Below are 342,305 nucleotides of genomic sequence, written 5' to 3'. Positions count from 1 at the left end.
CCGGCGTCGGCATCACCGCCGCGCACGTCGCCTTCGTCTACGACGCGGCGCTTCCCGCGTGCCTCCTCGCCGCCGTCGGATGGGTGCTCGTCCGCCGGCCGGTCGCGTTCGCGCCGCTCTCGGTCGCCGCCTCCCACCCCGCCGTCGACGACCACCGTCTCCCCGGCCTCGCCGGCGGCGCGGTCGTCGGCGTCGTCGGCTTCGTCGCCGCCGACGCGCTCGTCGCGCCGTGGCTCGCACCGCTCGCCGCCGTCGGCCTCGGTATCGGGACCGCGCTGTTCGTCGCGGCCCGTCCGGTCGTGGCGCTCAGAGCGCGCGTCCGCGCGGTCGAAGACGGCCTCCCCGACGCGCTGTATCTCGTCGGCCGCGCCGTCGGCGAAGGCGAGGCCGTCGAATCCGCGCTCGCCCGCGCGGCGACCTCGGTCCCCGGTGCGACCGGCGACCTGCTGGACGAGGCCGTCGGCGTCCAGCGTCGCCTCCGCGTGGGCGTCGCCGAGTCGTTCCGCGGCGAGTACGGCGTCCTCGAATCGACCCCGAGCCCCCGCGTCGCGGGCGTGGCGACGCTCCTCGGCCTCGCCGCCAGCGAGGGCCGACCCGCCGGCCGCGCCATCGTCTCGATGGCCGACCAGCTCTCGGCGCTGTCCCGGCTCGACGCCGAGGCCCGCCGCGAACTCGCCTCGGTCACGGAGACGCTGTCGAACACGGCCGCCGTCTTCGGGCCGCTCGTCGCCGGCGCGACCGTCGCGCTGGCCGACGGGATGGCCCCCGCGAAGACGCTCGACCAGACGGCCGTCGCCGCGCCGCTTTCGACCGGCGACCTCGGGCTGGCCGTCGGCGCGTACGTCCTCCTCTCGGCGGTCATCCTGACGACGCTCTCGGTCGGCGTCGAACACGGTCTCGACCGCCACCTCGTGGCCTCCCGCGTCGGCCGCGCGCTCGTGTCGGCGACGACGACGTTCGCCGTCGCGTTCGCCGCCGCGGGGGCGCTCGTCTAAGTCGCGGCTCTCGCGACGCTCGTCGCCGGCTCCGCTCCCGTCGCCGTTCCGTGCTGAGGTTTATATACTCGGACGGGACCACCCCGGTCTATGCTCGACGCACCGCTCGATACGCTCTACACGTGGGCCGCGCTCTCGGTGGCCGCGACCGTCCTCGTCGGGACAGTCGCCGGGCTTCCGACCACGCCCGCGCCCGACGCCTCGGGAGTCGCCGACGCCGTCGACACCGTGGCCGTCGCCGAGTACGACGCGACAGCCGAACACGACCTCGACGCCGACGCCGTCCGCCTCGGCTCGCACCGAATCGGGCTCCGAAACGACGGCGGCGCGGCGCACGCCACGTTCGGGTTCGGGCCGGTCACGCCGGCGACGCCCGACTCCCGACTCGGCTCGGTCGCCGCCGGCACACCGCCGAGCGCCGTCTTCGACTCGCCCGCCGCGTTCGCCGCCGCGGCCGAGACCGCACGCGACCGGGACGCCTCGTGGCGGCCCGCCAGCGAACTGCTCGTCGTCCGCCACGTCAACTGGGAGGGAACGGATGTCACCGTCGTCTCGGCGTAGAGCACAGACCTCGCCCGTCGCCGCACTCACCGCTCTGGTCGTCGTCTGCGCGGCGATTTCGTGCTACGCAACGGTGCTCGACGACTCGTTGCCGACCGCCGACCGCGACCTCGCGCCCGCGACGCTGTCGAACGTCGAGTCCGCCCTCGCGGACGACTCGGGCGTCGTCGTCCTCTCGCGGCTCTCGGACGCCCGTGACGCCTGTCCTGACGGATTTTCCTGTCGCGTCGTCGTCGCAATCGACGACGACCGCCGCGCCGTCGGTCCCGACGCTCCGGCCGACGCCGACGCCGACTCGACTCGGATTACCGCCCGCGTCGAACCCGGACGCGTCGGCTTCGGCACGCTCCGCGTCGAGGTGTGGCGATGACCGACCTCGTCTTCGACGTGACGGTGTGTCTGCTTCTCGTGAGCGCGAGTATCGGCCTCGTCGTCACCGCGGACGCCGGCGCGGACACCGGTCTCAACGGCGATGCCGCGGTCGACGCCGACGGGGTCGCCTCGTCGCTGGCGACGAGCACCGCGACGGTCAACTACTCGCTCGCCCCCGGCGTCGACGCGGCCGACCCGTCGTTGCTCGATGCCGACGGCGTCGACCCACGCGAACTCGAACGGACCGCCCACGGCAGTCTCGCCGGGCTTCTCGCTCGGGCGACGCTCGGCGCGGTCACCGTCGACGGCGCTCGCGTGACTCGCGCCCGCGACGACTTCCGCAAGCGGGCCGCCGCCCGCGTCGCCTCCGAACTCCCGACGCGTGGCGTCTCCGTCGCCGTCTCGTGGACGCCGTTCCCCGGCTCGTCCGTTCGTGCGAGCGACGCGCTCGGTCCCGAGCCGCCGTCCTCGGCGACGGTTCACTCCGCGACGCTCGACGTGCCGAGCGGGTTCCCCGCGGCGCGCGAGGACGCGGTCGCCGCCAGCGACGACGGCTTCGACGCCGTCGCTCGACTCGTCGCAGACCGGACCGTCGCCGGGCTGTTCCCGCCGGCGCTCGCCCGGCTCGCGCTCCGCGGCGACGAGCCGGTCTCGACGCTGATGGCCCACCGGTACGAGCGGGCCGGCGCGCTGGCGGGGGCCTCCGTCGCGCCCGAGGTCGCCCGCGAGGAGACCCGCGCCGCAAACGCCGACCTCGCGGCGGCGCTGAACCCGCGGTTCGCCAAGACGATGCGCGCCCGATACGACACGCCGCGCGCCGCCGCCGAGGCGGTCTCCGTGGGGCGCGTCACCATCGTCGTCAGGACGTGGTCACTGTGAGACTCGCCGACGACGACCGCGGCCGGGTTCCCTTCGCCCTGCTCGGCGTGTTACTGCTCGTCGGGAGCGCGACGTTCTCCGGCGCGCTCGCCGGCCACGACCCCGTGGCCGACCGCCGCGTCGACGACGCGATGGACCGCGCGAGCGCACAGGCCGACGCCGCCGTCCGCGCGGCCGTCGGCGACGCGGCGCGCGAGGCCGCGGCGAATCCCGTCACCTCGCCCGCGAACACGACCGTCGGACGACTACTCTCCGACGAGCGACCCTTCCGCGATTATCTCCGGCTCCGCATCGCGCTGGCCGCGACAGAGCGGCTCCGCGCCGTCTCGGTCGCCCGCGGCGACGTGAACGCGACTGCGACCCTGCCGCGACCGACGAACGAGTCGAGCCTGCGAGCCGCGATGGACCGCGTCTCTATTTCGAGCCGCGAGAACGGGACCGTCCTCGTCGCGACCGTCGAGAACGTCTCGGTCGAAGTCGCCCGCGAGGGTCGAACCGTCGCCGCCGAGGACGCGACCGTGACCGTCGGCGTCCGGACGCCCGTCCTCGCGCTCCACGACCGGACCGAAGCCTTCGAGCGCCGCCTCGACGCGAACGCGCTGGACGGCGGGACGCTCGACGCGACGGTGACGACCGGTCTGTGGGCCTCGGCGTGGACCCGCGGCTGGAGCCAGTACGCCGGCGCGCCCGTGGACAACGTCGTCTCGAACGACCACGCCGCGCTGGCGACGAACGCCGGCGTCCTCCTCGCCGAACAGCAGGCGTTCGGGGCGACGGACGCCGACGGCCGCGGTGCGACCGGCCGCGCCGCCGTCCAAGTCGGTGCCCAGAGCCTGCTTTCGCAGACCGGCGTTCCGGCCGCGCCCGAACTGGCGAACGCGCTTCCCGCACCGAACCCGGCCGCGGAGTCGGCCCCGCGCGAGATACCGACGAACCGGACGATTAACGCCTCCGTCGGCTCCGCCGCCGACCACGCGCTGGTTGGCCTCCTCGACGGTCGCGGCGACGCGCCGGCCTACGACGACGTGGTCGCAGAGGCCCACCGCGCCGCGGTCGAAATCGACGCCGAGACGGACGTTCTCTCCCGGACCGAAGACCCGCCGGAGCACTCCGGACGCGGGTGGACGCTCGTCAGCATCTCGACCGACACGTCGTCGTCGGCCGAGACGGTGCCGACGCGAGTCCCGGCGGTCGAAGCCGACACCGTCGTCGTCGACGCCGGCTCCCGCATCGTGACGACGGTCGAGACGACCACTCGGACGTTCCGCCGGGGCAACGAGACGCTCCAGACCGAAGCGCGGACGGAGACGCGGACGCGCGTCGACCTCGCGGCCGTCGTCGACCCGGCCGCCGTCTCCGCCCCCGTGCGCCCCATCGACCCCGCGAGTACCCCCGGCGGCGCGCTCGACGGCGAGAACTTCGCCGGGGCCGCCGACGCGGCCGCCGACATGGTCGTGACGCGCGGCGGCTTCGACGACATCGCCTGCGACGTTGCGACCGGCGACCCGCCCGAGCCGCGGCAGGCGACCGCGCCGTCGGCGGACGGCCTCGACCGCTGGGTCCGCGCGGACCTCGTCGACCTCGCCGACCGCGTCAGAGACCGACGCGTGACGGCGTCCGCACGGCGAGTCGCCGCGGGCGAGGCGAACCTCGCCGCGGAACTCGCGGCCGACCTCCGCGCCGACCGCCGCGACCTCGTGGGCGCACCGACCGCCTACGACGGTGTCGCGGACCGGACGCGCGTCGCGGTTCGCGCGACCTACCTCGACCGCGTGCTGGCGACGCTCGACCGCCGGGCGAACCAGACCGCGGCGGCGAGCGACGCGGCCGACAACGCGAGCCGGGACGCGGACCTCGGGTCGCTCTCGGATGCGGTCCGCGCCGAGGAGGTCGCCCGCGCGGCGCTCGGCGACTCGCGAGCCGACGGCGCGAGCGGAACTGGCAACGAAAGCGGTGTCCGCTTCGTCCCCGACGCGGACCCGATGTACCTCTCGCTCGGCGGCCTCGACGGCGCTTCGGTCCCGACGGTCGCCCGCGGCGGCACCTATCACCCGCTCGCCGCCCGCAACACCAACCTGTTTACGCTCCCCTACGGTGACGCCGCCGACACCGTTCTCGAACCGGTGTTCGGCTCGAACCGCCGCGTCCCGCTTCGCGTCGCGGCCCGCGCGCTCCTCGCGGCCGACTCGGTCCTCGCGAACACGAACGGGACGAACGAGACGCTCGCCGACAGACGCGACCGGCTCGAAACCGCGGTCGACCGGTCGGTCGTTCCCGCGGAGACGGCCGCCCGCCACACGCTTCGCGACCACACCAATCACTCCGTGACGGAGCGCCAACGGATTCTGGAGCGCTCGCTCGGCGCGTGGGACGACCCCGCTCACCGGGCGCTGGCGATTACGAACGGCTCCGCGGCGCGCGCAATCGCCGTCGAGGCGGCCGCCCCGGGAACCGTCGAGGCCGACCTCCTCGAACGCCGCCTCGACGTGGCGTTCAGAACCGTCCGCCGAGACCGCTCGACGACGGTCCCACAGCGGCTCACGAACCGGACGGTCGAGACGACGCGAACCGCCCGTCAGCAGGCCGTCGCCGACGTGGCGACCGACGCGGCGATGAACGCCACCGAGGACGCGGTCGCCGACCGCCTGAACGACACGCTCGACTCGCGGTTCGGGAAGTCGTTCAAGCGCGTCCCCGCCGGGATGCCGGTCGCGCCCGTCCCCGGCTCCTGGTACGCGACGGTCAACGTCTGGGACGTGGCGGTCGCCGGCGAGTTCGCGCAGTTCCGCGTCCACGCCCGCGGCGACACGGAGTCGCTGACGTACGCCCGCGACGGCTCGACGGTCGCCCTCGACTGGGACGACGACGGCGTCGCCGAGACGGTCGGCCGCGGCGACCGCGTCTCGTTCGACGTGGATACGACAATCGTCGTCGCAGTCCCGCCGTCGGGCGTCGGCGTCGGCGACATCGACGGCGACGCGGACGAGCGCTCCGAGGGGTGGCAGGGAGGACCGGGCTGTACCGTCGCGGCCGACTGCCCGCCCGACGAGTAGCCGCCAATACGACCCGAGTGGCAACCGTTTTGCCGCCGGAACGCCGAACCCGCGGTGTATGTTGCACGACGCCGCCGCGGAGCCGGGAACCCTCTCGGCCGACGAGTTGCGGGCCGCCTACGAGGACGAGATTCGCCGCGCAGTCGACGCCGCAGGGCCGGAGACGGCCGCCGAGGCCGCCGGTGTCTCGGAAGCCGCGCTCTCGAACGGCGTGTTGGACCTCACGCTCGAACAGGCCGCCGCGGTCCTCGAACTCACCGACGACAACCCCGACGCCGACGCCATCGTCTGGGAGTTCCGCGACCACCTCCTCATGGGCATGACGAGCGGCATCCTCGACGTTGACACGCTCGCGTCCGAGGTCGACCTCGACCTCTCCGGACAGGAGATTCAGCAGGCCATCGAGGGCCGCACCGCCGCCACGCTGAACGAACTGGCCGCCATCCACCACGCCATCGCCGTCCGAAACGAGCGATGAGAGTCGCCGTCCTCGGCTGTGGCTACGTCGGCCTCGAACTCGCCCGCACGCTCGTCGCCGACGGCCACGACGTGTGGGGCGTCCGCCGCTCAGACGACGGCCTCGCCGCCGTCGAAGCGACCGGCGCGGAAGCGGTCCGCGCCGACGTGACCGACGCCGACTCCCTCGGTGCGGTCCCCGACGTAGACCACGTCGTCTTCGCCGCGAGTTCCGGCGGCCGCGGGGCCGACGCCGCCCGCACCGTCTTCGTCGACGGACTCCGAACGGCAATCGACCAGTTCGCCGCCCGCGACTCGCCGCCCGAGCGCCTCGTCTACACGTCGAGCACGGGCGTCTACGGCGACCACGGCGGCGACTTCGTCGACGAATCGACGCCGCTCGACCCGACGACGGACAAGACGCGCGTCCTCGCGGAGGCCGAGCGCATCGCCCGCGAGCACGCCACCGAGCGGGGAATCGAGGGAACTGTCACCCGGTTCGCCGGACTCTACGGTCCCGACCGCTACCGGCTCGACCGCTACCTGACCGGCCCGGTCACGGCGGGCTACCTCAACATGGTCCACCGGGACGACGCCGCGGGCGTCGTCGCGTACCTCCTCGAAACCGACCGCGCCCGCGACGACACCGTCCTCGTCGTCGACGACGAACCCGTCTCGAAACACGAGTTCGCCGACTGGCTGGCCGACGAGTGCGGCGTTCCGCGACCCGAAAAGCGCACGAAGGAAGAACGCCTCGACGCGGGCGACCTCTCGGCGGCCGCCCGTCGCCGCGTCCTGACGAGCAAGCGCTGTTCGAACGACCGCCTCCGCGAACTCGGCTATTCGTTCGCGTATCCGACGTATCGGGAGGGTTACCGGGCGGCAATCGACGCCTACCGAGCGGACGGCGACTGACCGTATTCACGGCTCGACAGGTTCGAACCGCCGAAATTCTGTCACTCAGGATAACTCGATTAGGGGGAATATTCATACGGTAGGCCCCGGTCGTGTTGTGTATGTTGGGTCCGGTGGGGCAGTTCGACACGGGTGCTATCTTCGAGTCTCTCGACTCGTTCGTGCGCACTCACCCCGAGGTCGCGGCGGCGCTCGTCGTCGCGCTCGGTGCCCTCGCGCTCGTCGTCTACGCCGCGATTCGGTTCAAGCGGCCGATGGGCACGCGCTTCGCCGAGGCGCTGGAGGGCGTCGACGAAATCGCCGTCCTCATGCATCCGAACCCGGACCCCGACGCCATGGCCGCGGCAATCGGCGTGGCCTGTCTCGCAGAACAGGTCGGCACCACACCGACCATCCAGTTCGCCGGCCAGATTCGACACCAAGAAAATCGCGCGTTCCGAACCGTTCTCGACCTCGACTTAGACCCAATCGACCACGTGAGCGACCTCGCCGCCGAGGCGGTCGTCCTCGTCGACCACAACGAACCCCGCGGCTTCGCTGGCGCGGAGGGCGTCCTCCCCTACGCCGTCGTCGACCACCACCCCGGCGACGGCACCGGCGAGGCCTTCACCGACGTGCGGACCGACTACGGCGCGTGTTCGAGCATCGTCGCCGAGTACTTCCGCGACGTGGGCGCGAAACCCGTCCCGCCGGACATGCACGCGAGCGAGGTGAACGCCTCCTACACCGTCCCCTCGCAGGTCGCCACGGGACTCGTCTACGGGATTCTCACGGACACCAAACACCTCACTGCGGGCTGTTCGGCCGCGGATTTCGACGCCGCGGGCTTCCTCTTTCCCGGCGTCAACGAGGACCACCTCGACCGCATCGCCAACCCCGAGGTCTCCCGCGAGGTACTGGAGGCGAAAGCCCGCGCCATCGCCGGCCGCGACGTGCGCGGCCCCTTCGCCGTCGCCGACATCGGCACCATCTCGAACGTCGACGCCATCCCGCAGGCGGCCGACGAACTCATCCAACTCGAGGGCGTCACCGCGGCGGTCGTCTGCGGCGAACGCGAGAGCAACGTCTACCTCTCGGGACGCTCCCGCGACGACCGGGTCCACATGGGTCGGACGCTGGAGTCCGCGCTCGACCACTACCGCGGGGCGAGCGCCGGCGGCCACGCCCGGATGGGCGGCGGGCAGATAATCCGCCCCGACGCCGTCACCGACGGCGGCGACGGCGAGTCCGTCCCCCGCGACGAACTCGTCGAACACATCTTCGAGGCGCTGTCGGGCGATATCTGACTTCGGACCGGACCGCCGTCGCCGGACGCGGACCGGTGGCCCTTAACAGCCGGCCGCCGTAGGCCCGCCCATGGCTACAGGACGGGCGACGTGGGCCTACCGCGACCGGTTCGGCGACAGCTTCGGCCGCACCTTCTACCGCCGGTTCGGTCCCGGCGTCGTCTCCAGCATCGGCATCGGAACCTACCTCGGCGAGCCGACCGACGCGGTCGACGAGCGCTACCGCGAGTCGCTCGGCTCCGCGCTCGAACACGGCGTCAACCTCGTCGACACGGCGTCGAACTACCGCCACGGGCGCTCCGAGCGGGTCGTCGGCGACGCGGTCCGCGGGGCCGACGTCGACCGCGACGCCGTCGTCGTCGCCTCGAAGGCCGGCTTCGTCCCCTTCGACCGCGAGCGCCCCGACGACCCCGGCGCGTACGTCCGCGAGACGGTCCTCGACGCGGGCCTCGCCGACTCCGACGAACTCGCACACGGCAGTCACACCATCGCGCCCGCCTTCGTCGACGAGATGCTCGACCGGTCGCTCGACCTGACGGGACTTGACCACATCGACTGCTACTACCTCCACAACCCCGAGACGCAGTTGGCCGTCGCCGACCGCGAGACGGTGTACGACCGCGTCGAGGCCGCCTTCGAGGTGCTCGAACGCCGCGTCGCGGCCGACGATATCGGCCGGTACGGCGTCGCAACGTGGGAGGCCCTCCGGGTCGCGCCGGACCACGACGCCTACCTGTCGCTCCCCGAACTCGTCCGTCGGGCCGAGCGCGCGGCCGAGACCGTCGGCAACGACGGCCACTCGCTCGAAGCGATTCAGTTCCCGTTCAACGTCGTGATGGCCGACGCGTTCACCGTCGAGGCCCACGACACCGACGCGGGCGAGGCGATGAGCGCCCTCTGGTACGCCCACGAACACGGCCTGCACGCCTTCACGAGCGCCAGCCTCGCGCAGGGCGACCTCGCCGCCGAGATTCCGGCGTCGGTGAACTCGGTGCTCGCGGGAGACACGGCGGCCCAGCGGGCGCTCAACTTCTCGCGGAGCGCGCCCGGCGTGACCGCGGCGCTCGTCGGCGCGTCGTCGGTAGAACACGTCGCGGAGAACGTCGCGGCCGGCACGTTCGACCCCCTCGGGGCGCGGGCGTTCGATTCGGTCTTCGAGTGAGCGGTCGCCGGCTCCAGCGGGCGGCCGCCGTCGGTCGATTCGCGGTTATCTGAGCTCTTTCCACTCGCGCCCGCAGTCGCCGCAGATGCGGACCGAGAACACCTCGTCCGGGTCGTTTTTCTTCTTCAGCGACTCGCCGCACTCGGCGCAGGTCAGCCGCCCGTAGGTGTCTTTCTCTAACTCCCCGTCTCGAAGCCCCTTCCGCGTTGTCTTCATACGCTCCCGTTTGTGCAACGAACATAAAAACCCGACGACAGTCCCGTTTTCGTCCCGCACGACGCCCGGCGGTCTCGTTCAGCCGAAACTGTTGTCACCCCGGGGCGCGCGGTGTTGTCCGTGTCACGTGGTCGCCTCTTCGGAACGCTCTGCGGGATGGTGCTACTCGTCAACCTCGCGCGGGTCGTCTTCGCACCGCTTCTCGGGGAGTTCATCGTCTTTTTCGGGGTCGACCGGGCCACCGTCGGCATCGTCGCCACCCTCGTCTGGCTCGGGAGCGCCGTCCTCCGCGTCCCGACCGGCTGGCTCCTCACCCGCGTTCCGAGACACCGCGTGGTGCTCGGGACCGGCGTCGTCCTCGTCGTCGCCTCGGGCGTCACCGCCAGCGCGACCACCGTCGAGACGCTGATGGTCGGCGCGGTCTCGATGGGCCTCGCCTCGGGCGCGTACTTCGTCGCCGCCAACCCGCTCGTGAGCGAGCTGTTCCCCGACCGCGTCGGCCGCGCGATGGGCATCCACGGCACCGCAAGCCAGCTCGCGGCCGTCGGCGTCGCCCCCTTCGTCACGCTCGTCCTCGCGGTCGGCCCCGACCTCGTCGACCGCCTCCCGTTCGTCTCCGCGGCGTGGCAACTCGTCTTCGTCTGCGTCGGGGTCGCGGCCGCCGTCGTGACGCTCGCGCTGTTCGTCACGGCCCGCTCGACGGACCTCCCGGACGCGGGCGCGGCCGACCGCGACCTCCTCGGCGCGGCCCGCACGGAGTGGCGCGTCATCCTCACCGGCATCGTCATCCTCGGCTTCACCGGCTTCGTCTGGCAGGGCCTGTTCAACTTCTACGAGCTGTACATGGTGTCGAAGGGCCTGCCGGCGACGACGGCGCGCAACATGCTGACGGTCATCTTCGGCGCGGGCGTGCCGGCGTTTTTCCTCTCGGGGCGGCTCGCGGACAAGCTCCCGCGCATCCCGTACATCCTCGGCGTGCTCGTCTCCTTCGTCGTCTCGGTGTTCGTCCTCACGATGACGACCAGCCTCGTCGGTCTCGTCGTCGTCACCGCGGTCGTCGGCTACGTCATCCACAGCCTCTTTCCGGCGCTCGACGCCTACCTGCTCGACACGCTCCCCGACGAGAGCCGCGGGAGCGCCTACTCGGTGTACTCGTTCGGCATGATGATATTCCAGGCCAGCGGGTCGGGCGCGGTCGGCACCCTGACCGACTCCGGCTACGCGTTCGACGAGGTGTTCTTCTGGTTCTCGGTCGGGCTGGCGGTCGTCGTCGCGGGCCTCATCGCGTTCCAGCGCGCCGGGCGCATCCCGAGCTGAACCCGAGCCGAGCGGGTCGGCGGCGGTCGAGCGAAGTCGGCAGACGACTCGGCTCTCGCCGCACTTTTGCTCGCCCGGTCCCACGACCGACACGATGGAGTACGTACAAGAGCGGGTCACGACGCTCCACGACCTCGCCGGCACGGTCCCCGACGCCCCGACCGACCGCGCCGCCGTGGTCGTGCCGATGACGGAGCGGGAGTACGCCGGTCTCGCCGCCGACCGGGTGCTCTCGACGCTGGAGTCGCTCTCGCCGGCGCGGGTCGTCGTCCCCCTTCGCGCGCCAGCCGACCGGGTCGCCCCGTTCGCCGACTGGCTCGACGAGTACGACCTGCCGCTCGACGTGCTGTGGTGCGACGGCCCCCGCGTCGCCGACCTGCTGGACTCCCACGGTCTCGGCGGCGAGCGCGGCAAGGGACGCGACGTGTGGCTCGCGCTCGGTTGTGCCGCCAGCGAGGAGTACGTCGTCGTCCACGACGCGGACACGAAGACCTACGACGAGCGCTACGTCCCGCGGCTCCTGTTCCCGCTGGCGCACGGCCACGACTTCTCGAAGGGCTACTACGCCCGCGTCGAGGAGGGGCGGCTCTACGGCCGGCTGTTCAGGCTGTTCTACGCCCCGCTCGTCCGCGCGCTCGAAGCCGAGACCGACGCCCCCATCGTCCGGTATCTCGACTCCTTTCGGTACGCCCTCGCGGGGGAGTTCGCGGCCACGTCCGACCTCGCGGTGCGGATGCGGTCGCCCCGGAAGTGGGGTCTCGAAGTCGGCACCCTCGGCGACGCCTTCGCCCACGCCGGCTTCGACCGGAGCGCGCAGGTCGACCTCGGCGAGTACGAACACGACCACCGCTCCGTGAGCGGGCCGACCGGCCTCTCGGACATGAGCGAGTCGGTCGGACGGACGCTCCTCCGGGCGGTCGTCGAACACGGCGGAGACATCGAGTTCGACACGCTCGCAGACCGCTACCGCGACGCCGGACATCGGCTGGTCGAACAGTACGCGGTCGACGCGGCGTTCAACGGCTTCGACTACGACCGCGGGGACGAGCGCGAACAGGTCGCCACCTACGCCGATGCCATCTCGAAGCCCGGCGAGGACACGCGGCTTCCGGCGTGGACGGACACGACGCTGTCGCCCGACGAGGTGCTCGCCGCCGCGAGCGACGACCTCGACGACGTGCGGGAGGGCGCGGGCCGATGAGCGAGACCACCTACGACGACCTCGCGGGCGTCGTCGACCTCTTCGGCGCGCTCACCCGCGAGGAACTGGAGACGGCACTGGACGAACTCGCGTTCAAACAGGGCCGCGAGACCGACGGGGACGCCCTCTCCGGTGCGGTTTCCGACGCGGTCGACGCCTACTATCTCGTCCCCTACGAGGACGACGAGACGGACGCGGAGCTTCTGACGGTCGGTCCGATGGCGTTTCCGACGCTCCCCGACCGGGCGGAGGACCTGCCGCACATCCTCGACTACCCGACCCGCGAGGTGCCGCGGGACGAGTTGGCGACGCAGGTCGAATCGCGTCTCCGGGCGGCGGCCGCGAGCGCGGTGCAGACGGGCGACGCCGACGAAATCGAGCGTCTGCTGGACGTGACGTACGACCTCGAAGCGTGGGCCGACACCGACGTGGGGTCGATTCGCGAGCGCCTCGACGCCGCGCTGGACGCGGAGGGGCAGGCCTAAGTCGCGGCATCTCTTTACGAATCGTGACGATGGACCTCGCGGGCGTCAGCCGACACGAACCGGTGACCGTCGACGCGGGCCGGCGGGCGGCCGTCATCGCTCCCGTCGTGTTCCGCGACGAGCGGCCGCACATCCTGTTTACCAAGCGCGCCGACCACCTCGGCGAGCATCCGGGCCAGATGAGTTTCCCCGGCGGCGGCCGCGAACCGAGCGACGCCGACCTGCGGGCGACCGCGCTCCGCGAGTCCAACGAGGAAATCGGGCTCCGACCCGAGGAGGCTGATTTCCACGGTCGACTCGACGACATCCTCACCGTGACCGACTACTCCGTCTCGCCGTTCGTCGCCACGGTGCCCGACCGCGCGTACGAGCCCGACCGGCGCGAGGTGGCCGAAATCGCGGTGCTCGCGGTCGACGACCTGACCGACCGCGCGAACTACGAGTCGGAGCGCCGCGACCACCCGCAGTACGGCGAGATTCGGCTCCACTTCTTCCACGTCGACGGCTACACCGTCTGGGGCGCGACCGGGCGGATGCTCGTGCAACTGCTCGAACTCACGACCGACTGGCGCGTCCCCGAGGAGGTCGACCGCGTGGTCGACCCCGACGCCGACTACCCGGTGTAGCGCGGGACGTTCTGTCGACGGGCGGGCCAGCGCAGTCGCTCGCGGTGTCTGCGTCAGTTCCGAAAAACAAACCGGCGTCAGCGTGTCGTCGTCCCCACGACAACTCCCTTTCTGCCCCCGAGCACCCCCTCAGCCGAGGAGGTACTTGAGCGCGGGGCGCTGTTGGACGAACTCCATCTTCTCGATGATGGCGTCGAGGCCGAGGATGCGGCCCGCCGCGAGCGTCCCGACGATGGCGAACATCATCAGCCCGAACAGGTCGCCGTTGACCACGCCGTGGGCCCAGTCGGCGTTCCCGAGGTAGAAGAACACCATCAGGACGCCGCCGAAGAAGGCGGCGAGCCGGACGAGTGCGCCCACGATGAGCCCGAGACCGATGAGGAACTCGCCCCACGGAACCATGATGTTCGTGAGGTCGAGGAGCCACGGGGTCGCGGCGGCCCACGCGAAGAAGCCCTGTAGGGGCGAGGCGGCGGGGGCGTTCGCGAGGTAGCCCGCGGCGCTGAACGGTTCACCCACCAGCTTCCCCCAACCTGCGTGGAGGAACCAGTAGCCGGTGATGAGGCGGGTCAACACGAGCACGTAGCCCGTGATACCCCGCGAGTAGTCGAAGTCCATTCTGTTCCCCAGCATCTCGATTTGTGCGTTAGCGGGCATCTCGGTTCACCTTACATCTAAACCGTCGGCCGCGAACCCCATATAACGGCGACGCGATTTCCGAATCCATAGAACTGGGAATGACCGAAAACGGGCGTTTGAGACTGTCACGATTCGTTTTCGAATACTAATCGGAGTTCAGAATTGTGTCCTGAATACAATCGTGTTGGTACGCCGGTGGACACGGCGGTCTCCCGCAGTGAGACCGGCTGACACGCGCTTCGGAGCCGCTCGCCGTCGCGCCGGCACGGGCTATATAAACACCGTCGCGGCGAGCCAGCATCGCCGTCACCGACAGGGTTTTGGCCCCCTCCGCGCTACTCGTTCTCACATGGTCGCACAGACGATGGATCGCGTTCCGCGACGGTACTGAAATTTCTGTGGTGATAGTATGTTGACCGCCGAGCGCGCGGTCTCGAAAGCCGGTCTGGACGCAGTCGCACTCAAGCCCGCCGAGTGCGACGTGCGCGAGGCGCTTTCGGTCCCGCTCGACGTCGTTGCCATCGATTACGAGGGTCGCGAGCGACTCCCCGACGAGGACGTGTTGCGCGAGCTCGCGGCCGAAAAGGAGGTCCGACTGACCACGCCGGTCCGCGCCGACGGCTTCGACCCCCTCGGCGACGACTCGCTGTACGAGTGGCTTCCCGACGGGATTCGACAGGTGCTCGTGGCCGGCCACGGCGCGTACCTGACCGACGACGAAGCGGGTCGCGCGGTCGCTCCCCGTCTCCGCGCCGCGAGAGAGCGTGCCCCCGACGCGTGGGTCGGCACCGAGGGCATCGAGCGAATCGCCCTCGCCGCCGGCGGCACCCAGTACGAACTCCTCTCGCGGTCGACCCGCGGGGACGTGCGGGCGCTCCGGGCGGCCGGCTTCGACGGCGAGGTCGCGGTCTACGCCCCGACCGTCCTCACCGACGACGACGACGAGATTCTCGACGCCGTCGGCGCGTACGTCTCCCGTCGTCGCCCCGTCGCTCGCGCGCTCCCCGACGACGCCGCGACCGACGCCTCGGCCGAGGGCCGCGCCCGCGAGGTGCTCCTGAAAGCCTCGCGCGACTACGCGCTCATCGGCTCCGTGGCCGACGTGCGCCGGCGCGTCGACGACCTCCGCGACGCCGGTATCGACCTCGTGGTCGGCTACCCCGCCCGCGGCGTCGACGAGTTCGCCGAGTAAGTCGTCGTTCTCTTCTTCTTCCTGCATCGTCCGCGTCGGCCGCGCCGCCCGCGCCGCATGTCCTCATCTCCCGCGTCCTCGCCACCGACACCGGAGGCCTTTTAGGCGGTCGCCGGAGAGGACAGGTGACGGCACGGTCGGGTGGCTCCTTTCGGACCCACGTGGTTTCCACGCGGGCCACGGCCGGCCGACCTACCCCGTCTCTCAACACATCCAGAGCGACCGCGCCGCGCAGTTCTCGGCCACTCTCACGACCGGCGAGCAACTGCCATTCAAGTCGGTCGCCGACGCAGACGGGGTATGAACGAATCAGCGCGCGTCGCGGTCGTCGGCGCGGGCGCGGTCGGCCTGACGACCGCCTTCGACCTCGCCGAGCGCGGGGCGCGGGTCACGCTGTTCGAGCGCGACGCGCCCGGCGGCGGGTCGACGGGCCGCGCCGCCGGCATCTGTTACGACGCCTACGCCGAGGACATCGACGTGGCCGTCGCCGAGAGCGCGATGGCTCGGTTCCGGAGCCTCTCGGGCGAAGGCGAGTTCGCCTTCCACGAGACGCCGTACGTCTTTCTCGCGCGCGAGGGCGACGACGCGGCGGCCGCGGCGCTCGAAGAATCGGTCGAGCGAATGCGCGTCCACGACCGCGCGGTGTCGCTCGTCGACGCCGGAGAACTGGCCGACCGGTTCCCGATTCGGACCGACGACGTACTCCTCGCCGGCGTCGCCGAGAACGCCGGTTGGGCCGACCCCGCGGCCTACGTGGACCTGTTCGTCGAGAAGTGCGAGGCGGCCGGCGTCGAGTTCCGCGTCGGCGACGCGGTGACACTCCGAACTGACCCGCCGGGCGTCGCCATCGACGACGTGGTGACCGCCCGCTTCGACGCCGTCGTCGTCGCGGCCGGCGTCCACTCGCGCCGCCTGCTCGCCGACGCGGGGCACCCAATCGCGCTCAAACCCTACCGGGCGCAGGCGCTCGTCGCCGACTGCGACTACCGCGGGCCGACCGTCTACGACGCGACCGACGAGTCGTACCTGCGGCCGCACCCCGCGGGCGTCCTCGCGGGCGACGGCGTCGAACCGGTCGAACCCGACCCCGACGACTGGGACCCGACCGCGGACGACTGGTTCGTCGCCGACGCCCTCGACGCGGTTCGACACCGGACGGCGGGCGGCGACGCGGGCGCGTTGGACTCTGCGGGTTCGACCGACCCCGGCCCCGGCCCCGAACTCGACCGCGCGTGGGCCGGTCTCTGCGGGGCGACCCCGGACCGGAACCCCCTCGTCGGCCCGGTTGCCGAGGGCGTCTACGTCGCCGCCGGCTGGCACGGCCACGGGTTCATGTGGGCCCCGGCAATCGGCGAGCGACTCGCGGAGGCGGTGCTCGGCGACGGGCAGGAGGCGATTCCGGCCGCGTTCGACCCCCGCCGCTTCGACGGCGACGAGGAGTTCGCGGTGGTCGAGGGGATGACGCTCGACGGCGACTAGCGCGAAAAGGGGATGCGTTGTGGTCGTCGCGTCCGAAACTTAGCTCAGGCGTCTTGGTCGTCCACGTCGCCGAAGTCGACCTCGTCGTCGGCATCGGCCTCGCCTTCGTCTTCCGCCTCGGTCACGGCGATGTCGCTCGCGCGCTCGTCCTTGGGAATCCGAATCTGGAGCGTGCCGTTCTTGCCGACTGTGGCGGTTCCCTCGGCGGCCTCGACCGAGGCGTCGGAGGGGATGGTCGCCTTCCCCGAGAGCGTGAGACCGCGGCCGGGGAACCGCATCTCGTAGCCCTCGTGGAAGTCGCGGAAGCGGTCGATGCGAATCTCGACTTCGCCGTCGAGGAAGCGGACCTGCACGTCCTCGGCGCGCGCGCCGGGCGCGTCGAAGACGACGAGGTAGGCGTCCTCGGATTCGAGCAGGTCGTGGGCCAGCGGCTTGCGCTCCTGCATCTGGCTGACGCCGCGGCCGACCCGTTCGAGGACGGCGTTCGCCGCCGACTCGCCGAACTTCCGCAGGTCGCTCATAGCTGAATCTCCTCCAGGTCGCGGGACTCGCCGCAGTACGGACAGGAGAAGTCCGCCACCGTCACGTCGTCGGGCATGTCGTAGGTGTAGTGCATCTCGAACATGTCGAGTTCGCAGTCCTCGTTGGCGCACTTGACTTCGAGGGTCGCGGGCATGGCCGTCAGTTACGCTCCCACGCTCATAAACGCGCGGGAGGCGGAAGCGACGCCCGCGCCCGCCCCCGGGTTGACCGCCCCATTCGCGACCGCCGACCGGTTGCGTTTTCCGCGTCGAACCCGAACCGCGACCGATGACCGACCCCGCCGACCTCACCGTGACTATCGTCGACGGATACGTCGACGAGCCGGCGCACTTCGGCGTGCCGCCGTACATCTCGACGTATCCGAGGTTCACCGCGGGTGCGGTGGTCGACGCGGGCGTCCCCGAGTCCAACGTCGTCTACCACACCATCGACGAACTCCGCGAGGACAGACAGAAGTGGCGCGACGTGGCCGACGCCGACCTCATGATTTACATCGGCGGCATGACCGTCCCCGGCAAGTACGTCGGCGGGACGCCCGCCGAACCCGACGAGGTGCGCGAACTCGCGTGGGTCGCCGAGGGAACCGCCCTGATGGGCGGGCCGATTCGCTTCGGCGTCGGCGACGAGAACGCCGGCGGACAGGACATGGAGCGCAAGAACCTCGACTACGACTTCGTCGCCAAAGGCGACATCGAGGCGGCCGCCTACGACCTCGTCGACTCCGGGCTCGAAGGCTTCGGCAACCGCATGCGCGACAACGAGGAACTCGACCGCTGGGCCGCCATGGGCGCGTTCGTGGTCGAACAGCACCCGAACCACCCCGACCATCTCATCTGCGAGATGGAGACCTCGCGGGGCTGTGCCTACCGCTGTTCGTTCTGTACCGAACCGCTGTACGGCAACCCCGCGTTCCGCACCGCCGACTCCGTCGTCAAAGAGGTCGAGAACCTCTACGACCGCGGCGCGCGACACTTCCGACTCGGCCGGCAGGCCGACATCCTCGCGTTCGGCGGCGACGGCGAGGCCCCGAACCCCGACGCGCTCCGCCGGCTCTACGGCGGCATCCGCGAGGTCGCGCCGGACCTCGGCACGCTCCACCTCGACAACGTCAACCCCATCACCATCGTCGGCTGGCCCGAGAAGTCCCGCGAGGCGCTCCGCATCATCGCCGAGCACAACACGGCCGGCGACACCGCGGCGTTCGGCCTCGAATCCGCCGACCCGCTGGTCCAAGAGGAGAACAACCTCAACGTCTCCGCCGACGAGTGCTTCGAGGCGGTCAAAATCGTCAACGAGGTCGCCGGCTGGCGGCCCGGCGACGACCCGGCGGACGCGCCGACCCACGGCTCGGACGCCGCGAACCGCCTGCCGAAGCTCCTCCCCGGAATCAATCTCCTCCACGGGCTGAAAGGCGAGCGCGAGGAGACGTTCGAGCACAACAAGCGGTTCCTTCAGCGCGTCTACGACGAGGGGCTGATGGTCCGCCGCATCAACATCCGGCAGGTGATGGCGTTCGACGGCACCGACATGTCCGACACGGGTGCCGACATCGCCCGCGACCACAAACAGCTGTTCAAGACGTACAAAAAGGAGGTCCGCGAGGAAATCGACCGCCCGATGCTCCGCCGGGTCGCCCCCGCGGGCACGGTCCTCCCGAACGTCCACCTCGAATACCATCAGGACGGCCGGACGTTCGGCCGCCAGCTCGGAACCTACCCGCTTTTGGTCGGGATTCCGGGCGAGCGCGAACTCGGAAAGACCATCGACGTGGCCGTCGTCGACCACGGCTACCGCTCCGTCACCGGCGTTCCCTACCCGCTTGACTTCAACGAGGCGTCGATGGACGAACTCACCGCCATCCCCGGCATCGGTCGCTCGACCGCGGGCGACATCGTGGTGAATCGCCCCTACGCCGACGCGGCCGACGTGGGCGTCGACGCCGACGTGACCAAATACGTTCAGTAGCGCGCTTAGCCCTCGAAACTCCGTTCTTCACCTGCAATCGCGCTCTCCCTCCGCGCTCGAACTATCCGGCGTGTTCACTCGCAAGCGTGGTGCGTCGTTCACTTGCAGTCGTGGTCTGTCGGTGTGGGGAGTCTCCCGTCGAGCGAGCGGGGTCGAACCGCGAAAAGAGCGCCGTCAGAAGTCGTCTTCGACGACTTCGCCGACGGCGAAGTTAGACTTGACTTCGGTGATTTCGACTTTCACGCGCTCGCCGACTTCCGTGCCGGGGACGATAATGACGTAGCCGCGTTCGACGCGGGCGATGCCGTCGCCCTGCTTGCCGATGTCCTCGATTTCGACGTAGCGGAGTTCGCCGGCCTCGACGGGCGGTTGCGGTTCGTTCGTGGGCGTCGGTCCGGCGTTCGGTTCGGACTCGGCGGGGTCGTTCGACTCGCGGGAGATGAGCGCGACGCGGTACGTCTCGCCGGGTTCGACGGTCCCGGTCTCGACCTCGCGGCGCGGAATTTCGACGACGTAACGGTCGTCCTCGGTGCGAACGTCAGCATTGAACAGACACAGGAGTTTATCTGAGATTTCCACCGTAAGACCTCCAATATGTGGTCAGGCCGGAGTGTTAAAGATGTACCGCAGTCAGCGGATTCGACTACTGAACCCGCGTCCCGTCGGGCCGTTTCGCGCCCTCCGAGTCGTGGACGACGACCTCGCCCGGACCGGTCTCGACCGGCTCGTAGTTCTCGGTGACGCCCCGCGCCTCGCGGAGCTCTCGAATCGCCCGCTCTTTCAGCGCCCGCGCCAGTTCCTCCGCGTCCTCCCGGGAGATGTCCCGGCCGAGCCCCTCGCACTCGTGGGCGCGGACGACGCCCTCCTCGTCGACGGCCTCGCCCATCGGCTGGCTCGTGCCGCCGAGGGCGACGCTGAACGGGTAGGTCTCGCAGATGAGCGGGCGGTCCTCGTGGACCTGACAGGCACCCCGTCCGTCGTCGTCTTCCTCGTAGAATCGGCAGTCGCCGCAGGCGGTCGTCTGGAGCGCCCACTCGAACGTCTCGCCCTCGGGGCCGTCGTCGCCTTCGGCGAGGCCGTAGGGCATCGGGCGGGCCACGTCTCGCCACTCCATCGGTTCCGGTCCGGCGTCCTGTAGGGCGCGCACCTCGTCGGGGAAGACGGTCGCGGTGTGCGGTTCGGGGCCGTCGTCGCCCTCGTAGCCCTTACAGCAGGCCCCACAGCGCGTGCACTCGAAGCCGATGGACTCGATGGCGTCGGCGAGTTCCGACACGTCGAGGTCGCGGGCGCGGTCCAGTTCGGCGTCGAGGTCCATACCCGCGATGCGGGCGCGAGCCCAAAGAGGGGCGCGGTTTTCGGGGGAGCGCGGACCTCAAATCGGCGGGGTCTCTACCGCGGTTCGACCCGCTCCGCGTCCGGGTCCCAGCGGACCCGCCGCTCGGCGGCCAGTTTCTCGATGTGTGCGACGACCGTCGCGCGGGCGAGGTCGCGCACTGCCGAGACGTCCTTGTCGTAGGCGGCGTCGGTCACGGCGTCCGGCGTCGCGTTCCCGGCGCGCACCGCGTCGAGGACGGCCCGCTCTCGGTCGTTTCGGTGCGCGACGAGTCGCGCGAGCGTCGCCCGCGGGTCCGTGATTTCGGGGCCGTGGCCCGGAAGCAGTCGCTCGGGGCCGCGCGCGTGGAGTCGCCTGAGCGCGACGAGGTAGGCGCGAACGTCGCCCTCGGGCGCGCCCACGACGACGCTCCCCTCGGCGACCGCGAGGTCGCCGCAGAGGAGGGCGTCGCCGGCGACGAAGCTCACGTGGTCGCGGGCGTGTCCCGGCGTGTCGAGGACATCGACGCCCGCGCCGACGGGGACAGTCGTCCCCTCGGCGAACGTCCGGTCGGGTTCGACCCCGGTCGCGTCCGAGAAGGCGCGCTCGCGGCCGCGGCGACACCAGACCGTCGCGCCCGTCTCGCGGGCGTAGGCGGCCACCGCTCCGACGTGGTCCGCGTGGGTGTGGGTGACCGCGAGGTGGTCGATATCCTCGCGCGCGACGAGGTCGTCGAGGTCGTCGGTGCGGGCCGCGGGGTCGACGAGCAGGCCGTCCCCGCCGTCGGCGACGAGGTAGGCGTTTGTCGCGCCGGTCGGCGCGCGGGTGGCGACGGGGACGGAGACGCGCGTGACGTGCATGTCGGCGGCTACGCTCGCCATCGGGTTAGGTGGTTCGAGAGAAGTGGTGGCTTGGTCTGCGGGAGTGCGCCCCCGCGGGCGGTGGTCTGTCGCGCTATCGGTGGACCGCGGGCTTACGTGTTGAGGAAGTAGACCTGCTTTCGCGCGTCCTTGAAGGAGTAGCGCGAGCCGACGAGGTCGGACTCTTCGAGACGGTTGAGCGCGTAGCGGACGGTGCGGTCCGGCAGCAGCGACTCCTCGGCGAGCTGGCCCTGCGAGAGGGGTGCGTCGCTTTCGAGGACTTTTGCGACGAGCTTCGCGCTCGGGGGAAGCTCGCGGAGGCGCTCTCGGAACTCGGCTTCCGAGAGCAGGTCTTCAGTATCTGGCTCTGCAGAGGTGGTGCTCATACCCGTCACAGGCGGTTGCTCCGTGTTAAGGGTTAGCTACAAGTGTGTGAAAAGAATCCAGACACATAATACACATATTAATATCGTGCGTTTGTTGGAAAATCGGCCGCGAGTAGCCGTCTCACTCCACGTTTCGCATCGTATCGACCGAAGGAGTGCCGAGTCGATAGCTACCGAGCGGCGCGTGACACTCCGGACAGTGGACGACGAGCCACCCCTCGCTGACGTGCCGTGTTAACGCGTCGGCCTCGCAGGTCTCCCCACAGCTTTTGCATGTTGGCATACCACACGATACGCGCTCAGCGGACGAAAGCCTCACTCCAACCGCTCGCCGGACCCCGCTACCGCACCGCGTATCCAGTACCGTTTTACCGTCCCCCCCGCGACTATGCGTAGCGTGAAAGGAAAGGAGTGGTACCAGGCCGACGAGGTCGCCCAGGAGTACGACTCGAAGCGGTTCTCCAAGGGCGGTCGGCTCATCGACCGGCGAGAGAAGGAGGCGGTCCTCGCGGCGCTCGGTCCCGTCGAGGACAAGAACATCCTCGAAATCGCCTGCGGGACCGGCCGGTTCACCGTGATGCTCGCCCAAGAGGGGGCGAACGTCGTCGGACTGGACATCTCGCGGGCGATGATGGTACAGGGCCGGGAGAAGGCTCGCAGGGCGGGGGTCGCCGACCGCATCGAGTTCCTCCGCGGCGACGCGGCGCGACTGCCGTTCCCGGACGACCACTTCGACGCGGTGTTCGCGATGCGGTTTTTCCACCTCGCGGACACCCCGGCGAAGTTCTTAGCCGAGATGGCCCGCGTCTCGAAAGGGCAGGTGTTTTTCGACACCTTCAACGACGGGAGCCTCCGGGTGGCCTACAACTGGTTGCTCCCGATGGGCTCGCGGCTCTACTCGGAGGGCGACGTGCGGCGACTGCTCGGCGACGCCGGCCTCGACCTCGCGGGTGCGAACCACGACTTCGTCATCCCGTTCGGCTTCTACCGGAAGGTCCCCAACGGCATCGCACAGCCCTTCCGGTCGCTGGACCTCGCCGTCGGCGACTCGCCGGTCGGCGACGACCTCGCGTCCGTGTCGTACTGGAACGCGCGGGTCGAGTCCGCCGACGAGTCGTCCCGCGCGGCGACGCGGGCGAGCGACGCCGAGTGAGGCGTTCTCACGGCAGATTTTAACACGGTTCTCGATTCACATTTAAGTACGTCCACCGCAACTGTCGGGTATGGACCTCTCGGTTGTGCTCCCGACGCTCAACGGTCGGGACCGGCTCGCCACCAGCCTCGACGCGCTGGCCGAGCACGCCCCCGACGCGGAAGTCGTCGTCGTCAACGGTCCCTCCGCCGACGGCACGACCGGGATGGTGAGAGAGCGCGACGACGTGGACGTGCTGGTCGAAATCTCCGACCGCAACCTCAACGTCGCCCGAAACGCCGGCCTCGAAGTCGCCGACGGCGACGTGGTCGCACTCCTTCGATACGACCTCTCCGTCGAGTCGTCGTGGCTGTCGGCGCTCGAAGCCGGCATCGCCGACGCCGACGTGGTCACCGGGCCGATGCACCAGACGCTCCGCAACGGCATGACGACCGAGTCCCTCGAACGGAACGCCATCGGCGGCCGCACGGTGACGTACTTCAACGGCGGCAACGTCGCGTTCCGCCGCGGGGCCATCGACGCCCTCGACGGCTTCGACGAGTACCTCCAGACGGGCGGCGCCCGCGACGCGGCCCACCGCCTCGCCGGCTTCGGCCGCTCCGTCGCGTGGGCACCCGAGATGTGCGTCCGCCGCGAGTTCGAGGCCGACGGCGGCGTCTCCGAGCGCGACTGGGGCTGGAAGTACCGCTCTCTGACCTATCGACTCGTGAAAAACTACGGCGTCAGACCCGGGACCGCCACGCGGACGGCGAAACACGCGGTTTCGGACGGCGTCGGCGCCGCCCTCGGCGTCGTGAAAGGCGACGTGACGCCGTCGGGGTGGGCGGGAACCGGCCGCGACGTGCTCGGCGGTATCGCCACGGGCGTCTCCGACGGGTTGGTCGCCCGCGCCCGCGACCGAACCCGCACGCGGAACCCCCACGGCCGGTCGAAGCGCGCCGACCGCGCCGTCGCCCGCTACGACTGGCGCTGACTCGCGTTACTGTTCTCCGGGGCCGAGCGCCTCGATGACCCGTGCCGCGTTCTTCGAGAACGCCTTCGACAGCGCGTCTTCCGACACGTCGAGCGTCAGAATCTCCATGACGCCCACGTTCGGGTGGGTCTCGGGCGCGCCGCTCCCGAACAGCACGCGGTCCGGGTGTTCGAGCAGTGCGCGTTCGAGCACGCTCCGATAGCGGACGAAACTCGTGTCGAGATAGAGGTCGTCGTGGTCGTCGAGGAGGTCGATGGCCTCGGCCATCAGCTCGCGGTCGAGCGGGAAGCCGCCGAAGCTCGACAGGATGACCGGGAACCGCCCGAGCAGGGACTCGGCGACGGCGCTCGGCTCGAAGGCCCGCCCGCCCTCGACGAAGACGGGAAGCCCCACGTCTTCCAGCATCGCCAGCGTCTCGTCGTCGGGGAGGCCGTCGACCGCCGGCGCGAGCGAAAAGCCGTGGAAGCGGTCGTCGTAGGCGTACTGCTCGATGTCGTCGGGGTCGGCGTGGTGGGCCGCCCGCGACGACGTGAAGTTCCGGAGCCGCGCCGAGGGCCGGCCGCTCGGGTCGCGCGGGCCGTTGATGCGGGCGAACGCCAGAAACGGGCGGTCGACGCTCATCCGCGCGACCGCGTTGTTCGGCCGGAGATAGCTCCCCTCGACCCGCCGTGCGCCCGGCGAGACGACGGCGCGGACGACGCCCGCCTGATGCAGTTCGCGCTCCAGGCGCTCGGGGCTTATCTCCCGCCCGCGCGCCGCGACCGACTGCTCATCGGGGTCGAGGCGGGCGTTCACGTCCACGACCCTGAACCCGTGTTCCAACTCCAGCATTGTGGAGTCACTCTCCGGTGGCCGCCAAATAGGTTGCAGAATCCGCCGCGGTCGTTTCACCGAGCTCACAGTACCGCGTCGCTCGTTCACCGACGCGTGACGTTCATTCCTTCACGACGGTGCGGAGAGAGCTTGAAACGCGGTTTTTTGGCCTCATCTACGTATCTTCACGCGTGTGCCTCATCGTCGAGGTCGTCGCGCCGTTGTCCGCGCTCCCGTTCGGTCCCGCGGTCGAGGAACACGACGTCGAACTCGAACTGGAACGCTCGGTCCCGACCGCCTCGCCGGCGGCGTCGTTCGTCTGGGCTCGCGGCCCCGACGCGGCGTCGTTCGGGGAGGCAGTGGGGTCGCTTCCGAGCGTCGACGACCTCACGCTCGTCGAGTCAGTCTCGGACCGAGCGCTCTACGGCGTCACGTGGAACGTCTCCGAGACGCCTATCTTAGCGGCGTTGGCGGCGCGAGACGCGGTTCTCTTGGAATGTCTCTCCACCGCCGACTCGTGGTGGCTCAAGCTCCGGGTCTCGTCGCACCGCGTGCTCACCGACCTCAGACGCGAGTGGGCGGCCCACGGCATCGACGCCGAGTTCGACCGCATCACCACGGTCGCCGCCGAGGAGGCGCCGGCGGGCGAGGGACTGACCGACACGCAACTCGAAGCCCTGCTTCTCGCGCTCGAACGCGGCTACTTCGAGGAGCATCGGGGCACGTCGCTGGCCGAACTCGGCGCGGAACTCGGCATCTCGCGGCAGGCGGTCGCCGCCCGCCTCAAACGCGCCTACCGGACGCTCGCAGAGCGGATTCGAGACGAGCGACACCCAGAATAACGGGTTACATAGTCAACCCACACCAATAGGTACCCGACTACCCATTCGGACTGTATGGACGACCCGCTCGAAGGTGGAGCCGGGTCCGTGGTAACCATCTCCGTCGAACGGTACGACGAGGTGGCGGTCGCCATCGCTTCGGCGGTCGCGACGGCCGCGGAACTCAATCCACTCGAACTCCCGCCGCTCTCCGATATCGGCGTCGACCCCGAAGCGCTCGACGTTCTCTTTCACCCTTCTCACGACCCGTCTCGACGGTTCTCGTTCCAGTACGCGGGCCATCTCGTCTCGCTGTTCGGCGACGGAACGCTCACTGTCGACACTCTCGACGAGTAGCGACGTGCCCGGCTCGGCGGAGCCTCGCTCGGCCGCCGAATCGGTCCGCGGTCGTCTCCTCCGGGATTCGGAAAACCGTCGCCCTGTCGTGCGATTTCGTAGCGCACCCTCGCCGAAACGTATTTATAGAACTGCAATCGTTGATAGCGGTTGAGGTTTCAACATGGCTTCACGAATGCAGCAACCGTTATACATTCTGGCAGAGGGGACGAACCGAACGCACGGCCGCTCCGCGCAGGACTCCAACATCCGCGCCGGAAAGGCCGTCGCCGAAGCCGTACGGACCACGCTCGGCCCGCGCGGCATGGACAAGATGCTCGTCGACTCCTCGGGCGAGGTCGTCATCACGAACGACGGCGCGACCATCCTCGAGAAGATGGACATCGAGCACCCCGCCGCGCAGATGATCGTCGAAGTCTCCCAGACCCAAGAGGAGGAAGTCGGCGACGGCACGACCACCGCGGCCGTCCTCACCGGCGAACTCCTCGCGCACGCCGAGGACCTCCTCGACGCCGACCTCCACCCGACCGTCATCGTCGAGGGCTACACCGAGGCCGCCCGCATCGCGCAGGACGCCATCGACGACATGGTCCTCGACGCGGCCCTCGACGACGACCTGCTCCGGAAGGTCGCCGAATCCTCCATGACCGGCAAAGGGACCGGCGACGTGACCGCCGACGTGCTCGCCAAACACGTCGTCAAGGCGGTCCAGATGGTCCACGAGGACGACAGCGGTGCCTTCAACCGCGACGACGTTCGCGTGCTCACCCGCACGGGCGCGTCCTCCTCGGCGACCGAACTCGTCGAGGGCGTCGTCCTCGACAAGGAGCCCGTCAACGAGAACATGCCCCGGTCCGTCTCCGACGCGACCGTCGCGGTCCTCGACATGAAACTCGACGTTCGCAAGAGCGAGGTCGACACCGAGTACAACATCACGTCCGTCGACCAGCTCACCGCGGCCATCGACGCCGAGGACAGCGAACTCCGCGGCTACGCGAAGGCCCTCGCCGACGCCGGCGTCGACGTGGTGTTCTGCACCAAGTCCATCGACGACCGCGTCGCGGGCTTCCTCGCCGACGCGGGCATCCTCGCGTTCAAGAGCGTGAAGAAGTCCGACGCCCGCGCCCTCGCCCGCGCGACCGGCGCGAAGCGCCTCGGCTCCCTCGCCGACCTCGACGAGTCCGACCTCGGCCGCGTCGACTCCGTGAGCATCCGCACCTTCGGCGACGACGACCTCGCGTTCGTCGAGGGCGGCGCGGCGGCCAAGGCCGTCACGCTGTTCCTCCGCGGCGGCACCGAACACGTCGTCAACGAGCTCGAACGCGCCATCGAAGACGCCGTCGACGTGGTCGTCGCCGCCATCGACAAGGGCGGCGTCGTCCCCGGCGCGGGCGCGACCGAAATCGCCATCGCCGACCGCATCCGCTCGGAGGCCGCCGGCATCGAGGGCCGCAAGCAACTGGCGGTCGAGGCCTACGCCGACGCCGTCGAGGCGCTCCCGCGCACCCTCGCCGAGAACACCGGCATGGACCCCATCGACGCGCTCGTCGACCTCCGCGCCCGCTACGAGAACGAGGGCATCGCCGGCATCATCTCCTCGGGCCGCTCCGGCGAAATCGGCGACCCCGTCGAACTCGGCGTCATCGACCCCGTCGCGGTCAAGCGCGAAGCCATCGAATCCGCGACCGAGGCCGCGACGATGATCGTCCGCATCGACGACGTCATCGCCGCCAAGTAACCGAACCGCCCGCAGAACGCCTCCCCCACTCAACCCACCTCCGGCGGCGCGTTCCGCCGCCGGGCCACTTCGTGTCGCTTTTCTCGGTCGTGTCGCCCGCAGGCGACCGGCCGCAGACGACCGCCCCGGAGCCGCGCCGCCGAACGACTACCTATCAGCCGGCCGCTACGTTCTTCCGTCGCGAGCGTCGAACTGCACTCAATGTCCGACGAAGTCGGGCTTCCGGAAGCCGTGTCGATGGCGATTGGTGGAATGGTCGGCGGGGGTATCTTCGCCGTGCTCGGCGTCGTCGCCGGCGCGGCCGGGACCCTCGCGTGGGCGGCGTTCGTCGTCGCCGGCGTGCTCGCGGTCTGTGCCGGCTACTCACTGCTTCGACTGAACAGTCTGTGCGAGTCGCCGCGGTCGCCCGTCGGCTACGTCGAGCGGTTCACCGACGACAACACCACGCTCGCGGGCGTCGTGGGCTGGACGTTCGTCTTCGGCTACGTCGGGACGATGGCGATGTACGCCTACGCCTTCGGCGGCTACTTCGTCGAACTCACCGGCGTCTCGACGGTCGCGTCGGTCTCGATACAGCCGTTCGTCTCCGCGCTCACCGTCGCCGCGTTCGTGAGCCTCAACGTCTTCGGGGCGCACGCCTCCGGTCGGGCCGAAGACGTTCTGGTCGGCCTCAAGGTCGCCATCCTGCTCGTGTTCGGCGTCGGCGGCGTCGCCTACGGCGCGACCCACGGCGGCCTCGGCTTCGGCCTGTCGAACCTCGGCATCGGCCCGCTCGTCGCCGCCGCCGTCTCCTTCGTCGCCTTCGAGGGCTGGGAGCTCCTGCTTTTCGACCAAGAGAACATCGCCGACCCCCGCGAGACCGTCAGGAAGGCGATTTACATCTCCATCGCGGGCGCGACGGGGCTGTACATCCTGGTGGCGCTCGTCACGACCAACCTCGCCGGCATCGACGCCATCCAACAGCACGCCGAGACCGCCCTCGCGGTCGCCGCCCGGCCGTTCCTCGGACAGGCCGGGTTCGTCCTCATCTCGGTCGCGGCGCTGTTCTCGACGGGGAGCGCCATCAACGCCACGCTGTTCAGCTCCGCGCGGCTCTCGAAGCGCCTCGTCGCCGACGACCTGCTCCCGAGTCGCCTCCGCGACGAGTCCGCCGACGAGCCGATTCGCCCGCTCGTGACGCTCGGCGTGCTCGCGGCCGGGTTCGCCTTCCTCGGGAGCCTCGACGCCATCAGCTCGTTCGCGTCGCTCGCGTTCATCAGCATCTTCGGCGGCCTCTCGTTTCTCGCCTTCCGGGAGCGCGAGGACCTCGCGACGGCCGTGATTCCCGCCGTCGGGACCGTCGGCGGAGTCGGCTCGGCGACCGCGCTCCTGTGGCACCTGTTCGACGCCGAGCGCGGGACGTTCTGGACGGTCCTCGCGCTCGCGGTGGTCGTCGTCGGCGTCGAGCTGCTCTACTTCGAGCGCGAGGCCATCGCGGACGAGGTCCGCTCGGCCGAGCGGCGCGTGGAAAACGAGCTGTAGGTTCTGTTCTCGGCGTTCTCTCACCCTCGGCCTCAGACTCGCGGGAGCCGCCAGTCGTAGCGGAGCGCGAGCACCCGCACCGAGAAGACGACCGCGGCGCACAGCCCCGAGGGGACGCCGGTCGGCGCGCCGACCGCGCGGGCGGCGAGGAAGGCGAGGCCGCCGACGACCGCGGGCGTCGCGTAGAAGTCGTCGCGGAGGACGACCGGCACGCGCCCGATGAGGATGTCGGCGATTGAGCCGCCGCCGACGGCCGTGATGGTCGCGAGGATGACGACGCCGAACGGGGTGACCCCGGCGTCGACGCCGACGAGCGCGCCGGTCGCCGCGAACGCCGACAGCCCGACCGCGTCGGTGGTCAGAAACGCCGGGTGGTCGCGCACGCGCCCCTCTATCGAGTGAATGAGGACGATTGCGAGGGCGACGCCGACGAGCGCGACGCTCATGTCCCACGTCCCCGCGAGCGAGGCCGGTAGCCGGTCGACCAGCACGTCGCGGGTCGTCCCGCCGCCGAGGGCGGTCACGACGCCGAGTACGGAGACGCCGAACACGTCGAGGCCGGCTTCGGCGGCCTTGAGCGCCCCCGCGACCGCGAACGCGAGGAGGCCGACGACGTTCATCACCGCGAAGGGGTCGATTTCGGGGACGGCGACGGCGGCGGGAACGGGTGCGAGAACGGAGGCGGGCGCGGGGACAGACGCGAGAGCGGCGACGCTCATCAGTCGACCCGGAGTTCGACGCGGTCGCCGGGCGCGAGGCCGAACGCCTCGTCGCCGCGGCCGTGGTTCACGTCGCACTCGACGTTGCCGTGACTGCCGACCGTGACCAGTTTCTCGCCGCGCGGGACGGCCTCGAAGGTGCGGCCGACCGGGACCGACTCGCCGTTTACGGTCGCGTGGTCTCCCGCCGCGTCGCGGACGACCGCGCCCGGAACGTTGGTGATGCAGTTGCCGAAGTCGTCGACGACGAGCACCTCGCCGGTCGCCTCGCGGCCGTCGGCCGAGACGGTCGCCTCGGGGAGGCGGCACTCGGCGAGCGACTCGACGGGAATCAGCTCGAAGCGGTCGACCGACGCCAGCGCCGATGCGCCGGCAACGTGGGCGTCGGCGGCCGCGGGCGCGAACACGTCCCGCCCGTGGAAGGTCGTAGACTCGGGGTTCGGAACGTCGATTTCGTAGGCTTCGACGGGGGTGTCGGCGGCGAGTTCGGCGGCCACGCGTCTCGCCGGCGGACGGAGGACGCCGTTGTCGGGGCCGACGAAGACGTGGTCGCCGACCCGAAGGACGACCGCCCGGCGGTCGGTGCCGACGCCGGGGTCGACCACGACGAGGTGGACCGCCGGCGGGAAGTACGGAAGCGTCTCGCGGAGCCAGAAGGCGGCCGCGCGAACGTCCTGTCGCGGGAGGTCGTGGGCCACGTCAACGAGCCGCGCGTCGGTCCGCGAGAGGACGACGCCCTTCATCGCGGCGGGGTACGCGAGCCCGAAGTCAGACGCGAGCGTTATCATCTCAACAGGGGTTGGGGTCCTCGTCGTCGGCGACGCGCTCCGAGCCGTCGGTGGCCGTGACGCGCTGGAGGCGCTCGATGCCGTCGATTTCGCGGACCACGTCGGCCACCTCGTCGGGGACGAGCGACTCCCAGTCGCGGTCTTCTACCATGCGCTGGCGGACCTCCGTGCCCTCCAGCACCTCGCGGTTGAACATGGGCGATTGGTGGACCTCGACGCCCGCCTCCTTGAACAGCTGGATGACGAGCGGGTTGTTGGAGTACGCCACCTCGAACGCGGGGGACATCGACTGGACGTGGCTGACCCACACCGAGTTGCGGTCGAGGTCCTCGATGGGGACCGCGTAGGTCGTGATGTCGAAGTCGGAGACGGCCTTGTTGACCATCATGATTCGCTCGCCCGCGGTGAAGGGGTTCCGCGGCGAGTGCGAGTCGCCCGCGGACCCGATGCCGAGGACGAGTTCGTCGACTTCGGTGGCAATCTCTTCGACCATTCGGTGGTGGCCGTTGTGGTACGGCTGGAAGCGACCGATGTAGAACCCCCGCATGGGTCGGGCGTTAGTCCGGATTACTTATAAATACGCCGAGTCACGAGAATTCCGGTATTCCGGTGGTAGGGCGGTCGAAACGCGAGGTTACGGCAAGGTACGCCGGATGCGACCGGGGAGAAAGTATATCAGTCGCAGGGCCTACGTTAGAAGTAGCGACGACAGTTCTATGAGTAACGATACGAACACCGACGACAGCCTCCACGAGCGGGAGGATTCACCCGACGACGCGCCCTCGGAAGAGGGCATCGACGACGGGGGGACGCTCCAGCACGACGAGGCCGAAGAGGTCGACAAGAAGACGATCGACGACCTCGGGAGCGATGTCGAAATCGACGCCGACGTGGCCGAGAACGTGGACGAAGACGACCTCCTCGGTGGTCTCAAGATAGAGACGACCGACGAGATTCCCGTCCCGGACCGCCTCGTCGACCAGGTCATCGGGCAGGAGCACGCCCGCGACGTCATCATGAAGGCGGCCAAACAGCGCCGCCACGTCATGATGATCGGCTCCCCGGGGACGGGGAAGTCGATGCTCGCCAAGGCGATGTCCGAGCTTCTCCCCCGCGAGGAGCTACAGGACGTGCTCGTCTACCACAACCCCGACGACGGCAATCGCCCCAAGGTCCGCACGGTCCCCGCGGGCAAAGGTGACCAGATCGTCGAGGCGCACAAAGAAGAGGCACGCAAGCGCAACCAGATGCGCTCGTTCCTCATGTGGATTATTATCGCGGTCGTGCTGGGCTACTCGCTCATCATCGCCCAGCAGGTCCTGCTCGGCATCCTCGCCGCGGGTATCATCTACCTCGCGTTCCGCTACGGCTCCCGCGGCAGTGACGCGATGATTCCGAACCTCATCGTGAACAACGCCGACCAGAAGTCCGCGCCGTTCCAGGACGCGACGGGCGCTCACGCGGGCGCGCTCCTCGGCGACGTCCGCCACGACCCGTTCCAGTCCGGCGGCATGGAGACGCCCAGCCACGACCGCGTCGAACCCGGCGCGATTCACAAGTCGAACAAGGGCGTCCTGTTCGTCGACGAGATAAACACCCTCGACGTGCGCAGTCAACAGCACCTGATGACGGCCATCCAGGAGGGCGAGTTCTCCATCACGGGCCAGTCCGAGCGCTCCTCGGGCGCGATGGTCCAGACCGAGCCCGTCCCGACGGACTTCATCATGATCGCCGCGGGTAACCTCGACGCGATGGAGAACATGCACCCCGCGCTCCGCTCCCGTATCAAGGGCTACGGGTACGAGGTGTACATGGACGACACCATCCAGGACACCCCCGAGATGCGCCGCAAGTACGCGCGCTTCGTGGCCCAGGAGGTCACCAACGACGGGCGGCTCCCGCACTTCACCGAAGAGGCGGTCGAGGAGCTCATCCTCGAAGCCCGCCGCCGCGCCGGTCGCAAGGGTCACCTCACCCTCGAATTCCGTAACCTCGGCGGCCTCGTCCGCGTCGCCGGCGACATCGCCCGCGGCGAGAACGCCGAGCTGACCACCCGCGACCACGTGTTGCAGGCCAAGCGCCGCGCGCGCTCCATCGAACAGCAGATCGCGGACCAGTACATCGAGCGCCGCAAGGACTACGAGCTGTCGGTCAACGACGGCTTCGTCACCGGCCGCGTCAACGGTCTCGCCGTCATGGGCGAGGACTCCGGTATCATGCTCCCCGTGATGGCCGAAGTCACGCCCTCGCAGGGTCCCGGTCAGGTCATCGCGACCGGCCAGCTCAAGGAGATGGCCGAAGAGTCCGTCCAGAACGTCTCGGCCATCATCAAGAAGTTCTCCAACCAGGACCTCTCTGAGATGGACGTGCACGTGCAGTTCGTCCAGACCGGCCAGCAGGGCGTCGACGGCGACTCCGCGTCCATCACGGTCGCCACCGCCGTCATCTCCGCGCTGGAGGACATCCCCATCGACCAGTCGGTCGCCATGACCGGCTCGCTGTCGGTGCGCGGCGACGTGCTCCCGGTCGGCGGCGTCACCCACAAGATCGAGGCCGCCGCGAAGGCCGGCTGTTCGACGGTCATCATCCCCGCCGCCAACGAGCAGGACGTGATGATCGAAGACGAGTACAAGGAGATGGTCGACATCATCCCCGTCTCGCACATCAGCGAAGTCCTCGACGTCGCCCTCGAAGGCGAACCCGAGAAGGACTCGCTCGTGGACCGCCTCAAGAGCATCACCGGCTCCGCCCTCAACAAGGGTCAGGGCGTCAAAGGGCCCTCCAGCCCCAGCCCGCAGTAACGCCGGATGACCGACTGGGCGGCGTTCGCGGGCTTCACCGGCCTCGTCCTCGCCGTCTTACTCTCTTTCGCGCACTTTTCTCGCGGCGTCCCACACGCTGAGGGGACCGGCTCAGACGCGTCCGCGGCTCCCCACGACTCTGAGTCCGACCCCGCCCAAAACGCCCGAGTCGCTACCCCGGACGACCCCGTTTCGCCCCCCGTCGAACGAGACGGACCGCACGAACCAGCCGACTCCGACACCGTCTCGCTGGCCTCCTTCTCGGTCGATTCGACCGACACGTCGCCGCGACCCGAGCCGCCGACGCTCGTCGGGAACGACGGTGCGGACGACGCCGACTCCGATGTGACGGCCGGTTCCGAGTCCGAACCCGAGTCCGACCGGGCGACTCCGCCCGGCGTGACCGCGGCCCCCGTCTCGGCCGTCTCGGAGCGCCCCGCGTCCGCCGACGACCTCCCGCCGCATCTCCTGCTCGCCAACGTCGCGCTCTCGCAGGCGTTCCTCGGCGGCTTTCTCGGCCTCGGCGCGTGGTACGCCGGCGTACCGGCGGCGGCGCTCGGCCTCTCCGTCACCGACCTCCCGGCGAAGCTCGCTCTCGGCGTCGGACTCGGACTCGCGCTCTACGGGGCCAACCGAGTCGGCTCGACGGTCAGCGAGCGGTTCGGCATCGCGCCCGACGAGGCGGTCCGCGAGTCGCTGACGCCGCGGACGACCGCGGGCTGGGTGTTCCTGTTCGCGGTCGCGCTTCCCCTCATCGCCGGCTTCGAAGAGCTGTTGTTCCGGGGCGCGCTCGTGGGAGCGGTCGCCGCCGGCTTCGACGTGTCGCCGTGGCTCATGGCGGCCGTGTCGTCGGCCGCCTTCGGCGCGGGCCACGGCGCGCAGGGTCGACTCGGCATCGTCGTCACCGGCCTCCTCGGGTTCGTCCTCGCGGCGGCGTTCGTCCTCACCGGGAGCCTGCTGGTCGTGGTCGTCGCCCACTACCTCGTGAACGCGCTGGAGTTCGCGGGCCACGAGCTGTTCGGCTGGTAGCGGCGGCTCGCCGCGTCGGTGTCGGCGTCGGCGTCGGCGACGACCGCCGAATCGCTCGCCGCCGCGACCGCGGCGCGGGGATGCGTTCAAGTGTCCGCATCACGCGTAGCCGGTATGGACATCGACACGCGGCAGTTGACGCAGGCGGGGCTCATCGGCTATCTGGCGCTCGTCGTCGCGGCGTTCGCCACGGGGAACCCGACGCTTCGACTCGCCGCCGACGCCGCCTTCGGGCTGACGGCGGTTCTCCTCGGCGTCGTCACGCTCCGGATTCCGGTCGACAGCCGACTCAAGTACGTCGCCGGCGGCGGCTTCGTCCTCGCGGGGCTCTCGCAGTTCGCCGAGCTCGCGACCGGCGTCCAGTCGGTCGGACTCGCCAGCACGTTGTTCCTCCTCGGCGGCCTGCTCGGCTACCTCGCGCTCCGCCGCGAGACCGACGCGATGCCGTTCTGAGGGGAGGGCCGCAGAATTAGATTTAGATTCCTTCGGACTTCCGGAGCGCCTCGACCACGTCGTCGGGGGCGGCGCTCGGGCCGTCTTTCACCCGGTGGTCGGGGACGACGACCGGGACCGGGTTCGCCGCGAGCGCCTCGCGGACGACGCGCTCCGAGTCGTCGTCCTCGGGGTCGAGGCCGGCCATGCGGACGAGGAGCGCCACGTCGACCGTGTCGCCCCGCGGGACGTTCCGAAGCGACTCCAGCACGCTCCGCTGGTCGGTCGGGACGGTCAGGCCGATGGGGACCGACGAGAGGTCCGTCTCGCCCCGGTCGATGGCGGCCAACACGGCGTCGAGGTGTTCGTGGTCGGACTCGGCGTCCGCCGGGAGCGAGTCCGGAAACGAGACGTCGATGACCTTCCCGCTGACCACGCCGACCTGCACGGGGCGGCCGAGCGTCGACGATTCGCGCGCGTAGATTCCCGAGACGGGCATACGTTCGGCTCCCGTCGCCGGACGCTTGACCCTTCCGGCGACGGCGTGGGGGTCGGCCGACCGCGTTCGGTTCGAGTTCGCTGGTCGCGCGCGCTCGCCCGCGAACGCGAACACGCGAGAGACGGTGAGTGTCCCCGCCGACGCAAGTCTTATGTACAGATACGTGCGTTAGTGTACATCAATGAACGCTAGTGGAGACGAATTAGCTCCCGACGTGCGCGCCATCCTGGAGGCCGCGCGGGAGCGACCCGGCGGGGAGACGCGCGTGTCGGTCGACGCGCGGTCGTTCCCCGAGGCCGTGGCCGAGACGGAGGCCGCGGGCCGGGTTCCCGTCATCGCCGAGGTGAAGCCCACGAGTCCGACGACCGAGGGCGTCCGCGAGGACGACCCGGTCGAACTGGCCCGCGAGATGGTCGCCGGCGGCGCGACGGCGCTGTCGGTCCTCACCGAACCCGAGCACTTCGGCGGCTCCGCCGAGTCGCTTCGGCGCATCCGCGAGGCCGTCGACGTGCCCGTGCTCCGCAAGGACTTCGTCATGCACGAGGCCCAACTGGACGTGGTCGAGTCCGACCTCGTGCTCCTCATCGCGCGGTTCGTCGGCGAGGACCTCCCGGCCCTCGTCGAGGCGGCCCGCGACCGCGGCTTCCAGCCGCTCGTGGAGGTCCACACGCGCGAGGAACTCACGGCGGCGCTCGCGGCCGGCGCCGACATCGTCGGCATCAACAACCGCGACCTCGGGAAACTCGAAGTCGACCTCGGCACGTTCGAGGAACTCGCGCCCGAAGCGCCCGAGGACGTGCTTCTCGTGGCCGAAAGCGGCGTGAAGACGGTCGACGACGCGACGCGGATGCGCGAGGCCGGTGCCGACGCCCTCCTCGTCGGGACCGCCATCATGGACGGCGACGTACGACGGAACACGGAGACACTCACACAATGAGCGCAGACGGCAAATTCGGCGACTACGGCGGACAGTACGTTCCCGAGGCCCTCATGCCGGCCATCGAGGAACTGACCGACGCGTACGAGCGGTACGTCCTCGACAACGAAGACGGCTTCATGGACGACTTCCGCGCGCGACTGCGGGACTTCGGCGGGCGGCCGACGCCCCTCCAGCGCGCGGACCGGCTCTCCGAGCGCTACGACCGCGAGGTCTACCTCAAGCGCGAGGACCTGCTTCACGGCGGCGCGCACAAGCTCAACAACGCCCTCGGACAGGTCTTACTGGCGAAGTACATGGGCAAAGAGCGCATCATCGCCGAGACCGGCGCGGGCCAACACGGCACCGCCACGGCGATGGCCTGCGCGCACCTCGATATGCCCTGCGAGATTTACATGGGCGAACGCGACATCAACCGCCAGCGCCCCAACGTCTTCCGGATGAAGCTCAACGGCTCGGAGGTGAACCCCGTCACCGTCGGCCGCGGCACGCTCAAGGAGGCCATCTCCGAGACGATGCGCGACTGGGCGACCAACGTCGAAGACACCCACTACGTCATCGGCTCCGTCGTCGGCCCGCACCCGTTCCCGAGCATGGTCCGGGACTTCCAGTCGGTCATCTCCGAGGAGGCCCGCACGCAGGCCACCGAAAAGCTCGGTCGGCTCCCCGACGCCGTCGTCGCCTGCGCCGGCGGCGGTTCGAACACGATGGGCGCGTTCGCCGAGTTCGTCGACGACGAGGAGACCGCGCTCTACGCCGTCGAGGCCGGCGGCTCGACGCTCGAAGTCGACGAGGAAGCCGGCGTCGCACCCAACTCGGCGTCGCTCACGACCGGCACGGAGGGCATCCTCCACGGCGCTCGCACCCGACTCCTACAGGACCGCGACGGCCAGATTATGGAGTCGCACTCGGTGTCGTCGGGCCTCGACTACGCCGGCGTCGGCCCCGAACTCGCGTACCTCGTCGACACCGGCCGCGTCACTGCCGTCAACGTCGACGACGACGAGGCGCTGACCGCGTTCCACCGGCTCTCGCAGATGGAGGGCATCATCCCCGCGCTGGAGTCGGCCCACGCGTTCGGCTACCTCGAATCGGTCGTCGGTCCCGACGCGCCCGACTCCGCGGACGCGGACGGCCTCGGCGAGTACGTCGTGGTCAACGTCTCCGGCCGCGGCGACAAGGACCTCGAATCGGCCATCGAGGAGACCTACGAGCGCGACATCGACATCGCGCCGAACATGGACGAGTTCACGGGGGGGCTGTGATGTCGCTCGAAGACGCCTTCGCCGACGGCCCGGCGTTCGTCCCCTACCTCGCCGCCGGCGACCCGGACTACGAGTCCTCGCTGAAATACGTCGAGGCGCTCGAACGCGGCGGCGCGGACGTCATCGAACTCGGGCTTCCGTTCTCGGAGCCCATCGCCGAGGGACCGACCATCCAGAACGCGGTGGTTCGGTCGCTCGAAGGCGGCATGACGCCGACGCGCTTCTTCGAGTTCGTCGAGGACCTCGACGTGTCGGTGCCGCTGGTCTGCATGACCTACTACAACCTCATCTACCGCTACGGCGACGAGAGCGAGGCGCAACGCGCCTCGAATACGAGCGGTGAAACCGCGAGTAACGGCCCGCGGCCGTTCGTCGAGAAGGCCGCCGAGGTCGGCATCGAGGGCCTCGTCGTCCCCGACCTGCCGGCCGAGGAGGCCGACCCGCTCCGCGAGGCCTGCGACGAGTTCGGGCTCGACCTCGTCTTTATCGTCGCGCCGACGACCCGCGGCGACCGCCTCGACCGCATCATGGAACAGGTCTCGGGCTACGTCTACGTGCAGGCGCGCCTCGGCACGACGGGCGCGCAGTCGAGCGTCTCCGACCAGACCGGCTCGTCGCTCGAACGACTCGCCGACTACGACGTGCCCAAGGCGGTCGGCTTCGGCATCAGTAGCGGCGACCACGCCGAGCGCATCGTCGCCAGCGGTGCCGACGGCATCATCGTCGGGAGCGCGCTCGTGGACATCGTCGCCGAGGGCCACGAGAACGGCGACGACGCCGAAACGGTCGCCGACCGCCTCGAAACGCTCGCCCGCGAACTCAAAGACGGTGCGGTAGCGGGCGCGTCGCAACGCCCACCGCATCCGGAACGCACATAACCACTCTGCCACCCTTTCTCATACATGAACACCGACATCGGACTCTCCGCACGACTCGAACGCATCTCCACAGACGGGCGATACCTCATCGTCCCGATGGACCACGGCATCACCCTCGGCCCGGTCACGGGCCTCGTCGACATCGAGTCCACCATCGACGGCATCACGCGCGGCGGCGCCGACGCCGTCCTCACGCACAAGGGCACCGCGCCGCGCGTCCACCCGAACAAGAACGGCAAAGGCTACATCGTCCACGTAAACGGCTCGACGGTCATCGGCCCGGACGAAAACGACAAGCGACTCACCGGCACCGTCGAAGACGCCCTCCGCGTCGGTGCCGACGCCGTCTCCTTCCACATCAACGTCGGCTCGGACTACGAACCCGACCAGATGACGCAACTCGCGGACCTCTGTTCCCGCGCCGCCGACTTCGGCGTGCCCGTCCTCGCGATGTCCTACGCCCGCGGCCCCGGCATCGACGAACAGGACCCCGAGGCGCTCGCCCACGCCGTCCGCCTCGCCGAGGAGGTCGGTGCCGACGTGGTGAAGACGGCCTACAGCGGCGACGCGGAGTCCTTCGGCCGCGTCGTCGAGGCCACGCGCCTGCCGGTCGTCATCGCCGGCGGCAGTCGCGGCACCGACCGCGAGACGGTCGAGATGGTCCGCGGCACGATGGACGCCGGCGCGGCCGGCGTCTCCATGGGCCGCTCCATCTTCCAGCACGAGAACCCCGAGGCCATCACCCGCGCCGTGAGCGCCGTTATCCACGACGACGCCGACGCCGATACGGCCCTCGAACGCGCCGGGCTCGGCATCGAGGCGTAACGCGACTCACGCGACTCCGTTTTTCCGACGCCTTCCTGCTTCCTTCGACAGTCTCAGCCTACAGATAGATATCCGCCGAGCGCGAACCCCGAGTATGCGCGTCACGATGTGGGAGTTCGCGGTCGACGTGGACGAACGGCTCGTCGGGTGTTCTGCCGACTCGCTCCGAAACCAACTCGCCGAGTACGAAGACGGCGAGCGCCGCGAGTTCGATATCGAGGTTCGGTTTCCCGACTCCTTTACCGGCGACGTGATGCGCGTCATGGCGTCGATTCCGTACGGCGAGACGCGTACCTACGGCGAGGTCGCGGCCGAACTCGACAGCCACGCGGTCGCCGTCGGACAGGCCTGCGGACGGAATCCGGTCCCGCTCGTCGTCCCGTGCCACCGCGTCGTCGGCGCGGACTCCCTCGGCGGCTTCTCCGCGGCCGGCGGCGTCGACCTGAAGCGCGCGCTCCTCGACCACGAGCGCGGCGCGGTCCAGACGGGGCTGGACGCGTTTTGACTGATTTCGTATCGCCATAATTGGTTTATTGACTGTCGAACCGACCGAGAACTGTCGTGGTCGGTGTGTGAGTCGCTCCGAGTACCCCGCGAAACCAGCTTTTCCCAGCGTTCTGACGCGCCGTTCGCGGAACCGCGTTCGTGACTCGACGTTAGTTGCCTGTCCGGGCTACCGTATTCGCCGACAGAGTGAGAGACAGAAAACGACGTTCGATTCCGACCGCGATGTGTCTTCCAGCCTCGAACCCGGAGTTCCGAAACGGTGTTCCACGCGGTCGATTCCAGCGACGGGTGTCGATGCTGGACGAATCGCCTCCGTCGTCACCCTCGAACGTCGGGGTTGGGATTCGGATGTGGTCGCTGTGTTCTATGTTCGTGGAACTGACGAACTCGATGACTGACACACCGGTGATGATGCACTCACGATTCACGCGTGAGGCCCGCTGTCCTTCGAGGTCGCAGGCACCCAACCCGAGTCGAACGACCAAACCGCCGACTCGATGGGAGTTGAGTGGTAACTGAGCGAGGCGAGTCGCCTCTCTCGTTCGACTCGCGTTGGCGGTTGGAATCGCCGTCCGACCGTCGATTTACCCCCAATTTCTCCCTGATAAATCTCATGGCGCGATATAGAATTCAGTCAGGGCGGCCAAGCGACCCGTCGCCGTCCGTGCGCTATCCGTTCGCCGTCCGTTGATTCATTCGCCACGTTCAAGCCCGCCCACCGAGTGAAGTCGATAATGACACGAAGCGTCTGGCTCAAAGCCGACGACGCGGTCGGCGACTGGGAGACGCGGAAGCGACGCATCACGGCCGGACTGGAAGCCGGCGTCGACTGGGTCCTCGTCGACGAGGCCGACGTCGAGAAGGTGCGCGAACTCGGCGACGTCAACATCGCCGCGTTCCGGACCGACGCGGACGTCCACGTGATGGAAGCAGAGGAAGACGACGGAGAGCCCGCGGCGCTCGCCGACGCCTACATCGTCGGCAAGGACGGCGAGGGCGACGCGACCGTCGAACTCCCCTCGGACTTCTCCGGCTCTGCCGACCTGACGACGCTCCGCCGCGGCGACGACCTCGCAAACGGCTCGTACGTCCGAATCCTGAGCAAGGACTACGAGGCGTTCGCCGAGGAGGCCGCCCGCGACGGCGACTACACCATCGTCATCGGCGAGGACTGGACCATCATCCCGCTCGAGAACCTCATCGCCCGCATCGGCGAGGAGACCGACCTCATCGCGGGCGTCACGACCGCCGAGGAAGCCAAGACCGCCTTCGAGACGCTCGAACTCGGCTCCGACGGCGTCCTCCTCGACAGCGACGACCCCGACGAGATTCGAAAGACCGTCGAGGTCCGCGACGAGGCCGAACGCGAGTCGCTCGACCTCGTCTGGGCCGAGGTCACGGAGGTCGAACGCACGGGCATGGCCGACCGGGTCTGCGTCGACACGGGAACCATCATGGACCACGACGAGGGGATGCTCGTCGGCTCGATGGCCCGCGGCCTGTTCTTCGTCCACGCTGAGACGGCGAAGTCCCCGTACGTCGCGTCCCGGCCGTTTAGAGTCAACGCCGGCGCGGTCCACGCCTACGCGCGGACCCCCGACGGCGGCACGGTCTATCTCTCCGAACTCGAAAGCGGCGACGAGGTACAGCTCATCGACACGAACGGCAACACCCGCGAGGCCATCGTCGGGCGCGTGAAAATCGAAAAGCGGCCGATGTTCCGCATCTCCGCGGACTACGAGGGCGACCGCGTCACGACGCTCCTCCAGAACGCCGAGACAATCAAGGTCCACACCCGCGAGGGCCGGACCGCGGTCACCGACCTCGAACCCGGCGACGAGATGCTCATCTACTACGAGGACACGGCTCGCCACTTCGGCGAGGCCGTCGAAGAGAGCATCATCGAGAAGTAACGGACGGAGGGACGTTTTTTCGAAGCCGAGCGCCGCCCGTCGAGCGTCAGCCTTCGACCGTGTACCATTCGAGTTCCGTCGCACACCACGGACAGAAGTCGAGGTTTCGGTCGAGTTCGCCGCCGCAGACCGGGCAGGTCGGCTCGCCGTTCGCGTTGCGACCGCGCGGGCGACGTCCGACGCGGTAGGCGTCGAGCGCGCTCAGAAACAGCAGTCCGAAGACGGGGAAAAGCACCTCTCTCGGAACTGAGTCCACCGTCACGGTCGCCGGGTCGGCGAACGTCGAGAGCAACACCAGCGCCGCGCCGAAGACGAAGGTGAACCACGCAATCGCGCGTCGCCACTCGCGGAGGTAGACGTGGCCGGCCCCGGCGATTCCGAGCGAGGCACCAACCACGCCGACGAGGGCGGCGACGACGGCGCGACGACGAGCATCGGGCATTGTTCGTTGGCGTCGTCGTCCGCGCTCTTAAACGTCTGGATTGTCGGACAGTCGGGTAACTAGTACCGACGCACGCCGTCATGTGTCTGAAACCCCCGAATCCGAGTGTTTCGAACTCAGTCGGTCGTCCGTCCGTCCTCTGAGACAGGCGGTCGCTCCGACGACTCGGCCGCCTCTGGCCCGTCGAACGGCTCGTGTTCGACGACGAACTCGCGGTCCGCCCCGTCGGCCGACGCCTCGACCGACGACGCGCGGTACAGCCGGATGCGACGCTCCTGTTTCGTCACGACCGGGAAGCCGTAGTGTTCGGCGTCGTGACCGGGTCGTTCGTCGCGGTCGGCGACGAACTCCCGATGGGCGTCGAGTCGGCGTTCGACCTCCGCGCGCGAGCGTTTCGGGAGGTCGTCGAGTCGGCGTTCGAACCCCGAGACGAGGTCGGCGTCGAGGTCGTAGCCGACGGAGTCCCGGCCCGCGAGCATGGCCGCGAGCGTCGTGGTCCCGGTGCCGACGAAGGGGTCGAAGACGGTGTCGCCGTAGACGGAGTACATCCGAATCAGGCGGAGCGGCAGTTCGACGGGGAACGCCGCCGAGCGCTCTCTGGTCCCCGAGTCGAGGCGCTGGTCGGTCCCGCCGAACTCCCAGAGGTCGGAGAACCAGCGGTTGCGCTCCTCCCAGAAGAAGGCGCTCTCGTAGCGCCGCTCGTCGCCCGGCGGGAACGACCGCGGGTCGCCCTTCCGGACCACAAGCACGTACTCGTGTTCGAGCGTGACGTAGGCGTTCGGCGGGAGCGTCCCCGACCCCATGAACTTCGTCAGGCTGTTTGTCGGCTTGCGCCAGATGGCGTCTGGGAGCGGCGTCAGCCCGCGTTCGGCGAGCGCGGTGAGCACGCGGGCGTGGTTTGCGTACTGGCGAAACGACCCGTCGAGGCTCCGCGTCGCGTCGCCGACGTTCACGCAGGCCATCCCGCCGGGCGCGAGCACGCGGGCCACCTCGTCCCAGACGGCGTCGAGCTGTTCGTGCATCGCCTCGAAGGCGGCGTCGCCGTCGCCCGCGTCGAGCGCCGCCGCGACGGCGTCGTCACGCGCCGAAAAGAGGTCGTCCCACATCTCTATCATGGGGTAGGGCGGCGACGTGACGACGAGGTCCACGCTCTCGTCGGCGAGTCCGGTGTCGGCGGCGTCGCCCACCGCGAGGGCGTGCGTCGTGCGCATCGTACGGACGTGTTCGCCCCGAAACAAAACCCTTCGCCTCGGCGCGGGGGCGGTCGCCCCGCGGCGGTCGACTTCTCCCCGCGACTCGATGGTTGCGCGTCGCGTCGAGCGCCGCCGCTGGCGGGCGAATAACCGAAAATCGAGTCGTTTCGTCCGGGTCGAACCGTCGTCCGGCGCGGGCGTCCGAATCGGTTCTCAGACGAGGCCGAGGTTCTCCTCGGCTTCGAGGAGTTCGTGGTAGCGGTTGCGGATGGTGACCTCGGAGATGTCTGCCACGTCGCTGACGGCGGCCTGCGTCGTCTTCTCGTTGGTGAGGAGCGCGGCGGCGTAGACGGCGGCGGCGGCGAGGCCGACCGGCGACTTACCCGAGTGGACGCCCTTCTCCTTGGCGTTCTTCAGGAGCTGGCGCGCGCGCATCTTCGACTCGTCGGAGAGGCCGAGCTCGCTGGCGAACCGCGGGACGTACTGCTCGGGGTCGGCGGGCTTGACCTCGAGCGAGAGCTCGCGCGCGATGTAGCGGTAGGTGCGGGCGACCTCGCTCTTCTCGACGCGCGAGACCTCCGCGATTTCGTCGAGCGAGCGCGGGACGCCGGCCATGCGGGCGGCGGCGTAGGTACACGACGTGGCGACGCCCTCGATGGAGCGACCCGGAAGCAGGTCGTCGTCGAGCGCGCGGCGGTAGATGACCGACGCCGTCTCGCGGACGTTCTCGGGGAGGCCGAGCGCGGACGCCATGCGGTCGATTTCGCCGAGCGCCTGCTTGAGGTTGCGCTCTTTCGAGTCGCGGGTGCGGAACCGCTCGTTCCACTTGCGGAGCCGCTGCATCTTCTGGCGCTGGCGCGCGCCGAGGGAGTTGCCGTACGCGTCGCGGTCGCGCCAGTCGATGTTCGTCGACAGGCCCTTGTCGTGCATCGTGTTGGTCGTCGGCGCGCCGACGCGGGACTTCTCGTCTTTCTCGCGGGCGTCGAACGCGCGCCACTCGGGGCCGCGGTCGACGGAGTCGGCGGTCACGACGAGGCCGCAGTCGTTACAGACTGTCTCGCCGTGTTCGTCGTCGGTGACGACGTGACCGCCGCACTCGGGGCACTGAAGCGTGTCGCCCTTCGTGTCTTCCTGTTCGGTCTCGGCCTCCTGTCGGCCGTTCTGCGTGTTTCGTTCCTGCTCCTGTGCGCCGGGGTTTCGGGTCCAGATTCGTTCACTCATGGATACGACGGCGGGTGCTCCGGGAATGGGTGGTTAGAGGCGGCTAGAACCCGGATGCTGTCCGTAACACCAGCAACCGCAGACGACCGCATAAATGGTTTGGTATCGCTTTCGGCGAGCGGCGGCGTTTCCCCGTGTGAGGCCGTCGCACGGCCGATTGAGGTTCGTGATGGATTCGGCGGCTCATCGGCGGTTCACCGGTTGCTCACCGGCGGCCGGCGACGCGATACATACTTCTGTGAAGCGACGTTGCTACGACTACGCATGGCCGCGAACCCTCGCGTCGTCTCGCTCGCGCCGAGCGCGACGGCCGTCCTCGACGCCGCCGGTCTCGACGCCCACGTCGTCGGGGCGACCGTTCACTCGCCGACCGACAAGCCGGTCGTCGGCGGCTGGCTGAACCCCGACTTCGACCGGGTCGACGAACTCGACGCCGACGCCGTCTGCACCTGCGACGACCTCCAGTCGGACGTCGCGGCGGCGGCCCGCGACCGCGGCTACGACGTGGTCCACGTCGCGCCCGCGACGCTTGCTGAGGTGTTCGACTCGTTTCCCGTCGTCTGCGACGCCGCGGGCGACGCCGGCGCGGGCGCGACGCTCGCGGAGGACTGCCGCGACCACCTCGCCCGCGTCGCCGACGCGGTCGCCGGCCGCGACCGCCCGACCGTCTACTGCGAGGAGTGGGCCGACCCGCCGATGGCCGCGGGCAACTGGGTCCCCGACCTCGTCCGCGCCGCCGGGGGCTCGGCCCCGCTCGTCGCGCCCGGCGAGCGGTCCGCCGAAGTCGACCCCGAGACCGTCGCGGCCGCCGACCCCGACCACGTGATTCTCCACCCCTGCGGGAAAGGCGAGCGCGGCGACCCCGAGGCGTTCGAGGCCCGCGGGTGGAACCTCGACGCTTCGGTCCACGCCGTCGACGACTCGCTTCTCAACCAGCCGAGTCCGGCCGTCGTTTCCGGCGTCGACCGCCTCGCGCGGCTGTTGCACCCCGACGCCGACCTCCCCGAGCCGTGGGAACCTGCGACCGCGACCCCGACCGAATCCGACGAAGGGAAATAACCGGGCGACGCGCTTCCGACATGGACATCGCGGTCGGAAGCGGCAACCCGGTGAAGCGGCGCGCGGTCGAACGAACCTGTCCCGACGCCTCCGTGGCGGCGGTCGTCGTCGACTCCGGCGTCTCCGAACAGCCGACGGGGAACGACGAGACCATCGCGGGCGCGGTCACCCGCGCGGAGCGGGCGCTCGACGCCGGCGACTACGACTTCGGCGTCGGCATCGAAGGCGGCGTTGCGACCTTCTCGGCCGGTGACGGCACGGACGAGACCGACCTGTACCTCGTGATGTGGGCGGCCGCGACCGACGGCGAGCGCGTCGGCCGCGCGGCGGGGCCGAGCCTCCCGCTTCCCGCCCGCATCGCGGACCGCATCGACGCGGGCGAGGAGCTCGGCCCGGTGATGGACGACGTGCTCGGCACCGACGACATCGCGAAAAACGAGGGCGCGGCGGGCGTGTTCACCGGCGGCAGACTCACGCGCACTGACGCGCTCGAAGCCGCCGTGACGGGCGCGTTCGCGCCGTTCCGGTGCGACCTGTACTGACTTCCTTCACTCCGATTCGGCGAGTTCGCGGTCGCGGTCGCGCACGTCCGCGCTCTCTTCGACCGCGGTCGTCAGCGAGACGTTGAGCGACAGCATCGAGGCGACGCCGCCCACGACGGTGACGGCGTTTTTGACGGCGTGGTCGAGGACCGCCGCGGCGAGCGCGGCGGCGGGCGTGACCGGCGCGAGCGCGGCCATGAACACCGTGAAGGCGATTTCGTACAGGCCGACGCCGCCGGGCGACAGCGGAAGCACCTTCGCGAGGTTGCCGACGCTCACGGCGAAAAACGAGACGCCGACGAGGACGACCGGGTCGATGTCGACGCCGAGCGCGAGCAGGACGACGACCGCGGTCACCACGTCGACGGTCCAGATGGCGAGGCTCGTCAGGCCGACGCGACCGAAGGCGGCGCGGTTGCCGGCGACCGCCTGCAGGTCGGAGACGAACTGCTCGATGACGCCCGCGACGAGTTCGACGTAGGAGTCCGACGAGAACCGGCCGACGAACGCCCGGACGACGTTCCGGTCCGCGCGGGCCGACAGCGCGATGCCGAGGACGCCGAGGATGGCGACGACGCCGACGCCGGTGGCGACGTAGGCGACGGTGCGCACGTCGTTGGCGGACACGTCGACCGAGCCGCCGCTCACGCCGGTCGCGAGCACCGTGGCGATGTCGTCGAGGCCGCCGGTCGCCGCGAGGCCGACGAGGACGACGCCCGCGAGCCCCGCGATGGTGAGCAGGTCGAAGACGCGCTCGACCGCCAGCGACGCGAAGCCCGAGGGGTACGGGATGTTCCGGCGCGCCTTCACGACGTAGGCGCGCACGGCGTCGCCCGCGCGGGCGGGGAACACGAGGTTCCCGGTCTGACTGATGAATATCGCCCCCGTGAGGAAGCTCGCCTTCTCGCGATAGCCGAGTTCGCCGAGGATGTCGCGGTAGCGAATCCCCCGGAGCGGCCACGAGACGACGTAGATTACCGCGGCGGCGGCGACGAGCGCGGGGTCGGCCTCGCCGAGCACCGAAATGACCTCCGAGGGGTCGATGTACAGCGTCATCAGCGCGAGCGCGAAGACGGTCAAAAGCAGGCCGGCGGCGATGGTCACCCGGCGGGTGATGCGCGGCCGGACCGTGAGTTGCCACCACGTCCGGAGAATCTGGCTCCCCATCCCGAGGATGTCGCGGACGAGGTCGACTTTCGTGTCGCCTTTCGGCTCCCAATCGACGGGGAACTCGGCGACGCGGAAGCCCGCGCGCTGGGCGCGGACGAGCATCTCCGTGTCCCAGAACCAGTGGTCGTCTTCCACGTCGTCGCGGAGCGCCTCGAACGTCTCGCGGCTGAACGCCTTGAAGCCGCACTGGTGGTCCCGGAGGTCGGAGCGGAGGAACAGGCGGACGAGGCCGTTGTAGACGCGGCTCGGAACGCCGCGTTTCGGCGGGCGGTCGGCGACGCGGTCGGGCATCCAGCGCGACCCGGTGGCGGCGTCGTACTCGCCGGAGCGGACGCGCTCGACCAGCTCTTCGAGGTGGCGCATGTCCGTGGCGAGGTCCGTGTCGAAGTAGACGAGCGTGTCGCCGTCGGCGGCCTCGAAGGCGCGTTCGAGCGCGCCGCCGCGGCCGAGCCGGTCGTCGCTGTGGTAGTGGCGAATCCGGTCGTCCTCGGCGGCCAGCCGGTCGGCTATCTCCGGCGTCTCGTCGTCACAGCCGTCTTCGGCCACGATGACTTCGAAGGCGTCGGCGGGGAGGAACGATTCGAGCGTCTCGACGGTGACGCGGACCGTGTTCTCGATGGTCCGCGCCTCGTTGTAGGCGGGGAGGACGACGCTCACTTCGACGCCGGCCGCGGTCGCGGCGGCCGGGCGTCGTTCTGTCGGGCGACCCATTGTCGTCGTATGGCCGCTATCCGCGTATGAATTTTCTGTCTTGGAGTCGTTACGCTCCGCTTAGACGGACAGTTCGGAACGCTCGGGCGTTCGACGGCGTGCCGGTCGCCTCCGACTGTCTCCCCGTTGATGTGTCCGCGTCGCGTGGCTGTTAGGCGACTGTACCTGCGACGGCGCAGTGGGGCCGTTCCGACGGCTCGTTTTCGGCGAAAACCGCAAGACAGCGACGTGTTAAGCTCCCGTACCAAACCCCTGATAGTCGTCTCGTCTCTCTGTGTAGGTATGAGCACGACCGCCTCCGCCGCCGCGGTCGAGGGCGAGGCCCTCGACACCAGACCCAGCCTCTCGGAGAAACAGCGCCGCATCCTCGATTACCTCCGCTCGAACGCCGGCGCGAAGACGTACTTCAAGTCCCGCCTCATCGCCGACGACCTCGACCTCTCGGCGAAGGAGGTCGGCGCGAACATGCGCCCCATCCTCGACGGCGACTTCGACGTGACCGTCGAGAAGTGGGGCTACTCCTCCGGCACGACGTGGAAGGTGACCGTCTGAGCCCCCGCTGACGCTTCACTCAGGCCCCGCCGCACGCCGCCTCCGGCGTGCACTCCGGCGCGTTCCCCCTCGCGCCACCCCTCCCGGAACGCCGTCGTCTCCCACCCCACGTCGTTCCATCCCGCTTTTTCGGGTTTTCTCGCGTCCCAGCGCCGCCGCTGAGTGTTCCGAACCGACGGAGAAGCGCCGGCACCGACTCCCCGACTCTCGCCCCGGTCAGGGGGTCAGGGGTCGAACCGGATGAGTTCGGCCGCGTCGTCGGCGAACGCCGCGGCGTCGGAGCTGAAGGAGTCGGCGTGGCGAATCAGGAGCGTGATGACCGTCTCGGGGTTGCGGACCGCGTAGCCGTCCTCCCGGGAGAGGAGGCCCACGGCGTCGAGTTCCTTCGCGTAGGTGCTCACCGTCGCCCGCGAGACGCCCAGCCGGTCGGCGAGTTCGCTCCCCGTCGCGTCGGGGTCCCGAAGCAGGTGGACGAGCATCCCGCGCGGCGTGTCGCGGCGCAGATAGCCGAGGGCGACCTGCTCGAACTCCGAGAACCGTCCCGCGGGGAAAAACCGCTTGTAGTCGCCGTCGCGGCGGACTTCGAGGGTGTCGTCGTCGACGAGGTTCCGGAGGTGGTACTGCGTCTCACCGGTACCCAACTGGAGGTCGTCGCGGACCTTCGAGAAGTGCGCGCCGGGCGTCGACGCGACGTAGCCGACGATGGCGTCTCGCGCGTCGCTCGACCCCGACGAGTCGTCGTCGCCGTCGTCGCCGCCCCCGAGGCCCACGAGCGGCGTGGCGGCCCCGAGCGCGGCGAACCGACGGAGGGTCGCGCGCTTGTCTTCGTCTACCCGGCGATTCGACATCTACTCCCACATACGAGACGGCGCGGAGAAAAGAGCTTCGGCATTCACACCCGTCCGAATCCGGGACGGTCGGTCGATGCGACTATTCGAGGTCCTTCTCGAAGGACATCTCGTTTTCGTCGTCGTCGTCGCCGTCGGCGGCCGGTTGGCCGTTGCCCGCGGAGTTCGCGTCCGCCGACTCGTCGGCCGCGGCGTCCGCGCCCTCGCCCTCGCTTTCCGCGACGACCTCGTCGGACGACTTGATGGGGGTCTCGCTCTCGTCGGCCTCGGCGATGACCTCGTCGGGCGACTTGATGTCGTTGACCTCCGCGCCGGCCTTGATGGCCTCCGCCTCCTGTTCGAGCTGTTCGACGTCCATCTCGGCGGCCTGGTCTATCTGCCCGAGAATCTCCTCGATGTCGTCGAGGCCGATGAGCTCGCGGGTCTCCTCGTCGAACTGCTTGCTGGAGAGGCCTTCCGTGTCCTGTACGTCGGAGCCGGTGAGCTGTTTGCCGTAGCGACCCACGAGCGAGGTGAGTTCCTGCGGGAGGACGAACGTCGTCGACTCGCCCTGTCCGATGCGTTCGAGCGTCTCCATCCCCTTGTCGATGATGGCGCGTTCGCCCATCGACTCGGCGGACTTCGCGCGGAGCACCGTCGAGATGGCATCACCCTGCGCTTCGAGAATCTGCGACTGCTTTTCACCCTGCGCGCGGATGATGTTCGACTGCTTTTCACCCTCGGCCTGTTCGACGGCGGAGCGGCGCTCACCCTGCGCTTCGAGAATCATGGCGCGGCGGCGGCGCTCGGCGGAGGTCTGCTGTTCCATCGCCTGCTGGACGTCGGCGCTGGGGTTGACCTCGCGGACCTCGACGGACTCCACGCGGACGCCCCACTCGTCGGTCGGCTCGTCGAGTTCCTTGCGGATGCGCGCGTTGATTTCCTGGCGCTTGTTGAGCGTGTCGTCGAGTTCCATGTCGCCGAGGACGGCCCGGAGGGTCGTCTGGGCGAGGTTGGAGACGGCGCGCTTGTAGTCGTCGACTTCGAGGAACGCCTTCTTGGCGTCCATCACCTTGATGTAGACGACGGCGTCGGCCGTGACCGGCGAGTTGTCGCGCGTAATCGCTTCCTGCCGGGGCACGTCGAGCGTCTGGGTCCGCATGTCGAACGCGTAGGTCCGAGAGACGAACGGCGGGATGAAGTTGATACCCGGTTCGAGGAGCCGTCGGAACTCCCCGAACACCGTGAGCGCCTTCTTCTCGTAGGCGTCCACGATTTCGACCATCTGGTACACCGTCACGATGGCGAGGACGAGCACGAGGAGGCCGGCGACGACGCCTCCGATACCCAGCCCCGCCTGGAGGGCAAGTAGGTCCATAAGCCCGCCTTGGGTTGGCAGAATGATAAGTATTCGTGTGGCCCGGCCGTCACGTCGGACGGTTTCGGGGGCTGTGGCGCTCAGTCGCACCCAATCGGGACCGCCGACGGCGGTCAGACGCCTTCCGTGCCCTCCCGTTCGAGTTCTTCGTCCCGTTCCGCGGACTCCTCGCGTCGTCGTCGCGCCCGCTCGCGGGCGAGTTCGCGGTCGATTTCGTCCTCGCCGGGGCCGACGCCCTCGACGGTCACGACGTTGCCGCCGCCGGGGTCGACGACGACGACCTCGCTTCCGACTTCTAACTCGCCGTGGACCGACCGGGCGGCGTAGTACGGGTTGAACCCGCCCTCGTCGAGTTTGACCTCGCCGCTGGTCGGCGTGACGCGCTCCGTGACGCGCCCCATCTTGCCCGTCAGCGCGTCCGAGTCGCTCGTCTTTCCTTCTCCTTTCCCGCCGTAGATGTCGAGCTCTCGGTAGCCGTAGAGCGCGAGCGCGCCGAAGACCAACACGAGCAGGCCGAGGGCTATCGGGCCGGCGAGCGGCGCGATGAAGAGGCCGACCAGCCCCGCCGCGAGGAGGGCGACGCCGAGGACGACGAAGTGCGCGCCGGGGGCGATTGCCTCCGCGAGCGACAGGCCGAGCCCCGCGAGCACGAGCAAAAGCGGGAGCGTCTCGGGACTGACGAGACCGGTCTGTAACGGGAGCGGCGGGTATGCCATACCGGGTCTAGGGCCGTCGCCCGATTAAGGATTGAGGGTCGAACGCGGCGCGGGTTCGGCTGGGGCGGACGTTCCCCGCTCAGTCCTCGTCGTTCGGGTCGGTCGAGACCGACCGGTCGTGGACGAACGCCACGGTGTCCTCGCTCGTCGGCCGGACGAAGACGGTCCCGGTGGTCGCGTTCGTCGGCACGGAGAAGACGGTCCAGACGTGCGCTCGCTCGTCGGGGGCGAACAGCCCGCCGTTGCGGAAGCCGGTCGCGTTCGACAGCGGTTGGTAGCCGTAGCTGACGCCGTCGGTCTCGAACGCGAGCGCCGACTCCGGGAGCGTCCCCGGCGCGTCGCCCCCGGCCGTGGCGTTGAGCCCGATGACGACGAACCGCTCTCCCTCCGGCGCGGCGTACGTTCGATTGCCCACCTGAAGCGTGTCTGTCGTCCGGGCGTTCCACCGGGCGACCACGTCGGCCGAGTCGGCGCTCGCACTGGAGAGCGCGGAGACGGCGACGCCGCCTTCGTCTCCGCCGCCGCCGCCGCCGGTCGGCCCGCCGAGTCCGTCGACCATCGGGCCGAGCACGGCGACGAAGCCGAGCGCGAGCACGAGCAACAGCACGGCGACCACGACGACCCGAACGCTCGGCGGCGACCCCGATTTCAGGTCGCCGACCGACGACGGGAGTCCGTCGCGGAGGGTGTTCCCGACGGACTTCCAGCCGCCGCTTCTGCCGTCTCCGTCACCGCTACTTCCGCTTTCGCCTCCGCCTCCGCCGCTGTCGCCGCCCCCACCGTCGCCGCCGCGGTCACCGAGGAGTCTGGCGAGCCGTTCGCGCGCGGCGGCTATCGGGAGCGACGCGAGCGCTTCTTCCACCGGTTCGGGCAGGTCGAACGGCAGGCCGAACTCGACTTCCGCCGTCTCGAACACCTCGCCGTCGGTGTACTGCTTGACGGTCTGTTCGAGGCCCTCGTCGGCGACGGTCTCGCCGAGTTCGTCGCGGTCGAACAGCGTCACGTCGTGGCTCGTGGTGAACCCGCGGACCGCGTCGGCGAACTCGCCTTGGGTGGCGACGACGACGGTGTCGACGCCGCGCTTTTTCGCGTGCGCGACGAAGCCCTTGACGTGCTCGGTTTCGACGGTCATCTCGACGGCCGGGAGCACGAGCATGAGTCCCTTCGTGCCGTCGCCGCGCTGGCCCTGTACGAGGTATCTCCCCTCGCCGCGGGGCTGGACGTTCGTCTGCCAGTTCCGCTGGGTCCAGAGGTCCGCGAGGAACCGGACGAACTTCGCCGGGTCGAGTTCGACGAGTCTCGTCACTGTTCGCGTCCCTCCGGGTCGGGCGGGGCGGGTCGTCGGTCGTGTCCGCGTCGTCGGTCGTGTGTCATCTTGTCGTCTCGGTGTTCGTCCCGGCGGCGGCCGGTTTCGGCGGCCGCGCGACGACCGGGAGGGAAGCCGTCGCGGCGGCCGAGCCCGTCCCGGCGCGGCCCCGTCGGCGTCGGAGCCCGGGGCGCCGCGGGGAGAATCGACGCGGCGACCGACGCGGAGGGTGCGCCGTGTCGCTCGCTTCGCCCGTCCCGGTCGGGTGGTTGGCGGTGGTTTCCCTCGGGGTCACATAAATCAACAGTCCCGATTATCAAAACGGAAAGTCGGAGACGGAGCGGCGGCCGACCTCAGCGGTTGCGACGAGTCGCGGTCGGCGTCCGGCGGGTCGCTCAGAACGCGCCCGGGAACACGGTGACGACGATGAGGCCGACCGCGAGAAGGACGCCGATGAGGACGAACGCGACGTTCTCGGCCCGCGGCGACTCGGGCTCGATGGGGAGTTGTTCGATCTCGGGTTCGTCGTCGATGATGCCGTCGGGACCGACGTCGTCGACGCCGAAGCGCCACTCGCCGTCGCCGTCAGCGTCGCGGTCGTCGTCGGCCTCGGGAGAGGGTGCGCGGGACATCGATTCGTGGGTAGGCGTCGAGGCGGGAAAGGGCTACCGCACTCCTACCGGCTGTCGCGGTCGTGGTTGATGACGTCGCCCTCGTAGACGATGCCGCGCTCGGCGTGGAGCGTGACGGTCGCGCCCTGCGCGATGGTCTTCGGAAGCGGCGCGCCCGACACCATCGGGATGTCGAGCTCGCGCGCGACGAGCGCCGGGTAGCCGGTCATGCCCGCGCGGGCGTCGACGATGCCGGCGAGCTTGTCGGCGTCGCCGTCGAACTCGCCGTCGAACTCGGCCGACAGCGCGAGAATCGCGCCCTCGGGGACGTCCGTGAGGTCGCCGTCCTCGGTGCGGTAGAGGGGGCCGGCGACGCGGCCGCTGACGATTTTCCGGCCCGTGGCGACGGGCTCGGCGGCGACGTGGACCTTGAGCATGTTCGTCGTGTTCGTCCCTTCGAGCTCCGTCATCATGCCGGAGAGGACGACGATGGTGTCGCCGGACTCGGCGACGCCGGCGTCGAGCGCGGCGGTGACGGCGTCGTCCATGACGCCCTCGACGCTCGGGCTGTAGTCGGCGTACTGCGCCGAGACGCCCCACGAGACGGCGAGCTGGCGGCGCGTCCGGTCGTTCGGCGTGACGGCGACGACGGGGACGCCGGGGCGGAACTTCGCGGTCTTCCGGGCGGTGTAGCCGGACTCGGAGACGGCGACGACGGCCGCGGCGTTCACGTCGCGGGCGAGGTAGCGCGCCGAGCGGGCCAGCGCCTCCGTGCGGGAGCCCTCGTCGGCGGTCGGGACGCGCTGTTCTTGGCTCTCGTCGTACTCGGGGCTGGCCTCGACTTCCTTGACGATGCGGGACATCGTATCGACGACGCGGATGGGGTGGTCGCCGACGGCGGTCTCGCCCGAGAGCATCACGGCGTCGGTGCCGTCGAGGACGGCGTTGGCCACGTCGGACGCCTCCGCGCGGGTCGGGCGGCGCGAGCGGACCATCGAGTCGAGCATCTCGGTCGCGGTGATGACCGGCACGCCCGCGGCCTGCGCTTTGCGGATGGTGCGCTTCTGGATGATGGGCACCTCTTCGAGCGGGCACTCGACGCCGAGGTCGCCGCGGGCGACCATCACGCCGTGGGCCGCCTGGATGATTTCGTCGAGGTTCTCGACCGCGCCGGCGCGCTCGATTTTGGCGATGATGGGAATCTCCGCGCCGAGGTTCTCGAGGGTGTCGCTGATGGTGTAGACGTCCTCGGCGTCGCGGATGAACGAGGCGGCGACGTAGTCGACTTCCTTCTCCGCGGCGAGCTTCAGGTTCTCGTAGTCGGAGTCGGTGATGAGGTCGATGTCGAGGTCGACGCCGGGGACGTTCACGCCCTTGCGCGAACTGAGCTTCCCGCCGGAGACGATGGTCGCGTGGACCGCGTCGTCTTCGACGGACTCGACGGTGGCCTCGATGCGACCGTCGTCGAGGAGGATGGTGTCGCCGGACTCCGCGGCGGTGATGGAGTACGACAGTCCGACTGCCTCGGGGGTGGCGTCGTCGCCCTCGTAGAAGCGGACCTCGCTTCCGGTTTCGAGGTAGATGTCCTCGTCGATTTCGGCGGTTCGTACTTCGGGACCCTGCAGGTCGAGCATGGCCGCGAGCGGTTCGTCGGTCGCGTCGTCGACGGCGCGGATGCTGTCGATGACGTCGGACCGGTGTTCGACGTTGCCGTGGCTCGCGTTCATCCGGGCGACGCTCATACCGGCGTCGGCGAGCCCGCGAATCGTCTCTCGGTCGAACGACGCGGGACCGAGGGTGCAGACGATTTTTGCGTTTCTCATGGCACCGCCTACGAGTGACTGATAAAAAAGCCCGATGATGAACTCGGTGCCGAGTAACGGGTTCGCATACGTACCCTCTATAGTTCGCCCGTCGAACTGACCGCTCGGTCGACCTCACGCAACTATAATGGTCGTTTGGTAAATTTTCCCGTCGTATCTGACGTAGCCGGGGTCGCGGAACTCGTTTCTGTCCGTTCCCGTCCGGAGCGTCACGGTCTCGCCCCCGAGCGCCTGCCGGAACGCCGACTGTTGGTCAGGCGCGAGGTTCTGATACGAGACGGCTCCCTCGCCCTGCGGGAGGTCGTCGACTCGGGTGACGCTCAGCCTCGCTGTCCCGCTTCCGCCGCCGAGACAGCCCGTCGAGAGGACGAGCGCCGCGGCGAGCAACACGCTGACTCGCATGGCCGGCGCTCCAGCGTCGCCGTTCAAAGCCGCTCCGGTCTCGGCGCGGGATTCGAGCGCCGAACGCCGACTCAGTCGGAGACGGTCGTCCGGTAGATACCGCCGTCGTACCGGACGTAGCCGGGGTCGACGAACTCGTTTCGCGCCGCCTCGTTCGGTATCGCCACCGGCTCGTCGGTCGAGACCGCCTCCGCGAACGTCTCGCGCTGGTCGGGGTCGAGGTTGCCGAAGGCGACCGCACCCTGTCCCTGCGGGAGTTCGTCCACGCGTTCGACGGTCAGGGTGCCCGCGCCGCCGCCGGTGACCGCGGCGACGACGCCCGCGAACACCGCGAGCGCGACGACGATTCCGACCGCTTCCCGTCTTCCGATTCGCATGGGCGACGCTCGGGGGGCGGCGCAGTTAGGCGCTGTGGTCCGTCTCTGACACGGGGACGGCGTCGAGAAAAACGGCGCGTCGAAAAAATCGGGTTGTGGGTGGTCGCGTGTCGGGTCGGAGGCGGTCGCGTATCGGTCGGAGGCGGCCGTTTACTGAACTTTCGTGCCGGGGACGGCGTCGCCGTGGGTCGTCAGGATGTCGGCCTCGTCGCCCGCGGCCAACAGCATCCCGTTGGACTCGACGCCGAACAGTTCGGCCTTTTCGAGGTTGGCGACGATGATGACCTTCGTCCCGGAAAGCGCGTCGAGGTCGTGGAGCTGTTTGATGCCGGCGACGATTTGGCGCTCTTCGACGCCGATGTCGACGGTGAGCCTGGCGAGTTTGTCCGCGCCGTCGATGCCCTCGGCGGCGACGATTTCGCCCACGCGGATGTCGAGGTCCTGGAACTCCTCGAAGCTGATGCGGTCGTCGGCGATGGGTTCGAAGTCGATGTCGGCGTCGGAGTCAGCGTCCATATCGTTCTCGGCGTCCTCGTCGGACTCGTCGCTTTCGGATTCCGTCTCGGCCACGCGCGCTTCGAGCTTCTCGTTGAGTTCCTCGACGCGCTCGTCTTCGATTTTCTCGAACAGCGCCTCGGGCTCGCCGAAGGACGCCGGCGGGGCCTCGAAGGCGTCGTCGACGGCGGTGTCGGTCACGGAGCCGTCCTCGCCGAGCTGTTCCCAGAGCGCCTGCATCTTGCCCGGCGCGACGGGGAAGAACAGCACGGCGATGGCCTTCGCAATCTGGACGCAGTCGCGGATGACCTGCGCCGCGGCCTCGGGGTCCTCGTCGGTGAGCTTCCACGGCTCGTTGCGCTGGATGTACTCGTTGCCGAACTGGGCGAGGCGAACGGCGGCGTTGCCGGCCTGCCGGACGGAGTAGTCGTTGATGCCGGCTTCGAACTCGTCGATGGCCTCCTCGATGCGGGCTTCGACTTCTTCCGACACGTCGGCGTCGGGCGTCCCCTCGAAGTTGCGGTACGCGAAGAGCATCGACCGGTAGAGGAAGTTGCCGACCGTGCCGACGAGTTCGCTGTTCACGCGGTCTTTGAACTTCGACCACGAGAAGTCCACGTCCTGCTGGAAGCCGCCGTTGGTGGCGAGGTAGTACCGAAGCAGGTCGGGGTGGAAGCCCTCGTCGAGGTACTCGTCGGCCCAGACGGCGCGGTTGCGCGAGGTGGAAAAGCCCTTGCCGTTGAGCGTGATGAAGCCGGAGGCCATGACCGCGCGCGGCTCGACGTAGCCCGCGCCGCGGAGCATCGCCGGCCAGAACACGGTGTGGTGCTGGATGATGTCGCGGCCGATGATGTGGACGATGTCACCGCCGGACTCCGTCCGGCGAGCCTCCGAACCCGCGTCGGATTCGGAGACGCCCGCGTCCTTCCACGCGGCCTCCCAGTCGAACGTGTCGGCACCGACGCGCTCGGTGTACTGCTTCGTCGAGGAGATGTACTCGATTGGCGCGTCGACCCAGACGTACAGCACGAGGTCGTCGCCCTCGTCGCCGGGGTAGTCGATGCCCCAGTCCATGTCGCGGGTGATACACCAGTCCTGCAGTTCGCCCTCTATCCACTCGCGGGGCTGGTTCTGGGCGTTCGAGGTGCCTTCGAGGCGGTCGATGAACTCCTGGAGGTACTCTTGGAGGTCGGAGACCGCGAAGAACTTGTGCTCGCGCTCGCGGTACTCCGCGGGGTTGCCGGTGAGCGTCGAGGTCGGCTCTTCGATTTCGCCGGGTTCGAGGTGACGCCCACAGCCCTCGTCGCACTCGTCGCCGCGGGCGTGCGCGCCGCAGTACGGACACGCGCCCTCGACGAAGCGGTCGGGGAGCCACTGGTCCGCCTCGGGGTCGTAGGCGACCGGAATCTCCTTCTCGTAGACGTAGCCCTCGGCTTCGAGCGTCCGGACGATTTCCTGCGTCAGTTCGGTGTTCGTCTCGTCGTGGGTGTGGCCGTAGTTGTCGAACTCGATGTTGAAGCGGGGGAACGTCGCCTCGTACTTCTCGTGGTGGCGGAGCGCGAACTCCTCGGGCGTGACGCCCTCCTTCTCGGCGTTGACGGCGACCGGCGTGCCGTGCATGTCCGACCCGCTGACGAAGGCCGTCTGCTGGCCGAGTGTTCGCAGCGAGCGACTGTAGATGTCGCCGCCGACGTACGTTCTGAGGTGGCCGATGTGGAGGTCGCCGTTCGCGTACGGCAGTCCACACGTCACCACCGCTGGGTTCTCCGTGGGGAAGTCCTCGTGACTCATCTGTGTCGTGTATCTCGGAAGCGGGCCTAAAGCCCGCCGCTTCGGACGCGTCTGTCTGGCGGTGCGATATCGCCCCGAGGTTCGCCGGGTCCGACCGCCGTCTCACGTTACCGAGGCGACGGCCGAAGGCGGGTCCACCCGCGGCTAAAAGAACGCGCGCATACGCATGTTGTCGGGGAGTCCCGTCGCGGTCACACCGGTACTGAAGCCGAGCGCGCGTATAAATTGTCGGGCGCTCGGGCGACGCGAACGGCCCTCGGGGTGCTCAGGGCGCTCGCGCCGCCCCTCGACCCGCTCAGAGGAACGCCAGCGCGGCCTCGATGCCGATGACCGTCACGACGAGTCGGCCGCAGGAGCCAACGAACGTTGCGGCGGCGAACCTGAGGTAGTCGTCTTCGAGGACCGAAAACGCGTAAATCGACAGCGTGTCCGGGAAGCCCGGCACGCAGAGCGCGGCCGCGAGGCCGGCGAAGCCCCAGTTCTGCGCGATTTCGACGGCCTTGCGTTCGGTCCAGCCCATCACGTCGACCGGGAGCCGTTCGAGCGCCCGCTCGACGTAGCCCGACTCCGTCGTCTGGCGGCCGATGTGGAACGCGAAGACGCTCCCGGCGGCCTTGCCCGCGCCGCTGACGAGGATGATGACCGCGAGTTTCGCGCCGTAGGGTAGCCCGAGGTCGAGCGGGGCGGCGAGGACGATTTCGCTCACGCCGGGGAGGGCGAAGGCGATGAGAAACGAGTAGGCGAAGATGATGACTAACCCGACCCAGCCGGTGGCCGTCTCGACGAGCGACGAGAGCCACGAGAAGTCGGGGTACAGACTGACGGTCAGGTCTGCGAGCGATGCGAACGCGGTGAGAGACACACGAGAGGGTCGAAGCCAGTCGATTGTAAGCTTTCAGGTTCGGACCGGCTCAGTTGCGCGCCGGTCCCGACCGGAGGTCGTCGAGGTCCGAGAGGAACGCCCGGAGCGACTCGCGGGAGACGTGCGGCATACAGACGATGCGGAGTTCGCCGCTCGCGGTCCGCGAGATGCGCCAGCCGAGGTCGCGGAGCGACTCGAACTGCCCGTCGTCGACGCTCGCGGCGACCAGTGGAAGTTCGGGTTCGACGGCGTCGTAGCCGCGGGCGCGGAGTTCGTCGTAGAGCCAGTCGGCGTTCGCCTGCTGGCGCTCGTAGACGTCGCGGTAGCCGTCGGGCCAGAGTTCGCGCATCGCGGCGGCCGCGGAGGCGACGCCCGCGCCGCTCCGGGTGCCGGTGAGGCTCGCCTGCGACGCGGATTCGAGGTACGGCGTGTCGACCGCCAGCGAGTCGACGACCGACTTATCGCGGAACAGCAGGCCGCCGGCGGGGACGACCGCCTGCCCGTACTTGTGGGGGTCGATGGTCATCGAGTCGACCGGCGCGTGGGCGAACGACCACTCGTGGTCGGTAAAGGGGAGGACGAAGCCGCCCCACGCGGCGTCGACGTGCATCAGCGCGCCGGCGTCGTGGGCGACCGCGGTCAACTCGGGAATCGGGTCGACGCGGCCGAACTCGGTCGTGCCGGCGACGCCGGCGACGAGGACGGTGTGGTCGTCGACGGCCTCGCGGACGGCCGCGACGTTCGCGCGGTAGTCGTCGTCGACGGGGACGACGCGGAGCTCCACGTCGAGCACGTCGGCGGCCTTCTGGAAGCTGAAGTGGATGCTCTCGGGGGCGACGACGTTCGGGTCGTCGTCGCGGGCGTGGTTTCGCGCGGCCCGGATGGCCTGGATGTTGGCCTCGGTCCCGCCGCTCGTCACGTAGCCGTTGGGGGCCGAGAGGCCGGTAATCTCGCCGAGGTACGAGAGTGCGTCTTCTTCGAGTGCGGCGACGGCCTGATAGGTCGCCGGGTCGCCGGGGTTGGTCGCGAAGAACCGCTCTGCGGCCTTCCGAGCGGCCGGGTGCGGTCGGGTGCACATCGAAGAGAGGACGCGGTCGAACTCCTGCGGTGCCGCGCGCTGCATGCATCCCACTATAACCACACCCAGTATATCGGTTCCGCTCCATTGCGCCGCGTCGCCCAGCCGACAGCTTCCGCTACGCGGACGAGAAAAGACGGAACGCGGGTGGTCGCCCTTCGACGTTCGCCGGGCCTCAGCGGACCGAGTCGAGGAGGAGCCGCTGTTCGACGCGCTTGACCTCGTGTTGCACGTCGCGGACGGCGTCGATGTTGGCCGAGATGGAGCTGACGCCCTTGTCGACGAGGAACTGGACCATCTTGGGCTTCGAGCCGGCCTGCCCGCAGATGCTCGTCTTCACGCCGACCTCGCGGCACGTCTCGATGGTGTCGCCGATGAGTTTGAGCACCGCCGGGTGCAGTTCGTCGTAGATGTCGGCGACGTGCTCGTTGTTGCGGTCCACCGCGAGGGTGTACTGCGTCAGGTCGTTCGTGCCGAAGGAGGCGAAGTCGATGCCGGCGTCGGCGAGCTCCTCGATGCAGAGTGCCGCCGCGGGCGTCTCTATCATGACGCCCCACTCGCGCTTTTCGGGGTCGATGCCGGCCTCGCGCATGTGCTCTTTCGCCCGGAGCACGTCCTCCGCGTCGTTGACGAGCGGGAACATGACTTCGAGGTTGTCGTAGCCCATGTCGAACAGGCGGCGGAACGCCTGCAGTTCGAGGCGGAACACGCTCGGGTTGTCGAGGCCGCGACGGATGCCGCGGTAGCCGAGCATCGGGTTGTGCTCGCGCGGCTCGTTCTCGCCGCCCTCCAGCTGTCGGAACTCGTCTGTCGGCGCGTCGAGGGTGCGGACGCGCACCGGCCGCGGGTAGAACTCCTCTGCGACCTCGCGGACGCCCGAGACGATTTCGTCCACGTAGGCGCGCTCGCCGTTCTGCTCGATGAACCGCTCTGGGGTCTTGCCGAGCGTCAGGACCATGTGCTCGATGCGGAGCAGGCCGACGCCGTCTGCGCCCGTGGCGGCGGCGCGCTCGCCCGCCTCGGGGATGGAGACGTTGACCTTGACCTCGGTCGCGGTCATCGGCTTGACGGGCGTCTTGGGGCGGGCCTCCTCGACGGGCTGGCGCTGTTTCTCCTCGGGTTCCTCGCCCTCGCGGATGGTGCCCTTGTCGCCGTCGATGGTGATGATTTCGCCGTCTTCGAGCGTCTTCGTCCCGTCGCCGGTGCCGACGACCGCGGGCACGCCGAGTTCGCGGGAGACGATGGCCGCGTGGGAGGTCATCCCGCCCTCGTCGGTGACGATGCCGGCGGCGCGCTTCATCGCGGGCACCATGTCCGGCATGGTCATCTCGGTGACGATGATGTCGCCCTCGGCCACCTGGTCGAGGTGGTCGAGCTTGGTGACGATGCGGGCGCGGCCGGAGGCGATGCCGGGGCTCGCGCCGAGGCCGCGGATGAGCACGTCGTCGCCGGTCGCGGTCGCCCGCGAGCTCCCGCCGCTGTCGCTTTCGCCTTCCTCGCCGTCGCCCTCGGCGATGGTCGTAATCGGGCGCGACTGGAGCATGTACACTTCGCCCTCGTAGACGGCCCACTCCACGTCCTGCGGCGTCTCGTAGTGGTCTTCGACCAGTTCGCCGAGTTCGAGGAGGCGGGACACCTCGTCGTCGGTGAGGACGCGCTCGTGGCGGCGGTCGTTCGGCACGTCGCGCATGACGGTCTCGCCGCTTTCCTCGTCGCGGACGCACATCGTCTTCTTGTCCGCGATGGTCGCGGTTTCGACATCGCCGCTCTCGCGGCTGACGACGTAGTTGTCGGGCGAGACGGTGCCGGAGACGACGGCCTCGCCGAGACCCCACGCCGCCTCGATGATGATTTCCTTCTTCCCGGTCGAGGGGTGCCGGGTGAACATCACGCCGGACTTCTCGGCGTCGACCATCTGCTGGACGACCACCGCGATATCGACCTTGTCGTGGGGGAACCCCTTCCGGTTGCGGTAGTAGATGGCGCGCTCGGAGAACAGCGAGGCCCAACACTCCTTGACGCGGTCGAGGAGGTCCTCCTCGGTGACGTTGAGGAACGTCTCCTGTTGGCCCGCGAAGGAGGCGTCAGGCAGGTCCTCGGCCGTCGCGGACGACCGGACGGCGACGAAGGCGTCGCCCTCGCCGACGCTCCGGTAGGCGTCGAGGATTTCCTCCCGCACGTCGTCCGGCATCGGCGTCTCCATGATGAGGTCGTGGGCCGCCTCGTGGGCCTCCTTCAGCGCCGCGGAGTCCTCGTGGTCGACCTCGACCGCGGCGAACAGCTCGTCGTCGATGCCCGCGTCCTCGATGAACGCGCGATACGTGCTCGCCGTGACGACGAATCCCGGCGGCACGGGGAGCCCCGCACCCGTGAGTTCACCCAGCGACGCGCCTTTCCCGCCGACCAGGTCGAGGTCGTCGGCCCGTACGTCGTCCAGCCAGACTACAGCCATGTGATGTTCGTATGGTCCCGTACCCCGATAAAGAAGTTTGCGAACGAAACAAGTATGAATGAAAACTCACTCGAAGCCGAGTATGAAATTGCGACCTCGGCGGGGAGACGGCCGCTCTCAGGACTCCCTGCGCTCCCGGCCGTGTTCCTCGCACAGGATTTCGCCGGCGTCGGGGTCGAGGTAGAACGGCGACCCGGCTTCGACCGGCCTCCCGCAGACGGCACAGCCGTCGCCGTGGCGGAGGAAGTACTTCCCCTCCGAGCGGCCCGTCTCCAGCCGTCCGGCGGCGACGGCCGGCCGCGTCAGTCCCTCGCCGATTTGGGTGCGCTCCGCGCTGTCAGCCTCCTCGAATCGAATCGGTCGCATACCGGCACTTGGTCCGCCGGCGGCAAACCGTTACGGACAGCGAGGGGTTCATAATCGCTCGTCCCGTGACTTCTAGCGTGCTTCCGGAGTGGGTCTTTCTGCTCCCGCCGTGGCTCCTCGTCGGCCTCGTGGCGGGCGCGGTCGCCTCCGTCGTCGTCGCCGGCGTCTTCGTCGTCGGCGGCCGTGTGTTCCCGGAGCGGCGGGTCTCCCGCGGCCCCCGCGTCGACGGGACGGGTCGCCGCCGCGTCGAAATCCGCGACTACCTCACCTCCATCGGGGAGCGGTTCGTCGAGGACCGCCCGGTCCGCGGCGAGACGGTGGCGTTTTTCCTCCCCGACCGCGGCGTCGCCATCACCTTCGACGCGCAGGCGTTCTTCCGCCTCGAACGCGCCGGCGTCTACGCAGTCCTCTGCGAACACGAGATGCCCGGCGGCCAACTCGGCCGTCGCCTCCCGTTCGACGTGCCTGACGTCGAGCCCGAACTGGCCGACCTCGACGACCCCGTGTCGGCCGCGTTCGACCGGCTCGACCTCCCCGCGAACGCGTCCACGGAGGCCGTTCAGGACGCCTATCGAGCGCGAGTGAAGGACGTGCATCCCGACCACGGCGGCGACCGAGAGCGGTTCCACGAGCTACGGGAGGCGTACACGATGGCGCGGGAACACGCCGAGGGCTGAGAATTCGACTGCGAGAAAAACCGACCCCGACGCGGAGCTACGGCTCCGTCACTTCGAACAGCACGCCCGCGTCGCGGAGCGCGTCGGTCACGCGCCCGGCGGCGTCCGTGCTCGCGACGACAGCGGCGTCGAGGCCGCGGGCCGCGGCGTCGGCGGCGACCTCGCCCGGCGCGAACCACGTCCGCACGTCGACGTCCGCGTTGCGGCAGGCGACGACGGCCTCGACGCCCGCGGCGACGACGATGTCGGCCTCGTCGCACGCCGCCGCGAGCGCGTCCGAATCGACCGCGTCGGCCTCGGCGACCCGCGCGGGCGGCACCTGCAGGACGCGGACCGAGCCGGGTTCCATCTCGATGACGCCCTCGAAGCCGGTGACGCTGGCCGCGTCGCCCGCCTCGGCGTCGGTGGTGGCGACGCCGATGGCCGGGCCGTCGTCGCCGGGCGTGGCGTGGAGTAGCCCCTCGCGGAGCGACAGCGTCACCGTGTCGCCGGCCGCGACGTCGTCGGTGACGATTGCGGCGTCCTCGTTGACGCTCTCCAGCACGTCGTCGGTGACGTGTTCGGCGAAGCGCTGGAGGGCGCGGGCCTCCTGAAACAGCCAGTCGACGCCCTCTTTCGTCACGCGGTAGCGCGACCGGCCCTGCTTTTCGACGAGCCCGTCTTCGACGAGGTCGCGGATGTACTCGGAGACCGCCTGACTCGTCACCCCGACCGCCTCGGCGATTTCGCCCTGACTCACCGCCGGCTGTCGGTCGGCTATCTCGGCGAGGATGCGAAAGCGGGTCGCGGTGCGCTTGTCCTCCAGTGCGCCGCTCATGTGCCGAACGTGGGACGCACCGATTAAAAAGGCCCCTGCTCCACCGCGCGGTTCGACCGCCCGCTCGGGAGGTTTCGGTGCGACGCCCGCCGCCGGTGGTGATTTGTCTTCGAGGGCCGTCCACTCGGTCGTGACACGCGTCTCCGTCCGCGAGCGCGCTATCTCTCTTCCCGACGCCGACGCGCTCGTCCTCTCGGACCTGCACGTCGGCCGAGCGGACGCGTCGGCGGTCGAGTTCCCGCTCGGCGAGGGGGCCGACCTCGCGGAGCGCCTGCGAGCCTACTGCGCCGAGTTCGACCCCCGCGAAGTCGTCTTCGCCGGCGACGTGCTCCACCGGTTCGACCGCGTCTCCGAGCGCCACGTCGCGGCCCTCGAAACCCTCGCTGAGACCTGCGCCGACGCCGGTGCCGACCCGGTGTTCGTCGCCGGCAACCACGACACGATGCTCGACGAGGTCTGGCCGGGCGAGGTTCACGACGAGTACCGCCTCGCCGACGGGACGCTCGTCTGTCACGGCCACCGCGAACCCGACGGCGACGCCGAGCGCTACGTCGTCGGCCACGACCACCCGACGCTCGCTATCGAGGGCCGGCGACGGCCCTGCGTCCTCTACGGCCCCGACGCCTACCGCGGCGGCGACGTGCTGATGTTGCCGGCGTTCACCCGCCTCGCCGCGGGCGTCGAAATCAACGGGATGCGGATGGCCGACTTCGACTCGCCGCTCGTCACCGACGCGAGCGTCTTCCGGCCGCTGGTGCGCGATGCGGAGGCGGACGAGACCCTCACGTTCCCGCCGCTGGGGAAGCTTCGACGGTTGCTCTGAGGAGTCGAGGCGGGCGGCGAGTGGAAAATCGCCGGCGAGGCGCGTTCGGGACTACGAGAGGTCGTCGCGGACGGCGTCAGCCGCCTCTTTCCCGCTTCGCATCGCGCCCTGAATCGACGACCACGCGGTGTAGTCGCCGGCGAGGTACGCGCGACCCGGGGCGTCGCGCGCGTCGGGCAGGGACTCGTGGACGCCCGGCGGCTGGGCGAACTGCGCGAAGGAGATGTAGTCGGTGTGGAGCAGTTCGAGGTCGTCGAAGTAGCGTTCCGGGTACCACGCTTCGAGCGTCCGACGGGTCTTCTCGAACAGCTCCTCCTCGGAGTCGTCCTGCGCGGCCGCGCCGAGGAACGTCGCGTTCAGGAGCTCCGCGCCCGGCGGGGCGTACTCCGGCGCGACGGTCGACAGCGGGACGACCGTGTTGGGGTCGGGACTCGGCGCGTTGAGCATGATGCGCTTGCCCGCGTCGAGGCCGCTCCCGCTCGGGAGCGTGTAGTACTGGGTGACACAGCCGTGGGCCTCGGTCGGAATCGACCCGACGCCGGTCAGCCGGCGGGCCTCCTTGGGGTCGGTGGCGACGACGACCGCGTCGGCTTCGAGCGACTCGCGGCCCGTGGTGACGACCGCGCCGTCGCCGTCGGACTGGACCGACTCCACGCGCTCGCCGAGGCGGACGGTCGCGCCCTCGTCGCGGGCGGCGTCGGCGAGTTGCTCGGGAACCGCCCCCATCCCCGCCGCGGGGACCGCGGTGCTCCCCGTCGAGAGCATCTTGAAGGTGTACTCGAACACCCGCTTCGACGACGAGAGCGAGCGGTCGAGCGTGATGCCGCCGTAGAACGGCGCGACGAAGTGCTCGATGTAGTCCTCGGAGAAGCCCCAGTCGCGGAGGTACGACCGGATGCTCCGGTCCGCCGAGGCGAAGATTTCTTCCTCGTCACGGTTGCTCACGTCCTGTCTGAGCGCCAGCGTCCGGAGCTTGTCGCTCGTCGTCACCTCGGGGTTGCGGACGGACTCGAACAGGCTCCCGATGTCGCGGAGGGGGTCCGAGAGCACCGCGCGTCGGCTCGGCCGGCAGATGGTCGCGCCGGGAGTGAACCGCCGGAGGTCGAGGGCGTCGAGGTCGAGTTCCCGCCGGACCGCGGGGTAGTCGGTGAAGAGGACCTGAAACCCGCGGTCGAGCGTGAAGCCGTCTTTCGTCCGGGTGCGGACTCGCCCGCCGACGCCGTCGCGCCGCTCCACGACGGTCACGTCGGCCCCGGCGGCGGCGAGGTGTCGCGCGGCGACGAGGCCCGCGAGGCCCGCGCCGACGACCGCGATGTGGCTATCGTCCATACCCCGTCTCTCGGACGGGCGACACAAAGCCGCTACGGGTGGCGGCCATCGACCGACGGGAAGGGCTTAGTCCCTCCCCCCGTAAGCCCCGGCCATGCAGACGTCCGACAGCTTCTCCGGGCTGGTGTGCACGGAGACCGGCGACGAGTACGACGCGGCCGCGACCGGCGCGAGCGACGCCGGCGCGCCGCTTGACCCCGCCTACGACCTCGACGCGGTCGAGTGGGACGCCGAGACGCTCGCCGAGCGCCCCTTCGACACGATGTGGCGCTACCGCGAACTGCTCCCCTTCGCGGAGCCGGTGACGGCCAACGAGGGCGCGACGCCGCTCGTCGCGGCCGACGCGCTCGGCGAGGAGGCAGAGGTCGGGTCGCTTCTCATCAAAGACGAGGGTCGCAACCCGACCGGGACGTTCCTCGACCGCGGCTTCTCGCTCGCCGTCACCGCCGCGCGCGAGGCCGACGCCGAGGTCGTCGCGCACGCCTCGCCCGGCAACGGCGCGCAGTCGGCGGCCTCCTACGCGGGCCTCGTGGACGCTCGCTCCTACGGCTTCGTCCCCTCGCGGACGCCGTTCCCGAACAAGGCCATGGTGAACGTCCACGGCGGCCAGATGAAGGTCGTCGGCGGGCGCTATCCCGCGGCGCTCTCCGCGCTCCACGAACAGCTCAAAAGCGACTGGTACACCCTACAGGAGTTCGACAACCCCTACCGCCACGACGGCGCGAAGACCATCGCCTACGAGGTCGCGGAGCGCCTCGACTGGTCGGTCCCCGACTGGGTCGTCGTCCCCGTCTCGACCGGCGAACTCGCCTACGGCGTCTACAAGGGCTTTACCGACCTCGTCGACCTCGGACTGGTCGAGTCGGTCCCTAAACTCGTCGCCGCGCAGTCGGTCGGTTGCTCCCCCGTCGCCACCGCGTGGGAGGCCGACAGCGACGCCCACGAGGCGTGGAACCACCCGGACACCATCGTCGGCGAACTGGAGATTCCCGACCCCGCGGGCGGGTCGCTCGCGCTCCGCGCCGTCCGCGAGTCCGGCGGCGCGGCCGTCGCCGTCAGCGACGACGACGCGCTCGAATCCGCCGTCACGGCCGCCCAGACCGCCGGCGTCGAAGTCGGTTCCGCGGGCGGCGTCGCGCTCGCCGGCGCGTGGGAACTCGCCGACGAGTTCGACGAGGACGACACGGTCGTCGTCGTCAACACCGAGTCCGGGACGAAGAACGCCGACATCCTCCGCAGTCACCTGATGGGTCAGGGCGTCTGAGAGGCCGCACGACCGGCTGGTTCCCCGCTCGAACCCTCCCGTTACCTCCATCAGACTTTTACTTTAGACGCATCTAATCCGTGGTATGTTGAGCGACGTGATGGAGGACTATCTGAAGGCTATCTACACGCTCCAGATGGAGCAGGGACCGCCGGTCTCGACCTCCGATATCGCGGAGTACCTCGGGAAGACGCCGCCGACCGTGACGAGCATGGTCGGCAAGCTCGAAGACCGCGGGCTGGTCGACCGCGAGAAGTACAAGGGCGTCGAACTGACCACGGAGGGCGAGACCGTCGCGCTCGAAGTGCTCCGACACCACCGCCTCCTCGAAGCGTACCTCACGGAACACCTCGACTACTCGTGGAGCGAGGTCCACGACGAGGCCGACGCGCTCGAACACCACATCAGCGAGGAGTTCGAAAAGCGGGTCGCCGCCGCCCTCGGCGAGCCGGAGGTCGACCCCCACGGCGACCCCATCCCGAGCGCCGACCTCACGCCGCCGGACTCCTCGGGGCTGTCGGTGCTGTCGGACTGCGAGGTCGGCGACCTGCTCGTCGTCGCCCGCGTCAGCGACCGCGACCCCGCGGAGTTGGAGTATCTCTCCGAAGCCGGCGTCACGCCCGGCACGACCATCGAAGTGACCGACATCGCCCCGTTCGGGATGGTGACGGTCCGCGTCGGCGACGGCGGGCGCGAGCAGAGCCTCCCCGAGTCGGTGGCTCGAACGATTCGCGTCCGACCGCCCGACGAGCCGAGTAGCGAGGAGGTGTCGCCGGCGTGACCGGCTGGTGGGAGATTCTCGTCGTCGCCCTCGTCTCCCAACTTGCGGTCCTGCCGGGCGAGAAGGTCCAGTTCATCATCGCGGGCCTCTCGACCCGGTTCGACCCGAAGGTCGTCGTCGCGGCCGCGGGCTCGGCGTTCGCCATCTGGACGGCGCTCGAAATCCTGCTCGGGCAGGCGCTCAAGAGCGCGCTCCCGCCGGTCGCGCTCGACGCCATCACCGCCGTCCTGTTCGCCACCTTCGCGGTGTTGCTCTACCGCTCCGCGCCCGACGCGTCCGCGGGGGGCGAGACCGCGACCACCGACGGCGGGGTGTCCGGCTTCGACGACGCGCCGACGGTGTTCGGCCGCGAGCTATCGACGCAGGGCTTCGGCGGCTTCCTGCCCATCTTCGCCATGATGGCCGCGGGCGAGTTCGGCGACAAGACCCAGCTCGTCACCATCGGGCTGGCCGTGCAGTACGGCGCGACCTCGGCTATCTGGGCGGGCGAGATGCTCGCCATCATCCCGGTGAGCATCGCCAACGCGTACTTCTTCCACCGGTTTTCCCACCGGTTCGACACGCGCAAGGCGTACCTCGGCGCGGCCGCCCTGTTCGGCTTCTTCGCCGCCGACACCCTGCTCGCCATCGCCACCGGCTTCTCCGTCTGGGAGACGCTCGTCGGCACCGCCAGCGACGCCGTCCTCGCGCTGGTCTGAGGTCGCATCCGGTCGCGCCGTGACCGGTTCGAACCCCCAACGCCGTCGCTTCCGCGCCACTTTTCACGGAATCGCGCCCAAGAGAGAGCCATGTCTACGCTCCTCCCGTCTCTGGGTGCCGGGCTGGTGTTCGGCCTGGCGCTCGCCGCGCCGCCCGGCCCGATGAACGCCGTCATCGCCGAGGAGAGCGTCGTCCGCGGGTGGACCGCGGGCGCTCGCGCCGGCCTCGGCGCGATGAGCGCCGACGCGCTCTTCTTCGTCCTCGCGGCGCTCGGCCTCGTCGCGTTCGTCGAGCAGTTCCCGACCGTGCGGGCCGTCATGGTCGGTGCCGGCGGCGTCCTCATGCTCTACTTCGCCTACGGCGCGGCACGGGAGATTGGAACCACGTTCCGCGAGGCCGCCGACACCGACGACGACAGCGCGGGCTTCACGAAGGCGTTCGTGCTCGCGCTGACGAACCCCTACCAGATTCTGTTCTGGCTCACCATCGGCGTCGGCCTGCTGGAGACCGGCACCGTCGACGTGCTCGCCCACACGCCGTATCTCGGGGCGTCGCTGGCGAACCTCCTCATCGTGGAGACGGGAAGTCCGGCGCTCATCCTCGGCTTCTTCGGCGGCATCGCGGTCTGGGTGACCGGCTTCCCCGCGGCGCTCGTCGCGGCCGAACAGCGCGTCGACTCCTTCGCGCCCGCCGTCGCCGCCGTCAGCGCCGTCGTCCTCGGCGGCTTCGGCGTCGTCTTCATCTGGGACGCGGTGCAGTCGCTCGTGCTCTGACGCCCGGACGCGCGACTGCTCGAAACCTCGGTCGCTCTCTCGGCTCGGAGTCCCGCGATTCCCGTCGGGCGTTCGGCGCACCCCCGTCTCCGAGACGAGAAACACTATGAACCGTGGTGGCCGATTTCCGCGTATGTTCGATAAATCGACGTGGATTAAGCTCCCGAGGAACGTGCTTCAGGGCCACGGCGTGCTCGACGACCTCTCGGCCGCGGTCGACGAGCTGTACCTCTCTGGCGACCCGTTTCTCGTCACGAGCCCGTCGCCCGACCGCATCGCCGGCGACCGGGTCCGCGACCAGTTCGACGGCATCGCCTCCGTCTCCCTGGACCGCGCGAGCTTCGAGTCGGTCGAGCGCGTCGTCGACGCGGCGCGCGAGGCCGACGCGGGCTACCTCATCGCCCTCGGCGGCGGCAAGCCCATCGACGTGGCGAAGATGGCCTCCGACCGCCTCGACTGCGGGTTCATCTCGGTCCCGACGGCCGCGAGCCACGACGGCATCGTCTCGGGCCGGTCGTCCATTCCCGAGGGCGACACCCGACACTCGGTCGCCGCCGACCCGCCGCTCGCGGTCGTCGCCGACACCGAACTGCTCGCGGAGGCCCCGTGGGAACTCACGACCGCCGGCTGTGCCGACATCATCTCGAACTACACCGCGGTCAAAGACTGGGAGTTGGCCCACCGCCTGAAGAACGTCGAGTACTCCGAGTACGCGGGCGCGCTCTCGCAGATGACCGCCGAGATGCTCGTCGGGAGCGCCGACTCCATCAAGCCGGGGCTCGAAGAGTCCGCGTGGATAGTGACGAAGGCGCTCGTCTCCTCGGGCGTCGCCATGTCCATCGCCGGCTCCTCGCGGCCCGCGTCGGGCGCGGAACATCTCTTTTCGCACCAGCTCGACCGCATCGCGCCCGGCCGCGCCCTCCACGGCCACCAGGTCGGCGTCGGCTCCATCATGACCGAGTACTTCCACAGCGGCGCGCGCGGCGAGTGGACCGACATCCGCGACGCCCTCTCGACGATGGGCGCGCCGACGACCGCCGACGAACTCGGCATCGACGACGAGACGATTATCGAGGCGCTCACGACCGCCCACGAGATTCGCGACCGCTACACGATTCTCGGCAACGGCGTCAGCGAGGAGGCGGCCATCGAGGCGGCGACCATCACGGGCGTCATCTGACTCGGTCGGTCGCTCCGCGAGCGGGGGGTCCGCCCCTCGAAGCCCGTCCGGAACCCGAAGACGGAATACGCCGTCTTCCCAACCCCCGGCCATGGCAACTGCGAGCGCAGACAACCCCCTGAAGGAACACCCCGCGGCCGCGACCGCCGTCCTCTCGGTCGTCGGGTACGCCCTCGTCATCGGGACGTTCCTCGGCGTCGTCCCCGGCCGGGTCTTTCCCGACCTGTCGCTCCCACAGGTGAACCTCCTCTCGGACGCCATCGCCGTCGTGAACACGGTGAACGTCCTCGTCATCGCGGCGGGCTGGCGCTGGATTCGCCGCGACGAGGTCCGGAAGCACGCGGCCGCGATGGTCACGTCGTTCGGCCTCATCCTCGTCTTCCTCGTGATGTACCTCGCGAAAATCGGCGGCGGCGGCACCAAGGAGTTCGTCGGCCCCGCGTTCGCGTACTACCCGTACCTGGCGATGCTGGCGATTCACATCATCCTCTCTATCGTCTCGGTGCCGGTCGTCCTCTACGCGCTCATCCTCGGGATAACCCACTCCGAGCGCGAACTGCGGACCGAGACGCCCCACCGGAAGGTCGGCCGCATCGCGGCGGGCGCGTGGCTCGTCTCCCTCGCCCTCGGCGTCGTGACGTACCTGCTTCTCAACCACGTCTACAGCTGGGAGTACACGGTCACCGCCGTCGAGTCCGCGGGCGCGCTCCTCGCGCCCGTCGTCGGGCTCTGAGGCGCGTCGCCCCGGCGAACCCTTCCCGGGCGGCGCGTCGGCGTCCCCGCGTCGCGCCCTCGAAAACTGTGGATTTTTATTGCGCGGCGTAGTGGCGGCGAATATGCGAGTCGCGCTCGTCTCGATGTACACGACGCACCACGAGGAGACGGGAGCGACCAGACGGCTCCGGCGGACGGCCGAACTCCTCGCCGAACGCGACCACGAGGTGACGGTGCTCTGTGCGAAGTGGTGGGACGGCGAGGTCGTCGAGTTCAAACAGGACGGGGTGACCTACCACCGCGTGACTGACTCGCCCGCCGTCGGCGGCTTCGCCTCCCGCGTCCCCTTCGCCCTCCGCGAGGTCTCCCCCGACGTGATTCAGGTCGCGAGCTACCCGCCGTCGCACGTCACGGCGGTCAAGACCGCGGCGCGGTTCCTCCGAACGCCGGTCGTCGCCGACTGGTGGACCCGCGACGAACGCGGCGGTTCGCGGGCCTACCGGCGGGCGGCGAAGGCCCCGAACGCCGTCTTGGTCCCCTCGGAGATGGTCCGCACGCAGGTCCGCGAACTCGGCGCGGCGGTCGATTCGACCCATCTCGTCCCGGAACCCATCAGCATGGACCTCGTCCGGAGCGCCGACGCCGAAGAACGCGCGGACGTGGTGTACGCCCGCGACCTCGACGAGCACGCCAACGTCGAGAGCTTCCTCCTCGCGCTCGCGGAGCTCCGCGACAAGGACTGGTCCGCCGTCGTCATCGGCGACGGCCCCGAGCGCTCGACGGCCGAACAGACCGCCCGCGACCTCCGCATCGACGACCGCGTGGAGTTCCTCGGCGAACTCTCCGCGAACGAGGCGGTGCCCATCATGAAGGGCGCGCACGTCTTCGCGCAGACCGCGACGGTCGAGCCCTTCGCGACGAATCTGCTGTGGGCGCTCGCCTGCGGTTGCGTGTCAATCGTCGAGTATCAGGCGCGGTCGTCGGCCCACGAACTCGTCGAGGGGCGCGAGCGCGGGTCGCTCGTCACGAGCCCCCAAGAGCTGGCGGACGAAATCGTCGCCGCCCGGCGGTTCGACCACGAGACGGTCGACGACGACTTCGCCGCCTACGACTTCCGGCGGGTCATCGAGCAGTACGAATCGGTCTACGAGACCGAGCGCGACGACTACGGCTTCTTCTGAGTCGGCCGCCGCGCCGGCGGCTGTCGCGGCGGCGACCGAATCCGGGCAAATACGGCGAGTGCGGCCGCTCGTGACTGGTGAAAATCGAGAGGCGCGACGACCGCGTCAGTCCTGGACGTCGTAGTCACCGCCGTACTTCATGAAGAAGTACGCGAGGCCGAGCGACGCGCCCTCGCTCGCGACGACGTTGTGGCCGCCGCCCTCGCCGGTCCACTCCCACGTCACGGTCGTTCCGGTGTCTATCCAGACGCCGGCGGGGGAGAACGCGAGGTTCCCGCCGTTACCTTCCGCGCCCACTTCGATGGTGACCTCGCTCTCGCCGCGGAGGTCTTCGTAGCCTCCGTCGATACCGTCGATGTGGCCGCCGAAATCTGGTTCTTCCGTCTGCGCCGCGGCCGTTCCGGAAGTGGCGGCGACCGCCGCGCCGCCAGCGGCCGCCCCGAGGAACGCCCGCCGAGACATATCCACGTTGCCGTCGGTCATGTCCGGCGCTTGGTGTGGGCCTGTAGTGAATACTTTGGTTCTCGTCCGCCGGTCGGGGGTGTCGCGCCTCGATATAGGGGGGTATCCCCTCGATGTCGGCCGCGCCGACGGGATAGCATCCGGGGGTCGTCTCCCGTGGGGTCGCCTACAGCGTGTAGTCGAACTCGCCCGTCTCGCTCTCCAAGAACGCCGTCAGGAGGTCGATGTAGGCGACCACGTCGTCCTCGTGGACGCTCTCGGTGACGGTGTGGAGGTAACGCGTCGGCATCGAAATCGCGCCGACGGGCTTCGCGCCGTAGCTGTTCTGGAAGCCGCCGGTGTCGGTGCCGCCCGCGGGGAGCAGTTCCATCTGGTAGGCGATGTCGTTGTCCTCGGCCACGGCGCGGAGGCGGCGGTGGACCTTCGGGTTGGCGATGGCGCTGGAGTCCTTGAGCTTGATGCCCGCGCCCTCGCCGAGTTTCGTGACGTGGTCCGCGGGGTCGAAGCCGGGCACGTCATTGGCGACGGTGGTGTCGAGGCCGAGCGCGAGGTCGGGGTCGAGGTCGACGCCGAGCGCCTGCGCGCCGCGGAGGCCGACTTCCTCTTGGACCGTCGCGGCGAAGTGAATCGTCACCTCGGGGTTCTCGACGCGCCGGGCGGCCGCCAGCATGGCGAACAGGCAGACGCGGTCGTCGATGGCCTTTCCCGTCACGTGGTTCCCCATGCGGACGGTCGTCTGTTCCATCGTCACGAGGTCGCCGACGGAGACGGTCTCCTCGACGGTCTCGGCGGGCAGGCCGAGGTCGACGTACACGTCCTCAACCTTCGGCTCCTTCTTCTTCTGTTCTTCAGTCAACGTGTGCGGGGGGACCGAGCCGATGACGCCGGTGAGGTCCTCGTCTTCGGCGTGGACGGTCACGCGCTGGGCCTTCAGGACGCGGGGGTCCCAGCCGCCGAGGGCGTCGAGTTGCAGGAAGCCCTCGTCGTTGACGTGGCGGACCATGAAGCCGATTTCGTCCATGTGGGCGGCGACGGCGACCTCGTAGTCTCCCTCGCCCTCGATGGTGCCGACGACGTTGCCCATCGCGTCGACCCGGACGGTGTCGGTCGTCGCTTCGAGGTCCTTGCGGACGAGCGCGCGGATGCGGTCCTCGTAGCCGGGGACGCCGCTGGTCTCGGTGAGCTGTTTCAGGCGGTCGAAGTCGAAGTCCATGCGAGTGCATGAATTGCCGGTGTAGATAAGTGCATCAGTCCCGGGCGACCGTGCCGACACTCGACGGCCCGCCGCGCCGTCTCGTGAGAACTCTAAATATAGTCATTGTTTTTCCGGAACCCTTTTCCACTTCTCTCCGTAGGTACACCGTATGTCCGACACCGAATCTCAGCTCCGCGAGCAGTTCATGGACGCGTTCGAAAACGCGGACTTCCCCGTGAAAAACCAGATGTCGCTCGTCCCCGCGCTCCCGAACGGTCCGGGCACGAAGTTCAAGACGGACGAGGTGACGGTCACGGCGATGGAGCTGGCCGCGAAGCTCGGCAAGCATCAGGACTTCCCGTACGAGGACGCCGAGAGCCTCGTCGACGACATCATCGCCGGCCTCAAGGCCGAAGGCGTCATCTGAGTTCGGTCGCCGCGTGACCGAGACCAAACGCGCGCTCTGGGACCGCTTCGTCGACCGCTTCGTCGACGCCGCGGACCCGATTTCACTTTTCGAGACGACCGCCGACGGGACCGTCGACACCGTCGCGTACGGTCGCTCCGGCCGGCGGACGCTCCGCCGCGGCGAGCGCATGGAGCGCCGGCTCCGCGAGGCCGGCGGTCGCGTCGTCGCCGACTACGACCGCCGCGAGGGTCGCTACGAGGGGCTCGTCTACATGATGTACACCCTCGACGGCGACGAGGTCGTCCCCCGCTACCTCGGCAAGTGCGGGAAGTTCGGCGCGTCCGGCACCGACCTCAACAGCAACCTGAAGAACGTCGACACCAACGACGGCAAGCTCGCGCGCTGGGGCTACGGGAACTACTACCACTTCGGCGACCTCTCGTCGGCCGCCTTCCGCGACGACGGGCCGGGGAAGTACGACCGCTGGGTGGAGGCGCTGTTCGCTTCGACCGACCCGCCGCGGCTCCGCGAGCCGGTGTACTTCTGGGTCGAGCCGTGGGCGGTCGGCACCGAGGGACCGTACCCCGACACGCGGCCGTACCTCGAAGAACTGGAGTACCAGCTCATCGGCATCGCCTTCGAACTGTACCCCGAGCGCCTGCTCAACACCGAGGGCGTGCCGACGAACCCGGCGGCCTACGCGGAGATGCGCGGGTGGACCGACCGCGAGGACACTCGGCTTTCGGACTTCTGACACCCAAACCGATTTCTCGTCGCCGGGACAATTCGAGGTATGCGAACGTACGACATCGAGCGCTACCTGAACATCAGGAGCGCCTACGGCGCGTCCTTTTCGGCGGACGGCGAGCGCCTGTCGTTCCTCATGGACACGACGGGCGTCCCGCAGGTCTGGACGGTCGATTCGCCCGGCGCGTGGCCCGAACAGCGGACGTTCTACGAGGAGCGCGTCACCTTCGCCTCGTGGTCCCCCGAGCGTCCCGAGGTCGCCTTCGGCATGGACAAAGGCGGCAACGAGCGCGCGCAGTTGTTCCGACTCGAACCCGACACCGGCGTCATCGAGAACCTGACCGAACACCCCGACGCCAAGCACCGCTGGGGCGGCTGGAGCCACGACGGCGAGCGGTTCGCGTTCACCTCGAACCGCCGCGACAACGCCGTCTTCGACGTGTACGTGCAGGCCCGAAACGGGACCGGCACCGACGCCGAACTCGTCCACGAGGGCGACGGCTGGCTCACCGTCGGCGGCTTCTCGCCCGACGACTCGAAGCTCATCGTCCAAGAGGCGTACTCGAACTTCGACCAGGACGTGTCGGTGCTCGACCTCGCCACCGGCGAGCTGACCCACCTCACGCCGCATCAGGGGACGGTCCGCTTCCAGAGCCCCGAGTGGGGACCCGACGGCGAGAACGTCTACATGGTGACCGACCGCGGGAGCGACACGCTCGAACTCGTCCGCTACGAACTCGACTCCGGGGCGTTCACCACCGTCGAGACCGGCGGCGACCACGAACTTGAGGGCATCAGCATCGACCACGACTCGCGCCGACTCGTCTACTCGCGGAACGTCGAGGGCTACACAGAACTCACCTTCGGCGAACTCACCGCGCCCGACCGTATCGACGCGCTCCCCCAGCCCGACCTGCCGAACGGCGTCGCCGGCGGCGTCTCCTTTTCGCCGGACGGCGAGCGCGCCGCGGTCACCGTCACCGCCAGCGCCGACACCGCGAACGTCTACGTGGTCGAGTTGGCCACGGGCGACGCCGAGCGGTGGACGCTCGCGGCGACGGCGGGCATCCCCCGCGACACGTTCGTCCCGCCCGAACTCGTCCGGTATCCGACGTTCGACGGCCGCGACATCCCGGCGTTCTTCACGCTCCCCGAGGAGTCGCCCGAGGGCGAGACGCCCGTCATCGTGGACATCCACGGCGGCCCCGAGTCCCAGCGCCGGCCGTCGTTCTCGGCGGTCAAGCAGTACTTCCTCTCTCGGGGCTACGCCTACTTCGAGCCGAACGTCCGCGGCTCCGCGGGCTACGGGAAGGCCTACGGCCACCTCGACGACGTCGAAAAGCGGATGGACTCCGTCGCCGATATCGAGGCCGCCGTCGAGTGGCTCCACGACCATCCGGCGGTCGACCCCGACAAAATCGTCGCCATGGGCGGTTCGTACGGTGGGTTCATGGTGCTCGCGGCGATGACCGAGTACCCCGATCTGTGGGCCGCCGGCGTCGACATCGTCGGTATCGCGAACTTCGTGACGTTCCTCGAAAACACGGGCGACTGGCGGCGCGAACTCCGCGAGGCGGAGTACGGGTCGCTCGAAGATGACCGCGAGTTCCTCGAATCCATCTCGCCCATCAACAACGTCGAGAAGATTCGCGCGCCGCTTTTCGTCCTCCACGGCGAGAACGACCCGCGGGTGCCGGTCAGCGAGGCCCACCAGCTCGTCGAGGAGGCGAGGGAACACGCCCACGTCCGCGAACTCATCTTCGACGACGAGGGCCACGGCTTTACCAAACTGGAGAACCGCATCGAGGCGTACTCCCAGATAGCCGACTTCCTCGACGAGTACGTCCGGAGCGCGCCCGCCGCCGACGACTGAGCCGGACCTACCTTATTTTCCGTTAGAGTCAAAGCGCGGGACATCGAATCCCCGTCTATGAGCGCGGACTCCGAACAGCGAACGATCCGGTGTCTCATCGCCAAGGTGGGACTGGACGGCCACGACCGCGGTGCACACGTCATCTCTCGCGCCTTCCGCGACGCGGGATTCGAAGTCATCTACTCCGGACTGCATCGCGCCCCGGACGAGATTATCCAGGCGACGGTCCAAGAGGACGTGGACGTGCTGGGCATCTCCATCCTCTCCGGCGCGCACAACACGCTCGTCCCGAAGGTGATGGCGGGTCTCGAAGAGTACGGCGCGCTCGACGACACCCTCGTCATCGTCGGCGGCATCATCCCCGAAGAGGACCGACCCGCTCTCTTCGAAGAGGGCGTCGACGCCATCTTCGGTCCCGGAACGCCGATGCAGGAGACCATCGACTTCGTGAAGGAACACGCGCCCGAGCGACCGTGACGATGAGTCGGGCGGTCGAATCCGACCTCGTCGAGCGGCTCCTCGACGGCGAGCACCGGGCGCTCGCACGCGCCATCACGAAAATCGAGTCGCAGTCGCCGGGCTACCGGGACATCGTCTCGGAACTCCACGCGCACACGGGCGACGCGTCCGTCGTCGGCATCACGGGCAGTCCGGGAGCTGGCAAGTCCACGCTCGTCGACAAGCTGGCGAAGCACTACCGCGACCAGGGCGAGACGGTCGGCGTCATCGCCGTGGACCCCTCCTCGCCGTACACCGGCGGGGCCGTCCTCGGCGACCGCATCCGCATGGCCTCGAACGTCGGCGACATGGACGTGTTCTTCCGGTCGATGAGCGCTCGCGGGCAACTCGGCGGCCTCTCGACCGCCACCGCGGACGCCGTGAAGGCGCTCGACGCCTTCGGGAAGGACCGCATCATCATCGAGACGGTCGGCGCGGGGCAAAACGAGGTGGACGTGGTGAAGACCGCGGACACGGTCGTCGTCCTCGTCCAGCCCGGAAGCGGCGACGACGTGCAGATGCTCAAGGCGGGCATCCTCGAAATCGGCGACGTGTTCGTCGTCAACAAGGCCGACATGGAGGGCGCGTCGCGCACCGTCGCGGAGCTACAGGAGATGATTCACCTCCGCGACGACCCGCGGGCGAACCTCGACACGGGCCACCACGGGGCCGCGGCGTTCGACGACGCTGGGCACGGACACGACGGCCACGGCGGGCACGCAGACACGGGCGATACCGCCGATACCGAGACCGACGACTCTGCTGACGACCCGCCCGTCTGGACGCCGCAGGTCCTCGAAACCGTCGCCACGACCGGCGAGGGAATCGACGAGTTGGTCGAGACGCTGGACGACCACCGCGACTACCTCGACGCCTCCGGCGAGTTGGCCGAGAAGGCTCGCAAGCGCGCCGGCGAGGAGATACGACAGCTCCTCCGAAGCGACGTGAACCGGCTCCTCGAAGCCGAACTCGACCGACGCGGTGGCGTCGAGGAGTTCGCCGAGGCGGTCGTCGAAAAGGAGACGGACCCCTACGCGGTCGCCGAGGACGTGCTCGAACCGCTTCGGGAGTGTCTGGACGACCGAGACGACTGACGCCGACGCGCCGTCTTCCCCGCCGACCACCCCGCCACGGGCGGGCGAATTAAGGCCACCGCGCGCAATCTACGTGACATGAAACTCCGACGAGCCATCGGACTGGCCGCCGCCGGCGTCGGTCTCACCGCCGCGACCAACGCCGCCCTCTCGAAACGCGTGGGCCCTCTCGAACCGCCGCTCTCCGGAGCCCACGGGACGTACCGCTGGCGCGGCATGGACGTGTCGTACGTCGAGGCCGGAAACGAGGACGACCCGACGCTCGTGTTCCTCCACGGTATCAACGCCGCGGGGTCGTCCGGCGAGTTCCGCGAGGTGTTTTCGACCCTCGCCGAGGACTACCACGTCGTCGCGCCCGACCTCCCCGGGTTCGGCCTGTCGGACCGCCCGGCGTTGTACTACTCGCCCGCGCTCTACGAGGACTTCGTCGGCGACTTCCTCGCGGAGTACGACGACCCCGCGGTCCTCGCCTCGTCGCTCACCGCGGCCTACGCCGTCACCGCCGCGGAGCGAGACGACGTGTCCGTCTCGCGGTTCGTCCTCGTCTGTCCCACGCCGCGCGGCGGCCCCGACCCGAAGGAGTGGCTCCGCGAACTCGTCCGCGCGCCGGTCGTCGGCGAGGCGCTGTTCAACGTCGTCGCCTCCCGGCCGTCGATTCGCTACTTCAACGCCGACCACGGCTACTACGACCCCGAGAAGGCGGGCGAGGAGTGGCAGGAGTACGAGTGGCGCACGGCTCACCAGGAGGGCGCGCGCTTCGCGCCGGCGTCGTTCATCTCGGGCTACCTCAACACCGACATCGACCTCGCGGAGGCGCTGTCGGCCCTCGACGTGCCGACGACGCTCGTCTGGGGCCGCGAGAGCGACATCACGCCGCTGAAGCGGGGTCGGGACCTCGCGGACGCGGCGGACTGCAGGCTCGTCGTCTTCGACGACGCGATGTTGCTCCCGCACGTCGAGTTCCCGAACGCCTTCGTTGACACCGTCCGCGACGCCCTCGACTGACGCCGACGCGACCGCGACCTCAATTCAATCCTTAGACCGATGCTCGACTCCCTATCGCTGTTCTCTCTGTTCCTGTACGGTGCCATCGCGCTCCTCGCGGCCGGCTTCTGGGCGTGGCTCCTCGGCTCGTACGTCTTCGGCTGGCGCTCGCCGCTGGAGGTCGTCGAGGCGCGCGACGACTAAAGATTCGGCCGCGGCGCTACTCGCTCGCGGGGAGGAACACGAGTAACGACTCGCCGGTGGTGGCGTTCTCGTCCACGCCGACCGAGACGGTCGTGCCGAGGTCGACCTCGTCGGCGGGGAGGTCGCGGACGACGCCCGTGAGTTTGACGGGGCCGAACGACGCGATGGCCGTCACGTAGGGCGCTTCGTCGGCGAAGTCCGGCGCGGGGACGTGCACCTCGGTGAAGGTGAGTATCTCGCCCGTCGCCGGGAGCGGCTCCTCGGTCAACTCGGCCGCGCCGCAGTGCGGACAGGACCGCCGCGGCGGGAGCGAGCCGTGGCCGTCGGGACACGCGAGGTAGTAGCCCTCGCCGTCCGCGATTGCGGCCAGCCACTCGTCGTAGCCGGTGTCGGTCATCGGTCCACCTCCAGCACGTGGACGACCGCGCTGGCGACGGTCCCGCCCGCGTTGTGGGTGACGCCGACCCGAGCGTCGGGGACGGCGTCGCTGTTGCCGTGGTCGCCGCGGAGGAGCTTCGTCATCTCGACGACTTGGGCGGTGCCCGTCGCGCCGACCGGGTGGCCCTTCGCCTTGAGGCCGCCCGAGAGGTTCACCGGGAGGTCGCCGTCGCGGGTCGTCTCGCCGCGGGCGGCCGCGCCGACACCTTCGCCGTGGTCGTAGAGGCCGAGCGATTCGAGCGCGAGCACCTCGGCGATGGTGAAGCAGTCGTGGACCTCGGCCACGTCCACGTCGTCGGGGCCGATACCGGCGTCTGCGTAGGCGGCGTCGGCGGCTTCGTCGCGGCGGGCGTCCGCGCGAGGTGGGGCCGGTCTTGGAGCGCGGCCTTGTCGCCGCCCTGTCCCGACCCGGTGACGGAGACGGGCGCGTCGAGGCCGTGGCGCTCGGCGTAGTCGTCGCTGACGAGGACGACCGCGCTCGCGCCGTCGGTGATGGGACAGGCGTCGTAGAGGGAAAGCGGGTCGGCGACGACGGGGCTTTCGAGCGCGTCGTCAACCGTGATTTCGCGGTGGAACTGCGCGTAGTCGTTCTGCATCGCGTTGGCGTGGTTCTTCACCGCGATGTGCGCGAGGTCCTCGCTGTCGCCGCCGAAGGCGTCGAAGTACGCGCGGGCCATGAGCGCGTACGCGCCGGGGAACGTGACGCCCGCGCGGACCTCGAACAGTTCGTCCGCGGCGATGGCGAGCGACTGGGTCACCTCGGCGGTGCCGAGGTTGTTCATGCGCTCCATGCCGCCGGCGAGGACCACGTCGGCCGCGCCGCTCCGAATCGTCGCGACGGCCTGCCGGAAAGCGACGCCCGCGGAGGCGCAGGCCTGCTCGTAGCGGGTCGCGGGGCAGTCGAGGCCGGCGGCCTCGGCCATGACCGGCCCCTGATGGCCCTGTTTCTCGGCGAGTTCGCCCATGAAGTTGCCGTAGAAGAGTTCCTCGTAGTCGTCGCGGGAGACGCCGGCGTCCTCGCGGGCGGCGAGGGCGGCCTCCGCGAACAGGTCGCGGCCGGTTCGCTCGGGGTGACTGCCGAACTTCGTCAGTCCGACCCCGGCGATTCGCACGTCGGTCATGGATGAACGTACGTGATAGATGGTCCTTGAACCTGCCGCTCGCCCGCGGGCCGCGTCGCGGTTCGCCCCTCGCTTCCCCGCGCTCGCGGCCGCGACGCGACGAGCCGCGGTTCCAATCGGTGTCGGTCGGTTTTCGCCCTCGACCGACGCCCGGTTTCGCCCCATCGCAACGGTTACCACGGCCCCGCGAGACGGGTCACCATGAGTGACTGGATAGGCGACACGTTCACGAGCGAGGTCGGCTGGAACCACTTGGAGCGACTCGTCGACATCGGCAACCGGATGACCGGCTCGCCCGGCGAGCGCGAGGCGATGGAGGCGACCCGAGACGCCCTCGACCGCGTCGGCGCGCGGAACGTCCGCATCGACCCCTTCGAGATTCAGGGCTGGGAGCGCGGCGACAGCGCCGTCTACGCCGCCGACACCACCCAAGAGTGCATCGCGCTCCCGCGAAGTCCCGCCGGCACCGCGAGCGGCGAACTGGTCGACCTCGGCTACGGCCTGCCCGAGGACTTCGACCGCGACCTCTCGGGGAAGGTCGTCGTCGTCTCCACGACGGTCCCCGACCACTACGACCGCTTCATCCACCGCCGCGAGAAGTACTACTACGCCGTCGAGGCCGGCGCGGCCGCGTTCGTCTTCGCCAACCACGTCCCCGGCCAACTCCCGCCCACGGGGAGCGTCGGCACCGCGGACGCGCCCATCGGCGACATCCCCGCGGTCGGCGTGAGCAAGGAAGTCGGCGCGCGCCTCCGCCGCCGGTTCGACGGCGACGAGGTGACCGTCGACGTGACCTGCGAGGCGCCCGCGGCCGAAAGCGGGAACGTCCACGCCGAACTCGGCCCCGACACCGACGAGGAGGTGCTCGTCACGAGCCACCTCGACGCCCACGACATCGCCGAGGGCGCGATGGACAACGGCGCGGGCACCGCGATGGTGGTCGAGGTCGCCCGCGCGCTCGCCGCCCGCGAGGACGAACTCGACACGCGCGTCCGCTTCGTCTGCTTCGGCGCGGAGGAGGTCGGTCTCGTCGGCTCCGCGTACGAGGCCGACCGCCTCGGCGACGCCCGAAGCGACGTGAAAGCCATCGTCAACAACGACGGCGTCGTCGCCGGGCGGACGCTCAAGCTCACGACCCACGGCTTCGACGAACTCGAAGCCGCCGCCGACGCCGTCGCCGAGCGGTTCGACCACGACGTTTCGACGCTCCCCGAACAGCTCCCGCACAGCGACCACTGGCCGTTCGTCGCCCACGGCGTCCCGGCGTACATGGTCAGCAGTGAACAGGAGGGCCGCGGCCGCGGCTGGGGTCACACCCACGCCGACACCATCGAGAAACTGGAGTCGCGGACGCTCCGCGAGCAGGCGATTCTCCTCACTGAACTGACCGTCGAACTCGCCGACGCCGACCGCGAGATACCCCACGCCGACCCCGCGGACATCGCGGCGGCGCTCGAGGCCGAAGACCAAGCGGAAGGCATGAAGGTCACCGGCGACTGGCCGTTCTGAGGCGTCGGCGACGCTGACAGTCCGCGGAATCCCGTTTCCCACCGCCGGACCGAACCACGAGGGCTTTTATTCGCCGCGGCGTAGCACGGGACGATGCTACGGGGGCTCGCCGCGGGTGGACGACGATGAGATTCGGTATCGTCGGTGACGACTCGGTCGCCGCCGCCGTCAGAGCGGCCGGTGCGGCGGTCGAGCCGGAGCCGGCCGACGCGGACGCCGTCGTCGCGGTCGGCGAGTCGGCGCTCTCGGCGGTCGCGCTCGGCTCCGAGTGGTCGTGTCCGGCCGTTCCCGTCGACTGCGCCGCGCCGTGGTCGCCAAAGCGCGACGAACTGGAGTCGCGACTGTCCGCGTTCGTCGCCGGCGGCGGCCGCGTCGTCGACCACCCGACGCTCTCGGTCGGCGAGGACTCGCCGGCGCGCGCGCTCTTCGACGCGATGCTCGTCACGAGCGAGCCGGCGCACATCTCCGAGTACGGCGTCGCCCACGCGGAGACGGCGGTCCCCTTCTCGGCGGACCCGACCGACGAGTCGCGCGCGGCGACGCGCTGGACGCCAGTCGACGAGTTCCGCGCCGACGGCGTCGTCGTCGCCACCCCGCTCGGGAGTTCCGGCTACGCGCGCGCCGCGGGCGGAGCGGTCGTCGGTCCGGCCGCCGGACTCGCCGTCGTCCCCGTCTCGCCCTACGCGACGCAGACGAACTCGTGGGTCCTCCAGCCCCCGATTAAACTGTCTGTCGAACGCGACGACGCCCGCGTCTCGCTCGTCGCCGACGACGAGGTCGTCCGGGAGATACGTCCGTTCGAGTCAGTGGTCGTCGACCGCGACGGGAGCGTCCCGCTTCTCGTCGAGTGAGCGCCGCGACCGCCGGCGTCACCGCCGAGCGGCGAGACTCGACGCGCCGAAAATACGTGTTCCTCGTGAGCGATGCGAGCGCGGCGACGCGGAGAAGAGTGCGTCGCGTGCTTAGACGATGAGGTTCCAGTAGTCCGAGACGAGGAAAAAGAGGCTCTGGAACGCGGCGTACAGGAGCACGAGCGTCGCGGCGACGAGCGACCCGTTCGGGCGTTCGAGCGGTTTGTCCGTCCGGGCCTCGACTTGCCGCGCTTCGAACTCGAAGAAGTCGGTGACGAACATCCCGACGACCAGCACGCTCAGCACCATGCCGCCGTGCGGCTCGACGAGCAGATAGAGGAACGAGGCCAGCACGAGCCCGCCCGACGTGAACGAGTGCGGGAGGTATCGGGAGATGGCTTCCGCACCACCCTCCTCTGCCTGCCGGACGTGCGACCGATGCGCGAGAAAGCGCGTCGCGAAGTTCGCAAGCACGAGCACGAGCGCCACGTGCGGGACGATGGGTTCGACCGCCGCCAACTGGTCGAGCGGGACGAGGAACTGTAGTGGGTGCATACAGGACCGTCGGAGCGAGAGTCATTAGAGTTTTTCCAATCCGACGCGGCGGGCCGCCCCGAGCGCGGCCGCTATGGTGAGGGGGTTTTTCCGCGACTCGAATCGAGATGAGAGGAGAACTGACCGCGCCGCCCGGTCGGCTTACTGCGCGTTGCGGCGCTCTTCGAGCGCGGACATGATCTGGTGGCCCGCGGGGATGAGCACCCAGAAGGTGAGCGCGCCGAGGAGCGCGAACCAGAGGAACACGTCCATCAGGGTGACGCCGATGATGTTGAACAGCCCCTCGGTCGCGCCGGACGACAGCGGCTCGATGAGCTGTTTACTGCTCTCGAAACTGCTCGTCCGGTACCACGACGCGAGCACCAGCCACGCGAGTCCGGACCCGGTCAGGATACCCAGTCCCTTGATGAATTCGTCAGCCATTGTTCGAGTCTTCGCCGGAGTCCTCTTGAGACTTTCCCATTCCTTGGGCGCGAAATCGAGTTCCGAGCGTGTAGACGACCGCGCCGAAGGCGATGATGCTCAGTCCGACCACCGCCAGCGCCGTGCTGAGGAGTCCGTCTGCGACGCCGATGCCGAGCGCGCCGAGCGCGCCGGCGACGACCGCGCGGAGGGCGCTCACTTGGAGCGTCGCGGCGTCGAGGAAGACGAAGCCGAGGACCACGCTCACGACGGCGATGAGCGTCGAAAAGACGGTAATCGTCTTGTAGAGCCGCATGGGGACGACGATGTCGCGCCGGCCGCGACGTCCGCGTCGCGCCCCGTCGCTCTCGCCGGTTCGACCGGTTGCGTCGCTGTCTGTCATCAGTGGCGCTAAGAAGGGACGGGTGGTAGTGGTTCCGCTCTATCTCGGCGGGCGAAGCCGGTAGTAGCGGCGGTTGAGGTTGTACATGTACCCCTCGCGCATCGTCTTCAGCACCGCGTAGGTGATGGTCCCGAAGACGAACGGGAGCAGGAACGTCAGGTCGAACAGCAGGTCGACGTTCATGGGCATGAGGTTCTTGATGGCCAGAAGCGAGATGGTCAACGCGAACACCACGCCGAAGACGCCGACCGCGGACCAGAACGGCTGTTCGACGGGACGTCGGGCCGAGCCCTTGTTCAGGAAGGGCACGATGGCGATGAAGCCGACGACGACGCCGTTCGCCAGCACGCCGTACGTCCGGTCTGCCATCAGCATCTGATCGCCCAGAATGGCGATCTCCGGGTTGAGGGGGCCGAGTTTGAGCAGGCCGAACGACCAGTAGAGATACCAGTCGGGCAGGATGACCGCCGGCGTGGTCGACGGGTTCGCGGGGTTGCCGATGTGCGGCGGCATCGTCGCCGAGAGGAACAGAATCATCCCGACGAAGAACGACGCGATAGAGAGGTTGCGGACGGTCTCGTGGGGCCACGTGGGGAACGCGAGCACGTCGCGTTCGACGTAGTCGGACTCCGTGCGGAGGTCCTGGTCTTCGCGGCGTGCGCGCTCGAAGTACTCGTAAGTAAGCCGAGAGAGGCCGGTCTTGCGAGCCTTGCGCTCGCTCCACGTCGGCGTCTCGTCGTCCGGGGCCACGATGCCCGCGCCGTCGGATCGAATCTCCTCGTTTTCGGGTTCGTTGTCGCTCATAGTTGTCACCTCAGTGCGGCTCCGCGATGCCCTGCACCCACACGATACCGATGTGGATCGCGATGAGCGTCGTCACGACGAACGGGAGCAGGAACACGTGAATGATGTACATGCGCTGTAGCGTCGACTGGCCCAGCGAGAAGCCGCCGAACAGGAGCTGTGCGACCCACTCGCCGGCGAGCGGGACCGACAGCGCCATCTCGACGCCGATCTGGCCGGCCCAGAACGCGAGCTGGTCCCACGGCAGGAGGTATCCGGTGTACCCGAACACCATCGTCAGGCTGATGAGGACGATGCCGAGGAGCCAGTTCAGCTCGCGGGGTTCCTTGTACGACCCCGTGAAGTAGACACGGAGCATGTGCAGGAACACGGCCGCGACCATGACCTGCGCCGCCCAGCGGTGGACGGAGCGGAGCATGAAGCCGAACTGCAGGTCGCGCATGATGAACTCGATACTGTTGTAGGCCGTGGTCGGGTCGCCGGTCGTCGCGGGCGAGTAGTAGAACCCGAGAAGGGCCCCGCTAATCGCCGCGACGACGTACGCGAGCGTCGAGAACAACCCGAGCGTGTACAGGGGGTACCAGTACCAGAACTTGTTGTCGAGGTTGTACTGCTCGGTGTGGCTCTTCGGCATCTGGAGGTTGACTCGGTAGTAGAGCGTCTCCAGAAGTTCCAGATAATCGACGATGCGGAGTCGCTTATCCAGCCAGATGAGCGTGGTGAGGAAGGTGGCCTCGACCGGGGTGAGGTCCTTCTTTTTCATCCAGGCCTTGTGGTCGTAGTCGTCTTTGCGTTCGAGACTCATGGTTTATCGCTTGTAGTAGGGGTACACCGCGCGCTTGACCTGTTCCCACGCGTCGTCGCTGCTGAACGTGACTCCGTCGACGTCCTCCTCGCGGACGTAGAGGTCTTCCCACTTGCGACGCCGCTTTTTGACGATCATCACGTCGGGGAGGAACTCCTTGCGGTACAGCGCGAGGATGAACGCGAGGTCAACGAAGATGACGGCGAGGACGCCGCCGAGGAACATGTTCCCCGTGTCGGTCAGTCCCCAGCCGGAGACGAAGCCGTAGGTGAAGAGGAACACGAACACGACCTCGATAATCGTCAGGAGGACGATTGCGATGGCCGCGGCGGTGCTCTCGCGCGCCGGTTCGTATCGATGGATGTCGCCGTACGTACTGCCGGTCGAGGACATTACTCGCCACCTCCGGTGTTACCCGTATTCGGGGACTCGCCGTACTTCAATATGAAGAACGTGTAGATGATGGTGACGATGATGCCGAGAATCGTCGCCGAGCCGACCCAGTGTGCCTGAATCGGGACGCCGAGTTCGTGCAGTTCCTTCTCGCCGCCGCCGCCGGTGCTCACAGTCGCCACGTCGCCGCCGACGGCGACCGCGCCGAGCATGCCGAGCGCCTCGTGGGGCACGCAGTGGTACTTCGTGATACCACCGCTCTCGAAGGTGTACTCGTAGGTGCTTCCGGCCTCGGAGACGGCCGCGCCGGAGTCGAGCGACGCGCCCTCGCTCGAGACGACGTTGTGGCCGCCGCCCTCGCCGGTCCACTCCCACGTCACGGTCGTACCGGTGTCGATCCAGATGCCAGCCGGTGCGAACGCAAGGTTCCCGCCGTTGCCGGACGCGCCGACTTCGATGGTGACCTCGCTTTGGCCGCGGAGGTCTTCGTAGCCTCCGTCGACGCCGTCGAGGTGGCCACCGAAGTCGGGTTGAACCTGCGCTCCACCGCCGCCTTCCTGCGCAGCAGCGGTCCCGGCGGCAGCGGTCGCGGCGGCTGTCGCACCGCCAGCCGTTCGGAGAAACTCCCGCCTTTTCATACGGTCGTTCGTCAGGATGGGATGCGCTTAAACCCACCGACTATGCCGTCACGGAGGGTGTTTCCGAGGCGGGTTCGCGTCGGGCTCAGCCCTCAGAACTGGGGGCGTCTCGCTCGGGGGGCTCGATCAACGGCGCGGCGGTTTCGTCCCCGTCGAACGCGGGCACGAACTCGGGGCGCGACCCGCCTTCGAGGCCCATGACGCGGAGTCTGTCCCGGTACTCTTCGGCGCGGAAGCGGTCCGAGAGCCGGGCGTTGGCCACGACGACAAAGAGGAAAAAGCCGATGACGAGAAAGCCCAGCCCGGCGAGCGGCGCGATAATCGAGTCGAGGTCGGGGAGAACGAGCCACGCCCCGATGAGCGCGACCCCGCCGAGCAACTGCCCGAACGCGACGATTTGGAGCATCCGATTGCCGAAGTCGCCGGTCCCCTGTGCGACCTCCTCGGGCTCGGGGAGCCTGACGGTCTCGGGCGCGTCGTTCACCTCGAAGTCCTCCATCGAACAGAGCGCGACGGTCGGTTTCACGTCGCGGACGACGGTTCCCTCGCCCTCGACGCTCCCGTCCGGATAGACGACGGCGTAGCCCTCGTCGGAGTACGCGAGAATCCGGGGTTCGCCGTCTTCGGTCACGCGCTCGAGGACGGCGAACACCTCGCGAATCGCGACGCGGTAGCGGAGCTCCTGTTCGACCCGGTCGAGTAGCTCCTCGCCGACGATCCACGAGTCGGGGTCGAACGCGGCGTCCCACTCCTCGGGGGTCATCTTCGCCATGTCGGCCGGGCCGAAGTTCTCGAAGTCGTACTTGGCTTCGACCTCCTCGCGGAGGGCCGCGAGCTCCGCGTCGGACATCGCGGCGTCGGCGTCCGCGTCCGGCGACGAGCCGTCGTCGGCCGGGGCGGAAGACGAGTCTGACATCGGCCCGGAGTAGGGTCCACGCCGGTAAACGTGTTCCGACCCCGAACCGCGCGCTCGTCGCGTGCGGCCCGTCGTGCGACGCCCCGAAACGTGGGTCCAGCTGGTCCGGCGCTCGAAAGTCGTGGTTCAAGCCTCGAATCCGGGGCGTCGCGGCCGACGTTCGACCCCCGCTCCGTGGTCTAGCGCTCGAACGGGACGCCGCGCATCGGACCCTTTAGGCCGCCCGGGTCCGAACGCCGTGCGATGGCAGACGAGACGACGCTCGCCACGCTCGCCGCGATCACCGTCACGGCCAGCTTTCCGTTTTACATCTACGGCGCGTGGATAATGATCGACGCCGAGACGGTGTCGTGGGACGTGCTCGTCTACCACCTCAAAATCATCTTCCCCGGCCTCGTGTTGAACACGGTCCCGGTCGTCACGTGGATGCTCCCGCGGCTCTTTCAGCAACTCAACGGCCTCAGCGCCCTCCACGCGATTCTCGGCCTGCAGGCGTACGCGATGCTCGTCTTCGCGCTCACGGGTATCGTCCGCATCTTCCAGGCCAAGTGGCGGGCGAACCTCTACCGCGACCCGGACCAGACCGTGTCGCTCGACGACCTCCACGAGAACATGGGCGCGTGGCGCGGCCGCCTCCGCGTCGGCGTCTTCGGCTACGTCGTCTTCTGGATTCTCGCGTGGTTGCTCGGTATCTACCGCTACCTGAGCGGCTACGTGTTGGGCTGAGCGCTCACCACGCCTCGCCGCTGGCGAGGTCGACGTCGTGGTCGCGCTTCGAGGAGGGACAGACGTCTTCGAGCACGCACGCGTCGCAGTCGGGGTTGCGCGCGTCGCAGACGGCCCGCCCGTGGCTGATGAACAGGTGGGTGAACTGTTGCCAGTCGCGCTCGGGGACGACCGGCATCAGGTCCTCCTCGATTCGCTCGGGGTACTCCTCTTCGGTCAGCCCGAGCCGGCGCGAGAGCCGCTGGACGTGGGTGTCGACGACGATGCCCTCCACGATGTCGTGGCCGTGCTGGAGGACGACGTTCGCGGTCTTCCGGCCGACGCCGGCGAGGTCGGTCAGCGCGGACATGGTGTCCGGGACCTCGCCGGCGTGCTTTTCGATGATGTCCGCGCACGCGGAGCGGATGTACTTCGCCTTGTTGTTGTAGTAGGTGATGGAGCTGATGTCGTCGGCCAGCTCCTCTTGGTCGGCGGCGGCGTAGTCCGCGGCGTCGTCGTACTTCTCGAACAGCTCCGCGGTGACCTTGTTGACGCGCTCGTCGGTACACTGCGCGGAGAGCATGACGGCGATGAGCAGTTCGAGGCGGTTCGAGTAGGAAAGCGAGATGGTGGTGTCGGGGTACTCCTCGTACAGTCGGTCGAGGACCTCCTCGGCCTGCGCCTCGCGGCTTTCGAGTGGCGTGCCCATATCTGTGGGTGCGACCCGGTCGGTTTCAGTCGTTCGGGTTGGGGCGACGACTTCGGGTTCTCGACCCTCCGGATTCTCGCGGGTTAAGAGCCAGCGGTCGGTGTTATCGGCGTATCAGGCGTCTAGGCGAGCGGAGTGAGAACGATGACAGCAACCACCGACGCCCGACCGGACGGCAGTCCGTCGACCGAGACTCGGTCCGACCGAATCGAGGAGACGCCGAGCGCCCACAGTGGCCACAGTGCCCATAGCGTCCACCGCGAGCGGTACGTCGCCGGCGGGTTGCTGTTCGCGTTCGGCCTGCTCGCGCTCATGGGAATCATCACCGCCGAGGCGTTCTATCCCGGCTACAACGCGGGCGTACAGGAGATAAGCGACCTCGGCGCGACGAGGCCGCCCAACAGCGTCATCCTCCAGCCGTCGGCGACGATTTTCAACGCGACGATGGTGCTTTCGGGGCTGTTGGTCCTCGGTGCGAGCTACTTCGTCCACCGGGCGTTCGGTGACCGCGTCGTCACCGCCGCGGTCGTCGCCCTCGGGGCGGGCGTCCTCGGCGTGGGCGTCTTCGACGGGAGCGAAGCCCCGATGCACGGGCTGTTCGCCCTCTTGACGTTCTTCGCCGGCGGCCTCTCGGCGGTCGTCGCCGCGCGGGTCATCGAGACGCCGTTCCGCTACGTCTCGGTCGTCGTGGGCGGCTTCGTCCTCGCGCTCTTGGCGAGCATCTTCGCGTTCGGCCTCCTCGGCGTCCCGCACCCGCTCGCGTTCCTCGGTGCGGGCGGCATCGAGCGATACGTCGCGTACCCGGTGCTCCTGTGGTTCATCGGGTTCGGCGGCTACCTGATGGGGCCCGCGGCGGCGGAACCCGCCGAGACGACCGACTCCGCCCGGTGACGCGCCCGACCCGGTCGCGGAAATCCCGACGATTTATGATTCACGACAGCGACCGACCGAGTATGTCCGCGTTCGAACTCCCCGGCCGACGCGAATCGTGGCTGACCGCGGCCGCGACGCTCGGCGGGTATGGCCTCATCCTCGCCGCGATGTTCCTCGCGCTCTTTGTCCTGCCGTACGTCGCGTTCGCCGCGTAGCCACTCTGCGGTCGGCGTCGCGCGAAAAGTGAATTCGAACGGAGTCGAAACCCGAACTGGGCGGAACGAAACGCGGTTCGCGACGTCGATTACGCGAACGCGCGGGAGACTTCCGTCTCGTCCGAGGCTTCCTGCTGTATCTTCTCCCAGGCGTCGAGGAAGTCCTGCATGTATATCTCCGTGCGGTCGTCGCGGATGGCGAACATCCCGGCCTCCGTACAGACGGCCTTGATGTCGGCACCGGAGGCGTTGTCGGCCATCTCGGCGAGTTCGACGAAGTCCACGTCGTCGGAGACGTTCATCTTCCGGGTGTGAATCTGGAAGATTATCTCGCGGCCGTCCTCGTTCGGCTTGGGCACCTCGATGAGGCGGTCGAACCGACCGGGGCGGAGAATCGCGGGGTCGAGCATGTCGAAGCGGTTGGTCGCCGCGATGATGCGGATGTTGCCGCGCTCGTCGAAGCCGTCCATCTCGGCGAGGAGTTGCATCATCGTACGCTGGACCTCGGCGTCGCCGGAGGTCTTCGAGTCCGTCCGCTTCGAGGCGATGGCGTCGATCTCGTCGATGAAGATGACGGCGGGCTCGTTCTCGCGGGCGACCTCGAACAGGTCGCGGACGAGCTTCGCACCCTCGCCGATGAACTTGTGTACGAGTTCGGAGCCGGCCATCTTGATGAACGAGGCGTTCGTCTGGTTGGCGACGGCCTTCGCGAGCATCGTCTTCCCGGTGCCCGGCGGGCCGTAGAGGAGCACGCCCGACGGCGGGTCGATGCCGACCTTCTCGAACATCTCGGGGCGGTCGAGCGGCATCTCGACCGTCTCGCGGACCTCCTGCATCTGCTCTTCGAGTCCGCCGATGTCCTCGTAGGTCACGTCGGGGCTGTGTTCGACCTGCATCACGCGTGCCCGGACGTCAGTCTCCTTGTCGAGCCGCTTGACGATGGAGAGAGAGTTGTTCACGGCGACGCGCGCGTCGGGTTCGAGCTCCTCGCGCATCTCGTCTGTCACTTCGGTGAGGGCCTCTTGGTTGTTACCGTGCTGCTTGATGATGACCCCCTCGTCGGTGATTTCCTGAACCGTCGCAACGAAGAGCGGCGACTGCTTGAGCTTCTTGTTCTCGTGGGTAAGGCGCTCGAGCTTCTGTTGATACTTGTTGTTCTCGGCGTTCGTGTCGAGGAGCTTGTCGCGCATCTCCTCGTTTTGCGTTTCGAGAACTTCGAGCCGCTCTTGAAGGGCGGTGATCTTCTCCTGCTGCGACGCCGAGTCCTTATCGTAGGGGAGATCGACGTCGTCCACAGTATCGGTCATCATCCGGCATAGGGTGCAGGTTCATAAGAGGCTTCGGGTGTGTGAGGGATTCGCCGCCTAGGACGCGTCTGCCGCCCGGATGACGAGTCTGACGTGCGTCACATAAATTCGCTACAGTAATATTTTTGGATAGCAAATATTATCTAATAGCATCGCTTGGTGTCTCGTACGATGAGTACTACGGAAGCAGTCGAACGCGAGTCCGAACCCGACGCAGACGACCGCTGGGCGTCGGTTCGAGACATGCCCCCGAGCGCCAAGTTGGTCGCGAAGATTCTCGACTACGAGGACACGCTCACCCAGAGCCAAATCGCCGAGGAGTCGCTTCTGCCTCCGCGCACCGTCCGCTACGCGCTCTCCCGGCTGGAAGACGAGGGCGCGGTCGACTCCCGGTTTTCGTTCTCCGACGCGCGCAAGCGGCTCTACACGCTCAACATTTAAATCCGAACGCGCGGCCACGTCGGCACATGTCTTCGCCCGCTCCCGACGACGTCGGCCGCGCGCTCTCCGCGCTCGCCGACGCCGACGCCGATATCGACGACCGACCCGAGTCGCGACCGCCCGCCGAGGTCGTCGCCGACGCGCGTGACGCCTTCCAGTCGCTTTCTTCTGCCGCCCGCTTTCTCTCCGACGGCGGCGAACTGACGCTCCGCCGAGCGGTCGGCGAGGCCGCCCGACGCGGACACCACGACTGCGCACGTTCGGGGCGGGCGCTCATCGCGGACCTCGACCGACTCCGCGTCGCGCTCGCGGACGCCACCGACGAGTCGAACCGGGCGTCTCGCACCGCCGAGCGGTGACCGCGGGACGCCGACCACTTTCGCTCCGGTCGCACAACCGTTTTCAGCGGCGGTGGCGAACCGAGTGGTAGATGACACGGGTGATACACACCGGCGACACCCACATCGGGTATCAGCAGTACCACTCGCCGGAGCGCCGACAGGACTTCCTCGACGCCTTCGAGCGCGTCGTCTCGGACGCGCTCGACGAAGGCGTCGACGCCGTCGTCCACGCGGGCGACCTCTACCACGACCGCCGTCCCGAACTCCCCGACCTCCTCGGGACGCTCGCCGCGCTCCGCCGCCTCGACGACGCCGGGATTCCCTTCCTCGCCATCGTCGGCAACCACGAGTCGACCCGCGGCGGGCAGTGGCTCGACCTCTTCGAGCGCCTCGGGCTGGCGACGAGACTGGGGCGCGACCCCCACGTCGTCGGCGACGTGGCGTTCTACGGCCTCGACCACGTCCCGCGCTCCCGACGCGACGAACTCGACTACCAGTTCGACCCCGCCGACGCCGAGCGCTCGGTGCTCGTCGCCCACGGTCTGTTTACGCCGTTCGCGCACGCCGACTGGGAGACGGAAACCGTCCTCGCCGAGTCCAACGTCGACTTCGACGCGGTCCTCCTCGGCGACAACCACGTCCCCGACACCGCCGACCTCGACGGGACGTGGGTGACCTACTGCGGGTCGACCGAGCGCGCGAGCGCGAGCGAGCGCGACCCCCGCGGGTACAACCTCATCGAGTTCACGCCCGACGCGGTCGACATCCGCCGGCGCACCCTCGAAACGCGCCCGTTCGCGTTCGTCGAGGTCGACCTCGCCGGCGACGAGGGCATCGAGCGCGTCCGCCGACGCGTCCGCGAGTTCGACCTCGAAGACGCGGTCGTCATCGTGGAACTGCGGGGCGAGGGCGAGACCGTCACCCCCGCCGCGGTCGAGTCGTTCGCCGTCGAGGAGGGCGCGCTCGTCGCCCGCGTCAACGACAAACGCGACATCGACGACGACGCCGACCTGGCGACCGACGTGACCTTCGCCGACCCCGACGACGCGGTGCGCGAGCGCGTCCGCGAGATGGGCCTGTCGAGCGCCGCCCTCGACGTGGACGAGACGGTCCGCGCGAGCAAGGTCGCCGACTCGAACGTCCGCGACGAGGTGCGCGAGCGCGTCGAATCGCTCCTCTCGGACGACCCCGACGCCTTCGTCGCCGCCGAGCGCGAGAGCGACGCCGAGGACGAAGACGAGAATTCGGAGGGCGTCGAAGACGTGGCAGTCGCTGAAGACGTTGAAACCGCCGAAGACGCGACCGAGACCGCCCCCGAGGCGACGACCGAGACCGACACCGACCCCGAGACGACGACCGAGACCGACTCGGAGGGCCCCGCGGAGCCAGCGGCGAGCCGCGACAGTTCGCTGGGTGATTTCGCGTGAGGTTCACCCGCATCGCCATCCGGAACTTCAAGCCCTACGAGGACGCCGAACTCGACCTCAGAGACGGCGTCACGGTCATCCACGGCGTCAACGGCAGTGGCAAGTCGTCGCTCCTCGAAGCGTGTTTCTTCGCGCTCTACGGCTCGAAGGCGCTCGCGGGGACGCTCGAAGACGTGGTGACGACGGGCGCGGACGACGCCGAAATCGCGCTCGAATTCGTCCACGACGGCGGCGAGTACCGCATCGACCGCCGGATTCGCGTCTCTGGCGACCGCGCGACCACCGCGAAGTGCGTCCTCGAAGGTCCCGAGGGGACCGTCGAAGGCGCGCGCGACGTTCGCCGGCACGTCGCGTCGCTCCTGCGGATGGACGCCGAGGCGTTCGTGAACTGCGCGTACGTCCAGCAGGGCGAGGTCAACAAGCTCATCAACGCGACGCCGAGCCAGCGGCAGGACATGATAGACGACCTCCTCCAGCTCGGGAAGCTCGAAACGTACCGCGAGCGCGCCGGCAACGCCCGGCTCGGGGTCGAAGACGTGCTGACGAAAAAGCGGAGCGTCCTCGAAGACGTCGAGTCGCAAATCGAGGCCAAGGAGGACGCGGACCTCCACGCGACGCTCAACGCGCTCGAATCCGAACTCGACTCCCTCGACGAGGAGATTTCGAACTACGAGTCCCAGCGCGACAAGGCGAAGTCGGCGCTCGACGCCGCCGAGGCGACGCTCGACGAACACGCCGAAAAGCGGGAGCGACTCGACGACATCGAGGCGGCCATCGAGGACCTGACGGAGAAGATTTCCGCCGACGAGACGAAGCGCGACGACCTCTCGGAGCGAATCCGAGACCTCGACGCCGCCGCCGACGAACTGGAATCGGACATCGACGACGCCCTCGCCCGGACCGATCTCGACGACGCGAGCGACGAGGCGATAGCCGACGCGCGCGAGGCGCTGTCGGAGCGCGAGGCGGAACTCCGCGACGACCTCTCGGAGGCGCGGACGCGGGCGCAGGCGTTCGAGACGCAGGCCGAGCGGCTCGCAGAGCGCGCCGACGACCTCGAATCGCGCGCCGCGGAGAAACGCGAGGCCGCCGACGCCGACGCGGAGACCGCCGCCGAGGCCGAGCGCGAGCTCGAATCGTTCCGCGAGACCCGCGCCGAGCTTCGGTCGGCGCTCGACGACGCCGAAGCGCGGTTCGAAGACGCCCCCGTCGAACTCGGCGAGGCCGCCGACCTCCTCGAACAACGACGGGAGGCGCGCTCCGAGGCCCGCGAGTCGCTCGCGGAGACGGAGACCGAACTGAAGAACGCGCGCGAGCGCCTCGCCGAGGCCGAGCGCCTCCGCGACGCGGGCAAGTGCCCCGAGTGCGGACAGCCGGTCGAGGGCTCGCCCCACGTCGACGCCATCAGCGAGCGCGAGGCCGCGGTCGAGTCGCTGGAGGCCGACCGCGAATCGCTCGAATCGGACGTCGAGTCGCGCTCGGCGGCCGTCGAGGCGGCCGAGGCGCTCGTCGAAGTCGAGAACCGCGCGAGTTCCCGGCGCGACAGACTCGACCTCGTGGACGAACGCATCGCCGACCGCGAGGAGACCGTCGAGAGTCGCCGCGAGGCCGCCGCGGAGAAGCGCGAGGCCGCCGCGGAACTCGAAACCGAGGCCGAAGAGAAACGCGAGGCGGCGACGACGCAGGCCGAGCGGGCCGAGGAAGTCGCGGAGACGGTCGATTCGCTCGAATCAGACCTCGACGCCCTCGGCGACCGGCGCGACCGACTCGACCGCGTCGAATCGCTGGTCGACGCGCGGGCCGAGAAAATCGACACGCGGGACCGGCTCCGCGAGAAGCGCGAGACGCTCGCCGAGGTGAACCGCGAACGGCGCGAACACCTCCGGGAGCGTCGCGAGCGCCGCGACGAACTCCGCGAGACGGTCGACGAAGAGGCGGTCGAGGGGGCGAGACAGCGCAAGCAGAAGGCCGCGGCGTACCTCGAACGGGTCGAAGACGAGGTGCTTCCCGAGTTGCGCGACGACCGCGACGAACTCCAGAGCCGCGTCGGCGGCGTCGAGGCCGAACTCGAACAGTTGGACGCCCTGCGGGAGCGCCGTGACCACCTCTCCGAGCGCGTGGACGCCCTCGAATCGGTCCACGAGGAGGTCTCGACGCTCGAATCGACCTACGGCGACCTCCGGGCGGAGCTTCGCCAGCGCAACGTCGAGGTGCTCGAACGGATGCTCAACGAGACGTTCGACCTCGTCTACGCCAACGACGCCTACTCGCGCATCCGGCTCGACGGCGAGTACGGGCTGACGGTGTTCCAGAAGGACGGCACCGCGCTCGAACCCGAACAGCTCTCTGGCGGCGAGCGCGCCCTGTTCAACCTCAGCCTCCGGTGTGCCATCTACCGGCTCCTCGCCGAGGGAATCGACGGCGCGGCCCCGCTCCCGCCGCTCATCCTCGACGAGCCGACGGTGTTCCTCGACGACGGCCACGTCTCGCGGCTGGTCGACCTCGTCGAGGACATGCAGAGCCGCGGCGTCAAACAGATTCTCATCGTCAGCCACGACGACAAGCTGGTCGGCGCGGCCGACGACCTCGTCCGCGTGGAGAAGAACCCGACGACGAACCGCTCGACGGTCGAGCGGACCGACGCGCCGACCATCGAGGGCGCGCTCGCGGACGACTGAGGGCGGTCGCCCCTTCCTCGGCGCTTATTCGCTCGCCCGCAGGAGCTCGATTCCTTCTTTCGCCGCCTCGGTCGCCTCGTAGCCGCGCTCCCCGTAGACCGTGGCCTCGGCGACGAGGCCGGCGGCCCGGAACTCGGTCAAGAGGCCGTGGAGGTCGCTCTCGCAGAGGTCGTAGGCTCCGAGGAGGTCGACCACGGGGAGCGGCCCGCGGTCGACGAGGTCGACGAGCAGGCCCAGACCGCGCTCGGTCGGGACCGCGACGAGGATGCGACGGACCGGTTCGGGGACGGCGCGCGCGGCGGTTTCGAGCGGGGACTCGCCGCTCACGGCTTCGAGGTCGTCGTTCGGCAGGTGTCGCTCCTCGCCGGTCTCCGGGTCGCGGACGCGGCTGGCGTCGCTCGACTGCTTGACGAGGAGGTACGTCCGGCCGTCCGGCCCGCGCACGGTTCGCATATGTGCCGGTGAAGGGCGCAGTGACTGTTAGCGGTTGCGCTCGGGAGCGTCCGCGGCGGGGTCGTCCGCGTTGCCTGCGTCTTCGGTCGGTCCGCCGTCGTCCGCGTCATCTCCGTCGCTGTCGTCGCTTTCATCGCCGTCGTCACCCTCGTCGTCCCGCCACTCGCCTCGCTTGAACTCCCGGTAGATGGAGTAGACGCGGACGAGCACGACCGCGCCGAACAGAAACAGGCCGCCGCCGAGGAGCGTGTCGCCGCGGAAGTAGACGAGCATCGGACCCACGGTGAGTCCCGCGAGGCCGACGTTGGCGAGCACCACGCTCGCCCAGAACAGCCGGGCGACTTCGGGGTTCACGTCGGGGGAGAACTCCGGCGCGTCGTCGCCCTCGCCGTTGGAGTCGCCGTCGGGGTCGCCGCCGTCGTCGGCGTCCTCGCCGGGGATGCGGACGCGGGGAATCGTCGGGAGGTCCTTTTCGGGATTCCCCCAGCGGGTTTCCGGGTCCCAGCGGGCCTCGGGGTCGCCCCACCGCGTCTCGGGGTCGATTTTCGAGGCCATGTCCGCCGACGGGCGCTCCGCGTCGTCGTCTTCGTCGGTCGCGTCGGCGGCTGTTCCCTCACGTCGCTCGTCGTCCGTCACGCTCGCGTCGAGACGCCGTGCCGAGAAAAAGTGTCCGTTTCGGCCGAGTCAGGCGCAGTCGTCGAGGCGCATCGAGCGCGAGGCCTCGACCCACGCGAGTGGGTTCTCCGCGTCGTAGAACACCACGCCACCGTCGATATCGTAGGATTCGACCGTCTCGGCTCCCGTCGGACCAGTCGGTCCGTCGCCGTCGATCGTGCCATCCCACCGCTCCGGAGTTGCGTGGTCGGTCATATCGTGTGACAAGGAATGTCATACATGGGTAAATGTCTTTCCGTGATTCGGGGTGCGGTTCGCGGAAACGCCGGGGTTTTTAGCCGCGCCATCGAAGCGACTGCCATGACGCAGACGGGTCTGACCGACTTCGGGGGGAACGACGCCGACGGCGCGGGCGACGCGCGGCCTGACGAGGAGGCCGCCATCGTCGCCGGCGACGCCGGCCAGCACGTCTCCGACGTCATCGACACGGACGAGGTGCGGTTTCCCGACCCGGACGGGACGGTCGAACTGGCCGTCACGCAGGTCGACTACACCATCGAGGGCGCGGGCCGGGACGAGTACCCGGTGATTCACATCTTCGGTCGGACGGCGGACGACGAGACCGAGCACGTCCGCGTGCTCGGGTTCCGGCCGTACTTCTACGCGCCCACTGACAGCCTCGACGACGACGCGCTCGACAAGGACGTCATCACCGGCACCGAGGACGGGTTCGAGAGTATTCGCGGCGAGGAACTGACGAAGATTTTCGGCCGCACCCCCCGTGACGTCGGCCAGATTCGCGACGAGTTCGACCACTACGAGGCGGACATCCTCTTTCCGAATCGCCTGCTCATCGACAAGGACATCAAAAGCGGCGTCCGCGTCCCCGCGCGCCGCCTCGACGACGGCGACGGGACGATTCAGATTCCACACCAGGAGGTCGCGCCCGCGGAGGTCGACGCGAACCTCCGGGTGAACACCTTCGACATCGAGGTCAACGACCGGAACGGCTTCCCCGAGGAGGGCGAAGAGCCGATTATCTGTCTGACCAGCCACGACTCCTACCGCGACGAGTACGTCGTCTGGCACGCCGTCGCCGAAGACGGCCTCGGCAAGCGCCCCGACGCGTTGCCGAACTACGACTTTCTCGGCGAGGACGCGGAGGTGGACGTTCGGACGTTCGACGAGGAGGCCGAGATGCTCGACGCCTTCCTCGCGTACATCGAGGAGACCGACCCCGACGTGCTCACGGGCTGGAACTTCGAGGACTTCGACGCGCCGTACTTCCTCGACCGCTTGGAGGAAGTCGACCCGACGACCGACCTGAATCTCGACTACAACCGCATGTCGCGGCTCGGCGAGGTGTGGCGCGGCGGCTGGGGCGGCCCGGACATCAAGGGTCGCGTCGTCTTCGACCTGCTGTACGCCTACAAGCGCACTCAGTTCACCGAACTCGAATCTTACCGCCTCGACGCGGTCGGCGAACTCGAACTCGACGCGGGCAAGGAGCGCTACTCGGGCGACATCGGCGACCTCTGGGAGGAAGACCCCGAGCGCCTGCTCGAATACAACCTCCGCGACGTGGAGCTGTGCGTCGAAATCGACCGGAAACAGGACATCATCGCCTTCTGGGACGAGGTGCGGACGTTCGTCGGCTGTAAGCTCGAAGACGCGCCGACGCCCGGCGACACCGTCGACATCTACGTGCTCCACAAGGTCCACGGCGAGTTCGCGCTCCCCTCGAAGGGGAAACAGGAGTCCGAGGACTACGAGGGCGGGGCCGTCTTCGACCCCATCACCGGCGTCAAGGAGAACGTCACGGTGCTCGACCTGAAGTCGCTGTACCCGATGTGCATGGTGACCATCAACGCGTCGCCCGAGACGAAAGTCGACCCCGAAAGCTACGACGGAGAGATGTTCCGCGCGCCCAACGGGACGCACTTCCAGCAAGAGCCCGACGGCATGATTCGGGAGATGGTCGACGAACTCCTCACCGAGCGGGAGGAAAAAAAGTCGTTGCGGAACTCCCACGACCCCGGCTCGTCGCAGTACGAGCAGTTCGACCGCCAACAGGCCGCGGTGAAGGTCATCATGAACTCGCTGTACGGCGTGCTGGGCTGGGACCGCTTCCGCCTCTACGACAAGGAGATGGGCGCGGCGGTGACGGCGACCGGCCGGAAGGTCATCGAGTTCACGGAGCAGGCCGCGAACCAAATCGGCTACGACGTGGCCTACGGCGACACCGACAGCGTGATGCTCGAACTCGGCCCCGACGTGTCGAAACAGGAGGCTATCGAGCAGTCGTTCGACATCGAGGAGCACATCAACGCCGCCTACGACGACTTCGCGCGCGACGAGTTGGGCGCGGACGAACACCGCTTCCAAATCGAGTTCGAGAAGCTCTATCGTCGGTTCTTCCAGGCGGGCAAAAAGAAGCGCTACGCGGGCCACATCGTCTGGAAGGAGGGCAAGCACGTCGACGACATCGACATCACTGGCTTCGAGTACAAACGGTCGGACATCGCGCAGATAACCAAAGAGGTCCAGAAGAACGTCATCGACATGATCGTCCACGGTGAGGACACCGAGGTCATCAAGGACTACCTCCACGACATCATCACCGACTTCGAGGCGGGGAACCTGCCGCTCGAACAGGCCGGTATCCCCGGCGGCATCGGCAAGCGCCTCTCGGCGTACGAGACGCCGACCGCACACGTCCGCGGGGCGCAGTACGCCAACGCCTTCCTGGGGACGAACTTCGGCCGGGGGTCGAAGCCGAAGCGGGTCTATCTCAAGAAGGTCCACCCGTCGTGGTTCCGCGAGATGGAGGCCGGCGAGTTCGACCCGCAGGTCGACGACCTCTACCGGGAGTTCAAGCGCGACCCCGACGTCATCTGCTTCGAGTACGCGGACCAGATTCCCGAGGAGTTCGAAGTCGACTGGGAGACGATGCTCACAAAGACGCTCGAAGGGCCCATCTCCCGCGTCATCGAGGCGCTCGGGATGTCGTGGGACGAGGTGAAAAGCGGACAGGAACAGACCGGCCTCGGCAGTTTCATGTGAGCGTTCGCAACGGGGACTAACGAAACTATATTCGGTTACATAGTCGGCGGGACCGTAACGGTGTTCGGCTGTCCGAAACCCGGACGCGTGTCGCGAATCGCTCCGGTTCTTTGCGGATTTGAAAACAAATTTTCTTTCTGCAAAAGGTGGCGGGGGTGAATGCGCAAGCATTATGGGCGATACTCCCCACCCTTCGAGTACGAGGCAACGAACCAACGATGGCAACTCTCGAGATCAAGAACCTCCACGCACGAGTCGCGGAGGAAGACGGTGAGCAGATTCTGCGAGGTGTCGACCTGGAAGTCAAATCCGGTGAGATCCACGCGCTGATGGGTCCCAACGGCTCCGGCAAGTCTACGACTTCTAAAATCATCGCCGGACACCCCGCCTACGAAGTAACCGACGGAGAAATCCTCCTTCACCTGGAGGACGACGACTTCGGCGACGTCGAAATCCCGGACGACGCCCGCACGTGGAACCTTCTGGAACTGGAGCCGAACGAGCGCGCCGCGCTCGGTATCTTCCTCGGCTTCCAGTACCCCGCGGAAATCGAGGGCGTCACCATGACGAACTTCCTCCGAACCGCGCTCAACGCGAAAATCGACGAGCGCGAGGAGCTCCTGTTCGGCGAGGACGACGACGAGGAAGCAGAAGAGGAAGCCGGCTACGACACCTCCCCGATGGAGGGTAACGTCGACGACGGCGAAGTCGGCGTCGCCGAGTTCCAGAAGCTCCTCAAGGAGAAGATGGACCTCCTCGACATGGACGAGAAGTTCATGCAACGCTACCTCAACGCCGGCTTCTCCGGCGGCGAGAAGAAACAAAACGAGGTCCTTCAGGCCGCGATTCTCGAACCGTCGATTGCGGTGCTCGACGAGATCGACTCCGGTCTCGACATCGACCGCCTGCAGGACGTCTCGAAGGGTATCAACGCACTGCGCGACGAGCAGGGCACGGGTATCCTCCAGATCACTCACTACCAGCGTATCCTCGAATACGTCGAGCCGGACCACGTCCACATCATGCTGGACGGCAAGGTCGTCAAGAGCGGCGACGCTTCGCTCGCGTCCGAACTCGAAGACAAGGGCTACGACTGGGTCCGTGAGGAAGTGTACGAAGCCGCGTAATCCCCCAACATCATGAGTTCCGACCAAGACCACCTCAAAGAGACAGACACGGAAGCTCGCTTCGAGTTCAAGAAGGAGCAGAAGGCCGCGTTCGTGGCCGAGAAGGGTCTCACCGAAGAGACCATCCGCGTCATCTCGGAGGACAAAGACGAGCCCGAATGGATGCTCGAGCGCCGCCTTCGCGCGCTCAAGCAGTACCAGAAAATGCCGATGCCGACCGACTGGCCCGGCCAGCCCGACCTCTCCGAGGTCAACGTGGACGAAATCGTCCCGTACATCCGACCCGACGTGGAAGTCCGCGGCGGCGTCGACGACTGGCGCGACCTGCCGGACGACATCAAGGACACCTTCGACAAGCTGGGCATCCCGGAAGCCGAGAAGAACGCCCTCTCGGGCGTCGGCGCCCAGTACGAGTCCGAAGTCGTCTACCAGAACATGCAGGAGCGCTGGGAGGAGAAAGGCGTCGTCTTCATGAACATGGACCAGGCGGTCCAAGAGCACGAAGACATCGTCAAGGAGTACTTCATGACGAAGTGCGTCCCCCCGAGCGACAACAAGTTCGCCGCGCTTCACGGCGCCATCTGGTCCGGCGGCTCGTTCGTCTACGTCCCCGAGGACGTGACGGTCGAGATGCCGGTGCAGGCGTACTTCCGCATGAACTCCGAGGGCATGGGCCAGTTCGAGCACACGCTCATCGTCGCGGAGAAGGGCTCCGAAGTCCACTACATCGAGGGCTGTTCGGCCCCGAAGTACTCCGCGTTCAACCTCCACTCCGGCGGCGTCGAAGTGTTCGTCGGCGAGGACGCCCACGTCCAGTACTCGACCGTCCAGAACTGGTCGAAGAACACCTACAACCTCAACACCAAGCGCGCCATCGTCGAGAAGGGCGGCCGTATGGAGTGGATTTCGGGCTCGATGGGCTCGAAGGCCACCATGCTCTACCCGGCGTCGATTCTGAAGGGCCGCGGCGCCTCCGACAATCACATCACCATCGCCTTCGCGGGCGAGGGTCAGAACATCGACACCGGCGCGAAGGTGTACCACAACGCCCCCGAGACGAAATCGACCATCGAGTCGAAGTCCATCTCGAAGGACGGCGGCCGCACGAACTACCGCGGTCTCGTCCACATCGCCAACGGCGCGAAGAACTCCTCGACCGCGGTCGAGTGTGACGCGCTCATGTTCGACAACGAGTCCACCTCGGACACGATGCCGTACATGGAGATCAACGAGTCCACGGTGGACGTCGCCCACGAGGCGACCGTCGGCAAGATCGGCGACGAGGACATCTTCTACCTCCAGTCGCGCGGTCTCGACGACGACGACGCGAAGCAGATGATCGTCTCCGGGTTCATCGAACCCATCACGGAGGAACTGCCCATCGAGTACGCGGTCGAACTCAACCGACTCGTCGAACTCGAGATGGAGGGTAGCCTCGGATAACCAATGAGTGCGCAACTTCCCGCGAACCTGTCCGCAGAGACGGTACGAGAGATTTCGGACGCACGGGACGAGCCGGAGTGGCTCCTCGAGGCCCGCCTCGAAGCCCTCGAAGCACTCGACGAGCTCGAACTGCCGGACGTCATCCAGACGCCCGGTCGCCGCTGGACGAACCTCGAAGCGCTCGACTTCGAGTCGCTCGTCGACCCGCTGAACCAGGCCGACGAGACGACCCGCGAGTCGCCCGAGGGCGTCGTCGTCCTCCCCTTCACGGAGGCGCTCGACGAGTACGGCGACCTCATCGAGGAGCGCTTCGGCTCCGTCGTCGCCCCCGAGTCGAACTACCTCACGGCTCTCTCGGCGGCGCTTTTCACCACGGGCACGTTCATCTACGTCCCCGAGGGCGTCGACGCCGAGGACGTGAAGATTCGCGCCGAGATGAACTCTCGGTCGCTGTTCAGCCACACGCTCGTCGTCACCGAGAAATCCTCGTCGGTCACCATCCTCGAAGCCGTCGAGTCCGGCGACAGCGTCGACGACGCGCGGTACTTCTCGAACCTCGTCGAAATCGACGCGGGCGAGAACTCGTACGTCCAGTACGGCTCTCTGCAGAACCTCGACGAGGAGACGTACACGTACTCGCTCAAGCGCGCCGACGCCGACACCTACTCGACGGTCAACTGGATCGAGGGGAACCTCGGCTCGCGGCTCACCCGGAGCGACGTCGAGACCGAACTCAACGGCGAGGCGTCGGAGACGAAAATCGTCGGCGCGTTCTTCGGTCACGACGACCAGCACCTCGACGTGAACGCCCGCGTCTGGCACAAAGCCGAGAACACGACGGCCGACCTCGTGACCCGCGGCGTCCTCGACGACGAGGCGCGCTCGGTGTACGAGGGCGTCCAGGACGTCGGCCGCGACGCGTGGAGCACGAACTCCTACCAGCGCGAGAACACGCTGATGCTCTCGGACCAGTCCGAGGCGGACGCGTCGCCGAAGCTCATCATCAACAACCACGACACCGAGGCGTCGCACGCCGCCTCCGTCGGGCAGGTCGACGCCGAGGACCTCTTCTACATGGTCTCTCGGTCCATCCCCGAAGAACAGGCCCGTAACATGCTCGTGGAGGGCTTTTTCGTCCCCGTCCTCGAAGAGATTGCCGTCGACGAGTTCCGCGACGACCTCGAGGAGCTCATCGCGGCCCGCCTGCGGTAGTCCGACCGCTCCGCGGCGCGGCTTCGCCGACCGTTTTTTCGCCGTTTCGCCGACCGATGCTTCCCGCCTCGCCGACCCGCGAGGGAACCGCTTAAGTCGGTTACTCTCGGAGAGGTGTGTATGTACGTCGCGGGACCGTGTCTTCGAACGGTGAGGGGGACGAGTCCGTGAGCGTCGGGTATCAGGTCAGCTCGGACCACCAGCTCGCACGACTCCTCCAGATCGGTATCGTCCTCGAAGAAGTCGTGGAGGCGCGCGCCTACCACCACCACGAGGAACTCGACGAAGACGCGCTCGACGAGGAGATTCGGGCCCTGCTTTCGCACGCCGCCGAGGAGTCCGCGGACCACCGCGAACGCCTCGAAGCCGTCATCGACCGGCTGGAGGTCGACAGCGTCCCCTTCGAGGAGATTGAGGCGCTGGTCGAGGCCCAGTACGGCCAGACGAAGCCCGAGGACTTCGACGGCGTTCTGTACGACCAGCTCTGTAACGAGGAGACTGCCTACAAGTTCTACGACGACGTCATCGAGGCCATCGAGGCGAGCGAGGCACAGTTCTCTATCGACCGCGAGGAACTCGTCGCGACGCTGTCGGCGATTCGCGACGAGGAGGCCGAGGGCGTAGAAGAAGTGACGCGAATCATGGAAGACCGCGAGTGAAACGATGAACACGGCAGACCAATACGTCAAGGCGATTTACCTGCTGCAGGAGATGGAGAACGGCCCGGCGGCCACCGGCGCGCTCGCGGACATGATGGAGGTGAGTCCGGCGAGTGCGAACGAGATGATCGGCAAGCTCGAATCCCGTGGCCTCGCCGAACACGAGAAGTACAAGGGCGTCACGCTCACGGACGAGGGCATCGTCCGCGCCCGCGACGCGCTCCAGACCTACTGCATCATCGAGCGCTTCCTCTCGAACGTCCTCGACGTCGAGGAGTTCCGCGCGGAGGCCCGCGAACTCGAACCCGTCATCGACGGGATGATCGCGGAGCGACTCGACACCATCATCGACCGCAACTCCGAGTGTCCCGACTGTTTCGACCCCGAGACGGACGCCTGCGAGTATCTCGACGTGTGCGGCGCGGAACCCGAGACGGAGACGGAAGCCGCCGATTAGTCGCCGCCGCCGACCGACCGGAACCGAAGCGTTTTCATTTACCAGCGGACAACCGACGAGTGCGCAGTCCCGTGGTGGTGAGCAATCTCGAAGCGATTGCGAGTTACAGGGGACGAGCGAACGACGTGACCGAAGTCCCGTGGTGTAGTGGCCAATCATAGCGGCCTTTGGATTGGTACGGTTCAATGCGTGCCGAGAAGACAGCCGCTGACGGCGGTTCGAATCCGCCCGGGACTATCCTGCGACGAACGAACGTGAGGAGCGGATAGCCTGCGCGGATTCGACGCCCAGAGGTCGAGAGGATTCGAGACCTCGCGGTTCGAATCCGCCCGGGACTACTCAAACTTCTCCGACGAATCGATAACACGCCGAGTCGCGTCTCCGCCGAGCGATTTTTATCGCCACACAATGACAATACACTAACGTGTCTCTCCTGCACCCGGTGTCGGCCGCTCGCCACCTCGCGTACTCCCTCCACTACGCGCTCGTCCGGGCGAACTACGAGCGACGGCTCGTCGCCACGAAAAAGCACGTCGGGCGGACGAGCTTCAGGAGCTACGAGCTGTACAACCGCCACGGCAACGACGTGCTCCTGCAGGCGCTGTTGCTCGGGCTCGACGGCGGCGACGTGGTCGTCGACGTGGGCGCGAACACGGGCACCTACACGCTCGCGGTCGCGGCCAGCGAGCCCTCGGCGCGGGTGGTCGCCGTCGAGCCGCACCCCGAGGTCATAGACCAGTTGCGGGCGAACGTCGAGGTCAACGACTTCGACGACCGGGTGGACCTCCTCGACTGCGGCCTCGGTGAAGCCGACGAATCGCGGGCGTTCCACCTGTCGAGCTACGACGAACTGGGGTCGTTCTCGCGGGACCACGCGAACGCGTGGGAGGCGCGGGTCGTCGACACGGCGTCGGTGTCGATGCGACGGCTGGACTCGCTCGTCGACGCCGGGACGGTCCCGCCGCCTGACCACCTGAAAGTGGACGTCGAGGGGTTCGGCCTGAACGTGCTTCGGGGGGCGGAGGAAGTCCTCCGCGAGCACCGGCCGACGGTGTATTTCGAACTGCACGACGCCCGCGGGAGCCACGACGAGGCGGCGGCGAAGGCCCTGCTCCGCGAGGCGGGCTACGAGTTGGTTCCGGTCCGCGAGGGCTGGGTGTGCGAGCCGCGGGCGCGGGCAGAAGCGTCCCGGTCCGCGTAGTCGCGGTCCCGGCCGAGGAGTCGATTCGACCGGCGACCGGCGACCGGCTATTCGAGGACGAAGTTCACGCGCTCGTGCGCCGAGCCTTGGGTCGTCCGGCCGGTGACGGAGACCGCGCCGATGTCGCCCGTCGATGCGACGTGCGTCCCCGCGCAGGCGGTCCGGTCGAAGGGGTCCTCGGCGTCGCCGATTTCGACGATGCGGACCTCGCGAATCGACTCCGGAAGCAGGTGCAGACGGGTTCGCTCGGGGTCGAGCGTCGCCTCGGCCTCCTCGCGGTCGAGGCTGTACCACCGGACGGGGAGGTCGGACGCGACGAGGTCGTTCAGGCGCGTCTCGATGGTCTGGAGGTCGTCGTCGTCGAAGCGGTCGTAGGCGCAGTCGAGGCGCGCGCGGTCGGCGTACAGTTGGTTGCCCGTCGTCTCGGCGCCGAACTCGTCGAGGAGGACCGCAGAGAGGAGGTGCTGAGCCGTGTGGTAGCGACTGTGCGCGCGCCGCCGCGCCGCGTCGATGCACCCGGTGACGGTCGTTCCCGGTTCGGGCGCGTCGCCCGCGACGACGTGTTCGATTCGGTCGCGTTTCCGGACGTCGGTCACGGTCCAGTGCTCGCCGCCGGTCGAGAGCGTCCCCGTGTCGTGTGGTTGGCCGCCGCCGGTCGGATAGAAGTAGGTTCGGTCGAGGACGACGCGGTCGCTCCCGCGGACCGTCTCGACGGTCGCCTCGAACTCGTCTGTCGCCGCGTCGTCGAGGTATCGTGCGTCGGTCACGGCGGAGACGATGCGGCCGGGCGAGTTAACTCTCTCCGATGTGGCACGGCTTCACACCACCGGCCACGAGACCCGGTCTGTTCGCCCGAGAGCACGGTTCCCGCGACTGAGGGTGTCGTAACGCCTAAGAGTGGAACGACCCTCATTCTGTGTAATGAGAATACGCACGTGCCAACACCGACGGAGGTTCTGCCGTGGGCGTTGAAATCAAAGAGTCGGCCGTCTCCGACGCGGAGTTCGAAGACATGAAGCGCTTCGTCTCGGACTATCTCTCTGCGAGCGTCGAAAACGAAGACGACGGCGGGCGGATGCGCTGGTACCCGTGGCACTCCGCGGAGTACCGGTTCAACCACATCCTCAACGTCGTCGACCTCGCGACGCGCATCGCCGACCGCGAGGGCGCGGACGTGAACGTCGTTCGCGTGGCCGCCCTCTTTCACGACATCTCGAAGCTCGAAGCCGACCAGGACGTCCACGCCGAGGAGGGCGCTCGCGTCGCCCGCGAGTTCCTCAGTAGCCACGGCGACTACCCCGAGTCGTTCGTCGAGCAGGTGTGTCAGGTCGTCTCCGACCACTCGTATCAGGGATCGCTGACGGACGTGTCGCTGGAGACGCGCTGTCTCATCGAGGCCGACATCCTCGACAAAATCGGCGCGAACGGCACCGCACTGATGCTCCTGCGGATGGGCTACGAGGCCCGGACCCACATGGACGCCGCCGAGATGGTCGAGCGCGTCTTCGAACGCGGCCGCGACGCCTCCGCGCGACTCGAAACCGACACGGCCCAGAGCTTCGCCCACCAGCGGCTCAAACGAGTCAAGTGGTTCCGCGAGTGGCTCGAAGACGAGGTCCCCGAGATGGACCACGACGGCCAGTTCAGCTGAGTTCGTCGGAGCCGCCGCCTCGCCGCCTCGGTTTTTCGAGCGAATCACCCCGCCTCAGAGCGTATCGAGTATCGAGAGCACGCGTTCTTCGGCGTCGCGGCCGGGGTCGTGTTCGGAGCCGTCGCGGTCGCTCTCGCGGTGGTCGGCGACCGACCGGCGCATCGCCTCCTCGACGGGAGTCGACTCCCAGCCGAGTCGGGCGAGCTTGTCCGTCGCGAGGACGTGCGGGTAGTCGCGGTAGAGGACGAAGTCGTCCATCGAGAGGTCGGCCGCGGCGAGTTCGCGCTCGCCCGCGTGGACGACCTCGACGTCGGTGCCCGCGGCGTCGGCGATGACTTCGACCATCTCTTCGAGCGTCACGAGCCGTCTGTCGCCGACGTTGTAGGCCTCGCCGGCCTCGCCCTCCTCGGCGACGACGCGCATCGCGCTCGCCACGTCCTCGACGTACGCTCGGTGCCAGACGTTCGTCCCGTCGCCGGGGACGACGACACGGTCGTAGTTCAGCACGCGGTCGATCCAGTAGTCGAGGCGCTCGGTGTAGTCCTCGGGACCGTAGACGATGCAGGGGCGGACGGACATCGCGTTGATTCCCCGCGAGGCCGCTTCGAAGACGACGCGGTCGCCCTCGGCCTTCCGCGGGCCGTAGCTCGCGCCCGAGTCGTCGGTCGCCTGCTCGTCGGTGCAGTCGCAAAGCGGCGTCTCGCCCTCGCGCTTCGGGATGACTTCGGCCCCGTAGGCCGCGCCGCTGGAGATGTAGACGTAGGCGTCCACGTCGGCGAAGATATCGACCGCCGAAGCGACCTCCGCGGGCTTGTACGCCACGCAGTCGAACACCGCGTCGGGCTCGACGGTCAGCTTCGCGGTTCGGAGCGCCTCGTCGTCGGTTCGGTCGCCCTGCACGTGCTGGACGCGCGGGTCGTCCTCGAAGGGGTTGTCGTGGTTGCCGCGGTTGAAGATGGTCACGGCGTAGCCGCTGTCGAGGAGTTCGGAGACGAGGTGGCGGCCGATGAATCGCGTGCCGCCGATGACGAGTGCGTTGTCCATGTCTCGGCCGAGGGTGCGCGCGGTGAAAAACGTGGGAGAATCGGTGGCGGGTGCCGGTTCGGTGGCGTTCGCGGCGACCTGCTCGTCGTCCGGCGAATCGCGCGCCTCGCGCCCGACTGGCGACGGGACCGACGACTGTGTCTAATCACGCGTCGGCGTAGCCGGCGCGGACCTCACTCGACGCGTTCGAGTACCACGCCGTCTTCGAATCCACCGCGCTCGGCCGCCTTCTCTCGCGCCGCCGTCTCGACGGTCTCCCAGTCCTCGTCGCGTCGGGCGAGGACCGCATCGACAACGGCGTACACGTCTGCGAGTTCTTCGACGCGTCCGGATTCGGCGAACTCTTCGGCCTCTTCGACCAGTTTCTCGCGCAGTCGGCGGTCGAACTCCTCGTCGTCGGCGACGTGGACGACCGGCGTCTCGCCCGACTCGCGGACGATTCGGGGAATGTCGTCACGGACCAGTTTGTCGTACTCGCGTGCCATTGACTCGCGACTCGGCGTGCGGGAAGAAAAAGACGGTCGGTGGTTCGGAGGCGTGGCGCGCTCAGTCGTCGCTGGTCGTCGCCGCGCCGACCCTGTCGGCACCGGCGTCGACGATTGCGCCCGCCTTGGCGGGGAGTTCGTTGCGAACGTCCTCGCGGCCGTCTTCGGCGATGACCTCGGCGTACGCGTCGGGCATCACCTTCACGAAGTCGCCGAGGACCGACTGCCAGTCGTCGAGCAGTTCGGCCGCGCGGTCGGAGTCGGTGTACGTGAGGTGGTTCTCGACGAGCCGGGTGAGCATCGCCTCGTCCTTGTCGTCGAGGTGGTCTTCGAGCGTCACCATCTCGGTGTTCGCCTTCGCGGCGAACTCGTCGTCGGGGTCGTAGACGTAGGCCACGCCGCCGGACATCCCCGCGGCGAAGTTGCGGCCCGTCTCGCCGAGGACGGCGACGACGCCGCCGGTCATGTACTCACAGCCGTGGTCGCCGACGCCTTCGACGACCGCCTTCACGCCGGAGTTGCGGACGCCGAAGCGCTCGCCGGCGAGGCCGTTGACGTAACACTCGCCCTGCGTCGCGCCGTAGAGGGCGACGTTGCCGATGAGGATGTTCTCGGCGGCCTCGTAGTTGGCCTCGGCGGGCGTGTCGACGATGACGCGGCCGCCCGAGAGCCCCTTGCCGACGTAGTCGTTGGCGGCCCCGGTGAGCCGCATCGTGACGCCGCGGGCGAGGAAGCCGCCGAACGTCTGGCCGGCGATGCCGTCGAACTCACAGCGGATGGTGTCGTCCGGCAGGCCCTCGCCGCCGTGGGCGTTGGAGATGCGGTTCGAGAGCATCGCGCCGACCGCGCGGTCGACGTTCGAGAGGTCGCGGCGAATGACGACCGGTTCGCGGTTCTCGATGGCCTCGGCGGCCTCGTCGATGAGCTTGTGGTCGACGTGGGTCTCGATGTCCGCGTGGACCTGGTCTTCGGTCTTGCGGCGCGCGCCCGTCTCGGGCTCGGCCAGTACCGACGAGAGGTCGAGGTGCTTCGCCTTCTCGTGGTTCGTCTCGACCTGCCGGAGGAGCGACGGACGGCCGATCATCTCGTCGAGCGAGGTGAAGCCGAGGTCGGCCATAATCTCGCGGAGTTCCTGCGCGATGAACGTCATGTAGTTGATGACGTGGTCGGGCTCGCCGGGGAAGCGGCGACGCAGGTTCTCGTCCTGCGTGGCGACGCCGACCGGGCAGGTGTTCTCGTGGCACTGGCGGGCCATGACACAGCCCGAGGTGACGAGCGACGCGGTCCCGAAGACGTACTCCTCGCCGCCGAGGAGGGCGGCGACGGCCACGTCGCGGCCGGTCTTCATGCCGCCGTCGACGGAGACGCGGATGCGGGAGCGAAGCCCCGTCGCGCGGAGCATCTGGTTGGCCTCGGCGAGGCCGAGTTCCCACGGGAGGCCCGCGTTCTTGATGGAAGTCTTCGGCGACGCGCCGGTGCCGCCGTCGTAGCCCGAAATGTGGACCACGTCGGCTTTCGCCTTCGAGACGCCGGCGGCGATGGTGCCGATGCCGGCCTCGGAGACGAGCTTGACGTTGATGTCGGCGTCGGGGTTGGCCGACTTCAGGTCGAAGATGAGCTGTTTGAGGTCCTCGATGGAGTAGATGTCGTGGAGCGGCGGCGGCGAGATGAGGCCGACGCCCGGCGTCGCATAGCGGACGTGGGCGATCATCTCGTTTACCTTCTTGCCGGGGAGGTGGCCGCCCTCGCCGGGCTTCGACCCCTGTGCCATCTTGATCTGAATCTCGTCGGCCGACGAGAGGTACTCCGAGGTGACGCCGAAGCGGCCGGAGGCGACCTGCTTGACGTTACACTCCTTTTCGGTGCCGAAGCGCTCCGGCGGCTCGCCGCCCTCGCCGGAGTTGGACTTGCCGCCGATGCGGTTCATCGCGATGGAGTTGTTCTCGTGGGCCTCCGGCGAGAGACTGCCGAGCGACATCGCGGCCGTCGAAAAGCGCTTGACGATGTCCTCGACGGGTTCGACCTCGTCGATGTCCACGGGCTCGCGGTCGGAGTCGAACTCGAGCAGGCCGCGGAGCGCCTTCAGCTGTTTCGACTGGTCGTTGACCAGTTCGGCGAACTCCTGGTACTTCTCGTAGTCGCCGGTGCGGACGGACTGCTGGAGCGTGCCGACGGTCTGGGGGTTCCAGCCGTGGTGGATGCCGGCCGAGCGGTTCTCGTACTCGCCCTGCCGCTCGAGCTTCGGGTCCGCGCCGAAGGCGGCGGCGTGGCGGGTCAAAAGGTCCTCCTCGATGACGTCGAGGCCGATACCCTCCGTGCGGATTTCGGTGCCCTCGAAGTACTCGGCGACGAAGTCGGAGGCGAGGCCGACCGCCTCGAAAATCTGCGCGCCGCGGTAGCTCTCGACCGTCGAGATGCCCATCTTGGCCATCGTCTTGAGCAGGCCGTCTTCGAGCGCGTGGACGTACGCGTCGATGGCCTCGCCCTCGTCGGCCCCGTCGGGGCCGGCGACGATGTCCTCGATGGTCTGGTAGGCGAGGTAGGGGTTCACCGCGCCCGCGCCGTAGCCGACGAGCGTGGCGAGGTGGTGGACCTCGCGGGGGTCGCCGGACTCGACGACGAGGCCGGCGTGGTTCCGCAGGCCGTTGCGGACGAGGCTGTGGTGGACCGCGCCCGTCGCGAGCAGGCTCGGGATGGCGACGCGGTCGGCCCCGACCGCGCGGTCGGAGAGGACGACGATGTCCGCGCCGTCTTCGATGACCTCCTTGGCCTCCTCGCGGACGGCCTCGATGGCCTCCCGGATGTCGCCGCCCTTCTCGTAGGTGGTGTCGACGACGGCGCTCCGCATGTCGTCGTCGAGGTCCTTGATGGCCGCCGTCTCGGCGTCCGTGAGGACCGGCGAGTCGAGGACGAGCTGGCGCGCGTGGTCGGCCGACTCGTCGAGCAGGTTCCGCTGGAAGCCGAGCCGCGACTCCAGGCTCGTCACGAGCTTCTCGCGGATGTAGTCGATAGGCGGGTTCGACACCTGCGCGAACAGCTGTTTGAAGTAGGTGAAAAGCGGCCGGTTGAGGTCCGACAGCACCGAAAGCGGCGTGTCGTCGCCCATCGAGCCGACGGGGTCCTTGCCGTCGCGGGCCATCGGCTCTATCATGTGGTTGAGCTGGTCGTGCGTGTAGCCGAACGCGGCCTGCGTCGCGCGGAGCGACTCGACCTGTCCGCGCGAGGTGGAGTCCACGTCGCCGGCGATGTCGTCGAGGTGGCGCTGTTGTTCGTCGACCCACTCGCCGTACTTCTCGTCGGTGAGGGAGTCGAACACCTCGGCGTCGGGGATGACGCGACCCTCCTCGGGGTCGGCCATGAAAATCTCGCCGGGCTGGAGCCGACCGCGGGATTCGAGCTCCGCGGGGTCGGTGTCGAGCGCGCCGACCTCGCTGGCGACGATGAGGCGGCCGTCGGTCGTCACCTCGTAGCGACACGGGCGGAGGCCGTTGCGGTCGAGGACGGCGGCGATGCGGTCGCCGTCGGTTGCCGCGACGAGCGCGGGGCCGTCCCACGGCTCGACCAGCGAGGCGTGGAAGTCGTACCAGTCGCGGCGCGCTTTGTCCATCGCGTCGTCGTTGCGGTACGCCTCGGGGATGAGCATCCGCAGGACGTGCGGGAGTTCGCGGTCGCTCTTGAGGAGCAGTTCGACCACGTTGTCCACGCTCGCGGTGTCGGACTGGTCGGCCTTCGTGATGGGCATGAGCGTCTCGATGTCGTCGCCGAAGGCCTCGTGCTGGAGGTCCGTCTCGCGGGCGCGCATCCAGTTGACGTTGCCGCGGATGGTGTTTATCTCGCCGTTGTGGATGACCTGACGGTACGGATGAGCGAGGTGCCACGCGCCGAGCGTGTTCGTGGAGAACCGCGCGTGAACGAGCGCGAGCTCAGTCGTCATCCGCTCGTCGCCGAGGTCGGGGTAGTAGTTCGGGAGCTGTTCGGCCGTGAGCAGTCCCTTGTAGACGATGGTCTTCCGGTCGAGCGAGCAGACGTAGAACCGTCCCGCGCCCTCGATAGCGAGGTCGTCGACCGCCTTCTCGGCGGCTCGACGCCCGAGGTACAGCGCGCGGTCGAAGTCGTCTTCGGTCATCTCGTCGGCCGGCTCGACGAACAGTTGCCAGACGTCGGGCTCCGATTCGAGCGCGGTCGCGCCGAGCTCTGCGTTGTCGGTCGGCACGTCGCGCCAGTCGAACACGGACAGTCCGCGGTCGGCCAGCGACTCCTCGACAACCGCCGAAACGCGCTCGCGGACCTCGTCGTCGGTCGGCATGAACACCGAACCGGCCGCATAGAGGTCCGGAAGCTCGGATTCGAGAACGGAGTCGAAGAACTCGTCGGGTCGTTGGAACAGGATACCCGCCCCGTCCCCGGTGTTTTCCTCAGCGCCCGTGGTGCCGCGGTGCTCGAGGTTCTCCAGGAGTTCGAGGCTGTCTGCGACGACTCGGTGCGAGGCGCCGTTTTCGAGGTCTACGACGGCCCCAACGCCGCAGTTCGACCGCTCGTCGGTCGGGTCGGCTAACCCGCCCTGAGCGAAGGGTGCGTCTATGTGTGGCTTGGTCATACGCCAATGATGCGGCTACCACCATAAGCAACTTTTCCTGAAACCATAAGGGTGTTACAATGTCATATAAGGATGTATGCAGACATAGTATGCCGACTAATGATGATTCGACGGACGACGAAAAATATGAACAACCGTGTAAAACGGCGCGACGGCCGATTCAGTAGGACTTCGCGAAGTACGCCGTCTCCTCGGCGTCGTCGCCGCAGACCGCGCAGTCCTCGTCGTCGTGAATCTCCGCGTCCTCGTCGTTCAGGGGAACCATGACGATTTCGGCGGCGATCTGGTCTTTAATCTCGTCCTCGCAGTCCTCGTCGCCGCACCACGGCGCTTTCACGTAGCCGCCGTGTTGGCCGATGGTGCCGAGAATCTCGTTGCGCGAGGTGGCCTCGCGGACGTTTTCTTCGAGGTTCTCCTCCGCGGCGGCGTAGAGCTTCGCGTACACCTCGTCGAACTGCTCTTGGACGGCCTCGGCGATGTTCTCGCGGTCGAGTTCGACCGACTCGCCGTCGGGGCGGTGGACGGCGGTGACGACGTCGTCGTCGACCTCGTTCGGGCCGATTTCGAAGCGGACGGGGACGCCCTTGAGCTCCCACTCGTTGAACTTGAAGCCGGGGTTGCGCTCGTCGCGGGCGTCGAGTTCGACGCGGACGCCGGCGTCTTCGAGATCTTCGGCGATGTCTTCGGCGTAGTCGAGGACCTTCTCCTGCGTGTCGGCCTGCCAGATGGGGACGATGACGACCTGCTCGGGCGCGATGGTCGGAGGCAGGACGAGTCCCTGGTCGTCCGAGTGCGTCATGATGAGCGCGCCGAGCGAACGCCACGAGAGTCCCCACGAGGTCGTGTGGGCGGGCTCTTCGTCCTCGTCTTCGGTCGTGTAGGTGAGGTCGAACGCCTCGGCGAAGGAGGTGCCGAGGTAGTGGGAGGTGCCGGCCTGCACGGACTTGCCGTCGGGCATGAGCGCCTCGACGGTCGTCGTCGTGTCCGCGCCGGGGAATTTGTCGTGTTCCGGCTTCGCGCCGCGGAGCACGGGGATGGCGAGCACGTCCTCGTAGAGCGACTGGTACTGCGAGAGGCGGGTCATCGTCTCGTCCCACGCGCCGTCGCGGGTCTCGTGGGCCGTGTGACCCTCCTGCCAGAGGAACTCCTTGGTGCGGAAGAACGGCTTCGTCTCGGTGGCCTCCCAGCGCACGACGGAGGCCCACTGGTTCACGCGGAGGGGAAGGTCTCGGTGACTGCGGACCCACCGGGCCATGTAGGGCGCGATGATAGACTCAGAGGTCGGGCGGACGGCGAGGCGCTCTTCGAGTTCCTCGTGGCCGCCGTGGGTGACCCACGCGACCTCGGGGTCGAAGCCTTCGACGATGTCCTTTTCGCGTTCGAGGTAGCTCTCGGGGATAAACAGCGGGAAGTACGCGTTCTGGACGCCCGTCTTCTTGAACTCGCCGTCGAGGTAGTTCTGGATGGACTCCCACAGCGCGTAGCCGCGCGGGCGAGTCACGATGAAGCCGCTCATGCCCTCCGGGCCGTAGTTCGCGAGGCCCGCCTTCTGGACGACCTCGGCGTACCACTCGCCGGTGTTGTACTGCTTCGACTCGGTGATACCGAGTTCCTGCTCGTCGCTCATTGCCCATCGGTAGCCGTAGCGAACCCTTAAACGCCCCGAAGGTGCCGGCGCGTCGCCCCGCCGCGCGGACCGTCTCTCGCCGGCGACGGTCGGCGGTTCCGGCGGACGCATAGATACATATCGCCGGCTGTCCTACCAGAACGTGGTGGTTGGCGTGCTAACAATGGACACAATTGTAAGCGACGAGCGGCCGACTCCCCGTGAGGAGGAGGTCCGAATCGAACTGTGGGTACCGAGCGGGCGGCGCGCGGAGTTCACACCGGTCATCGAGCGACTGGACGACGCCGTCGAGCGCGGCCTCGTCTCGGAGTACACGGTCGAGACGTGGGACCGGTTCGTAGACGTCAGCGGGGAGTTGAGCCCGCGCGAGCGCCGCGCCCGCGACCGGCTCGCGTCGTACGCGCGGTGGGCGGCGACGCGCGGCGAGCGGCTGACGGGGTTAGGCGACCTCGGCGTGCGCGGCGTCGGGCGGATGGGCCCGGAGCGACTGACGCGGCGGGTCCCGCGGGCGGTCATGGCCGAGTACGAAAACGGCGTGCTCGCGCACGTGACCGCGTGCGAGGAGTGTATCGGCGCGTTCCGCGAACGGCTCCGCGACCTCGGTTCGGCGACCGAACGCGAGCGGTCGTCGGAACCCGTTCGAATCGAGTGGTAAACGGCCCGAACCTCGTTTTTTCGTGATACTGTTTCACCGTCAGCGCCGGCTGTCGAACGGTGAGTCTCCCTCGCGCCACGACCAGCCCGGCAGGCGCGTCTGAAAGCCGGCGGCGAGCGCGGCGTCGAGGTCGTCGCGCCCGGCGGGACCGTCGGTGTGGACGGCCACGTCCGCGAAGTGGAACGTCGCCTGCGCGAGGAGTCGGAGCGGCTCGCCGCCGGCGATGGTCGCCGCGAGTTCGCGGCCGAGCACCTCGTCGACGACGAACCCCGGATAGTCGTCCTGTACGTCTAACTGCTTGAGGATGCGGACGTAGGCCGCGACGTTGACGCCGACCTCGCCGTCGGCGAACACCGCGTCGACCGCCTCGCGGTAGGCCGCGTCGTCGACTTCGCCGACGCGGGTGTCGAACTGCTCGCCGAGTCGCCGCCGCGTCTCGTTGATGAGCGGGACGACCACGTCGGCGCGCTCTCGAACCCAGTCGTGTTCCGCCGAGACGGCCGCCGGTGTGAGGTCCATGGTCGTCGAACGACCCCGAGACGCTTCGGCTTTGCGAAGGGTTTTATACTGGCGACATGGTACTGTCGGGTAAGCGGGTTTTCCCTGCCTCTTCCCGCAGTCGAGATACAACCGTATTCAGTTCACTATGCTCTCTCCGCAGTCGGCCGAGACTGGCACTCGTACACGTGGACCGGCTCGCGTCGACGCTCCTGAGGTAGGGGTTCCCGAGACCTGCCGGCGCAGGACCGGACGGGTCGCTCGTAACTATGAGCTCCGTAGATAAACAACTCGAGAATCTGAAGGCAGAGATTACGAACGAACTCCCCCGCGACATCTCGGTTTCCGACGTCAAGTACGAGGGTCCCGAACTCGTCGTCTACACGCGCGACCCGAAGAAGTTCGCTCAGAACGGCGACCTCATCCGAAAACTCGCGAGTAAGCTCCGAAAGCGAATCACGGTTCGGCCGGACCCGGACGTGCTGTCCGACCCCCGAGAGGCCGAGCCAAAGATTCTGAGCGTCATCCCCGAGGACGCCGGCGTCACCGACCTCGACTTCCACATCGACACCGGCGAAGTCGTCATCGAGGCCGAGAAACCGGGCATGGTCATCGGCCGTCACGGCTCGACGCTCCGCGAAATCACGCAGAAAGTCGGCTGGACGCCCGAAGTCGTCCGCACCCCGCCCATCGAGTCTTCGACGGTCTCGAACGTCCGCAACTTCCTCAAGCAGGAACGCGAGGACCGCCGCCGCATCCTCGAACGGACCGGCCGGCAGATTCACCGCGAACAGCTCTCGGACGACGAGTGGGTCCGCATCACGACCCTCGGCTGTTGCCGCGAGGTCGGCCGCGCCTCCTTTATCGTCTCGACGCCCGAGACCCGCATCCTCGTCGACTGCGGCGACAAGCCCGGCTCCGACGACGTGCCGTATCTGCAGGTCCCCGAGGCGCTCGGGTCGGGCGCGAACTCGCTCGACGCGGTCGTCCTCACCCACGCTCACCTCGACCACTCGGCGCTCATCCCGCTTCTGTTCAAGTACGGCTACGACGGCCCCATCTACACGACCGAGCCGACCCGCGACCTCATGGGCCTGCTCACGCTCGACTACCTCGACGTCGCCTCGAAGGAAGGCCGCACCCCGCCGTACGAGTCCGAGATGGTCCGCGAGGCCATCAAGCACACCATCCCGCTGGAGTACGGCGACGTGACCGACATCGCCCCTGACGTGAAGCTGACGTTCCACAACGCGGGCCACATCCTCGGCTCCGCCGTCTCGCACTTCCACATCGGCGACGGCCTCTACAACGTCGCGTTCTCCGGCGACATCCACTACGAGGACACCCGCCTGTTCAACGGCGCGGTCAACGACTTCCCGCGCGTCGAGACGCTCGTCCTCGAATCGACCTACGGCGGCCGCAACGACTACCAGACCGACCAGCAGGACTCCGAAAAGCGGCTCATCGAGGTCATAAACGAGACGTACGACCGCGGCGGCAAGGTCGTCATCCCCGCGTTCGCCGTCGGCCGCTCGCAGGAGATTATGCTCGTCCTCGAAGAGGCGATGCGCTCGGGCAAGATTCCGGAGATGCCCGTCCACCTCGACGGGATGATTTGGGAGGCGACGGCCATCCACACGACCTACCCCGAGTACCTCCGCGACGACCTCCGCGACCGCATCTTCCACGAGGACGAAAACCCGTTCCTCGCCGAGGAGTTCAACCACATCGACGGCGGCGAAGAGGAGCGACAGGACGTCGCCGACGGCGAGCAGGCCATCATCCTCTCGACCTCCGGGATGGTCACCGGCGGCCCCATCATGTCGTGGCTCCGCCACGTCGGCCCCGACCCGAAGTCCCGGCTGGTCTTCGTCGGCTACCAGGCACAGGGGACGCTCGGCCGCCGCATCCAGAACGGCTGGGACGAGATTCCGGTCAACGGCCGCGACGGCATGGGCCGGTCGGACACGCTGAAGCTCAAGATGGACGTCGAGACGGTCGACGGCTTCTCCGGTCACGCCGACCGGCAGGGCCTCGAAAACTTCGTCAAGACGATGAACCCGCGCCCGGAGAAGGTGCTGTGCGTCCACGGTGACGAGCGCTCCGTGCAGGACCTCTCGTCGGCGCTCTACCACGACTACAACATGCGGACGTTCGCGCCGAAGAACCTCGAAACGTTCCGCTTCAAGTAACGGACTGCGGTTCCCGTTCGGCAGTTCTCCTGTCTAGCTAGTATAATTACCATCGAGTAGATAGAACCTCGATGAGTATTCTCAATCGCAAACCCGACGGGAGTCGCGTCCCCGTCGTCATCGCTATCGTCATCGTCGGAGTTGTCTTCGCTATCGTCGGCGCAGTGGTACTCGCGGGGGTGTTGGGAACCTTCGTACTCAGCACGGGCGAACAGGCGGGTCCCACCCCGTCCGTGTCATTTCAGTTCGGCGTCAGCGACGGAACGGCGACGATAGCACACGCCGGCGGCGACTCGTTTTCGGCAGGTGAGATGCTTGTGATCACCGGCGACACCGAACAGTCGTGGGCGTCGCTGTCGGGAGAAGACGGACCCGTCGAACAGGGCGATTCGATTTCGTTCGACGTCGCGAGCGGCGAGCCCGTCGAACTCGTCTACGTGGGTGGCGACGGACGCGAACTCGTCGGTCGGTTTAGCGCGTAGTCAACCCCACGAACGAACTTCGATTGGCGAACATTAATCAGGACTCTCGAACGAGTGGTTGCCATGCGTCTCGCACTTATTGCGCACGACGAGAAGAAGCCGGACCTCATCTCGTTCGCTGAGGAGCGGCAGGCCGACCTCGAACGCTTCGAACTCATGGCGACGGGCACGACCGGCCAGCGCCTCATCGACGCCACGGGGCTCGACATCGAGCGCAAGCAGTCCGGGCCGCTCGGCGGCGACATGCAAATCGGCGCGGAAATCGCCAGCGAGACCTGCGACGGCGTCATCTTCCTCCGCGACCCGCTGACCGCCCAGCCGCACGAGCCGGACATCAGCGCCCTGCTCCGCATCTGCGACGTCCACCAGACGCCGCTGGCGACCAACCTCGCCAGCGCGGACGCCGTCCTCGACGAACTCATCAGACAGCTCGACGGCGAGGAGTAACACCGGGACCGGGCCGCGACGCGCGCGTCCATCGCCTCGCTTCGCTTCGAGATACGGTATCACGCCTGAGAATCGCGGCGTATCCTTAATTATCAGCGCGCCGGAGGCGACGGTATGCACGCCGCGACTCGCGCGTCCCTGACGCTCGCCGTGATTCTCACTGTCGCGACCGCCCCGGTCGCCGCCGCGACCGCCGCGACTTCGCCGTGTTTCCCCGGCGAAGGCCACCAGTTCGACATCGGCGGCGAGGGCGCGGGTATCGACCTCGTGGTCTTCCTCTCCGTGTTCGAGAACCTCGGCGGCGAGGGCGGCTTCGGGATGGAAGCCAGCGGCTCCGTCGGTAACGACTCCATCGTCCAACTCCGGGCGGGCGTCGCGTTCGACGGCGTCGGCCCCGCCGCGGCGTTCCTCTCGAACCCCTTCTCGCGGTTCAGCGTCGTCTACGACTACTCGATGAACCTCCCGATGTTCGCCGACTCGGGCGTCGAATCGAGCTACGAGGACGACGGCTCGCCGGTGAGCGGGCTCGAAACGAAGTCCTGTTAGTCAGTCACCCATCTGCGGTGAGACACGATCGGAAAACGCCTCGAACGGACGACGTGCGGGGGTTTTCAAGGCTTCACGGGTTCTGTGTAAACCGATAAATAATCGGCACGAACACCAGTGCGGTATAGATCGCGAACCAGACGTTCGCACTGATGTTGGAGATCACCGCTAGCTCGCCGACGTTTCCGAGGAGGATGACGATAGCTGTGACACCGATGAAGAGATAGTATATCGGCTCTGAGAGTGGCTCCAGATTCGTATTCAACCATCGTCTCCTCGGCGACCTCCGCCCTGCACTCGCTCTGAGATAGTCTTCAAATCGGTCTCCCCGGCTAACTTTCCCGCGGTGCTTGTCGAAATCGATTACATCCGCGTCGGCTAACTTCGGTAGGTGAGCCTGATACAGTGCCGTGTAGACCCTCTTTCGCTCCGACGAGGTCAACTGTCCAATCGCTTTATTGGTCTCGTTGGATGCGATTCGTTCCGCGAGGTCGCCGATGGAGACCGGAGATTCAACGTCTTCGAGGGTCTCGATGACCATTCTACGCCGTGCGTTCTGTAGGATGTGGAAGCAGTTGTCCAGTTCCCGTTGACCTAAGTCGTTTTCTGGGATATATTCGTGAAGTGAACGAAGATACGGGTCAAACAGTTCCCCGCGACGGACGACTCCGCTCTCTTCGTCAAACTCTATTATCTCCTCTTCGGACAACTTCCTCAGATGCAATTGATAGAGGGTGATGTACACTCTTTGACGCTCATCAGACGTCAGTTGAGACCGCGCTTTATCGTTCTCTTGAGCGGCGATTCGCTCAGCGATCTCTTCGATAGTCAGTGGTGAATCCGACTGGGATACCATCCGGATGGTTGATCGTCGCCTCGAATTTTTCAAAATGTCAAATATCTTATCTTTTGAACCCTCACTGGATGTTCGGTAATCGGTATCCGGTTCCCGCTGGTGTGCCTGCCGTCTAATCGCCTGATATTCGATTTCGTTTCCGAGTAGCGCGCCGAGTAGCCCACCGATTACCGTCGCATCGAGAGAATATAACAATCCAAGCGGGATTCCGACGACGATTCCGACTAACATCCCTCGCCCCGTGGTCGTTAGCCGGCTCAAGGATTCCGTCTCTGACCGGGGTTCCTCTTCGTCATCGGCCGTGTTTTGCTGACTGACTTCCGGGTCGCCGTTCGGCTTTTGGACGTGAGTGTCGAGCGGCTGGGACCCGCCGTCTGTGGCTATCTCTTCGGGTTGCTCTTCCGCGTCGTCGTCGTCTCCGTCTTGGAGCGTCTCTAAGAACTCCTCGTTGATCGAATCCAAATTTGAGATGTAATAATTAACGCTCTGGTCGATGTTGTCCTCGATCTCTTTTTGGACCTCGTTCAGGTGAGAGATAATGTACAAAATCGAGAATACGATGACGACTAAGAGTCCAAACTGGAGTGATATCAGATACCCTATATAGGTCGGAGAGTTCAGAAGTTCCGCAATTCTGCTCGGTGCCCACTGAACATATCCAATTATGAACGCCCCGACTGCAACAGATTTAGTTCCAAGACCGATCAGTCGGTCTGTCGATTCCATGCGGGATGATACTATCCGTTTCACATATTGTTTTCTCTGTAATATCGAACGTCAAGACTGTCCGACTTACGAGGACATTCTTGAGATAGTCCAGACTGTGTCTCTTACTCCGAGTTGTCGGTTACGCCGACCATCTCGCACACGTCGGCCATCGGGCACGCTTCGGGCCCGTCGAGACACGCGGGCTTGCGTGCTTTGCAGAACTCGCGGCCGAACTGAATCATCGCGGTGTGGCCGAAGCCGCACTTCTCGTCGGGAATGTCGCGTTCGAGCGCCGCCCGAACGCCTTCGTGGTCGGCGTCGGCGGGCGCGAGTCCGATGCGTCGAGCGATGCGGTGGACGTGGGTGTCGACGGGGAAGACGCCGCCGCGCCCGCCCGCAAAGAGGAGGACGCAGTCGGCAGTCTTTGGGCCGACGCCCTTCATCTCCAAGAGCCGGTCGCGGACCGTCGCGGGGGCTTCCTCGCGGACGTAGCGGTCGAAGTCGGCCTCGCTTCCGAAGTCGGCCAGCACCTCCTCTGCGACGCCTTGGATGAGCTTCGACTTCTGGTTGTAGAGCCCGCCGGAGCGGATGGCGTCGACGATGCCCTCGCGGTCGGCCGCCGCCAGCGACTCGGCGAGGTCGCCGCCGCCGTACTGCGCCATGAGTTCGTCGTGGGCCGGCTGGCTCGCCTTGTCGCTCGTGTTCTGGCTCAGAATGGTTCGGACGAGACACTCGAAGCCGCCCTGCCCGCCGTAGGCCTTCCGCCAGTAGCGCTCGCCGAGGCGGTCGACGACGACCTCGGCGCGCGTCGCGGTCTCGGGGTCGGCGGGGTCGAACACCGTCTCTCGGCCGCCGCCGCTCGCGCCGCCGCTGATGTTCTCTGCGGGTTCGTCGGGCATGTCCGGTGGTTGCGACCGCGCGGTGAAAAACGCATCTCGTCGCCTCTCCCGGTCGGCCGGCGCGATCGCGCGGGGTTACTCGACTTCGATGGTGACCGTCAGTTCCGCGCCGTCGGCGAGCGCCGAGACGAGGTCGCGGTCGAAGCCGGCCGCGGCGTGGGCCGCGCCGACCGCGCCGGTTCGGTCGTCCACGTAGTCGCTCGTGCGGAAGACGATACTGCGGTCGCCCTCGAACGTGAGGTCGGGATGCCCGCGGGCGCTGACGGTCTGTTCGTGGGCGTCGTCGCCCGCGTCCACGCGGACGTGCACGTCGATAGTCGCGTCGTGGGACTGGCAGGCCTCGACGAACGCCGGGTCGAAGTCGGCGGGCGTGCGGTCGGCCTCGACGCCGATGATGCAGTCGCCGGCGGGGGTGAGCCAGTCGTCTGTCGTCACCTCGAAGGTGCTCGCGTGTTCGGCGCGCACGTGTTCGTGGCCGCGTGCGCGAATGACCTCTCTCATGGCGTGGCATCCGACCCGACTCGGTTTAGCCTCCCCGATTCACATCCCATTTATATACGACTGTGGCAACAACTAACATGGTGAATACGGTCGATACGAGCGGTGTGGTAACTGTTTTCACCCGAATTTCCACCGAAGTATTTATTAACTGGTCGCCTGTATGTGTATGTACCTGAGCGCCTCCGGCGTTCCGGCGGCATCGCACGCAGAATGATCGGGAATTCTTATCCACGGTCGGTCGCACTCCCACGAGCAGCCGCCACGCACGGAGTGGTGATGGTATCGAGGATTGATTACGCATGGTAACGAAGCAGGAAGTACTTAGCGAGTTCGACGTGCAGGAACTCGACGAGGCACGAAACATCGATCTCCCAGACGAAAAGCTCGAGAGCGGCTCGAAAGGCGAACTCATCAAACTCGCCGGTCAACTCCGTGACCGCCGCAATGAACTAAACCAGATGGCTTCTGAGCGCGCGTCCAAGCGCGACGACCTCAACGCGAAGACTCGCGAGAAGGTCGACGAAGCCCAGAAGCACCGCGAGAAGCGCGACGAGATGAACTCGCAGGTGCAGGAACACAAGCAGAGCCGCAACGAGCTCAACGCGAAGGCCAACGAGCTCTTCGACGAGGTCGACGAGATGAAAAGCGACCTCGAGCTCGACGACGGCAAGGACATCGACGAGCTCAAAGAGGAGATCGAGCAACTCGAGTTCCGCCAGCAGACCGAAGTCCTCTCGACCGAAGACGAGCGCGAGCTCATCGAGAAAATCGAGAACAAGCGCGAAGAGCTTCGCCAGAAAAAGGACAAGGTCGAAGAGAGCGGTGACCTCGAAGAGCTCATCGAAGAGGCAGAAGAGGTCCGCTCCGAGGCGTCCCAGCACCACCAGAAGGTGACCGAGCTGGCCGACGACGCCCAGGAGCACCACAACCAGATGATCGAGGCCTACCGCGAGGCCGACGACATCCGCGACAAGGCCGACGAGATGCACGAGCTCTTCGTCGAAGCCCAGGAAGCGGCCGACCGTCACCACGAGGACTTCGTCCGCGTCCAGAAGCGCCTCCGCGAGCTGGACAAGAAGGAAGAGCGCCAGCGCAAGGACTCCCGCGCCGAGGAGCGCGAGGCCGCCAAGGCCGAGGCCGAGGAGATCTACCAGAAGTTCAAGGAAGGCGAGACCCTCGAGACCGAGGACCTGATGAAGCTCCAGAAGTCCGGTCTGCTCTAAACTCCGGTCACTTTCTCTCTCTCCGTCGCGCTTGCGACGTGTCATTTTTATCCCGTTCGAAGCCCGAGCGACAGCCATGAGTGATTCACCGTGACCGACAGCTTCACGCGCGTCTACCGGCTGGCTATCGTGGTCGTCCTCGCCGTCGTCGCGGCGGCGGTCGGCTGGGTCCTGTTCTACAGCGTCCCCGACACGCTCGCCGACCTCGCGGGGCTCCTCTTGGTCATCGGCACCGTCGTCGCCGCGCTCCGCGTCGGCGGCAGACTCGCCGCCTCGGCGTTCCCCGACTACGACGTGGCCGAGGTCGCCGTCGAAGGGCCGATTTCCCGCGACGGCGGGGGCGGTCCGGTTCCGGGCCGCGGCGGCGGCACGCCCGCCGACGACATCGTCGAACAGATCGACGCCGCGGCCGACGACGAGAACGTCGACGCGCTCCTCGTCAAACTGAACACGCCCGGCGGCGAGGTCCTGCCGAGCGACGACATCCGCCGGGCCGCCGCCGACTTCGACGGGCCGACGGTCGCCTACGCCACCGACACCTGCGCCTCGGGCGGCTACTGGATTGCCAGCGGCTGTGACGAGCTGTGGTCCCACGACGTGAGCGTCGTCGGCTCAATCGGCGTCATCGGCTCGTCGGTCAACGCCTCGGAGTTGGCCGACAAACTCGGCCTCTCCTACGAGCGGTTCGCCGCGGGGAAGTACAAGGACGCCGGGATGGCCCTCAAGGAGCCGACCGACGACGAACGCGAGTACCTGCAGGGCCTCATCGACGACTACTACGACGACTTCGTCGAGCGCGTGGCCGAGGGTCGCGACATGGACCCGGAGGTCGTCCGCGACACGGAAGCCCGCGTCTACCTCGGCGAGGAGGCCCGCGAACTCGGGCTGGTCGACTCGCTGGGCACCCGCGACGACGTGGAAGACCGACTCGCCGAACTCCTCGGCCGCGACGACGTCTCGGTCCGGGAGTTCACCCCCGAAGTCGGCCTCACCGACAGGCTCCGCGGCGGCGTCGAGGGGGCGGCGTACGCCTTCGGTGCGGGCCTCGCCTCGTCGGTCGAAGCGGACGACGGCTTCTCGTTTCGGTTCTGACGACTGGGAGGCTTTTTAGCCCGCGCCCGCGTTCGTCTGCCACGTGACAACGCTCGTCCTCTGTGTCGACCGGGCGAACGACATCGGCCGGAAGACCGGGCTCTCGACGCCCGTCGTCGGCTGGGAAGCGGTCAGGTCGCTCGTTACGGACGTGGGGCTCGCTGACCCCGAGGATTCGAGCGTCAACTGCCTTCTCGCGGCGTTGCGGACGACGCGCGAACTCAGAGACGAGCGCGAGGACGCCGAAATCGCGGTCGTCTCGGGGACGAGCGACAGCGCCGTCGGGGCCGACCGCGCCGTCGCGCGACAGCTCGACGACCTCGTCGAGCGGTACGACGTCGAGTCCGCGGTCGTCGTCATCGACAGCGCGGAAGACGAGCGGCTCGTCCCCGTCGTCGAGAGCAGGCTCCGGGTCGACGCGGTCGACCGCGTGGTCGTCCGGCAGGCCCACGACATCGAGTCGACGTACTACCTGCTCAAGCAGTTCCTCGGCGACGAGGAGCTTCGCTCGACGATACTCGTCCCGCTCGGCGTCGGGCTACTGCTCGTCCCGTTGCTTCTCGTCCAGTTCACCCCCGCGGTCGCGCTGGCCGGCCTCGCCGCCCTGATGGGTGCGGTGCTCCTCTACAAGGGGCTGGCCATCGACGAGTTCCTCTCGGACGCCCCGGACCAGGTTCGTGACGCCCTCTACTCGGGGCAGGTGTCGGTCGTCACCTACGCGGTCGCCGCGGGACTGGCTATCGTCGGGCTGTTCCTCGGCGCGCTCGCCATTCGGTCGCCCGGCGTCGGCGGCGGGAGCGAGGAGGTGCTCGTCCCGTCGCTCCTGTTCGTCTACCACAGCGTCCCGTGGCTGGCGCTCGCCGCGTTGACCGCGAGCGCGGGTCGCCTCTTGGACGAACTCATCGGGAGCGAGCGCGTCTCCACGTCGTACATGAACCTCCCGTTCGGCGTCGTCGCCATCGGCCTCGTCGTCCGCGGCTTCGCCGGCTTCCTCCTCGAACGGCAGGGCGAGTTGGCGAACCTCGAACTGCTCGGGCGACTCGCGCTCACGCCGGTCCAGCGGCTGGTGATTTTCATCGTCGCCGGCGTCGTCGTGAGCGTCGTGGGCGTCCGCATCTCGGCGAGCGTCTCCGACGAGACGCTGGACGACGTGGTCGACGCGCCGCGAGAAAACGAGAGCTGAGCGGCTTCGGGTCGCTTTTTTGATTCGTCCGCGCCGTTAGTTCGACGCGCGGTACTCGCCGTGTTTGACGCCGATGGCGAGACAGACGGCCCCGAAGACGAGCATCGCGGGGGTCACCATCATCAGGACCGTACTCGTGGCCATCACACCCATCCCGACGAGGGCCGCGGTTCCGACGACGACGAGCGCGACGAGCAACGCGACTGTCTTGGGGAGGTCGAACTCCATGGAATTCTGTCGGGACTCGTTCGACAAATCGGTTGCGGCTCCGACCCGCGAATCGAGCGTCGAACCGGAAAAACGCGGGTTCGGTCGCTTACCAGGGCGCGAAACCGGGGTCGACGCGGCGGTCTTCGACGTCGATGGCGTCGATGGCGGCCACGTCCTCGTCGTCGAGTTCGAGCGCGAGCGACTCCCAGTTGTCGCGGATGTGGGCCTCGCTCGTCGCCTTCGGAATCGCGGTGACGCCCTTCTCGCGGAGCCACGCCAAGGACACCTGCGCCTCGCTCGCGTCGTGCTTCTCGGCGATATCGGATAGCACGTCCACGTCGAACACCGCTCCGCGGGCGAGCGGGGAGTACGCGACGATTTCGATGTCCTCCTCGGCGCAGACCTCGCGGAGTTCCTCCTGTTGGAGAAGCGGGTGCATCTCGATTTGGTTGGCGAAGACTCCCGACTCGGACAGTTCGACGGCCTCGCGGACCTGTTCGGGTTCGAAGTTGGAGATGCCGACGCGCTCGGTCAACCCCCGGTCGACGAGTTCGTCGAAGGCCGCGAGCGTCTCTTCGGCGTCGTACTCGCGGGACGGCCAGTGGACGTACAGGAGGTCGACGTAGTCGACGCCGAGTTTTTCGAGACTCGCTTCGGTGCTCTCGATGACGTCGTCGTAAGCGAGCTCGTCAATCCACACCTTCGTCGCGAGGAACACGTCGTCGCGGTCGACGTCGGCGGCGGCGATACCCTCGCCGACCTCCGCCTCGTTTCCGTACGCTTGGGCGGTGTCGATGTGGCGGTAGCCCATCTCCAGCGCCGTCTGCACCGCGTTGCGACACTCGTCGGCGTCCGTGTTCTGCCACGTTCCGAGGCCGAGCATCGGCATCCCGTTCGCTCGCGGTGCGTCGTCTACTGAGGTGGGGTTCTCCGTCATGGGTGAGCAGTGGGCCGCGAGTTGAAAAGGCGTTCCGAAAGGGCGGACGAATTTCCGGCTTTCACGGCCTGAGAGTATGTCACACGGAGGCTCGGACGTTCGTCATTCGACGCCAACTGACGCTCGGCGGCGGATAGTTTATGTGTCACGTGGTAGCATATCTGTACGGTGGTCAGGAATGTCGTCCGCATCAGAGCCGCTGACAGAAGAGAACACGAACGCGTTCGCACACCGCATCGCGGGTGACTCGCTCGTCTACGAGTGTCCGAACTGCGAGTTCGGCGAGGTGTTGGTGACGGAGCTCATCGAGTCCGCCGACGCGCGGTGTCTCGACTGCGGGACGCGCTACCAGCTCCGCATCGAGACGGTGGAGTAACGAGCGAGTCGCCGGGAGACCCGCCGGGAGACTCGACGGCGGTTCGGTCACCTCGGTCGCCCGGGCCCGCTTGGTCCCGCTCGGACCGACTCGGCCGGTCGCTCGGCTCTTTTTCGCGGCGGCGAGACTGTCATGCTCTCTGCGCGCCTCTAGGTCGCATGCCTCAACTACGCACAGCCCTCGCGCTCGCGCTCGTCGTCGCCCTCGCCGGTTGCCTCGGTGGGCTCGGCGATTCGACCACGTTCGCGGCCCAGCCGGCGACGATTCCCGCGTCGGCCTACGAGGCACACGGCTACGTCCACGGCAACAGCACGGTCGTCCCGCTTTCGTACGACGTGGGCGTCGGCCCCGCCGCTCGGTCCGTCGGCGCGGAGGTCTGGGTGTCCGGCTACTCGAAGACGACCGACGACGACGATATCACGGCCCTCGCGGTCGTCTCGTCGCCGAACGCCGAGGTCGCCGGGCAGTCGGTCAACCCGCTTTCGAACCTCGGCAACCGCGAACTCGTCGCGGCCGGTCTCGACCTCCTCGCCGACGCGCAGGCGCTCGGAAACGTCCCCGAGGTCAACGGCGTCCGCGAGGTCGGCGCGCGGAACGTCACGATGCTCGGGTCGGAGACGGAACTCGTCACCTACGCGGGGACGGTCGAGGTCGAAGCCGGCGAGACCGCCGTCGACGGCGAGACGGTCGCCTACGAGGGCGGGTCGGCCGAAGTGCGACTCCACCTGGCGACGGTCGAACACGACGGGGACGTGGTGGTCCTCCTCGCGGTCCACGGGGCCGACGTGGACGAGACCGACGCGGTCGCGGCGCTCGCGGGCGCTGTCGAGCATCCGGGAACGGTCGAAAGAACGGTCGAAGTTCGGTGAGCGGTCGGCGCGGCGTCGTCGGCGAGTTCGGCGTTAGTAGAACTCGCGGACGAGGTCCATCGCGTCGTCGGGCGCGCCCGACGGGATGTCCGACATGTCCTCGTCGACGCCGAACTTCTCCTCGTAGGAGACGGAGCTTTCGTCCTTGTAGATGATACCCTCGTACTCCTTCGACGAGTCGAGAATCTTCTCTTTGGCCGCGTCGTAGTCGGTCGGGTCGTGGTCGGTGTCCGCGAGGTCCACGAGGTTGTCGCGGAAGTAGTCGTAGGTGTCCACGTCGTTGAACGTGACGCACGGACTGAACACGTTCACGAAGCCGAAGCCGTCGTGTTCGATGGCCTCCTGGACGATTTCCGCGTGGCGCTTGTGGTCCGTGGCGAACGACTGCGCGATGAACGTGCCGCCGGCGGCCAGCGACAGCGCGAGCGGGTTGACCGGGGGCTGTTGCGGGCCATCGGGGGTCGTCGAGGTCTCGAAGTCCTCTCGCGAGGTCGGCGAGGCCTGTCCCTTGGTGAGACCGTAGATGCGGTTGTCCATGACGGTGTAGGCCATGTCCACGTTGCGGCGGACGGCGTGGATGAAGTGGCCCGCGCCGATGGAGTAGCCGTCACCGTCGCCGCCGGCGGCGACGACGGTCAGGTCGGGGTTCGCCAGCTTGACGCCGGCGGCGACCGGGAGCGAGCGCCCGTGGACGCCGTGGATGGCGTACGAGTGCATGTACGTCCCGATTTTCCCGGAACAGCCGATACCGGCGACCATGAACGTGTTGTCGGGGTCGGTGCCGGAGTTGGCGAGGGCTTTCATGATGCCGTTCATCGTCCCGAAGTCCCCACAGCCGGGACACCAGGTCGGTTGTTTGTCTGACTTGAAGTCGGTGAAGCGGACGTTTGAGCTCATGCTGAGACCTCCTCTGCGTCGAGGGTGGCTTTGATTTCGTCTGCGAGTTCGTCCGCCTTGAAGCGGACGCCGTCGTATTTGTTAATGCGCTTGACACGGGTCAATGTGTCGTGCTCGACGACGTTGGCGAACTGCCCCGTCGCGTTACACTCGACGACGATGACCTCGTCCGCCGCCTCGATTTCCTCGGTGAGGTCCGGCCGCGGGAACATGTACGGGACCGACAGGAAGCGCACGTCGATGCCGTCCTCTTCGAGGAAGTCGAGCGCCTCGACGAGCGCGCCCTCGTTGGAGCCCCACGAGAGGATGAGCGTGTCCGAGTCGGCGTCGCCGAACTCGCGCGGCGAGAAGTCCTCGGTCTGCTTTGCGGTCTCGACCTTCCGGTCGCGCTTGTCGACCTGCTCGACGCGCATCGACCGGTCTTCGGTCCGGCGACCGAGCTCGTCGTGTTCGAGGCCCGTCGACATGTGCGCGCCCTGTTCCGTACCGGGGAACGCGCGCGGGCTGACGCCGTCGTCGGTGAGCGCGTGCGGCTGGAAGCGACCTTCCTCGTCGAGCCACTCGTCGATGGAGTCGTCGTCGACGACCTTGCCGCGGTCGATTTCGACTTCGTCCATGTCGAACGTCTCGGGGGAGAACGTCTGTTCCGTGACCGCCATCGCGAGGTCGGCGGCGACGTACACCGGAACCTGGTACTTCTCGGCGAAGTTGAACGCCTCGACGGTCTTCCAGAAGCACTCGTCGATGCTCGTCGGCGCGACGACGAAGCGCGGAATCTCGCCGTGGCCGCCGTACAGCATCATGTTGAGGTCGCCCTGTTCCTGCTTCGTCGGCATCCCCGTCGAGGGACCCGAGCGCATCACGTCGACGATGACGAGCGGCGTCTCGGAGGTGGCGACGAGACCGAACGTCTCGGTCATCAGGTCGATACCCGGCCCGGACGTGGCGGTCATCGACCGCGCGCCGGCGCGCGCCGCACCGAGCGCGAGGTTGATGGCCGCGAGCTCGTCTTCCGCCTGCACGACGTGGCCGCCGTAGCGTTCGATGCGGCCGGTGAGGTACTCCATCACGTCGGTCGCGGGCGTGATGGGGTAGCCGGCGTAGAAGCGACAGCCGGCGGCGATGGCGCCCATGCCGATGGCCTGGTCGCCGTTGATGAGCACGTAGTCCTCGTCGGTCGTCTCGAGGTCGTAGTCGAACTCGTGGTCGTACTCGTCGTGGACGTATTCGAGGCCCGCGCGAGCCGCCTTCTTGTTGTTCTCGACGATGGCCTCGCCCTTCCCGCCGAAGCGCTTCTGGAGCGCGCTGTCGAGGTTCTCGATGGGGAAGTCCGCGACGGCGCACGCCGCGCCGAGCGCGACGACGTTGCGCATGATTGCGCCGCCCGCCTCCTCGGCGAGCGCCTTGAGGGGGATGTCCAGCCCGACCATTCCCTCGGGGATTTCGACGTCCGCCATGGTGGAGCGGTCGCCGTCGTAGATGATGACGGAGCCCTCGTGTAGTTCGTCGAGGTTCTCGTCGATTGTTCGTTGTGTGAGCGCGATGAGCACGTCGAGTCTGTCGACGACGCTCTGCACGGGGTCGATGGCAGTCCGAACCTTGTACGCGGTGTATCCGCCCCGGATTCGCGAAGCGAAGTCCTTAGAGGTGAACACGTGGCGTCCAGCCCGGGAGAGTGCCTGAGCGAAAATCTTCCCCGTGGAGTCGATGCCATCGCCAGCCTCGCCGCCGATGGCCCAGTTGAAGTCCGCAGGCATGCTGGGTGAAATCTACCCATAGCCGGGTCAAAAGCCTTCTGAAAATTGGTGTTAAACGTCGGTACTGATAATCGATGGAAATCGCACGAACAAATTTATATATCGCTATTGAATTGAATTTGTCTATCCAAACGGTGCGTAGATGGCGTTTTACTGAACGAACGTCCAATCATGGTGTGTTTCGACCTCTCGTGACAATTATTTCCGGTTTACACCGTGCGGGCGATTGGCACGACTCGCGTCCGGTCTCCGGCGCGCGTCCGGGAAGGCAAGGCCCTTGTGAGCCTGCGACCAACCCGGTCGCATGGACGCAATCGTCACCGTCGCCGCGGCCCGCGACGTCGGCCCCGGCACGGTCGCCATCGAGTTCGAGACGCCCGACGGCTTCGAGGCCGAGCCGGGCCAGTTCGTCAAGCTCTCCGCCGAGGTCGACGGCGAGTCGTACGCGCGGTTCTACACGCTGTCGTCCCCCGGCGTCGGCGACACCTTCGAAGTGACCGTCGGCATCGACCCCGAGGAGGCCGGGCCGTTCAGCCAGCACCTCGACTCGCTCGCGGCCGGCGACGACGTCGAGATTTCCGGGCCGTTCGGTCGGAGCTACTACGACGGCGAGTCGCGCGTGGTCGTCCTCGCGGGCGGTCCCGGCGTCGGCCCCGCGGTCGGCATCGCCGAGGCCGCGGTCGCCGACGGCAACGAGGCCGCCGTGGTCTACCTCGACGACTCGCCCGCACACGAAGACCGGCTCTCCGCGCTCCGCGACGACGGCGCGAGCGTCGTCGTCACCGGTGACGACGCCGACCTCGCAGACGCCGTTTCCGACGCGCTCACCGGCGACGACGGCGAACAGGTGTTCGTCTACGGCTTCGCCGACTTCGTCTCGCGCGCGACCGATGCCGTCGAGGCCGCCGGCGGCGACGCCGACGCGGCGAAAGTCGAGAACTTCGGGTAACCGCTTCGCGCGCGCCGCCCGGCCCGCCCGCGTCGCCCGCGTCGCCCGGAACACTATTCTACCGGTCGCCACGCCGTCAGCACCGCGACCGCGAGCGCGGCGACGACCCAGCCGACGAGCCCCGCGAGCGCCGCGGTCGGCGACCCCGCCCCGCCGGTCTCGACGGCGACGCCGAGGACGAGCGATCGGAACGCCCCGTTCGGACTCACCGCGAGCGCGAGCGGGACCGCGTCGATACCGAGGTTCCCCGAGGCCAGTCCGGCGATGGCGGCGGCGTCGACGCCGACGACGATGGCGACGAGCAGGCCGACGGCGAGCGCGAGCGCCTGCCGGGCGGTCCGCGCGGCGGCCGAGACGGCGAGCGCGACGGCCGCGACCGCGAGGGCGAAAAGCACCGCGAGGACGGCAAAGCGGAGGAACGCGACCGGCGAGTCGGCGGCCTCGTTCAGCGCGAGGAACGTCGGGTCCGGCGGCGAGAGCACCGGAACGGTCGCCCCCGCGGCGAGGAGCGACCCGAAGACGACGAACACGACCGCGAGTCCGCGGCCGAGGTAGACGCCGCCGACGTAGGCCGGCCGGGACACGTCGAAGGTGCGGAGCACGTCGAGTTCGCCCGACTCGCGGTCCGAGAGCACCGCGCGGTAACAGAGCGCGACGGCGAGAAGCGGGACGAGCGCCTCCACGAACGGGAGCAAGTCGAGCACCAGCGGGACGTAGCCGCCGCGCGCGCCGGACCCCGCGGCCGCGACCGCGACGACGGTCAGCCCGAAGACGACCGAGAGCGCGACGACCGCCGGGGTTCTGACGACCGTCCGAAGCTCGCGCGCCGCGATGGCGAACAGGTCGCCGATGTCGTCGAGGCCACCACCGCTCATCTGCCCGTCACCTCCTCGGTCGCCACGAGGTCGCCGAAGGCGGTCTGGAGGTCCGCCGCGCCGACCGATTCGACCACCGCCCGCGGGTCGCCGTCGGCGACGAACCGCCCGCCGTCGAGGACGACCACGCGGTCGGCGGTCCGCTCGACGGGGCCGAGGTTGTGCGACGAGAGGACGACCGCGACGCCCGCGTCGGCGAGGGCGGAGACGATGTCGAACAGCCGCTCGACCATGCCGGGGTCGAGGCCGCTTGCCGGCTCGTCGAGGACGACCACGGCCGGGTCGCCGACGAGCGCCCGCCCGAGACCGAGCAGGCGCGTCATCCCGCCGGAGAGCGCGCCCACCCGGCGGTCCGCGGCGTCCGCGAGGCCGACGCGCTCCAGCACCTCGGCCACGTCCACGTCTTCGTCGACGAACTGCGCGTAGAATTCGAGCGTGTCGGCCGCGGAGAAGCCGGCGCGGAAGCCGGGCTGTTGCGGGAGGTAGCCCACGCGGGCGCGTCCGCCGCCGGCATCTGTCGAGGCCACCGTGACGGTTCCCTCGTCTGGCGCGCGAACGCGAGCGAGAAACCGCAGAAGGGTGGACTTCCCCGACCCGTTGGGGCCGACGAGCGCGACGATTTCGCCGGGCGCGACCGACAGCGAGACGCCGTCGAGGACGCGTACGTCGCCGAAGGCGTGGCTGAGGTCGGTCGCGGCGATGGCCGGCCGGCCGCCCTCGACGTTCGGGTCAGGTTCAGGCCCAAGGTCCGGGTCAGGGTCAGCGTCGGCATCGGCATCGGCATCGGCGTTCTCGCCCGTCGGTTCGTCGGAAGCCGTCTCGGCGGTCGTCGCGGGTTCGCGGTTCGACATCGTGATGGATTCGTCAGTCGCTGGCTCCGTCGGTTCGTGGTCAGTCATCGGTCTCCTCCGTCGCGTTCAGGCTGGCGAGCGTCTCCGGTCGGACCGGCTCGGTCCGGGGCGCGGCGTCGACCACGCCGGACCCGCGGAGGCCGGACACCGCGTCGCGGGCGCGGCGGAGCGCGCGCATCGCGGGCGACTCCGAGAGCGCGAGCGCGCCGGGTTCGCGGCCGAGTTCGGCGTCGACCGGCCCGGAGGGCTGGTACGCCCGGTCGTAGACCCCGTCGGCGTCGGCGTCTTCGAGCGGGAGGTCGCCCCAGTAGTTGCCCTCGCCGCCGGCGGTCCACGTCCGCATCGGGCCGAGCGACGACTCGACGCGCACGTCGTTGTCGACGATGTCGTTCCGGACGACGACGTTCGTCGGGAACGTCGAACTCCCGCGGACGCCGACCCCGTTTCCGGCGACGACGTTTCCGACGTACACCTGTCGGTCGCCGCTCACGTCCATGCCGTAGTCGTTGCCGGCGAAGACGTTGTCCGCGACGTAGGTGTCGCTTCCGGCGGGCATGAAGCCGAAGTCCGACTCGCGCACGTCGTTTCCGACCACGAGGTTGCCGACGGGCCGGGTCATGAGGACGACGCCGATGCGGTCCCCGCGGACGACGTTGTCGGCGACGAGCGCGTCCGAGGTGTACATCTGGTGGACGCCGTAGCGGCCGTCTTCCATGCGGTTGTCGCGGACGACGCTCCCGTCGGCGCGGTGGGCGTAGACGCCGTCGCGGCCGTCGATGAACGTCGAGTCCTGTACGACCGACCGCGAGCCGATGAGGACGACGCCCATGAAGCCGTCGGAGGGCTCGTCGGCCCCGCGGACGGTCACGCCGTCGACGACGCTGTCGGCGCTCTCGCGGGCGATGATGCCGCTCGCGGGCGTGTCGATTTCCACGCCGCGGACCGCCGACCCGTTCGCGCCGTCGAGGACGACGCCGGCGTCGCCGCGGCCGTAGGCGAGTTCGACGCGGGTGTCCCAGTCGACGGACTCGTTTTGGGCGCTGACCCGTCGCGTCCCCACCTCGCCGACGCCGGAGATAGAGAGGTCACCGACCGCGCTCCGGTCGGCGCGGAGGTGGACGACGCTCCCGTTTCCGTCACCGACGAGTCGCGTGTCGCTTCCGGCACCGCGGAGCGTCACCGAGCGGTTCAGTTCGACCGCGTCCACCGAGTAGGTGCCCGCGGGGACGTAGACGGTCGTGTTCGCGGGGGCCGACTCGACGGCGGCTTCGACGGTCGGCGCGTCCTCGCCGACGACGGTCGAGACGGGTCTGTCGAACAGCGCGTCGCTCGCGGCGGCGGTCCGGTTCGCCCACTCGTGGTGGGCCGCGACCGACGACTCGAAGGCGGCGAGTCGGGACGAAAGCGGGTCGACGGCGCGGTCGCGGAGCGTCGCCCAGTCGACGACGTCGCCGCCGTGGGCGTCCGCGAACGAGCGCGCCGCGCCGGCGTCGGAAAACGGGACGGCAATCGGTCCGGACGGGACTCGCGCGCCGGAGTCGACGACGAACGACGCCTCGGACGCCCTCGCCCAGCCGGGGGTGCGGTTGTGTTCGGTCCGGAGGTAGCCGTCGCCGTCGAGGTCGGGCGAGACGGTCGCGTAGTCGGTGACGAAGACCGCGAGCGGGTCGCCGAACTGGCGGGCGCTCTCGGGCGTGGACACGTCGGCGGCGGCCGTGCGAACGTCGTAGTAGCCGATGATGTAGCGGTACCGCGAGAAGTGGACCTGTGCGAGCGGCACCTCGAACCCCTCGACTTCGGCCGTGCGAACGTCGACCGACGTGCCGCCGGTCTTGACCGTGTCGTCGAAGGGGACCGGCGAGACGGACCCGGACGCGGGGACGACGAAGGAGACGCTGGCGAGGACGAACACGAGCGCCGTCGCGGCGGCGACCCAGCGGGTCGTCTCGGGCGTGAGAAGCGCCATCGGTCAGCGCTCGACTCCGACGGGTTCGGGGCCTGCGGCGGGCTGAGCCGCCGCGTCGAGGCGCGCCGTGGCTGTCGCGCGGTCGTACATAGCGAGGGCTAGGTGAGCCGGGGATGATATGCGCGATGGTCCGCCCGTCGAAGTCTCGTGGCCGGTGGCGAACCGACCGCGGGCCCATCGTCCTCGTCGACCCGAATCCTTAATCATCGTCCATACGGATTGGTGGATATGTACGACGAGGACGATTTGGCGTCTATCCGCGAGGCGCGCGACGAGTGGGAATCGGAGACCCGCGACCCGTTCGTGGAGAAGGGCGGCGAGCGCAAAGACCGGTTCGCCACCGTCTCCAACCACGAGGTAGACGACCTCTACACCCCCGCCGACGTGGCCGACCTCGACTACGAGTCGGACCTCGGCTTCCCCGGCGAGTCCCCGTACACGCGCGGGGTGTATCCCACGATGTTCCGCGGGCGGACGTGGACCATGCGGCAGTTCGCCGGCTTCGGCACGGCCACGGAGACCAACGAGCGCTTCCACTACCTCATCGAGAACGGCCAGACTGGTCTCTCGACGGCGTTCGACATGCCCTCGCTCATGGGTAAGGACTCCGACGACCCGCTTTCGGACGGCGAGGTCGGAAAGGAGGGCGTCGCGGTCGACACCCTCCGCGACATGGAGGTGCTGTTCGACGGCATCGACATCGGCGAGGTGACGACCTCCTTCACCATCAACCCCTCCGCGCCGGTCGTCTTCGCCATGTACGTCGCGCTCGCGGACAACCGCGGCGTCCCCCGCGACCGAATCGGCGGCACCTTCCAGAACGACATGCTCAAGGAGTTCATCGCGCAGAAGGAGTGGGTCATCCCGCCGGAGCCGTCGCTCAAACTCGTCACCGACACCGTCGAGTTCGCCGCCGAGGAGACCCCGCGCATCCGGCCCATCTCGGTGTCGGGCTACCACATCCGCGAGGCCGGGTCGACGGCGGTACAGGAGCTCGCCTTCACCCTCGCCGACGGCTTCGCCTACGTCGAAGACGCGGTGGACCGCGGCCTCGACGTGGACGAGTTCGCCCCCCAGCTGTCGTTTTTCTTCAACTCCCACAACTCAATCTTCGAGGAGGTGGCGAAGTTCCGCGCCGCCCGCCGCATCTACCACGACGTGATGTCGGAGTGGTACGACGCCGAGGACGAGCGCTCGACGCAGTTGAAGTTCCACACCCAGACCGCGGGGCAGTCGCTGACGGCCCAACAGCCGCTCAACAACGTCGTCCGCGTGACGATTCAGGCGCTCGCGGGCGTCCTCGGCGGCACGCAGTCGCTCCACACCAACAGCTTCGACGAGGCGCTGGCGCTCCCCTCGGAGGAGGCCGTCACCGTCGCGCTCCGCACTCAGCAGATAATCGCCGAGGAGTCGGGCGCGGCCGACGTCATCGACCCCCTCGGCGGGAGCTTCTTCGTGGAGACGCTGACCGACGAAATCGAGGCCGAGGCGATGGCCTACATCGAGGAGATTCGAGAGATGGGCGACGGCTCGGTCCGCGACGGCGTCCTCGCCGGCATCGACGAGGGCTACTACCACCGCGAGATTGGCGAGGCGTCCTACGAGTACCAGTCGCGGGTCGAAGACGGCGAGGAGGTCGTCGTCGGCGTCAACAAGTACGACACCGAGGGGGACACCCGCCCCGACCTGCTCCACGTCGAAGACGAGGTGCAGGACCGACAGCTCGCGCGGCTCGAATCGGTCAAGGACGACCGCGACGACGCGGCGGTCGAAGCGGCGCTCTCCGACCTCCGCGAGACGGTCCGCGACGGCGACAACGTCATGCCGGTGCTCGTCGACGCCGTCAAGGAGTACGTCACGATGGGCGAAATCATGGACGTGTTCGCCGAGGAGTACGGCACCTACCGCGAGAGCATCGGCGTGATGTGAGGGGTCGTCGCCGCGACGAGCCGCCCCGAAGCGCTGGGGATGACATGACTTTTCGCTGATGAATACGCGCGTCGGTGGGGGTTCGTAACCGACCGACAGCCCGGCGACCGCCCGGGGCGGGCTCGTCCGTCCGGACTGTGTGACTACATAGATTTATCATGGAGGATTGGTGTAGGTAACACGTACTATGGCAGACGGAGACACCGAACTGGAGGCACGGCTGGTCGAGCAAGAGGAGTTCGAACCCTCCGAGGAGTTCGTCGCGCAAGCGAACGTCTCCGACCCGGCCGTTTACGACGAGTTCGAGGAGAACTGGCCCGACTGTTGGGAGCGGGCCGCCGAGATGCTCGACTGGGACGAAGCGTACGACGAGGTGCTGGACGACTCGAACCCGCCGTTCTACAAGTGGTTCACGGGCGGCAAGCTCAACGTCTCGTACAACTGCGTGGACCGCCACGTCGAAAACGGCGACAAGAACCGCGTCGCCATCAAGTGGGAGGGTGAACACGGCGAGACGCGGACCTACACGTATCAGGACCTGTATCGCGAAGTGAACGAGTTCGCGGCGGCCCTGCGCGACCTCGGCGTCGAGGAAGACGACGTGGTGACGCTCTACATGCCGATGATTCCGGAACTGCCAATCGCCATGCTGGCCTGCGCCCGCATCGGCGCGCCGCACTCGGTCGTCTTCGGCGGCTTCTCGGCCGACGCGCTGGCGACGCGGATGAACTCCGCGGACTCGCGGTTCCTCGTCACCTGCGACGGCTACTACCGCCGCGGCGACCCGCTCGACCACCTCGACAAGGCCAATGAGGGCCTCGACGGCGTCGACCACGGCGTCGATGCCACGGTCGTCGTCGACCGCCTCGGCGACGACGGCTTCGGCCACGACCTGAAGGGCAACCAGCACGATTGGGACGACCTCCTCGACGAGCACGCGGGCGAGCGCATCGACCCCGTCGAGCGCGACGCCGAGGACATGCTGTTCCTCATGTACACGTCGGGCACGACGGGACAGCCGAAGGGTGTCAAACACACCACCGGCGGCTACCTCGCGTACGCCGCGTGGACCTCGCACGCGGTCCTCGACATCGAGAAGGAAGACACCTACTGGTGTTCGGCCGACATCGGCTGGATTACGGGTCACTCGTACATCGTCTACGGCCCGATGGCGCTCGGCACGACGACGGTGATGTACGAGGGGACGCCCGACTTCCCCAACCGCGACCGCCTGTGGGACATCATCGAGAAGTACGCGGTCGACATCTTCTACACCGCGCCGACGGCGATTCGCGCGTTCATGAAGTGGGGAAGCCGGTTCCCCGAACAGCACGACCTGTCGAGCCTCCGCCTGCTCGGGACGGTCGGCGAGCCTATCAACCCCCGCGCGTGGAAGTGGTACTACAAGCACATCGGTAACGAGGACTGTCCGGTCGTGGACACGTGGTGGCAGACCGAGACCGGCGGGATGATGATAACGACCCTGCCGGGCGTCAAGAAGATGAAACCCGGCTCCGCCGGGCCGCCACTGCCGGGCATCGACGCCCAAATCGTCGACACGAGCGGGAAACGGGTCGACGCCGGTCGGGCGGGCTACCTCACGGTGAACAAGCCGTGGCCGGGGATGCTCCGGACGCTCTACAACAACGACGAGCGCTTCATCCAGGAGTACTGGCAGGAGTACTCCGACGTGGACAGCAACGACCCCGACGACTGGGTCTACTTCCCCGAGGACGGCGCGAAAATCGATGCCGACGACTACATCACCATCCTCGGGCGCGTGGACGACGTCATCAACGTCTCGGGCCACCGCCTCGGGACGATGGAAATCGAGTCGGCCATCGTCGGCGTCGAGGGCGTCGCCGAGGCCGCCGTCGTCGGCGGGAACCACGAGGTGAAAGGCGAGGCCGTCTACGCCTACGTCATCACCGAGGAGGGACAGGACGAAGACGACGAGATGCGACAGCGCATCATCGAGGGCGTCGAGGACGCCATCGGCCCGATCGCTCGCCCCGAGATGGTCGTGTTCACGCCCGAACTGCCGAAGACGCGGTCTGGCAAGATTATGCGTCGGCTCCTCGAAGAAATCGCGAACGGCGAGGAGCTCGGCGACACGACGACGCTTCGGAACCCCGAGGTCGTCGAGTCGATTCAGCGGCAGGTCGAAGGCGAGTAACCACCGTTTCCGCCGCCGTCGGCCCGCTCCTATCGCGGATTCTCTTTCATCCACGCCGACAGCGACTGCTCGTCGCGGAAGTAGCGCCGCTCGCGGACGCCGTCGCGTTCGACCACGGCGAGGAGATGCTTCTCGGAGAGCCGAATCTGCTCGCCGCTGTAGGTACACGGTTCGATTCGCTCGTCGCCCGGCCGCCACAGCCGATGGGGAACGACGCGGACGATGGTCTCGTCCCGGCCCGTCGGCGAGCGTCCGGTGTAGTCTGAAAGCGCCATACGCGCGCTACGAACCCCACGACCAAGGTATTTTCCTGCATAGTTTGTGTAGTAATATAGTCTCTCGCGGCGCGAGTCGTGGACTATTGTGCCCACGTGTGGCAATTATTCTCAATCACGGCTCGACCGAGACCAGCCCGCACATTTATTTTGAACGTTAGTGAAGGATACCGCGTATGAAGAAACCACTCCTGGTGACGGAGTTCCTCGACCGCGCGCGGCGGTACTACGGGGACGAGGAGGCGGTCGTGGCCACGACGGGCGAGCGCTTCACGTACGACGAACTCGGGGAGCGCGCCGACGGCTTCTCGGCGGCGCTCCAGTCCCGCGGCGTCGAGAAGGGCGACCGGGTCGCGGTACTCGACCCCAACACGCACTACCACCTCGAAGCCGCTTACGGGTCGATGCAGTTGGGGGCCGTCCACATGCCGCTGAACTACCGACTCGTCCCGGCCGACTTCGAGTACATGCTGAACGACGCGGACGTGACGGCCGTCTATGCCGACTACGCCTTCGCCGAGAAGATAGACGAGGTCCGCGACGAGATTCCGACCGAGATTTTCGTCACGAACGACCCGGAGAAGGCCGCCGAATCGACCGACGGCGAGTGGCTCGACTTCGACGAGTTGGTCGCGGAGTCGACCGACTACGAGCGCCCCGAGATGGACGAAGACGACATCATCACCATCAACTACACGTCTGGGACGACCGGCGACCCGAAGGGCGTCTGCCGCACTCACCGCGCCGAGACGATTCACGCTTATCTCATCTCGATGCACCAGGACATCGCCGACGACGACGTGTATCTCTGGACGCTCCCGATGTTCCACGTCAACGGCTGGGGCCACATCTACGCGATTACCGGCCACGGCGCGAAGCACGTCTGCACCCGCGGAGTGGAGGCGGAGGCCGTGTTGGACGCCATCCGCGACGAGGACGTGTCGTATCTCTGCGCCGCGCCGACGGTGCTGAACATCCTGATGAAACACTACCGCGAGGAGGGCGGCGTCGAGACGACCGGCGCGAGTCCCGTCCGGGCGGCGACCGCGGGCGCGGCCCCGCCGGAGGCGACGATTCGAACCGTCGAAGACGAGTTCGGCTGGCGGCTCATGCACGTCTACGGGGCCACCGAGACCGGCCCGCTCATCACGACCTCGGAGGCCGGGCGCTACCTGACGGACGGCGACGACCGCTTCGGCGTGAAGAAGAAACAGGGCATCGGCTACCTCGGCACCGACGTTCGCGTCGTCGACGAGGACGGCGACGACGTGCCGAGAGACGACCAGTCCGTCGGCGAAATCGTCGTCGCGGGCAATCAGGTGATGGAGAAGTACTGGAACAAACCCGAGGAGACGGAAGAGGCCTTCTCGGCGCGGCTGGAGGGCTACTACCACATGGGCGACCTCGCGGTCGTCGACGAGAACGGCTTCATCAGCATCCAGGACCGCAAGAAGGACATCATCATCTCCGGCGGCGAGAACATCTCCAGCATCGAACTTGAGGACACGCTGTTCGACCACGACGCGGTCGCCGACGTGGCGGTCATCCCCGTCCCGTCCGACGAGTGGGGCGAGTCGCCGAAGGCGTTCGTCGTGCCGACGAGCGGCGACCCCGACGCGCCGGGCGTCACCGGCCAGGCGCTCATCGAGTTCTGTCGGGGGCGCATCGCGACGTACAAGGTGCCGAAGGAAATCGAGTTCGTCGCCGAACTCCCGAAGACCGCGACCGGGAAGATTCAGAAGTACGAACTGCGCGAACGCGAGTGGGAAGACGAAGGGCGGATGGTCGGAGAAGGATAGGGACGACCGCGTTAAGCTCGCGTTTCGGCGGATAGCGGGCGCTTAACCGCGGCCGCGGCCTCTCGTTTCGAGGAGGACGCGGTTCAGCGGTCGTTGCAGGGGCAGTCGAGGCCGAGCGACCCGGGGTTGTTGTTGAACGCGTCGAGGGCGTCTTTGAGCGGTTCGCCGTCGACCATGTCGCCGCCGACGCTGACGTACCAGCTCGTCTGCTTGTCGCCGCTCGACCACGCGGAGTTACCGAGCCACGCGCCGGCCATGTCTTTGACTTCCTCGATGGTGTAGCCCGCGTAGTCGCCGTACTGAATGGTCGCGCCGTCGCTCGTACAGCCCGGGTCGTCCCCCGGTCTGTTCCGGAGGTTGAGGACGATGGCGAGGTAGTGTTTCCCCATGATGTTCGCCTTGTCGCCCTTCGTGGGCGCGACGAGGAACTCGCGCCACTCGTCGTGGGTCATGGTGACGCCCCGGAGGGTGTAGTTCGCGTCGCCGTTCGGGCCGAGGACCGCCCAGTTGTCGGTGGGACTGCTGTAGTCCGGGTTGTTCGCCCAGTAGCCGGGCGTCTTGGGACAGATGGTCGCCGCCACGGAGCCGGAAACCGCGGGGATGCCGATACCGATGCCGAGCGCCGACATCGCGCCGAGCCGGAGCACGGAGCGTCTCGTCGGTCTGAATCCGTCGTTCGTGTCGTTTGTCATAGTGGTGCCACGGGCGTGGCTGACGCGTTATTTGCGCTTTGCCGGGTTAGTTATAAATCCGACATTCACGACGGCACGAGATTAACTGGCCAGCGGACGCGCTGAAAGCGCGTTGAAACGGCGGTATTCGGGGATATATATCTAGTATTCTGATAGTTGTCCGCCGGCCGTTCGGCCCGCTCGCGCGGTCGCTGACGCGGTGAGACCGGTGCGACGTGCGTCGAGCCGAGACGGACTGCACGGTGGACTCGTCGCTCTCGACGGTCGTACCGCGCGGACGACTGCGGCGAGCTAGTCCGACACCGGCCCGTATTTTGCGACGGTGGCACGTCCCGCGACGCGGAGGTGCCACTGCGGGTGTCGGTCGGCGGTCGCCGTTCGATGTGCCCCTTATATTGTACCGTATACGACACTATTCTATAATGATTGATTATACGGATATTAGGGAATCAATACATAACTATTATTAACGATGTATCCGCCGATGTGTCTATGGCACGGGATAGCAAGCCGCTCAATCGACGAGACGTGTTGAAGGCGACTGGTGCTGTTGGTACCGCTGGCTTGGCAGGGCTGGCGGGGTGTACTGGCGGTGGTGACGGCGACGGTGGCGGCGGTGACGACGGCGGCGACGGTGGCGATGGCGGCGGCGGCGACGGCGGTGGCGGCGACGGCGGTGACGAGTACCCGGCGCTGGGCAACTTCCCAATCGAGGGCGACACGGCCACGTTCGGATTCAACGTCCCGCAGTCGGGACCGTACGCCTCGGAGGGCGAAGACGAGCTTCGAGCCTATCAGCTCGCGGTGAAGCACCTCAACGAGGGCGGCGGCTGGGTCGACTCGCAGTTCGACGACCTCTCCGGCGACGGCGTCCTCGGCTACACCATCGACCACGTGGACGGCGACACGGCCACGGACGCGGACCAGGCGCGGCAGTCCGCCTCGGGGATGATTCAGCGCGACGACGCAATCATGATTTCGGGCGGCTCGTCCTCCGCGGTCGCCATCGCGGTCCAGGGGCTGTGTCAAAACGAGAAGGTCATGTTCATGTGCTGTCTGACGCACTCGAACGACACCACCGGGTCGGACTGCGTCCGCTACTCCTTCCGGGAGATGTTCAACGCCTACATGACGGGACAGGCGCTCGCGCCGGTCGTCCGCGACGCCTACGGCGAGGACCTGAAGTTCTACCAGCTCTACGCCGACTACAGCTGGGGGCAGACCCAGCAGGCGTCGATGGAGCAGTTCATGACGGACGTCGCCGGCTGGGAGCAGGTGGACTCCGTTGCGACCCCGCTGGGCACGTCCGACTACTCGACGTACCTCTCGGGCGCACAGAACTCGGACGCGGACGTCCTCATCTTGAACCACTACGGGCTCGACGGCGCGAACTCCATGCAACAGGCCATCGACGCCGGTATCGACGAGGAGATGGAGATCATCGTCCCGCTGTACAACCGCCCGATGGCGGAGGCGGCGGGCGGCGCGATAGAGGGCATCTACGGCACCGTCGCGTGGGACTCTCAGATAGACAACACGCCGTCGCAGGAGTTCACGCAGGCGTTCCGCGACGAGTACGACCGGACGCCCTCGGGTCCCGCCCAGTTGGCGTACGCCCAGACGCTCCAGTACGCCGCCGCCGTCGAGCGCGCGGGGACGTTCTACCCGCCGGAGGTCATCAGACAGCTCGAAGACTACGAGTACGACAACATCGGCATGGGCGCGGAGACGATGCGCGGCTGTGACCACCAAGCACAGCGCGACGTGCCGGTCGTCCAGGGCCTTTCCGCCTCCGAACAGAGCGAGGGGACGTACTTCAACATCGTCAACGTCACCAGCCGCGACGACCTCGGCTACGCGTGCGACGCCGGCCCGGCCGCCGAGTGCGAACTCGGGTCCTACGAGTAGCCACTCTCCCACCGTTATCTTAATGAAAGTTAATCGCAGACAACCACGCACACGTAAATGAGTAAGATTAGCATACCCATGGTAGTTCACTCCTCGAATAGCCGGTGGAGGGGTGGTGGTCGATGAGCCTCCTGTCGGACGTGCTCGTCATCCTGCTCAACGGACTACAGCAGGGGGCCATCTACGTCCTCTTGGCGGTCGGTCTCTCAATCATCCTCGGCACGCTCAAGTTCGTCAACTTCGCGCACGGCGCGCTGTATCTCGTCGGCACCTACGCGGGGCTGTTCGTCGCGCTGAACGTGCCGCTTTCGAACGGGAAGCTGGCGGAGTGGGGCTTTTCGAGCTTCGGGCTCGATATCGGCTTTTTCGCCGCCCTGCTTTTCGTGCCGCTTTTCGTCTTCGGCGTCGGCCTGCTGATGGAGCGGTACCTCGCGCGGGCGTTCTACGACCGCCCCGACACCGACCAGATTCTCGTCACGTTCGGCCTCGCAATCGTCGTCCAGGAGCTGTTCCGCGTCCTGTTCGGGAGCAACAGCCTGCCGTTCGAACAGCCCGAGCGAATCCTCTCTGTCGGCTCGTTCGCCGGGATTCCCGTCTCCGGTCCGATTGCACTGCCCATCGTCGGTAACTTCCCGCAGTGGCGGCTCTGGGTCATCGGCATCACGGCCGTCCTCGTGGCGCTCGTGTACCTGCTCGTCGAGTACACCGACTTCGGTCTCGTCGTCCGCGCCGGCACCCGCGACGCCGAGATGGTCCGACTCCTCGGCATCAAAATCACCCGGCCGTACATCGTCGTCTTCGGTATCGGCGCGGCGCTCGCCGGGGTGGCGGGCGTCGTCGGCGGCCCGCTGAACGTCGTCAACCCGACCATCGGGACGAACATCCTCGTCCCGGCGTTCCTGACCGTCGTCATCGGCGGGGTCGGAAGCATCGCCGGCGCGGTCGTCGGCGGCATCGTCTTCGGCCTCACGACCGCCGCGCTCGTCGCCTTCGCGCCCGCGTGGTCGCAGGTCGGCCTGTACGCCATCGCGGCCATCGTCCTCCTGGCGCGGCCGCAGGGCCTGCTCGGGGACGAGGAGGTTGTGCCATGAGCGAAAAAGACGCCAACCCGAGCGCGAAGGACGCGCTCGTCGGCGGCTCGCTCTTCGGCCGCTGGGAGAAGCTCCGCGGCCGCGAGGGGACGGTCGTCGGTATCACGGCCGTCCTCGTCGCGGTGTTCCCGTACCTCTTCGCCCGCGCGCCCGTCGTCTCGGGCATCTTGCAGGGCTACCAGAGCCTCGCGACGCTCATCCTCATCTGGGGCATCTTCGCCATCGGATTCGACCTGCTTCTCGGCTACACCGGACTGCTCTCGTTCGGCCACGCCGCCTTCTGGGGCGGCGCGGCGTACGCCGCGGGTATCGTCGCCAAGAACGTCAGCGGCGACCCCATCGTGATGGTCGTCTCGGGGACGCTTTTCGCCGTGTTGCTCGCGTGGGTGCTCGGCTTCCTGTCGCTTCGCCGCGGCGGCATCTACTTCTCCATCCTGACGCTGGCGTTCGCCCAGATGTTCTACTACATGGCCGCGTCGCCGCTGGCGTTCCTGACCAACGGCGAAAACGGCCTGACCGGCGTCGATGTCGGCAGTTTCCTCGGCGTCATCCACCTCGAAGCGGACGTGCCCTCTGTCGGCGGGATGCTCCTCGGGACGTGGCTGTACGCCTTCGTCGGCGTCTTCTTCGTCGGCGCGGTCGCGGTCGCCTACCGCATCCTCAACTCGCCGTACGGGATGGTGTTCCGCGCCATCCGCGAGAACGAACAGCGCGCCGAGTTCGTCGGCCTCAACGTCTGGCGCTACAAGCTCATGGCGTTCATCATCTCGGGGGCGTTCGCGGGCGTCGCCGGGAGCCTCTTTACCATCCACGGGGCGTACGTCCCGCTCCAGTCGCTGTTCTGGACGGAGTCCGGCGACATCGTCGTCATGACGGTGCTCGGCGGCGCGGGCTCGATGTTCGGGCCGGTCCTCGGCGTGGGGCTGTACCTCTACATCGAGAACATCGTCAGCACTATCCAGGCCCTGACGATTCCCTTCACGGATATCGTGCTCATCAGGGACTTCGGGTTCTACTGGCACCTCCTCTTGGGCCTCGTCTTCGTCGTGGTCGTCTGGGTCGTCCCCGACGGCCTGTGGGGCATCCTGACCCGCCTCCGCGAACTCGCGGTCGACCTCGGTTCGGAGGCGGCGAAGCGACTCCGCTCGCGCTCCGGAAACGGGGGTGACGGTCGATGACGCTCCTCGAAACCGAGAACCTCGTCAAGGAGTTCGGCGGCCTCGTCGCCACCGACGACGTGAACCTCACCGTCGAGGAGGACGAACGCGTCTCCATCATCGGGCCGAACGGCGCGGGGAAGTCCACGCTCATCAACCTCATCACGCGACGGCTCGACCCGACCAGCGGCGACATCCGCTTCAAAGGCGAGTCCATCGTCGGCCTCGAACCGCATGAGGTGGTCCAACGCGGCGTCTCGAAGTCGTTCCAGACCGCCTCCATCTTCCCCGACCTCACCGTCCGGGAGAACGCGGAAATCGCGGCGCTGGCGTCCGAACGCGGCGCGTTCGGCTTCGAGTTCCTGAAACACCGCGACAGCCTCACCGACGTCCACGACGTCGCCCGCGACACGCTGGACTCGGTCGGCCTGTTGGACCGCGCGAACACTATCGCGACCGACCTCCCGTACGGCGACAAGCGCCGCCTCGAAATCGGCATCGCGCTCGCGAGCGACCCCGACCTGCTTCTCATGGACGAACCGACCGCCGGCATGTCTCCCGAGGAGACGAAGTCGACGGTCGAACTCATCGAGCAGGTCAAACGCGACCTCGGGCTCACGTTCGTCCTCGTCGAACACGACATGGAAATCGTCTTCAGCATCTCAGACCGCATCGTCGTCCTCAGCCGCGGCGGCATCATCGCCGAGGGCACCCCCGACGAGATTCGGGGCAACGAAGCCGTCCAAGAGGCGTACCTCGGGGGTGTCGAGCTGTGAGCCTCCTCGAAATCGACGCCATCGACGCCTACTACGGCGAGAGCCACATCATTCGGAACCTCTCGATGAGCGTCGAGGAGGGCGAGATATGCGCGCTCCTCGGCCGCAACGGCGCGGGCAAGACCACCACGCTCCGGTGTATCGCCGGCGCGACGCCGCCCGACGTGCGGAAGGGAAACATCCGGTTCAAGGACGACGACATCACCGGCGTCCCCGCCGAAGACGTGTCGGTCCGGGGCATCTCGCTGGTGCCCGAGGAGCGGCGCATCTTCCCGAACCTCTCTGTCGCCGAGAACCTCCACCTCGCGGAGGTCGTCAACAACAAGTCGAACACGTGGGGCCGGTCGCTGTCGTTCGGCCACAAGGGGATGTCGACCGAGGAGGTCTACGACCAGTTCCCCCGACTCGACGAGCGGCGAGACCAGCGCGCGGGGACGCTCTCCGGCGGCGAACAGCAGATGCTCGCCATCGCGCGCGCCCTGAAGCAGAACACGGACCTGCTCCTCCTCGACGAGCCCTACGAGGGGCTCGCGCCGAAGATTATCGAGGACGTGGAAGACGCGGTCGAACGCATCAGCGAGGCGGGCACGACCATCCTCCTCGTCGAGCAGAACGCCGCGGCGGCCATCAAGCTCGCCGACCGCGCGTACGTCATCGACCAGGGCGGCATCGTCTTCGACGGGAGCGCCGAGGAGCTCCGCGAGGACGACGAGACGCGCGAGCGGTATCTGGGGGTCTGACGATGGCCGCAACCGACATCGACGCCGACCCCGAGACGGCGCTCGAAACGCTCATCGAAGCCGGCGCGGTCGACGAAGCGCCCGGCGGGACGCTCTCGACCACGGAGGAGTTCGAGAAGACGCTCGCCGTCTACCACGACATCTACGGTGCGGTCTCGACCGAGGAGTTCCACCAGACCGTCTCGGACCTCTTCGGCGTCGCGCCCGAGAACGTCGAGTCGCGCCTCGACGAGTTCGACGTCACCAGAGCCGACGTGGTCGCGTATCTCGCGGCGAAGTCGTTCCTCGACGTGCCGGTCGAGCGCGACCTGCTTTTCGTCATGGCGGGTCTGCTCGTCGAGATGACCTCGTCGTCGCCGGTGCCGAGCGCGCTCGACGAACTCGACGACGACTCCTTCGAGTCGTACCTCGCCGCGCACCCGGACGCCGTCATCCTCGTGTGGCGACGCTTCTGCGAGCCCTGCGACGCGATGAAAGCGGACCTCGACGCCATCCTCGACCGCGTTCCCGACGGAGTCGCGACCGCGGGCGTCGACGGCGAAGCGGCCGACGAGTTCTGTCGGCGATTCGAGGTCGACGCGGCGCCGACGCTCCTGTGTGTCCGTGACGGCGAACTTCGAGAACGAGCGTCCGGCCGCCAGACCCCCGACGAGGTCGCGGCCGTCGTCGACCGGGTTTACTAGCGTTTCCGCTTCGTCGAGCCCGTCACCATGACGGGCCGGTCGGAGTTCAGAATCACCGTCTGCGTGACGCTTCCGAACAGCGCCTTGCCCGCGGGCGAGCGCTTCCGACCGGCGGTGACGATGAGGTCCGCGTCCTCCTCTTCGGCGAACTCGAGGATGACATCCGCGGGGTCGCCCGACGACTCGTTGACGTCGTACTCGACGCCGCGGTCTTCGAGGAACTCGGACGCCTCTCGGACCGACTGAATCTGCGTCGCCGACGCCCCGGTCGGGTTGTCGGTGAAGCTGTGGATGAGCGTCACCTCCTTTTCGCCGGGTTCGCCGGGGAGTTTCGCGACCTCTTCGACGCACGCGAGCGCGTGCTCCGTGTCGTCATCGATACCGATTACCACGTGGTACATACTATCACGTCCCGGTCACCGGTCTTAGTATTTGTGCTGAACGATAATGCTGAATCAGGCGTCGTCGTCGAGTCCCGCCGAGACGTAGACGACGAGCCCGAGCGGGACGCCGAGGACGAGCGCGATAGTCAGCGCGCCGTAGGCCGCGAAGCCGGCCGGCGTCGGTGGAAACGGCACCAAGAAGAGAAACCGGGGCGCGCTGAGGCCCGAGACGAACGTGCCCGTGAGGTAGCCCGCGACGCCGGCGACGGCGACGAGAGCGGCGTACAACCCGAGGACGAAGCGGTGACCGCCGACGTTCGAACTCACGGTTTGTGGTCGGATGCGGACGCTGTTAGGAGTTTCCGTTCGCCTCGTCGCCCGGGAGTCGGCGTCCGCGTACCGATGCACCTTTGACCGCACGCACCAAGCTTCGAGTATGTCGGATACCGATATCCTCGGACTCGTGCTCGGGGCCATCGCGATACTGATGTTCGCGACGGGCATCCTCCTCGTCGTCTGAGCGCTCCCGTTTTTCCGCGTCACCACCGCCGACAGCGGCCGCTTCGATTCGCCGTGACCACTGACGCTCGTGAGCGGCGGCACTGACGGGACGGATACCGCGACACGCGCCACGCGAGACGCGACATCGGCGGCGCGGACGGACAGTCGCCGGCGTCGGGCGCGTTCGCTCTCGAAGACCAGCGTCCGAAAAATGAGTCGCGACCGAACCGCGAGCGAGCGGCGTCGGTTACGCGTCGTCAGCGGAGTCCGCGTCCGCGTCGTCGACCGCCTGCCCGCCGTCGGTGGCGAGTTCGGTCTCGTCTTCGCCGCCGTCGGTGACGGCCGTCTCCAGTTTGCGCTCGAACCAGGTCCACTCGGCGGTGGTGAGGTCGTCGTCGGCGAGGTCCCACGGGTCGCCGTCTTCGACCTCGCGGCCTTCGAGCCACGACTGGGCGAAGTTCCAGACGAAGATGATCTGGCCGACGAGCAGGATGAGCGCGCCGACCGTGGCGACCTGGTGGAGCGTCGCGAACTGCGGCAGGTAGGTCGCGTAGCGACGCGGCATGCCGCCGTAGCCGAGCAGAATCATCGCGAAGAACGTCAGGTTCGTCCCGACCATCGAGAGCCAGAAGTGCCACTTACCGAGCGTGACCTGGTACATCCGGCCGGTGTAGATGGGGAACCAGTAGTAGAGCCCGGCGAAGCCGGCGAAGGCGATGGCACCCATGACGATGTAGTGGAAGTGCCCGACGACGTAGTAGGTGTCGTGGAGCACGAGGTCAACCGGAATCGACGCGAGGAAGACGCCCGTCACGCCGCCGATGATGAAGTTCGAGACGAAGCCGATACAGAACAGCATCGGCGTCGTGAGGCGAATCTTCCCGTTCCACATCGTCGTGATCCAGTTGAACGTCTTGACCGCGCTCGGTATCGCGATGGCCAGCGAGACGGCCATGAACGAGGCGCGGAGCCGGGGGTCGATACCCGTCGCGAACATGTGGTGCGCCCAGACGCCGAACGAGAGGACGCCGATGGCGAGCGTGGAGTAGACGACGAACTTGAACCCGAAGAGCCGCCGGCCCGCGAAGCGCGGGAGCACGAGGCTCACGATACCCATCGGGGGCAACACGAGGATGTACACTTCGGGGTGGCCGAAGAACCAAAACAGGTGTTGCCACAGAATCGCGCCGCCGTCGACCGAGAAGAACATCGTGCCGAAGTTCCGGTCGAGAAGCAACATCGCGATGGCGCTCCCGAGAAGCGGGAACGCGAAGAGGATGAGCCCGGACTGGGTGAGAATCGTCCACGAGAAGATGTCGAGGTTCGCCCACGAGACCTTCTCGTCACGCTCCGTGAAGATGGTCGCGATGAAGTTGATCGCGCCCATCGTGGCCGAGACACCCGAGAGGTGCAGGCCGAGGAGCATCAGGTCGACGCCCGCGTTCACCTGGTTGCCGGAACCGACACCGGCCGAAAGCGGCGTGTACATCGTCCAGGCCGTCTGCGCCGGGATGACGTCCGGGATGGGGAAGAACCCGGCCCAGATGAGGAGCGCCGCCGGCGGCAGGAGCCAGAACGCGATGGCGTTGATACGCGGGAACGCCATGTCGTCCGCGCCGATGAGAAGCGGGATAAAGTAGTTCGAGAACGCGGCGATGATGGGCGTCCCGAACAGGAACAGCATCGTAATCCCGTGGCTTGTGAGCAACGAGTTGTAGAACGTGTTCGAGATAAGCGTCATCGACGGGTCCGCCAGTTCAATCCGCATCAGGACGACCATGAGACCCCCCACGGCGAACGCGATGAGCGCGTACGCGCCGTAGAGCATCCCGATGTCCTTGTGGTCGACCGTCGTCAACCAACGGATGACCCCGGATGGTTTCTCCTCCGAGACGTACTGCTCTGCGGTACCACCGACCGTGCCTCCGCCCGCGAGCGGGGTGTACGACCGCCAGTCTTCGACCCGCGCGAGCCACGCGGCGACGGCGATGAGGAAGACCCCCATGAGCACCGTCAGTGCTAACTGTCCGTTAACCTCCATGGAAGTGCCTGAGTAGTGCAGGGTAATGAAAGATTCGGGACCGCCCTGCGATTCGAGGTGCTTTAAGCCGTCTCGTCCGCGGCCTCGACGGTGTCGTCATCCGGCGATTCTTCGAGTTCGGCCGCCTCCTCGCCTTCTTCTTCGTGAAGCGGCTTCGCGCCGGGGACCGTCGCCTGTCCGGGCGCGTAGACGGTGCCTTCCTTCTCGGAGCCCGCGATGGCCTTCCCCGAGAGGTAGGTGAGCGCCGCGAGGAGCACGAACGGCGCGATGAGGAGTGTGTACTGGAGCCCCGAGGTGAGCGATTCGAACCCAAACGGATTGACAAAGGTGAACGCCACCACGAAAAACAGGATGATGGCCAGCGGGACCATGTTGACCGTGAGGTCGAGGATGGTGTCCTTGTCGAACGTCTTGGTTGCCATATCGGGACAGTCGGGGACGCCGTTCAAATAGATTGTTGGTTTCTCGTCCGGTCGGGGCGAGTGGGAGCGGCCGCGGGGTCGTCAGCGGGGGCGTCCGCGGCGGTCAGAACGTCTGTCGCTGTTCGCGGACGAACAGTTCGAAGACGACGCCGCCGACCGCCAGCAGAATCGCGGCGGCGATGACCGCGTAGCCCCGGGTCACGAGGGCGATGTCGGTGAACGCGAGCCACGCGCCGAACGCGAGGAAGATGACCGCAAGCGCGGTGACTGCGCGAATCGTCGAGGTGACGTATCCGGACTCCTTGAGGATGCCGACGACGCTCCCGCCGAACAGGAGCAGTCCGCCGACGGCGAGGGGAAACAGGTCGAACAACAGGCCCAACTCGGAGATGGGGATTCCGAGCGCGATGAACACGGGCCACGGACTGGCCGTGCGGTACTGGTCGGAGAGTCCCGGCGCTTCGTCCATACGCGTCCGTTGGACTGTGTGGTAACAAGCCCTTCGGAACCGCGACTAGCGGAGGGAGATGCCCTGTCGGGCGAGGAAGTCGCTGACCGCGCGAATCTCGACGGGACTCCCGATGATACGGCACGTCCCTCTGTCCGCCCGGTGGACGGAGACGACGAACTCCGCTTCGAGGTCGTCGCGCACGCTCTCCAAGAGGTCGCAGGGGAGCACGATTTGCGTGCTGTCGCGGAGCGTTCGGGGGTCGGGCATCGGTGTTCATCGGGCGGTCGAAGGGGTCGTGTATAACCGTGCCGAAACTCGTCTCTTCGCGCACGCGAGACGACCACAATATCCGACGCGTCGGTGCGGCTGGCCCGCCGCGCGGAAGGAAAGGGTTTTTCGACGGACGCGGCGGAACTGTTGACGATGGGACTGGAGGAGGAGATCGAAGATATCCGCGAGGAGATATCTAACACGCCGTACAACAAGTCGACCGAGGCGCACATCGGCCGGCTGAAGGCGAAACTCGCGGAACTGAAAGAGAAACTCGAAAACCAGAGTTCGGCCGGCGGCGGCCAAGGGTACGCCGTCGAGAAGACCGGCGACGCCACGGTCGCGCTCGTCGGCTTCCCGAGCGTCGGCAAATCGACGCTCATCAACGCGCTCACCAACGCCGACAGCGAGACCGGCGAGTACGAGTTCACGACGCTCAACGTCAACCCGGGGATGCTGAAGTACAAGGGCGCGAACATCCAGATACTCGACGTGCCCGGCCTCATCGAAGGGGCCGCGGGCGGTCGCGGCGGCGGCAAGGAGGTCCTTTCCGTCGTCCGCACCGCCGACCTCGTCGTGTTCATGCTCTCGGTGTTCGAGATAGAGCGCTACGAGCGACTGCAACGGGAGCTTTACAACAACAAGATTCGGCTCGACACGTCGCCGCCGAACCTCTCTATCAACAAGAAGGGCAAAGGCGGCATCAACGTCACCAAAAGCGACAGCGTCGACCTCGAAGAGGAGACCATCAAGGGCATCCTCCGTGAACACGGCTTCGTCAACGCCGAGGTGACGCTCCGCGGCGAGACGACCATCGACGAACTCGTCGACGGCATCATGAAAAACCGCGTCTACCTGCCGTCTATCGTCGCCGTCAACAAGGCCGACCTCATCGACAAGGACTACCTCCCGACGGTCGAGGAGAACCTCCGCGAGGTCGGCCTCGACCCCGACGAGGTGACGTTCATCAGCGCCGAAGCCGAGAAGGGCCTCGACGCGCTCAAAGAGGAGATTTGGGACGCCCTCGGGCTCATCCGCATCTACATGGACAAACCCGGCCGCGGCGTCGACTACGACGAGCCGCTCGTCCTCCGCGAGGGCGACACCATCGACGACGCCATCCACGAACTCGGTGCCAAGCTCGACGAGCGGTTCCGGTTCGCCCGCGTCTCGGGGCCGAGCGCGAAACACGACGACCAGCAGGTCGGCCGCGACCACGTCCTCGCCGACGAGGACGTGCTCCGCATCATCGCCCAGCGGTGACGACCGACCCGGCGGCCCGGTCGGCGCCGCGGTCGCCCGCGCGCCGTCGCAACCTACTCCTCGTCTCCGTCCTCGCTCTCGTTCCGTGGTCCGTCCAGACGTTCACGAGCGGGAGCGCCACGCTCCTGTTCCCGTGGGGACTCGTCGGTCCCGCGACCGGGAGCGTGACGACCATCACCGACTTCTTCCTGCGCTTTACGATGGGACTGCCGGACTACATCCTCGTCTGGCCGGTCGGCGTCGCCTGTTACCTCGTCGCGCTCGGAAGCGCGCTCTCGGGCGCGCTGTTCGGACGCGAGGACGTTCGACTCACCGCGGCCGGACTCCTCCTCGCCGGCGTGACCCAGTTGGAGGTCGCCCGCGGCTTTTCGGTCCAACCCGGTCGAACCGCGTGGCCGGTCGGGACCGTCCTCTTGTGGGCCGTGGCGGGGTTCCTGTATTGGTCACGCGCGAGCGCGAGCGAGCGCGACCTCCGGTGACTCCGGCTTAGTCGTCCGCGGCCGCCTTCGGCCGGTAGTTCCGACTCACCGCCTTCCACGTCCCGGTCTTGAAGCGGTAGTAGTTCAGCACCGCCGGGATGGTCGTCTCGGCGAGGAACGCCAGGTAGAGCCCGGTGAGCCCGAGCGAAGTGATAGAGCCGATGTAGGTGAGCGGAATCGACCCGAGGAACATCCCGACGAACTGGCTTCCGAACGTCCAGCGCGTGTCGCCGCTGGCGTCGAGCGGCCCCGCGGAGCCGCCGGAGACGCCCTGTAAGATGACGGCGAGACAGGCGACGTAGACGAGGTTGACGGCGATGGGGACCGCCGGGTCCGCCGGGTTATCGACGAACCCGAGGACGATTGGGCGGGCGAATATCGCCACGAGCGCCGCCGAGACGATGTACGTGGCGACGGCGAACCGAATGACCTCGTTGCCGTAGGCCTCGGCGGTTCGCTCGTCGTCCTTGCCGAGCGCCTGCCCGACGAGGCTCGACGACGCCAGCCCGAAGCCCCAGCCGGGGGTGTTCATCAGCCCCCAGATGCGGCGGGCGATGACGAACGCCGCGACCACGTCGGGGCCGAAGCTGTCGAGGATGGCGAGCATCGGGAACTCGGCGACGGTCCAGACGAGCCCGCGACCCATCACGGGCAGGCCGATTTTGACGAGGTCGACGAGCGTCCCGGGGTCGACGAACGACCCGAAGGGGTCGATGGTGACCGGGAACGCCCCGACGCCGGGGAGCGCCCCCCGCGAGAGACCGACCGCGAACGCGCCGGTGACGACGACGTTCGAGAGGACGGTCCCGAGCGCCGCGCCCTCGACGCCGAGGTCGAGCCCGAAGATGAGCACCGCGTTGAGGACGATGTTGATGACCGCCCCGGTCGCGCGGAGAATCATCGCGGTGTACGCGTCATCGGTGCCGACGAGGACGCGACTCCCGATGAGGTTCAGCCCGGCGAACGGGACGCCGAGTCCGACGATTCGGAGGTAGGCCGCCCCGAGCTCGATTGCGCCTTGGTCGCTACTCAGCACGGAGATGAGTTCGGTGGGAAACAGCCAGAAGACGGCCGTGACCGGGAGCGTGGCGACGACGGTCAAGAGCGCGCTCGACCGGACCGCGAGCCCCAGTTCGTCCATCGCGTCCGCGCCGAAGCGCTGTGAGACGAGCGCGATGGTCCCGCCCGCGATGCCGCCGCCGAGCGCGAAGGCGAGTCCCCAGTACGGCCCGGCGAACCCGACGCCGGTGATTGCGACGGTCCCGGAGGCGAGACCCACCATCGCCACGTCGACGGCGTTTTTCGACATCCGGGCGATGCCGGTGACGACGCGGGGCCACGAGAGGTCGGCGATGCGGACGGCGCGCTCGCGGTCGAGGAGACCGACACGGGCGAGCGCCAGCCCGATACCGAGGATGAGGAGGCGGACGGGGTTGGGGACCGGAAACACTGCTGAACCGTACCTTCGGGGAGTACTTATGCACCACGCAACGGACCGAAAACACCGGTAGACGGCGTGTGATAACCATCGACGGTCGGTTCCGCGTTCGGTACGTTTTTCGCCGGCGCGACACATCACTCGGGTATGTCCGGAACCCTCGACCACGTGATGATTCGCGTCGAAGACCTCGAGGAGTCGCTCGACTGGTACACGACCCACCTCGGCTACGAGGAGAAGGGTCGCTGGGAGGCCGACACGTTCACCAACGTCTACCTCGGTCCCGAGGACCTCCACGAGGAGGGCGCGGTCCTCGAACTCACCTACAACCACGGCGACAACACCTACGAGATGGGCGACGCGTGGGGCCACATCGCGGTCCGCGTCCCCGAGGACGAACTCGAATCCTCCTACCAACAGCTCATGGACGAGGGTGTCGAAGACTACCGCGACCCCGAGTCCTGCGGCGGCCGCTACGCGTTCGTCAAGGACCCCGACGGCCACGAGGTCGAAATCGTCAAGCGCGACCACGGCGCGAAGTGGAGCCTCGACCACACCATGATTCGCGTCGAGGACGCCGACGAGGCGCTCGGCTTCTGGACCCGTAAGTTCGGCTACGAGCACACCGGCCGCTGGGAGTCCGACACGTTCGCGAACTACTTCATGAAGCCCGAGGGCGCGGCCGAAGAGGCGATGGCCGTCGAACTCACCTACAACTACGACGGCCGGAGCTACGAGATGGGCGACGCGTGGGGCCACCTCGCCGTCAGCGCCGACGACCTCCACGACTACTGGGAGACGCTCATGGAGCGCGAGGCCGAAGACTACCGCGACCCCGAGTCCTGCGACGACATGTTCGCGTTCACGAAAGACCCCGACGGTCACGAAATCGAGGTCATCCCGGCCGACTTCGAGTCGCCGGAGTAACCGGCCTCGGTTCCGACGCCCCGGCGTCTCGGTTTCGCACCACTGTCGACTGTCAACTATCGACACAGCGGCGGCACTGCGGGGTAGGGCCGCCGGCACGCACCGGAAGCGACGTACGGAACGACAAGGGATTTAATCGGTCCACCACATCCAATACGTATGCCCGGTCTCCTCTCCGACGCCCTCGCGTGGGTGGCCATCGGAACCTTCGTCGCCGGCGCGGTCGCACACGGGCGGGACCGCGAGCTCGGGCGACGGGTGATGACTGCCGCGTGGGTGTTGTTCGCGCTCTTCTGGCTCCAGCTCATCCCGCACTTCACGCTCGTCCACAAGAGCTACATCGAGGGCCTATTGACCATCGCGGCCGTCCCGGCGTCGCTGTACGCCGGCTGGCTCCTCTACAACGGCCGCGACACGCTGTTCGTCCTCTCGCGCGCCGTCGCCGCCATGGGCGTGGTGTACCTCCCGTTCGAGACCATTCCCGCGTTTACGCTCCTCGGGGCGACCGTCCCCGCGCCTCGCGGCGTCCTCATGGAGACCGTCGCGGCGCAGACGCGCTTTCTCATCGAGTCGCTCGGCTACGCGCCGCAGATGATTACGGGCGACGAGGGTTATCTGAACACGTTCCTCTGGATGCAGGGCTCCCACCGCATCGAAATCTCGGTCGTCCTCGCCTGCACCGGCCTCGGGAGCATCGCCATCTTCGCCGGCCTCATCGCCGCCGTCGACGCCCCGATGCGCCGGAAGCTCCGCGGGCTCGCCATCGCCGTCCCCATCATCTACGCCCTGAACCTGCTTCGGACGACGTTCATCGCCATCTCGGTCGGAAAGCAGTACTTCCACCTGTTCGTCGACGAGATTCTGTTCCTCTTCGGGTCGTCCGACCCGTACATGGTGTCGTTTTTCATCTCCGACCGCATCATCAGCCAGGGGCTCGCGGTGGTCGCGCTCGTGGGAATCACCTACCTCGTCGTCCACGAGGTGCCGGAACTCCTCACGGTCATCGAGGACGTGCTCTACATGGTGACCGGCGACGAGTACGACCTCAGAAGCGAGTTAGGGCTCGACTGATACCGCCGTCGGAGTCGCGTTCAGTTTTAGTTTTCGTCGTCGAACAGTTCCTCGGGCGCACCGCCGAGCGCAGAGAGCGCGTCGGCTTCGACGTGGTGGACCTCGCCGGGGATGACGAGCATGTGGAGCGGTTCGCCGAAGTCGCGCTCGGCGAGCGCCGAGAGGCGGTCGGCGGCGACGACGGGGTCGGGACTCCCGGCCCGGCAGACGGCCACGCCGAGGGCGTCGCCGTCCCAGTGTTCGGCGAACAGCTCCGCCGCGTAGTCGGCGGTCATGTACTGGTCGCCGTCGACCTCGACGCCGCGGCGGCCTTCCCAGTCGACCTTGATGTCGAGGTAGACGAGCGTGTGCAGTCCGAGTTCGCGGTTCGCTTCGAGGGAGTCGACGACGCTCTTCGGCACCGGGTCGCCGCCGTGGACGTACGGGAACGGGAGCGTGACGGCCTTTCCGAAGCGGTAGTTCTGGAGTCCGGTCAGGCCGCTGGCGGCGGACTGGGCGGTCACGCCGTGGACGAGTCGCGTCTCGATGCCGCGGTCTTCCGCGCGAAGGCGGAGGTCGACGTGCGTGGTCGAAATCATCGTGTCGCCGGCGGTGAGAAACGCGACGTGTTCGTCTTCCGCGGCGTCGAGTATCGGCCCGGGGTCCTGTTCGACGCCGGCGCGGTCGCGGACCTCGATGTCGATGTCGTGGTAGGCTTCGAGTTCCTCGACGGTCGCGCCGACGAGGTGACTCGTGTAGAACTCCGCAAAGGCGCGGTCGGCGTCCGCGAGCGCCTCGCGCCCCTCGACGGTGACGGAGCGCTCGTCGTACAGGCCGAGTCCGATGAACGTGAGCATGCCCGTGTTCTGTCGCGGGCGGTGATAAGCGGCGTGACCTCCGGTGAGACGGCCCACCCCATTGCGTGAGATTACCCAACACACTATTGTAGTTTGACGGAAAATATTTCCTCTGTATGTCAACCGATAGCCGTACACTAGAGACGGAACTGTTCGGGCGGCCGGTGCGGTTCGACTACTCGGAACGCTGGGTCGGCTACTCGCTGTTCCTGCTCAGAGTGGTGATGGGGTGGACGCTGTTCCAAGGCGGTATCACGAAGCTCGTGACCTACCTGGATTCGGACCCCTCCAACAACTGGACTGCGGCGGGCTACCTCGCCAACGCGATTCCCGAGGGCAACCCCCTCATGGGGTTGTGGAGTTCGATGGCCGGGAGCCCCCTCATCGACATGCTGAACATGTGGGGGTTGACGCTGGCCGGACTGGCGATTATCCTCGGCGCGTTCGTCCGCTTCAGCGCCTTCTGGGGCGCGGTCATGATGCTGTTCTACTGGGCGGCGGCGCTCGAAGGCGGCATCCTCGCCGGACTGCCGCTGGCCCACGGCTGGGTCGTCGACGACCACATCGTCTACGCGGTGTTGCTGTTCGGCCTCGGCGCGTTCGGCGCGGGCCGCATCCTCGGCGTCGACGCCTACCTCGAAAACATGGAGTTCGTGCGGCGCAACCGGTGGATGAGCCTCGTCATGGGCTGACCACCGCGTGCCGGCGACTGCTTTTTTCACCGTTCTCCGCGGACGGACTCGACGGAACTATCTCGACCGCCGTGGTTCCCTCGACTATGTCGACTCCCCGTGCGACGGTTTCCTGTCCGACCTGCGGACTCGAAGAGCGATTTTCGAAGCTCGCGGACGCGCGCCTCCGAATCGAAGAACACCGCGCGGAGACCGGACACGACCCCGACTGGGAGTTGGGCCGGTTCGCCCCCGGCGTCGAGAAGATGGGCGACGAGGCGGGCGTCTGCGGCGTGAATCTCGACGAGAACCGCTGAACCGGCCGCCTGTGGTTCGGGTCGGCTCTCGCTCCGAGCCCCGTCGAGCATCGAGTCAGCGACTATGAGCTTCATAACAATACGACATTCCCCCGAACGAGTGGGTATGTGGTGTGAACGGTGCGGACGAGATACGACGGTCCGAAGGCACGCGATAGACGAGTTCACCGGGTTCCTCTGTAGCGACTGTCGGGCGGTGTGGAATCGGTTCACTTCGGGGTAGTCGGCGGCGGGGTTCGCTCCTCGACGCGGGGCCAGCCGCGGCGTCGCCGATAGCTACTTTTCGGCGCGGTCGATAGCTGTGTCCGATGGTCGACGGAACCCGAGTCGCGGCCGTGGACGAGGTCCCCGAAAACGGGTCGTATCTGTTCACCGCGGAGGACGCGTATTCGCGGCCGACGGAGCTCATTCTCGTTCGGTGCGACGACGAGCCGGGTATCGAAGCGTGGCCGAACACCTGCACCCACGAGAACCAACGGTTCGACCGGGGGACCGGCGCGGCGATGCGCGACGGCGAGATTATCTGCCCGAAACACGGGTCGATGTTCGACGCCTGTTCCGGCGCGTGCGAAAACGGCGAGGCGGCGGGGACCAGCCTGCCGGACGTGGACATCACGGTCGCCGATGGCGGCGTCTTCCTGACCGACGACGAGTACACCTATCTCTCCGCGGGCGCGGCGGGCGAGGACGACGACGGCAAAGACGACGAGGACGACGAGGACGACGATATCCCGAGTTCGACGTCGCACATCGGGTTCTGAGCGCCTCTTGCCGCGGCCCGGTCGCCGCCGCGTCGTCGCCACCGGCGGGATACTGGTCGCCTACTGGTCAGCGCCGTCCTCGTCGAGAAACCCGTGATACGGGCAGACGAACTCGTCGCGGATGAGCTGTTCGTCGACGATATCGAGGCCGAGGCCGTCCAGTTCCTCGGTGATGCGATTGAGGTCGTCGTGGTCCTTCCCAATGGCGTTGACGTACACGTTTCGCTCGCCGGTCATTATCTCCCGAACCGCGGTCACGCCGTGGACGTCGCGCGCCCGGTTCGCCAACGCGGAGCGCTCGGGCACGGGCGCGGTACAGATTATCTTCGTGTACAGCGGGTAGCCCGCGAGGTCGTAGTCGATGTCGACGTGATAGCCGCGAACGATGCCGGTGTCTTCGAGTCTGTTGAGCCGCGTTCTGACGGTGCTCGACGAGAGGCCGAGTTTCTCCGCGATGTCGCTGGACGACGTTCCCCGGGCGTCCTGCTGGAGATAGTAGAGGATGCGCTTGTCTGTCGAGTCTAACTCACCGTCTTTCATACGTGACTACTCTGGACTCGGCGTGATTATCAGTCTGTTCCATACCCGCGCTCGGTGCGGTCGTCGCCGTTGTCGCCGTTGTCGTCGTCATCGACGCCGGCGACGAGGGACCCGAACTAAAATGACGGATTAACTTTTCTAGGCTGTTTATTTGACAACTCGTCAAAATAGTGCGCTAGTTTAAGGCCTTCCGTCACCGAGGGGCTGATGCACACGGCCGGACGAACGCCGACTCCACAATCAGCACACACATGACGTCGAATCCATCCGTCGTAGACGAGCGGCTCACGGACTGTGAACAGAGTATCTACTACGTCTTGGGCGGCAGACACCTCGGCTCTGCCATCGCCCGACATCTCCAGGCGGCCGGTCGCGCCGTCTACGTGATCGACGAATTCCACGAGCGGTCAGAAATCGACGGCGTGCGAGGCGACCCGGCGGACGTCCGAACGCTGGAGGCGGCCGGCGTCGCGGCCGCGTCGACGGTGGTCGTCGCCACGGCGTCCGACAGCCGCAACCTGCTTATCGCCCAACTCGTCCGCGCCCGCTTCGACGTCGAACGCGTCGTCGTGTTGGTCAACACGCCGGACCGCTTCGAGATGTTCGCCGACGCCGGCCACAAGCCGGTCTGTGCGACGTCCGTCCTCTCGGGCACGCTCGCGGGGGCCGTATGAAGGAGTTGGAACGCGACCTCGGTCTGCCGTCCGTCTTCGCGATAAGCATCGGTGCGATGATTGGCAGTGGCATCTTCATCCTGCCCGCGCTGGCGCTCGAAGTCGCCGGCCCGGCGGTGATAGTCGCCTACGCCCTCGCGGGCCTGCTCGTCGTGCCGGCCGCGCTGTCGAAGTCCGAGATGGCGACCGCCATGCCGAAAGCCGGCGGGACGTACATCTACATCGAGCGGGGGATGGGACCGTTGCTCGGGACCGTCGCCGGCGTCGGCACGTGGTTCTCCCTGTCGTTCAAGGGCGCGCTCGCGCTGGTCGGCGGCGTCCCGTATCTGCTTCTCCTGTTCGACCTCCCGCTTCGACCGGTCGCGCTGGGCGTCGCGGCGGTGCTGATACTCGTCAACGTCGTCGGCGCGAAGCAGACGGGTCGACTCCAGGTCGGCATCGTCGTCATCATGCTGGCCGCCCTCGGCTGGTTCGCCGCCGGGAGCGCACCCAGCGTCCAGCAGGCGAACTACGCCGGCTTCTTCGACGCCGGTCTCGGCGGTCTCCTCGCCGCGACCGGCCTCGTGTTCGTCTCCTACGCCGGCGTGACGAAAGTCGCCAGCGTCGCCGAGGAGGTCGAAAACCCGGGGCGGAACATCCCGCTGGGTATCCTCGGCTCGCTCGCGTTCACGACGGTCCTGTACGTCGCCATCGTGGCGGTGCTGGTCGGCGTCACCGACCCCGGGAGCGTCGCCGGGTCGCTCACGCCGATGGCGGTCGCCGCCGAGGCGACGCTCGGCCAGTTCGGCGTGGTCGTGGTCATCCTCGCGGCCATCCTCGCGCTCGTCTCGACGGCCAACGCGGGCGTGCTCTCCTCGTCGCGGTACCCCTTCGCGATGAGCCGGGACAAGCTCGCGCCGCCGTCGTTCTCGGCGGTGAGCGAGCGGTTCGGGACGCCCGTCGCCTCGATTACGCTCACCGGTGCCGTGCTGTTGGTGCTCATCGCGTTCGTCCCGATTCTCGACATCGCGAAACTCGCCAGCGCCTTCCAGATTCTGGTGTTCGGCCTCATCAACGTGGCCGTCGTCGCCTTCCGCGAGGGGAACGCGGAGTACGACCCCGAGTTCACCTCGCCGCTGTACCCGTGGCTTCAGGTGTTCGGCGCCGTCACCGCGGCGCTCCTGCTGACGCAGATGGGCTCGACCGCCCTGCTCGGGGCCGTCGCCATCACGCTCGGGAGCGTCGTCTGGTACGTGTTGTACGCCCGGCCGCGGGTGAGCCGCGAGGGCGTCGTCACGGACGCCGTTCGCCGACAAGTCGGACAGAGCGCCCTCAGCCGAACGGAATCGGCGATGGACGAGCCTCCCCGCGAGGTGCTCGTCGCGCTCACGAAGGACCTCGACGACAGGCGCGAGCGGTCGCTCGTCTCCGTCGCCGCGGACCTCGTTCGCCCCGACGACGGCCGCGTCGTCGTCGTCCGCTTCGAGGAGGTGCCCGACCAGGTCCCGCTCACCGAAGCCGTCACGGCGCAGTCGCCCGCGGACCGCTCGTACGAGGCGCGAATCGAGGCGCTCGCGGCGGAGTTAGACGTCGACATCGAGGCCGACGAAATCGTGAGCCACGACACGAAACACGCGGTCGTCAACTTCGCGGCCGGCCGCGGAATCGACGCCATCGTGGCCGAACACGAGCCGCTTCGACTCCGCTCGCGGCTGTTCGGCGACCCCATCGACTGGGTCGTCCGCCACGCCCACTGCGACGTGCTCCTGGTCGATAACCTCGGTTACGACAGTCCGGAACGGGTCGTGCTCTCCGGAGACGGCGGGCCGTACCCGCCGCGAGCGGTCAGCGTCGCGGCGGCCGTCGCCGCCGCCAACGCGAGTGAGCTGTTGCTCCAACACCCGCCGAACCCGGAGATGACCGAACAGCACGAACGGACGGTCGGCGAGTATCAGACCGAACTCTCGGCGTTGCTTTCGGTCCCGGTTCGCACCACGCCGCTCAGAACGGACGGCGGGCGGCCGACTCGCCCCGACGTGGTGGTCCGTCGCGCCCCCGACCGCGGGCTTCGGAACGTCCGCTTCGCCGGCCGACCGACCGCCCCGAGTCCGCGGTGTACAACGATAACCGTCTACCCCCACGACTCGCGCCGACCGGGATTCGCACAGCGACTGCTCGAACGGGCGGCGTTCTAACGTCAGGTTAGATATGACTTGGTCGCTACCGATTCTCAATTCATCGGTAAATTTTAATTTCTTCGAACTGAAGCCTTGGCAAGAGCATTTATTAGAGAGGCCCGTGAGCCATGAAATTCGACCCAAATGAACTGTCCGGTGATACAGACGAGATTATCTCGCTGTTCATTGATTATATCACACGGACAGACGAGGAGATTGAAGATGAGAAAGACCGTGGCCAACGAAAAACACAGGTCAAGATCTTCCTCGCAAACAATCATGGGCTTAAATTAGGTTCACTAACCGACGAGATTGAACACCTTTCCCAGAGAGAGGGTCTTTCCGAGTACATTCAGCGATATATTACTGAGCACAATTTTCACGAAGAGCGCCTCGGAGACTCTGTCTCGTATGTCGAAATCGACACACCAAAACGAGCACGTACGGACCAATTTGTCTTCGTTGACGATGGTGATTACCTCCGTGTCATTACTGCGGAACGCCGGAAGTGGACCGAAAAGACCGTTGAGAAGCTCATCCAGTATCTTCCGTCTCTAGAGCGAGTCTTTCTCACACCGTCTGATTTAGAAGATATCGTTGCGGATTTGTATGGGACATCAGTTGCAGGGTTTACGGCGAAGTACCATTCGTACAAGACGGACAAGCGAGCCAGTATCCGCTTCCATGGTGGGACGGACGAAGATCTCGAAAAAGTCGAGAACGTTTTCGACGCGAAGCCGACAAGGTTGGAATTCAACCAACGAAATAGTCCGGAGGCAGCTGTTCGGAGTTCAGTTGCACAAGAGGGTCACTTCACGTTCTCCAGTGTTCGCCCTGGTTCGGAAGAGCGTGGTGCACAGACACTTGAAGAACTCTCGAAAGGGTTTGAAGCGCACGACGAACAGAATTACAAGGTTAAGCACAGGCCGACTCGAGAGACGTTCAAAAACGGTTTCACAATCGAAGGAGGAACCACGCTTAGACTGATTGACGATTCAGAGGACTACTCACTGGAGCAAGATACGGCGGATTTCCTTGAGGAACGTATTCTTGACCACAAACGGAGATACGAATATTCTGTCTGGGAGCACGGTAATTACTTCGTCTTCGACAAAGACACCGGTGAGCCGTTTGAGATCACGGTTGAAGATGAAGATATCTATCTCCACGCAAAAGAGAATACCACATCTACTACGTTCCGCGATTTCTGTAGCTTAGTGTTTGAAGAGTTCGACTCGACATATTCCCTAGAAAAGAACTCTCGGAGGCTGAAGGCGTAAGATGACCGAACAGTGGGCCAAACAGCAGCGTGAGGTTGATTCCTACAATCTCTTCTTCAGTTCTTTCGATGGGCTCTTGGGTCACAAAGCGCTGTTCGATTTAGGCTATCGGCTTGTCGGGAATTTTGTCACGGTTGCCGACTCTCGTCGACAAATCGAAACCGAACCCGACTTCGTGCTGTTCGATGGTGAAACCGCTCTTCTGATTGAGATCAAGTCTGGAACGAATATCAACAACCGAGATATTCAGCAGATGGAGCGGTGTGACGACCTCAGTTACGAGAGTGTAGTTGATTTCCTTCGCGATGCCGAGTTTGAAGGACAGTTCGATCCAAACAACCTGAGCAGTGTTGAGCCAGTTATCGTCTACTATTCTGACTTCCTCGATGAGTGTCGAACTGCTCCAGGTTGCTTGAATGCACTAAACGAACTAAGCCAGTACTGTACTGTTCTTTCTCAAGGCAAAGGGGGTGTACTTAAACTTGAGGAAGGTGGATTTGAGAGTAGTGATCTTGACTCACTTCTTCGCGAAGGCATCCGACTCCCGAAGTTAGTTGATAAGAAAATCTACCTGACTGAGAACGCGAATCGAGAGATACTTGCGTATTCTATCGCACATGACCTTGTTTTGAATAATTTGGGGAAGGACGACCGAATCGCGATCTCACCGTCGGATGTCATAGAACGCTACCGTCATAGGGAGATTCCACTCGAGAAAGTTCGGGATGCATTACGATTTTTGAGAAAGATTGGGGGCTGCCGGCAGAACACTGATGGGATGTTTGTGTTCGGCACCCATCATCTCGGGAATTTATTGCAGGTCCAAACGAGACTGGAACAGACTCGAGTGAGAGATTATCTTGACGGGGATGAGGCAAGCCAGATGAGTCTGGGTGAGTTTGCTCAAGCGACAGAGACGAATGGTGGGTCAGAAAACTAGTTTCTGAGGGTCTCTTGTGGGATTAAAGAGGAACGTCCGCCAAAATCAGGTCTCGCTCTCGCACGCGGGGCAGTCGCGCGAGACCACCCCAACGCCGGTGGCCTTCGTCTCCGGGGTTGAGTTCCGAGATGATGAAGGAATCAGTAGAAGCCGGTGGAGGGGATTGTGAACCTCACTCGCAACGCTCCGCGTTGCTCCCTGCTTCAAATCCTCCACGCAGGGCTCTTCGTCTCACTTCGTTCGACAGAAAGAGCCGGTGGAGGGATTTGAACCCTCGGCCTATTCCTTACGAAGGAATCGCTCTGCCAGCTGAGCTACACCGGCGCGGTGGGCTTTCGAACGCATTCTTCCGTACCCCGGTTACGTAATTAAGACTTGCGAATCAACCCGGTGTCTGCCGGTCGCCACCACCCCGCTCACGCCCGCTTCGTCAGGCGAACGTCGAGACAGACGTTGTACTCGTGGGGGGCGTACGACCGGACGACGTGTTCGTTCACGACCGTGACCTCGTAGGCCGGTTCGGCGGCGGCGCGGACGGCGGCGAGTCCCGGGCCGAACGGGTCGTCCTCGTGTTGGATGTCGTAGAGGTGAATCACGCAGTCGTCGCCCGCGAGGCGGACGGCGGTGTCGAGGAAGTCGCTGGCGCTGTGCGGGAGGTTCATGATGAGCCGGTCGGCCCAGCCCTCGTAGTCGGCGGCGACCTCCCGTACGTCGCCGTGAATCGCGGTGAGTCGGTCGGCCACGTCGTTCCGCGCGGCGTTCTCGCGGAGGAACGCGACGGCCGCCTCGTTGAGGTCGCAGGCGACGACTTCCGCGCCCGCGGCGGCGGCGGGGACGGCGAACGGACCGACCCCGGCGAACATATCGAAGACGTGCTCGCCCTCGCGAATCTCCTCGACGACGCGGTGGCGCTCGGTGGCCAGTCGAGGGGAGAAGTAGACGGTGTCGATGTCGAGGCGGAACTCGTGGCCGTACTCGCGGTGGACCGTCTCGGTCGACTCGCCGACGAGCACGTCCCAGTCGCGGACGCGGAGTTCGCCTTTGACCTTCGAGGCGCGGTTGACGACCGTCTCGGCTTTGAGGTCGGAGTCGACGATGGCGTCGGCAATCTCGTGGGCGCGGTCGGGGTCGTCCTCGTCGAGGATGACGATGTCGCCGAGGCGCTCGTAGGAGGGTTCGAAGCCGAGCAGGTCGGCTGGCGTGGTCTGCGTCTCGCGGGCGGGCGGTTCGTAGTCGACGACCGCCAAGTCGTCGGGGACGGCGTCGGCGTCGACGACGGGGATGTAGAGCGTCCCCTCGGCGACGGTAATCTCGTGGTCGTGGTCGAGCAGGCCGGCGTCGGCGAGGCGTCGGCGCGCCGCCTCGCCCGACTCGCGGGGCACGCGGACGCAGGGGACGTTCATATCTCCACCACTGCGCGGTCCCGAGTAAGGGTGACGCTTCGCCGCAGGGCTCCGCGGACGCGGCGTGTCATCTCTCGGGCGGGCGCGCCGCTCGCGGCGTTCGACGTTCGACGTTCGAAAAACGCTCGGCGCTCGAAAAATCCCTGTTCTCCGATTCGTCCCCCGATTCGCCGTGTGTTCGGGGCGGCGATTCGGACTCGAATCACACCTCGACGTGTTCGTGGTCGATGCCGAGGAACGACTCCGCGGTCTCGACCCAGTCGGCGAACGTCCGAGCCCCATCGGCTCGTTCGTGGGGGAAGACGGCCTCGATTTCGTCGCCCCGGAAGACGATGCCCAGCGTCCGCGGGAGGACGACCGCGTCGTGTTCGGGGCCCATTCGACCGGAGCCGACCGTCGCCCGCTTGTCGAGCGTCGGGAGCGCGACCCCCTTCGTTCGCGCCCAGTGGCGACACTCGGCGAGTCGCTCGCGGACGACGGCGTCTCGCTTCGTCGGTGCGAGGTCGGACTCCACGTCCACGTTCCGCCCCCACGTCCGGACGCACACGTCGTCGACGAACCCCCCGTCTGCGAGTCGTTCGAGTCGGACGATCAGCGCTTGGTGTTCCTCACCGAGGCCGTCTCGAATCGGCCGAATCCACAGTTCTACCCTCCGTTCGCCGTCGGTCTGCATGCTCCTCACCACCCGGTAGAGAGTACGCCCGATTCGGGCATAAGGCGAGCGTATCCTTCCCGACGGCCGGGAATCGGGAACGCGAGCGAGCGCGACCGACGGGTGCGGTCGGTGCGGGGTGCGAGCGGGAGGTCGGTGCGAGGCGGGGTGGGCCGGGTTCGGTTTTATTCGCTCGGCGCGCGTCTGTGACGACATGTTCGACCACATCCTCGTCCCCACCGACGGCAGCGCCCACGCGACCCGCGCGGCCGAGTACGCGGTCGACCTCGCGGCGACCTACGGGGCCGCCCTGCACGTCCTCTACGTCGTCGACGTTCGAACCGGCCACGCGGACGCGCCCGTCGACGACGACGATTCGCAGACGCGCGGGGAGTCGGCGGTCGGCGACATCGCCGCGCGTGCCGCCGACCGCGACGTGCCCGTCGAGACGGAGATTCGCGTCGGCCTGCCGCACGAGGTCATCATCGACTACGGCGAAGCGCGCGACATCGACCTCGTGGTGATGGGGACCCACGGGACGAGCGGGCTGGAGCGATACCTGCTTGGAAGCGTCGCAGAGCGAGTCGTCAGGCTCTCGGACGTCCCGGTGCTGTGCGTGCCGCCGGCTGACGACGAGTGAGTCGGCAGGAACGGCGGCCGACCGGCCGACCGGGGAGCGACCGACCGTGCCGCGAGCGCGACCGTCAGCGAACGACCATCACGCTCATCGGCGCGCGGCCGGCGACCAACTCGGCAACGCTCCCGAAAAGCAGGTCCGTCTCGCCGGCGCGGCCGTGACCGCCGAGGTAGACCGCGTCGACGCCCTCCCGGCGCGCGAAGTCGACGATGGTCCGCGCGGGGTCGCCGCGGAGCGTCTCGGTCCTGAGTGCCACCTCGCTCCCGTCGGCCAGCGCCGCGAGTTCGTCGAAGATTTCGTCCGCGAGCTCCTGCGCTCGCTCGTACCACTCCTCTGTGCCGTGGAGCGGTTCCGTGCTGATGTCCGCGTCGAACGGGGCGCTGTAGCCGGGGTCGGCCGGGTTGATGACGTGCAGGGCGACGACCGTCGAGTCGGCGTGCGCGAGGGCCTGTTCGAACGCGCGCTTCGACAGCGGGGAGCCGTCGACGGCGACGAGAATCGTTTCCATAACGATTATCTATACGGTTTCTTGGCACAAAAGCGCTCTCGCGGAAGCGGCGGGTGTCGCCGTCGATTCTGTCGGTTCCGCCGGTGTCGTCGGCGTCCCGGCGGGGTCGCGGGTCGCGCCGGGCTTTTCCCCGCGGCGTGCGAGTAGCCACCCGTGTTATCCGTCCCCGAACTGTTCGAATCGCGGCGCGACCGGTGGCGGACGCTCGCGCTCGCCGTCGTCGCCGTGGCCGTCGTCGCGCTCGTCGGAACGACGCTCGTCGACCGATTCCCGTTTCTCGCCGACCCGACGGCGCTTCGGGCGTGGCTCCTCGGGTTCGGAGCGCTCGCGCCCCTCGCTTTTGTCGGCGTGCAAATCGCGCAGGTCATCGTCGCGCCCATCCCCGGGCAGGCGCTCGGGTTCGCCAGCGGCTACCTGTTCGGCGCGCTCTGGGGGACGGTCTACAGCATGGTCGGCATCGTCCTCGGGACGGCGCTCGCGGTGAGTCTCGCGCGATTCCTCGGCCGCCCGTACGTCGAGCGGGTCGTCACGCCCGACGCGCTCTCCGTGTTCGACGACGCGATGGAGACCCACGGGCTGGCCGTCCTCTTTCTCGTCTTTCTCGTTCCCGGCCTCCCCGACGACGCCATCTGCTTCGCCGCCGGTCTCACCGACATCCCGGTCCGCAGGATAATTCTCGTCGCGGCGGTGGGTCGGCTCCCCGGCTTCCTGCTCGTGAACCTCGCGGGCGCGGCCGCCGCCGACGGCAACGCCGAACTCACCTCGGTGTTCGTGGGCGCGTTGCTCGCCGCCTCGGTCCTCGGCTACCTCTACCGCGACCGACTCATGGGCGCGCTCGGGTCGCTCACGGAGCGAACAGCCGGTCGTTGAGCCACACCAGACACAGGTTCGCCGCGAGGAACGGGACGAACGCGCCCGCGACCCAGCCCCACTCCGTGAGGCCGAGCGGGACGACGCCGAAGAGGTCGGCGACCGGCGTGTACAGGAGGACGAGGTGGAGCGCGAGCGACAGCCCGACCGCGCCGAGGAGCCACGGGTTCGAAAGCGGCGACAGCCGGTAGCGGAGCCGCACCGACTGCGTGCGGACCAACTCGGCGGTGACGAGGAACGTGAACAGCACCGTCTGGGCGACGACGAGGTCGCCGGAGCGGTCGAGCGCGTAGAAGAACACGCCCAGCCCGGTCGCGGTGAGCGCGACGCCGATGCCGAGAATCGAGGCCATGGTCCGGCGGTCGAGAACGCCCTCGTCGCGGGGGCGCGGCGGCCTGTGCATCACGTCGTCCGACTTGGGGTCCGCGCCGAGCGCGAGCGCGGGGAAGCCGTCGGTGACGAGATTGAGCCACAGGAGCGCGACGGGCGTGATGACGAGCGCCGACTCGGACGCGAACGTCCCGGGGAACAGCGCCGCGCCGAGGAGCGTCCCGAGGAAGACGACGAGCACCTCGCCGGCGTTCGCCGACAGCAGGTAGTTGACGAACTTGCGGATGTTGTCGAAGATGCCGCGGCCCTCCGCGATGGCGTCGCGGATGGTGACGAAGTTGTCGTCGCGGAGCACCACGTCCGACGCGCCCTGTGCGACCTGCGTCCCGCGGTCGCCCATGGCGATGCCCACGTCGGCGTTGCCGAGCGCGGGCGCGTCGTTGACGCCGTCGCCGGTCATCGCCACCGTGTAGCCCGCGTCCTGAAGCGCCCGGAGGATGCGGACCTTGTGCTCGGGTGCGACGCGGGCGAACACGTTGGTCTCCTCGACGACCCGGCCGAGTTCCTCGTCGTCCATTGCGGCGACCTCGGTCCCCGTGACGACCGAGTCGGCGTCGATGCCGACCTCGCGGGCGATGGCGCGGGCCGTTCGCGGGGTGTCGCCGGTCGCCATCGTCACCCGCACGCCGGCGTCGAGGCAGTCGGCGACCGCCTCGGCGACGCCCTCGCGCGCCGGGTCGGTCATGCCCTGTAGCCCGAGGAAGACGAGCCCCGATTCGAGCGTCTCGTCGTCGGCGTCGGGGTCCGCCTCGGGCGCGTAGGCGAACCCGAGCACGCGGAGTGCGTCGTCGGCGAAGGCGGTCACGGTCGCTTCGACCCGCTCGCGGCGCTCGTCGGTGAACGGCTCGATTGCCCCGTCGACGAGGACGCGGTCGCACCGCGCGACGATTTCCTCGGGCGCGCCCTTCACGAGCGCGACGGGGCCGTCGCCGGGCGCGTCGAAGTCGGCCACGACGACCGACATGCGCTTTCGCTCGGAGGTGAACGGGACCTCGCGGAGCCTGTCGTCGGGGTCGCGCGAGCCGTCGAGGCCCGCGTCGGCGGCGGCGCTCACGAGCGCGACTTCGGTGGGGTCGCCGCGGTGGTCGCCGCCGTCGAGTTCTTTGGTGTCGTTACAGCGGGCACCGCAGGACAGGAGCGCCGCGAGCGCCGGGTCCGAGTCCGGGTCGGGGTCCGGATTCGTGGCGGTCGCGGCTTCCGAGTCGGCCGCGGCCGACGCGCCGCCGTTTTCGGACGCAGACGCGGCGACGGCCGACGCCGCCCCGTCGCCCAGTCCGACCGTCCGGTCGTCCGGGAGCCACGCGCGGGTGACGGTCATGCGGTTTTCGGTCAGCGTCCCCGTCTTGTCGGTGACGATGTAGTCGACCGCGCCGAGGCTCTCGACGACCGCGAGGTTGCGGACGAGCGCGTTGCGCTCCATGAGCGTCCGCGACCCGAGCGCGAGGGTGAGCGTGACGACCGCCGGCAGTCCCTCGGGGACGGCCGCGACCGCCAGCGTGACGGCGACGAGGAGCACGACCACCGGGTCGGTCGCGGTGAGGAACAGCTGGACCGCCGCGATGAGCAGGATGAGCGCGACGATGCCGACGCCGATGCGGCGGCCGAGGCGGTCGACCTCGATTTCGAACGGCGTCTCGCGCTGGCGGGCCTGCCCGATTTGGTCGGCGATGGCCCCGAGTTCGGTGTCCATCGCGGTGGCGACGACGACGGCCTCCGCGCGCCCTCTGACGACCGTGGTTCCGGCGTGGAGGACGCTCCCCCGGTCAGCCAGCGCCGCGTCGGATTCGACCGCGTCGGCCGCTTTGTCCACCGGGACGCTCTCGCCGGTCAGCGTCGATTCGTCGGCGCGGCAGTCGGCCGCGGTGAGGATACGGGCGTCGGCGGGGACGGCGTCGCCCGCTTCGAGGACGACCACGTCGCCCGGGACGACCTCGGTCGCGGGGACCGCCCGAATCGAGCCGCCGCGTCGGACCGTCGCCTCCGGCGTCGCCATCTCCCGGAGCGCCGCGAGCGCCTGCTCGGCGCGGTAGTCCTGTACGAAGCCGAACAGGCCGTTTCCGAAGAGGATGAGCAGGATGAGCGCCGCGTCGGTGTACCCCGGTTCGCGGCCGGGCAGGAGGCCGACGGCGAGCGAGAGGCCCGCGGCGACGAAAAGCAGGAGGATGAGCGGCCCGGTGAACTGCGAGACGAGGAGCGAAAGCGGCGAGACGCTCTCCTCGTCGGCGAGTTCGTTCGGTCCCTCCTCGTCGAGTCGACGGGCCGCGTCGTCGGGGTCGAGTCCGTCGCGGCTCGACCCGAGTCGCTCCAGCGCCGCCTCGCCGTCGAGCGCGTGCCACGGGACGCCCTCGCGTCTGCTCGCTTCCTCGGCCTCCCGATGCGCGGTTGCCTGCTCGTGCACGGTTCGACCGAACGACACGAACCGACGTATGTCCACCGGCGATTTTCACCCCGCCGCAGTCGGCGGTACGATGAATACCGTTCGGGTCGCACGTTCGACCATGTGTGTGGTGTGTCAGCGTGTCTAAACGGGTGGCGACATCGAGCGAGAGCGTCTGTCCGTACTGCGGCGTCGGCTGTGGCATCCGCTACGACGCCGACCGCGGGAGCGCAGTCGGGTGGAACGGCCCGGTCAACAGGCGGGGCGAACTCTGTCCGAAGGGGGCCGCGGCGTGGGACGTCGTCGAGCACGACGAGCGGCTGACCACCCCGCTGGTGCGAGTGAACGGTCGGCTCGTCGAGGCGACGTGGGACGAGGCGTTCGACCGCATCGAACGCGAGTTCTCCCGCGTCGTCGCCGACCACGGCCCGGACTCGCTGTTCTTCTTCTCGTCGTCGAACTGCACGAACGAGGAGAACTACCTGCTTCAGAAGACGGCGCGGGCGCTCGGGACGAACAACATCGACAACTGCGCGCGGCTCTGTCACGCCTCGACGGTGGCGGCGATGGGCGACCGCTTCGGCGCGGGGGCGATGACGAACTCGCTTTCGGACCTCGGCGAGGCCGACGTGTTCCTCGTGACCGGCGCGAACCCCGCCGAACAGCACCCGGTCATCTTCCGGTCGTACCTGCTTCCGGCGCTCAAGTCGGGGACGACGATGATTCACGTCGACCCCCGCGAGAACCAGACGACGAAGGCGGCGGACATCCACCTCCCGGTGAAGCCGGGGTTCGACATCCCGCTTCTCAACGCGATGGCCGCCGTCATCGTCGAGGAGGGACTGGTCGACGAGGCGTTCGTCGCCGAGCGAACCACGGGGTTCGAGGCGCTCCGCGAGTCCCTCTCCGCGCTCGATATCGACGCGGAGGCCGAGCGCGCGGGCGTCGACCCGGCGGACCTCAGGGCCGCCGCGAGAGCCTACGGCGAGGCCGGCCGCGCGGCCATCTTCACCGGGATGGGGATGAGCCAGCACCACTGCGGCACCGACAACGTGCAGGCGCTCATCAACCTCCCACTGCTGACCGGCAACGTCGGGAAGGCGGGCACCGGCGTCAATCCGCTCCGCGGGCAGAACAACGTGCAGGGCGCGGGCGACGTGGGCGCGCTCCCGAACGTCCTGCCGGGGTACCGCCCCGTCACAGACGACGACGCCCGAGCCGCCATCGCGGACGTGTGGGGGTTCGAACCCCCCGCCCTGCCGGGGCTCACGGAGGTCGAAGCCACCCACCGCTTCGGCGACGAGGTGCGGGCGGCCTACGTCTTCGGCGAGAACCCCGCCGTGACCGAGCCGAACGCGAACCGCGTCCGCGAGGCGTTCGAATCCCTCGACTTCTGCGTCGTCCACGACGTGTTCCCGACCGAGACGGTCGAGTTCGCGGACGTGGTGCTTCCCGGGAGCGTCTGGGCCGAGAAGTCGGGGACGGTGACGAACACCGACCGGCAGGTCATCCGGATGAACCGGAACGTCGCGCCGCCGGGCGACGCCCGCGCCGACCTCGACATCCTCCGGGAGTTCGCCGCCCGCGTGGCCGGCCTCGACGCGCCGGCGACCCCCGAGGGCGTCTTCGACGAACTCCGGCGGGTGACGCCCATCTACGCCGGGATGTCGTACGACGGCATCGGCGCGGGGAGCCAGCGCTGGCCGTTCCCCGAGGGCGCGACCGAGGGGACCGCAATCCTCCACGCCGACGCGTTCGAATCGGGGTCGAAGACCGCCCCGTTCCGGGCGGTCGAACACGTCGACCCGGCGGACCCCGTCGCCGACGGCGAACTCGTGCTCGTGACGGGGCGGGTCCTCCAGCACTTCAACAGCGGCGCGCTCACCCGCCGCTCGGGCGTGCTGATGCGGATGCGCGGCGAGGACAGCCTGCAGATTCACCCCGACGACGCCGCCGCCCGCGGCATCGAAGACGGGGCGACCGTCCGCGTCGAAAACGACCGCGGCGAAATCGCGGTCGCGGCCGAGGTGACGCCGGCCGTCCGCCGCGGGACCGTCTTCGCCACGTTCCACTACGCGGAACCGCTCGTGAACCGACTGACCGGCGACGCGCTCGACCCGACCGCGAAGATACCCGAGTACAAACACAGCGCCGTCCGCGTGACGGTCGAACCGGGGGCGGCGGCCGATGACTGACGACCCGTCTGCGCCCCCCGCGTCGCTTCCGACGCTCGCCGACGCCCTCGGCATCGGCCCGGACGACCTCGTCTGCGCCGTCGGCGCGGGCGGCAAGAAGTCGCTTCTCTACCGACTCGCCCGCGACCTCGACGGCGTGGTCACGAGCACCGTCCGCATCCCAATCTTCGACGACGAGGTGGCCGAGGTGGTCGTCACCGACGACCCCGAGACCGCCGTCGCGGAGACGCCGACCCGACCGCTCGGCGTCGTCCCGGAACGCGAACGCTCCGACCGCTACCGCGGCTACGACCCGGCGACGGTCGACCGAATCGCGCGCGCCACCGACGACGTGGTGCTCGTCAAGGCCGACGGCGCGCGCTCGCGCTGGCTGAAAGCGCCCGGCGAGAACGAACCGCGACTCCCGGACGCGGCCGACCTCGTCTGCCCGGTCGCCAGCGTCCGTGTCGTCGGCGAACCGCTTTCCGACGAGCGCGTCCACCGACCGGAACTCGTCTCCGACGTGTCGGGGACGGCCGTCGGCGACGCGATATCCGCGTGGGACGTGGCCGCCGTGCTGTCGAACGACCGCGGCGGGATGAAGGGCGTCCCCGAGACGGCGCGGGTCGTCCCGGTGCTCAACATGGTCGACGACGAGCGACTGGCCGAGACGGCCGGAGAAATCGCGCGGTGGCTCTGCGAGCACCCCCGCGTCGACCGCGTGGTGGCGACCGCCCTCGACGCCGACGACCCGGTCGTCGGATTCTACTGACTCGGCCCCGCCCCGGTCGCGGGGGACTCGTTCCGCCGTCGCGGCGACTATCTGGCGGTCTCGCGGCCCGTCAGCTCGTCGAGTTCGAGTTCGACGAGGTGGAAGTCGAGGTCGTCGACCTCCTCGTCGAACACGCGGACGCCGCCGAACAGCTCGTTTATCCTCGCCGCGTCGGGGCGTTCGTCGTCCGGGAGGACGCGAATCGCCCCGCGGGCCATGATGCTCCAGGAGTCTTCGCCCGCGTCCTCGTAGCAGACGAACGTCGCCTCTTCCGTCTCCTCGATGAACGCGAGCTTCTCGCTTCCGCCGTCGTCGGTCAGGCGGAACAGGAGCCGCCCGCCGTCGGGGTCGTAGAAGACGTGCGCGGGAATCGCATACGAGCGGCCGCCGTCGGCCAGCGACAGCACGCCCGACGAGGCGTTCGACAGGCGTTCGGCGACCGTTTCGGGGTCGGTGCCGACGGTGTAGACGAATCTGATATCTCGCATACGTGACGTTCGCGGCCGCGACACATGAAACGGTGGTGCACCGAAGCCGGGGTCGCCGGCTTCGGGTCGGCCTCAGGGAAGATAGAAGTGCGACTTCGGGAACCGCCGGTGAATCTCTGGGGGCGCGTGGCGGACGATGTGCACGTCGTGGGCGTCGTCGCTCGCGACGTTCCCGCCGACGCTGACGAGCGGGACGACGACCCGGCCCGCGTTCTCGCTCCCGACGAAGATGACGCTCGCGTCCGTCTCGGCCGCGACCGTCTTGAGCTCCGCGACGATGTTCCCGGGCGCGGGGTCCCGCCCGACCGTGACCGCCTGAAACGACGCCGACGGCGCGATATCGACCGCGGTCTCGTGGAGCTCTCCGACGACCGTCTGCCGGTCGAACACCTCCCGCGACGGGACCCACCCCGCCTCGACGGCGTACGCCGAGTCGTCGGGGACCACGGCGACCGCGAGCACGTCGTGGCCGGTGGCCGACGCGAACCGCGCGGCTCTGTCGAGCGCGGCGTTCGCCAGCCGAGAGCCGTCGTAGGCGACGAGGTACATACGTGTCGCTCGTGTAGCGACCGTGATAAATCAGTCGTCGGCTATCGATTCGATTCGCTCGCCCGACGACGCGAGCCGGTCGAGCGCCTCCTGTGCGGCGTCGCTCACGGCGTCGGCGTCGCGGTAGGAGTCGCCGAGACCCACCTCGCGGCGGTGCCACTCGCCGTCGGCGAGGGCGAAGATATCGACCCACCAGTAGAGCGTCAGCCCCCGCGCGAACTCGGTGATGGTGACGCGCCGGTCCGAGTCGGGCGACTCGTAGACGGTCTTGGCGCTCGCCTCGTCGGTGTCCACGTCGGTCTCGACGGTCCACCCCTCCGGAACGGCGAGCGAGAAGGGGTCGTCTGTCATCATCGTTCCCGACGAGACGGAGCGACTTGACTGGTCCGCTTTCGGCGACCGTCGCGGGGAGGCGACCGAGCGGCCGGCCGTGTCGCTCTCTCGGCGCTCGGGAGCCGGCGGCTCAGTCGAGCGACCGCGCCGAGTTGGCGACGACGAGCAGGCTCGACGTGCCCATGGCGACGGCGGCGAAAAGCGGGTTGAGCACGCCGAGGGCGGCCAGCGGGATGGCGACCGCGTTGTAGCCGAACGCCCACGCGAGGTTGCCGCGGATGCGGCGGTTCACCCCGGTCGAAAGCGAGAACACCTCGGGAATCGCGTCGATGTCGCGGCCGACGAGCACCGCGTCGGCGGCGTCGCCCGCGATGTCCGTCCCCGTGCCGAGCGCGATGCCGATGTCGGCGGCGGCGAGCGCGGGCGCGTCGTTGCTCCCGTCGCCGACCATCGCCACGGTGCCCCGGGCGCGGAGGCGCTCGACCGTCTCGGCTTTCGCCTCCGGCGGGACGCCCGCGAACACGTCTGTCACGTCCGGGTGGTCGCGGAAGCGCCGCGCGGCGCGCTCGGAGTCGCCCGTGAGGACCACGACCTCGCGCCGGCCGCCGTCGGCGACGGCCGCGACCACGTCGTTCCACGCCTCTCGCGGTTCGTCGCCGACGACGAGCACCGCCCGAGAGCGCCCGCCCCACCCGACGACGACGGGAACCGCGCCCTCGTCGCGGGCGGCTTCGACGGCGGTCTCGTGGGCCGGAGCGAGCGTCACGCCCTCGTCGCGGAGGAGCGACGGGTGACCGACGACGACGCGCCCGCGCTCGTCGCCGACCTCGCCGGAGACGCCGCGGTCGTGGACGGTCACGTCGTCCGCGGAAACGTCGGGAATCGCCGCGGTCGCGTCCGCCGCCTCGATTCGGGCTTCGGCCGCCTCCACGACGGCGGTCGCGAGCGGGTGCGCCGAGAAGCGTTCCAGCGCGGCGGCCGCGGCGACTGCGGCGGTTTCATCGTCGCCGACGACCCGAAGCACTGCCATGTCGCCATCGGTGAGCGTCCCGGTCTTGTCGAAGACGACCACGTCCACGTCGGGGACGGCCTCGAAGACGGCCTCGGAGGCGATGACGATGCCCCGGCTCGCGGCCTCCTTGATGCCCGAGGCGACCGCCAGGGGCGTGGCGAGGCCGAGCGCGCAGGGACACGAGACGATGAGCACCGTGAGGCCGACGAGGAGCGCGTCGGTCGGCGTGCCGCCGCTGAACAGCGTCCAGCCGAAGGCGACGGCGGCGAGGACGAGCACCGTCGGGACGAAGATGGTCGCCAGTTTGTCGGCGAGGCGCTGGACGCCCGAGCGGGCGCTCTGGATGTCCCAGAGCAGTTCGACCAGCCGGTCGAGCGTGCTCGTCGCGTCCTCGCCGACCGCGACGACGAGCGGGCGGTCGGTGACGACGGTGCCGCCGAGCACGTCGTCGCCGGGGCGCTTCGTCCGCGGCATCGACTCGCCGGTGACGAGCGCCTCGTCGACCGCCGCGGTCCCCTCGCGGACGGTGCCGTCGACCGGGACGCGCTCGCCCGGTCGGACCTCCACGAGGTCGCCCGGTTCGAGCGCGTCGAGCGCGACCATCTCGACGCCGCCGTCGCCGGAGCCGTCAGCGTCGCCCGCGACTCTGCGGCGGGCCTCCGAGACGCGGGAGGCCGCGAGGTCAGAGAGCATCCCGGCGGCCTTCCGCTTGATGCGGTCCTCGTAGTAGTTGCCGAGCGTGACGACGAGGATGATGGCGACGGTCACGTCGAAGTAGACGTGCGTCTCGCCGACGAGGACGGCGGCAGTCGAGTAGACGTAGGCGCTCGTCGCGGCCAGCGAGACGAGCAGGTCCATGTTCGGCTGGCCGGCGCGGAGGCTGACGAGCGCCCCCCGAAGGATGGGAAAGCCGGTGTAGAACAGGACGATGGAGGTCATCACCCAGATGTTGCCGAGGATGTAGACGCCGTCGAACACGCCGAGTTCGACCACCGGCTGGAAGCCGACGTAGGTCGGGTACAGAAACAGGACGTACCACAGCATCACCATCATGCCGAAGACGCCGCCGCCGATGACGAACCGCGCGACCTGATTGTCCGAGCGCTCGGCCGCCTCGCGCTCCTCGGGGTCGCGCGTGCCGTAGCCGTAGCGCGCGAGCGTCCCCGACAGCCCGTCTAAGTCGGCGGCTTCGGGGTCGTAGGTGACGCGGACCATGTCGTTGGCGTAGCTGGCTTCCGCGGCGTAGACGCCCTCGCAGGTCCGCGCGGTCCCCGAGACGAACGCCTCGCAGGTGGCGCAGTGCATCCCGTCGACGGCCATGTAGGTCCGCTCGGCGTCGTCGGGCACCTCGTCGGCCTCGCCCGCGAGTTCGCGCTCGACCGTCTCGGGGTCGGCGCTCGCGGCGTCGCCGAGCGCGCGGGTGATTTCGAGACAGCCGCGACAGCAGAACTCGCCGGCAACGTCGTCGCCGGTGACCGGCGGCGTCGGCGTCGGCAGTCCGCAGAGGTCACAGCCCTCGTCGTCATTGCCGGCGTCGCTTCCGCCGCCGGCCGACCCGCGGGACCGCGTCGTCGTCGACATCGTCACAACGGTTGGTAGAAGGGCACGTGAAGGTGCGGGACCGACACGCCCAGAAGCATCAGCCCGTGCGACAGCGGGATGTAGCCGAGGACGAGGAACGCCGCGCCGAGCGCCCGGTGGAGCGTCGCCCGCCGGCGCGCCGAGACGCGGCCGAGGAGCGTCCCGTAGAGGAACAGCGTCGGAATCGTCCCGAGGCCGAGCAGGCCGAGTAAGGCGGCGGCCCGGAGCGGGTCGCCCGTCGAGAAGGCGTAGAGGTACGCCGGGTAGATGATGGGACACGGGAGCAGGCCGTGAATCGCTCCGAGACCGAGGATTCGCGGGCCGCCGACGAGGCTATCGACGCGGGCGGTCGCCCACCCGCTGACGCGGCCGAACAGGCGCGTGACCGCGGTCGGGGTGAATCGGTCGATGGCGGTCGACCGGCCGACGAGGTAGCCGACGCCGGTGAGGATGATGGCGGCCCCGACGAGCAGGCCGGTCGTCGCGCGGACGCCGCTGCCGACGGCGGTCACCGAGTCGAACGCGTCGAAAAACAGGCCGCCGACGAGGGCGAAGACGGCGCCGATGGCGGCGTAGCTCAGCGCCCGACCGACGTTGAACAGGGCGTGTTGGCGGACCTGTCGGAGCGTGAGCGACCGGCTGTCGACGCCCTCGCGGTCGGCGAGGCGGTCGGCGTAGACGGTGACGAGCGGGCCGCACATCCCGAGGCAGTGGGCCCCGCCGAAGAGGCCGACGAGGAGGAACGCGACCGCTTCGGGGGTCGCGGCCGGCAGTCCGAGCGAGATGCCTCCGTCCATCTCAGGCGGCGTGTTCGGCGTCGGTCTCGGCGTCGGCGTCGCCGTCGTGGCCGTGTCCGCCCTCGGTCGGACTCATGAGGAGGAAGATGGTCGCGGAGATGAGAAGCACGTTGATGGCCGTGACGACCCCTGCGAGGGGGTTTTGCGTCACGCCGAAGATGACCGCTGGCAAGAGCGCGAGCAGTGCGACGGTTCCGGCGCGTCGAGGCGTGAGTTCCATACCGGTCCATTCGCGACCACGGTGTTTCTGATTTCGCCCATTCCCACCGCGTTGGAATGGGGTGTTCCGTTAAAGTCCCGTTATTCCTCATGACCGGGTATGGCCGTTGATTCGACAGCAGAGGGAGCCGCGTCCTCTGCCGCGCGCACTTCCACCGACGGAGGCGTGCCAGCAAACGCGGATTCCCAAGGTGATTCCGGGCAGGCGGACCCTCCCGTGGACTCTATCGTCGGGACGGCCGACGACGGCATCGTTCGCGAACTCGAACACGACGACTTCGACCCGGTCGGAACGCTCGTGCTCGTGCTCATCTACATGGCGATTCTCATCGGCATGTGGGTGTTCATGTACTTCGTCGAGTTCCTCGGACGGGGCCTCACGGTGGTGGGATAGATGGAGATACACGCCTACGAGAAACTCTGGTTGGCGCTGGCGCTCGTCCTCATCGTCGGGTTCATCGGGACGATTACCTACGGGGCCGCCGGCGCGGGTATCGAGATGATAGACGACGAGGGTGGCACGGTCGACCCGGCCACGCTCGACCAGCACCCGAAGTTCGGCGACCCCGGCATCGAGCGGACCGGTGAGAACAGCTACGACGTGTACGTGGTCGCGCGGCAGTTCGTCTTCGAACCGGGGACGACTCAGCCGCTCCGCGTTCCCGCCGACAGCACGGTCACGTTCCACGTGACCGCCGCCGACGTCATCCACGGCTTCGAAGTCGTCGGCACGAACGCGAACACGATGGCCATCCCCGGGCAGGTCTCGGAGTTCACCGTTCAGTTCGAAGAGCCCGGCGAGTACGGGATGCTGTGCAACGAGTACTGTGGCTCCGGCCACCACGTGATGGAAGGGAAGATTGTGGTTATGGAACAGGACGAATTCGACAGCTGGTACGAACAGCAACAGGCGGACGGGGAGGCTGAGAACTGATGGCGACCGCATCCGGCGGAAGCGAGTTCGTCGATAAGTTCCCCGACGAGGCGGCAATCGTCAAGGCGAGTTTCCTCATCGCGTTCGTCTCGCTCGGCATCGGCGCCTTCTTCGGCCTCATTCAGGCGCTCCACCGGACGAACGTCCTCCGCGTCATCGACTCGGCGGACTACTACACGGTGCTGACGGGTCACGGCGTGCTTCTCGCCATCGTCTTCACCATCTTCTTCCTCTGTGGGGTGTTCCACTGGGCGGTCGCCAGAAGCCTCGACCGACCCGCCGAAAGCGCGCTGTTTTCGTGGGCGTGGGTCGGCCTGATGACGACGGGCACGGTGCTCGCAACCGTCGCTATCCTCGGCGGCTTCGTCCCGAACCTCGGCATGAGCGCGGACGTGCTGTTCACGTTCTACGCGCCGTTGCAGGCGCACCCGATATTCTACATCGGCCTCGCGATGTTCATCGTCGGCACGTGGCTCGCCGGCGCGGACTGGTTCCTCTCGTACCGCGCGTGGCGGAAGAACCACGAGGACGAGCGCATCCCGCTACAGACGTTCATGGTCCTCACGACCATGATTATGTGGTACGTCTCCACCCTCGGCGTCGCCGTTTCGGTGGTGTTCTTCCTCATCCCGTGGTCGCTCGGCCTCATCGAGAGCGTCAACCCGCTTCTGACGCGGACGCTCTTTTGGTACTTCGGCCACCCCATCGTCTACTTCTGGCTGATGCCGGCGTACCTGCTTTGGTACACCGTGCTCCCCAAGCTCGCGGGCGGGCGGCTGTTCAGCGACCCGCTCGCACGCGTGGTGTTCCTGTTGTTCCTCCTGCTTTCGACCCCGGTCGGGATTCACCACCAGTACCTCGACCCGGGCATCGCGGAGGGCTTCAAGTTCATCGCCATGACGAACACGATGTTCCTGCTCCTCCCGTCGTTGCTCACGGCCTTTACGGTCGTCGCCAGCGTCGAACACGGCGCGCGCCAGCGCGGCGGTGAGGGTTACCTCCGCTGGCTCGGCGCGCTCCCGTGGCGCGACCCCGCCTTTACCGGCATGGCGCTCGCCGGCGCGATGTTCGCCGCCGGCGGCTTCTCCGGCATGATCAACGCCGGGATGAACATCAACTACCTCATCCACAACACGCTGTGGGTGCCGGGGCACTTCCACCTCACCGTCGGCACGGCCGTCGCGCTGACGATGATGGCCGGGTCGTACTGGCTCGTCCCGCAGGTCACGGGCACGAAGCTCTACAGCCGGCCCATCGGCCTCCTGCAGGTCATCATGTGGTTCGTCGGCATGGTGTTCATGTCGAACGCGATGCACCGCGCCGGACTCGCCGGCATCCCGCGGCGCACCGCCGAACCGCAGTACCAGAACTTCGAGTTCCTGACGCCCATCGGGAGCATCTTCGAGCTTCGGGTGCAGATCGCCCTCGGCGGGACGCTCCTGTTCCTGTCGGTGGTGCTGTTCCTGTTCAACATCCTCCTGACCTCGCTCGGCGAGGAGTCCGACCGGCCGGTCGACTCCTACCTTCCCGAGCCGCTTTCGGGGCCCGAGGGAAGCCCGCGCGTCCTCGACAACCTCGCGATGTGGACCGGTATCGCGGCGGTGCTCGTCGTGCTCGCGTACACGCTTCCGCTGGCCGGCATCATCCAGAACGGCGGCGGGCTGTTCGGCGGCGGCCTCCCTGTCCCGGCGACCGTCTCTGCCGGCTTCGACCTCGTGGCCACGACGGTCACGAGCGCGTTCAACACCCTCTGGGGGGTGGTCGCGTGAAGCTCACGAAGGCGCGGGCGCTCATCCTCATCGCGTTCAGCGTCCCCGTCGCCATCGAACTCCGCACGGTCGCGGGCTTCTTCAACGTGGAGCTCCCGCTCATCGCCGTGGCGGTCATCGAGTTCCTCTTTCTCGCCCTGCTGTTCGTGCTGTACGGACTGTACGGCGAGGGGTCGGAGTCGGCGGCGTAGCTGACAGCCGACGCCTCGAACGCCGTTTCGACGCCTGATTTTCCGCATCGTCGCCGCGAACCCCGCCACGCGACGACCGCCGAACCGACATAAAACCCCCGCGATAGCGGGGGAGACGCCCGGTCAGTTTCCCGGCCGCTGGGAAGCAGTCTCCGTTTATATTGGGTCGTCTCGCCTACGTCTAAGCGACCATGAGCAACCTCGACTTGATGAAGGCCGGCATCGGCCTCGCGGTCGTCATCGGTATCGCCCTCACGGCTATCGCGGGCTACGCGCTGTTTACGACGTTCGGCGGCGTCGACGGCCTGACCGTCGCACCTGAACTCCTCGTGTCCGTCCTCTTCGGCGGCCTGCTCGTCGCGGCCGCCGCGAGCGCCCACCGGGTCGCGCCCAAGCCGCGCACCCGCGTCTGAGGCGTTCGACACCGACCGCACCGCGGCTCCGCTGACCTCCATGCTCCGTTTTCCGACCCGCCGAGCGACCGCGCCGGGCGGACTGTCACGACCCCCTCGAACCGACGCCTGCCGCGCCGCCGAGGGGAAAAGCGATATCGACGGAGAGCCAATAGAATGACATGTACGACACCGTTTTCGTCCCCACCGACGGGAGCGCTCGCTCTCGCGCGGCGGCCCGTCGGGCAATCGACCTCGCGAGCGCCTACGGCGCGGCGATTCACGTCCTCGCGGTCGTCGACGTCGGCGACCTCGGGCTGTGGACGGCCGCCGACGTCCCGGTCGAGCGAGTGCGCACGAGCCTCCGGGACGCCGCCGAGATGGCCGTCGAGGAGGTCGCATCGCTCGCCGGAGACGCGGGCGTCGACTGCGAGACCGAAATCCGAATCGGCGTCCCGTACCGGGAGATTCTCGACGCGGTCGCCGAGGCCGACGCGGACCTCGTGGTGATGGCGACCCACGGGCGGACCGGCCTCGAACACGCGATTCTCGGGAGCACGACCGAACGGGTCGTCAGGCTCGCCGAGGTTCCCGTGTTGACCGTCAGAGAGTGAGCGCGGACTCGCTCGCTCGGAGCCAAAGCCAAAGCCGGAGTCGGAGCCGCTCGACCGGACTCAGACCAGCGCTCTGAGCCCGTCGCGGAGCGCTCGCCGGCCGTAGACCGCGAGGCCGACGGCCCCGGCCCCGCCCAACAGGAGCGGAATCACGTCGAAGCCGTCGACCGCCAGTCGGAGCGCCCCCCAGACGAGGAACGCCGCGGCCTGCGCGACGTAGAACGCGAGGGTTCCGTTGAACGGGACGAAGCCGCCGGCGAGGAAGACCACACAGAGGAGCGCGATGCCGACCACGTCGGCGCTCATCGGCGGGAGCCAACCGAAGGCGACCGCGCCGACGGCGAAGGCACAGAAGACGACGCCGACCGCCAGCCGGAACGGGGCGATTTCGGCGAACAGCGACTTGTCCGGCGGAACGACGTTCGAGCCGCCGTCGGCCGGTGTTGTAGATGTCGGAGGCACAGTCGCACGTTCGTCCGGAACTGTCAAAATTCTATTCTCTCGTGCGGCCGCGGTCCGCTTACTCCACGGGGATGCGACTGCCGCCGCCACCCTCGCTTCGGTCGTCGCGGTCGACGGCGGGGCGCTCGTCGAGTTCGACGACGAGCGTCAGCGGGTCGCCCTCGCGGACGATGCCGACGGCGACGGGTTCGCCGGGGCGGGTCTCGGTGATGAGATAGCGCATCAGTTCCTCGTGCGTGCGGACCGGGTTGCCCTCGATGGCGACGAGCACGTCGCCGCCGACGGGGACCGAAGCGCCGCGGTAGTCGGCCGTCCCGCGACAGCCGTGCAGGAAGCCCTCGTCTCCGTCTGCACCTGCGGCGTCGACGACGAGGACGCCGTGGGGCGCGTCGAGGCCGTTCGCCTCGGCGACGCTCGGCGTCACGTCGAGGGTGCGCGCCCGGAGGTACGAGTGGCGGTAGCGGCCGTCGGCGACGAGCGCCGGGAGAATGCGGTCGGAGATGACCGGTGAGACGGCGAAGCCGATGTTGTCGCCCTGCTTGGCGCGGTTGACGCCGACGACCTCGTAGGCGAACTCGGCATCATCGGCGGCGGCGTCGGCGTTGCCGTCGGATTCCCCGGTGGCGAATCCGACGAGCGGCCCGCCCGAGTTGCCGGGGTTGATGGGGGCGTCCGTCTGGACCACGTCCGGGATGGCGAACCCGTTCGAGGTGGGAAGCGACCGGTTCGCCCCGGAGACGATGCCCGCCGAGATGGAGCCGTCGAGGCCGAGCGGGTTGCCGAGCGCGGCGACCGACCGCCCCGGCGCGGGGTTCTCGGTCGCCAGCGGGAGCGCCGCGGCGTCGCCGGGCAGGTCGTCGACGGCGACGACGGCGAGGTCGGTGTAGGCGTCGGCACCGACGACCTCGCCGACGCGCCACGACCCGTCTGCGAACCGGAGTTCGACCCGACCGGCGTCTTCGGCGTCGGCGAGCCGCGAGACGTGCTCGTTGGTGACGAGATGCCGGTCGTCGTAGACGAAGGCGCTCCCCGCCCCGCCGGGACGGCGGCGGCCGCCGACGTAGACGGAGACGACCGAGGGGATGACGTCGCGGTACAGCGCTTCGAAATCGGGATGCGTTGGCATGGTGGTGCGACGGGGCGGCACATACCGCTCGGGCGTCGCTTACCTCGGGTTAGTGCCCAGTGGATTTGAGCGTGTCGCGTGGTGACAACGGACACGACTGTCACGGGCGGCGACCCGGTCAGTGGCGGCGGCCCGGGGTGCGAGCGAAACGATGCCGCGAGGCCCCCAATTTAATACTATCTGTAGTAAACGTCGAGACAGCAATGGTCGCACTCGACGTACACGAGGACATGCAACGACTCGCCGACAGCGGCGTCGTCGCGGTGATGCGCGGCGCGGACGCGGACACCATCATCGACGTGGCCGACGCGCTCCACGAGGGCGGCGTCACCGCCTACGAAATCACGGCCGACAACCCCGACGCGATGGACCTCATCCGCGAGGTGTCGGCGTCCTTTTCGGACCGCGAAGCCATCGTCGGCGCTGGGACCGTCCTCGACGCGCCGACCGCCAACGCGGCCATCCAGGCCGGCGCGGAGTTCGTCGTCGGCCCGAACTTCGACGAGGGCGTCGTCGAGACCTGCAACCGCTACGGGACGCTCGTCGCGCCGGGCATCATGACGCCGACCGAGGCGACCGACGCGTACTCCGCGGGCGCTGACCTCGTGAAGGTGTTCCCCGCCTCCTCGCTCGGCCCCGGCCACCTCAAGAGCATGAAGGGGCCGCTCCCGCAGATTCCGATGATGCCGACCGGCGGCGTCGGCCTCGACAACGCCGCGGACTACATCGAGGCCGGCGCGGTCGTCGTCGGCGCGGGCGGCGCGCTCATGGACGACGAGGCAATCGAAAACGGCGACTTCGAAGTCATCACCGAGACGGCCCGCGAGTTCTCGAACGTCATCGACGACGCTCGGGATAACTGAGGAAAAGCGGCGGGGCGCTCGGAATCGGGGCGGAAAACTATCCGGTTCTTTTCGGCGTTTTAGTGCTGTGTTGTCGGAATCGTGCGTGCCCTGTATTCAGCACGTCTCCGCGGCGACTATCAGACGGTCTCTATTCGAGATAGCCAATCAACGACTGAACTGCGTCCTCGACGAGTCCATCGGTTAGCGTCCCTTGCCAGTAGTCGATATCCCCGCTCCCGAGTGACTGGATGCCCCAAGGGACGATACGGCTATCGTCGGGAGTGCCACCCCGCGTCCAACTCGCCTCGGGTATTTCGAGAAATTCCTCGTGCCACGTCTTTGTCGTCAACGTCAACGCGATGTACTGGTCGCCGTGGAACGGTTGCCCCTCGTGGTTCGAGATGACGAGCCACGGGCGCGCGCCCTCATCGCCCTTGAATGGGTCGTCACCGTAGACGACGTCCCCGGGTTCGTACGTCGGGGAGTTCGCTCCGTCCGTCACTCCTCGTCCCTCAGACTCGGATGGGCTTCGTCCGGCGCGTGTTCTCGCCACTCGTCTTTGTTCTCGGCTCCCAGTCGTTCGTTGAACAGTGCCGTCGCTCGTTCGTATCCGCCGTACGAGTGCAGTCGGTCCTCGTCAGTCGTGACCGCCCAGTAGGTCGCCTTGTGTTCGACGAGTTCGCGTTGCTTCAACCGAGTGAGCGCAGTGCTCACCGCCCCCTCGTCGAGGTCCGTCTGTGCGGCAATCTCACGGGCCTGAAACGCCCGGTCGTCGTGGGCGACGAGGAATCCGAGGACGTGGTCCGGGACAGACAGGTCCGTGAGTTCCTCTTCACTCGTGTTCTCGAAGGTCTCCCTGTCTATCGACATCGCTGAATGAAAGTACGGTTCCCAGCGATAAGAGTGTAGCTAGTGAAATCCGTGAAAATACGCTCGCTATGAGCCTTTCCACTACCTATCCCGGAACTCACGGTTTCGACAGAATCAGACTCTCCGACTCGAACTCCCAGTCAATCGCTTCTTACCGAATCGACTGCACGCGCCCCTCAAACCCCTCGGGAGCCACGTCCGCGAGCGCGTCGGGGTCCGACTCGCCGTTGGCCGCGACGAGGTAGGCCGCGCCGTCGTCGTCGCCGTAGACGCGCTGGAAGTCGTAGACGAAGCCCCAGCAGTCGGTCGCCTCGGGCACCTCGTCGCTCTCGGTGAGGTACTCCACCTGCCGGACGACCGCGTACTCGACGAGTCGGTTGACCGCCTCGCCGCCCGGCGTGTCCGCGTCGAACACGCCGAGTTCGCGGGCCTCCTCGACGAGCGGGACGAGCCGGGAGACGGCGGCTTCGACCGCCGCGGGCAGGTCCCCGACGCTCCCGTCGGTGACCGTCTCGTAGGCCGCCGTCACCGCACCACAGCCCGTGTGCCCGAGGACGACGATATCTGTCGACTTGAGCGCCGACACGGCGTAGCCGACGGCGTCGTTGACGACGAGTCGCCCGTCGACCTCGGTCCACACCTGGTTGCCGACGTTGACCGACGTGAACAGCTCGCCGGCCCTGTCGGCGCTCCAGACCGCGTCGGCGGGGACGCGGGAGTCCGAACAGCTCACCGAGACCACCGCCGGCGACTGCGCCTCGCGGACGCCCTCGAAGTGGTCGGCGCCGAGGCTCTCGACGTGTCGCGCGTTCCCGGCCAAGAGCGACTCCAGCGCTGTTCGCGTCATTGGATTACGTTGCACCTCCGCGTCAATATAGCTCCCCGCTCGTCGCGGTGTTCACCGCGGTCGGTCGGCTCCGGCTAGCGGCCGTCATCATCCGATTCGTCGTCTCCGGACTCGGCCGACGCGCCCCAGATGAAGGGGTCGTCGGCCTCCTGTTCGACCTCCGTCTCCTCGCTCTCGCCTTCGTCTTCGTCTTCTTCGCCTTCTCTCTCGCCCTCGTCTTCATCTTCGATTTCGGGTTCGCTCTCATTCTCGCCTTCGTCTTCGCCTCCTCCCTCGCCTTCGTCTTCGTTTTCCGCGGTCGTCGGCTCGGCCTCCTCGACGAACGCGGGCGTTTCGCTCACGCCGCTCTCGGTGTCGGTGACCGCTCCCGAATCCGACGCGTCGGCGTCGCGGTCCGGTTCCGCGGCGCGGATGCCGAGGGCGGCCTGTCGGGACTGCCGTCGCGCCTCGCGGCGCGCCGAGAGCGCCTCGCGGAGGCGGCCGTTCAGCGTCTCCCGAAGCTCCGCCGCGTCGGCGACTTCGATGTCCACGGCGGTCGCGTCGCCGCCGACGAGGGAGATGCTCCCCGCGGTGTCGGCCGTGACCGTCGAGACGCGCCAGCGGCGCTGGAAAATCGTCCGGCGCTCGATGACCGTCTGCACCCGGTAGTAGGGGACAACGCGCGTCTCGCGCTTCCAGAACCCGTTTCGGGTGACGAAGTGGTCCTCGGCGAGCGCGTAGCCGCGGTGCCGCCACTGGAGCGCGCCGGCGACGACGGCCACCGGGACGAGCGCCAGCGGGACGAACCACGGAATCTCCTGCGGGAGGAACCGATTCGCGCCGTAGAGCGCGAGCGTCGCCGCCCCGAGGACGAGCGAGTAGCGGACGGCGTAGCGCCGGCGGATGCGCGTCGGCGGCCCCTCGAACGTCGGTAGTTCGACGCCTTCGAGGTCGGCGACGAGGCCGAGCACGCGGTCGCGGGTCGCGAGCGGGATGGCCGCCTCGGAGCCGCGACTGGCGCGGCCCGACCCGTTTGTCCCGTCGGAGCCGGGCGCGTAGCCCGCCGTCTCCACGAGGAGCGTCGCGTAGCCGAACCGGCGCTTCAGGGGGTTGTCCTCGACGGTGAGCGTCTGGAGCTTGTCGAGGGGAATCGACCCGTTGTAGCGCTGGAGGAGGCCGCGTTCGTACTGGAGTTCGTCGCCGACGCGGGTCAGCCGGAAGCCGTAGTAGTTCAGCACCGCGGAGGCGAAGCCGGCGGCCCACGAGACGAGCGCGACGAGGAGGACCAGCGCGACGATGCCGACCCCCGCGGCCGCGGCGCTCCCGGTGGGGAGTGGCACGTCCACGTACGACGCGACGATGGGGAAGGCGGTGGAGCCGAACACGAAGACGAGCCCGGGCAGTCGGAGGTCGAACGACAGCGCGCCGACGATGGCCAGCTCACGGGGCGTCAGTTCGAACAGTAGTTCCTGTTCCGGCTCGGGCGCGTCGCCGTCTTTGCCGCCGCGTTTCAGGCGGGCGACCTCCGACTGGATGCGGCGGGCTTCCTCGTAGCTGACGAAGCGGAGACTGCCCTCGGTCTCGCCGCCGCCCGCGGTTTCGAGGTTCACGGCGGCGATGCCGACCAGCCGCTGGGCGACGTTGCGGGAGATGTCGACGTTCTGGATGCGGCGGTAGGGAATCTCGCGGTTGCGCCGGGAGAACACGCCCGACCGAATGTCCAGCGTGTCCGGCGTGAGTTCGTACTCGAACCGGCGGAAGTAGGCGATTTCGTAGCCGGCGATGCCGAGCACGGCGACGCCGACGAGCGCGACGGCTCCGAGACCGCCGAGGACGCCGCCGAAGGCGGTCCCGCCGGTGAACGCGAAGAAGGCGAGCGCGAACGCGACGCTGGCGCTTCGCTGGACCGCCCGGTAGGGGACCGAAAGCGGCGACAGCCGGGTCATACCGCGTCGTCGCCCTCGGACGCGATTGCGAGGCGCTTCAGTCGGTCCTGGAGGTCCTCCGCACCCTCGGGGGTCAGCCCCGGAACCGACACGTCAGCGCCGCGGGAGCCGGCGGTGTAGACGACGGTCGACGCGAGGCCGACGAGCCGTTCGAGCGGGCCGCGGGTCGAGTCGACGTGCTGGACCCGGACGAACGGGACCACGGTGTTGACCTTGGTGAGGACGCCGCGCTGGAGGTACAGCGAGTCGTCGCGGACCTCGTAGCCCCACGCCCGATACCGGAGGAGCGCGAAGCCGACGCCGACGACGAGGAAGACGCCGCCGACCGCGACGGGGACGAACGTCGGTATCGACACGGGCGCGAACAGCGTCGCCGCGGTCGCCACGCCGCCGGCGGCGAGCGCGAACACGACCGCTCGGGCGACCCAGAGAATACGGATACGGGGGTGGAGGCGATTCACGGGAATCCCTCCGAGCGCGTGAACATCGTATACTCCGGCGTCTCCTCGAACGGGTAAATAACTGTGGCCGGGGCGAATCGGCTTACGGTGTCGCGGCGAGCCGGCGCTCGACCCGGCGGGTCGCGGTATCGAGCGTCGTCCCGACCTCCGCGAGCGTCGCGAGCACGGGGTACCGGACCGACAGGTCGGCGTAGAAGAACTCCGTCACGTCCGGCACCAGCGCCGAGAGCGCCCGCCGGTGGTGTGAAATCGTCTCCTGTCGCGCCGCGACGAGTGCTTCGAGTCGCTCGCGGAGCGCCGATAGCTCCTCGTAGAGCGCCAACAGCGCGTCGAAGCCGCGTTCGGACAGCGGCGTCCGGTCGAGGTCGCCGAGCCGCCCGAGGAGCGCTTCGATATCGTCGCGCATCGACGCCACGGACTCGGCCTCCTCGTCGACGACTTCGATGAACTTCTCGCGCTCGTCCAGCGACGACGCGGCCGCCGCCGCGACCGTACGCCGGAGCGCCGGCGAGAGGACGCTCGCCGACTGGAACGCGGTCGCCACGTCCGGGCCGAACTCGGCGGCGAGGCTCTCCTCGAAGGCGTCGCCGTACTCCTCGTCGTAGTGCGGGACGGACATCACGGTCCGCTCGTAGCTCCGGCGCAGTCCGGAGAGCGCGGCGTCGGTTCCGCCCCGCTGGCCCCGCTGGCCGACGAGCGTCGCGGCGGCGGGCGTCCGAGTCGGAGCCGACGCCGTCGCCTGCGACGCGGCGACCTCGCGGCGGAACGCCCGGAACGCCTCGCGTTCGTCAACACAGCGGCGACGCTCGGCGCGGAGTGCCTCGCGGGCGTCGGCGAGGCGGTCGAGACTCACCGCCATCGAACCGCCCCCGGAACGTCCGAGCCGACGACCCGCCGCGGCGGCGTCCGCTCGTCGACGAGCGGGAGCGCCGACAGCTGTCCGCGGTCGGCGTGCGCGGCGATGCCCTGTCCGTGGGCGGCCCCGCTGGCGGCGAGGGTGTACGCCTCGGCCATGCCCTTCGGTCCCGCGAGCGGGACGAGTCGGACCGTCGTCCCGCGGCGGTCGACGTCGACGAGGATGAACGACTGCGGGAACGAGCAGGTCGCCGGGGCGATGAGTTCTCGGACGCCGGCTCGCACCGCCGTCGCGGGCCAGTGGATGTGCCCGGAGAGCACGAGCGGCGCGTCGTGGCGCGCGAGCACCGCGGCGAGTTCGTCGGCGTTGCGGAGCTGGTAGAAGTCGGCGTCGGGGAACTGTCCGGTGTGTCGGCGGGGGTGGAAGACGTTGTGGTGGAGGACGACGACCGGGGTCGTCGCGTCAGCGAGGACGGCGTCGAGCCAGCGGAGTTGAGAGCCGGGAACGGCCCCCTCGTGGGTGTCGGTGAGGGCGAGGTCCGGGCCGCCGCTGGCGGAGTCGAGACCGACGATATCGACGCCGCCGACCCGGCGGACGAACGGGAGGGAGCCGCCGGCGTAGCGCGCCGCGAACTCGGCCGGCGTCGGGGCGTCGTAGTCGTCCCAGCGCTTCGGCACGTCGTGGTTGCCGGGAACCGCGACCCGCGGCCCCGGCAGGTCGCGGAGGAGTTCGTCGACTACGTTGTACTCCTCGGGGCGGCCGTCGCGGGTCAGGTCGCCGAGGAGGACCGTCGCGTCCACGTCGAGGTCGGCGATGGTCGAGACGGCGGTCCGAAGCCGCGTCTCGCTCCGGTGGTAGGCTTTCCACGTGCCGGAGCCCGTCGGCGTGACGTGCGGGTCGGCGACGACCGCGAGCCGGGTCGGCGTCTCCGAGACCGGTCGGCCGAGGCGCGCGAGCACCGGGCCGGGACCTCGCTCGGCCGACCTCCCGACCGGCGACGTTCCGAGGGCCGACGGGGCGTCCGGACTCATCGGTCGATGGTCCGCGTGAACGTCCCCAGCGCGGTCTCCCGGTGGATGCGTATCCGCCCGGTGTCGGGACACAGCTCGATTCGAAGCGGCGACTCGGTGGCGCGCGTCTCGTCCCCGTGCATACACGTGGACCCACCCGGACCGAGCCCATAAACATGTCGTACAGAATATATATTTTCGAACGTAGATATAGATACTCTACGGAGTCCTCGGGAGTCGGCGCCGGCGTCAGTTGAGGAGCAGGCCGGCGTCGACGAGGAGCAAGACGGCGACGAGCGCGGCACCGAGGTAGAACGGCGCGGCCTTCTCGGCGGGCGTGCGGACCTTCTTCTCCGCGAGGCCGTCTTTCGCGCGGGACCGACCGACTTCGACGAGGCCGGTCAGGACGAACCAGAGCACGAGCATCCCGAGAACGAGGTGGCCGCGGCCGGTGCCGAACAGGCTCTCGGCGGTGTAGCGCGTGCCGGCGAGGTGGCCGCCGGTCGCGAACATCACGAGCGAGGCCCCGCGGGACCACATCGTCAGCCGGGAGACGACCGATTCGAACGCGGCGGCGCGGATGTTCCCGGCGCGGGCGGTCGGCAACACGGCGAGCGCGAAAAAGAGGACGCTCCCCGTCCAGAGTCCGCCGACGACGAGGTGGAGCGTTGCCATCACGGTGTCGATGAGTGCCATGTCCGTCGGGTTAGTTCAGCGATGCTTGAAGGTTTCACCTTCGGGCGGGCGAGGGAGGCGGCCCAGCCTTACGCGAACGCGACGCGTGAGCGATTTCGCCCGAGGCGAACGAGGTCAGCGAAGCACCGCGGGCGGCTTCGCCGTCACGTCGAGGTCGGCCGCGTAGTGGAGTATCGGGTCGCCGCCGGGGTGGTCGAAGCCGCAGGCCTCGAACATCGTGTTCGCGCGAATCTCGGCCTCCACGTCCTGTATCGGCCACGGGTCGTGGTCGATGTCGCCGATGACGACGGGCCAGTCGTCCGTGTAAAAGCGGTAGTTCTCGACGAGGAACGCGTCGAGCGACCCGGGGTCGAGGGCTCGGACCTCGCCGGTCGGCCGGTAGGTCGCCTCGAACCGCGCTTCCGGCGTCTCGGCCGTCGCGGGCCGGTAGCTCTCGTAGTCGACCGCGCCGTCTCGCTCCTCGACCGAGATGGTCGCGTAGTGGTACGGGAGGCGGTAGCCCAGCCGGGCCATCGTCACGCCGAGGCGGTCCGCGGCGTCGAGGGTGAAAAAGTAGACGCCTCGGGGCCCGCCGTCGGCGGGTTCGACGTAGGTCCGGAGGTTCACCTCGGGGAACCCGAGCCCGATTGGCGACCCGCGCGGGCGGATGTCCGTCATGTCGAACGAGACGACGCCGAGCCACGCCCGACCGTCGTGGGTCGCCACCGAGAGCCGGTCGGGGAGCCGGGGTTCCACGAGTTCGGGGGCGACCGGCCAGTGGGCGAAAAGCGTGTGCCGCCAGCGCATCGACAGGAGGTCCATGGCGGCCGTTCGTACCGACGACGGGTGTGGGTTTCGGCGGTTTGGGTGACCGCGCGTTCCCGGCCGCCTCCCGTCCGGACCGCCGAAACGACCACCTGTCTGGCGACCAATCACCTCCCATGGGACTCGAAAACGCCAGCGGCACGTTCGACATCGGCGGCGACCTCACGGTTCACCGACTCGGCTTCGGCGCGATGCGCATCACCGGCGACGACATCATCGGCGAGCCGGACGACGTGGAGAACGCGAAGAAGGTCCTCCACGAGTCGCTCGTCCACGGCGTCGACCTCATCGACACGGCGGACTCCTACGGGCCGGCCGTCTCCGAGCGCCTCATCGGCGAGGCGCTCGCACCCTACCCGGACGACCTCGTGGTCGCCACGAAGGGCGGTCTGCTCCGCAACACCGACGGCGACTGGAAGCCCAACGGCGACCCCGACTACCTCCGAAACGCCGTCCTCGGGAGCCTCGACCGCCTCCGCGTGGACACCATCGACCTCTATCAGCTCCACCGCCCGGACCCGCACGTCCCCTTCGAGGACTCGGTCCACGCGCTCGCCGAGATGAAAGACGAGGGACTGATTCGGCACGTCGGCCTCTCGAACGTCTCGGTCGAACAGCTCGACGAGGCGCGCGACATCGTCGACATCGCCACGGTCCAGAACCGCTTCAACATCGGCGACCGCGAGTTCGAGGCGAGCCTCGACGCCTGCGAGGAGTACGGTATCGGCTTCATCCCGTGGTACCCGCTGGGCGCGGGCGACCTCGGCGACCGGGCCGACGCCGTCTCCGCGGTCGCGGCGAAACACGACGCGACGCCCCAGCAAATCGCCCTCGCGTGGCTCCTGCACCGCTCCGACGTGATGCTCCCCATCCCCGGCACGTCCAGCGTCTCGCACCTCCGCGACAACGTGGCGGCCTCGCACATCGACCTCGACGACGAGGACATGGACCGACTGGCCTGACGTGGAGTTCACCGTCGTACGGGGCGATATCGCCGCCCAGTCGGCCGACGCGCTGGTGAACGCCGCGGGGACGAGCCTTCGCATGGGCTCGGGCGTCGCGGGCGCGCTCCGTCGCGGCGGCGGCCCGGAACTGAACGACGCGGCGATGGCGAAGGGGCCGATAGCCCTCGGCGCGGTCGCCGTCACCGACGCCTTCGACCTCGACGCCGAGGTCGTGATTCACGCCGCGGCGATGCCCCACTACGGAGACGGGCGGGCGACCGCCGAGAGCATCCGCGACGCCACGCGGAACGCCCTCCGAGCCGCGGACGACCGCGGCTGTGAGTCGCTCGTGATTCCGGCGCTCGGCTGTGGCGTCGCCGGGTTCGACCTCGCCGACGGCGCGCGACTCATCTGCGAGGTGCTCGCGGCGTTCGAGCCGAGTTCGCTCCGCGACGTTCGGTTCATCGCCTACGCGGACGACGAGTTCGAGACGGTTTCGCGGGTCGCCGACGCGGTCGGTTCGGATACGGGGGCGTGAACATGAGCGACGCGACCGACCCGGAGCTGTGTCCGGTCTGTTCGACGCCCTACGACTCGGTCTCGCTCCACGACCGCGGTCTGCTCGTCAACCTCCTCGACAACGAGCGCTACCGGCGCGTCTGCTTCGAGCCGGTCGAACGCGACGGGCGGCCGCACGTCCGGTTTTTCCACCACACCCACGAGCAGGTCGGCGCGGACGACTGACCGAGCGGGGCGGCGGCGACACGAGCGCGTCTGATTCGACGCGCCCCGCCTAACTCCACGGGCGTTCCGTGAACTCGCCGGCCTCGATTTCGCGCTCTATCTCGCGGAGCGTCGCGTCGTCGACGCTGACGAGGTGACACAGCGGGTGACCGGGCGCGGCGACGGGGTTCTGGAGGACGCCGGCGACGAGGCCGGTGAAGGGCGCAGAGACGCGCTTTTCTCTCGTCTTGAAGTGGTCCGAGATGGTGCAGATGGTGTCGCCCTCGTAGACGAGGGGCACGTCGCCGTACTGCATCTCGACGAGGCCGCCCACGTCGGCGCGGAGCCACGTCTTGTCCGTCGCGGAGTCGATGACGCGCGACCAGCCCGGCCAGCTGACCGCCTCGTCCGGGAGGACGCCGTACTCGGCGAGGACGCTCTCGACGCCGTCGAGCGCGCGGTCGACCATCGCCGGCTGGAAGCGGTGGGCGCGGCCCATCTCGACGGTGATGGTCGGAATCCCGTCGTTGGTGGCGACGGTGCGGAGCGAACTCGCCTCGGCCTCGCCCGAGAGGATGAGGTTCGCGCCGAACGACCGCGCGAGGCGGGCGACCTCCGGGCGGTTCATGTCGGCGCGGACGTGGTACATCGTCGTCCGGTTGCGCGTCGAGGTGTGGAAGTCGATGCCGAGGTCGCAGGGCTCGACGAACCGCCGGTAGATTTGGTTCGCCATGCGCTCGGCCGTGTTCGCGCCGTCGCGGCCGGGGAACGACCGGTTCAGGTCGAGGTCGTAGATGGGGATGTAGCGCTGTTGGGCGAGGTAGCCGGGGACGTTCGCCACGTGGATGCAGACGATGGTGCCGTGGATGTCCGCGGGGTTGTACCGACTCGCGACCTCCTGCATCACCTTCACGCCGTTGAGTTCGTCGCCGTGGAGCGCCGCGGTCATGAAGACCGACGGCCCGCCCTGCTCGCCGTTGATGACCGTGACGGGTATCTCGACGGGGTCGCCGAGGTACGTCTCGCTGATTTCGTACCTGAGGTGTCGCACCTCGCCCGGCGGCACCTCCGAGTCGTACCTGAACGGTTCGGGGTTCATGAGACGGTCATCGGCGGCGACGGGTAAGAAGGTTGACCGGTGGCGACCGACCGCCGCGTCGATTTACGTCGCTCGCGCGCCACGTCTCTCTCATGGCGACTCCTCGGCTCGACGACCCGCTCGACATCGGCGGGCTCACGCTCCGAAACCGGCTCTACCGCGCGCCGGTCCTCGAATGCGCGGGCACCGGCCCCGACGCGCCCGAGCGCCTCGCGGCGGAACTCGAACCCGCGGCGCGGGCCGGCGCGGGCCTCGTCTGTCAGGGCGCGACCATCGTCCGCGAGACGGGCGGCTGTGCCGCACCGGGGATGACCCGCATCGCGGACCCCGAGTTCGCGGCGTCGCTGTCGGCGGTGACGGAGCGCCTCCACGACCACGGCGCGGCCGTCGCGGTCCAGTTGGAGTACGGCGGCCTGCGGAGCATGGAGACGTGGCACGCCGCGTATCGACGCGACCACCCCGAGCTTCGACAGCTCGCCGTCTCCCGGCCGCCGCGGCTCCTCAGACTGCTTGACGGCCTCGGCTTTCTCGACTACGACGCCCGCGTCATGACGACCGAGGAGGTGTACGACCTCGCGGCCGACTTCGGCCGCTCCGCGGCGATGGCCGTCGACGCCGGCTACGACGTGGTCCACGTCGCCGGCGCGAACATGGGCGTCGTCCACCAGTTCCTCTCGCCGTTCTACAACCGCCGGGACGACGAGTTCGGCGACGGCGTCCGGTTTCTGGAGGTCGTCGCCGACGAGGTCCGCGGGCGGGCGGGCGACGTACCGCTCATGACGAAAGTGCCGGCGGAGACGGCCGCGCCGCCCGGCATCCGCCGACATCTGACCGAGGCCGACGCCGTCGCAATCTGCCGCCGCCTCGACGAGGCGGGCTACGACGCGCTCGTGCCCGTCTCGGGGTCGGTGTTCTGGGACGCGAGCATCGTCCGGGGGTCGTTCCCGGCCCGCGCGTGGCGCGACGACCGCTACCGCGACGGCTACGCCGCGGCCTTCGGCGGCCCGCTCCGGGCGCGACTCGTCGAACTCGGCAACCGAATCGAAGCGGCGTGGTACGACTTCGACCCGGCGTGGAACGCCGACCTGTGCCGCCGCGTCCGCGACGCCGTCTCGGTGCCCGTGCTCTGCGAGGGCGGCATCCGCGAGCGCGGCCACATCGACCGACTGCTCGGCGACGCCTGCGACGCCGTCGGAATGGCCCGGCCGTTCTACGCCGAACCGGAACTCCCGGCGCGACTGCTCGGTGAGGACGTTTCGACCGACACGCGGGTCGTCTGCGAGAACTGCAACAACTGCGCGGTGCCGCAGGCGACGGGCGCGCCGGGCGTCTGTCGAACGCCCGCCGTGTTGGCCCGCGCGGGAACCCTCAGAATGGAGGGCGCCTACGACACAGCCCCCGAATCGGTGGATAGCGATGAGCCCGACCCGGAGAGTTAATAAGGCTCTCGTCGGTGAGTCTGGGTAATGGCGCGCGACCGGTCCGCGATGGAGTCGGCCGAACTGACGGCGGTGCTCGACGCGCTCGACGACGCGGACGCCCGAGCCATCATCAGAGGACTCGAAGAACCCATGACGGCAAGCGAAATCTCAGACACGTGTGACATCCCGCTTTCGACGACGTACAGGAAGCTGGACCTGCTCACGGACGCGGCGCTCCTCGCCGAGGGGACCCAGATTCGCGCGGACGGCCACCACGCGACGACCTACGAGGTCGCCTTCGACGAGGTGCGAATTGCGCTCAACGAGGACCGCGACTTCGACGTCGCGGTCGGCCGCCCCGAGCAGACGCCCGACGAACGCCTCGCGGACATCTGGTCGCGGGTCCGGAGGGAGACCTGATGGGGCACCTCAGCGCCTCGCCGACGATAGCGACGATGATAATCGTCGTCAAGACGGGCATCCTCGTCCTCGGCGGGCTCATCACCTACTTCAGCTACAAGGCGTACCGGAACACCGGGGCGGCGTCGCTCCGCGCCCTCGCGCTCGGCTTCGGGACCGTCACGCTCGGCGCGATGCTCGGCGGCGCGCTCGACGTGATTCTCAACGTCGACCTCGCCACCGGACTGCTCATCGACTCGGTGCTGACGCTCATCGGCTTCGCGGTCATCACCTACTCGCTGTACGTCGACTGACCGCGAGCCGACCCGCTTCGGCGCTCGGAGTCGCTTTCGACCCTCCGACCCCGACCGCGGTCGTGCCCGCCACGTTTCTTCACCGCCGCTTTCCGCCGCTTTCCGCCGCTTTCCGCCGGCTCCCGTTGTCTCCCGTCGTTTCCCACCGGACTCTCGCCGTGAGCCACAGCGTCGCTCCGCTCGATGCGCACTGGTATCACGACTCCGTGATTGCAGATGTTATTGTCCAAATCGTGCAAAACCGTTATTAGGTCGCGGCCGGTATCGGTAGGTATGTCCGACGACGAACTGACCGACATCCGGAAGCAGAAACGCGAACAACTCGAATCCAAGCTCCGCAGTGACGGCGGGAGTGCGGCGAAAGAAGCCGCGGCTGGGCCGGCAGAACCCATCCACGTCGACGGCGCGTCCGAACTGGAAGACGCCGTCTCCTCGTACGACGTGGTGCTCGTCGACTTCTACGCGGACTGGTGCGGTCCGTGCAAGATGCTCGAACCGACCGTGAAGAAGCTCGCGGAGACCACCGACGCCGCGGTCGCCAAGGTCGACGTGGACGCGAACCAGGAGCTCGCCGCCCAGTACCAGGTCCGGGGCGTCCCGACGATGGTGCTGTTCGCCGGCGGCGAGGCGGTCGAACAGCTCGTCGGCGTCCGCGGCTACGACGACCTGAAGAACCTCGTCGAGTCCCAGCTCGCGTAGGCGTTCTCTCTCCCCGAGACTCGGGGTCGATTTCTTGACGGTATCGTCCGACCTTCGGGTATGCAACTCCTCGCCGAGCACATCGACATCGGTACCCGGTCGCCGACGGTCCTCCTGAACGAGAGCGACGCGGCCGAACTCGGGGTTCACGCCCTCGAACGCGTCCAACTGCGCCGGGACGGGCGGACGACTATCGGCATCGTGGAGCTGACGGACGAACTCGTCGCCGAGGGGACCCTCGGGGTGACGCGCCGTCTCGACCACCTCGAAGGCGCAGTCGAGGTGTCGGTCGCGCCGCAACCGGACTCGGTGTACTACATCCGCAAGAAGCTCGACGACATCGAACTCGACGCGGACGAACTGTCCCGACTCGTCCGCGACATCTACGAGGAGCGCCTCGCCGACGTGGAACTCGGCGCGTTCGTCTCCGCGACCTACACGAACGGGCTATCCATGGAGGAGACGATGCACCTCACGGAGTCGATGGCGGACATCGGCGAATCCATCGTGTGGGAGGAGCCGGTCATCGCCGACAAACACTCCATCGGCGGCGTCGCGGGCAACCGCGTCACGCCGATTCTCGTCCCCATCGTCGCCGCGGCGGGGCTGAAGATTCCGAAGACCTCCTCGCGGGCCGTCACCTCCGCGGCGGGCACCGCCGACACGATGGAGGTCCTCTGCGACGTGGAGTTCTCCGTGCCGGAGATACGCGACATCATCGGGAAGACCGGCGGCTGTCTCGTCTGGGGCGGCGCGGTGAACCTCTCTCCGGTCGACGACCGCATCATCCGCGCCGAGACGCCGCTTTCTATCGACCCCAAGGGACAGCTCATCGCCTCGGTCCTCTCGAAGAAAAAGAGCGCCGGCTCGACCAACGTCGTCGTGGACATCCCCTACGGCGAGGGCGCGAAAGTCGAGAGCCTCGCGGAGGCGCGCGAGCTCGCGGAGGACTTCAACCGCGTCGGCGGCCACCTCGGGATGGCCATCGAGTGCGCCATCACGAACGGGGCCGCGCCGGTCGGCCGCGGCGTCGGCCCCGTGCTCGAAGCCCGCGAGGTCCTCGCCACGCTCGCCGGCGGCGGCCCGAACGACCTCCGCATGAAGGCGATTCGCCTCGCCGACATGCTGTTCGAGTCCACCGGCGTCGACGCCGACGCCGCCGACATCCTCGACTCCGGGCGGGCCGAGGAGACCTTCCGCGAGATACTCGCCGCGCAGAACGGCGACCCCGACGTGGAGGCCGCCGACCTCTCGCCCGGCCGGCACACCGTTTCGGTCCGCGCCGACCGCGACGGCGTGGTCACGCACGTCAACAACCGCCTCGTCAACGAGGTCGCCCGCCGGGCCGGCGCGCCGCGAGACCCCGGCGCGGGCCTCGAACTCCACCGCCGCGTCGGCGAGATGGCCGCCAGCGGCGAGACGCTGTTTACGGTCCACGCCGAGTCCGAGGACAAACTCGCCGACGCGAAGGCGCTCACCGAGCGCGTCGAGACCGTCCGGGTCCGACACCCCGACGAGGCGCTCGTGGACCGAGTCTGAAACCCGTCTCCGCGGCGACCTTTTTCCATTCGACGCCCGTAGTTCCCGCATGGACGACCGCGTACACCCCGAGGTCCGGCGCACCGCGACGGAGATCGACACGATGGAGATTCGCGGCGCGGCGACCATCGCCGACGCGGCCGCGCGGGCGCTTCGGACGCAGGCCACGGAGAGCGACGCCGCCGACGCCGAGGCGTTCCGCGCCGAACTCCGCGCGGCCGCCCGGGCGCTCTACGAGACGCGGCCGACCGCCGTGAGCCTCCCCAACGCCCTCCGGTACGTCCTCCGCGGCATGTCGAGTACGACCGTCGAGGGACTCCGTCAGAACGTCGTCGAGTCGGCCGACGAGTTCTGCGCCCGCCTCGAACGGGCCCAAGCCGACCTCGGCGAGGTCGGCGCGAACCGCCTCCGCGACGGCGACACCATCATGACCCACTGCCACTCGACGGACGCGCTGGCGTGCGTCGAGGCGGCGGTCGAGCAGGGGAAACACATCGAGGCCGTCGTCAAGGAGACCCGACCCAGAAATCAGGGGCACATCACCGCGAAGCGACTCGACGAACTGGGCGTGCCCGTCACGCTCATCGTCGACTCGGCGGCCCGCCGCTACCTCAACGACGTGGACCACGTGCTCGTCGGCGCGGACGCCGTCGCGGCCGACGGGAGCGTCGTCAACAAAATCGGGACGAGCGGCCTCGCGGTCAACGCCCGCGACCGGGGGACGCCCATCATGGTCGCCGCGCAGACGCTCAAGCTCCACCCGGGGACGATGACCGGCCACACCGTCGATATCGAGATGCGCGACACCGCGGAGGTCGTCGACGACGAGACGCTCGTGGAGCTCGGCAACCCGACCGTACAGAACCCCGCGTTCGACGTGACGCCGCCGCGCTACGTCGATGCCATCGTCACCGAGCGCGGGCAGTTCCCACCCGAGAGCATCGTCACCCTGATGCGGGAGCTGTTCGGCGAGGGGACCAGCGAACCGTGGGCGGAGCCGTCGGCGCGGGCCGAACCGTAGGCCGGTCCCAAACCGCCGTCGCGGGCCGAACCGTAGGCGGAGTCGTCGTCAGGGTCCGGACCGTCGTCTCGGACTGACCCGCGGTCACGGTCCGCCGACGAGGTCGGCCATGACCTTCATCTCCGCTTTCCGCAGGTGTTCGGCCGCGGTGCCCGCCGAGCAGTCGAGCCGTGCGGCCACGTCGGCGACCGACCCGGTCCGCGGCTCGCGGTAGTAGCCGCAGTCGACGGCGGCCTCGACGGCCTCGCGCTGGCGGGGCGACAGCGACCCGGCGGAGACGCTCCCCGGACCCGTGTACTCCCGCACCCGCACGATTTCGAGGCCGCGGCCCTCGGGCATCTCCTCGACCGCCGACTGGAGGGCGTCGTCGGTGCCGACGAGCGTCACCGACACCGCGCCGTCGCCGTCGAAGACGACCGGCGGAACGACGATGAGGTCGCCCCGCGTGACGGCCGCCGTCTGTCTCGCGCCCGCCGCGTCGAGCCGCTCGTTCACCACGATGAAAAAGGAGTCACCGGGGAGCTGTGAGACCTCGTACGACTGGATGCGCTCTGTCTCCGCGAGCGCCGCCTCGTAGGCCTCGATGTCGGAGCCGAACACCTCGAAGACGATGGTGTTCCTGTCGGTCACCGTCGGGTTCCAGTGGTGGAGCTCGGTCCGCTCGAACGCCTCGTGGTCGACGACGAACTCGTGCATCGGGTGCATCTGCTCGTCGTCGGGCGCGAAGCGAAGCCTGACGGATTTCATGCCAGCGGGTTGATTCGACCGCGACATAAAAACTGGCCGCACTCGTGAGGCAGAACGCCGAACCGACGGCCGGACGAACGAACGGGCGTCAGCCGCCATGTCACTCGAACGCCCGCGACAGACCCCCGAGTCCGACGACGACCCCGCCGCGCTCGCCGACGACGACGCCGGTCCCCTCGACGCCGACGCGCTCCGGCGGGCGCTGGGCGACGCCGCCCTCGCCACCGAGGAGCACGTCCACGCGCCCGCGGTGCAGATTCGCCCCGACGCGGTGCAGTCGGCGCTTTCGGCCCTCCGCGACGGTCTCGGCCTCGACCACCTCTCGTGTGTGACCGCACAGGAGTACGAGGACCGCTACGAGTCCGTCTATCACCTGAAGTCGTACGACGACCCGACCCGAGAGGCGAGCGTCGTCGTCCCGACGCCCCGTTCGGACCCGGTGAGCGAGTCTGCCGCGCCGGTGTTTCGGACGGCCGAGTGGCACGAGCGGGAGGCGTACGACCTCGTCGGCGTCCGGTACGAGGACCACCCGGACCTGCGCCGCATCCTCCTGCCGGAGACGTGGCAGGGCCACCCGCTCGGGCTGGACTACGACCAGACGCGCCCCCAGGTCGTCCGGTACGACGAGAACGCGAACCCGCTCGCCGAGGACGGCCGCGCGGACACGAACACGATGCTCCTCAACATCGGGCCGCACCACCCGGCGACCCACGGCGTGATGCACCTGCAGGTCGCGCTGGACGGCGAGCAGGTCGCGGACGTGGAGCCCGACATCGGCTACATCCACCGCTGTGAGGAGCAGATGTGCCAGCGGGGCACCTACCGACACCAGATTATGCCGTACCCCGACCGCTGGGACTGGGGCGGCGGCGGCCTCCTGAACGAGTGGGCCTACGCCCGCACCGCCGAGGCGCTGGCTGACATCGACGTGCCCGAGTACGCGCAGGTGCTCCGGACGCTGGCGGCCGAACTGAGCCGCATCCTCTCGCACATGCTCGCGGTCGGCGCGTACGCCCTCGACGTCATCGGCGACTTCACGGCGACGTTCCAGTACGCGCTCCGGGACCGCGAACTCGTCCAGAACATCCTCGAAGACCTCACGGGCCAGCGGCTGATGTTCAACTACTTCCGACTCGGCGGGGTCGTCTGGGACCTCCCCGAACCCCGCGAGGCGTTCTTCGAGAAGGTCCGGACGTTCGTCGACGACCTCCCCGAGAAACTGCGGGAGTACCGCGACCTCCTGACGGCGAACGAGATTCTGCAGGCCCGCACGGTCGACACCGGCATCCTCCCGCCCGAGGTGGCGAAGGACTACGGCGTGACGGGGCCGGTCGCCCGCGGCTCCGGCATCGATTACGACCTCCGCCGCGACGACCCCTACGGCTACTACGACGAACTCGACTGGGCGGTCGCCGTCGAAGCGGACTGCGACAACTTCGCGCGCCTGCTCGTCCGCCTCCGCGAGGTCGAGGAGTCGGCCAAAATCGTCGCCCAGTGCGTCGACCTGCTCGAAGGCTGGCCCGACGACGAGCGGACCATCCAGTCGAACGTCCCGCGCACCATCAAACCGGATGACGACACCGAGGTGTACCGCGCGGTCGAGGCCGCGAAGGGGGAGTTGGGTATCTACATCCGCGCCGACGGCACCGACACCCCGGCGCGGTTCAAGATTCGCGGCCCCTCGTTTTCGAATCTTCAAGCGCTCCCCGAGATGGCCGAAGGCGAGTACATCCCGGACCTCATCGCGGCGCTCGGGAGTCTCGACACGATAATGGGAGAAGTAGACCGGTAGTCGTCGGCGAGACGACCGGGACCGGGCGTCGTTTCCGACTCAGTCGTCCGCCGACGGGGCGGAGCTTCCCTCGCCCGAGCCGTCGGCGACGGCCTGCGACCCAGCCGGCGGCGACCCGTCGGGGGTCGTGCCGGCCGCCGCGGTCGCGTCGCCGCCGCGGTCGCTTCCGCCGCCGTTTCCGACGTCGAATCGGCCGACGAGGTCGTTGAGCGACTGCGCGGACTCCGACACCTGCTGGATGTTCCGCGTGACCTCGTTTATCGCGGCGGTCTGCTCTTCGGTCGCCGCCGAAACCGTCGCCGTCTCCGAGGTGGTCTCCTCGCTCACGCTCGACACGTCGTCGACCATCGAGACGACCTCCTCGGTCGAGACGGCCTGATTCTCGGTCGCCTGCGAAATCTCCTCGACGCCGTGTTCGGCCTCGCGAATCGCCCCGGAGATGTGGTCGAACATCTCGATGGCGTCGCCGATGGTCTCCGACCCGCTCTCGACGCTCTCCTGCATGGACTGCATGTCGTCGACCGTGTCGTCGGCGCGGTCGCGAACCTCGTCGATTTGGGCTTCCACCTCGTCGGTGGCCTGACTGGCCTCCTTGGCGAGCGCCTTGATTTCGTTGGCGACGACGGCGAAGCCCTCGCCGGCCTCGCCGGCGCGGGCGGCCTCGATGGAGGCGTTGAGCGCGAGCAGGTCCGTCTGCTCCGCGATGTCGTTGATGAGCTGGACGATTTCGTTGATTTCGCCCACCTGCTCGCCGAGGGCTTCGACCCGCTCGACCGCCTCGTCGGCCTCGGTCTCGATGGTCGATATCTCGTCTGTCGCCTCCGCGGCGTGCTCGCGCCCCTCGTCGGCGAGCGACACGGCCTGATTCGCCGACTGGACGACGCCGTCGGCGGAGGCGGCGACCTCCTCGATGGTCGCCGAGAGGTCGTTCATCTCGTTTGCGACCGTCTGGAGCCGCTCGGTCTGCTGTTCTGCACCGTGGGCGATTTCCTCGACCGACCGCGCGGTCTCCTGGCTCGCGGACTCGATTTCCTTCGCGCTCGACACCGTCTCGTTGCTCACTGCCGCGAACTCGTCGGCGACGGACTGCACCTCGACGAAGCCGTCTTGGAGCTTCTGAATCCCGGTGTCGAGGTCGGACATGATAGCGCCGAACTCGCCGGGGAGGTCGGTCCGGAGGTTCTGGTCGAGGTTGCCGTCGCCGAGTTCCGTCCCGGCGGTTCGAAGCGCCGAGACCTGCTGTTGGAGGTTCTCCTGCATGTCGTCGAACGCCTCGACGAGTTCGCCGAGTTCGTCGTCGTTGGCGTCGATGTCCTCGTCGTCGTCGAACCGACCGCGGGCGAGCGACTGCGCGCGGTCCCGGAGCGCCTCTATCGGCTCCGAGAAGTACCGCGCGGCCACGTAGCCGACGCCGACGACGACCGCGATGATGCCGACGATTAACAGGAGCATGATGTTCCGGGCGGTGTCCGCCCGGTCGTTCATCGCCTGCCCGAGTTGTTCGACCGGCCCCGTCACGTCTGACTCGGGGACGGTCGCGACGAGTTCGTACTGACCGTTCCCGAAGTGGAGCGGCGCGTAGCCGACGAAGTAGCGAGCCTCGCCGCCGCCGTCGCCGGTCGTCTCGTGAGTGGTCAGCCCGCTCTGGCCGACAATCGCGGTCACGTTCTCCGCGATTTCGGACTCGACGGAGCCGAGCGACTCCCGCGAGTCGGTCAGGAGCTCACCGCGTTCGCTCACGATTGACAGGTGGCCGGTCTCACCGACCGGGATGTCGTCGATGAGCGTGTTGAGAAGCTCGAAGTTGAACTGGAGCGTGATGGTTCCGGCGAGCTCACCCCCGCGGTACACCGGCGCGGTGACGTAGACCGCGGCGTCGCCGTCGACGGTCATCACCTCGCTGACATGGATTTCGCCCTCCTGCAGTTCGGTCGCGGTCTCGAACCACGCCTCGTCCGCGAACGAGGTGTCGGCCACCGACTCGGTGACGATGCCGTCGTCGGTGCGGGTCGCTTGGACGATGCCCTGTCCGTTCTCGTCGGTGAACAGAATCTCGTCGTAGGCGGGGTGCTCCTCGCCGTCGATGGTCACGGCGCGGGTTTCGAGGTAGCTCCGGAACGAGTCGTTAATCTGGCCACGAGCGTCGGCGACGGCGGCCGTCTGTAGCTCGTAGTAGTAGACGCTCGGCGCGAGCACCCAGTCGAAGTCCTCGTGGTAGGTGTACGCGACGAACTTCTCCTCGACGGGGTTGCCCTCCTGAGTGGTGTCTTCCCACTCGTACTCGACGATGCCCCAGTCCTCGCCGTTGCGGACGGCGTCGTTCGACTCGATTTCGGCGGGCACCTGATTGAACGCCGTTATCCCGGTGTCTTCGACGGTGTTGACCCCGTCGTCGAGGCCGTGGTGGACGACGAAGTCGAGGTCGCCGTTCAGGATGAACGCGTAGCCGGTCGAGCCGACGTAGCCGGGGTAGAAGGCGTCGGAGAGCGTCCCGCTCTGTTGGACGCCGCTTCCGGCGGTGCCGGCGATTCGCGCCTCGACACGGTCTTTCACCTGCTGTTGTTGCGCCGGAGTGAGCTCGTCCCAGTTCTGTCCGCCGTACTGGTTCGCGAGGACGGACTGTTTCGTGGTCTCGACGGTGGCGCGCATCTGGAGCGCCATGTAGCCCAACTGCGCTTGGCTCTGTTCTTGGACGAGTTCCATCTCCCCGTCCCGGGCGGCCTCGTAGTTCTGCACGGGTGCCGAGTCCGCCAGCGCGAGGGCGTCGATGCGGCGGGCGTCGAGAAGGTTCTGTATCTCCTCTTGCCGGGCGGCGACGGTCTGGTTCAGGTCGCCGGTAATCTGCCCTTCCAGCGTGGCCTTGCTTTGGTCTTGGGCGTAGTTTCCAATGCTACTCATTCCTTGGACGCCTGCGACGCCGACGACTGCCACGGGAATCAGCGAGATGGCGAGACAGAGCGCGATAAGTTTTGTTCGTATCTTCATGATGTGGTGTCATCGGCGAATCCCCGGCGTCCCCCAATGCGCGCCGAACAGCCGGTAGTGGCCGAATTACTCTGACTGTAGCTCTGCGAAAACAATCGTATAAAACTCACTCGCCAATTATTAGCATCGATATTCGAACGACGAACCCGCTTCGAAACCCACAGAATAGCGGGCCAATTTCTCACTCGGTATTGCAGTAATCACTCAACACGTTTCGAACCATTGTCACGAACCGGCAACAATTGCGAACGCGGTGAGTCCGAGTCGGTCTTCCGGGGCTTACCGCGGCGTCTCCGTCCCCCACTTATCGAGGGCGACCGCGAGCTCGGGCGTCTCCTCGGCGGCCTCGCTGATAGACCGCCCCTCGACGTAGGCGTCGATGGCCGACCGGAGCGCCACCGCTCCCGCGCGGGTGCCGTCGGGGTGGCCGTGGATGCCGCCGCCGAGCTGGACGCAGACGTTCGTCCCCGTGGCGTCGAGCAGGTCGGGGAGCAGACCGGGGTGGAGCCCGCCCGAGGCGACCGGGAGCACGTCGGTCGTCCCGTAGAGGTCGCTCGCGAGCCAGTCGTTGATGCCGACGGTGTCCTCGTTGGCGAGCTTGCCGAGCCCGGCGGTGCCGGTGTGGAGCTGGTCGACGCCGCAGAGGCGACTCACCTGCGCGAGCACCCGCATCGAGACGCCGTGGGTCGGGAGCCGGTCGAAGGCGGCGTGCATGGCGCGGTGGGCGTGGATTGCGATGCCGTGTTTCTCCGTGCGCTCGCGGACGGTCTGGAGCCCCGCCCAGCCCGCGGTGATGATGTCCACCATGACGTACTCGCCGCCCTGCGCGGCCACCTCGTCCACCCGGTCGAGCATCGTCTGGGTGTCGGCGGTGACGTTGATGAGATAGGACTTCGTCTCGCCCGTCTCGTCTTCGGCGTCGTCGCGGAGCGACAGCGACTCGGTCAGGCGGTCCGAAAAGGGGTTGAACGACTGGTCGGTCAGGTTCTCGTCGTCCTTCAGGAGGTCGACGCCGCCGACCCACGCGTCGTAGCCGATCTGCGCGTGCGCCGCCGTCGAGAGGCCGACTTTCGGCTTGGGGACCGTCGCCGTGATGGGGCGGTCGGTGACGCCGAATATCTCCTCGCGGACCGACGACCCGTACAGCGGGCCGGGGTACGCCGAGACGACCGACTCGGGCCACTCGCAGTCGAGGAGCCGAATCGTGTCGACCGCCTTCATCCCCATGATGTTGCCGGCGATGCACGACAGCACCTGCGGAATGTTGCCGGGTTCGAACAGTCCCGCGGGGTAGGCGACTTTGATGAGGTCGCCGTCGATATCGAACGTCGTCGCGCCCATGTCGGTGAAGTCCGCGCCGGTCTGGAGGGCCGCCCACGTGCCGTTGGAGGACTCCGAGGCCACGCGACTCGCCGCCGCCTCCGTCGACATCCCCGTCGCGGGGTCGATGCGGAAGGTGCAGACGAGGTCCTCGTCGGTCGGTTCGTAGTCGAGGTCAAGGAAGTCTTCGTACGTGATACCCATAGCCTCGGCTACGTCCCCGCGAAGCTTAAAACGGCATCCCGAAGCGACTTTGGCCCCTCGATGCGAAGGCACACGGCTCGGTGCGGAGCGTGGGATTCGGTACGGTGTGAGGGGGCGGTCCTCCCCTCAGGGCGACAACAGCGCCCGGACCTCGCGGAACTCGGGCACGTCCGCGTCGAGGGCGGCACAGAGGGCGTCCGCCGCGCCCAGCAACCACTCGGCGCGCTCCACGCGGGACTCCACGTCGCCCGGTCCGATTCGGTACCGCTCGACGAGTTCCTCGATGTCCGACCCCTCGGTCCACTCGTGGAGGATGCGGGCGGTCTTGACCGCCGTCAGCCACTCCTCGAAGGGGTCGGCGTCGTGCATCGCGGTGGTGAACTCCGCGGCGTGGCTCCGGGCGTACTGGTACATGAGCGCCCGCTCTCGGTTGCCGAGGTAGGTGTCGTGCATATCGGGCGTGTCGCAGACGACTTCGAGGGCGGTCCGGGCGGTGACGTGCTCGTCGGCCATCTCCGCGATGGTGCGGATGCCCGAGACGATTCGCGCGCCGGTCGTCGGCGAGACGTACTGTCTGGAGGTCTGTGCGCCCAGCGTCGTCGCCGACAGCGTCTCTCCCGTCACGTCGAGGAGCTCCATCGTTTCGAGCTCCGAGACCACGTCGGCGACGAGCGCCGCGAGGTCGACGTCCGGGTGCTGGTGGGCGTAGTAGGTCGCCGAAAACACGTCGGCGACGCCGTCGAGGCTGTCGGCGAACCCGGAAGCGACGACCGAAAGAACGTGCGTCCGGAGCGCCTCGGGGTCGGCGAACTGCGAGTCGACGGCCTCCGCGTCGGCGGTGACGTAGCGGTCGAACAGTTCGGCTTTCGTGTCCGCGTCGCCGACGAGGACCGCCTCGCCGAACGGGTCGAGGTGCGGGCGACCGGCGCGGCCGCACATCTGGTGGACGTCGAGGACGGGAATCCATTCCATCGCGTCGCCGGTGTAGCGCTTCTGGTCGCGGATGACGACCCGGCGAGCGGGGACGTTCACTCCGGCGGCGAGCGTCGGCGTCGCACAGATGACCGCGAGCCGGCGGTCCCGAAAGGCGTTCTCGACGGCGACGCGGTGGGCGCTCCGCAACCCGGCGTGGTGGAAGCCGACACCGGTCCGGGCGCACTCCGAGAGCTGACGGCCGGTCGCGGTGCCGCCGAGTTCGTCGAGTTCGTCGCCGAGGGCGGGCGCGGGCGAGAGGTCCTCGTCGGCGAGGCGGTCGGCCAGCGCCTCGGCCTCGCGGCGCGACCGGACGAACGCGAGGCACTGTCCGCCGGTCTCGACCGCGTCTTCGACGAGCGCGACGGTCGCCTCGGTGGCCTCGTCGTCGTTCGGGCCGGTCGGGGGGACGACCACGTCGAGGTCGGTGTCGTCGTCGAACTCGACGGTCTCGTCGGCGTAGACGCCGGTCCGGAGCGAGACGGGCCGCCACGTGCTCTCGACGAGTTCCGCGTCGAGCCAGTCGGCGATGGCCTCGGGGTTGTCCACGGTCGCCGAGAGGGCGACGAGCTGGAGGTCGGGGACGCGCCGCTGGAGCGTCGAAAGCGTCACTTCGAGCGTCGGCCCGCGACCCGGCGCGCCGAGGAGGTGGACCTCGTCGACGACGACGCAGGCGAGGCGGTCGACCCACGGCGCGCCGTTTCGAATCGCGGAGTCGACCTTCTCGCTCGTGGCGACGACGATGTCGTGGTCGCCGAGTTCCTCCTCGGCCGCGTCGAAGTCGCCGGTGGAGATGCCGACGCTCACGCCGGGGAGTTGGTCGAACGTCTCGTACTTCTCGCGGGCGAGCGCGCGGAGCGGGACGATGTACAGCGCCGGCCCGTCGGCGGTGAGCATGGCGAGTTCCGCGATGAACGTCTTGCCGCTGGCGGTCGGAATGGCGGCGACGACGCGGCCGCCCGCCGCGACGCCGGCCTCGACGGCGGCGGCCTGCGGCGGATACAGCTCCTCGATACCGTTCGACTCGTAGTGAGAGACGAGGGCCGCCGACAGCGGGAGGTCGCGCACGCGCATCTGTCACAGTTCTGGTGGCGGACTCACATAAGTATCTTCGCCGACGGGAGTTCATCGGCCGCCGGTCGACCCGGTGGGACCCCCATAGAACGCGGCCGACGAGCGGTGGTGGCGGCGGTGCGAACGTAGTGACTCTCGGGACGGTTCGGTGATAAAAAATCGAGGTCGTCGTCGGCCGCGTGGTGACCGATTAGTGCGGAGTCGGTACGAACTGCGTTACGCGTTAGGGCCGGACCATCGCTGGAGGGTCGCGGAACTCGAACCCGCTTCGTCGGTCCAGACGAGGCGGACGGTCTGGTCGGCGAGTGTTTCGCTGGCGCCGGAGGGCAAGATTGTGACTGAGGTCCCGGCCGTCACGTCAGTTTGCGTGTCTCCGTTCAGCCCGGTCCAAGTTCGGCTCTCTGATGCATTACCGCTGCCAGCCTCAGCAGTGCCGTAGATGCTGACGCCCGTCGTGATGTTCAGTTGGTCCGAGTCGATTGCTCCACCGCTCTCGTGGGTGATGTTGAGGTAATCTGCGCTACTCTGGTTGTAGTCGAAACTGAAGCTCGCCTGCGGAGCGGTCGCGGTCTGTTCACCCAGTCCCAGCACGAACGTCCCGATGACGGCCGCGAGGATGACGGTAATCGCGACCATCAGAATCACACCGATGACCGGCGACACCGCGTCGTCGTCTGCGAATAGTTGATTTAATTTCATGATTTTCGTGTCGTATACATACGCGGTTAATCCGCGGAAAACCCACCCGGAACGTGGTATGTATGAATGCTACATGGAAGGTCACAAACATAAATCTAACCAACGACACGACAGCAAAAATCACGTTCGTCGCTAGCATACAGTTCAACCGACAGTCACGATTCGGGTGCCGTTCGAGACGCCGCCGCAAAAACCGGGTCGCCGCGGGGGGCTCAGATGTAGTCGTGCTCGGCGAGCCGCTCGACGGCCTCGCGGAGTCGCTCTTCGCTCGCGGCGTACGAGATGCGGGCGTAGCCCGGCGCGTTGAAGGCGCTCCCGGGGACGGTGGCGACCTTCGCGTCCTGAATCGCGCCCTCGCACCACGCTTGGTCGTCGTCGTCGACGGGGAGCATCATGTAGAACGCGCCCTTCGGGACGGCCACGTCGACGTCGTGTTCGGCGAGGAGGTCCACGAGCATGTCGCGGCGGGCCTCGAACGCCTGTCGCATCTCCTCGACGGAGTCGTCGGTGCGCTCCGAGAGCGCCTCGACGCCGGCGTGCTGGACGAAGTTCACGGCGCAGGAGACCGAATGCGAGTGGAGCTTGCCGGCCTGCGCGATGAGGTCCGACGGGGCGTGGAGGTAGCCGAGCCGCCAGCCGGTCATCGAGAACGCCTTCGAGAAGCCGTTGATGGTGATGGTGCGGTCTTCCATCCCGTCGAGGGAGCCGAGCGAGGTGTGCTCGAAGCCGTCGTAGACGATGCGCTCGTAAATCTCGTCGGAGATGACGGCGAAGTCGTGTTCGACCGCGAGGTCGCGGACGCCTTCGAGCGCCGCGTCGGAGAACACGCCGCCGGTCGGGTTCGACGGGGAGTTGACGACGAGGAGCTTCGTCTCGTCGGAGACCGTCTCGCCGAGTTCGTCGAGCGCGGGTTCGAGCTTGAAGTCGTGCTGTGCGAGGTCGACGCGGCTGAGCGTGCCGCCGGCGAGTTTGACCATCGCCTCGTAGGAGACCCACGCGGGGTCGAGGAGCACGACCTCGTCGCCGTCGTCGACGAGCGTCTGGAACGTCTCGAACAGCGCCTGCTTGCCGCCGGGCGTGACGATGACCTCGTCGGCCTCGGCGTCGACGCCGTTTCCGCGGAGCTTCGCCGCGATGGCTTCCTTGAGTTCCGGAATCCCGTTCGACGAGGTGTAGCTCGTGTGTCCCGCGTCGAGCGCGTCCTTCGCCGCCTGCGTGATGTTATCCGGGGTCGGGAAGTCCGGCGCGCCGACCGAGAGGTCGACCACGTCTTCGCCCTGCGCTTCCAGTTCGCTCGCGAGGTTCGAGATGGCGAGCGTCGCGCTCGGTTCGACGCGGCCGACTCGGTCGCTGAAATCGAAGTTCATGCCAACGCCTCCACCATATCGGTCGCGGCGTAAACCGCTTCCGCACCTTTGCTGACGCGTTCGCGCGCTTCAGCGCCGCTCATGCCGGGGCCGGAGACGCCGAACGCGACGGGCTTGTCGCGGTCCAGCGAGACCTCCGTCAGCGACTTCGCGGTCGCGTCGGCGATGACGCGGTCGTGGTCGGTGTCGCCGGTGACGATTGCGCCGACGACCGCGACGGCGTCGACGTCGTCGCGGCGGGCGAGTCGGTCGGCCGCGAGCGGCGAGTCGTACGCCCCGGGGACCTGAATCGTTTCGACGACCGTCGCGTCGCGCTCGGCGGCCGCGTCGCGGGCCGCCTCCTCCATCTGCTCCGTGACCGACGAGTTGAATCGGGCCACGACGAGTCCGAGAGAGACCATGGCCGACCCTTCCCGTCTCGGATAAAAGAACTACCGACACCGACCGAATTTGGCCCCGGCGACGACCAAGCACAAAAGTTGTATTGTCGGCGTCGCGATGGGTGGGCATGAGTACTGACAGTGGGGCCGAGACGGTCGCTCGGTCCCGTGCCCTCCTGGCGATTCTCAGTGTGGCGGCTCTCGCCCTCCTCGTCCGCCTCGTCGACCTCGGCGGCCGCATCTTCCACTGGGACGAAGGCCGCGTCGGCTACTGGATTCTGCGCTATCACGAGACCGGCGAGTTCTCCTACCGCCCCATCATCCACGGCCCGTTTCTCCCCGTCGTCAACGACTACCTCTTTGCGGTCCTGCCGGCGGCGGACTTCACGGCTCGGCTCCCGGTCGCCGTCGTCGGCGGCCTGCTCCCGCTTTCGGTCTGGCTGTTCCGCGAGCACCTCCGCCGCGACGAGATGGTCGCGCTCGCGCTCTTCCTCGCGGCGAACCCGCTTTTGGTCTACTACTCGCGGTTCATGCGCAACGACGTGCTCGTGGCCGCCTTCTCGTTCGCCGCGCTCGGCTTCGTCGTCCGCGCGTACGACACCGGCCGCCTCGCCTACCTCATCCCCGCCGGAGCTTCCTTCGCGGCCGGGGCGGCGACGAAAGAGAACTACGTCGTCTACCTCGCCTGCTTCCTCGGGGCGTCGTTCCTCGTCTTCGACCACCGACTGCTCGCCCGCACCTCGGCCGGCGAGTCCGCCCGCGACATCCTCTTTTCGGAACTACCGGCGAGCCTCCGCGACCGACTCCGCGCCCGCGGAGCCGGCAGTCTCGGCTACGGCGCGGTTCGATACGTCGCGGGCGTCCTCGGCGGCCTGCTCGCGTTCCTCGTCGTCTTCGTCTTCTTCTACGCGCCGCGGCCCGGCCTCTGGAACGCGCTCGGCGGCTCCGCCCCGATGCTCCCGGTGCTCGAAGCCGGGACCGTCGGCGCGGCCTCCGAGATGGTCGGTAGTTGGCTCGGCGGGAGCCACCAGTCTCACGAGTACCTCCCGTATCTGAAGGACTTCCTCGAGACGTTCGTCTACGGCGCGCCGGTGCTCATCGTCTTCGCGCTCGTCGGCGTCGTCGTGGACCGCTACGGCGTCGTCGCCGGTCGAATCCGGTGGCTCGTCGCCTTCGCGACCTACTGGGGCGTCGTGAGTATCTTCGGCTACCCGCTGGCGACTGACATCCAAGCGCCGTGGGTCGTCGTCCACGCGGTCGTCCCCCTCGCGATTCCCGCCGCGGTCGGCGCGGCGTTCGTCTTCCGCTCCGGCGCGCGGGCGCTCGACAGCAAAGACGCGGTCGGCGTCGGCCTCGCGGCGCTCGTCCTCGTCGCCTCGGTCGGCGGCGTCGCGGCCGCGAACGTCGACTACTGGAACGCCTCGACCGACGACGACAGCGAGGTGCTCCAGTGGGCCCAGCCCGAAAACGACCTCAAGGCCACCCTCGACGACGTGGCACGCGTGTCGGCCGCCAACGACGGAACCGACGTGCTCCTGTACGGCACACGTCCGCCGGACAGCGACGAGACCCACTTCTACGTCGCAAACGAGTCGGACCCCCTCGGCGGGCCGTCGTGGCACAGTCGCCTCCCGCTCCCGTGGTACTTCGAGGGCGCGGACGTCGAGCGCACCAGTAGCGCGCCCGACGCGAACGTCTCCGAGGTGACCGCCGACGCCCCGCCGGTCGTCGTCGCCTACGAGTGGGACCGCGCCGAACTCGAATCCGAACTCGACGGCTACGTCGCACGCCAGCACGCCTTCAAGCTCTGGAGCGAGGACGTGGTCGTGTTCATCGACGAGGACGCGCTCGACGCCACGAACGAGACGCGGGGCTGACGCCGGCCGAGCGTTCGGCCGCTCCGATTTTCCCCGCGTTCGACGGGGACGAGCGCCGCGAGCGCCCGGCGCGTTCGGCGTCGGTTCTGCCCTATTTTATCCACACTCATGCACATCTAGGCACCGAATGTGGCAACGTTTATGCACCGACGTACTGAATCCGCGACTGTGACCGTCACCGTACCCGGACCCACGCTCGGCGTCGTCGGTGGGGGCCAGCTCGGGCGCATGCTCGGCGAGGCCGCCGCACCGCTCGGCGTCGATATCGTCGTGCTCGACCCGACACCCGACTGCCCGGCGTCGGCCGTCGCCGACCAAATCGTCGGCGACTTCGACGACCCCGAGGCGATGGCGGAACTCGCCGCGCGGGCCGACGCGCTGACGTTCGAAATCGAACTCGCCGACCCCGACCTGCTCGACGAGCTGGCCGCCGAGGAGGGAATCGCGGTCCACCCCTCGCCCGACGCGCTCCGGACCATCGAGGACAAACTGGTCCAGAAGGACACCTTCGGCGAGGCGGGCATCCCGATTCCGCCGTTTCACCGCGTCGACGACGCGGCCGACCTCCGCGACGCGCTCGACGAGTTCGGCTCGGTCATGCTGAAAGCCCGGACCGGCGGCTACGACGGCCGCGGGAACGTCCCCGTCACCGACCCCGACGAGGCCGAGGCCGCCATCGAGGAGGTCGGCGGCCCGGCGATGGCCGAGGCGTTCGTCGACTTCGAGCGCGAACTGTCGGTCATCGGCGTCCGCGGCGAAGGCGAGATTCGGACGTTCCCCGTGGGCGAGAACGTCCACGAGGAGGAGATTCTCCGCGAGACCGTCGTCCCGGCGCGGACGACCGACGAGGTGCGCGAGGAGGCCGACCGCGTCGCCCGCGAGGTGCTGTCGCACCTGCCCGGTCGCGGCGTCTTCGGCATCGAGCTGTTCGAGACCGCCGCGGGCGACGTGCTCGTCAACGAGGTCGCCCCGCGCCCGCACAACTCCGGCCACTGGACCATCGAGGGCGCGCTCGCCTCGCAGTTCGAACAGCACGTCCGCGCCGTCCTCGGGTGGCCCCTCGGCGCGACGACCCGCCGGTCGCCCACCGTGATGGCGAACGTCCTCGGCACGGTCGACGAGAGCCAGCCGGCGCGACTCGGCGGTCTCGACGACGCCCTCGCCGAATCCGGCGTCTCACTGCACTGGTACGGCAAAGACGAGGTTCGGCCTCTGCGAAAGATGGGCCACCTCACCGCCGTCGGCGACGACGACGCCGACCTCGAAACGCTTCTCGCACGCGCACGCGAGCTCCGCGACGGACTGCACTTCGACTGACCGACGACCGACCGCGACACCACTTGGACCTATGACGACAGAACGGGACCTCATCGACGAACTGCACGCACAGGCCGACGCCGACCGCGACCCCGAGACGACGCCCGACGTGGGCATCATCATGGGGTCGGACTCCGACCTCGACGTGATGTCCGGCGCGCACGAGGCGCTGGACACGCTCGGCTTCGGCGAGCAGACCGACTTCGACGCGCCGCCCGAAGAGCGCTTTTCCTACGAGACGTACGTCGTCTCCGCGCACCGGACGCCGGACCTGATGTACGCCTACGGCGACACCGCGCGCGACCGCGGCGTCGAGGTCATCATCGCCGGCGCGGGCGGCAAGTCCGCGGACCTGCCGAACATGACCGCCTCCATCGCGTACCCGATTCCCGTCGTCGGCGTCCCCGTCCAGGAGAAGTCGGTCGACTCAGTCATCGGGATGCCGACGGGCGCGCCCATCGTCGCGGTCGACGCCGGTAAGTCGTTCAACGCGGCGCTGTCGGCGGTACAGGCGCTCTCTCGCGGCTACCCCGAACTCGAAGACCGACTCGTCGACTACCACGAGGACCTCGTTTCCGACGTGGCCGAGACCTCGGCCGCGCTCCACGACCTCGGGGTCGCCGGCTTCCGCGAGTCGCGGTAGCGGGGCGCGTCTCGCCACCCGTCGCCGCCCGGCCGTTTTTCCGTCAGCGGGGGTCGCTACCGGCGTCGAAACCCCGCCCGCACGGGGTTCCGGGCGTCTCTCGCGTATTTTCCAAATAGAAGCTCTCTCGCGCCCGAAACACACAAATCAATGTTTATAGGGGAGCGCTTCTAACCGCCGCACGTCAGGGAGACACGGCATGAGTGATTGGATTGCAATCGGTGCGATGGGTTTGGTCGGTGTCGGCTTACCGCTCGCGATGATGGCGGTGTCGGCGCTGCTTCGCCCAAGCGTACCGGAACAAGGAAAGAGTGCCACGTACGAGAGTGGTGAGGTGCCGACAGGCACGGCGCGCGTCCAGTTTAACATTCAGTACTACATGGTCGCGCTGCTGTTCCTCGTGTTCGACATCGAGACCGTCCTGATTTTTCCGTGGACGGTCATTTACCGCTCCGCCCTCGAACAGGGCGCGTCGCTGGCGACGATTCTGACGCCGATGCTCGTTTTCATCGGCGTCCTCGTCATCGGCCTCGTCTGGGCGTGGCGCAACGGCGCAGTCAAGTGGGTCAAAAGCCCGCAGGCAAGTCGTCGTAAGACAGAGAGACAAGATGCATGAGTAGCGAACAGAAGCCATTCGTCACGGACGATACACAGGTACAGACCGAGACCCGCGACGCCCGCATGGCGGGGGCTGACGACCGGTTCAACTCGAAGCTTCGGGAGGCGTTCGGCTCGTCACCGTTCATCCTCACGAAGTTCGACAAGTTCATGAACTGGGTCCGCGGCTCCTCGATGTTCATGTTGCAGTTCGGTATCGCCTGCTGCAGCATCGAGATGATGCACACCTACGCGATCAAGCACGACTTGGACCGGTTCGCGGCGGGTGTGCCGCGCGCGTCGCCGCGACAGGCAGACGTGATTATCGTGCCGGGGACGATCGTCTCGAAGTTCGCCCCGCGCATGAAGCGCGTCTACGACCAGATGCCCGAACCGAAGTTCGTCGTCGGCATGGGGTCGTGTACGATTTCCGGCGGCCCGTTCCAGGAGGGCTACAACGTCATCAAGGGCGCAGAAGAGGTCATCCCGGTGGACATCCACATCCCCGGCTGTCCGCCGCGCCCGGAGGCGCTCATCTACGGCATCGCGAAGCTCCAAGAGCGCATCGCGAACGGCGAGTCCAGCCCGGTGACGGTCAAGCCGTACGAACTCGAGCAGTTCGGCGACCTCGAATCCGACGAAATCGTCGACAAACTCGCCGCGCAGATCGACGAAGACGACCTCGTCATGCGGTACAACTGGGCTGATTCGCCATGAGCCTCGAAGAACAACAGTCCGACGAGCCCGCGGAACTCGAATCGGGCGTCAGCCGCGGCGACGAACTCGCCGACCTGCTCGGCGACCTCGTCGTCGGCCGCGAAGAGCACATGAACGCGCCCGGCCTCGTCATCCGTCCCGACGAGGTCCAAGACGCGCTGTTCAAGCTCCGCGACGAGGCCGGCTTCGACCACCTCTCGTGTGTGACCGCACAGGAGTACGAGGACCGCTACGAGTCCATCTACCACCTGACGAAGTTCGACGACCGGACCGACGAGGTCTCGGTCGTCGTGCCCACGTCGAAGGACAACCCGGTCAGTCAGTCCGCCGAGCCGGTGTTCCGGACGGCCGACTGGCACGAACGGGAGGCGTACGACCTCGTCGGCATCCAGTACGAAGACCACCCGGACCTGCGTCGCATCCTCCTGCCCGACACGTGGCAGGGTCACCCGCTCGGACTCGACTACGACCAGGACCGCCCGCAGATAGCGACGCTCCGCGAGCACGCCAACCCGCTGGAGGAGGACCACCGCGCCGCGGGGGACAGCAACACGATGTACATCAACATCGGTCCCCACCACCCGGCGACCCACGGCGTGCTGCACGTCGAGACCGTCGTCGACGGTGAGCAGGTCGTCGACCTCGACGCCGACATCGGCTACCTCCACCGCTGTGAAGAGCAGATGTGCCAGCAGGGGACCTACCGGCACCAGATTATGCCGTACCCCGACCGCTGGGACTACATCTCGGCCGGCCTCCTGAACGAGTGGGCCTACGCCCGCACCGCGGAGGACCTCGCGGACATCGACGTCCCCGAGTACGCCCAGATTATCCGCACGATGGGCGCGGAACTGTGCCGCATCGCGTCGCACATGATCGCGCTCGGCACGTTCGCGCTGGACGTGTACGGCGACTTCACGGCCATCTTCATGTACGCCATGCGGGACCGCGAAATCGTCCAGAACATCCTCGAAGACCTCACGGGTCAGCGCATGATGTTCAACTACTTCCGGCTCGGCGGGGTCGTCTGGGACCTCCCCGAACCCCGCGAGGAGTTCTTCGAGAAGGTTCGTGACTTCCTCGACGGGCTTCCGCAGGCGCTCGAGGAGTACCACGACATGATTACCTCGAACGAGATTCTGCAGGCCCGCACGGTCGGCACGGGGGTCCTGCCGCCGGAAGTCGCAAAGAGCTACGGCGCGACCGGCCCGGTCGCCCGCGGCTCCGGCATCGACTACGACCTCCGGCGCGACGACTCCTACGGCTACTACGACGAACTCGACTGGGACGTCGTCGTCGAGGACGGCTGTGACAACTTCTCGCGCCTGCTCGTGCGTATGCGCGAAGTCGAGGAGTCGGCCAAGATCATCCAGCAGTGTGTCGACCTCCTCGAAGACTGGCCCGAAGACGAGCGGAACATCCAGGCCAACGTTCCGCGCACCCTCAAGCCCGAGGAGGACACGGAAATCTACCGCGCCGTCGAAGGCGCGAAGGGCGAACTCGGCATCTACATCCGCGCCGACGGCACCGACAAGCCGGCCCGCTTCAAGATTCGAAGCCCGTGTTTCTCGAACCTACAGACGCTCCCCGAGATGTCCGAGGGTGAGTACATCCCGGACATGATTGCCTCGCTCGGCAGTCTCGACATCGTCCTCGGAGAGGTGGACCGGTAATGAGTCTGCAGGCAGTTCTTCCGGACACGATCAGCGGCCTCCTCGGTCTCGAAGGCGTCCTCGGTGACGTCGTCGGCGGACTCGTCGGCGCGTTCCTCGTCGCCAACATCATGCTCATCATGACGGCGTTCGCCGGACCGTGGGCCAAGCGGAAGATTACGGCCGCCTTCGGTGACCGCATCGCGGTCAACCGAATCGGTCCGTTCGGCCTCCTGACCATCGTCACGGACGCGGTCCGACTGCTGTCGAAGGAACTCATCGTTCCCGAGGGCGTCGACCGTCCCGCGTGGGACCTCGCGCCGATGGTCATCCCCTTCTCCGCACTGCTCGGGTTCGCCGTCATCCCGATGGGGAACGGCATCCAGCTCGCCGACCCCGAGACCGGCCTCGCGTTCGCCTTCGCCGCGGCGTCTATCGCCTCGCTGGGCATCGTCATGACCGGCTACGCATCGAATAACAAGTTCTCGCTTATCGGCGCGCTCCGCGCCGTCGCGGCCAACATCGCCTACGAGATTCCGCTCGTCATCACGGCGGCCTCGGTCGTCATCTTCGCCGGCTCGCTCCGGATGAGCGAAATCGTCGCCGTGCAGGCCGAACCACTGCTTTCGGTCGCGGGCGTGACGATTCCGACGTGGTTCGCGTTCGTCAACCCCTTCGCGTTCGCGCTGTTCGTCATCGCGAACCTCGCGGAGGTCGGCCGCAACCCGTTCGACATCCCCGAAGCGCCGACCGAAATCGTCGCCGGGTATCAGACCGAGTACTCCTCGGTCTACTTCGTGCTCATCTACCTCGGTGAGTTCATCCACATCTTCCTCGGCGGCGCTATCGCGGCGACCCTGTTCCTCGGCGGTCCGGCGGGCCCGGTCCTGCCCGGGTTCGTCTGGTTCACCATCAAAATCTGGGCGTTCTTCCTGTTCACCCAGTGGGCGCGCTCTGCGGTGCCGCGCCTTCGCGTCGATCAGTTCCTCGAAATCGGTTGGAAGGGGATGCTCGTGCTCTCCTTCGCCAACCTGGTTCTCACGGCCATCATCGTGGGGGTGATTGCATGATCGGAATTCTGAAAGGCATGGCAGTGACGCTGAAGCACGCGCTCGACGGGCAGACGTTCACGGTCGAGTACCCCGAGACCGCGCCCGAAGTGAGCCCGCGTTTCCGCGGCGTCCACAAGTTCAGCCAAGAGCGGTGTATCTGGTGTCGCCAGTGTGAGAACGTCTGTCCGAACGACACGATTCAGATCGTTCAGGACGACAAGCGCAACGGCGAGCAGTACAACCTCCACATCGGCCAGTGTATCTACTGCCGGCTGTGCGAGGAGGTCTGTCCCGTCGACGCCATCCTGCTCACGCAGAACTTCGAGTTCACGGCGGACACGAAAAACGACTTCGTCTACAACAAAGAACAGCTCAAGAACGTCCCGTGGTACAAGGATATCGACCCGCTCAACTCCCGCAACCCCGACCGCAACGCGTGGGTCGGCGAGGGCGAAGGAGAGGTCGACTACCAGTAACATGACCGCGAGTGAATCGTTCGAGTCCCGTCAGCCCGCGTCCGCTACCGGACGCTGAGGACGTTCTCGAAATGTTCAAAGGGATATCTCAAGGAGACACACACAATGGTTTATGAAACCATCGCGTTCGCGCTGTTCGCCCTCATCACCGTGGGCTGCAGCCTGGGCGTCGTCCTCGTGCGGGACATCTGGCATTCCGCACTCCTGCTCGGGGGCGCGCTCTTGAGCGTCGCGGTGCATTACGTGATGTTGCAGGCGGAGTTCCTCGCCGCCATGCAGGTCCTCGTCTACGTCGGCGGGGTTCTGATTCTCATCACGTTCGCCGTGATGCTGACGCGTATCAATCCGGAGGTGAGTAGTACATGACCACGAAACCACAGCTGAAACTCGGTTCGCACCTCGTGCCCGGACTCGCCGCCGTCGCGCTGTTCGTCGTGATGGCGGTCGTGTTCCTCGGTGCGTCGTTCCCGGACCCACAGGGGTTCGCAGAGGGAGCAAACATCACCGCGAGCATCGGCTATTCGATGTTCAACCTCGGGTTCGGAAGCGTCGACGGCGAGAGCATGCTGGTCGCGTTCGAAATCATCGACCTCGTGCTCGTCGCCGCGCTCGCCGGCGCGGTGCTCCTCGCTCGCCGCGAGGACACCGCGGGGCAGATGCGGACCATCCTGACCGACGGCGGTCGGGAACTCAAGCAGACGCTGTTCGACGACGGGGAGGGCGACAACTGATGGTGCCCGCGCAGTATTACCTCGTCCTGTCGGCCGCCGTGTTCTGCATCGGCATCTTCGGCCTCTTGACCCGTCGGAACGCGCTGTTGTTCCTGATGTCGGTCGAACTGATGCTGAACGCCGCGAACATCAACCTCGTCGCGTTCTCCTACTACTGGGGCAACGTGACGGGCCAGACGTTCGGGCTGTTCACGATGGCGCTCGCCGCCGCCGAGGTGGCGGTCGGTATCGGCATCATCCTCGTACTGTACCGCAACTTCGACGGCGTGGACGTGACCAACGCGACCACGATGAGGTGGTAACATTATGGCAGGTATCTTAGACTTCGCTCCGGCCATCGTCCTCCTCCCGTTCCTCTCGTTCCTGATCGCGCTCGGGGCGGGACGGTACATGCCGAAGGGAGGCGCGCTGGCGGGCATCGGCGCGACGGCAGGCTCGTTCGTCCTGTCTATCGCGACGTTCTTCGCCGTCAGCGGCGGACAGACCTACAACCAACACATCTACACGTGGGCGACCGGCGCCGGCGACGCGGTCTCGCTCGACTTCGGCCTGCTCATCGACCCGCTTTCGTCGATGATGCTCGTCATCGTGACGCTCGTCGCCGTCCTCGTCCACATCTTCAGCCTCGGCTACATGAACGACGAGGGCGAGACGGGCCTCCCGCGCTACTACGCCGGACTCGGCCTGTTCACCGCGTCGATGCTGGCGTTCGTCGTGTCCAGCAACCTCCTCATGGCGTTCATGTTCTTCGAGCTGGTGGGGCTGTGTTCCTACCTGCTCATCGGCTTCTGGTTCCGCCAGCAAGGCCCGCCGAGCGCCGCGAAGAAGGCGTTCCTCGTCACCCGCTTCGGTGACTACTTCTTCCTCATCGGCGTCGTCGCGGTGTTCGCGACGTTCGGCTCGGCGGCGTTCGCCGGCCCCGAGGCGTTCCCGGTTCTCGCCGAGGAGGCGCTCCACGGCGAGCACGCGGTCAACACGTTCCTCGGCATGGGCGAACAGGCGTGGTTCACCGTCGTCGGCCTCCTCGTTCTCGGGGGCGTCGTCGGCAAGTCCGCGCAGTTCCCCCTGCACACGTGGCTTCCGGACGCGATGGAAGGTCCGACCCCCGTCTCCGCGCTCATTCACGCGGCGACGATGGTCGCGGCCGGCGTCTACCTCGTCGCCCGGATGTACGGCTTCTACGCGCTGACCCCGACGACGCTCGGTATCATCGCGCTCGTGGGGGGCTTCACGGCCCTCTTCGCCGCGACGATGGGCGTCGTCAAGAAGGAAATCAAGCAGGTGCTCGCGTACTCGACCATCAGCCAGTACGGCTACATGATGCTCGGGCTCGGCGTCGGCGGCTACGTCGCCTCGACGTTCCACCTGCTCACCCACGCCTTCTTCAAGGCGCTTCTGTTCCTCGGTGCCGGTGCGGTCATCATCGCGATGCACCACAACGAGAACATGTGGGACATGGGCGGCCTCAAAGAGAAGATGCCCGTGACGTACTACGCGTTCCTCTCGGGCTCGCTCGCCCTCGCCGGCATCGTCCCGTTCGCCGGCTTCTGGTCGAAAGACGAGATTCTCTACGAGGCGCTCAACCACGGCCTCGGGACCGACGGCGGTCTCGGAACCGTCTTCCTCATCGCGTACGCGATGGGGCTCATCGCCGTGTTCTTCACCGGGTTCTACACCTTCCGGATGGTGTTTCTCACGTTCCACGGCGAACCGCGTAGCGAGACCGCGCGCGACCCGCACGGCTTCGGCTGGAACGTCAAGTTCCCGCTGGCCGTCCTCGGCGTGCTCGCGGCCGTCACCGGCCTCGTCAACATGGCCCCGGTGGAGGACCTCACGGGGATTCACCTCACGTTCCTCCACGACTGGCTCGACGGCGGCATCTCGTCGCTGACCGCGCACCACTACCTCGAAGTGCTCGAAAGCGGCGTCGGCGCGGGGCTCCACCCGGCCGGCATCGGCTCCATCGCGCCCGGGCTGGTCTCGCTCGCCCTCGCCCTCGCGGGCGCTGGGCTCGCCTACCGCCTGTACAACGTCCCCGAGCCCGTCGAACACACGGACAAGCTCGGGAGCATCAAGACCGTCCTGTACAACAACTACTACCAGGACGAGTACCAGGTCTGGATCGCGACCGGCGTCGTTCAGCCCATCTCGCGCGCCCTCGATAAGTTCGACCAGGGCATCGTCGACGGCGTCGTCAACGGCGTCTCCAGCGTGAGTCTGTTCGCTGGCGGTCGCGTCAAGCGCATTCAGACCGGCGTGGTGAGCAACTACGCGGCGCTCCTCACGCTCGGTCTGACCGCGCTCCTTCTCGGTCTGGGTCTGCTCGGAGGTTGGTTCGCATGATAATCGAAGCGCTCATCGCAGTCACGTTCCTCGCCGCGCTGGTCACCTTCGTCCTGCCGGACCGGTACGCCGGCAAGGCGGCCTTCGCGCTGAGTCTGGCTCCCGTCGTCGGGAGCCTCTACATGTGGCAACAGTACGACGCGAGCGGGAACGCCCTTCTCGGCGGGAACATCGCGTTCGAGACAGACGTCGTCTGGCTGCAGCTCGGCCAGTACGACATCCACTGGATGGTCGGTGTCGACGGCATCAGCATGCCGCTTGTCGTCCTCACGACCATCCTCACCACGCTGGCTATCGTCAGCGCGTGGACGCCCATCTCGGAGCGTCAGTCCCAGTTCTTCGGACTGATGCTCCTGATGGAGGCGAACCTGCTCGGCGTCTTCACGGCGCTCGACTTCTTCGTCTGGTTCATCTTCTGGGAGGCCGTCCTGCTCCCGATGTACTTCCTCATCGGCGTCTGGGGCGGTCCCCGCCGCAAGTACGCGGCGATCAAGTTCTTCGTCTACACGAACATCGCGTCGCTCGTGATGTTCATCGGGTTCGTCTCGCTCGTGTTCGGCCTCGGCGACTCCATCACGTCGCTCCGCCTGCCGGAAATCGCACAGGCGTTGCAGGCCGGTCAACTCGGGAGCTTCGCGGGACTGTCGGCCGGCGCGCTCGCGTCGGTCGCGTTCATCGCGATGTTCATCGGGTTCGCGGTCAAGGTCCCGGTCGCCCCGCTTCACACGTGGCTTCCGGACGCACACGTCGAGGCCCCCACGCCGGTGTCGGTCATGCTGGCCGGGGTCCTCCTGAAGATGGGTACCTACGCCCTGCTCCGGTTCAACTTCACGATGCTCCCGGAGACGGCGCGCGCCTTCGCGCTCCCCATCGCCCTGCTCGCCGTCGCGAGCGTCATCTACGGCGCGCTTCTCGCGCTGGCACAGCAGGACCTCAAGCGCATCGTCGCGTACTCCTCCGTCTCGTCGATGGGGTACGTCATCCTCGGTCTCATCGCCTACACCACCTACGGCGTCGGCGGTGCGACCTTCCAGATGGTCGCTCACGGCCTCATCTCCGGTCTGATGTTCATGGCCGTCGGCGTCATCTACAACACGACGCACACGCGCATGGTCGGCGACATGTCCGGCATCGCCGACCGGATGCCCGTCACGGCGGGCATCTTCGTCGCCGGCGCGTTCGGCTACATGGGCCTGCCGCTCATGGCCGGCTTCGCGGCCGAGTTCTTCATCTTCAAGGGCGCGTTCGAGTCCACGGTGATGGAGGCCATGCCGCTTTTCACCGGCGCCGCGATGTTCGGTATCGTCATCGTCGCCGGCTACCTGCTGTTTGCGATGCAGCGGACGCTGTTCGGACCCTTCCGGTTCGACGGCGACTACGACATCACTGAGGCGCCGTTCCACGACGTCGCACCCCTCGCGGTGCTGTTGCTTCTCACCATCGTGCTCGGTGTCTCTCCGGACATCTTCTTCACGATGATTCAAGACGCGGTTACCCCGATTCTCGAACTGGGAGGTGCGTTCTAGATGACGCCGCTCCAATCGACCCCTGAGTGGGTTGCGACGGCTCCGGCCATCGTGCTCGCGCTGACGGGTCTCGCGCTGCTGCTCATCGACACCATCGACCCGGATTCCACGAACAACGGCCTCTTGGCCGGCACGGCGACGCTCGGTGCGCTCGCCGCGGGCGGCATCGCCGGCTGGTTCCTCATCGGCGGAACCGGCATGGAGTCCACCGGCGGCGCGATATCGCTGTACGGCGACGCGCTCGTCGTCGACGGGATGAGCCTGTTCTTCACGCTCATCTTCACCAGCGTCGCCGCGATGGTTTCCGTCGCCTCGTACGACTACCTCGCGGACCAGCGGTACCAAGGCGAGTTCTACGCCCTCGTGCTGTTCGCCGCGACCGGCATGACGCTCATGGGGATGTCGAACTCGCTGGCGACCGTCTTCGTCAGCCTCGAACTGGCGTCCCTGCCCTCGTACGCGCTCGTCGCGTTCCTCAAGGAGGACCGCGGGAGCATCGAGGCGGGTCTGAAGTACTTCCTCATCGGCGCGCTGTCGTCGGCGGTGTTCGCGTTCGGTATCAGCCTCGTGTTCGCCGTCACCGGCTCGCTGGTGCTCCCGGAAATCGCCGCGTCGCTCGCGGAGGGCACCGAACTCGTCGGCGTCCTCGGCCTCGGCGTGCTGATGATCGCCGGCGGCTTCGCGTTCAAGACCGCCTCCGTCCCGTTCCACTTCTGGGCGCCGGAGGCCTACGAGGGCGCGCCCGCGCCGGTGAGCGCGTTCCTCTCGTCGGCGTCGAAGGCGGCCGGCTTCGTCGTCGCCTTCCGCGTCTTCACGGTCGCGTTCCCCCTCGGAACCGTCACGTCGATCGGCGGCGGGAGCGTCGACTGGTCGCTGTTGTTCGCGTTGCTCGCCGTCGTCACGATGACGCTCGGTAACTTCGCGGCGGCGACCCAACAGAACGTAAAGCGCATGCTGGCGTACTCCTCTATCGGACACGCCGGCTACGCGCTCATCGGTCTCGCGGCCATCACCGTCGACGGCGGTGCCGCGAACGGCGACGTGCTCGGCGCGAGCATGGCGCACCTGTTCGTCTACGGCTTCATGAACACGGGCGCGTTCCTGTTCATCGCCATGGTCGAAAAGTGGGGCCTCGGCCGCACGTTCGAGGACTACAACGGCATCGCGTCGAAGGCACCCATCGCCGCGGCGGCGATGACCGTCTTCATGTTCTCGCTCGCGGGCCTGCCGCCGTTCGGCGGCTTCTTCTCGAAGTACGCGCTGTTCTTCTCGGCCATCGAATCCGGCTTCTGGTGGCTCGCCGCGGTCGGCGCGGTCAACAGCGCGCTGTCGCTGTTCTACTACAGCCGCGTCGTGAAAGCGATGTGGATAGAAGAGCCGTCGGCGAACCTCGAAATCGGCAGTCAGCCGGTCGGGATGTACGTGGCAATCGTCTTCGCCGCGGTCGGGACGGTCCTGCTCCTGCCCGGCTCTCAGCCCGTCATCGAGACGGCCCAGACCGTCGCCGCGGCGCTCTTCTGAGCGTTCCGGCGAATTCCGGTTCCGGTTCCGGTTCCGGTTCGGTTTTCTTTTATTCGCGCAGTAACTCGCCGAGCGCCGACGCCAACTCCTCGGAGCGCCTGAGCGTCAGGCCGTCGGTCGTGACGAACACGCCCCTGTCGTCGGCGGTCACCCGCGTCAGATAGCCGTGGTCGAACGCGCGGACGGTGTAGCGGTAGTCGCCGAGCTCGGAGCCGCGGTAGGCGGTCCGCGCCTGAAACCCGTCGGTCTCGTGTTCGACGAACCCGGTGAGGTCGGCGTCGGCTTCGAGGTCGCTCCGGAGGTATATCTGCTCACAGCGGTCGTGGGTGAAGTACGTCGCGCTCCTGAGGTCGTCGCCGACGACGGTCCGACAGGTTCGGACGAACGACTCGGCTCGCGACTCGGGGAGCAGTTGCGTCTCGAGTTCCATCGTACATGTGTCATGGTATGACATGACATAATATCATCGCCGGGTAGGAGGACGGTAGGGTTTTGCGGCCGGAGTTCGACCGTCCGTGTATGGTACGTCGCCTGGTTCTCGGCTGTGGGTCACTCGGTGGGGACCTCGTCGAGCAACTCGCCGGCCGCGGCGGGACGGTGACGGTCGTCACCGACCGGAAGGGGCGCGCCGAGGACCTCCGCTCGGACGGCATCGACGCGAGAGAGGGCGACCCCGCCGACCCGTCGACCTATCCCGACGGGGTCGACCTCGTCATCGTCGGCGGACAGTCCCCACGGTTGAACCTCGACGCGGCGCGCGCGGCCAGCGAACACTGCCCGGACGCGCCGCTTGTCGTCTACCTCGGCGACGACGCCGAGCCGTCGGTCCGCGACGAGGTTTACGCCCTCGCCGACGAGGTCATCGACCCGCAGGAAGTGGTCACAGACCGCATCCTCGACGCCGTCGGCACGTCGCACACGGAGCGGTTGAACCGCCTGATGCGGGTGCTCCGAAACGTCGACGGCAGACTCGCGGTCGTGATGCACGACAACCCGGACCCCGACGCCATCGCCGCGGCGCTGGCGCTACAAGCCATCGCCGAACGCGCGGGCGTCGAGGCCGACGCGTGTTACTTCGGCGATATCTCTCATCAGGAGAACCGCGCGCTCGTCAACCTCCTCGAGTTGGACCTCCGCGTCCTCGACGAGGTGCCCTCGGACGACGAGTACGCCGGCTTCGCGCTCGTCGACCACTCCCGGCCGGGCGTCAACGACCGCCTCCCGCCGGAGACGACAATCGACATCGTCATCGACCACCACCCGCCGCGCGCGCCGGTCGAGGCGGCGTACGTTGACCTCAGACGCGGCGTCGGCGCGACGAGCACGCTTCTCGCGGAGTACCTCGACCGGCTCGGCATCGTCCCCGACACGACGGTCGCGACGGCGCTGTTGTTCGGGATTCAGGTCGACACCAACGACTTCACGCGGGAGGTCTCGACGGCCGACTTCGAGGCCGCCGCCTTCCTCATCCCCCACGTCGACATGGCCCTGCTCGAACGGGTCGAGACGCCGAGTCTGACCTCGGAGACGATGGAGACGCTCGCCCGCGCCATCTCGAACCGCGACGTTCGGGGCAACGTTCTCACGACGAACGTCGGCGACATCCGCGAGCGGGACGCCCTCGCGCAGGCCGCCGACCACCTCCTCGGGATGGAGGGCGTCGAGGTGACGGTCGTCTACGGCCTGATGGACGGGACGGTCTACGTCTCCGGTCGCGCCCGCGGAGCGCGGGTCGACCTCGGCGAGGCGTTTCGAGACGCCCTCGGCACCATCGGGAGCGCCGGCGGCCACGCCGACATGGCGGGCGCACAGATTCCGTTAGGCATTCTCGACGACGTGGGCGACGACTCTCGGGAGTCGCTCGCGACTATCGTCACGGACATCGTCGCCGGGCGGATGTTCGAGACGCTGGAGCACGCGACGCCGACGCCGAGTCTGGATACCGACGTCGCCTTCGAGTACCCGATCGATGAGTAAGCGCCCACACGTTTTTGCCGACGGTGGCCCTATCAGGTGGGAGATGAGTACTAAAGCGACCGTCAAGGAGTACATGACGCGCGAGGTCCAGACCGTCTCTCCGACCGACACGGTCGCGGACGTCGCCCAACGCATCGCGGAAAGCGACGGCCACAACGGATTTCCCGTCTGTGACGGTCGCAAGGCCGAGGGGTTCGTCACGGCCCGAGACATCCTCCTGTCGGACGACGACGCGAGTATCGAGACGGTGATGGCGACGGACCTCGTCGTCGCCCATCCCGAGATGGACGTCAACGACGCCGCCCGCGTCATCCTTCGGTCGGGCATCCAGAAGCTCCCGGTCGTCGACGACGCGGGCAACCTCGTCGGCATCATCTCGAACACCGACGTCATCCGAAGCCAAATCGAGCGCGCGACGCCCGAGAAGGTGGGCAAACTCATGCGGACGCTCGAACAGATTCACGGCATCACGGTCCACCAAGAGCGCCGGACCGTCGCGCTTTCGAACCTCATTCCCACGCAGGCGCGCGTCTACGCCGACGAACTCGACGGCCGCCGGTACGAACTCGAACGCGGCCTCGCGGAGCCGCTCGTCGTCATCGACAACAACGGGACGTTGCTCCTCGCGGACGGCCACCACCGCGTCCTCGCGGCCGACCGCATCGGCATCGAGGAGATGGACGCCTACGTCATCGTCGTCGACGACCCCGTCGAACTCGGGATGCAACGGACCGCAGAAAAGGAGGGTCTGAAGTCCATCTCGGACATCGACATCGTCGACTACGCCCGACACCCGCTGGTCGAGACGACGCGCCGACTCCAGTAGCTCAGTTCTCCACGTCGTACTCGGCTTTCCACGCGTCGACGGCCTCGCGGGCATCCGGCTCCGATTCGAAGCGCTCGCCCTCGTAGCCGCGGCCCTCGGCGGACTGGTAGAGTCGGTCGACCCTGACGTGCCACGCGTTCGGCCCGCGTCGGAGCCGAATGGTCGCGTGGCCGTCGCTCCGTTCCCACTCCACGATGCGGTCGTCTCGGCGGACCTCCGTCCAACTCATACCGGGCGATGACGGCGGAGGCCGAAGTGTCTACCCATCCGCCAGCGTCGACGCGTCGGTCGTCGCCGGGGCGGCCGGGCGCGTCTCCGCGCCGCAGTTCGGACAGACCGCGTAGCCGAGTCGGTCGTAGGGCACCTCCACCGACGGGCGCTCCAGCCCACACTCCTCGCACGTGAAGTACGAGACCCATTCGAAGGACATACCGGCACCGATGCGTGTCAACGTATTAATTAATCACCGCTTATCGCCCGAGACGGGCACGTCGACGAGGCGCGAAAAACGGAGTGTGACGGGTGGTTCAGGGCTCGACGGGCGAGCGCGCCGGACCTGCGAGCGTGTCGTCGGCTCTCAGGCGGGCGTCGGGCCCTCGGGGGCCGACGAGTCGTCGTCGGACCGGAACTGCGAGACGAGGTCGAGCGAGTCGTCGGCGCTCCCGAGCAAGAACAGCGAGTAGTACCGGAAGTACGTCACGACGGGCATCTGGACGACCGCGCTGACAGCGATGGCCGCGAGGACGAACAGGACCCCGAGCGCGCCGAAGACGACCAGTCCGACCGTCGAGAACAGCGCGACGTTCGCGGCGTTGAGCGCGAGGAACGCCGCGCCGCCGACGATGGCGAAGGGGATGGCGACGACGACGGTAGCGAGGAGCGCCGCGATGCCGACGGCGATGCTCGCGAGGATGCCGAGGATGAACCGGACGATGACGTACAGTCCGAACTCGGAGAGTTCGGCGCGGAACACCGGAACGACCCGGCCCCACGACGACAGGAGGTCGCGGTCTTCGGCTATCATCGTCGGGACGACGAAGTCGGTCGTCAACTGCACGATGATGGCGCTCACGAACAGTAGCCCGATGGCGAGAAACACAAGCGGGATGGCGAGGAGGGCAATCCCGGGCGTGACCGCGACGGAGCCGAAGTATACGGCCGCGACCGGGAGTCCGATGACCGTGATGATGGCGATGAGCAGGCCAATTTGGAACGCGAACAGTCTGACGCCGAGCCAGAAGCGCTCGCGGAACGGTTTGCGGATGCGAACGTCTTTCGTGACGACGGCGTCCACGAGGACGAACTGCATCACGGAGCCGACGAACGACCAGATGAGGCCGAGGACGAGGCCGACCGCCACGAGCGCGATGACCGCGGCGATGACGTTTTCGGGCGTCACGAACCCGGGCAACGAGTCGACCGGAATGTCGGTCGACCCGCCTCCATTGCTCACGGTCGTGCCGCTGTTGCTTCCGGCACCACCGCTTCCGCCGAGCCCACCGATGAAGAGGGCGATGAATGCGAGGCGCGCCCAGCGGCCCGCGTCGAACGGGAGGAGGAGCGACGCCGTGGCGTCACGAGCGTCGTCGAGGGCGTCGATTGCTTTCCAACTCATGAGTGACAATGCGACGCCTCGCGAGATAAAACTGTTCGAGCGCTAAGGTTTATCTCGCACACCGGCCGCTTCGGACCGATTTGGACCGCTCGGACTCGGTCCCCCGGCAGTGCATCGCCCGCGAGAGGTTCGCACCGCCGGTCCGAGCCGACACCCTCAGGGGTGTCCGGTTCGAACGCTCGGCTCACATGGTAGGTGTCGAAACCGCGCTTCGCCTCGGCGGCGGCCTCGTGTTGTTGCTCGCGAACGCCTTCTTCGTCGTTTCGGAGTTCGCGATGACGCGCGTCCCGCAGTTCGACGAGTCCGCCTTCGAGGGCTCCCGCGGTCTCGAACTCGCGTGGGAGATGACCGAACGGCTGGAGGTGTATCTCTCGGGCTGTCAGGTCGGGATTACCATCGCCAGCGTCGGCCTCGGCGTCGTCGCCGAACCGGCCGTCGCGGCCACCTTCGACGCGGTCCTCGGCGGCGGCGGAACGGCGGGTTCCCACACGTCGCTTTCGGTCGGGCTGGCGCTCGTCGTCATCAACCTCTCGCACGTCGTCCTCGGCGAGCAGGTGCCGACGTATCTCGGCGTCGAGCGCTCCCGCGCGGTGGCGAAGTACACCGCGCCCGTCCTCTACGGCTGGACGAAGCTGATGTACCCGGTCATCGTCGTCGCCGACTGGCTGGCAAAGCGCCTGCTGTCGCTCGGCGGCGTGGAGATAACCCGGTCGTGGCAAGAAGCCGAAATCGACGACGAGGACGGCGACGGCTCCGCGGGAGAGGGACCCCGTCTCAGTCGCGGCGAGGTCCGAAGCCAGATGGGGGACATCCTCTCGCAGGGCTCGCTTCCGAAGGACCGCCGCGAGGAGGTGCTCAACGCGCTCCGAATCGGGGAGTTACCCGTTCGCGACGTGATGGTCCCCGCGGACCGCGTCGTCGCGCTCTCGGCCGACGCGACCACGGACGAGAGCCTCGAACGCGTCCGGGCGAACCCCCAGCACTCGCGGTTCCCGCTCGTCGGCGACTCGCTGGACGACGTGCGCGGCGTCGTCTACGCGCCGACGGTGCTCTCGAACATCGACCGCCTCCAGTCGGGCGACCGCCGCCTCGACGACATCGCCGCGCCCCCGCTTTCGGTACCCTCGGACCTCTCGGTCAGCGACCTCATCGACCGCTTCCAAGCAGAGAATCAGGAACTCGCCATGGTCCGCGACCCCGAAAGCGGCTCCGTGGTCGGCCTCGTGACCGCCTCCGACGCCTTCGAGTCCATCACCGGCCAGCTCTACGACCCGCTCGACCTCGGGGCGTAGGTCGCCCGCGGGACGGGCCGACCGGTGGCCAGCGCCCCGGCACGCGCTCGCGGACCGCCCACGCTTTTCTCCCGGCGCTCGTATCGACTCGCATGACGCCCTTCGAACGACGAACCCGCGCCTGCCAACAGCGACTGACCGACGCGGACGCCGACGCGACCGTGTTGTTCCCCAGCCGAAACCTGCTGTACCTCTCGGGCTTCGACGAAGCGCCCGCGGAGCGCCATCTGCTTCTTTTCGTCCCCCGCGAGGGCGACCCGGTGTTTCTCGTCCCAGACCTCTACGAGACGCAGGTCCGCGCCGAGTCGTGGGTCGCGGACGTGCGCACGTGGAGCGACGACGACGACCCGCGGGACGCCCTCGCGGACATCGTCTCGGACCTCGACCTCGCCGGCGGCCGCGTCCTCGTCGACGACACGATGTGGGCGCGCTTCTCGCAGGACCTCCGGGCGGCGCTCCCCGCCGCCGACTTCGGTCTCGCGGGCGAGGTCGTCGCGCCGCTCCGCGCGCGGAAGGACGACGCCGAACTCGACGCGCTCCGCCGCGCCGGGGCGGCCGTCGACCGCGCCGTCGAGCGCGTCCGCGACTATGGGCGCTGACGCCGTCGGCATGACCGAGAACGAACTCGCCGCGGAAATCGAGCGCCTCCTCGCCGACGAGGGCGGCGAGGGGATTCCCTTCGGCCCGCTCGTCGGCTCCGGCCCGAACGGGGCGATGCCGCACCACAGCCACGGCGACCGCGTCATCGAGTCGGGCGACCCGGTCGTCCTCGACTTCGGCACCGTCGTCGACCACTACCCGAGCGACCAGACCCGGACCGTCGTCTTCGCCGGCGAGCCGCCCGCGGAGTTCGCGGAGGTCCACGGCGTCGTGCAGGCCGCCCGGACCGCCGCCGTCGAGGCCGTCGAACCGGGCGTCGCCGCCGGCGACGTCGACCGCGCGGCCCGCGAGGTCATCGAGGAGGCGGGCTACGGCGACCGCTTCATCCACCGGACCGGCCACGGCGTCGGCCTCGACGTGCACGAGGAACCCTACATCGTCGCCGGGAGCGACCGCGAACTCGAAGTCGGGAACGTGTTCAGCGTCGAACCGGGCGTCTACCTCCCCGACGAGTTCGGCGTCCGAATCGAGGACCTCGTCGTCGTCACCGAAGACGGCGCGGAACTCCTGAACGACACCGACCGCGGCTGGCGCTGTTAGGCGCAAAGCTGTTAAATCGCTGACTAACGTTGCGGGCGTATGTTCTCCCGTCAGACGCTCGTCATCATCGGGTTCGTCCTCGCCGCCCTCCCCATCGCCTATCTCGTGGAGATAGTCACCGGCGAGTTCGTCCTCTCGTTTTTCGCGTTGCTCGCGGTCGGCGTGTTCGCGCCGTCGCTCCTCAACGACTACCTCGATAGCCGCGAGGGTGGCCAGAACGGCGTCTGAGTTCGAATCCCGAAAAAAGCAGTCGATGCCGTGCCGACGCGTCGGTCGTTACTCGTCGTCGCCGTCGGCCGCGTCGTCGTCAGCCGCACCGTCGTCAGCCGCACCGCCGTCACCGGACGGCTCGATGTTGCCGATGATGGCGTCGATGTCGGCGTGTTCGTACAGCAGGTCGCGCATCCGGTTGACCGTGCGCTCGTCGCGGGTGCGGCCCGTGCTGACGATGTCCTCGGCGCGGTCGGTCACAGAGAGGGTGTCGCCGTTGACGAGGAGCACCGGGACGCCCTTCTCTTCGGCCTTGCCGATGACGGCCCCGACGGGTCGGTGGCCGCCGGTGAGGATGATACACTTGACGCCGGGGGCTTCGAGCGCGGCGCGCTGGATGTTCGCGCGGTCGCCGCCGGTGATGACCGCGGCGTTCTTCGTGCGGCGGAAGTAGCGGAGCGCCGCGTCGCCGCCCATCGCGCCGACGAGGAAGCGCTCGACGAAGGCGTCGGTCGGGGCATCGGTGGCGAAGTCCGCGCCGAGTTCGTTCGCGAGTTCCTCGACGGTGACGCCCGCGAGGTCCTTCTCGGTCGGGACGACGCCGAGGACGGGGACGCCGCGGGCTTCGAGGAACGGCGCGATCTCGGTTTCGAGTTCGTCGTAGACGGCGTCGCTCACGCGGTTGAACACGACGCCGGCGAGGCGGTCGGGGCCGATGTCTTCGACCGCCGCGACCACGTCGTCGAGGTCGCTCGGGTGCTGGTAGTCGGCGACGAGGATGACCTCGGCGTCGAGGAGGTTCGCCACGTCGCCGTCGGTGAGGTCGACGATGCCGCCGGTGCGGTAGGAGCCGCCGCCCTCGATGAGCATCAGGTCCTTGCCGGCCGAGATGTCCTCGAAGTGGTGGGAGATGACCTCCGAGAGCTCCTCGGCGTTCTCCTTGCCGCGGACCGCGCCCTGGATGAACGTCGGGGAGTAGACGACGGGTTCGAGCTGGTGCATCTCGGCGTCGATGTCGAGCAGTTCGCGGGCGAGCATCGGGTCCTCGTCGAGGGTCTTGCCGGTGCTGGACTGCAGGCGGGTGCCCTTGGGCTTCATGTAGCCCACGTCCAGCCCGCGCTCCTTGGCGAGGACGCCGAGTGCGAGCGTGATTGCGGTCTTCCCGGTGCTTTCTCCGGTCGAGGTGACGAGTACCGTGTTCATTGTTGAGTGATAGGGTGGTGAAGTGTTTAAAGTTCGTCCGGGTCGACGGTGAGTCGAACGTCGACGGCCTTCACGCCGTCCGGCAGGGCGACGAGCGGGTTGATGTCGAGTTCGAGGATGGCCGGGAAGTCGGTGACGAGTTGGGAGAGCCGCTGGATGGTCTCCGTGATGCCGCCGATGTCGACCGGGTCGTTACCGCGGGCGCCGCGGAGCATCGGCGCGGCGTCGATTTCCTTCGTCATGTCTTCTGCTTCCGTCTCGGAGACGGGCGCGACGCGGAACGTCGTGTCTTCGAGGATTTCCACGAAGATGCCGCCGAGACCGAACATCATGAGCGGGCCGAACTGCGGGTCGCGGTTCATGCCGACGATGGTCTCGACGCCGTCGTCGAGGTTCACCATCTCCTGGACCTGCACGCCGAGGATGTTGGCGTCGGGCTGGTAGTTCTTCGCGCGGGTGATGAGGTCCTCGTAGGCGTCGTAGACGTCCTCGTTTTCGACGCCGACCTTGACGCCGCCGATGTCGGACTTGTGGAGGATGTCCGGGCTGACGATTTTCATCACGACGTTGCCGTCGATGTTTTCGGCGACTTCGAGCGCGTCGGCCGGGTCGTCGACGATGTCGCCGGTCGGCGTCTCGATGCCGTAGGCGTCGAGCAGTTCCATCGCCTCGACGCCGAGGCGGGTCTCGTCGCGGTCCTTGACGGTTTCGAGGATTTCGCGGGCGCGCTCGCGGTCCACGTCGAACTCGGTGGGCGCGTCGTACTCGCGCTGGCGGATGTCGGCGTACTTCGAGAGCGCCTCGAGGCCGTCGACGGCGCGCGAGGGGTCGAAGTAGTTCGGGATGCCGGCGTCCTTCATCACGTCGGACGCGGCGTCGACGCGCTCGCCGCCCATGAAACAGGCGGCGATTGGCTTGTCGTGTTTCTCCTGTAGCTCGACGGTGTCGGCGGCGAGTTGGTTGTAGTCGAGGACGGCCGTCGGACAGGTCAGGACGAGCGCCATGCCGACGTTGTCGTCGGCGAGCGCCACGTCGAGGGCCTCCTTGAACCGGGCGTTGTCGGCGTCGCCGACGATGTCGACCGGGTTGTAGATGTTCCCCTCGGCGGGGAGCGACTCGGAGAAGGCTTCGAGCGTCTCGTCGGTGAAGTCGGCCATCTTCAGCTCCGACTCGCCGATGGCGTCGGTCGTCATGACGCCGGGGCCGCCGGCGTTCGTGATGACGGCCACGTCCTTGTTCTCGGGGAGCGGCTGGTCGCCCAGCACGCGGGCGGTGTCGAACAGGTGCTGGACGGACTCCGCGCGGATGACGCCCGCCTGTTCGAGGCCGGCCTCGTAGGCGGCGTCGGAGCCGGCGATGGTTCCGGTGTGCGAGGAGGCGGCCTGCGCGCCGGCGTCGGTCTTGCCGGACTTGACGAGGACGATGGGCGTGTCCTTCGTCACGTCGCGGGCGGAGTCGATGAACTCGCGGCCCGCCGAGATGCCTTCGAGGTAGCCGATGATGACCTCGGTGTCGGGGTCGTCGTTCCACGTCTCGATGAAGTCGGCCTCGTCGAGGACGGCCTTGTTACCCAGCGAGACGATGTCCTTGAAGCCGATGTCCTCGTCGTTGGCCCAGTCGATGACGGCCGTGATGAACGCGCCCGACTGGCTCATGAAGGACATGTTGCCGTCGAGGGCCATGTCGGGGCCGAACGTCGCGTTCATGCCCACGTCCGTGTTCATGATGCCCAGACTGTTCGGGCCGACGACGTTGAGGTCGTACTCCTCGGCGATATCGCGGAGTTCCTGCTCGCGGGCGGCGCCCTCACTGCCCGTCTCGCCGAAGCCGGCGGTGATGACGACCACGTTCTGGATACCCGCTTCCCCGGCGGACTTCATCGCCGGCAGGACGACCTTCGGGGGAACGACGATGACCGCGAGGTCGGCGTTCGTCTCGCCGACGTCGCCGTAGCACTGCAGGCCGAACAGTTCGTCGTACTTGGGGTTGACCGGAACGACCTCACCGTCGAACTCGTCGATGAGGTTGTCCATGATTGCCCGCCCGATTGCTCCTTCGCGCTCGGTCGCACCGACCACCGCGATTCGGTTCGGCGCGAACAATTCGGATAGCTCTCCCATTACCTGTTGATTCCCGTCATTGACTGATAAACTCGGTGGTGTGGGCGGTCTCACGGCCTTTGGTGGCACGCTACAGTAGCGCAATTAATCGCTATGATTCGTGATTTATACCACGGAATTGGGCCGATAATGCTCGTCAGCCGGAGGAATCGACGCCGACCCGTGGCGGCCAAACGCATAACACCGTCCCCTGTAAATCACGGGCTATGTCGATGACTTCCGACGACGCGCCGCTCCACCGGACCGCCGGCGCGAAAGTCGCCGTCGCGGTCTTCCTCGCGCTGACGCTCGTCTACGCGCTGTTCATCGCCCAGCAGATTCTCGCGTGGGTGTTCCTCGTCGTCATCGCCGTCGTCCTCTGGTACGCCGCCCGACTCGTCGTCGCCATGGAGGAAATCGCGACACAGCTCGGTCGCCTCGCCGACGAGCGCGCCGATTCTCGCGACCGCGGCGACGAATCAAGCTGAGATTAAATCGCGGCCGACGCGCCCGAATCCGAGACGGTCCCGCCCGCGAACCGGTCGAATGAGAATCAAAAAACCCACCGCGAGAACCGTCTGTTCGTCCGTTTCCGCCGAGTATCGGCGAAATCTGAGGGTACCGATTACGAGATAATTTCGTTCACGGTTCTTCTATTATTAACTATCTGTCGGGAGCGCGATGTTCCACCCGCAACAATGTACCCGTTACAAGTCACGTTGACCGAGTCCATCGCAGAGTTGACCAACGCCGTGCTCGCGTTCGTCCCGCGGCTCGTGGGCGCGCTGTTAATCCTCATCGTCGGCTGGTTCATCGGCAGTATCGCGGCCCGCCTCATCGCGCGAGTCGCCGACGGCGTCGAGGTCGACAAGGCGGTGTTGGCGACGCCCGTCGGGAAGATTCTCGGCGGGACCGAAAAGACCGTCTCGCGGGCGTTCGGGACGCTCGGCAAGTGGTTCGTCTACGCCATCGCCGTCCTCGCGGCCGCCGACGTGCTCGCGGTCGACCTGTTCTCCGAATGGGTCTCGACCGCGGCGTCGTACGCGCCGTCGTTCGTGGCCGGCCTGCTCGTCATCGTCCTCGGGTTCGTCGTCGCCGACTTCATCGGTGACGCCATCACCCGGACCCGCGCGGCGACCGAGACGCCGTACACGAGCGTCTTCGCGGTCGGCACCCGGATGTTCCTCTACTTCACCGCGGTCGTCATCGGCCTGAGCACGATGGGCATCGACGTGGCCATCCTGTTCACCATCGCGCAGGCGTTCGCGTGGGGCATCGCCGCGGCCCTCGCCATCGGCGTCGGCGGCGCGGTCGCCTTCGGCGCGCGCGACTACGTCTCGGCCAACGTCGAGCGCTGGATGGGTTCGGCCCGCTCCGTCGCGGCCGCCCCCGTCTCCCCGATGGGCGGCGACACCGACTCCCCCGAGGGCGCGTCGCCGGCCGACGACTGAACACGCTCCGCCCGGTGCGTCCAGTGTGCCCGGTGTGCGCGCACCGCGGCACCGACACCTTTCTTCGCCGACTACCGCCGCCGAGCCGCCGCTCGCGCCGACATATATCAGAATATCTATTCTAACTTCGGGGCGCACTTTTTGGCCCGTCTAAACCATCTGAAGCCCTCTACTCGGCATCCGATAGTTTAGGCCAGCCAAAAATATCTGGGATATGATAATACTTATCGGCGCCGAGTGGCTACGGTCGGTATGGACCAGTTTGCCGCTCTCACGTTCGTCTTTCTCGCCGGGCTCGTCACGGCCATCGCGACCGGTCTCGGCGCGATTCCGTTCTTCTTCGTCTCCGACGTGAGCGACCGCTGGAACGTGGCGCTGTGGGGCATCGCCTCGGGCATCATGGTGTCGGCGTCGCTGTTCGGCCTCGTCTTCGAGGGGCTCGCAAACGGGACGCCGCTCCAACTCGGCGTCGGGATGCTCGCGGGCGTCGCGCTCGTCGTCGTCGCCCACCGCGTCATCGAGGGCGCGGACGTCAACCCCAAGCAGTACGAGGAGGCCGACTTCCGCAAACTGCTTTTGATTCTCGGCATCCTCACCGTCCACAGCTTCCCCGAGGGCGTCGCCGTCGGCGTCTCGTTCGCCGACCTCGGCCTCGACGGCGGCGTTCAGCTGTTCGGCTTCGTCGTCCCGCTACTCGCCGTGTTCATGACCATCGCCATCTCGATTCACAACGTCCCCGAGGGGCTGGCCATCTCCATCCCGCTCCGGTCGATGAACGTCTCGAACTGGAAGCTCGTCTGGTGGGCCATCTTCTCCAGTTTGCCCCAGCCCATCGGCGCGGTCATCGCCTTCTACTTCGTCCGCATCGCCCGGGAGTTCCTCCCGTTCGGCTTCGGCTTCGCCGCGGGCGCGATGGTGTTTCTCGTCCTCACGGAGTTCATCCCCGAGGCGCTCGAACTCGGCGAGCGCCTCCCGCGCGGCGGCCGGGTCGAACTGCTCGCGGGGCTCGTCGCCGGCTTCGCCGTCATGGTCCCGCTGGCGTTCATCTGAGCGCGGCGGACCCGCCGCGACGGCTCAGACGCGCGGCTCTCCCCTTCGACTCGGAACGGCAGAGAAAACAGCGAACTGCGAGCCGCGAATGCGGCTTAGTGCGAGTGGCCGAGCGCGTCCGACAGCGGGACGCCGAAGCGGTCTTCGAACAGCTCTTCCATCTTTTCGTTGATTTCGGCGATGTCGGCCGGCGCGCCGCCCTCGCTGTGGTGCGCGACGACGTGGGCCTGCTGTGCGAACGCCTGCACGACGACGTCGGCGACGACGTCGGTCGGGTCTTCGCCCTGCTCCGCGAAGATGTCGACGAGGCCCGCGGGGAGTTCCAGCGCTTCGGTGTCTCCGTCCGGTCCCTCGATGGTGTACGTCTCAGTTTCGACCATGCCACCACGTGGGGTCGGCCGCGGGTTAAGGCTTGAGTTTGCGGGCGCGTCGGACGCCCTCACGAGCGCCGCGAACGCCGCGGGGGGCGGTGTGCGCTCTCTCAGTCGGTCCGCGGAATCGCCACCGTCCCCGCCGCGAAGAAGGCGACCGCGAGCGCCGCGAGCACCGCGAGATTCGTGACCCAGTCGCCGCCGCTGTAAGTGAGCGCCCGGACGCCCCGAGCGAAGTACGTGAGCGGCGAGAGGTTCAGCGCCGGGACGAACCACGCCGGGAGCAGGTCGGGCGTCACGAACGTCTCAGAGAGGAACAGCAGGGGGAGCGCGATGGCGTTGCTCGCGGCGATGACGCCGTCCTGCGAGTCGGCGACGCTCCCGATGACGGCCCCGAGGCCGCAAAAGAGCGTCACGCCGAGCGCGACGAAGGGGACGATGGCGAGCGTCGCGGGCGTCAGCGGAATCGACGCGCCCGTCACGAGCGCCGACAGCGCGAGGAGCAACAGCGCCGCGAGGCCGATGACGACGACGTTGACGAGCGAGTGCGCGAGGAGCCACTCGGCGCGCGACAGCGGCGTCGTCGCCAGCTTCTCGAAGCGGCTCCCCTCGCGGTGGCGGGCGATGGTGCTCCCGACGCGAGACAGCGGGGTGAACAGCACGACGACCGCGAGATAGCCGGCGATGTAGTACTCCTTCGGCTCGGCGAACAGGCCGCCGCCGGTCGGCTGGGTCTGCACGAGCGCCCCGAAGATGACGACGATGATGGCGGGGAAGAAGAACGTGAAGAAGACCGCCGTCCGCCGCCGGAGGAACGAGTGCCACGAGGCGACGAACTCCGAGCGGACGCGGGCGGCGAGGCTCATCTGTCACCTCCGACCGCGGCGGCCGCGGCGGGGCGGGCGGCCTCGAACTGCTCGCCGGTCAAAGAGAGGTAGACCTCTTCGAGACCGGGCTGTTTCCACACGAGCGACTCGTAGACGACGCCCGCGTCGTCGAAGGCGGCGACCACGTCGCCGATGTCGCGCGGGCCGACGCCGTGGACGGTGATGTCGTCGCCCGACACCGTCGCGTCGAGCGCGGCCGGGAGCGACACCGATTCGAGGGCCGCGTCGGCGTCGGCGTCGCCGTCGGTCCGGACGACGAGACGACTCTCGCCGCCGTACTCGGTAACGAGGTCGTCCGGTCGGCCGACCGTGACGAGTTCGCCCGCGTTGAGCAGGCCCACGCGGTCGGCGAGGCGTTCTATCTCCTCCATCGAGTGGCTGGTGAGAAACACCGTCGTCCCGCCGGCGGCGAGGCCCTCGACGAGCCCCCACAGCGACCGCCGACCCGCGGGGTCGATGCCGGTCGTCGGCTCGTCCAAGAACAGCACGTCGGGGTCGTTGACGAGCGTCAAGGCGATGCAGGCGCGGCGCTGTTGGCCGCCCGAGAGGTTCTCGTACCACGTGTCTGCGGCGTCGGCGAGACCGACTTCGTCGAGCACCGCGTCGGGGTCGCGGGCGTCGTCGTAGAGTCCGGCGTAGTAGGCCACGAGTTCGCGGGCGGTGAGCCGGCCCGCGGGGCGGAACTCCTGCGGGAGGACGCCGAGGCGCTGGCGGTCCACCTCGGTCGGGTCGCGCCCGAGGATGGCCGCCGACCCCGAGTCAACCGCGGTCGTGCCCGTGAGGGCGCGAACCAGCGTCGTCTTCCCCGCGCCGTTCGGACCGATGAGGCCGAAGACCTCCCCCTCGGCGACCGACAGGGAGACGCCCGAGAGCGCCTCCACGTCGCCGTAGGACTTCCTGAGGCCGTCGGCGGCGAGTACCTCGTCCATGTCGTACCCGTCGTCACTATCGGGTGGTAAGGGATTCGGAATCGCCGCTCGGTTCGAGTCGCGAGAGTGGCGGACTCGCGGAGAGGGCCAGCCGCCCCGACCGTAGCAAGCCTTACTCCACTCGCGCCGCTCTACGTTGACATGAACGGTTCCCGACGCGACTTCCTCGCCGCGACCGGCGCGACCCTCTTGGGCGGCTTCGCGGGCTGTGCGAGCGCCCCGACCGACGGCGGCGCTGGCGGAACGACCGACCGCGACGCGACGACCGACGGGACCGACGGCTCGACCGCGACCGCGGACGCCGGGGGCGACGGCCCCGGCGGCTCGCTCGCGGGCCTCGAAGTCGCCTACGAGACGCTGGCGACCGGGTTCGCCTCGCCGGTCGACGTGGCCGTCCCCGAAGCGTTCGGCGGGAGTCGACGGTTCGTCGTGGACCAGCCCGGCAGGATGTGGCTCCACGACGACGCGGGACTACAGAGCGAGCCCTATCTCGACATCACCGACCGCGTCGTCGACCTCAACGGCTACGACGAGCGCGGCTTCCTCGGCGTCGCCTTCCACCCCGAGTTCGCCGACAACGGGCGGCTCTACCTCCGATACAGCGCGCCTCGTCGGTCGGGGACGCCCTCGAACTACAGCCACACGTTCGTCCTGAGCGAACTGACGGTCGACCCCGAGGCGACGACCGTCTCGGCCGACTCCGAGCGGACACTGCTCGAACTCCCCGAGCCCCAGCCGAACCACAACGCGGGAGCCGTCGCGTTCGGGCCGGACGGCTACCTCTACGTCGCCACGGGCGACGGCGGCGGCGCGAACGACGAGGGGCGCGGCCACGTCGACGACTGGTACGACGCCGTTCCGGGCGGCAACGGACAGGACGTGACCGAGAACCTCCTCGGGAGCGTCCTCCGAATCGACGTTGACGCGACCGGCGGGGTTTCCGGCGACGACGACCGGCCCTACGGAATCCCCGAGGACAACCCGCTCGTCGGAACCGACGGCCGCGACGAGCAGTACGCGTGGGGGCTCAGAAACCCGTGGCGGCTCTCGTTCGACGGCGAGGACTGCTACGTCGCCGACGTGGGGCAGGGCGCGTGGGAGGAGGTGAACCTCTTGGAGCGCGGCGGCAACTACGGCTGGAACGTCCGCGAGGGCGCACACTGCTTCCGCGCGGGCGACTGCCCGACCGAGACGCCCGACGGCGCGCCGCTCATCGACCCGGTGCTGGAGTACCCCCACAGCGGCGACGGCCCGTCCGGGGTGGCCGTCATCGGCGGCCACGTCTACCGCGGCGAGTCGATTCCGGGTCTCTCGGGCGCGTACGTCTTCGCCGACTGGCAGTCCGAGGGCAGACTGTTCGCCGCCCGCCCGAGCGAGTCGCGGCCGTGGGACATCGCGGAGCTTCCCGTGGCGGACCGCGACGACGGCGGGACGAACGTCCTCGCGTTCGGCCGCGCACCCGACGGCGAACTGTACGTCTGCACCAGCGACCGCCCGATTGTCACCGGGTCGTCGGGCGCGCTGAACCGGCTGACCGGCGCGTGAGCGTCGTCCCGCGCCTCCGAAGCCGGGGCGTCAGGCGTCGCCGTCGACGTTGACTCGCCTGCCCGTCGTCGCCGACTCGTAGGCCGCCTCGGTCAGCGCGGTCACGCGCAGGGCGTCCTCGGCCGGGATGGCGAGGTCGGCCTCGTCGCGGGCGGCGTCCACGAAGTTCCGGAGCTTCTTCCGGGTCAACTCCTCGAAGCCGGGCGTCGGCGGCGTGGCGGTGTAGGTCGTCCCGCCCTCCGTCACCTCGATGGTGTCGCCGTCGAAGGCGACCATGCCCTCGGTGCCGATGACGCGGAGCGACTCGCCGGGGTCCGGGACGCTCTGTCCGTCGCCGGAGACGCCGACGCTCGCGGTGAGGCGGTCGCCGTCGCGGTCGAGGACGACCGCGAGCGCCGCGTTCACGTCCACGTCGTGGCCGCGGTGGTCGACCGCCGCGGCGACCGTCACCGGTTTCGAGCGCGTCACCCAGAGCATCGCGTCGAGGAGGTGCGACCCCGAGTCGTACAGTTGGCCGCCGCCCGACAGCGACGGGTCGCCGCGCCACTCGTCTTTCGTCCAGCGAATCCACTCCTGTTCGAGGTGGCAGACCACCATGTGCGGGTCGCCGATGCGGCCGCTGTCGACGACGCGCCGGAGTTCGTGGAACCGCGGGTCGAAGTGGCGCTGGTAGCCGACCGCGAGCGTGAGGCCGCGCTCGTCGGCGCGGTCGATGAGCGCCCGCGCCCCGCCGAGGTCCGTCACCATCGGCTTTTCGAGGTGGACGTGGAGGTCGGCGTCGAGCGCGGCGAGCGCCTGGTCGAAGTGCTTCGTGTGCGGCGAGGCGATGGTCACCGCGTCGAGGAACTCGGCGTCCAGCAGTTCCTCGGTCGTCTCGTAGGTCGGCACGTCGAACTCGTCGCCGAACTTCTCGCGAACCTCGTCTGCGGGGTCGACGCCGGCGACGACGCGCACGCCCTCCAGTTCGTTGAGGAGGCGGCACTCCAGCACGCCGAGGCTTCCGAGTCCGATACCTGCGACTCTGAACATGCCGTACCAGTCGCGCGGAAGCCGCAAAAGCGTGCGGGCGAGTCGCAAGGGATTCCCGGGGAGCGCGTGTGGGTCGGGCATGGACGACGCAGTCCTCCAGCGGTTCGCCGTCGTGCTCGCGTTGGTCGGTGGGGCGCTCCACGTTACTGCCCTCGCCGAGAATCCGTCGCAGGGGTTCGTCACCGTCGGGTTCGCGGTGCTCCTCCTCGCGCTCGCGCTCGGCGGCGCGCCGGTCGCGCGCGACCTGTTCGCGGCGGACGCGACTCCCGCCGAACCGCCCGACGCCGGCGAACAACGCTGAACACCTCGCCGCTACTCACACGCTTTAGTCGCCGGCCGACGTGGCATCGACCATGAGCCTCGACTATCGACGACTCGGGTCGACCGGCACCCGCGTCTCGGAACTGTGCTTCGGCACGTGGCGATTCGGTCGAAAGAGCAGCGGCGTCCTGGAGACCGACGAGGAGGAAGCGCACGAACTCCTCGACGCGTTCGAGGAGCGCGGTGGGAACTTCATCGACACCGCCAACGTCTACGGCAACCCGAACGGCACGTCCGAGGAGTACATCGGTAACTGGCTGGCCGAGCGCGACCGCGAGGACTACGTGCTCGCCTCGAAGGTGTACTTCCCGTTCGACGAGGACAACCCCAACGGGCGCGGCCTCTCGCGGACGCACATCCGCAACCAGATCGAGGGGACGCTCGACCGCCTCGACACCGACTATCTCGACCTCTACTACATCCACCGCTGGGACGAGGAGACGCCCATCGAGGAGACGCTCCAGACGCTCAACGGCCTCGTCGAGGAGGGGAAGGTCAACTACCTCGGCGCGTCCACGATGGCGTCGTGGCAACTCACGAAGGCGCTGTGGAAGTCCGACGTCAACGACTACGCCCGCTTCGACGTGACCCAGCCGCTGTTCCACGCCGGCTACTACGAGGACGTGAAAGACTACCTCGACGTCTGCGGCGACCAGGACATCGCGGTCTGTCCGTACTCGCCGCTCGCGGGCGGCTTCCTCACGGGCAAGTACGAGCGCGCCGACCCCGACGACCCGACCGAGTACGTCGCGCCCGACGGCGCGCGCGGCTCGTTCGACGAGCGCTTCGACCGGTTCTACGTCTCCGAGCGCGGCTGGAAGGTGCTCGACGAGATTCGCGCCGTCGCCGACGAGGTCGACGCCAGCCCCGCGCAGGTCGCGCTCCGCTGGCTGATGGACTACCCCGAGGCGACGGTCGTCCCAATCGTCGGCGCGCGGACGACCGACCAGCTCGACGAGAACGTCGGCGCGGCCGACGTGGACATCTCGACCGACCAGTGGGAACGCATCACGAACGCCCGCTACGACGAAGACGGCCGACGCTGGGGCCACTGAGCGACCGCGGGCGACGCGGGTACCCGGCGACAGGCGCGACGGGCGCGACGGACGACCCGGACGGCCCGGACGGCCCGGACGACCCGGACGATTCAGACTCCGGCTTTTTTCACGCGATGCCGAGGTCTCGCAGGAAGTCGCAGACGACGTGGACGTAGAGCACGACCGCGAGGAACGCCGCGAGCGACCCGAGTCCCGAGAGCGCGAGCGCGCCGACCGCGACGCCGCCGACGAGGTGGTGGCTCAGGAGGCGCTTGCGGTCGAACTCGGTGTCGAACTCCTCGAACACCCGCTCTTGGTCGAGGAGGCCGACCCGCGGGTTCGTCACCGCGAGCCGCAGGTTCGCCCAGTCGCCGCGCTGGACGCGGGCGATGACGAAGTGGTCGAGGTCGATGAAGACGCTCGCGAACACCGCGCCGGCGACGAGAAGCGGCAGGCTCCCCGGCGGGTCCACGGCGAGCGCGGCGGCCGCCCCGGCGACCGCGCCGACGGCGGCGTGTTCGAGTGATTTCACGGGTCGCCCGGTCAGCCGACGTGCGGGCGGACCCGCCGGAGCACGAGGTCCGGGTCGAACTCGTCTTCCGACTTGTCCCAGACGCGCTCGCCGTCGACGGTGACGGTGAGGACGCCGTGGTCGCCAGTGACGAGCGCCACGCGGTCGAGTCGCTCGCCGAACTGTTCGAGGAGCGCGTGCTGGAGCTGTTCGGCGCGGTCGAGGAAGCCGCAGGGGACGCAGTATTCGATTTCGACCTCGGTCATGGCCGGACGTTCACGGCGCGCGGGTAAAAACGAGAGGGCGGGCGGCGAGCGCGTCCGCGAGAGCGAACCCACCTACTTCCCGAAGCCGGGCCGCCACCGGAGGAGGACCACGGTGACGAGGAAGACCAGCGTCGAGAGGTCGTACGAGAGCGTCGTCACGGTCGCCGCGACCGCGGTTCCGCCGCCGAAGACGCTCGTGGCGACCGACGCGAGGACGGGCCACGAACACGAGACACAGGAAAAGAGGCCGACGACGCCGGAGACGGCCGCGCCCGCCGCCTCGACGACCGTGTCGTAGACGAGGAACGTGAGCGCCGCGTAGCCGACCACGCGCGCCGGCATGAGGACGAGGTTGAACAGGTCGCCGCCGTAGACGAGCGCCGGCCCCCATCCCGGCGGGAGGAAGGCGACGCGGACGCCGCTCGTCCCGCCGGGCACGGGCGAGGTGACGAGGCCGCCGGCGACCGCGAGGAGCGCGAAGTAGCCGACGGCGACGGCGGCCGCCTTGCGCTTCGTCGCGGGCGAGGCGGGGGCGACGTCGGTGTCGAACATGACCCAGAGGCCGACGATGACCCACGCGACGCCGTAGACGGCGTAGCGCGGCGCGCCGACGCTCGCCTCGGTGAAAAGCAGGTAGACGAACGCCAGAATCAGCGTCGTGTTCACGGCGACGGCGGCGCGGAGCAGACTGGCCCGCGAGGGGCGGGGAAGTGCGGATGCGGTTGCCATGTGTTTGGGTGGTGACGTAGTCGGTTCTCAGATGGCCAGCGTGTCGACGACGATGGCGAGGAGCAACATCCCGAGGTAGGCGTTCGAGGCGTGGAACGCCCGGAAGGCGGCGGTGTCGTCGCGCTCGTAGTGCAGGCGCACGACGAAGTAGAGGAACGCGCCGCCGAAGAGGATGCTCGTCACGAGGTAGACGACCCCGAGGGCGTCCATGACGGCGAGGCCGGCCGCCGAGACGAGCGTCGCGCCGAGCCACCAGAGGATGTGCTTTCGCGTCTCGGTCTCGCCGCGGACGACGGGCATCATCGGGAAGCCGCCGCGGGCGTAGTCGTCCTTGTAGGCCAGCGCGAGGTTGTAGAAGTGCGCGGGCGTCCACATGAAGATGACCACGGCGAGGACGATACCGCCGAGGCCGACGTCGCCGGTGACGGCGACCCAGCCGATGAGCGCCGGGAGCGCGCCGGCCGCGCCGCCGATGACGGTGTTCTGGACCGTGTTGGGCTTCAGGATGAGCGTGTAGACGACGCTGTAGAAGGCGATGGCGACGACGCCGAGGACGGCCGCGAGCCAGTTGACCGACGCGAAAAGCGCCACCGACGCAACCGTCAGGAGCAGGCCGAACGCGACCGCGTTGCGGACGGGGACGAGGTCGACCGCGAGCGGTCGGTCGCTGGTCCGTTGCATCCGGCGGTCAACGTCGCGTTCGAGGACGTGGTTGAACGTGCCGGACGCGCCGATAGAGAGGACGCCGCCGCCGAGGGTCGCCGCGATGACCTCGGGCGTGAGGCCGGGCGAGACGGTGCCGGCGAGCGCCATCGCCGCCGACGCGACGAGACAGAGGAGCCACATCAGCCGCGGCTTCATCAGCCGGAAGTACGCGTTGGCCGTCGCCTTCGCGCGGGCGACCGGCTCGGTCGGGACGGGCGGTCGCTCGCCGCCGTCGGCCGGGGGGCTCATCGACGGGGTGCCGACCGGCGCGTCGTCGGGGTCGCCGGTGGCCGCTTCGAGGGTCCACGCGAGGGCGGCGACGAACCCGCCGAAGATGACCATCCCGAGGACCAAGTGGAGCGTCGAGAGCGCGGGGCCGACGCCGACGGTCGCGACGACAGCGCCGAGACCGGCCTGTGCGGGGAACAGAAGCGCCGACGCGGTGACGGTCGCTCTCACGCGGCGAGACGTGTCGGTCCGCCACGCCGAGACGAGCGTTGCGACCGTGAGGAGGCCGACGAGGACGGCCGCGACGCGGTGGCCGAGGGCGACCCAGCCGTCGAGCGTCGCGGGGAGCGAAAAGCCGTCGCCGCACGCGGGCCACGCGCTACACGCGGCGGTCGCGTCCGTGAGCGCGGTCGTCGCGCCGACGATGAGCAGGAGATAGACGCCCATCGCGGTCGCCGCGAGCAGGCCGTGGAACGTGTTCGAACCGCGATTCGTGGCCACGAAATTCACCTACGGACGTGTTGGACCGTCCCGTATTTAGGACCCGCGCTTTTCCGCCTCGCGTTCGGGCGTCGCTTCCCGCGATATGGCGGGGTGGGGTTGATAAACGGCGGGCCGAGAGTCGGTACGCATTTATGCGGTTGTTCCTAACTCTCGCTCAGCATGAGAAAGACGCGTTTCGCGCTCGCGTCCCTGCTCGCGACGGCCGTGATGGCACTCGTTGCCACCCCCGCCGCCGCGCAGGCGTCTGCCACGTCGGAACTCATCAACCAGCTGAACGGGGAGCTACTGTACGTCGCCATCCCGATCACCGTGCTGGTGGAGGTCATCCTCCTCTACACCGTCATCAAGTTCCGCAACAGCGAGCGCGCACTGCCGACCAAGGAGAATCGCCGGCTCGAAATCACGTGGACCATCGCGACAGCGATTATCCTGCTTTTCGTCGGCGTCGCCTCCTACGGCGTGCTGGCCAACGAGAACGTCACGCACCAGGGCAACGATATCGCCATGGACGACGACCCGGTCGTCGTCACGGCCGAGGCCTACCAGTGGGGCTGGAACATGTACTACCCCGAGGAGGGTAACTTCTCGTCGGGCAACGAGATCGTCATCCCCGCGGACCGCCCCGTCTACTTCCAAATCACCTCAGCGGACGTGATACATGGATTCCACGTCCCCGAACTCGCGCTCAAGCAGGACGCGATGCCGGGTTCGACGAACACCATCAAGACCGTCGCCTACGAGGAAGGCACCTACCAGGGCTACTGTACCGAGTACTGCGGCGTCGCGCACTCCCAGATGTACTTCACCGTCGAAGTCGTCTCGCAGGACGAGTACCAGAACTGGCTCGACGAGCAACAGTCGGCCAACAGCGAATCGTCGTCTTCGTCCTCGAACGCCACCGCGACGAACTCCACGCAGTAACGCATCCCTTCTCTTTCGACCCTCGCCGCCGAGTGACGACGCTCGCGGTCGTCGCGGTCGGTCGCCGGAAAATCAGTCGGCAGTTCGCAGTTCGGGTCGTCTTCCGCGGCGAGCACTCAACAGCGCCGCTCGACGATGCGGTCGATGATGCGGCCCGTCGAGAGCAGTTCGTCGTCGTGGCGTTGCTCGCGCGGCGTCGCGCGCGTGACCTCGCAGTCGATGCCGCGGGCGTCGAGCGCGGCTTTGATTCCCTCCTCGTCGTGGTGTTGGTCGTAGCCGAGGACGATGACGTCGGGGTCGATGTTCTCGATGGGGACGAAGATGTCCTCGGCGTGGCCGAGATGCGCCTCGTCGACCACGTCGAGCGCGGCGACCATGTCGCGGCGCTGGCGGTCGTCGAGAATCGGTTTCGGTTTGTGCGTCACGTTCTCGCCGCGAGCGATGATGACGTGGAGTTCGTCGCCGAGCGACGCGGCGTCCGAGAGGTAGTGGACGTGACCCGGGTGGAGGATGTCGAAGGTTCCCTGCGCGATGACCCGCCTCATCGGTCCAACTCCGCGTCGATGTCGTCCTGCGTGAAGTCGAAGAACGATTCGGGGTCGGGGAGGTCGACGTCGAGCACGTCGAGGGTGCGGACCTCGCCCGACTGGTCGAACGCCTCCCAGTCGTCGGGGCCGTACGGCGAGCCGATGATGATGTGGACCCGGCCGCTCCCGAACGTGTCGAGGTCGGCGTCGCTCGGGCGGAGGACGCCGTTGGGGTGCGAGTGAATCGACCCGACGGCGCGGAAGTCGTTCGGCACGAGGTCGTTTCTGACGGTCGCGCTGAAGGGGTCCGAGACGGTCCCCGGGATGATGAGCACGTCCGTCACGACGTAGCCGTCGCGGTCGACGCCGACCCGTCGGGCCTCCTCGCCGCGGAGGAGTCCCATGTACTCGTTCGGATGCGTCTCCGCAGAGGCTTCGAGCGCGAAGTCGAGGGCGTCGGCGGCGATGCCGACGACCTCCCGCGACCGGAAGAGTCGCATACCGAACCGTCCGCGGGCGCTCCATCTAAGGGTTCCGGAACGCCGAGTCGGTCGCCGGAACGGAACCGCCATACTGAGGTCTGCGCTCGCCCGACCTCGGGTGTGACGCTCGATTCCGACCTCGCCGCCCGCGTGACCGACGCGCTCGACGCCGACGCGCCGCCGACCGCGACGACCGAACTCGACGGCGGACACGTTGGCCGCGTCTACCGCCTCGATTTCGACGGGCGCGACCCCGTCGTCGCAAAGGTGGGCGACACGCCGCTCGACGTGGAGGCGGCGATGCTCGACTCGCTCGCCGCGGCCGGCCTTCCGGTCCCCGCGGTCCACCATGCCGACGCCGACCTGCTCGTCCTCGACTACGTCGAGGGCGCGTCAGAGTTGACCCCCGCCGCCGAGCGCGACCTCGCCGCCCACCTCGCCGCGCTCCACGAGACGACCGCGCCGGCGTTCGGTTTCCCCTACGACACGCTCTCGGGACCGTACCGCCAGCCGAACCCGTGGACCGACTCGTGGGTGGCGTTCTTCCGCGACCAGCGCCTCCTGCCGTGGGCCGAGGCGGCGCTCGACGCCGGACTCCCCGCCGCGACAGCCGAGCGAATCGAGTCGGTCGCCGCCGACCTCGACGCGCTCCTCGTCGAACCGGCGGCCCCGCGGCTCGTCCACGGCGACGTGTGGGGCGCGAACCTCCGCGTCCGCGACGACCGCGTCGTCGCCTTCCTCGACCCGGCGTGTTACTACGGCCACCCCGAGGTCGAACTGGCCTACATCGACTGGTTCGACGCCGCGGGCGACGCCTTCTTCGACGCCTACGACGAGCGCCGACCCATCGCCGACGGCTTCTTCGAGGACCGCTCGCCCGTCTACGCGCTGTTCCCGCTCCTCGAACACGTCCGCGTCTTCGGGGCCGACTACGTCCCGTCGGTCGAAGACGCGCTGGACGAACTCGGCTACTGACCGCCCGCGAACGCGAGTCTCGGGCCGAACCGAGTCGAATCGAATCGTGAGAACCCGCCGCGCACGCGAGATGCTTTTGTAAAGCTTAACACTACCCCCTGACCTAGCGGGACTATGAGCGACGAGCACGCCGGGGATTCCGGCGACGACTCGGGTCCGAATTCGGACGCGCGACCTATCGTCTATGATCTCGCACCGAACTGTACCGCTGACGACGTCGAGACCGACGCGTACTACCACGCCGTCGTCAACGGCGTCGTGGAGTACGGCATCTTCGTGGACATCTCCGACTCTGTCTCCGGACTCATCCACGAGTCCAACCTCTCGGCCGACTACGAGGTCGGCGACCGACTGGTCGTCCGCCTCGAATCCGTCCGCGAGAACGGCGACATCGCGTTCGCCGAGGACACGCCCGACGACTACCGCACCCTGACCGTCGACCACGAGCCGACCATCACGCCTATCTCCAGTCTCTCGGTCGGCGAGTCGGTCACCGTCGAGGGCGTCGTCACGCAGATCAAACAGACCGGCGGCCCGACCGTCTTCCGCATCGCCGACGACTCCGGTATCGTCGCCGCCGCCGCCTTCGAAGAGGCCGGCGTCCGCGCGTTCCCCGAAGTCGACCTCGACGACGTGGTCCGCATGGCCGGCACCGTCGAAGACCACGAGGGCACCCGTCAGCTCGAAGTCGACGGCCTCACCGTCCTCGACGACGAGGCCGCGGCCGACGCCCGCCAGCGCATCGACGCCGCGCTCGACGAGCGCGCCGAGCCGGAGCCGGTCGAACCGCTCGTTGAGTGGTCGGCGTTCGAGAAGCTCCGCGGCGACCTCGAAGACGTGGCGCGCCTGCTCCGCCGGACGGTCCTCGAAGGCCGCCCGATTCGCGTCCGCCACCACGCCGACGGCGACGGCATGTGCGCGTCCGTCCCGGTCCAACTGGCGCTCGAACGGCTCATCACGGAGGTCCACGACGACCCCGACGCGCCGCGACACCTGTTCAAGCGCCTGCCGAGCAAGGCCCCGTTCTACGAGATGGAGGACGTGACCCGCGACCTGAACTTCGCGCTCGAAGGGCGCGCCCGCCACGGCCAGCGGCTTCCCTTCCTGCTCATGCTCGACAACGGGTCGACCGAGGAGGACGTGCCCGCCTACGAGAACCTCGCGCACTACGACGTGCCCATCGCGGTCGTCGACCACCACCACCCCGACCCCGAGGCGGTCAACCACCTCCTCGACGCGCACGTCAACCCGTACCTCCACGGCGAGGACTACCGCATCACGACCGGCATGATGTGCGTCGAACTCGCGCGGATGATTCACCCCGACGTGACCGACGAACTGCGTCACGTCCCCGCCGTCGCCGGGCTGTCTGACCGCTCGAAGGCGGAGGTCATGGACAACTACATCGCGCTCGCCGAAGACGAGGGCTACGACCGCGAACAGCTCCTCGACGTGGGCGAGGCGCTCGACTACGCCGCCCACTGGCTTCGCTACAACGACGGCGCGTCCATCGTCAACGACGTGCTCAACGTCGGCTGTGACGACGAGGAGCGCCACCGCGAACTCGTCGAGTTCCTCTCGACGCGCGCCGAGCGCGACGTCGAGCGCCAGCTCGAAGCCGCCGAGCCGCACCTCGAACACGAGCGCCTCGACAGCGGGGCCAACCTCTACCGCATCGACCTCGACAAGTGGGCCCACCGCTTTACCTACCCCGCGCCGGGCAAGACCACGGGCAAGCTCCACGACCGCAAGGTCCAGGAGACGGGCGAGCCGGTCATCACCATCGGCTACGGTCCCGACTTCGCCGTCCTCCGCTCTGACGGCGTCCGCCTCGACATCCCGCGGATGGTCGCCGAACTGAACGAGGAGGTCGTCGGCGGCGGCGTCTCCGGCGGCGGCCACCTCGTCGTCGGCTCCATCAAGTTCGTCAGCGGAATGCGCCAGGAGGTCATCGACAGCCTCGTCGAGAAGATGGCCGAAGCCGACATCGACGAAGAGCTGTCGACGACGGCGTAAGGTCGCAGTCGCGGCTTCCACTGAGCTTCATTCTTCGAACTCCAGTCGCCTGAGCGCCGCGAGTCCGACGACCACCGCGAGGGCGGCCGCGGCGACGAGTCCCGTCCTCGGCTCCGCCCCGCGCCCGCTGGCCCGCCAGTCCGCCGCGAACGCCTCGCGGAAGTACGCCGCGGCGGTCGGGTCCGACAGCGCGAGCACGAGTTCGCGGTTCTCCCGGGCCGAGTGTCGGTTCCAGTTGAGGCTCCCGACGAGCGCGGTATCGTCGGCGACGACGCCCTTCGCGTGAATCGCGCCGTACCGCCCGCCGGGGTGCGCGAGTCGAACCGAGAGCGGACTGCCGGTTCTGTCGGCCCACTCGTTCAGTCGCTCGGCGAGCGCGCGGTTTTCTTCTTCGTCGTACCACGCGCTCCCGAGGAGGAGCCGGACGCGGACGCCGCGGCCGGCGGCGCGCTTGAGCGCGCGGACGAACGGGCCGTCGGCCTCGACGGTCGGCTGTAGCACGTCGATTCGCCCCTCGGCGGCGTCGAGTCGGGAGACGACCGCCGACTCGGCGTTGTCGGGCGCGCGGATGACGGCGACGCGGTCGACCCGCACCGACTCGGGGGCGACGCGAGAGGGGTACGAGCCGGTCGCCGACTCGGTGCGGACGAACGACCGGCCGACCCGGTACGTCTCCCACGGCGCGGTCTCGGGGAGGCTCGCGTCGTCTTCGAACGTGGCCGCGAGGTCGGCCGCGACGGTCGGCGAGCGCGCGACGACGCCCCAGCCGCGGCTCTTTCGCCCGCCCGTCCCGGCGGGCTTCCAGTTTTCGGTCATGACGAGCGCCGCGTCGTCGACGACGGCGTACTTCGGGTGGTGAAACGAGTGGGGGTCGCCGACGACGCGGACCGAGACGCCGGCGTCGGCGAGGCGGTCGAGAACGCGCGCGGACCGTCGCGGGAAGCCGCCGACCGGGCTGTCTTCGACCAGTACCGAGACGGCGACGCCGCGCTCTCGGGCGGCGACGAGTTCGTCCGCGACGCGCGCGGAGGAGACGACGTAGCCCGCGAGCAGAATCCGCTCGTCGGCCGTTCGGAGCGTCGCTATCGGGCGGTCCGGCGAGTCGGGGAGGACGAACAGCGTCGCGTTCGCGGGGCCGTGGGTCGTGACGTTCCGCCGGGGGAGCGCCCGCGGCCACCAGGACCACGCGCCGTCCCGCCGTTCGAGGAGCGCGCCCTCGCGGCTTCGCTCGTAGCTGAGGCGGTCGGCGACGACGCCGTTTCCGCCCTCGCCGTCGGCATCGACGACGCGGAGCGTGACCGTCTCGCCGCCGTTCGCGAGGTCGAGACCGGACGCGACGACGGGGCGGTCGGTCAGGTTCGACGCCGCGGCCGGGTCGGTGGCGACGGCGACCGTGCCGCCGGGCGCGACGAACGAGACGGTGTCTTCGCCGTCGGACAGCGAGAGTTCGGTTCCCGCGGGCGCGGCGACGGCGACGAACTCGCCGCGGTCGTCGGGCGTCGCCGGATCGGGGAGCGCGGAGACGATTCGCGGGTCGCCCGATGCCGGCAGGTCGGCGGTGGCGGCGGTGGCGGTGGTGGCGGTGGTGGGAGTGGCCGAGTCGGTCGCGTGCTCCGTTCCCGGCGCGGCCGCTATCGGCGCGGGGACGACGGCCGCGGCCGCGAGCAGGACGACGAGCGAGGCGGCGAACGCGGCGGTGAGAGGCCGGCGGGACACACCCCGCGGTGGTCGCGTTCGCCTACAAAAACGTTCGCGACCGGGGGCTCAGTGGGGTGACTGCGAGAGAAATGGAACTAAAGGGGACCGCAGAACCGTCGGGGTGCCGCGTCGGTCGCGTCTCAGACGGTCGCTTCGGCCTCGACGTCGTCGCCGAGGAACTCGGCGGCGAGTTCGGCCTCGCGCTGGACGAGGAACGAGCGGTCGTCGGTGTAGCCGGCGGCCGCTTCGAGCGCGTCTTGCGTGCCGATTTGCCGGAGCGCCCACGCGGCGCTGGCGCGGACGGAGTCCACGTCGTCGTCGGCGACGGCGTCCGAGAGCGGTTCGACGGCGCGGGTGTCGCCGATGAGGCCGAGCGCGCGCGCGGCGGCCGAGCGGACGTTGTCGTTCTCGGTGACGAGCTTGTTCGCGATGGGCTGGGTCGCCTCCTCGGAGCCGATTTCGCCGAGCGCCTTGAACACGACCTTCTGGAGCGCGGGGTCGCTGTCGGTGTCGACGTAGTCGACGAGCATCTCGACGCCCTCCTCGGCGGCCATCTTCCCGATGGCCTTGATGACGCCCTTGTCGCGGCGCTTGGCCTGCCCCTCGATGGTCTCGTAGGCGCTGTCGTCGTTCATCCGCGTGAACGCCTCGATGCAGTACTCCTGCATGAAGTCGGACTGGAAGCTCTCGAAGGCGAGCGCGATCATCTCGACGTTGCCGCGCTTTTCGTGTTCCTTCAGCGCCGACAGCTCCGGCGGGTAGTCCTTGTAGTGGCCGAGCACGTCGTAGAAGCCCTGCACTTGGAGCTTCTCGCGGGTTTCGAGGTCGTCCCACTCCTGGGCGTCGTCGAGGCCGTCCGCGAGCCCGTCGGCGACTTCGATGAGGTCCGCGATGGTTTCCGCGTCCTCGTCGGCGTCGAGGGCGGCCGCTTCGATGGCCGAGACGGCGTCGTCGACAGCGGCGGTGAGCGCGTCCTCGTCGTCGCCGTCGACCGAGACGCCCGCGTCGAGCACGCCGTTGAACTCGTCGGCGAACGTCTCGACCGCGGCGACGATTTCGCCTTCGCCCTGCTCGGTCCACCGGGTGTCCGTAATCGTGGATTTGGCTTCTTCGAGCGTCTCGACGGCGTCTTCGGCGTAGGGGCCGCGCTGGGATTCGAGGTCGTCGCGCAGGTCGGACAGGCGCGATTCGAGCTCCTCGGCGGGGTCCTCTTCGTCTTCGTCGTCCGGTTCGGGCAGGTCCGCGGCCTCCACGTCGGCCTCGATGTCGTCGAGCGTGGCCTCGACCTCGTCGAGGTCGGCTTCGGTCTCGGCCGCGTCGAGAGCCTCCTCGGCCTCGGTCAGGCGCTCGTCGAAGCTCTCGGGCGAGAGTTCTGTCGTATCGTCGTCCCCGTCACTCATATGCCGGAAGTCCGTTCGACTGTAAAAAGAGCGTTTCCCTTCGCTCCGCGTCTCCGGACCGGGGACCGACCGTCGATTCCATCCGGGTCACTTTTTCTCGACCCGCCCGTTCCACCGAGCGTGACCGGTCCAACCATCGCCGTGCCACAGCGCGCCGCGTTCGACCTCGACCCGGCGCGAAACGAGGCGGACGTGCGCGCCCGCGCCGCCGACCTCCCCGAGTCGGTCGATATCGCGCTGTTCTCCGAGTACGCGCTCACGGGGTTCGTCGCCGACAACCGCGCCTTCAGCGGCGCGGTACCACGGGCGCGCGCGACCGACTTCCTCGCGTCCGTCGCCGCCGACAACGAACTCGACGTGCTCGCGGGCTACCTCGAACGCGACGGCGAGACGCTCTACAACGCGGCCGCCTACGTCCGGCCCGACGGCTCGGCGACCGTCTACCGCAAGCGACACCTCTGGGGCGGCGAGTCCGAGGTCGTCACGCCGGGCGACGAACTCGTCGTCGCGGACACGCCAGCGGGCCGGGCGGGACTGCTCACCTGCTACGACCTGAACTTCGTCGCCGACAGCGCCGCGCTGACCGACGAGCGAGTCGACGCCCTGTTCGTCGTCGGCGCGTGGCCCGCCGCCCACTCGACGAACTGGCGACTGCTCTGTCGCGCCCGCGCCCTCGACGGAGTCCGGTGGCTCGTCGGCGCGAACCGGACGGGAAGCGGGTCGATTTCGGGGGCCGCGGGCACGGAGTACGCGGGTCGTTCGCTCGTCGTCAGGCCCGACGGCGTCGTCGCGGCGGCGCTGAACCGCGGCGAGCGCGACCTCGTCTGGACGCTCGACCGCGACCTGCTCGCCGAACAGCGCGCGTTCGTCGGCTCGGTCGAGTAGCCGAAACCGGACTGCATCACCGGAACCGAGGGGGGTTTTTCCGACCCCGCCCAATCGAGGCCGATGACGGACACGCTCTTCACGCCGCTTTCGCTCCGCGAGACCGAGGTTCGAAACCGAATCATGGTCTCGCCGATGTGTCAGTACTCCTCGACCGACGGGTTCGCCGACGACTGGCATCTCGTCCACCTCGGCAGTCGCGCCGTCGGCGGCGCGGGCATCGTGATGTCCGAGGCGACGGCCGTCTCCCCGGAGGGGCGCATCACGCCGAACGACCTCGGCATCTGGTCTGACGACCACGTCGAGAAGCTCAGCCAGATAACCTCGTTCGTCTCGTCGATGGGGAGCACGCCGGCCATCCAACTCGCCCACGCGGGCCGGAAGGCGAGCAAGTCCCGGCCGTGGGAGGGAAGCGAGCCGGTCGCGCCCGGCGACGGCGGGTGGACCACCGTCGCACCCAGCGACGCGCCGTGGCCCTACGAGGGCGAGGCCCCGCCGACCCGAAAGCTATCGACCGACGGCATCGCGGGCGTCGTCGACGACTTCCGCGCCGCGGCCGAGCGCGCTCTCGACGCCGGCTTCGAAATCGCCGAGATTCACGCGGCCCACGGCTACCTCCTCCACGAGTTCCTCTCGCCGGTCACGAACCACCGCGACGACGAGTACGGCGGCTCGTTCGAGAACCGCACGCGGCTCCTCCGCGAGGTCACAGAAGCGGTCCGCGAGGTCTGGCCCGACGACAAGCCCGTCTTCGTCCGCATCTCGGCGACCGACTGGCTGGACGACCGCGAGTCGTGGGACATCGAGCAGTCGGTCCGCCTCGCGGCCGACCTCGACGACCTCGGCGTCGACCTCGTCGACGTGAGCGCCGGCGGCATCCACCCCGACCAGCGGATTCCGAACACCGGCCCCGGCTATCAGATTCCCTTCGCGGAGGTCATCCGCGAGGAGACCGACGCGATGGTCGGCGCGGTCGGCGGTATCCGAACCGCGCGCCACGCCGACGAGGTCGTTCGAAACGGCCGGGCCGACCTCGCCATCGTCGGCCGCGAGCATCTGTACGACCCGTACTTCGCGCTCCACGCCGCGGACGAACTCGCCGCAGACGCGGAGTGGCCGCCGCAGTACCAGCGCGCCGTCCCGCGTCGGTAAGGAAGCGACTCCCGAACCGCACTGATTTTCCACTCCCTCGAACGCTTATCCCCGCGGCGGCCCAACCGTGGCCCATGAGCGACCGACGACGCGACGACGACATCCTCGACTTACTCGACGAACTCGGGGACACACTCGACGAACTCGGCGCGGAACTCCGGGAGGAGCGCGACCGCAACCGGGGCCGCGACCGCGGCCGACGCGTCACCGGCGACGACCGGTTTCGGCCCCCGCGTCCCCCGACGTTCGGCGAGGTACTGCGGTTCACCGAGTCGTACACCATCCCGACGGTCATCGCCGTCCTCGAAGCGACGATCGCCTCGCTCGAACTGCTCCGCCGCCTCATGCGGCTTTCGGACCCCGGCCGCGCGATGGAAGACGCCCGAGGCGAGACGGAGTCCCGGATGCGAAACGTCCCGAAGAGCGCCGTCTCCGGCGTCGACCGCGCCCTCGACGAACTCCGAAACGCGCTCTCGGAGGCCGACCTGCCCTCGAACCCCGAGGCCCGGGACGTGATGGACCGCGCCCGCTCGCTGGCCGACGAACTCGACGCCCGAATCACCGAGGCCGAGCGCGAGCGAACCACCCGCGAGCGCCGCTGGCGCGAGGACGACCGCACGTTCGAATCCGAGTGGCAACGGCGCGACGACGCTCGGCGGTCCGGCGACGGGAACCGGGTCTCCCGCGACCCAGAGCCAGTCGGAACGGGGCCGGTTCGCATCGACGTGACCGAGGAAGCCGACCCGGACGGCGGGGACGACGAGAGCGAGGAGCCGACCGTCGACGTCGACGCCGAGCTGGAGTCGATTAAGCGCGAGGTGAAAGGCGGCGACGACGGCGACGCCCCCGGCGATGACGCCGACGCGGGCGACGAACCGAGCGACCGCTGAGCGCGGCACCCTCGGAGTTCTGCGTTCGACTCAGCGCGCCGGTCCCACGGCCACGCGGACCACGTCGCCGACCCACGCCGAGAGCGCGAGGAGCGCGACGCCCGCGCCGCCGGCCACGAGGACGGGCGTGAACTGCACGCCGGTGACGAGGACGAACAGTGCGAACAGAAGCGAGATGACGCCGACGAGCGCCAGCGCCGCCGCCGCGCCGAGTCGCCACCACGCGAGGTCGGCCGTCTTCGAGGTCTCGCGGACGACTCGGGCCACGCCCGCGGCGACGACGCCGAGGCCGACGAGATAGGCGGCGAAAAGCAGGTCGTAGCCCGCGCCCGCGGAGCCGAACGCGACTTCGAGGGCGTCGAAGCCGACGACGAGGAGATAGGTCGGCAGTTGGAGCGGTTGGAACTGAACGCCGGAGCCGAGGGCGTACAGGGCGGCCAGTACCGCCGTGGCGACCGCCGCGTCGCGCGCGAAGGAGACGCCGCTGGCGCGGTTCATACGCGAGATAGAAGGTGTAGTTATATCAACACTCGCCCGCTCAGAGCGGTTCGAAGCGGTAGCCGTCCCACTCCTGACTCGCGGGTTCGCGGATGCCCGCGCCGGGTTCGCGGAGTTCCTCGCAGTAGACCGGGCGGACCTCGTCGCCGATGTCGACTTCGTCCTCGCCGGTGACCTGCCCGATGGCGCGGACGGGTTCGCCGTCCACGTCGAACTCGACGATGGCGAGCGTGTTGGGCTGGCGGACGCCCGGCGGCGTCGCCGTCGATTTCGTCCACGTCAGCACCGTCGCCGTGTAGTCGCTGAGGTCGACCGTGCCGACCGGCTCCTCGCCGCCGGGGCCGACCGGGTGGCCGGGGTAGGTGATGCTCCCGTCGGGGTAACGGTACGCCTCCATTGGGGGATTGTCGGACATTATCGGGACTCCATGATGGTCGTGGTCACGCAGTTGCCGAAGCCGCCGACGTTGCACGCGAGGCCCACGTCGGCGTCGACCTGTCGCTTCCCTGCGTCACCGATGAGCTGTTTGTAAATCTCGTACACCTGCGCGACGCCCGAGGCCCCGAGGGGGTGACCCTTCGACTTCAGGCCGCCGGACGTGTTGATGGGGAGGTCGCCGTCGCGGTCGGTAACGCCCTCGTCGACGGCCTTCCAGCCCTCGCCCTTCTCGAAGAAGCCGAGGTCCTCCGACTGGAGGAACTCGAGGATGGTGAACATGTCGTGGAGTTCGGCCACCTCGATGTCGTCGGGTTCGAGGTCGGCCATCTCGTAGGCGATTTCCGAGGAGTTGACGACGCCGCCCATCGTGGTCGGGTCGGCGCGCTCGTGGACGACGTGGGTGTCCGTCGCGCCGCCGATGCCGGAGATGACGGCGTAGTCGTCGGTGTACTCGCGGGCGACCGACTCGGGGCAGAAGACGAGCGCCGCCGAGCCGTCGGTGATGGGACAGAAGTCGTAGAGGCGAAGCGGGTCGGCGACGACCGGCGAGTCGAGGACGGTGTCGAGGTCGACCTCCTTGCGGAACTGGGCGTGGGGGTTGTCCACGCCGTTTTTGTGGTTCTTGACGGCGACCTTTCCGAGCGACTCCCGCGGGGCGTCGTAGGTGTCGAGATAGAGCCGGGCGGTCAGCCCCGCGAAGGAGGGAAGCGTCACGCCGTGTTTGTACTCCACCGGGTGGGTCAGCGAGGCGATGACGTCCGTCGCCTCGGCGGTCGAGCGGTGGGTCATCTTCTCGCCGCCGACGAGCATCGTCATGTCGGACGCGCCGGAGGCGACGGACTGCCACGCGGCGTAGACGCCCGCGCCGCCGGACGAGGAGGTCTGGTCGATTCGGGCGGTGTAGGCGGGCATCGCCGCGAGGTCGTGGGCGAGGGCGTTCGGCACGCCAGTCTGTCCCTCGAACTCGCCGCTGGCCATGTTCGAGACGTAGAGGTGCTCGATTTCGTCGGGCGAGACGTCGGCGTCCGCGAGCGCGGCCTGCCCCGCCTCCGCGAGCAGTTCGCGAATCCACGCGTCCCGCTGGCCGAACTGGGTCATCGATGCACCGATAATCGCTACGCGGTCCATACGCGCACGTCGTCGCACCGCGATTTAAAACCGGGCAATCCCTCGCCGGCACGTCTCAAACCGTTTATCAGGCGGTCGCCCGAACGACCGGCCATGGACGCCGAACGCCTCGCGCCGACGGTCGGAATCGCCGGCGCGCTGCTGCTCGCACTCACCATCGCGATTCCCGCCGTCACCGTCGAGGCCGGGGACGGACAGGTGGCCGCCTACTACGCCGCGGGCCCGGTCGGCATCTCCTTTGTCGGGATGCTCGCGCTCCTCGAAACCGTCGTCTTCCTCTCGGGCAGACAGGAGCGGACCGACCCGGCGACGGCCGCCGGACTCGCCTTCGTGCTCTCGCTTTCGATGCTCGGCGTCGCCGCGCTGTGGTCGTTTTCCATCGACCAGACGCTCCTGTTCAGCTTCGACCAGCAGTACTCGTGGCTCACCTACCACCGCTGGTCCGTCGTGGCCGCCGCGTTCGTCACGTTCGTCGGCGGCGCGTGGTACGCCCGCGGCGTGTTGTAAGCCGACCCGACGGAACGAAAACCGACTTCTCGCGGGCGCGCCGCGTCGAACCACCCCGACGGTGTCCCCCGATTTTCCCGCCTCCGAGTCGAAAGGCCCTTAACAGTCGGTGGACAATGAGGGAGTGGACTAGGTCGGGCAGTTAGGCCCTGCTCTCTACCCGCGAAATAGGTCTTCAGCGGGGACCGAACACGGGCGCGTCCGGTCAGACCGGCGCGGGCCCCGGAAGCCAACGTAGAAACCTCGTCCTTCGGGGACAGCGGCTCCGCGTACCCCTTCCGCAGGGAAGGGTTCGCGCGGTTCATCGGTGGTACCCCGCCAGGCGCGGAAGCGAGCAGCGGACCATCGGACGTGCGTCGCTCGAGGGATCGCGGGGTGGAGGAGGCAACCGGGATTCCCCACGTCGGAACGCCGGGCAACCTCGCTGTCCACCCATTCATACCTCATTCAGTCACTCGCCGACCGACCGGTCTCTCGGTCGCGGACTCGACGCTCCGAGTCACCGAGGTCGTGTTCTCGCCGACATCGAGCGCGAGCGAGCGACCGCCGACTGTCGGCACTCGCCGGGCGTGAAATAACATAAGGGGTCTGTTTCCCCGGAGAGGCGTTTACTGTTTGTTCTCGGCTTCCGTCTCGGTCGCCTCGGCCTCGGTCTCGTCTTCTTCCTCGTCGTCGCTCTCGCCCTCTTCTGCGCCCTTCTTCAGTTCCTCTTCGATTTCCTCGCGGCCGCGGCGGAACTCGCCCATCGCCTGCCCCGACGACCGGGCCAGTTGGGGGAGTTTGTTCGCGCCGAACAGGAGGACGACGATGAGTAGGACGATGAGCAGTTCTGGGCCGCCCGGGAGTCCGGGGAACAGCGGAATGGAATCCAGCATTACGTTCGGTTACGTTCGGGGGGAAGATAAGACAGACGGTCCGCGGTGGTTCGTCGAATCCGCCGCAGTCCGCGTGTTTCGCTCGGACCACCACGACGTCACGCCCGCGTCACCGCCAACTGGTCCAGCCGCCGTCGACGACGATGGACTCGCCGGTGACGTACTTCGAGAGGTCGCTGGCGAGGAACACCGCCACGCCGGCCACGTCGTCCGGTTCGCCCTGCCGACCGAGCGGAATCATCGCGGTCAACTGCGCCATCTGCTCCTCGCTTGTCTCTTCGGCCCCCTCGGGACCGATTTTCGTCTTGATAGCGCCGGGGTGAATCGCGTTCACCCGGACGCCGTCGCCGCCGAGGCCGTGGGCGAGCGAGTACGAGAGCGTCCGAACGGCCCCTTTCGACGCGCTGTACGACGGGTAGTTGCCGTTGCCGAAGATGCCGTTGACGCTGGAGACGTTGATGATGCTCCCTCCGCCGGACTCGACCATCCGCGCCGCGGCCGCCTGCGCACCGAAGTACACGCCCTTCAGGTTGATGTCCATCATCTGTTGGAACTCGGCTTCGGTGACTTCGAGGAACTCCTCGGGCCGCCAGATGCCGGCGTTGTTCACCATCACGTCCACGCCGCCGAACGCCTCGGCGGCGTCCATCGCCGCCTCGAACGCGGTCGGGTCGGTCACGTCGAGTTCGACGTACGTCGCCGACGAGTCGGTGTCGGCCTCGATTTGCTCGTGGGTCGGCGCGCCGCCCTCCTTCGGCTCTTCGCGGATGTCGCAGACCACCACGTCAGCGCCCTCCTCGGCGTAGGCCAGCGCGATTCCCCGTCCGATTCCCGAGCTACCGCCGGTTACGACCGCGACGCGGCCGTCGAGCAGACTCATGTGTAACACACCACACACGAATATAGTGGGAACGATAGTTAAGGATAGCCGCCGATTCCGACGGGGTGAGAGCTACCGGAGCCGAGGCTCGACGGGCGGCGGTTCGGAGAAGATGCACCGGCTGGGAATCGAACCCAGATAATTGGCTTGGAAGGCCAATGTCTTACCATTAGACCACCGGTGCTCGTTTCATTCGCACCGTGCATCGACGGACTCCGTCCGTCTCAACACCAGTGCTCGCTCGCTTCACTCGCTCGCACCGAGCCTCGGCCTCGCTTCGCTCGGCCGAGACACCGATGCGCGCGAACGTCGCGTCTATCCCTTCATTCTCGACGCCCCAATAAGGATGTTACCTTTTCGGTCAGGCGGCGAGGGAGGTCGATTCGCCGCCCTCGGCGGGGTTGTCGGGGGCGCTCCCGACTACTTCGAACTCGAACTCGGTCTCGGCTTCCGCCTCCCCGTCGACGGCGACCACCGTCACGTCCCGCTCGTCGGGGATGGCGACGGCTAACTCGCCGTCCGCGTCGGTGGTTCCGACGGTCTCGCCGTTTATCGTCACCGTCGCGTTCTCCACGGGCGTCCCGTTCCGCGTGACGACGACCGTCGCGTTCTCGCCGGCGGAGACGTTCCCGTCGAAGCTCACGGTGAGGTTGCCCTCGGCGTCAGTTTCGGCGCGCTCGCCGTCGTCGTCTGTCTCGTTCTCGGCCGCTTCGACCTCGGCGTTCGCGTCAGCCTCGGCCTCAGCCTCGGCGTCCGCGTCGGCCGTCTGCTCCGCGCCGACCTTCGTAATCGGGACGTTCGTCCCCGACTCGCTCACGACGGGCTTGAGGATGTACTTCCCGCTCCCGCCCGCCTCGAACGCGGTGATGTCGAAGACGAAGTCCACGGACTCGCCGTTGCCGACTTCGAAGTCCGTGTTGAGCTGAAGCTTGTTACTGGGGAGCTTCACGTTGACCTGTTCGCCGGTCTTCAGCGTCCCGTTCACGTCGCTCACGCGCACGAAGACCTTCGTGTAGTTGCCCTCCGGCACGTCGTACTCGCCGACGAGACTCGCGTTTTCGCCCTGCAGTTCGGTCAGGTCGACGGTCACGTTGTCGACCTCGTAGGTGACGCTCGACTCGCCGTCGGCCGCGTCGGTGTCGTTCACGCCGGCCGATTCGATGTCCGCGTCGGCGTCGGCATCAGCGTCAGCGTCGGCATCGGCGTCAACGTCGACCGAGCCGTTGGTCGAGGCGGACGTGTTCGTCGTGTTCGCGGTCGCGTTGGCTTCGATTTCCACCTCGACGCTCGCGTTCGCCTCCGCGTCGGCGTCGCTCGCGGCGTCGGTCTCAGTTTCGTTTTCGGTCTCGGTTTCCGCGTCGCCGGCGTCGGCTTCGGACTCGGCCTCCGCGTCGCCGTCCGCGCGGACGAGCGTCACGCGCTCGATGGTGACGTTGAGGTGTTCGAAGTCCGCGATGGCGTTCTGCTCGTCGCTCACGTAGAAGTTCACGGTCCCGGTCCGGGCCGCGTCGCCGCCGTCGGACGACGCGGTCGTCGTCGCGTCGGCGCTCCCGTCTGTCTGCGTCTCGGTCATCGTGCCGGCCCCGCCCGCACAGCCGGCCAGTACGACCATGAGCGCGAGCAGGACAGTCGCAAGTCCAGTACGTTTCATCGTGGGAGACCGTACTGGCCGAGAGAACTTTAGAAGGGTGTTCGTACGCCTCGGTTTTCACCGAATTTCGCCGAATTACGGCCTCAGTCGTCCGCGTGCGACTCGTTGAACTGTTTCGCCTTGGCGAGCAGTCCGGGCGAGATGCCGGGCACGTCGTCGACGCTCACCGCGCCCTCGGCGCGAATCTCGTCGAGGCTCTTGGGGAACTCGCGGAGTTCCATGTGGATGGCGATGCCCGCCTTCGCGCCCTTGCCCATCGCCACCGGAATCTGGTTGTGACCGGGGGTGATGTCGCCGACCGCGAACACGCCGTCGACGCTGGTCCGGCCGTGGTCGTCCACGGGGACCGTCCCGTCGTCGTTGAGCTTCACGTCGAGCGCCTCGAACAGCGTCGTGTTGTAGTTCGAGCCGTACATCGCGAAGCCGCCTTTGTACTCGCGGACGCTCCCGCCTTCGAACTCGAAGCTCTCCAGCCAGCCGTCGTCGCGCTTCGTCATGCCCGAAATCTCCTCTTCGACGATGTCGACGGGGTGCGCGCGGACGAGTTCGTCCGTCTCCTCGGACCACGTCGGCTCGTCGCCGCGAAGTAGCAGGTCCACCTCGTCGGTGAAGTTGAGCATTATCATGGCGACGTAGGCCGCCGAGTCGGAGTGGCCCATCACGTACACCGACTCGTCGACGAACATGTAGGCGTCGCAGTGGAGGCAGTAGTGCAGGCCCTTGCCGGTGCGGGGAAGCGGCGGGTCGGGCCGCTCGTCGTTGAAGCCGACGCCGAGGACGACGCGGTCGGCGACGAACTCGCCCTCGTTGCCGACGAGGCGGAACCGACCGTCGTCCAACCGCTCCGCGTCGGTCACGAAGTCGCGGTGGATGTCGGTCCCGTAGTCTTCGAGCTGGCCGCGAGCGGTTTCGAGGAACTCGTTGCCGGAGACGTCCTCGGTGACGCCGATGACGTTGTGCGTGTCGAGCATCATGGCCGCGCGGCCGCCGCCGCGGTCGACGAGCGCGGTGTCGTGGCCCAGTCGCGTCGTGTAGAGCGCGGTCTGCAGGCCCGCCGGGCCGCCGCCCACGACGACAACCTCGTACTCCCGTGGTTCGTCGGTCTCGGTCATACACGGCAATTCGTCGCGGCGCTCTTAAGCCCACATCACCTGTGCGCGGCCGGCATCCACCCGGAATTCGTTAGCAACCGACACGGATCCGTCCGACGCTCGAAGCCGACCACGACGCCCAGCGGCCGCCCCTCAGCGCCCGCGCCCCTCAGCGCCCGCGACGACGGCGTAGCAGTTCCCGCTGGAGACCGTCGATTCGACCACCGAGAGGTCGCTCGCGTCGAGGTCGGCGTCGAACTCGTCGGGCGCGTAGATGTGGTAAAATCGGGGGACCGTCTCGCCGCCGGGGAGCGTCCAGTCGACCGTCGTGTCGAAGCCGTCGTCGCGGTCGAACGTGTCGTGGGCGGTGCTCCACGCGCTGACGACCGCGCGGCCGTCAGCGTCGAGCACGCGCGCGAGTTCGTTCAGGCTCGCCACGCGCGCCGCCCGCGGCGCGAGGTGGTGAATCGTCGCCACGTACACCGCGAGGTCGAAGGCGTCGTCGGCGAAGGGGAGCCGCGAGGCGTCGCCCTGCACGAGTCCGGCGTCGAAGCCGCGTTCGGCCGCCCGCGCGACCGCCTCGTCGAGGAGGCCGCGGCTCACGTCGAGGCCGACGACGTCCTCGGCGTGCCCGGAGAGGAGTTCGACGTGCCGGCCGTTTCCACAGCCGAGGTCGAGCGCGCGTTCGGCCGGCCCCGACTCGGTCGCGTCGGCGACGAACGACTCGACTTCGGGCCACGGGTACTCGCGGGTCGACGCGAAGTGCGACGCGATGCGGTCGTACGTCTCGCGGACCCCGTCTCGGGGTTCGTCTCCGTCCATGCCGGTCGGTCGGGGCGGCGGGACAAAGACCGCACGGGTCGCGGTCGAGCAGACCAGCGCCGTCGGGCGTCTCCGACCCGGCGACCGCGGGGGACGCGGGACGCGCGAGAGGCGCAGGAGCCGGAGCGTCAGATGAACATGAACGTCACGTAGGTGATGGCGAGCAGGACGACGGCGTGTTTGACGCCGTCGGCGATCTGTCCTTCACCGAGCTGTCCGGCGACGAGCCCCGAGCAGAGCCCCTGAATCGCCGTGACGTGGAAGAACAACAGCGTGTACGAGGCCGTGTTCACGTCTCGGAGCCCCGAGAACGTGCCCGAACTGACGCCCGCGACCTCGCCGGAGCCGACGGCACCGGCGCTGGCCTGCTCGACCGCGGGGATGAACGACACCGTCAGCGCGGCGACGATGCCGAGGAAGACGAGAAACGAGATGTAGATGACGAGGAGGTAGGTGACCATCTCCTGGTTCCGCTCGCGGGCGAGGCGGCGGCTGTCTTGGGCCTCGTTGGCCGCGATTCGGAGCACGGGCGCGAGGTCGCCGCTGGCGCTCATCGCGTTGGCGATGAGGGTCACCGACCGCGACACCATCGGGCTGGCCGTCCGGCGGTCCATCCGCCGGAGCGCGGTCTGGGCGTCGGCCCCCCAGTCGATGTCGCGGACGACGCGCTCGACCTCGTCGCCGAGCGGCCCGAGGTCCGACGCCGACACCCGGCGGAGGCTCTGGACGACCGTCAGGCCGGCCTCGTTGACGCTGGCGAGGCGGTCGAGGAAGTCGGGCATGCTCCGCTCGATGGTGCGAATCCGGCGCTTACGCACCTCGTACAGCGCCGCGACGACGACGAGCGCGCCGATTGCGGCCTCGACGACGTGTTGGTCCGCCGCGCCGGCGACGTCGAGTATCGTGGGGTCCGCGGGGAGCGTGGTCCGGAGCGCGACCCAGCCCAGCCCCAGCGGGACGGTGAGCGCCAGCGTGGCGAGCGGCTTGCGTCCGAGGCTATCGAGCGGGCGCTCGAACCAGTCGCGAACCGCGCGGAAGCGGTCGTAGGCGGCGAGTCGCTCGCGGTTCGCGCCCCACGGGTCGACTCCGAGGTCGGTCTCGCCGCCGTCGGTCTCAGCCGGCCCCTCGCCGCCGGCGATTGCGCCGAGACGAGCCGAGTCGCTCGCGGTGTCCGCGCCGTCGTCCGCGACCGTCGCGCCCCGGAGCGACTCGGTGATGCTGTCGATGTAGACGACGAAGCCGAAACTCGCCAGCGGGATGCCGACGTAGCCGACGATGCGGATGAGCGTCAGCGTGTCCGCGAGGACGAGGCCGATGACGACGAGGACGGTGATGAAAAACAGCGGCCCGGCGACGAGGACGGTGACGTACACCTCGGCGAACGTCGAAAGCAGGTCGAGGTACTGCTGTTGTTGGGCCTCCGCCTCCGCCTGAAACCGCTCGTACTGCTCTTGGAGGAACGACGAGAGGTTGCGGCCGCTCCCGAGGACGCTCGCGAGGTTCTCGGCGAACTCTTCGAGGCTCGGGCTCGGCGTCCGCGTGGCCATCGACTGGAGGGCCGTGAGCACGTCGGTGCCGAAGGCGTCCATGTCGCGGACGACGATGCCGACCTCGCGCGCCGCCTCGCCGTAGATGGCCTCGTTTCGGGCCAGCGTCTCCAGCACCTTCGGGAACGGCATCCCCGACCGCGACAGGGCGAAGACGAACGCGACCGTCCGCGGGAGCGTCGCCTCGATTTCCGACGAGCGGGTCCGCGCCCGCTCGGTGAGGACGTACCACCGGCCCCAGTAGACGCCGACGGCGAGGAGCGTCCCGAGCGTCGCGCTCGAAAGCAGAAGCGCGAGAAACAGGTCGTGGAGCGAGAGCGCCCGAATGCTCGTGAGGCCGCCGAGGAAGCCGAGCGGGGCGGGGAGGACCTCCCGAATCGTCTCGGACTGGACGGCGAGGGTGTCGAGCGTCGCGGCGGCGAGGTAGACGCCGAAGACGCTCCCGGCGACGCCGAAGACGCCCGCCATGAGGAGCGTCCGCGAGGCGTACACCCGGTGGGTGACGCTCACGTGCGCCGCCCGCAGTTGGGTTCGTTGTCCCCTGCGCCGGGGGTTCTCGTTGGCGACGTAGAACCCGAAGACGGAGAGCGCGACCCGCGAGACGAGGAGGTCGGCGGCGCGGCTCACCGGCGACAGGACGACGGGGAGGACGAGGAGGACGGCGAGGAAGAGCGGAAGCAGGAACAGCGACTGCGCGGCGGCCATCTCAGGCCTCCGGGCCGGCGTCGACGATGTCCTCGTCGGCCTCGACGCGCCGCATCACGTCCTCCGAGTCCGCGTAGTACTCGTTGATGAGCGCGGTAAAGCGCCGGTAGTCGGAGACGTCCTTGTCGAGGAGGTACCGGAGGAACGTCTCGCGTCGCCGGAGCTCGCGCCGGAGCTCGGTCCGCGACCAGCCGTTCTCGCGCTGAATCTCGGTGAGAAGCGAGCTATCGTTCTGGCTGAACGTGTCGGTCTCGGGCTCCCACGCGAACGCCGACGAGTAGTCGAGCTCGCCGGTCCGCTGGTCGATGTCGCCGATTTCGCCGATGGTCTGCGAGCGGCGGACGCGCTCGCCGTCGTGGCGGGTGAGCGTCTGGACGCACAGCAGGTCGAGCGACTGCACCATCGCCCGCGGGACGTTGATGGGCTCGTTTTCGAGGCGGTTGATGACCGTCTCGATGCTGTCGGCGTGCATCGTCGAGAACGTCGTGTGGCCGGTGTTCATCGCCTGAAACAGCGTCACGGCCTCGTCGCCGCGCACCTCGCCGACGATGATGTACTCGGGGCGGTGCCGGAGCGCGGACCGAAGCAGGTCGTACATCGAGATATCGGTCCCCTCGTGGAGTCGCTCGCGGGTGACCGACGACAGCCAGTTGTCGTGGTAGAGCGCGAGTTCGCGGGTGTCCTCGATGGAAAGCACCTTCGACCGCGGCGGGACGAACATCGACACCGCGTTCATCGAGGTGGTCTTGCCCGAGGCCGTCCCGCCGGCGAAGATGAGGCTCTTGTTGTGTTCGATACAGAGCCACAGGTAGGCCATCTGCTCGATGGAGAACGTGCCGTAGCGCACGAGGTCGATGGGCGTGAACGGCTCTTCGGCGTAGAGGCGGATGGTGAACGCCGACCCCCGCGGCGTGACCTCCTCGCCGAGGGCCAACTCGGCGCGCGCGCCGTTCGGGAGCGTCGTCCCGAGGACGGGGTCGCCGACGCTGATGTGCTGGCCCGAGCGCTGGGCGAGTCGGATGACGTAGTTGTCGAGCTCCTCGGCCTCGAACGAGACGTTGGTGGCGATGTCGGTGTACTCGTCGTGGTAGACGAAAAGCGGCAGGTCGTAGCCGTCACACGAGATGTCCTCGATGTGCGGGTCCTTCATCAGCGGGTCCAGCGGCCCGTAGCCGTGGAAGTCGCGCCGGAGGTAGTACAGAAGCGTGTAGAAGGTGTTCATGTCGAGTTCCAGCCCGTACTGTTCGAGAATCGACTGGAGCTCCTCGACGAGCGCCGTCTCGGTCCGCGGGTCGGCCTCGCGGCGGTACAAAAGCGGGTCGCGGACGTCTGTGCGGACGCGTTCGAGTAGCGCCGATTCGAACTCGTCGAGGTCGGGCTCGACGGTGTGGTACTGGTGGGCGGTCGCGTCCGTGTCGTAGGTGACGACGACGTAGGCGAAGGGGGCGTTCACCCAGTAGCGGTCGACCTCCTCGTGGCCCTCGGGAATCTCGTAGGTCCCGAGCGGCGTGTCGTCGGGCGAAAGGGGATGCACGTCGAGGTCAGACCCCCGCAACATCTCCGCGGTCCGGCGCAGGAGCCGCTCGGCTTCGGCGGCCGCGGCGTCGAACTCCCCGCCGGCGAGGAGTCTCAACACCCCTCTGTCGGCCGGCGAGTCGCGTATCGCCTTCGTCTCAGTGGTCGTATCTCGTGGCATCGTCACCCGGTCAGTTGGTCGGGAGGTATGGCGGGTCAGTACTTAAAAGGTCCGCGCGGGAGACTGTCACTCGCTGTGAACGACCGGCTCGCGGCCTCGGCTCAGGTGCGGTCGACGGTCAGGAGGACGCCGGCGAGGACGAGCGAGATGACGACGCCGAGGGGGAGCGGAATCCCCGGAAGCCCGCGCGTCACGAGGAGGTACGTCGCCGCGGCGAGGACGACGCCGACGACGCCGAGGAGGCCGCCGAGGACCCGAACGGGGTCGACCGGGCCGGCTTCGACCCGCTCGTCGCGCAGGTAGTAGACGAGGGAGAACAGCACCGCGAGCGCGAGGACGGCCGCGCCGACGACCCACGCCTGATACGCGGCGGCGACGGTCTGTCCCGACTGGAGCGACAGCGCGGACAGCGGGCTTCTGATTGCGACGCGGCTGGATAGCCCCCACGCGAACTGAATCTCGGCGAAGGGAAACCGGACGAAAAGCAGGCTCACACCCGAGACGTTCGGCGTGTACGTGACGTTCCACGGGAGGAGCGCGCAGAGCCACGTCGAGACGACCGCCAGCGCACCCGCGTGTTCGGAGCGGACCCAGACCATAGGACAATCGCACGGTCTGACAGGTAAAAACTACCGACGGCGCGGGCACGCCGGCGAGGCGGCGGGGTCGCAGGCGGTCCCCGGACCGGACGGTACCTCAGGAGAGCCGCTCGGGGTCGTGAGTGAGGTCGCTCTCCGCGGCGTCGCCGGTGTTGAGCGTCTCGGTCGGCTCGACGAGGAGCACCTCGGTCGGTTCGAGCGCCACGGGGCGGTGTTCGACGCCGCGGGGGACCACGAGCAGGTCGCCCGGTCCGAGGTCCGCGTCGTCGCGGTCGCGGAACTCGATTCGGAGCCGCCCGTCGCGGACGAGAAACAGCTCGTCGGTCTCGTCGTGGGCGTGCCAGACGAACTCGCCGTCGAACTTCGCGACCTTCACCGCGTGGTCGTTCAGCTCCGCGGCGATTCTCGGGGCCCACGTCTCGTCGAACGACGCGAAGCTCTCGTCGAGGTTGACGGGTTCCATACGCGGTCCGCTCGCGGCGGCGGCCGATAACCGTTGTGACCGACGCGGGGCCGGCGCTCGCTCGACGCGCCCCGACTCCGGCGGTGGCCGGAACCGACGAGAGCGGCGTTTCCGCGTCGAATCGGGCCATTCCGTCGGTTTCGACTCCGGAACCCCGGTTCGGGTGGCGTCACGTTAATAGGCCGCGCAGTACAACCAACAGTACGGAATGCGGCGTGACTACTTCGAACTCGATGTCCGCGACGTCGACTGGTACGAGGACGACGGCGACCCCCGCCAACCCACAGTATCTATCGACTTCTACGGCCCGGCCGAGGAGCTTCGGTCTCGGTTCCTCTCGACCAGCGGCGACGTGCTCGCCGCGGAGGAACTGGACGTCTCCTTTCGGTTGCAAGACTCCGTCGACGCCGACGACGCCCGCGGCGTCGTGAGCGTGACGGACCGACTGACCGGTGACTACGTCCTCGAACTCAACGCTCGGGCGGAGGACGTCCTCGACTTCATCCGCGCGGCCCGCGAGTACGGGCGCGCCGCGGGCGACGACGAGGGGCGCTACCGCGTCGACGTGGCCATCGAGGGCGACCACTTCGAGACCTTCGAGAAATCGACGTTCCTCGTCTACGACGGCGACGGGAGGCTCCTGCGGAGCCAGAGCCTCATCCCGTCGGGCGTCGAACTCTGAGGGCGCTCACCGAGTCGACGGCGCGGACGACGTTCTCTCTCGATGCGTTCCTCACGCTCGTTCGTGTACGATATCGGGCCGAACCACGTCTTCTTTACTCCCCGCTCCCACAGAGAGTACCGTGAGAAACGTAACCGACCGCACGAGAAACCCGTTCGACATGCGACCGTCGTGTGACCGGTACGTCCCCGGCTACGGCGACGCCAACGCCGACTTCCACGTCATCGGCGACCACCCCGGCGTCCACGGGGGCGTCGAGACCGGCATCCCCTTTTCGGGGGAAGCGGGCGAGCGGCTGTTCCCGGCGCTCGAAGACGGCGAGTTGCTGGCCGAGACGGGCGACGAACCGACGGTGAACCGCACGTTCCTCTCGTATCTCCACATGTGCGTCCCGGACGGGACGCCGTCGGCGGCCGACTACACCGACATGGAGCGGTTTTTCGACGCGGAGCTCCGCGCTATCGCCGCCCACGTGCTCCTGCCGGTCGGCGCGGTGGCGACGAAGCACGTCCTGAACAACTACACGTCCGTCGGCTGGAAGACCGACGTCGACATGGAACGACTCCACGGCGAGGAACTCCGCGGGAGCGGCTTCCTCGTGTTGCCCATCAAGGACCCCGCCGAGTGGGACGACGGCGACCACGACGAACTCGTCGCCGGCCTGCTGGAGCTTCAGTCGACCGACTTCCGCCGCGAGTCGGACCTCGGCCGCTTCATGCCCGGAGCGGACCCGTATCTGGTCAGATAGCCTGTTTTCGGCCGTATTCGACCCTCGTCCGCGGATTCGATAGATTCTTCACGATTCTACCGTTCGTTCGTCCAGTAACAACCATGAAGGTTACCATCTGTACAGTTGAATCGGCTAAATGGCTCACATAAGAGCATATTTATCCAGTCGTTCTGGAGGCCGTGGTTCTAATTGGCGATAACAAAGGACTTTTTACAACTAGTGTCCAACGTGGTATTGACGCGCGTGGTTCGATTCACTTCCGCCGGGCGCGTCAGGCAGCTGTGAGACTGGTGCTCCTCGCAGTGGCTTGGTCAGTCCGGGGACCTGCGCTCGGCCGCGGTCCCCGCTCTTAACTCAGACGCGAGCGACGGCTCGGCGTCTCGTCGTCACGTAACTGCGTACTCACGCTCCCAGAGCGCTCTCTCCGCTCAGAGCTTGTCCGCGAGTCGCTTGAGCGCGCCGAATCCGTACTCCGTGACCGGCTCGCCGTGGCCCATCGCGACGACGTCGACCGGCGGGCACCGCGCCGCGAACTCGCGGACGCTCCGCCTGTTCTCCGCGGCGTCGGTCGCGATAAACCCCGGCAACAGCCCGAGACGCCCGTTCGACTCGCGGACCATGTCGCCGACGAACGCGACGCCGTGGCCCTCGTGGACGAACGCGGTGTGACCGGGGGTGTGCCCCGGCGTCCGGTACGCGACGAAGCCGCCGAGTTCGTCGCCGTCGCGGACGACCTCCACGGGGTTCGTCGGTCGCTCGACGAACGACGCGAGCGCGCGCTGTGCGACGCCTTTCAGCGAGGTGAGAGACGGCTTCGACGCGCCGGTCAGGTGCGAGGCGTCCGGCTCGGCGAGGTGAATCGGCACGTCGTCGCGGAGGCTGAGCGAGGCGAGCGTCCCGACGTGGTCGAGGTCGAAGTGCGTCACGAGCACCCGGTCGATAGCGCCGGGGTCGAGGTCGGAGCGAGCGAGGCCGCGGAGGAGTCGGTCGCGGTCCCACGGCGTCCCGGCGTCGACGAGCACCGTCTCCGACCCGTCGGAGACGAGGTACGCGTTCACGCCGCGGAGTCGGAACCGCCGGACCGAATCGGTCGGAATGGTCATACCGGTCCGTCGGGCGCGAGCGACAAAAACCGTGGGCGAGGGCGGCCCCGCGCCGCGGCGACTACCGCGAGGCGAGGAGATACCACCCGGCGTCGACGACGAAGCCGCCGGCCCCGAGGAGCGGGCAGACGACGAAGCCGAGGAGGTCGACCGCGACGGGCCGGCCGACGCCGACCGCGCCGGCCGCCACGAGCGCCAGCGGGACGGCCGCCGCGAGCGCGTAGACCCACGTGGTCCACGCGTGGCCGAACCGGGCGATGACCCCCGTGAGCGAGACGGCGAGGAGCGCCGCCGCGACCGGGAGGGCGAGCGCCGCCGGCGTCGCCGCGGCCCCCAGTGCCGTGAGAGACGGCAGGGGACAGCGGCGACGACGCGAGGAGTCCCGCGGCGGGCGCGGCGGTGTCGAGCGACGCGAGCGCGGCCGCGAACCCCGCGCCGTCGCCCGCGAGGTGCCACGCGAAACCGCCGAGATACGCGACCAGCGCGACGAGTGAGACGCTCCAGCCGTACCAAAGCGGGTTCGTCGCGCCCGACGGGGGCGCGGTCGTGGCCGCCGACTCGGAGCCGTCGCGTCCGCGTTCGAACCGGCCGGTCGTCCCGGTCCGACCGGACCGACCGGACTCCGAAGTTCGGGTGCGGCCGCGCGACGACCCGCCCGCGGCCGACGACTGCGATGCGCCCGCGGTCCGCGACGACGAGGACGACCCGGAGGCGCGCGACCGACCCGACCGCGACGAACTCGACGCGGACGACGACCGCCGAGAGGACGACGACGCGCGCTGAGAGGACGACCGAGAAGACGAGGACGACGACGTTGTGGACGACGACGAAGCCGACCGCCCGGCCGACGACCGTCGCGAAGCCGACCGACCGCCGGTGCCAGACTTGCCGCGTCCGCCGTTCTTGCCGTCTTTTCCGGGGTACTTGAACTTCGTCAGGCCGTCGAGGCGTTTCTCGACGTACGGGCCGTGACCCATCCGGTCGTAGTCGGCGCGCTCGGCGTCGTCGGTGAGGACTTCGTAGGCCTTCCGGACGACGGTGAACTGCGCGGTCGCTCGCTCGTCGTCGTTGACGTCGGGATGGTACTCCCGCGCCCGCTGACGAAAGGCCTGTTTTATCTCCGCCGTCTCGGCGTCGCGTTCGACCCCGAGGAGTTCGTAGAAGTCCACCGGCATTCGACGTGCGATTCGATGCGCGGCCGGCTTTTGAATGTGTCGGGCGTCGGGCCGGCGCGCGGGCCGCCGACGCGCCGATGGCCGGGCGACGCTCGGCCGCTCCGCGGGACGCCGCCGCCATGACCAGTCGGAATAATCATGCACCTCGGCGGCCAGGTGGTCGCATGGAACGAATACGGCTCGGGAACACCGTCTTCGAGGGGCGGAACAACGCCTATTTCCTCCCCGGCGACCGGCCGACGCTCGTCGACGCCGGCGTGGCGACCGACTCGGTCCGGCGGGACCTCCGCGAGGGACTCGCGGCGGCCGACCACGAGGTCGCCGACCTCGAAGCCATCGTCCTCACCCACTGGCACGCCGACCACGCCGGACTCGCGGCCGAACTACAGGCCGAAAGCGGCGCGCCGGTCTACGTCCACGCCGACGACGCGGGTATCGTCGCGGGCGACCCCGACGCGATTGCGGCCGAGCGCTCGATTCGCGAGCGCCGCTTCGACGAGTGGCGCATCCCCGGCGGCCCGCGCGCCGAGGTGACCGACTACCTCGACGGTCACGACGACCTCCGAGGCGGGCGCGTCGACGTGACGCCCGTGGAGGACGGCGACCGCATCGCCGCCGGCGACGGCGAACTCGAAGTCGTCCACCTCCCCGGCCACGCCGCCGGACTGAGCGCCTTCGCGTTCGACGGCGAGCGCGGCGCGGGCCGCGAGGCGTACGTCGGCGACGTCATCCTCCCGAAGTACACCCCGAACGTCGGCGGCGCTGACCTGCGGGTCGACCGCCCGCTCGAAACCTATCTCGACAGCCTCGCGCGCCTCGCCGACCTCGACTTCGAGCGGGCGTGGCCCGGCCACCGCGACCCCATCTCCGACCCCGCCGGGCGGGCGCGCGTCATCGCCGAACACCACCGCGAGCGCACCGAGCGCGTCGTCTCCGTTCTCGACGAACACGGCCCCACGGACGCGTGGACCGTGAGCGCGCACCTGTTCGGCGACCTCTCGGGCATCCACATCCTCCACGGCCCCGGCGAGGCGTTCGCTCACCTCGACCACCTCGTCGCCGAGGGCGTCGTTTCGTCCCCGGACGGCGAGGGACGATACGAACTCCTCGACGCGGACCCCGATTTCGACGAACTGGTCGCGGTTCCCGAGACGAAACGTTAAAACGCCGCTGGAGGGAACGGAGAGCCATGGAACTGCGGGTCATCGACAAGACCGACGAGGAACTCCGCATCGAAATCGGCGGCGAGGACCACACCTTCATGAACGTCCTGAAGGGCGAACTCCTCCAGACCGACACCGTCACGGCCGCGACCTACGACGTGAACCCCGAACAGTCCGGCGGACAGACGGACCCCGTCCTCTCTATCAAGACGGAGCCCGGCGTCGACCCCCTCGACGCGCTCGCGGAGGCCGCCCGCGGCGTCCAGCGCACCGCCGACGACTTCACCGACGCCTACCGCGCCGGTATCGACGCGTAATCTGCGGGTTCTCTCTCGTTTCCGCTCGTCCCCGAGCGACGCGTCTGTCCGTTACGCGTCCGCGTCGCCCGGCCCGGCGTAGTCCTTCTCGCCGGCCTCGATGCGGACTTCGAGCCAGTTCTCCATCGGGACGAGCGGGCACTCGTAGCGCGGCGAGTAGGCGCAAAACGGGTTGTACGCGTAGTTGAAATCGACGACCCACCGCCCGTCGTCGCCCCGGTCCGCGGCTTCGAGGTCGAGGTAGCGACCCGCTCCGTAGGTCTCCTCGGTGTTCGTCTCGTCGCGGAACGGCACCCACAGGCGGTCCTCGTCGGCGTCGGCGCGGTAGGCGTCGAGCGCGTACGTCTCGCCGTCGACCTCGAACTCGAAGCGCCCCCACGCGAGGTACTCGCGCTCGCCGTCGGTCGAGGTGCCGATGGTGATGCGCTCTGGGTCGTCGTACTCGCGGAGTTCGAGTTCGAATCGGAGGTCGGGGTCCGGCTCGAAGTAGTCGAGACCGTCGAAAAAGTCCCGCTGGTCCGGCGGAATCGGCGAATTTCGGTCCGCGGCGAGATAGCGGTCCTTCTGTTCGCGGTGCGTGCGGAGGGCGTCGAGCCACGCGTCGTCTGTCATCTCGGGTCGAGATACGACGCGGCGGCGGGTTAAGATTGGTTCCGACTGCGCGGGGGGCGCACGACCGGACGAGGGGTCGGCGACGGGGCACAGAGAGGCGGCGACGGGGGGTGAAAGCGGGACAAAGAGAGGTAGAGCAGAACGGCTGTGAGGGCGCTGGCTTACAGTCGAACCGGCACGTCGCGCTCGTCGAGGTACTCCTTGACGTCCCGAATCGTGTACTCGTCGAAGTGGAAGATGGAGGCGGCGAGACCGGCGTCCGCGCCGGCCTCGGTGAACACCTCGTACATGTCCTCGGGGCCGCCACAGCCGGAGGAGGCGATGACGGGCGTCGAGACGCTGTCGCAGACGGCCTTCGTCAGCGGGATGTCGTAGCCGTCTTTCGTCCCGTCGGCGTCGATGGAGTTGATGAACAGCTCGCCCGCGCCGCGCGATTCGGCCTCGTTGGCCCACTCGACCACGTCGACGCCGGTTCCCTCGCGGCCGCCCTTGACGGTGCACTCGAACCAGCAGGACTCGCCGTCGACCTCGGCGTAGTGCTCGCCTTCCTCGTCGTAGCGCCGGCGGGCGTCCACCGAGATGACGATACACTGGCTCCCGAAGGAGCGCGCGCCCTCCTCGATGAGGTCGGGGTTCTGGAGCGCCGCGGTGTTGATAGAGACCTTGTCCGCGCCGGCGCGGAGCGTCTCTTTGATGTCGTCGCGGGTGCGGATACCGCCGCCGACCGTCAGCGGGATGAACACCTCGTCCGCGACTTTCGAGACGGTGTCGAGCATCGTCGCCCGCCCCTCGGCGGAGGCGGTGATGTCGAGGAAGACGAACTCGTCCGCGCCCGCCTCGTTGTACAGTTTGGCCATCTCGACCGGGTCGCCCGTGTACTTCAGGTCCTCGAAGTTGACGCCGGTGTAGACGGCCGGGTTCCCGTCCTCGTCGAGGTCGACGTCGATACAGGGGATGATGCGCTTCGTGAGCATTCGCTACCGAAACGTTGGCGAAAGAGCCGTTTCACCGTTTCGACTACGGCAGGCGGTGGCCGAAATCCGAACACGTCGGCGAGTCCCGGCGACGCGGATACCGATTCGCCACCTCGTACAGCGGGTGGTTTGATGACTCGGCGGCGAGAAGCCCGACGCGAGACCCGGTTCGAACGATGACTGATTCAGCCGAACTCCTCAGCCTGCTCGTGGTCGTCGAGTTCGTGGTGATGGCCGCGGTAGTGACGCTTTTGGTCCCGCTCGACGCCGCGATTCCGTTCCTCCCGCTCGCGGTCGTGTTTCTGGTCGCGCTGTACCTGTATCGGTCCTGACCCGTGAGGAGCGACGCTCGCTCCGCGAGGCCGAGTGTCGCCGAGTCGGTCCCGCCGCCCGCGGACGACGCGCGGGCGACGGTTAGGTGCGTTTTTGTACCGCGAACCCGTCGCTCCGCGTATGAGCGACGACCACGACCACGGACACGACGAGCACCACGAAGGCGAACAGGAAGGGCGCGTCACCTCCCCGATGCAGGACTTTTCGATGAGTCAGGTCACGACCGGACTCCTCGTCTTCGTCGTCGGCCTCGTCGTCACGTTCGGCATCCCGCTGGCGCTGGCGTAAGCGCGCTTCTCCGCCGGCGAATCCAGCGTCTCGCCCGAACTTCCGCGTTCTCTCCCCTTTTCAAGCCGCCGGGGTTACAGCCCGGTGTGAAATCGATAGTCGTCACCGAGTACGGGAGTTCCGACAGCCTCGAACTGCGGGAGACGGAGACACCGGAGCCGGGTCCGGGTGAGGTCCGCATCGCCGTCGAGGCCGCCGGCATCAACTTCGCCGACATCATGCAACGCCGGGGAACCTACCGAGACGGCCCGGAGCCGCCGTACACGCCGGGGATGGAGGCCGCGGGAACCATCGACGCGGTGGGTGAGGGCGTCGACCGCGAGGTCGGCGAGCGCGTCGTCGCCATGACCGGCGGCGGGGCGTACGCCGAGTCCGTCACCACGCCGGCCCCGACGCTGTTCGACGTGCCCGAGTCGATGTCGTTCGCCGAGGCCGCCGGCTTCCCCGTCCAGTTCCTCACCGCCTACAACTGCCTCCACGGGTGGGGTGACCTCGGCGACGACGAGCGCGTGCTGATTCAGGCGGCCGCCGGCGGCGTCGGCACCGCGGCGGTCCAACTCGCCTCCCACGCCGGCGTCGAGACGTTCGGCACGGCCAGCACCGAAGAGAAACTCGACCTCGCGGCCGACCTCGGTCTCGACCACGGTATCCAGTACACAGAAGAGGACTTCCGCGAGGTCGTCGCCGACGAGACCGACGGCGCGGGCGTCGACCTCGTCCTCGACGGCGTCGGCGGAGAGACGTTCGAGCGCAGTCTCGACGCCCTCGCCGATTTCGGCCGACTCGTCACCTACGGCGCGGCCTCCGGCGACGCGGCCGCGGCGGACCCGACGCGCCTGCTGTTCGAGAACAAGTCCGTCATCGGCTTCCACCTCGGGAGCGCGATGCAACAGCGCCCCGAGTCGATTCTCGGCGCGGTGCCGGAGCTGTCCGAACTGCTCGCCGCGGGCGAACTCGACGTGGTCGTCGGCGAGGCGTTCGACCTCGAAGACGCCGCGGCGGCCCACGAACACATCGAAGCCAGAAAGAGTCGCGGGAAAGTCGTCCTCGAACCGTAGCGGAGGGGGTTCGACGCGGTGCGACGCGGACGCGTCTTTTGCAGTTCAGTCGAGTTCGCGGGCGAGCACGTCGCGCAGGGCGGCGATGTCGGCCGCGCCGTAGGCGACCTCGTCGCCGTCGACCGCGAGCGAGAGCGTCGCGTCGTCGGTCGTCGTCCCGAGTTCGACCACGGGCACGTCGCCCGCGAGGTCGCGCAGTGCGGCCTCGTCGGTCGTCTCGACGACGACGCGACCGGGCGTCTCCTCGAACAGCGAGACGTAGTCGGAGACGGACACGTCCGCGCCGACCTCGTCTGTGACCATCTCGGCCAGCGCGACCGCGAGGCCGCCGTGGCTCACGTCGTGGACGGCGACCGTCGAGTCGTCGGCGGCGACGGTCCGAATCGTCTCGACCGCGGTCGCGGCGTCGGCGTCCTCCGGGAGCGCCGGGAACGCGTCGGAGCCGCCGAGGTGTTCGAGGACCGCCGAGCCGCCGAGCGCGCCGCCGTCGAAGCCGACGAGGAACAGGTCGCCCTCGCCCGAAAGCGAGAGGCCGGGCGAGGAGCCGTCGGCCTTCCCGACCATCGCCAGCGTCGGCGTCGGCGGAATCGGGCCGGAGACGGAGTCGTTGTACAGAGAGACGTTGCCGCCGACGACCGGGACCGAGAGCGCCCGGCACATGTCGGCGAGGCCGTCGACGATGCCCTTGAAGCCGCCGTACACGTCGGGCTTCTCGGGGTTGCCGCCGTTGAGGCAGTCGACGGTGGCGAGGGGCGACGCGCCCTTCGCGGCGAGGTTGGTCGCGTTCTCGAAGGCGACCGCGCGCGCGCCGTCGTAGGGCGCGGCGGTCGTCCAGTTGGGGTCCGCGCCGCCGGTGAACGCGAGTTTCGTGTCGGCCTCGGGAACGTCGAGGAGCGCCGCGTCGTCGCCGGGGCGGCGGGCGGTCCGCAGGCCGACCTCGTGGTCGTACTGGCGGTAGACCCAGCGCTTCGACGCCGTGTTGGGGTCGGAGACGACCGCTTCGACCGCCTCGGCGAGGTCGAACGCGGGCAGGTCGCGCGTCGCCGACTCGGGTTCGACCGAGTCGAGGTCGTTCATCGGCGCGCCCTCGGCGAGGAACTCCGGGGGCACGTCGACGACGGGTTCGCCGTCGAAGGTGCAGACGTAGTTGCCCTCGGCGACCTCGCCGATGACGGCGCTCCCGAGGTCGAACCGCGCGGCGAGTTCCCGCACGCGCTCGACGTTCTCGGGGGTCACCTCGTAGCACATGCGCTCTTGGGACTCCGAGAGGAGAATCTCGAAGGCGTTCATGTTCGGCTCGCGCTGGTGGACCTTTTCGAGGTCGATTTCCGCGCCGAAGCCGCCCTTGGCGACGAGCTCCGAGGACGCGCCGCCGAGGCCGGCGGCCCCGAGGTCGCGGGCGGACTCGACGAGGTCCTCGTCGATGAGCGCCTCGTTGCACTCGATGAGCAGTTTCTCCGTGTAGGGGTCGCCGACCTGCACCGCGGGCCGGTCTTCGGTCTCGGCGTCCTCCGCGAGGTCCTCGCTGGCGAAGGACGCGCCGCCGAGGCCGTCGCGGCCGGTCGAACTGCCGACGAGGACGAGCTTGTTGCCCGCCGTCTGGGCCTCGGCCGTGACGAGGCGGTCGGCCGACAGGAGGCCGACGCAGGCGACGTTGACGAGGGGGTTGCCCTCGTAGTTCTCGTGGAACGAGGTCGAGCCGGTCACGGTCGGGACGCCGATGGCGTTGCCGTAGTCGGCGATGCCCTCGACGACGCCGTCGAGGAGGTACCGCGAGTGCTCGCGGTCGAAGTCGCCGAAGTAGAGGCAGTCGGCGAGCGCGATGGGGTACGCGCCCATCGAGAGGGTGTCGCGGACGATGCCGCCGACGCCCGTGGCCGCGCCGTCGTAGGGGTCGACGTAGGAGGGGTGGTTGTGGCTCTCGATACCGAGCGTGATGTAGGTGTCGTCGTCCAGAGCGACGACCGCCGCGTCGTCACCGGGGCCGATGACGACCTGGTCGCCCTCCGAGTCGAACGCCGACAGAAGCGGGCGAGACGACCGGTAGGCGCAGTGTTCGCTCCAGAGGTTCTCGAAGAGTATCTCCTCGGCCGGCGTCGGGTCTCGACCGAGCTCGGCGACGACGAGGTCGCGGTCCGCGTCGGAAAGCGTCATTCACTGGTATGGTCAGAACGCACATTGTAAACCCTTTCTATGTGCACGAACGTGCCCAAAATGTGGGCGAGGTCGCCGTCGCCGTCCGCATCCGACTCACGCGGGCGTGTACGGCGGCGACTCGGCGCGGATAATCTCCGTCAGCTCGTGCATCTCGTCTTGGAGCAACACGAGTAAGTCGTCCATCGTGACGATGCCCGTGAGCTTGCCGCCGTCGGTTATCGGCGCGCGCCGGACGCCGTGTTCCCGCATCTGCCGGAACAGGTCGAAGACGCCCACGTCGGCGTCGACGGTGAACGGTTTCTCGGTCATCACGTCGCTCGCCGTCATCCCGCTCGTGTCGCCGCCGGCGGCGACGCAGTTGAGCGCGATGTCGCGGTCCGTCACGATGCCTCGGATGTCGTCACCGTCCGCGATGACGACCGAACCGACGTTTCGGTCCCCCATCAGCGTCGCTAACTCCCGAATCGGCGTGTCTTCCCTCGCTGTCACCAGTTCGTCTCTCGGCCGTGCGATGTCTCGTACAGTCATCTCTCTCACCCGGTGGACCCACGCGGTGGGTACGCCACCGTGCGAACGGTTCGTCGCCCGCGATATTATTTCTGTATTCTTACACTTCGTCCAGTTTCGGCGGTCTGTCGGCACGCGCGGACTGTCTGCGGACGCGGACGGTCTCTCGGGTCGGCCGCGTTCTCGCGCCGGTCGCGCGCTCACCGCACGCGGCGAGGCGACGGAGCGCGCCGATTCGCCAGTCCGCCGACACCGTGCGTGAGGTCCACACGCCAATCACACCGGGACCGGGGCGCTTTTTTAGCCTCCATCGTTAGGAGACGGTGTGTTATCGGTCGAGTTGCACTCGCACTCGTCTCTGTCCTACGACGGGCGAGACCCAATCGAGTACCTCCTCGAACAGGCGGTCGCGGTCGGCTTGGACGCCCTCGCCGTGACCGACCACGACGAGATAGACGCCAGCCTCGAAGCCGCGGAGCTCGCGGCCGACTACGGGCTGGTCGGCATCCCGGGGATGGAAGTCACCTGCGCCGCGGGCCACGTCCTCGCGCTCGGCGTCGAGGAGCTGATTCCCGCGGGGCTGTCGTACGACGAGACGCTCGACCGCATCCACGACGCCGGCGGCATCGCCGTCATCCCGCACCCGTTCCAGAAGTCGCGTCACGGCGTCGCCCCGCACATCTCCAGTTCGCAACTCGCCAGCGCCGACGCCATCGAAATCTACAACTCGCGGCTCCTCACCGGCATCGCAAACCAGCGCGCCGAGCGGTTCGCCAAGCGCCGGAACCTCCCGATGACCGCCGGGAGCGACGCCCACATCGCGGAGATGGTCGGACAGGCCGTCACCGAGGTCGGCACCGACACCCGAAGCGCGGACGCCATCCTCTCGGCCGTCGCCGAGGGCCGAACTAGCGTCGTCGGCAACAAGACCCCGTGGCGCATCTCGTTCCGACAGGCCGCGGGCGGCGCGACCCGACGCCTGAAACACGCCCTGACGGACCTGTTTTGATGCGCGGCGCGTCCCCCGACCTCGTCCGGCAGGCCCTCGCCGACCGCGACCCGCTCCCCGGCACCGCGGGCTTCGCGGGCGAACTCGACGGCCGACTCGTCCGCGACGTGCTCGGTCGCCAGCCGCTTTTCTCCGAGCGCGCCGACCCCGCGACGTGGTCGTTCGACCACCGCGACCTCGACGACCCGGTCGCCGTCCCCGCGGGCCACGCCCGCGAGACGACCGGCGCGGCCGCCGGCGACGACGAACGCGTCTGGTCGCTTCCCGACCCGCCGGCCGCGACCGACCGCGACGCCGCGCTCGACCGCGTCCGCGACGCCGCGCTCGACTCGGTCCGGTCGGTCAGCGACGACGGCCTCGCCGTGGCCTTCTCCGGCGGCGTCGACTCCGCGGTCGTCGCGTCGGGCGTCCCCGACGCCCCCTGTTACGTCGCCGGCTTCGAGGGCTCTCACGACGTCGCCGCCGCCCGCGAGGCCGCCGCCGCGATGGACCGCGACCTCGACGTGGTCGAACTCACCCACGAGGCGCTCGAACGCGCCGTCCCGGAAATCGTCGCCGCGCTCGGGCGGACGAACCCGATGGACGTGCAAATCGTCCTGCCGCTGTACCTGCTCGCCGAGCGAGTCGCCGCAGACGGCTACGACCGCCTCGCGGTCGGGCAGGGCGCTGACGAACTGTTCGGCGGCTACGCCAAGGTCCAGAAAGCGCCCGACGACCCCCGCGTCGAGGCCGAGACCGTCCGCGGGGCCGCCCGCGAGATGATTCTCACGCTCCCCGACCAGCTCGAACGCGACCTGCTCGTCCTCCGCGCGGCCGGGGTCGAACCCGTCGCGCCGCTCCTCCACGACCGCGTGGTCGAGGCGGCGCTCCCGCTCCCCGGCGCGTTACTCGTCGACGGCGACCGGCGGAAGGTCGCGCTCAGGGAGGCCGCCAGCGGCGTGCTCCCCGAGTCGGTCGCCGAGGCGGACAAGAAGGCGGTCCAGTACGGGACCTACGCCTCGCGCGAACTCGACCGACTCGCGCGGCAGGCGGGGTTCAAACGACGGATGGAGAACCACGTCGAGCGGTACGTCGAATCGCTCGTCGAGTAGGACGGAATCGGTCGGTTTCGAGTTAATTTCCGTTTTCGTCGTCGCGCACGACCTCGATTGCCTCCAGTGCGAACTGCACCGTGTCGGGGTCGAGGTCGCTCTCGCGGAGGTCGGACTCGTCGTACCACGCCCAGACCTCGGGGTCGGCCTCGCCCGGCGCGGGGTCGATGTCGCGGGAGTCCACGCGGGCGTAGAAGACGTGGTCGATGTGCTGGTGGCCGACCGAGCCGTCGCCGTGGACGTTGATGTCGTAGAGCATCTGCTGGCGAGGCTGTGGGAGCGTCCGGCCGGCGGGCGCGGGGACGGAGTCGGTGTCGTCGACGAGTTCCGGGTCGAGACCCGTCTCCTCGCGGACCTCGCGGAGGCCGGCCTCGTGGGGGAGTTCGTCGCGGTCGACGTGACCGCCCGGCGGGATGCGGATGCCGAGGCGCTCGTGTCTGTGGAGCGCCACCGCGCCGTCGTTGACGATGTACACGGTCGAGGTGAAATGTCGCGTCGTCTCCATGGCTGTGGCTCCGAAGCGAGCGCCATGGCTGTTGCGGAACGAGGCGGGACAGGGCGAGACGGAGCGGAACGAAACGAGGCGAAACGAGGCGAGCCGAGACGCGACGGCGGGAAACGAACGGACCGACCGGGTTACGGCAGTTGGACCTGCTCTTCGGCTTCGAGTAGTTCGTGGTAGCGGTTGCGGATGGTGACTTCGGAGATGTTGGCGACCTCGGAGACCTCGTTCTGCGTCACCTTCTCGTTGGTCAGAAGCGAGGCCGCGTAGACGGCGGCGGCGGCGAGGCCGACCGGCGACTTGCCGGAGTGAACGCCCTGTTCTTTGGCGTTCTTCAAGAGCTGTCGGGCGCGCCGCTCGGACTCGTCGGAGAGGCCGAGGTCGCTGGCGAACCGCGGGACGTACTGCTCGGGGTCGGCGGGCTTGATTTCGAGCTTCAGCTCGCGGACGACGTACCGATAGGTGCGGGCGATTTCGTCCTTCTCGACGCGCGAGACGCTCGTAATCTCGTCGAGCGAGCGCGGGGTGTCGGCCATGCGGGCGGCGGCGTACAGCGCCGACGTGGCGACGCCCTCGATGGAACGACCCGGAAGCAGGTCGTCGTCGAGCGCCCGGCGATAGATGACCGACGCGGTCTCGCGGACGTTGTCCGGGAGACCGAGCGCCGAGGCCATGCGGTCGATTTCGCCGAGCGCCTGCTTGAGATTGCGCTCTTTCGAGTCGCGGGTGCGGAACCGCTCGTTCCACGTGCGAAGCCGTTGCATCTTCTCGCGCTGGCGGGACGACAGCGAGCGCCCGTAGGCGTCTTTGTTCTGCCAGCCGATGTTGGTCGACAGCCCCTTGTCGTGCATCATGTTCGTCGTGGGCGCGCCGACGCGGGACTTCTGGTCCTTCTCCGAGGAGTTGAACGCGCGCCACTCGGGGCCGTGGTCGATTTCGTTTTCCTCGACGACGAGGCCGCAGTCGTCACAGACCGTCTCGCCGTGTTCGGTGTCGGAGACGAGGCTCTCCGAGCCGCACTCGGGACACGAGGGCGTCTGCTCCCGCTCGGTGTCGGTCTGTTCGGTATCGTTCGTATTCTCTTTGCGCACGCGCGCGTTGCCGGTCGTGAAACGTCGGACACTTTCTGTCATTTGTGTGCGAGAGAAGCAACTGGGAACGGTCGTTCTCCGTCTATTCGTATCGACCCTCGTTACTTATATCTGACGGCGGTAGAAGGACGGAATCGCGGCGGGTTCGCACGGTCGGTCCCGGCCGCCTCGTCGGAGGGCTCGACCGGCCGGGCTCGCGCCGGGGACCGGACGAAACGACCCACACCGAAACCCTTACTCCCGGTCTCCGTTTCCTCCGATACATGAGCGATACGCCCGTCGACGCCGACGAGGTTCGACACGTCGCCGAGTTGGCGCGGGTCGACCTCGACGAGGACGAGGTCGAGGAGTTCGCGGCGCAGTTCGCGGACATCCTCGGCTACTTCGACGCCCTCGACGAGGTCCCCGAAGTCGACCGCGAGGACGAACTGGTGAACGTGATGCGCCCCGACGAGGTCCGCGAGGGCCTCACCCAAGAGGAGGCGCTCTCGAACGCCGCAGAGACCGAAGACGGCTACTTCAAGGGCCCGCGGGTGTCGTAATGTCGCTGAACGCCTTCATCACGAAAGAGACGCTCGACGGCTCCGACGACGGCCCGCTTTCGGGCAAGACCGTCGCCGTCAAGGACAACATCTCCACGGAGGGACTGCGGACGACCTGCGGCTCCGCCATGCTCGAAGACTACGTCCCGCCGTACGACGCGACCGTGGTCGAACTCCTGAAGGACGCCGGCGCGACCATCGTCGGCAAGGCCAACATGGACGAGTTCGGCATGGGGACGACGACCGAGACCTCGGCGTTCGGCCCGACGAAGAACCCCGTCGACGAGTCCCGCGTCCCCGGCGGCTCCTCCGGCGGCTCCGCGGCCGCCGTCGCCGCCGGCGAGGCCGACCTCGCGCTCGGCACCGACACGGGCGGCTCCATCCGCTGTCCGGCCGCGTTCTGCGGCGTCGTCGGCATCAAGCCGACCTACGGCCTCGTCTCGCGCTACGGCCTCGTCGCCTACGCGAACTCCCTCGAACAGATCGGCCCAATCGCGCCGACCGTCGAGGACGCCGCCGCGCTCCTCGACGTCATCGCCGGCCCCGACGACCGCGACGGCACGACCCGCGACGCCGGCGCTGACTCGAACTACGCCGCGGCCGCCGACGGCGACGTCGAGGGGCTCACCATCGGCGTCCCGACCGAGTTCGTCGAAGGCGCGGACGAGGGCGTCGAAGCGGCGTTCTGGGCCGCGCTCGACGAACTCGAAGCGCAGGGCGCGGAGTACCGCGAGGTCAGCATGCCCTCCGTCGAGAAGGCCGTCGCCGCCTACTACGTCATCGCCATGTCCGAGGCGTCGTCGAACCTCGCCCGCTTCGACGGCGTCCGCTACGGCAAGTCCGGCGGCTACGACGGCAACTGGAACGAGGCGTTCGCCCGCGCCCGCGAGGACGGCTTCGGCTCCGAGGTCAAACGCCGCATCCTCCTCGGCACGTACGCCCTCTCCGCGGGCTACCACGACAAGTACTACGCGAAGGCACAGGACGCCCGCGCGTGGGTCAAACAGGACTTCGACGAGGCGTTCGAGGACGTCGACGTGGTCGCGTCGCCGACGATGCCCGTCCCGCCGTTCGAACTCGGCGAGAGCCTCGACGACCCGCTCCAGATGTACCTCGCCGACGCCAACACCGTCCCGGTGAACCTCGCGAACCTCCCCGCCATCTCGGTCCCGGCGGGCGAGACCGACGGCCTCCCGGTCGGCCTCCAGCTCATCGGCCCCAAGTTCGGCGAGGAGACCATCGTCCGCGCGGCGTCCGCGGTCGAGAACTGAGTCGGTCGCCGGGGGTTTCTCGGGCGCCTCGTTCCGAAGCAGTAGGATAGCTCTCCTGTAGTCCGTTTTCGAGCGACGGAACGCCATGCCGATAGTTTTTCCACCACCCGACGCGCACGCCGGAACGTCATGTACATCATCGTCGTCGGCGCGGGCAACATCGGCACGCCGCTCATCGAAATCGCCACCGAGGGCGGTAACGAGGTCGTCGTCGTCGAGCGCGACGAGGCGAAGGCCGAGGCGGCCGCCGCGACGTTCGACTGTCTCGTCCTCAACGACGACGCCACCATCAAACAGACGCTTGACGAGGCCGGCGCGGACCGCGCCGACGCCATCATTACGACGACCGACAAGGACGCGACCAACATCATGGTCTGTCTGTTGGCGAAGGAGCTCAACATCCCCGACATCGTCTCGGTCGTCCACAACCCAGAGCACATGAGCCTCTACCGCCAAATCGGCGTCAACACGATGGAGAACCCCCAGCGACTCATCGCGGAGTACCTCTACCGGGCGGTCAAGCGGCCCTCCATCGTCGACTACATGCGCATCGGCGAGCACGCCGAGGTGTTCGAAATCCGCGTCGACGAGGACGCGCCCATCGCGGGGATGACGATTCAGGGGGCCGCACAGGAGAACCTCCTCGACGGGGACACCCTCATCGTCGCCGTCGAGCGCGAGGGCGACGACGACCCCGTGACCCCCCGCGGGAACACCACTATCGGGTCGGGAGACCTCCTGACGGTCTACTCCGCGAAGGGTGCGACGCCCGATGTGACTGACGTGTTCGGCCACTACGAGGACCACTGATGCCCCGCCGCGGACGAACCGTCTCGGGGTGGCCCGCCGACCTCGCGGTCATCGGCCGCGACGTGGGGTCGCTTCTCGTCATGGAGGCCGCCCTGATGACCGCCACGGTCCTCGTCGCGGTCGGCTTCCGCGAGTGGTACGCCGCGCTCGCGTTCCTCACCGCCGGTGGCGCGACGGCGTTCGTCGGACTGGGCGCGCGAAAGGCGTTCGCGAACGCCCCCGCGCCCCGGATGAAACACGGGATGATAATCGCCGCCGCGGGCTGGTTCGCCACCGCCGCGTTCGGGTCGCTTCCCTTCTTCCTCACGGCGCAGTTCGCCCCCCAGAGCGTCCTCACGGCGCTCGTCCCCGCCGGCGTCGACTACGCCCAGTCGAGTCTCGTCTACTTCCGCGACCCGCTCCACGCCCTGTTCGAGAGCATGAGCGGCTGGACCGGAAGCGGCCTGACGATGGGTATCCACGAGCCGTCGCTCCCGCGGACGATTCAGTGGTGGCGCTCGCTCATCCAGTGGGTCGGCGGCGTGGGCGTCATCGTCCTCACCGTCTCCATCCTCTCGCGGCCCGGGAGCGGGAGCTACGCCCTGTACCGCGGCGAGGCCAGAGAGGAGAAGATTCACCCGAGCGTCGTCTCGACGGTCCGGACGGTCTGGAAGATTTTCGTCGGCTACACGCTCCTGTCGGTGGCCGTCCTCTTCGTCGCCATCCGCGCGAGCGACTACGGGGCCGCGCTCCCGCTGTGGGAGGTCGCGTGGCAGGCGCTCAACCACGCGATGACGGGGCTTTCGACCGGCGGGTTCGCCGTCACCGACGGCTCTATCGGCACGTACGACTCGCCGCTCATCGAGACGGTGTTGCTCCCCGTCATGGCGCTGGGCGCAATCGCCTTCCCCGTCCACTACGCCATCCTGAAGAACCGCGATATCGACCGTCTCTGGGGCGACCTCCAGACGCGCTGGCTCCTCGTCATCTTCGCGGTCGGCGGGGTCGCGCTCGCCGTCCAGAACCTCGTCAGCCTCCCGGCGACGGCGGGCTCGGCGTTCGTCGAGACCGCCGACTACTTCGGACTCGCCGGCGTCGTCGGCGGGCCGGAGTCGGACGCCGTCCGCGACGCCGCGTTCCACTGGGTGAGCGCGCTCACCTGCACCGGCTTTCAGGCCGCGCCGCTCGGTGAGTGGTCCGACGGCGGGAAGGTGCTCCTGTCGGGGGCGATGACCCTCGGCGGGGCCGCGGGGTCGACCGTCGGCGGCATCAAAATCATCCGCGGCTACACCATCTCCCGCGGCATCCGCTGGCAGTTCTCGCGCGTGTTCCTCCCCGAGAGCGCGGTCGTCAACATCGAGATGAACGGCCGTCGCCTCTCGCGGACCGAGATGGACCGCGAGTTCTCCGAGGCGGCCATCGTCTCGATGCTCTGGCTGTTGCTCCTCGTCGGGTCGAGCGTCCTCCTCGTGAACCTCGCCGGGCCGGAGTTCACCTACGCCGACGCGCTGTTCGAAGTCGCGTCCGCACAGGGGAACGTCGGCATCTCGACGGGCATCACCGGCCCGTGGATGAACCCGTGGGCCGAGACGATGTTCCTGTTTAACATGTGGGTCGGCCGCCTCGAAATCATCCCGGTGTTGGTGTTCGCCCGGTCGGCCATCTACGGGCTGAACCCCTGAGGAAACACGGACGCGAATTCCAGTTTTTCCGCGCTACCGCCGCCAGTACTCCGGCGTGAAGATGACTAACACGGGGAGAATCTCCAGTCGGCCCACCCACATGAGAACCACCATGTACAGCTTCGAGCCGTTGGAGAAGTCGAGGTAGCTCCCCATCGGGCCGGCGACGCCGAAGCCCGGCCCGACGTTCCCGAGGGTCGCGGCGACGGCGCTCATGGTTTCGAGGATGCTCACGTCGAAGCCGATGCGCGCGGCGTCGAGGTGGAGCAGGCCGGTCGAGACGAAAAACAACACGAGATACAGGAGCGTGAAGGCGTAGATGCCGCGGATGGCGCGCTCGTCGACCGCCCGGCCCGCGAGCCTGACGGGGCGGACCGCCTCGGGGTGGGCCGTCGTGAACAGCTCACGGCGGAGCGACTTCACGATGACGTACCAGCGGACGATTTTGACCGCCCCACCGGTCGAGCCGCCGGAGCCGCCGATGAACATCGCGAACAGCAGGGCGTACTGCGCCGGCGCGCTCCACGCGTTGAAGTCGATACTGGCGTATCCCGTCGTCGTGACGATGGAGACGACCTGAAACACCGACTGGCGAACCGCCGGCTCGACGTTGCCGATGATGGCCGTGCGGATGCCTTCGAGGTAGAGCTGGTCGTACGTCTCGCCCGCGGGCGCGACGGACATGAGCCCGTCACCGAGGAACAGAACCCCCGCGAGAATGGCCGAGACGACGCCGATGACGCCCAGATAGGACTTGAACTCGGTGTCGCGGAACAGCCGCTTCGGCTCGCCGGTGAGGACGTGCCAGAAGAGCGCGAAGTTGGTCCCGGCGGCGACCATGAAGGGGACGATGACCCACTGCGCGGCCGCCGAGAAGGCCTCGATACTCCGGGCCTCCGGCGAGAACCCGCCGGTCGGCATCGTCGTCAGCCCGTGGGCGATGGCGTTGTACACGTCCATGTTCGGGGCGTTGCCGGTGACGTGCAGGCCGTAGAGGAGGACGATTTCGAGGACGGTGAGACCGAGGTACGCCCCCCAGAGCGCGCGGGCCGTCTCGGCGATGCGCGGGGTGAGCTTCTCGATGCCGGGGCCGGGCGCTTCCGCGTCCATCAGCTGTGCGCCGCCGACGGAGAGTTCGGGGAGGATGGCGACCGCGAGGACGACGATACCCATCCCGCCGAGCCACTGGGTGAGCTGTCGCCACATCATGATGCCGCGGGTGTGGGAGTTAAACGAGATGTCGCCGAGCACCGTCGCCCCGGTCGTGGTGAACCCGCTCATCGTCTCGAACAGCGCGTTCACCGGGTTGCCGAGCGTCGATTCGGGGTGGAGGGGCGACGCGACGAAGGGGATACCGTGGGCCTCGATGAGAAACGGTATCGCGCCGACTATCGTGACCGCTAACCACGTCACCGCGACCATCAAGAACCCCTCGCGGGCACCGATATCGGGCTCGTCGGCGAGCCGTTCGAGCGCCGTGCCGACGAGGACCGTGACGGCCATCGTGACGACGAACGGGAGCACCGACTCGCCGTAGTACAGCGCGACCACGAGCGGGAAGCAAAGCGGGACCGCGAGATACTTCAGGACGGTCCCCACGAGACGCAGGCTGGCTCTGTAATCGACCCGCAATTTCATCCGTGGACTAACGTACCGAGCGCCGGGTTCTTCCGTGTTCGGGTTCGCAGTCGGGCGCGCGACAGCGTGACGCGGGGCGTTCGGCGGCCGCCCGGCTCACAGATTCGGGGCCACGTCGTCGATGACACAGCTATCGACGAAGACGACGACGTGGTCGCCGGGTTCGATGACGGTGTCGCCGCGGGGGGTGATGAACTCGCGGCGGCGGGTTATCGCGCCGATGACGACGCCCTCGGGGAGCGACGCGACCGACTCCCGAATCGGCTTGCCGGCGAGGACGCTGTCGGCGTCGACCTCGATTTCCAGCACCTCGGCCTTGTTCGACTCGATGAGCGCGACGTTCTCCGCGCCGCCCTCGCGGGTAAAGCGGGTTATCTCCTCTGCGACGACCTCGCGGGGACTGACGCCCACGTCGACGCCGACGGCCTCGAACAGGTCCACGTAGGGCGTGGTGTCGATGACGGCGACGGTGCGCTCGACGCCGAGCCGGGCGGCCAGAAGCGACACGAGCAGGTTCTTCTCGTCGGAATCGAGCGCCGACACGAGCAGGTCGGCGTCGCCGATGTACTCGCGTTCGAGGAAGTCCACGTCGGTCGCGTCGCTCTCCATCACGATGGTCCCGGGGAGCATCTCCGCGAGTTCGCGGGCGCGTTCCGCGTCGTGCTCGATGAGCCTCGGCTTGAAGCCGCGTTCTTCGAGCAGGCGGGCGACGTGGTAGCCGATTTCGCTCCCGCCGACGATGACGACCTCTTCTGCGGTGCCCGGGGGTTCGTCCGGCGAGACGGAGCTTGCGAACCCCTGAACGCTCTTGGGACTGCCGATGACGACGACGCGGTCGCCCGGCCCGATGACGGAGTCGCCGCGGGGAATCGTCACCTCGCCGTCGCGGAGGATGGCCGCGAACGTCAGCGAGTCGAAGCGGTCGGCCTCGCTTACGGTCTGGTTGGCGACGGGGCTCTCCTCGTCGACTTCGAACTCCGCCATCTGGACCTGCCCGCCCGCGAAGGGGTCCACGTCGCGCGCGGCGGGGAGGCCGACGACGCGGACGATGGACTCCGCGGCGAGCAGGTTCGTACAGACCATGAAGTCGATACCGAACGCCTTCTCGGAGCGTTGCCACGTCCGGAGGTACTCCGTGTTCTTGACGCGGGCGATGGTGAAGGCGTTCGAGATGGCCTTGGCGGTCGCGCAGGCGACGATGTTCGTCTCGTCGTCGTCGGTCGAGGCGATGACCATGTCGGCGCGCTCCACGCCGGCCTCTTCGAGCGTGTCCACGGACGTGCCGTCGCCGTGGAGCGCGAGCACGTCGAGCGAGTAGTTCAGTTCGTCGACGCGCTCTGGGTCGCAGTCGATGACGACGACCTCGTGGGTCTCGTCGAGGTCGGCCGCGATTGACGACCCGACCTGCCCGGCACCGATGATTATCACGCGCACCAGAGACCAGCCCCTGTCATACCCCTGTGTTGGTCCGCGGGCGCGTATGTGCATTTCCCTTCACGGATTCCCGATGCATCGGCGGTCACGACCCCGGTTTCGAGTGTACCGTCAGTTCCACGCGCCGCGGCCGTCCCTCGATGTCGGCGACGATGCGCTCGACGATTCGCTCGGCCTCTTTCTGGAGCACCGGTCGGAGCTTGTCGATGACCCACCCGAGCGAGACGAACCGCGGGAGGTCGATGTCGCCGGCGGAGACGCTGTCGGCGTCGTACTCGACCTCGAAGAAGACACGGCAGGCGGTGTCGGCGTCCGACGGTGCCTCGGCCGGCAGGTCGTCGAGTTCCTCGACTCGCCAGCGGCCGACGGCGTGTACGTCCTTGGTGATGGTCCAGTCGATTCGCGTCGGGGGGGTGACGTCGGTCACCTTCGACTCGGCGGTGTAGGTGAGCTTCCACCACGAAAAGTACAGGGCGTACCGCGTCCCCGGCGACCCGTCGCCCGACTGTCGCACGTCCCGCAGGTGCTTCGAGTAGTCGGCGTACCGCGGGAAATCGACGAGGAACTCGTATATCTCCTCGGGCGGCAGGTAGACGACGGTGCTGACGGCTATCTCGTCCACGAGCGTCGAATGGGGTCGGCGGGACCAAAGCCTTGTGGGCCGCGTCGCCCCCGCCCGCGGAACCGACCCGGCCTCGCAATCGCAACCTATAATCGGTCGGTGGGCCGACATACAGCCGAGATGGTGGGGGGGACGCTTCGGGACATCAGAGCCGAGATTCGGTCTCTGGCGCGTTCCGACGGCGACTACGCAGTCGTGTGCGGCCGCACGGGCGACGAGCCCCCGGCCGCGACGGGCCAACGGTTTCCGGACCGGCGCGCCGCCGGGGAGGCCGCGGAACTGACGCGGGACTACCGGGCGGCGCTCCGGCGATACGACCCGAACATCCCGTACGACGACCCGCTCGTCTACGAGGTGGCCGAGGGGCCGCCGCGGGCGGCCACCGAGGCGTCGGACGACTACGCCCGCTACAGCGCGTTCTGCCACGACACCGCGGGCGCGCTGTTCGAGTCGCTGTCGGTACTCGGCTACAGAGAGGCCGAGACCGCCGCGATGGAGACGTACCTCACGCTGGCCGAGGTCGTCGGCGACCGCGACGACTTCTGTCTGACGCTGGTGTGGAGCCTGATGAGCGAACTGGACGTCCGCCTCTCGGCGGCCGAGCGGCGGGCGGTCGTCGAGGCGGCCGCGGACCTGTTTTCTCCGACCGCGACGCCGAACCCCGTGGACGCGACGCTCCGACAGCTCGAAGCCGTCGGCTTCGTCGAGGGCTTTTCGGTGCGTCCGATTCCCGACGCCGAGGGGGGTGGACCTGCCGGTGCCGGCACCCGAACCGATGCCCGGACCGACGGCGACGACAGCTCCCGGACGTGGGAACTCACCTTCGGCGACTACGCGCTCGCGGAGCGCACCGGCCGGATTCCGACGCTTCCGATTTCCGTGGCCCTCCTCCGCCGGACGCCGGAGCGAACCGTGCGCTTTCTCGACGGCGAGGCGCTCTCCGACGGCCGCTGGCGGCTCCGGCTCCGGATGTCGCCGAACGGCGAAGGCGGGCGAGAGCGCGGCCCAGCGGGGCTCGTCAGCGTCGAGGCAATCGAGAACCGCTGGCTCAACGACCCGAGCGCGTCGCTGGGGCGGTAGCGCACCCGGGTCACCGAGCGCGAGACACGCGGGGTTCGGCAGAGTTCGGCGACATCCGTACGGTTTTACTCGCCGCTGAGCTATCGCACGACATGAGCGAGACGACTCCACGAGACGCACTCGTCGTCGGCGGCGGCGTCGCCGGCCTCACCGCCGCGACGTTCCTCGCGCGCGCCGACCTCGACACCCTCGTCGTCAACGAGGACGAACCGATCGTTCGCCGGAACGCCCACCTCGAAAACGTCCCCGGCTTCCCGGCGGGCGTCAACAGCCGGCTTTTCACCGACCTCCTCTCCGAGCAGGCCGACCGGAGCGGCGCGGCCCGACTGGCGGGTCGCGTGACCGACCTCGCCGTGCTCGGCGACGACGACGAGCCGCTGTTCCGCGCGACCGTCGAGACCGACGACGGCGAGGAGCAAGTCGAGGCGTCGCGGGTCGTCGCGGCCTCGTGGTCCGACGCGTCGTACCTCGAAGACACGGGCGTCGACCTCCGAGCCGCCGGGTCGAAGACCTACGTCGGCGTGGACGACCTCGGGCGGACCGCCGTTCCCGGCATCTACGCCGCGGGGCGACTGACCGAGATTTACCATCAGGCGGTCGTCGCCGCCGGCGACGCCGCGGAGACGGCAATCACGCTGGTCCACGACTCGGGGACGGCGTTCTACAACGACTGGGTCGCGCCGACCGGCTACTTCACCGACCGCGGCCGCGAGGTGCCGCCGGCCTGCGAGGAGATAGACGCCGACGAGCGCGACCGCCGCGAGCGCGAGTCCCGCGAGGTCATGCGCGAGTTCTTCGCCGAACCGCACGACGAGCCACAGCGCACCCACCCGAGCCTCGTCGACGACGAACTCGGGCGACTCGACGAGTAACCGACCCGACCACACCGCGGGCGGGTCACCTCGTGGTCCTGCGCTCGCCCGCGGACGCGAATCCTTTTAGCGGGTAGCGGGCGCAGAGGCGAGTGAATGCTCGAAGGAGTGAACGTCGCGCTCGGGGTGACGGGAAGTATCGCGGCCGTGAAAGTCGTCGAGTTGGCGCACGAACTCCGCCGGCGGGGCGCGTCGGTCCGCGCGGTGATGACCGACGCCGCGACGGGAATCATCCACCCGTGGGCGGTCGAGTTCGCCACCGAACACGACGTGGTGACCGAGATCACCGGCCGCGTCGAACACGTCGATCTCTGCGGCCGCGACGGCTGGGCAGACGTGTTCCTCGTCGCGCCCGCGACCGCCAACACGGTCGGCAAGATAGCCGCCGCCATCGACGACTCCCCGGTGACGACCACCGCGACCACCGCCCTCGGCGCGGGCGTCCCGGTCGTCGTCGCGCCCGCGATGCACGAGCCCATGTACGACCACCCGGGCGTCCTCGACGCCATCGAGCGGGTGCGGTCGTGGGGCGTCGAGTTCGTCGACCCGCGCATCGAGGAGGGAAAGGCGAAAATCGCCACCGAGGAGGCCATCGTCACCGGCGTGGCCAAAGCGACGACCGAACAGACGCTCGCCGGCAGGTCGGTTGTCGTCACCGCCGGCGCGACGACCGAGTCCATCGACCCCATCCGCACCCTCTCGAACCGCGCCTCCGGTCGCACGGGCCGCGCCGTCGCCCGCGCGCTCGCCGTCCGCGGCGCGGACGTGACGCTCGTCCACGACGGCGACGACGTCCACTACGCCGACGTGCTCGCCGTCGAGTCGGCCGCCGAGATGCTTTCGGCCGTCGAGGCCGCGGTCGACGCCGGCGCCGACGCGCTCGTCTCCGCGGCCGCCATCTCCGACTTCACCGTCGAGGCGGCCGACGAGAAGATTCGCTCCGGCGAGGCGCGCACGCTCGACCTCGAACCCGCGCCGAAACTCATCGACACCGTCCGCGAGTCGCACCCGGACCTCCCCATCGTCGGCTTCAAGGCCGAGACGACCGGCGACGACGAGGCGATGGTCGGCGAGGCCCGCCGCATCATGGACCGCGTCGGCCTCGCCTTCGTCGTCGCCAACGACGCCTCCGTGATGGGCGCGTCGGAGACCCGCGCGCTCGTCGTCCGCGCCGACGAGACGAGCGAGTTCGTCGGGTCGAAAGACGGACTCGGCGCTCGCGTCGCTGTCGAACTGGCGGGCGAGTTCGAAAAATAGCCCCTCGGTGGGTCGTCAGTCGTCGCCGTTCGCGGCGTCGGCGTCGGTGCCGTCCGCGGTGTCGGCGTCGCCCGACGCGACCTGTTTCGGCCACGTGACCCCGTCGAGGAACGGGACGCCCATGCGCTGGGCGGCCTGCGAAATCATGTGCGCGCCCGTCGGCGCGGTGAGGAACAGGAACAACACCGTGACGAGCGCCATCAGTCCGTCGCCGTGGGGCAGGTAGTACACCGTCGCGGCGAGCGCGATGGACGCCGCCCCCAGCGTGGTCGCCTTCGAGGTGGCGTGCATCCGGTTGTAGACGTTGGGGAACCGGAGCAGGCCGATGGTCCCGACGACGAGGAAGAAACTCCCCACGACCGTCAGGAGGATGACGAGCGCCGCGCGAACGGGACCGGCCGTCGCGGCGGCCGCGGTTTCTGCGGCGGTCATTCGATGATGTCCCCCTCCGTGACGTACCGAGCCACGGTAATCGTGCTGATGAAGCCGATGATGGCGAGCACGAGGCTCACGCCGACGAAGTAGCCCTGTTGGCTCCAGATGGCGTACAGCGCCGCGATGGCGACGACGTTCGTCCCGATGGTGTCGAGCGCGACGACGCGGTCGGGCACCGTCGGCCCGCGGATGACGCGGTAACTCACGAGGAGCGTCAGCCCCGCGGCGAGCGCGAGACCGGCGAAGAGGACGGTGTCCATCCACGCGAGGTACGCGGGCTCAGCCATGTTGCTCACCTCCCGGCGCGGCGGCGGGCGCGTCGCCGCCGTCCGCGGGGGCCCCCTCGACTTGCGGCGCGGGGTCGCCCGGTTTCAGTTCCTCGTCGAAGATGATGAGCGCGTAGTCCTCCCAGCGGCGGATGGGTTCGAGGATGCCGTCGGGGTCGCTCCCGTCGATGCTGTGCACGTACAGCGAGTTGGTTTCGTCGTTGTAGTCCATGGTCAGCGTCCCCGGAGTGAGGGTGATACTGTTCGCGATAGTCGTGATGGCGAGCGGCGTCCGCACGCGGAGCGGCACCTCGACCACGGCGGGGTCGATTGGCATCGACGGCGACAGCGTCCGCACCGCCACGTCGACGTTGGCCGTGAGGAGTTCCCAGAGGAACGTCGCGAGGTACAGCGCCGCGTAGGGCGCGACGCGGAGGCTCCGCGCGATGGGCGCTTCGTCGCCGTAGAACCGCCGGAAGAAGAAGGCGATGCCCATCCCGACGCCGAGGCCGATGACGAACTCCTCCAGCAGGCGCTGGGGCGTCAGTTCGACGCCCCGGACGAACAGCCAGAGGACGGCCATGACGAGCCCCGAGACCGGCCAGCGGCGGCTCATCAGTGGCCACCCCCGCCGGATTCGAGGCCGACGCCCGGACCGTGCATCACGGCGTCGACGTAGCCGTTCGTGTCGAGGGCGGCGCGGGCCGCGGCGTCCGCGGCACCGAACAGCGCCTCGAAGCCGATACCGAAGCCGATGGCGGCGACGGCGAGCGCGACGACGACGGTCACCTGCGCGGTGAGTTCGAGCCGTTTGAGGCCGTCGTCACCGCCGTCGGTCATCGCCACGTCGCCGGAGCCGACAGTCCAGCGCTCGGGGAGCGCGGCGTCGACGAGGTCGCTCGGGCGACCCCAGAACACCGCGTTCCACGCGCGGGTGTAGTAGGCGATAGTCAAGATAGCGCCGGCGAGCGCGACGGCGAGCGCGAGTCCCGCGCCGGCCGCGCCCGCGGCGAACGCCTCCGCGGCCGCCTGGAAGACGAGGTACTTCCCGAAGAAGCCCGAAAGCGGCGGGACGCCGATGAGCGTCAGCGCGCCGAGCAGGAAGCCCGCCGCGAGCACCGGCGCTCTGTCGGCGAGGCCGCCGAGGTCGGAGAGCCGGTCGCTCCCGACGGCGTCTTTGAGCGTGCCGCTCGCGAGGAACAGCAGGCTCTTGGCGATGCCGTGGTTGAACGCGTAGACCAGCGCGGCGGTCACGCCGAGCGCCCGAACCGCCTCGGACGGCGCGGTCGCGGCCACCGCCAGCGGGAGGACGATAAAGCCCACCTGACTGATAGAGGAGTACGCGAGGATGCCGTCCACGTCGTCGCGGCCGACGGCACCGATGCCGCCGAGGACGATGCTGACCGCGGCCATGGCGAACATGACCGGGCCGAAGAAGCCGAGGAACGAGTCCCCGGTGATGCCGAGGAAGCCGATGTCGATGGACGCCGCGGCGAAGATGGTGAAGTAGAGCCGAACGATGGCGTAGACGCCGACTTTCTTCACGACGCCGGCGAGCATCGCGGTCACCGGCGACGGCGCGGCGCGGTAGGCCGCGGGCACCCAGAACTGGAAGGGTGCGAGGCCGGCCTTCAGCGCGAACACCGAAAACAGCACCGCCGACAGGCCGAGCGTCGGCAGGAGCGCGATGTCGTAGGCGGCCGGTTCGGCCAGTCGCCGGGCGATGTCGGCCATGTTGAGCGTCCCGGTCGTGCTGTAGAGACCGCCGATGGCGACGAGCATCACCGCGCTCCCGATGAGGTTGAGCACGACGTAGTTGAGCGCCGCGCGGGTGTGCTCGCGGCCGGAGTAAAACAGCACGAGGATGTAGCTCGACATGAGCATCACCTCGAACCAGACGAACAGGTTGAAGATGTCGCCGGTGAGGAACGAGCCGGTGACGCCGACCACCATGAAGTGGAACAGCGTGTGGTAGCTGAGGCGCTGGCCGAACGCGCCGACCGACGCGACGGAGTAACCGAGCGTCAGGAGCGACACGAAGCCGGTGAGCGCCAGCATGAACACCGACAGGGCGTCGGCGACGAGCGTGATGCCGAACGGCGCGGCCCAGTTGGACACCTGATAGACGAGCGTGGTCGACTCGCCGCCGAGCGGCAGGACCACGGCGTCGAACAGGGCGGCGACGGCGACGAGGTAGGCGACGCCGCCGAGCAGGCTGACCGTCCGTTGGAGTATGTCGCTCGGGCGCGTGAGAAGCGTCAAAATCGCCGTCACGAGCGCCACGAGGAGCGGTGCGATGACGAGCGTGCTCATCTGCTCCCTCCGAGTTCGTACATGTCGATTGTGCCGTGTTCCTCGTACACCCGGTAGGTCAAGACGAGCGCGAGCGCGGTCGTCCCGAAGCCGATGACGATGGCGGTGAGGACGAGCGCCTGCACGATGGGGTCCGAGGGCGCGGGACCGCTCGCGCCGTGGCCCGAGAGGATGGGCGCGAGCCCGTCGAACCCACCCATGGTGACGAGGTAGACGTTGGCCGATTGGCTGATGATGCTGATACCCCATACGACGCGAACCACGTCGCGTCGGAGCACGAGGTACGTGCCGATGCTGAACAGGACGCCGAGCGTGGCGGCGAGGAAGAACTGAATCATTCGTTACCGACCTCCGCGACGATGGTGAGCAGGCCGCCGACGACGGCGAAGAAGACGCCGAGGTCGAAGGCGAACGCGCTCGCGACCTCGAGTTCGCCGTAGAGGGGCAGGTGCTCCAAGAAGAGCACGCCCTGGGTCAGGAACGGCGCGCCGAACGCGAGCGGGGCGAGGCTGGACGCCACGGCGATTGCGAGGCCGAGCGAGGCCATCCAGCGATAGGTCTCGACGAGCCGGTGTTGCTCCGAGCCGTCGGGTTTGATGGCGAGAATCTCGCGCTGGATGAACTCCAGCCCGAAGATGATGTAGACGAGCGCGAAGGCGGCGGCCGCGAGGACGGCCCCGATGAAGCCGCCGCCGGGGAGGTTGTGCCCGCGGAACAACAGCGCGATGGCCGTCACCAGGATGATGGGGACGACGATGCGCGCGACGGTCCGCGAGATGACGGTCGTCCGGCCGGACGAGCCGTTCATTGGGTCTCACCCCGCGTTCGCATGCGAATCAGCGTCAGGATGGCGATCGACGCCATCACGACGACCGAAATCTCGCCCATGGTGTCGATTCCACGGAAGTCGACGAGGATGACGTTGACGACGTTCGACCCGCCGCCGTAGTCCGCGAAAAAGGGCCCGTGTTCCGCCGGAACGCCCGCCCGCGCCACGATGAACTCCCGGAGGAGCGGGTCGGGCGAGGCGTTCGTCGACAGCAGGACGGTGAGGAACACCGTGCCGCCGACGGCGAGCGATAGCAGGCCGTCGCGGACGGAGACGAGTCGGTCCGGCGCGTCGCCGTAGAACGCCGGCAGGCGGTCCAAGACGAGCAGGAAGATGACCAACACCAGCGTCTCGACGACCAACTGGGTCAACGCGAGGTCGGGCGCGTCCGCGAGGATGTAGAAGATGGCGACCATGAAGCCGACGATAGACAGCGTCAGGACGCCGGCCACGTGCGACGGCGCGATGTCGACCGCGAACGCGGCGACGAGCGCGACGAGGAGCACGAGCACGATCGGTATCGACACGCTGAGTCCGTCGAAGCCGGGCAGGGAGACGCCGGCGGCCGCGTAGCCGCCGAGCGCGAGCGCGACGAAGCCGAAGAGGCCCCACGTCGTGTAGGTGCGCAGGAGGCCGGTCTGAATCTTCGGCGTGACGGCGACGCTCGCCGTCGTCAGCCCCTCGACGAAGTTGTCGTACCACCAGTTCGCGCGGACGGGGCCGCGCAGGGCCGCGTTGATGGCGTCGTGGATGCGGTCGTAGAACGGGAAGGCGGCCGCGCCGACGACGATGGTGATGATACTCATAATCACGTACGGAGTCAGTTCGGTCGGGAAGTGGACCGAAAAGGAGTGCGCCTCGCCGGGGACGACGCTCCCGTACACGTCGCCGATGAGCCCCTCGATGAAGAGGTTCGGCTGGGCGGAGATGGCGAGGACGAGCGCGCCGAGAATCGCCGGCGGGACGAGCATGGCCACCGGCGGGCGGTGGACGTGGCCCAGTCCGTCGGGTTCGTCGCCGAAGAACAGCGAGGCGAACTTGATGGAGTAGAGGAACGTGAAGACGCTCCCGAACACCGCGACGACCGGGAAGACCCACGCGACGCCGCCCATGTGTTCGGCGGCGTAGTACGTCGATTCGAACAGCAGTTCCTTCGAGTAGAAGCCGTTGAACGGCGGGAAGCCGGCCATCGACAGCGACGCGACGACCGCGATGACGGCCGTCACGGGCAGGTGTTTCCGGAGCCCGCCGAGGCGGTCGATGTTCCGCGTTCCGGCCTCGTGGGCGATGATGCCCGCGACCATGAACAGCGCGGCCTTGAAGCTCGCGTGGTTCAGGATGTGGAACGCGCCGGCCTCCGCGCCGTAGCTGTTGGCGAAGCCGAAGGCGGCGATGATGAGGCCGAGGTGCGAGGCCGTCGAGTACGCGAGCAGTTCCTTGATGTCGGTCGCGCTCACCGCGAGCATGGCCGCGACGGTCATCGTCAACAGGCCGAGCACGGCGAAGACGAGCGTCCACTCGCCGAGGACCGCCGCGTCCTCGGGGAGGAACAGCGGGCGGAACCGGCCGACGAGGTAGACGCCGGCTTTGACCATCGTCGCGGAGTGGAGGAACGCCGAGACCGGCGTCGGAGCCTCCATCGCGTTGGGAAGCCAGACGTGGAACGGCACCTGCGCGGACTTCGTCGCCGCGCCGAGACCGACGAGGACGAGCACGGGGACGAGCAGGCCGGAGGCCGTCAGGACCTCGCGAATCGCGTCCGCGTGTTCGACCAAAAGCGGGATGCTGTAGGTCGTCCCCTCGATGGCCGTCGTCTGGCCGGACGCCCAGACGAGAAGCAGGAAGCCGACCAGCATGAACAGGCCGCCGGAGACGGTGATGAGCATCGACTTCCGGGCGGCGTACTGGGACGCTTCCTCGCCGGTGTAGTGGCCGATGAGGATGAACGACGAGAGGCTCGTCAGCTCCCAGAAGACGAACAGGGCGACGAGGTCGCCCGCGAGGGCGACGCCGAGCATCGAGCCCATGAACGCCAACAGGGTCGCGTAGTATTTCGCCTGGCCCGGTTCGCCGTGCATGTATCCTCCAGAGTACGTGAGGATGAGCACGCCGACGCCGCTGGCGAGGAAGGCGATGAGAAGCGCCAACCCGTCTACGTGAAACGCCAGCGAGACTCCGAGCGAGGGAATCCAATCGAACGACACGGTTCCGTGCGCCCCCGCGAGATACTGGTCCGTCACGAGGCCGAGCGTGACCAGCGCGACGGCGGCCGCGAAGTACGCCGTGCGCTCACCCAAGATCCGGTAGACTACCGGGGTGAACGCCGCGGCGAGAAACGGCAAGAAGACGACCGCGAGGACGACTTCCGGTGTGGGTTGCACGGGGGAAATTGCGGGAAGCGCCGACTTAGGTGTTGTCAAACCCGTTGGCTATTCGGCACCGAAATGTGACGGTCGGTCGATTTCTTCGGCGTTTTTCTGATCTTCATGATTTCCATGGGAGGGCGAAATTTATATCCTCAGACGACCATACTACGTCTTAGAGTACATTCAGCCGTTCGAGAATATTTGTCGCGCCGGCGGGTGATTCGTCCGCGCGCGACTCGGTCGGCGCTGTGCTCACGCGTCGCGGCGGTCGTCTCACCGACGAACGTCGCGACTCCACCGCGTCGTCTGTGAGGGAGGCGGTCCCGCTGTCAGCCGTCTTCGTCCGCACGCGAGGTGTCCAATTGTCATAGTGTTACTGGAGTCCCCCGATTCGGCCCTCTGGTACCCCGCTTGCCCGCGCTGAAGGCGGTCACTGCCGCAGGGGCGCAACTACTTTATACGCTCATTCGGAGGCTTTCATCAGAGATGGACGGACGTGCGTCGAGCGACGAACTCCTCGATATACTGGGAGACACCGAGTCCAGGGCACTGCTCGTGGCGCTCCGCCGTGAGTCCCGCACTGCCAAGGAGCTCGGTGAGACGCTCGACCTCTCGCTTCCGACCGTGTACCGGCGGCTCGACCGGCTGTGCGAGTGCGGGCTCGTCAGTTCGGCGACCGAGGTCCGCGACGACGGCACGCATCGCCGCCGCTACGACTGCGACTTCGACGAGACGGTCGTCTCGCTTACCACCGAGGGGTTCCGGACCGAGGTCCGCTCGACCCCCACGTTATCGAGCGAGCGAGCCGAGACCGGAACCGACTGACGACCGACCGTCCGCGTCCGTGGCTGTCGCGTCCGTTGCGGCCCGTCGAGCCTCGTTTCGCTGTCGTGTCTCTCAGCGTATCGGGTGCTAAACGGCGTCTCACCCGGACTGAGAACCGGTTTTTCAGCGAGAGAAACTACACCTCTACATTTATAGCAACAACTGACAATCTGAGATTCATGATACGTCCAGGCGCGCGCTCCGGGCAGGGAGACGCGCAGCGTCAGGGCAGGGGGGGAAACGAATGATAATCGACCCGTCACGGATGGCATCCGTCAACGGACCGGGACCAGACAGCGAAGTCGCGATGGACGCGCTCCGGGGGACTGCGAAGGGGGCAGTCTCGCTGGTCGCCGTCTACGGTGCGACGGCGTTCGACCTGTTCCACGTCGGCGAGACCGTCCGAGAGGACTTTCGGAGCCGCGACGAACTCGTGGCGCACCTGAGTTCGCTCGCCGAGGAGACTCGGCGCGAGTTCATGGAACGCGGGCTGTTCTCCGGGCTGAGCCCGGTGCAAAACAGCGTCGAGTACCGCTTCGAGGAACGCGACGGTTACGGCGTGTTGCAGGTCTACTGCGGCGGCCGCGGCATGTTGCTTTTCGTCGAACCCGACGAGAGCGTCGAGCCGCTCGTGAAGACCGCGTCACAGCTTCTCGGCGGGATGTAACCGCCGCTCCGGAGCGCCGCGCTCCGGACCGAGAATCAGGGTCGGACCGAGAGCGGTCGCGCTCGTCGCCGCCGCCTCCACGAGAGGCGATACCGCACGGCGTGGGTCAGCGTGTCCGAGAGCCTTCGAACCGCCACATTTTATGCCTAACCGGGGAAACGAGCGCCATGGACCAGTTGCGGCAGTCCCTTCTCGACGCGCCGATCATCGAAAAAGGAGACTACGAGTACTTCGTTCATCCCATCAGCGACGGCGTTCCGATGCTGAAGCCGGGGCTCCTCCGCGAGATCGTCATCAAGATAATCCGCAAGGCGAACCTCGAAAACGTCGACAAAATCGTCACGCCCGCGGCGATGGGCATCCACATCTCGACGGCTGTCTCGCTGATGACGGACATCCCGCTCGTCGTCATCCGCAAGCGCGAGTACGGCCTCGACGGCGAGGTGTCGCTCCACCAGCAGACGGGCTACTCCGAGGGCGACATGTTCATCAACGACGTCAACGAGGGCGACCGCGTGCTCGTCCTCGACGACGTGCTCTCGACCGGCGGCACGATGAAGGCCGTCCTCGACGCCCTCGACCACATCGGCGCGGACGTCGTCGACACCGTCGCCATCATCAAGAAGGCCGGCCCGAACGAGCTCGACGACTCCGAACACCACGTCAAGACGCTCATCAACGTGACCGTCGAAGACGGCGAAGTCGTCATCGTCGACGAGCACGGCGACGACTGACCGACACGACCCGACACCGACGCGGCCGCGGCGTCACAGCCGCGTCGCCTTCTCTCGCGGATTTCCGCCTCCGCGGGGCCTTTTTGTGACAGGCCCGTACCGGGGAGCGATGACATCGGCGCTTTTCATCGTCAGCGAAGACGGTTACTGGGGCGAAGAGTGCATCGAGCCGCTTACGAGCTTGACCGACGCCGGCGTGGACGTGACCGTCGCGACGCCGACGGGCGGCGTGCCGGTCGTCGACGAGCGCTCTATCGACCCCGACGAGGTCGGCGAGGAACTCGCAGAGCGGGTCGTCGAGGTCCACGAGAACGACGAGCGACTGCAGAATCCGGAGCCGATTGCACGGGTCGACGCCGACGAGTACGACGCCGTGGTGTTCCCCGGCGGCCACGGGACCGCGTGGGACGTCAATCAGGACCGACACGCCCGACAGGCGCTCCTGCAGGCGGTCGCCGGCGACGATTCGAAGGCGCTCGTCGTCTGCCACGCGGTCGGCATCCTCGGGTTCACCCGCGAGGCCGACGGCTCGTTCCTCGTCGAGGGCCGCGAGGTCACCGGCTTCCCCAACGAGTGGGAGGAGGGAATCGTCGACGACGACGACCTGATGCCCGACGGCCGGAAGCTCCCGTACTGGGTCGAAGACGAGGTGAAGGCCGCCGGCGGCGTCTGGGACGCCGAACTCGACAGCGACACGAGCGTCACCGTCGACGGCGACCTCATCACCGCGCGCGGCCCCGGCTCGTCGGCCGCGGCGGCCCAGACGCTCTTGGACGAGTTGGACGCGAACTAGTCGGTCCCGTCTGGGCGGCACCCCCCGCCGCGGGAGAACGTTTTTTCGTGGGTCGGTCGTCCGAACTGGTGTGGAACTCGCAACGCTCTCGCTCGAACCCGGTGAACGGTTGAGCGGGTCAGAGCTCAACTCGCGGTTCGACCGCGGAATGACGGGACGGGGCATCGAAATCTGTTACGACGACGACGACCAACGGTATCTCCGTCTCTTTTCGAGCGACACCGGGCCGTACGGCGACGACGTGACCGGCGGCGAGTTCACGTACATCGGAGAGGGACAAACCGGTGACCAGACGCTCACTGGCGGAAACAAGTTTCTGGCGCGGGCGAAACGCCACCCGTTACCGATATTCTTCTTCCACCGCGAGTCGGGAGAGACCGACTGGGAGTACCAAGGGCAAGTCGAAGTCGTCGATTACGCGTGCGGCCCGTTCGACGGCGACGACAGGGACGTCTATCGATTCGTGCTCCGCCGTCGTCACGAACGGCGGGAGCGAGTCGACGACGAGGAAGCCGCGGCAGACCTCGCGCCCGCGGAACGCGCCGAGACGACGCGGAGCCGAATCATTCGAAACACGGCGCTCGCGACCGAGTTGAAAGCGCGGTACTCCCACACGTGCCAAGTCTGTGGGGAGCGCCGTCGCCGGGGGGTTCACGAGGGGTACGCCGAGGCGCACCATCTCAAACCGCTCGGGCGACCTCACGACGGCCCGGACACCGAGGCGAACCTCCTCGTCCTCTGTCCCGACCACCACGCGGATTTCGACTACGGCATGATAGCGGTCGACCCAGAAACGCACACTATCTCCCACGCCTACGAGCGCGAGTTAGACGGGTCTTCGCTTTCTGTCCGTGAGGACCACGACCTCGGTTCCGCGTTTCTCGACTACCACAACCGAACCATCGCGTCGTTTTAACGGGTCTCGTTATTCGATTTTGAACACGGCCTCTTCGATGCCCTCACTTCGGCACTCCGGACACCGCGAGGGGTAGTTCACGGGGTCGTCGAAGGCGTTGAACCCGCAGTGTTTGCACTCCGGCGGCGCGACGAGGAACTGCTCGCCCTCTTCCCCGTGGACCGTCTGGGCGACGTGTTGGAGGTGGCCGTACACCGACGACACCGAGACGCCGACGCTCGCCGAGAGTTCGGAGGCTGTCGCGGGGCCGTCGCGGAGGGCGTCGGCGATGCGCTGGCGGGTCGTCGTGTCGGACTCCCGTGCTGTCATATCGCTGGGTTGGGAGTCGAAGGGAAAATCCCTTGCGCCGCCGCCCGCCCAGAAATGTCAGCAATATAGAGAGGATGCAAAAAGGCCTTGTCCACGTGGCGGGATTTGGGGATATGAAGGCTGTCGTCCTTGCCGGTGGGTACGCGACGCGTCTGTGGCCGATTACCAAACACCGACCCAAGATGTTCTTGCCGGTCGGTGACCAGACGGTCATCGACACCATCTTCGAAGACCTGGAGGCCGACGACCGGGTCTCCGAGGTGTTCGTGAGCACGAACGAGCGCTTCGCCGACGCGTTCGAGGAGTACATCGACGAGTCGCCGTTCGAAAAACCGACGCTGTCGGTCGAAGACACGAGCGAAGAAGACGAGAAGTTCGGCGTCGTCGGCGCGCTCGCCCAACTCATCGACCGCGAGGAGGTCGACGAGGACCTCGTCGTCATCGCCGGCGACAACCTCATCAGCTTCGACGTGGCCGACTTCGTGGACTTCTTCTACGAGAAGAACGCGCCGTGTCTCGCCGCCTACGACGTGGGCGACAAAGAGCTCGCGAAGGCCTACGGCCTCGTCGAACTCGACGGCGACCGCGTCATCAACTTCCAGGAGAAGCCCGAAGACCCCAAGAGCACGCTCGTCTCCATCGCCTGCTACGCCATCCCGGCGGGCGACCTCCCCAAGTTCGACGAGTATCTCTCCGGCGACAACAACCCCGACGAGCCCGGCTGGTTCATGCAGTGGCTCCAGCAGAACGGCGACCTGTTCGCCTACACGTTCGACGAGGCGTGGTTCGACATCGGGACGCCCCAGAGCTACCTCGACGCCGTGGCGTGGTACCTCGGCGGCGAGAACTACATCCACGAGTCGGCGACGCTCACGAACACGGAGGTCGGCACCAACGTCCACGTCATGGCCGACGCGGTGGTCGAAGACTCCGTCCTCGAAGAGTCCGTGGTGTTCCCCGGCGCAGTTATCCGCAACGCGGAACTCAAAAGCTCCATCGTCGACGAGGAGACCCACATCGAGAGCCTCGACCTCTCGAACGCCCTCATCGGGGCGCACTCGCGGCTGACGAACGGGCAGTAACGCCGACCCGCGGTCCGAGTCCGAACCGCGGACGCGAGTTCTTATTTCTCAGCCGAGGTACGCGTCGGTGATGCGGAGCCTGCCGTGGGTCCCCTCCCACTCCGTCTCGTACTCCAGTTCGATGGGGCGGTCCATGTGCGGGCCGTCGGTGACGAGCGTCTCGAACTCGCCGCCCTCGCCGAGGATGTGGACGCCGTACCGCTCGTTGAGCGCCTCCAGTTCGTCGAGCGCGTCGGCGTCGAGCGTCCGGCCGAGCCACGATTCGTCGAGGCCGTGAGCCGCGACCTGGATGATGGTGATTTCGAAGCCCGCCGCGAGCATGGCGTCGCCGAGTTCGCGGGGGTCTTCCTGCCACAGCGGGGCGAACAGGTCGATTCCGAGGCGGTCGCACATCGCCTGAATCCGGTCGGTCTGGAACTCGCTTTCGATGGCTCCGGCGGTGACGCCCGCGAGGTCGATGTCGGACTGGAGGTCCGACAGCGCCGCTTCGAGGGGTTCGAGTTCGGCGTCGCCCTGCGCGCCGGAGTCGGCGGCGTCGGTGGCTTCGAGGTCGCCGGGGTGGACCTCCACGAGTTCGATACCGGTGCTCTCGGCGGCGAGCGCGGCAAGGTCCGTTGCCGGCACGTGGTACATATACGAGTCGTCGCTGGGGTGGACGGTCAGGAGGCGGGTGACGTTCAACCCCTCTTCGAGCGCGCGGTAGAGCGCCCACGAGGAGTCCTTTCCGCCGGAGAAGAGGCTGACCCACTCGGCTGTCATGGAGGCGATAGCGTGTTGGAGGAGTTAGGCGCTACGGTGTTCGCGCGGCGGCCCCGCGTCTGCGTGACTCGCGTGAGGCTACATATACCCCAAATCGCGGAGCCGACCCATCAGGTCCTCTTTGTCCTGCGCGCGGCCCTCGCGTTCCGCGCTCGCGCCGAGGTCTTGCGCCCACGCGGGGCGGTCGTCGGACTTCCCCGAGCCGGACTCGGTGCCGAGCGAGCGGTAGCCCTCGAAGTACTTCGGCGAGACGGGGAGGTCGGCGGGTTCGACGCCGTCGGGAAGGTCGTCGATGGACGCGGGGACGTGGCCCGCGGGGTAGCCCTCGACCGAGTCGGGGACGATGTACTCCCAGAACGCCGCCCACACGTCGGCCTCCTCGAACTGGAGGATGGAGTGGACGCGGTCGTGCGGCGGGTACTTCTCGGAGTCGTGGCGGGGGCTGAAGAACGTCTCGTCGGCGCGAGACTCCTGTTCGTCCCAGCGGACGCCCGAGAAGACGCCGTCGAAACCGCGGTCTTCGAGGGTGTCGTTGAGCGCGACGGTCTTCAGCAGGTGGTTGCCCTCGAAGCTGTCGGCGTCGAGGACGATGGTCTCGCCCTCGTAGCCGAGGCGGGCGAGTTCGCGTCGGGTGTCGTCGCCGAGGTTCGAGACGGGAATCTCGTCGCCGGGTGACGCGCCGAGACGTGCGATGTCCTCGTTGCGGGCGACGACGAGGTCGAGGTCCCAGCGGTCGGCCCACTCGCGGACGAACGCCTCGGTCTCGTCGAAGTGCTCGAAGTGGTCGATGAAGACGACCGGGGGCACGGGGACACCCATGTCGGCGGCGACCTCGCGGACGACGTAGAGGACGACCGTGGAGTCCTTCCCGCCGGTCCACATGACCGCCGGGCGCTCGTACTGTTCGAGGGCGGTCGCGGTCACCGCCGCCGCCTTTTCGAGTTTGTCCGCCAGCGTCGGGTAGTCCGCGGCGGTCTGCTCGCGGCCGTCGTCGTAGTCGACGTGGAGGTAGTCGGGGAACGTGTGAGACACACAACACAACTCGCTCGCAGAGCATATCGCTGTTTCCGCTGTGAGACGGTCGCAGCCGCTCTCGAAGCGGGGCCGCGAAAAAGTGACCGCGTGGCGACGTTCGCGTTAGATATCGACCGTCGTCACATGTAGCCGAGGTCGCGCAGGCGCTCCATCAGGTCCTCTTTGTCCTGGGCGCGGCCCGCGCGCTCGGTCGTGTTCTCCATGTCCTGTAGCCACGCCGGTTCCTCGGCGGACTTGTCGGTCGAAACCTCGCTTCCGAGGCTCCGGAAGCCGGCGAAGTACTTCGGCGAGACGGGCACGTCCTCCTGCGTGACGCCCTCGGGGAGGTCGGTGTCGCTCGTCGGGACGTAGCCGTCTTCGGGGTAGTTCTCGACGGTGTCCGGGACCGCGAAGTACCAGAAGGCGTCCCAGACGGCGCTCTCCTCGAACTGGAGGATGGGTTGAATGCGGTCGTGCGGGGGGTAGATGTCGGGGTCGTGACGGGGGCTGAAGAACGTCTCGTCGGCGCGGGCCTCCTGTTCGTCCCAGCGGACGCCGGAGATGACGCCGTCGATGTCGTACTCCTCGAGCGTGTCGTTGAGCGCGACGGTCTTCAGCAGGTGGTTGCCGACGTAGGTGTCGAGCAGGAAGGGGAACGTGTCCTCCTCGTACTCGAGGATGTTGCGGATGTGGTGCTGGTTGTGCTCGGAGAGTTCGGAAACCGGGATGTCGTCGCCGGGTTCGAGGCCGTTCTCGTCGACGTACGCGCCGACGTCCTCGTTACGCGCCCAGATGACGTCGAGGTCCCACTCGTCGGCCCAGTGCTCGACGAAGTCCATGATCTCGTCGAAGTGCTGGTAGTGGTCGATGAAGACCGCCGGCGGGACGTCGAGGTCGTAGCGCTCCGCGACTTCCTTGATGAAGTAGAGCGTGAGCGTCGAGTCCTTGCCACCGGTCCACATCACGGCGGGGTTCTCGTACTGTTCGAGCCCCTGCTTCGTGACCTCGATGGCCTTCTCGATTTTGTCCTCGATACTCGGGTAGTCCTCCGGCGTTTCTCCCTCGCCGTCGGTGTAGTCGACGTCGAGGTAGTCCGGGAAGGCTTCGGCTTCCGACATGGTGTGTAATTACATCTAATTAGGCGGTGTAAATGCTTTTTGCCCGAGAAGTCGCGTGCGTCGTGATACCACCGAACACGATTTGGGCCGCTGGCTCACGTGGTTCGGCGGTGACGAGATGGGGAGATACGACGCAGTTAGGAGATGAACTTGTTGTCGCGCCAGTTGATTCCGCTGTCCGACGAGCCGTTCTGCTGTGGGTTCTCGACGACTTCGACGGAGGCGGCACGCACCTCGCCCTCGACGATGCGCGTCGCCTGCAGTTCGTCGCTCTCCTCGGTGATGGCGGTCAGCGTCCCCTTCTCCGAGAGCATCGCAATCTCGCGGAGGACGAGGAACATCGGGTACTGGAGCGCCGTGTTCTGGAGCACGGTTTCGAGGTCGCCTTTGAAGCAGGCGAACTCGACGAGTTCGGAGGGAATCTCTTCTTCTTCTTCATCTCCCCAGCTGGGCGCTCCCGCTCGGGGGGGCTCTTCTTCGTAGACGCGGTTTTCCGTCACGCTCGCTTTCAACTGGGCCGTCGGCGTGTACTTGCTGAGGTTGTCGTCGGCGGAGACGGCTTTGATGATGAGGGTGTTGTTTCGGCGGGTGATGTCTACGTTCTCGACCTCAGGCGGCAGTTCTGGGTCGTTTTCGAAGTAGTCCATCACGTCTTCGAGTGGCAGTTCCAACGTCGAATGGAGTCGATATACGCGGCCTGACATTGTTGGCTTCGGTATCGACGAGAGCCACGGTGCGGGCGCACCCGGATGGCGATACCTGTGTGGATGTACGAGTTCGAGGCTTATATGGCCTCCCCTTCTCGTTAGCCGAAAGATAGGAAGTCGCCGTCCGGCCGCGGTCGGGCGGTCTGTCGGGGCGCTCCCGGCGGTCAGTTCGCGCCGGTCAGCGTCGCTTCGAGTTCGCCGCGCTCGTCGAGTTCTTCGAGGATGTCACTGCCGCCGACGAACTCGCCGTCGACGAACGTCTGTGGGATGGTCTCCCAGTCGCTTTTCTCCTTGAGCGCCTCGCGGTAGTGCGGGAGCGCGGGGAGTACGTCCACGGTCTCGAACTCGTCGACGTACTGGGAGATGAGGTCGACCGCCTTCGCGGAGTAGCCGCACTGCGGCATCAGGCGGTTGCCCTTCATGAACAGGACGACGCGGTTGTCCGAGACGGCTTCGTCGACGCGGGTCTGCACTTCTTCGGGGTCCAAACTCTCCGGTTGGAACGTCATGCACCCAGCTAGCGGCCGGGCGGACAAAGGAGTTGCGTCGCGGTCAATCCGGAACCGCCGGGCCGTCCGACCGAGACGGCGGCTTACTGCTCGCCGACGCGGACGACGTTGATAAGCGAGTGGACGGGGACGCCGTCTATCTCTTCGACGCCCTGCTTGTCGACGATGACCACGCACGCGAGCGGCTCGCCGCCCTCGGAGCGGATGGCGTCGATGGTCTCGCGGAGCGTCGTACCGCTCGTCACCGTGTCGTCGACGATGAAGCAGTCGCGGCCCTCGACGGGCGAGAAGTTCCGGGAGAAGCCGCCGCCGAGGTCTTCGAGGTCGCCTTCGTCCCACTGGTGTTTCGCGGGCGAGTACGCGCCGAGCGTCGTTTCGAGTTCGCGCGAGACCGAGGTCGCAAGCGGAACCCCCGCCTTCTCGATGCCGACGGTCACGTCGGCCTCGCCGTTCGTCTCCATGAGCAGGTCGGCGAGCGCGCGCCCGACGTAGGTGAGGCGCTTGCCGCCGCTCCCGATGGCGTTCCAGTCGACGTGGATGTCGTCGGGGCCGTCGGGTTCCGCACGGGGCTCGGGTTCGGTCGCCGCGCCGCTTCGTTCGACAAGCCAGCTGGCCGTCTCGCGGGAGACGTTCAACTCGTCGGCAATCTCGCCTTTCGAGAGGCCGCGGTCCGCGAGCTCAGCCGCGCTGGCGATGAGGTCGTCGACGTTCTTCATACAGTACCGAATTCGATGGCGGTTTTTATAGTGGTGTCGTCGTCTTCGAATGCTGCTTCGAACTCCGAAAGCGGGTGGACGCCGGTGACCAACTCGCGGAGGAACCACCGCGGGAGCTTTGTGAACGTCACGGTCGCGGCCTCGAAGTGCCTGACGTGGGAGTTGACGCTTCCGACGAGCGCCTTGTTGTGGAGCACCATCTCGCGGTGGAACGCCCCGGCGTCGACCTCGAACTTCCAGTCGCTCGGGACGCCGAGGAGCGCGGCGACGCCGTTGGGCGCGAGCGCCTGCACCGACTGGATAGCGTGTTTGGGGAAGCCGGTCGCCTCGTAGATGAAGTCCATGCCCTCGTGCGCGTTCGGAACCTCCTCGACCGGCGTCTCGCGGGAGTCGACGTACGTCGCGCCGAGTCTCTCGATGATGTCGATAGTCGGGTCGGGGCGGTCGCGCCGACCGAGGCAGTAGAGGTTCTCGTAGCCCTTGTCGTCGGCTCTCAGCATGGCGAGCGTCAGGAGCCCGAGGCTCCCGTTGCCGAGGACGAGCGCCGACGAGGGGTTCCAGTCGAACGCGGACCGACTCGCGTAGGCGTGCTCGCGCGCCTTCTCGGTGATTGAGATGGGTTCGATGAGGAAGCCGAGGTCGGCCTGCGAGCGCGGGATGCGGACGAGGTAGTCGGACGGGCTCGTGAAGTACTCGGACATGAAGCCGTGCGCGCCGACGATACCGCGTTCGGCGTACATCCCGTCGGGAGCCATGTCGGGCTGATTCTTCTCGAAGTACTCGTTGGTCCCCGACGCCGGCGGGCGGCGGACCGTCGGCACGACGACGTCGCCTTCCTCCAGTTCGGTGCCGTTCGGGTCGACGACGACGCCGACCGCCTCGTGGCCGAGTACGAGGTGGTCTTCGCCCTCGGGGAACCCGCCGTGGCCGCCGGCGATGACCTCGTGGTCCGTCCCGTCCACGCCGACCCGAAGCGTCCGGACGAGCGCCTCACCGGCGTCGGGTTCCGGTCGCGGCTTCTCGATGACGACCGGCTTGTCTGCCCCGCGCTCGACGGCGATTGCTTTCATACACCCACCAACGCACCACCCCACCAAAAGACTTATTCTATGATGAGTAAATAATTTAGCCACGGTGAGCGCCCAGCGTCGTCACACCAGCCCATGACGCACCGCATCGCGCGGACCAGCCTGTCCAGCCCACCCGTGCCGGCGCTCTCCGAACCCGTGCCTGAACCGCGCCGAGGCCGATATCCCGTGCCCATCGGCCTCTGAGGCGGATTCGGGTTTCTCCTGACGTTCGCTCCGCTCAGCGGCGCGTTCGGCAGACCGGGGAAAAACGGGCGCGTCGCTTCGCCGGGCGGCTACCTTCCGACCCGCCGACCCGACTCCTCAGTTGTCGATGTCGTCGACGAGTTCGTCCGCGAGACCGACGTACGTCGCGGGCGTGAGCGCGAGCAGTTCCTCGCGGGTCTCCTCGTCCACGTCGAGGTCCGCAAACAGGTCGTGGAAGTCGTCGAGGGTCACCTCGCGGCCGCGGGTGAGTTCCTTCACCCGCTCGTAGGCCTGCGTGTCGCCCTCGCGGCGGAGAATCGTCTGGACGGCCTCGCCGATGATGGCCGGCGTGTCGTCGAGTTCGTCGCGCATGACCCGCTCGTTCGGGACGACCTTCCCGAGGCCGGTCTGGGTCTTCTTGTAGCCGATGAGGCAGTGGGCGAACGCCGCGCCGACGTTGCGCTTGACCGTGGAGTCAGAGAGGTCGCGCTGGAGGCGCGAGGTCGTCACGTAGTCGGCGAGGAACGTCAGGTCGGCGTTGGCCTTCGAGAGGTTGCCCTCGGAGTTCTCGAAGTCGATGGGGTTGACCTTGTGCGGCATCGTCGACGAGCCGGTCTCGCCCTCGACGGCCTCCTGTCCGAGATAGCGGTCGGAGACGTACAGCCACGCGTCGCGGTCGAGGTCGACGAGGACGTTGTTGACGCCGCGGACGGCGTCGAACAGCGCCGCGAGGTCGTCGCAGGGGTTGACCTGCGTGGCGAGCGCGGTGTGGTCGAGGCCGAGCGACCCGACGAACTCGCGGGAGAACGCCCGCCAGTCCACGTCGGGGTAGGCGGCGACGTGGGCCGCGTAGACGCCCGACGCGCCCGCGAGCTTGCCGGCGAGGTCGTCGGTCGCGGCCTCGACGCGGGCGAGCGTCCGGCCGAGGCGGGCGGCGTAGACGGCCATCTCCTTGCCGAACGTCGTCGGCGTCGCGGGCTGGCCGTGGGTCCGCGCGAGCATGGGCACGTCGCGGAACTCCCGCGCGAGCGAGACGAGTTCGTCGCGGGTGTCGCGGAGTTCGGGCACGAGGACTTCCTCGACCGCGCCCTTCACCATGAGGCGCTGGGCGAGGTTGTTCACGTCCTCGGAGGTGAGGCCGAAGTGAATCCACGGGTGGACCGACTCGTCGGTCTCGGTGCGGATGAAGTACTCGACGGCCTTCACGTCGTGGTTCGTCGCCGAGAAGCCTTCCGCGCCCTCGACTTCGAGCCGCTTCACGAGGTCGGCGTCGTCGGCGTCGAACTCCTCGTAGAGCGCCCGGAGGTCGGCGCGCTCGACCTCGGAGAACGAAAGCGGCGTCGCGTCGAGGTCGGCGAGCGCGAGGAGGTACTCCACTTCGACTTCCACGCGGGCGCGCATGAGCGCGGCCTCGCTCACGTGCGGCGCGAGGGGTGCGGTTCGAGAGGCGTATCGCCCGTCGAGCGGGGACACCGCGTACAGCGGGTCGTGCCGGTCGGCGTCGGTCATGTCTGAGCCGTCACGATGGGGGAGGTTAAACGCCGGGGGTTCGTCGCCGCCGCGAGACTGACAGTTACGCACGACTGTGCGTACTCAACGGCACTCTGTGGCCGTGGTTGGTTCGACATATACACAATCGAGTACATCTCGGCGTCGAGGACCGCAACCACTTTGAGGGCCGCGGGTCGCCATTCTCACATGGTCACCATCGCCGGTCTCGCGAGCAACCGCGGACGAAACCTGCGCAACGTCGCCGACCGCGCCCCCGGCGGGGCGGAACTCGGCGTCGTCGTCTCGAACCGCGCCGACGCGCCCGTCGTCGACTGGGCGGACGAACGCGGCATCCCCAGCGAAGTCGTCGAACGCGGCGACGACGAGTCCCGCGAGTCCCACGAGGAGCGCGTCCTCGACGCCCTCGCGGACTACGACTTCGACATCGTCTGTCTCGACGGCTACATGCGCGTGCTCACCTCGACGTTCCTCGACGCCGCGCCGACGACGCTCAACGTCCACCCGTCGCTCCTCCCCGCGTTCCCCGGCATGGACGCCCACGAGCAGGTCCTCGACGCCGGCGTCAAGACCACCGGCTGTACGGTCCACGTCGTCAACGAGGAGGTCGACGCCGGCCCCATCGTGACACAGGAGGCCGTCCCGGTGTACACCGACGACGACGCGGACGACCTCAAATCGCGCGTCCTCTACGACGCCGAGTTCAAGGCCTACCCGCGCGCCGTCCGCTGGTTCGCCGAGGGCCGCGTGACGGTCGAAGACGATTCCGTCACCGTCGAGGGCGACGTGGACGCCGGCCTCCCCGAGCGCCGCGTCACCTCGGAGGACCGCTACGACGAACTCCGGTACGGCGAGAACCCCCATCAGGACGCCGCCGTCTACGTGGACGAGACGTGCGACGAGGCGTCGGTCGTCGGCGCGCCCCAGCTCAACGAGGGCGCGAAGGGGCTTTCGTACAACAACTACAACGATGCCGACGGCGCGCTGAACATCATCAAGGAGTTCGACGAGCCGGCCGCGGCGGTCATCAAGCACACGAACCCCGCCGGGTGTGCCACCGCCGACACGCTCGCTGAAGCCTACGCCGACGCCCTCGCCACCGACCCGATGAGCGCCTTCGGCGGCATCGTCGCGCTCAACCGCGAGTGCGACGCCGAGACGGCCGAACTCATCATCGACTCGTTCAAGGAAGTCGTCGTCGCGCCCGGCTACACCGACGACGCGCTCGACGTGCTGACCGAGAAAAAGAACCTCCGCGTCCTCGACGTGGGCGAACTCGGCGACCGGACCGAGACCTACACCGAGAAGGCGCTCGTCGGCGGCCGACTCGTTCAGGAGCGCGACCTCTGGACGCCGACGCTCGACGACCTCGAAGTCGTCACCGAGACCGAACCCACGGACGAGCAGTTGGAGACGATGCTGTTCGCGTGGAAGGTCCTGAAGCACGTGAAGTCCAACGGGATTCTCTTCGCCAAGGGCACCGAGACGGTCGGCGTCGGCATGGGGCAGGTCTCCCGCGTCGATGCGGTCGAACTCGCGGCGATGAAGGCCGAGGAACACGCCGAGGGCAAGGACGCGCAGGGTGCCGTCATGGCCTCCGACGCGTTCTTCCCGTTCCCGGACGGCGTGGAGAAGGCGGCCGACGCGGGCATCGAGGCGGTCATCCAGCCCGGCGGGTCGGTGAACGACGAGGATGTCATCGAGGCCTGCGACGAGCGCGGGATTGCGATGGTCTTCACCGGCCAGCGGTGTTTCCGTCACGATTAGTGACGGGAACTCGTGGCCGCGCGTAGCGCGGACACGGTGCTTTAGACACGACTGAGCGAAGCGAGGGAGGGTCTAAAGTTCGGTGCGCGAGCAACGCGAGTGCACCGGTGCTTCCGTCACGACTGAACAGCGTGAAGGAGTGACGGAAGTCAGTGAGACGAACGCAGTGAGTCTCACGCGATTTCCGTCACGACCGAGCGGAGCGAGGGAACGTCTGTCTCCTGTTCTCAGAACCTCGCTTTCTTCACGGCCCGTCCGTTCCCACGACCTAACACCGACGGTGTGGCTTCAAGTGTCGGCGAGGCGAACACAGGAGTATGTACGAAGACATCCTAGTGCCCACCGACGGGAGCGAGGGGACGATGCAGGCCATCGAGCACGCGCTCGAACTCGCCGGGGCGGAGTCGACGATTCACGTGCTGTCGGTCGTCGACCAGCGGGTGTACCTCGCCGCCGGCGGCGACCAACAGGACGCCGTCATCCAGTCGCTCCGCGACGACGCGGTCGACGCGGTCGAGCGGTGCGCCGCGAAGTGCGAGGGGAAGACCGCGGCGACGACGGCGGTTCGAGACGGCGTCCCGCACAAGGTCATCCTCGACTACGCCGACGAACACGACGTCGACGTGGTCGTGATGGGGACCCACGGGCGGACCGGCCGCGACAAGCTCACCTCGCTCGGGAGCGTCACCGAGCGCGTCATCGAGAACGCCAAGCGCCCGGTGCTGGTCGTCCATATCGACTGAACCGGGTGCGTTAGGGGCGCTCCAGTGACGGACTGCGGCGCTCGCGGAGCGTCGCCGACAACTCCCGTCGCCGCGGTTGGTCTGCCCAGCGACCGGCGTCGTGTCGCAGGAGTGACGTGGAGCGTTAGGCCTAAGCCCACCGTCCGGTTTCTCACGCGTATGGAGTACCACGAGGCGGTGAACTTCCTTTTCGACCTCCGGCGGTTTCAGGTCAAGCCGGGGACCGAGTCGATTCGGCGGTTGCTCTCTCACCTCGGCAACCCCCACGAAGACGTGTCGTTCGTGCAGGTCGCGGGGTCGAACGGCAAAGGAAGCACCGCCCGGATGGTCGACGCGATACTGCGCGAGTCGGGCGCGCACGTCGGCCTGTACACCTCGCCGCACTTCGACGACGTGCGGGAGCGAATCCGCGTCGACGGCCGGAAGATTCCGAAGTCCGCGCTGTCGGCGTTCGTGGCCGAAGCCAAGCCGTACCTCGTCGAGCGGGCCGCCGACGGCGAGCCGCTGACCTTCTTCGAGACCGTCACCGCCCTCGCGCTGTGGTACTTCGACCGCGCGGGCGTCGACGTGGCGGTCCTCGAAGTCGGGATGGGCGGCGAACTCGACGCGACGAGCGCCGTCGACCCGGTCGCGAGCGCCGTCACCAACGTCTCGCTCGAACACACCGCCGTCCTCGGCGACACTGTCGCGGAAATCGCCAAGACGAAAGCCGCCGTCGCGCCCGCCGACGCGCCGCTCGTGACCGGGGCGACCGGCGAGGCGCTGTCGGTCATCCGCGAGGAGGCCGGCGACGTGCTGACCGTCGGCGACGCCGACGCAGACGCCGACGTTCGCGCCTCCTACGGCGGCCGCGTCAACCACCAGGAGGCCGCCGTCACCGTCGAGACCGACGCCGAGACGCTCGACGTTCGAATCCCGCTTTTGGGCGCGTATCAGGCGCGAAACGCCGGTATCGCCGTCTCGCTCGCCCGACAGGTCCGCCCCGAAATCGGCGCGGAGGCGATTCACCGCGGCCTCCGAAACGCCCACTGGCCGGGTCGGTTCGAGGTCATGGGCACGGAGCCGACGGTCGTCCTCGACGGCGCGCACAACCCCGACGCCTGCGCGCAGGTCGCCACCGTCCTCGACGAGTTCGACTACGACGACCTCCACCTCGTCTACGGCGCGATGCACGACAAGGACCACGGCGAGATGGTCGGGGCGCTCCCGGAGGTCGCGTCGGTCGTCACCTGCAAGGCGGATATCTCGCGGGGCGAGGCCCCCCGAGATACTGTCGTCCGTCTTCGAGCGACTCGACGGCCCCGACGTCGAGACCGGCGGCGCGGTCGCCTCGGCGCTCGACCGGGCGCGCGCCCGCGCCGACCCCGACGACTGCGTGCTCGTCGTCGGGTCGCTGTACGTCGTCGCCGAGGCCCGCACGACGTGGACGCGGGCGGTCGTCCCGAAGGCCCACCGGACCCTCGACGACGCCCGCCGGACGCTCGAACGCGCGAACGTCGCGGACGCCGCCGACCGAAGCGAGCGCGCGAAGCGGGCGGTCAACCGAACGGTCCACACCCGCGTCCAGCGCCGGCAGGCCCGGATACTCCGCGAGGAACTGCTGTCGGTCGGCGGCGACTGCGCCGTCTCGGGCCACGAGTTCGGCGGCGAACTCGTCGACGTGGTCCTGACGGGGACGCTCGACCAGTTCGAGCGCCTGACGGCGGGCCTCGAAGCCCGGCCGTACGCGCTCGCGGGCGTCGCCGAGGAGATTCGCGAGACGCTCGACATCGGGGCGGCCGACGCCGGCGAAGACGACGAGGGCGGCGACGCTGGCGACGCGAGCGACGCCGGCCGCGACGAAGCCGGCGACTACCCGTGGGGCGACGGCACGGCCGTCATGGGCATCCTGAACGTGACGCCGAACAGCTTCCACGACGGCGGGGAGTTCTACGACATCGACGACGCCGTCGAGCAGGCGCGGGCGATGGTCGACGCCGGCGTGGACATCATCGACGTGGGCGGCGAGAGCACCCGCCCCGGCGCGGCCGAGGTGCCCGTCGCCGAGGAGATTCGCCGCGTCGCGCCCGTCATCGAGGCCATCGCCGACCTCGACGTGCTCGTGTCGGTAGACACCCGGAAGGCCGCGGTCGGCGAGGCCGCCCTCGACGCCGGCGCGGACATCCTCAACGACGTGACCGGCCTCGAAGACCCCGGGATGCGCTTTCTCGCGGCCGAGCGCGACGCGCCGGTCATCGTGATGCACAGCATCGACGCGCCGGTCGACCCGTCCCGCGAGGTCGACTACGACGACGTGGTCGAGGACGTCATCGACGAGCTGACCGAGCTGGTGTTGCTCGCCGAGAAGGCGGGCATTCCGCGGCGGAACCTCATCGTCGACCCCGGTCTCGGCTTCGGGAAGTCGAAGGCCGAGAACTTCGAACTCCTCGGGCGCACCGACGAGTTCGCCGCGCTCGGCTGTCCGATTCTCGTCGGCCACTCCCACAAGTCGATGTTCTCGCTCGTCGGCGAGGAGCCGGGCGACAACCTCGCGGCGACCGTCGCGGGCACGGCCATCGCCGCCGACCGCGGGGCCGACATCGTCCGCGTCCACGACGTGCCGGAGAACGTCGCCGCCGTGAACGTCGCGCTCGCCTCGCGGGACCCCACCCGGTTCGAAGCCGACGGCGAGCGCGAAGACTGAGACCTGACGCCCGGCGACCGACGACGACTTTTTGTCAGACCACCGATTCGACTCGCGTATGTCCCTCCTCCCGTACTGGCTCCCGACGACGTTCCCGCACGTGCTGGTCGTTGCGGTTCCCCTCCTTTTGATTCTCCTCCTCGTCGGCGGCCTCGCCGCGAAGACAGTCGTCTCGCGGGTGCTCGAACCACGGCGGGACCTCGAACGCCGAGTGGCTGAACTGGAAGCGCAACTCGACGAGCGGTCCGACGAGTGAGTTCCCCCGGGACGTTCTGACCCGGGGACGGAGCCGATGTTTTTCTGCGCCGAGTGCCTACTCCCTCCTCGTGTGCACACTCATCCTCGCGTGGCAGGTGTTCGAGGACGCGCCGGTCGTCGTCGCCGCCAACCGCGACGAACTCCTCGGCAGGCCCGCCGAACCGCCCCGACGGTGGGACGACGGCGACGGTCCCGGAATCGTCGCTCCGCGGGACGCCGAGGCTGGCGGCACGTGGGTCGGCTACAACGACGCGGGCGTCTTCGTCGGCATCACCAACCGCTGGGTCGAGGTCGCGGGCGGCGGCGAGCGCTCCCGAGGTCACCTCGTCCGCGACGCGCTCCGCCACGAGACCGCCGAGGACGCCGCCCGGTTCGTCGAGCACGCGGTCGAGGACGACACCTACGACGGCTTCAACCTCGTCGTCGCCGACGAGAACGCCGCGCTGTTCTTCGAGTGGGACGGCGGCCTGTCGGTTCGGAACTTCGACCCCGGCGTCCGCGTCGTCGTCAACGTCGGGACGCCCGACTCGTGGTTCGTCCCCGAGCGACGCCCCGAGGTGGGCGAGACGCAGGCCGACAACGCCCGGCGGCTAGAGGAGGCGCTTCAGCCCGAGCCGAGCGAGTCGGCGGGCGCGTGGCGCGAGCGGGCGAAGGCCGCGCTCGGCGACCACGACTTCGGCGTCTGCGTCCACGACCCGGAGGGTCGGTTCGGCACGCGCTCGTCGTCGGTCATCACGCTCGGCGAGGCGGAATTCGCGTACGAATTCGCCGACGGCCCGCCGTGTCAGACCGCCTTCGAACCGGTCGAACGTCAGGATTAAACCGCTCGCACGACGTGTACGTGGTATGAGCGCGAGCGAAGCCGAGCAAGACCTTTCTTCCGACGAGCGCGCGGGACTGGAACTCATCCGCGAGTCGGGCGGCATCCACCAGAGCGACTTCTGGAAAGAACTCGACATCTCCTCCCGGAAGGGGAGCCGCATCGCCGAGGTGCTGGAGTCGCTCGGTCTCATCAAGCGGACCGAGACGGTCTACAACGGCCACACCACCTACTACCTCGAACCCGCCGCGCGCGACCTCGATTTCGCGATGCTGATGGCGGGCGACATGCTCTCGCCGCTCATCGGCGAAGAGGAGATTAACGCCAACAGCAACGCCTTCTCGCAGTGGCTCATGAACCTCGCCTACGAGGAGTACTGAGCCGCCCGCGGTCTCTCTACGCGACCCGATAGCCGACCGTTTCCCGATTCTGTTTCGGTCTTTCGTCTTCCGTTCCCGCCTCGTCGTTCCGGCCGCGAGCGACGCGGTCGCTCCGTTCGTCGCGTCCGAGACGCCGGCGCGGTCGCTCGCGGGGCGGTCGCTCGCCGGACGGGGGTCGGAGAAGAACGCGCGGGAACCGAGAACCGAGAACCGCGGGACGCGGCTTACTCTTCGGTCTGTTCGTCGTCCTCGGTCGCCAACAGGTCGTTGGCTTCGAGGTAGCTCTCGATTTCGTCGTTAGACAGTTCGACGAAGCGCTCGGACTCCGCGGAGACGGTCGCCACGTCGACGCCGTCGGGGGCGGTGCCCTCGTCGCTGGTCGAGGCGATGGCTTCGAGCGCGAGTTCGATGCCCTCGTCGAGGGTCAGGTCGTCGCGGAAGTTCTCTTCGAGGTGCTCTTGGTGGTCGCCGCGGTCGGCCCCGATGGAGACGGCCTTCCACTCGTAGGGGGTCCCCGAGGGGTCCGTCTCGTAGAGGCGGGGCGTGCCGTTTTCGACGCCGCCGATGAGGAGTGCGACGCCGAACGGGCGCGCGCCGCCGACCTGCGTGTACTGCTGGATGTGGTCGGTGACTTCCTTGGTCAGCGTCTCGATGCCGATGGGTTCGCCGTAGCGGAGGCGGTTGACCTGCGACTGGCGGCGGGCGAAGTCGATGAGCTGGCGGGCGTCGGCGACGTGGCCGGCGCTCGCGATGCCGATGTGGTCGTCCGCCTTGTGAATCTTCTCGACGCTCGTCGGTTCCATCAGTGGCGAGCGAGAGCGCTTGTCCGCCGCGAGGACGACGCCCTCGGGCGTTCGCACGCCGATGCTCGCGGTGCCGCGCTTGACGGCCTCGCGAGCGTATTCGACCTGATAGAGTCGACCATCCGGCGAGAAGATCGTAATCCCGCGGTCGTACGCCTGTTGTTGCGCTTGTCCCTGCATGGAATATCACTCGAAATCGAGTTGCGTCGCGCCCGTGAACCCGTCCGAACCGCGAACGTCGAAGAGGGAGTCGCGGACGACGGCGGTTCGGGAGTCGTTCTCGAACACGACGGTTCTCTCCTCGGAAATTCCGGCCCGGCCGTGTAAATACCTTTCCGAACAGGCACGCACTGTCCCCGAGACGCCTCGCACTCTCACCCCGACTGGGTCGCCGCCGACGGCGTCGATGCAGGCGAGCGCGGCCCGGGCGTCTTCGACGTGGCCGCGTCGAGCGCGGACGACGGTCTCGGCGACGCCGTCGGCGTAGTCGAACCCGAGGACGGTCAGGTCGGCGTCGGCGCTCCCGGCGTCGCCGTAGAGGTTCTGGGCGGCGTACCAGAGTTCGCGCTGGAACGGCCCGCGCGCGAGGTCGGCGTCGGGCCACGTCTCGATTTCGACGGCGAGGTAGCGCCGCCGCGGCCGGAGGTGTTTGGGCAGGTGTTTCATCGGCTCAGCTCACTCGTCGGCGTTCGGCGCTCGCTCGGCGACGAGGACGCCCACCTGCTCGTGGACGGACTCGACGGCCGTGAGGACGAACCCGGCGTCCGTGAGCGCGTCGGCGAGGAAGCCGACGGTCGCGGGGTCGTCCACCTCGGGCGAGTAGAACGGCTCGTCGGGGTCGGGCGTCCCGAAGAACATCACGTCGCCGAGGACGAACCGCCGCGGTTCGAGGTCGGCGATGACGTCGATGGCCTCGCGCTTTTCCTCGTCCGAGAGGTGGTGCATGGCGAAGTTCGTGACCACGATATCGACCTGCTCGTCGTCGTCCACGTTCGGTTCGCGGAACCGGCCCTCGCCGAACTCGACGTTCTCGATGCCGACCTCGGCGGCCTTGGTGCGGGCCTGTTCGAGCATTCCCTCGCTGATGTCGCGGCCGATGACGCGCTTCGCGTCGGGGGCGAGCGCGAGGGCGATAGCGCCCGTGCCGGTGCCGAGGTCGAGCACCACGTCCTCGGGGGAGGGGTCGGCGTAGTGGACGACGAGCGAGACGCACGCGCGGTACTCGTCGCTGTCTTGGGAGTCGTCGTACTCCGCGGCGATGTGGGAAAAGCGGGCGGCGTGTTCCTCAATCGTCTTCTTCATATCGTCCCCGTTTGACGCCGGGGGCTATGAACGACTCGGACGTGCGCTCGCGGTTGCGCGCCGCGAGGCGGCCCCACTCGCGGAGGCCGTCGAGCACCTGCTCGCGGTCGAAGCCGATAACCTCGCCCACCGCGGCCAACTCGCGGGGGGTCCGCAGTTGGAGGTGTGACGACGGGGTCGCGGAGACGACGTAGGGGGCGTCGTAGTACTCGACGAGTTCGCGGAGTTTCCGGAGCGCCGAGATGGCCTGCACGCGGGTTCCCCCGTCGCTTCGGAGCACCGGGCCGAAGTCGAACTCGACGCGGACGCCGTTGTCGCGGGCGGCCTTGGCGAGGACGTGGTTGAAGTTGCCCTCACCCGCCATCGGCCGGGAGAGCACGTCTATTCGCGGCTGTTCGACGGCGAATCGGTTGAGCGCGTTCGTCCCCCCGCGGAGGACGAGCAGTTCGCGCTGTGGCCGGTAGTTGCCGACCGCGCCGCTGGCGCGTTCCGGGTTGGACGCGTCGATTTCGACGGCGTCGACGAGGTCCACGTCGCACGCCTCGCGGAGGCGGTCGTAGTCGGGGCGGGCGTCGAGCGCGCGGACGACGACGCCGTCGTAGTCGTACCGCCCGGCGGCGACGGCGACGCGACTGACCGTGCTCTCGCCGTCGGGGTGTGCGTAGACCGCCTCGTACATACGCCGACACAAGAGCGGGTGGGAAAAGGGCGTTGCGTTCCGGGGCGGCGCGGCGGTCGGCGCGAGCGAACGGGTGAGTAGGCGAGCGAACGGTCGAACGGGCGAGCGCGGGGCCGTGCGCTCAGACGCCGCGGGCGGCGACGAGCGACGCGACGAGGAGCGCGGCGACACCGACGCCCACGCCGAAGCCGGGGATTTCGATCCCAGACGGCGAATCGCTCGTCGTCGCGGGCGGCGAGGCCGTCGTTTCGGCCGTCGCGTCGGCGTCTCCGAGGTCGGGCGTGAGCGTCGAGTTCTCGGGCATGTCGTACGTCACGAGCGTGGCGTTCTCCTCGTAGATGGTCTGTTGGTCGCGGCGAACCGAGACCTTGACCGGCCCGCCGCGGAGTCGCGCCAGTTCCGAGAGGTCGAACGTCACGTCGAAGCTTCCGTTTTCGCCGACGCGGACGGCCTTCGAGACGAGGAACGGGTGGGTGTCGCCGACGGACTGCACGCGGACGCCGATGAGCGTCCCGGTCGCGTACGGGGTCGTTCCGTGGACGTGCTCGCCGTCGACCGCGTCGAGCGTGAGTTCGTCGCCCGGGTGGTCGATGACGGTGCCGCTGTCGGCCGCGGCGACGCCGGACAGCGACAGCGCGACCACGACGAGGAGAGCGACGCTGAGGTGGGGAGGGCGCATCGTCCGAAACGTATCGTTCGGACAACAAGTACGTTGTGATTAGCCGACACTTAGGCGATGATTGCGGCGACCGCGGCTTCGAGCGCGGCGGCCGCGGTCCGCACGTCGTCGGTGCGCACGTACTCTCTGTCGGCGTGCGCGACCGCGCCCTCGTCGTCGGCGAGCTGGCCGGGTCCGAAGACGACGACGGGCGCGGGAGAGAAGTAGGAGGCCTCGGTCGCGGCGGTGAAGGGGCGGACCTCCGCCCGGCCGCCGGCGTCTCGGGAGGCCGCCGCGAGCGTCGTCACGAGCTCGTGGTCGGGGTCGGTCGCGAACGCTTCGAGGAACGGCGTCGGGCGCTCCGTGAGCGCGAAATCGACGCCCACGTCGTCGGACACGCCGTCCGACACCGCGGCTCGGAGCGTCGACTGGAGTTCTTCGCGGAAGCCGTCGGCCGTCTCCGGGGGAACGCTCCGGCGGTCGACCACGAGTCGGCAGTCGGCGGGCACCTGATTCGAGTTCGCGCCGCCGTCGACCATCGTGGGCGTCAGCGTCGCCGGCCCGAGGTCGGGGTGGACCTCGCGGTCGTCGTCGAACGACCGGATGGCGTCGAGCACCGGCGCGAGCGCGTCCACGGCGTTGGCTCCCGACTGCGGTTCGGCCGCGTGCGCGGCGACGCCCGACAGCGACACCGTCCCCTCGAACCGGCCCTTCGCGGCCGTACAGACGTCGAGGCCGGTCGGCTCGCCGACGATGTACATGTCGCCGTCGAGGTCGAGTTCGGCCGCGCCGGTCGAGAGAAGTTCCTCGTCGGGCGTAATCGCCAGTGTGACTCGGCTGTCGGGGCCGGGGTCGGCGGCGAAAAAGGCCGATAGCAGGGCCGCGAGCGGCCCTTTCGCGTCGCAGGAGCCGCGGCCGCGGATGACACCCTCGTCGCGCTCGTACGGGACGTGCGGCGAGACGGTGTCGATGTGCGTGTTGAGGACGAGGTGCGTCGCCGGCTCCGCCGCTCCCTTCGAGGCGACGGTGTTGCCGGCGTCGTCCACGGTCGGCGAGACGCCTTCGGCTTCGAGCGTCTCGACAAGCAGGTCGCGCATCTCGCCCACGTCGTCGTTCGACGCGACGGGGACGGCGCGTTCGAGGAACGCGACGGGGTCGAACCCGTCGGCGTCGCCGCTCATCGCTCGCGGAAGACGATGTCGGCTTCGCCGTCGCCCTCGTAGACGGCCGGGCCGCCGAGGAGCGCCGACCCCTCGTCGGGGACGGTCACGGAGAGCGCGCCGCCCGGCGGGGTGACGGTCACGGGGCCGTCGCCGGAGACGCGCCCGAGTCGCTTCGCGGCCGCGACGACGGCGACAGCGCCGGTGCCGCAGGACTGCGTCTCGCCTTCGACGCCGCGCTCGAAGGTGCGCTGGCGGAAGCCGCCCTCGCCGTCGGGGGAGGCGAGCGTGACGTTCGCGCCGTCCGGGAACACCGGCGCGTGACGGACCGCCGGCGCGACCGATTCGAGGTCAACGTCGTCCACGTCGTCGACGAAGGCGACGGCGTGGGGGACGCCCGTGTTGACGGCCGTGACGGTCAGGCCCTCGACCTCGGTCTCGACGAGTTCGTCGTCGGCCGCGAGCGGCACGTCCCGCGGTGCGAACGAGGGGACGCCCATCTCGACGGTCACGTCGGTGCCGTCGAGGCTCGCGCGGCGGGTGCCGGCGGGCGTGTCTATCATGACTTCGTCCGTGCCGGTTCGCTCGGCGGCCCACGCGGCCGCGACGCGAGCGCCGTTGCCGCACATGGCGGCGACGGAGCCGTCGGGCTGGACGAGCGTCATGACGACTCGCGGCGGGTCGTAGCGCGATTCGAGCGCGAGGAACAGGACGCCGTCCGCGCCGCGTCGCTCGCTCTCGCTCAGGGTGATTCCGGCCTCGCGGTCGCAGTGGGTGCGCGCGAAGGCGGGTCGGTCCGGGACCGGGTCGTCGGCGTCGACGACGAAGAAGTCGTTTCCAGTGCCGTGGAACTTTTCGAAGGGAACGGTGTTGAGTACGCTCATGATTCTGTGTGGGTGCTTGGTCAGTTGGGGATGTGCTCGGGTGCGGTTCGTTCGAGTGCGGTGACGTCGTCGAGGGTCTCGCGCCGGCGGGCCAGTCGGGGACCGTCGGCGTCGAGGACGACTTCCGGGGGGCGCGGTCGAGAGTTGTAGGTGCTTGCCATCTCGTAGCCGTACGCCCCCGCGTTGCCGAGCGCGAGACAGTCGCCGCGCTCGGGGTCGGGGAGGTCGCGGCCGTCGGCGAACACGTCGCTCGTCTCGCAGACGGGGCCCGCGACGATGGTCGAAACCGGGTCGGCGTCGGGCCGAGAGAGATTCGAAATCGCGTGGTACGCGTCGTACATCGCCGGTCGGAGCAGGGTCGTCATGCCGGCGTCGATTCCGACGACGGTCGTCTCGGGAGTCTCTTTCACCGTGTTGACTTCCGAGAGGAGGACGCCCGCGTCGGCGACGACGTAGCGGCCGGGTTCGATTGCGAGTTGTGCGTCGACGTCGCCGAGCGCCTCGCGGGTCGCGTCGGCGACGGCGGCGAGGTCGAGCGGCGGTTCGTCCTCGCGGTAGGGGACGCCGAAGCCGCCGCCGACGTCCACGAATTCGAGGTCGCCGACCTCGCGGGCGAGGTCGCCCATCCGGCGGACCAACTCGCGGTGCGCCGAGAGGTCGTCGCCGGAGATGCCGCTTCCGGCGTGGGCGTGGACGCCGACGAGGTCGAACTCCTTGCGCGCGTCGGCGGCGAGGTCGGGGACGCGGTCGATGGGGATGCCGAACTTCGCGTGCCCGCCGGTCGTGACCTTCTCGTGGTGGCCCGCGCCGACGCCGGGGTTCGCCCGGAGGCAGAGCCGCCCGTCGAAGCCGCGCTCGCGCAGGCGGTCGATGGTGTCCGCCGCGCCGACCGTGACGGTCATCTCGGGGTTCGACTCCCAGCGCGAGACGACGTGGTCGAGGTCGGCGTCCGGCGGGTTGACCGCCGTGTAGCGGACGCGCTCGCCGGGGAAGCCCGCGTCGAGGGCGCGTTCGACCTCGCCCGCGGAGGCGCACTCGGCGTCGACGCCGGCCTCGCGGACGGTTTCGAGCACCGCTCGCCCGGCGTGGGCCTTGACGGCGTAGCTGACGTGCGCTTCGGGGAACGCCTCGCGGAGTCGGAGACAGTTCTCGCGGACGCGACGGAGGTCGGTCACGTACAGCGGCGAGCCGAACTCGTCGGCGAGCGAAAGCAGACGCTCGCGGTCCCAGTCCGAAAGCCGCCGGACGGCCGGCCCGCCGCCGCTCATTCGCGCAGTGCCTCCTCCCGACGGGTCGCGTCGAGGGTGTCGTCCTCGATGTCGAGGGCGACGACCGCGGGCTTGTACGCGCCGCCGGCGAACAGGTCGTGGTCGCCGAGCGACGACTCCACGAAGCGCGTGAAGGCGCGGCGGTTCGCGGGCAGGTGGCCGTAGTAAATCTCCTCGTCCACGAGGTCGTAGACGGGGATTCGGGGCGTCAGAAGCGTGTTCTCGCCGACGATGGAGTTCTCGCCGACGACGAAGCCGGAGGTGACCCGACAGCCCGCGCCGAGCGCCGCGCCGTCCTCGACGACGACCGGGGCGTCCTCGACGGGTTCGAGCACGCCGCCGATGAGCGTGTTCGCGCCGAGCTTGACGTTCGCGCCGATTTGGGCGCAGGAGCCGACGGTGTCACAGGAGTCCACGAGCGTGCCGTCGCCGACGTACGCGCCGACGTTCACGAACGAGGGGCTCATCATGATGCAGTCGGAGCCGAGGTACGCGCCGCGGCGAATGGCGGTGCCGTCGGGTGTGTTGCGCGTGCCGCGGTCGCCGAGGTCCTCGGTGTCGCGCAGGGGGAGCACGTCGTGGTAGCGGACGTCGCCGTACTCGCGGGCGAGCGTCTCGCGCAGGCCGAAGTTGAGCAGGATGCCCCGCTTGACCCACTCGTTGGCCTCCCACGAGGTCACGTCGGAGCCGGTCTTCTCGGCGGCGCGCACCTCGCCCGCTTCGAGGGCGTCGAGGAACGCGTCGAGCGTGTCGAGCTCGTCGACGGTCGCCGATGCGGCGTCTACGTCGCCGTCGTCGTATCGTTGCCACAGGTCTCGTACGTCGGATTCCAGATTCATTTGAGTACCTCGGTGAAGTCGTACCACCCGGCGTCGCGGCCCGAGAGCCACGCCGCGGCGTCGAGTGCGCCGGCGGCGAAGACCCCTCGCGACCCCGCGCGGTGCGTGAGTGAAAGAGACTCGTGATTTCCAGCCAGTAATACTTCGTGCTCACCGGCAATATCCCCCGCCCGGCGAGCGTGGACGCCCACCTCGCCTTCGGACCGGGGCGCTTCGCCTTCGCGACCGTGGACGCGCTCGGACTCGCCGCGCACGTCGTCGATGTCGTCCAAGAGGGTCAGCGCCGTCCCGCTCGGGGCGTCGCGCTTGGCGTTGTGGTGCGTCTCGGTGAGTTCGATGTCGTAGCCGTCGAGGGCGGGGACCGCCTCGCTGACGGCCCGGCGGAGCGCCGCGATGCCCCGCGAGAAGTTCGACGCGTACAGCACCGGGACCTCCGATGCGGCCTCGCGGAGCGCGTCGAAGCCGCCCTCGCTCAGGCCGGTCGTGCCGGTGACGAAGGCGACGCCCGCCTCGCCGCAGGCCGACGCGTACTCGATGCAGGACGCCGGCCCGGTGAAGTCCACGACGACATCTGGCTGGTTCGAGGCGAGCAGGTCGGCGAAGTCGGCCGCGTCCTCGACGGCGACTCCCTCGACCTCGTCGCCGGGCGAGCGACTGACCGCGAAGGCGACCGAGAGGTCGTCGCGGTCGGCGGCCGCGGCGAGGACTTCCCCGCCCATGCGGCCGGTCGCGCCGGTGACGCCGACGGAGACCGTCACTCGTCTGCACCCCCGTCCGGAATCGCCTGCTCCGCTTCGAGGTCAGACAGCAGGCGACGCAGTTCCTCGGTGTTTTCCTCCGTGAGTCGGGTGAGCGGCGGGCGCAGGCGCGCCGGGCCGTAGCCACGAATCTCCATGGCTTCCTTGACCGGGATGGGGTTCGTCTCGGAGAACAGGTGGCGGTTCAGCGGGGCGAGGTCGTGGTGGATGTCGCGGGCGCGCTCGTAGTCGCCTTGGAGCGCCGAGTGGACCATCGCGCCGACGCGCGCGGGTTCGACGTTCGCCGTGACCGAGATGGCCCCGACGCCGCCGACCGAGAGAATCGGGAGCGTGAGCGCGTCGTCGCCCGACAGCACGGCGAACTCCTCGTCGCGGGTCCGCTCGACGACCTCAGAAATCTGGCCGAGGTCGCCGCTCGCGGCCTTGTACGCGGTGATGTTCGGATGCTCGGCGAGCGTCGCGGCCGTCTCGGGCAGGATGTTGCTCCCGGTGCGGCCGGGGACGTTGTAGACGATTTGCGGCAGGTCGATTTCGTCGGCGATGGTCCGGTAGTGGTCGACGAGGCCGGCCTGCTCGGGCTTGTTGTAGTACGGCGAGATGAGGAGCAACGCGTCGGCCCCGGCGTCGGCGGAGCGCCGGGAGAGTTCGAGCGCCTCGCGGGTCGAGTTCGAGCCGGAGCCGGCGATGACGGGCACGTCCTCGACGGCCTCGACGGCCGCCTCGACGACCTCGACGTGTTCGTCGTGGGAGAGTGTCGCGGACTCGCCGGTCGAGCCGACGGGCACGATGCCGTCGACGCCGGCCTCTTCGAGGCGTCGCACGTCGGCCTGGAACTGTTCGAAGTCGATACTGCCGTCCTCGTGGAACGGCGTGGTCATCGCGGGATAGACGCCGCGGAAGTCGAGTGATGTCATGTGTCGTTGGTGGGTGTGGTAACGGTCGTGGGAGCGTCGATATCGGTCGTGTGACCGGAACGTGCGTCAGCCGAAGGCCGCCCGAGACGGGGTCGCTACTCCCGCAACGAGCGATTCAGTACGCACGTTTTTTCGAAAAGAAAGCGGCACGCGACGCTGTCGAAGGTGTGGTGACCTGCGAGGGCCGCGTCGCGTCGTTCACACCGGATGCAGGTGCCGGAAGGATAATATAACTTGCGTCGTCTGCAGGTCCTGCCGGAGCGAGTGGGCGGGCTGAGGGGCGTCTCGGGACGCCTTCCGCCGGTTCTCGGTCGCCGAGGTGGACGTCCGTCCGCCGCGTTCCCGTCTCCCCGGACGGTTATTAGCCCGCGCCGTCCAAGCGTCGTACGAATGACCGAGATTCACCCCGACCAACGCGTCGCCATCCTCGCCGACGCGCAGAACCTCTACCACACGGCACAGAGCCTGTACTCGCGGAATATCGACTACTCGTCGCTCCTCCAGAAGGGGACGGCTGACCGCGCGCTCACCCGCGCCATCGCCTACGTCATCCGGGCGGATTCGCCCGACGAGGTGAGCTTTTTCGATGCACTCGTCGACATCGGTTTCGAGACGAAAATCAAGGACATCAAGACGTTCGGCGACGGCTCGAAGAAGGCCGACTGGGACCTCGGCATCGCGCTCGACGCGGTCAGTCTCGCCGACCACGTGGACACGGTCGTCCTCTGTTCGGGCGACGGCGACTTCGAGCGGCTCTGTACCCACCTCCGCCACGAGGGCGTCCGCGTCGAGGTGATGGCGTTCAGGGAGTCCACCGCCGAGGAACTCGTCGCGGCGGCGGACACGTTCATCGACCTCTCGGAGCGAAAAGAGACGTTCCTGCTGTAATCCCCGCCGACTACTCGAACTGCGGAATCGCCGAGTCGCCGTCGATGTCGGGGCCGGCCGTCCCGGTCGGGCCGTCGCTCCCGGCGTCGTGAGCCTCGAAGAAGGCGACCGCGTAGGTGTACTGGAACGCCGCGAGAACCGTCTGCGTCGCTATCGAGAGGACGGCGATGGCGGCGATTTCCGTCGGCGAGAAGCCGAGGCCGGCCTGCATCGCCGCCGGGTCCGCCGCGTTCTGTGCCTGCTGGACGTTCTGTATCGTCCGAAAGACGATGAGGCCCGTCGCGGGCACGCTAACCAGAATCCCGACCACGAACCGGATGGCGGAGTAGCCGAGGGAGGGGACGACGTTGTGCCGGACGAGCCGATAGCTCTCGCCGAACGCCTCGATTGCGCCCGCGTCGCCGACGACGACCGCGACGGGGTAGAACTGGACGAGGAAGATGACGGCGAGGTACGCCAGTCCGAGGAGGCCGAGGACGGCGATGCCGACGAGGAAGCCGCCGCCGAGGGCGAGGTTGGGGACGCCGCCACCACCCGTTGCGAGGCCGCCGAGGCCGAGCGAGACGGCCATGGCGACCATGACGATGACGAACACGATACCGAAGACGAGGACGATGCCGAGTTGGACGATGTTCGCGAGGAGCATGGGGACGTACTTCTCGCGGCCGACCGCCGTGAGCGTCGACAGCGAGGTCGAGCCTCCGCCCCCGCGGTCGACCGCCTCGTCGGCCATGCCGTAGAGACCGGCGGCGACGAACGGCGTGACGAAGAACGTCACCGCCGTGAGGACGGTCGGGACGAACGGTATCTGCGCCAACTGCGTGGCGAGTTGCGGGAGCGTGACGAGGCCCAAGGCGAGGCCGCCGAGGAACAGCACCGGGTTCGACCGGATGCCTCGGAGGGCGGTCTGGAGGGAGCTAATCGCGGCCATACCTCGACCTGTCGGTACGGTAATACGTAAAACGGGAGGGTCGAGACGCCGGCGTGGTCGGGTCCGTATCCGGGCCCGCGAGCGGGAATCAGGCCGTCGGCGTCGCCAGCCGAGCGGCGGTGGCGACCGCGCCGAGCGCCGCGATGGCGGCGAGCACCGTCGGGAGCCGCCAGTCGAGCGCCGTCTGCGTGAGAAGCGCACTGCTCGCGAGCAGCAGCGCGGTTCCCACGGCGGCGAGTCGAACGTCCACAGACATACTCCGAGGGCGGTCGGTCCCGTACTTAGGACTTTCCGTCTCGGGCGTGCGTGGTAGCTCGGCGCACGCGGTCGAACGGGACCGCGACCCACTTTAGCCGGCGGGGCAAAGGGCGGGGTATGACCGAAGGCCACGCGACCGATTTGGACGACCTCCGGGTCGTCGCCGACTACCAGTTCGGGGCCGGCGCGGGCGACGCGCTGTTCCCGGCGGATGCGGACATCGAACTCTCCCGCTCGCGGAGCGGCCGCCCGCGACAGGTGTACGTCGAGGGCGACCGCGTCACCTCCTACGGCACAGACGGCCGGTTCACGCTCGGCGTCGCCGGCGGCCGCCGCCTCTACGACAGTCTCGACGGCGACGCCTACGTCGTCCGCGTCGGCGACGAGTCGGTCCCGTTCGTCCGCGACGGCAAGAACGCCTTCGCGAAGTTCGTCACCGACGCCGACCCGGCGGTCCGCTCGGGCGACGAGGTGTGCGTCGTCGGTCCCGACGGCGACCTGCTGGGCGTCGGTCGCGCGGAGCTCTCCGCGGACGCGATGCTCGACTTCCAGACGGGGATGGCGGTTCGCGTCCGCGAGGGCGCGGACGAAGAGTGAGGTGAAGTCGGGGAACTCGGGCGGTATGTCTCTGCTGAGATTCTAGAGCGGTGAGAGAAACGGCGTGCGAGACGTAGAGGGTGAGTTCAGCACTTCTTCACATTCCCAGAAGACATATATCTTACACGGGGGTCGTTGATTTGTAATGCGTGTTACATTTTTTACCACTGCTTTGGTGATTCTGGTGATTAGCAGTGGGTGTCTTGGCTCTCCACCGAATCAAGGGAGAGATAACACTGAAACCGAAGGCACTGACCCCGAGATGAATCCCCCGGTGAATAAACTGATTATCGAAGATGGCTACTCTGGCAACTTCTCTGT

At 68.1% G+C, this 342,305-nt stretch carries 353 protein-coding genes, 3 tRNA genes, 1 other RNA gene and 7 pseudogenes (1 of these 364 only partly in view); 184 read left to right on the top strand and 180 right to left on the bottom strand.

Going from position 1 to position 342,305, the window contains the following annotated elements:
- The 9 genes and pseudogenes from C438_RS18600 to C438_RS18560 all read left to right on the top strand — a co-directional run.
- Nucleotides 1-995: pseudogene (locus C438_RS18600) on the top strand (pilus assembly protein); the annotation flags it as partial.
- Nucleotides 996-1,085: 90 nt separating this feature from the next.
- Nucleotides 1,086-1,556, top strand: coding sequence for a DUF7283 family protein (locus C438_RS18595; RefSeq protein ID WP_004971277.1), 471 nt, complete (start codon nt 1,086-1,088; stop codon nt 1,554-1,556).
- Complete coding sequence (locus C438_RS18590) at nt 1,534-1,926, top strand: DUF7285 family protein (protein WP_049918243.1); 393 nt, start codon at nt 1,534-1,536, stop codon at nt 1,924-1,926. The genes C438_RS18595 and C438_RS18590 overlap by 23 nt, the downstream gene beginning before the upstream one ends.
- Nucleotides 1,923-2,807 (top strand): DUF7284 family protein, encoded by an 885-nt coding sequence (locus C438_RS18585; protein WP_049918242.1) that lies wholly within the window; start codon nt 1,923-1,925, stop codon nt 2,805-2,807. The genes C438_RS18590 and C438_RS18585 overlap by 4 nt, the downstream gene beginning before the upstream one ends.
- A complete protein-coding gene (locus tag C438_RS18580) occupies nt 2,795-5,860 on the top strand; it encodes a DUF7286 family protein (protein ID WP_049918241.1) in 3,066 nt (1,021 codons plus the stop codon). Before C438_RS18585 ends, C438_RS18580 begins: the two co-directional genes overlap by 13 nt.
- A 58-nt stretch (nt 5,861-5,918) precedes the next feature.
- A complete protein-coding gene (locus C438_RS18575; protein ID WP_004971272.1) occupies nt 5,919-6,338 on the top strand; it encodes a DUF5791 family protein in 420 nt (139 codons plus the stop codon).
- Nucleotides 6,335-7,231 (top strand): SDR family oxidoreductase, encoded by an 897-nt coding sequence (locus C438_RS18570; protein WP_004971271.1) that lies wholly within the window; start codon nt 6,335-6,337, stop codon nt 7,229-7,231. The genes C438_RS18575 and C438_RS18570 overlap by 4 nt, the downstream gene beginning before the upstream one ends.
- Nucleotides 7,232-7,332: 101 nt before the next feature.
- The gene (locus tag C438_RS18565; RefSeq protein ID WP_049918240.1) at nt 7,333-8,517 is read left to right on the top strand and encodes a DHH family phosphoesterase; all 1,185 of its coding nucleotides are present in this window, start codon (nt 7,333-7,335) and stop codon (nt 8,515-8,517) included.
- A gap of 70 nt (nt 8,518-8,587) precedes the next feature.
- Nucleotides 8,588-9,679, top strand: coding sequence for an aldo/keto reductase (locus C438_RS18560; protein WP_004971269.1), 1,092 nt, complete (start codon nt 8,588-8,590; stop codon nt 9,677-9,679).
- Between the two features lie 45 nt (nt 9,680-9,724).
- Here the strand turns inward: C438_RS18560 and C438_RS19835 are convergent, their stop codons facing one another.
- A complete protein-coding gene (locus C438_RS19835; RefSeq protein ID WP_004971268.1) occupies nt 9,725-9,895 on the bottom strand; it encodes an HVO_0758 family zinc finger protein in 171 nt (56 codons plus the stop codon).
- Nucleotides 9,896-10,051: 156 nt separating this feature from the next.
- Between C438_RS19835 and C438_RS18555 the strand changes: the two genes are divergently transcribed.
- The 4 genes from C438_RS18555 (at nt 10,052) to C438_RS18540 (ending at nt 13,524) form a co-directional block, all read left to right on the top strand.
- Nucleotides 10,052-11,212 (top strand): MFS transporter, encoded by a 1,161-nt coding sequence (locus C438_RS18555; protein WP_004971267.1) that lies wholly within the window; start codon nt 10,052-10,054, stop codon nt 11,210-11,212.
- Between the two features lie 94 nt (nt 11,213-11,306).
- Nucleotides 11,307-12,413, top strand: coding sequence for a hypothetical protein (locus tag C438_RS18550; protein WP_004971266.1), 1,107 nt, complete (start codon nt 11,307-11,309; stop codon nt 12,411-12,413).
- Complete coding sequence (locus C438_RS18545; RefSeq protein WP_004971265.1) at nt 12,410-12,898, top strand: DUF7109 family protein; 489 nt, start codon at nt 12,410-12,412, stop codon at nt 12,896-12,898. Before C438_RS18550 ends, C438_RS18545 begins: the two co-directional genes overlap by 4 nt.
- A gap of 29 nt (nt 12,899-12,927) precedes the next feature.
- A complete protein-coding gene (locus tag C438_RS18540) occupies nt 12,928-13,524 on the top strand; it encodes an NUDIX hydrolase (protein WP_004971264.1) in 597 nt (198 codons plus the stop codon).
- Between the two features lie 129 nt (nt 13,525-13,653).
- On the opposite strand, the gene C438_RS18535 is transcribed toward C438_RS18540, so the two are convergent.
- Nucleotides 13,654-14,142 carry a DoxX family protein gene (locus tag C438_RS18535; protein WP_004971263.1) on the bottom strand — a complete coding sequence of 163 codons (489 nt, stop codon included), beginning with the start codon at nt 14,140-14,142 and terminating at the stop codon, nt 13,654-13,656.
- 430 nt (nt 14,143-14,572) lie between these two features.
- Here C438_RS18535 and C438_RS18530 point away from each other — a divergent pair, with 430 nt between their 5' ends.
- On the top strand, nt 14,573-15,355 hold the full coding sequence (locus C438_RS18530) for a DUF7388 family protein (RefSeq protein WP_004971262.1): 783 nt from the start codon (nt 14,573-14,575) through the stop codon (nt 15,353-15,355).
- Between the two features lie 300 nt (nt 15,356-15,655).
- Complete coding sequence (locus C438_RS18525) at nt 15,656-16,834, top strand: NAD(P)/FAD-dependent oxidoreductase (RefSeq protein ID WP_004971261.1); 1,179 nt, start codon at nt 15,656-15,658, stop codon at nt 16,832-16,834.
- 44 nt (nt 16,835-16,878) lie between these two features.
- Here C438_RS18525 and C438_RS18520 read toward each other — a convergent pair whose 3' ends face one another.
- Nucleotides 16,879-17,355 carry an Hsp20/alpha crystallin family protein gene (locus C438_RS18520; protein ID WP_004971260.1) on the bottom strand — a complete coding sequence of 159 codons (477 nt, stop codon included), beginning with the start codon at nt 17,353-17,355 and terminating at the stop codon, nt 16,879-16,881.
- Nucleotides 17,352-17,510: a DUF7559 family protein gene (locus C438_RS19830; protein ID WP_004971259.1), complete on the bottom strand. Its 159-nt coding sequence runs from the start codon at nt 17,508-17,510 to the stop codon at nt 17,352-17,354. The genes C438_RS18520 and C438_RS19830 overlap by 4 nt, the downstream gene beginning before the upstream one ends.
- Before the next feature lie 134 nt (nt 17,511-17,644).
- On the opposite strand from C438_RS19830, the gene C438_RS18515 reads away from it, so the two are divergent.
- A complete protein-coding gene (locus tag C438_RS18515) occupies nt 17,645-19,342 on the top strand; it encodes a radical SAM protein (RefSeq protein WP_004971258.1) in 1,698 nt (565 codons plus the stop codon).
- A 174-nt stretch (nt 19,343-19,516) separates the two neighbouring features.
- On the opposite strand, the gene C438_RS18510 is transcribed toward C438_RS18515, so the two are convergent.
- The 5 genes from C438_RS18510 to C438_RS19825 all read right to left on the bottom strand — a co-directional run bounded on the left by C438_RS18510 (nt 19,517) and on the right by C438_RS19825 (nt 22,183).
- On the bottom strand, nt 19,517-19,921 hold the full coding sequence (locus C438_RS18510; protein ID WP_004971256.1) for a TRAM domain-containing protein: 405 nt from the start codon (nt 19,919-19,921) through the stop codon (nt 19,517-19,519).
- A 64-nt stretch (nt 19,922-19,985) separates the two neighbouring features.
- Nucleotides 19,986-20,657 (bottom strand): YkgJ family cysteine cluster protein, encoded by a 672-nt coding sequence (locus tag C438_RS18505; RefSeq protein ID WP_004971255.1) that lies wholly within the window; start codon nt 20,655-20,657, stop codon nt 19,986-19,988.
- Between the two features lie 74 nt (nt 20,658-20,731).
- Nucleotides 20,732-21,514, bottom strand: coding sequence for an MBL fold metallo-hydrolase (locus C438_RS18500; RefSeq protein ID WP_049918257.1), 783 nt, complete (start codon nt 21,512-21,514; stop codon nt 20,732-20,734).
- Nucleotides 21,515-21,627: 113 nt separating this feature from the next.
- Nucleotides 21,628-21,900 (bottom strand): winged helix-turn-helix domain-containing protein, encoded by a 273-nt coding sequence (locus C438_RS18495; RefSeq protein WP_004971253.1) that lies wholly within the window; start codon nt 21,898-21,900, stop codon nt 21,628-21,630.
- A 121-nt stretch (nt 21,901-22,021) separates the two neighbouring features.
- Nucleotides 22,022-22,183: a hypothetical protein gene (locus C438_RS19825; RefSeq protein WP_004971252.1), complete on the bottom strand. Its 162-nt coding sequence runs from the start codon at nt 22,181-22,183 to the stop codon at nt 22,022-22,024.
- A 114-nt stretch (nt 22,184-22,297) separates the two neighbouring features.
- Between C438_RS19825 and C438_RS18490 the strand changes: the two genes are divergently transcribed.
- Nucleotides 22,298-23,053, top strand: coding sequence for a class I SAM-dependent methyltransferase (locus C438_RS18490; RefSeq protein WP_004971251.1), 756 nt, complete (start codon nt 22,298-22,300; stop codon nt 23,051-23,053).
- 70 nt (nt 23,054-23,123) lie between these two features.
- Complete coding sequence (locus tag C438_RS18485) at nt 23,124-24,026, top strand: glycosyltransferase family 2 protein (RefSeq protein WP_004971250.1); 903 nt, start codon at nt 23,124-23,126, stop codon at nt 24,024-24,026.
- Nucleotides 24,027-24,032: 6 nt separating this feature from the next.
- On the opposite strand, the gene C438_RS18480 is transcribed toward C438_RS18485, so the two are convergent.
- On the bottom strand, nt 24,033-24,857 hold the full coding sequence (locus tag C438_RS18480) for an amidohydrolase family protein (RefSeq protein WP_004971249.1): 825 nt from the start codon (nt 24,855-24,857) through the stop codon (nt 24,033-24,035).
- A gap of 173 nt (nt 24,858-25,030) precedes the next feature.
- Here C438_RS18480 and C438_RS18475 point away from each other — a divergent pair, with 173 nt between their 5' ends.
- The 4 genes from C438_RS18475 to C438_RS18460 all read left to right on the top strand — a co-directional run bounded on the left by C438_RS18475 (nt 25,031) and on the right by C438_RS18460 (nt 29,276).
- Nucleotides 25,031-25,681 carry a helix-turn-helix domain-containing protein gene (locus C438_RS18475; protein ID WP_004971248.1) on the top strand — a complete coding sequence of 217 codons (651 nt, stop codon included), beginning with the start codon at nt 25,031-25,033 and terminating at the stop codon, nt 25,679-25,681.
- A gap of 54 nt (nt 25,682-25,735) precedes the next feature.
- Nucleotides 25,736-26,017 carry a HalOD1 output domain-containing protein gene (locus C438_RS18470; protein WP_004971246.1) on the top strand — a complete coding sequence of 94 codons (282 nt, stop codon included), beginning with the start codon at nt 25,736-25,738 and terminating at the stop codon, nt 26,015-26,017.
- Between the two features lie 175 nt (nt 26,018-26,192).
- Nucleotides 26,193-27,755: a thermosome subunit alpha gene (gene thsA, locus C438_RS18465; protein WP_004971244.1), complete on the top strand. Its 1,563-nt coding sequence runs from the start codon at nt 26,193-26,195 to the stop codon at nt 27,753-27,755.
- A gap of 201 nt (nt 27,756-27,956) precedes the next feature.
- On the top strand, nt 27,957-29,276 hold the full coding sequence (locus C438_RS18460) for an APC family permease (RefSeq protein WP_004971242.1): 1,320 nt from the start codon (nt 27,957-27,959) through the stop codon (nt 29,274-29,276).
- Nucleotides 29,277-29,308: 32 nt separating this feature from the next.
- Here C438_RS18460 and C438_RS18455 read toward each other — a convergent pair whose 3' ends face one another.
- Genes C438_RS18455 through C438_RS18445 form a run of 3 tightly spaced genes read right to left on the bottom strand, consistent with a single transcriptional unit; the run spans nt 29,309 to nt 31,330 of the window.
- Nucleotides 29,309-29,995: a trimeric intracellular cation channel family protein gene (locus C438_RS18455; RefSeq protein ID WP_004971240.1), complete on the bottom strand. Its 687-nt coding sequence runs from the start codon at nt 29,993-29,995 to the stop codon at nt 29,309-29,311.
- The gene (locus tag C438_RS18450; RefSeq protein WP_004971239.1) at nt 29,995-30,783 is read right to left on the bottom strand and encodes an SAM hydrolase/SAM-dependent halogenase family protein; all 789 of its coding nucleotides are present in this window, start codon (nt 30,781-30,783) and stop codon (nt 29,995-29,997) included. Before C438_RS18450 ends, C438_RS18455 begins: the two co-directional genes overlap by 1 nt.
- A 1-nt stretch (nt 30,784) precedes the next feature.
- Nucleotides 30,785-31,330: a nicotinamide-nucleotide adenylyltransferase gene (locus C438_RS18445; protein WP_004971238.1), complete on the bottom strand. Its 546-nt coding sequence runs from the start codon at nt 31,328-31,330 to the stop codon at nt 30,785-30,787.
- A 169-nt stretch (nt 31,331-31,499) separates the two neighbouring features.
- Between C438_RS18445 and lonB the strand changes: the two genes are divergently transcribed.
- The 3 genes from lonB to C438_RS18430 all read left to right on the top strand — a co-directional run bounded on the left by lonB (nt 31,500) and on the right by C438_RS18430 (nt 35,066).
- Nucleotides 31,500-33,584, top strand: a complete 2,085-nt coding sequence (gene lonB, locus C438_RS18440) for an ATP-dependent protease LonB (RefSeq protein WP_004971237.1) — start codon at nt 31,500-31,502, stop codon at nt 33,582-33,584.
- 6 nt (nt 33,585-33,590) lie between these two features.
- Nucleotides 33,591-34,613: a CPBP family glutamic-type intramembrane protease gene (locus C438_RS18435; RefSeq protein ID WP_004971236.1), complete on the top strand. Its 1,023-nt coding sequence runs from the start codon at nt 33,591-33,593 to the stop codon at nt 34,611-34,613.
- 114 nt (nt 34,614-34,727) lie between these two features.
- Nucleotides 34,728-35,066, top strand: a complete 339-nt coding sequence (locus tag C438_RS18430; RefSeq protein ID WP_004971235.1) for a hypothetical protein — start codon at nt 34,728-34,730, stop codon at nt 35,064-35,066.
- A 22-nt stretch (nt 35,067-35,088) separates the two neighbouring features.
- On the opposite strand, the gene C438_RS18425 is transcribed toward C438_RS18430, so the two are convergent.
- The gene (locus C438_RS18425; protein ID WP_049918255.1) at nt 35,089-35,544 is read right to left on the bottom strand and encodes an MGMT family protein; all 456 of its coding nucleotides are present in this window, start codon (nt 35,542-35,544) and stop codon (nt 35,089-35,091) included.
- 181 nt (nt 35,545-35,725) lie between these two features.
- Between C438_RS18425 and trpC the strand changes: the two genes are divergently transcribed.
- From trpC to C438_RS18395, 6 genes are all read left to right on the top strand, one after another.
- A complete protein-coding gene (gene trpC / locus C438_RS18420; protein ID WP_049918238.1) occupies nt 35,726-36,481 on the top strand; it encodes an indole-3-glycerol phosphate synthase in 756 nt (251 codons plus the stop codon).
- On the top strand, nt 36,478-37,746 hold the full coding sequence (gene trpB / locus C438_RS18415) for a tryptophan synthase subunit beta (protein ID WP_004971230.1): 1,269 nt from the start codon (nt 36,478-36,480) through the stop codon (nt 37,744-37,746). Before trpC ends, trpB begins: the two co-directional genes overlap by 4 nt.
- Nucleotides 37,746-38,624 carry a tryptophan synthase subunit alpha gene (gene trpA / locus C438_RS18410; protein WP_004971229.1) on the top strand — a complete coding sequence of 293 codons (879 nt, stop codon included), beginning with the start codon at nt 37,746-37,748 and terminating at the stop codon, nt 38,622-38,624. The genes trpB and trpA overlap by 1 nt, the downstream gene beginning before the upstream one ends.
- A 24-nt stretch (nt 38,625-38,648) precedes the next feature.
- Nucleotides 38,649-39,449: a 2-amino-3,7-dideoxy-D-threo-hept-6-ulosonate synthase gene (locus tag C438_RS18405; protein WP_004971227.1), complete on the top strand. Its 801-nt coding sequence runs from the start codon at nt 38,649-38,651 to the stop codon at nt 39,447-39,449.
- A 94-nt stretch (nt 39,450-39,543) separates the two neighbouring features.
- Nucleotides 39,544-39,954 carry a methylated-DNA--[protein]-cysteine S-methyltransferase gene (locus C438_RS18400; RefSeq protein WP_004971225.1) on the top strand — a complete coding sequence of 137 codons (411 nt, stop codon included), beginning with the start codon at nt 39,544-39,546 and terminating at the stop codon, nt 39,952-39,954.
- Between the two features lie 736 nt (nt 39,955-40,690).
- Complete coding sequence (locus tag C438_RS18395; RefSeq protein ID WP_004971224.1) at nt 40,691-41,869, top strand: 3-dehydroquinate synthase II; 1,179 nt, start codon at nt 40,691-40,693, stop codon at nt 41,867-41,869.
- A gap of 46 nt (nt 41,870-41,915) precedes the next feature.
- Here the strand turns inward: C438_RS18395 and C438_RS18390 are convergent, their stop codons facing one another.
- The 3 genes from C438_RS18390 to C438_RS18380 all read right to left on the bottom strand — a co-directional run bounded on the left by C438_RS18390 (nt 41,916) and on the right by C438_RS18380 (nt 44,725).
- Nucleotides 41,916-42,311 (bottom strand): DUF7575 domain-containing protein, encoded by a 396-nt coding sequence (locus C438_RS18390; RefSeq protein ID WP_004971223.1) that lies wholly within the window; start codon nt 42,309-42,311, stop codon nt 41,916-41,918.
- Nucleotides 42,312-42,427: 116 nt separating this feature from the next.
- Nucleotides 42,428-43,522, bottom strand: coding sequence for a DNA-methyltransferase (locus tag C438_RS18385; protein WP_004971222.1), 1,095 nt, complete (start codon nt 43,520-43,522; stop codon nt 42,428-42,430).
- Between the two features lie 195 nt (nt 43,523-43,717).
- Complete coding sequence (locus C438_RS18380) at nt 43,718-44,725, bottom strand: transcription initiation factor IIB (protein ID WP_004971221.1); 1,008 nt, start codon at nt 44,723-44,725, stop codon at nt 43,718-43,720.
- Between the two features lie 264 nt (nt 44,726-44,989).
- Between C438_RS18380 and C438_RS18375 the strand changes: the two genes are divergently transcribed.
- Nucleotides 44,990-45,784, top strand: coding sequence for a helical backbone metal receptor (locus C438_RS18375; protein ID WP_004971220.1), 795 nt, complete (start codon nt 44,990-44,992; stop codon nt 45,782-45,784).
- A gap of 20 nt (nt 45,785-45,804) precedes the next feature.
- Complete coding sequence (gene yjjX, locus C438_RS18370; protein ID WP_004971218.1) at nt 45,805-46,326, top strand: inosine/xanthosine triphosphatase; 522 nt, start codon at nt 45,805-45,807, stop codon at nt 46,324-46,326.
- A 6-nt stretch (nt 46,327-46,332) separates the two neighbouring features.
- Here yjjX and aglD read toward each other — a convergent pair whose 3' ends face one another.
- Entirely contained in the window at nt 46,333-48,207 is a 1,875-nt protein-coding gene (gene aglD / locus C438_RS18365) for a flippase domain-containing glycosyltransferase AglD (protein ID WP_004971217.1), read from the bottom strand.
- Nucleotides 48,208-48,489: 282 nt separating this feature from the next.
- Between aglD and C438_RS18360 the strand changes: the two genes are divergently transcribed.
- Nucleotides 48,490-48,759 carry a DUF7123 family protein gene (locus tag C438_RS18360; RefSeq protein WP_004971216.1) on the top strand — a complete coding sequence of 90 codons (270 nt, stop codon included), beginning with the start codon at nt 48,490-48,492 and terminating at the stop codon, nt 48,757-48,759.
- Between the two features lie 224 nt (nt 48,760-48,983).
- On the opposite strand, the gene C438_RS18355 is transcribed toward C438_RS18360, so the two are convergent.
- The 13 genes from C438_RS18355 to C438_RS18295 all read right to left on the bottom strand — a co-directional run bounded on the left by C438_RS18355 (nt 48,984) and on the right by C438_RS18295 (nt 63,243).
- A complete protein-coding gene (locus C438_RS18355) occupies nt 48,984-49,607 on the bottom strand; it encodes a winged helix-turn-helix transcriptional regulator (RefSeq protein ID WP_004971215.1) in 624 nt (207 codons plus the stop codon).
- 82 nt (nt 49,608-49,689) lie between these two features.
- The gene (locus C438_RS18350) at nt 49,690-50,964 is read right to left on the bottom strand and encodes an SPFH domain-containing protein (RefSeq protein WP_004971214.1); all 1,275 of its coding nucleotides are present in this window, start codon (nt 50,962-50,964) and stop codon (nt 49,690-49,692) included.
- 113 nt (nt 50,965-51,077) lie between these two features.
- Nucleotides 51,078-51,680, bottom strand: a complete 603-nt coding sequence (locus C438_RS18345; protein ID WP_004971213.1) for an NfeD family protein — start codon at nt 51,678-51,680, stop codon at nt 51,078-51,080.
- A gap of 79 nt (nt 51,681-51,759) precedes the next feature.
- Nucleotides 51,760-52,986, bottom strand: coding sequence for a restriction endonuclease (locus C438_RS18340; protein WP_004971212.1), 1,227 nt, complete (start codon nt 52,984-52,986; stop codon nt 51,760-51,762).
- 395 nt (nt 52,987-53,381) lie between these two features.
- Nucleotides 53,382-53,618, bottom strand: a complete 237-nt coding sequence (locus tag C438_RS18335) for a DUF7312 domain-containing protein (RefSeq protein WP_004971211.1) — start codon at nt 53,616-53,618, stop codon at nt 53,382-53,384.
- 44 nt (nt 53,619-53,662) lie between these two features.
- Complete coding sequence (pyk, locus tag C438_RS18330; protein ID WP_004971210.1) at nt 53,663-55,420, bottom strand: pyruvate kinase; 1,758 nt, start codon at nt 55,418-55,420, stop codon at nt 53,663-53,665.
- A 114-nt stretch (nt 55,421-55,534) separates the two neighbouring features.
- Nucleotides 55,535-55,822 (bottom strand): hypothetical protein, encoded by a 288-nt coding sequence (locus tag C438_RS18325; protein WP_004971209.1) that lies wholly within the window; start codon nt 55,820-55,822, stop codon nt 55,535-55,537.
- 71 nt (nt 55,823-55,893) lie between these two features.
- Nucleotides 55,894-56,199 carry a hypothetical protein gene (locus tag C438_RS18320; protein ID WP_004971208.1) on the bottom strand — a complete coding sequence of 102 codons (306 nt, stop codon included), beginning with the start codon at nt 56,197-56,199 and terminating at the stop codon, nt 55,894-55,896.
- Between the two features lie 150 nt (nt 56,200-56,349).
- Nucleotides 56,350-58,485, bottom strand: coding sequence for a methionine--tRNA ligase (metG, locus tag C438_RS18315; protein WP_004971207.1), 2,136 nt, complete (start codon nt 58,483-58,485; stop codon nt 56,350-56,352).
- A 295-nt stretch (nt 58,486-58,780) separates the two neighbouring features.
- Nucleotides 58,781-59,347 (bottom strand): YqaA family protein, encoded by a 567-nt coding sequence (locus C438_RS18310; protein WP_004971206.1) that lies wholly within the window; start codon nt 59,345-59,347, stop codon nt 58,781-58,783.
- Between the two features lie 49 nt (nt 59,348-59,396).
- Entirely contained in the window at nt 59,397-60,470 is a 1,074-nt protein-coding gene (gene mfnA / locus C438_RS18305) for a tyrosine decarboxylase MfnA (protein ID WP_004971205.1), read from the bottom strand.
- 130 nt (nt 60,471-60,600) lie between these two features.
- The gene (ppsA, locus tag C438_RS18300; protein WP_004971204.1) at nt 60,601-62,877 is read right to left on the bottom strand and encodes a phosphoenolpyruvate synthase; all 2,277 of its coding nucleotides are present in this window, start codon (nt 62,875-62,877) and stop codon (nt 60,601-60,603) included.
- A gap of 117 nt (nt 62,878-62,994) precedes the next feature.
- Nucleotides 62,995-63,243 carry a hypothetical protein gene (locus tag C438_RS18295; protein ID WP_004971203.1) on the bottom strand — a complete coding sequence of 83 codons (249 nt, stop codon included), beginning with the start codon at nt 63,241-63,243 and terminating at the stop codon, nt 62,995-62,997.
- Between the two features lie 77 nt (nt 63,244-63,320).
- Here C438_RS18295 and C438_RS18290 point away from each other — a divergent pair, with 77 nt between their 5' ends.
- A complete protein-coding gene (locus C438_RS18290) occupies nt 63,321-63,920 on the top strand; it encodes a J domain-containing protein (protein WP_004971202.1) in 600 nt (199 codons plus the stop codon).
- 37 nt (nt 63,921-63,957) lie between these two features.
- Here the strand turns inward: C438_RS18290 and C438_RS18285 are convergent, their stop codons facing one another.
- Nucleotides 63,958-64,737 carry a DUF7839 domain-containing protein gene (locus tag C438_RS18285; RefSeq protein WP_004971201.1) on the bottom strand — a complete coding sequence of 260 codons (780 nt, stop codon included), beginning with the start codon at nt 64,735-64,737 and terminating at the stop codon, nt 63,958-63,960.
- A 130-nt stretch (nt 64,738-64,867) separates the two neighbouring features.
- Between C438_RS18285 and C438_RS18280 the strand changes: the two genes are divergently transcribed.
- Nucleotides 64,868-65,560, top strand: coding sequence for a metallophosphoesterase (locus C438_RS18280; RefSeq protein ID WP_004971200.1), 693 nt, complete (start codon nt 64,868-64,870; stop codon nt 65,558-65,560).
- Between the two features lie 51 nt (nt 65,561-65,611).
- Here C438_RS18280 and C438_RS18275 read toward each other — a convergent pair whose 3' ends face one another.
- Nucleotides 65,612-66,889 (bottom strand): NAD(P)/FAD-dependent oxidoreductase, encoded by a 1,278-nt coding sequence (locus C438_RS18275; protein WP_004971199.1) that lies wholly within the window; start codon nt 66,887-66,889, stop codon nt 65,612-65,614.
- A 94-nt stretch (nt 66,890-66,983) separates the two neighbouring features.
- Between C438_RS18275 and C438_RS18270 the strand changes: the two genes are divergently transcribed.
- The 7 genes from C438_RS18270 (at nt 66,984) to C438_RS18240 (ending at nt 73,481) form a co-directional block, all read left to right on the top strand.
- Entirely contained in the window at nt 66,984-68,153 is a 1,170-nt protein-coding gene (locus C438_RS18270; protein WP_004971198.1) for a threonine synthase, read from the top strand.
- 85 nt (nt 68,154-68,238) lie between these two features.
- Nucleotides 68,239-68,934 carry a metal-dependent transcriptional regulator gene (locus tag C438_RS18265; RefSeq protein WP_049918235.1) on the top strand — a complete coding sequence of 232 codons (696 nt, stop codon included), beginning with the start codon at nt 68,239-68,241 and terminating at the stop codon, nt 68,932-68,934.
- Nucleotides 68,931-69,632, top strand: a complete 702-nt coding sequence (locus tag C438_RS18260; protein WP_004971194.1) for a TMEM165/GDT1 family protein — start codon at nt 68,931-68,933, stop codon at nt 69,630-69,632. The genes C438_RS18265 and C438_RS18260 overlap by 4 nt, the downstream gene beginning before the upstream one ends.
- Nucleotides 69,633-69,758: 126 nt before the next feature.
- The gene (locus C438_RS18255) at nt 69,759-70,406 is read left to right on the top strand and encodes a LysE family translocator (RefSeq protein WP_004971193.1); all 648 of its coding nucleotides are present in this window, start codon (nt 69,759-69,761) and stop codon (nt 70,404-70,406) included.
- Nucleotides 70,407-70,539: 133 nt separating this feature from the next.
- Nucleotides 70,540-71,586 carry an NAD(P)-dependent glycerol-1-phosphate dehydrogenase gene (locus C438_RS18250; protein WP_004971192.1) on the top strand — a complete coding sequence of 349 codons (1,047 nt, stop codon included), beginning with the start codon at nt 70,540-70,542 and terminating at the stop codon, nt 71,584-71,586.
- A gap of 91 nt (nt 71,587-71,677) precedes the next feature.
- Nucleotides 71,678-72,319 carry a DUF420 domain-containing protein gene (locus tag C438_RS18245; RefSeq protein ID WP_004971189.1) on the top strand — a complete coding sequence of 214 codons (642 nt, stop codon included), beginning with the start codon at nt 71,678-71,680 and terminating at the stop codon, nt 72,317-72,319.
- A 103-nt stretch (nt 72,320-72,422) separates the two neighbouring features.
- Complete coding sequence (locus C438_RS18240) at nt 72,423-73,481, top strand: glycosyltransferase family 4 protein (protein WP_004971188.1); 1,059 nt, start codon at nt 72,423-72,425, stop codon at nt 73,479-73,481.
- Nucleotides 73,482-73,598: 117 nt separating this feature from the next.
- Here the strand turns inward: C438_RS18240 and C438_RS18235 are convergent.
- Nucleotides 73,599-73,964 (bottom strand): annotated as a pseudogene (locus tag C438_RS18235) (plastocyanin/azurin family copper-binding protein); the annotation flags it as partial.
- A 145-nt stretch (nt 73,965-74,109) separates the two neighbouring features.
- Nucleotides 74,110-75,156 (bottom strand): M42 family metallopeptidase, encoded by a 1,047-nt coding sequence (locus C438_RS18230; protein ID WP_004971186.1) that lies wholly within the window; start codon nt 75,154-75,156, stop codon nt 74,110-74,112.
- Between the two features lie 151 nt (nt 75,157-75,307).
- On the opposite strand from C438_RS18230, the gene C438_RS18225 reads away from it, so the two are divergent.
- From C438_RS18225 to C438_RS19820, 7 genes are all read left to right on the top strand, one after another.
- Nucleotides 75,308-75,565: an MTH865 family protein gene (locus tag C438_RS18225; RefSeq protein WP_004971185.1), complete on the top strand. Its 258-nt coding sequence runs from the start codon at nt 75,308-75,310 to the stop codon at nt 75,563-75,565.
- 13 nt (nt 75,566-75,578) lie between these two features.
- Nucleotides 75,579-76,301 (top strand): hypothetical protein, encoded by a 723-nt coding sequence (locus C438_RS18220; RefSeq protein ID WP_004971184.1) that lies wholly within the window; start codon nt 75,579-75,581, stop codon nt 76,299-76,301.
- A gap of 39 nt (nt 76,302-76,340) precedes the next feature.
- Nucleotides 76,341-78,167 (top strand): S9 family peptidase, encoded by a 1,827-nt coding sequence (locus tag C438_RS18215; RefSeq protein ID WP_004971183.1) that lies wholly within the window; start codon nt 76,341-76,343, stop codon nt 78,165-78,167.
- A 57-nt stretch (nt 78,168-78,224) separates the two neighbouring features.
- Complete coding sequence (locus C438_RS18210) at nt 78,225-78,644, top strand: cobalamin B12-binding domain-containing protein (RefSeq protein WP_004971182.1); 420 nt, start codon at nt 78,225-78,227, stop codon at nt 78,642-78,644.
- 2 nt (nt 78,645-78,646) lie between these two features.
- Nucleotides 78,647-79,759 (top strand): methylmalonyl Co-A mutase-associated GTPase MeaB, encoded by a 1,113-nt coding sequence (gene meaB, locus C438_RS18205; RefSeq protein WP_049918233.1) that lies wholly within the window; start codon nt 78,647-78,649, stop codon nt 79,757-79,759.
- Nucleotides 79,760-79,837: 78 nt separating this feature from the next.
- Nucleotides 79,838-80,764: an alpha/beta fold hydrolase gene (locus C438_RS18200; RefSeq protein ID WP_004971180.1), complete on the top strand. Its 927-nt coding sequence runs from the start codon at nt 79,838-79,840 to the stop codon at nt 80,762-80,764.
- A 39-nt stretch (nt 80,765-80,803) separates the two neighbouring features.
- Nucleotides 80,804-80,947, top strand: a complete 144-nt coding sequence (locus tag C438_RS19820; protein ID WP_004971179.1) for a hypothetical protein — start codon at nt 80,804-80,806, stop codon at nt 80,945-80,947.
- Nucleotides 80,948-80,963: 16 nt separating this feature from the next.
- Here C438_RS19820 and C438_RS18195 read toward each other — a convergent pair whose 3' ends face one another.
- Both C438_RS18195 and C438_RS18190 read right to left on the bottom strand, forming a co-directional pair.
- On the bottom strand, nt 80,964-81,344 hold the full coding sequence (locus tag C438_RS18195; protein WP_004971178.1) for a Zn-ribbon domain-containing OB-fold protein: 381 nt from the start codon (nt 81,342-81,344) through the stop codon (nt 80,964-80,966).
- Nucleotides 81,341-82,506 (bottom strand): annotated as a pseudogene (locus tag C438_RS18190) (thiolase domain-containing protein). Before C438_RS18190 ends, C438_RS18195 begins: the two are co-directional and overlap by 4 nt.
- 201 nt (nt 82,507-82,707) lie before the next feature.
- On the opposite strand from C438_RS18190, the gene C438_RS18185 reads away from it, so the two are divergent.
- Together C438_RS18185 and C438_RS18180 are read left to right on the top strand one after the other, a co-directional pair.
- A complete protein-coding gene (locus C438_RS18185; protein WP_004971177.1) occupies nt 82,708-84,015 on the top strand; it encodes a M28 family peptidase in 1,308 nt (435 codons plus the stop codon).
- 125 nt (nt 84,016-84,140) lie between these two features.
- Nucleotides 84,141-84,866 carry an NAD(+)/NADH kinase gene (locus tag C438_RS18180; protein ID WP_004971176.1) on the top strand — a complete coding sequence of 242 codons (726 nt, stop codon included), beginning with the start codon at nt 84,141-84,143 and terminating at the stop codon, nt 84,864-84,866.
- Between the two features lie 111 nt (nt 84,867-84,977).
- Here C438_RS18180 and C438_RS18175 read toward each other — a convergent pair whose 3' ends face one another.
- The 8 genes from C438_RS18175 to C438_RS18140 all read right to left on the bottom strand — a co-directional run bounded on the left by C438_RS18175 (nt 84,978) and on the right by C438_RS18140 (nt 89,782).
- Nucleotides 84,978-85,421 (bottom strand): DUF7313 family protein, encoded by a 444-nt coding sequence (locus C438_RS18175; RefSeq protein WP_004971175.1) that lies wholly within the window; start codon nt 85,419-85,421, stop codon nt 84,978-84,980.
- A 141-nt stretch (nt 85,422-85,562) separates the two neighbouring features.
- Nucleotides 85,563-85,844 carry a DUF7314 family protein gene (locus C438_RS18170; protein WP_004971174.1) on the bottom strand — a complete coding sequence of 94 codons (282 nt, stop codon included), beginning with the start codon at nt 85,842-85,844 and terminating at the stop codon, nt 85,563-85,565.
- A complete protein-coding gene (locus tag C438_RS18165; protein WP_004971173.1) occupies nt 85,837-86,226 on the bottom strand; it encodes a DUF7315 family membrane protein in 390 nt (129 codons plus the stop codon). The genes C438_RS18170 and C438_RS18165 overlap by 8 nt, the downstream gene beginning before the upstream one ends.
- Nucleotides 86,227-86,265: 39 nt before the next feature.
- Nucleotides 86,266-87,030 (bottom strand): cytochrome bc complex cytochrome b subunit, encoded by a 765-nt coding sequence (locus tag C438_RS18160; RefSeq protein ID WP_004971172.1) that lies wholly within the window; start codon nt 87,028-87,030, stop codon nt 86,266-86,268.
- 10 nt (nt 87,031-87,040) lie between these two features.
- Complete coding sequence (locus tag C438_RS18155) at nt 87,041-87,835, bottom strand: cytochrome b (RefSeq protein WP_004044094.1); 795 nt, start codon at nt 87,833-87,835, stop codon at nt 87,041-87,043.
- Between the two features lie 3 nt (nt 87,836-87,838).
- Nucleotides 87,839-88,228: a DUF7318 family protein gene (locus C438_RS18150; RefSeq protein WP_004971171.1), complete on the bottom strand. Its 390-nt coding sequence runs from the start codon at nt 88,226-88,228 to the stop codon at nt 87,839-87,841.
- Nucleotides 88,228-88,866, bottom strand: coding sequence for a halocyanin domain-containing protein (locus tag C438_RS18145; RefSeq protein WP_004971170.1), 639 nt, complete (start codon nt 88,864-88,866; stop codon nt 88,228-88,230). Before C438_RS18145 ends, C438_RS18150 begins: the two co-directional genes overlap by 1 nt.
- Nucleotides 88,867-88,951: 85 nt before the next feature.
- A complete protein-coding gene (locus C438_RS18140; RefSeq protein WP_004971169.1) occupies nt 88,952-89,782 on the bottom strand; it encodes a DUF7319 domain-containing protein in 831 nt (276 codons plus the stop codon).
- Nucleotides 89,783-90,025: 243 nt separating this feature from the next.
- Here C438_RS18140 and C438_RS18135 point away from each other — a divergent pair, with 243 nt between their 5' ends.
- Complete coding sequence (locus C438_RS18135) at nt 90,026-90,508, top strand: DUF7321 family protein (protein WP_004971168.1); 483 nt, start codon at nt 90,026-90,028, stop codon at nt 90,506-90,508.
- Between the two features lie 4 nt (nt 90,509-90,512).
- Here C438_RS18135 and nth read toward each other — a convergent pair whose 3' ends face one another.
- The gene (gene nth, locus C438_RS18130; RefSeq protein WP_004971165.1) at nt 90,513-91,196 is read right to left on the bottom strand and encodes an endonuclease III; all 684 of its coding nucleotides are present in this window, start codon (nt 91,194-91,196) and stop codon (nt 90,513-90,515) included.
- A 144-nt stretch (nt 91,197-91,340) separates the two neighbouring features.
- Here nth and C438_RS18125 point away from each other — a divergent pair, with 144 nt between their 5' ends.
- Both C438_RS18125 and C438_RS20140 read left to right on the top strand, forming a co-directional pair.
- On the top strand, nt 91,341-92,087 hold the full coding sequence (locus C438_RS18125; protein ID WP_004971164.1) for a DUF998 domain-containing protein: 747 nt from the start codon (nt 91,341-91,343) through the stop codon (nt 92,085-92,087).
- Nucleotides 92,088-92,149: 62 nt separating this feature from the next.
- Complete coding sequence (locus C438_RS20140) at nt 92,150-92,284, top strand: hypothetical protein (RefSeq protein ID WP_275039889.1); 135 nt, start codon at nt 92,150-92,152, stop codon at nt 92,282-92,284.
- An 89-nt stretch (nt 92,285-92,373) separates the two neighbouring features.
- Here C438_RS20140 and pan1 read toward each other — a convergent pair whose 3' ends face one another.
- Nucleotides 92,374-93,591: a proteasome-activating nucleotidase Pan1 gene (gene pan1 / locus C438_RS18120; protein WP_004971162.1), complete on the bottom strand. Its 1,218-nt coding sequence runs from the start codon at nt 93,589-93,591 to the stop codon at nt 92,374-92,376.
- A 171-nt stretch (nt 93,592-93,762) separates the two neighbouring features.
- Between pan1 and C438_RS18115 the strand changes: the two genes are divergently transcribed.
- The 4 genes from C438_RS18115 to rad50 all read left to right on the top strand — a co-directional run bounded on the left by C438_RS18115 (nt 93,763) and on the right by rad50 (nt 98,478).
- Nucleotides 93,763-94,032 carry a helix-turn-helix domain-containing protein gene (locus tag C438_RS18115; protein ID WP_004044086.1) on the top strand — a complete coding sequence of 90 codons (270 nt, stop codon included), beginning with the start codon at nt 93,763-93,765 and terminating at the stop codon, nt 94,030-94,032.
- 26 nt (nt 94,033-94,058) lie between these two features.
- Complete coding sequence (locus C438_RS19815) at nt 94,059-94,391, top strand: hypothetical protein (RefSeq protein WP_004971161.1); 333 nt, start codon at nt 94,059-94,061, stop codon at nt 94,389-94,391.
- A gap of 71 nt (nt 94,392-94,462) precedes the next feature.
- A complete protein-coding gene (gene mre11 / locus C438_RS18105; RefSeq protein WP_049918230.1) occupies nt 94,463-95,800 on the top strand; it encodes a DNA double-strand break repair protein Mre11 in 1,338 nt (445 codons plus the stop codon).
- On the top strand, nt 95,797-98,478 hold the full coding sequence (rad50, locus tag C438_RS18100; RefSeq protein ID WP_004971159.1) for a DNA double-strand break repair ATPase Rad50: 2,682 nt from the start codon (nt 95,797-95,799) through the stop codon (nt 98,476-98,478). Before mre11 ends, rad50 begins: the two co-directional genes overlap by 4 nt.
- A gap of 24 nt (nt 98,479-98,502) precedes the next feature.
- Here rad50 and C438_RS18095 read toward each other — a convergent pair whose 3' ends face one another.
- Genes C438_RS18095 through C438_RS18085 form a run of 3 tightly spaced genes read right to left on the bottom strand, consistent with a single transcriptional unit; the run spans nt 98,503 to nt 99,801 of the window.
- Nucleotides 98,503-98,931 carry a DUF7346 family protein gene (locus C438_RS18095; protein WP_004971158.1) on the bottom strand — a complete coding sequence of 143 codons (429 nt, stop codon included), beginning with the start codon at nt 98,929-98,931 and terminating at the stop codon, nt 98,503-98,505.
- A gap of 27 nt (nt 98,932-98,958) precedes the next feature.
- Complete coding sequence (locus C438_RS18090) at nt 98,959-99,567, bottom strand: DUF7322 domain-containing protein (RefSeq protein WP_004971157.1); 609 nt, start codon at nt 99,565-99,567, stop codon at nt 98,959-98,961.
- Between the two features lie 48 nt (nt 99,568-99,615).
- A complete protein-coding gene (locus C438_RS18085; RefSeq protein ID WP_004971156.1) occupies nt 99,616-99,801 on the bottom strand; it encodes a DUF7331 family protein in 186 nt (61 codons plus the stop codon).
- Between the two features lie 105 nt (nt 99,802-99,906).
- Between C438_RS18085 and C438_RS18080 the strand changes: the two genes are divergently transcribed.
- The 8 genes from C438_RS18080 to C438_RS18045 all read left to right on the top strand — a co-directional run bounded on the left by C438_RS18080 (nt 99,907) and on the right by C438_RS18045 (nt 108,708).
- On the top strand, nt 99,907-102,609 hold the full coding sequence (locus C438_RS18080) for a DNA-directed DNA polymerase (RefSeq protein WP_004971155.1): 2,703 nt from the start codon (nt 99,907-99,909) through the stop codon (nt 102,607-102,609).
- Between the two features lie 218 nt (nt 102,610-102,827).
- Nucleotides 102,828-103,736 (top strand): ABC transporter ATP-binding protein, encoded by a 909-nt coding sequence (locus tag C438_RS18075; protein ID WP_004971154.1) that lies wholly within the window; start codon nt 102,828-102,830, stop codon nt 103,734-103,736.
- 12 nt (nt 103,737-103,748) lie between these two features.
- Complete coding sequence (gene sufB, locus C438_RS18070) at nt 103,749-105,179, top strand: Fe-S cluster assembly protein SufB (RefSeq protein ID WP_004044077.1); 1,431 nt, start codon at nt 103,749-103,751, stop codon at nt 105,177-105,179.
- A 3-nt stretch (nt 105,180-105,182) separates the two neighbouring features.
- On the top strand, nt 105,183-106,391 hold the full coding sequence (gene sufD / locus C438_RS18065; protein ID WP_004971152.1) for a Fe-S cluster assembly protein SufD: 1,209 nt from the start codon (nt 105,183-105,185) through the stop codon (nt 106,389-106,391).
- A 167-nt stretch (nt 106,392-106,558) separates the two neighbouring features.
- Nucleotides 106,559-107,050 (top strand): hypothetical protein, encoded by a 492-nt coding sequence (locus C438_RS18060; protein WP_004064301.1) that lies wholly within the window; start codon nt 106,559-106,561, stop codon nt 107,048-107,050.
- 4 nt (nt 107,051-107,054) lie between these two features.
- The gene (locus C438_RS18055) at nt 107,055-107,507 is read left to right on the top strand and encodes a metal-dependent transcriptional regulator (RefSeq protein WP_004971151.1); all 453 of its coding nucleotides are present in this window, start codon (nt 107,055-107,057) and stop codon (nt 107,505-107,507) included.
- 133 nt (nt 107,508-107,640) lie between these two features.
- Nucleotides 107,641-107,744 (top strand) — tRNA-Gln (locus C438_RS18050).
- A gap of 205 nt (nt 107,745-107,949) precedes the next feature.
- On the top strand, nt 107,950-108,708 hold the full coding sequence (locus C438_RS18045; protein ID WP_004971150.1) for an FkbM family methyltransferase: 759 nt from the start codon (nt 107,950-107,952) through the stop codon (nt 108,706-108,708).
- 47 nt (nt 108,709-108,755) lie between these two features.
- Here C438_RS18045 and C438_RS18040 read toward each other — a convergent pair whose 3' ends face one another.
- The gene (locus C438_RS18040; RefSeq protein ID WP_004971149.1) at nt 108,756-109,475 is read right to left on the bottom strand and encodes an alanyl-tRNA editing protein; all 720 of its coding nucleotides are present in this window, start codon (nt 109,473-109,475) and stop codon (nt 108,756-108,758) included.
- Between the two features lie 194 nt (nt 109,476-109,669).
- Here C438_RS18040 and C438_RS18035 point away from each other — a divergent pair, with 194 nt between their 5' ends.
- The gene (locus C438_RS18035; protein ID WP_004971148.1) at nt 109,670-110,359 is read left to right on the top strand and encodes an HD domain-containing protein; all 690 of its coding nucleotides are present in this window, start codon (nt 109,670-109,672) and stop codon (nt 110,357-110,359) included.
- 54 nt (nt 110,360-110,413) lie between these two features.
- Here C438_RS18035 and C438_RS18030 read toward each other — a convergent pair whose 3' ends face one another.
- From C438_RS18030 to proS, 4 genes are all read right to left on the bottom strand, one after another.
- A complete protein-coding gene (locus C438_RS18030) occupies nt 110,414-111,403 on the bottom strand; it encodes an NAD-dependent epimerase/dehydratase family protein (protein WP_004971147.1) in 990 nt (329 codons plus the stop codon).
- Nucleotides 111,404-111,576: 173 nt separating this feature from the next.
- Nucleotides 111,577-111,888 carry a nucleoside triphosphate pyrophosphohydrolase gene (locus C438_RS18025; protein ID WP_004971146.1) on the bottom strand — a complete coding sequence of 104 codons (312 nt, stop codon included), beginning with the start codon at nt 111,886-111,888 and terminating at the stop codon, nt 111,577-111,579.
- Nucleotides 111,889-111,949: 61 nt separating this feature from the next.
- Nucleotides 111,950-116,485, bottom strand: coding sequence for a glutamate synthase large subunit (gene gltB / locus C438_RS18020; protein WP_004971145.1), 4,536 nt, complete (start codon nt 116,483-116,485; stop codon nt 111,950-111,952).
- A 160-nt stretch (nt 116,486-116,645) separates the two neighbouring features.
- Nucleotides 116,646-118,112, bottom strand: coding sequence for a proline--tRNA ligase (gene proS / locus C438_RS18015; RefSeq protein WP_004971144.1), 1,467 nt, complete (start codon nt 118,110-118,112; stop codon nt 116,646-116,648).
- A 163-nt stretch (nt 118,113-118,275) separates the two neighbouring features.
- Here proS and C438_RS18010 point away from each other — a divergent pair, with 163 nt between their 5' ends.
- Nucleotides 118,276-118,767 (top strand): HTH domain-containing protein, encoded by a 492-nt coding sequence (locus C438_RS18010; protein WP_004971143.1) that lies wholly within the window; start codon nt 118,276-118,278, stop codon nt 118,765-118,767.
- 39 nt (nt 118,768-118,806) lie between these two features.
- On the opposite strand, the gene C438_RS18005 is transcribed toward C438_RS18010, so the two are convergent.
- Nucleotides 118,807-119,286 carry a hypothetical protein gene (locus C438_RS18005; RefSeq protein ID WP_004971142.1) on the bottom strand — a complete coding sequence of 160 codons (480 nt, stop codon included), beginning with the start codon at nt 119,284-119,286 and terminating at the stop codon, nt 118,807-118,809.
- A 248-nt stretch (nt 119,287-119,534) separates the two neighbouring features.
- Here C438_RS18005 and C438_RS18000 point away from each other — a divergent pair, with 248 nt between their 5' ends.
- The 4 genes from C438_RS18000 (at nt 119,535) to C438_RS17985 (ending at nt 122,932) form a co-directional block, all read left to right on the top strand.
- Nucleotides 119,535-121,457, top strand: coding sequence for a beta-CASP ribonuclease aCPSF1 (locus tag C438_RS18000; protein WP_004971141.1), 1,923 nt, complete (start codon nt 119,535-119,537; stop codon nt 121,455-121,457).
- A gap of 71 nt (nt 121,458-121,528) precedes the next feature.
- Complete coding sequence (locus C438_RS17995; protein WP_004971140.1) at nt 121,529-121,939, top strand: type IV pilin; 411 nt, start codon at nt 121,529-121,531, stop codon at nt 121,937-121,939.
- A 63-nt stretch (nt 121,940-122,002) separates the two neighbouring features.
- The gene (locus C438_RS17990) at nt 122,003-122,386 is read left to right on the top strand and encodes a methylglyoxal synthase (protein WP_004971138.1); all 384 of its coding nucleotides are present in this window, start codon (nt 122,003-122,005) and stop codon (nt 122,384-122,386) included.
- A gap of 114 nt (nt 122,387-122,500) precedes the next feature.
- Complete coding sequence (locus tag C438_RS17985; RefSeq protein WP_004971137.1) at nt 122,501-122,932, top strand: DUF7332 family protein; 432 nt, start codon at nt 122,501-122,503, stop codon at nt 122,930-122,932.
- Nucleotides 122,933-123,005: 73 nt separating this feature from the next.
- Here C438_RS17985 and C438_RS17980 read toward each other — a convergent pair whose 3' ends face one another.
- The 3 genes from C438_RS17980 to C438_RS17970 all read right to left on the bottom strand — a co-directional run bounded on the left by C438_RS17980 (nt 123,006) and on the right by C438_RS17970 (nt 125,896).
- Nucleotides 123,006-124,514, bottom strand: coding sequence for a DUF7344 domain-containing protein (locus C438_RS17980; RefSeq protein ID WP_004971136.1), 1,509 nt, complete (start codon nt 124,512-124,514; stop codon nt 123,006-123,008).
- A gap of 104 nt (nt 124,515-124,618) precedes the next feature.
- Entirely contained in the window at nt 124,619-125,395 is a 777-nt protein-coding gene (locus C438_RS17975; RefSeq protein WP_004971135.1) for an endonuclease III domain-containing protein, read from the bottom strand.
- A gap of 75 nt (nt 125,396-125,470) precedes the next feature.
- Nucleotides 125,471-125,896 (bottom strand): DUF371 domain-containing protein, encoded by a 426-nt coding sequence (locus tag C438_RS17970; protein ID WP_004971134.1) that lies wholly within the window; start codon nt 125,894-125,896, stop codon nt 125,471-125,473.
- Between the two features lie 299 nt (nt 125,897-126,195).
- On the opposite strand from C438_RS17970, the gene C438_RS17965 reads away from it, so the two are divergent.
- The 3 genes from C438_RS17965 (at nt 126,196) to C438_RS17955 (ending at nt 129,394) form a co-directional block, all read left to right on the top strand.
- A complete protein-coding gene (locus C438_RS17965) occupies nt 126,196-127,119 on the top strand; it encodes a coiled-coil protein (protein ID WP_004064289.1) in 924 nt (307 codons plus the stop codon).
- A gap of 90 nt (nt 127,120-127,209) precedes the next feature.
- Nucleotides 127,210-128,211 (top strand): signal peptide peptidase SppA, encoded by a 1,002-nt coding sequence (gene sppA / locus C438_RS17960; RefSeq protein ID WP_004971133.1) that lies wholly within the window; start codon nt 127,210-127,212, stop codon nt 128,209-128,211.
- Between the two features lie 43 nt (nt 128,212-128,254).
- Nucleotides 128,255-129,394: a DUF373 family protein gene (locus C438_RS17955; RefSeq protein ID WP_004971132.1), complete on the top strand. Its 1,140-nt coding sequence runs from the start codon at nt 128,255-128,257 to the stop codon at nt 129,392-129,394.
- 36 nt (nt 129,395-129,430) lie between these two features.
- Here C438_RS17955 and C438_RS17950 read toward each other — a convergent pair whose 3' ends face one another.
- Nucleotides 129,431-129,622, bottom strand: coding sequence for a DUF7333 family protein (locus tag C438_RS17950; protein WP_004971131.1), 192 nt, complete (start codon nt 129,620-129,622; stop codon nt 129,431-129,433).
- 88 nt (nt 129,623-129,710) lie between these two features.
- The gene (locus C438_RS17945; RefSeq protein WP_049918252.1) at nt 129,711-130,493 is read right to left on the bottom strand and encodes an aldo/keto reductase; all 783 of its coding nucleotides are present in this window, start codon (nt 130,491-130,493) and stop codon (nt 129,711-129,713) included.
- 226 nt (nt 130,494-130,719) lie between these two features.
- Between C438_RS17945 and C438_RS17940 the strand changes: the two genes are divergently transcribed.
- Together C438_RS17940 and C438_RS17935 are read left to right on the top strand one after the other, a co-directional pair.
- On the top strand, nt 130,720-130,917 hold the full coding sequence (locus C438_RS17940; RefSeq protein WP_004971129.1) for a hypothetical protein: 198 nt from the start codon (nt 130,720-130,722) through the stop codon (nt 130,915-130,917).
- A 158-nt stretch (nt 130,918-131,075) separates the two neighbouring features.
- Nucleotides 131,076-131,786, top strand: a complete 711-nt coding sequence (locus tag C438_RS17935) for a DUF6517 family protein (RefSeq protein ID WP_004971128.1) — start codon at nt 131,076-131,078, stop codon at nt 131,784-131,786.
- Between the two features lie 33 nt (nt 131,787-131,819).
- Here the strand turns inward: C438_RS17935 and C438_RS17930 are convergent, their stop codons facing one another.
- Nucleotides 131,820-132,683: a 2-oxoacid:ferredoxin oxidoreductase subunit beta gene (locus tag C438_RS17930; RefSeq protein ID WP_004971127.1), complete on the bottom strand. Its 864-nt coding sequence runs from the start codon at nt 132,681-132,683 to the stop codon at nt 131,820-131,822.
- Entirely contained in the window at nt 132,680-134,440 is a 1,761-nt protein-coding gene (locus tag C438_RS17925) for a 2-oxoacid:acceptor oxidoreductase subunit alpha (protein WP_004044050.1), read from the bottom strand. The genes C438_RS17930 and C438_RS17925 overlap by 4 nt, the downstream gene beginning before the upstream one ends.
- A gap of 304 nt (nt 134,441-134,744) precedes the next feature.
- Here C438_RS17925 and C438_RS17920 point away from each other — a divergent pair, with 304 nt between their 5' ends.
- Nucleotides 134,745-135,389, top strand: a complete 645-nt coding sequence (locus C438_RS17920; RefSeq protein ID WP_004971126.1) for an FAD-dependent oxidoreductase — start codon at nt 134,745-134,747, stop codon at nt 135,387-135,389.
- Between the two features lie 53 nt (nt 135,390-135,442).
- On the opposite strand, the gene C438_RS17915 is transcribed toward C438_RS17920, so the two are convergent.
- Genes C438_RS17915 through C438_RS17905 form a run of 3 tightly spaced genes read right to left on the bottom strand, consistent with a single transcriptional unit; the run spans nt 135,443 to nt 139,081 of the window.
- Nucleotides 135,443-136,264 carry an ABC transporter permease gene (locus tag C438_RS17915; protein ID WP_004971125.1) on the bottom strand — a complete coding sequence of 274 codons (822 nt, stop codon included), beginning with the start codon at nt 136,262-136,264 and terminating at the stop codon, nt 135,443-135,445.
- Entirely contained in the window at nt 136,261-137,163 is a 903-nt protein-coding gene (locus C438_RS17910; protein WP_004971124.1) for an ABC transporter ATP-binding protein, read from the bottom strand. Before C438_RS17910 ends, C438_RS17915 begins: the two co-directional genes overlap by 4 nt.
- Nucleotides 137,156-139,081 carry a NosD domain-containing protein gene (locus C438_RS17905; protein WP_004971123.1) on the bottom strand — a complete coding sequence of 642 codons (1,926 nt, stop codon included), beginning with the start codon at nt 139,079-139,081 and terminating at the stop codon, nt 137,156-137,158. The genes C438_RS17910 and C438_RS17905 overlap by 8 nt, the downstream gene beginning before the upstream one ends.
- A 228-nt stretch (nt 139,082-139,309) precedes the next feature.
- Between C438_RS17905 and C438_RS17900 the strand changes: the two genes are divergently transcribed.
- Nucleotides 139,310-141,010, top strand: a complete 1,701-nt coding sequence (locus C438_RS17900; protein ID WP_004971122.1) for a methylmalonyl-CoA mutase family protein — start codon at nt 139,310-139,312, stop codon at nt 141,008-141,010.
- Between the two features lie 187 nt (nt 141,011-141,197).
- Nucleotides 141,198-143,186: an acetate--CoA ligase gene (gene acs / locus C438_RS17895; RefSeq protein WP_004971121.1), complete on the top strand. Its 1,989-nt coding sequence runs from the start codon at nt 141,198-141,200 to the stop codon at nt 143,184-143,186.
- Between the two features lie 29 nt (nt 143,187-143,215).
- Here acs and C438_RS17890 read toward each other — a convergent pair whose 3' ends face one another.
- A complete protein-coding gene (locus C438_RS17890) occupies nt 143,216-143,461 on the bottom strand; it encodes a hypothetical protein (protein WP_004971120.1) in 246 nt (81 codons plus the stop codon).
- 176 nt (nt 143,462-143,637) lie between these two features.
- On the opposite strand from C438_RS17890, the gene C438_RS17885 reads away from it, so the two are divergent.
- Complete coding sequence (locus tag C438_RS17885) at nt 143,638-145,260, top strand: long-chain-fatty-acid--CoA ligase (RefSeq protein ID WP_004971119.1); 1,623 nt, start codon at nt 143,638-143,640, stop codon at nt 145,258-145,260.
- Nucleotides 145,261-145,343: 83 nt separating this feature from the next.
- Here the strand turns inward: C438_RS17885 and C438_RS17880 are convergent, their stop codons facing one another.
- Complete coding sequence (locus C438_RS17880; RefSeq protein ID WP_049918227.1) at nt 145,344-145,952, bottom strand: hypothetical protein; 609 nt, start codon at nt 145,950-145,952, stop codon at nt 145,344-145,346.
- Between the two features lie 564 nt (nt 145,953-146,516).
- Between C438_RS17880 and C438_RS17875 the strand changes: the two genes are divergently transcribed.
- The 6 genes from C438_RS17875 to C438_RS17850 all read left to right on the top strand — a co-directional run bounded on the left by C438_RS17875 (nt 146,517) and on the right by C438_RS17850 (nt 152,307).
- Complete coding sequence (locus C438_RS17875; RefSeq protein WP_004971117.1) at nt 146,517-147,860, top strand: substrate-binding protein; 1,344 nt, start codon at nt 146,517-146,519, stop codon at nt 147,858-147,860.
- 122 nt (nt 147,861-147,982) lie between these two features.
- Nucleotides 147,983-148,951, top strand: a complete 969-nt coding sequence (locus C438_RS17870) for a branched-chain amino acid ABC transporter permease (RefSeq protein WP_049918225.1) — start codon at nt 147,983-147,985, stop codon at nt 148,949-148,951.
- A complete protein-coding gene (locus C438_RS17865) occupies nt 148,948-150,129 on the top strand; it encodes a branched-chain amino acid ABC transporter permease (RefSeq protein ID WP_004971115.1) in 1,182 nt (393 codons plus the stop codon). Before C438_RS17870 ends, C438_RS17865 begins: the two co-directional genes overlap by 4 nt.
- Complete coding sequence (locus C438_RS17860; RefSeq protein ID WP_004971114.1) at nt 150,126-150,884, top strand: ABC transporter ATP-binding protein; 759 nt, start codon at nt 150,126-150,128, stop codon at nt 150,882-150,884. The genes C438_RS17865 and C438_RS17860 overlap by 4 nt, the downstream gene beginning before the upstream one ends.
- Nucleotides 150,881-151,624 carry an ABC transporter ATP-binding protein gene (locus C438_RS17855; protein ID WP_004971113.1) on the top strand — a complete coding sequence of 248 codons (744 nt, stop codon included), beginning with the start codon at nt 150,881-150,883 and terminating at the stop codon, nt 151,622-151,624. Before C438_RS17860 ends, C438_RS17855 begins: the two co-directional genes overlap by 4 nt.
- A 2-nt stretch (nt 151,625-151,626) precedes the next feature.
- Nucleotides 151,627-152,307 (top strand): thioredoxin family protein, encoded by a 681-nt coding sequence (locus tag C438_RS17850; RefSeq protein ID WP_004971112.1) that lies wholly within the window; start codon nt 151,627-151,629, stop codon nt 152,305-152,307.
- Here C438_RS17850 and C438_RS17845 read toward each other — a convergent pair.
- The 6 genes from C438_RS17845 to C438_RS17820 form a co-directional block, all read right to left on the bottom strand.
- The gene (locus tag C438_RS17845) at nt 152,304-152,708 is read right to left on the bottom strand and encodes a universal stress protein (RefSeq protein ID WP_004971111.1); all 405 of its coding nucleotides are present in this window, start codon (nt 152,706-152,708) and stop codon (nt 152,304-152,306) included. The genes C438_RS17850 and C438_RS17845 overlap by 4 nt on opposite strands.
- A 54-nt stretch (nt 152,709-152,762) precedes the next feature.
- The gene (locus C438_RS17840; RefSeq protein ID WP_004971110.1) at nt 152,763-153,017 is read right to left on the bottom strand and encodes a DUF7520 family protein; all 255 of its coding nucleotides are present in this window, start codon (nt 153,015-153,017) and stop codon (nt 152,763-152,765) included.
- Nucleotides 153,018-153,438: 421 nt separating this feature from the next.
- The gene (locus tag C438_RS17835) at nt 153,439-155,196 is read right to left on the bottom strand and encodes a cbb3-type cytochrome c oxidase subunit I (RefSeq protein WP_004971107.1); all 1,758 of its coding nucleotides are present in this window, start codon (nt 155,194-155,196) and stop codon (nt 153,439-153,441) included.
- 98 nt (nt 155,197-155,294) lie between these two features.
- Nucleotides 155,295-155,654: a DUF6684 family protein gene (locus C438_RS17830; protein ID WP_004971106.1), complete on the bottom strand. Its 360-nt coding sequence runs from the start codon at nt 155,652-155,654 to the stop codon at nt 155,295-155,297.
- A gap of 103 nt (nt 155,655-155,757) precedes the next feature.
- Nucleotides 155,758-156,123 carry a DUF7541 family protein gene (locus C438_RS17825; RefSeq protein WP_004971105.1) on the bottom strand — a complete coding sequence of 122 codons (366 nt, stop codon included), beginning with the start codon at nt 156,121-156,123 and terminating at the stop codon, nt 155,758-155,760.
- A gap of 45 nt (nt 156,124-156,168) precedes the next feature.
- Nucleotides 156,169-156,372: a VNG_1110C family protein gene (locus C438_RS17820; RefSeq protein WP_004971104.1), complete on the bottom strand. Its 204-nt coding sequence runs from the start codon at nt 156,370-156,372 to the stop codon at nt 156,169-156,171.
- A gap of 156 nt (nt 156,373-156,528) precedes the next feature.
- Here C438_RS17820 and C438_RS17815 point away from each other — a divergent pair, with 156 nt between their 5' ends.
- The gene (locus tag C438_RS17815; RefSeq protein WP_004971103.1) at nt 156,529-157,638 is read left to right on the top strand and encodes an OBG GTPase family GTP-binding protein; all 1,110 of its coding nucleotides are present in this window, start codon (nt 156,529-156,531) and stop codon (nt 157,636-157,638) included.
- Entirely contained in the window at nt 157,635-158,117 is a 483-nt protein-coding gene (locus C438_RS17810) for a TIGR04206 family protein (protein ID WP_004971102.1), read from the top strand. The genes C438_RS17815 and C438_RS17810 overlap by 4 nt, the downstream gene beginning before the upstream one ends.
- Nucleotides 158,118-158,124: 7 nt before the next feature.
- Here C438_RS17810 and C438_RS17805 read toward each other — a convergent pair whose 3' ends face one another.
- The gene (locus tag C438_RS17805; RefSeq protein WP_004971101.1) at nt 158,125-159,567 is read right to left on the bottom strand and encodes an MATE family efflux transporter; all 1,443 of its coding nucleotides are present in this window, start codon (nt 159,565-159,567) and stop codon (nt 158,125-158,127) included.
- 135 nt (nt 159,568-159,702) lie between these two features.
- On the opposite strand from C438_RS17805, the gene C438_RS17800 reads away from it, so the two are divergent.
- On the top strand, nt 159,703-160,482 hold the full coding sequence (locus C438_RS17800; protein ID WP_004064251.1) for a VOC family protein: 780 nt from the start codon (nt 159,703-159,705) through the stop codon (nt 160,480-160,482).
- A 159-nt stretch (nt 160,483-160,641) separates the two neighbouring features.
- Nucleotides 160,642-161,553 (top strand): archaeosortase A, encoded by a 912-nt coding sequence (gene artA / locus C438_RS17795; protein WP_004971100.1) that lies wholly within the window; start codon nt 160,642-160,644, stop codon nt 161,551-161,553.
- A 26-nt stretch (nt 161,554-161,579) separates the two neighbouring features.
- Here the strand turns inward: artA and dph5 are convergent, their stop codons facing one another.
- On the bottom strand, nt 161,580-162,389 hold the full coding sequence (gene dph5 / locus C438_RS17790) for a diphthine synthase (RefSeq protein WP_004971099.1): 810 nt from the start codon (nt 162,387-162,389) through the stop codon (nt 161,580-161,582).
- 116 nt (nt 162,390-162,505) lie between these two features.
- Between dph5 and C438_RS17785 the strand changes: the two genes are divergently transcribed.
- From C438_RS17785 to C438_RS17775, 3 genes are all read left to right on the top strand, one after another.
- Entirely contained in the window at nt 162,506-163,081 is a 576-nt protein-coding gene (locus C438_RS17785; protein ID WP_049918218.1) for a DoxX family protein, read from the top strand.
- A gap of 86 nt (nt 163,082-163,167) precedes the next feature.
- The gene (locus C438_RS17780; RefSeq protein ID WP_004971097.1) at nt 163,168-163,377 is read left to right on the top strand and encodes a DUF7542 family protein; all 210 of its coding nucleotides are present in this window, start codon (nt 163,168-163,170) and stop codon (nt 163,375-163,377) included.
- 308 nt (nt 163,378-163,685) lie between these two features.
- A complete protein-coding gene (locus tag C438_RS17775) occupies nt 163,686-164,138 on the top strand; it encodes a Rieske (2Fe-2S) protein (protein WP_004971096.1) in 453 nt (150 codons plus the stop codon).
- Nucleotides 164,139-164,198: 60 nt separating this feature from the next.
- Here the strand turns inward: C438_RS17775 and C438_RS17770 are convergent, their stop codons facing one another.
- Nucleotides 164,199-164,678, bottom strand: a complete 480-nt coding sequence (locus tag C438_RS17770; RefSeq protein WP_004971095.1) for an Lrp/AsnC family transcriptional regulator — start codon at nt 164,676-164,678, stop codon at nt 164,199-164,201.
- 251 nt (nt 164,679-164,929) lie between these two features.
- On the opposite strand from C438_RS17770, the gene C438_RS17765 reads away from it, so the two are divergent.
- The 4 genes from C438_RS17765 (at nt 164,930) to C438_RS17750 (ending at nt 169,728) form a co-directional block, all read left to right on the top strand.
- Nucleotides 164,930-165,352, top strand: a complete 423-nt coding sequence (locus tag C438_RS17765; RefSeq protein WP_004971094.1) for an NAD-binding protein — start codon at nt 164,930-164,932, stop codon at nt 165,350-165,352.
- On the top strand, nt 165,349-167,526 hold the full coding sequence (locus C438_RS17760) for an amino acid permease (protein ID WP_004971093.1): 2,178 nt from the start codon (nt 165,349-165,351) through the stop codon (nt 167,524-167,526). The genes C438_RS17765 and C438_RS17760 overlap by 4 nt, the downstream gene beginning before the upstream one ends.
- A 110-nt stretch (nt 167,527-167,636) precedes the next feature.
- On the top strand, nt 167,637-168,788 hold the full coding sequence (locus tag C438_RS17755) for a hypothetical protein (protein ID WP_004971092.1): 1,152 nt from the start codon (nt 167,637-167,639) through the stop codon (nt 168,786-168,788).
- A 1-nt stretch (nt 168,789) separates the two neighbouring features.
- The gene (locus tag C438_RS17750) at nt 168,790-169,728 is read left to right on the top strand and encodes a hypothetical protein (protein ID WP_004971091.1); all 939 of its coding nucleotides are present in this window, start codon (nt 168,790-168,792) and stop codon (nt 169,726-169,728) included.
- A 251-nt stretch (nt 169,729-169,979) separates the two neighbouring features.
- Here the strand turns inward: C438_RS17750 and C438_RS17745 are convergent.
- From C438_RS17745 to C438_RS17735, 3 genes are all read right to left on the bottom strand, one after another.
- Nucleotides 169,980-170,052: transfer RNA gene (locus tag C438_RS17745), tRNA-Thr, on the bottom strand.
- A 92-nt stretch (nt 170,053-170,144) separates the two neighbouring features.
- Nucleotides 170,145-171,131, bottom strand: a complete 987-nt coding sequence (locus C438_RS17740) for a class I SAM-dependent methyltransferase (RefSeq protein WP_004971090.1) — start codon at nt 171,129-171,131, stop codon at nt 170,145-170,147.
- Between the two features lie 202 nt (nt 171,132-171,333).
- The gene (locus C438_RS17735; RefSeq protein WP_004971089.1) at nt 171,334-171,804 is read right to left on the bottom strand and encodes an HTH domain-containing protein; all 471 of its coding nucleotides are present in this window, start codon (nt 171,802-171,804) and stop codon (nt 171,334-171,336) included.
- 193 nt (nt 171,805-171,997) lie between these two features.
- Here C438_RS17735 and C438_RS17730 point away from each other — a divergent pair, with 193 nt between their 5' ends.
- A complete protein-coding gene (locus C438_RS17730; protein ID WP_049918215.1) occupies nt 171,998-172,423 on the top strand; it encodes a universal stress protein in 426 nt (141 codons plus the stop codon).
- Between the two features lie 64 nt (nt 172,424-172,487).
- Here the strand turns inward: C438_RS17730 and C438_RS17725 are convergent, their stop codons facing one another.
- Entirely contained in the window at nt 172,488-172,928 is a 441-nt protein-coding gene (locus tag C438_RS17725; RefSeq protein WP_004971087.1) for a universal stress protein, read from the bottom strand.
- 153 nt (nt 172,929-173,081) lie between these two features.
- On the opposite strand from C438_RS17725, the gene C438_RS17720 reads away from it, so the two are divergent.
- Nucleotides 173,082-173,798: a TVP38/TMEM64 family protein gene (locus tag C438_RS17720; protein ID WP_004971086.1), complete on the top strand. Its 717-nt coding sequence runs from the start codon at nt 173,082-173,084 to the stop codon at nt 173,796-173,798.
- Here the strand turns inward: C438_RS17720 and C438_RS17715 are convergent.
- Nucleotides 173,773-176,622, bottom strand: coding sequence for a cation-translocating P-type ATPase (locus C438_RS17715; RefSeq protein ID WP_004971085.1), 2,850 nt, complete (start codon nt 176,620-176,622; stop codon nt 173,773-173,775). The genes C438_RS17720 and C438_RS17715 overlap by 26 nt on opposite strands.
- A gap of 95 nt (nt 176,623-176,717) precedes the next feature.
- On the opposite strand from C438_RS17715, the gene fdhF reads away from it, so the two are divergent.
- Nucleotides 176,718-178,760 carry a formate dehydrogenase subunit alpha gene (gene fdhF / locus C438_RS17710; RefSeq protein WP_004971084.1) on the top strand — a complete coding sequence of 681 codons (2,043 nt, stop codon included), beginning with the start codon at nt 176,718-176,720 and terminating at the stop codon, nt 178,758-178,760.
- Nucleotides 178,753-179,511, top strand: coding sequence for a selenium cofactor biosynthesis protein YqeC (gene yqeC / locus C438_RS17705; protein ID WP_004971083.1), 759 nt, complete (start codon nt 178,753-178,755; stop codon nt 179,509-179,511). Before fdhF ends, yqeC begins: the two co-directional genes overlap by 8 nt.
- Before the next feature lie 47 nt (nt 179,512-179,558).
- Here the strand turns inward: yqeC and C438_RS17700 are convergent, their stop codons facing one another.
- The 6 genes from C438_RS17700 to C438_RS17675 all read right to left on the bottom strand — a co-directional run bounded on the left by C438_RS17700 (nt 179,559) and on the right by C438_RS17675 (nt 184,491).
- Nucleotides 179,559-179,999 carry a pyridoxamine 5'-phosphate oxidase family protein gene (locus C438_RS17700; RefSeq protein WP_004971082.1) on the bottom strand — a complete coding sequence of 147 codons (441 nt, stop codon included), beginning with the start codon at nt 179,997-179,999 and terminating at the stop codon, nt 179,559-179,561.
- A 72-nt stretch (nt 180,000-180,071) separates the two neighbouring features.
- Complete coding sequence (locus C438_RS17695) at nt 180,072-180,548, bottom strand: universal stress protein (RefSeq protein ID WP_004971081.1); 477 nt, start codon at nt 180,546-180,548, stop codon at nt 180,072-180,074.
- Between the two features lie 30 nt (nt 180,549-180,578).
- Nucleotides 180,579-180,899 carry a hypothetical protein gene (locus C438_RS17690; RefSeq protein WP_049918249.1) on the bottom strand — a complete coding sequence of 107 codons (321 nt, stop codon included), beginning with the start codon at nt 180,897-180,899 and terminating at the stop codon, nt 180,579-180,581.
- Between the two features lie 112 nt (nt 180,900-181,011).
- A complete protein-coding gene (locus tag C438_RS17685; protein WP_004971079.1) occupies nt 181,012-183,474 on the bottom strand; it encodes a heavy metal translocating P-type ATPase in 2,463 nt (820 codons plus the stop codon).
- 2 nt (nt 183,475-183,476) lie between these two features.
- Complete coding sequence (locus C438_RS17680) at nt 183,477-184,271, bottom strand: sulfite exporter TauE/SafE family protein (protein ID WP_004971078.1); 795 nt, start codon at nt 184,269-184,271, stop codon at nt 183,477-183,479.
- 1 nt (nt 184,272) lies between these two features.
- Nucleotides 184,273-184,491 carry a hypothetical protein gene (locus C438_RS17675; RefSeq protein ID WP_004971077.1) on the bottom strand — a complete coding sequence of 73 codons (219 nt, stop codon included), beginning with the start codon at nt 184,489-184,491 and terminating at the stop codon, nt 184,273-184,275.
- A gap of 165 nt (nt 184,492-184,656) precedes the next feature.
- On the opposite strand from C438_RS17675, the gene C438_RS17670 reads away from it, so the two are divergent.
- The 6 genes from C438_RS17670 to C438_RS17645 all read left to right on the top strand — a co-directional run bounded on the left by C438_RS17670 (nt 184,657) and on the right by C438_RS17645 (nt 188,390).
- Entirely contained in the window at nt 184,657-184,884 is a 228-nt protein-coding gene (locus tag C438_RS17670; protein WP_058565934.1) for a hypothetical protein, read from the top strand.
- Nucleotides 184,885-185,424, top strand: coding sequence for a cytochrome c oxidase subunit II (locus C438_RS17665; protein WP_004971076.1), 540 nt, complete (start codon nt 184,885-184,887; stop codon nt 185,422-185,424).
- Nucleotides 185,424-187,193 carry a b(o/a)3-type cytochrome-c oxidase subunit 1 gene (locus C438_RS17660; RefSeq protein ID WP_004971075.1) on the top strand — a complete coding sequence of 590 codons (1,770 nt, stop codon included), beginning with the start codon at nt 185,424-185,426 and terminating at the stop codon, nt 187,191-187,193. The genes C438_RS17665 and C438_RS17660 overlap by 1 nt, the downstream gene beginning before the upstream one ends.
- Nucleotides 187,190-187,384: a hypothetical protein gene (locus C438_RS17655; protein ID WP_004971074.1), complete on the top strand. Its 195-nt coding sequence runs from the start codon at nt 187,190-187,192 to the stop codon at nt 187,382-187,384. Before C438_RS17660 ends, C438_RS17655 begins: the two co-directional genes overlap by 4 nt.
- Before the next feature lie 191 nt (nt 187,385-187,575).
- On the top strand, nt 187,576-187,797 hold the full coding sequence (locus C438_RS17650; protein WP_004971073.1) for a hypothetical protein: 222 nt from the start codon (nt 187,576-187,578) through the stop codon (nt 187,795-187,797).
- 161 nt (nt 187,798-187,958) lie between these two features.
- Nucleotides 187,959-188,390, top strand: coding sequence for a universal stress protein (locus tag C438_RS17645; protein WP_004971072.1), 432 nt, complete (start codon nt 187,959-187,961; stop codon nt 188,388-188,390).
- A 60-nt stretch (nt 188,391-188,450) separates the two neighbouring features.
- On the opposite strand, the gene C438_RS17640 is transcribed toward C438_RS17645, so the two are convergent.
- Nucleotides 188,451-188,852, bottom strand: coding sequence for a hypothetical protein (locus tag C438_RS17640; RefSeq protein WP_004971071.1), 402 nt, complete (start codon nt 188,850-188,852; stop codon nt 188,451-188,453).
- 58 nt (nt 188,853-188,910) lie between these two features.
- A complete protein-coding gene (locus C438_RS17635) occupies nt 188,911-189,978 on the bottom strand; it encodes a S1C family serine protease (RefSeq protein ID WP_004971070.1) in 1,068 nt (355 codons plus the stop codon).
- A 203-nt stretch (nt 189,979-190,181) separates the two neighbouring features.
- On the opposite strand from C438_RS17635, the gene C438_RS17630 reads away from it, so the two are divergent.
- A complete protein-coding gene (locus tag C438_RS17630; protein ID WP_004971069.1) occupies nt 190,182-190,841 on the top strand; it encodes a bifunctional 4-hydroxy-2-oxoglutarate aldolase/2-dehydro-3-deoxy-phosphogluconate aldolase in 660 nt (219 codons plus the stop codon).
- Between the two features lie 130 nt (nt 190,842-190,971).
- Here the strand turns inward: C438_RS17630 and C438_RS17625 are convergent, their stop codons facing one another.
- The 10 genes from C438_RS17625 to C438_RS17585 all read right to left on the bottom strand — a co-directional run bounded on the left by C438_RS17625 (nt 190,972) and on the right by C438_RS17585 (nt 198,289).
- Complete coding sequence (locus C438_RS17625; RefSeq protein ID WP_004971068.1) at nt 190,972-191,325, bottom strand: type II toxin-antitoxin system PemK/MazF family toxin; 354 nt, start codon at nt 191,323-191,325, stop codon at nt 190,972-190,974.
- Nucleotides 191,322-191,693, bottom strand: a complete 372-nt coding sequence (locus C438_RS17620; RefSeq protein WP_004971067.1) for a MarR family transcriptional regulator — start codon at nt 191,691-191,693, stop codon at nt 191,322-191,324. The genes C438_RS17625 and C438_RS17620 overlap by 4 nt, the downstream gene beginning before the upstream one ends.
- A gap of 151 nt (nt 191,694-191,844) precedes the next feature.
- On the bottom strand, nt 191,845-192,540 hold the full coding sequence (locus C438_RS17615; protein ID WP_004971066.1) for a carbonic anhydrase: 696 nt from the start codon (nt 192,538-192,540) through the stop codon (nt 191,845-191,847).
- A gap of 74 nt (nt 192,541-192,614) precedes the next feature.
- Nucleotides 192,615-194,465: a PH domain-containing protein gene (locus C438_RS17610; protein ID WP_004971065.1), complete on the bottom strand. Its 1,851-nt coding sequence runs from the start codon at nt 194,463-194,465 to the stop codon at nt 192,615-192,617.
- Nucleotides 194,462-194,926: a PH domain-containing protein gene (locus C438_RS17605; protein WP_049918212.1), complete on the bottom strand. Its 465-nt coding sequence runs from the start codon at nt 194,924-194,926 to the stop codon at nt 194,462-194,464. Before C438_RS17605 ends, C438_RS17610 begins: the two co-directional genes overlap by 4 nt.
- Nucleotides 194,927-195,008: 82 nt before the next feature.
- On the bottom strand, nt 195,009-195,785 hold the full coding sequence (locus C438_RS17600) for a DUF7260 family protein (RefSeq protein WP_004971063.1): 777 nt from the start codon (nt 195,783-195,785) through the stop codon (nt 195,009-195,011).
- Nucleotides 195,776-196,813 carry a metallophosphoesterase family protein gene (locus tag C438_RS17595; protein ID WP_004971062.1) on the bottom strand — a complete coding sequence of 346 codons (1,038 nt, stop codon included), beginning with the start codon at nt 196,811-196,813 and terminating at the stop codon, nt 195,776-195,778. Before C438_RS17595 ends, C438_RS17600 begins: the two co-directional genes overlap by 10 nt.
- On the bottom strand, nt 196,810-196,935 hold the full coding sequence (locus tag C438_RS20135) for a hypothetical protein (protein ID WP_004971061.1): 126 nt from the start codon (nt 196,933-196,935) through the stop codon (nt 196,810-196,812). The genes C438_RS17595 and C438_RS20135 overlap by 4 nt, the downstream gene beginning before the upstream one ends.
- Before the next feature lie 106 nt (nt 196,936-197,041).
- Nucleotides 197,042-197,488, bottom strand: coding sequence for a hypothetical protein (locus C438_RS17590; protein ID WP_004971060.1), 447 nt, complete (start codon nt 197,486-197,488; stop codon nt 197,042-197,044).
- 114 nt (nt 197,489-197,602) lie between these two features.
- Complete coding sequence (locus C438_RS17585) at nt 197,603-198,289, bottom strand: YqjF family protein (protein WP_004971059.1); 687 nt, start codon at nt 198,287-198,289, stop codon at nt 197,603-197,605.
- A 119-nt stretch (nt 198,290-198,408) separates the two neighbouring features.
- On the opposite strand from C438_RS17585, the gene C438_RS17580 reads away from it, so the two are divergent.
- Genes C438_RS17580 through C438_RS17570 form a run of 3 tightly spaced genes read left to right on the top strand, consistent with a single transcriptional unit; the run spans nt 198,409 to nt 199,980 of the window.
- Nucleotides 198,409-199,254: an aldo/keto reductase gene (locus C438_RS17580; RefSeq protein ID WP_004971058.1), complete on the top strand. Its 846-nt coding sequence runs from the start codon at nt 198,409-198,411 to the stop codon at nt 199,252-199,254.
- Between the two features lies 1 nt (nt 199,255).
- Nucleotides 199,256-199,774, top strand: coding sequence for a macro domain-containing protein (locus tag C438_RS17575; RefSeq protein WP_004971057.1), 519 nt, complete (start codon nt 199,256-199,258; stop codon nt 199,772-199,774).
- A 2-nt stretch (nt 199,775-199,776) separates the two neighbouring features.
- A complete protein-coding gene (locus tag C438_RS17570) occupies nt 199,777-199,980 on the top strand; it encodes a hypothetical protein (protein ID WP_049918210.1) in 204 nt (67 codons plus the stop codon).
- Nucleotides 199,981-200,029: 49 nt separating this feature from the next.
- Here the strand turns inward: C438_RS17570 and C438_RS17565 are convergent, their stop codons facing one another.
- Nucleotides 200,030-201,058 carry a succinylglutamate desuccinylase/aspartoacylase family protein gene (locus C438_RS17565; protein ID WP_004971055.1) on the bottom strand — a complete coding sequence of 343 codons (1,029 nt, stop codon included), beginning with the start codon at nt 201,056-201,058 and terminating at the stop codon, nt 200,030-200,032.
- Between the two features lie 92 nt (nt 201,059-201,150).
- Between C438_RS17565 and C438_RS17560 the strand changes: the two genes are divergently transcribed.
- The 6 genes from C438_RS17560 (at nt 201,151) to C438_RS17535 (ending at nt 206,451) form a co-directional block, all read left to right on the top strand.
- Nucleotides 201,151-202,497: an oxidoreductase gene (locus C438_RS17560; RefSeq protein ID WP_004971054.1), complete on the top strand. Its 1,347-nt coding sequence runs from the start codon at nt 201,151-201,153 to the stop codon at nt 202,495-202,497.
- A gap of 27 nt (nt 202,498-202,524) precedes the next feature.
- Complete coding sequence (locus tag C438_RS17555) at nt 202,525-202,899, top strand: helix-turn-helix domain-containing protein (protein WP_004971053.1); 375 nt, start codon at nt 202,525-202,527, stop codon at nt 202,897-202,899.
- Nucleotides 202,899-203,192: a DUF7521 family protein gene (locus tag C438_RS17550; protein WP_049918209.1), complete on the top strand. Its 294-nt coding sequence runs from the start codon at nt 202,899-202,901 to the stop codon at nt 203,190-203,192. Before C438_RS17555 ends, C438_RS17550 begins: the two co-directional genes overlap by 1 nt.
- 273 nt (nt 203,193-203,465) lie before the next feature.
- Nucleotides 203,466-203,891, top strand: coding sequence for a thioredoxin (trxA, locus tag C438_RS17545; protein ID WP_004971051.1), 426 nt, complete (start codon nt 203,466-203,468; stop codon nt 203,889-203,891).
- 60 nt (nt 203,892-203,951) lie between these two features.
- Nucleotides 203,952-205,430 carry an AMP phosphorylase gene (locus tag C438_RS17540; RefSeq protein ID WP_004971050.1) on the top strand — a complete coding sequence of 493 codons (1,479 nt, stop codon included), beginning with the start codon at nt 203,952-203,954 and terminating at the stop codon, nt 205,428-205,430.
- Nucleotides 205,431-205,479: 49 nt separating this feature from the next.
- Nucleotides 205,480-206,451 (top strand): ribose 1,5-bisphosphate isomerase, encoded by a 972-nt coding sequence (locus C438_RS17535; protein ID WP_004971049.1) that lies wholly within the window; start codon nt 205,480-205,482, stop codon nt 206,449-206,451.
- Nucleotides 206,452-206,535: 84 nt separating this feature from the next.
- Here C438_RS17535 and C438_RS17530 read toward each other — a convergent pair whose 3' ends face one another.
- On the bottom strand, nt 206,536-207,198 hold the full coding sequence (locus C438_RS17530; RefSeq protein ID WP_004971048.1) for a helix-turn-helix domain-containing protein: 663 nt from the start codon (nt 207,196-207,198) through the stop codon (nt 206,536-206,538).
- 97 nt (nt 207,199-207,295) lie between these two features.
- On the opposite strand from C438_RS17530, the gene C438_RS17525 reads away from it, so the two are divergent.
- Nucleotides 207,296-208,990: an NADH-quinone oxidoreductase subunit D gene (locus C438_RS17525; protein ID WP_004971047.1), complete on the top strand. Its 1,695-nt coding sequence runs from the start codon at nt 207,296-207,298 to the stop codon at nt 208,988-208,990.
- Nucleotides 208,991-209,029: 39 nt separating this feature from the next.
- Here C438_RS17525 and C438_RS20280 read toward each other — a convergent pair whose 3' ends face one another.
- From C438_RS20280 to ribH, 7 genes and pseudogenes are all read right to left on the bottom strand, one after another.
- Complete coding sequence (locus C438_RS20280) at nt 209,030-210,133, bottom strand: methyl-accepting chemotaxis protein (RefSeq protein WP_394295252.1); 1,104 nt, start codon at nt 210,131-210,133, stop codon at nt 209,030-209,032.
- Nucleotides 210,134-210,241: 108 nt separating this feature from the next.
- Nucleotides 210,242-211,639: pseudogene (locus C438_RS20275) on the bottom strand (cache domain-containing protein); the annotation flags it as partial.
- A gap of 615 nt (nt 211,640-212,254) precedes the next feature.
- The gene (gene rbcL / locus C438_RS17515; RefSeq protein WP_004971045.1) at nt 212,255-213,499 is read right to left on the bottom strand and encodes a type III ribulose-bisphosphate carboxylase; all 1,245 of its coding nucleotides are present in this window, start codon (nt 213,497-213,499) and stop codon (nt 212,255-212,257) included.
- Between the two features lie 126 nt (nt 213,500-213,625).
- Nucleotides 213,626-215,545: a DEAD/DEAH box helicase gene (locus tag C438_RS17510; protein ID WP_004971044.1), complete on the bottom strand. Its 1,920-nt coding sequence runs from the start codon at nt 215,543-215,545 to the stop codon at nt 213,626-213,628.
- Between the two features lie 216 nt (nt 215,546-215,761).
- The gene (locus C438_RS17505) at nt 215,762-216,244 is read right to left on the bottom strand and encodes a type IV pilin (RefSeq protein WP_004971043.1); all 483 of its coding nucleotides are present in this window, start codon (nt 216,242-216,244) and stop codon (nt 215,762-215,764) included.
- A gap of 212 nt (nt 216,245-216,456) precedes the next feature.
- The gene (locus C438_RS17500; RefSeq protein WP_004971042.1) at nt 216,457-217,611 is read right to left on the bottom strand and encodes a pyridoxal phosphate-dependent aminotransferase; all 1,155 of its coding nucleotides are present in this window, start codon (nt 217,609-217,611) and stop codon (nt 216,457-216,459) included.
- Nucleotides 217,608-218,012 carry a 6,7-dimethyl-8-ribityllumazine synthase gene (gene ribH / locus C438_RS17495; RefSeq protein WP_004971041.1) on the bottom strand — a complete coding sequence of 135 codons (405 nt, stop codon included), beginning with the start codon at nt 218,010-218,012 and terminating at the stop codon, nt 217,608-217,610. Before ribH ends, C438_RS17500 begins: the two co-directional genes overlap by 4 nt.
- Before the next feature lie 107 nt (nt 218,013-218,119).
- Between ribH and C438_RS17490 the strand changes: the two genes are divergently transcribed.
- From C438_RS17490 to C438_RS17425, 14 genes are all read left to right on the top strand, one after another.
- Nucleotides 218,120-219,868 (top strand): flippase activity-associated protein Agl23, encoded by a 1,749-nt coding sequence (locus C438_RS17490; RefSeq protein ID WP_049918207.1) that lies wholly within the window; start codon nt 218,120-218,122, stop codon nt 219,866-219,868.
- A 168-nt stretch (nt 219,869-220,036) separates the two neighbouring features.
- Nucleotides 220,037-221,185, top strand: a complete 1,149-nt coding sequence (locus C438_RS17485) for a 5-(carboxyamino)imidazole ribonucleotide synthase (RefSeq protein ID WP_004971039.1) — start codon at nt 220,037-220,039, stop codon at nt 221,183-221,185.
- 31 nt (nt 221,186-221,216) lie between these two features.
- Entirely contained in the window at nt 221,217-221,828 is a 612-nt protein-coding gene (purE, locus tag C438_RS17480) for a 5-(carboxyamino)imidazole ribonucleotide mutase (RefSeq protein WP_004971038.1), read from the top strand.
- 199 nt (nt 221,829-222,027) lie between these two features.
- Nucleotides 222,028-222,444 carry an NADH-quinone oxidoreductase subunit A gene (locus C438_RS17475; RefSeq protein ID WP_004971037.1) on the top strand — a complete coding sequence of 139 codons (417 nt, stop codon included), beginning with the start codon at nt 222,028-222,030 and terminating at the stop codon, nt 222,442-222,444.
- Nucleotides 222,441-223,142 carry an NADH-quinone oxidoreductase subunit B gene (locus C438_RS17470; protein ID WP_004971036.1) on the top strand — a complete coding sequence of 234 codons (702 nt, stop codon included), beginning with the start codon at nt 222,441-222,443 and terminating at the stop codon, nt 223,140-223,142. The genes C438_RS17475 and C438_RS17470 overlap by 4 nt, the downstream gene beginning before the upstream one ends.
- On the top strand, nt 223,139-224,815 hold the full coding sequence (locus C438_RS17465; protein ID WP_004971035.1) for an NADH-quinone oxidoreductase subunit D: 1,677 nt from the start codon (nt 223,139-223,141) through the stop codon (nt 224,813-224,815). Before C438_RS17470 ends, C438_RS17465 begins: the two co-directional genes overlap by 4 nt.
- Nucleotides 224,815-225,864, top strand: coding sequence for a complex I subunit 1/NuoH family protein (locus C438_RS17460; RefSeq protein ID WP_004971034.1), 1,050 nt, complete (start codon nt 224,815-224,817; stop codon nt 225,862-225,864). Before C438_RS17465 ends, C438_RS17460 begins: the two co-directional genes overlap by 1 nt.
- Nucleotides 225,861-226,322: a NuoI/complex I 23 kDa subunit family protein gene (locus tag C438_RS17455; protein ID WP_004971033.1), complete on the top strand. Its 462-nt coding sequence runs from the start codon at nt 225,861-225,863 to the stop codon at nt 226,320-226,322. The genes C438_RS17460 and C438_RS17455 overlap by 4 nt, the downstream gene beginning before the upstream one ends.
- Before the next feature lie 105 nt (nt 226,323-226,427).
- A complete protein-coding gene (locus C438_RS17450; RefSeq protein WP_004971032.1) occupies nt 226,428-226,688 on the top strand; it encodes an NADH-quinone oxidoreductase subunit J in 261 nt (86 codons plus the stop codon).
- Nucleotides 226,685-227,053, top strand: coding sequence for a hypothetical protein (locus C438_RS17445; protein ID WP_004971031.1), 369 nt, complete (start codon nt 226,685-226,687; stop codon nt 227,051-227,053). Before C438_RS17450 ends, C438_RS17445 begins: the two co-directional genes overlap by 4 nt.
- The gene (gene nuoK / locus C438_RS17440) at nt 227,053-227,355 is read left to right on the top strand and encodes an NADH-quinone oxidoreductase subunit NuoK (RefSeq protein WP_004043958.1); all 303 of its coding nucleotides are present in this window, start codon (nt 227,053-227,055) and stop codon (nt 227,353-227,355) included. The genes C438_RS17445 and nuoK overlap by 1 nt, the downstream gene beginning before the upstream one ends.
- Before the next feature lie 4 nt (nt 227,356-227,359).
- A complete protein-coding gene (nuoL, locus tag C438_RS17435) occupies nt 227,360-229,396 on the top strand; it encodes an NADH-quinone oxidoreductase subunit L (protein WP_004971030.1) in 2,037 nt (678 codons plus the stop codon).
- Nucleotides 229,393-230,922, top strand: a complete 1,530-nt coding sequence (locus C438_RS17430; protein ID WP_004971029.1) for a complex I subunit 4 family protein — start codon at nt 229,393-229,395, stop codon at nt 230,920-230,922. Before nuoL ends, C438_RS17430 begins: the two co-directional genes overlap by 4 nt.
- Entirely contained in the window at nt 230,923-232,443 is a 1,521-nt protein-coding gene (locus tag C438_RS17425; RefSeq protein WP_004971028.1) for an NADH-quinone oxidoreductase subunit N, read from the top strand. It abuts the gene before it with no gap.
- Between the two features lie 49 nt (nt 232,444-232,492).
- Here C438_RS17425 and C438_RS17420 read toward each other — a convergent pair whose 3' ends face one another.
- Nucleotides 232,493-232,873, bottom strand: coding sequence for a DUF7522 family protein (locus tag C438_RS17420; RefSeq protein WP_004971027.1), 381 nt, complete (start codon nt 232,871-232,873; stop codon nt 232,493-232,495).
- A gap of 89 nt (nt 232,874-232,962) precedes the next feature.
- Between C438_RS17420 and C438_RS17415 the strand changes: the two genes are divergently transcribed.
- Together C438_RS17415 and C438_RS17410 are read left to right on the top strand one after the other, a co-directional pair.
- A complete protein-coding gene (locus C438_RS17415; RefSeq protein ID WP_004971026.1) occupies nt 232,963-234,420 on the top strand; it encodes a DHH family phosphoesterase in 1,458 nt (485 codons plus the stop codon).
- A gap of 43 nt (nt 234,421-234,463) precedes the next feature.
- Nucleotides 234,464-235,246, top strand: coding sequence for a CBS domain-containing protein (locus C438_RS17410; protein WP_004971025.1), 783 nt, complete (start codon nt 234,464-234,466; stop codon nt 235,244-235,246).
- Between the two features lies 1 nt (nt 235,247).
- Here the strand turns inward: C438_RS17410 and C438_RS17405 are convergent, their stop codons facing one another.
- The 3 genes from C438_RS17405 to C438_RS17400 all read right to left on the bottom strand — a co-directional run bounded on the left by C438_RS17405 (nt 235,248) and on the right by C438_RS17400 (nt 236,861).
- Nucleotides 235,248-235,475 (bottom strand): DUF7543 family protein, encoded by a 228-nt coding sequence (locus tag C438_RS17405; RefSeq protein ID WP_004971024.1) that lies wholly within the window; start codon nt 235,473-235,475, stop codon nt 235,248-235,250.
- A 30-nt stretch (nt 235,476-235,505) separates the two neighbouring features.
- A complete protein-coding gene (locus C438_RS19810) occupies nt 235,506-235,676 on the bottom strand; it encodes a hypothetical protein (RefSeq protein ID WP_004971023.1) in 171 nt (56 codons plus the stop codon).
- A gap of 147 nt (nt 235,677-235,823) precedes the next feature.
- Nucleotides 235,824-236,861 carry a DUF7544 domain-containing protein gene (locus tag C438_RS17400; RefSeq protein ID WP_004971022.1) on the bottom strand — a complete coding sequence of 346 codons (1,038 nt, stop codon included), beginning with the start codon at nt 236,859-236,861 and terminating at the stop codon, nt 235,824-235,826.
- A 188-nt stretch (nt 236,862-237,049) separates the two neighbouring features.
- Here C438_RS17400 and C438_RS17395 point away from each other — a divergent pair, with 188 nt between their 5' ends.
- From C438_RS17395 to C438_RS17385, 3 genes and pseudogenes are all read left to right on the top strand, one after another.
- Nucleotides 237,050-238,153 (top strand): hemolysin family protein, encoded by a 1,104-nt coding sequence (locus tag C438_RS17395; protein ID WP_004971021.1) that lies wholly within the window; start codon nt 237,050-237,052, stop codon nt 238,151-238,153.
- A gap of 92 nt (nt 238,154-238,245) precedes the next feature.
- A pseudogene (locus C438_RS17390) lies at nt 238,246-239,353 on the top strand (M24 family metallopeptidase).
- A 39-nt stretch (nt 239,354-239,392) separates the two neighbouring features.
- Nucleotides 239,393-239,581, top strand: a complete 189-nt coding sequence (locus C438_RS17385; protein WP_004971020.1) for a hypothetical protein — start codon at nt 239,393-239,395, stop codon at nt 239,579-239,581.
- A gap of 48 nt (nt 239,582-239,629) precedes the next feature.
- On the opposite strand, the gene C438_RS17380 is transcribed toward C438_RS17385, so the two are convergent.
- A complete protein-coding gene (locus tag C438_RS17380; RefSeq protein ID WP_004971019.1) occupies nt 239,630-240,766 on the bottom strand; it encodes a phosphotransacetylase family protein in 1,137 nt (378 codons plus the stop codon).
- A gap of 26 nt (nt 240,767-240,792) precedes the next feature.
- A complete protein-coding gene (locus C438_RS17375) occupies nt 240,793-242,886 on the bottom strand; it encodes an acetate--CoA ligase family protein (protein ID WP_004971018.1) in 2,094 nt (697 codons plus the stop codon).
- A 206-nt stretch (nt 242,887-243,092) separates the two neighbouring features.
- Here C438_RS17375 and C438_RS17370 point away from each other — a divergent pair, with 206 nt between their 5' ends.
- The 3 genes from C438_RS17370 to C438_RS17360 all read left to right on the top strand — a co-directional run bounded on the left by C438_RS17370 (nt 243,093) and on the right by C438_RS17360 (nt 245,366).
- Nucleotides 243,093-243,353 (top strand): hypothetical protein, encoded by a 261-nt coding sequence (locus C438_RS17370; RefSeq protein ID WP_004971017.1) that lies wholly within the window; start codon nt 243,093-243,095, stop codon nt 243,351-243,353.
- 210 nt (nt 243,354-243,563) lie between these two features.
- A complete protein-coding gene (locus C438_RS17365; protein WP_004971016.1) occupies nt 243,564-244,316 on the top strand; it encodes a mechanosensitive ion channel family protein in 753 nt (250 codons plus the stop codon).
- 252 nt (nt 244,317-244,568) lie between these two features.
- A complete protein-coding gene (locus tag C438_RS17360) occupies nt 244,569-245,366 on the top strand; it encodes a ZIP family metal transporter (protein ID WP_004971015.1) in 798 nt (265 codons plus the stop codon).
- Nucleotides 245,367-245,461: 95 nt separating this feature from the next.
- Here the strand turns inward: C438_RS17360 and C438_RS17355 are convergent, their stop codons facing one another.
- From C438_RS17355 to C438_RS17345, 3 genes are all read right to left on the bottom strand, one after another.
- On the bottom strand, nt 245,462-245,746 hold the full coding sequence (locus C438_RS17355) for a DUF7545 family protein (protein WP_004971014.1): 285 nt from the start codon (nt 245,744-245,746) through the stop codon (nt 245,462-245,464).
- Nucleotides 245,747-245,847: 101 nt separating this feature from the next.
- Nucleotides 245,848-246,603 carry an ABC transporter permease gene (locus C438_RS17350; protein WP_004971013.1) on the bottom strand — a complete coding sequence of 252 codons (756 nt, stop codon included), beginning with the start codon at nt 246,601-246,603 and terminating at the stop codon, nt 245,848-245,850.
- Nucleotides 246,600-247,553, bottom strand: coding sequence for an ABC transporter ATP-binding protein (locus tag C438_RS17345; protein WP_004971012.1), 954 nt, complete (start codon nt 247,551-247,553; stop codon nt 246,600-246,602). Before C438_RS17345 ends, C438_RS17350 begins: the two co-directional genes overlap by 4 nt.
- Nucleotides 247,554-247,694: 141 nt before the next feature.
- Here C438_RS17345 and C438_RS17340 point away from each other — a divergent pair, with 141 nt between their 5' ends.
- Nucleotides 247,695-249,098, top strand: coding sequence for a PQQ-dependent sugar dehydrogenase (locus C438_RS17340; RefSeq protein ID WP_004971011.1), 1,404 nt, complete (start codon nt 247,695-247,697; stop codon nt 249,096-249,098).
- Between the two features lie 30 nt (nt 249,099-249,128).
- On the opposite strand, the gene C438_RS17335 is transcribed toward C438_RS17340, so the two are convergent.
- On the bottom strand, nt 249,129-250,127 hold the full coding sequence (locus C438_RS17335; RefSeq protein ID WP_004971010.1) for a Gfo/Idh/MocA family protein: 999 nt from the start codon (nt 250,125-250,127) through the stop codon (nt 249,129-249,131).
- A gap of 79 nt (nt 250,128-250,206) precedes the next feature.
- Here C438_RS17335 and C438_RS17330 point away from each other — a divergent pair, with 79 nt between their 5' ends.
- Both C438_RS17330 and C438_RS17325 read left to right on the top strand, forming a co-directional pair.
- Entirely contained in the window at nt 250,207-250,428 is a 222-nt protein-coding gene (locus C438_RS17330) for a hypothetical protein (protein ID WP_004971009.1), read from the top strand.
- Between the two features lie 52 nt (nt 250,429-250,480).
- The gene (locus tag C438_RS17325) at nt 250,481-251,503 is read left to right on the top strand and encodes an aldo/keto reductase (RefSeq protein WP_004064072.1); all 1,023 of its coding nucleotides are present in this window, start codon (nt 250,481-250,483) and stop codon (nt 251,501-251,503) included.
- 109 nt (nt 251,504-251,612) lie between these two features.
- Here C438_RS17325 and C438_RS17320 read toward each other — a convergent pair whose 3' ends face one another.
- The 4 genes from C438_RS17320 to cyoE all read right to left on the bottom strand — a co-directional run bounded on the left by C438_RS17320 (nt 251,613) and on the right by cyoE (nt 254,425).
- Nucleotides 251,613-252,017 carry a metal-dependent hydrolase gene (locus tag C438_RS17320; RefSeq protein ID WP_004971008.1) on the bottom strand — a complete coding sequence of 135 codons (405 nt, stop codon included), beginning with the start codon at nt 252,015-252,017 and terminating at the stop codon, nt 251,613-251,615.
- A gap of 11 nt (nt 252,018-252,028) precedes the next feature.
- Nucleotides 252,029-252,262 (bottom strand): SelT/SelW/SelH family protein, encoded by a 234-nt coding sequence (locus tag C438_RS17315; RefSeq protein ID WP_004971007.1) that lies wholly within the window; start codon nt 252,260-252,262, stop codon nt 252,029-252,031.
- Between the two features lie 72 nt (nt 252,263-252,334).
- Nucleotides 252,335-252,991 (bottom strand): DUF7546 family protein, encoded by a 657-nt coding sequence (locus C438_RS17310; protein WP_004971006.1) that lies wholly within the window; start codon nt 252,989-252,991, stop codon nt 252,335-252,337.
- Between the two features lie 27 nt (nt 252,992-253,018).
- The gene (gene cyoE / locus C438_RS17305; protein WP_004971005.1) at nt 253,019-254,425 is read right to left on the bottom strand and encodes a heme o synthase; all 1,407 of its coding nucleotides are present in this window, start codon (nt 254,423-254,425) and stop codon (nt 253,019-253,021) included.
- 162 nt (nt 254,426-254,587) lie between these two features.
- Between cyoE and coxB the strand changes: the two genes are divergently transcribed.
- The gene (gene coxB / locus C438_RS17300; protein ID WP_004971004.1) at nt 254,588-255,349 is read left to right on the top strand and encodes a cytochrome c oxidase subunit II; all 762 of its coding nucleotides are present in this window, start codon (nt 254,588-254,590) and stop codon (nt 255,347-255,349) included.
- A gap of 116 nt (nt 255,350-255,465) precedes the next feature.
- Here coxB and C438_RS17295 read toward each other — a convergent pair whose 3' ends face one another.
- Together C438_RS17295 and C438_RS17290 are read right to left on the bottom strand one after the other, a co-directional pair.
- Entirely contained in the window at nt 255,466-255,894 is a 429-nt protein-coding gene (locus C438_RS17295) for an adenylyltransferase/cytidyltransferase family protein (protein ID WP_004971003.1), read from the bottom strand.
- Nucleotides 255,891-256,376, bottom strand: a complete 486-nt coding sequence (locus C438_RS17290) for a Mov34/MPN/PAD-1 family protein (protein WP_004971002.1) — start codon at nt 256,374-256,376, stop codon at nt 255,891-255,893. The genes C438_RS17295 and C438_RS17290 overlap by 4 nt, the downstream gene beginning before the upstream one ends.
- A 102-nt stretch (nt 256,377-256,478) precedes the next feature.
- On the opposite strand from C438_RS17290, the gene C438_RS17285 reads away from it, so the two are divergent.
- Nucleotides 256,479-257,333, top strand: coding sequence for a fructosamine kinase family protein (locus tag C438_RS17285; protein WP_004971001.1), 855 nt, complete (start codon nt 256,479-256,481; stop codon nt 257,331-257,333).
- Nucleotides 257,334-257,447: 114 nt separating this feature from the next.
- On the top strand, nt 257,448-259,349 hold the full coding sequence (locus C438_RS17280; protein ID WP_004971000.1) for a DHH family phosphoesterase: 1,902 nt from the start codon (nt 257,448-257,450) through the stop codon (nt 259,347-259,349).
- A 27-nt stretch (nt 259,350-259,376) separates the two neighbouring features.
- Here the strand turns inward: C438_RS17280 and C438_RS17275 are convergent, their stop codons facing one another.
- Both C438_RS17275 and C438_RS17270 read right to left on the bottom strand, forming a co-directional pair.
- Nucleotides 259,377-261,065, bottom strand: a complete 1,689-nt coding sequence (locus tag C438_RS17275) for a phospholipase D-like domain-containing protein (protein ID WP_004970999.1) — start codon at nt 261,063-261,065, stop codon at nt 259,377-259,379.
- A gap of 122 nt (nt 261,066-261,187) precedes the next feature.
- Nucleotides 261,188-262,447 (bottom strand): HEAT repeat domain-containing protein, encoded by a 1,260-nt coding sequence (locus C438_RS17270; RefSeq protein WP_004970998.1) that lies wholly within the window; start codon nt 262,445-262,447, stop codon nt 261,188-261,190.
- Nucleotides 262,448-262,567: 120 nt separating this feature from the next.
- On the opposite strand from C438_RS17270, the gene C438_RS17265 reads away from it, so the two are divergent.
- From C438_RS17265 to C438_RS17255, 3 genes are all read left to right on the top strand, one after another.
- The gene (locus tag C438_RS17265) at nt 262,568-263,332 is read left to right on the top strand and encodes a carbon-nitrogen hydrolase family protein (RefSeq protein ID WP_004970997.1); all 765 of its coding nucleotides are present in this window, start codon (nt 262,568-262,570) and stop codon (nt 263,330-263,332) included.
- Between the two features lie 63 nt (nt 263,333-263,395).
- Nucleotides 263,396-264,484 carry an NADH:flavin oxidoreductase/NADH oxidase gene (locus C438_RS17260; RefSeq protein WP_004970996.1) on the top strand — a complete coding sequence of 363 codons (1,089 nt, stop codon included), beginning with the start codon at nt 263,396-263,398 and terminating at the stop codon, nt 264,482-264,484.
- A gap of 74 nt (nt 264,485-264,558) precedes the next feature.
- A complete protein-coding gene (locus C438_RS17255) occupies nt 264,559-265,374 on the top strand; it encodes a DUF7547 family protein (RefSeq protein WP_004970995.1) in 816 nt (271 codons plus the stop codon).
- A 30-nt stretch (nt 265,375-265,404) separates the two neighbouring features.
- On the opposite strand, the gene C438_RS17250 is transcribed toward C438_RS17255, so the two are convergent.
- The 3 genes from C438_RS17250 to C438_RS17240 are packed head-to-tail and all read right to left on the bottom strand — an operon-like array spanning nt 265,405 to nt 267,438.
- Nucleotides 265,405-265,872, bottom strand: coding sequence for a hypothetical protein (locus C438_RS17250; protein ID WP_004970994.1), 468 nt, complete (start codon nt 265,870-265,872; stop codon nt 265,405-265,407).
- 40 nt (nt 265,873-265,912) lie between these two features.
- On the bottom strand, nt 265,913-266,287 hold the full coding sequence (locus C438_RS17245; protein ID WP_049918202.1) for an OB-fold domain-containing protein: 375 nt from the start codon (nt 266,285-266,287) through the stop codon (nt 265,913-265,915).
- A complete protein-coding gene (locus tag C438_RS17240; RefSeq protein WP_004970992.1) occupies nt 266,287-267,438 on the bottom strand; it encodes a thiolase family protein in 1,152 nt (383 codons plus the stop codon). Before C438_RS17240 ends, C438_RS17245 begins: the two co-directional genes overlap by 1 nt.
- A gap of 93 nt (nt 267,439-267,531) precedes the next feature.
- Between C438_RS17240 and C438_RS17235 the strand changes: the two genes are divergently transcribed.
- Both C438_RS17235 and ffs read left to right on the top strand, forming a co-directional pair.
- Complete coding sequence (locus C438_RS17235) at nt 267,532-267,945, top strand: DUF7548 family protein (protein WP_004970991.1); 414 nt, start codon at nt 267,532-267,534, stop codon at nt 267,943-267,945.
- A 122-nt stretch (nt 267,946-268,067) separates the two neighbouring features.
- An RNA gene (gene ffs, locus C438_RS19185) (signal recognition particle sRNA) lies at nt 268,068-268,379 on the top strand.
- Nucleotides 268,380-268,553: 174 nt separating this feature from the next.
- Here the strand turns inward: ffs and tatA are convergent.
- The 10 genes from tatA to C438_RS17185 all read right to left on the bottom strand — a co-directional run bounded on the left by tatA (nt 268,554) and on the right by C438_RS17185 (nt 278,274).
- Nucleotides 268,554-268,820, bottom strand: coding sequence for a twin-arginine translocase TatA/TatE family subunit (tatA, locus tag C438_RS17230; RefSeq protein WP_004970990.1), 267 nt, complete (start codon nt 268,818-268,820; stop codon nt 268,554-268,556).
- Nucleotides 268,821-268,929: 109 nt separating this feature from the next.
- The gene (locus C438_RS17225) at nt 268,930-269,700 is read right to left on the bottom strand and encodes an SDR family oxidoreductase (RefSeq protein ID WP_004970989.1); all 771 of its coding nucleotides are present in this window, start codon (nt 269,698-269,700) and stop codon (nt 268,930-268,932) included.
- A gap of 113 nt (nt 269,701-269,813) precedes the next feature.
- A tRNA-Gly gene (locus C438_RS17220) sits at nt 269,814-269,884 on the bottom strand.
- A gap of 177 nt (nt 269,885-270,061) precedes the next feature.
- Complete coding sequence (locus tag C438_RS17215; protein WP_004970988.1) at nt 270,062-271,312, bottom strand: DUF4382 domain-containing protein; 1,251 nt, start codon at nt 271,310-271,312, stop codon at nt 270,062-270,064.
- A gap of 122 nt (nt 271,313-271,434) precedes the next feature.
- Nucleotides 271,435-272,463 carry an NAD(P)/FAD-dependent oxidoreductase gene (locus C438_RS17210; protein ID WP_004970987.1) on the bottom strand — a complete coding sequence of 343 codons (1,029 nt, stop codon included), beginning with the start codon at nt 272,461-272,463 and terminating at the stop codon, nt 271,435-271,437.
- Nucleotides 272,464-272,595: 132 nt separating this feature from the next.
- Nucleotides 272,596-273,264, bottom strand: coding sequence for a class I SAM-dependent methyltransferase (locus C438_RS17205; RefSeq protein ID WP_004970986.1), 669 nt, complete (start codon nt 273,262-273,264; stop codon nt 272,596-272,598).
- Nucleotides 273,265-273,392: 128 nt separating this feature from the next.
- Nucleotides 273,393-275,516 carry a type II secretion system F family protein gene (locus C438_RS17200; protein WP_004970985.1) on the bottom strand — a complete coding sequence of 708 codons (2,124 nt, stop codon included), beginning with the start codon at nt 275,514-275,516 and terminating at the stop codon, nt 273,393-273,395.
- 1 nt (nt 275,517) lies between these two features.
- The gene (locus tag C438_RS17195) at nt 275,518-277,212 is read right to left on the bottom strand and encodes a type II/IV secretion system ATPase subunit (protein ID WP_049918201.1); all 1,695 of its coding nucleotides are present in this window, start codon (nt 277,210-277,212) and stop codon (nt 275,518-275,520) included.
- Between the two features lie 101 nt (nt 277,213-277,313).
- Nucleotides 277,314-277,811 carry a DUF7549 family protein gene (locus tag C438_RS17190; protein ID WP_004970983.1) on the bottom strand — a complete coding sequence of 166 codons (498 nt, stop codon included), beginning with the start codon at nt 277,809-277,811 and terminating at the stop codon, nt 277,314-277,316.
- A gap of 97 nt (nt 277,812-277,908) precedes the next feature.
- Nucleotides 277,909-278,274: a cupin domain-containing protein gene (locus tag C438_RS17185; RefSeq protein ID WP_004970982.1), complete on the bottom strand. Its 366-nt coding sequence runs from the start codon at nt 278,272-278,274 to the stop codon at nt 277,909-277,911.
- A gap of 208 nt (nt 278,275-278,482) precedes the next feature.
- On the opposite strand from C438_RS17185, the gene C438_RS17180 reads away from it, so the two are divergent.
- Entirely contained in the window at nt 278,483-278,956 is a 474-nt protein-coding gene (locus tag C438_RS17180) for a DUF5793 family protein (protein ID WP_004970981.1), read from the top strand.
- Nucleotides 278,957-279,077: 121 nt separating this feature from the next.
- Complete coding sequence (locus C438_RS17175; protein WP_049918200.1) at nt 279,078-279,704, top strand: uracil-DNA glycosylase family protein; 627 nt, start codon at nt 279,078-279,080, stop codon at nt 279,702-279,704.
- Nucleotides 279,705-280,114: 410 nt separating this feature from the next.
- Here the strand turns inward: C438_RS17175 and C438_RS17170 are convergent, their stop codons facing one another.
- Nucleotides 280,115-280,789, bottom strand: coding sequence for an MBL fold metallo-hydrolase (locus C438_RS17170; protein ID WP_004970979.1), 675 nt, complete (start codon nt 280,787-280,789; stop codon nt 280,115-280,117).
- Between the two features lie 61 nt (nt 280,790-280,850).
- Nucleotides 280,851-281,964, bottom strand: a pseudogene (locus C438_RS20200) (J domain-containing protein).
- A 164-nt stretch (nt 281,965-282,128) separates the two neighbouring features.
- On the opposite strand from C438_RS20200, the gene C438_RS17160 reads away from it, so the two are divergent.
- Nucleotides 282,129-283,127, top strand: coding sequence for an MBL fold metallo-hydrolase (locus tag C438_RS17160; protein WP_004970977.1), 999 nt, complete (start codon nt 282,129-282,131; stop codon nt 283,125-283,127).
- A gap of 26 nt (nt 283,128-283,153) precedes the next feature.
- Nucleotides 283,154-283,444, top strand: a complete 291-nt coding sequence (locus C438_RS17155; protein ID WP_004970976.1) for a DNA-directed RNA polymerase subunit L — start codon at nt 283,154-283,156, stop codon at nt 283,442-283,444.
- Between the two features lie 51 nt (nt 283,445-283,495).
- On the opposite strand, the gene C438_RS17150 is transcribed toward C438_RS17155, so the two are convergent.
- The gene (locus C438_RS17150) at nt 283,496-284,056 is read right to left on the bottom strand and encodes a DUF1684 domain-containing protein (RefSeq protein ID WP_004970975.1); all 561 of its coding nucleotides are present in this window, start codon (nt 284,054-284,056) and stop codon (nt 283,496-283,498) included.
- Between the two features lie 161 nt (nt 284,057-284,217).
- The gene (gene hisF / locus C438_RS17145; protein ID WP_004970974.1) at nt 284,218-285,030 is read right to left on the bottom strand and encodes an imidazole glycerol phosphate synthase subunit HisF; all 813 of its coding nucleotides are present in this window, start codon (nt 285,028-285,030) and stop codon (nt 284,218-284,220) included.
- A 176-nt stretch (nt 285,031-285,206) separates the two neighbouring features.
- On the opposite strand from hisF, the gene C438_RS19805 reads away from it, so the two are divergent.
- The 3 genes from C438_RS19805 to C438_RS17140 all read left to right on the top strand — a co-directional run bounded on the left by C438_RS19805 (nt 285,207) and on the right by C438_RS17140 (nt 286,709).
- Nucleotides 285,207-285,362, top strand: a complete 156-nt coding sequence (locus C438_RS19805) for a hypothetical protein (RefSeq protein WP_004970973.1) — start codon at nt 285,207-285,209, stop codon at nt 285,360-285,362.
- 121 nt (nt 285,363-285,483) lie between these two features.
- A complete protein-coding gene (locus C438_RS19800) occupies nt 285,484-285,651 on the top strand; it encodes a DUF7550 family protein (RefSeq protein WP_004970972.1) in 168 nt (55 codons plus the stop codon).
- An 86-nt stretch (nt 285,652-285,737) separates the two neighbouring features.
- A complete protein-coding gene (locus C438_RS17140; RefSeq protein ID WP_004970971.1) occupies nt 285,738-286,709 on the top strand; it encodes a quinone oxidoreductase family protein in 972 nt (323 codons plus the stop codon).
- Nucleotides 286,710-286,754: 45 nt separating this feature from the next.
- Here the strand turns inward: C438_RS17140 and purL are convergent, their stop codons facing one another.
- Together purL and C438_RS17130 are read right to left on the bottom strand one after the other, a co-directional pair.
- On the bottom strand, nt 286,755-288,863 hold the full coding sequence (gene purL / locus C438_RS17135; RefSeq protein WP_004970970.1) for a phosphoribosylformylglycinamidine synthase subunit PurL: 2,109 nt from the start codon (nt 288,861-288,863) through the stop codon (nt 286,755-286,757).
- Nucleotides 288,864-288,959: 96 nt separating this feature from the next.
- Nucleotides 288,960-289,394: a CBS domain-containing protein gene (locus tag C438_RS17130; protein ID WP_049918199.1), complete on the bottom strand. Its 435-nt coding sequence runs from the start codon at nt 289,392-289,394 to the stop codon at nt 288,960-288,962.
- Between the two features lie 304 nt (nt 289,395-289,698).
- Here C438_RS17130 and C438_RS17125 point away from each other — a divergent pair, with 304 nt between their 5' ends.
- Both C438_RS17125 and C438_RS17120 read left to right on the top strand, forming a co-directional pair.
- Nucleotides 289,699-290,382, top strand: coding sequence for a PHP domain-containing protein (locus C438_RS17125; protein WP_004970968.1), 684 nt, complete (start codon nt 289,699-289,701; stop codon nt 290,380-290,382).
- Nucleotides 290,382-291,473 (top strand): asparagine synthase-related protein, encoded by a 1,092-nt coding sequence (locus tag C438_RS17120; protein WP_004970967.1) that lies wholly within the window; start codon nt 290,382-290,384, stop codon nt 291,471-291,473. Before C438_RS17125 ends, C438_RS17120 begins: the two co-directional genes overlap by 1 nt.
- A 22-nt stretch (nt 291,474-291,495) precedes the next feature.
- Here C438_RS17120 and C438_RS17115 read toward each other — a convergent pair whose 3' ends face one another.
- Together C438_RS17115 and C438_RS17110 are read right to left on the bottom strand one after the other, a co-directional pair.
- Nucleotides 291,496-291,978 (bottom strand): NUDIX hydrolase, encoded by a 483-nt coding sequence (locus C438_RS17115; protein WP_004970966.1) that lies wholly within the window; start codon nt 291,976-291,978, stop codon nt 291,496-291,498.
- 131 nt (nt 291,979-292,109) lie between these two features.
- On the bottom strand, nt 292,110-293,066 hold the full coding sequence (locus C438_RS17110; protein WP_004970965.1) for a transcription initiation factor IIB: 957 nt from the start codon (nt 293,064-293,066) through the stop codon (nt 292,110-292,112).
- A 263-nt stretch (nt 293,067-293,329) separates the two neighbouring features.
- On the opposite strand from C438_RS17110, the gene gatC reads away from it, so the two are divergent.
- From gatC to C438_RS17090, 4 genes are all read left to right on the top strand, one after another.
- Nucleotides 293,330-293,608, top strand: a complete 279-nt coding sequence (gatC, locus tag C438_RS17105) for an Asp-tRNA(Asn)/Glu-tRNA(Gln) amidotransferase subunit GatC (RefSeq protein ID WP_004970964.1) — start codon at nt 293,330-293,332, stop codon at nt 293,606-293,608.
- Complete coding sequence (gene gatA / locus C438_RS17100) at nt 293,608-294,879, top strand: Asp-tRNA(Asn)/Glu-tRNA(Gln) amidotransferase subunit GatA (protein WP_004970963.1); 1,272 nt, start codon at nt 293,608-293,610, stop codon at nt 294,877-294,879. Before gatC ends, gatA begins: the two co-directional genes overlap by 1 nt.
- Nucleotides 294,880-295,008: 129 nt before the next feature.
- On the top strand, nt 295,009-295,689 hold the full coding sequence (locus C438_RS17095; protein ID WP_004970962.1) for a potassium channel family protein: 681 nt from the start codon (nt 295,009-295,011) through the stop codon (nt 295,687-295,689).
- Nucleotides 295,689-297,350 carry a TrkH family potassium uptake protein gene (locus tag C438_RS17090; protein WP_004970961.1) on the top strand — a complete coding sequence of 554 codons (1,662 nt, stop codon included), beginning with the start codon at nt 295,689-295,691 and terminating at the stop codon, nt 297,348-297,350. Before C438_RS17095 ends, C438_RS17090 begins: the two co-directional genes overlap by 1 nt.
- A 33-nt stretch (nt 297,351-297,383) precedes the next feature.
- On the opposite strand, the gene C438_RS17085 is transcribed toward C438_RS17090, so the two are convergent.
- The 3 genes from C438_RS17085 to C438_RS17075 all read right to left on the bottom strand — a co-directional run bounded on the left by C438_RS17085 (nt 297,384) and on the right by C438_RS17075 (nt 301,044).
- A complete protein-coding gene (locus C438_RS17085; protein ID WP_049918196.1) occupies nt 297,384-298,988 on the bottom strand; it encodes a TrkH family potassium uptake protein in 1,605 nt (534 codons plus the stop codon).
- 96 nt (nt 298,989-299,084) lie between these two features.
- Nucleotides 299,085-300,422, bottom strand: coding sequence for a Trk system potassium transporter TrkA (gene trkA, locus C438_RS17080; protein ID WP_004970959.1), 1,338 nt, complete (start codon nt 300,420-300,422; stop codon nt 299,085-299,087).
- Nucleotides 300,423-300,507: 85 nt separating this feature from the next.
- Nucleotides 300,508-301,044 carry a type II toxin-antitoxin system RatA family toxin gene (locus C438_RS17075; RefSeq protein ID WP_004970958.1) on the bottom strand — a complete coding sequence of 179 codons (537 nt, stop codon included), beginning with the start codon at nt 301,042-301,044 and terminating at the stop codon, nt 300,508-300,510.
- A 120-nt stretch (nt 301,045-301,164) separates the two neighbouring features.
- Here C438_RS17075 and C438_RS17070 point away from each other — a divergent pair, with 120 nt between their 5' ends.
- From C438_RS17070 to coaBC, 3 genes are all read left to right on the top strand, one after another.
- Nucleotides 301,165-302,124, top strand: a complete 960-nt coding sequence (locus tag C438_RS17070; RefSeq protein ID WP_004970957.1) for a DUF7551 domain-containing protein — start codon at nt 301,165-301,167, stop codon at nt 302,122-302,124.
- 92 nt (nt 302,125-302,216) lie between these two features.
- On the top strand, nt 302,217-302,996 hold the full coding sequence (locus C438_RS17065) for an FAD-dependent oxidoreductase (RefSeq protein WP_004970956.1): 780 nt from the start codon (nt 302,217-302,219) through the stop codon (nt 302,994-302,996).
- Nucleotides 302,997-303,092: 96 nt separating this feature from the next.
- Nucleotides 303,093-304,253 carry a bifunctional phosphopantothenoylcysteine decarboxylase/phosphopantothenate--cysteine ligase CoaBC gene (gene coaBC, locus C438_RS17060; RefSeq protein WP_004970955.1) on the top strand — a complete coding sequence of 387 codons (1,161 nt, stop codon included), beginning with the start codon at nt 303,093-303,095 and terminating at the stop codon, nt 304,251-304,253.
- Nucleotides 304,254-304,268: 15 nt separating this feature from the next.
- On the opposite strand, the gene mnhG is transcribed toward coaBC, so the two are convergent.
- The 7 genes from mnhG to mbhE are packed head-to-tail and all read right to left on the bottom strand — an operon-like array spanning nt 304,269 to nt 310,477.
- Nucleotides 304,269-304,685 carry a monovalent cation/H(+) antiporter subunit G gene (gene mnhG, locus C438_RS17055; protein WP_004970954.1) on the bottom strand — a complete coding sequence of 139 codons (417 nt, stop codon included), beginning with the start codon at nt 304,683-304,685 and terminating at the stop codon, nt 304,269-304,271.
- Nucleotides 304,682-304,975 (bottom strand): monovalent cation/H+ antiporter complex subunit F, encoded by a 294-nt coding sequence (locus C438_RS17050; protein WP_004970953.1) that lies wholly within the window; start codon nt 304,973-304,975, stop codon nt 304,682-304,684. The genes mnhG and C438_RS17050 overlap by 4 nt, the downstream gene beginning before the upstream one ends.
- Nucleotides 304,968-305,570 carry a Na+/H+ antiporter subunit E gene (locus tag C438_RS17045; protein WP_004970952.1) on the bottom strand — a complete coding sequence of 201 codons (603 nt, stop codon included), beginning with the start codon at nt 305,568-305,570 and terminating at the stop codon, nt 304,968-304,970. Before C438_RS17045 ends, C438_RS17050 begins: the two co-directional genes overlap by 8 nt.
- Complete coding sequence (locus tag C438_RS17040; RefSeq protein WP_004970951.1) at nt 305,570-307,267, bottom strand: Na+/H+ antiporter subunit D; 1,698 nt, start codon at nt 307,265-307,267, stop codon at nt 305,570-305,572. The genes C438_RS17045 and C438_RS17040 overlap by 1 nt, the downstream gene beginning before the upstream one ends.
- A complete protein-coding gene (locus C438_RS17035) occupies nt 307,264-307,605 on the bottom strand; it encodes a sodium:proton antiporter (protein WP_004970950.1) in 342 nt (113 codons plus the stop codon). The genes C438_RS17040 and C438_RS17035 overlap by 4 nt, the downstream gene beginning before the upstream one ends.
- The gene (locus tag C438_RS17030) at nt 307,602-308,075 is read right to left on the bottom strand and encodes an MnhB domain-containing protein (RefSeq protein ID WP_004970949.1); all 474 of its coding nucleotides are present in this window, start codon (nt 308,073-308,075) and stop codon (nt 307,602-307,604) included. Before C438_RS17030 ends, C438_RS17035 begins: the two co-directional genes overlap by 4 nt.
- Nucleotides 308,072-310,477 (bottom strand): hydrogen gas-evolving membrane-bound hydrogenase subunit E, encoded by a 2,406-nt coding sequence (mbhE, locus tag C438_RS17025; RefSeq protein ID WP_004970948.1) that lies wholly within the window; start codon nt 310,475-310,477, stop codon nt 308,072-308,074. Before mbhE ends, C438_RS17030 begins: the two co-directional genes overlap by 4 nt.
- A gap of 471 nt (nt 310,478-310,948) precedes the next feature.
- Here mbhE and C438_RS17020 point away from each other — a divergent pair, with 471 nt between their 5' ends.
- The 5 genes from C438_RS17020 (at nt 310,949) to C438_RS17000 (ending at nt 314,397) form a co-directional block, all read left to right on the top strand.
- Entirely contained in the window at nt 310,949-311,287 is a 339-nt protein-coding gene (locus tag C438_RS17020; protein ID WP_004970947.1) for a winged helix-turn-helix domain-containing protein, read from the top strand.
- 265 nt (nt 311,288-311,552) lie between these two features.
- Nucleotides 311,553-311,954 carry a hypothetical protein gene (locus C438_RS17015; RefSeq protein WP_049918194.1) on the top strand — a complete coding sequence of 134 codons (402 nt, stop codon included), beginning with the start codon at nt 311,553-311,555 and terminating at the stop codon, nt 311,952-311,954.
- Nucleotides 311,955-312,121: 167 nt separating this feature from the next.
- A complete protein-coding gene (hpt, locus tag C438_RS17010) occupies nt 312,122-312,688 on the top strand; it encodes a hypoxanthine/guanine phosphoribosyltransferase (RefSeq protein ID WP_004970945.1) in 567 nt (188 codons plus the stop codon).
- 109 nt (nt 312,689-312,797) lie between these two features.
- Entirely contained in the window at nt 312,798-313,481 is a 684-nt protein-coding gene (locus tag C438_RS17005; protein ID WP_004970944.1) for a type 1 glutamine amidotransferase domain-containing protein, read from the top strand.
- A gap of 70 nt (nt 313,482-313,551) precedes the next feature.
- Complete coding sequence (locus C438_RS17000; RefSeq protein WP_004970943.1) at nt 313,552-314,397, top strand: HNH endonuclease; 846 nt, start codon at nt 313,552-313,554, stop codon at nt 314,395-314,397.
- 9 nt (nt 314,398-314,406) lie between these two features.
- On the opposite strand, the gene C438_RS16995 is transcribed toward C438_RS17000, so the two are convergent.
- Entirely contained in the window at nt 314,407-314,706 is a 300-nt protein-coding gene (locus C438_RS16995) for a transcriptional regulator (RefSeq protein ID WP_004970942.1), read from the bottom strand.
- 113 nt (nt 314,707-314,819) lie between these two features.
- Here C438_RS16995 and C438_RS16990 point away from each other — a divergent pair, with 113 nt between their 5' ends.
- Complete coding sequence (locus C438_RS16990) at nt 314,820-315,788, top strand: sugar phosphate nucleotidyltransferase (protein WP_004970941.1); 969 nt, start codon at nt 314,820-314,822, stop codon at nt 315,786-315,788.
- Between the two features lie 48 nt (nt 315,789-315,836).
- Here the strand turns inward: C438_RS16990 and C438_RS16985 are convergent, their stop codons facing one another.
- The 8 genes from C438_RS16985 to purB form a co-directional block, all read right to left on the bottom strand.
- On the bottom strand, nt 315,837-316,547 hold the full coding sequence (locus C438_RS16985; protein WP_004970939.1) for a diphthine--ammonia ligase: 711 nt from the start codon (nt 316,545-316,547) through the stop codon (nt 315,837-315,839).
- 78 nt (nt 316,548-316,625) lie between these two features.
- Entirely contained in the window at nt 316,626-317,579 is a 954-nt protein-coding gene (locus C438_RS16980) for a phosphoadenosine phosphosulfate reductase family protein (RefSeq protein WP_004970938.1), read from the bottom strand.
- Nucleotides 317,580-317,701: 122 nt separating this feature from the next.
- Complete coding sequence (locus C438_RS16975; RefSeq protein WP_004970937.1) at nt 317,702-318,679, bottom strand: phosphoadenosine phosphosulfate reductase family protein; 978 nt, start codon at nt 318,677-318,679, stop codon at nt 317,702-317,704.
- Nucleotides 318,680-318,816: 137 nt separating this feature from the next.
- Nucleotides 318,817-319,383 carry a DUF7110 family protein gene (locus C438_RS16970; RefSeq protein ID WP_049918192.1) on the bottom strand — a complete coding sequence of 189 codons (567 nt, stop codon included), beginning with the start codon at nt 319,381-319,383 and terminating at the stop codon, nt 318,817-318,819.
- 167 nt (nt 319,384-319,550) lie between these two features.
- On the bottom strand, nt 319,551-319,895 hold the full coding sequence (locus tag C438_RS16965; protein WP_004970935.1) for a glutaredoxin family protein: 345 nt from the start codon (nt 319,893-319,895) through the stop codon (nt 319,551-319,553).
- An 83-nt stretch (nt 319,896-319,978) separates the two neighbouring features.
- Nucleotides 319,979-320,611, bottom strand: coding sequence for a transcriptional regulator GfcR (gene gfcR, locus C438_RS16960; protein ID WP_004970934.1), 633 nt, complete (start codon nt 320,609-320,611; stop codon nt 319,979-319,981).
- Nucleotides 320,608-321,681 carry a glucose 1-dehydrogenase gene (locus tag C438_RS16955; protein ID WP_004970933.1) on the bottom strand — a complete coding sequence of 358 codons (1,074 nt, stop codon included), beginning with the start codon at nt 321,679-321,681 and terminating at the stop codon, nt 320,608-320,610. Before C438_RS16955 ends, gfcR begins: the two co-directional genes overlap by 4 nt.
- A 321-nt stretch (nt 321,682-322,002) precedes the next feature.
- Nucleotides 322,003-323,394: an adenylosuccinate lyase gene (gene purB, locus C438_RS16950; protein WP_004970932.1), complete on the bottom strand. Its 1,392-nt coding sequence runs from the start codon at nt 323,392-323,394 to the stop codon at nt 322,003-322,005.
- Nucleotides 323,395-323,583: 189 nt separating this feature from the next.
- On the opposite strand from purB, the gene purH reads away from it, so the two are divergent.
- The 6 genes and pseudogenes from purH (at nt 323,584) to C438_RS16920 (ending at nt 330,045) form a co-directional block, all read left to right on the top strand.
- Nucleotides 323,584-325,161, top strand: a complete 1,578-nt coding sequence (gene purH / locus C438_RS16945; protein ID WP_004970931.1) for a bifunctional phosphoribosylaminoimidazolecarboxamide formyltransferase/IMP cyclohydrolase — start codon at nt 323,584-323,586, stop codon at nt 325,159-325,161.
- A 317-nt stretch (nt 325,162-325,478) separates the two neighbouring features.
- Entirely contained in the window at nt 325,479-325,904 is a 426-nt protein-coding gene (locus C438_RS16940; RefSeq protein ID WP_004970930.1) for a universal stress protein, read from the top strand.
- A 159-nt stretch (nt 325,905-326,063) separates the two neighbouring features.
- Nucleotides 326,064-328,587: pseudogene (gene folP, locus C438_RS16935) on the top strand (dihydropteroate synthase).
- Nucleotides 328,588-328,645: 58 nt separating this feature from the next.
- Nucleotides 328,646-328,843: a hypothetical protein gene (locus tag C438_RS16930; protein ID WP_004970929.1), complete on the top strand. Its 198-nt coding sequence runs from the start codon at nt 328,646-328,648 to the stop codon at nt 328,841-328,843.
- Between the two features lie 70 nt (nt 328,844-328,913).
- Nucleotides 328,914-329,666 (top strand): NRDE family protein, encoded by a 753-nt coding sequence (locus C438_RS16925; protein WP_004970928.1) that lies wholly within the window; start codon nt 328,914-328,916, stop codon nt 329,664-329,666.
- Nucleotides 329,667-329,691: 25 nt separating this feature from the next.
- Complete coding sequence (locus C438_RS16920) at nt 329,692-330,045, top strand: helix-turn-helix transcriptional regulator (protein ID WP_004970927.1); 354 nt, start codon at nt 329,692-329,694, stop codon at nt 330,043-330,045.
- A 224-nt stretch (nt 330,046-330,269) separates the two neighbouring features.
- Here C438_RS16920 and psmA read toward each other — a convergent pair whose 3' ends face one another.
- The 11 genes from psmA to dapA form a co-directional block, all read right to left on the bottom strand.
- Nucleotides 330,270-331,028: an archaeal proteasome endopeptidase complex subunit alpha gene (psmA, locus tag C438_RS16915; RefSeq protein WP_004970926.1), complete on the bottom strand. Its 759-nt coding sequence runs from the start codon at nt 331,026-331,028 to the stop codon at nt 330,270-330,272.
- A gap of 6 nt (nt 331,029-331,034) precedes the next feature.
- A complete protein-coding gene (locus tag C438_RS16910) occupies nt 331,035-331,514 on the bottom strand; it encodes an Rpp14/Pop5 family protein (protein ID WP_004970925.1) in 480 nt (159 codons plus the stop codon).
- Nucleotides 331,515-331,523: 9 nt separating this feature from the next.
- Entirely contained in the window at nt 331,524-332,150 is a 627-nt protein-coding gene (locus C438_RS16905) for a class I SAM-dependent methyltransferase (RefSeq protein WP_004970924.1), read from the bottom strand.
- Entirely contained in the window at nt 332,134-332,829 is a 696-nt protein-coding gene (locus C438_RS16900) for an RNase P subunit p30 family protein (RefSeq protein WP_004970923.1), read from the bottom strand. Before C438_RS16900 ends, C438_RS16905 begins: the two co-directional genes overlap by 17 nt.
- 121 nt (nt 332,830-332,950) lie before the next feature.
- The gene (locus C438_RS16895) at nt 332,951-333,508 is read right to left on the bottom strand and encodes a BGTF surface domain-containing protein (RefSeq protein ID WP_004970922.1); all 558 of its coding nucleotides are present in this window, start codon (nt 333,506-333,508) and stop codon (nt 332,951-332,953) included.
- 50 nt (nt 333,509-333,558) lie between these two features.
- Nucleotides 333,559-334,668: a M20 family metallopeptidase gene (locus C438_RS16890; RefSeq protein ID WP_004970921.1), complete on the bottom strand. Its 1,110-nt coding sequence runs from the start codon at nt 334,666-334,668 to the stop codon at nt 333,559-333,561.
- Nucleotides 334,665-335,531, bottom strand: coding sequence for a diaminopimelate epimerase (dapF, locus tag C438_RS16885; RefSeq protein WP_004970920.1), 867 nt, complete (start codon nt 335,529-335,531; stop codon nt 334,665-334,667). The genes C438_RS16890 and dapF overlap by 4 nt, the downstream gene beginning before the upstream one ends.
- A gap of 20 nt (nt 335,532-335,551) precedes the next feature.
- Nucleotides 335,552-336,799, bottom strand: coding sequence for a diaminopimelate decarboxylase (gene lysA, locus C438_RS16880; protein WP_004970919.1), 1,248 nt, complete (start codon nt 336,797-336,799; stop codon nt 335,552-335,554).
- Nucleotides 336,796-337,638, bottom strand: coding sequence for a 2,3,4,5-tetrahydropyridine-2,6-dicarboxylate N-succinyltransferase (locus C438_RS16875; protein WP_004970918.1), 843 nt, complete (start codon nt 337,636-337,638; stop codon nt 336,796-336,798). The genes lysA and C438_RS16875 overlap by 4 nt, the downstream gene beginning before the upstream one ends.
- Nucleotides 337,635-338,396: a 4-hydroxy-tetrahydrodipicolinate reductase gene (gene dapB / locus C438_RS16870; protein WP_004970917.1), complete on the bottom strand. Its 762-nt coding sequence runs from the start codon at nt 338,394-338,396 to the stop codon at nt 337,635-337,637. Before dapB ends, C438_RS16875 begins: the two co-directional genes overlap by 4 nt.
- On the bottom strand, nt 338,393-339,310 hold the full coding sequence (dapA, locus tag C438_RS16865) for a 4-hydroxy-tetrahydrodipicolinate synthase (protein WP_004970916.1): 918 nt from the start codon (nt 339,308-339,310) through the stop codon (nt 338,393-338,395). Before dapA ends, dapB begins: the two co-directional genes overlap by 4 nt.
- 390 nt (nt 339,311-339,700) lie before the next feature.
- On the opposite strand from dapA, the gene C438_RS16860 reads away from it, so the two are divergent.
- Nucleotides 339,701-340,198 carry a LabA-like NYN domain-containing protein gene (locus C438_RS16860; protein ID WP_004970915.1) on the top strand — a complete coding sequence of 166 codons (498 nt, stop codon included), beginning with the start codon at nt 339,701-339,703 and terminating at the stop codon, nt 340,196-340,198.
- Between the two features lie 10 nt (nt 340,199-340,208).
- Here C438_RS16860 and C438_RS16855 read toward each other — a convergent pair whose 3' ends face one another.
- Together C438_RS16855 and C438_RS19540 are read right to left on the bottom strand one after the other, a co-directional pair.
- A complete protein-coding gene (locus C438_RS16855) occupies nt 340,209-341,129 on the bottom strand; it encodes a DUF7847 domain-containing protein (RefSeq protein WP_004970914.1) in 921 nt (306 codons plus the stop codon).
- Nucleotides 341,130-341,217: 88 nt separating this feature from the next.
- Entirely contained in the window at nt 341,218-341,385 is a 168-nt protein-coding gene (locus tag C438_RS19540; RefSeq protein ID WP_160166872.1) for a hypothetical protein, read from the bottom strand.
- Between the two features lie 119 nt (nt 341,386-341,504).
- Between C438_RS19540 and C438_RS16850 the strand changes: the two genes are divergently transcribed.
- A complete protein-coding gene (locus tag C438_RS16850; protein WP_004970910.1) occupies nt 341,505-341,984 on the top strand; it encodes a PUA domain-containing protein in 480 nt (159 codons plus the stop codon).
- Nucleotides 341,985-342,129: 145 nt separating this feature from the next.
- Nucleotides 342,130-342,305, top strand: partial view of a hypothetical protein gene (locus C438_RS19445; RefSeq protein ID WP_152421781.1) — the start only. Its footprint extends 226 nt past the window's final position; 176 of the gene's 402 nt are visible here — the first part of the coding sequence; it begins with the start codon at nt 342,130-342,132; its stop codon lies off the right edge, out of view.

The sequence above is a fragment of the Haloferax denitrificans ATCC 35960 genome (assembly GCF_000337795.1).
Taxonomy (GTDB): Archaea; Halobacteriota; Halobacteria; order Halobacteriales; family Haloferacaceae; genus Haloferax; species Haloferax denitrificans.
This window is presented reverse-complemented; position numbering and strand designations above follow the sequence as displayed.

Coding starts and splice junctions, on each gene's coding strand:
- C438_RS17190 (WP_004970983.1), bottom strand. CDS start 277,811: ATGGTCTGGGTCCGCTCCGAACACGCGGGTGCGCTGGCGGTCGTCTCG.
- C438_RS18525 (WP_004971261.1), top strand. CDS start 15,656: ATGAACGAATCAGCGCGCGTCGCGGTCGTCGGCGCGGGCGCGGTCGGC.
- C438_RS17820 (WP_004971104.1), bottom strand. CDS start 156,372: ATGCCCGACCCCCGAACGCTCCGCGACAGCACGCAAATCGTGCTCCCC.
- C438_RS18385 (WP_004971222.1), bottom strand. CDS start 43,522: ATGCGCACGACGCACGCCCTCGCGGTGGGCGACGCCGCCGACACCGGA.
- C438_RS17385 (WP_004971020.1), top strand. CDS start 239,393: ATGTTCTCCCGTCAGACGCTCGTCATCATCGGGTTCGTCCTCGCCGCC.
- C438_RS17400 (WP_004971022.1), bottom strand. CDS start 236,861: ATGAGTTGGAAAGCAATCGACGCCCTCGACGACGCTCGTGACGCCACG.
- C438_RS18570 (WP_004971271.1), top strand. CDS start 6,335: ATGAGAGTCGCCGTCCTCGGCTGTGGCTACGTCGGCCTCGAACTCGCC.
- C438_RS17370 (WP_004971017.1), top strand. CDS start 243,093: ATGTCGATGACTTCCGACGACGCGCCGCTCCACCGGACCGCCGGCGCG.
- artA (WP_004971100.1), top strand. CDS start 160,642: ATGCCCGGTCTCCTCTCCGACGCCCTCGCGTGGGTGGCCATCGGAACC.
- C438_RS18575 (WP_004971272.1), top strand. CDS start 5,919: ATGTTGCACGACGCCGCCGCGGAGCCGGGAACCCTCTCGGCCGACGAG.
- trpA (WP_004971229.1), top strand. CDS start 37,746: ATGTCGCTCGAAGACGCCTTCGCCGACGGCCCGGCGTTCGTCCCCTAC.
- C438_RS18485 (WP_004971250.1), top strand. CDS start 23,124: ATGGACCTCTCGGTTGTGCTCCCGACGCTCAACGGTCGGGACCGGCTC.
- nuoK (WP_004043958.1), top strand. CDS start 227,053: ATGGTGCCCGCGCAGTATTACCTCGTCCTGTCGGCCGCCGTGTTCTGC.
- C438_RS18165 (WP_004971173.1), bottom strand. CDS start 86,226: ATGACAGACAGCGACGCAACCGGTCGAACCGGCGAGAGCGACGGGGCG.
- C438_RS18495 (WP_004971253.1), bottom strand. CDS start 21,900: ATGAGCACCACCTCTGCAGAGCCAGATACTGAAGACCTGCTCTCGGAA.
- C438_RS16905 (WP_004970924.1), bottom strand. CDS start 332,150: ATGAAGAAGACGATTGAGGAACACGCCGCCCGCTTTTCCCACATCGCC.
- C438_RS18430 (WP_004971235.1), top strand. CDS start 34,728: ATGGACATCGACACGCGGCAGTTGACGCAGGCGGGGCTCATCGGCTAT.
- C438_RS19810 (WP_004971023.1), bottom strand. CDS start 235,676: ATGTCCTTCGAATGGGTCTCGTACTTCACGTGCGAGGAGTGTGGGCTG.
- C438_RS17365 (WP_004971016.1), top strand. CDS start 243,564: ATGTACCCGTTACAAGTCACGTTGACCGAGTCCATCGCAGAGTTGACC.
- C438_RS17860 (WP_004971114.1), top strand. CDS start 150,126: ATGACGCTCCTCGAAACCGAGAACCTCGTCAAGGAGTTCGGCGGCCTC.
- C438_RS17240 (WP_004970992.1), bottom strand. CDS start 267,438: ATGGACCGCGTAGCGATTATCGGTGCATCGATGACCCAGTTCGGCCAG.
- C438_RS18285 (WP_004971201.1), bottom strand. CDS start 64,737: ATGAGCGGCGCACTGGAGGACAAGCGCACCGCGACCCGCTTTCGCATC.
- C438_RS18405 (WP_004971227.1), top strand. CDS start 38,649: ATGAACACCGACATCGGACTCTCCGCACGACTCGAACGCATCTCCACA.
- C438_RS17985 (WP_004971137.1), top strand. CDS start 122,501: ATGCACGCCGCGACTCGCGCGTCCCTGACGCTCGCCGTGATTCTCACT.
- C438_RS20280 (WP_394295252.1), bottom strand. CDS start 210,133: ATGTCCGACCTCGACACCGGGATTCAGAAGCTCCAAGACGGCTTCGTC.
- C438_RS17930 (WP_004971127.1), bottom strand. CDS start 132,683: ATGAGCTCAAACGTCCGCTTCACCGACTTCAAGTCAGACAAACAACCG.
- C438_RS17900 (WP_004971122.1), top strand. CDS start 139,310: ATGTACGACGAGGACGATTTGGCGTCTATCCGCGAGGCGCGCGACGAG.
- C438_RS17620 (WP_004971067.1), bottom strand. CDS start 191,693: ATGTCGATAGACAGGGAGACCTTCGAGAACACGAGTGAAGAGGAACTC.
- C438_RS18470 (WP_004971246.1), top strand. CDS start 25,736: ATGGACGACCCGCTCGAAGGTGGAGCCGGGTCCGTGGTAACCATCTCC.
- C438_RS18025 (WP_004971146.1), bottom strand. CDS start 111,888: ATGGCACGCGAGTACGACAAACTGGTCCGTGACGACATTCCCCGAATC.
- metG (WP_004971207.1), bottom strand. CDS start 58,485: ATGAGTCACGAGGACTTCCCCACGGAGAACCCAGCGGTGGTGACGTGT.
- aglD (WP_004971217.1), bottom strand. CDS start 48,207: ATGGGTCGCCCGACAGAACGACGCCCGGCCGCCGCGACCGCGGCCGGC.
- C438_RS17595 (WP_004971062.1), bottom strand. CDS start 196,813: ATGAGTCCGGACGCCCCGTCGGCCCTCGGAACGTCGCCGGTCGGGAGG.
- C438_RS18175 (WP_004971175.1), bottom strand. CDS start 85,421: ATGCACCCACTACAGTTCCTCGTCCCGCTCGACCAGTTGGCGGCGGTC.
- purH (WP_004970931.1), top strand. CDS start 323,584: ATGGTCACCATCGCCGGTCTCGCGAGCAACCGCGGACGAAACCTGCGC.
- C438_RS18375 (WP_004971220.1), top strand. CDS start 44,990: ATGGCCGCGAACCCTCGCGTCGTCTCGCTCGCGCCGAGCGCGACGGCC.
- C438_RS17035 (WP_004970950.1), bottom strand. CDS start 307,605: ATGATTCAGTTCTTCCTCGCCGCCACGCTCGGCGTCCTGTTCAGCATC.
- C438_RS18530 (WP_004971262.1), top strand. CDS start 14,573: ATGTTGACCGCCGAGCGCGCGGTCTCGAAAGCCGGTCTGGACGCAGTC.
- C438_RS18210 (WP_004971182.1), top strand. CDS start 78,225: ATGAGCGCGGACTCCGAACAGCGAACGATCCGGTGTCTCATCGCCAAG.
- C438_RS17095 (WP_004970962.1), top strand. CDS start 295,009: ATGTACATCATCGTCGTCGGCGCGGGCAACATCGGCACGCCGCTCATC.
- C438_RS18390 (WP_004971223.1), bottom strand. CDS start 42,311: ATGCCCGATGCTCGTCGTCGCGCCGTCGTCGCCGCCCTCGTCGGCGTG.
- C438_RS17610 (WP_004971065.1), bottom strand. CDS start 194,465: ATGACCCGGCTGTCGCCGCTTTCGGTCCCCTACCGGGCGGTCCAGCGA.
- trpB (WP_004971230.1), top strand. CDS start 36,478: ATGAGCGCAGACGGCAAATTCGGCGACTACGGCGGACAGTACGTTCCC.
- C438_RS17760 (WP_004971093.1), top strand. CDS start 165,349: ATGAAGGAGTTGGAACGCGACCTCGGTCTGCCGTCCGTCTTCGCGATA.
- C438_RS17765 (WP_004971094.1), top strand. CDS start 164,930: ATGACGTCGAATCCATCCGTCGTAGACGAGCGGCTCACGGACTGTGAA.
- C438_RS19805 (WP_004970973.1), top strand. CDS start 285,207: ATGACTGATTCAGCCGAACTCCTCAGCCTGCTCGTGGTCGTCGAGTTC.
- C438_RS20135 (WP_004971061.1), bottom strand. CDS start 196,935: ATGCACGGGGACGAGACGCGCGCCACCGAGTCGCCGCTTCGAATCGAG.
- C438_RS18135 (WP_004971168.1), top strand. CDS start 90,026: ATGGCAGACGAGACGACGCTCGCCACGCTCGCCGCGATCACCGTCACG.
- C438_RS17580 (WP_004971058.1), top strand. CDS start 198,409: ATGGGACTCGAAAACGCCAGCGGCACGTTCGACATCGGCGGCGACCTC.
- C438_RS18425 (WP_049918255.1), bottom strand. CDS start 35,544: ATGCCCGTCTCGGGAATCTACGCGCGCGAATCGTCGACGCTCGGCCGC.
- C438_RS16975 (WP_004970937.1), bottom strand. CDS start 318,679: ATGTCGGAAGCCGAAGCCTTCCCGGACTACCTCGACGTCGACTACACC.
- C438_RS19825 (WP_004971252.1), bottom strand. CDS start 22,183: ATGCCAACATGCAAAAGCTGTGGGGAGACCTGCGAGGCCGACGCGTTA.
- C438_RS17590 (WP_004971060.1), bottom strand. CDS start 197,488: ATGGCACTCATCGACACCGTGATGGCAACGCTCCACCTCGTCGTCGGC.
- yjjX (WP_004971218.1), top strand. CDS start 45,805: ATGGACATCGCGGTCGGAAGCGGCAACCCGGTGAAGCGGCGCGCGGTC.
- C438_RS17845 (WP_004971111.1), bottom strand. CDS start 152,708: ATGTACCACGTGGTAATCGGTATCGATGACGACACGGAGCACGCGCTC.
- C438_RS18240 (WP_004971188.1), top strand. CDS start 72,423: ATGCGAGTCGCGCTCGTCTCGATGTACACGACGCACCACGAGGAGACG.
- mre11 (WP_049918230.1), top strand. CDS start 94,463: ATGACACGGGTGATACACACCGGCGACACCCACATCGGGTATCAGCAG.
- C438_RS16910 (WP_004970925.1), bottom strand. CDS start 331,514: ATGAAACACCTGCCCAAACACCTCCGGCCGCGGCGGCGCTACCTCGCC.
- C438_RS17600 (WP_004971063.1), bottom strand. CDS start 195,785: ATGGCGGTGAGTCTCGACCGCCTCGCCGACGCCCGCGAGGCACTCCGC.
- C438_RS17215 (WP_004970988.1), bottom strand. CDS start 271,312: ATGGTCGTACTGGCCGGCTGTGCGGGCGGGGCCGGCACGATGACCGAG.
- C438_RS17865 (WP_004971115.1), top strand. CDS start 148,948: ATGAGCGAAAAAGACGCCAACCCGAGCGCGAAGGACGCGCTCGTCGGC.
- proS (WP_004971144.1), bottom strand. CDS start 118,112: ATGAGCGACGAGCAGGAACTCGGTATCACCGAGTCGAAGCAGTACAAC.
- C438_RS18160 (WP_004971172.1), bottom strand. CDS start 87,030: ATGAGCGACAACGAACCCGAAAACGAGGAGATTCGATCCGACGGCGCG.
- C438_RS17155 (WP_004970976.1), top strand. CDS start 283,154: ATGGAACTGCGGGTCATCGACAAGACCGACGAGGAACTCCGCATCGAA.
- C438_RS17770 (WP_004971095.1), bottom strand. CDS start 164,678: ATGAAAGACGGTGAGTTAGACTCGACAGACAAGCGCATCCTCTACTAT.
- C438_RS17665 (WP_004971076.1), top strand. CDS start 184,885: ATGGAGATACACGCCTACGAGAAACTCTGGTTGGCGCTGGCGCTCGTC.
- acs (WP_004971121.1), top strand. CDS start 141,198: ATGGCAGACGGAGACACCGAACTGGAGGCACGGCTGGTCGAGCAAGAG.
- C438_RS17885 (WP_004971119.1), top strand. CDS start 143,638: ATGAAGAAACCACTCCTGGTGACGGAGTTCCTCGACCGCGCGCGGCGG.
- C438_RS17430 (WP_004971029.1), top strand. CDS start 229,393: ATGATAATCGAAGCGCTCATCGCAGTCACGTTCCTCGCCGCGCTGGTC.
- C438_RS16930 (WP_004970929.1), top strand. CDS start 328,646: ATGTCCCTCCTCCCGTACTGGCTCCCGACGACGTTCCCGCACGTGCTG.
- C438_RS17065 (WP_004970956.1), top strand. CDS start 302,217: ATGAGCGAGACGACTCCACGAGACGCACTCGTCGTCGGCGGCGGCGTC.
- C438_RS17615 (WP_004971066.1), bottom strand. CDS start 192,540: ATGACGCGAACAGCGCTGGAGTCGCTCTTGGCCGGGAACGCGCGACAC.
- C438_RS18540 (WP_004971264.1), top strand. CDS start 12,928: ATGGACCTCGCGGGCGTCAGCCGACACGAACCGGTGACCGTCGACGCG.
- C438_RS17585 (WP_004971059.1), bottom strand. CDS start 198,289: ATGGACCTCCTGTCGATGCGCTGGCGGCACACGCTTTTCGCCCACTGG.
- C438_RS17020 (WP_004970947.1), top strand. CDS start 310,949: ATGGACGGACGTGCGTCGAGCGACGAACTCCTCGATATACTGGGAGAC.
- C438_RS17835 (WP_004971107.1), bottom strand. CDS start 155,196: ATGGGGGTCTTCCTCATCGCCGTCGCCGCGTGGCTCGCGCGGGTCGAA.
- gatA (WP_004970963.1), top strand. CDS start 293,608: ATGTCGCTGAACGCCTTCATCACGAAAGAGACGCTCGACGGCTCCGAC.
- C438_RS17970 (WP_004971134.1), bottom strand. CDS start 125,896: ATGAGAGAGGTCATTCGCGCACGCGGCCACGAACACGTGCGCGCCGAA.
- C438_RS17675 (WP_004971077.1), bottom strand. CDS start 184,491: ATGGAACTCACGCCTCGACGCGCCGGAACCGTCGCACTGCTCGCGCTC.
- C438_RS17700 (WP_004971082.1), bottom strand. CDS start 179,999: ATGCGAGATATCAGATTCGTCTACACCGTCGGCACCGACCCCGAAACG.
- pyk (WP_004971210.1), bottom strand. CDS start 55,420: ATGAGAAACGCAAAAATCGTCTGCACCCTCGGTCCCGCGTCGTTCGAC.
- C438_RS17990 (WP_004971138.1), top strand. CDS start 122,003: ATGCGTCTCGCACTTATTGCGCACGACGAGAAGAAGCCGGACCTCATC.
- C438_RS17630 (WP_004971069.1), top strand. CDS start 190,182: ATGGTCGCACTCGACGTACACGAGGACATGCAACGACTCGCCGACAGC.
- C438_RS16875 (WP_004970918.1), bottom strand. CDS start 337,638: ATGAATCTGGAATCCGACGTACGAGACCTGTGGCAACGATACGACGAC.
- C438_RS18150 (WP_004971171.1), bottom strand. CDS start 88,228: ATGTCCTCGACCGGCAGTACGTACGGCGACATCCATCGATACGAACCG.
- C438_RS17280 (WP_004971000.1), top strand. CDS start 257,448: ATGAGCGACGAGCACGCCGGGGATTCCGGCGACGACTCGGGTCCGAAT.
- C438_RS18455 (WP_004971240.1), bottom strand. CDS start 29,995: ATGAGCGTCGCCGCTCTCGCGTCTGTCCCCGCGCCCGCCTCCGTTCTC.
- C438_RS18565 (WP_049918240.1), top strand. CDS start 7,333: ATGTTGGGTCCGGTGGGGCAGTTCGACACGGGTGCTATCTTCGAGTCT.
- C438_RS17915 (WP_004971125.1), bottom strand. CDS start 136,264: ATGAGCGGTGGTGGCCTCGACGACATCGGCGACCTGTTCGCCATCGCG.
- C438_RS17780 (WP_004971097.1), top strand. CDS start 163,168: ATGTCGACTCCCCGTGCGACGGTTTCCTGTCCGACCTGCGGACTCGAA.
- C438_RS17015 (WP_049918194.1), top strand. CDS start 311,553: ATGGCATCCGTCAACGGACCGGGACCAGACAGCGAAGTCGCGATGGAC.
- C438_RS17740 (WP_004971090.1), bottom strand. CDS start 171,131: ATGAACGTCCCCTGCGTCCGCGTGCCCCGCGAGTCGGGCGAGGCGGCG.
- C438_RS17460 (WP_004971034.1), top strand. CDS start 224,815: ATGAGTCTGCAGGCAGTTCTTCCGGACACGATCAGCGGCCTCCTCGGT.
- C438_RS16900 (WP_004970923.1), bottom strand. CDS start 332,829: ATGTACGAGGCGGTCTACGCACACCCCGACGGCGAGAGCACGGTCAGT.
- C438_RS17375 (WP_004971018.1), bottom strand. CDS start 242,886: ATGGGAGAGCTATCCGAATTGTTCGCGCCGAACCGAATCGCGGTGGTC.
- C438_RS19800 (WP_004970972.1), top strand. CDS start 285,484: ATGAGCGACGACCACGACCACGGACACGACGAGCACCACGAAGGCGAA.
- C438_RS17170 (WP_004970979.1), bottom strand. CDS start 280,789: ATGACCATTCCGACCGATTCGGTCCGGCGGTTCCGACTCCGCGGCGTG.
- nth (WP_004971165.1), bottom strand. CDS start 91,196: ATGGGCACGCCACTCGAAAGCCGCGAGGCGCAGGCCGAGGAGGTCCTC.
- C438_RS17355 (WP_004971014.1), bottom strand. CDS start 245,746: ATGGTCGAAACTGAGACGTACACCATCGAGGGACCGGACGGAGACACC.
- C438_RS18250 (WP_004971192.1), top strand. CDS start 70,540: ATGTTCGATAAATCGACGTGGATTAAGCTCCCGAGGAACGTGCTTCAG.
- C438_RS17560 (WP_004971054.1), top strand. CDS start 201,151: ATGGCGACTCCTCGGCTCGACGACCCGCTCGACATCGGCGGGCTCACG.
- C438_RS16965 (WP_004970935.1), bottom strand. CDS start 319,895: ATGACGTTCCAACCGGAGAGTTTGGACCCCGAAGAAGTGCAGACCCGC.
- C438_RS18000 (WP_004971141.1), top strand. CDS start 119,535: ATGAGCTCCGTAGATAAACAACTCGAGAATCTGAAGGCAGAGATTACG.
- C438_RS19820 (WP_004971179.1), top strand. CDS start 80,804: ATGCTCGACTCCCTATCGCTGTTCTCTCTGTTCCTGTACGGTGCCATC.
- C438_RS18095 (WP_004971158.1), bottom strand. CDS start 98,931: ATGCGAACCGTGCGCGGGCCGGACGGCCGGACGTACCTCCTCGTCAAG.
- C438_RS17415 (WP_004971026.1), top strand. CDS start 232,963: ATGGTACGTCGCCTGGTTCTCGGCTGTGGGTCACTCGGTGGGGACCTC.
- C438_RS17975 (WP_004971135.1), bottom strand. CDS start 125,395: ATGCCCGACGAACCCGCAGAGAACATCAGCGGCGGCGCGAGCGGCGGC.
- C438_RS18350 (WP_004971214.1), bottom strand. CDS start 50,964: ATGGACCTACTTGCCCTCCAGGCGGGGCTGGGTATCGGAGGCGTCGTC.
- C438_RS18225 (WP_004971185.1), top strand. CDS start 75,308: ATGTCCGACACCGAATCTCAGCTCCGCGAGCAGTTCATGGACGCGTTC.
- C438_RS18400 (WP_004971225.1), top strand. CDS start 39,544: ATGCGCGTCACGATGTGGGAGTTCGCGGTCGACGTGGACGAACGGCTC.
- C438_RS17310 (WP_004971006.1), bottom strand. CDS start 252,991: ATGGCAACCGCATCCGCACTTCCCCGCCCCTCGCGGGCCAGTCTGCTC.
- mnhG (WP_004970954.1), bottom strand. CDS start 304,685: ATGACCGCCGCAGAAACCGCGGCCGCCGCGACGGCCGGTCCCGTTCGC.
- tatA (WP_004970990.1), bottom strand. CDS start 268,820: ATGCTGGATTCCATTCCGCTGTTCCCCGGACTCCCGGGCGGCCCAGAA.
- C438_RS17185 (WP_004970982.1), bottom strand. CDS start 278,274: ATGGAACCCGTCAACCTCGACGAGAGCTTCGCGTCGTTCGACGAGACG.
- C438_RS17750 (WP_004971091.1), top strand. CDS start 168,790: ATGACCGAACAGTGGGCCAAACAGCAGCGTGAGGTTGATTCCTACAAT.
- psmA (WP_004970926.1), bottom strand. CDS start 331,028: ATGCAGGGACAAGCGCAACAACAGGCGTACGACCGCGGGATTACGATC.
- C438_RS18055 (WP_004971151.1), top strand. CDS start 107,055: ATGAACACGGCAGACCAATACGTCAAGGCGATTTACCTGCTGCAGGAG.
- C438_RS18195 (WP_004971178.1), bottom strand. CDS start 81,344: ATGACCGACACCGGCTACGACGAGTGGCTGGCCGCAATCGCGGACGGC.
- C438_RS18245 (WP_004971189.1), top strand. CDS start 71,678: ATGGCAACTGCGAGCGCAGACAACCCCCTGAAGGAACACCCCGCGGCC.
- C438_RS17005 (WP_004970944.1), top strand. CDS start 312,798: ATGACATCGGCGCTTTTCATCGTCAGCGAAGACGGTTACTGGGGCGAA.
- dapA (WP_004970916.1), bottom strand. CDS start 339,310: ATGACATCACTCGACTTCCGCGGCGTCTATCCCGCGATGACCACGCCG.
- C438_RS18075 (WP_004971154.1), top strand. CDS start 102,828: ATGGCAACTCTCGAGATCAAGAACCTCCACGCACGAGTCGCGGAGGAA.
- C438_RS18230 (WP_004971186.1), bottom strand. CDS start 75,156: ATGGACTTCGACTTCGACCGCCTGAAACAGCTCACCGAGACCAGCGGC.
- C438_RS18325 (WP_004971209.1), bottom strand. CDS start 55,822: ATGCGAGTCAGCGTGTTGCTCGCCGCGGCGCTCGTCCTCTCGACGGGC.
- C438_RS17420 (WP_004971027.1), bottom strand. CDS start 232,873: ATGGAACTCGAGACGCAACTGCTCCCCGAGTCGCGAGCCGAGTCGTTC.
- dapF (WP_004970920.1), bottom strand. CDS start 335,531: ATGAGCGTACTCAACACCGTTCCCTTCGAAAAGTTCCACGGCACTGGA.
- C438_RS18360 (WP_004971216.1), top strand. CDS start 48,490: ATGAGCACGACCGCCTCCGCCGCCGCGGTCGAGGGCGAGGCCCTCGAC.
- C438_RS17045 (WP_004970952.1), bottom strand. CDS start 305,570: ATGAGCCGCCGCTGGCCGGTCTCGGGGCTCGTCATGGCCGTCCTCTGG.
- C438_RS17120 (WP_004970967.1), top strand. CDS start 290,382: ATGCGCGGCGCGTCCCCCGACCTCGTCCGGCAGGCCCTCGCCGACCGC.
- C438_RS17180 (WP_004970981.1), top strand. CDS start 278,483: ATGCGGCGTGACTACTTCGAACTCGATGTCCGCGACGTCGACTGGTAC.
- C438_RS18140 (WP_004971169.1), bottom strand. CDS start 89,782: ATGTCAGACTCGTCTTCCGCCCCGGCCGACGACGGCTCGTCGCCGGAC.
- C438_RS18435 (WP_004971236.1), top strand. CDS start 33,591: ATGACCGACTGGGCGGCGTTCGCGGGCTTCACCGGCCTCGTCCTCGCC.
- C438_RS16955 (WP_004970933.1), bottom strand. CDS start 321,681: ATGAAAGCAATCGCCGTCGAGCGCGGGGCAGACAAGCCGGTCGTCATC.
- purE (WP_004971038.1), top strand. CDS start 221,217: ATGACGACAGAACGGGACCTCATCGACGAACTGCACGCACAGGCCGAC.
- C438_RS18295 (WP_004971203.1), bottom strand. CDS start 63,243: ATGCGACCGATTCGATTCGAGGAGGCTGACAGCGCGGAGCGCACCCAA.
- C438_RS17205 (WP_004970986.1), bottom strand. CDS start 273,264: ATGGACGGAGACGAACCCCGAGACGGGGTCCGCGAGACGTACGACCGC.
- C438_RS17315 (WP_004971007.1), bottom strand. CDS start 252,262: ATGACCGAGGTCGAAATCGAATACTGCGTCCCCTGCGGCTTCCTCGAC.
- C438_RS17980 (WP_004971136.1), bottom strand. CDS start 124,514: ATGGAATCGACAGACCGACTGATCGGTCTTGGAACTAAATCTGTTGCA.
- C438_RS17755 (WP_004971092.1), top strand. CDS start 167,637: ATGAAATTCGACCCAAATGAACTGTCCGGTGATACAGACGAGATTATC.
- C438_RS18460 (WP_004971242.1), top strand. CDS start 27,957: ATGTCCGACGAAGTCGGGCTTCCGGAAGCCGTGTCGATGGCGATTGGT.
- purB (WP_004970932.1), bottom strand. CDS start 323,394: ATGACCGACGCCGACCGGCACGACCCGCTGTACGCGGTGTCCCCGCTC.
- C438_RS18275 (WP_004971199.1), bottom strand. CDS start 66,889: ATGGACGATAGCCACATCGCGGTCGTCGGCGCGGGCCTCGCGGGCCTC.
- C438_RS17905 (WP_004971123.1), bottom strand. CDS start 139,081: ATGGCGCTTCTCACGCCCGAGACGACCCGCTGGGTCGCCGCCGCGACG.
- C438_RS16855 (WP_004970914.1), bottom strand. CDS start 341,129: ATGGCCGCGATTAGCTCCCTCCAGACCGCCCTCCGAGGCATCCGGTCG.
- C438_RS19830 (WP_004971259.1), bottom strand. CDS start 17,510: ATGCCCGCGACCCTCGAAGTCAAGTGCGCCAACGAGGACTGCGAACTC.
- C438_RS19815 (WP_004971161.1), top strand. CDS start 94,059: ATGTCTTCGCCCGCTCCCGACGACGTCGGCCGCGCGCTCTCCGCGCTC.
- C438_RS17210 (WP_004970987.1), bottom strand. CDS start 272,463: ATGACCGAGACCGACGAACCACGGGAGTACGAGGTTGTCGTCGTGGGC.
- C438_RS16850 (WP_004970910.1), top strand. CDS start 341,505: ATGACCGAAGGCCACGCGACCGATTTGGACGACCTCCGGGTCGTCGCC.
- C438_RS18505 (WP_004971255.1), bottom strand. CDS start 20,657: ATGGACCTCGACGCCGAACTGGACCGCGCCCGCGACCTCGACGTGTCG.
- C438_RS17150 (WP_004970975.1), bottom strand. CDS start 284,056: ATGACAGACGACGCGTGGCTCGACGCCCTCCGCACGCACCGCGAACAG.
- C438_RS18155 (WP_004044094.1), bottom strand. CDS start 87,835: ATGAGTCTCGAACGCAAAGACGACTACGACCACAAGGCCTGGATGAAA.
- ribH (WP_004971041.1), bottom strand. CDS start 218,012: ATGGTCTCTCTCGGACTCGTCGTGGCCCGATTCAACTCGTCGGTCACG.
- C438_RS17830 (WP_004971106.1), bottom strand. CDS start 155,654: ATGGCAACCAAGACGTTCGACAAGGACACCATCCTCGACCTCACGGTC.
- C438_RS18590 (WP_049918243.1), top strand. CDS start 1,534: ATGTCACCGTCGTCTCGGCGTAGAGCACAGACCTCGCCCGTCGCCGCA.
- C438_RS17530 (WP_004971048.1), bottom strand. CDS start 207,198: ATGAAATCCGTCAGGCTTCGCTTCGCGCCCGACGACGAGCAGATGCAC.
- C438_RS18085 (WP_004971156.1), bottom strand. CDS start 99,801: ATGACCGACCACGCAACTCCGGAGCGGTGGGATGGCACGATCGACGGC.
- C438_RS17030 (WP_004970949.1), bottom strand. CDS start 308,075: ATGAACGGCTCGTCCGGCCGGACGACCGTCATCTCGCGGACCGTCGCG.
- C438_RS17850 (WP_004971112.1), top strand. CDS start 151,627: ATGGCCGCAACCGACATCGACGCCGACCCCGAGACGGCGCTCGAAACG.
- C438_RS17510 (WP_004971044.1), bottom strand. CDS start 215,545: ATGCGCGTGCGCGACCTCCCGCTGTCGGCGGCCCTCGTCTCTCACTAC.
- C438_RS17085 (WP_049918196.1), bottom strand. CDS start 298,988: ATGAAATTGCGGGTCGATTACAGAGCCAGCCTGCGTCTCGTGGGGACC.
- C438_RS17270 (WP_004970998.1), bottom strand. CDS start 262,447: ATGAGTGACGGGGACGACGATACGACAGAACTCTCGCCCGAGAGCTTC.
- C438_RS17800 (WP_004064251.1), top strand. CDS start 159,703: ATGTCCGGAACCCTCGACCACGTGATGATTCGCGTCGAAGACCTCGAG.
- C438_RS17490 (WP_049918207.1), top strand. CDS start 218,120: ATGAGTACTGACAGTGGGGCCGAGACGGTCGCTCGGTCCCGTGCCCTC.
- C438_RS17160 (WP_004970977.1), top strand. CDS start 282,129: ATGGAACGAATACGGCTCGGGAACACCGTCTTCGAGGGGCGGAACAAC.
- nuoL (WP_004971030.1), top strand. CDS start 227,360: ATGGCAGGTATCTTAGACTTCGCTCCGGCCATCGTCCTCCTCCCGTTC.
- C438_RS17775 (WP_004971096.1), top strand. CDS start 163,686: ATGGTCGACGGAACCCGAGTCGCGGCCGTGGACGAGGTCCCCGAAAAC.
- C438_RS18145 (WP_004971170.1), bottom strand. CDS start 88,866: ATGAAAAGGCGGGAGTTTCTCCGAACGGCTGGCGGTGCGACAGCCGCC.
- C438_RS18355 (WP_004971215.1), bottom strand. CDS start 49,607: ATGTCGAATCGCCGGGTAGACGAAGACAAGCGCGCGACCCTCCGTCGG.
- C438_RS18180 (WP_004971176.1), top strand. CDS start 84,141: ATGAGATTCGGTATCGTCGGTGACGACTCGGTCGCCGCCGCCGTCAGA.
- C438_RS17500 (WP_004971042.1), bottom strand. CDS start 217,611: ATGAACTTCGATTTCAGCGACCGAGTCGGCCGCGTCGAACCGAGCGCG.
- C438_RS17130 (WP_049918199.1), bottom strand. CDS start 289,394: ATGACTGTACGAGACATCGCACGGCCGAGAGACGAACTGGTGACAGCG.
- coxB (WP_004971004.1), top strand. CDS start 254,588: ATGAGAAAGACGCGTTTCGCGCTCGCGTCCCTGCTCGCGACGGCCGTG.
- C438_RS17405 (WP_004971024.1), bottom strand. CDS start 235,475: ATGAGTTGGACGGAGGTCCGCCGAGACGACCGCATCGTGGAGTGGGAA.
- C438_RS18395 (WP_004971224.1), top strand. CDS start 40,691: ATGACACGAAGCGTCTGGCTCAAAGCCGACGACGCGGTCGGCGACTGG.
- C438_RS18555 (WP_004971267.1), top strand. CDS start 10,052: ATGGTGCTACTCGTCAACCTCGCGCGGGTCGTCTTCGCACCGCTTCTC.
- C438_RS17425 (WP_004971028.1), top strand. CDS start 230,923: ATGACGCCGCTCCAATCGACCCCTGAGTGGGTTGCGACGGCTCCGGCC.
- C438_RS17250 (WP_004970994.1), bottom strand. CDS start 265,872: ATGAACCGCGCCAGCGGCGTCTCCTTCGCGCGCGACGCGGCGGTCGCC.
- C438_RS17455 (WP_004971033.1), top strand. CDS start 225,861: ATGATCGGAATTCTGAAAGGCATGGCAGTGACGCTGAAGCACGCGCTC.
- C438_RS18380 (WP_004971221.1), bottom strand. CDS start 44,725: ATGAGTGAACGAATCTGGACCCGAAACCCCGGCGCACAGGAGCAGGAA.
- C438_RS17945 (WP_049918252.1), bottom strand. CDS start 130,493: ATGCCGATGCTCGGCCTCGGAACGTGGCAGAACACGGACGCCGACGAG.
- C438_RS17360 (WP_004971015.1), top strand. CDS start 244,569: ATGGACCAGTTTGCCGCTCTCACGTTCGTCTTTCTCGCCGGGCTCGTC.
- C438_RS17725 (WP_004971087.1), bottom strand. CDS start 172,928: ATGGAAACGATTCTCGTCGCCGTCGACGGCTCCCCGCTGTCGAAGCGC.
- sufB (WP_004044077.1), top strand. CDS start 103,749: ATGAGTTCCGACCAAGACCACCTCAAAGAGACAGACACGGAAGCTCGC.
- trpC (WP_049918238.1), top strand. CDS start 35,726: ATGAACGCTAGTGGAGACGAATTAGCTCCCGACGTGCGCGCCATCCTG.
- C438_RS17735 (WP_004971089.1), bottom strand. CDS start 171,804: ATGCAGACCGACGGCGAACGGAGGGTAGAACTGTGGATTCGGCCGATT.
- C438_RS17235 (WP_004970991.1), top strand. CDS start 267,532: ATGGACGCCGAACGCCTCGCGCCGACGGTCGGAATCGCCGGCGCGCTG.
- lysA (WP_004970919.1), bottom strand. CDS start 336,799: ATGAGCGGCGGCGGGCCGGCCGTCCGGCGGCTTTCGGACTGGGACCGC.
- C438_RS18595 (WP_004971277.1), top strand. CDS start 1,086: ATGCTCGACGCACCGCTCGATACGCTCTACACGTGGGCCGCGCTCTCG.
- C438_RS18500 (WP_049918257.1), bottom strand. CDS start 21,514: ATGCACGTCACGCGCGTCTCCGTCCCCGTCGCCACCCGCGCGCCGACC.
- C438_RS17890 (WP_004971120.1), bottom strand. CDS start 143,461: ATGGCGCTTTCAGACTACACCGGACGCTCGCCGACGGGCCGGGACGAG.
- C438_RS17635 (WP_004971070.1), bottom strand. CDS start 189,978: ATGCCAACGCATCCCGATTTCGAAGCGCTGTACCGCGACGTCATCCCC.
- C438_RS17870 (WP_049918225.1), top strand. CDS start 147,983: ATGAGCCTCCTGTCGGACGTGCTCGTCATCCTGCTCAACGGACTACAG.
- C438_RS16985 (WP_004970939.1), bottom strand. CDS start 316,547: ATGACAGCCGAGTGGGTCAGCCTCTTCTCCGGCGGAAAGGACTCCTCG.
- purL (WP_004970970.1), bottom strand. CDS start 288,863: ATGACGCTTTCCGACGCGGACCGCGACCTCGTCGTCGCCGAGCTCGGT.
- C438_RS17550 (WP_049918209.1), top strand. CDS start 202,899: ATGGGGCACCTCAGCGCCTCGCCGACGATAGCGACGATGATAATCGTC.
- C438_RS18550 (WP_004971266.1), top strand. CDS start 11,307: ATGGAGTACGTACAAGAGCGGGTCACGACGCTCCACGACCTCGCCGGC.
- sufD (WP_004971152.1), top strand. CDS start 105,183: ATGAGTGCGCAACTTCCCGCGAACCTGTCCGCAGAGACGGTACGAGAG.
- C438_RS17245 (WP_049918202.1), bottom strand. CDS start 266,287: ATGTCCGACAATCCCCCAATGGAGGCGTACCGTTACCCCGACGGGAGC.
- C438_RS17340 (WP_004971011.1), top strand. CDS start 247,695: ATGAACGGTTCCCGACGCGACTTCCTCGCCGCGACCGGCGCGACCCTC.
- C438_RS17090 (WP_004970961.1), top strand. CDS start 295,689: ATGCCCCGCCGCGGACGAACCGTCTCGGGGTGGCCCGCCGACCTCGCG.
- C438_RS17290 (WP_004971002.1), bottom strand. CDS start 256,376: ATGCGACTCTTCCGGTCGCGGGAGGTCGTCGGCATCGCCGCCGACGCC.
- C438_RS17535 (WP_004971049.1), top strand. CDS start 205,480: ATGGACGACCGCGTACACCCCGAGGTCCGGCGCACCGCGACGGAGATC.
- C438_RS17950 (WP_004971131.1), bottom strand. CDS start 129,622: ATGGAGTTCGACCTCCCCAAGACAGTCGCGTTGCTCGTCGCGCTCGTC.
- C438_RS17880 (WP_049918227.1), bottom strand. CDS start 145,952: ATGACAAACGACACGAACGACGGATTCAGACCGACGAGACGCTCCGTG.
- C438_RS17540 (WP_004971050.1), top strand. CDS start 203,952: ATGCAACTCCTCGCCGAGCACATCGACATCGGTACCCGGTCGCCGACG.
- meaB (WP_049918233.1), top strand. CDS start 78,647: ATGAGTCGGGCGGTCGAATCCGACCTCGTCGAGCGGCTCCTCGACGGC.
- hpt (WP_004970945.1), top strand. CDS start 312,122: ATGGACCAGTTGCGGCAGTCCCTTCTCGACGCGCCGATCATCGAAAAA.
- C438_RS17785 (WP_049918218.1), top strand. CDS start 162,506: ATGTCAACCGATAGCCGTACACTAGAGACGGAACTGTTCGGGCGGCCG.
- C438_RS17910 (WP_004971124.1), bottom strand. CDS start 137,163: ATGACTGACCACGAACCGACGGAGCCAGCGACTGACGAATCCATCACG.
- C438_RS18535 (WP_004971263.1), bottom strand. CDS start 14,142: ATGGACTTCGACTACTCGCGGGGTATCACGGGCTACGTGCTCGTGTTG.
- C438_RS18270 (WP_004971198.1), top strand. CDS start 66,984: ATGCAGACGTCCGACAGCTTCTCCGGGCTGGTGTGCACGGAGACCGGC.
- C438_RS18520 (WP_004971260.1), bottom strand. CDS start 17,355: ATGAGCGACCTGCGGAAGTTCGGCGAGTCGGCGGCGAACGCCGTCCTC.
- C438_RS17935 (WP_004971128.1), top strand. CDS start 131,076: ATGCCTCAACTACGCACAGCCCTCGCGCTCGCGCTCGTCGTCGCCCTC.
- C438_RS17565 (WP_004971055.1), bottom strand. CDS start 201,058: ATGAACCCCGAACCGTTCAGGTACGACTCGGAGGTGCCGCCGGGCGAG.
- C438_RS18265 (WP_049918235.1), top strand. CDS start 68,239: ATGTTGAGCGACGTGATGGAGGACTATCTGAAGGCTATCTACACGCTC.
- C438_RS17040 (WP_004970951.1), bottom strand. CDS start 307,267: ATGAGCACGCTCGTCATCGCACCGCTCCTCGTGGCGCTCGTGACGGCG.
- C438_RS17940 (WP_004971129.1), top strand. CDS start 130,720: ATGTCGTCCGCATCAGAGCCGCTGACAGAAGAGAACACGAACGCGTTC.
- C438_RS17645 (WP_004971072.1), top strand. CDS start 187,959: ATGTACGACACCGTTTTCGTCCCCACCGACGGGAGCGCTCGCTCTCGC.
- C438_RS18585 (WP_049918242.1), top strand. CDS start 1,923: ATGACCGACCTCGTCTTCGACGTGACGGTGTGTCTGCTTCTCGTGAGC.
- C438_RS18320 (WP_004971208.1), bottom strand. CDS start 56,199: ATGCGAATCGGAAGACGGGAAGCGGTCGGAATCGTCGTCGCGCTCGCG.
- C438_RS17195 (WP_049918201.1), bottom strand. CDS start 277,212: ATGCCACGAGATACGACCACTGAGACGAAGGCGATACGCGACTCGCCG.
- C438_RS17680 (WP_004971078.1), bottom strand. CDS start 184,271: ATGGACGGAGGCATCTCGCTCGGACTGCCGGCCGCGACCCCCGAAGCG.
- lonB (WP_004971237.1), top strand. CDS start 31,500: ATGAGTAACGATACGAACACCGACGACAGCCTCCACGAGCGGGAGGAT.
- yqeC (WP_004971083.1), top strand. CDS start 178,753: ATGACTGACGACCCGTCTGCGCCCCCCGCGTCGCTTCCGACGCTCGCC.
- C438_RS17470 (WP_004971036.1), top strand. CDS start 222,441: ATGAGTAGCGAACAGAAGCCATTCGTCACGGACGATACACAGGTACAG.
- C438_RS18125 (WP_004971164.1), top strand. CDS start 91,341: ATGACAGCAACCACCGACGCCCGACCGGACGGCAGTCCGTCGACCGAG.
- C438_RS18010 (WP_004971143.1), top strand. CDS start 118,276: ATGGACACAATTGTAAGCGACGAGCGGCCGACTCCCCGTGAGGAGGAG.
- C438_RS18445 (WP_004971238.1), bottom strand. CDS start 31,330: ATGCGGGGGTTCTACATCGGTCGCTTCCAGCCGTACCACAACGGCCAC.
- C438_RS18115 (WP_004044086.1), top strand. CDS start 93,763: ATGAGTACTACGGAAGCAGTCGAACGCGAGTCCGAACCCGACGCAGAC.
- trxA (WP_004971051.1), top strand. CDS start 203,466: ATGTCCGACGACGAACTGACCGACATCCGGAAGCAGAAACGCGAACAA.
- C438_RS17475 (WP_004971037.1), top strand. CDS start 222,028: ATGAGTGATTGGATTGCAATCGGTGCGATGGGTTTGGTCGGTGTCGGC.
- C438_RS17650 (WP_004971073.1), top strand. CDS start 187,576: ATGAGCAACCTCGACTTGATGAAGGCCGGCATCGGCCTCGCGGTCGTC.
- C438_RS18080 (WP_004971155.1), top strand. CDS start 99,907: ATGACGCAGACGGGTCTGACCGACTTCGGGGGGAACGACGCCGACGGC.
- rbcL (WP_004971045.1), bottom strand. CDS start 213,499: ATGGGTATCACGTACGAAGACTTCCTTGACCTCGACTACGAACCGACC.
- C438_RS16940 (WP_004970930.1), top strand. CDS start 325,479: ATGTACGAAGACATCCTAGTGCCCACCGACGGGAGCGAGGGGACGATG.
- C438_RS17330 (WP_004971009.1), top strand. CDS start 250,207: ATGGACGACGCAGTCCTCCAGCGGTTCGCCGTCGTGCTCGCGTTGGTC.
- gltB (WP_004971145.1), bottom strand. CDS start 116,485: ATGACCAAGCCACACATAGACGCACCCTTCGCTCAGGGCGGGTTAGCC.
- ppsA (WP_004971204.1), bottom strand. CDS start 62,877: ATGGCTGTAGTCTGGCTGGACGACGTACGGGCCGACGACCTCGACCTG.
- C438_RS18515 (WP_004971258.1), top strand. CDS start 17,645: ATGACCGACCCCGCCGACCTCACCGTGACTATCGTCGACGGATACGTC.
- C438_RS16890 (WP_004970921.1), bottom strand. CDS start 334,668: ATGAGCGGCGACGCCGACGGGTTCGACCCCGTCGCGTTCCTCGAACGC.
- C438_RS17295 (WP_004971003.1), bottom strand. CDS start 255,894: ATGAGGCGGGTCATCGCGCAGGGAACCTTCGACATCCTCCACCCGGGT.
- C438_RS17825 (WP_004971105.1), bottom strand. CDS start 156,123: ATGGACGAAGCGCCGGGACTCTCCGACCAGTACCGCACGGCCAGTCCG.
- C438_RS18450 (WP_004971239.1), bottom strand. CDS start 30,783: ATGATAACGCTCGCGTCTGACTTCGGGCTCGCGTACCCCGCCGCGATG.
- C438_RS17115 (WP_004970966.1), bottom strand. CDS start 291,978: ATGGAGACGACGCGACATTTCACCTCGACCGTGTACATCGTCAACGAC.
- C438_RS17380 (WP_004971019.1), bottom strand. CDS start 240,766: ATGAACACGGTACTCGTCACCTCGACCGGAGAAAGCACCGGGAAGACC.
- C438_RS16995 (WP_004970942.1), bottom strand. CDS start 314,706: ATGACAGCACGGGAGTCCGACACGACGACCCGCCAGCGCATCGCCGAC.
- C438_RS16860 (WP_004970915.1), top strand. CDS start 339,701: ATGACCGAGATTCACCCCGACCAACGCGTCGCCATCCTCGCCGACGCG.
- C438_RS18030 (WP_004971147.1), bottom strand. CDS start 111,403: ATGGACAACGCACTCGTCATCGGCGGCACGCGATTCATCGGCCGCCAC.
- C438_RS17925 (WP_004044050.1), bottom strand. CDS start 134,440: ATGCCTGCGGACTTCAACTGGGCCATCGGCGGCGAGGCTGGCGATGGC.
- C438_RS17685 (WP_004971079.1), bottom strand. CDS start 183,474: ATGTCGACGACGACGCGGTCCCGCGGGTCGGCCGGCGGCGGAAGCGAC.
- C438_RS17690 (WP_049918249.1), bottom strand. CDS start 180,899: ATGACAGACGACCCCTTCTCGCTCGCCGTTCCGGAGGGGTGGACCGTC.
- gfcR (WP_004970934.1), bottom strand. CDS start 320,611: ATGAAGAACGTCGACGACCTCATCGCCAGCGCGGCTGAGCTCGCGGAC.
- pan1 (WP_004971162.1), bottom strand. CDS start 93,591: ATGACCGATACTGTGGACGACGTCGATCTCCCCTACGATAAGGACTCG.
- C438_RS18185 (WP_004971177.1), top strand. CDS start 82,708: ATGAGTGACTGGATAGGCGACACGTTCACGAGCGAGGTCGGCTGGAAC.
- C438_RS17450 (WP_004971032.1), top strand. CDS start 226,428: ATGGTTTATGAAACCATCGCGTTCGCGCTGTTCGCCCTCATCACCGTG.
- C438_RS16920 (WP_004970927.1), top strand. CDS start 329,692: ATGAGCGCGAGCGAAGCCGAGCAAGACCTTTCTTCCGACGAGCGCGCG.
- C438_RS16895 (WP_004970922.1), bottom strand. CDS start 333,508: ATGCGCCCTCCCCACCTCAGCGTCGCTCTCCTCGTCGTGGTCGCGCTG.
- C438_RS20140 (WP_275039889.1), top strand. CDS start 92,150: ATGTCCGCGTTCGAACTCCCCGGCCGACGCGAATCGTGGCTGACCGCG.
- C438_RS17815 (WP_004971103.1), top strand. CDS start 156,529: ATGGGACTGGAGGAGGAGATCGAAGATATCCGCGAGGAGATATCTAAC.
- C438_RS17255 (WP_004970995.1), top strand. CDS start 264,559: ATGAGCGACCGACGACGCGACGACGACATCCTCGACTTACTCGACGAA.
- C438_RS18200 (WP_004971180.1), top strand. CDS start 79,838: ATGAAACTCCGACGAGCCATCGGACTGGCCGCCGCCGGCGTCGGTCTC.
- C438_RS17525 (WP_004971047.1), top strand. CDS start 207,296: ATGTCACTCGAACGCCCGCGACAGACCCCCGAGTCCGACGACGACCCC.
- coaBC (WP_004970955.1), top strand. CDS start 303,093: ATGCTCGAAGGAGTGAACGTCGCGCTCGGGGTGACGGGAAGTATCGCG.
- mfnA (WP_004971205.1), bottom strand. CDS start 60,470: ATGCAGCGCGCGGCACCGCAGGAGTTCGACCGCGTCCTCTCTTCGATG.
- C438_RS18480 (WP_004971249.1), bottom strand. CDS start 24,857: ATGCTGGAGTTGGAACACGGGTTCAGGGTCGTGGACGTGAACGCCCGC.
- C438_RS19540 (WP_160166872.1), bottom strand. CDS start 341,385: ATGTCTGTGGACGTTCGACTCGCCGCCGTGGGAACCGCGCTGCTGCTC.
- C438_RS17465 (WP_004971035.1), top strand. CDS start 223,139: ATGAGCCTCGAAGAACAACAGTCCGACGAGCCCGCGGAACTCGAATCG.
- C438_RS16990 (WP_004970941.1), top strand. CDS start 314,820: ATGAAGGCTGTCGTCCTTGCCGGTGGGTACGCGACGCGTCTGTGGCCG.
- C438_RS17335 (WP_004971010.1), bottom strand. CDS start 250,127: ATGTTCAGAGTCGCAGGTATCGGACTCGGAAGCCTCGGCGTGCTGGAG.
- C438_RS17730 (WP_049918215.1), top strand. CDS start 171,998: ATGTTCGACCACATCCTCGTCCCCACCGACGGCAGCGCCCACGCGACC.
- C438_RS17920 (WP_004971126.1), top strand. CDS start 134,745: ATGGACGCAATCGTCACCGTCGCCGCGGCCCGCGACGTCGGCCCCGGC.
- C438_RS17395 (WP_004971021.1), top strand. CDS start 237,050: ATGGTAGGTGTCGAAACCGCGCTTCGCCTCGGCGGCGGCCTCGTGTTG.
- C438_RS17225 (WP_004970989.1), bottom strand. CDS start 269,700: ATGAGTCTGCTCGACGGCCGCGTCGCGGTCGTAACCGGCGGTAGCTCG.
- C438_RS17070 (WP_004970957.1), top strand. CDS start 301,165: ATGGTGGGGGGGACGCTTCGGGACATCAGAGCCGAGATTCGGTCTCTG.
- C438_RS17995 (WP_004971140.1), top strand. CDS start 121,529: ATGAGTATTCTCAATCGCAAACCCGACGGGAGTCGCGTCCCCGTCGTC.
- thsA (WP_004971244.1), top strand. CDS start 26,193: ATGCAGCAACCGTTATACATTCTGGCAGAGGGGACGAACCGAACGCAC.
- dph5 (WP_004971099.1), bottom strand. CDS start 162,389: ATGCTCACGTTCATCGGACTCGGCCTGTACGACGAGCGCTCCGTCACC.
- C438_RS17050 (WP_004970953.1), bottom strand. CDS start 304,975: ATGGCTGAGCCCGCGTACCTCGCGTGGATGGACACCGTCCTCTTCGCC.
- C438_RS18545 (WP_004971265.1), top strand. CDS start 12,410: ATGAGCGAGACCACCTACGACGACCTCGCGGGCGTCGTCGACCTCTTC.
- C438_RS17965 (WP_004064289.1), top strand. CDS start 126,196: ATGGTAACGAAGCAGGAAGTACTTAGCGAGTTCGACGTGCAGGAACTC.
- C438_RS17410 (WP_004971025.1), top strand. CDS start 234,464: ATGAGTACTAAAGCGACCGTCAAGGAGTACATGACGCGCGAGGTCCAG.
- C438_RS18215 (WP_004971183.1), top strand. CDS start 76,341: ATGCGAACGTACGACATCGAGCGCTACCTGAACATCAGGAGCGCCTAC.
- C438_RS17345 (WP_004971012.1), bottom strand. CDS start 247,553: ATGGACGAGGTACTCGCCGCCGACGGCCTCAGGAAGTCCTACGGCGAC.
- C438_RS17555 (WP_004971053.1), top strand. CDS start 202,525: ATGGCGCGCGACCGGTCCGCGATGGAGTCGGCCGAACTGACGGCGGTG.
- C438_RS18345 (WP_004971213.1), bottom strand. CDS start 51,680: ATGGCATACCCGCCGCTCCCGTTACAGACCGGTCTCGTCAGTCCCGAG.
- hisF (WP_004970974.1), bottom strand. CDS start 285,030: ATGCTCACGAAGCGCATCATCCCCTGTATCGACGTCGACCTCGACGAG.
- C438_RS18170 (WP_004971174.1), bottom strand. CDS start 85,844: ATGGCTGACGAATTCATCAAGGGACTGGGTATCCTGACCGGGTCCGGA.
- C438_RS18335 (WP_004971211.1), bottom strand. CDS start 53,618: ATGTCCCGCGCACCCTCTCCCGAGGCCGACGACGACCGCGACGCTGAC.
- C438_RS17325 (WP_004064072.1), top strand. CDS start 250,481: ATGAGCCTCGACTATCGACGACTCGGGTCGACCGGCACCCGCGTCTCG.
- C438_RS18560 (WP_004971269.1), top strand. CDS start 8,588: ATGGCTACAGGACGGGCGACGTGGGCCTACCGCGACCGGTTCGGCGAC.
- C438_RS16970 (WP_049918192.1), bottom strand. CDS start 319,383: ATGTCAGGCCGCGTATATCGACTCCATTCGACGTTGGAACTGCCACTC.
- gatC (WP_004970964.1), top strand. CDS start 293,330: ATGAGCGATACGCCCGTCGACGCCGACGAGGTTCGACACGTCGCCGAG.
- C438_RS17200 (WP_004970985.1), bottom strand. CDS start 275,516: ATGGCCGCCGCGCAGTCGCTGTTCCTGCTTCCGCTCTTCCTCGCCGTC.
- C438_RS18005 (WP_004971142.1), bottom strand. CDS start 119,286: ATGGACCTCACACCGGCGGCCGTCTCGGCGGAACACGACTGGGTTCGA.
- C438_RS17660 (WP_004971075.1), top strand. CDS start 185,424: ATGGCGACCGCATCCGGCGGAAGCGAGTTCGTCGATAAGTTCCCCGAC.
- C438_RS17505 (WP_004971043.1), bottom strand. CDS start 216,244: ATGAAATTAAATCAACTATTCGCAGACGACGACGCGGTGTCGCCGGTC.
- C438_RS17350 (WP_004971013.1), bottom strand. CDS start 246,603: ATGAGCCTCGCCGCCCGCGTCCGCTCGGAGTTCGTCGCCTCGTGGCAC.
- C438_RS17260 (WP_004970996.1), top strand. CDS start 263,396: ATGACGGACACGCTCTTCACGCCGCTTTCGCTCCGCGAGACCGAGGTT.
- C438_RS19835 (WP_004971268.1), bottom strand. CDS start 9,895: ATGAAGACAACGCGGAAGGGGCTTCGAGACGGGGAGTTAGAGAAAGAC.
- C438_RS17570 (WP_049918210.1), top strand. CDS start 199,777: ATGAGCGACGCGACCGACCCGGAGCTGTGTCCGGTCTGTTCGACGCCC.
- C438_RS17695 (WP_004971081.1), bottom strand. CDS start 180,548: ATGTACCTCGTCGCCTACGACGGCTCTCGGCTGGCGAACGCCGCGCTC.
- C438_RS17445 (WP_004971031.1), top strand. CDS start 226,685: ATGACCACGAAACCACAGCTGAAACTCGGTTCGCACCTCGTGCCCGGA.